This window comes from Xanthobacteraceae bacterium, from assembly GCA_019454205.1.
Lineage (GTDB): Bacteria > Pseudomonadota > Alphaproteobacteria > Rhizobiales > Xanthobacteraceae.
The window spans coordinates 115,344-569,554 of the sequence record CP075369.1 but is presented as its reverse complement, the minus strand read 5'-3'; the positions used below and the strand labels follow the sequence as shown (position 1 = coordinate 569,554).

At 62.0% G+C, this 454,211-nt stretch carries 448 protein-coding genes, 7 tRNA genes, 1 other RNA gene, 1 pseudogene and 1 riboswitch (2 of these 458 cut by a window edge); of the genes and pseudogenes, 210 read left to right on the top strand and 247 right to left on the bottom strand.

Annotated elements, in window-relative coordinates; genetic code table 11:
• Positions 1–422, bottom strand: partial view of an MFS transporter gene (locus KF794_02770; protein ID QYK45639.1) — the start only. The gene continues 793 nt to the left of window position 1, outside the view; only the first 422 of its 1,215 coding nucleotides appear in the window; it begins with the start codon at positions 420–422; its stop codon lies beyond the left edge, outside the window.
• 537 nt (positions 423–959) lie between these two features.
• Here KF794_02770 and KF794_02765 point away from each other — a divergent pair.
• Entirely contained in the window at positions 960–2,300 is a 1,341-nt protein-coding gene (locus KF794_02765; protein ID QYK45638.1) for an MATE family efflux transporter, read from the top strand.
• 99 nt (positions 2,301–2,399) lie between these two features.
• Here KF794_02765 and KF794_02760 read toward each other — a convergent pair whose 3' ends face one another.
• Positions 2,400–2,687, bottom strand: coding sequence for a helix-turn-helix domain-containing protein (locus tag KF794_02760; GenBank protein QYK45637.1), 288 nt, complete (start codon positions 2,685–2,687; stop codon positions 2,400–2,402).
• Between the two features lie 790 nt (positions 2,688–3,477).
• Here KF794_02760 and KF794_02755 point away from each other — a divergent pair.
• The 5 genes from KF794_02755 (at position 3,478) to KF794_02735 (ending at position 8,320) form a co-directional block, all read left to right on the top strand.
• On the top strand, positions 3,478–4,806 hold the full coding sequence (locus tag KF794_02755; GenBank protein QYK46568.1) for a site-specific DNA-methyltransferase: 1,329 nt from the start codon (positions 3,478–3,480) through the stop codon (positions 4,804–4,806).
• A 7-nt stretch (positions 4,807–4,813) separates the two neighbouring features.
• Positions 4,814–5,401 (top strand): hypothetical protein, encoded by a 588-nt coding sequence (locus tag KF794_02750; GenBank protein QYK45636.1) that lies wholly within the window; start codon positions 4,814–4,816, stop codon positions 5,399–5,401.
• Positions 5,402–5,934: 533 nt separating this feature from the next.
• Complete coding sequence (locus KF794_02745) at positions 5,935–6,252, top strand: DUF3489 domain-containing protein (protein QYK45635.1); 318 nt, start codon at positions 5,935–5,937, stop codon at positions 6,250–6,252.
• Positions 6,249–6,788: a DUF2924 domain-containing protein gene (locus KF794_02740; GenBank protein ID QYK45634.1), complete on the top strand. Its 540-nt coding sequence runs from the start codon at positions 6,249–6,251 to the stop codon at positions 6,786–6,788. The genes KF794_02745 and KF794_02740 overlap by 4 nt, the downstream gene beginning before the upstream one ends.
• A complete protein-coding gene (locus KF794_02735) occupies positions 6,785–8,320 on the top strand; it encodes a recombinase family protein (protein QYK45633.1) in 1,536 nt (511 codons plus the stop codon). The genes KF794_02740 and KF794_02735 overlap by 4 nt, the downstream gene beginning before the upstream one ends.
• A gap of 22 nt (positions 8,321–8,342) precedes the next feature.
• Here KF794_02735 and KF794_02730 read toward each other — a convergent pair whose 3' ends face one another.
• A complete protein-coding gene (locus tag KF794_02730) occupies positions 8,343–9,497 on the bottom strand; it encodes a hypothetical protein (protein ID QYK45632.1) in 1,155 nt (384 codons plus the stop codon).
• 469 nt (positions 9,498–9,966) lie between these two features.
• Here KF794_02730 and KF794_02725 point away from each other — a divergent pair, with 469 nt between their 5' ends.
• The 3 genes from KF794_02725 to KF794_02715 all read left to right on the top strand — a co-directional run bounded on the left by KF794_02725 (position 9,967) and on the right by KF794_02715 (position 14,744).
• Complete coding sequence (locus tag KF794_02725; GenBank protein QYK45631.1) at positions 9,967–11,823, top strand: DNA double-strand break repair nuclease NurA; 1,857 nt, start codon at positions 9,967–9,969, stop codon at positions 11,821–11,823.
• A gap of 14 nt (positions 11,824–11,837) precedes the next feature.
• A complete protein-coding gene (locus KF794_02720; GenBank protein ID QYK45630.1) occupies positions 11,838–13,472 on the top strand; it encodes an ATP-binding protein in 1,635 nt (544 codons plus the stop codon).
• Between the two features lie 69 nt (positions 13,473–13,541).
• Positions 13,542–14,744 (top strand): DUF3883 domain-containing protein, encoded by a 1,203-nt coding sequence (locus KF794_02715; GenBank protein QYK45629.1) that lies wholly within the window; start codon positions 13,542–13,544, stop codon positions 14,742–14,744.
• Between the two features lie 3 nt (positions 14,745–14,747).
• Here the strand turns inward: KF794_02715 and vsr are convergent, their stop codons facing one another.
• From vsr to KF794_02695, 4 genes are all read right to left on the bottom strand, one after another.
• Positions 14,748–15,158 (bottom strand): DNA mismatch endonuclease Vsr, encoded by a 411-nt coding sequence (gene vsr, locus KF794_02710; protein QYK45628.1) that lies wholly within the window; start codon positions 15,156–15,158, stop codon positions 14,748–14,750.
• Positions 15,159–15,283: 125 nt separating this feature from the next.
• A complete protein-coding gene (locus tag KF794_02705) occupies positions 15,284–16,330 on the bottom strand; it encodes a DNA cytosine methyltransferase (GenBank protein QYK45627.1) in 1,047 nt (348 codons plus the stop codon).
• Positions 16,331–16,583: 253 nt separating this feature from the next.
• On the bottom strand, positions 16,584–18,557 hold the full coding sequence (locus KF794_02700; protein ID QYK45626.1) for an ATP-binding protein: 1,974 nt from the start codon (positions 18,555–18,557) through the stop codon (positions 16,584–16,586).
• Positions 18,558–18,721: 164 nt separating this feature from the next.
• Entirely contained in the window at positions 18,722–19,480 is a 759-nt protein-coding gene (locus tag KF794_02695) for a restriction endonuclease (GenBank protein ID QYK45625.1), read from the bottom strand.
• A 242-nt stretch (positions 19,481–19,722) separates the two neighbouring features.
• On the opposite strand from KF794_02695, the gene KF794_02690 reads away from it, so the two are divergent.
• A complete protein-coding gene (locus KF794_02690) occupies positions 19,723–20,448 on the top strand; it encodes a hypothetical protein (GenBank protein QYK45624.1) in 726 nt (241 codons plus the stop codon).
• Between the two features lie 381 nt (positions 20,449–20,829).
• On the opposite strand, the gene KF794_02685 is transcribed toward KF794_02690, so the two are convergent.
• Positions 20,830–20,904, bottom strand: a tRNA-Gln gene (locus KF794_02685).
• Positions 20,905–21,057: 153 nt separating this feature from the next.
• Between KF794_02685 and KF794_02680 the strand changes: the two genes are divergently transcribed.
• Positions 21,058–21,134 (top strand) — tRNA-Pro (locus KF794_02680).
• A 111-nt stretch (positions 21,135–21,245) separates the two neighbouring features.
• Here the strand turns inward: KF794_02680 and KF794_02675 are convergent.
• Positions 21,246–21,452 carry a cold-shock protein gene (locus KF794_02675; protein QYK45623.1) on the bottom strand — a complete coding sequence of 69 codons (207 nt, stop codon included), beginning with the start codon at positions 21,450–21,452 and terminating at the stop codon, positions 21,246–21,248.
• 328 nt (positions 21,453–21,780) lie between these two features.
• On the opposite strand from KF794_02675, the gene KF794_02670 reads away from it, so the two are divergent.
• A complete protein-coding gene (locus KF794_02670; protein QYK45622.1) occupies positions 21,781–22,692 on the top strand; it encodes an MBL fold metallo-hydrolase in 912 nt (303 codons plus the stop codon).
• On the opposite strand, the gene KF794_02665 is transcribed toward KF794_02670, so the two are convergent.
• Together KF794_02665 and KF794_02660 are read right to left on the bottom strand one after the other, a co-directional pair.
• Positions 22,684–23,466 (bottom strand): DUF1499 domain-containing protein, encoded by a 783-nt coding sequence (locus KF794_02665; protein ID QYK45621.1) that lies wholly within the window; start codon positions 23,464–23,466, stop codon positions 22,684–22,686. The two genes, KF794_02670 and KF794_02665, sit on opposite strands and share 9 nt — an antisense overlap.
• Positions 23,467–23,503: 37 nt before the next feature.
• Complete coding sequence (locus KF794_02660; protein QYK45620.1) at positions 23,504–25,141, bottom strand: fatty-acid--CoA ligase; 1,638 nt, start codon at positions 25,139–25,141, stop codon at positions 23,504–23,506.
• Between the two features lie 180 nt (positions 25,142–25,321).
• Between KF794_02660 and KF794_02655 the strand changes: the two genes are divergently transcribed.
• Positions 25,322–26,053, top strand: a complete 732-nt coding sequence (locus KF794_02655) for an extensin family protein (protein ID QYK45619.1) — start codon at positions 25,322–25,324, stop codon at positions 26,051–26,053.
• A gap of 64 nt (positions 26,054–26,117) precedes the next feature.
• On the opposite strand, the gene KF794_02650 is transcribed toward KF794_02655, so the two are convergent.
• Positions 26,118–26,693, bottom strand: coding sequence for a L,D-transpeptidase (locus tag KF794_02650; GenBank protein ID QYK46567.1), 576 nt, complete (start codon positions 26,691–26,693; stop codon positions 26,118–26,120).
• 403 nt (positions 26,694–27,096) lie between these two features.
• Between KF794_02650 and KF794_02645 the strand changes: the two genes are divergently transcribed.
• Together KF794_02645 and KF794_02640 are read left to right on the top strand one after the other, a co-directional pair.
• On the top strand, positions 27,097–27,288 hold the full coding sequence (locus tag KF794_02645) for a hypothetical protein (GenBank protein ID QYK45618.1): 192 nt from the start codon (positions 27,097–27,099) through the stop codon (positions 27,286–27,288).
• Between the two features lie 123 nt (positions 27,289–27,411).
• The gene (locus tag KF794_02640; protein ID QYK45617.1) at positions 27,412–28,389 is read left to right on the top strand and encodes a magnesium transporter CorA family protein; all 978 of its coding nucleotides are present in this window, start codon (positions 27,412–27,414) and stop codon (positions 28,387–28,389) included.
• 11 nt (positions 28,390–28,400) lie between these two features.
• Here KF794_02640 and KF794_02635 read toward each other — a convergent pair whose 3' ends face one another.
• Positions 28,401–29,147, bottom strand: coding sequence for an SDR family oxidoreductase (locus tag KF794_02635; protein ID QYK45616.1), 747 nt, complete (start codon positions 29,145–29,147; stop codon positions 28,401–28,403).
• A 9-nt stretch (positions 29,148–29,156) separates the two neighbouring features.
• Entirely contained in the window at positions 29,157–29,798 is a 642-nt protein-coding gene (pdxH, locus tag KF794_02630) for a pyridoxamine 5'-phosphate oxidase (protein ID QYK45615.1), read from the bottom strand.
• Between the two features lie 98 nt (positions 29,799–29,896).
• On the opposite strand from pdxH, the gene KF794_02625 reads away from it, so the two are divergent.
• Complete coding sequence (locus KF794_02625) at positions 29,897–30,376, top strand: hypothetical protein (GenBank protein QYK45614.1); 480 nt, start codon at positions 29,897–29,899, stop codon at positions 30,374–30,376.
• A gap of 229 nt (positions 30,377–30,605) precedes the next feature.
• Here the strand turns inward: KF794_02625 and KF794_02620 are convergent, their stop codons facing one another.
• Both KF794_02620 and KF794_02615 read right to left on the bottom strand, forming a co-directional pair.
• Positions 30,606–30,980 (bottom strand): hypothetical protein, encoded by a 375-nt coding sequence (locus tag KF794_02620; GenBank protein ID QYK45613.1) that lies wholly within the window; start codon positions 30,978–30,980, stop codon positions 30,606–30,608.
• Between the two features lie 296 nt (positions 30,981–31,276).
• Positions 31,277–31,915: a hypothetical protein gene (locus KF794_02615; GenBank protein QYK45612.1), complete on the bottom strand. Its 639-nt coding sequence runs from the start codon at positions 31,913–31,915 to the stop codon at positions 31,277–31,279.
• 207 nt (positions 31,916–32,122) lie between these two features.
• Between KF794_02615 and KF794_02610 the strand changes: the two genes are divergently transcribed.
• The 3 genes from KF794_02610 (at position 32,123) to KF794_02600 (ending at position 35,350) form a co-directional block, all read left to right on the top strand.
• Positions 32,123–33,103 (top strand): J domain-containing protein, encoded by a 981-nt coding sequence (locus tag KF794_02610; protein QYK45611.1) that lies wholly within the window; start codon positions 32,123–32,125, stop codon positions 33,101–33,103.
• Between the two features lie 139 nt (positions 33,104–33,242).
• Entirely contained in the window at positions 33,243–34,079 is an 837-nt protein-coding gene (gene fabI, locus KF794_02605) for an enoyl-ACP reductase FabI (protein ID QYK45610.1), read from the top strand.
• Positions 34,076–35,350, top strand: coding sequence for a flavin-dependent oxidoreductase (locus KF794_02600; protein ID QYK45609.1), 1,275 nt, complete (start codon positions 34,076–34,078; stop codon positions 35,348–35,350). The genes fabI and KF794_02600 overlap by 4 nt, the downstream gene beginning before the upstream one ends.
• Here KF794_02600 and KF794_02595 read toward each other — a convergent pair whose 3' ends face one another.
• Positions 35,351–36,451: a mandelate racemase gene (locus KF794_02595; protein ID QYK45608.1), complete on the bottom strand. Its 1,101-nt coding sequence runs from the start codon at positions 36,449–36,451 to the stop codon at positions 35,351–35,353.
• A gap of 87 nt (positions 36,452–36,538) precedes the next feature.
• On the opposite strand from KF794_02595, the gene KF794_02590 reads away from it, so the two are divergent.
• The 4 genes from KF794_02590 to KF794_02575 all read left to right on the top strand — a co-directional run bounded on the left by KF794_02590 (position 36,539) and on the right by KF794_02575 (position 40,380).
• Positions 36,539–37,162 carry a TetR/AcrR family transcriptional regulator gene (locus KF794_02590; GenBank protein QYK45607.1) on the top strand — a complete coding sequence of 208 codons (624 nt, stop codon included), beginning with the start codon at positions 36,539–36,541 and terminating at the stop codon, positions 37,160–37,162.
• Between the two features lie 46 nt (positions 37,163–37,208).
• Positions 37,209–38,324 carry a chorismate synthase gene (aroC, locus tag KF794_02585; GenBank protein QYK45606.1) on the top strand — a complete coding sequence of 372 codons (1,116 nt, stop codon included), beginning with the start codon at positions 37,209–37,211 and terminating at the stop codon, positions 38,322–38,324.
• Positions 38,325–38,326: 2 nt separating this feature from the next.
• The gene (gene ribB, locus KF794_02580; GenBank protein QYK45605.1) at positions 38,327–39,418 is read left to right on the top strand and encodes a 3,4-dihydroxy-2-butanone-4-phosphate synthase; all 1,092 of its coding nucleotides are present in this window, start codon (positions 38,327–38,329) and stop codon (positions 39,416–39,418) included.
• Positions 39,419–39,564: 146 nt separating this feature from the next.
• On the top strand, positions 39,565–40,380 hold the full coding sequence (locus tag KF794_02575; protein QYK45604.1) for a DUF1194 domain-containing protein: 816 nt from the start codon (positions 39,565–39,567) through the stop codon (positions 40,378–40,380).
• Here KF794_02575 and KF794_02570 read toward each other — a convergent pair.
• The 3 genes from KF794_02570 to KF794_02560 form a co-directional block, all read right to left on the bottom strand.
• Positions 40,377–41,600, bottom strand: a complete 1,224-nt coding sequence (locus tag KF794_02570) for a class I SAM-dependent RNA methyltransferase (protein ID QYK45603.1) — start codon at positions 41,598–41,600, stop codon at positions 40,377–40,379. The genes KF794_02575 and KF794_02570 overlap by 4 nt on opposite strands.
• A 22-nt stretch (positions 41,601–41,622) precedes the next feature.
• On the bottom strand, positions 41,623–43,071 hold the full coding sequence (locus KF794_02565) for an MATE family efflux transporter (GenBank protein ID QYK45602.1): 1,449 nt from the start codon (positions 43,069–43,071) through the stop codon (positions 41,623–41,625).
• A gap of 111 nt (positions 43,072–43,182) precedes the next feature.
• Positions 43,183–43,911 carry a TlyA family RNA methyltransferase gene (locus KF794_02560; protein ID QYK45601.1) on the bottom strand — a complete coding sequence of 243 codons (729 nt, stop codon included), beginning with the start codon at positions 43,909–43,911 and terminating at the stop codon, positions 43,183–43,185.
• Positions 43,912–44,032: 121 nt separating this feature from the next.
• Between KF794_02560 and KF794_02555 the strand changes: the two genes are divergently transcribed.
• Positions 44,033–44,644, top strand: a complete 612-nt coding sequence (locus KF794_02555; GenBank protein ID QYK45600.1) for a hypothetical protein — start codon at positions 44,033–44,035, stop codon at positions 44,642–44,644.
• Positions 44,645–44,646: 2 nt separating this feature from the next.
• Here the strand turns inward: KF794_02555 and dxs are convergent, their stop codons facing one another.
• The 5 genes from dxs to KF794_02530 all read right to left on the bottom strand — a co-directional run bounded on the left by dxs (position 44,647) and on the right by KF794_02530 (position 50,628).
• Positions 44,647–46,578 (bottom strand): 1-deoxy-D-xylulose-5-phosphate synthase, encoded by a 1,932-nt coding sequence (gene dxs, locus KF794_02550; protein QYK45599.1) that lies wholly within the window; start codon positions 46,576–46,578, stop codon positions 44,647–44,649.
• A gap of 83 nt (positions 46,579–46,661) precedes the next feature.
• A complete protein-coding gene (locus KF794_02545; GenBank protein QYK45598.1) occupies positions 46,662–46,922 on the bottom strand; it encodes an exodeoxyribonuclease VII small subunit in 261 nt (86 codons plus the stop codon).
• A gap of 12 nt (positions 46,923–46,934) precedes the next feature.
• Complete coding sequence (locus tag KF794_02540; protein ID QYK45597.1) at positions 46,935–47,864, bottom strand: histone deacetylase family protein; 930 nt, start codon at positions 47,862–47,864, stop codon at positions 46,935–46,937.
• An 8-nt stretch (positions 47,865–47,872) separates the two neighbouring features.
• Positions 47,873–48,748: an NAD(P)-dependent oxidoreductase gene (locus KF794_02535; GenBank protein QYK45596.1), complete on the bottom strand. Its 876-nt coding sequence runs from the start codon at positions 48,746–48,748 to the stop codon at positions 47,873–47,875.
• A gap of 119 nt (positions 48,749–48,867) precedes the next feature.
• Positions 48,868–50,628 carry an acyl-CoA dehydrogenase gene (locus KF794_02530; protein QYK45595.1) on the bottom strand — a complete coding sequence of 587 codons (1,761 nt, stop codon included), beginning with the start codon at positions 50,626–50,628 and terminating at the stop codon, positions 48,868–48,870.
• Between the two features lie 140 nt (positions 50,629–50,768).
• On the opposite strand from KF794_02530, the gene KF794_02525 reads away from it, so the two are divergent.
• From KF794_02525 to KF794_02505, 5 genes are all read left to right on the top strand, one after another.
• Entirely contained in the window at positions 50,769–51,716 is a 948-nt protein-coding gene (locus tag KF794_02525; protein QYK46566.1) for a threonylcarbamoyl-AMP synthase, read from the top strand.
• The gene (locus tag KF794_02520; protein ID QYK45594.1) at positions 51,713–53,176 is read left to right on the top strand and encodes an FAD-binding oxidoreductase; all 1,464 of its coding nucleotides are present in this window, start codon (positions 51,713–51,715) and stop codon (positions 53,174–53,176) included. The genes KF794_02525 and KF794_02520 overlap by 4 nt, the downstream gene beginning before the upstream one ends.
• Positions 53,177–53,202: 26 nt before the next feature.
• Positions 53,203–53,589 carry an NUDIX domain-containing protein gene (locus KF794_02515; protein ID QYK46565.1) on the top strand — a complete coding sequence of 129 codons (387 nt, stop codon included), beginning with the start codon at positions 53,203–53,205 and terminating at the stop codon, positions 53,587–53,589.
• 50 nt (positions 53,590–53,639) lie between these two features.
• The gene (locus tag KF794_02510; protein ID QYK46564.1) at positions 53,640–54,023 is read left to right on the top strand and encodes a TIGR02301 family protein; all 384 of its coding nucleotides are present in this window, start codon (positions 53,640–53,642) and stop codon (positions 54,021–54,023) included.
• A 147-nt stretch (positions 54,024–54,170) separates the two neighbouring features.
• A complete protein-coding gene (locus tag KF794_02505) occupies positions 54,171–54,416 on the top strand; it encodes a hypothetical protein (GenBank protein ID QYK46563.1) in 246 nt (81 codons plus the stop codon).
• A 15-nt stretch (positions 54,417–54,431) separates the two neighbouring features.
• On the opposite strand, the gene KF794_02500 is transcribed toward KF794_02505, so the two are convergent.
• The 4 genes from KF794_02500 to KF794_02485 are packed head-to-tail and all read right to left on the bottom strand — an operon-like array spanning position 54,432 to position 58,596.
• Positions 54,432–55,274, bottom strand: coding sequence for a carbohydrate ABC transporter permease (locus tag KF794_02500; GenBank protein QYK45593.1), 843 nt, complete (start codon positions 55,272–55,274; stop codon positions 54,432–54,434).
• Positions 55,271–56,167, bottom strand: coding sequence for a sugar ABC transporter permease (locus KF794_02495; protein ID QYK45592.1), 897 nt, complete (start codon positions 56,165–56,167; stop codon positions 55,271–55,273). The genes KF794_02500 and KF794_02495 overlap by 4 nt, the downstream gene beginning before the upstream one ends.
• Before the next feature lie 44 nt (positions 56,168–56,211).
• Positions 56,212–57,441, bottom strand: coding sequence for an ABC transporter substrate-binding protein (locus tag KF794_02490; GenBank protein QYK46562.1), 1,230 nt, complete (start codon positions 57,439–57,441; stop codon positions 56,212–56,214).
• 57 nt (positions 57,442–57,498) lie between these two features.
• Positions 57,499–58,596, bottom strand: a complete 1,098-nt coding sequence (locus KF794_02485; GenBank protein ID QYK45591.1) for an ABC transporter ATP-binding protein — start codon at positions 58,594–58,596, stop codon at positions 57,499–57,501.
• 171 nt (positions 58,597–58,767) lie between these two features.
• On the opposite strand from KF794_02485, the gene KF794_02480 reads away from it, so the two are divergent.
• Both KF794_02480 and KF794_02475 read left to right on the top strand, forming a co-directional pair.
• Positions 58,768–59,568: a phosphodiesterase gene (locus tag KF794_02480; GenBank protein QYK45590.1), complete on the top strand. Its 801-nt coding sequence runs from the start codon at positions 58,768–58,770 to the stop codon at positions 59,566–59,568.
• 60 nt (positions 59,569–59,628) lie between these two features.
• The gene (locus tag KF794_02475) at positions 59,629–60,243 is read left to right on the top strand and encodes a hypothetical protein (GenBank protein QYK45589.1); all 615 of its coding nucleotides are present in this window, start codon (positions 59,629–59,631) and stop codon (positions 60,241–60,243) included.
• Here KF794_02475 and KF794_02470 read toward each other — a convergent pair whose 3' ends face one another.
• Complete coding sequence (locus KF794_02470) at positions 60,244–61,785, bottom strand: dihydroorotase (protein ID QYK46561.1); 1,542 nt, start codon at positions 61,783–61,785, stop codon at positions 60,244–60,246.
• Here KF794_02470 and KF794_02465 point away from each other — a divergent pair.
• From KF794_02465 to KF794_02445, 5 genes are all read left to right on the top strand, one after another.
• Positions 61,696–62,580, top strand: coding sequence for a folate-binding protein YgfZ (locus tag KF794_02465; protein QYK45588.1), 885 nt, complete (start codon positions 61,696–61,698; stop codon positions 62,578–62,580). The two genes, KF794_02470 and KF794_02465, sit on opposite strands and share 90 nt — an antisense overlap.
• A gap of 7 nt (positions 62,581–62,587) precedes the next feature.
• Positions 62,588–63,178 carry a DNA-3-methyladenine glycosylase I gene (locus KF794_02460; GenBank protein ID QYK45587.1) on the top strand — a complete coding sequence of 197 codons (591 nt, stop codon included), beginning with the start codon at positions 62,588–62,590 and terminating at the stop codon, positions 63,176–63,178.
• Positions 63,179–63,240: 62 nt separating this feature from the next.
• The gene (locus KF794_02455) at positions 63,241–63,810 is read left to right on the top strand and encodes an HD family hydrolase (GenBank protein QYK46560.1); all 570 of its coding nucleotides are present in this window, start codon (positions 63,241–63,243) and stop codon (positions 63,808–63,810) included.
• Entirely contained in the window at positions 63,807–64,322 is a 516-nt protein-coding gene (locus tag KF794_02450) for a tyrosine protein phosphatase (GenBank protein ID QYK45586.1), read from the top strand. The genes KF794_02455 and KF794_02450 overlap by 4 nt, the downstream gene beginning before the upstream one ends.
• Positions 64,323–64,325: 3 nt before the next feature.
• Entirely contained in the window at positions 64,326–65,294 is a 969-nt protein-coding gene (locus KF794_02445; protein ID QYK45585.1) for an NAD regulator, read from the top strand.
• 114 nt (positions 65,295–65,408) lie between these two features.
• On the opposite strand, the gene nadC is transcribed toward KF794_02445, so the two are convergent.
• Genes nadC through nadA form a run of 3 tightly spaced genes read right to left on the bottom strand, consistent with a single transcriptional unit; the run spans position 65,409 to position 69,055 of the window.
• Positions 65,409–66,278: a carboxylating nicotinate-nucleotide diphosphorylase gene (gene nadC / locus KF794_02440; GenBank protein ID QYK45584.1), complete on the bottom strand. Its 870-nt coding sequence runs from the start codon at positions 66,276–66,278 to the stop codon at positions 65,409–65,411.
• The gene (locus KF794_02435; GenBank protein ID QYK45583.1) at positions 66,278–67,879 is read right to left on the bottom strand and encodes an L-aspartate oxidase; all 1,602 of its coding nucleotides are present in this window, start codon (positions 67,877–67,879) and stop codon (positions 66,278–66,280) included. The genes nadC and KF794_02435 overlap by 1 nt, the downstream gene beginning before the upstream one ends.
• A 48-nt stretch (positions 67,880–67,927) precedes the next feature.
• Positions 67,928–69,055, bottom strand: coding sequence for a quinolinate synthase NadA (gene nadA, locus KF794_02430; protein ID QYK45582.1), 1,128 nt, complete (start codon positions 69,053–69,055; stop codon positions 67,928–67,930).
• 281 nt (positions 69,056–69,336) lie between these two features.
• On the opposite strand from nadA, the gene KF794_02425 reads away from it, so the two are divergent.
• The 4 genes from KF794_02425 (at position 69,337) to KF794_02410 (ending at position 73,341) form a co-directional block, all read left to right on the top strand.
• Positions 69,337–70,599, top strand: coding sequence for an MFS transporter (locus KF794_02425; protein ID QYK45581.1), 1,263 nt, complete (start codon positions 69,337–69,339; stop codon positions 70,597–70,599).
• A 4-nt stretch (positions 70,600–70,603) separates the two neighbouring features.
• Positions 70,604–71,839 carry an MFS transporter gene (locus KF794_02420; GenBank protein QYK45580.1) on the top strand — a complete coding sequence of 412 codons (1,236 nt, stop codon included), beginning with the start codon at positions 70,604–70,606 and terminating at the stop codon, positions 71,837–71,839.
• A gap of 19 nt (positions 71,840–71,858) precedes the next feature.
• The gene (locus tag KF794_02415; protein QYK45579.1) at positions 71,859–72,839 is read left to right on the top strand and encodes an oxidoreductase; all 981 of its coding nucleotides are present in this window, start codon (positions 71,859–71,861) and stop codon (positions 72,837–72,839) included.
• Between the two features lie 82 nt (positions 72,840–72,921).
• Entirely contained in the window at positions 72,922–73,341 is a 420-nt protein-coding gene (locus KF794_02410; protein ID QYK45578.1) for a hypothetical protein, read from the top strand.
• 6 nt (positions 73,342–73,347) lie between these two features.
• Here the strand turns inward: KF794_02410 and KF794_02405 are convergent, their stop codons facing one another.
• Both KF794_02405 and KF794_02400 read right to left on the bottom strand, forming a co-directional pair.
• On the bottom strand, positions 73,348–74,262 hold the full coding sequence (locus tag KF794_02405) for a LysR family transcriptional regulator (GenBank protein QYK45577.1): 915 nt from the start codon (positions 74,260–74,262) through the stop codon (positions 73,348–73,350).
• Between the two features lie 67 nt (positions 74,263–74,329).
• Positions 74,330–76,123: a tetratricopeptide repeat protein gene (locus tag KF794_02400; protein QYK45576.1), complete on the bottom strand. Its 1,794-nt coding sequence runs from the start codon at positions 76,121–76,123 to the stop codon at positions 74,330–74,332.
• A gap of 117 nt (positions 76,124–76,240) precedes the next feature.
• Here KF794_02400 and KF794_02395 point away from each other — a divergent pair, with 117 nt between their 5' ends.
• Positions 76,241–77,116: a 4-(cytidine 5'-diphospho)-2-C-methyl-D-erythritol kinase gene (locus KF794_02395; GenBank protein QYK45575.1), complete on the top strand. Its 876-nt coding sequence runs from the start codon at positions 76,241–76,243 to the stop codon at positions 77,114–77,116.
• Positions 77,117–77,135: 19 nt separating this feature from the next.
• Here the strand turns inward: KF794_02395 and KF794_02390 are convergent, their stop codons facing one another.
• A complete protein-coding gene (locus tag KF794_02390; GenBank protein QYK45574.1) occupies positions 77,136–78,143 on the bottom strand; it encodes a polyprenyl synthetase family protein in 1,008 nt (335 codons plus the stop codon).
• 140 nt (positions 78,144–78,283) lie between these two features.
• Between KF794_02390 and KF794_02385 the strand changes: the two genes are divergently transcribed.
• The 13 genes from KF794_02385 to KF794_02325 all read left to right on the top strand — a co-directional run bounded on the left by KF794_02385 (position 78,284) and on the right by KF794_02325 (position 91,325).
• Positions 78,284–79,267: a glycosyltransferase gene (locus KF794_02385; GenBank protein ID QYK45573.1), complete on the top strand. Its 984-nt coding sequence runs from the start codon at positions 78,284–78,286 to the stop codon at positions 79,265–79,267.
• A gap of 3 nt (positions 79,268–79,270) precedes the next feature.
• The gene (locus KF794_02380; protein ID QYK45572.1) at positions 79,271–79,495 is read left to right on the top strand and encodes a DUF2007 domain-containing protein; all 225 of its coding nucleotides are present in this window, start codon (positions 79,271–79,273) and stop codon (positions 79,493–79,495) included.
• A gap of 1 nt (position 79,496) precedes the next feature.
• Entirely contained in the window at positions 79,497–80,225 is a 729-nt protein-coding gene (locus tag KF794_02375; protein ID QYK45571.1) for a methyltransferase, read from the top strand.
• A gap of 17 nt (positions 80,226–80,242) precedes the next feature.
• Positions 80,243–81,100, top strand: a complete 858-nt coding sequence (locus tag KF794_02370; protein ID QYK45570.1) for a S49 family peptidase — start codon at positions 80,243–80,245, stop codon at positions 81,098–81,100.
• Positions 81,101–81,123: 23 nt separating this feature from the next.
• On the top strand, positions 81,124–81,315 hold the full coding sequence (locus tag KF794_02365) for a hypothetical protein (protein ID QYK45569.1): 192 nt from the start codon (positions 81,124–81,126) through the stop codon (positions 81,313–81,315).
• Position 81,316: 1 nt separating this feature from the next.
• Positions 81,317–82,519 (top strand): efflux RND transporter periplasmic adaptor subunit, encoded by a 1,203-nt coding sequence (locus tag KF794_02360; protein ID QYK45568.1) that lies wholly within the window; start codon positions 81,317–81,319, stop codon positions 82,517–82,519.
• Positions 82,516–84,504, top strand: a complete 1,989-nt coding sequence (locus tag KF794_02355) for a MacB family efflux pump subunit (GenBank protein QYK45567.1) — start codon at positions 82,516–82,518, stop codon at positions 84,502–84,504. The genes KF794_02360 and KF794_02355 overlap by 4 nt, the downstream gene beginning before the upstream one ends.
• A gap of 67 nt (positions 84,505–84,571) precedes the next feature.
• Complete coding sequence (locus tag KF794_02350) at positions 84,572–85,492, top strand: glycine--tRNA ligase subunit alpha (protein ID QYK45566.1); 921 nt, start codon at positions 84,572–84,574, stop codon at positions 85,490–85,492.
• Positions 85,493–85,515: 23 nt separating this feature from the next.
• On the top strand, positions 85,516–86,088 hold the full coding sequence (locus KF794_02345; protein QYK46559.1) for a cysteine hydrolase: 573 nt from the start codon (positions 85,516–85,518) through the stop codon (positions 86,086–86,088).
• 8 nt (positions 86,089–86,096) lie between these two features.
• Positions 86,097–86,963: a hypothetical protein gene (locus KF794_02340; protein ID QYK45565.1), complete on the top strand. Its 867-nt coding sequence runs from the start codon at positions 86,097–86,099 to the stop codon at positions 86,961–86,963.
• A 34-nt stretch (positions 86,964–86,997) separates the two neighbouring features.
• Positions 86,998–88,845, top strand: a complete 1,848-nt coding sequence (locus KF794_02335) for an acyltransferase (GenBank protein ID QYK45564.1) — start codon at positions 86,998–87,000, stop codon at positions 88,843–88,845.
• A 15-nt stretch (positions 88,846–88,860) separates the two neighbouring features.
• Positions 88,861–91,077, top strand: coding sequence for a glycine--tRNA ligase subunit beta (glyS, locus tag KF794_02330; protein ID QYK45563.1), 2,217 nt, complete (start codon positions 88,861–88,863; stop codon positions 91,075–91,077).
• A gap of 110 nt (positions 91,078–91,187) precedes the next feature.
• On the top strand, positions 91,188–91,325 hold the full coding sequence (locus tag KF794_02325; GenBank protein QYK45562.1) for a DUF3096 domain-containing protein: 138 nt from the start codon (positions 91,188–91,190) through the stop codon (positions 91,323–91,325).
• A 68-nt stretch (positions 91,326–91,393) separates the two neighbouring features.
• Here KF794_02325 and KF794_02320 read toward each other — a convergent pair whose 3' ends face one another.
• The gene (locus tag KF794_02320; GenBank protein QYK45561.1) at positions 91,394–91,564 is read right to left on the bottom strand and encodes a hypothetical protein; all 171 of its coding nucleotides are present in this window, start codon (positions 91,562–91,564) and stop codon (positions 91,394–91,396) included.
• Positions 91,565–91,727: 163 nt separating this feature from the next.
• On the opposite strand from KF794_02320, the gene ppdK reads away from it, so the two are divergent.
• From ppdK to KF794_02300, 4 genes are all read left to right on the top strand, one after another.
• A complete protein-coding gene (gene ppdK / locus KF794_02315) occupies positions 91,728–94,406 on the top strand; it encodes a pyruvate, phosphate dikinase (GenBank protein ID QYK45560.1) in 2,679 nt (892 codons plus the stop codon).
• Positions 94,407–94,409: 3 nt separating this feature from the next.
• Entirely contained in the window at positions 94,410–94,679 is a 270-nt protein-coding gene (locus tag KF794_02310; GenBank protein QYK45559.1) for a hypothetical protein, read from the top strand.
• Positions 94,680–94,693: 14 nt separating this feature from the next.
• Positions 94,694–95,632: a 50S ribosome-binding GTPase gene (locus KF794_02305; GenBank protein ID QYK45558.1), complete on the top strand. Its 939-nt coding sequence runs from the start codon at positions 94,694–94,696 to the stop codon at positions 95,630–95,632.
• A 79-nt stretch (positions 95,633–95,711) separates the two neighbouring features.
• Positions 95,712–96,857, top strand: coding sequence for a cell wall hydrolase (locus KF794_02300; protein QYK45557.1), 1,146 nt, complete (start codon positions 95,712–95,714; stop codon positions 96,855–96,857).
• Positions 96,858–96,859: 2 nt separating this feature from the next.
• On the opposite strand, the gene KF794_02295 is transcribed toward KF794_02300, so the two are convergent.
• The 4 genes from KF794_02295 to KF794_02280 all read right to left on the bottom strand — a co-directional run bounded on the left by KF794_02295 (position 96,860) and on the right by KF794_02280 (position 100,730).
• Positions 96,860–97,012: a hypothetical protein gene (locus KF794_02295; protein ID QYK45556.1), complete on the bottom strand. Its 153-nt coding sequence runs from the start codon at positions 97,010–97,012 to the stop codon at positions 96,860–96,862.
• 93 nt (positions 97,013–97,105) lie between these two features.
• Complete coding sequence (locus KF794_02290) at positions 97,106–98,287, bottom strand: M48 family metallopeptidase (GenBank protein ID QYK45555.1); 1,182 nt, start codon at positions 98,285–98,287, stop codon at positions 97,106–97,108.
• A 77-nt stretch (positions 98,288–98,364) separates the two neighbouring features.
• The gene (locus KF794_02285; protein QYK45554.1) at positions 98,365–98,928 is read right to left on the bottom strand and encodes a LemA family protein; all 564 of its coding nucleotides are present in this window, start codon (positions 98,926–98,928) and stop codon (positions 98,365–98,367) included.
• Between the two features lie 80 nt (positions 98,929–99,008).
• A complete protein-coding gene (locus KF794_02280) occupies positions 99,009–100,730 on the bottom strand; it encodes a GGDEF domain-containing protein (GenBank protein QYK45553.1) in 1,722 nt (573 codons plus the stop codon).
• Between the two features lie 241 nt (positions 100,731–100,971).
• Between KF794_02280 and KF794_02275 the strand changes: the two genes are divergently transcribed.
• Together KF794_02275 and KF794_02270 are read left to right on the top strand one after the other, a co-directional pair.
• Positions 100,972–101,373: a thioredoxin family protein gene (locus KF794_02275; protein ID QYK45552.1), complete on the top strand. Its 402-nt coding sequence runs from the start codon at positions 100,972–100,974 to the stop codon at positions 101,371–101,373.
• 50 nt (positions 101,374–101,423) lie between these two features.
• Positions 101,424–102,137 (top strand): sulfite exporter TauE/SafE family protein, encoded by a 714-nt coding sequence (locus tag KF794_02270; GenBank protein ID QYK45551.1) that lies wholly within the window; start codon positions 101,424–101,426, stop codon positions 102,135–102,137.
• Positions 102,138–102,185: 48 nt separating this feature from the next.
• Here the strand turns inward: KF794_02270 and KF794_02265 are convergent, their stop codons facing one another.
• The 4 genes from KF794_02265 to phaZ form a co-directional block, all read right to left on the bottom strand.
• Entirely contained in the window at positions 102,186–102,404 is a 219-nt protein-coding gene (locus KF794_02265; protein QYK45550.1) for a hypothetical protein, read from the bottom strand.
• 83 nt (positions 102,405–102,487) lie between these two features.
• A complete protein-coding gene (locus KF794_02260) occupies positions 102,488–103,066 on the bottom strand; it encodes a hypothetical protein (protein ID QYK45549.1) in 579 nt (192 codons plus the stop codon).
• Positions 103,067–103,192: 126 nt separating this feature from the next.
• A complete protein-coding gene (locus tag KF794_02255) occupies positions 103,193–103,525 on the bottom strand; it encodes a YnfA family protein (protein QYK45548.1) in 333 nt (110 codons plus the stop codon).
• A gap of 18 nt (positions 103,526–103,543) precedes the next feature.
• A complete protein-coding gene (phaZ, locus tag KF794_02250; GenBank protein QYK45547.1) occupies positions 103,544–104,770 on the bottom strand; it encodes a polyhydroxyalkanoate depolymerase in 1,227 nt (408 codons plus the stop codon).
• A 134-nt stretch (positions 104,771–104,904) separates the two neighbouring features.
• Between phaZ and KF794_02245 the strand changes: the two genes are divergently transcribed.
• Positions 104,905–105,561 (top strand): glutathione S-transferase family protein, encoded by a 657-nt coding sequence (locus KF794_02245; GenBank protein ID QYK45546.1) that lies wholly within the window; start codon positions 104,905–104,907, stop codon positions 105,559–105,561.
• 4 nt (positions 105,562–105,565) lie between these two features.
• Here KF794_02245 and KF794_02240 read toward each other — a convergent pair whose 3' ends face one another.
• From KF794_02240 to KF794_02225, 4 genes and pseudogenes are all read right to left on the bottom strand, one after another.
• Positions 105,566–106,234 (bottom strand): hypothetical protein, encoded by a 669-nt coding sequence (locus KF794_02240; GenBank protein ID QYK45545.1) that lies wholly within the window; start codon positions 106,232–106,234, stop codon positions 105,566–105,568.
• 96 nt (positions 106,235–106,330) lie between these two features.
• A pseudogene (locus KF794_02235) lies at positions 106,331–106,942 on the bottom strand (SAM-dependent methyltransferase).
• 124 nt (positions 106,943–107,066) lie between these two features.
• The gene (locus tag KF794_02230; protein ID QYK45544.1) at positions 107,067–107,255 is read right to left on the bottom strand and encodes a hypothetical protein; all 189 of its coding nucleotides are present in this window, start codon (positions 107,253–107,255) and stop codon (positions 107,067–107,069) included.
• Between the two features lie 377 nt (positions 107,256–107,632).
• Positions 107,633–108,667, bottom strand: coding sequence for a glutamine synthetase beta-grasp domain-containing protein (locus KF794_02225; GenBank protein ID QYK45543.1), 1,035 nt, complete (start codon positions 108,665–108,667; stop codon positions 107,633–107,635).
• A 298-nt stretch (positions 108,668–108,965) separates the two neighbouring features.
• Between KF794_02225 and KF794_02220 the strand changes: the two genes are divergently transcribed.
• Positions 108,966–109,145 (top strand): DUF2735 domain-containing protein, encoded by a 180-nt coding sequence (locus KF794_02220; GenBank protein ID QYK45542.1) that lies wholly within the window; start codon positions 108,966–108,968, stop codon positions 109,143–109,145.
• A 54-nt stretch (positions 109,146–109,199) separates the two neighbouring features.
• On the opposite strand, the gene KF794_02215 is transcribed toward KF794_02220, so the two are convergent.
• Positions 109,200–110,126 carry a glutaminase gene (locus KF794_02215; protein QYK46558.1) on the bottom strand — a complete coding sequence of 309 codons (927 nt, stop codon included), beginning with the start codon at positions 110,124–110,126 and terminating at the stop codon, positions 109,200–109,202.
• A 95-nt stretch (positions 110,127–110,221) separates the two neighbouring features.
• Positions 110,222–110,653: a nuclear transport factor 2 family protein gene (locus KF794_02210; GenBank protein ID QYK45541.1), complete on the bottom strand. Its 432-nt coding sequence runs from the start codon at positions 110,651–110,653 to the stop codon at positions 110,222–110,224.
• 73 nt (positions 110,654–110,726) lie between these two features.
• Between KF794_02210 and KF794_02205 the strand changes: the two genes are divergently transcribed.
• The gene (locus KF794_02205) at positions 110,727–111,191 is read left to right on the top strand and encodes a VanZ family protein (protein QYK45540.1); all 465 of its coding nucleotides are present in this window, start codon (positions 110,727–110,729) and stop codon (positions 111,189–111,191) included.
• A gap of 1 nt (position 111,192) precedes the next feature.
• On the opposite strand, the gene KF794_02200 is transcribed toward KF794_02205, so the two are convergent.
• Positions 111,193–111,558, bottom strand: coding sequence for a hypothetical protein (locus KF794_02200; protein ID QYK45539.1), 366 nt, complete (start codon positions 111,556–111,558; stop codon positions 111,193–111,195).
• A gap of 12 nt (positions 111,559–111,570) precedes the next feature.
• A complete protein-coding gene (locus KF794_02195; GenBank protein QYK45538.1) occupies positions 111,571–113,238 on the bottom strand; it encodes an electron transfer flavoprotein-ubiquinone oxidoreductase in 1,668 nt (555 codons plus the stop codon).
• Between the two features lie 102 nt (positions 113,239–113,340).
• On the opposite strand from KF794_02195, the gene KF794_02190 reads away from it, so the two are divergent.
• From KF794_02190 to cydB, 4 genes are all read left to right on the top strand, one after another.
• Positions 113,341–114,150 carry a uracil-DNA glycosylase gene (locus KF794_02190; GenBank protein ID QYK45537.1) on the top strand — a complete coding sequence of 270 codons (810 nt, stop codon included), beginning with the start codon at positions 113,341–113,343 and terminating at the stop codon, positions 114,148–114,150.
• 125 nt (positions 114,151–114,275) lie between these two features.
• Entirely contained in the window at positions 114,276–115,649 is a 1,374-nt protein-coding gene (locus tag KF794_02185) for a cytochrome ubiquinol oxidase subunit I (GenBank protein ID QYK45536.1), read from the top strand.
• Positions 115,646–116,017, top strand: a complete 372-nt coding sequence (locus KF794_02180; protein QYK45535.1) for a VOC family protein — start codon at positions 115,646–115,648, stop codon at positions 116,015–116,017. The genes KF794_02185 and KF794_02180 overlap by 4 nt, the downstream gene beginning before the upstream one ends.
• Before the next feature lie 10 nt (positions 116,018–116,027).
• A complete protein-coding gene (cydB, locus tag KF794_02175; GenBank protein ID QYK45534.1) occupies positions 116,028–117,032 on the top strand; it encodes a cytochrome d ubiquinol oxidase subunit II in 1,005 nt (334 codons plus the stop codon).
• A 161-nt stretch (positions 117,033–117,193) separates the two neighbouring features.
• On the opposite strand, the gene KF794_02170 is transcribed toward cydB, so the two are convergent.
• Positions 117,194–118,822: a glycosyltransferase family 39 protein gene (locus tag KF794_02170; protein QYK45533.1), complete on the bottom strand. Its 1,629-nt coding sequence runs from the start codon at positions 118,820–118,822 to the stop codon at positions 117,194–117,196.
• A complete protein-coding gene (locus KF794_02165) occupies positions 118,822–119,484 on the bottom strand; it encodes a ribonuclease HII (protein QYK45532.1) in 663 nt (220 codons plus the stop codon). The genes KF794_02170 and KF794_02165 overlap by 1 nt, the downstream gene beginning before the upstream one ends.
• A gap of 153 nt (positions 119,485–119,637) precedes the next feature.
• Between KF794_02165 and KF794_02160 the strand changes: the two genes are divergently transcribed.
• The 4 genes from KF794_02160 to KF794_02145 all read left to right on the top strand — a co-directional run bounded on the left by KF794_02160 (position 119,638) and on the right by KF794_02145 (position 123,064).
• On the top strand, positions 119,638–120,567 hold the full coding sequence (locus KF794_02160; GenBank protein QYK45531.1) for a neutral zinc metallopeptidase: 930 nt from the start codon (positions 119,638–119,640) through the stop codon (positions 120,565–120,567).
• Complete coding sequence (gene moaB / locus KF794_02155) at positions 120,449–121,126, top strand: molybdenum cofactor biosynthesis protein B (protein ID QYK45530.1); 678 nt, start codon at positions 120,449–120,451, stop codon at positions 121,124–121,126. The genes KF794_02160 and moaB overlap by 119 nt, the downstream gene beginning before the upstream one ends.
• A gap of 21 nt (positions 121,127–121,147) precedes the next feature.
• On the top strand, positions 121,148–122,401 hold the full coding sequence (locus KF794_02150; GenBank protein ID QYK45529.1) for an NAD(P)/FAD-dependent oxidoreductase: 1,254 nt from the start codon (positions 121,148–121,150) through the stop codon (positions 122,399–122,401).
• 84 nt (positions 122,402–122,485) lie between these two features.
• Positions 122,486–123,064 (top strand): HPF/RaiA family ribosome-associated protein, encoded by a 579-nt coding sequence (locus KF794_02145; GenBank protein ID QYK45528.1) that lies wholly within the window; start codon positions 122,486–122,488, stop codon positions 123,062–123,064.
• Between the two features lie 60 nt (positions 123,065–123,124).
• On the opposite strand, the gene KF794_02140 is transcribed toward KF794_02145, so the two are convergent.
• From KF794_02140 to KF794_02130, 3 genes are all read right to left on the bottom strand, one after another.
• Positions 123,125–124,045 carry a bifunctional helix-turn-helix transcriptional regulator/GNAT family N-acetyltransferase gene (locus KF794_02140; protein QYK45527.1) on the bottom strand — a complete coding sequence of 307 codons (921 nt, stop codon included), beginning with the start codon at positions 124,043–124,045 and terminating at the stop codon, positions 123,125–123,127.
• 35 nt (positions 124,046–124,080) lie between these two features.
• Positions 124,081–124,668 carry a glycosyltransferase gene (locus tag KF794_02135; GenBank protein ID QYK45526.1) on the bottom strand — a complete coding sequence of 196 codons (588 nt, stop codon included), beginning with the start codon at positions 124,666–124,668 and terminating at the stop codon, positions 124,081–124,083.
• A 79-nt stretch (positions 124,669–124,747) separates the two neighbouring features.
• Positions 124,748–125,203: a RidA family protein gene (locus tag KF794_02130; GenBank protein ID QYK45525.1), complete on the bottom strand. Its 456-nt coding sequence runs from the start codon at positions 125,201–125,203 to the stop codon at positions 124,748–124,750.
• Between the two features lie 280 nt (positions 125,204–125,483).
• On the opposite strand from KF794_02130, the gene KF794_02125 reads away from it, so the two are divergent.
• Complete coding sequence (locus KF794_02125) at positions 125,484–126,638, top strand: PA0069 family radical SAM protein (GenBank protein ID QYK45524.1); 1,155 nt, start codon at positions 125,484–125,486, stop codon at positions 126,636–126,638.
• A gap of 152 nt (positions 126,639–126,790) precedes the next feature.
• Positions 126,791–127,945 (top strand): site-specific DNA-methyltransferase, encoded by a 1,155-nt coding sequence (locus KF794_02120; protein QYK46557.1) that lies wholly within the window; start codon positions 126,791–126,793, stop codon positions 127,943–127,945.
• A gap of 6 nt (positions 127,946–127,951) precedes the next feature.
• Here the strand turns inward: KF794_02120 and KF794_02115 are convergent, their stop codons facing one another.
• From KF794_02115 to mutY, 4 genes are all read right to left on the bottom strand, one after another.
• The gene (locus tag KF794_02115; GenBank protein QYK45523.1) at positions 127,952–129,700 is read right to left on the bottom strand and encodes a Kef family K(+) transporter; all 1,749 of its coding nucleotides are present in this window, start codon (positions 129,698–129,700) and stop codon (positions 127,952–127,954) included.
• 86 nt (positions 129,701–129,786) lie between these two features.
• Positions 129,787–130,665, bottom strand: a complete 879-nt coding sequence (locus KF794_02110; protein QYK45522.1) for a transglutaminase family protein — start codon at positions 130,663–130,665, stop codon at positions 129,787–129,789.
• Between the two features lie 96 nt (positions 130,666–130,761).
• Positions 130,762–131,112 carry a RidA family protein gene (locus KF794_02105; GenBank protein QYK45521.1) on the bottom strand — a complete coding sequence of 117 codons (351 nt, stop codon included), beginning with the start codon at positions 131,110–131,112 and terminating at the stop codon, positions 130,762–130,764.
• A complete protein-coding gene (mutY, locus tag KF794_02100) occupies positions 131,109–132,248 on the bottom strand; it encodes an A/G-specific adenine glycosylase (protein ID QYK45520.1) in 1,140 nt (379 codons plus the stop codon). The genes KF794_02105 and mutY overlap by 4 nt, the downstream gene beginning before the upstream one ends.
• A 37-nt stretch (positions 132,249–132,285) precedes the next feature.
• Between mutY and KF794_02095 the strand changes: the two genes are divergently transcribed.
• From KF794_02095 to KF794_02060, 8 genes are all read left to right on the top strand, one after another.
• A complete protein-coding gene (locus KF794_02095; protein QYK45519.1) occupies positions 132,286–132,777 on the top strand; it encodes a DUF721 domain-containing protein in 492 nt (163 codons plus the stop codon).
• Positions 132,778–132,925: 148 nt separating this feature from the next.
• Entirely contained in the window at positions 132,926–133,501 is a 576-nt protein-coding gene (locus KF794_02090) for a DsbA family protein (protein ID QYK46556.1), read from the top strand.
• Between the two features lie 151 nt (positions 133,502–133,652).
• Positions 133,653–137,105 (top strand): chromosome segregation protein SMC, encoded by a 3,453-nt coding sequence (gene smc, locus KF794_02085; GenBank protein ID QYK45518.1) that lies wholly within the window; start codon positions 133,653–133,655, stop codon positions 137,103–137,105.
• A gap of 195 nt (positions 137,106–137,300) precedes the next feature.
• The gene (locus KF794_02080) at positions 137,301–137,639 is read left to right on the top strand and encodes an AtpZ/AtpI family protein (GenBank protein ID QYK45517.1); all 339 of its coding nucleotides are present in this window, start codon (positions 137,301–137,303) and stop codon (positions 137,637–137,639) included.
• Positions 137,640–137,675: 36 nt separating this feature from the next.
• Positions 137,676–138,428 (top strand): F0F1 ATP synthase subunit A, encoded by a 753-nt coding sequence (locus KF794_02075; protein ID QYK45516.1) that lies wholly within the window; start codon positions 137,676–137,678, stop codon positions 138,426–138,428.
• 43 nt (positions 138,429–138,471) lie between these two features.
• The gene (locus KF794_02070) at positions 138,472–138,711 is read left to right on the top strand and encodes a F0F1 ATP synthase subunit C (protein QYK45515.1); all 240 of its coding nucleotides are present in this window, start codon (positions 138,472–138,474) and stop codon (positions 138,709–138,711) included.
• A 33-nt stretch (positions 138,712–138,744) separates the two neighbouring features.
• The gene (locus KF794_02065; GenBank protein ID QYK45514.1) at positions 138,745–139,272 is read left to right on the top strand and encodes a F0F1 ATP synthase subunit B'; all 528 of its coding nucleotides are present in this window, start codon (positions 138,745–138,747) and stop codon (positions 139,270–139,272) included.
• A gap of 22 nt (positions 139,273–139,294) precedes the next feature.
• Positions 139,295–139,777: an ATP F0F1 synthase subunit B gene (locus KF794_02060; GenBank protein QYK46555.1), complete on the top strand. Its 483-nt coding sequence runs from the start codon at positions 139,295–139,297 to the stop codon at positions 139,775–139,777.
• Between the two features lie 65 nt (positions 139,778–139,842).
• Here KF794_02060 and KF794_02055 read toward each other — a convergent pair whose 3' ends face one another.
• From KF794_02055 to KF794_02020, 8 genes are all read right to left on the bottom strand, one after another.
• Positions 139,843–140,628, bottom strand: coding sequence for a hypothetical protein (locus tag KF794_02055; protein QYK45513.1), 786 nt, complete (start codon positions 140,626–140,628; stop codon positions 139,843–139,845).
• A gap of 62 nt (positions 140,629–140,690) precedes the next feature.
• Positions 140,691–141,998 (bottom strand): insulinase family protein, encoded by a 1,308-nt coding sequence (locus KF794_02050; protein ID QYK46554.1) that lies wholly within the window; start codon positions 141,996–141,998, stop codon positions 140,691–140,693.
• A 41-nt stretch (positions 141,999–142,039) separates the two neighbouring features.
• Positions 142,040–143,389: an insulinase family protein gene (locus KF794_02045; GenBank protein ID QYK46553.1), complete on the bottom strand. Its 1,350-nt coding sequence runs from the start codon at positions 143,387–143,389 to the stop codon at positions 142,040–142,042.
• Between the two features lie 100 nt (positions 143,390–143,489).
• The gene (locus tag KF794_02040; protein QYK45512.1) at positions 143,490–144,323 is read right to left on the bottom strand and encodes a hypothetical protein; all 834 of its coding nucleotides are present in this window, start codon (positions 144,321–144,323) and stop codon (positions 143,490–143,492) included.
• Positions 144,324–144,373: 50 nt separating this feature from the next.
• The gene (locus tag KF794_02035) at positions 144,374–144,925 is read right to left on the bottom strand and encodes a signal peptidase II (GenBank protein QYK45511.1); all 552 of its coding nucleotides are present in this window, start codon (positions 144,923–144,925) and stop codon (positions 144,374–144,376) included.
• Positions 144,900–147,827, bottom strand: coding sequence for an isoleucine--tRNA ligase (ileS, locus tag KF794_02030; protein QYK45510.1), 2,928 nt, complete (start codon positions 147,825–147,827; stop codon positions 144,900–144,902). Before ileS ends, KF794_02035 begins: the two co-directional genes overlap by 26 nt.
• Before the next feature lie 46 nt (positions 147,828–147,873).
• Positions 147,874–148,848 (bottom strand): bifunctional riboflavin kinase/FAD synthetase, encoded by a 975-nt coding sequence (locus KF794_02025; GenBank protein ID QYK45509.1) that lies wholly within the window; start codon positions 148,846–148,848, stop codon positions 147,874–147,876.
• 63 nt (positions 148,849–148,911) lie between these two features.
• Positions 148,912–149,370, bottom strand: a complete 459-nt coding sequence (locus KF794_02020) for a MaoC family dehydratase (protein ID QYK46552.1) — start codon at positions 149,368–149,370, stop codon at positions 148,912–148,914.
• A 185-nt stretch (positions 149,371–149,555) separates the two neighbouring features.
• Here KF794_02020 and KF794_02015 point away from each other — a divergent pair, with 185 nt between their 5' ends.
• A complete protein-coding gene (locus KF794_02015) occupies positions 149,556–149,942 on the top strand; it encodes a response regulator (protein ID QYK45508.1) in 387 nt (128 codons plus the stop codon).
• 20 nt (positions 149,943–149,962) lie between these two features.
• Positions 149,963–150,496 (top strand): chemotaxis protein, encoded by a 534-nt coding sequence (locus KF794_02010; protein ID QYK45507.1) that lies wholly within the window; start codon positions 149,963–149,965, stop codon positions 150,494–150,496.
• A gap of 6 nt (positions 150,497–150,502) precedes the next feature.
• On the opposite strand, the gene KF794_02005 is transcribed toward KF794_02010, so the two are convergent.
• Both KF794_02005 and KF794_02000 read right to left on the bottom strand, forming a co-directional pair.
• On the bottom strand, positions 150,503–151,348 hold the full coding sequence (locus KF794_02005) for a TIGR01459 family HAD-type hydrolase (protein ID QYK46551.1): 846 nt from the start codon (positions 151,346–151,348) through the stop codon (positions 150,503–150,505).
• Between the two features lie 81 nt (positions 151,349–151,429).
• Entirely contained in the window at positions 151,430–152,809 is a 1,380-nt protein-coding gene (locus tag KF794_02000; protein ID QYK45506.1) for an EAL domain-containing protein, read from the bottom strand.
• Positions 152,810–152,981: 172 nt separating this feature from the next.
• On the opposite strand from KF794_02000, the gene KF794_01995 reads away from it, so the two are divergent.
• Together KF794_01995 and KF794_01990 are read left to right on the top strand one after the other, a co-directional pair.
• Positions 152,982–153,476: a Twin-arginine translocation pathway signal gene (locus KF794_01995; protein ID QYK45505.1), complete on the top strand. Its 495-nt coding sequence runs from the start codon at positions 152,982–152,984 to the stop codon at positions 153,474–153,476.
• Between the two features lie 20 nt (positions 153,477–153,496).
• Entirely contained in the window at positions 153,497–154,111 is a 615-nt protein-coding gene (locus tag KF794_01990) for a ferric reductase-like transmembrane domain-containing protein (protein QYK46550.1), read from the top strand.
• On the opposite strand, the gene KF794_01985 is transcribed toward KF794_01990, so the two are convergent.
• Both KF794_01985 and KF794_01980 read right to left on the bottom strand, forming a co-directional pair.
• Positions 154,095–155,438 (bottom strand): aspartate aminotransferase family protein, encoded by a 1,344-nt coding sequence (locus tag KF794_01985; protein ID QYK45504.1) that lies wholly within the window; start codon positions 155,436–155,438, stop codon positions 154,095–154,097. The genes KF794_01990 and KF794_01985 overlap by 17 nt on opposite strands.
• A 28-nt stretch (positions 155,439–155,466) precedes the next feature.
• Entirely contained in the window at positions 155,467–155,793 is a 327-nt protein-coding gene (locus KF794_01980; protein QYK45503.1) for a hypothetical protein, read from the bottom strand.
• Between the two features lie 161 nt (positions 155,794–155,954).
• On the opposite strand from KF794_01980, the gene KF794_01975 reads away from it, so the two are divergent.
• From KF794_01975 to KF794_01955, 5 genes are all read left to right on the top strand, one after another.
• Entirely contained in the window at positions 155,955–157,385 is a 1,431-nt protein-coding gene (locus KF794_01975; protein ID QYK45502.1) for a sigma-54-dependent Fis family transcriptional regulator, read from the top strand.
• 114 nt (positions 157,386–157,499) lie between these two features.
• The gene (locus KF794_01970) at positions 157,500–157,868 is read left to right on the top strand and encodes a DUF1304 domain-containing protein (protein QYK45501.1); all 369 of its coding nucleotides are present in this window, start codon (positions 157,500–157,502) and stop codon (positions 157,866–157,868) included.
• Position 157,869: 1 nt separating this feature from the next.
• Complete coding sequence (hisS, locus tag KF794_01965; GenBank protein ID QYK45500.1) at positions 157,870–159,348, top strand: histidine--tRNA ligase; 1,479 nt, start codon at positions 157,870–157,872, stop codon at positions 159,346–159,348.
• A 70-nt stretch (positions 159,349–159,418) separates the two neighbouring features.
• Positions 159,419–160,552: an ATP phosphoribosyltransferase regulatory subunit gene (locus KF794_01960; GenBank protein ID QYK45499.1), complete on the top strand. Its 1,134-nt coding sequence runs from the start codon at positions 159,419–159,421 to the stop codon at positions 160,550–160,552.
• Positions 160,549–161,520: an ATP phosphoribosyltransferase gene (locus KF794_01955; protein QYK45498.1), complete on the top strand. Its 972-nt coding sequence runs from the start codon at positions 160,549–160,551 to the stop codon at positions 161,518–161,520. The genes KF794_01960 and KF794_01955 overlap by 4 nt, the downstream gene beginning before the upstream one ends.
• Here the strand turns inward: KF794_01955 and KF794_01950 are convergent.
• Positions 161,517–161,918, bottom strand: coding sequence for a GtrA family protein (locus KF794_01950; protein ID QYK45497.1), 402 nt, complete (start codon positions 161,916–161,918; stop codon positions 161,517–161,519). The genes KF794_01955 and KF794_01950 overlap by 4 nt on opposite strands.
• A gap of 110 nt (positions 161,919–162,028) precedes the next feature.
• Here KF794_01950 and KF794_01945 point away from each other — a divergent pair, with 110 nt between their 5' ends.
• The 6 genes from KF794_01945 (at position 162,029) to KF794_01920 (ending at position 167,545) form a co-directional block, all read left to right on the top strand.
• Positions 162,029–163,048 carry a glycosyltransferase family 2 protein gene (locus KF794_01945; GenBank protein QYK45496.1) on the top strand — a complete coding sequence of 340 codons (1,020 nt, stop codon included), beginning with the start codon at positions 162,029–162,031 and terminating at the stop codon, positions 163,046–163,048.
• Positions 163,045–163,884, top strand: coding sequence for a ChbG/HpnK family deacetylase (locus KF794_01940; protein QYK45495.1), 840 nt, complete (start codon positions 163,045–163,047; stop codon positions 163,882–163,884). The genes KF794_01945 and KF794_01940 overlap by 4 nt, the downstream gene beginning before the upstream one ends.
• Positions 163,859–164,368 (top strand): HPP family protein, encoded by a 510-nt coding sequence (locus KF794_01935; GenBank protein QYK45494.1) that lies wholly within the window; start codon positions 163,859–163,861, stop codon positions 164,366–164,368. The genes KF794_01940 and KF794_01935 overlap by 26 nt, the downstream gene beginning before the upstream one ends.
• A gap of 253 nt (positions 164,369–164,621) precedes the next feature.
• Entirely contained in the window at positions 164,622–165,704 is a 1,083-nt protein-coding gene (locus tag KF794_01930) for a TRAP transporter substrate-binding protein (GenBank protein ID QYK45493.1), read from the top strand.
• Positions 165,705–165,707: 3 nt separating this feature from the next.
• Positions 165,708–166,223 carry a TRAP transporter small permease subunit gene (locus tag KF794_01925; protein QYK45492.1) on the top strand — a complete coding sequence of 172 codons (516 nt, stop codon included), beginning with the start codon at positions 165,708–165,710 and terminating at the stop codon, positions 166,221–166,223.
• Positions 166,220–167,545, top strand: coding sequence for a TRAP transporter large permease subunit (locus KF794_01920; GenBank protein ID QYK45491.1), 1,326 nt, complete (start codon positions 166,220–166,222; stop codon positions 167,543–167,545). Before KF794_01925 ends, KF794_01920 begins: the two co-directional genes overlap by 4 nt.
• A gap of 42 nt (positions 167,546–167,587) precedes the next feature.
• Here the strand turns inward: KF794_01920 and KF794_01915 are convergent, their stop codons facing one another.
• From KF794_01915 to KF794_01890, 6 genes are all read right to left on the bottom strand, one after another.
• Entirely contained in the window at positions 167,588–167,911 is a 324-nt protein-coding gene (locus KF794_01915; protein ID QYK45490.1) for a hypothetical protein, read from the bottom strand.
• A 146-nt stretch (positions 167,912–168,057) separates the two neighbouring features.
• Positions 168,058–169,236: a hypothetical protein gene (locus tag KF794_01910; GenBank protein ID QYK45489.1), complete on the bottom strand. Its 1,179-nt coding sequence runs from the start codon at positions 169,234–169,236 to the stop codon at positions 168,058–168,060.
• Positions 169,237–169,387: 151 nt separating this feature from the next.
• On the bottom strand, positions 169,388–171,019 hold the full coding sequence (gene groL / locus KF794_01905; protein QYK45488.1) for a chaperonin GroEL: 1,632 nt from the start codon (positions 171,017–171,019) through the stop codon (positions 169,388–169,390).
• A gap of 21 nt (positions 171,020–171,040) precedes the next feature.
• Positions 171,041–171,334 (bottom strand): co-chaperone GroES, encoded by a 294-nt coding sequence (gene groES, locus KF794_01900; protein QYK45487.1) that lies wholly within the window; start codon positions 171,332–171,334, stop codon positions 171,041–171,043.
• Between the two features lie 154 nt (positions 171,335–171,488).
• Positions 171,489–171,980, bottom strand: a complete 492-nt coding sequence (locus KF794_01895; protein QYK45486.1) for a hypothetical protein — start codon at positions 171,978–171,980, stop codon at positions 171,489–171,491.
• A gap of 72 nt (positions 171,981–172,052) precedes the next feature.
• Positions 172,053–173,000, bottom strand: coding sequence for a LysR family transcriptional regulator (locus KF794_01890; protein QYK45485.1), 948 nt, complete (start codon positions 172,998–173,000; stop codon positions 172,053–172,055).
• Positions 173,001–173,121: 121 nt separating this feature from the next.
• Here KF794_01890 and KF794_01885 point away from each other — a divergent pair, with 121 nt between their 5' ends.
• Positions 173,122–173,895 (top strand): SDR family oxidoreductase, encoded by a 774-nt coding sequence (locus KF794_01885; protein QYK45484.1) that lies wholly within the window; start codon positions 173,122–173,124, stop codon positions 173,893–173,895.
• A gap of 9 nt (positions 173,896–173,904) precedes the next feature.
• Here the strand turns inward: KF794_01885 and KF794_01880 are convergent, their stop codons facing one another.
• The 5 genes from KF794_01880 to KF794_01860 all read right to left on the bottom strand — a co-directional run bounded on the left by KF794_01880 (position 173,905) and on the right by KF794_01860 (position 178,443).
• Positions 173,905–174,891, bottom strand: coding sequence for an aldo/keto reductase (locus KF794_01880; GenBank protein ID QYK45483.1), 987 nt, complete (start codon positions 174,889–174,891; stop codon positions 173,905–173,907).
• A 12-nt stretch (positions 174,892–174,903) separates the two neighbouring features.
• Entirely contained in the window at positions 174,904–176,214 is a 1,311-nt protein-coding gene (locus tag KF794_01875) for a TRAP transporter large permease subunit (GenBank protein ID QYK45482.1), read from the bottom strand.
• A gap of 3 nt (positions 176,215–176,217) precedes the next feature.
• Positions 176,218–176,772, bottom strand: a complete 555-nt coding sequence (locus KF794_01870; protein ID QYK45481.1) for a TRAP transporter small permease subunit — start codon at positions 176,770–176,772, stop codon at positions 176,218–176,220.
• A gap of 59 nt (positions 176,773–176,831) precedes the next feature.
• On the bottom strand, positions 176,832–177,806 hold the full coding sequence (locus tag KF794_01865; GenBank protein ID QYK45480.1) for a TRAP transporter substrate-binding protein: 975 nt from the start codon (positions 177,804–177,806) through the stop codon (positions 176,832–176,834).
• A 94-nt stretch (positions 177,807–177,900) separates the two neighbouring features.
• Entirely contained in the window at positions 177,901–178,443 is a 543-nt protein-coding gene (locus KF794_01860) for a winged helix DNA-binding protein (protein ID QYK46549.1), read from the bottom strand.
• 113 nt (positions 178,444–178,556) lie between these two features.
• On the opposite strand from KF794_01860, the gene KF794_01855 reads away from it, so the two are divergent.
• The 4 genes from KF794_01855 to KF794_01840 all read left to right on the top strand — a co-directional run bounded on the left by KF794_01855 (position 178,557) and on the right by KF794_01840 (position 184,819).
• Positions 178,557–182,174 carry a hydantoinase B/oxoprolinase family protein gene (locus KF794_01855; GenBank protein QYK45479.1) on the top strand — a complete coding sequence of 1,206 codons (3,618 nt, stop codon included), beginning with the start codon at positions 178,557–178,559 and terminating at the stop codon, positions 182,172–182,174.
• A gap of 166 nt (positions 182,175–182,340) precedes the next feature.
• Entirely contained in the window at positions 182,341–182,889 is a 549-nt protein-coding gene (locus KF794_01850; protein QYK45478.1) for an SCP2 sterol-binding domain-containing protein, read from the top strand.
• Positions 182,882–183,898 (top strand): U32 family peptidase, encoded by a 1,017-nt coding sequence (locus KF794_01845; GenBank protein QYK45477.1) that lies wholly within the window; start codon positions 182,882–182,884, stop codon positions 183,896–183,898. The genes KF794_01850 and KF794_01845 overlap by 8 nt, the downstream gene beginning before the upstream one ends.
• Positions 183,899–183,901: 3 nt before the next feature.
• The gene (locus tag KF794_01840) at positions 183,902–184,819 is read left to right on the top strand and encodes a U32 family peptidase (GenBank protein QYK45476.1); all 918 of its coding nucleotides are present in this window, start codon (positions 183,902–183,904) and stop codon (positions 184,817–184,819) included.
• Positions 184,820–184,857: 38 nt separating this feature from the next.
• On the opposite strand, the gene KF794_01835 is transcribed toward KF794_01840, so the two are convergent.
• Together KF794_01835 and KF794_01830 are read right to left on the bottom strand one after the other, a co-directional pair.
• Positions 184,858–185,658, bottom strand: coding sequence for an alpha/beta hydrolase (locus KF794_01835; GenBank protein QYK45475.1), 801 nt, complete (start codon positions 185,656–185,658; stop codon positions 184,858–184,860).
• A gap of 45 nt (positions 185,659–185,703) precedes the next feature.
• Positions 185,704–186,954 carry an extensin family protein gene (locus KF794_01830; GenBank protein QYK45474.1) on the bottom strand — a complete coding sequence of 417 codons (1,251 nt, stop codon included), beginning with the start codon at positions 186,952–186,954 and terminating at the stop codon, positions 185,704–185,706.
• A gap of 140 nt (positions 186,955–187,094) precedes the next feature.
• Here KF794_01830 and KF794_01825 point away from each other — a divergent pair, with 140 nt between their 5' ends.
• Positions 187,095–188,279 (top strand): MFS transporter, encoded by a 1,185-nt coding sequence (locus tag KF794_01825; GenBank protein ID QYK45473.1) that lies wholly within the window; start codon positions 187,095–187,097, stop codon positions 188,277–188,279.
• Positions 188,280–188,553: 274 nt separating this feature from the next.
• Positions 188,554–189,414: a L,D-transpeptidase gene (locus tag KF794_01820; protein QYK46548.1), complete on the top strand. Its 861-nt coding sequence runs from the start codon at positions 188,554–188,556 to the stop codon at positions 189,412–189,414.
• A gap of 95 nt (positions 189,415–189,509) precedes the next feature.
• Here KF794_01820 and aceB read toward each other — a convergent pair whose 3' ends face one another.
• The 9 genes from aceB to KF794_01775 all read right to left on the bottom strand — a co-directional run bounded on the left by aceB (position 189,510) and on the right by KF794_01775 (position 200,719).
• Positions 189,510–191,315, bottom strand: coding sequence for a malate synthase A (aceB, locus tag KF794_01815; GenBank protein ID QYK45472.1), 1,806 nt, complete (start codon positions 191,313–191,315; stop codon positions 189,510–189,512).
• Positions 191,287–192,669, bottom strand: a complete 1,383-nt coding sequence (gene glcF, locus KF794_01810) for a glycolate oxidase subunit GlcF (protein ID QYK45471.1) — start codon at positions 192,667–192,669, stop codon at positions 191,287–191,289. The genes aceB and glcF overlap by 29 nt, the downstream gene beginning before the upstream one ends.
• Positions 192,670–192,722: 53 nt before the next feature.
• The gene (locus KF794_01805) at positions 192,723–194,579 is read right to left on the bottom strand and encodes an ABC transporter ATP-binding protein/permease (protein QYK45470.1); all 1,857 of its coding nucleotides are present in this window, start codon (positions 194,577–194,579) and stop codon (positions 192,723–192,725) included.
• 80 nt (positions 194,580–194,659) lie between these two features.
• Positions 194,660–195,871, bottom strand: coding sequence for an FAD-binding protein (locus tag KF794_01800; GenBank protein QYK45469.1), 1,212 nt, complete (start codon positions 195,869–195,871; stop codon positions 194,660–194,662).
• A complete protein-coding gene (locus KF794_01795; protein QYK46547.1) occupies positions 195,871–197,352 on the bottom strand; it encodes an FAD-binding protein in 1,482 nt (493 codons plus the stop codon). Before KF794_01795 ends, KF794_01800 begins: the two co-directional genes overlap by 1 nt.
• A gap of 170 nt (positions 197,353–197,522) precedes the next feature.
• Positions 197,523–197,780 carry a hypothetical protein gene (locus KF794_01790; protein QYK45468.1) on the bottom strand — a complete coding sequence of 86 codons (258 nt, stop codon included), beginning with the start codon at positions 197,778–197,780 and terminating at the stop codon, positions 197,523–197,525.
• Between the two features lie 58 nt (positions 197,781–197,838).
• Positions 197,839–198,516, bottom strand: coding sequence for a lactate utilization protein (locus KF794_01785; protein QYK45467.1), 678 nt, complete (start codon positions 198,514–198,516; stop codon positions 197,839–197,841).
• Positions 198,513–199,937 carry an iron-sulfur cluster-binding protein gene (locus tag KF794_01780; GenBank protein ID QYK45466.1) on the bottom strand — a complete coding sequence of 475 codons (1,425 nt, stop codon included), beginning with the start codon at positions 199,935–199,937 and terminating at the stop codon, positions 198,513–198,515. Before KF794_01780 ends, KF794_01785 begins: the two co-directional genes overlap by 4 nt.
• Positions 199,934–200,719 carry a (Fe-S)-binding protein gene (locus KF794_01775; GenBank protein QYK45465.1) on the bottom strand — a complete coding sequence of 262 codons (786 nt, stop codon included), beginning with the start codon at positions 200,717–200,719 and terminating at the stop codon, positions 199,934–199,936. The genes KF794_01780 and KF794_01775 overlap by 4 nt, the downstream gene beginning before the upstream one ends.
• Before the next feature lie 80 nt (positions 200,720–200,799).
• Here KF794_01775 and KF794_01770 point away from each other — a divergent pair, with 80 nt between their 5' ends.
• The 3 genes from KF794_01770 to KF794_01760 all read left to right on the top strand — a co-directional run bounded on the left by KF794_01770 (position 200,800) and on the right by KF794_01760 (position 203,572).
• Positions 200,800–201,936: an alpha-hydroxy-acid oxidizing protein gene (locus KF794_01770; protein ID QYK45464.1), complete on the top strand. Its 1,137-nt coding sequence runs from the start codon at positions 200,800–200,802 to the stop codon at positions 201,934–201,936.
• 97 nt (positions 201,937–202,033) lie between these two features.
• Positions 202,034–202,462: a CBS domain-containing protein gene (locus KF794_01765; GenBank protein QYK45463.1), complete on the top strand. Its 429-nt coding sequence runs from the start codon at positions 202,034–202,036 to the stop codon at positions 202,460–202,462.
• Positions 202,463–202,693: 231 nt separating this feature from the next.
• Positions 202,694–203,572: a LysR family transcriptional regulator gene (locus KF794_01760; protein ID QYK45462.1), complete on the top strand. Its 879-nt coding sequence runs from the start codon at positions 202,694–202,696 to the stop codon at positions 203,570–203,572.
• On the opposite strand, the gene KF794_01755 is transcribed toward KF794_01760, so the two are convergent.
• Genes KF794_01755 through KF794_01735 form a run of 5 tightly spaced genes read right to left on the bottom strand, consistent with a single transcriptional unit; the run spans position 203,573 to position 207,722 of the window.
• Positions 203,573–204,043, bottom strand: coding sequence for a nuclear transport factor 2 family protein (locus tag KF794_01755; GenBank protein ID QYK46546.1), 471 nt, complete (start codon positions 204,041–204,043; stop codon positions 203,573–203,575). It abuts the gene before it with no gap.
• Positions 204,040–204,528, bottom strand: coding sequence for a cyanase (gene cynS / locus KF794_01750; protein QYK45461.1), 489 nt, complete (start codon positions 204,526–204,528; stop codon positions 204,040–204,042). Before cynS ends, KF794_01755 begins: the two co-directional genes overlap by 4 nt.
• A 30-nt stretch (positions 204,529–204,558) precedes the next feature.
• A complete protein-coding gene (locus tag KF794_01745) occupies positions 204,559–205,449 on the bottom strand; it encodes an ABC transporter ATP-binding protein (protein QYK45460.1) in 891 nt (296 codons plus the stop codon).
• 3 nt (positions 205,450–205,452) lie between these two features.
• Positions 205,453–206,289: a nitrate ABC transporter permease gene (ntrB, locus tag KF794_01740; GenBank protein ID QYK45459.1), complete on the bottom strand. Its 837-nt coding sequence runs from the start codon at positions 206,287–206,289 to the stop codon at positions 205,453–205,455.
• A gap of 53 nt (positions 206,290–206,342) precedes the next feature.
• Positions 206,343–207,722: an ABC transporter substrate-binding protein gene (locus KF794_01735; protein ID QYK45458.1), complete on the bottom strand. Its 1,380-nt coding sequence runs from the start codon at positions 207,720–207,722 to the stop codon at positions 206,343–206,345.
• A 176-nt stretch (positions 207,723–207,898) separates the two neighbouring features.
• Here KF794_01735 and KF794_01730 point away from each other — a divergent pair, with 176 nt between their 5' ends.
• The 5 genes from KF794_01730 to KF794_01710 all read left to right on the top strand — a co-directional run bounded on the left by KF794_01730 (position 207,899) and on the right by KF794_01710 (position 212,823).
• Positions 207,899–209,392 carry a sigma 54-interacting transcriptional regulator gene (locus KF794_01730; GenBank protein QYK45457.1) on the top strand — a complete coding sequence of 498 codons (1,494 nt, stop codon included), beginning with the start codon at positions 207,899–207,901 and terminating at the stop codon, positions 209,390–209,392.
• Positions 209,393–209,490: 98 nt separating this feature from the next.
• Positions 209,491–211,200, top strand: a complete 1,710-nt coding sequence (locus KF794_01725) for an ABC transporter ATP-binding protein/permease (GenBank protein ID QYK45456.1) — start codon at positions 209,491–209,493, stop codon at positions 211,198–211,200.
• A 23-nt stretch (positions 211,201–211,223) separates the two neighbouring features.
• Positions 211,224–211,793 carry a hypothetical protein gene (locus KF794_01720; GenBank protein QYK45455.1) on the top strand — a complete coding sequence of 190 codons (570 nt, stop codon included), beginning with the start codon at positions 211,224–211,226 and terminating at the stop codon, positions 211,791–211,793.
• A 109-nt stretch (positions 211,794–211,902) separates the two neighbouring features.
• Entirely contained in the window at positions 211,903–212,349 is a 447-nt protein-coding gene (locus KF794_01715; protein QYK46545.1) for a group III truncated hemoglobin, read from the top strand.
• Positions 212,350–212,376: 27 nt separating this feature from the next.
• Positions 212,377–212,823 carry a hypothetical protein gene (locus KF794_01710; protein ID QYK45454.1) on the top strand — a complete coding sequence of 149 codons (447 nt, stop codon included), beginning with the start codon at positions 212,377–212,379 and terminating at the stop codon, positions 212,821–212,823.
• Between the two features lie 6 nt (positions 212,824–212,829).
• On the opposite strand, the gene KF794_01705 is transcribed toward KF794_01710, so the two are convergent.
• The 3 genes from KF794_01705 to KF794_01695 all read right to left on the bottom strand — a co-directional run bounded on the left by KF794_01705 (position 212,830) and on the right by KF794_01695 (position 214,034).
• Positions 212,830–212,906: transfer RNA gene (locus KF794_01705), tRNA-His, on the bottom strand.
• Between the two features lie 151 nt (positions 212,907–213,057).
• On the bottom strand, positions 213,058–213,483 hold the full coding sequence (locus KF794_01700; GenBank protein QYK45453.1) for a phasin: 426 nt from the start codon (positions 213,481–213,483) through the stop codon (positions 213,058–213,060).
• Between the two features lie 167 nt (positions 213,484–213,650).
• Entirely contained in the window at positions 213,651–214,034 is a 384-nt protein-coding gene (locus KF794_01695) for a phasin family protein (GenBank protein QYK45452.1), read from the bottom strand.
• A 1,596-nt stretch (positions 214,035–215,630) separates the two neighbouring features.
• On the opposite strand from KF794_01695, the gene KF794_01690 reads away from it, so the two are divergent.
• A complete protein-coding gene (locus KF794_01690) occupies positions 215,631–217,892 on the top strand; it encodes a PAS domain S-box protein (protein ID QYK46544.1) in 2,262 nt (753 codons plus the stop codon).
• 3 nt (positions 217,893–217,895) lie between these two features.
• On the opposite strand, the gene KF794_01685 is transcribed toward KF794_01690, so the two are convergent.
• The 5 genes from KF794_01685 to KF794_01665 all read right to left on the bottom strand — a co-directional run bounded on the left by KF794_01685 (position 217,896) and on the right by KF794_01665 (position 223,971).
• Positions 217,896–219,947, bottom strand: a complete 2,052-nt coding sequence (locus tag KF794_01685) for a serine/threonine protein kinase (protein QYK45451.1) — start codon at positions 219,945–219,947, stop codon at positions 217,896–217,898.
• Between the two features lie 185 nt (positions 219,948–220,132).
• Positions 220,133–221,167 carry a hypothetical protein gene (locus KF794_01680; protein QYK45450.1) on the bottom strand — a complete coding sequence of 345 codons (1,035 nt, stop codon included), beginning with the start codon at positions 221,165–221,167 and terminating at the stop codon, positions 220,133–220,135.
• Positions 221,164–221,970, bottom strand: coding sequence for a serine/threonine protein kinase (locus KF794_01675; GenBank protein QYK45449.1), 807 nt, complete (start codon positions 221,968–221,970; stop codon positions 221,164–221,166). Before KF794_01675 ends, KF794_01680 begins: the two co-directional genes overlap by 4 nt.
• 107 nt (positions 221,971–222,077) lie before the next feature.
• Positions 222,078–222,467, bottom strand: coding sequence for a hypothetical protein (locus tag KF794_01670; protein QYK45448.1), 390 nt, complete (start codon positions 222,465–222,467; stop codon positions 222,078–222,080).
• A 70-nt stretch (positions 222,468–222,537) separates the two neighbouring features.
• Positions 222,538–223,971: an NAD-dependent succinate-semialdehyde dehydrogenase gene (locus tag KF794_01665; GenBank protein QYK45447.1), complete on the bottom strand. Its 1,434-nt coding sequence runs from the start codon at positions 223,969–223,971 to the stop codon at positions 222,538–222,540.
• A 99-nt stretch (positions 223,972–224,070) separates the two neighbouring features.
• Between KF794_01665 and KF794_01660 the strand changes: the two genes are divergently transcribed.
• Positions 224,071–224,871, top strand: a complete 801-nt coding sequence (locus tag KF794_01660) for a hydratase (GenBank protein QYK45446.1) — start codon at positions 224,071–224,073, stop codon at positions 224,869–224,871.
• Here KF794_01660 and arsC read toward each other — a convergent pair.
• Positions 224,868–225,275: an arsenate reductase (glutaredoxin) gene (gene arsC / locus KF794_01655; GenBank protein ID QYK45445.1), complete on the bottom strand. Its 408-nt coding sequence runs from the start codon at positions 225,273–225,275 to the stop codon at positions 224,868–224,870. The two genes, KF794_01660 and arsC, sit on opposite strands and share 4 nt — an antisense overlap.
• The gene (locus KF794_01650; GenBank protein QYK45444.1) at positions 225,272–226,279 is read right to left on the bottom strand and encodes a 2-dehydropantoate 2-reductase; all 1,008 of its coding nucleotides are present in this window, start codon (positions 226,277–226,279) and stop codon (positions 225,272–225,274) included. The genes arsC and KF794_01650 overlap by 4 nt, the downstream gene beginning before the upstream one ends.
• A 611-nt stretch (positions 226,280–226,890) precedes the next feature.
• On the opposite strand from KF794_01650, the gene bfr reads away from it, so the two are divergent.
• A complete protein-coding gene (gene bfr, locus KF794_01645) occupies positions 226,891–227,370 on the top strand; it encodes a bacterioferritin (protein ID QYK45443.1) in 480 nt (159 codons plus the stop codon).
• A gap of 97 nt (positions 227,371–227,467) precedes the next feature.
• Here bfr and KF794_01640 read toward each other — a convergent pair whose 3' ends face one another.
• Positions 227,468–229,345: a protein kinase gene (locus KF794_01640; GenBank protein ID QYK45442.1), complete on the bottom strand. Its 1,878-nt coding sequence runs from the start codon at positions 229,343–229,345 to the stop codon at positions 227,468–227,470.
• A gap of 226 nt (positions 229,346–229,571) precedes the next feature.
• Between KF794_01640 and KF794_01635 the strand changes: the two genes are divergently transcribed.
• Positions 229,572–230,588, top strand: coding sequence for a Fe(3+) ABC transporter substrate-binding protein (locus KF794_01635; GenBank protein ID QYK45441.1), 1,017 nt, complete (start codon positions 229,572–229,574; stop codon positions 230,586–230,588).
• A 10-nt stretch (positions 230,589–230,598) separates the two neighbouring features.
• Positions 230,599–232,311 carry an iron ABC transporter permease gene (locus KF794_01630; GenBank protein ID QYK45440.1) on the top strand — a complete coding sequence of 571 codons (1,713 nt, stop codon included), beginning with the start codon at positions 230,599–230,601 and terminating at the stop codon, positions 232,309–232,311.
• On the opposite strand, the gene KF794_01625 is transcribed toward KF794_01630, so the two are convergent.
• Entirely contained in the window at positions 232,281–234,239 is a 1,959-nt protein-coding gene (locus tag KF794_01625; GenBank protein QYK45439.1) for an acetoacetate--CoA ligase, read from the bottom strand. The two genes, KF794_01630 and KF794_01625, sit on opposite strands and share 31 nt — an antisense overlap.
• Positions 234,240–234,410: 171 nt before the next feature.
• On the opposite strand from KF794_01625, the gene KF794_01620 reads away from it, so the two are divergent.
• Entirely contained in the window at positions 234,411–236,378 is a 1,968-nt protein-coding gene (locus KF794_01620; GenBank protein QYK45438.1) for an AsmA family protein, read from the top strand.
• Positions 236,379–236,468: 90 nt separating this feature from the next.
• Positions 236,469–237,629 (top strand): hypothetical protein, encoded by a 1,161-nt coding sequence (locus KF794_01615; GenBank protein QYK45437.1) that lies wholly within the window; start codon positions 236,469–236,471, stop codon positions 237,627–237,629.
• Between the two features lie 12 nt (positions 237,630–237,641).
• Here KF794_01615 and KF794_01610 read toward each other — a convergent pair whose 3' ends face one another.
• From KF794_01610 to coxB, 11 genes are all read right to left on the bottom strand, one after another.
• The gene (locus KF794_01610) at positions 237,642–238,247 is read right to left on the bottom strand and encodes a GNAT family N-acetyltransferase (GenBank protein ID QYK45436.1); all 606 of its coding nucleotides are present in this window, start codon (positions 238,245–238,247) and stop codon (positions 237,642–237,644) included.
• A gap of 24 nt (positions 238,248–238,271) precedes the next feature.
• A complete protein-coding gene (locus KF794_01605) occupies positions 238,272–239,540 on the bottom strand; it encodes an insulinase family protein (GenBank protein QYK45435.1) in 1,269 nt (422 codons plus the stop codon).
• Positions 239,537–240,952 carry a threonine synthase gene (locus KF794_01600; protein ID QYK46543.1) on the bottom strand — a complete coding sequence of 472 codons (1,416 nt, stop codon included), beginning with the start codon at positions 240,950–240,952 and terminating at the stop codon, positions 239,537–239,539. Before KF794_01600 ends, KF794_01605 begins: the two co-directional genes overlap by 4 nt.
• Before the next feature lie 60 nt (positions 240,953–241,012).
• The gene (locus KF794_01595) at positions 241,013–241,759 is read right to left on the bottom strand and encodes an SURF1 family protein (protein QYK45434.1); all 747 of its coding nucleotides are present in this window, start codon (positions 241,757–241,759) and stop codon (positions 241,013–241,015) included.
• Positions 241,756–242,142: a DUF983 domain-containing protein gene (locus KF794_01590; protein QYK45433.1), complete on the bottom strand. Its 387-nt coding sequence runs from the start codon at positions 242,140–242,142 to the stop codon at positions 241,756–241,758. Before KF794_01590 ends, KF794_01595 begins: the two co-directional genes overlap by 4 nt.
• A gap of 33 nt (positions 242,143–242,175) precedes the next feature.
• A complete protein-coding gene (locus tag KF794_01585; protein ID QYK45432.1) occupies positions 242,176–243,033 on the bottom strand; it encodes a cytochrome c oxidase subunit 3 in 858 nt (285 codons plus the stop codon).
• Between the two features lie 149 nt (positions 243,034–243,182).
• Positions 243,183–243,776 (bottom strand): cytochrome c oxidase assembly protein, encoded by a 594-nt coding sequence (locus KF794_01580; protein ID QYK45431.1) that lies wholly within the window; start codon positions 243,774–243,776, stop codon positions 243,183–243,185.
• Positions 243,773–243,955 carry a hypothetical protein gene (locus tag KF794_01575; protein ID QYK45430.1) on the bottom strand — a complete coding sequence of 61 codons (183 nt, stop codon included), beginning with the start codon at positions 243,953–243,955 and terminating at the stop codon, positions 243,773–243,775. Before KF794_01575 ends, KF794_01580 begins: the two co-directional genes overlap by 4 nt.
• A gap of 8 nt (positions 243,956–243,963) precedes the next feature.
• Positions 243,964–244,884, bottom strand: a complete 921-nt coding sequence (locus KF794_01570; GenBank protein QYK45429.1) for a heme o synthase — start codon at positions 244,882–244,884, stop codon at positions 243,964–243,966.
• 182 nt (positions 244,885–245,066) lie between these two features.
• Positions 245,067–246,680 carry a cytochrome c oxidase subunit I gene (gene ctaD / locus KF794_01565; GenBank protein ID QYK45428.1) on the bottom strand — a complete coding sequence of 538 codons (1,614 nt, stop codon included), beginning with the start codon at positions 246,678–246,680 and terminating at the stop codon, positions 245,067–245,069.
• 33 nt (positions 246,681–246,713) lie between these two features.
• On the bottom strand, positions 246,714–247,574 hold the full coding sequence (gene coxB / locus KF794_01560) for a cytochrome c oxidase subunit II (GenBank protein ID QYK45427.1): 861 nt from the start codon (positions 247,572–247,574) through the stop codon (positions 246,714–246,716).
• 310 nt (positions 247,575–247,884) lie between these two features.
• Here coxB and KF794_01555 point away from each other — a divergent pair, with 310 nt between their 5' ends.
• A complete protein-coding gene (locus KF794_01555; GenBank protein ID QYK45426.1) occupies positions 247,885–248,400 on the top strand; it encodes an invasion associated locus B family protein in 516 nt (171 codons plus the stop codon).
• A gap of 101 nt (positions 248,401–248,501) precedes the next feature.
• On the top strand, positions 248,502–250,346 hold the full coding sequence (locus tag KF794_01550; GenBank protein QYK45425.1) for a monovalent cation:proton antiporter-2 (CPA2) family protein: 1,845 nt from the start codon (positions 248,502–248,504) through the stop codon (positions 250,344–250,346).
• Here the strand turns inward: KF794_01550 and KF794_01545 are convergent, their stop codons facing one another.
• From KF794_01545 to KF794_01525, 5 genes are all read right to left on the bottom strand, one after another.
• Positions 250,347–251,231: a DMT family transporter gene (locus tag KF794_01545; GenBank protein ID QYK46542.1), complete on the bottom strand. Its 885-nt coding sequence runs from the start codon at positions 251,229–251,231 to the stop codon at positions 250,347–250,349.
• Positions 251,232–251,337: 106 nt separating this feature from the next.
• A complete protein-coding gene (locus KF794_01540) occupies positions 251,338–253,050 on the bottom strand; it encodes an amidohydrolase family protein (protein QYK45424.1) in 1,713 nt (570 codons plus the stop codon).
• An 11-nt stretch (positions 253,051–253,061) separates the two neighbouring features.
• Complete coding sequence (locus KF794_01535) at positions 253,062–254,432, bottom strand: glutamate--cysteine ligase (protein QYK45423.1); 1,371 nt, start codon at positions 254,430–254,432, stop codon at positions 253,062–253,064.
• An 85-nt stretch (positions 254,433–254,517) separates the two neighbouring features.
• Positions 254,518–255,639, bottom strand: a complete 1,122-nt coding sequence (locus KF794_01530) for a carboxylate-amine ligase (GenBank protein ID QYK45422.1) — start codon at positions 255,637–255,639, stop codon at positions 254,518–254,520.
• A gap of 35 nt (positions 255,640–255,674) precedes the next feature.
• Positions 255,675–256,412 carry a 16S rRNA (uracil(1498)-N(3))-methyltransferase gene (locus tag KF794_01525; protein ID QYK45421.1) on the bottom strand — a complete coding sequence of 246 codons (738 nt, stop codon included), beginning with the start codon at positions 256,410–256,412 and terminating at the stop codon, positions 255,675–255,677.
• Positions 256,413–256,516: 104 nt separating this feature from the next.
• On the opposite strand from KF794_01525, the gene KF794_01520 reads away from it, so the two are divergent.
• Entirely contained in the window at positions 256,517–257,038 is a 522-nt protein-coding gene (locus KF794_01520) for a hypothetical protein (GenBank protein ID QYK45420.1), read from the top strand.
• Positions 257,035–257,979, top strand: coding sequence for a 4-hydroxybenzoate octaprenyltransferase (ubiA, locus tag KF794_01515; GenBank protein ID QYK45419.1), 945 nt, complete (start codon positions 257,035–257,037; stop codon positions 257,977–257,979). Before KF794_01520 ends, ubiA begins: the two co-directional genes overlap by 4 nt.
• Position 257,980: 1 nt before the next feature.
• Here the strand turns inward: ubiA and KF794_01510 are convergent, their stop codons facing one another.
• A complete protein-coding gene (locus KF794_01510) occupies positions 257,981–258,553 on the bottom strand; it encodes a hypothetical protein (GenBank protein ID QYK45418.1) in 573 nt (190 codons plus the stop codon).
• 179 nt (positions 258,554–258,732) lie between these two features.
• On the opposite strand from KF794_01510, the gene KF794_01505 reads away from it, so the two are divergent.
• The 5 genes from KF794_01505 to KF794_01485 are packed head-to-tail and all read left to right on the top strand — an operon-like array spanning position 258,733 to position 262,820.
• Positions 258,733–259,521 (top strand): 3'(2'),5'-bisphosphate nucleotidase CysQ, encoded by a 789-nt coding sequence (locus KF794_01505; GenBank protein QYK45417.1) that lies wholly within the window; start codon positions 258,733–258,735, stop codon positions 259,519–259,521.
• A 21-nt stretch (positions 259,522–259,542) separates the two neighbouring features.
• Positions 259,543–259,785, top strand: coding sequence for a DUF4170 domain-containing protein (locus KF794_01500; protein ID QYK45416.1), 243 nt, complete (start codon positions 259,543–259,545; stop codon positions 259,783–259,785).
• A gap of 20 nt (positions 259,786–259,805) precedes the next feature.
• Positions 259,806–260,516 (top strand): lysophospholipid acyltransferase family protein, encoded by a 711-nt coding sequence (locus KF794_01495; protein ID QYK45415.1) that lies wholly within the window; start codon positions 259,806–259,808, stop codon positions 260,514–260,516.
• Positions 260,506–261,798, top strand: a complete 1,293-nt coding sequence (locus tag KF794_01490) for a 3-deoxy-D-manno-octulosonic acid transferase (protein ID QYK45414.1) — start codon at positions 260,506–260,508, stop codon at positions 261,796–261,798. Before KF794_01495 ends, KF794_01490 begins: the two co-directional genes overlap by 11 nt.
• A gap of 17 nt (positions 261,799–261,815) precedes the next feature.
• Positions 261,816–262,820: a tetraacyldisaccharide 4'-kinase gene (locus KF794_01485; GenBank protein QYK46541.1), complete on the top strand. Its 1,005-nt coding sequence runs from the start codon at positions 261,816–261,818 to the stop codon at positions 262,818–262,820.
• On the opposite strand, the gene KF794_01480 is transcribed toward KF794_01485, so the two are convergent.
• Positions 262,817–263,047 carry a DUF2093 domain-containing protein gene (locus KF794_01480; protein ID QYK45413.1) on the bottom strand — a complete coding sequence of 77 codons (231 nt, stop codon included), beginning with the start codon at positions 263,045–263,047 and terminating at the stop codon, positions 262,817–262,819. The genes KF794_01485 and KF794_01480 overlap by 4 nt on opposite strands.
• 111 nt (positions 263,048–263,158) lie before the next feature.
• Positions 263,159–264,586 (bottom strand): exodeoxyribonuclease VII large subunit, encoded by a 1,428-nt coding sequence (locus KF794_01475; GenBank protein QYK45412.1) that lies wholly within the window; start codon positions 264,584–264,586, stop codon positions 263,159–263,161.
• A gap of 67 nt (positions 264,587–264,653) precedes the next feature.
• Here KF794_01475 and purD point away from each other — a divergent pair, with 67 nt between their 5' ends.
• From purD to KF794_01455, 4 genes are all read left to right on the top strand, one after another.
• Complete coding sequence (gene purD, locus KF794_01470) at positions 264,654–265,922, top strand: phosphoribosylamine--glycine ligase (GenBank protein QYK45411.1); 1,269 nt, start codon at positions 264,654–264,656, stop codon at positions 265,920–265,922.
• A complete protein-coding gene (locus tag KF794_01465) occupies positions 265,922–266,824 on the top strand; it encodes an alpha/beta hydrolase (GenBank protein ID QYK45410.1) in 903 nt (300 codons plus the stop codon). The genes purD and KF794_01465 overlap by 1 nt, the downstream gene beginning before the upstream one ends.
• Before the next feature lie 101 nt (positions 266,825–266,925).
• Positions 266,926–268,011, top strand: coding sequence for a phosphotransferase family protein (locus KF794_01460; GenBank protein QYK45409.1), 1,086 nt, complete (start codon positions 266,926–266,928; stop codon positions 268,009–268,011).
• 21 nt (positions 268,012–268,032) lie between these two features.
• Positions 268,033–268,899 (top strand): patatin-like phospholipase family protein, encoded by an 867-nt coding sequence (locus tag KF794_01455; GenBank protein ID QYK45408.1) that lies wholly within the window; start codon positions 268,033–268,035, stop codon positions 268,897–268,899.
• Here KF794_01455 and KF794_01450 read toward each other — a convergent pair.
• Complete coding sequence (locus KF794_01450) at positions 268,896–269,342, bottom strand: nucleoside deaminase (protein ID QYK45407.1); 447 nt, start codon at positions 269,340–269,342, stop codon at positions 268,896–268,898. The genes KF794_01455 and KF794_01450 overlap by 4 nt on opposite strands.
• Positions 269,343–269,397: 55 nt before the next feature.
• On the opposite strand from KF794_01450, the gene KF794_01445 reads away from it, so the two are divergent.
• Positions 269,398–270,417, top strand: coding sequence for an rRNA pseudouridine synthase (locus tag KF794_01445; protein ID QYK45406.1), 1,020 nt, complete (start codon positions 269,398–269,400; stop codon positions 270,415–270,417).
• Positions 270,417–270,974: a 16S rRNA (guanine(966)-N(2))-methyltransferase RsmD gene (gene rsmD, locus KF794_01440; GenBank protein ID QYK45405.1), complete on the top strand. Its 558-nt coding sequence runs from the start codon at positions 270,417–270,419 to the stop codon at positions 270,972–270,974. Before KF794_01445 ends, rsmD begins: the two co-directional genes overlap by 1 nt.
• Here the strand turns inward: rsmD and mutL are convergent.
• From mutL to KF794_01305, 27 genes are all read right to left on the bottom strand, one after another.
• Positions 270,971–272,761, bottom strand: a complete 1,791-nt coding sequence (mutL, locus tag KF794_01435) for a DNA mismatch repair endonuclease MutL (protein QYK45404.1) — start codon at positions 272,759–272,761, stop codon at positions 270,971–270,973. The two genes, rsmD and mutL, sit on opposite strands and share 4 nt — an antisense overlap.
• Positions 272,762–272,818: 57 nt before the next feature.
• Entirely contained in the window at positions 272,819–273,238 is a 420-nt protein-coding gene (gene arfB / locus KF794_01430; GenBank protein ID QYK45403.1) for an aminoacyl-tRNA hydrolase, read from the bottom strand.
• Positions 273,239–273,244: 6 nt separating this feature from the next.
• Positions 273,245–274,570 carry a glucose-6-phosphate isomerase gene (locus tag KF794_01425; protein ID QYK45402.1) on the bottom strand — a complete coding sequence of 442 codons (1,326 nt, stop codon included), beginning with the start codon at positions 274,568–274,570 and terminating at the stop codon, positions 273,245–273,247.
• A complete protein-coding gene (locus KF794_01420; protein QYK45401.1) occupies positions 274,567–275,361 on the bottom strand; it encodes an ABC transporter permease subunit in 795 nt (264 codons plus the stop codon). Before KF794_01420 ends, KF794_01425 begins: the two co-directional genes overlap by 4 nt.
• Before the next feature lie 4 nt (positions 275,362–275,365).
• Complete coding sequence (locus KF794_01415) at positions 275,366–276,274, bottom strand: ABC transporter permease subunit (GenBank protein ID QYK45400.1); 909 nt, start codon at positions 276,272–276,274, stop codon at positions 275,366–275,368.
• A gap of 4 nt (positions 276,275–276,278) precedes the next feature.
• A complete protein-coding gene (locus KF794_01410) occupies positions 276,279–277,445 on the bottom strand; it encodes an ABC transporter ATP-binding protein (protein ID QYK45399.1) in 1,167 nt (388 codons plus the stop codon).
• A 72-nt stretch (positions 277,446–277,517) separates the two neighbouring features.
• A complete protein-coding gene (gene rnk / locus KF794_01405; GenBank protein QYK45398.1) occupies positions 277,518–277,919 on the bottom strand; it encodes a nucleoside diphosphate kinase regulator in 402 nt (133 codons plus the stop codon).
• A gap of 247 nt (positions 277,920–278,166) precedes the next feature.
• Positions 278,167–279,645, bottom strand: a complete 1,479-nt coding sequence (gene glpD / locus KF794_01400) for a glycerol-3-phosphate dehydrogenase (GenBank protein ID QYK45397.1) — start codon at positions 279,643–279,645, stop codon at positions 278,167–278,169.
• A 56-nt stretch (positions 279,646–279,701) separates the two neighbouring features.
• Complete coding sequence (pcaF, locus tag KF794_01395; protein ID QYK45396.1) at positions 279,702–280,907, bottom strand: 3-oxoadipyl-CoA thiolase; 1,206 nt, start codon at positions 280,905–280,907, stop codon at positions 279,702–279,704.
• Between the two features lie 10 nt (positions 280,908–280,917).
• Positions 280,918–281,694, bottom strand: a complete 777-nt coding sequence (locus tag KF794_01390) for a CoA-transferase subunit beta (protein QYK45395.1) — start codon at positions 281,692–281,694, stop codon at positions 280,918–280,920.
• 2 nt (positions 281,695–281,696) lie between these two features.
• Complete coding sequence (locus KF794_01385; protein ID QYK45394.1) at positions 281,697–282,545, bottom strand: CoA transferase subunit A; 849 nt, start codon at positions 282,543–282,545, stop codon at positions 281,697–281,699.
• A 135-nt stretch (positions 282,546–282,680) separates the two neighbouring features.
• On the bottom strand, positions 282,681–283,694 hold the full coding sequence (locus tag KF794_01380) for a branched-chain amino acid ABC transporter permease (GenBank protein QYK46540.1): 1,014 nt from the start codon (positions 283,692–283,694) through the stop codon (positions 282,681–282,683).
• 82 nt (positions 283,695–283,776) lie between these two features.
• The gene (locus KF794_01375; GenBank protein ID QYK45393.1) at positions 283,777–284,661 is read right to left on the bottom strand and encodes a branched-chain amino acid ABC transporter permease; all 885 of its coding nucleotides are present in this window, start codon (positions 284,659–284,661) and stop codon (positions 283,777–283,779) included.
• A 66-nt stretch (positions 284,662–284,727) separates the two neighbouring features.
• Positions 284,728–285,939 (bottom strand): ABC transporter substrate-binding protein, encoded by a 1,212-nt coding sequence (locus KF794_01370; GenBank protein ID QYK45392.1) that lies wholly within the window; start codon positions 285,937–285,939, stop codon positions 284,728–284,730.
• Between the two features lie 44 nt (positions 285,940–285,983).
• Positions 285,984–286,700 carry an ABC transporter ATP-binding protein gene (locus tag KF794_01365; GenBank protein QYK45391.1) on the bottom strand — a complete coding sequence of 239 codons (717 nt, stop codon included), beginning with the start codon at positions 286,698–286,700 and terminating at the stop codon, positions 285,984–285,986.
• The gene (locus KF794_01360; GenBank protein ID QYK45390.1) at positions 286,693–287,445 is read right to left on the bottom strand and encodes an ABC transporter ATP-binding protein; all 753 of its coding nucleotides are present in this window, start codon (positions 287,443–287,445) and stop codon (positions 286,693–286,695) included. Before KF794_01360 ends, KF794_01365 begins: the two co-directional genes overlap by 8 nt.
• 436 nt (positions 287,446–287,881) lie before the next feature.
• Positions 287,882–287,957 (bottom strand) — tRNA-Phe (locus KF794_01355).
• Between the two features lie 92 nt (positions 287,958–288,049).
• Positions 288,050–288,292 (bottom strand): DNA gyrase inhibitor YacG, encoded by a 243-nt coding sequence (gene yacG / locus KF794_01350; GenBank protein ID QYK45389.1) that lies wholly within the window; start codon positions 288,290–288,292, stop codon positions 288,050–288,052.
• The gene (locus tag KF794_01345) at positions 288,285–289,091 is read right to left on the bottom strand and encodes an SDR family oxidoreductase (protein QYK45388.1); all 807 of its coding nucleotides are present in this window, start codon (positions 289,089–289,091) and stop codon (positions 288,285–288,287) included. Before KF794_01345 ends, yacG begins: the two co-directional genes overlap by 8 nt.
• Positions 289,084–290,598 carry an AMP-binding protein gene (locus KF794_01340; GenBank protein ID QYK45387.1) on the bottom strand — a complete coding sequence of 505 codons (1,515 nt, stop codon included), beginning with the start codon at positions 290,596–290,598 and terminating at the stop codon, positions 289,084–289,086. Before KF794_01340 ends, KF794_01345 begins: the two co-directional genes overlap by 8 nt.
• 9 nt (positions 290,599–290,607) lie before the next feature.
• A complete protein-coding gene (locus tag KF794_01335; GenBank protein QYK45386.1) occupies positions 290,608–291,231 on the bottom strand; it encodes a Maf-like protein in 624 nt (207 codons plus the stop codon).
• 82 nt (positions 291,232–291,313) lie between these two features.
• A complete protein-coding gene (locus tag KF794_01330) occupies positions 291,314–291,769 on the bottom strand; it encodes a low molecular weight phosphatase family protein (GenBank protein ID QYK45385.1) in 456 nt (151 codons plus the stop codon).
• A gap of 8 nt (positions 291,770–291,777) precedes the next feature.
• Positions 291,778–292,272 carry a UPF0262 family protein gene (locus KF794_01325; protein QYK45384.1) on the bottom strand — a complete coding sequence of 165 codons (495 nt, stop codon included), beginning with the start codon at positions 292,270–292,272 and terminating at the stop codon, positions 291,778–291,780.
• Positions 292,273–292,288: 16 nt separating this feature from the next.
• Positions 292,289–293,584 (bottom strand): histidinol dehydrogenase, encoded by a 1,296-nt coding sequence (hisD, locus tag KF794_01320; protein ID QYK45383.1) that lies wholly within the window; start codon positions 293,582–293,584, stop codon positions 292,289–292,291.
• 12 nt (positions 293,585–293,596) lie between these two features.
• Positions 293,597–294,040: a DUF2948 family protein gene (locus KF794_01315; protein ID QYK45382.1), complete on the bottom strand. Its 444-nt coding sequence runs from the start codon at positions 294,038–294,040 to the stop codon at positions 293,597–293,599.
• Between the two features lie 66 nt (positions 294,041–294,106).
• Positions 294,107–295,396 (bottom strand): UDP-N-acetylglucosamine 1-carboxyvinyltransferase, encoded by a 1,290-nt coding sequence (gene murA, locus KF794_01310; GenBank protein QYK45381.1) that lies wholly within the window; start codon positions 295,394–295,396, stop codon positions 294,107–294,109.
• Positions 295,397–295,490: 94 nt separating this feature from the next.
• Positions 295,491–295,658 carry a hypothetical protein gene (locus KF794_01305; protein ID QYK45380.1) on the bottom strand — a complete coding sequence of 56 codons (168 nt, stop codon included), beginning with the start codon at positions 295,656–295,658 and terminating at the stop codon, positions 295,491–295,493.
• 115 nt (positions 295,659–295,773) lie between these two features.
• Here KF794_01305 and KF794_01300 point away from each other — a divergent pair.
• Positions 295,774–295,848, top strand: a tRNA-Thr gene (locus tag KF794_01300).
• A 23-nt stretch (positions 295,849–295,871) separates the two neighbouring features.
• Here the strand turns inward: KF794_01300 and KF794_01295 are convergent.
• From KF794_01295 to KF794_01250, 10 genes are all read right to left on the bottom strand, one after another.
• Positions 295,872–297,008 carry an AbrB family transcriptional regulator gene (locus KF794_01295; protein ID QYK45379.1) on the bottom strand — a complete coding sequence of 379 codons (1,137 nt, stop codon included), beginning with the start codon at positions 297,006–297,008 and terminating at the stop codon, positions 295,872–295,874.
• A 26-nt stretch (positions 297,009–297,034) separates the two neighbouring features.
• Complete coding sequence (locus KF794_01290) at positions 297,035–298,453, bottom strand: protein kinase (GenBank protein QYK45378.1); 1,419 nt, start codon at positions 298,451–298,453, stop codon at positions 297,035–297,037.
• Positions 298,454–298,455: 2 nt separating this feature from the next.
• The gene (locus tag KF794_01285; protein ID QYK45377.1) at positions 298,456–299,196 is read right to left on the bottom strand and encodes a metallophosphoesterase family protein; all 741 of its coding nucleotides are present in this window, start codon (positions 299,194–299,196) and stop codon (positions 298,456–298,458) included.
• A 95-nt stretch (positions 299,197–299,291) separates the two neighbouring features.
• The gene (locus KF794_01280) at positions 299,292–300,347 is read right to left on the bottom strand and encodes a 2-oxoacid:ferredoxin oxidoreductase subunit beta (GenBank protein QYK45376.1); all 1,056 of its coding nucleotides are present in this window, start codon (positions 300,345–300,347) and stop codon (positions 299,292–299,294) included.
• Positions 300,344–302,176: a 2-oxoacid:acceptor oxidoreductase subunit alpha gene (locus tag KF794_01275; GenBank protein ID QYK45375.1), complete on the bottom strand. Its 1,833-nt coding sequence runs from the start codon at positions 302,174–302,176 to the stop codon at positions 300,344–300,346. Before KF794_01275 ends, KF794_01280 begins: the two co-directional genes overlap by 4 nt.
• Positions 302,161–303,954, bottom strand: coding sequence for an FAD-dependent oxidoreductase (locus KF794_01270; protein ID QYK46539.1), 1,794 nt, complete (start codon positions 303,952–303,954; stop codon positions 302,161–302,163). The genes KF794_01275 and KF794_01270 overlap by 16 nt, the downstream gene beginning before the upstream one ends.
• 330 nt (positions 303,955–304,284) lie before the next feature.
• Complete coding sequence (locus KF794_01265) at positions 304,285–305,460, bottom strand: pyridoxal phosphate-dependent aminotransferase (protein QYK45374.1); 1,176 nt, start codon at positions 305,458–305,460, stop codon at positions 304,285–304,287.
• A gap of 90 nt (positions 305,461–305,550) precedes the next feature.
• Positions 305,551–305,967 carry a large conductance mechanosensitive channel protein MscL gene (gene mscL, locus KF794_01260; GenBank protein QYK46538.1) on the bottom strand — a complete coding sequence of 139 codons (417 nt, stop codon included), beginning with the start codon at positions 305,965–305,967 and terminating at the stop codon, positions 305,551–305,553.
• A gap of 20 nt (positions 305,968–305,987) precedes the next feature.
• Positions 305,988–308,132: a CBS domain-containing protein gene (locus KF794_01255; GenBank protein QYK45373.1), complete on the bottom strand. Its 2,145-nt coding sequence runs from the start codon at positions 308,130–308,132 to the stop codon at positions 305,988–305,990.
• A gap of 9 nt (positions 308,133–308,141) precedes the next feature.
• Complete coding sequence (locus tag KF794_01250; GenBank protein QYK45372.1) at positions 308,142–308,777, bottom strand: hypothetical protein; 636 nt, start codon at positions 308,775–308,777, stop codon at positions 308,142–308,144.
• Positions 308,778–308,935: 158 nt separating this feature from the next.
• Here KF794_01250 and KF794_01245 point away from each other — a divergent pair, with 158 nt between their 5' ends.
• Positions 308,936–312,439, top strand: coding sequence for a PAS-domain containing protein (locus KF794_01245; protein ID QYK45371.1), 3,504 nt, complete (start codon positions 308,936–308,938; stop codon positions 312,437–312,439).
• Positions 312,440–312,448: 9 nt separating this feature from the next.
• On the opposite strand, the gene KF794_01240 is transcribed toward KF794_01245, so the two are convergent.
• Positions 312,449–313,159: a response regulator transcription factor gene (locus tag KF794_01240; GenBank protein QYK45370.1), complete on the bottom strand. Its 711-nt coding sequence runs from the start codon at positions 313,157–313,159 to the stop codon at positions 312,449–312,451.
• A gap of 405 nt (positions 313,160–313,564) precedes the next feature.
• Here KF794_01240 and KF794_01235 point away from each other — a divergent pair, with 405 nt between their 5' ends.
• The 5 genes from KF794_01235 (at position 313,565) to KF794_01215 (ending at position 317,183) form a co-directional block, all read left to right on the top strand.
• Positions 313,565–313,837: a DUF4212 domain-containing protein gene (locus KF794_01235; protein ID QYK45369.1), complete on the top strand. Its 273-nt coding sequence runs from the start codon at positions 313,565–313,567 to the stop codon at positions 313,835–313,837.
• A 12-nt stretch (positions 313,838–313,849) separates the two neighbouring features.
• Positions 313,850–315,979, top strand: a complete 2,130-nt coding sequence (locus KF794_01230) for a VC_2705 family sodium/solute symporter (protein ID QYK45368.1) — start codon at positions 313,850–313,852, stop codon at positions 315,977–315,979.
• A gap of 94 nt (positions 315,980–316,073) precedes the next feature.
• A complete protein-coding gene (locus KF794_01225) occupies positions 316,074–316,382 on the top strand; it encodes a YggT family protein (GenBank protein QYK45367.1) in 309 nt (102 codons plus the stop codon).
• Positions 316,382–316,708 (top strand): hypothetical protein, encoded by a 327-nt coding sequence (locus tag KF794_01220; GenBank protein QYK45366.1) that lies wholly within the window; start codon positions 316,382–316,384, stop codon positions 316,706–316,708. Before KF794_01225 ends, KF794_01220 begins: the two co-directional genes overlap by 1 nt.
• Positions 316,709–316,814: 106 nt before the next feature.
• The gene (locus tag KF794_01215; protein QYK45365.1) at positions 316,815–317,183 is read left to right on the top strand and encodes a hypothetical protein; all 369 of its coding nucleotides are present in this window, start codon (positions 316,815–316,817) and stop codon (positions 317,181–317,183) included.
• A 51-nt stretch (positions 317,184–317,234) separates the two neighbouring features.
• Here KF794_01215 and KF794_01210 read toward each other — a convergent pair whose 3' ends face one another.
• From KF794_01210 to KF794_01190, 5 genes are all read right to left on the bottom strand, one after another.
• A complete protein-coding gene (locus tag KF794_01210; protein ID QYK45364.1) occupies positions 317,235–317,672 on the bottom strand; it encodes a hypothetical protein in 438 nt (145 codons plus the stop codon).
• Between the two features lie 99 nt (positions 317,673–317,771).
• Positions 317,772–319,988, bottom strand: coding sequence for an enoyl-CoA hydratase/isomerase family protein (locus tag KF794_01205; protein QYK45363.1), 2,217 nt, complete (start codon positions 319,986–319,988; stop codon positions 317,772–317,774).
• A gap of 43 nt (positions 319,989–320,031) precedes the next feature.
• Positions 320,032–321,240 (bottom strand): acetyl-CoA C-acetyltransferase, encoded by a 1,209-nt coding sequence (locus KF794_01200; GenBank protein QYK45362.1) that lies wholly within the window; start codon positions 321,238–321,240, stop codon positions 320,032–320,034.
• Between the two features lie 27 nt (positions 321,241–321,267).
• Positions 321,268–323,058 carry an acyl-CoA dehydrogenase C-terminal domain-containing protein gene (locus KF794_01195; GenBank protein QYK45361.1) on the bottom strand — a complete coding sequence of 597 codons (1,791 nt, stop codon included), beginning with the start codon at positions 323,056–323,058 and terminating at the stop codon, positions 321,268–321,270.
• A gap of 28 nt (positions 323,059–323,086) precedes the next feature.
• Positions 323,087–323,536 carry a MerR family DNA-binding transcriptional regulator gene (locus KF794_01190; GenBank protein ID QYK46537.1) on the bottom strand — a complete coding sequence of 150 codons (450 nt, stop codon included), beginning with the start codon at positions 323,534–323,536 and terminating at the stop codon, positions 323,087–323,089.
• Positions 323,537–323,833: 297 nt separating this feature from the next.
• Here KF794_01190 and KF794_01185 point away from each other — a divergent pair, with 297 nt between their 5' ends.
• The 4 genes from KF794_01185 to KF794_01170 all read left to right on the top strand — a co-directional run bounded on the left by KF794_01185 (position 323,834) and on the right by KF794_01170 (position 329,090).
• Positions 323,834–327,007 carry an SEL1-like repeat protein gene (locus tag KF794_01185; protein QYK45360.1) on the top strand — a complete coding sequence of 1,058 codons (3,174 nt, stop codon included), beginning with the start codon at positions 323,834–323,836 and terminating at the stop codon, positions 327,005–327,007.
• 96 nt (positions 327,008–327,103) lie between these two features.
• Positions 327,104–328,030, top strand: a complete 927-nt coding sequence (locus tag KF794_01180) for a sulfite exporter TauE/SafE family protein (GenBank protein ID QYK45359.1) — start codon at positions 327,104–327,106, stop codon at positions 328,028–328,030.
• Positions 328,027–328,800: a TIGR02186 family protein gene (locus tag KF794_01175; protein ID QYK45358.1), complete on the top strand. Its 774-nt coding sequence runs from the start codon at positions 328,027–328,029 to the stop codon at positions 328,798–328,800. The genes KF794_01180 and KF794_01175 overlap by 4 nt, the downstream gene beginning before the upstream one ends.
• A 14-nt stretch (positions 328,801–328,814) precedes the next feature.
• Entirely contained in the window at positions 328,815–329,090 is a 276-nt protein-coding gene (locus tag KF794_01170) for an integrase (GenBank protein QYK45357.1), read from the top strand.
• Here KF794_01170 and KF794_01165 read toward each other — a convergent pair.
• Positions 329,087–330,169, bottom strand: coding sequence for a quinone-dependent dihydroorotate dehydrogenase (locus tag KF794_01165; protein ID QYK45356.1), 1,083 nt, complete (start codon positions 330,167–330,169; stop codon positions 329,087–329,089). The genes KF794_01170 and KF794_01165 overlap by 4 nt on opposite strands.
• A 137-nt stretch (positions 330,170–330,306) precedes the next feature.
• On the opposite strand from KF794_01165, the gene KF794_01160 reads away from it, so the two are divergent.
• On the top strand, positions 330,307–330,936 hold the full coding sequence (locus KF794_01160) for a helix-turn-helix transcriptional regulator (protein QYK45355.1): 630 nt from the start codon (positions 330,307–330,309) through the stop codon (positions 330,934–330,936).
• Here the strand turns inward: KF794_01160 and KF794_01155 are convergent, their stop codons facing one another.
• From KF794_01155 to KF794_01145, 3 genes are read right to left on the bottom strand one after another with little or no spacing between them, the layout of a single operon-like run.
• Entirely contained in the window at positions 330,937–331,680 is a 744-nt protein-coding gene (locus tag KF794_01155) for a TSUP family transporter (GenBank protein QYK45354.1), read from the bottom strand.
• A 3-nt stretch (positions 331,681–331,683) separates the two neighbouring features.
• On the bottom strand, positions 331,684–333,327 hold the full coding sequence (locus tag KF794_01150; protein ID QYK45353.1) for a lysine--tRNA ligase: 1,644 nt from the start codon (positions 333,325–333,327) through the stop codon (positions 331,684–331,686).
• A gap of 21 nt (positions 333,328–333,348) precedes the next feature.
• Positions 333,349–334,245, bottom strand: coding sequence for a transporter substrate-binding domain-containing protein (locus KF794_01145; GenBank protein ID QYK45352.1), 897 nt, complete (start codon positions 334,243–334,245; stop codon positions 333,349–333,351).
• A gap of 70 nt (positions 334,246–334,315) precedes the next feature.
• Between KF794_01145 and KF794_01140 the strand changes: the two genes are divergently transcribed.
• Positions 334,316–336,313 carry a glycosyltransferase gene (locus tag KF794_01140; GenBank protein ID QYK45351.1) on the top strand — a complete coding sequence of 666 codons (1,998 nt, stop codon included), beginning with the start codon at positions 334,316–334,318 and terminating at the stop codon, positions 336,311–336,313.
• Here the strand turns inward: KF794_01140 and KF794_01135 are convergent.
• Together KF794_01135 and KF794_01130 are read right to left on the bottom strand one after the other, a co-directional pair.
• Complete coding sequence (locus tag KF794_01135; protein QYK46536.1) at positions 336,264–336,797, bottom strand: SCO family protein; 534 nt, start codon at positions 336,795–336,797, stop codon at positions 336,264–336,266. The genes KF794_01140 and KF794_01135 overlap by 50 nt on opposite strands.
• Positions 336,798–337,106: 309 nt before the next feature.
• A tRNA-Gly gene (locus tag KF794_01130) sits at positions 337,107–337,181 on the bottom strand.
• Positions 337,182–337,341: 160 nt separating this feature from the next.
• Between KF794_01130 and KF794_01125 the strand changes: the two genes are divergently transcribed.
• The gene (locus tag KF794_01125) at positions 337,342–338,091 is read left to right on the top strand and encodes an ion transporter (protein ID QYK46535.1); all 750 of its coding nucleotides are present in this window, start codon (positions 337,342–337,344) and stop codon (positions 338,089–338,091) included.
• 63 nt (positions 338,092–338,154) lie between these two features.
• On the opposite strand, the gene KF794_01120 is transcribed toward KF794_01125, so the two are convergent.
• Together KF794_01120 and KF794_01115 are read right to left on the bottom strand one after the other, a co-directional pair.
• The gene (locus tag KF794_01120) at positions 338,155–338,754 is read right to left on the bottom strand and encodes a YeeE/YedE family protein (protein ID QYK46534.1); all 600 of its coding nucleotides are present in this window, start codon (positions 338,752–338,754) and stop codon (positions 338,155–338,157) included.
• Positions 338,755–338,801: 47 nt separating this feature from the next.
• Positions 338,802–339,317 (bottom strand): YeeE/YedE family protein, encoded by a 516-nt coding sequence (locus KF794_01115; protein ID QYK45350.1) that lies wholly within the window; start codon positions 339,315–339,317, stop codon positions 338,802–338,804.
• Between the two features lie 52 nt (positions 339,318–339,369).
• Here KF794_01115 and KF794_01110 point away from each other — a divergent pair, with 52 nt between their 5' ends.
• The 3 genes from KF794_01110 to KF794_01100 all read left to right on the top strand — a co-directional run bounded on the left by KF794_01110 (position 339,370) and on the right by KF794_01100 (position 341,436).
• Positions 339,370–339,687, top strand: coding sequence for a helix-turn-helix transcriptional regulator (locus KF794_01110; protein QYK45349.1), 318 nt, complete (start codon positions 339,370–339,372; stop codon positions 339,685–339,687).
• Between the two features lie 37 nt (positions 339,688–339,724).
• Complete coding sequence (locus KF794_01105) at positions 339,725–340,441, top strand: DUF4395 domain-containing protein (protein QYK45348.1); 717 nt, start codon at positions 339,725–339,727, stop codon at positions 340,439–340,441.
• Positions 340,442–340,605: 164 nt separating this feature from the next.
• Positions 340,606–341,436 (top strand): ion transporter, encoded by an 831-nt coding sequence (locus KF794_01100; GenBank protein ID QYK46533.1) that lies wholly within the window; start codon positions 340,606–340,608, stop codon positions 341,434–341,436.
• On the opposite strand, the gene KF794_01095 is transcribed toward KF794_01100, so the two are convergent.
• Positions 341,433–342,554 (bottom strand): 2'-deoxycytidine 5'-triphosphate deaminase, encoded by a 1,122-nt coding sequence (locus KF794_01095; protein ID QYK45347.1) that lies wholly within the window; start codon positions 342,552–342,554, stop codon positions 341,433–341,435. The genes KF794_01100 and KF794_01095 overlap by 4 nt on opposite strands.
• Before the next feature lie 54 nt (positions 342,555–342,608).
• A riboswitch (SAM riboswitch) is annotated at positions 342,609–342,687 on the top strand.
• 53 nt (positions 342,688–342,740) lie between these two features.
• Here KF794_01095 and metZ point away from each other — a divergent pair.
• Together metZ and apaG are read left to right on the top strand one after the other, a co-directional pair.
• On the top strand, positions 342,741–343,949 hold the full coding sequence (gene metZ / locus KF794_01090) for an O-succinylhomoserine sulfhydrylase (protein QYK45346.1): 1,209 nt from the start codon (positions 342,741–342,743) through the stop codon (positions 343,947–343,949).
• A 12-nt stretch (positions 343,950–343,961) separates the two neighbouring features.
• Entirely contained in the window at positions 343,962–344,354 is a 393-nt protein-coding gene (gene apaG / locus KF794_01085) for a Co2+/Mg2+ efflux protein ApaG (protein QYK45345.1), read from the top strand.
• A 106-nt stretch (positions 344,355–344,460) separates the two neighbouring features.
• Here apaG and KF794_01080 read toward each other — a convergent pair whose 3' ends face one another.
• Genes KF794_01080 through KF794_01065 form a run of 4 tightly spaced genes read right to left on the bottom strand, consistent with a single transcriptional unit; the run spans position 344,461 to position 348,018 of the window.
• The gene (locus tag KF794_01080; protein QYK45344.1) at positions 344,461–344,868 is read right to left on the bottom strand and encodes a hypothetical protein; all 408 of its coding nucleotides are present in this window, start codon (positions 344,866–344,868) and stop codon (positions 344,461–344,463) included.
• A gap of 41 nt (positions 344,869–344,909) precedes the next feature.
• Positions 344,910–345,890, bottom strand: coding sequence for an Hsp33 family molecular chaperone (locus KF794_01075; protein QYK45343.1), 981 nt, complete (start codon positions 345,888–345,890; stop codon positions 344,910–344,912).
• The gene (argF, locus tag KF794_01070; GenBank protein QYK45342.1) at positions 345,887–346,813 is read right to left on the bottom strand and encodes an ornithine carbamoyltransferase; all 927 of its coding nucleotides are present in this window, start codon (positions 346,811–346,813) and stop codon (positions 345,887–345,889) included. Before argF ends, KF794_01075 begins: the two co-directional genes overlap by 4 nt.
• Positions 346,813–348,018, bottom strand: a complete 1,206-nt coding sequence (locus KF794_01065; GenBank protein ID QYK45341.1) for an aspartate aminotransferase family protein — start codon at positions 348,016–348,018, stop codon at positions 346,813–346,815. Before KF794_01065 ends, argF begins: the two co-directional genes overlap by 1 nt.
• Before the next feature lie 365 nt (positions 348,019–348,383).
• Here KF794_01065 and KF794_01060 point away from each other — a divergent pair, with 365 nt between their 5' ends.
• Positions 348,384–348,890, top strand: coding sequence for a GcrA cell cycle regulator (locus KF794_01060; protein QYK45340.1), 507 nt, complete (start codon positions 348,384–348,386; stop codon positions 348,888–348,890).
• An 82-nt stretch (positions 348,891–348,972) separates the two neighbouring features.
• Here KF794_01060 and phoB read toward each other — a convergent pair whose 3' ends face one another.
• The 7 genes from phoB to KF794_01025 all read right to left on the bottom strand — a co-directional run bounded on the left by phoB (position 348,973) and on the right by KF794_01025 (position 355,498).
• Positions 348,973–349,677 carry a phosphate regulon transcriptional regulator PhoB gene (gene phoB, locus KF794_01055; GenBank protein ID QYK45339.1) on the bottom strand — a complete coding sequence of 235 codons (705 nt, stop codon included), beginning with the start codon at positions 349,675–349,677 and terminating at the stop codon, positions 348,973–348,975.
• A gap of 24 nt (positions 349,678–349,701) precedes the next feature.
• Positions 349,702–350,418, bottom strand: coding sequence for a phosphate signaling complex protein PhoU (phoU, locus tag KF794_01050; GenBank protein ID QYK45338.1), 717 nt, complete (start codon positions 350,416–350,418; stop codon positions 349,702–349,704).
• A gap of 20 nt (positions 350,419–350,438) precedes the next feature.
• Positions 350,439–351,239: a phosphate ABC transporter ATP-binding protein PstB gene (pstB, locus tag KF794_01045; GenBank protein ID QYK45337.1), complete on the bottom strand. Its 801-nt coding sequence runs from the start codon at positions 351,237–351,239 to the stop codon at positions 350,439–350,441.
• On the bottom strand, positions 351,239–352,081 hold the full coding sequence (pstA, locus tag KF794_01040; GenBank protein ID QYK45336.1) for a phosphate ABC transporter permease PstA: 843 nt from the start codon (positions 352,079–352,081) through the stop codon (positions 351,239–351,241). The genes pstB and pstA overlap by 1 nt, the downstream gene beginning before the upstream one ends.
• Before the next feature lies 1 nt (position 352,082).
• Positions 352,083–353,084: a phosphate ABC transporter permease subunit PstC gene (gene pstC / locus KF794_01035; protein ID QYK45335.1), complete on the bottom strand. Its 1,002-nt coding sequence runs from the start codon at positions 353,082–353,084 to the stop codon at positions 352,083–352,085.
• Positions 353,085–353,193: 109 nt separating this feature from the next.
• Entirely contained in the window at positions 353,194–354,246 is a 1,053-nt protein-coding gene (gene pstS / locus KF794_01030; GenBank protein ID QYK45334.1) for a phosphate ABC transporter substrate-binding protein PstS, read from the bottom strand.
• 151 nt (positions 354,247–354,397) lie between these two features.
• Positions 354,398–355,498, bottom strand: coding sequence for a histidine kinase (locus tag KF794_01025; GenBank protein QYK45333.1), 1,101 nt, complete (start codon positions 355,496–355,498; stop codon positions 354,398–354,400).
• Between the two features lie 97 nt (positions 355,499–355,595).
• Here KF794_01025 and KF794_01020 point away from each other — a divergent pair, with 97 nt between their 5' ends.
• Entirely contained in the window at positions 355,596–356,204 is a 609-nt protein-coding gene (locus tag KF794_01020) for a hypothetical protein (protein QYK45332.1), read from the top strand.
• Between the two features lie 4 nt (positions 356,205–356,208).
• Here KF794_01020 and KF794_01015 read toward each other — a convergent pair whose 3' ends face one another.
• From KF794_01015 to KF794_00995, 5 genes are all read right to left on the bottom strand, one after another.
• Positions 356,209–356,541: a hypothetical protein gene (locus tag KF794_01015; protein QYK45331.1), complete on the bottom strand. Its 333-nt coding sequence runs from the start codon at positions 356,539–356,541 to the stop codon at positions 356,209–356,211.
• Positions 356,538–357,614: a UPF0104 family protein gene (locus KF794_01010; protein QYK45330.1), complete on the bottom strand. Its 1,077-nt coding sequence runs from the start codon at positions 357,612–357,614 to the stop codon at positions 356,538–356,540. The genes KF794_01015 and KF794_01010 overlap by 4 nt, the downstream gene beginning before the upstream one ends.
• A 97-nt stretch (positions 357,615–357,711) precedes the next feature.
• Complete coding sequence (locus tag KF794_01005; protein ID QYK45329.1) at positions 357,712–359,421, bottom strand: thiamine pyrophosphate-binding protein; 1,710 nt, start codon at positions 359,419–359,421, stop codon at positions 357,712–357,714.
• 144 nt (positions 359,422–359,565) lie between these two features.
• Complete coding sequence (locus tag KF794_01000; protein QYK45328.1) at positions 359,566–360,075, bottom strand: hypothetical protein; 510 nt, start codon at positions 360,073–360,075, stop codon at positions 359,566–359,568.
• Between the two features lie 87 nt (positions 360,076–360,162).
• Positions 360,163–362,043, bottom strand: coding sequence for a PAS domain-containing protein (locus tag KF794_00995; GenBank protein QYK45327.1), 1,881 nt, complete (start codon positions 362,041–362,043; stop codon positions 360,163–360,165).
• Positions 362,044–362,350: 307 nt separating this feature from the next.
• Here KF794_00995 and KF794_00990 point away from each other — a divergent pair, with 307 nt between their 5' ends.
• Positions 362,351–362,551 carry a CsbD family protein gene (locus KF794_00990; protein ID QYK45326.1) on the top strand — a complete coding sequence of 67 codons (201 nt, stop codon included), beginning with the start codon at positions 362,351–362,353 and terminating at the stop codon, positions 362,549–362,551.
• A gap of 62 nt (positions 362,552–362,613) precedes the next feature.
• Here KF794_00990 and KF794_00985 read toward each other — a convergent pair whose 3' ends face one another.
• On the bottom strand, positions 362,614–363,411 hold the full coding sequence (locus KF794_00985) for a response regulator (protein QYK45325.1): 798 nt from the start codon (positions 363,409–363,411) through the stop codon (positions 362,614–362,616).
• Positions 363,412–363,582: 171 nt separating this feature from the next.
• On the opposite strand from KF794_00985, the gene KF794_00980 reads away from it, so the two are divergent.
• From KF794_00980 to KF794_00960, 5 genes are all read left to right on the top strand, one after another.
• Entirely contained in the window at positions 363,583–363,786 is a 204-nt protein-coding gene (locus KF794_00980) for a hypothetical protein (GenBank protein ID QYK45324.1), read from the top strand.
• Complete coding sequence (locus tag KF794_00975) at positions 363,786–364,337, top strand: sigma-70 family RNA polymerase sigma factor (protein QYK45323.1); 552 nt, start codon at positions 363,786–363,788, stop codon at positions 364,335–364,337. Before KF794_00980 ends, KF794_00975 begins: the two co-directional genes overlap by 1 nt.
• 86 nt (positions 364,338–364,423) lie before the next feature.
• Positions 364,424–364,603, top strand: coding sequence for a DUF1328 domain-containing protein (locus tag KF794_00970; GenBank protein QYK45322.1), 180 nt, complete (start codon positions 364,424–364,426; stop codon positions 364,601–364,603).
• A gap of 87 nt (positions 364,604–364,690) precedes the next feature.
• Positions 364,691–365,167: a DUF992 domain-containing protein gene (locus KF794_00965; GenBank protein ID QYK45321.1), complete on the top strand. Its 477-nt coding sequence runs from the start codon at positions 364,691–364,693 to the stop codon at positions 365,165–365,167.
• Between the two features lie 176 nt (positions 365,168–365,343).
• The gene (locus KF794_00960) at positions 365,344–365,712 is read left to right on the top strand and encodes a DUF1236 domain-containing protein (GenBank protein ID QYK45320.1); all 369 of its coding nucleotides are present in this window, start codon (positions 365,344–365,346) and stop codon (positions 365,710–365,712) included.
• Between the two features lie 55 nt (positions 365,713–365,767).
• Here KF794_00960 and KF794_00955 read toward each other — a convergent pair.
• The 5 genes from KF794_00955 to KF794_00935 all read right to left on the bottom strand — a co-directional run bounded on the left by KF794_00955 (position 365,768) and on the right by KF794_00935 (position 369,889).
• A tRNA-Arg gene (locus KF794_00955) sits at positions 365,768–365,844 on the bottom strand.
• A 16-nt stretch (positions 365,845–365,860) separates the two neighbouring features.
• A complete protein-coding gene (locus KF794_00950) occupies positions 365,861–366,388 on the bottom strand; it encodes a hypothetical protein (GenBank protein ID QYK45319.1) in 528 nt (175 codons plus the stop codon).
• Entirely contained in the window at positions 366,381–367,436 is a 1,056-nt protein-coding gene (locus KF794_00945; GenBank protein QYK45318.1) for a type III polyketide synthase, read from the bottom strand. The genes KF794_00950 and KF794_00945 overlap by 8 nt, the downstream gene beginning before the upstream one ends.
• Positions 367,437–367,548: 112 nt before the next feature.
• Positions 367,549–369,009, bottom strand: coding sequence for a HAMP domain-containing histidine kinase (locus KF794_00940; GenBank protein QYK45317.1), 1,461 nt, complete (start codon positions 369,007–369,009; stop codon positions 367,549–367,551).
• A 70-nt stretch (positions 369,010–369,079) separates the two neighbouring features.
• Complete coding sequence (locus tag KF794_00935; protein ID QYK45316.1) at positions 369,080–369,889, bottom strand: TVP38/TMEM64 family protein; 810 nt, start codon at positions 369,887–369,889, stop codon at positions 369,080–369,082.
• 336 nt (positions 369,890–370,225) lie between these two features.
• On the opposite strand from KF794_00935, the gene rpmH reads away from it, so the two are divergent.
• From rpmH to dapE, 12 genes are all read left to right on the top strand, one after another.
• Positions 370,226–370,360, top strand: coding sequence for a 50S ribosomal protein L34 (gene rpmH, locus KF794_00930; protein ID QYK45315.1), 135 nt, complete (start codon positions 370,226–370,228; stop codon positions 370,358–370,360).
• A gap of 28 nt (positions 370,361–370,388) precedes the next feature.
• Positions 370,389–370,721 (top strand): ribonuclease P protein component, encoded by a 333-nt coding sequence (gene rnpA / locus KF794_00925; protein ID QYK45314.1) that lies wholly within the window; start codon positions 370,389–370,391, stop codon positions 370,719–370,721.
• A 25-nt stretch (positions 370,722–370,746) separates the two neighbouring features.
• Complete coding sequence (gene yidC, locus KF794_00920; GenBank protein ID QYK45313.1) at positions 370,747–372,603, top strand: membrane protein insertase YidC; 1,857 nt, start codon at positions 370,747–370,749, stop codon at positions 372,601–372,603.
• Between the two features lie 87 nt (positions 372,604–372,690).
• Entirely contained in the window at positions 372,691–374,535 is a 1,845-nt protein-coding gene (locus KF794_00915; GenBank protein ID QYK45312.1) for an ABC-F family ATP-binding cassette domain-containing protein, read from the top strand.
• A gap of 3 nt (positions 374,536–374,538) precedes the next feature.
• Positions 374,539–375,180, top strand: coding sequence for a ribosome biogenesis GTP-binding protein YihA/YsxC (gene yihA / locus KF794_00910; protein QYK45311.1), 642 nt, complete (start codon positions 374,539–374,541; stop codon positions 375,178–375,180).
• A gap of 67 nt (positions 375,181–375,247) precedes the next feature.
• Complete coding sequence (gene argB, locus KF794_00905; protein QYK45310.1) at positions 375,248–376,144, top strand: acetylglutamate kinase; 897 nt, start codon at positions 375,248–375,250, stop codon at positions 376,142–376,144.
• Complete coding sequence (locus KF794_00900) at positions 376,144–377,136, top strand: DUF1036 domain-containing protein (GenBank protein QYK45309.1); 993 nt, start codon at positions 376,144–376,146, stop codon at positions 377,134–377,136. Before argB ends, KF794_00900 begins: the two co-directional genes overlap by 1 nt.
• A gap of 67 nt (positions 377,137–377,203) precedes the next feature.
• On the top strand, positions 377,204–378,052 hold the full coding sequence (dapD, locus tag KF794_00895; GenBank protein ID QYK45308.1) for a 2,3,4,5-tetrahydropyridine-2,6-dicarboxylate N-succinyltransferase: 849 nt from the start codon (positions 377,204–377,206) through the stop codon (positions 378,050–378,052).
• Positions 378,053–378,087: 35 nt separating this feature from the next.
• Complete coding sequence (locus KF794_00890) at positions 378,088–378,519, top strand: hypothetical protein (GenBank protein ID QYK45307.1); 432 nt, start codon at positions 378,088–378,090, stop codon at positions 378,517–378,519.
• 39 nt (positions 378,520–378,558) lie between these two features.
• On the top strand, positions 378,559–379,029 hold the full coding sequence (locus KF794_00885) for a DUF805 domain-containing protein (protein QYK45306.1): 471 nt from the start codon (positions 378,559–378,561) through the stop codon (positions 379,027–379,029).
• Between the two features lie 61 nt (positions 379,030–379,090).
• Positions 379,091–379,804: a hypothetical protein gene (locus tag KF794_00880; protein QYK45305.1), complete on the top strand. Its 714-nt coding sequence runs from the start codon at positions 379,091–379,093 to the stop codon at positions 379,802–379,804.
• Positions 379,797–380,942 (top strand): succinyl-diaminopimelate desuccinylase, encoded by a 1,146-nt coding sequence (dapE, locus tag KF794_00875; GenBank protein QYK45304.1) that lies wholly within the window; start codon positions 379,797–379,799, stop codon positions 380,940–380,942. The genes KF794_00880 and dapE overlap by 8 nt, the downstream gene beginning before the upstream one ends.
• Here the strand turns inward: dapE and truA are convergent.
• Genes truA through def form a run of 3 tightly spaced genes read right to left on the bottom strand, consistent with a single transcriptional unit; the run spans position 380,930 to position 383,150 of the window.
• Positions 380,930–381,673, bottom strand: a complete 744-nt coding sequence (gene truA, locus KF794_00870; protein ID QYK45303.1) for a tRNA pseudouridine(38-40) synthase TruA — start codon at positions 381,671–381,673, stop codon at positions 380,930–380,932. The genes dapE and truA overlap by 13 nt on opposite strands.
• On the bottom strand, positions 381,673–382,599 hold the full coding sequence (gene fmt, locus KF794_00865) for a methionyl-tRNA formyltransferase (protein ID QYK45302.1): 927 nt from the start codon (positions 382,597–382,599) through the stop codon (positions 381,673–381,675). Before fmt ends, truA begins: the two co-directional genes overlap by 1 nt.
• 26 nt (positions 382,600–382,625) lie before the next feature.
• Entirely contained in the window at positions 382,626–383,150 is a 525-nt protein-coding gene (gene def, locus KF794_00860; GenBank protein QYK46532.1) for a peptide deformylase, read from the bottom strand.
• 113 nt (positions 383,151–383,263) lie between these two features.
• Between def and rmuC the strand changes: the two genes are divergently transcribed.
• The gene (gene rmuC / locus KF794_00855) at positions 383,264–384,478 is read left to right on the top strand and encodes a DNA recombination protein RmuC (GenBank protein QYK45301.1); all 1,215 of its coding nucleotides are present in this window, start codon (positions 383,264–383,266) and stop codon (positions 384,476–384,478) included.
• A gap of 45 nt (positions 384,479–384,523) precedes the next feature.
• A complete protein-coding gene (locus KF794_00850; protein ID QYK45300.1) occupies positions 384,524–385,957 on the top strand; it encodes an MFS transporter in 1,434 nt (477 codons plus the stop codon).
• Here the strand turns inward: KF794_00850 and KF794_00845 are convergent.
• The 6 genes from KF794_00845 to ffs all read right to left on the bottom strand — a co-directional run bounded on the left by KF794_00845 (position 385,938) and on the right by ffs (position 389,953).
• A complete protein-coding gene (locus tag KF794_00845) occupies positions 385,938–386,489 on the bottom strand; it encodes a DUF1176 domain-containing protein (protein ID QYK45299.1) in 552 nt (183 codons plus the stop codon). The two genes, KF794_00850 and KF794_00845, sit on opposite strands and share 20 nt — an antisense overlap.
• Before the next feature lie 12 nt (positions 386,490–386,501).
• Positions 386,502–387,029, bottom strand: coding sequence for a DUF1176 domain-containing protein (locus KF794_00840; protein QYK45298.1), 528 nt, complete (start codon positions 387,027–387,029; stop codon positions 386,502–386,504).
• Between the two features lie 9 nt (positions 387,030–387,038).
• Positions 387,039–387,644, bottom strand: a complete 606-nt coding sequence (recR, locus tag KF794_00835; protein QYK45297.1) for a recombination mediator RecR — start codon at positions 387,642–387,644, stop codon at positions 387,039–387,041.
• Between the two features lie 69 nt (positions 387,645–387,713).
• Positions 387,714–388,034: a YbaB/EbfC family nucleoid-associated protein gene (locus KF794_00830; GenBank protein ID QYK46531.1), complete on the bottom strand. Its 321-nt coding sequence runs from the start codon at positions 388,032–388,034 to the stop codon at positions 387,714–387,716.
• A gap of 12 nt (positions 388,035–388,046) precedes the next feature.
• Positions 388,047–389,837 (bottom strand): DNA polymerase III subunit gamma/tau, encoded by a 1,791-nt coding sequence (locus KF794_00825; protein ID QYK45296.1) that lies wholly within the window; start codon positions 389,835–389,837, stop codon positions 388,047–388,049.
• Positions 389,838–389,856: 19 nt separating this feature from the next.
• Positions 389,857–389,953: signal recognition particle sRNA small type (gene ffs, locus KF794_00820), an RNA gene on the bottom strand.
• A gap of 97 nt (positions 389,954–390,050) precedes the next feature.
• Here ffs and KF794_00815 point away from each other — a divergent pair.
• Together KF794_00815 and nudC are read left to right on the top strand one after the other, a co-directional pair.
• A complete protein-coding gene (locus KF794_00815) occupies positions 390,051–390,464 on the top strand; it encodes an HIT domain-containing protein (protein QYK45295.1) in 414 nt (137 codons plus the stop codon).
• A gap of 61 nt (positions 390,465–390,525) precedes the next feature.
• Positions 390,526–391,470, top strand: a complete 945-nt coding sequence (nudC, locus tag KF794_00810) for an NAD(+) diphosphatase (protein QYK45294.1) — start codon at positions 390,526–390,528, stop codon at positions 391,468–391,470.
• Here nudC and KF794_00805 read toward each other — a convergent pair.
• Both KF794_00805 and KF794_00800 read right to left on the bottom strand, forming a co-directional pair.
• Positions 391,467–392,327 (bottom strand): prephenate dehydratase, encoded by an 861-nt coding sequence (locus KF794_00805; protein ID QYK45293.1) that lies wholly within the window; start codon positions 392,325–392,327, stop codon positions 391,467–391,469. The two genes, nudC and KF794_00805, sit on opposite strands and share 4 nt — an antisense overlap.
• A 12-nt stretch (positions 392,328–392,339) precedes the next feature.
• Positions 392,340–393,095, bottom strand: a complete 756-nt coding sequence (locus KF794_00800) for a 3-deoxy-manno-octulosonate cytidylyltransferase (protein QYK45292.1) — start codon at positions 393,093–393,095, stop codon at positions 392,340–392,342.
• A gap of 170 nt (positions 393,096–393,265) precedes the next feature.
• Between KF794_00800 and KF794_00795 the strand changes: the two genes are divergently transcribed.
• The 6 genes from KF794_00795 (at position 393,266) to KF794_00770 (ending at position 401,683) form a co-directional block, all read left to right on the top strand.
• Positions 393,266–393,871: a cytochrome c family protein gene (locus KF794_00795; protein ID QYK45291.1), complete on the top strand. Its 606-nt coding sequence runs from the start codon at positions 393,266–393,268 to the stop codon at positions 393,869–393,871.
• Between the two features lie 121 nt (positions 393,872–393,992).
• On the top strand, positions 393,993–395,843 hold the full coding sequence (locus tag KF794_00790; GenBank protein ID QYK45290.1) for an ABC transporter substrate-binding protein: 1,851 nt from the start codon (positions 393,993–393,995) through the stop codon (positions 395,841–395,843).
• Positions 395,840–397,690 (top strand): ABC transporter substrate-binding protein, encoded by a 1,851-nt coding sequence (locus KF794_00785; GenBank protein ID QYK45289.1) that lies wholly within the window; start codon positions 395,840–395,842, stop codon positions 397,688–397,690. Before KF794_00790 ends, KF794_00785 begins: the two co-directional genes overlap by 4 nt.
• A gap of 51 nt (positions 397,691–397,741) precedes the next feature.
• Positions 397,742–398,869, top strand: coding sequence for a microcin C ABC transporter permease YejB (locus KF794_00780; protein ID QYK45288.1), 1,128 nt, complete (start codon positions 397,742–397,744; stop codon positions 398,867–398,869).
• A 1-nt stretch (position 398,870) separates the two neighbouring features.
• Positions 398,871–400,061 (top strand): ABC transporter permease, encoded by a 1,191-nt coding sequence (locus KF794_00775; GenBank protein ID QYK45287.1) that lies wholly within the window; start codon positions 398,871–398,873, stop codon positions 400,059–400,061.
• Entirely contained in the window at positions 400,058–401,683 is a 1,626-nt protein-coding gene (locus tag KF794_00770) for an ABC transporter ATP-binding protein (GenBank protein ID QYK45286.1), read from the top strand. Before KF794_00775 ends, KF794_00770 begins: the two co-directional genes overlap by 4 nt.
• On the opposite strand, the gene KF794_00765 is transcribed toward KF794_00770, so the two are convergent.
• From KF794_00765 to KF794_00750, 4 genes are all read right to left on the bottom strand, one after another.
• A complete protein-coding gene (locus tag KF794_00765) occupies positions 401,684–402,262 on the bottom strand; it encodes an NAD(P)H-dependent oxidoreductase (GenBank protein QYK45285.1) in 579 nt (192 codons plus the stop codon).
• 52 nt (positions 402,263–402,314) lie between these two features.
• Positions 402,315–403,163: a C40 family peptidase gene (locus tag KF794_00760; GenBank protein QYK45284.1), complete on the bottom strand. Its 849-nt coding sequence runs from the start codon at positions 403,161–403,163 to the stop codon at positions 402,315–402,317.
• On the bottom strand, positions 403,160–403,510 hold the full coding sequence (locus tag KF794_00755) for a MarR family transcriptional regulator (GenBank protein QYK45283.1): 351 nt from the start codon (positions 403,508–403,510) through the stop codon (positions 403,160–403,162). The genes KF794_00760 and KF794_00755 overlap by 4 nt, the downstream gene beginning before the upstream one ends.
• A gap of 62 nt (positions 403,511–403,572) precedes the next feature.
• Complete coding sequence (locus tag KF794_00750; GenBank protein QYK45282.1) at positions 403,573–404,949, bottom strand: leucyl aminopeptidase family protein; 1,377 nt, start codon at positions 404,947–404,949, stop codon at positions 403,573–403,575.
• A gap of 157 nt (positions 404,950–405,106) precedes the next feature.
• On the opposite strand from KF794_00750, the gene KF794_00745 reads away from it, so the two are divergent.
• Positions 405,107–405,895: a tetratricopeptide repeat protein gene (locus tag KF794_00745; protein ID QYK45281.1), complete on the top strand. Its 789-nt coding sequence runs from the start codon at positions 405,107–405,109 to the stop codon at positions 405,893–405,895.
• A gap of 71 nt (positions 405,896–405,966) precedes the next feature.
• Here KF794_00745 and KF794_00740 read toward each other — a convergent pair whose 3' ends face one another.
• The 10 genes from KF794_00740 to KF794_00695 form a co-directional block, all read right to left on the bottom strand.
• The gene (locus KF794_00740; GenBank protein ID QYK45280.1) at positions 405,967–406,944 is read right to left on the bottom strand and encodes a type II secretion system F family protein; all 978 of its coding nucleotides are present in this window, start codon (positions 406,942–406,944) and stop codon (positions 405,967–405,969) included.
• A gap of 10 nt (positions 406,945–406,954) precedes the next feature.
• Positions 406,955–407,935, bottom strand: coding sequence for a type II secretion system F family protein (locus tag KF794_00735; GenBank protein QYK45279.1), 981 nt, complete (start codon positions 407,933–407,935; stop codon positions 406,955–406,957).
• Between the two features lie 9 nt (positions 407,936–407,944).
• The gene (locus KF794_00730) at positions 407,945–409,441 is read right to left on the bottom strand and encodes a CpaF family protein (GenBank protein QYK45278.1); all 1,497 of its coding nucleotides are present in this window, start codon (positions 409,439–409,441) and stop codon (positions 407,945–407,947) included.
• A 38-nt stretch (positions 409,442–409,479) separates the two neighbouring features.
• Complete coding sequence (locus tag KF794_00725; GenBank protein ID QYK45277.1) at positions 409,480–410,739, bottom strand: CtpF protein; 1,260 nt, start codon at positions 410,737–410,739, stop codon at positions 409,480–409,482.
• On the bottom strand, positions 410,740–411,468 hold the full coding sequence (locus KF794_00720; GenBank protein QYK45276.1) for a CpaD family pilus assembly protein: 729 nt from the start codon (positions 411,466–411,468) through the stop codon (positions 410,740–410,742).
• An 18-nt stretch (positions 411,469–411,486) separates the two neighbouring features.
• Positions 411,487–412,929, bottom strand: coding sequence for a type II and III secretion system protein family protein (locus KF794_00715; GenBank protein ID QYK45275.1), 1,443 nt, complete (start codon positions 412,927–412,929; stop codon positions 411,487–411,489).
• Positions 412,930–412,949: 20 nt separating this feature from the next.
• Positions 412,950–413,756: a Flp pilus assembly protein CpaB gene (gene cpaB / locus KF794_00710; protein QYK45274.1), complete on the bottom strand. Its 807-nt coding sequence runs from the start codon at positions 413,754–413,756 to the stop codon at positions 412,950–412,952.
• 133 nt (positions 413,757–413,889) lie between these two features.
• Positions 413,890–414,396: a prepilin peptidase gene (locus tag KF794_00705; protein QYK45273.1), complete on the bottom strand. Its 507-nt coding sequence runs from the start codon at positions 414,394–414,396 to the stop codon at positions 413,890–413,892.
• A gap of 150 nt (positions 414,397–414,546) precedes the next feature.
• Positions 414,547–414,708, bottom strand: a complete 162-nt coding sequence (locus KF794_00700) for a Flp family type IVb pilin (GenBank protein ID QYK45272.1) — start codon at positions 414,706–414,708, stop codon at positions 414,547–414,549.
• Between the two features lie 208 nt (positions 414,709–414,916).
• A complete protein-coding gene (locus KF794_00695) occupies positions 414,917–415,078 on the bottom strand; it encodes a Flp family type IVb pilin (protein ID QYK45271.1) in 162 nt (53 codons plus the stop codon).
• Between the two features lie 378 nt (positions 415,079–415,456).
• Between KF794_00695 and KF794_00690 the strand changes: the two genes are divergently transcribed.
• The 3 genes from KF794_00690 to KF794_00680 all read left to right on the top strand — a co-directional run bounded on the left by KF794_00690 (position 415,457) and on the right by KF794_00680 (position 417,135).
• Complete coding sequence (locus tag KF794_00690) at positions 415,457–415,873, top strand: pilus assembly protein N-terminal domain-containing protein (protein ID QYK46530.1); 417 nt, start codon at positions 415,457–415,459, stop codon at positions 415,871–415,873.
• Positions 415,874–415,990: 117 nt separating this feature from the next.
• Positions 415,991–416,566 carry a pilus assembly protein gene (locus tag KF794_00685; GenBank protein QYK45270.1) on the top strand — a complete coding sequence of 192 codons (576 nt, stop codon included), beginning with the start codon at positions 415,991–415,993 and terminating at the stop codon, positions 416,564–416,566.
• Positions 416,563–417,135 carry a pilus assembly protein gene (locus tag KF794_00680; protein QYK45269.1) on the top strand — a complete coding sequence of 191 codons (573 nt, stop codon included), beginning with the start codon at positions 416,563–416,565 and terminating at the stop codon, positions 417,133–417,135. The genes KF794_00685 and KF794_00680 overlap by 4 nt, the downstream gene beginning before the upstream one ends.
• Here KF794_00680 and KF794_00675 read toward each other — a convergent pair whose 3' ends face one another.
• The 3 genes from KF794_00675 to hrpB form a co-directional block, all read right to left on the bottom strand.
• Positions 417,136–418,635, bottom strand: coding sequence for a phosphomannomutase/phosphoglucomutase (locus KF794_00675; GenBank protein QYK45268.1), 1,500 nt, complete (start codon positions 418,633–418,635; stop codon positions 417,136–417,138).
• 90 nt (positions 418,636–418,725) lie between these two features.
• A complete protein-coding gene (locus KF794_00670) occupies positions 418,726–419,274 on the bottom strand; it encodes a TIGR02281 family clan AA aspartic protease (protein QYK45267.1) in 549 nt (182 codons plus the stop codon).
• 96 nt (positions 419,275–419,370) lie between these two features.
• On the bottom strand, positions 419,371–421,854 hold the full coding sequence (hrpB, locus tag KF794_00665) for an ATP-dependent helicase HrpB (protein QYK45266.1): 2,484 nt from the start codon (positions 421,852–421,854) through the stop codon (positions 419,371–419,373).
• 154 nt (positions 421,855–422,008) lie between these two features.
• Here hrpB and KF794_00660 point away from each other — a divergent pair, with 154 nt between their 5' ends.
• The 5 genes from KF794_00660 (at position 422,009) to KF794_00640 (ending at position 428,390) form a co-directional block, all read left to right on the top strand.
• Positions 422,009–423,046, top strand: coding sequence for an acyltransferase family protein (locus KF794_00660; protein QYK45265.1), 1,038 nt, complete (start codon positions 422,009–422,011; stop codon positions 423,044–423,046).
• Between the two features lie 97 nt (positions 423,047–423,143).
• Entirely contained in the window at positions 423,144–426,101 is a 2,958-nt protein-coding gene (polA, locus tag KF794_00655; protein ID QYK45264.1) for a DNA polymerase I, read from the top strand.
• Between the two features lie 18 nt (positions 426,102–426,119).
• Entirely contained in the window at positions 426,120–426,749 is a 630-nt protein-coding gene (locus KF794_00650; protein ID QYK45263.1) for a LysE family translocator, read from the top strand.
• Positions 426,750–426,835: 86 nt separating this feature from the next.
• Positions 426,836–427,423: an orotate phosphoribosyltransferase gene (locus tag KF794_00645; protein QYK45262.1), complete on the top strand. Its 588-nt coding sequence runs from the start codon at positions 426,836–426,838 to the stop codon at positions 427,421–427,423.
• Positions 427,424–427,547: 124 nt separating this feature from the next.
• Positions 427,548–428,390, top strand: a complete 843-nt coding sequence (locus KF794_00640; GenBank protein ID QYK45261.1) for a DUF2865 domain-containing protein — start codon at positions 427,548–427,550, stop codon at positions 428,388–428,390.
• A gap of 12 nt (positions 428,391–428,402) precedes the next feature.
• Here the strand turns inward: KF794_00640 and KF794_00635 are convergent, their stop codons facing one another.
• Complete coding sequence (locus KF794_00635) at positions 428,403–430,025, bottom strand: phosphoenolpyruvate carboxykinase (protein QYK45260.1); 1,623 nt, start codon at positions 430,023–430,025, stop codon at positions 428,403–428,405.
• A gap of 422 nt (positions 430,026–430,447) precedes the next feature.
• Between KF794_00635 and KF794_00630 the strand changes: the two genes are divergently transcribed.
• The 5 genes from KF794_00630 to KF794_00610 all read left to right on the top strand — a co-directional run bounded on the left by KF794_00630 (position 430,448) and on the right by KF794_00610 (position 434,255).
• Complete coding sequence (locus KF794_00630; GenBank protein ID QYK45259.1) at positions 430,448–431,149, top strand: response regulator transcription factor; 702 nt, start codon at positions 430,448–430,450, stop codon at positions 431,147–431,149.
• Positions 431,150–431,182: 33 nt separating this feature from the next.
• Entirely contained in the window at positions 431,183–432,958 is a 1,776-nt protein-coding gene (locus tag KF794_00625) for a sensor histidine kinase (GenBank protein QYK45258.1), read from the top strand.
• Between the two features lie 13 nt (positions 432,959–432,971).
• Positions 432,972–433,418 carry an HPr kinase/phosphatase C-terminal domain-containing protein gene (locus tag KF794_00620; GenBank protein QYK45257.1) on the top strand — a complete coding sequence of 149 codons (447 nt, stop codon included), beginning with the start codon at positions 432,972–432,974 and terminating at the stop codon, positions 433,416–433,418.
• 97 nt (positions 433,419–433,515) lie between these two features.
• Positions 433,516–433,923, top strand: coding sequence for a PTS sugar transporter subunit IIA (locus tag KF794_00615; GenBank protein ID QYK45256.1), 408 nt, complete (start codon positions 433,516–433,518; stop codon positions 433,921–433,923).
• 35 nt (positions 433,924–433,958) lie between these two features.
• Positions 433,959–434,255, top strand: a complete 297-nt coding sequence (locus KF794_00610; protein QYK46529.1) for an HPr family phosphocarrier protein — start codon at positions 433,959–433,961, stop codon at positions 434,253–434,255.
• Positions 434,256–434,284: 29 nt separating this feature from the next.
• Here the strand turns inward: KF794_00610 and KF794_00605 are convergent, their stop codons facing one another.
• Positions 434,285–434,953: a TetR/AcrR family transcriptional regulator gene (locus KF794_00605; protein ID QYK45255.1), complete on the bottom strand. Its 669-nt coding sequence runs from the start codon at positions 434,951–434,953 to the stop codon at positions 434,285–434,287.
• 99 nt (positions 434,954–435,052) lie between these two features.
• On the opposite strand from KF794_00605, the gene KF794_00600 reads away from it, so the two are divergent.
• Positions 435,053–435,772 carry a hypothetical protein gene (locus KF794_00600; GenBank protein ID QYK45254.1) on the top strand — a complete coding sequence of 240 codons (720 nt, stop codon included), beginning with the start codon at positions 435,053–435,055 and terminating at the stop codon, positions 435,770–435,772.
• A 3-nt stretch (positions 435,773–435,775) separates the two neighbouring features.
• Here KF794_00600 and KF794_00595 read toward each other — a convergent pair whose 3' ends face one another.
• Positions 435,776–436,975, bottom strand: coding sequence for an MFS transporter (locus KF794_00595; protein QYK45253.1), 1,200 nt, complete (start codon positions 436,973–436,975; stop codon positions 435,776–435,778).
• Positions 436,976–437,159: 184 nt separating this feature from the next.
• Between KF794_00595 and ahcY the strand changes: the two genes are divergently transcribed.
• The gene (ahcY, locus tag KF794_00590) at positions 437,160–438,587 is read left to right on the top strand and encodes an adenosylhomocysteinase (protein QYK45252.1); all 1,428 of its coding nucleotides are present in this window, start codon (positions 437,160–437,162) and stop codon (positions 438,585–438,587) included.
• Between the two features lie 262 nt (positions 438,588–438,849).
• The gene (locus tag KF794_00585) at positions 438,850–439,650 is read left to right on the top strand and encodes a class II glutamine amidotransferase (protein ID QYK45251.1); all 801 of its coding nucleotides are present in this window, start codon (positions 438,850–438,852) and stop codon (positions 439,648–439,650) included.
• A 103-nt stretch (positions 439,651–439,753) separates the two neighbouring features.
• On the opposite strand, the gene KF794_00580 is transcribed toward KF794_00585, so the two are convergent.
• A complete protein-coding gene (locus KF794_00580) occupies positions 439,754–440,251 on the bottom strand; it encodes an N-acetyltransferase (protein ID QYK45250.1) in 498 nt (165 codons plus the stop codon).
• A gap of 171 nt (positions 440,252–440,422) precedes the next feature.
• Between KF794_00580 and lepA the strand changes: the two genes are divergently transcribed.
• Both lepA and KF794_00570 read left to right on the top strand, forming a co-directional pair.
• Positions 440,423–442,231, top strand: a complete 1,809-nt coding sequence (gene lepA, locus KF794_00575; protein QYK45249.1) for a translation elongation factor 4 — start codon at positions 440,423–440,425, stop codon at positions 442,229–442,231.
• 29 nt (positions 442,232–442,260) lie between these two features.
• Positions 442,261–442,767 (top strand): hypothetical protein, encoded by a 507-nt coding sequence (locus KF794_00570; GenBank protein ID QYK45248.1) that lies wholly within the window; start codon positions 442,261–442,263, stop codon positions 442,765–442,767.
• 47 nt (positions 442,768–442,814) lie between these two features.
• On the opposite strand, the gene KF794_00565 is transcribed toward KF794_00570, so the two are convergent.
• A complete protein-coding gene (locus KF794_00565) occupies positions 442,815–443,657 on the bottom strand; it encodes an enoyl-CoA hydratase/isomerase family protein (GenBank protein ID QYK45247.1) in 843 nt (280 codons plus the stop codon).
• Positions 443,658–443,771: 114 nt separating this feature from the next.
• Here KF794_00565 and KF794_00560 point away from each other — a divergent pair, with 114 nt between their 5' ends.
• Positions 443,772–444,650 (top strand): LysR family transcriptional regulator, encoded by an 879-nt coding sequence (locus KF794_00560; protein ID QYK45246.1) that lies wholly within the window; start codon positions 443,772–443,774, stop codon positions 444,648–444,650.
• Between the two features lie 73 nt (positions 444,651–444,723).
• Here the strand turns inward: KF794_00560 and KF794_00555 are convergent, their stop codons facing one another.
• A complete protein-coding gene (locus KF794_00555) occupies positions 444,724–445,095 on the bottom strand; it encodes a PRC-barrel domain-containing protein (GenBank protein ID QYK46528.1) in 372 nt (123 codons plus the stop codon).
• A 161-nt stretch (positions 445,096–445,256) separates the two neighbouring features.
• Between KF794_00555 and KF794_00550 the strand changes: the two genes are divergently transcribed.
• Together KF794_00550 and KF794_00545 are read left to right on the top strand one after the other, a co-directional pair.
• The gene (locus tag KF794_00550) at positions 445,257–445,613 is read left to right on the top strand and encodes a plasmid stabilization protein (GenBank protein QYK45245.1); all 357 of its coding nucleotides are present in this window, start codon (positions 445,257–445,259) and stop codon (positions 445,611–445,613) included.
• A 55-nt stretch (positions 445,614–445,668) separates the two neighbouring features.
• Entirely contained in the window at positions 445,669–445,848 is a 180-nt protein-coding gene (locus KF794_00545; GenBank protein ID QYK45244.1) for a YegP family protein, read from the top strand.
• 53 nt (positions 445,849–445,901) lie between these two features.
• Here KF794_00545 and KF794_00540 read toward each other — a convergent pair whose 3' ends face one another.
• Entirely contained in the window at positions 445,902–446,399 is a 498-nt protein-coding gene (locus tag KF794_00540; GenBank protein QYK45243.1) for a L,D-transpeptidase, read from the bottom strand.
• Between the two features lie 11 nt (positions 446,400–446,410).
• A complete protein-coding gene (locus KF794_00535; GenBank protein ID QYK45242.1) occupies positions 446,411–446,836 on the bottom strand; it encodes a L,D-transpeptidase in 426 nt (141 codons plus the stop codon).
• 124 nt (positions 446,837–446,960) lie between these two features.
• Here KF794_00535 and mepA point away from each other — a divergent pair, with 124 nt between their 5' ends.
• Positions 446,961–447,839: a penicillin-insensitive murein endopeptidase gene (mepA, locus tag KF794_00530; GenBank protein QYK45241.1), complete on the top strand. Its 879-nt coding sequence runs from the start codon at positions 446,961–446,963 to the stop codon at positions 447,837–447,839.
• 2 nt (positions 447,840–447,841) lie between these two features.
• On the opposite strand, the gene KF794_00525 is transcribed toward mepA, so the two are convergent.
• Positions 447,842–448,414: a YIP1 family protein gene (locus tag KF794_00525; GenBank protein QYK45240.1), complete on the bottom strand. Its 573-nt coding sequence runs from the start codon at positions 448,412–448,414 to the stop codon at positions 447,842–447,844.
• A 186-nt stretch (positions 448,415–448,600) separates the two neighbouring features.
• Here KF794_00525 and KF794_00520 point away from each other — a divergent pair, with 186 nt between their 5' ends.
• On the top strand, positions 448,601–449,404 hold the full coding sequence (locus KF794_00520; GenBank protein ID QYK45239.1) for a cobalamin-binding protein: 804 nt from the start codon (positions 448,601–448,603) through the stop codon (positions 449,402–449,404).
• Positions 449,405–449,435: 31 nt separating this feature from the next.
• Positions 449,436–450,956, top strand: a complete 1,521-nt coding sequence (locus KF794_00515) for a malonyl-CoA synthase (GenBank protein QYK46527.1) — start codon at positions 449,436–449,438, stop codon at positions 450,954–450,956.
• Positions 450,957–450,982: 26 nt separating this feature from the next.
• Here KF794_00515 and mobB read toward each other — a convergent pair whose 3' ends face one another.
• Positions 450,983–451,504 (bottom strand): molybdopterin-guanine dinucleotide biosynthesis protein B, encoded by a 522-nt coding sequence (gene mobB, locus KF794_00510; protein QYK45238.1) that lies wholly within the window; start codon positions 451,502–451,504, stop codon positions 450,983–450,985.
• Between the two features lie 213 nt (positions 451,505–451,717).
• Between mobB and KF794_00505 the strand changes: the two genes are divergently transcribed.
• From KF794_00505 to KF794_00495, 3 genes are read left to right on the top strand one after another with little or no spacing between them, the layout of a single operon-like run.
• Positions 451,718–452,476, top strand: a complete 759-nt coding sequence (locus tag KF794_00505) for an amidohydrolase family protein (protein ID QYK46526.1) — start codon at positions 451,718–451,720, stop codon at positions 452,474–452,476.
• Positions 452,473–453,366 carry a dihydrodipicolinate synthase family protein gene (locus KF794_00500; protein QYK45237.1) on the top strand — a complete coding sequence of 298 codons (894 nt, stop codon included), beginning with the start codon at positions 452,473–452,475 and terminating at the stop codon, positions 453,364–453,366. Before KF794_00505 ends, KF794_00500 begins: the two co-directional genes overlap by 4 nt.
• A 54-nt stretch (positions 453,367–453,420) precedes the next feature.
• On the top strand, positions 453,421–453,918 hold the full coding sequence (locus tag KF794_00495; protein ID QYK45236.1) for a MarR family transcriptional regulator: 498 nt from the start codon (positions 453,421–453,423) through the stop codon (positions 453,916–453,918).
• Here KF794_00495 and KF794_00490 read toward each other — a convergent pair.
• A protein-coding gene (locus KF794_00490) for an acyl-CoA thioesterase (protein QYK45235.1) crosses the window boundary here: on the bottom strand, positions 453,915–454,211 show its 3' portion. It continues 141 nt past the right edge of the window; only the last 297 of its 438 coding nucleotides appear in the window; the start codon falls outside the window, past its right edge — the gene reads right to left on this strand; its stop codon occupies positions 453,915–453,917. The genes KF794_00495 and KF794_00490 overlap by 4 nt on opposite strands.

The window sequence follows — 454,211 nt, the reverse complement described above, 5'->3', positions numbered from 1 at the left end:
ACAGAGAGAGCGATCGCGCGTTTTGCTTTAAACCAACGAGTAACGAGAGTCGTTACAGGCACTAGATTGGATGCGCCGTAAGATAGGCCGAAGACAATGTGAAAAAGAAAAAGCTGCCAAGTCTCTTGCAGATAACCAACTGAAAAGAGGCAAGCAGCGCCTACGATCGCGGCGCCAACCAGCACTCCTCTAATGTCATACCGGTCGATAATCCTCCCCACGAGCACGCCAGAGATTCCACCTGAGACGAAAAAAGCCGCTGTCGCCGCACTCGTCAATGAAACGGGGAAACCTCTCTGCGCAACAAACGCGTTGAGCAAAACGGAAAGATTGTAAAAAGCTAATCCGGATGTGACTGTGGTAATGAGAAAGATGGCTGCAACTATGCGCCAACCATAATAAACCTGCTTTTCAGCAAACATCTTAGAACCGAGAGCACGGGTTAAGGTAGAGCCCCGGCTGTTACGTTGAAAGTGGAGCGTTGCTAGAAGGCAACTACTCGAGGGCTTAATAGGTCCGGCAGCTCGTACTAGCCGCTCTGCAGAAGGAGAAGCGAGGTTTCAGTCTCGATCCTTCCACAAGTCGCACATTCAAAAGTATAGGAATCTGCAGATACGACGGTTGCGATCATTGTCTTGTCACAACGCTTGCAAATGCGCGAATAGGAAAGCTTTGCTACTTTCTCACTAGCCTTTCCCAACTGATTTCTGTCTGTATTTTGGGACTTTAGCATCGTTTTCGACTGTCTTTTAAGGTTATGAAACGATGGCACATAGCCTCCCACCTCGCAACAAATCTGGCTGTAGAGCAGCTATGCCTCCGAAAGAATTCCGGATCATGTGCACGAATGATAACGGTTTCAGGAGGGACAAAGACGAGTCTAAAGCACGCGTTGATATTTCCAGCCGCGCTCGGCCTTTGATGTGAATGCAGTGAAATCAAGCGCTGAAGAGCGAAAATTGGATTTGTTCAACGGTCCAATTCTATCGACGCTATTACGGCTAAGCATTCCTAATTCCTTTGCGATGTTGGCTGCGATTCTCGTATCGCTCGCTGAGACCGTCTACGTCGGCCTCCTCGGGACAAGTGCCCTCGCGGGTATCGCAGTAGTCTTTCCGCTACTTGTGCTTCAGCAGGGCTTGTCCGTTGGAGCGATGGGAGGCGGCATTACTTCCGCGATCAGTCGGGCACTTGGTGCGGGCGATCAAGAGCGAGCGGAGGCGCTAGCGTTGCATGGCGTGGCAATCGGTGTTGTTTGCGGCGTCTCAACCACCGCCGTCATGCTAACTTGCGGCCCAACAATTTATCGATTGTTGGGCGCGACGGGAGACGTACTTACAAAAGCACTTGAATACTCTAACGTCGCGTTTCTTGGCTCACCTCTTATCTGGTTGGCCTTTACGCTTATCGCTATTGTTCGAGCGACAGGTAACATGCGCCTCGCCTCGGGGGTCGCGCTCTTTTCTCTAACTCTCCAAGCTGCTGTAGGCGCTGCTTTGGGATTTGGATTGGGACCCCTACCAGCCTTAGGCATGTCTGGAATTGCATTAGGCCTAGTTGTTGGCCTCGCGAGCGCTGCCGCATTTTTGGCATTCTACCTTTGCTCGAACAGATCGACAGTTCGTATCAGATTCTCTGGGTTCACCTTTCGCCGCGAGCTGTTCAGCGAAATCTTGCAGGTGGGGCTACTGACGTGCGTCTCTACGATTCAAACAACTCTTGCCGTTCTCATCATGACGTCTTTTATCGCCCGCTATGGTTCTGAAGCGTTGGCCGGCTACGGCATCGGGGCTCGATTTGAGATGATTCTGATACCACTCTCAGCAGGCGTAGGAGTTGCGTGCATCCCCATGGTGGGTATGGCGATCGGAGCCGGAAACGTTGCTAGAGCGCGCAGAATTACACTTATAGGTGCAATTCTCACTGCGTCGGTCGTCGGAGCGTTGGGTCTCGTGCTTTCAATTGCTCCTCAAATCTGGGCAAATATTTTCACGGACAATCCGACGACTCTTCAAGTCGCACATACATTTCTACATTGGACAGGACCTGCTTACGCCTTCTTTGGGATGGGTATATGCCTTCTTTTCGCATCGCAGGGAGCTCGAAAGGTCCTAGGCCCCGTCCTCGCTGGAACTGCCAGACTAATTACGATTTTTTTCGGCGGTTTGGTATTGGTTTATATGGAAGCGCCGATGCATTATTATTTTGCACTCGTTGCCGCCGCGATGATCATCTACGGTACCGCAGCAGCCTTCGCAGTTTATTTGGCGGACTGGACCCCAAGAAATCAACATAGATAGTAGTGCCAACATGCTCTAGGCGTATGCTTCTTAACAGAAAGACCTGGGGTACTGCCTGCGGCGCCTATGACAATGTCAGACTGACCTTTATTAAATCACTTAACGCGAACCTTTTTTGTGCTTTTTTCGAGAAGCAACAGTTTTGTCTTCCGGAATCTTTGCAATAATCTTCAAAGTAGCATGCGGATCTAAATCTATAACCGTGGCCAGCTGCAAGAATTCTACTACGTCGAGGCGACGCTCTCCGCTTTCAATGTTCGCAACAAATGGCTGATGTCTACCCAGCTTCCGGGCGACTTCCGCTTGGGTAAGCCCTGCGGCTCTACGTTGCCGTGCAACAAGTTCCGCCAGCCGCTTATGCCGCGGTGAAAAGATCGATTTTGGCAAGCAAAACCCGACGGTTGGACCGGGTTTCGGCTTAATCCGACTTTTAGATTATCCAAAAATTGTATAATTACTGAGGAATTCTGTATGCGAGTGAACGATGGCCTCAAAGCATCAAATGACGGGAATGCTGGGTGTGTATCTGGTAGCCGCTGAACTTACGCAACGAGGGCTTATTGTTTCGATCACTTCGCGGAACGCTAAGGGCGCTGACATAATCGCCGTCGATCAGTCCTACGAACGAGCATGGTCGATACAGGTCAAGACCAATCGAAAATCCAGCAAGTACTTTTTACTGAGCAAGGATTTTAAAACTACGCACGCAAAACAGCACGTATACGTTTTTGTAAATCTTCGCGGAGAGGAAAGGCCAGATTACTATGTTGTTCCCAGTACTCACGTGGTGAAGCATGGACGCTCCTGGGAAAGGAGCACCGGTTCGGAATGGCACGGGTACGACAGAGATGTCGCGACTGAGTTTCGCGATAACTGGTCATTGTTTGAGTAGCGTGAAGAGCTACCTGGAAACCGGCAATCCAAGATTAATAAATTAATGTTCGCGGTTTGACAGCACTACTCCAGTTCTTAAGAGTACGAATCAGAAGTAGGCGCCCTCTCCCGGCCGTTTAGTACTGCCGCAGGTCGCGACGACCCTTCGCTTTTTACACTTGTGCTCTTCGCCAAGCGGCGGAGCCGTGCAATTTTTGGAGGCGCAAAAATGGAAAGAGTTCGTCTAATCTCAGATTTTCAGAAAAAATTAGAAGAACCTGTCGCCACTCTACCCCGCCAAGTGATGGTTGTTGATCAAGCTGTTTCTCAACAAGTGGAGCACAAGCCTGTTTCTAAGCTAACGCGTTTGCCCAATAGCCCTCGTGTTCATTCAATTCGACAAATCAAGCTGCTCAAGCGATCCATCGAACTCTTTGGGTTCGTCAATCCCATTCTGATCGATACAAAATGCCGTGTGATTGCCGGCTGGGGCCGCGTTCTCGCAGCTCAGGCGCTCCAGTTGAGAGAAGTGCCAACGCTTAGGATCCATCACCTCAATGAGGATGAACTCAGAGCCTACGTGATCGCTGACAATCGGTTGGCGGACAAAGGCGGATGGGACCGAGAACTGCTTGCGTTGGAGCTTCAAGGATTGAACGAGATCGGCTTTGATATAGAGGCGATTGGCTTTGAGAACGCAGAGCTCGACATTATCCTTGAAGAAGCAAAAGAGGCGCGAGGCGGTGACAGCGCGGAAGATCGCCTTTTTGAAATCTCGAATAGCGTAATAACTCAACCCAATGACCTTTGGTCATGTGGTCGGCACAAATTGTTGTGCGGTGATGCTCGTGAGGCTGAAGCTTACAAGCGTATTCTCGGCAGCGACAAAGCAGCGCTCGTTATCACAGACCCACCATACAACGTGCAGATCAAAGGTAACGTATCTGGTCTTGGCCGGCACCAGCATGCCGAATTTGCCATGGCTAGTGGAGAGATGACTTCTACCGAATTCTCATCATTTCTGAGCGCCGCAATCGAGAAATTGATCGCCTACAGTGAAGACGGATCCGTGCATTTCATATTCATGGATTGGCGCCATATCCAAGAAATGATGCTTGTCGGGCAACAGCATTACTCCAAGCTGCTAAATTTATGCGTTTGGTGCAAAACTAACGCCGGCATGGGCTCATTTTACAGGAGCCAACATGAACTGGTGTTTGCCTGGCATGCTGGTAATGCGGCATACCGAAATAACATCGAGTTAGGGCGGCATGGCCGCTCAAGGTCCAACGTTTGGACATACGCTGGTGTGAACACATTCAAAAAAGATCGCGATCAGGAGTTGAGCATGCATCCAACGGTGAAGCCCATCGCTCTTATTGCAGATGCAATTAAAGACTGTTCAGTACGCGACTCAATTATTCTCGATCCTTTCGTTGGCAGTGGCACAACACTCATCGCGGCGGAACAAACGGGTCGCATCGCTTGCGGTATTGAGATTGACCCACGCTACGTGGATGTCGCGATACGAAGGTGGCAGGCATATACAGGTAAAATGGCTATTCACGTGGAAACTGGACGTACGTTCGAGGAAATTGAAGCTAGTTGTTCTAAAAAACGCAGCAGAAGGTAATCGAATTATGGCCAAGAATGAACCTGAAACTATAGCCGCGACTGCTAACGATGTGAGTACGAAACCTGTAATACCTCGCGTGAGACTCAATGACTGGGTTCCGCGAGTTACGACAGTTACTTCATTCTCTTCTATTTTTAATCCGCCGTTCCCGCGAGAGCCTAACAGATACGAGCGGTCGTTGAATGGAGAGGCCTGGGAAGGAGAGAGCTCAAACTCCGCTGTTGGTTATGGCAAACCGCCTCGTCATACGCAGTTCAAACCGGGAACATCAGGAAATCCAAAAGGGCGGCCGAAGAATGTTAGAAATCTAAGGAAAGCTGTCGAGGAACTCTTCAACGGAAAGGTTACGGTCCGCGAAGGTGAAACGACGCGAAAAATGTCAAAACTCGAAGCTGTATTTTTGAGAAATTTAAATAACGCTTTGAAGGGCGATCATCGAGCAATTCAAGCTGTCACTGGAATAGCAAAAGATCTGGGCCTATTGAATGCGCGTCCGAAACAACTTTCGCTTAGTGGCTTAGAAAACCTCACAGACGATGAGCTTAGGCTGTTGGAGCAGCTACTCACGAAGGTGTCAGGTAAATGGATTTGAAGTAGATGTTTTGCGCTTTCAACGGCACTGAACTAAACTTTTGCTTTCTAGATGTGTAGCTATGAAACCCTGAAGTCCAGTTTCTTTGATAGTCTAACCAGATGATGTGGTGGCCACCATACCGTAAACGTGTGCTCGCAGAAGCTGACGAGTACATGGAGGCGTTCGGTGAAGATGCATATTCACGATGCCGAACCGACTGTATTTCGGCAGCAGAAAAGCACGACAATAAGCGTTGGACGTTCCTCTGCGCTGTTAGAAAAGTGCTCGCTAGGAAATTTAACCGCGACCGCTACCTCGACACCGCGACGCGCTATCTAGAGCAGGAACCCTACGATCCGGGTCCGGGCCGGGTAGTTCGCCGGCCTAAGGACACAACACTGCACTAGCGGCTATCCCCGCAGAAATGGCCTGCAATTACCCAGTGGACTTCGTCGCAATAGCAAGCATCAGTCTGGGCGCCCCGCCCAGACTAATGGCAATCGCGGGGCTTCGGCAGTGACAGCGATCCGCTGTTACAAGTGGAGGATTCCATGCCGAAGAAGCAGAAGTCTAAGTCCAGAAAGCGTAAAAGTGGCCACAATCACTCTGTGTCAGCCGTAACTACGGTGCAAGAAAGACCGCGTCGCAAGGACAAATTCACTGAGTTGTTGACCCGTACTCGAGGCGCTTCAATCGAGGAAATTTCAAAAGCAACGAGATGGCTGCCGCACTCCTGCCGCGCGCAGATCTCGAGTCTGCGTAAGGCAGGTCACAACGTCGATACGGCTCCCGGCAACGAAGGTAAGGTCGTCTATCGCATTATCGGAGCCGCAAAGAAGTTGCCGCCTCGCCCGCGGGTAAAATCGTGAGCAAGAAGATCTATACGCTTGAAGCAAAGGCCGCGCGCGAGCGCGGCCTCGTTGGAGCGAAGCAACAGGAAATTGCTGCCCAGATCGACGAGATTCGCTTCCTGAACAAGGACGAGCTTCGGCAGCGCTGGAAGGCGATGTTCAAGAAGCCGGTGCCCGAGGCGCTCACCAAAGACCTTCTCGTGCGGATGATCGCGTACCGGATTCAGGAGAAGGCATTCGGCGGGTTAGACCGCGAGACGGAGAAGCTTTTTGAGAGCTACGCACGAGGCGACAAGGCTTCCGCAACACAACGCCGTATGAAGTCTGGCACCGTGCTGCTCCGCGAATATAAAGGCGTTCGCCATACCGTGACGGTCGCTGATGGCGGCTTCATCTGGAACGACAAGAAGTACGCCAGCCTCACCATGATCGCAAAAGAGATCACCGGCACTTCGTGGAACGGGCCTAAGTTCTTTGGGCTTCGCCAGAAGAAAAAGGAGCGAGACCCCTATGGAGCGACATTGCGAACTCCCAAGCGGAGGGTAAATTCATGAAGTCCGCTCCCAAAAAGCAGCTTCGTTGCGCGGTCTATACCCGCAAATCGACCGACCACAACCTCGAGCTTGAGTTCAACTCGCTCGACGCCCAGCGGGAGGCTTGCGAGGCCTACATCAAGAGCCAGGCCCATGAAGGCTGGCGCCTCGTTCCGACCAAATACGACGACGGCGGGCACTCCGGTTCAAGTCTGGAGCGCCCTGCGCTTCAGAAACTCCTAGAAGACGTTCGTGCGGGGAAGATCGACGTCATCGTGGTCTACAAGATCGACCGTTTGACCCGGTCGCTCACCGACTTCGCCAAGCTCGTCGAGGTCTTCGACCAGCAGACCGTATCGTTCGTCTCAATTACCCAGTCCTTCAATACGACCACGAGCATGGGTCGGCTGACACTCAACGTGCTTTTGTCCTTCGCTCAGTTCGAGCGTGAAGTGATCAGCGAGCGGATTCAGGATAAGGTCTCCGCATCGAAGCGAAAAGGCATCTGGGTCGGCGGACCTGTCCCGATAGGATACCACTCCATCGACAAGAAGCCTCAGATTGTACCAGAGGAAGCAGCGACCGTCCGAATGCTGTTCGCGCGGTATCTTGATCTCAAATCAATCAGCGCCCTTCAAGAAGAACTGGACCGGAAAGGCATCCTCACAAAGCGGCAAATGCTTTCAACCGGCAGACTTCGGGGTGGCTGCCGCTTCGGGAAAGGCACCCTCCAGTATCTCCTCAGGAATCGCTTCTATATCGGAGAAGTTGATTATCGAGGCGCGATTCATAAAGGCGAGCAGGAGCCCCTCATTGATCGGGCAACGTTCGACGCTGTTCAAAAACTGCTCACCGAAAAAGCAGTTCTTCGTAAGAACAAGCTCGCGAGCTCAGACGCCCTTCTCCGAGGCCTACTGTTTGATGATCGCGGCAATCGAATGACCCCAAGCCACTCGATCAAGCGTGGCGCTCGATATCGCTATTATATCTCGGTAGCGCTGCTTGAATCCAAGAAGGATGAGGCTGGATCGGTTGCAAGAGTGACCGCTACGGAAGTTGAAGACTTGGTCATCGCCACACTCCGGCAACAAGGAGCCATTTCTGAAGATGAATCTGTCACTCGCGAGTTGCTTCAAATCGTCGTTGAATGCATCGAAATTCAGGGAACTGAAATTAGAATAGAACTCGCCGACAAATCGCTCGGCAACAAGGGCCTTGTTTCGGTGCCATGGCAGAAAGCGCTACCAGGAGCTCCGAAAGGGGTGATTCACGCACCCGCGACGACCGGCCGGCAACTTACTCCTGAAACGCGGAATGCCTTGCTTGGCGCAATCGCCCGTGCACGCAAATGGGTCGCTGATATCGAGTCAGGGCAAGTAAACACAATCGACGAAATTGCGAAGCAGGAAGGCAATGTGGAGCGGCATATCCGACTGCTCCTGCCCCTCGCCTTCACACCACCCACTTTGATCACGTCTCTTGTAGATGGCACCGCACCTCACGACCTGACAGTTACTGGTCTCGCCAAGCAGGTTTCGCTTACGTGGGGATAGAATTCGTGACTCTAGATGAAAACTATTCGGCTTTTGATTCAAGAATCGAAGCGGTCAGACTGCCGTTTTTCACTGGATCAATTCGATCTGCTTCTTTTCGCGCCCACGCCGCCCAGTCGTTCGCCTCAGAGTCAGATAATTGTACCTCGGCGGCTCGCAACAAAGCAGCATCCACATAGTCCCGAATATCAGTGGCACGCCGCAGTGATTTTGCTTGCGCAAGGAGCCTCCCAACCCGCTCGCGTGCAAGCTTTTCTTGGAGCTCTCTTTCCTTACGTTCCCTCTCCTCTTTGCGACGTACTTGTTCAGCTTCAGCCTTGATTTTCTGCTCGATGATCCATTGCCGTCGATCAACCAACGTTTGGCGATAGCGAGATTCAGCTTCCACCAACATCGCGACCATTATCTCAGCCAAGCATCCTTCTAGACGGGATGTCTCATTATCCTCCCAGGATTTTGTTGATTTTTCTCGATCGTGAGCTGAGCCAAAAGCCAATCGCAACGTTTCTCGCTTCTCATTCTTGGATGGCATCGGCTCAACGTTAAACGTCAATCCCGATGCTCCTATCGATACTTGAATATCTCGATCCCGATCATCGTATTTCGATGTACCCATAGAAGCTCGGCAACCAATTCTGGCTAGCGCTAGAAATAGGGTGTTCAAAATCAACAAACGGCGGCGTTCAAATCCAGACTCATACTTTAGCTTGTGAAAGCTATGACCGTACTTCTTCAGCTGCTCTCGTGCTTCCTCATCATGCGCAAGTAGTCGCGCTACCAAAGGATGCGCCGGCTCGAATTTGGTCGAGTGACGAACCTTACCGACTATCTCTACAGCCCTCGCCTCAACAGATGATAATGCCTCGTCGAAGACAGGCTCCTCTGGAACCCGCATCTTGAGATACTCTTCGACCCAATCAGAGTTGTAATAGTACCTTGGCCCGCTATCTCCTATCTGATCAAAGGCTCCGGGGAAGCGAGGTGGCAGCTCAACTTGAAACGTCTTTTTGCCAGCCTGGTGTCGAGCCCAATACCCTCTACTTGGAACCGGAATATTCGCTTTCTTGCAGTGCTTTGCGAGTGCAATGTCCGAAATACCGATGCTCTGTGCAATCGTCCTCATCGGTTGGGACCAAACAAGATCGTAGAGCTCTTTCCGTGTGAATTCCCTATTCATGTTCGTACTACGCTCCGTCTAGATGAGCGGATTTTAGGACGGCTAAACGAACTGGCTAAGATCGACCACCCTAAGATCTATCAGAATAGAAAAGCTGACTTATTAGATCTCCAATCAAAGCTAACAAGTCGCGACTAAGACATTTGTCTGAAGACCAATAGTTTCGGATGAAGGTGGCATCATTAGTTCACGTCAATCTCGAAGGCAGCCGTAGTCTTGGGTAACGGATAGTTGTCACTGCTATATGGAGCAAACTCGTGTTACTTTCTTGGATACATGGAGCAACAATCACCAGTTCTGTGTGCCCACTCGTTAAGGCGGAACGAGTTATGAATGCGCTGCAGCAAAATCCCACATTTTCAGCCAATTGACATACATTGACGGTTTTCAGTTACCAGTAATCCTCCCGGCTTTCGAATTTTGGAATTGACGTTTACGCTGACTGGAAGGGAAGCGGGAATTTAGTTTCTTGGCGGGCGTCTCTGCATACAAAGCAATTTTGGTCGTCGATGGGCACTGGCTTAACGGCAACGATCAGCAATTGCGAAAACTACGCTCTAAGAATGCGATTCCGCTATCGGTTCGCGGCTCGCAAGTGCAAATGGCAAAGGGCGACGCGAGCCTGCAATTTCGCGGGCAAGACGGCAAATTGAATTTCGACCCTGAGGCTATTCTTCGTGTCTCGGACGAAAAGCAAGCCACTCTTCAATCATCTGTTTTGCTCGCAGACCTAAACAAACAACAGATAAATTCTAAGCAACTATTTTTCTTTATCGAACAGGCGGCAGACATCGTCCGCGTTACGCTTCACATTACTGATCACACCCTTTTAGAGCAGTTAAATAAAGAACGACCCGAGCTTCGTCTTCACGCCCACAACCTACCGCCTGAGAACATCACGGAATTAGAGCCGTCCCACGCTCGAGATGGAATGACTGCGGACAATTTATTCGATGTGGTTCTGCAAATAATCCAGCAAGCCGATCCAGACTTGTTCGCGACTCATACTGAAAGATTTTTAACAGCCCCGCACTTACTCGTTCCTCTACTCAGTCATCTGGCGAGCTTGAGCGCTGAAGACAATCTAAAATTTCCTGTTCAACTGAGAAAACTGTCTGACCACTTCCGCCAAATACTTGAAATGGAGAAGTCTCCCGTTCGGATAAAACACATCCAGCGCGATCACTTAGATATGTGGGCGGGCGCACAAGGCAAAAAGTTCGCATTCGTTGATGGAGGTGTTGCGAAAATTGCGGGGCTTCCAGGAACCGAACCTACAGCGATGAGAGTGGGCATCTATTGCGTTGAACCAGGGAACGAAACCTCAAAGCGCGAGCAATGGGAGCTCCAACCTTTTGTAGTGGGCGACATCATCGACAAAGACACTGGCGTCACCATGGATGACGATGACCAGATGGATCTTCGAAGACTTGGCGAGGCAGCCCGCTACGTTCTTGAACCGCTCGCAGCACTACGTTTCTTAAAAAAGTATCCAAACATTGATTGCGTTTTCTTGCATGGCCCGCTGATAAATCAGTTTGTTATGTACGACGAAGATGAACCGCACTTCATCCCATTTCTAAAGCAAGAGTTTTTGGATGCAGTTGGAATAACGCGTGATGAAGTTGAAAAAATCATCTCCGACATTCCTCGAAGACACAACAATGAAACGATGTGGCGTCAGTTCATGGCGGTCTACGGTTATATCACTTCAAGAATCTTTCACTCGAATGTTCCACTAGTTGGGGTCGTAGAACGAAGCGCTGGCGCTTGGCTTGCACAGGCTGTTCTAACAGGTGCGGTTGATGCGGGAGTTGTCAAAGATTCTTATCGCCGAAAAGTGCTGACGCTGTTGAAGAAGTATAATATCTCCGACGACTTTCTATTCGGCTGTGTATTAGCCGAAGGAGAGTACTTAACGCCCACAAAAATTCCCAAGAACGAAGTCAGACGCGCCCGCGAGCGTTGGCAGAAAGTTGTCGGTCAATACCAGAGACCATTTGCGACTGTACTTAAAACCACTGAGGTATCATTTCCATTTAGAATTGAAATGAATTCTGTGGGACGAGATAGGGAGGCTGACGTTATGAAAACTCTCTATCACACCGCTCGACTGCTACCGAGCTACGCATTTCCCGTTGGATTAGACATCGTAGACAAGTACGCAAAAGTTCCTGATTGGTTATCTAAAAATGTTTCTGCGCGAGTAGCAGCGAAAGTATTGAACCGGACCATAGCCGAAGGCGACGCTCGCCTTGTGACACAGGTACGAAAACTACTTGCTCATACTCCTCGGGACTTCTTCTACCGACCTCAAACAGACTAGATAAAGGGCATTGCATGATTGGCCGGCACATTGGCACCGTCGTTGGGAATACGTCGCCTCATGAATTTCGCTTCGTTGTGCGTAGCCGCGCCGCCAAAATGGGCGATCTAGTTGCCGTTGCAATGGAAATCCCAACTGGCGATGACAAATTTCGAAAGGTTGCTGTTTGGGGACGCATAGTGGAATTGGATCGCTACAATCCTTTTTTACCTGCCGAGGCTGGGCAAGAGTTGGCGGAAGAAGGAATTAAACTTCTCGACACAGTGCTCTCTTTCTCGCGCGATCAAACCGAAGCAAAAGTTCTCGTACTTGGAAGCACGCCCGAAGGAGACTTCCAACGAATGGAGCCTCTGAACTACCCAATTACACCAGGCGCGGAAGTATCTCTCCCTCCTGCGGAGATTGTTAAACGCATTCTAACAGGCGATGAGAATGTTCATCGGTTGAAATTAGGCACATTGGTGGGGCGTCGTGACGTGGATGTCCACATCAAGACAAATCCAGTCGTTGCGCGTCACATGGCCATTCTTGCCATGACCGGCGGCGGCAAGACTGTTGCCGCACGAAGAGTGATTCGCGAACTGTTGGAAGCAAGATACCCATTGGTAATTCTTGATCCGCACGGCGATTATCTGGGGTTCTGGAGTCGAAAAGACCTTTTCAAGAATAACGAGATCAAGCTTTTCTATCCAAGTGTTAGGGTTCAAGATCAAACGCGAGACCTAATCGCTTTCCTGGTCCGAGAAATGACGCAAGGTCTTACCGAACCTCAGCGTGAAGTTTATTTTCAAGCGCTAGAACATGTAAAAATCGACCCTAATGGCAACGATGTCGGTACCTTTATCGACCGGCTCGTTGACGAGGTTTCAAAAGTCCAGGCCAGAAGCGGCGGGACAGTCCCTGCGGTTAAGAGGGCGCTTCGAATTGTCCAAAGCCACATGAAGGCGATGGAACAATCCAACGACAAGCTTCGAAAACAGCCTCGACTCAAACAGTTTCCATTCGAGCCGCTCCCCGACCCGATGACCGAAGCACATGAGATCGTAAAACCAGGCCAGGCAAGCATCATTTATCTTGGCGGATACGACCATCTCACTCAATCGACGATGGTCTCTCTGGTACTCAAAAATCTATTTGAAAAGCGAGCTCAGCTAACGGATGAGATACCGCCCCTTTTGTGCGTGGTCGAAGAGGCTCACAATTTCATTCCGTCTGCTGGCGAAGGCCAGGCAAATACACCCTCCGTCGAAATCATTCGAAAAGTAATTACCGAAGGACGAAAATTCGGTGTTGGACTTCTACTTATTAGTCAAAGACCAAGTCGATTAGACGAAACGACGTTGTCACAATGCAATACTTACATGATCTTCCGATTGGTAAATCCCCGCGACCAATCATTCGTAGAGAAAGTGATGGAGAATTTGACGCGCGCAGATAGTCGTTTGCTCCCGGGTTTTGGCCCCGGTCAGGGTATTATCAGCGGACAGGGCGTTCGGTTTCCATTACTTATTCAAGTGGATCGCGACGCTGATCTTGAAGTCACAGGACTCGCCGACGAGAATTTTGTCGAAGAAGCTGCGAAGTGGAGTTCAAGCAGCCAAGCTGAGACCGCGAAAAGAACTAGCGATTTTTCGAACGACCTCGACTAGCGAATTCCGGTGCCTGCGTTTCTGTTGACTTGGAAAGCAAATATATGGCCGCACGAGAATATTGTGCGAATGGCCAGCGCCGCTCTGGATAAAGGCTTCGTAGACGAGTCCTGGCGCCTGAAATCGCACAAAACCGCCAAGGTAGGCGATAGAGTATGGCTTTTAAGGCAAGGCCCAGGACCGAAAGTAATATTCGGGAGAGGCCGTATTACCGGACCGGCAAAGCGAGACACGGTGAGCAATGGCGAAATTCAATGGATGGCGCCCGTTCGCTTTGACGCGATCGTGGACCCGAATACTCATTACATCGTCGGCGAAACTGAGACTCGAAAAATTCTTACCGACAGCCAGTTGAAAACAAGAGCGAGTGGCGGATTAATTACCGATGAGCAATCGAATTCCTTCGAACAAGTAGCCAAGCCAACAACGACGATACCCGAATCTGGACGCAGAGCCGATTGGAGCGAGGATGAACTAAAGGCAATCGTAACAGACTACTTTGCAATGTTACAAAAAGAGATTGCCGGCGATAAATATTCCAAAACCCAACATAGAAACGCATTGATGCAATTCGTACTGCGGTCTCCTGGCTCAATAGAGCGTAAACACCAAAATATTAGCGCCGTGCTCGCATCACTCGGACTGCCATGGATTTTTGGATATAAGCCGTTGTCTAACTTTCAGGATGCGTTGCTGAGAGCAGTTGAACAAGCCTTAGATCAAAATCTAGACCTGCCGGACAATACTGCACAACAACCAACAACGGAAAATGAACTGGCCGAGATAGTGGTCTCTCCGCCCAGTCCCAAGCTGGATCGCGCCAAGACCGCATCGATCCGGAGAATGGTCAGAAAGTACGACACTGCAGCACGAGACGCCGCAAACAGGAATCTCGGTAATGCGGGAGAAGACTTCGTAACCTATTTCGAAAAGAAGCGGTTGATTTCCGTTGGTAGAACCGACCTCGCCTCAAAAGTAACATGGGTTTCAAAAACGAAGGGCGACGGCTTAGGTTACGACATTGAATCTTTTGACGATGATGGCGAGAAAATATTCATTGAAGTCAAAACGACGCGCGGACCAATCGATACCCCCTTCTTTATCAGCCCCAACGAACTGAGAGTGTCAGCCGAATTGGGCACTAGTTTCCGTCTTTATCGAGCATTCTCGTTCGGCAACAACACAAAAATTTATATTCTCAAGGGGCCCGTTGAGAAAGACTTGAAACTAGAGCCAGCGTCGTATCGCGCTGAAGTTGGGACCGAAGACTAATCGTTACATTCTCCGCAAACTCGTAGCAATTCGCCTAGCAATGCGATCCGGATTCTTGAGTTCGTGCTGCCAAATTCGAACCGGTGTCCACCCAAGTCGTCTTAATTCAGCCGACACCTCACGATCCCGCTGTCTATTTCGTTTGAGTTTGGAGCTCCAAAATTCCTCATTCGTTTTCGGGATTGAGCCGTGCTTTGGACAACCGTGCCAAAAGCAGCCGTCTACGAAAACCGCTACACGCTCAGCGCGAAATATGAAGTCAGGCCTGCCAATAATTTTCGATTTTCGACGCCAACCCGTGAGGCGTTTCTCACGAAGTATATGGAGAAGACGCAACTCAGTCAGCGCGTTGCCGTGACCCTTCACGCGCGACATGATCTCGGAACGTTTGCTTCTCGAAAAGACGTCGGCCATATCGGATTCTATTCAGCCTTTCCTTTAACCTGCACTTCACATCCGATTTTGAACAACGATATCGGAATGCTATTGTTCTTTTAGTACTCCGCTGTTTTCTTTGTTCACTTCTGAGCGCTACGATTTCAGTTGGCTAAGTCAGATTTTTTCGCCTCGATCGCAAGAGCTTTTATAATTTGGTTCGCATGCCGGCAGATAAAGGTCGGCGGCAAAGCATTCCCGATCATTAAGGCAACAGATTCCTTGCTTGCATCCACTGGGAACCGATAACGGCGTGGGAAACTTTGTAGGATCGCAGCTTCACGGAGCGTAATCGCCCGGTGTTCGGACGGATGCAAGAATCTGCCTTTGGAGGGATTGAAACAACCGCCAGTAATCGTAGGTGATGGCTCGTCCCATGCCATGCGACCATATATATCCTTAAAACCGTTCGTACGTTTATGGCAATCTAATTGCCGCGAAGCGGGCAGGTCCGTTCGACTGCCGCCATCTTTTGGGATTTCCCGAATAAGCTTCATAATTTTTGCGCTTCTATATTCGCGCAGATTCTGTAACTCGTCGCGACTTTTACCGGGTCGTCGTAGATTTTCGAAAGCCTTGCGAACTGTCTTTAACGCTTTCGATTCCTTCGCAAGCGGAACCTTAAACCCGCGACCAGCAACCAGAATTAACCTCTTACGTCGCTGCGGTACGCCGTAATGTCGAGCGTCCTTTACGTCCCATTTTACCCAATAGCCGAGGCGACGCAGATCACGACAGAGTTTATGAAAGGACCAGTGCTGAGCGAGACCAGGTACGTTCTCCATCATAATGGTTTTAGGCAGGAATGCGCGCGTGAAGCGCATCATTTCATGAATCAAACTGTTGCGGTGATCACGCTTTTGCACCGACCCGTTCCTTGTCTTAAGCGTAGAGAATCCTTGGCAAGGCGGGCACCCGGCAAGCAAATCCAATTCGCCGCGTTCAAGTTTAAGAATATCTCGAAGCGTCTTTGCTCGCACGTTACGAATGTCGTTATGACATACACGAACCCGTTGATGATTGGCCCTATAAGTTTTTACTGCCAATTCATCTTTTTCAATTGCGGCAAGAACCTTAAATCCAGCAAGTTTGAGGCCAAGCGTGAGACCGCCACAGCCGGAAAATAAGTCGATTGCGGTGTGTTTCTTCATTCTGCATAGGAATTTAGGAGACCGATGGCGAGTCGGGCGCGCCGACTGTCGGCGGCAGGTATATTTGACGAATCCGCAACGGCCTCTCAAGCGCGGCGCTAAGCAGCTGATTCTAAATTACTTTTTTCTGCAGACTCGACGGTTGCAGCCCAACGGCTGACAAGTTTTGGCAGTGCCAGCGGCTATCGATCAGATCCGCAATTGATTTGCCCGACGCAGCCCAGCTGCCGCCAGCATTGGCTAAACAAAGGCGCTAGCTGTCTTTAGGTTTTTTCCCTTCACTTCCGTCCGGCTTCAGATCACGCACCCGCGCATCATCAGGAGCTCTATCGGTCATAATCTCGAAGTACTCCCTAAACTCCGTTTCTGCCCGCCCCAACAGCATTTCCCATTCCATTGCGTACATGTCATTCGCTTCAAGGCGTTCAATGGCTTTCATATTACCGGGCGATTTTGTGAGTTCGTCCGCGACTAATCGACCGGTGATTCGGCGGAACGGTCCTCCGGTACTGGCGAGAATCCGACCGCGAAGCTCATCGACATATTGCGTGAACCGATCGAGATGGTCGCGGTCGAGCTTCACGCCAGGTCGCATGAATTCCAAGAGGACCAAATGATCGCCGTTAGCCAAGAGCAAATCCACCCGCTTTGAGAAATCGGGGTGTTGGTCCAGCTTTATCGAGGAAGCTACCTCAGCCAAGAGCTTATTCAGGGATGTTTCTTTGCGGAAAAATTCCAGGCGCGGCTCAATTAACCAGGGATGCTTCGCGATGTAATCGCGAATCGCATTTTCTAGTTCTTTGGTCTCGACGCGTTTGCGAAGACCGCGCACCAATTCCAGTTTCGTCTTTACGACCTCGGCAACATGCAAAGCCGTCAGAACCTCAGCTTCGCCCATCACCGACAGGATGACACCCGCATCCGCGTCATCCAGCGCGGCGATACGACCGATGATCTCGCGTAGCCGGCCTTGCTCCCACGCGGTAAGGATCGCTCCCGCCAAGTCAGCAAATTCCGCATCCTCCAAAGTCGACACCGTCGCGATTTTTTTGATCGCTGACGTGACGGTCTTCTTCTCGCCAGCCTGCAATCGTTCGAGACGATCGGCAAACGGAGCAATCTTTTGATCGATCAGCTTTTGACGCCATTCCGCGCGTCGCGCCTTCCAGATCGATAGTAGTTCTTTCAGTCTCTCTTGGCCCCACTTGAGAAGCGCTTGCGCGCCTTCGTGCTCCCAGTTGATCCTTTGGCGCTCCGTCGTAATGATGTCGTCGCCTAACTGATCAATAAAGTCCGCTCGCACATGCCCGAACATGTACTGCTGGCCGTGTTGCCCTGACAAACCACCACTAAGCTCGAAAAAGAATGGCGTCTGCGCGACCTTGATGCCGCAAAAGACGGCAACACCGCGAAATTCCTCATCCCCAATAGGTTCCTTACGAAATCGGATGCGCCATCGAATTTCATCGTCGCCGATCTTTTCAACGCCCTCGCGACCCTGAATTACGAGATCGGACGGCCGTTCCCCCGCTTTGTAATCGGTCGGAAAGTCGAATTCGACATCAGTGCCGATATCGACATTCGACAACGCGATACCGTTCACGGTAACAGCGAATGAGCCGGTATTTGCGGCAAGTAAAAAGCGTCGTGCCATACGCGCGGCGAATCCATTCGGCTCCTGCGCGCGACCTAAAGTAAGGCCGTCAAGAATGATCTTCGTTCCTCCGCTCCCTTTGCGTTTTTTGTTGGGACCTTCGTGGCTCAATACCTTAATTTCATGGCGTCCCGCTTCGATGAATTCATCGGACCGCAACCGCTCGAGATCCATTTCAAACACCGTATGCTCGCCCGTCGCGCGGCTGATCGTATCGACCGTGATCTTTTTGGCGATGCCGAAGCCGGCGAATTTGCCAATGCCCTTTCGCCCAAGCACGGGCCGCCCCGAGGGTGTCTTGTCCGCGCCAGCATTTCTGCGATTGCGGCCGACCTTGAGGTAATGCTCCTGACATTCTTGCAAGGTCATGCCGTTACCTGAGTCCGCGATGACGATTTTCGCGTTGGAGGCGAGGCTAATCGGAAGGGTGACGTCGACCGCGACCGCATCGGCGTCCCATGAGTTCGCGATCAATTCCGCGATAGCTGCGGTCGGCTTCTGATACATCTGGATTCCGAGCGCATCGATAAAGCGTCCGTGAAAATCCAAAAAGAGTTCTGGCTTCTGGCTCATGTTCTTGACCCCGGCGAAGAACTCGACCTGCGGTCTTCGGCCCGCCGAACTCTAACAGCGTTCGTAAAACTGATACATCCAAATACGGACTTCCGTCTGCCGCACGCTGTCGAATATGCTTGCTGTTTCGAGCCTTTCGCTGCTGCGACTGGTCGGTTTTCGCTTCACAGGCTCCGCCGGCTCGCGGTAATCACCTTTCCTGTGCCGAGCACCGCGTGAAGTTCGGCGGAGGATTGCCCGTCGTCATCTTCCTCCACTGAGGCCAGCCAGAACCAGGGCATTTTGCAGCGACATTGGTGCCCCACGTCATTCTCATCGTCGTGCGATGTTATTAGTGTATCGTCGCAGGTTGTGCACCACACATGAAACATTCCGCAACGGTCGCATTTGCCGACATAGTGCACGAAAGAGACTGTCTTCACAGCTTGGTCCGATTTTTCGAGCGGTACGCCTCGCAGCGTCAACTCGGGATACCCGTCCCAAAAAATCCGGCCGTTTGCGCACTGATGATTTTTGCAGCACGGCCATGTCGAGGGGTCGAAATTTTCCAACCTATCAACTGGCACGATACGGATTGATACAGACATTTGCGCGCGCTTCTCTGCTGCCTTCGTGTGCCCGGTCGCGCTGACAAGATAGCCATGGGTCGCTTTAACGTCTTGCATTAAACCCAACAACTCTTCGACATCCTTGACATCGATTTTGCGGGTTCGACGTTTCGCATCGACAATAAGTCGGCGGGAATTGTCAGTGTCATGCCGCGCCTCGATTAGCACGTCGATCTGTCTGCTCCGTCCGCTAAGTTGTCCTCTGATGCGGGCATTAGGCGTCACACACATGTCCGTCCCCGCTTGATCAGCGATCAAGCGTGCGACCATGCGCTCGTAAATTTCCCAATCCTTGTGCGTCTGCTGTTTGGACATGCTAGGAAGTCTAGTAATTCGAGTGATGTGAACGCAATCGCTTTCGTTTAAGGGGGCTGGCGCGTAGCCTCCATAGACTTGCAGTCGATATTCCGTGAAATAGTCTAGCCTATGAACGGAACCAAGGGTGCTCTATGGAAAACCGCACAAGGCCACCCCGTCTCACTAGTCTTCTTCTTGTAGAAGAACGCCTCACGGAGGCCGAATACTTCGCGCGGCGCATGTTTAGCCGGCTCCCACCGATGGCGATCGGTTACGAACTGAACGCATTTCTTTCAGCGGCAAGAAGCGTGACGTTCCTCTTTCAAAAGGAGTTTTCCGCCTGTGAAGCCTGCATCGAATGGTGGAAGCTGAACCGATCGAATCTCGGCGACGACCCGGCCGCACGATTCTTTCTGGAACTGCGCAATTATTCGCAAAAGGAAGGTAGAATTTCGATTGTGGGAGCATCCGACAGTGCAGGAAATACCCGCCACATGTTTGCCGGTACCGTTGAGTCCGTCCCAATAGCGCTTTTAAATCGCGAGGTGGCGGATTGTTGCCTGGAGCACCTGTCCAAGCTCGCGCATTTAATGCTCCGGTTTTCCGACGACTTTTTCTTTCACGCATGCCCTGCGCGAGCGTTGACGCCGGAAGGCATCGTTGCACTCAAGATTGATCTGGATGCCGTCGAAGCGGTGCTTGGTTTTCCCCCACAAGTTTCAACCAACCGGCCTGAAACATTTTCAACGGAGGATCGGCTCCGCCTTTACCGGCGTTTCATCGATCCGGTGGATTTCGAAGAAATCCGCCGCATCGCTGATTACAATGTTGTGCCCCAGCTACAACCAGAATCCGGTTTCGGGATTTCACTCGGTCTTTCGATCGTCGAGCATATCGAGAATAGCCGCCGAGACGGTACTCCACATGATGTAGCGGTGCGTACGGCACTTGGAGCAGAAGTGCTAAAGATGATGCGAAATAAGTAGCTTGCTTTCAGTGTCGCCTTGCGGGCTCTTATCGTTGAGGATGCGATGCAAAATGATAGGCCTTACTAACGGTCAGCACATTTTCTCTTAGAAACGACAGACAGACCGTTCGAAGGAAATGGCTGAGGGTCGAGCTTTCAGATGTCGCTTTGTTGCTGCGCAACACGGACATATCGCCGTTTAGTCGAGATTCGAACCGGTCTCAGGCGACAGAGTCTTAGAAAAATGGATATTCGCTAATGTTTAGCTGAGACTTCGGCTCAGAAATGGCGCTGAAGTCTGCAAAGACACGCGAACAGAGACTCGGTAGCCTCGCAAAACCCCGCCAAATGCGCCCTCTTTCACTCGAAATCGACACATGGCCGGTTCGACAAAAACGGCTGGTTGGGGCGCCAGGATTCGAACCTGGGAATGGCGGAATCAAAATCCGCTGCCTTACCGCTTGGCTACGCCCCAATGACCGGAAGCGGCGCAATCTACCCAAGATCGAGGGGGGTTCAATGCCGGAAAATGCCTATCCCGCGCGGCTTGATGCCCCCGTACCTGCCTGCTAGGAAGCTGCCGCTTGCCGGATCCCGAGGGTTCCGGCATTGCTTTTCTGACTGGCGGCGGAGCGTAGCGCAGCCTGGTAGCGCACCTGCTTCGGGAGCAGGGGGTCGGTGGTTCGAATCCACTCGCTCCGACCAGTCCAGCCAGTCCCACGAAAAACGCAAAAATGGTCCCGCCGCGAAGGCGGCGTTCCATTCCGAAATCCGGCTATTTCCCCCGGAGCCTCCCCCGGGCCGCAGTCGTCTGCGTCAGCCGACCTTCAAATTGCCCGCAGCGGTACGGCCGCGGTCGGTAGTGATGATGTCGAAGGAGATTTTCTGTCCTTCGCTCAGGGTCGAGAGACCGGCCTGTTCCACCGCGCTGATGTGCACGAATACATCCTTGCCGCCATCGGACGGCTGGATGAATCCGTAGCCCTTCTGCGCGTTGAACCACTTCACGGTACCGGAGGGCATGAGCTTCAATCCTTGTCGTAAATCACAGAGCGGAGCCGCCGCATTCCACGCGGCGCGATCCGACAATCACTTTTCCGGAGTGGGAGTTTGACGCGGCCATCAGTCGTTCAACGGAATCAAACAAATCGTTGCCGCCAAAGGCCCGGTCCCGGGCCGAAATCAGATTGCCGTAAAATTGGAACGCAAGCGGGCCGCTACGTCAAGGGAACCACTGCCTCCATTTTTTGCCGGAGACGCGTAACGAATATGCATTCGTGCCCGCCTGCGCATATGGCGGTATGCTAGTGAGGCCGCCTCCTACCGTATTTCCACGAAGAACCCACGACAAATGACCGAAGAAATCCGATTTAACCGCGAGTTCGACGCCGTGCCGGAGCAAATGGAGCCGGTCGTGCCCGGAATCCGGCGTATCCTTGCGGACCTGCCCAGCCCGTTCACATTCAAGGGAACGAACACCTATGTCGTCGGGACCGGTGAAGTCGCGGTCATCGACCCCGGCCCGGACGACCCGCGCCACATCGAGGCGATCCTGAACGGCCTGCGCGGCGAGACCGTCACCCATATCCTGATCACCCATACCCATCGCGATCACTCACCCGGCGCGGCGGCGCTGCAAGCGGCCACCGGCGCAAAAACCTACGGCGAAGGACCGCACCGCCCTTCCCGCGCGCTGCATCTCGGCGAGGCCCCGGCAATGGATACCGGCGGCGACGAGAACTTCGTCCCCGATCACACGCTCCGCGACGGCGACGTGATCGAGGGCAAGGGCTTCGCAATCGAGGCGATCACTACGCCGGGGCATTGCGCGAACCATCTCGCCTTCGCCCTGCGCGGTACCGACGCGCTGTTTTCCGGCGACCATGTCATGGGCTGGGCTACTTCCATCGTCGCGCCGCCGGACGGCTCGATGGGTGACTACATGAATTCACTTCACAAGCTGCAAGGGCGGCCGGAATCGTTCTACCTTCCCGGCCATGGCGCGCCGGTACCGAACGCCCACAAGTTGCTCCAGCAATTCGTCGAGCATCGCGAGGCGCGCGAAGCCGCGATCCTGCGCAAGCTCTCGCGCGGCGAAAGCGACATCCCGGCCATCGTGCAGTCGATCTATCTGGGCCTCGACCCACGCCTCACGAAGGCCGCTGCGCTCACCACCTACGCGCATCTGGAAACGCTGCTGGAGCGCAATATCGTGCAGGCCGACGGCGGGCCGTCGCTGGAAGCGCGCTACAAGCTAGCGTGATCGGCGGCGGGCGTCCGTGAGCTGCACCATGAACGCCTCGATGCGCCGCGCGTTCGAACCGAAATCGCGCGTGCCGTAGCGCGAGGCGGATCGCATATCGACCCGCACACCGTTCTGCACGGCGCGTATCCGGATCACCACGTCTTCGCGAAAGCCCATCACTGCCGTCTGCGCGACCGCCTCGATCAACCCGTCGCGCTCACCCGCACGCGGCGGGATGCTGTCGAGAATCCGCCAGCCGTATTGTTCGACCACACCGACAGCGATGTTGAACATTTCGTCGGGCGAAGAGTCGAAATCCGCCGACTTCACGCCGGGATAAGCCTGCCTCTGGATATTCGCGACCGCCGCCCCCGGATAAGCAGGATTGTTCGCGCCGCGCGGGCGCGAGGTTGCAACCGCCGAGAAACGAGGCGGATCGCTGAAATCGGTCGTGATGTCGCTGATCGGCGGCAGGTTGATGCTGCGAAGCGAATCGAACACCGGGTAGGCGAGCAGCGCGGCCGCGACCACAAAAGCGCTGATGGCCGAGCCAAGCCCGCGCAAACCCTCGTTCCAGATTTTCACGAAGGCCGCGATTGCGAACAGCATTCCGGCGAGCGCGACGGCAAGACCCGCCGCCAGCAGCAGATAGGCGACCTCGTATTCGATCGCGCCAAGGCGGTGCAGAAGCACCGCGAGAAATATCACTGGCAACGCGAACAGCGCGATTCGCCAGCTCCAAACAGCAAGTCTGGAGACGCGGATTTCAGCATAAAGCCGGCGTCGGATCATGACGCCGGCTCCATGCGGGTACGAAAAACTTCGTGGATCACTCGGCAGCAACACCCGGCAAACGATAGTCGGTGAACTTGTCGCGCAGTGCAGTTTTCAGAATTTTTCCGGTCGCGGTGTGCGGGATTTCGTCCACGAATACCACGTCGTCGGGCATCCACCACTTGGCGATCTTGCCTTCCATGAACTTGAGTATGTCTTCACGCGAAGGCTTCTTGTCCTTCTTCGCGACGATGACCAACAGCGGCCGCTCATCCCATTTCGGATGTGCGATGCCAATGACCGCGGCTTCCGCCACATCTGGGTGGCCGACCGCGACGTTCTCGAGGTCGATGGAGGAAATCCACTCGCCGCCCGACTTGATGACATCCTTCGCGCGGTCGGTGATCTTCATGTAGCCCATCGGGTCGATGGTCGCGACGTCGCCGGTGTCGAAGAATCCCTCACCGTCGAGAATATTACCGCCCTCGCCCTTGAAGTAGCTCGATGCGACGGCAGGACCGCGTACCTTGAGACGGCCGAACTTCACGCCGTCCCACGGCAATTCGTTGCCCTCGTCGTCGGTGATCTTCATTTCGACGGTGAAGATCGAGAAGCCTTGCTTCTCCTTCACGTCAAGTTCCGCGTCTCCGGTCAGGTGCGCGACTTCTGGCTTGAGCGAACCGGCGGTGCCGATCGGACTCATTTCCGTCATGCCCCAGGCATGCGTGACCTGCACATCGTATTCGTCCTGGAACTTCTGCATCATCGCGCGCGGGCAAGCAGAGCCGCCGATGAGCACGCGCTTGAGATGCGGCAGCTTCAGCTTGTTCGCTTCCAGATGTTGCAAGAGCATCAGCCAGACGGTCGGTACCGCAGCGGTCACCGAGACCTTGAACGTATCGAGCAATTCATAGATCGATGCGCCGTCGAGCTTCGCGCCCGGCATCACCATGCTCGCGCCCGTCATCGGCGCGGAGAAAGCAAGCGACCAGGAATTCGCGTGAAACAGCGGGACCACCGGCAGCACGACATCGCGGCTGGAAAGGCCGATCACGTCCGGCAGCGAAGCCGCAAGCGCATGCAGCACGTTCGAACGGTGCGAATAGACGACGCCCTTCGGATTGCCGGTGGTGCCGGAGGTGTAGCACATGCCGGCGGCATCATTCTCGTCCACGTCGACCCATTTGAAATTGCCGTCCACCTCCGCGATCCAGTCCTCGTAGGCGACCGCGTTCTTCAGCGAAGTCTGCGGCATGTGCGCCTTGTCGGTAAGGATGATGTATTTCGAGAGCGTGGGCAGTTTGTCGGCGAGCTTTTCGAGGACCGGGACGAAGGTCAGATCGACGAAGATCATTTTGTCTTCGGCGTGATTGACGATGTAGATGATCTGCTCGGCAAAGAGCCGCGGGTTCACGGTGTGATAGACCGCGCCGGCGCCTAGGATTCCGTACCACGCTTCGAGGTGGCGGGCGGTGTTCCAGGCGAGCGTCGCGATACGGTCGCCCTTCCTGATGCCTTCCTTGACCAGCCGCTGCGCGACCTTCAGAGCGCGCTGCCTGATTTCCTTGTAGGTAGTTTCGACGATCGGTCCTTCCACCGAGCGGCTGACGACCTTGCGGGCCGGATACTGGATGGCGGCGTGGTCAATGATCCGGTTGCAGGTCAGCGGCCAGTCCTGCATCAAGCCTTTCATGGTACTCCTCCCTCACTCTTTTCTCGGCGCACCTTCCCTGGGCGCCATTTGGAGCAAAACTAGCGCGTGACCGGCGGCAAGCAAACTGGCTCCCCGATACGAGCGGCCGGGCAGTGCGTTCCGGATTTTTTACGCCGGGCAGCGCTGGCAGTGGTCTTTTGCGCCTGGCCGCTGGGGGCCGTGTATGCTCAAAGCGAAGGCATTGCACTCCCGGAAACCGCACCGATGCCGCTGGAGCGCCCGCTCGAAGCCCCGGCGCGCCCTGGAGACAACCGTCCTCGTCCACCGCACCTGATCGAAATCCCGGCCGCCGAAATGAAAGCAGGCGTGGAAGCCTGCAAGGCGTTTCTTGCGCGCGACATCGCGGTCGCCGAAATCGCCGAACCCGCGATGTGGAGCAATGGGTGCGGCGCGGCGGGTCAGGCGAAGGTTTCGGCCATCAAGCTGAAGAACGGCAAACAGGTCCCGCTACGGCCCTCGGCACTCATTCGCTGTGAAACAGCGGCCGCAATAGCGGACTGGGTCCGCGAGGATCTTGCGCCGGCGCTGGAGGGCTACAGCGGCCTCGACCGGATACAAGTCGCGGCCTCCTATCATTGCCGCCCGCGCAACAATATCCGCGGCGCGCTGATGAGCGAGCATGGCCGCGCGAACGCGCTGGACATCCGCTACATCTTCACGAGCGATGGCCGCCGCTTCGGCGTCGATGTGCCCGAAACGCCGATCCTGCTGATGAACGAGATGCGCCGCTCTACATGCGCCAGATTCACGACGGTGCTCGGTCCCGGATCGGACGGCTATCACGAGGATCATCTGCACATCGATCTCGCGGTGCGCCGAAACTCCGGCTACCGGCTTTGCCGATGGCAGCTCCCGGTGCCCCCCACGCCCCTGCCGAGACCCGAAGGCTAGACAACGAAAAAGGGCGCCGCTTACGCGACGCCCTTTTGCCCCCAACAACGCAAGTCGCAGCAGGTCAGATCACCCTGACCAGCGCGCCTTGCGGCACTCGATTGTAAAGATCGATCACGTCCTCGTTCAGCATCCGGATGCAGCCCGACGAAATCGCCTGACCGATATATTCCGGCTGGTTGGTGCCGTGAATGCGGAACAGCGTGTCCTTGTTGCCCTGATAGAGATAGAGCGCGCGGGCACCCATCGGATTGTGCGGCCCCGGAGATACGTACTTCGGCAGATTCGGGAAGCGCTTGAGCATGTCGCCCGGCGGCGTCCAGTCAGGCCACTCGGCCTTGCGCTTCACGATAGCTTCACCCTTGAAGGCAAGGCCTTCTTCGCCGACGGTCACGCCATAACGATAGGCCTTGCCGTTCGGCTGGATGAGGTAGAGGAACTTGTTCTCGGTATCGACGATGACCGTGCCCGGCTTATCCTTGCTCGGATAATCGACCAGGTGGCGGAGCCACATCGAGTCCGGCTTGTGATTGAGGTACGGCGCGCTCGCAATCAGCTTCCGGTCACGCGCAGGAAGCTGCGCTTCGTTGACCGGATCGAGCGTATCCGAAAGACATCCCGCCAAGGAGAAGGCCATCATCGCGATGGCCAGAAAACGAATCCGCATTGTCTTTGCAGGCCCTAACAACCAGTGAGGTAGCCACCCCTGACCCTCGCGTAAGTGACTATCCGAACTGATTTTTGCCGGGAAGATGCCATGAGGCCTTACACGCTAGAGAGCCGGTTGCTGTTGCAGAAATGTCGCAACGCAGCAGGCCAACCAGCACAAACTCGAGGCATCCTGCCCTTCCGCCCTGCACAGTTGCACCGGAATGGTACGGAGGGACATTAACGAGTCAGATCGCCGCAGCCCTCCTCGGCGCCGGAAAACTTTCGCCGAATCAACTAATTCGGGCCTCGCCGCGTGCGCAAAAGCGCCTTAGTCCGGCGCGAAAACCCGCGCCCTTTCGGGGTGAAAAGAGCCAGCGGGTTCGGAGGAAGCAATGTCTACGGCCAACATCAACAAGATCGAAGCGCGCGAATCGGGGCGCCCGGGTCTCGAGAGCCAGTACCGCAAGGTCGGCATCTCTGCGCTCGCGGCCACGCTGCCGTACAGCGGACAACAGAAGAACGAAGCTTACGCGCCGAAGCCGCGCGTGGTGACGCTGCGCGACCTCGAACTGCTCTCGATCTGATCCTCGCCAAGGCTCTTGCGCATTCCCTTTACGTCTTGATGACGTAGACGGGTTGCGCAGCGATGGACGCCTTTCGCGCGGCGCGGTAGTGAACGTGCGAAAGCGGCATCCGCGGGGAATTCAATGCTGTTCGCTCATGTGCTGCGCGGCGCGTCGCTCGAACGCATCGAGGTAAAGGAAGGCGGCACCTGCCCTCCAAACGCGATCTGGCTGGACCTGGTCGCGCCGACGATTGCAGAAGACAAGATCGTCGAAGCGGAGGTCGGCATCTCGGTGCCTACCCGCGAAGAAATGGCGGAGATCGAGATTTCGAGCCGCCTCTATATCGAGAACGGTGGGCGCTACATGACCGCCACGCTGCTCTACAATACCGAAACCGAGAAGCCGGGCACGACCGCGATCACCTTCATTCTCACCGGCCAGCGGCTGGTGACGGTGCGCTACGACGAGCCGAAGCCATTCACCTACCTCGCCGGCAAGCTCTCGAAGGCATGCTCTATCAATACGACCGGGCCGACGATCATGGTCGAATTGCTCGACGCCATCATCGACCGGCTTGCCGATATTCTGGAAAAACTTGCAGCCGAAGTGGACCGCGTTTCCACGCGCGTGTTCGAGCGCAACGGCGCGCGCGACGATCCGAACCACCGCTATCAGGCGATCCTGCGCACCATTGGCCGCAAGGGCGACCTGCTGTCCAAGGCGCGCGAAAGTCTGGTGTCGCTCGGCCGGCTTGTCCTGTTTTTCACGAACGAGGCCGAAGCAGTCGGGCTGGCAAAAGACCAGCGTGCGCACCTGAAAAGCGTTGCACGCGACATTTCCTCGCTGACCGACCACGCGCATTTCCTCGCCAACAAGATCACCTTCCTGCTGGACGCGACGCTCGGCATGGTGAGCCTTGAGCAGAACGACGTCATCAAGCTGTTCTCGGTGATGGCGGTGACCCTCATGCCGCCGACGCTGATCGCGTCGATCTACGGCATGAACTTCAAACACATGCCGGAACTGGACTGGGCTTACGGCTATCCGCTTGCCGTAATCGCGATGGTGATCGCGGCGATCGGGCCGTACTTCTTCTTCAAGTGGAAGCGCTGGCTATAGCCGCGACGTAATCAGAATACGTGCTGACCGCCGTTGATGTGAATTTCGGCGCCGCTCAGGTACGACGACGTTTCCGTGCACAGCACATAGATGATCTTCGCCACTTCGTCCGGCGTGCCGAGGCGGCGCAACGGAATCTGCTCGATCAGTTTTTCCGTACCCGGCGACAGGATCGCGGTGTCGATCTCGCCGGGCGCAATCGCGTTCACGCGAATGCCGCGCGGGCCGAAGTCGGCCGCCATTTCGCGGGTGAGCGAGGTTAGCGCCGCCTTCGAGGTCGCATAGGCTGCGCCTGCAAACGGATGCACGTGCGAGCCGGCGATGGAGGTGACATTCACCACCGCGCCTTGCGTCTTCTCCAGTTCCGATGCCAGACCGCGCGCCAGCATGATCGGCGCGAAGAAGTTCACCTGAAACACGCGCTGCCAGTCTTCCAGCGCGGTTTCGATGGTGCCCAGACGCTTGCCGCCCTCGCCTTTCGGCGAGATGCCGGCATTGTTCACCAGCGCATCGAGTTCGCCGCCGATGCGCGATTTGATTTCCCTGATCGCTTCTTTTGTCGCGCGCCAGTCAGCGAGATCAACCTGGATGTGATCTTCCGGCCCGGCTTCCCACGGGCAGTTTTCCGGAAAGCCGTGGCGCGAACAGGTGATCACGCGCCAGCCCGCGGAGGAAAACCGCTTCACCGTGGCATGGCCGATGCCGCGGCTCGCGCCGGTGAGCAGCAACGTCCGCCTTTTGCCAATGGCTTCTGTCATTTCAACGGCTCACGGATAGAGGCGTGTCTTCTTCCACGCCTCGCCGGGCGCGGCGCGGAGAAATTGTACGCGGTCATGAAGACGATGCGGCCGGTCGAGCCAGAACTCGATCTGGACCGGCACGATGCGATAGCCGCCCCAGTGCGGGGGGCGCGGCACGTCCTTGCCTTCGTAGCGCCCGTTGAAATCCGAGAAACGGTCTTCGAAAGTCTTGCGGTCAGGCAAGGGCTGCGATTGAAGGCTCGCCCACGCGCCGAGTTGGGAGTCGCGAGAGCGCGAGGCGAAGTAGGCGTCCGCTTCCGCTGCCGCCACGCGCTCGACATTGCCGCGCACCCGCACCTGCCGCCGCAGCGACTTCCAGTGCATCACCAGGGCCGCCTGGGGGTTGGCCAGCAGTTCGCCGCCCTTCGCGCTGCCGTCGTTCGTATAGAAGACGAAGCCTCGCTCATCCGCGCCCTTGAGAAGCACCATCCGCACATCGGGCAAACCGCCGGCATCGGCGGTCGCCAGCGCCATCGCTTCCGGATCGTTCGGCTCCGCGGCCTTCGCCTCGGCAAACCAGGCCTCGAACAGCGAGAAGGGATCGGCGCTTTCGGCGAAGTCACCGGAAATTAACCCTGACCGGCTTTCATTGGACTGGTTGCGTATCATTGGAGTCGAGTTCCGTGCGTAAGGCGTATTCCATGCCGGAAGCGGCCAGCGCCGCAGAGCGCCTTCCTTATCATGGAACGGCGCGGACCCTGCCATCCTTGATTTCGCTCATAGCTGCGCCGCTTGCGATCGGACTGATCGCTATGCTGCTCGGCGGCTGCTCGATGCAGCTTTCCTCGCTTCTGCCCGGCGGCGTCAGCGATCAGGGTCCGATCGTGATCCGCCACCAGAACGCCGACAACACGACGACCGGCTCGATCCCGCTCCAGATGACAAGCGCCCGCGACAACCCGATGGGCATGTCGGCATCCGACTGGCCCTTCGCGCAAGCCGCTCTGAAAGACGCTCTCGCCCGCACGCAGGACGGGCCCAGCGTGCCTTGGCAAAATCCGTCAAGCGGCACGCACGGCACCGTCGCACCGATTGCTTCCGCCTTCGAAAAGGAAGGCTTCGCCTGCCGCAACTTCATCGCGAGCCATGTCGCGAACGGCATCGAGACATGGTCCGAAGGCACCGCTTGCCGGATGCATAAGGGCGAGTGGGAAGTGAAAACCGTCAAGCCGGTGAAGAAATCCTGAGCCGCTTCAGTTTGCCCGCATGGGTGCTCGCTGCGCTCGCCATGCGGGCGCATGCGAGTGGGAAGTGAAAACCGTCAAGCCGGTGAAGAAATCCTGAGCCGCTTCAGTTTGCCCGCATGGGTGCTCGCTGCGCTCGCCATGCGGGCGGGGCGAGTGGGAAGTGAAAACCGTCAAGCCGGTGAAAAAATCCTGAGCCGATAATTCGCATTCACCTGCATGAGCGCCAAGTCTAGTGGATGTAAGACCTGATGCTCGTCTCGGCGATTTCCTTCATCACGTCGAATAATTCATCGACATTCCACGGCTTCACCCTGAAATACATGGAGACAGGCGCGTAATTCTCGCGCTTGAAAACGTACGTCTTATTCAGGGAATAAAACTCGTTCATCGTAATGATGCGATCGAGAATGGAAGATTCGGGATCGAAGTCGACGCCCCAACCGAAACAAACGAACGGGGTGACCTTCTCGTACTGAAGCGCGGAGCGTATCGCGATCAGGTTTTTCCCGAGGCGCTCGATAGCGTTTCCCTGAGACTGCTTCTTCTTCCCCTCTTTTTCGCGAAGATCGTTCGTGCCCTGACGCTTCATCTCCACCGCCAGCACGATCCTCTTGAACTTCGCGTCCTTGCTTTTTGAAAAGAATTAAAAGGCCGCCGTCCGGCTTGATGAAGGAGTCTTCCTTCGTCAATTTCGTGAACTCGGCACGCTTATCGTAGCTACGGATAAGGTCGATTAGCTCGCTAAGCCTTATCCGGTCCACATAAGAGAGTTTGTATCCCAACCCGACGAGATCGAAGCGCTCGTTGAGATACTTGATGACGCGGCCCATGGCCTCGGCGACGTTCTTGTCATCGCCTTTCGATAGAGTGTTCTTGGGAACGTGCTGCTTCTTGTTCGCTCTAAGCTGCGCGCTTTTTGCCATGCTGCACGAAATAGTGGCCGTTCAACTTCGGAAGGTTGAAGATGAGGACTTCGCTATGAAAAAGGATGCCCTCGAACACGTCCTTGGGTAGCGAAACAATGCTCGTGATTTCGGGATAGACGCCCTCGATAAAGCGGCGCCAGCGCGTGCTTCTGTCCGTCTGGTTCAGGCGAAAGCCGTATGGCGTGAACATCGCAACGGGAACGCTTGCGCCGAACAACTCGATCGCCTTTTGCAGCCAGACCTCCGGCAATAGCGGATGGCCGCCGTAGTGTTTCTTGATGTAGTCTTTCGTCTTGCCGTCGATGTTGAACGGCGGATTCATGATGACGAGCGCCGGCTTGACCTGAAGATCACCCTTCCCGATTTCAAGGTAGTTCTTCACCACCGTTTTCGGGAAACCCTGATGTTCGATATCGATTCCCAGCGTCTTGTAGCCGTGCGATTTCCACGGCTTCAGCAGCGACCCGGCGCCGACGCACGGATCGACGATCACCCCCGATTTGCGGATGTGGGGGCGTAGAATCGAGAAAAGAAAGTCGCTCACATAGTCGGGCGTCGCGACCGTGGCCTTCTTCTCGTTCTTGTAGAAATTGTTCCGGTCCACCCGATACATGGCAACTCCCTCAGGCCCGGCATCTGCCTCGAAGGCGGCCGCCGAATCTCCTTATCAGTTTACTCTCCCCGGGTCGTTGCAGGAATCCGGGGTTGTCCGCAGAACAATCCGGCCGGACCTCGATTTGGCCGTTGCACCGCCGCCAAACCATCCCCAAATACCCGCAGGAACCGTTCCAGACGGCCCCTGAGAGGCAGTTTCAGAACCGTGCGTGACCCCTATGAGGTGCTCGGCGTAGGCCGCAAGGCGACCGCCGACGAAATCAAGAAGAGCTTTCGCAAGCTCGCCAAGAAGCACCACCCGGACTCCAACAAGGGAGATCCGAAAGCCTCCGCGCGTTTCAACGAGATCAACACCGCCTACGAAATCCTCGGCGACGAGAAGAAGCGCGCACAGTTCGACGCGGGCGAAATCGACGCCGAAGGCAAGCCGAAGGGCTTCAACTTCGACCCGCGGCAGGGCGGCGCCTATGGCGGCTCACCGTTCGGTCAGGGCGCGTTCCGGCAAGGCCCCGGCGGCGAGACCATCTTCGAGACCTTCTCCTACGGACCCGGCGGTCCGGGCGGCACCGGGCAGCGCGGCGGCGGCGCGTTCGACGACATCCTGAGCGGCATCTTCGGCGGCGGCTTCGGCCGCAGGAACGCGCGCAGCAGCGCAGCGCCGTTCGACGAGTTCGAGCAGGCGCAGGCCAAGGGCGCGGACATCGCACTCGCCCTCGAAGTGACGCTCGGCGAAGCGGCGGGCGGTGCGAAGAAGCGTGTCACGCTCCCCTCAGGTAAGGAAGTCGAGGTCACCGTTCCCGCCGGCATCGCCGACGGTCAGCAAATCCGCCTGCGCGGTCAGGGCTTCGCCGGGCCGGTGCAGCCGGGCGACGCCATCGTGACGGTCCATGTCCTGCCCCACGCCGACCTGAAGGCCGAAGGCGCGAACCTCCGCGCCGAAGTCTCAGTGCCGCTGGAGGACGCGATCCTTGGCGGCTCGGTCCGGGTTCCGACTCTCGACGGCGCGGTGGACCTGAAAATCCCGCCGCGGACCTCCGGCGGACGCACGTTCCGCCTCAAGGGCAAGGGCCTGCCGCAGAAGGGCGGCACCGCGGGCGACCTCTTGGTATCCGTAAATATCGTATTGCCCGAAGGCGCGGACGCCGACCTCGAAGCGCTGGCGAAGAAGCTCAAGGCCGGACGTTAAGCGCGGTTACAAACCGTGAAGCCTCTCGCCTTGAAGGCGAGCGCTGCCCCATGTCATACGAAATAGCCCCCTGCCGGTCGCGGGTTCACCCGTTATCGGGACATGCAAGGTCGGGGCGTTGCGTAGCCGGGGGCAATTCATGGCTGAAGCGGGCGGGCTGATGCGCGGCAAGCGCGGGCTGATTTTCGGCATCGCGAATGACCGCTCGCTTGCCTACGGCATCGCCAAGGCATGCGCCGCCGCCGGGGCGGACCTCGCCCTCACCTATCAAGGCGACGCGCTGAAAAAACGCGTCGTGCCCATCGCCGAACAACTGAATGCGAAAGTCGTCGGCCACTGCGACGTCACCGATCCCGCCACCATCGACGCCGTGTTCGCGGAAACCGACCGTCAGCTCGGCGACCTCGACTTCGTGGTCCATGCCATCGCGTTCTCCGACAAGGCGCAGCTCGACGGACGTTATGTCGACACCACCGCCGACAACTTCAATTCAACGCTCGCGATCTCTTGCTATTCCTTCACCGCGATCGCGCAGCGCGCCGAGAAGCGCATGCCGCGCGGCGGCTCGATGCTGACGCTCACCTATTACGGTGCCGAGAAATGGATGCCGCATTATAACGTGATGGGCGTCGCCAAGGCCGCGCTCGAAGCCAGCGTCCGTTATCTCGCCGCCGATCTCGGCCCGAAGAAAATCCGCGTGAACGCCATCTCCGCCGGACCGATCAAGACGCTAGCGGCATCCGGCATCGGTGACTTCCGCTACATCCTGAAGTGGAACGAATACAACACGCCGCTGCGTCGTAACGTGTCGAATGACGAAGTGGGTTCGAGCGCGCTCTATCTGCTCTCCGATCTCGGCAGCGGCGTCACCGGCGAGATTCTGCACGTCGATGCGGGCTACCATGTCGTCGGCATCAAGAACCCTGAAGCGCCGGACATGACGCTGCACACCAAGAACGGCAACGGCGATTCATGACCGTCCTGATCGCGGGTGGCGGCATCGGCGGGCTTGCGCTGGCGCTGAGCCTGCACCAAGTCGGCGTCAAATGCCGTGTGTTCGAGAGCGTCAAGGAGATCAAGCCGCTCGGCGTCGGCATCAATGTGCTGCCGCACGCATGCCGCGAACTGATCGAACTCGGATTGCTCGGTGAACTCGAACGCACTGGCGTACGCACCTCCGAACTCGCCTACTTCTCAAAGCACGGCAAACCAATCTGGTCGGAGCCGCGTGGACTGGAAGCCGGATACAAGTGGCCGCAATTCTCGATCCATCGCGGCGAGCTGCAAACCATCCTGCTGCGCGCCGTAATCGAGCGCATCGGTAAGGAGAACGTACTTACTGGCCACCACATTTCGCACTGGGAAGAAACCGCGCACGGGGTGCGTGTGTTCTTCGCGGCAGCAAACGGCGAAACGCTGCCGCCGCATGACGGCTCGCTGCTGATCGCCTGCGACGGCATCCACTCCACCATCCGCGCGCGTCTGTTTCCCGAAGAAGGACCGCCGATCTGGAGCCGCCGTATTCTCTGGCGCGGCGTGACCAAGGCGAAACCGTTTCTCAGCGGCAGTTCCATGATCATGGCGGGTTATCCGCAGGTGAAGTTCGTCGCCTATCCTATCTCGCGCGAAGACGAGCGCGGCGAACAGATGCTGAACTGGATCGCGGAGCGCGAGTTCGCGGCCGACTACGACTGGCGGCGCGAAGACTACAACCGTGCGGGCAAGCTCGAGGAATTCGCGCCCTGGTTCAGGGAATGGAATTTCGACTGGCTCGACGTGCCGGGCCTGATCCGCGACGCCGATTATTTCTACGAATATCCACTGGTCGACCGCGATCCGCTCGAGCGCTGGAGCTTTGGCCGCGTGACGCTGCTCGGCGACGCCGCGCATCCGATGTATCCGATCGGCTCGAATGGCTCCTCGCAGGCCATACTCGATGCCCGCGTCCTGACACGCGAAATTCAGGAGAAAGGCGAAACCGCTGCCGCCCTCGAAGCCTATGAAGCAGAGCGCCGCCCGGCTACGTCGCAACTCGTGCTGCTGAACCGCGGCAACGGGCCGGAGCGCGTGATGCAGATGGTCGAGGAGCGCGCACCCGGCGGCTTCTCGGTCGTAACCGAAGTGCTTACGCAGGAAGAACTGGAAGAAGTCGCGAACAACTACAAGCGCGTTGCGGGTTTCCAGGTCGAAGCGCTGAACGCAAAGCCTTCCATCGTGCAAACACGCGTTCCTGTCAGCGCAATTTGATCAGGCGTCGTAGCGATAGCGCTTCACCGCCGCTTCATTCCACTCGATTCCCGCGCCGGGACGATCCGGAATCTCGACATCGCCGCCATTCACTATGAACGGTTGCTCGATAATCGGATCGACCCAATCCTGCCATTCCAGCCAATGCGCAGTTTCAGTAACGCGCAGGAGATGCGCGGAGAACTCCGGATAGAGATGCGATGACATTTCGATCCCGGCTGCACCCGCGATGGCGGAAGCGCGCAGCCACCCGGTGACGCCGCCGATCCGCATCAAATCCGGCATGACGTAGTCGCCCGCACCCAAGGCAAGCGCCTGATGCAGCGAACGCGGACCGTAAAAATTTTCACCTAACTGAAGCGGCGTTTTCATTTCCCGCCGCAAACGGACGTAGCCTTCAAGGTTGTTATAGGTCACCGGCTCCTCGAACCAGTAAAGCCCTTCGTTATCGAGGGCATGGCAACGATGCAGCGCGTCGCCGAACGGCAGGCCCTGATTGAAGTCCACCATCAGTTTTATTTCATCCCCCGCGCCCGCGCGTACCGCCTTGATGGCCGCAAGATCGTCCGCAACACGCTCGCGCCCAAGCCGAAGTTTCAGACCCTTGAAACCGCCTTCCGCAACCAGCGCGGCAGCCTCGTCCTGCAGTTTCGTGACATCGATGGGCCAGAGCGCATTGCTGTTATAGGCCCGCACATTCCCCAGAGAGCCGCCGAGATAATTCGCGAGCGGCATGTTCGCCGCTTTCGCCACTGCATCCCACGCCGCCATGTCCAGCCCGGAAACGGCGATCAACGACATGCCTTCATAGCCGACGAGATTCAGCGAACGGTGCATGGCCTGGAAATCGTCGAACGGACGAACCGGCTTTCCTGTGCGCGTAGCGGCGAGATCGCGGATGACCGGGGCCAGATAGCGCGCGGCGTTCTTCAGGTATGGCTCCAGATAAGCACGCCCGGTGACGCCTTCTTCGGTGTTCAGGTCTATCAGGATGACCGGCCATTCTTCGAACAGCCCGACTTTGGAAATCACCGGACGCCGCAACGGCACCGATACCGCGCGCACCTCAACCGAACGGAAGGTGAGTTTCTCGAAGCGCATGACGCCCACTCCCTAGCAGACGGCGCCATTCAAACCGAGGGTGAAATGATGTAAATACACTAAGCGGTATACATTTATGGAATCGCCATGCCCTCTTCCTCGCAGACGACGCGAAGCCGTATTCTCGATGCGGCTTACAAGCTCTTCCGGCGGCAAGGATATTCGCGCGTCAGCATCGACGAGATCGCGCTTGCGGCAAGGCTCACGAAGAAGACGCTCTACTACCATTTCGAAAGCAAGGATGCGCTTCTTGCCGCTGTCCTCGAAACGCAGAGCGAGCTTGCGCTTGCCGCTTTTCGCACCTTCAGCGACACGTTGAGAGGTTCGCCCATCGCGATTGCGGATGCGCTGTTTGAAGGCCTGAAAGTCTGGTCAGACACGCCGCGCTGGGCGGGGTCGGGGTTCACGCGCCTCGTAATCGAACTGGCCGATCTGCCGGGACATCCCGCGCGTCAGATTGCGCGGCGGCACAAGGCCGAGTTGGAACGTCTTTTTTCGGAATTGCTCGTGAAAGCCGGTGCGGCTTCGCCGAAGGAAACCGCCCGCGAAATTTGGCTGCTGTCGGAAGGAGCAATTTCGCTGATCCTCGTACATGGCGACCGCGGCTATGCGGCTGCAGCGGCGCGCGCCGCGCGAAAGCTGATCGCGGCCAGCCTGAAGCACGGCAACGCTGCGCGGGGAAGCAAAACGGTTAACGCAACGGCAGTTTGACCGGGCCGCTGCCCGCTCCTACAAGCTGCGCACGGATAAACAAACCATGTCGCACAATACCTTCGGCCATCTGTTCCGCGTCACCACCTTCGGCGAAAGCCACGGGGTCGCGATCGGCTGCGTGGTCGACGGCTGCCCGCCGCGCATTCCGCTGAAAGCCGAAGACATCCAGACCGACCTCGACCGGCGCAAGCCGGGCCAGTCGCGCTTCGTCACGCAGCGCCGCGAGCCGGATCAGGTGAAGATTCTTTCCGGCACCTATGTCAACGAAGAAGGCATGGAGCTGACGACCGGCACGCCAATCGCCTTGATGATTGAGAACGTGGACGCACGCTCGAAGGACTATTCCGAGATCGCGAACAAGTATCGCCCCGGCCACGCCGATTACACCTATGACATGAAATACGGCATCCGCGATCCGCGCGGCTCGGGCCGCGCCTCCGCGCGCGAGACCGCGTCGCGGGTGGCTGCCGGCGCGGTCGCGCGCAAAGTCATTCCGGACGTGAAAATCCGCGCCGCGCTGGTGCAGATGGGCGAGATCGAAATCGACCGTGCGAACTGGGACTGGGAAGAAGTTTCGCGCAATCCGTTCTTCTGCCCCGATGCGCAGGCGGCAAAGAAGATGGAAGACTATCTGGACGGTATCCGCAAAAGCGGCTCGTCCATCGGCGCGGTGATCGAAGTGATCGCGGAGAACGTCCCTGCCGGCTTGGGCGCGCCGATCTACGCCAAGCTCGACGCCGAGCTTGCGAGCGCGATGATGAGCATCAACGCGGTGAAGGGTGTCGAGATCGGCGCGGGCTTTGCCTCAGCGAAATTCACCGGCGAGCAGAACGCCGATGAGATGCGCGCGGGCAATAACGGCCCGGTGTTCCTCTCCAACCACGCGGGCGGCGTGCTCGGCGGCATTTCCACCGGCGCACCTGTCGTCGCGCGTTTCGCGGTGAAGCCGACATCCTCGATCCTGACGCCGCGCGATACGGTCGACCGCTACGGTGCGGAAACCGAAGTTTCCACCAAAGGCCGCCACGACCCCTGCGTCGGCATCCGCGCGGTACCGATCGGCGAAGCCATGATGGCAATCGTGCTCGCAGATCAATTCCTGCGCCATCGCGGACAAGTCGGCATGACGTCCGACTGGCCATTCCCGAAGAAGAAATAAGCATGAACGCCGCCGAACAAAGCCGCGTCGAGAAGGCGATTGCCGCGTTCGCGCGCGGCGAGATCGTGGTCGTCACCGACGATGACGACCGTGAGAACGAGGGCGATCTGTTCGTCGCCGCCTCGCTCTGCACGGCAGAAAAAATGGCGTTCATCGTGCGCCACACCTCCGGCATCGTCTGCGCGCCGCTGACCCAGGCCGAAGCCAATCGGCTCAGCCTGAATCCGATGGTCGCGAACAACGACGCGCCGCACACCACTGCCTTCACCGTCTCGGTCGATGCGAAGCACGGCACCACCACCGGCATTTCCGCCGAGGAGCGCACGACCACCGTGCGCGCGCTCGCGAATGGCAACATGGGCGCTTCCGATTTCGTGCGGCCCGGCCACATCTTTCCGCTGATTGCGCGCGAGGGCGGCGTGCTGATGCGCACCGGACATACCGAAGCGTGCGTCGATCTCTGCAAGCTCGCGAACCTGCCGCCGGTCGGTGTCATTTCCGAACTCGTGAACGACGACGGTACGGTGATGCGCGGGGCGCAGGTCTCAAGCTTCGCCGATAAACACAAGCTGGTGCAGGTTTCGGTCGCGGACCTGATCGCTTACCGTCAGGTGCGCGAGAAGCTCGTCACCCGCGTTTCCGAATTCCCGGTGCAGAGTGAGATCGGCATGCTCACCGGCTATGCCTTCACCACGCCGTTCGACCAGACCCATCACATTGCCTTCGTTTACGGCAAGATCGGCGATGGCAAGGATATCGTTGCGCGCCTGCACCGCGCCGATGTGATCGGCGACGTGATCGGCGGCGGCGGCGTGATCCACAAGACGCTGGCCCGCTTCAAGGCGGAAGGACGCGGTGTGCTGATCTACCTGCGCGACGGCACCGCGGGCGTCCCGGTCGTCAAACCCGGCACGCAGGACGATTCCAGCGAGGCGCAGCGCGCGGAACAGTGGCGCGAAATCGGCGTCGGCGCGCAAATCCTTCGCGATCTCGGCATTTCTTCCATCCGCCTGCTCGCCTCGCGCACGCGGACCTATGTTGGCCTTGCAGGTTTCGGCATCGAGATCGTGTCCACCGAATCTCTGGACGGATAGCGCCAGTACCCTTTTGAATCCGAAGTTCGCAGTGAGCGCACCGGAAAGTGTGGCGAACTTCAGATTCAGGACACTGCCCTACTCCCCCGCCTGCCCGTTTCGTGCCACCTTTTGCATAGCTAATCCTTCCGGCGGAGGATTTCGCGATGCGTGGGTTCGGCCTTCTCGTTACGGCTTCCTTGATGGCATCGTTGGCGGCGCTGTTCGCGCTGCCCTCGCGCGCGGGTTCGCCTGTTCCCGTCGATGTCGAACTCGTGCTGGCCGTCGATATTTCCTACTCAATGGATTACGACGAACTGACGCTCCAGCGTGAAGGCTACATTCAGGCGCTGACCTCCAAGGATTTTGTCGACGCCTTGCGCAACGGCGCGCACGGAAAGATCGCCGTCATCTACATCGAGTGGGCCGGTTCGCACGAACAGACCATCGTCGTGCCGTGGACGCTGATCGAGAACGCGGCAACGGCGCAGGCCTTCGCCGACAAGCTCGCAGCCGCGCAAATCCGGCGCACGTACCGCACCTCGATTTCCAGCGCATTATTGTTTTCAGCGGCGCAGTTCGGCACCTCGGATTTCAAGGGCGTGCGGCGCGTGATCGACGTATCCGGCGACGGCACCAACAACCAGGGACCGCTGATCGAACCGACGCGCGACGAGATCGTCGCGAAGGGCATCGTCATCAACGGCCTGCCGCTGCAACTGAAGGCGCCGACCGGCTCGATGCTCGATATTCCGAACCTGCACGAATACTATGAGGACTGCGTGATCGGCGGCACGGGTTCGTTCGTCATCCCAGTGCGCGAGCGTTCGCAATTCGTGAACGCGGTCAGGCAGAAACTCATTCTCGAAGTGTCGGGCATCAAACCGAACGGCTTTACGATGCAAACCATCCCGGCGGTAAAACCGCCGCGCGTTTCCTGCACCATCGGCGAGTCGATGTGGATGCAGCGCTGGGGGAATTAACGCGCGAAGACCCCAACGACTTCGACATGCGGGGAATAACGAAATTGATCGACCGGCGTCACGCTCTCCAGCGCAAAGCCCGCATCGCGTAGGATCTTCGCATCGCGCGCGAAGGTGTCGGCGTCACACGATACATAGGCGAGCCGCCTCAGCTTCGACTTCGCAATCTCGCGGCATTGCGCTTCCGCGCCCTGCCGCGGCGGATCGAGCACCACGAAATCGAACTTCTTCAATTCATCCGCAACCAGCGGCCAGCGGAACAGATCGCGGACGGAAGCATTCACCGGCTTCAGGCCCGGCGCTTTCGCAGCTTCATTCAAGGCGGCGATTGCACGCAGATCGGAGTCGAACGCAGCTACCTTCGCCTTCTCCGCAAGCCTCAGCGCGAAAGTACCGATGCCGCAGAACAGGTCCATCGCCGTTTTCGCGCCGTTCGCGGCAGCTAGAACTTTCTCACCGAGCGCACGCTCCGCGTCGTGCGTGGCCTGCAGAAACGGACCCGGCGGCAGCTTGACGAAGGCGCGGCCGATTTTCAGGCCGGGCGCAGAAACCTGCGTGACCGGCACGCCATGCAACGAAATGCGCGGCAGCACCTTCTTCGCTGCGAAAGCGACCAGCTTCGCCTCGATCTTCTCCGGTAATTTTCCCGGCCCGCGAATGTCGATGTCGAGGCTGCCCGTATGCGTGAAGTGCAGATCGAGCGGTTTTCCTGTTGGCGCGAGGATCGCAGCAAGCTCGCGCGCGACGGGAAGCGATTTCTCCAGTTCCGGCGACAGCACCGGACACTCCTCGATCTCGACAATCCTGTGCGAGCGGCGTTCGGCGAATCCCACCGCTTCCGGTTTTTCCTTACGCCCCGCGTGGAACACTGCGCGCCAGCGGCCGCTTTTGTTCTGTGGCTCGATTGCGCCGATTGCCGTCTCTACGCCTGCGCGGTTCAGCGCGGCTACGACGATCTCGCGCTTCCACGCGAGATAAGGCGCGTCCGCCCAGTGCTGGAGCGCGCAGCCGCCGCACACGCCGAAATGTTTGCAAACCGGCGCGATCCGATCCAGCGAAGGCTCGATGATTTCGAGGAGCGTGCCGCGTTCGCTGTCGCGCCGAATGCGCACGCGCTCTCCCGGCAGCGTGTACGCGACATGGACGCGGCCATCCGCCGTCTCCGCCACGCCATCGCCTTGTCGGCCAATGGAATCGATCCGTACTTCCTCGTCGATCATGGCAGCAGGGATAGCGGCGAATTTACTCGGCAGGAAGCGGCTTGCCGTGGGCGACGTGCTCGGCCTTCGGCGCCTCGGGGATATAGCCCCGCGCCGTCAGCGCATGGAAACGCCAGACCAGCAGCGCGGCATAGACCAGCAGGCCGATGGTGAAACCGATCCAGACCCCGGTGACGCCGAGCTTCAGCGGGAACGCGAGCAAATAGAGCGCGCCAAAGCCGACGATCCAGAAACTGAGTCCCGCGAACAGAAGCGGCACGCGCGTGTCGTTCAGGCCGCGCAATGCGCCCGCCGCCGCCGTCTGTACGCCATCCGCAACGAAGAAGGTGGAGCCGAGAACCAGCAGCCACGAGGCAATCGCGACAATCTGCTCCACGTCCTTCATGTACGAGTCCATGAAGAACAGCGGTGCGACGTTGCGGCCCAGCATCACCACGACCGTCATCACGAACATGAACGCGAACGAAAGCCCGACCGCGACGAAGCCCGCACGGCGTGCGCCTTCCGGGTTTTTCCGGCCCGCTTCCTGCCCGACGCGGACGGTCGCGGCCATCGCGATACCGAACGGAATCATGAACAGCACGGCGGCGATCTGCAGCGCGATCTGGTGCGCCGCGAGCGCGCTCGCACCGAACAGGCCGACGATCAGTCCCGCGCCGCCGAACAAGCCGTATTCGAGCAGGAACGTGCCCGACATCGGCGCGCCGACAACGATCAGTTGTTTCATCAGGTGGCCGTCGGAGCGCCAGAACTTTCCAAGCACCTGATACTTCTTAAACGGGCGCTGGCGATAGCAAACCCATAACGCTGCCGCGCACATGCCGAGATTGACCACGGTGGTCGCAACGCCCGCGCCGAGAATGCCGAGTTCGGGCGCGCCGAACGTGCCGAAGATCAGCACGTAGGCAATTGCGAAATTTGCGGGGACGGCGGCAAGCGTAATCCAGAGCGCAGGCTCAGGCCGGTTCACCGCGCCCATGAAACCGCGAATGGCGATGAACCACCACGCCGGAATGAGGCTCCACGCGAGTCCACGGAGATATTCTGCGGCGAATGCTGCGACCTGCTTTTCCTGTCCGAGCGCGAGCAGCAATTCCTCGCCCCAAAGTTGGCCTGCGGTCATCGGGATGCCGAGCAGCGTCGCGGCCCACAGCCCGACGCGCAACGAGCGGCGCACCATGCGCGGTTCGCGCGCGCCAAAGGACTGCGCGGCGAGCGGCGCAACCGCGGAAACCAGACCCATGCCAAGCACGAACGCGGCAAACAGGATCACCTGCGCCAGCGCGGCACCCGCAATAGCATCGCCGCCGAGGCGGCCGACCAGCGCGAGATCGGTCGTCATCATCGCGACCTGGCCGAGCTGGGTCAGCGCGATCGGCAAGGCAAGCCGGATCGTCTCGGTCAGCTCGGCGCGCCAAGGGCTGAGGCCGCCCGGAGTTCCGGCGGCAGGTATGGGAGTCATGCCATGCATGGATGCGGGACTTGTAGCTCACCTTGCGGCAATAGAAAGGCTGATTTGCTTGCACCCGCTCTGCGAAGGACAGATGACGGCAAAGCCAGCAAGACGGGCTAAACGCGCAGCCTAGTGTTCCGCATAAAGCAGGAACTCGGCGTTGCCGTCCCCTCCCGTGATCGGTGACGGAATGGTGCCACGCAGCCGCCAACCCTGCCGTCCCACCAGTAACTCAACGCGCTGGCACACGGCATCGTGCACGGCCGGATCGCGCACGATGCCTTTCTTCACGTGCTCGCGGCCCGCCTCGAATTGCGGCTTGATGAGCGCGACCAGTTCGGCGTGAGGTGCGGCGAAGGCGAGCGCCTGTGGCAGCACCAATTCCAGCGAAATGAAGCTGACATCGATCACGATGAGCGCGGCTTCGTCGGGGATTGCCGCTTCTTCCAGCTTGCGGATGTCGGTCTGCTCGAAGGAGACGACGCGCGGGTCGTTGCGCAGCCGCGTGTGCAACTGATCCGTGCCGGTATCGACCGCATAAACTTTCGCCGCGCCGCGCGCGAGCAGGATCTCGGTAAATCCGCCCGTTGACGCGCCGACATCGAGACAAACTTTTCCACGCGGGTCGATTTTGAAATGATTCAAGGCTGCTTCGAGTTTCAGTGCGCCGCGCGAAACGTATGGATGTACCGCTTGGGCGGAAATCTCCGCATCCTGCGCGATCTGTTGCGATGGTTTGCCGATTTTCGCGCCATCGGCCGTCACCAGTCCGGCTTCGATGGCAGCCTGCGCGCGCTCGCGGCTTTCAAAGAAGCCGCGGGACACGAGAAGTTTATCGGCGCGTTCTGACTTGCTCATCTGCCTGCCGGTTTATGCGCCATGGTATGGCCCGCTTTGCACAGTTACGCTGGCGAAGTGTAACGCGCGATGCTACATGGCTTGGCATTGCAAGACCGTGAAGTTCTTTTCCGAGGATAACATGTTTGTTTCGGTGCGGCTTTTCTGGATGCCGCTGGCGTTTGCAATCGCTTTCGCCGTCCCCGCCAGCGCATGGGTTACAGGCACGCCGCCGCAATTCGATAAGGCTGTGCAAGCGCAGGCAAAACCGAAGGCCAAAGCGCCCGCCAAAACCAAGAAAGGCGCGAAGCCGAAAGAAGCGCGTATCGACGGTGACGACGACGGTTCGCCGCGCATCTGGCGCTATGTACGCAGCGCGGACGGTCCCCTGCTCTCGTTCGGCGCGCGCAGGGGCGATGACATCCTGATCGCTTTTTCCTGCCAGCCCGGCAGCGGCACCGTGCGCGTAGTGGCGCATAACGCCTCGCCCGGCACGAAGCGCGGCGATCCGGCGCGGCTGCGGCTGCACAGCGGCAAAGAGCGCGTGGAAATCGCAGGCACCGCCTTCGCCGACACCAAGCAGAAGCGTCTCGATGTGGGTGGAATCTTGCGCGGCACGGAAATGCTGGTCGACATGTTCAAAGCGGGCGAAACGATGATCATCGAATTGCCGGGCCGCAAGGTCGGCGTGTCGCTGAAAACGCTCGGACGCAAGGCCGAGCAGTTTGCGGCCGCCTGTAACGCGAAAAACTGAAATCAGGCGCTGCGGCCGCCGAGCATCGAAGTTTCGCGACCGAGCGCCGCAAGCACGGTTGTGACGATGCCACGCGCGTCGAGTCCAGCACGTTCGTACATCTTCGCGGGCGAGTCGTGATCCTGGAAAATATCCGGCAACACCATCGGCCGGATCTTCAAGCCGTTGTCGAGCGCACCTTCCTTCGCCAGCAGTTCGAGCACATGGCTGCCGAAGCCGCCAACCGAGCCTTCCTCGATGGTGATCAGCACTTCATGTTCGCGTGCGAGCCGCAGGACGAGATCGCGGTCGAGCGGCTTTGCGAAGCGCGCATCCGCGACCGTCGCGGGCAGGCCCATCGCCGCCAGTTCGTCCGCCGCGCGTAGCGCTTCCGTGAGCCGCGTGCCGAGCGAGAGCAGCGCGACCTTGTTGCCTTCGCGCAGGATACGGCCCTTGCCGATTTCGAGCGGCACGCCTTCCGCCGGCATCGCGACGCCTGTGCCCTCGCCGCGCGGATAACGGAACGCTGACGGGCGGTCGTCGATCGCGGCCGCGGTCGCGACCATGTGGACGAGTTCTGCTTCGTCGGCCGCAGCCATCACCACCATGTCCGGCAGACAGGCGAGATAGGCAACATCGAACGAACCGGCGTGGGTCGCGCCATCGGCGCCGACCAGTCCGGCGCGGTCGATGGCAAAACGCACGGGAAGTTTCTGTACCGCCACGTCATGCACGACCTGATCGTAGGCGCGTTGCAGGAACGTCGAATAGATCGCGGCAAACGGCTTGTAGCCTTCGGTGGCCAGACCCGCCGCGAAGGTTACGGCGTGCTGCTCGGCGATGCCGACGTCGAAGGTGCGGTTCGGAAATTCCTTACCGAACAGGTCGAGGCCGGTACCGGAAGGCATCGCCGCCGTGATCGCGACGATCTTGTCGTCCTTGCGCGCTTCCTTGATGAGCGATTCCGCGAATACCTTGGTGTAGGACGGCGCGCCCGCTTTCGCTTTCGTCTGCGCGCCGGTGCGCACGTCGAACTTCACGACGCCATGATACTTGTCGTCGGACGCTTCGGCGGGCGCGTAGCCCTTGCCCTTCTGCGTGACGACATGGACCAGCACCGGTCCCGGCTCGTTGTCGCGCACGTTCTTCAGGACGGGTAGCAGGTGGTCGAGGTTGTGGCCGTCGATGGGGCCGACATAGCTGAAGCCGAGTTCCTCGAACAGCGTGCCGCCGGTAATGTAACCGCGCCAGTGTTCGATGCCGCGCGTGATCAGATCGTCGATGCGTTTCGGCAGCTTCGCCGTCACCTTCTTACCGACGTCGCGCAGCGCGTTGTAGGTGCGGCCGGAAATCAGCCGCGAGAAATAGGCCGACATCGCGCCGACCGGCGGCGCAATCGACATGTCGTTGTCGTTGAGCACCACGATCAGGCGGCTGCCGGCAGCGCCCGCGTTGTTCATGGCTTCATAGGCCATGCCCGCCGACATCGAGCCGTCGCCGATCACGCAGATGACGTTACGGTTGTCGCCGTTGAGATCGCGCGCGACCGCCATGCCGAAGCCGGCGGAAATCGAGGTCGAGGCGTGTCCCGCGCCGAAGGTGTCGTAGACGCTTTCGCTGCGCTTGGTGAAACCGGAAAGCCCGCCGCCCATACGCAAGGTGCGGATGCGGTCGCGGCGGCCGGTGATGATCTTGTGCGGATAGGCCTGGTGGCCGACGTCCCAGATCAGCCGGTCGCGTGGCGTGTCGAACACATAATGCAGCGCGACCGTCAGTTCGACGACGCCAAGGCCCGCGCCCAGATGACCGCCGGTGACCGAAACCGCGTCGATGGTTTCGGTCCGCAGCTCGTCGGCAAGCTGACGCAGGTCGCCCTCTGCCAGCGTGCGGAGCGCTTGCGGCGTGGGCACCTTGTCGAGCAGAGGCGTCCGGGAGGGGGGCGAAACTTCATTCATTGCAGACGAAACTATCAGCGTTTTTAACGGCTTCTACAAGGCAGCGGTTGTCGCAAGGCGTTTCCTGCTTTGGCGGCAGCCTTTTACGCGGGGTCGAGCGGCCCGGTTCCCGAAGGCTTGCCCTTGGCGTCGAGGGTGATTTTGTCGACCCGCGCCTCGGCGTCACGCAGCAGCGTTTCGCAACGCTTTTTCAGCGCTTCGCCGCGCTCGTAGATTTTGATGGATTCCTCGAGGGCGACATTGCCGCCCTCAAGCTTCTGCACGATGGCTTCCAGTTCCGCGAGCGCCTTCTCGAAGGGAAGCGCCGCCACGTCGCCATTCGCGTCTTTCGGGTCTTTTGCCATTTTCGTTTTCCGTCAGCCGCGCATGAGAGTGCGGACATGGGCGCCCGCCGAACGGGCCAGGCCTTCGAGATCGTATCCGCCTTCAAGCACGGAGACGACCCTGCCCTTCGCATGCTTGTCGGCGAGTTCCATCAGCTTGCCGGTCACCCACGCGAAATCGTCTTCCACGAGATTGAGGTTCGCCAGCGGATCGTTGCGGTGCGCGTCGAAGCCTGCGGAAATCAGGATCAGGTCCGGCTGGAAATTATTGATGCGCGGCAGGATCACGGTGTTAAAGGCTTCGCGGAACTGCGTGCCGCCGTCGCCAGAAGAAAGCGGCGCGTTGACGATGGTATTCGCCGCGCCCGTCTCGTTCTTCGCGCCGGTGCCGGGATAGAGCGGCATCTGGTGCGTGGATGAATAAAGCACCGCGGGATCGTTCCAGAAAATATCCTGCGTGCCGTTGCCGTGATGCACATCGAAATCGACGATCGCGACACGCTCCGCGCCGTGCTTCTTGCGCGCATGACGGGCAGCGATGGCGACGTTGTTGAAGAAACAAAAGCCCATCGGCGTCGCAGCCTCGGCATGGTGGCCGGGCGGCCGCATCATGACGAAGGCGTTGCTCGCCTTGCCTGCGAAAACTTCGTCGACCGCGTATACCGCGCCGCCGACCGCGCGCATGATCGGCTGCCAGCTTTTCGCGGACATCACCGTATCGCCGTCGATCCGCACCGCGCCTTCCATGGGCACGATCTCGTGCAGCTTCTCGGCGTACTCGGCGGGATGCGCGAGCGTCACCACGTCGAGCGCGGCCTGCGGCGCCTCCTCGCGGGCGAGCATGGAATATTCTTCCTTGCCGAATTCCTCGTCGAGTGCGCGGATGCGGTCAGCCCGTTCAGGGTGTCCGAGCGGGGTGGCATGTTCGAGAGCGGATGGGTGCGAAAGAAGGAGAGTCGTCATCCCCTATCTTAACCCGCGCGCTGTAGTGCGTCCAAGCTCACTCCCGGCGGGGTCGGCATCGAATCGGGAACGAAGAAGTCGATTTGCAGCGATTGCGCCGGATTGACGCGGTACTGGTCGAAGTCGGTGATGCCCTCACCGGCGAGGAAGTTGTCGTCAACCAGGAAATTTCCCGAAAACTCGCGCGACGGCTTTCCGAAGATGCGCACGGCGGCATCGGCCAGAATTTCCGGCGTGCGCGAACGCTGCATCAGCGCATCGCCGCCGAGCAGGTTGTTCACGGCCGCGGTCGCAATCGTGGTGCGCGGCCACAGCGCATTCACCGCGATGCCTTTCGAGCGCAATTCGCCCGCGAGGCCGAGCACCACCATGCTCATGCCGAACTTCGCCATGGTGTAGCCAGTGTGGGGAGCGAACCACTTTTCCTTCATGTCGAGCGGCGGCGACATCATCAGGATATGCGGGTTCTTCGATTTTTCGAGGAATGGGATCGCGAACTTCGAAACGGCGAAAGTGCCGCGGGTGTTGATCTGATGCATCAGATCGAAGCGCTTCATGTCGAGCTGCGAGGTGGAAAGCAACTGGATCGCGCTCGCGTTGTTCACGACGATGTCGATGCCGCCGAATTTATCGGCGGTTTTTTTGAGCGCCTCGTTGACGTTCACCTCGTCGCGCACGTCCACGACCAGCGGGAGCGCCTTGCCGCCCGCCTTTTCGATTTCCTCGGCTGCCGAGTGAATGGTGCCGGGCAGTTTTGGATGCGGCGTATCGGTCTTCGCAGCGATTGCGATGTTAGCGCCGTCTTTCGCCGCCTTCAGCGCAATCGCAAGGCCGATACCGCGCGACGCGCCAGTGATGAAAAGGGTTTTGCCGCTCAAAGACATTTATCGCTCCCTGTTTTCTTTTTTCTCATGGCGAGGAGCGATGCCAAGCATCGCGTCTCGAATAATGAGGCCTCATCTTCCGAGACACGTCCGCCCCGTTCACGCACCGCAGGACGACGTTACGCCACCATCATCGTTTCGGTATACGAAACCGAGGCCGCGCCCTCGGTAACGGTGAGTTCGAGGCCTTCCGCCTGCGTGCAGAGATTTTCCGCGAAGAAACGCGCAATGGCGACACGGCTTGCAGGCTTGCTCTCAAGGCGTTCCGCCAGCGCGGCCTGCGCCAGATACGATCCACCCGCCGCGAGGCCAAACAGCTTCTGATACGGCGTCGCACCGGCCAACGCTTCCGCCGGATCGCGCGCCAATGCATCGGCAATGTATTTCGTCGCGCGCTCCAGCGCATCAAGTGTTGCGTTCAGGCGCAGCGCGGTCTTGCCGAAGGCGGGATCGTTCGATTCCGCAACTTTTTTCGCAGTCGCGCGATATTCCGCAAGCACGCGGTTCAGCGTTTCGGTCATGCCGATCTTGCGGGTCACAAGGTCGATGGCCTGAATGCCGTTGGTGCCTTCATAGATCGCGGTGATGCGTGCATCGCGCATGTGCTGCGCCGCGCCGGTTTCCTCGATGAAGCCCATGCCGCCGTGTACCTGCACACCGATCGAAGCCGCTTCGATACCGGCATCGGTCGAAAACGATTTTGCAAGAGGCGTCAGCAGGCTCGCTTCTTCGCTTGCGGCTTTCTTCGCCGCCGGATCGCTGGTGTTGTTCGCGACATCGAGCGCAGACGCGGTGCGCAGGCAGATCGCGCGCGAGGCGTTGGTCAGCGCGCGCATGGTCATCAGCATCCGCTTCACGTCCGGATGTTCCGCGATGGGGCTGAGGTCTTTCGCGCCGGGTGCCTTACCCTGCTTGCGGTCGTGCGCGTACTGCACGGCCTGTTGCGTTGCGCGTTCCGCAATCGCGACGCCCTGCACGCCGACGCCGAGGCGCGCATTGTTCATCATCGTGAACATGCAGTGCAGGCCCTTGTTTTCCTCGCCGACGAGATAGCCGGTCGCGCCGCCCTGGTCGCCATAGACCATCACGCAGGTCGGCGAAGCGTGGATGCCGAGCTTGTGCTCGACCGACTGGCAGCGCACATCGTTGCGCGCGCCGAGCGAGCCGTCCTTGTTGACCATGAACTTCGGCACCAGAAACAGCGAGATGCCTTTCGTCCCTGCGGGCGCATCGGGCAAACGCGCAAGCACGAGATGGATGATGTTATCCGTCATGTCGTGCTCGCCGTAGGTAATGAAGATTTTCGTGCCGGAAATCTTGTAGGTGCCGTCCGGCTGCTTCACTGCCTTGGCGCGCAGGTTCGCGAGATCGGAGCCGGATTGCGGCTCGGTGAGTTGCATGGTGCCGGGCCATTCGCCGCTCACCATCTTCGCGAGATATGTATTCTTCAGTTCTTCGGAGCCGTGCGCTTCGAGGGCATCGACGCCCGCGAAAGTGAGCAGTGGGCAAAGCCCGAACGACATCGCGGCCGAACTCCAGAACTCGAAAGCCGAAGCCGCAACCATGACCGGCAGACCCTGCCCGCCGAATTCGACCGGACCGGACAGGCCGTTCCAGCCGCCCGCGATCCAGTCCTGATAGGCTTCCTTCCAGCCCGGCGGCGTCACGACCTTGCCATCGATCAGCTTCGAGCCGATCTGGTCGGCCTGCCGGTTCAGCGGCGCGAGGCGTTCGGCTGCGAATTTTCCGGCCTCCTCAAGCACCGATTGCACCAGATCGGAGGAAAGTTCGGCCTGCGCGCCCTGCCCCGCAATTTTGTTGAAGGCGGTGCAATGTTCGAGGAAGAACATCGTCTCGGAAACGGGCGCGCGATAGGACATTTCTCACTCCGCTGCATGTTGAAGGCGGCGCTTGAGCTTCGCGCCTGCCAAGGCCATACCGGCCATGTTCAGGAATTACACTGGCCAAGGCAGCCTTACCCGTCAACGTGACCCGCGACACGAACCTTTCAAGGACCGGAATTCTGCCCGCCGACGCGACGGCAATCGCGGAAGCGGCGGGCGTGTTGAAGCGCGGCGGCCTCGCCGCGTTTCCGACCGAAACCGTCTATGGTCTCGGCGCAAACGCGGCCGACCCGCGCGCGGTCGCTGCGCTCTACGCCGCGAAGGGGCGGCCTTCCTTCAATCCGCTAATTGCGCATGTCCGCGATATCGCGGCCGCAAAACGCCTCGGCGTTTTCAGCGCACAAGCGGACGCGCTTGCGGCGGCATTCTGGCCGGGACCGCTCACGCTGGTCGTGAAAGCCGACGAGAATTCTCCGGTATGCGAACTCGCGCGCGCCGGGCTGGATACGGTTGCGATCCGCGTACCTTCGCACCCGGTTGCCCGCGCGCTGCTCGCGCTCTGCGATTTTCCGGTCGCCGCCCCGAGCGCGAACCGCTCCGGCCATGTCTCGCCGACACGCGCGGAGCATGTGAGCGCCGACCTCGGCGGCAAGGTGGACATCATCCTCGATGGCGGCGCGTGCGCGGGCGGGATCGAATCCACCATCGTCGATTGCTCCGGCGATATGCTCCGTTTGTTACGCAGCGGCGGCATTCCGCGCGCAGAGATCGAGAAGGTCGCGGGGCCGCTCTCCGCTGCAAACGGGAGCGCGATTTCCGCGCCGGGCATGATGGCTTCGCATTATGCGCCGAATGCGAAACTGCGGCTGGACGCGCACGACGTGCAAGCAGGAGAAGCGCTGCTCGCTTTCGGCGAGCCGCTGCCCGCGGGCGCCGAACAAGCGGTTAAATGCCTGAACCTTTCGCCGCGCGGCGATCTCACGGAAGCTGCCGCGAACCTCTACGCCCAACTTCGCACGCTGGATGCTTCCGGCGCGCGGGGTATTGCGGTCGCTCCAATTCCGGCGGAAGGTTTGGGCGAAGCGATCCGCGACCGCCTGCAACGAGCAGCCGCCCCGAAATGAAATCCGCAAAGAAGAAAAAGAAGAAGCCTGCGCCGAAGACCAATGGCGCATTGCTCGCGCGTTTCGCGAAAATCGTCGGCGAGAAAAATGCGATTCGCGACGCGGCCGAAATCGCCCCCTATGTAAAGGAACAGCGCGATCTCTATCGCGGCAAGGCTGCGATGGTGTTACGGCCGGGGAGCGTGGAGGAAGTCGCGAAAATCCTCCAGCTTGCGGGCAAGACCAAGACGCCCGTTGTCCCGCAAGGTGGCAATACGGGCCTCGTCGGAGGGCAGATTTCCTTCGACGCCAGCGCGATCGTGCTTTCCACGCAGCGGCTCAACAAAATCCGCGAAGTAGATGCGGACGCAAATACGATGACGGTCGAGTCCGGCGTCATCCTCCAGAACGCGCAGGAAGCGGCGGCGAAACACGAACGGCTGTTTCCGCTCTCGCTCGGCGCGGAAGGAAGCTGCACCATCGGCGGCAATCTCTCGACCAATGCCGGCGGTACGCAGGTTCTTGCCTACGGCAATGCGCGCGACCTCGTGCTCGGCCTCGAAGTCGTGCTGGCGAGCGGGAAAATCCTGCGCGGACTTCGCAAACTGAAGAAAGACAATACCGGCTACGACCTGCGCCATCTGTTCATGGGCGCTGAAGGCACACTCGGCATCATCACCGCGGCGGTGCTGAAATTGTTCCCCGCGCCGCGCGCGATTTCCACGGCATGGATCGGCGTGCCATCGCCGGAAGCGGCATTGAAGCTGCTCAACGTGGCGCTGGCGCGCTGCGGGTCTTCGTTGACCAGTTTCGAGCTGATGCCGCGCATCGCCATCGAATTCGACCTGCGGCACCTGCCGGGCGCGCGCGATCCGCTGTCCTCGCCGCATCCGTGGTACGTGCTTGCGGAGATTTTCGGCGACGACGAAACACGCACGCTGGAGACAATGGAAACGCTGCTCGCGGATGGCGCGCAGAACGGCCTCATCACCGACGCCATGATCGCCGCAAACCGCGAGCAGCGCGCGGCGCTGTGGCGGATGCGCACCGGCATCACCGACGTACAGAAGCCTGAAGGCGGCTCGATCAAGCACGACATTTCCGTGCCGGTATCTAGCGTGCCTGCTTTCATGAACGAAGGTACCGCTGCCGTAGAGAAAATGATTCCCGGCGCGCGCGTGGTCGGCTTCGGCCATCTCGGCGACGGCAACATTCACTTTAACATCAGCCAGCCGGTCGGCGCAGACAAAACAAAATTCCTCGCGCGCTGGGACGACGTGAACGCCACGGTACATGCCATTGTGCTGCGTTATGGCGGCTCGGTATCAGCCGAGCACGGGATCGGCGTACTCAAGCGCGAACTGCTCGCGGAAACGAAGGATGCGGTCGCGCTCTCCACCATGCGCGCGATCAAGCAGGCGCTCGATCCGAACGGGATCCTGAACCCCGGCAAGGTGCTGCGCGCGCGGAGGCAACCATAGAAACCGTTTTCGCAGCCAGCGCCGCGATCTTCCGCGAAGACGGCAAGGTGCTGCTCGCGAAGCGCGTGAAGCCGCCGCAACTCTGGAGCCTGCCGGGCGGCAAACTGGAGCCGGGCGAAACCGCGGAAGCGGCCGCCGTGCGCGAAACGCGCGAGGAGGTTTCGGTCGAAATCGAAATCGTTGGCCGTGCGGGCGAGCGGCTGGTCGATATTCACGACGCGGGCGTGCTGCAAAAGCGTTTCGTCATCACGTTCTTCGCCGCGACCGTAAAATCCGGCGAGCCTGCGTCGAGCGACGAAGCGGCGGAGGTCGGCTGGTTCACGGCGGACGAGATCGAAACACTCACCGCCACCGCCGGGCTTGCGGAAGCCGTGCGCGATGCCGCGCGCGTGCTCGATCTTTCCAAAGGCTAGAGAGCGGATTCTTGCAAGCAGCCGCAAAGCAGCGCATAGGCTCCGCCGTCATGACTTCGGCGCTCCGAAATTTTCTCATTGCATGCGGTTTTCTTGCCGCCGGGAGCGCATTCGCGCAGGCGCCCGCGCCGCGCGCACCCTACGAGAACGACCTGAATCAGCTTGCCGAGATTCTCGGTGCGCTCCACTACCTGCGGCCGCTCTGCGGCGCGAACGAGCCGACGCAATGGCGCAACGAGATGCAGTCCATTCTCGATTCCGCGAACCTGCCGCCCCCGCAGCGGGACATGGTCGTGAACAGCTTCAACCGCGGCTACACCGCCTACGAGCAGACCTACCGCTCCTGCACGCCCGCGGCGGCGGTCGCCATCAAACGCTTCCTGGACGAGGGCGCGCGGCTCTCGCGCGAGATCGCGACCCGCTACGGCAATTGAAATAAAAGCCTTTTCCGCCGTTAACCTTCTTTAAAGGTCCGTGGCGACGGCCAAGGTTCCGCCCGTTAAGGTCCGTAAACGAATGACGACGGGCGCAACCAGTGTCCGCGGGGAAAGTAAGTCGTGCGTAATACCCTTCCGCTCAGAATCACAAAGCTTTCGGACGACCGGCCGGAAGAAGAGCGCCGCGCCGCCTTCGGTTATCTCAACGAAGCCTGGGAAGAAGCGCGCCTCGACGGCATCGACGGCGATTGTCTCGCGCAGGTCGCCCTGTTCACGGCGATCAACGAACTGGTCTCGACCTACGGCGAGGAAGCCACCGCCGAATACGCCGACCGGCTGGGCGAACGCATCCGCCGCGGCGAGTTCACCATTCCCGGCAACCGCCAGTAATTTTCCGTTCGTCTGTCAGCGAATCCCGGCGCGCAGAAACGCCTGGATGAATTGCCGCTGGAACAGCAGAAATCCGGCCAGCAACGGCGCAATCACCATCAACGTCGCCGCACTGACGACGGCGATGTTCACGCCGCTCTCGGTCGCACCGAATAGCGAGAGACCGACGGTCAGCGGCCGCGTGCTGGTGGAGTTGGTCACGATCAGCGGCCAGAGAAAATTATTCCAGTGGGTCGCGACCGAAACCAGCGCGTAGGCGAGATAAGTCGGGCGTGCGGCGGGAATGTAGACGCGCCATAGCACGCCGAACCAGCCGCAGCCTTCCACCCTCGCCGCTTCTTCCAGTTCCTGCGGCACCGACTTGAATGCCTGTCGCAGCAGGAAGATGCCGAAGGCGCTCGCCATGTACGGCACGCCGATGCCGAAGATCGTATCGAACAGGCCGAGCCGCGAAATCATCGCGTAGTTCTCGACGATCAGGACTTCCGGCAGCACGAACAGTTGCAGCAGTACGAGAATGAAGATCACGTCCCGGCCCGGAAACTCGAAGCGGGCAAAAGCGTAGCCGGCGAGCGTGCAAAGCGTGAGCTGCCCGGCGAGGATGACGGTGACGAGCAGCGTCGTATTCAAAAAGTAGCGCGGCCACGGCGCGCTGTCCCACGCAACGCGGAAATTCTCGAGCGTCAGCGGCGCGCTCAACTTGAAGGAAAGCGCGCCCTCCGGCGTATGGAACGCCGCCCATACCGCGAATACCAGCGGCGACACCCACACGATCGCGAGCAGCCACGCGCCGACCGTATCGAGCGACGGCAGCGCGAACGAACGCCGCGCGCGGGGATATGTGGAGGAGACGCTCATCGGTAATGCACCCGCCGCTCCAGCACCGCGAACTGGATCGTCGCGACAATACCGAGCACCAGCAGGATGAGAACGGTCATGGTCGCCGCCAGATGCGTATCGAAATACGCGAACGCCATTTCCCACACCCAGTAGAGAATGAGCTTGGAGGCGTTGTCGGGACCGCCTTTGGTCAGAATGAACAGGTGGTCGATCAGCTTCACCGAATTGATGAGTGCGTTGACCAGCACGAACATCGTGGTCGGTGCGAGCAACGGCAGCACCACGCGGCGCGTATAGGTCCAGCGTCCCGCCCCTTCGACGGTCGCCGCCTCGCGCAGATCGGGCGAGATGGTCTGCAATGCCGCGAGATAGAAGATCATGTAGAAGCCCGCTTCCTTCCAGATGGTCACGCCAATCACGGAATAGAGCGCGGTCTCCTGCTGGCCGAGCCAGTTCACGGAAGGAAAGCCGAACAGCGCGGTGATGCGGTCGATCACGCCGAGGTCGGGCGTGTAGAAGAACAGCCACAGGTTCGCCGCCGCTATCATCGGCAGCATGGTCGGCGTGAAATACGCCGCGCGCACGAAGCCGCGCCCGACGATCTGCGCGTTCGCCCACAGCGCCATGCCGAGCGCCATCGCAATCGAAACCGGGATCGTCACACCCGCATAGATCAGGTTGTTGACCACGACCTTGCGGAATGCGGGATCGGAAAACAGCGTGAGATAATTATCGAAGCCGACGAAACGCGACGGGCGGCGGATCGTGCCCTTGGAGAACAGGCTGGCGTAAAAGGTTTCGATGGCGGGAATGAACGCGAACGTAATCAGCAAGATCAAGGCAGGTGCGAGCAACATCCAGCCGTAGAGCGCCATACGGCGACGGGCGAGGTATGCGGCCTGATCCTGCATGAGAAAGAAACCGGCGGGGACGCGAACGCCCCCGCCGCCTTTGCTTACTTGTATTCCTTAAGGAGACGGTCGGCGGTGGCCTGCGCCTCTTTCATTGCGGCTTCCGGCGTCTGCTTACCGGTGAGCGCGGCCTGCACCGCGTTCGAGAGCGCCTCGCGCACGCGGGCCGTGGCATAGGTCGAGAACTCGGCAACCGCATGCTCAAGCTGGTCGCGCGCGACCACTGCCTGCGGGAAGTCCTGCGCATACTTCTTCAGGGCTTCCGTCTGGTAGGACGCTGGGCTGACGCCGACATAGCCGGTCGCAATCGACCACGCGGCTGCTCGTTCCGGCGCGGTCATGAAGCGCACGAAAGTGAGCGCCGCCTTCTGCTCTTCCTTGGTCGCACCGCGGAAGAGATAGAAGTTGCCGCCGCCGGTCGGCGAACCGAGCCGCTTGTTGGCGGGCAGCAGCGCGACGCCGAAGTCGAACTTCGCTTCTGCGCGAACTGCGGTGAGGTTGCCGGTCGTGTGCCACATCATCGCGGTCTTGCGTTGCGTGAACGCCTGACGGAGCGTGCCCCACTCGATCGCACCTTCCGGCGAGACCTTGTGCTTGGCGGCGAGATCGCGCCAGAAGGTCAGCGCTTCGATGGTCGCCGGCGCATCGAAGTGAACCTTCTTGCCGTTGTCGCTCATCAGCACCTGACCGTTCTGGATCGCGAAGGCCTGGAACATCCAGTACGGATAGCCGGTGGACGGCACCATGATGCCGTACTGGCCGTCCTTGGTGAGCTTCTTCGAAACCTCGACAAGCTCAGCCCAGGTCTTCGGCGGCTTGTTCGGGTCGAGGCCCGCTTCCTTGAACATGTCCTTGTTGTAGTAGAGCACGATGGTCGAGCGCTGGAACGGAATGCCCCAGGTCTTGCCGTCGACCTGACCGTTCTCCATCAGCGCCGGGTAGAAGCTCTTCAACCACGCGCGTTCGTCGTCGGTGGAAACCGCGTCGTCGAACGGCACGATCAGGTTCTGCTCGATCAGGTCGTAGACGTCGATCGAGAACAGCACCGAGAGCTGCGCCGGCTGGCCGCCCTTGATCGCGGAGAGTGCGCGCACGCGCGTCTCATCGTAGTTGCCGGCGTAGATCGCGTTGACTTTGATCGTCGGGTTCGCCTTGTGGAACTCCTCGATCATGCCGTCGATCACCTTGGTCAGCGCGCCGCCGACCGCGATCGGATAATACATCGTGAGCGTGGTCTGCTGCGCCGGGGCGGCGCCGCTGGCGGCGAGGAGCATCGCCCCCGCGACAACCGTTTTCCATAGACTTCTGAACATCAGCCTCTCCTCCTTTTACTAGCCGGATAATGCCGGATCGTTGGTGACGAACTTCGGTCCGGCGGCCTGCGTGTCTTTCGCAGGCAGGCGCACGCCGGAGGCACGATCGAACAGCACCGCGTCATGCCGGTTCCATTCGATGAAGATTTCCTGGCCCGGCTCGCGCGAGACGCGGCCCGGAATACGCGCGATCAACTGACCCGCTTCGGTCAGCGCGTAGAGAAAGGTCTCGGCGCCCATGAACTCCGTGTTCTGCACGGTGCCGCGCAGCGCCGTCTTGGAAACATCAACGACGCGGATGCTTTCGGGGCGGATGCCGACCGTCAGCTCGCTCGCCGGTTTCGCTTCGCTTGCAAGCGGCACAAGTCCATCGGGCAACGCGGCGGCAGGCAGCAACGTCATCGGCGGCGTGCCGATGAAAGATGCGGAAAATGCTGTTGCCGGTTCTTCGTACAAAGCCTGCGGCGTGCCCATCTGCTCGATGCGGCCGTCCTTCATCAAGACGACGACATCGGCCATCGCCATCGCTTCGGTCTGATCGTGCGTGACGTAGATGACAGTCATGTCAAGCTGGCGCTGGAGCGAACGGATTTCCTGCCGGACCGAATGACGCAGCTTGGCGTCGAGATTGGAGAGCGGCTCGTCCATCAGGCAGATCGGATGATCCGCGATGATCGCGCGGGCGAGCGCGACGCGCTGGCGTTGGCCGCCGGAAAGTTGCGCCGGCTTGCGGTGTTCGTAGCCTTTCAGGCCGGTGCGCTGGAGCGCGACTTCGAGGCGTTCGGCGCGCTCCGCTTTCGGCGTGCCGCGCACCTTCAACCCGAACACGATGTTTTCCGCGACGCTCAGATGCGGGAACAGCGCATAGGACTGAAACACCATGGAGATGCCGCGCTTCGACGGCGGCTCGGAAGTGACGTCGCGGCCGCCGATCAGGACGCGGCCTTGGTCCGGCGATTCCAGCCCGGCGATGATACGCAGCGTCGTCGACTTGCCGCAGCCGGACGGGCCGAGCAGCACGACGAACGAACCTTTCGAAATCGAAAGGTTGACGTTATCAATGCCGACCGCGCTCGCCCACTTCTTGGTCGCGCCCTGCAACTCGATGAATGCCATGCCGACCTTGATGCCGTCCCTGGAAGCGTTTTCTGTTTTGTCGTTCCAGCATTCATATTACAGTTTTATGACAATGGCTGCGACACGAAGTTCGCCAACAGAATTATCGGCTTGCATGTGTTGTTGCGCTGCACCCTCGATACGTGATGCGGAAAAACGGGGCACCGTCCCGTGCTGATTGTTCAGTTGTCGGACATGCATGTCTCCGTGCCCGGAAAGCTGTTCGGCAAGCATGTCGACAGCCGCGTGGCATTCGAGCGCGCGGTTTCGCGCGTACTCGCTTTCGAACCGAAACCCGATCTGGTGCTGCTCACCGGTGATGTGGCGGAAACCGGTGCGGGCGAGGAATACGATTTCATCGCCGCGCAACTCGCGCGGCTGCATTGTCCGGTTGCCGCCATTCCCGGCAACCATGACGTGCGCGAAGAAATGCTGCAAAAGCTGCCGCGTTGCGTCACGCGGCAGGATGGCGGCCATCTCAGTTTCGTCAACGACGATTACGACGTTCGCATCATCGGCCTCGACACCATCGTGCCGAACGCGGTGCATGGCGAATTATGCGAAACGCGGCTCGGCTGGCTGCGCGCCACGCTGGCGGCGGACCGCAACAAGCCAACGCTGATTGCGATGCATCACCCGCCGTTCACGACTGGCCTCGTGAAGATGGACGAATACGGCATCAAGCACGGGCTTGCGGAATTCCGCGCCATTATCGCAGAGCACGCGAAGAACATTTCCGCCATCGTCTGCGGACACGCGCACCGGATGATCGTCGCGAATATCGCGGGCGTGCCTGTGCTGCTATCCCCCTCGTCCTCGTTTCCGTTCGAACTCGACCTGCGTAGCAAACCGTCGCTGAATTTCATCCGGGAGCCGCAGCAGTTTCTGGTCCACACATGGAGCGCGGCGGCGGGCCTCGTCAGCCATGCCGCGTTCGTGGACGCGTTTCCGGGGCCGTATTCCGTGCTCTAGGCGGCGGTTTCGCCACCACGAATTTTCCCGCCCTTCCCCGCGATCCGCTACACTGCCCGCATGAGGGAAAAACTTCTTGCCGGTTTTGCGTTTGCGCTTTGCGTGCTGCTCGCCGCCGCGCCGCAGACGCTCGCGCAGAAGAAGGTCAAGACCGAAACCATCAAGGAACCGGCGACCAATCCGGCGAAGGCGCAGAAGCGCAACGGCACGTTGCCGGAAATCCTGCGCGACGTTTCCGCGCTGCCGGAGCCGGTGCGCAAACTGCACGAGCGGATTCTCGTCGCCGCGCGCAATGGCGATCTCGACGCGGTGGCCGCGATCATGAAGGAGCAGAAATCGCTGCCGACATTCTCGGTCGGCGGCGATCCGGAGCCGGTGCAGTTCTGGAAAAATTCCTTTCCCGATAGCGACGGACTGGAAGTCCTGTCGAGCCTGATCGAAGTGCTGGAAAGCCCGTTCGTGCTGATCGAAAAGGGCACGCCGAACGAAGTTTTCGTCTGGCCCTACTTCCACGCGATCCCGCTGGAGAAGCTCACCGCCCCGCAGCGGGTCGAACTGTTCCGGCTGGTCACGGCGTTCGACTACAAGGAAATGCAGAAATTCGGCGCGTATAATTTTTTCCGCGTCGGCATTTCGCCGGACGGCGCGTGGCAGTTTTTTATTGCAGGCGACTGATTACGTCCCCGCGGGCAGCGCTTCGAGAAAGCGGACCGGCTGACCTTTCCCCTTCGCAAGTAACTGCCCGTCGCGCATCACGATGGTACCGCGCAGCACTGTTCCCACCGGCCAGCCGGTAACGGTGACGCCGTCATAGGGCGTCCAGCCCGCCTTCGACTCGATCCATTTATTCGTGATCGTCTCGCGCCGTTTCAGATCGACGATGGTGAGGTCGGCGTCGTAGCCGTGCGCGATGCGGCCCTTGTTGGCAATGCCGAACACGCGTGCCGGACCGTGACTGCTGAGATCGACGAAACGCTGCAACGTAAGCCGGCCCGCGTTCACATGATCGAGCATGGTCGGCACCAGCGTCTGCACGCCGGTCATGCCGGAGGGACTCGCGGGATAGGTCTTCGATTTTTCTTCCAGCGTATGCGGCGCGTGATCGGAGCCGAGAATATCGACAGTGCCGTCCGCGATGCCGCGCCAGATCGCGTCGCGGTGGCGCGCATCGCGCACGGGCGGGTTCATCTGCGCGCGCGTGCCGAGGCGCTCGTAACATTCGGGCGCGACAAGGGTGAGATGATGCGGCGTCACCTCGACGGTCGCGACATCCTTGTGCGCGGCGAGGAAGTCGATTTCTTCCGCCGTGGAAACATGCAGCACGTGCACGCGCCTGCCAGTGTCGCGCGCCAGCGTGACGAGGCGCGTGGTCGCGAGCAGCGCCGCAACCGGATCGCGCCAGACCGGATGCGAGCGCGGGTCGCCTTCGATGCGCTCGCCCTTTCGTTCGTTCAGGCGCGGCTCGTCTTCCGCATGAAACGACGCACGGCGGCGGATGTTTTCCAGAATCGCGCGCAGGCCCTTGTCGTCCGGGATCAGCAGCTTCCCGGTCGAAGAACCCATGAAGACCTTGATGCCAGCACAGCCGGGCAACTGCTCGTATTCCGCGACCTCGCCTGCGTTCTCCGCCGTGCCTCCGATGAAGAAGGCAAAATCGCAGTGCATCCGCCCGATGGCGCGGCCGATCTTGTCGGCGAAGGCATCGCCGTCGATAGTGAGCGGATCGGTGTTCGGCATTTCGAACACCGCCGTAACGCCGCCCATCACGGCGCCGCGCGAGCCGCTTTCCAGGTCTTCCTTGTGGGTCATGCCCGGTTCGCGGAAGTGGACCTGCGTGTCGATGACGCCGGGCAGGATATGAAGGCCGTGGCAATCCCATTTCTGCGCGGCCGAGGCGGACGCGAGGCTGCCGAGCGCAACGATTCGCCCGTCGCGGATGCCGATGTCGCGTGCGACCGCGCCATCGTGGTTCACGACGGTTCCGCCAGTGAGGATGAGATCGAAAGTTTCGGCCATGCGGCCCCGCGAAATTACCCGCCCTTGCCGGGCTACAGGAACAGCCTTACTTGTCTGCGGAAAGAGAAACCTTTGCAAGCGGCCTCCGGAGAGAGGATCGACGAAATCCCCATGCTGGCTGCAATCCTCGAAGAACGCGCGGTCCTGCGCATAACCGGCGACGACGCCAAGACGTTCCTCGACAACGTCATCACGAACGATGTCGATTCGCTCCTACCCGATCAGGCGCGTTTTGCGGGATTGCTGACGCCGCAGGGCAAGATCGTCGCGGACTTTCTGGTGGTGCGCGCGCACGACGAAGACGGCGGCGGTTTCCTGATCGACGCGCCACGCGCCATCGCGGACGATCTCGCGAAGAAGCTCGCCTTCTACAAGTTGCGCGCCAAGGTCGCGATCGAGGACAGGCCCGATCTCGCTGTCGCGGCGGTGCTCGAAGGCAAGGCGACATCGGAGACTGGCATCGTTTACGACGACCCGCGGCACCCGACGCTTGGCCAGCGGATCATTCTTCCGGCAGCCGAAGCTAAATCCGATCTCGAAAACGCTGACTTCAAAATCGCGGCAGCGGACGCCTATCACACTAAGCGCATCGCACTTGGCGTTCCCGATGGCGGCAAGGATTTCGTTTACAGCGACGCCTATCCGCACGAAGCGGACATGGACCAGTTGAACGGCGTCGATTTCAAGAAAGGCTGCTTCATCGGGCAAGAAGTCGTTTCGCGCATGGAACGGAAAACCCTGCCGCGCACGCGCATCGTGCAGGTGACGTTCGACACCGCGCCGTTCCCCGGCGTCGAAGTGAAAGCCGGAGACAAACCGGCGGGACACATGGGCTCCGGCGAAAACGGCAAGGGCATCGCGATGGTGCGGCTGGACCGCGTGCAGGCCGCGCTCGCGAAGGGCGAGAAGATCACCGCGGGCGGCATCGAGATTTCGTTGCAGAAACCGGCATGGGCGCGCTTCCCGTTTCCCGGCGAACCAGATTTCGGCGCATAGTCAGCGCATGAAAAGAATCGTTCACGCCGACGGCAAGAAACGCTGCGTATGGTGCGGCGTTGATCCATTATACGTGCATTACCACGACACCGAATGGGGCGTGCCGGAATACGACGACCGCGCGCTATTCGAGAAGCTGATCCTCGACGGGTTTCAGGCCGGGCTTTCGTGGATCACGATTTTGCGCAAGCGCGACAACTTCCGCAAAGCCTTCGACAAGTTCAACCCGGAGAAAATTGCGCGCTACGACACAAAGAAATTGAACGCGCTGATGAAGGACGAAGGCATCATCCGCAACAAGATGAAAATCTGGGGCGCGCGGCAATCGGCGCGCGCATGGCTGGAGATTCAGGAAAAAGGTCCGGGCTTCTCGAAGCTGCTTTGGGATTTCGTGGACGGCGCACCGAAGATCAACAAGATCAAGACGCATGGCGGCGTTCCGGCAGAAACGAAGATTTCGCTTGCGATGTCGAAGGAGCTGAAAGCGCGCGGTTTCAATTTCTGCGGACCGACCATCGTCTATGCCTTCATGCAGGCCACTGGCATGGTGAACGATCACCTGACGAGCTGCTATCGTCACAAGGAACTCGCGAAGTGACGAAAGCTGCCGCGCGCGCTTCTTCCACGAAGCGCGAGGCTGCGCCGCGGGCATGGCAACGCATGCTGTCGGGCCGGAGGCTCGATCTGCTCGATCCTTCTCCGCTCGACGTCGAGATCGAGGATATCGCGCACGGCCTCGCGCGCGTCGCGCGCTGGAACGGCCAGACCATCGGCACGCACATCTTCTCCGTCGCGCAACATTCGCTGCTGGTGGAAGCAATCTCGCGGAAGATTTCCCCGAACCTCGACCGTAAGTGGCGGCTCGCGGTGCTGCTGCACGACGCGCCAGAATACGTGATCGGCGACCTCATCAGCCCGTTCAAGGCGGTGCTGCGCGCCGACTACAAGGCGGTGGAGAACCGGCTGCTGCATGCGATCTCGCTGCGCTTCGGCTTGCCCGCGCGCTGGCCAGCCACATTGAACGACCATGTGAAGAAAGCCGACCGCCACGCGGCGTTTCTCGAAGCGACGCGGCTGGCTGGTTTCAAGGAAACGGAAGCGCGGCGCTTTTTCGGCACGCCGCCGGGCCTCGACGAAGCGGAGGAGAAGCGCTACCTCACGCCGTGGAACGCGGAAACCGCCGGGAAGCGGTTTCTCGCTCGCTTCAAGGAACTCTCGGACGAAACATGATCCACGTCTGCTCGCTTTCTCGCTTGCACAATGTCGTCGACGACACCGGCGCCGAGCATGTCGTCACGCTTATCCGCGATACTTCGCGCGTGACGCGGCCGCGGAGCATCCGCGAGGAAAACCACCTCATCCTGTCCATCGATGACATCGAGGACGAACTCGAAGGGATGATCGCTCCGGCGGAAACGCATGTTGCGGAACTGCTCACCTTCGTCGAGCGCTGGGAGCGCCGTAAGCCGATGGTGGTACATTGCTTCGCCGGCATCAGCCGCTCGACGGCGGCCGCGTTCATCACCGCTTGCGCAATCCAGCCTGAAAAGAACGAAGCAGAGATCGCACGCGCGATCCGCAGCGCGTCCATCACCGCGCAACCGAACCCGCGCATCGTCGGCTTCGGCGACAAGCTGCTCGGCCGCGGCGGCCGCATGGTCGAGGCGGTACGCGCCATCGGCAAGGGGGACTTCGGCAGCGGCTGGATCGAAGAAGCCGAACCCTTCGTCATCAAAATCTGAACCATGGCGAACGACACGCATCCGCGCACCGCAATCGAAATCGGTCTCGCGGCTGCGATTGTCGCGATCGACGCCGATACGCCGCTCATTCTGGTTGCGGGCGACGGCAGCCTCGGCCTCCCCTCCGGTCCGTTCGACGCGCTCGAACACCGCACCTTCGAGATCGGCCTTCGTCGTTTCGTCGCGGAGCAGACCGCGCTAGAGGTCGGCTATGTCGAGCAGCTCTACACCTTCGGCGACCGCGGGCGGCACGCACAGGCGGGCGATACCGTGCCGCATGTCGTCTCGGTCGGTTATCTCGCGCTGACGCGCGTCACTACCGCGCGCGCAATGAAATCCCACGGCGCGCGTTTTGAGCCGTGGTACAAATTCTTTCCGTGGGAAGACTGGCGCGAAGGCCGCCCCAAGGTTCTCGACGCGACGATCCTGCCCGCACTGAATGCATGGGCGAAGACGGCGAAAGCCGTACCGGGCGCGGAGTTCGGCCCGCGCGAGCGCATCCGGCTTTCGTTCGGCATCGACGGCACGTCATGGGACGAGGAGCGTGTGCTGGAGCGCTACGAACTGCTCTACTCCGCCGGGCTGATCGCGGAATCCCGCCGTGACGGGCGCGAGAGTGCGCTGGTTCGCGAAAAACCGGAAACACTCGGCGAGCCGATGCAATTCGATCACCGGAGAATTCTCGCGACCGCGATCTCGCGGCTGCGCGCAAAACTCAAATACAGGCCCGTGGTTTTCGAACTGATGCCGGACGAATTCACACTGACCGAATTGCAGCACACGGTGGAGGCCATCGCCGGCCGCCATTTGCATAAACAAAATTTCCGGCGGCTGGTGGAAGGCACCGCGCTGGTCGAACCGACTGGCGAAGTCTCGACGCAAACCGGAGGGCGTCCGGCGGCGATGTATCGCTTCCGGCGCGAGGTTCTCAAGGAGCGCCCTGCGCCGGGGCTGCGGTTCGGAGGACGGTAGACTGCCTCATGGTTCGAGACGCGGGCTTCGTCCGCTCCTCACCATGAGACGTCATAAATGACAACAACTTCGTCTTCCGGGACCGCGCGAAGCGCAGCATCTCGAAGGACAGAATTAAATTTCGATATCCAGCGCCACATCAAGGCTCGGCGCGGAATGCGTCAGCGCACCGGACGAAATCACATCGACGCCGCTTTCCGCGATGGCGGCAACGGTATCGAGCGTGACGCCACCGGAAGCCTCGGTGACGATCTTGCCCCTGCAAAGTGCGACCGCTTCGCGAAGCGTTTCCGGCTTCATGTTGTCGAGCAGTACGACGTCGGCCTTGCCGTTTGCGAGCACTTCACGGAGCTGATCGAGTGTATCGACCTCGATCTCGACCTTCACAAGATGACCTACGGCTGCGCGCGCCGCATCGAGTGCTTGCGCAACACCGCCCGCGACGGCGATGTGGTTGTCCTTGATCAGCACCGCGTCGTCGAGGCCGAAACGGTGATTGACGCCGCCGCCACAGCGCACGGCGTATTTTTCCAGCGCGCGCAGGCCCGGCGTGGTCTTGCGGGTATCGGTGACCTTCGCCTTGGTGTGCGCGATCTTCGCGGCGTAAGCAGCGGTTAGCGTCGCGATGCCGGAGAGATGACCGAGAAAGTTCAGCGCAACCCGCTCGCCGGAAAGAATGGCGATGGCCGGACCTTCGATCAGCGCCAGCGTGGTGTTCGCCTTTACGCTATCGCCGTCGCGGGCTTTCGCCTCGAATTTGATGCTTGGTGCAAGCGCACGGAACGCGCGCGCGGCGCATGGCAAACCGGCGATCGTTCCAGCGTTGCGTGCGACGAGCTTTGCTTTCGCCTGAATCCCTTCGGGCAACGTCGCGGAAGACGTGACATCGCCCGCACGGCCGAGGTCTTCGTCGAGCGCGCGCTTCACCGCGTCCTGAATGACAAGCGGCGAAAGGAATGCACCGGGAGCTACGAGATCGGCCATCACGCAGCCTTTGCGGTTGCGGCCCGCGCAATGCGGCGTGCTTCCGCGAGATCGATGAAGGTACGATGCGCCTGCGCGGGATCCGCGTTTGGGAAGTCCGAACGGTAATGCCCGCCCCGGCTCTCGGTGCGGACCAGCGCGGCGCTCGCAACCAGCAATGCCGTGGTCGCCATGTCGCGCACGGACGGACGCTTCGCGGTCGCCTCGATGTTCAGGATCTCGCCGAGCGCGTGGACAAGACCCGCGCGGTCGCGGATCACGCCTACATATTTGCTCATCACGTTGCGCAGCCGCTTCGCATCCTCGATGCCTTCGGCGGGAAGCGGCGGCGGCACTTCGCAGGAGTCGGCGGGCCACGCCAGCGTTTTGGGAAGCGCAAGAAGGCCGCCGATGTCTTCGGCAATACGCGCGGCATAGACCACGGCTTCGAGCAAAGAGTTAGAAGCGAGCCGGTTCGCACCATGCGCGCCGGTGCTCGCGACTTCTCCCGCGGCCCAAAGACCGTCGAGCGTCGCGCGGCCCTGCGCATCCACCAGCACGCCGCCCATGTGATAGTGCGCGGCGGGCGCAATCGGCACTGGTTGCCGGTCGGGATCGAGGCCGGCAGCCTTGCAAGCGGCAAACACCGTTGGAAAACGCTCGGAGAATTTTTCCACCGGCCGCAGGTCGAGGAACGCGCCGCGCCCGGCCTGGATTTCCGCAAACACAGCGCGCGCAACGATGTCGCGCGGCGCAAGTTCGGCATTCGGATGAACCGGCAACATGAAGCGCTCGCCATTCTTGTTGACGAGCACCGCGCCCTCGCCGCGTAGGGCTTCGGTCGCCAGCGGGGCCGGGTCCTTGCCGACATCGAGCGCCGTCGGGTGAAACTGCACGAATTCCGGATCGGCAATCGTCGCGCCCGCGCGCGCGGCGGCGGCCAGCCCGCGCCCGCGAGCCTCGCGCGGATTAGTGGTGATGGCATAGAGACCGCCGATGCCGCCCGACGCGAGCACGACCGCGCGGGCCGGCAACGCCATCGGCTTGCCGGCGCGGCCCGCGGGACGCGCATGAATCCCGGTGACATACCGGCCATCGACATAGAGATCATCGACAACAAGGCTTTCCAGCACACGGATGGTCGGCGTGTTGCGCACGGCCGCGACCAGCGCCGCCATGATCGCCGCGCCCGCACGGTCGCCCTGCACCCTTACAATTCTCTTGTGGGAATGCGCGGCTTCACGGGAAAGCATCAGCTTGCCTTCGAGGTCGCGGTCGAACGGCACGCCGTATTTCAGGAGATCGTTGATGCGCGCGGGCGCTTCTTCCGCCATCGCGCGGATGACCTTCTCGTCCACGGTGCCCGCACCCGCGGCCAGCGTGTCGGCGACGTGGCTGTCGATGGTGTCGCCCTCGCCGACCGCAGCTGCGATGCCGCCCTGCGCCCATGCGGACGAAGCGCCTTCGCCAATCGGCGCGGCAGTGACGATGGTCACGGGACGGGGGCTGAGTTTCAGCGCGCAGAACAAACCAGCGAGGCCGCCGCCGACGATCACGACGTCATCGACTCCACCCCATGAGCGTGGCGTGAGCGTATCAGCGGTGCGCGGAGAGTCGGACATTGCAATCTCTTCTCCCTATCCTCGCTTGCGAGGATAGGGAGTTTCTCATTACGACTTCAGGTGAATCATCCGCTCTACCGCGCGGCGCGCTTTTTCAGCGACCGCGGGGTCGATTTCGACTTCCTCGCGAAGATAGACGAGGCTGTCGAGAATCTTCGGCAGCGTGATGCGCTTCATATGCGGGCAGAGGTTGCACGGCTTCACGAACTCGGTGTCCGGCGCTTCCTGCTGCACGTTGTCGGCCATCGAGCATTCGGTGACCATGACGACGCGCTTCGGCTTCTTCGTCTTCACATAGTTCTGCAAAGCCGAGGTCGAGCCGGTGAAGTCCGCTTCCGCAATTACGTCGGGCGGGCATTCCGGGTGCGCGAGGATTTGCACGCTCGGATCGGCTTCGCGATAGCGGCGAAGCTCTTCACCCGTGAAACGCTCGTGCACTTCGCAGTGGCCCTTCCACGCGATGATCTTGACCTTGGTCTGGGTCGCGACCCAGCGTGCAAGGAATTCGTCGGGAATGCAGATCACGCGGTCGACGCCGAAGCTCTCGACCACCTGCACGGCGTTCGACGAGGTGCAGCAGATGTCGCTCTCCGCCTTCACGTCGGCGGAGGTGTTGACGTAGGTCACGACCGGCACGCCGGGATAACGCTCGCGCAGCAAACGAACGTCCTCGCCGGTGATCGACTGCGCAAGCGAGCAGCCCGCGCGCAGATCGGGGATCAGCACGGTCTTGTCCGGGTTCAACAGCTTCGAGGTTTCCGCCATGAAGTGCACGCCACCCTGAATGATGATGTCGGACTTTGACTTGGCGGCTTCCTTGGCGAGCTGAAGGCTGTCGCCGACGAAGTCAGCAACACAGTTGTAGATTTCGGGCGTCTGGTAGTTGTGCGCGAGCAGCACCGCGTTGCGCTGCTTTTTCAGCTTGTTGATCGCGTAAACGTAAGGCGCGTGGAACGGCCACTCCACGGAAGGGATGATGTGCTTCACCTTCTCGTAGAGGTGTGCGGTCTCGCGCTCGACCTCGGCGTTCCATTCCAGCTTGGGCATCGGCAGCACGCCGTATTTGCGGGCAGCAGCGCCCGTGCCCGGACGAGGCACGACGAACTCGCCGCGTGCGACCGGCGGGGTCACGACTTCCACTTCAGGACGGATGTTGCGGTCGATGACAGTGACCATTGGCGCCTCCCAAGCTCTCGTCTGCGGGCCTATATGCTCGAATTGAGCATATAAGGGCACAGAAAAGACCGGCTCTCACCGGGACTTATTCTCACTTCGAGCAAATATATAACGCATCCCGGGAGATTTTGCTAGTCCCCCTCGTCAATCAGCCTATGCGCCGCTTCGATAGCAGCGCAGCGCAAAACGATTTCCGCTTGATAAACTTCACGGCTAGGTTTCGCACGCGCGAAGGCAGCCCGCGCCGCATACAAAATAATACCGGCAGCCGGGGAACACCGATGTCCACGACACCCGCGCCCGCCGCGCCTGCGCCGCTGCTTTCTTTCCTGAAGAACCCGCTGGTTATCGTCATTTTCGGATGCCTGATCGCGATCGTGACCTTCGGGCCACGCTCCTCCTTCGGCTTCTTCCTGACGCCGATGTCGGCGCAGTACGGCTGGGGACGCGACGTGTTCGCCCTCGCCTTCGCGGTCCAGAACCTGCTCTGGGGCATGGGCACGCCGTTCGCGGGCGCAATCGCCGACCGCTTCGGCACCGCCAAGGTGCTGGCTGGCGGCGCGGTGCTCTACTCGCTCGGCCTCGCGCTGATGGCCTACGCGACAAACCCGCTGACGCTGAACATCACCGGTGGCGTGTTGATCGGCTTCGGGCTGTCGGCCTGCTCGTTCAACATCGTGCTCACCGCCTTCGGCAAGCTGGTGTCGAAGGAATGGCAGGGCCTCGCCTTCGGCGCGGGTACGGCGGCCGGTTCGTTCGGGCAATTCCTGTTCGCGCCGTTCGGCGTCGCGCTGATCCAGAACTTCGGCTGGCAGTATGCGCTGCTCGTATTCTCGGCGCTGGTGCTGCTGGTCATTCCGCTCGCGACCGCGCTGATGACGGCGACCAACAAGGCAGCGGTGACTTCGCAAAACGCGACGCCTGAACAGGCGCAATCGCTTCGCGAAGCGCTGGCGGAGGCATTCGGCCACAAGTCCTATGTCCTGCTCGTCACCGGCTTCTTCACCTGCGGCTTCCAGCTCGCATTCGTTACGGCGCACTTGCCGTCCTATCTGCTTGACCGCGGACTCTCGGCGCAGGTCGGCGGATGGACACTCGCGATCATTGGGTTGTGCAACATCGTCGGCTCGTTCACCGCAGGCTGGCTCGGAAACAGGGTTCCGAAGCGCTACATCCTGTCCGCAATTTACCTGACGCGTGCGATCTCGATTGCGATCTTCATCTCGATCCCGCCGAGCGTGGAAGCCACGCTGATCTTCGCGGTCATCACCGGTCTGACCTGGCTCTCCACCGTGCCGCCGACTTCATCGCTGGTTGCAATTATGTTCGGCACGCGCTGGTTCGCGATGCTGTATGGTTTTGTCTTCTTCAGCCATCAGGTCGGCAGCTTTCTCGGTGTCTGGCTCGGCGGCATCGCGTTCGAGAAATTCGGCTCCTACGACATGGTGTGGTGGCTCTCGGTGACGTTCGGCGTATTATCCGCACTCATCAACCTGCCGATCGTGGAGAAGCCGGTCGCACGCCTCGCCGCTCCGGCCGCATGACGCAATGACAACAGCCGATACGCCGCGTTCGCATGGCTGGCGCACGCCGCTCGTTATCCTGATCTTCGGCTGCCTGGTCGCGCTGATAGGTTTCGGCCCGCGTTCAACGTTGGGACTGTTTCTATCCCCGATCACGCAGGAGAAAGGCTGGGGCCGCGACGTTTATGCTTTCGCGCTCGCCTTGCAGATGTTGCTGTGGGGCGTTGCGCAACCGTTCGCAGGCGGAATCGCCGACCGCTATGGCGCGGTGCGCGTGGTGTGGGTGGGTGCCGCCTTTTACGCAGTTGGCCTTGCCGGCATGGCCTTCGCGACCTCGCAGGGCGCGCTGATTTTATCGGCGGGTTTTCTGATCGGCTTCGGGCTTGCAGGTACTTCGTTCACGGTCGTGATCGGCGCATTCGGAAAATTGCTGCCGGTACACTGGCGCTCGATTTCGTTCGGACTCGGCACGGGTGCGAGTTCGTTCGGACAATTCATGTTCTCGCCGCTCGCGATCGGATTGAATCAGGCACTGAACTGGCACACGACGCTGCTGATCTTCGCTGGCATCGTACTCGTCATGATGCCGCTCTCGCTCGCACTAGCGCGTCCTCGCGAACTTTCCGAAAGCGGTCCCGCCGCGCCGGCGCAATCGGTGCGCGAAGCGCTGCGCGAGGCGATGAGCCATCGCAGCTATATGCTGCTCGTGCTCGGCTACTTCACCTGCGGCTTCCAGTTGTTCTTCATCACCATCCATCTGCCGACCTATCTGGTGGACCGCGGACTTTCGGTCGAGGTCGGAGCCTGGACGATCGGCATAATCGGCCTGTTCAACATTCTCGGCTCGATCGGCTCCGGCTGGCTCGCCAACAGGATGCCGAAACGCTTCCTGCTTGCGGCGATCTATGCGCTGCGTTCGGTGGTCATCCTCGTTTTCATTCTCGTCCCGCCGACGCCACTGACCTCGATGCTTTTCGGCGCGGTGATGGGCGTGCTGTGGCTTTCGAGCGTGCCGCCGACGCAGGCACTGGTCGCGGTAATGTTCGGCACGCGCTGGCTGACGATGCTGGCGGGCCTCGCCTTCTTCAGCCATCAGGTTGGCGGCTTTCTCGGCGTCTGGCTGGGGGGCATCCTGTACGAGCGCACCGGCTCCTACGATGTGGTCTGGTATCTCACTATCTTGCTCGGCCTGTTCGCAGCTGTCATCAACCTGCCCATCGTCGAGAAACCTGTCACGCGCGCGGTTGCCGCGCCTTCGTAAACTCGTCTAGAAACCGCGCATGGGAAAATTCAAAGCCATCATCGTCCCTGAAAAGGGCCAGCCCGCCGCGCTCGGCGAATTCGACGAAGCGGCGTTCATGGACGGCGACGTCACCGTCGCGGTCGAATATTCCACCGTGAACTACAAGGATGGCCTCGCCATCACCGGCAAGGCGCCGGTGGTGCGCCGCTTCCCGATGATCCCCGGCATAGATTTCGCCGGCAAAGTGGAAAGCTCGTCGCACCCGGATTTCAAGACAGGCGATAGCGTTGTCCTCAACGGTTGGGGAACCGGCGAAACCCATCTCGGTGCGTACGGTGCGAAGTCCCGCGTGAAAGGCGACTGGCTGGTGAAGCTTCCCGCCGGAATGACCGCGCGCGAGGCAATGGCCATCGGCACCGCGGGCTATACCGCCATGCTTTGCGTCATCGCGCTGGAAAAAGCGGGCGTGAAACCCTCCGACGGAACGATCGTCGTCACCGGCGCCGCCGGGGGCGTCGGCTCGGTTGCAATCGCCGTACTCTCGAAACTCGGCTACAGCGTCACCGCTTCCACCGGACGCGCATCGGAAGCGGACTATCTGAAATCGCTCGGCGCCGCCGAGATCATCGACCGCGCTGAATTTTCCCAGCCCGCGAAGCCGCTTGGCAAGGAACGCTTCGCCGGCGGCGTCGACTCGGTCGGCTCGCATACGCTTGCGAACGTGCTCTCCATGACAAAATACGGCGGCGCGGTCGCGGCTTGTGGTCTGGCCGCCGGCATGGACCTTCCCGCGTCGGTCGCGCCCTTCATCCTGCGTGGCGTATCGTTGCTCGGCATCGACTCCGTGATGTGCCCGCAGCCGCGCCGCCGCGAGGCCTGGGAACGGCTCGCCAAGGACCTCGACCGCAAGAAGCTGGAAGCGATGACCACTGAAATACCGCTGGAAGGCGTGATGGAAGTGGCGCCGAAAATCCTTGCGGGACAAGTTCGCGGGCGTACGGTTGTGAAGATTGGCTGACAGGCCGCCTTGCCTCGAACTTGACAAGAAGCCGGGGTTTCTGCGGTAGCTATCGTACAAGCCCCGGGGCACCGGTTCCACCATGATTCGCTTGAGCCTCATTCTGCTGGCCTTCGCGATTGCCTTCCCGGCAAGCGCTCAGGAAACCGTGCTCGGTGCGAAGCAAGCCCGTGCCTTCATCGCGGGTAAAATATTCGGCTATCGCTGCTTTGACGGCACCACTGGTATCGGCCGTATCGACCATGACGGCTCGGTCGCGGGTACCATTCGTCCAGGCGAAGACAAGCCCTCGCGCTACATCCGCCTGCCCGTGAATACAGTATACGAAAGCGGCGACCAGATCTGCGCAACGTTGCGCGGCGCACGGTTCTCGCCCTGCTTCACCATCACCAAGACGAGCCACAACAGTTTCCGCGGCGCAATCGCGGGGCTTGGCTTCATGTATTGCGATTTCGTGCGCGGCGGCCGTCCGATCGTTGCCGGACGCAAGACCAAGAAATAGCACCGGCTACTTTTGCGCCTTCACCGGATCGTCCGCGCATTCGATGATGTGGCGGCGTTTTCCAACTTCCTGCGCGGTGTAATCCAGAAACGCACGAACGCGCGCGGAATTCTTCAAATCCGGATGCGTCAGCAGCCAGAGGCCGGCCTCGATGTCCGGCTCCGGAAAACCGACACGCTCTGCGCCTTCCACCGCCGCGCCGATGAAGCAGGGAAGAAGCGCATGACCGCCGCCCGCAGCGACCGCTTCGGCGAGACCGAGTACGGTATTGATCTTGTATACGATGCGGTCCGGCCCCGCGTTTTCCATCAGCCACTTGTTCGGCTTCGGTCCGCCGATACCGTCGGACAGTCCGATCCAGTGATAGCGGCGTGCGTCTGCCTGCAAGAAAGGCTTCGGCTTGTCAGCGGCAGGCGCGAACACGCCCCAACGGATGCTGGCGAGGCGGCGGCCAATCAGCGCTTCCGGCGGCCTGTCGGTCGCGCGGATCGCGATGTCGGCATCGCGCTTGGAGAGATTGAGCGACTCGTTCGCGACCACGATGTCGAGATTGATTTCGGGATAGGTCTTGCGAAACCCGACAAAGACATCCGAGAGTAGGTGTACAAGCAGCGTGTCATTGGTGGTGACGCGCAACTCTCCCGACGGACGAAGATCCTGTCCGGTGATTTTGCGCTCCAGATCGACCACATCGTCGGCAATGCGGAACGCGAGTTCGACCATCTTCTCGCCCGCTGCGGTCGGCGCATAGCCGGTACGGCTGCGCTCGAACAGGCGCGCGCCGATCGCTTTTTCCAGCGCGCCGAGACGGCGGAAAACAGTTGAATGATTGATGCCTAAAGTATCGGCCGCGCCGGCCAACGACTTGGTTTCGGCAATTGCCTTGACCAGCCGGAACTCATCCCACGCAATATCGGCCATATGCGCCCACGCAACTCACGCTTTGCGCGGGCAGTATGGCCTTGCGATTTATCAAACGCCAGTGGGTCTAGCCCTTGTCCGGGTTCTTCTTTTCTTCGGTTTTCTCAGCCGGCTGCGGCTTTGGATCGTCGGCCAGGCCCTCTTTGAGCTTCTGCTCGATCTTCGAGAGGTCCTCGGGTTCCGGCTTCAAATCCTTCGCGCGGCGCCACTGGAAGGTCGCTTCCAGCTTGCGGTCGGTCTTCCAATACACGTCGCCAAGGTGGTCGTTGATGGTCGGATCGTCCGGACGAAGTTCCACCGCGCGTTCGAGTTCGTCGGAGGCCTCCTGAAGACGGCCGAGGCGGTAGTAGGCCCAGCCGAGGCTATCGACGATGTAACCGTCCTTCGGGCGCAGCGCGACGGCCTTACGGATCATGTCCAGTGCGCGGTCGAGGTTCACGCCCTGATCGACCCAGGAATAGCCGAGATAGTTCAGGACCTGCGGCTCGTCCGGCATCAGTTTCAACGCGAGTTCGAAATCCTTCTCCGCGAGCGCCCACTGCTTCGAGCGCTCGTAGCAGATGCCGCGGAAATAGAAGACGGTCCAGTGCTCGCGCTGCGGTTCGCCGATCAGATCGACGATTTTGGAATAGACGACGGCGGCTTCGGCGAATTTCTTGCTGGCACGAAGCACGTTGCCATAGGCGATCAGCGCGGTGAGGTCTTTCGGATTCTCCTTCACCAGCGCATCGAGCTTCTCGCGCGCTTCGTCCTTCTTGTCGATAACGTCGAGATTGAGCGCGCGCTGGATTTCGGCATTGCGCTTCAGCGGCGAAGAATTCGGAACGCGGTCGTAGGTTTCCGCCGCCAGTTCATAGCGCTTCATGGTTTCATAAAGATCACCCAGCGCGACAGTGGCGAGCGGGTGTTCGGGGGCGAGATAGATCGCAACCTGGAGGTAGACGAGGCCGAGATCCTCGCCGCCCTGCCGCGCCAGCGCAGCGCCAAGACCGAACAGCACTTCCGCTGCCCCCGTCTGCGCATTGGCGACAACAGGCGCAAGCTTCTTGCCGGACTCGAGTTCCTGCAACGCAGCCTGCACCAGCGGATGCGGAGAGAGCGACTTCGCATATTCGCCGTAGACCTTCAGCGCATCGTTGCGGCGGTCGGCGCGAGAGAGCACGCGGCCATAGGCATCCACCGTGCGCAGGTTGGTTGCGTCGAGCTTACGCGCGTTCTCGATGCGCTTGAGCGCTTCCTTGCGCTGGTTGGCTAGATCGAGGATCAGCCCGGCGTGCAGTTCCTTAAACAGTGCGTACCATTCGGGGCCTTGCAGCCGGTCGATGGCGGCAACGCCGTTCTTGAACTGATTATTGCCGTAATAGGTCCAGCCGGTGAGCAAGGTCGCGGTAAGATCCGCGATCGGACCGCGCACCGCCTGTGAGAGATGCGTGCGCGCTTGTGCGAACTGGTTCTGCTTGATTGCGCGCGCTGCGAGAATGAGCCGCGCGATGCGGTGGTTCTTGTCGAGCAGCACGAGGCGCTCGGCGAGCGGCGCAGCATCGTCGATGTTGCCGGCGGCGACGGTCACGATGAACGTGCGTTCGATCAGTTCGGGATTGGCGGGGTCGGCGCGGAGCGCGGCACGGTAATAGGCGGAAGCCGCCGCCATATCGCGAGCGGTTCCGGCGATGCGCGCGGCGAGATAATTGCCGGCGGGCGAGGTGCTCGCGAGTTCGAATACACGCGGAACCTCCGCATGCGCGGTGACGGTTCCGGCCGCGACCAGCACGGCTGCGAAAGTGGCACGGCGGAGACGCCGCACGAACGCCCGGCAATGGCTCAAAACGCTGGCTCCTTGTGAAATCCGGCTATTCCGCATTTGCCGGTTGCGCGGCACCATGCCCCCGATTCATGGCCATCGCAAGGATGCCCGCCGCCCGCAAATCAGGCAGAATCAGGCTGCATAACCGCACCCTAAACAACGGCCCCCAATCCCATGCCGACGTATGAAGAAAGCGCGCCCGCCAAGGTCAATCTGATGCTGCGGGTCGGAGAAAAGCGCGCCGACGGCTATCACGAAATCGAGAGCCTGATCGCTTTCGCCGACAAGGGCGACAAGGTGTTCTTCACGCCGGGTACGGACAATGCTTACTCGCTCGAGGTGGAAGGACCGACCGCGGAGGGCGCGGGACCGGATAAAGACAACCTCGTGCTCAAGGCAGCGCGCGCGCTCGCAAAAAAAGTTCCGGGGCTGAAGCGCGGACATTTCCGCCTCGTGAAAAATCTTCCATCCGGCGCAGGCCTTGGCGGCGGCTCGTCGGATGCGGCGGCTGCGCTACGGCTGCTGGCGCGCGCGAACAAGATCAAAGCGGACGACCCTCGCCTGCTCGCCGCAGCGAAGGAAACCGGCGCGGATGTCGCCGTATGCCTCGATCCGAAAGCGCGGCTGATCGGCGGCATCGGCGACGTGCTTTCGAAACCGCTGAAGCTGCCGGTGATGTACGCTACGCTGGTCTGGCCCGGCGTGCCGGTGCCGACGCCGCTGGTTTACGGCGCGCATGACGGCTTCCGCGATCCGCCATCCGAACTCGGTATCGATGCTGCCTCGATCCCTTCGAAGAAAAAAGACTTCGCCAATTTCCTGCACCTTTACGCCAACGATCTCGCGAAAGCGGCGCGCAGCATCACGCCGCTGATCGCATCGGCCGAGCAACTGATCGACGAAGTGGGCGACGCCACGCTGATCCGCATGACCGGCTCCGGTTCGGCGGTGTTCGCGCTGTACGAAACCAAAAGCGAAGCGCGCGAAGCCGCGGAGTCGATCAAGGAAGAACGCGCGGCGTGGTGGGTCGCGGTAGCGACGCTACGGTAGCCAGCGCTTACTGAAGAGATTAGTGCGCGCGCGAGACGCAGAAATCGACCACGTCGAGCAACGCCTGCTTGCCATCACCGTCCGGAAAAAGGGCCAGCGCGTCTTTCGCGATCTTGCCGTAGTGGCGCGCGCGCTCGACCGTGTCTTCCAGTGCGCGGTGCTTCTGCATCAGCTCGATGGCGCGCTCCAGATCGCCGTCGGCGATTTCGGCGGTCTCGATGCACTTGCGCCAGAACGCGCGCTCGCTTTCGTTGCCGCGGCGGAACGCGAGGATGACGGGCAGCGTGATCTTGCCTTCGCGGAAATCGTCACCGGTGTTCTTGCCGATCTTGGCGCGGCTACCGCCGTAATCGAGCGCATCGTCGACAAGCTGGAACGCAATGCCGAGATTGGTGCCGAACGAGCGGCAGGCTTCATGCTCCGCCTTCGGGCGCTGCGCGATCACCGGGCCGACTTCGCAGGCGGCGGCGAAAAGTTCGGCAGTCTTGGCGCGGATCACGGCGAGGTAGGCGTCTTCGGTCGTGTCCATGTTCTTCGCGGCGGCGAGTTGCATCACCTCGCCTTCCGCGATCACAGCAGCCGCGTTCGCGAGAATCTCCAGCGCCCGCAGGTTGCCGACCTCGACCATCATCTGGAACGCCTGGCCGAGCAGGAAATCGCCGACCAGCACGCTCGCCTCGTTGCCCCAGACCATGCGCGCGGACGGTTTGCCGCGGCGAAGCTCGCTCTCGTCCACCACGTCGTCGTGGAGGAGCGTGGCGGTGTGCATGAATTCGACCGAAGCCGCGAGGTTGATATGCCCCTCGCCCCGGTAGCCAGTGAAGGCGGCGGTGGCGAGCGTCAGCATCGGCCGCAGGCGCTTGCCGCCCGAGGAGATCAGGTGGTTCGCGACCTCCGGGATCATGGTTACTTCCGAGCCGGTCCGGCGCAGGATCAACGCATTGACCTTGCCGAGATCGGAACGAACCAGCGTGCTGAGGCGTTCGATGGAGGGTTCGGGCGCCTCGAAAGGCAGGACTACGGCCACTTCTTCATACTCCGTTCGTCCTCACCATAGAGATTGCCCCCTACCCCCGGCAACCTGCCATGGCGTCGCCGCTTTCCCGCGCGACAGGCTTGCGGCATAGATAGCGGCGCCACCGGGCGCCCATTTTTTTGGAGAGACGGATGCTCACCCGGACGACCGCGAAATCGAAGACGGCCACGCGCACGAAGCTGCCGGCGGGCCTGAAAATCGCGGTGATCGTGCCCTGCTACAACGAGGAAGCCGCCATCGGCACGGTGGTGAAGCAATTCCGCGCGGCGCTGCCCTCCGCCGACATTTATGTCTACGACAACAATTCGAAGGACAACACGGTCGCGGAAGCGAAGAAGGCCGGCGCGATCGTCGGCATCGAGACGCGGCAGGGCAAGGGCCATGTCGTGCGGCGCATGTTCGGCGACATCGACGCCGACGTCTATGTGATGATCGACGGCGACGCGACCTACGACGCACCGAGCGCGCCGAAGATGATTGCGACCCTGATAGAGGAAAAACTCGATATGGTGGTCGGCTCGCGCGTCGATCAGGAAGAAGCCGCCTACCGTCCCGGCCACCGCTTCGGCAACTGGGTGCTCACGACCTTCGTCACGCGCGTGTTCGGCAAGAGCTTCTCCGACATTCTTTCCGGCTATCGCATCTTCTCGCGGCGTTTCGTGAAATCGTTCCCGGCACTTTCCACCGGCTTCGAGATCGAGACCGAGTTGACAGTGCATTCGCTGCAACTCGGCATGCCGGTCGCGGAAATCGAGACTCCTTATTATGCGCGGCCCGAAGGCTCGACCTCGAAGCTGAACACCTACCGCGACGGCATCCGGATTCTCTGGACCATCGGCAAGCTGTTCCGCACCGAGCGGCCGATGCAATTCTTCTCGATCATCTCCGCGTTCTTTTTCATCCTGTCGGTGCTGATCTCGATTCCGGTGTTTCGCACCTTCTTCGAAACTGGGCTGGTGCCGCGGCTACCGACCGCCATTCTTGCGACCGCGCTGATGCTGCTCTCGTTCCTCTCGCTGATGTCGGGCCTGATCCTCGACACGGTGACGCGCGGGCGGCGCGAACTGAAGCGGCTCACCTATCTTTCCTATCCCGCGCCCGGAAACGAACGCTGACGTATGAAAGAGATCGTCCGCACCAACGATGTTGTGCTGATCACCGCCATCGAAGCGCTGTTCAAGTCCGCGGACATTCCCTATTTCATCGCCGACCAGCACATGAGCGTCATGGATGGGTCGCTCGGTTTTCTGCCGCGCCGCGTGCTGGTGAAGGAAGATTATTTCGAGCGCGCGAAGCGCCTGATGATCGACGCCGACCTCGGCAATACGCTGAAGTCCGACTGAGATGGAAACCACCGACGACACGGCGCTCGGCGGCAAACTGAAATTGCTCCAGCCGCGTGACGGCCATCGCGCCGGACACGACGCCATCCTTCTGGCAGCGGCGGCACCAAAATCCCATCACGCACTCGATCTCGGCGCGGGCGTCGGCACCGCCGGGCTGGCGCTGCTCGCGCGGGGGCGTGCGAAGCGAGTCACGCTCGTCGAAATCGACCCGCGCTTGTCCGAGCTGTCTTTGGAGAATGCGCGGCGCAACGGCTTTGCCGACGTCGTCACCGCTGTATGCGGCGATGTCACCACAGGACTGCCGCTTCAGAACGATGCCTGCGATCTCGTCATCATGAATCCGCCGTTCAACGACGCGACGGCAATGCGAACCTCGCCCGATGCGGCAAAAGCAAAGGCGCATGTCGCGGAACCGGCGACGTTCGAGCGCTGGATCGCCTGCGCCATCCGCCACCTGAAATCGAACGGCACGCTGGTCGCGATTCACCGGCCGGATTCGACATTACCAATCCTTAAGTCGCTGGACGGGCGCTTCGGTGCTATCGAGATCATCCCGGTCTATCCGAAGCCGGATACGGAAGCGATCCGCGTGATTGTGCGCGCCATCAAGGGACGAAAGACCCCTTCCACCTTGCAGCCCGGATTCATTCTCAACGACGCGAGCGGCAAACCTTCGGCGCAGGCGGAAGCAATCCTGCGCGACGGCGCGCCGCTACTGACGGACTAGTTCAAGGCAACAAAGAAATGGTACGCAAAGAAAAGGAACAAAACGGATTCTTCTCGCGGTTGTTTCGCCGCCGTCCGGTGGTGCCGGTGGTGCGCCTCTCCGGCGCAATCGGCATTTCCATGCCGTTGGTTTCTTCGATGTCGCTCGCTTCCGTTTCGAAACAGCTCGATCGCGCCTTCGCGTATCGCCGCGCACCCGCGGTTGCGCTGGTCGTCAATTCGCCGGGCGGCGCGCCCGCGCAATCGCACCTTATTTATCAGCGCATCCGCCAGCTTGCCGAGAAGAACAAGAAGAAGGTGTTCGTGTTCGTCGAGGACGTGGCGGCCAGCGGCGGCTACATGATCGCCTGCGCTGCCGACGAGATTTTCGCGGACCCCTATTCCATCGTCGGCTCGGTTGGAGTGGTCAGCGCGAGTTTCGGCTTCGAGAAGATGCTGAAGAAAGCCGGCATCGAACGGCGCGTGTATACGGCGGGCGACAACAAGCGGCAGCTCGATGCTTTCCTGCCCGCGAAGCCGGAAGACATCCGCCGCCTCAAGGCGCTGCAAACCACGATCCATGCCGAGTTCATCGCGCTGGTGAAGCGCAGCCGCGGCAAGCGCCTCGCCGAATCCGACAAGACATTGTTCAATGGCGAATACTGGCTGGCGGAACAGGCCACCGCATACGGCCTGATCGATGGCGTCGGCGACGTGCGCGGCACCCTGCAAAAGCGCTATGGCGCCAATGTCGCGCTGCCGCTGATAGCGCCGCCGGGCGGATTGCTCAGCCGTCGCATCCCCGGCCTGTCACAGGCTATACTGGGTCCGGATGGCGCGAAGTCGCTACTCGGCGCGCTGGAAGAGCGCGCACTCTGGGGCCGCTACGGCCTGTAACGTCCGAACCGAAGGAGAGTCCGATGCCTCCGCTGCTGATCTGGGTTCTGGGCGCCGTCGGCGCGGCTGCCGCCGTGAAGATTTTCTCGCTCGCTTCGGAAAAGGCGAATGCCGACCTGGAGCGCGTGCGCCGCGAGGGCCTCGATAACCACGGCGACATTGCGAAGCTCGAACGCGATCCCGAAACCGGAAACTATCGTCCGCAGAAACGCTGACATGTTGCAGAAGCCCGACAACCTCTCGAAGCTGGAATCGCTGCGCGGACGTTTTCGCGACCGGCGTTTCCTGCTCGGTTCGCTGATCGCAGCCACGCTATTGCTCGCGGGTGGCTATTACTTCTTTTCCGGCAGCGGACAGGATGCAGCGTCATTCCGCACCGAGCCGGTGACGAAAGGCGACCTCGAAAAAACCGTGACTGCGCTGGCGCAGGTGCGTCCCAAGAATTGGGTCGACATCGGCACGCAGGTTTCCGGCCAGCTTCGCAAGGTTCATGTCGAGATCGGCGACAACGTTCCGCAGGGAAAGCTGCTCGCGGAAATCGATCCGACCGTCTATCAGACCCGCGTGCTCGCGGGCCGTGCCAAGATCGACAATCTGCGCGCGCAACTCGAACAGGCGCGCGCGCAACTGATGCTGGATCGCACGCGCGAAGAACGCTCACGGCAATTGCTCGCGACCAACTCGACCAGCAGGGATGCCTACGACGCCGCACTCGCCACGCTGAAAATCGACGAAGCGAAAATTTCCTCGTTCGAAGCGCAAATCAAGGAAATGGAAGCGACGCTGGAGGGTGATGTCGCGAACCTGAACTACACTAAGATTTTCGCGCCGCTGCCCGGCACTATCGTCAACCAGATCGCGTTCGAAGGCCAGACGCTGAACGCAAACCAAACCGCGCCGATCATCGTGCGCATCGCCGACCTCGACGTGATGACGGTGTGGGCGCAGGTCGCGGAAGCGGACATTCCGCGCATCACCGTCGGCATGCCGGTCTACTTCACCACGCTCGGCATGCCGGACCGCCGCTTCAATGCCACCGTGAGGCAAATCTATCCGACGCCGGAAATCGTCAACGACGTCATTCTCTATAACGTGCTGATCGACGTTCCGAACAAGGAACGTGAACTCATGACCAACATGACCGCGCAGGTTTTCTTCGTGCTCGGTGCAGTGAAGGACGCAGTGCTGGTGCCGGTGCAGGCGTTGCGGCCCTCGCAGCGCGATAAAGATACCTACTTCGTACGCGTGATCGAAAACGGCGAGGTAAAGAACCGGCGCGTCAAGGTCGGATTGCAGGATCGCAACGTCGCGGAAGTGCTGAGCGGGCTTAAAGAAGGCGAAAGCGTCGTCATCGGCCAGGTGCAGCGGTCGGGAAGCGACAAGCAGCGCACCGGCATTGGCGTGCCGAAGTTCAAATGAACGCCGCGCAGTACCAGAAACGCACGCAATCCGCCCGCGCGGAAGCGCCGTCCGCGCCGCTAGTCGAACTCACTGATATTCACAAGCACTACCAGCAGGGCACCAGCACGGTGCGCGCGCTCGACGGCGTATCGCTCACCATCGAAGCAGGCGAACTGGTCGCGATCATGGGACAAAGCGGCTCCGGCAAATCGACGCTGATGAACATCATCGGCTGCCTCGACCGGCCGAGCAGCGGGACGTATCGCGTCGCGGGCATCGACGTGGAAACGCTGACCAGCGACCAGCTCGCGGCGCTGCGTTGCCGCACCTTCGGCTTCGTATTCCAGCGCTTCAACCTGCTGCCCGCAATCACGGCCTCCGAGAACGTGGAAATCCCCGCCGCCTATGCGGGCCGTTCTAAACGCGACCGCATGGAGCGCGCGAAAAAGCTGCTCGCGCGGCTCGGCCTCGGTGAGCGCTGGCATCACAAGCCGACCGAACTTTCCGGCGGCCAGCAGCAGCGCGTCTCCATCGCACGTGCGCTGATGAACGAAGCGCCCGTCGTGCTCGCCGACGAGCCGACCGGCGCACTCGATACGCGCTCCGGCGAGGAAGTGCTGGCGCTCCTGAAAGAGCTGCACGCCGAAGGCCACACCGTCATCATCATCACCCACAACCCGGAGATCGCGGAACATGCCGAGCGCGTGATCCGCATTGCCGACGGCAAGATTCAATCCGACGAGCGCAAGCCCGGAGCGCAGGCAACAAAACAAAACTTTCAAATTGATCTGAACACGCGCAATCACTGGCTGCCCGACCTGGTCGAGGCGGGTAAAATGGCGCTCAACTCCATGCGCGTGAACCTGTTCCGCACCGCGCTCACCTTGCTCGGTGTCGTGATCGGCGTCGCGGCCGTTGTCGCGATGCTCGGCATTGGCGACGGCTCGAAGCAGCAGGTGCTGGAGCGCATTTCGTCGATGGGCACGAACCTGCTTGTCGTGCGCCCCGGCGCGCGACGCGTGCGCGCAACCGGCGATATCGCAACGCTGGTGGAAGAAGACGCGAAAGCGATTTCGGAATTGCCCGCCGTCACCGTGGTTTCGCCGGAGCGGCAATCGCGGGCAACCGTGCGTTTCGGCAATACCGATTACCAGACCGTCATCCTCGGCGCATGGCCCGGTTACGCGCAGGCGCGCGACTGGCCGGTGGCGCAGGGCAGCTTCATCAGCGATGACGATGTGAAGGGTTACGCACCCGTGGTCGTGCTGGGACAGACCGTGGTCAACGCGTTGTTCCCGGACGGCGAAAACCCGGTCGGCCGCTATCTTCTGGTGCGCAACGTGCCGTTCGAGATCGTCGGCGTGCTTAGCGCGCGCGGCGCGACACCATGGGGACAGGATCAGGACGACGTGGTCGTGATGCCGCTTTCCACCGGCTACATGCGCGTATTCGGCAAGCGCTACCTGCAATCCATCACCGTACTGGTCGCCAATGCCGACGAGATCAAGCAGACGGAAGCCGATATCGAGAAACTCGTCACCGAGCGGCATCGCGGCGTGATGGATTTCTCGATCCGCAACACAGCTTCCATTCTCGAAGCGGCAATCGCGACACAGGAAACGCTCACGCTATTGCTCGCCTCCGTCGCCGCGATTTCGTTGCTTGTCGGCGGCATCGGCGTCATGAATATCATGCTGGTTTCCGTCACCGAGCGAACGCGCGAAATCGGCGTGCGGATGGCGACCGGCGCGCGGCAGGGAAACATTCTGCTGCAATTCAACACCGAGGCGCTGGTGGTGTGCGGAATCGGGGGGTTGATCGGCGTCGCGCTCGGCATCGTCGTCGCGTTGGTGGTGCAATCCTTCGGAGTATCGGTCGTGTTGTCGCCGCTGCCTGCGATCCTCGCGTTCTCCTGCGCGTTCCTGACCGGCCTGTTGTTCGGCTACCTGCCAGCCCGCAACGCCGCGCGCATGGACCCGGTGGTGGCGCTGTCCTACGAATAACAAGGCGTGCTTGCCTTCCCTGCCTCTCCTGCCTAGGGTCGCGCCGATTTTCGCAAAGCCCTCCCGCATGTCCGACTCGAACAAATCGCTCGACCCTTCCCGCTCGTTTCAGGGCCTGATCCTGACGCTCCAGAATTTCTGGGCGTCGCGCGGCTGCGTGATCCTGCAGCCCTACGATATGGAAATGGGCGCGGGCACGTTTCACCCGGCGACAACGCTGCGCGCGCTCGGCCCGAAGCCGTGGAACGCCGCCTATGTGCAGCCCTCGCGCCGCCCGAAGGATGGGCGCTACGGTGAAAACCCGAACCGGCTGCAGCACTATTATCAGTATCAGGTGATCCTGAAGCCCTCGCCGCCCGACTTGCAGGACTTGTATCTCCAGTCGCTCGCCGCGATCGGCGTCGCCTCGAAAGTACACGACATCCGCTTCGTCGAGGACGACTGGGAAAGCCCCACACTCGGCGCATGGGGTCTCGGCTGGGAATGCTGGTGCGACGGCATGGAAGTTTCGCAGTTCACTTATTTCCAGCAGGTCGCGGGCTTCGAGTGCGCGCCGGTCTCCGGCGAACTCACCTACGGTCTTGAGCGTCTCGCCATGTATGTGCAAGGCGTCGAGAACGTCTACGACCTCAACTTCAACGGGCTCGACGGCGATAAGAAGGTCACCTACGGCGATGTGTTCAAGCAGGCCGAGCAGGAATATTCGCGGCACAATTTCGAATATGCCGACACCGCCATGCTGTTCGAGCAGTTCAAGATGGCCGAGGGTGCCTGCAAGAAATATCTCGCCGATGGATTGCGCGGCGAAGATCATCTGATGGCGCTGCCCGCCTACGACCAGTGCATCAAGGCGAGCCACGTCTTCAACCTGCTCGATGCGCGCGGCGTGATCTCGGTCACCGAGCGACAGAGCTACATCCTCCGCGTGCGCGAACTAGCGAAGGCCTGTGGCGAAGCGTGGCTGAAGACGGCGGGAGGGCGCGCGTGAGCAACCCAAAGACCCTGTTGCAGATGGCTGGCGCGCCGAACGAACCGGGGCGCTTCTCCGAAAGCGTCGTGCTCATCATCGATGCGCAGAACGAATATGTGACCGGCAAGCTGCCGTTGCCGGGCGTCGAGAATGCGCTTCGCAACATCGACTTTCTCCTGAAGGCTGCGCGGCTCGCGAATACGCCGGTCGTGCATGTGCAGCATAAAGGGCGCACCGGCGGATTATTCGATCCGGACACGCCCGCGTTCGATCTCGCACCGCAAGCAGCCGCCGTTTCCTCCGAGGCGCGTGTCGAGAAGGCATTGCCGAATTCGTTTGCGGGAACGAACCTGCAGGACGTGCTGATGAAGACCGGGCGCAAGTCGTTGATCGTCGCCGGATTCATGACGCACATGTGCATCTCTTCCACGGTGCGCGCGGCGCTCGATCTCGGCTACCGCTCCACTGTAATCGCGGACGCTTCCGGCACGCGCGACCTGCCCGATCCGACCGGTGGCAATTTCATTCCGGCCACGGAACTGCACCGCGCAGCGCTCGCGGGCCTTGCCGACCGCTTCGCCATCGTCACGCCCCTCGCCGCGCTCAAGGCATAACCAATCCGATGGGCCTCCTGATTGCGGCGGTCATCACTACGGTCCTCGCGATCTTGACTGTCGGCGCGATGATACGGAGAACTTCGCAGCGCTCCGACCGCAGCGTTCTTCTTCTCGCGTTTTTCTTCGCGCTGCCGCTACAGCCGCTGGCCTTCTATTTCATTCGCCTGCCGCTGCATGAACTGCTGAGCGGCTGGCTCGGCGCCGGAGCGGTCCTGACCGCGATCACCTTGTTCTATGCGCCGCTCACGGAAGAACCGGCGAAGTGGTTTGCGCTCGGCGTGCCTTCGGTAAGAAAGGCCATAACGCGCGAGAACGCGGTTGCTATCGCGCTGGCTGTCGGCCTCGGATTCGGCGTCGGCGAATTGTGGTTCATCGCGGAACGGCTGTCGCGCGCGCCGCAATTCGCGTCGCTGCCATTTTATTATTTCGGCGGCTTTCTCACCGAACGACTGATGGTGTGCTTCCTGCACGGCGCGATGATCGCATGGTTCTTCAGGCGCTTTGCCGAAGGCCGCTCGCTTTGGCCTGCCGCGCTACTCGGCATCGCGCTGCATTTCGCACTCAACTTCCCGATCTATTTTTCCCAGATCAATCTGTTCCGGCTCGGCCCGCAAATCTGGGGGCAGCTTCTGGTGCTCTACATCGTGACCTTCACGATAGCGATGTTCCTATTCGTAAACCGGCTTGCGAGCGGAAAGGCACGCGAAGGCCTGCTCGGCTCGGCCACCTGCCCGGGCTGCGGCGAGATTTATCCGCGTTCGCTGTTCGCGCTGAACCTGCTCACGAAGCGCTACGAGCGTTGTCCGCATTGCAGGCGCTGGCATCTCGTGCCGATGCGCCAGCCGCCGCGTGACAAGCCTAACGGAGCTTGATAGGCACTCGCCGGGACAACTTCCGGCATAACCGATGGCGGACAACCGCGTTGCCTATATCGACGGACTGCGCGCCATCGCGATCATCGCCGTGGTCGGCTATCACGCAGGCGTACCGGGCTTCAGCGGCGGCTTCGTTGGCGTGGACGTCTTCTTCGTCATCTCCGGCTACCTGATCATCAATCATATCGTCGCCGAACTTGCGGCCGGAAAATTTTCGTTCGCGCAATTCTACGCGCGGCGCACGATCCGGCTGCTGCCGCCGCTGCTCGTCATGATCGCGGTGACGCTGCCGGTCGCCGCGATCCTGCTGGTGTCGCCGTACGAATGGCAGTGGTACGGCGCTTCCGCCGCCGCGGCCGCGCTCTCGGTTTCCAACATCTATTTCCTGTCGAAGCAGGGCTATTTCGACATCGACGCCTACGAGAAGCCGCTGCTGCACACATGGTCGCTCTCGGTCGAGGAGCAGTTCTATCTCGTCGTGCCGCTGCTTCTGATGCTTTGCTTCGTGCTGGCGAAGCGCATGAAGGCAAATCCGTACAAGGTGCTCGCGGCGGCGGGTGCGCTGGTTTTCATCGCAAGCCTTGCAGGAAGCATCCGCTATTCCGGCGGCGAGCGGAATTACGCATTCTATCTGACGCACTGGCGTGCGTGGGAATTCGCCGCAGGCGGAATGCTCGGTTTTCTCGGCGCCGCCATCACGGCGCGACAAAAGACTACCGCGACACTGGCGGGCATCGCCGGGATCGCACTCGTTTTTCTCTCCATCGTCTTGCTGCGCGACGGCGTGGCGTATCCGAGTTATCTCGCGGTAATCCCCGTGATCGGCACCGCGCTTGCGATCTATGCAGGCCGCACGCATCCGGACTCACTGCCCGCGCGGCTGCTCTCACCCGCGCCGCTGGTCTGGATCGGTTTGCTCTCCTACAGCTGGTATCTGTGGCACTGGCCGCTGATCTCGTTCGCGCGCATCGCGCAATTCGGCGAGGCGTGGCTGGCGCGCGATATCGCGATGGCCGCACTTGCGCTGCTGTTCGCATGGTTCAGCTATCGGCTTGTCGAATTGCCCGCGCGGCGTTGGCGCGAGCGGAGCGATCTTCGCAGAATAGGCGCGCGTGTATTCGCGACCGGCGTCGCTGCCTGCATCGCGCTCGCGGCGCTTACCGGCGGTGCTGCGCGCTACGCCTATGTAAAGGCGAGAGAGAATCCGCTGGTTGCAACGTCCAGCGACGATCTGGTCGCACAGAGCGCCTGTCCGCAGGAGTTATGCGGCGCTTCGAACGGCCTGCGCGGTGCGCTGGTCGGCGACTCCCATTCCGACCGCTTCCTTGCCGTGATGACGAGAGAGACTGCAAGATACGGCATCGCATTGGTGCCGCGCAAAACGCTCGCCGAAACGAAGGAAGACTTCGCGGTTGTCGTATTCCGCTGGTCCACATTGCGCGCGGCCGGTCTGCATCATCTGGATCAGCTCGAAAAATATCTCCCCGCTCTCGCCGCGGACGGGCGGCGAGTCCTCATCATCGGCCCGGTGCCGGAATATCCGTGGAAGGGGGTGAACTGCCTGATGCGCGCCGAGCGCTTCGGCTATCCCATGGATCGCTGCGCTGTGCCGCGCGCGAAGGTGGACGCGGAACGGCAGGCGGCGGTAGCCCGGCTGCTGCGCGCCACGGCCGGAAACCCGAACGTGCGCTACGCCGAGCCGGTCGGCCTGTTCTGCGATGCGCGGCTTTGCCGCCCCTATACCAACGGCGCGGCGCTCATGGCCGACGAGAACCACATAACGGTTCCGTATGGCGCGGATTGGCTCTATTACAACTTCCGGAACGATTTCTGGTGGGTCATGAGCCGTACCGATCGCGGCACCACCTCGACGAAATAGAATCACGGATCCTATATGCCCGATCTTCTGCTCGAACTGTTCTCCGAGGAAATTCCCGCGCGCATGCAGCGCACGGCTTCGGAGAACCTGAAAAAACTCGTCACCGATGCGCTGGTGAACGGCGGCCTTACCTATGCGGGCGCGAAAGCATTCGTCACGCCGCGCCGCCTCGCGCTCACCGTGCAGGATTTGCCGGCGAAGCAACCGGACCTGAAGGAAGAAAAGAAAGGCCCGCGCGTCGGCGCGCCGGACGGCGCAATCCAGGGATTCTTGAAAGCCGCGGGCCTGAAGTCGATCTCGGAAGCAAAAATCCAGAACGACAAGAAAGGCGATTTCTACATCGCCGTCACCGAGCGCAAGGGCCGCGCTACACAGGACGTGATCGCGGAGCTGGTGCCGCAGATCGTGCGCGGTTTCCCGTGGCCGAAGTCGATGCGCTGGGGTTCGGGTTCGTTGACCTGGGTGCGCCCGCTCCACTCCATCGTCTGCACCTTCGGGCCGGAAACGGAAGAACCCGAAGTCGTGCATTTCGACATCGAAGGCGTGAAGTCCGGCAATACCACGCGCGGGCATCGCGTGCTGTCTTCCGGCGAAATCTCCGTGAAGCGCTTCGACGATTACGCAGCGAAACTGGAACAGGCGAAGGTCGTGCTCGATGCCGACCGCCGCAAGGCCATCATCCTCGCCGACGCGAAGGACCTCGCGCTCGCACAGGGGCTTGAACTGGTCGAGGACGAAGGACTGCTGGAGGAAGTCGCCGGACTGGTGGAATGGCCGGTGGTATTGATCGGCGAATTCGAGAAAGAGTTTCTCGACATTCCGCCGGAAGTGATCCGCGCCACCATTCGCGCGAACCAGAAATGTTTCGTTCTGCGCGATCCGAAGACCGGCAAGCTCGCCAATAAGTTCGTGCTGACCTCGAATCTCGAAGCCACCGACGGCGGCGAAGCGATCAAGGCCGGCAATGCGCGCGTGATCCGCGCGCGGCTCTCCGACGCCAAGTTCTTCTGGGACACCGACCGCAAGACGAAGCTGGAAGCACGGCTGCCGAAATTCGCGCAGATCACCTTCCACGAAAAGCTCGGCACGCAGGCGGAACGCATCGAGCGCATCGCGCGGCTTGCAAAGGAGCTTGCGCCAGTCGTGAAGGCCGATCCGGCGAAGGCCGAGAAAGCTGCGCGCCTTGCGAAAGCGGATTTGCTCACCGAAGTCGTAGGCGAGTTTCCCGAAGTGCAGGGCCTGATGGGCAAGTATTACGCGCTTGCCGAAGGCATCGACCCGGAAATCGCGGCTGCCAGCGAAGACCACTACAAGCCGCAAGGCCCGGCCGACCGCGTGCCGACAGCGCCGGTTTCCGTTGCGGTCGCACTGGCGGACAAGATCGACACGCTCGTTGGCTTCTGGGCCATCGACGAGAAGCCGACGGGCTCTAAAGACCCCTATGCATTGCGACGTGCGGCGCTCGGTGTGATTAGACTTATACTAGAAAACTCATTGCGTATTCGGATTTGGCCGAACTTACTAAACGCTCTGCTTCCTTACACACTCACAAGAATTAGAAAGGAAGCTGTAGCAAATAGAGAACTCTTAGCAGAGATGTCCTCTCGTATTAACGTCACCAATATACAGAAAGAATGGGGCGCATACATAAGAGAGCGAGGGCTTGAGTTAAAGGACGAAGAACAAGTCACTGCGCGAAAAGTATGTGATGACCTCCTCTCCTTCTTCGCCGACCGCCTGAAAGTGTATCTGCGCGACTCCGGCGCGCGGCATGACCTCGTAGACGCGGTGTTCGCACTCGAAGGACAGGATGATCTCCTGCTCATCGTCCGCCGCGTGGAAGCGCTCGGCAAATTCCTCGACACCGAGGACGGCAAGAACCTGCTCGCCGGATACAAGCGCGCGGCGAACATCCTCGCGATCGAGGAGAAGAAAGACAAAACCACCTATTCCGGCGAACCGGATGCCGCAAAGCTGACTGCGCCGGAAGAAAAAGCGCTTGCGGAAGCGATCAGAACTTCCGCGCCGGAAATCGAAGCCGCACTGAAGAAAGAAGACTTCGAAGCCGCGATGCGCGCGATGGCGAAGCTGCGTGCGCCGGTGGATGCGTTCTTCGACAAGGTGATCGTGAACGCCGACGACAAGGCGGTCCGCGAAAACCGGCTCCGGCTGCTGAACCGCATCCGCGAAGCCACCCGCAACGTCGCGGATTTCTCGCGGATCGAGGGCTGAACCAAATCCCTTTCCCTATTTGCGGGGAGAGGGAAAACGAAACTTCTCCTCGCTTCGCGCGTTATGCACTCCGGTGGCCCGTGAGCACGGGCCGTTCGGAGGCGCAATCCATGACCATCAATCTGATCCAGCTCCAGCCGATCATCGCGCTGGTAGCGGGCATCCTCATTCTCATCATGCCGCGGCTGCTGAATTTCATCGTCGCGATCTACCTGATCGTGATCGGAATCACGGGCCTGCTCCGCTAACTCATTTCCCAGACCTGAAAGCAAAACGGGCGGCCCCACGGCCGCCCGCTTAATTCCGTGCGCAGGCCTTACAAGCCCTTGGCGACGTTGCCGACGAAAAGCACGACATAGGCGCGGAGCGCGAACCAGTATGCATTCGGCGTCACGACCGGAATGAAAACAAAATAACTGGCGAGCGCCAGCACAGCGAGAATCACCGAGACGATAAAAACCGGCATGGTCGGTGCGCTTAAGTTCATAAGAACCCCATGTTTATGCGGTCCCGTCCGGGGCCAAGCCAAATATGCGCCGAGTCGGGCATGCGCGTCATGACGCACGCATGCGCCTCGGCGTGCCTGTTGCGGCATGTGGTGCGAAGCGCTAAGCCTTCCCGCACCGCAAAATAGCTTCTGGTAATTCCTCATGACGAAATGGGTTTACGGATTCGGCGACGGCAAGGCCGAGGGTAAAAGCGGCATGAAGGAGCTACTCGGCGGCAAGGGCGCGAACCTCGCCGAGATGTCGAACATCGGGCTGCCCGTTCCGCCCGGTTTCACCATCACGACCGAAGCCTGCGTTTATTACTACTCCAACAAGAACGCCTACCCGCCCGCGCTGAAGGGCGAGGTGGAAGCCGCGCTCGGCGCGGTAGAGAAAATCACCGGCCGCAAGTTCGGCAGCGATAGCGCGCCGCTGCTGGTCTCGGTGCGCTCCGGCGCGCGCGCGTCGATGCCCGGCATGATGGACACGGTGCTGAACCTCGGCCTCAACGACAAGACGGTCGAGGCGCTCGCGAAATCCGCGAACGACCGGCGCTTCGCCTACGATTCGTATCGCCGCTTCATCCAGATGTATTCGAATGTCGTGCTCGAAGTGGACCACCACAACTTCGAAGACATCCTCGAAGACTACAAGGACCAGAAGGGCTACACGCTCGACACCGATCTCGAAGCGGACGACTGGATCGAGATGGTCAAGCGCTACAAGGTGCGCGTGCAGGAGGAGACGGGCAAGCCGTTCCCGCAGGACCCGCACGAACAGCTTTGGGGCGCGATCGGCGCGGTGTTCGGCTCGTGGATGAACGCGCGCGCGGTCACCTATCGCCGCCTGCACAACATTCCGGAATCGTGGGGCACCGCCGTCAACGTGCAGGCGATGGTGTTCGGCAACATGGGCGAAGACTCCGCCACCGGCGTCGCCTTCACCCGCAATCCTTCGACCGGCGCGAAAGAGTTTTACGGCGAGTTTCTCGTCAACGCGCAAGGCGAGGACGTGGTGGCCGGCATCCGCACGCCGCAGAACCTCACCGAAGATGCGCGCAAGGCGGCCGGTTCCGACAAGCCTTCGCTCGAAGCGCTGATGCCGAAGACGTTCGCGGAGCTTGAGAAAATCTACCGCACGCTAGAGAAGCATTACGCCGACATGCAGGACATCGAGTTCACGGTCGAGAAGGGCAAGCTCTGGATGCTCCAGACTCGCTCCGGCAAGCGCACCGTGCGCGCGGCATTGCGTATCGCGGTCGAGATGGCGAACGAGGGCGTGATCACGAAAGAACAGGCGGTGTGCCGCGTCGAGCCGGGTGCGCTCGATCAGTTGCTGCACCCGACCATCGACCCGAAGGCCGAGCGCAAGATCATCGCGACCGGCCTGCCCGCTTCGCCGGGCGCGGCTTCGGGCGAGATCGTTTTCTCGGCGGACGAAGCGGAAGCCGCGAAGGGCGCGGGCCGCAAGGTCATTCTGGTTCGCGTCGAAACCTCGCCGGAAGACATTCACGGCATGCACGCGGCGGAAGGCATCCTCACCACGCGCGGCGGCATGACCTCGCACGCGGCCGTGGTCGCGCGCGGCATGGGCAAGCCCTGCGTCTCCGGCGCAGGCTCGATCCGCATCGACTACGGCGCGAAGACGATGACGGTCGGTCCCGTCACGCTGAAGGCGGGCGACGTAATCACCATCGACGGCGCGCAGGGCCAGGTGCTCAACGGCAAGGTGCCGATGATCGAGCCGGAACTGACCGGCGAATTCGCGACGCTGATGGAATGGGCCGACAAGGCGCGGGTGCTGAAAGTGCGCGCCAATGCCGATACGCCGAACGACGCGCGCGCCGCGCGCAATTTCGGCGCGGAAGGCATCGGCCTGTGCCGCACCGAGCATATGTTCTTCGACGAGGACCGCATCCTCGCGGTGCGCGAGATGATCCTCGCCGACGACGAAAAGAGCCGCCGCAAGGCGCTGGACAAACTGCTGCCCGCGCAGCGCAGCGATTTCGTCGCGCTGTTCGAAACCATGAAGGGCCTGCCGGTCACCATCCGCCTGCTCGACCCGCCGCTGCATGAATTTCTGCCGCACGGCGACGCGGAAATCCGCGAAGTCGCGGCGGCGCTCGGCACCGATCCGAAGAAGCTGGCGGGGCGCGCGGCGGAGCTTTCCGAATTCAACCCGATGCTCGGTTTCCGCGGCTGCCGCCTCGCCATCGCCTTCCCCGAAATTGCGGAGATGCAGGCGCGTGCGATTTTCGAAGCCGCGGTCCACGCGGCGAAAACCACCGGCGCGCCGGTGGTGCCGGAAGTCATGGTGCCGCTCATCACCACCAAAGCCGAGTTCGACATCGTGAAGGCGCGCATCGACGCGATGGCCGAAGCGGTGATGGCGGAAACCAAATCGAAGATCGAATATCAGGTCGGCACCATGATCGAGTTGCCGCGGGCGTGCCTGCGCGCGGAGGAAATCGCGGAGACGGCCGAGTTCTTCTCGTTCGGCACCAACGACCTGACCCAGACCGCGTTCGGCATTTCGCGCGATGATGCAGCGATCTTCCTCAACACTTATCTGGCGAAGGGCATCCTCCCGATCGACCCGTTCGTTTCCATCGACCGCGGCGGCGTCGGCGAACTGGTAAAGATCGGCGTGGAGCGCGGACGCAAATCGCGCCCGGACATCAAGCTCGGCATCTGCGGCGAGCATGGCGGCGATCCGGCTTCCGTCGCGTTCTGCCACGAAACGGGACTCGATTATGTTTCCTGCTCGCCGTTTCGCGTACCCATTGCGCGGCTTGCCGCGGCGCAGGCCGCGCTCGGCAAAGATTTCGTCAGCGAGGCTTGAACGATGAATGTTTTTTCCTGGTTTTTTGCCGGAATGATCGCAGTCGGCGTCACCGTCGCGGTGGTGCTGAAGATCTGGCCGCACTTCAACGCCTTCGACTTCATGCCCTACGTCACCATCTTCGCGTGCATGGGCGTGCTTGAACTTGGCGTCATGTTTACCGGCAAACTGACCGGCCCGATGCCGCTCAATATCCGCTTCATCGCGCTGGCGCTCGGCATCGCCGCTTATCTCTTCGTTTCTTACACGCTTCCGCTGGTCGCCGGCGGCTAGAAGCTACGCGGCGGATGGGCGTCCCTTCCCTTCAGGAGCTGCGCAGTGGCGGCAAGGCGGCCCTCGCGCGCGCACTCGCCGCGATCGAAACCGAGGCGAATTCGCAAGCCCTCGCAGCGCTGCTCGACGAAGCCTGCGCGCATCCCAAGGCGCACGTGATCGGTCTCACCGGCACGCCGGGCGTCGGCAAATCGACGCTCATCAACGCGATGATCTCGCGGGCGCGCACGGCGGACAGGACGATTGCCATTATCGCCGTCGACCCTTCGTCGAAAGCAACACGCGGCGCGCTGCTCGGCGACCGCGCGCGCATGACCACGAACCCGGATGACAAGGGCGTATTCGTGCGCTCGATGGCCGCGCGCGACCGGCTCGGCGGCATTTCCAACGAGACCATCGCCGCCGCCGTGCTGATGCGCGCGCTCTATGACATCGTGATCGTCGAGACGGTCGGCGTCGGCCAGTCGGAGTCCGACATCGCAAGCATTGCCGATACGGTGCTGCTCTGCATCCAGCCCGGCGCGGGCGACAGCCTGCAATTCATGAAAGCCGGCGTGATGGAATTACCGGACGTGATCGCCGTGACCAAGGGCGACATGGGAGCGGCTGCGCGCCGTGCGCGCGCGGATGTCGAGGGCGCGCTCGGCCTCTCCGCGCATGGCGAATGGACCGCGCCGGTCGTGGTGATCTCGGCCAGCACCGGCGACGGCCTCGATGCACTCGACGAAGCGATGGGACGGCACCTTGCGTTTCTGGATGCGGAGCAAAGGCGCGCGAAAAAGCGCCACGAGCAGGAAGCGGCCTGGGTCGCGGAAGCAATCCGCGCGCGCTTCGGGAGCGAAGGCCTCGATGCCGCCGGAACCGTGCAGACCTCGCCCGGCGGTCCCTTTACCCGCGAACTGCGGCTGGCCGGAGAGCTTAGAAAGCGGCTGTTTCCGTTAACCGGCAAGTAACCGTACCTACGCGATAAATTCCGGCGGCTTGCGGCATCGTGCCGGTCAGCCGTTTGTTTTGTAGCGTTGCGTAGGTGTCATGCGTATCCAGCGAGCGAACGCCCGCCGCGTTCCATATTTGCGCCCTGCGCTCGTCATTTCCTTTTTTCTTCTCGGCAGCACCCACGTCGCCCGGCAGGACATCGGCAGCCTGTTCGCGCAGGCGCCCGGCGTGGCCGACCGCGCGCGCGCGCATCTGCGCGAAGGCGGCATGGTTTCGCTGCGTACGGCGACCTTCTCGTTCCCGCAGCGGAACCTGTTTGCGCTCCCGGAAGTGCCGGTGCGCGCGGCGCTGAACCCGGATCCGGAAATCACCGGCTCGATCCCGCCGGAGCGCAATCCACTTAACGTGGACCGCACCAACAAGACCAACCGCATCGGCATCCGCGAAGAAAATCCGCTCAGCTTCCCGCTGTACGACGTCGCGCTCTCGCTTGAACTCGACCCGAATGTGCCGCAGGCAAATCGCCTGTTCGACGTGGACGAACCGCGCGCCGATGCGCCCGGCCACCTCGCCCACGCCACCGACCTGCCGCAAGCCAATCCCGACGGCATGTTTCGCATGGACGGCCGCATTTTCTTCGATGTAGACGACGCCGCGCTGCCTCCCGGCGCCTTCCGCCACAAGCAACCTGTACCGCCCGCGGCGGCTCAGGAAGCCTCCCTGTCGGCGAACGGCGAGCAGCCCGAAAAGAATATCAACCGCAAGCGCACGCCCGCAGAACGTCTCGGCCTGAACGGCCCAGCCCGCGCAAAAGCGCACCTCTGTCTTGCGAATGCGATTTACTTCGAAGCCCGCTCTGAACCCGAAAAGGGCCAGATTGCGGTGGCGCAAGTGGTCGTGAACCGCGCGTTCTCCGGCTACTACCCGAACGACATCTGCGGCGTCGTCTACCAGAACAAGCACCGCCATCTCTCGTGCCAGTTCACCTTCGCCTGCGACGGTATCCCCGATATCGTGAACGACAAGCCGTCATGGGCGGTCGCGGAGCGCATCGCGAACGAAGTGCTCGACGGCAAGCTGTATCTGGAGGATGTGGGCAAGGCGACGCACTATCACGCCTATTACGTCAGCCCGTACTGGGCGCGCAGCATGCGCAAGATGGCGCGGATCGGCGCGCACACCTTCTACTATCCGCGTCAGTGGGAACTGAACGAGCCGCCGGCTGTCGCAAACGCGAACTGACGTTATAGCGACGCCAGCACGTCGAAGCGGGAAATCTCCGCGCCTAGCAGCGCGATCGCCAGCACCAGCGCCATGCCAAGCATTGCCAATACGGCGATGCCGGGGAACTCCGGCGGTGCGGAGTGCGTCTCATGGATGCGATAGGGTGTTTGCATGATGGCGGCAGACGGCGAATTCGCCGCGTCCTCGTGATCTGACAGCCTTAACCTTCAGATGCGCGGAATGTTCCGCACACCCTGCCCGCGCCATCAGCGCCAGGGATTGGGCTTGCCGGGTCCGGGTATCCATCCGGCCTGCGGCTGCGGCTGTTGCGGCACGGGCTGCGGCGTTCCCCACGGCCCCGGCTGCGGCTGCGCGCCTTGATCGGGTAACTGCTCCTGCGAGGGCGCCGCGTAATCTTCCTCGCTCGCGGTATGCGAGCCTTCGCTTTCGGGCATGTCGATCACGCCGGGATCGCGGCCGCCGGCCGTGCGCACCAGCGCTTCGACGCGCTTGTCGATGGAAGGATGCGTCGAGAACAGGTCCGCGAAACCCGAATACGGATTGTCGAAGCACATCTCCATGATCGCGGAGGTGGCTTTCTGCAATTCGCCGCGGTTTTCGATCTTGCGCAGCGCCATGATCATGGCGTCCGGATTTTTCGTCAGTTCGACCGCGCCGGCATCCGCCAGATATTCGCGCGAGCGCGAGAGCGCAAAGCGGATCACGATGGAAAATATCCACGCGACCGCAATGATGGCGAGCGCAATCAGAATCGCGGCTACCGCGCCGCCGCCTTTCTTGTCGCTCGACGAACCGGAGCGGTAGGTGCTGCGGCCGGAGCTTCCGGAATTGAAGACGAAACGGAACGTCAGTTCGCCGATGAAGGAAATGATGCCGGCCAGCACCACGGCGGTGACGAGCAGCTTCACGTCGCCGTTGCGGATGTGGGTCAGTTCGTGGGCGAGTACCGCTTCGATCTCGTCGTCGTTCAGCTTCTCCAGCAGGCCGCGCGTGACCGCGATGGTGTACTGTTTCTGGTTCAGGCCGGTGGCGTATGCGTTGAGGGCCGTGTCTTCCGTGATTTTGAGCTTCGGCATCGGGATGCCGCGCGAGATGCAGAGATTTTCGAGCAGATTGTAGAGCTTCGGCTCCTCCTGCCGCGTCACGCCGACCGCGCCGGTCTGACTGTCGATGATGCTCTGATGGAATTTGTAACCGATCAGTAGCCAGATTACCGTGCCTACGGTCGCGAAAGGAACTGCGGGAAGCAGATCGCGCCACGCGCGATACATTATGTAGTCGAGCGGCGCGTTCATGTTGGTGAACGCCTCGAACAGGATCGCGCCAGCGAAGGTCAGCAGATAAACGAGGAAGAACAGGCCGACGATCAGTGCCGTCGAGCGCAGGCGGTTGCCGCGGATATGGGTGTAGAGACCGTAGGCGGCCATCGAACCCCGGACCTTCCCTTACAAAATGCGGCCCGGCGAAAGCGTATTCGCCTTCGCCGGACCGGCTTTGCTTATGGTCAGAACTTCACGTTCGGAGCGACTTCGAGTTGCGGGCGCGCATCGCCCACATCGAAGAACTCGCGATGACGGAAGCCGAGCGCACCGGCAAACAGCGCGGCCGGAAGCTGCTCGATCGCGGTGTTGTATTCCTGGACCGCGTTGTTGAAGAAGCGGCGGGCGGCAGCGAGCTTGTTCTCGATGTCGGCCAGCTCGGTCTGCAACTGTTGGAAGTTCGTGTTGGCCTTGAGGTCCGGATAGGCCTCGGCCAACGCGATCAGGCCGCCGAGGGCCTTGGTCAGCATGTTCTCCGCCTGCGCCTGCTGGCCGGGACCGCGCGCTGCCATCGCGGCGTTACGCGCAGCAATTACCGCCTCCAGCGTCCCGCGTTCGTGGGTGGCGTAGCCCTTCACCGTCTCGACGAGGTTTGGGATCAGGTCGTGACGTTGCTTGAGCTGCACGTCTACGTCGGCGAATGCCTGATTGGCGCGCTGCCGGAGCGCGACAAGGCCGTTGTAGACGAAAACGATATAAAGAACGAGGACGACGATAATCCCCAAGAACATCAAAAGACCGGTGGCCATGCACAACTCCCTGGCGGCGGTTTTGCCGTGGGCAAGACTCTAGGGTGTTTGTGGTCGATTTGCGAGAGGGAACCCGCAGCTTATGCGGCGCGCGTCTGGCGCGGCGCAGGCGCCGGAGCCAGCCGGATGCAATTGCGGCCCGCCGATTTGGCCGCGTAGAGCGCCCGGTCGGCACGCTCGATCAATTCTTCGACATCGCGGTCGTGGGCGGTGATCGCAGCGCAGCCGATGCTGATGGTCACCGCGATTTCGCGGCCGTCGAAAGGCGTCACCGACTCGGCGACAATCATACGGATGCGCTCGGCCAGTTCGTGAGCGCCGTGTTCGTCGACCTCGCGGAGCAGGACAACGAATTCCTCGCCGCCGAAACGCGCCACCTTGTCGGTTTCGCGGATGGTCTGCGCGATCAGTGCGCCGATCTTGCGGATCACCGCGTCGCCCCCGGCGTGGCCGTAGCTGTCGTTCACGTTCTTGAAATGGTCGATGTCCACCACCAGCATCGCAATCGGGCGGCTGTAGCGCTGGAAGTAGCGCATCGCATCGTCCGCTGAAGTTATGAAGGCGCGGCGGTTGAGCAGGTTCGTGAGCGGATCTGTTTCCGCGAGCTTGCGCAGGCTCGCGAGATCGCTCTCGAATTTCTTCGCATCCTCTGCGGCCTTTGCTTCGGCCTCCTGCGTCATTCGCTCGACGAAACCGAGCCGCAGTAGCAGCGAGCGCAAGGCAGTTGACAAATAAATGACTTCGAACGAGCCGCGCTGCCGCGGCAGCATCGCGGGACCGCTCTCGCGGCCAATGCGGTCGGCGTCGAAAGCAAGCGCGCGAAGTGGACTGGAGATGCGGTTCGCGATCACGCCGGCGACCATCATGCCGATCACCGCGACGAGGGTGCCGATTCCTACAATGGTCCAGAACGTCTCGCGCAGCGGCGCGAAAGCAGCCGCAGCCGGCTGCCGCGCGATCACGACCCAGCCCAGACCGGAAAATTCGCGGTGACCATCCATGAATGCGTAGGCAGAGAGCATTTCCCTACCGGTATTTTCTTCTAGAAACGCACCGTGCTTGCGCTTCTGCATCTCCGCGACCTTTGTCTGCGGATAGTGATTGCGGAAACCTTTCGGTCCCAGCACCACCTCGCCGGATGGTGTCACGATTACGATCTCTTCTCCGGCGCGTTGCATCGCGACACGAATCTCTTCCGGCTCGCGCCAATGCACGTTGACGACGAGAACACCCGCAGCGACGCCGTTCGCATTGCGAACCGGGAAAGCGAACTTCACGAAACGCAACGGTTCGTCGCCGCTCCCACGCGTCGCAACTTCAAGCGCGGCAAAATCCGGGCGGTCTTCGCTAACCGCGCCTTGCAGACCGCGCAGAAACCACGCTTCCTCGACAACGCTCTCTCCAACCCGCACGCCATCGGATGCTGCGCGCACGGTGCCGTCGGCGGATACATAAGCGATCCAGTTGAAATCGGGGAAACTCGCGTTGAGCCGGTCAAAAATAGGGTTGAGCTTTTCGGGAGTGTCGATATGGCTGCGAATTACGTCGAACGACGTATAAGAAGAAACGCGATGAAAGACGCTGTAAAAATACCGGTCCAGGCGATCGGAGGTCATCTCCGCGATCTGGATCATTTCCCGGTTGATGAGCCGCGTCGCTTCGATCCGGCCGACATAGGCGGCGCCGAACGCAATCGCGAAAGCTACGACAAGACATAGCCCGGCGGTTGCAGCCGCGATCTGTTCGCGGACCGTCAGACGGTCCTCGATGGCCCAGATCCGGTTTCGTATGCGCCTTAGCAATTGACGTCCCCGTGCGGCGCTTTTTGCGCTCTGCAAGGGGCCGGTTTTATCCCCGAAACCGTAGTATGCGGTTACTGGTGGCCCGGAAATCCGGCGGTCTGGATAAGACCCGGTTAACTGCAACAGATCCTTTGCCTCGCAGCCTTGTGATCGCCGGCAAAGGAATTGGGGCTGCCTCACGGGAAGCGGCTGGGGTAACGAGTAACTGACCGTTCACTATGCAAGTGAAGGAGTTCCGCCAATGCATCGCCGGGCTTTCGTGCTTCTCGCCGCCGCGGCAACCGCTGCCCCACTATTCGGGGCAACCAACGTTCTCGCAAAAGCCTTCAGTGCCTATCAGGCCGAGAGCTTCAAAAAGCTGCTCGCCGCAGGCGGCCCTGTGGTCGTTCATGTCCATGCCGAGTGGTGCCCGGTCTGCCATGCGCAGATTCCGGTGATGGCTCGCGTGCTGGCGCAGCCTGCCTACAGGAACGTGCAGGCGGTGCGCGTGAACTTCGATACGGACAAGATGTTCCTGACCGACTTCAAGGTGGTCCGGCAGTCGACCATCGTGATCTACAAAGGCGGCAAGGAAATCGCGCGGCTTTCCTACGACACCGATCCTGCACGCATCGAGCAGACACTGGAACGCGCCATTTCGTAGGACGCGCAACGGTTCGACGACTGTAATCTCAAAGGGGGAGGTAATACACCGTGACTGCAATCGCACTCGCGTTCTTCGCCGGTACGCTGACGGTCATCAATCCCTGCATCCTGCCGCTCCTTCCCGTTGTGATCGCGGCAGCCTTCGCGAATGGCAGACTCGGCGCGCTCGCCCTGCTGGCGGGCCTTGTCGCGGGATTTGCGACGCTCGGCATCATCGTCAATGCGACCGGCTCGCTGTTTGGTGTCGGCGAACGCACGCTGCAAGTCTTCGTTGCCGGCCTCCTGATCGTATTCGCGGCAATCCTGCTGATCCCGCCGCTTGAGCGCCGCTTCTCGAATCTGGTCGCACCGGTGGGCGCGGCGGGCGCGAACCTCGCCGCGAAAGCGAACCGCTACGGCATCGCCGGACAATTCGCGGTCGGCATCCTGCTCGGCGCGATCTGGGCGCCGTGCTCAGGACCTTCGGTCGGCGCGGCATTGTCGCTCGCGGCAGAAGCGGGCGGCTATCTGCAAGCCGCACTACGCATGACCGCGTTCGCGCTCGGCGCGGCGCTGGTTCTGTTTCTCGTTGCCATTGGCGCGCGGTCGCTGGCCACGCGCGGCGGCGGGGTTGCGAAGTTCGCGCCCTATGCGAAGAAAATCGCCGGCGCGGCGTTTCTTCTGGTCGGCATTCTGATGCTGAGCGGCCTCGACAAGCAGATCGAGGCGCTGCTCGTCGGCCTGATGCCGAACTGGCTGATCAACTTCACAACGCGATTCTAAAAAAACGGGAGCGCGAAGCTCCCGTTTTTCTGACGAGACGAATTGCCGTTAGCGAACGTCGCCGCGCGGAACGCAGGAGCCGGTTTCCGAACCGGTGGTCTGCGTTTCCTTCAGCATCTTCTGACACGCAGCGGCGGTCGGGAACTTGCAGTCCGCCTTCGATCCGGTCTTCAGACAGAACGCGCTGGTGCCGACGATTTGCGGCGCCTGCGCAGAAGCGCTGGTGACGGCGAACAGCGTAGCGGCGATGGCGATTGCATAACGCATGATGGAACTCTCCCTAATTGCCCTCACTCCCTGAGAAGGCAACCGGCCGGGAATCGCTTGGTTCCGTTAATGCGGTTGAAGAACTAGCCGCCGAAAAGTTGCAGCAGCGGATTGGTCGTGTTTTTCGGCGCCGCCCGTTTCGTGGAAGGACGTACAGGCTGGCGATAGTGGCGAACGCGCTTCGCCTTCGGCGCGGGTGCTTGCGTTACCGGCTCGGTCTGCTGGTTCTCGATGGCGCCGGTCGTGACGGGATCGTTGTCCGGCGTAGCAGGCTGCTGCGCTTCCTGTTGCAGCGGTTGTTCCTGCACTTTTTCTTCGGGAACCGTTGCGGTTTGTTCCTTCGGAGGTGCGGTAAGTTCCATGCGCGATGCGGATGCTTGCATCGGCGGCAGCGCAGGTTGTTTCGGTACGACCGTTTCCTGCCGCTTAGGCACCGCCGTCTGCTGCTGCGGAACGGTTTTTTCCGCCACGACCGGCGGAGCCTTATCGAAGTCGTTACGGAAGAACTGCGCCTGGGTATGGTCGCCGGGCGAGAGCGCACCGAGCAGCGCAAAACCGCCGACCAGGAACAGAACCGTTCCGCCGACCGCACCCATCAGGATGCCGAAATTGCCCGCACCCTCCGATTTACGCCTCGGAGTAATCTTGCTTACCGACGCCATTCACGTGCTCCCGCCCAAGAACGCGAATCGTCCTGAAAGGAAGAAAGTGAATCCGGGCGCGATAAATCGCAATCAACCTATGCGAGTCCCGGAGGGGTAAGCGGTTGTATTTCGTCGGGTCGGGCTTCAAGCCCCGGCGGCGCGGGGTCCGAACAGGATGATCCCGGCCCCGATCAGGCAGACCGCCGCGCCGATCGCATCCCAGCGGTCGGGACGCGCGCCTTCCACGGTCCACAGCCACAGCAGCGAGGCCACGATATAGACCCCGCCATAGGCGGCATACGTCCGGCCGGCAGCTTCACTCTCAACGTAAGTAAGCAGCCAGGCGAAGGCGACCAGCGACAGCGTGCCGGGGATCAGCCAGAGCGCGGACTTGCCGAGCCGGAGCCACGCCCAGAAGGCGAAGCAGCCCGCGATCTCGCAGAGCGCGGTCAGCGCGAAGATGGCGATAGAAAACATGCGGCCGACTCCCGGCCGCTATTCTGCGGCGAGAATCGTGTTCCGCAAAATCGGATAGATCTGCGTATTCCAGCGCTTGCCGGAGAATACGCCGTAATGGCCGACACCGGCCTGCATGTGGTGACGCTTGCGGTACGGCTTGAGGCCGGAGCAAAGCTCCTGTGCCGCCATGGTCTGGCCAAGCGCGCAGATGTCGTCGCGCTCGCCCTCGACGGTGAGGAGCGACATCTTGCGGATCGCCTTCGGCTCGACCTTCTCGCCCTGGAAGGTCAGTTCGCCCTTCGGCAGGCGAAACTCCTGAAAGATGTATTGCACCGTTTCGAGATAAAATTCGGCGGTGAGGTCGAGCACGGCGAAATACTCGTCGTAGAAATCCTTGGTCGCCTTCGCCTTCTCGAACTCGCCGCGCGCGAGGTTCTGGTAAAGGTCCATGTGCGCCTTCACATGGCGATCCATGTTCATCGACATGAACGCGGACAACTGCACGAAGCCCGGATAGACGCGGCGGCCCGAACCCTTGTGTTGCGGCGGCACCACCGAGATCAGGTTCTTCTCGAACCAGTCGATGGACTTGCCGGTCGCAAGATCGTTCACCTTGGTCGGGTTGATGCGGCAGTCGATCGGCCCCGCCATCAACGTCAGGCTTTTCGGCAGCGCCTTCATGCCGTTCTTCGCCATGACGGAGGCCGCAACCAGCGCGGCGACGCAGGGCTGGCAAACCGCGACCACATGCGCGCCCGGACCCATCGTCTCCAGAAAGCGCATCAGGTGATCGACATATTCGTCGAAGCCGAAGCGGCCCGCGGAAACCGGAACGTCGCGCGCGTTGTGCCAGTCGGTGATGTAGACATCGTGATCGGTAAGCAGGGTCTTCACGGTTTCGCGCAACAGCGTCGCGAAATGACCGGAGAGCGGCGCGACGACGAGCACGCGTGGCTGCGCCGTCTCGATGTCTTTCTTGAAATGCAGGAGCGTGCCGAACGGGGTCTGCATCGCCGGCTGCTCGACCACCGCGACTTCGCGGTTGCCGACCATCACGGAAGGAATATTGAACGAAGGACGCGCGTGGGTGAGCTTCGCGCGTGACACCATCTCGAACCCGGCAGCGATGGCGCCGAAGGGCGTGTGCCCCGCATAACCGTTCAGGCCGGTGACGATGCCGCGTACATTGGCGAGTGCCTGCTCCGCGAAAGCGCGAAACGGATCGGTCAGGTCAGACTGCGCCTGATATGCGGAATAGATCATTCAGTCCCAGCCCCGTTACCCAGCCACTTAGGCACCGCAACAGGCTAGCGGATTCCTTGCTGCGGTGCGATAGTCTACTTCGGTCTAACGCTGCGGCGTCTGGATAAGTTCCTCCGGTCGCCCAAGGGGGTCTTATGGCTGGGGTCACGCTGACGATTGCGAGCAAAAACTACGGCTCGTGGTCCTTGCGAGGCTGGTTATTGTGCAAAATCGCGGGAATCGACTTCGACGAGCACATCGTTTCAGCCGATGACCCCTCCGCCCGCGCGGAATTGCTGCTTTTATCGCCATCCTTTCTCGTCCCGTCCCTGAAGAATGGTTCGGTGAAAGTCTGGGACACGCTGGCCATCGCCGAATATCTGCACGAGACCAAGCCCGGTGCGGGCCTGCTACCGAAGGACGCGGCCGCGCGCGCGCACTGCCGCGCGATTGCGGGCGAGATGCATTCCGGATTTTCCAACCTGCGTTCGGCGCTGCCGATGAACATCAAGGCGAGCTATCCGGGCTTCAAGGTCTGGGCCGGCGCGCAGGCCGACATCGAGCGCGTCCTTGAGATCTGGCGCGAGTGTCTCGCAAAATACGGCGGGCCGTATTTGTTCGGGAAATCGCTGACGCTCGCGGACGCGATGTACGCGCCGGTCTGCTCGCGGTTTACGACCTATTCGGTGAAGCTTGACGACGTTTGCGCGGCCTATGTGAAGACGATGCTCGCGACGCCCTTCATGCAGGAATGGATTTCGGCTGCGAAGCAAGAGCCGGAGGAGCTGGAAGAACTAGATGTGGAGTTTTGAGCCGCTAATCAGGCGCAGCCTCTAAAATTTCGAAAAGCCTTTTCTGAAACTGCCCATTTACCTCTTCAACAGCATCCTTCACCGGCCAGTCAAAGTGTGCGTCTACTTCATCCCCAATAATACTGAATGGTGCAGGAACCGATCTTCGACCGTAGTAGAAAATTACATGACTACTTGAGTCTACAATATCCAGTTCACGACGAGCGCCGTATGACCTTAAAAGCGCCTGAAGGCACAACACATCGCGAAGAATTTGTCTTTTTTTGCCTGAATCATGAATCCCGAAACCTCGTTTGATTTCGTAACATCGCAACGACCGCTTGCGTCGATCATAAACAAGCAAATCTACTTGAAGTGTTCGTACGCTTTCACCGTAATTAATGTTGTTGCCAATAATAGACGCAGGATTTCCAAGCGCATTGTTGGCTAGCCCATCCGCATCCCGTGAAATAGCAAAGACTGGATCAGTCCAAACTTCCAAGTCTTCGCATGTTTTGAGCTGCTCAAGTATTGCACGCTCAATAATATGGCCATGCCGCTTGTACGCAGAACTAACGATACTAGTAATTCTAGAGAAATTTTGACCGGCAATAGGGTCTGGAGCAAATCTCTTCCGAACTAATCGACCTATCGTGGCCTCAATTTCTGGTGTTAAAACATCCAGAATTGGCATTACTCACGTTCCGAACAAGTCACCCCGAAATCTTGGATCGGAAATAATCGTAGCAGAAGTCTCTCCAGCTTGAATACTGGGCTTCTTCGGTAACTCGTAATCGCCTTCTCGCTCGAGCGATTTACGGCAAGGAGGTATCCAAATAAGCTGGGTTCCAGCAACTACAGTTTTCTCCCAAATAAGCCACCCATAACCGGTCGCGGTGGATGCTTTTTTGTCGAGGCGGCCCTTTACCATTGGGACACGCTCAGTGAACTGCGCGAACTTTGTGGGCGGTGTTTTACTGAATATTCGATCGTAGCGACCTACGCTTTCAACAAAGACCGTTCTCGCGAGCATAGCAACGCCATGACGAGCAATGCTCAACCCTTTCGCTATGAACTCCTCTCCTAAACGAAATGGAGGATTGGTAATTACCCAATCAAATGAATTCTTCTCGTAAGGAAACTTTGAAAAATCTCGTACTTCGCCGTAGCCATAGTCGTATGCGTCAGACGACGCCACATCCGCAAAATATTCACTCAGAACCTTTGACATGTGGCCAGCCCCGCAAGCCGGCTCCAAGCACGACATTTTTGACAACGCCCATCGATCTTGAACTGCGTGCTCCAAAAGCGCGCGTGTTGCCCAAGGCGGAGTCGGGAAATCATCCGGACTGTCCAAGGCCTCAGTGCGTTGGGCCATTACTGCGTGAGACTTATTTTGCATTTCACTGTTGCCGCTTGACTAAGGCGATTCGTCCAGTGAATATGTTCTATATTTGTTCCGAATCCGTCAACGTGAACTAACCTGTTGCCCCCGCTGTTTTGCGAGTGGGTTGACTATATAAATTTCAGTTGACCCCCAGCCGCATCAGCGCCCATGCGCCGCCGATGGCGACGGCGGCGGTCACCATGATCGAGCCAAACAGCCAGAGATAGAAGCCCGGCAGCTTGCCGAACTTGAAGGGCTCGAAAATTCCAACGCGCTTGCGCTCGCCCTTTTCCAAGGGCCGGCGCGGATTCATGTCCGGGTCAATCATGAAAGGCAGAACGCCACCCTTTCGCGGGTGGCGTCAAGCGGCAGTCCAATAATCCGTCATTCCGGGGCGCGAGCGCGAGCGAGCGAACCCGGAATCCACAGCAAAGCAGCACCGTCGTAGTTCTTTGCCCTGGATTCCGGATCGCGCTTCGCGCGTCCGGAATGACAGTTACAAAGGGAAGTTGGGGGAGGAACTACCGCGAACCTCCCCCACGACATCGTCCCTATTGGCCCTGGAGACCGACGCCGATTGCTTGCCGCTTTCGCGACAGCGCAATTCCTGTCTTGTGAGCCTCAAGAAATTCCGGAAGCCCGCGGGGAGGAAGAAAACGCGGGCTTCCGGTCGCTATGCTTGCGCGGACTGCTTGCGCAGCCGGCTTACGCAGCCTTTTTGGCGCCGGTCGGGACTTCCGAGATCGTCTTCAGGATCTGCGAAGCGATCGCGTACGGATCGCCCTGCGAGTTCGGACGGCGGTCTTCGAGATAGCCCTTGTAGCCGTTGTTCGCGAAAGAGTGCGGAACGCGGATCGAAGCGCCGCGATCAGCAACACCGTAGGAGAACTTGTTCCACGGCGCGGTCTCGTGCTTGCCGGTTAGGCGCTTGTCGTTGTCCGGGCCGTAGACCTTGATGTGATCCATCAGGTTCTTTTCGAACTGCGCCATCAGCGCCTCGAAATATTCCTTGCCACCGACTTCACGCATGTACTTCGTCGAGAAGTTGGAGTGCATGCCCGAACCGTTCCAGTCGGTGTCGCCGAGCGGCTTGCAGTGCCACTCGATATCGATGCCGTACTTTTCGGTGAGCCTCATCATCAGGTAGCGGGCGATCCACATCTGGTCGGCGGCGGTCTTCGAACCCTTGCCGAAGATCTGGAATTCCCACTGGCCCTTCGCGACTTCCGCGTTGATGCCTTCGTGGTTGATGCCGGCTTCAAGGCAGAGGTCGAGATGCTCCTCGACGATCTCGCGCGCGACCGAGCCGACATTCTTGTAGCCGACGCCGGTGTAGTACGGGCCTTGCGGCGCCGGATAACCTTCCGCCGGGAAGCCGAGCGGACGGCCGTCCTTATAAAAGAAGTATTCCTGCTCGAAGCCGAACCATGCGTCGGCATCGTCGAGGATCGTTGCGCGCGTGTTCGAGGCGTGCGGCGTGACGCCATCCGGCATCATGACTTCGCACATGACAAGCGCGCCGTTCTTGCGCGCGGCATCCTTGTAAATCGCGACGGGCTTCAGCACGCAATCCGACGAGTGGCCTTCGGCCTGCATCGTCGAGGAGCCGTCGAAGCCCCACAGCGGCAGTTCTTCCAGCTTCGGAAACGAAGCGTATTCCTTGATCTGCGTTTTGCCGCGCAGGTTCGGCACCGGCGTGTAGCCGTCGAGCCAGATGTACTCGAGACGATACTTGGTCATAGGGATGTTTCTCTCAGGTTAGTGACTGTCCAGGGCACACCCGAACCGCCCGCGGAGGACCTGAGAGGCATTTTCGACTGCCCCTAAAAAGGCACGCTCACGAAAACGGCACGAATGTCAGCCGGAGAGTCATACCGAGAGCCGAAAATGACGGCCACAAAAGCAGCCTGTTATTTGAGCAAATGTTATGCAAACGCTGCTTTTTTGTCGGGCAAACGTAGACAAAAGCGAGCAAACGGAACGAAATCACCCCATATCCGCTTCAAGCAAGCGAACCCAATGCGAGGAGATTTCGAAGATGGCTGCACAAAACGAACGCACATCGGCGAAGGTCTACCAGTTTCCGGTCCGGGGCCGTTTCGCCAACCCGAACGGCAATTTCCGGCAGGACAACGCGCTGCCGACCAATTCGATCGGCGACGCCTGGTACCACGACGATGCAATGAAAGAAGAACAGAAGGCCAAGGCGCGGCACTGATTGCTGTCATTCCGGATCGCACCGGGCGGTGCATCCGGGGTGTCGGAAGCAGACTTACGCCCCGAACACCGACCAGCCCATGCGGCGGGTAAGCTGTTCGAGGGAGACCCGCCCCAGATACGAATTCCCGTTTTCGTCCAGCCCTGGAGACCATACCGCGATCGACGCCTTACCGGGCGCGATCGCGAGTATGCCACCCCCGACCCCACTCTTGCCCGGCAGACCGACGCGATAGGCGAACTCGCCCGAACCGTCGTAGTGGCCGCACATCATCATGATCGAGTTGATGCGCTTCGCCCGCTCCGGCGTGACTACACTCATCCCGGTCGTCGGGTTCACACCGTTATTCGCGAGAAAGCGCCCCGCCATCGCAAGCTGGCGGCAAGACATCGCAATCGCGCAGTGGTGGAAATAAACGCCCAGCGTGAAATGTACGGGGTTGGTGAGCACGTCGAACGACTTCATATAGTTCGCGAGCGCGGCGTTGCGGAAACCCGTGCGCTGCTCGGAAGCCGCCACCGCATCGTCAATCGTGATCTTCTCGTCGTCGGCGACGAATTGCATGAAGCGCACGATTTCGCCGAGTGCCTCGCGTGGCTGGCCTGAGAGGATGACGTCGGTCACCGCGATTGCGCCGGAATTGATGAAGGGGTTTCGCGGCTTTCCCTTCTCGTATTCGAGCTGGACGATGGAGTTGAACGCGCTGCCCGAAGGCTCGCGCCCTACCCGCTGCCACAGCAGGTCGCCGATCTTGCCGAGCGCGAGCGTCAGCGTGAACACCTTCGAGATGCTCTGGATCGAAAACGCCACGTCGCTGTCGCCGCCGGTAACCACCTCACCGTCATTGCCCACCACGACGATGCCGAACTTCTTCGGATCGACCTTGGCAAGCTCCGGAATATAGGAAGCGACCTTGCCGCGCTCCGGCCTCTCGGCCATTTCGGCGGCAATTTCCTTCACCACTTCTTTGAGATCGGGAATGGTTCATCCCGCGCTGACGCGCGCGGCCTCAATTTAATCCGGCGGAAATCTAGGGAAGCGCTCCCGCCGTGCCAAGCACAGAAGAAAGGCAGGGTTTATGCGCTCGCGCGCTCCTCAAGCGTGGCCTTGATCGCCGGGCCTACGGCCGCCTTCATCGCCTCGCCCAGCGCCATGACTCCGGTAGCGGGACGGACCATGACCTCAAATTCGGCGATCCTGCCGTCGGCATCGAACTTGATGAGGTCGATGCCTTTCAGCGTCTTGTCGCCAACGCGGGCTGAAAATTCGAGGCACGCGCTGTTGGCTGAATCGAACAGTTCGCGGTGATACGCGAAATCCTGAAACACTTTCATCGCGCCGCGCAGTACGATGCAAACCACTTTCTTCCCGGGATAAGGCGAATTAGCCACCGGCGAGCGGAACACGGCTTCCTCTGCCACGATGCTCTCGAGATCGGAAAGGTCCACTTTCGCGATCATGTCGTGCCATTTATGGAGCGATTTGGCGGCGGCGGGCGTTAAGTTCATGGCGTACCTTTTGGGCGTATCCTTTTGCGCTATTCTACACCGCGAAATCAGGGACAAGTCTACTGCAAGCGAAATGCCGCAACGGAAACAAAGAAAAACGAATACACCGCGCGACGCGCGGTCATGGTGGAAGCAGGCGTTCGACCTCGAATTCATTCGCCAGTTTCCGTTCTGGATGCTCGCTTTCGTCACCATCATCCTTGCGAACCGCAAGCCCTATGGACGCAAGCCGGCGGAATTCAATTTCGACATAAGCTGGGATTCGATCGCGTATTCCACGCTGAAACCAATCCACATCCTCGCCTGCGCGACCCTGATGGTACTCGGCGTCATCGCTTACAAATGGAAGCGCTGGTGGGTCGCGGCGATCCTCACCATGCTGATCGGGCTGTCGTGGGAAATCTCGCAGATGACGGTCGCCGGGCATTACGCGCGGCTCACCGATCTCATTCCGGATTTTCTCGGCGTCGTGCTCGGCTTTTTAATTGTCGAAGGCTTCCGGCACGCGATGAAGCCGGAAGATTATTTGTTCGGCTGAATCACCAGACGGCGTAAGCGGTAAGCGCGGCAGCGGCCAGAAAAACCGCTATCGCCGGATGCCGCCAGCCGCAATAAATGCAGGCGAGGCCGGTCAGCAAAATCGTTCCCGCGAGCGTCAGCGCGATGGCGCGCAAAGGATTCGCAGGCTGCACCGCGATGACGGCGAGGATGACCGCCGCGCACCACCAATACAGGCTTGCCAGATGCCAGACCGCGCGGATGACGCGCTCGGTGAAACCGCGATCGCCGCGGCGCAACAACGGCAGGTTCGGCAGTGCAAGCAGTCTCGGCAGAAATCCGCGCTCGCCCAAATATGAATGCGCGATGCCTGCGACGATCATCAAAGCAGAGGCGAGCCAGAGCATCGCGTGGTCCGCTCACATATTCGGATAGTTCGGCCCGCCGCCGCCTTCCGGCGTGGTCCAGTTGATGTTCTGGTTTGGATCCTTGATGTCGCAGGTTTTGCAGTGGACGCAGTTCTGCGCGTTGATCTGGAAACGCGGCCCGCCTGCTTCCTCGACCCATTCATAGACGCCCGCCGGACAATAGCGGTTCGACGGGCCGGCATAGACATCGTGCTCAGATTTTTTCTGAAGCTCCATGTCCTTCACCTTGAGATGGATCGGCTGGTTCTCTTCGTGGTTCGTGTTCGAGATGAACACCGAACCCAATTTATCGAACGAGATCACGCCGTCCGGCCTCGGATAGTCGATCTTCTGGTGCTTCGATGCAGGATCGAGCGATTGCGCATCGGTCTTGCCGTGGCCGAGCGTGCCGAACAGCGAGATGCCGAATAGCTGGTTCATCCACATGTCGAAACCGCCGAGCGCCATGCCCAGATAGAGGCCGAACTTCGACCACAACGGCTTCACGTTACGGACCTTCGCAAGATCCTTGCCGACCTGCGATGCGCGCCAGCCGTTCTCGTATTCCAGCAATTCGTCGCGCGTACGGCCCGCGGCCAGCGCCTTCGCGACTTCTTCCGCAGCCATGATGCCGGTGAGCACTGCGTTGTGCGAACCCTTGATGCGCGGGACGTTGACGAAACCCGCCGCACAACCGACCAGCGCGCCGCCCGGGAAAACAAGTTTCGGCACCGACTGGAAGCCGCCTTCGGTGATCGCGCGCGCGCCATACGAGAGACGCTTGCCGCCCTCGAAGGTGCCGCGCACGGACGGATGCGTCTTGAAGCGCTGGAATTCCTCGAACGGCGCGATGTAGGGATTCTTGTAATTCAGATGGACGACGAAGCCGACCATCACCTGCTCGTCTTCCATGTGATAGAGGAACGAGCCGCCGCCGGTCTGGTTGTCGAGCGGCCAGCCGAAGGAATGTTGCACAAGGCCGGGCTTGTGCTTTTCCGGCGCCACCTTCCAGAGTTCTTTCAGGCCGATGCCGTATTTCTGCGGCTCGGAGTTTTTATCGAGACCGAACTTCGCGATCAGTTGCTTCGAGAGCGAACCGCGCGCGCCTTCCGCGAAGAAGGTGTACTTGCCGTGCAGTTCGATACCGCGCTCGTAATGCGAGGTCGGCTTGCCGTCGCGGCCGATGCCCTTGTCGCCGGTCGCGACCCCCTTCACCGCGCCGTTCTCGTCGAACAGCACTTCGGCGGCGGCGAATGTCGGATAGATTTCAACGCCGAGCGCTTCGGCGCGCGTCGCCAGCCAGCGGCAGACGTTGCCGAGCGAGACGATGTAGTTGCCGTGATTGTTCATCAGCGGCGGCATGAGGAAATTCGGCAGCCGGAAAGCGCCGGTCTTCGTCATATAATAGAAGTGATCGTCCTTCACTTCGGTCTTGAAGGGATGGGTGTCGTCGGTTTTCCAGTCGGGGATCAGCGCATTGATACCGACCGGATCGACGACAGCGCCAGACAAAATATGCGCGCCGACTTCCGAACCCTTTTCAAGCACGACCACGGTGGTCTCAGGCGAAAGCTGCTTGAGCTTGATCGCGGCAGCGAGACCGGACGGGCCGGCACCGACGATCACGACATCGAATTCCATTGCCTCGCGGGCGGGGAGTTCCTGATTTTCGTCGGTCATGGCGCTCATCCTTGGGATTTCAGGTGTTTTCCCTGTTTTTTGGACCGATTACAACGTGCTTGTCGTTGACGTCGCGGCGCTTTGGATTTCATTTCATACCCTATGACCGAGCCGCGCCCGCATCCGTTCGAAGTCCTGCGCTTCTATGCCGAAAACGGCGTGGACATCGCGCTCGACGAGATCGCGCCGCACCGTCTGGCGGAACCCTTCGTCACGGTGCCGGAGAAGGTTCCGGTGCGCGAACCACTTGCCCGTCCATTCGGCGCGCCACCTGGCGCATCGCAGAGCCGTGACATTGCTCCCGCCGTGCCGGAAGTCGCAGTGCGGCAGGCCTCCGAACTCGCGCGCGCGGCGAACACGCTCGACGAACTCCGTCTAGCCCTTGAGAGTTTCGACGGCTGCGCGCTGAAAACGACCGCAATGAAAACCGTATTCGCGGACGGCAACCCGCAGTCCCGCGTCATGTTTGTCGGCGAAGGACCGGGCGCGGAAGAAGACCGCGAGGGCCTGCCCTTCGTCGGCCGTTCGGGAAAGCTGCTCGACCTCATGATGAAGTCGATCGGGCTGGACCGCACCAACAGCTACATCGCGAACATCATCCCGTGGCGGCCGCCGGGAAACCGCACACCGACGCCGCAGGAGTCCGCGATCTGCTTGCCCTTCATCCGGCGGCAGATCGAACTTGCGAATCCGGATATTCTGGTTTGCCTCGGCGGGCCATCCGCTTCGACGCTGCTGGAACTGAAAGAGGGAATCACGCGCACGCGCGGCCGCTGGTTCGAGTTCGATACCGGCACGCGGAGAATCAAGGCGATCGCCCTGTTCCATCCGGCGTACCTGCTGCGCTCGCCCGCGCACAAGAAACTCGCGTGGCAGGATTTGCTGGCGATCAAGAAAGCGCTGGCGAACTGAATATCCGCGTTTCGCGCGCAACGCATATCTCCTCCGCCGATACTATTGCGCTGCAATGCCGCGCGCTTGCGCATCCGCATCTATGCTAGAATAATTATAACAAAGCAGAACCGCGGAGCGTTTCGATGGATTTCGATCCGGTAGTGCTCGCCAGATTTCAGTTCGCCTTCACGGTCACCTTCCACATCATCTTTCCGACCTTCACCATCGGGCTGTCGGCCTATATCGCGACGCTGGAAGTGATGTGGCTGTGGTCGGGCCGCGAGCATTATCACCGCCTCGCCCGGTTCTGGACCAAGATCTTCGCCGTCTCCTTCGCGATGGGAGTCGTCTCCGGCATCGTGCTCTCTTACCAGTTCGGCACAAACTGGAGCCGCTTCTCGGAATTCGCCGGCAACATCATCGGCCCGCTGATGGGCTACGAAGTGCTGACCGCGTTCTTCCTCGAAGCAACCTTCCTTGGCGTCATGTTGTTCGGCTGGGACCGCGTGCCGAAGCCGTTGCATGTGTTCGCGTGTATTGCCGTCGCGGCCGGCACGCTGATGTCGGCGTTCTGGATTCTTGCCGCGAATAGCTGGATGCACACGCCGCAAGGCCATGTCATCCAGAACGGCGTTGCGGTTCCGCAAGACTGGCTCGCGATCATCTTCAATCCGAGCTTTCTCTATCGCCTCGCGCACATGACGACCGCCGCCTACCTCACGACCTCGTTCGTCGTACTCGCGGTCGGCGCGCGTTACATGCTGGCGAAGCAATATCCCGACGAGGCGAAGACCATGCTGCGCATGGGCATCGCCTTCGCCGCCATTGTCGCGCCGCTGCAACTCTTCATCGGCGACCAGCACGGCCTGAACACGCTCAAGCACCAGCCGATCAAGGTCGCGGCGATGGAAGGCCACTGGGATGGCTCGAAACCCGGCGCACTCATCCTGTTCGCGTGGCCGGATGAAAAGAACGAGCGCAACCTGTTCGAGATTTCCATTCCCAACGGCGCATCGCTGATTCTGAAGCACGATCCGAACGCACTGTTTCCCGGCCTGAAAAGCGTGCCGCCACAGGATCGTCCGCCGGTGAAGAACGTCTTCTTCTCCTTCCGCATCATGGTCGGCATCGGCCTGTTCATGATCGCATCGTCGTTCGTCGGTCTCTGGCTGCTTCGCCGCGACAGGATTCTGAACTCGCGCTGGTATCTCTGGCCGATGCAGCACATGTGGTGGAGCGGATTCGTCGCGGTAGTCGCGGGATGGGTGGTGACGGAGAGCGGGCGGCAACCTTGGCTCGTCCATGGACTGCTGCGCACCGCGGACGGCATCTCGCCGGTGCCGGGCGGCTCGGTCGGAACCACGCTCGCGCTCTACATCATCGTGTACGGCATCGTGTTCTCGATGGGCATCTATTACATCAACCGGCTGATCTCGAAGGGACCGCAGGCGAAGTCGCTCGCGCCGAAATCCGGCGTGCCGAACCGGCCGCTCGCAGCGGGCGTCGAACAGCAATGACCGTCTCCTTCGAACGCACCGCTCCCATCCTGCGGATGTTCTCGGTCGAGAAGACGAAGGAATTCTATTTCGAGTTTCTCGGATTCAAGCTCGATTGGGAACACCGCTTCGAGAAAGATGCGCCGCTCTATATGCAAATCTCGCGCGCAGGTGCCACGCTGCACCTGAGCGAACATTTCGGCGACGGCGTTCCGGGTTCGGCGGTCTACTTCTCCATGAAGGGCATCGAGGAATTTCATCGCGAGCTGACCGCGAAGAATTACCGCCACGCACGTCCCGGTATTCTCGATCAGGAATGGGGCATGCGCGAAATCATGATCTCCGACCCGTCCGGCAACAAACTTCGCTTCGGCGAACCGAAATCCTAGGGAGTTCGAGATGGAATGGTATCTGCCATTGATCTGGGCGCTGGTGATCGGCTTTGCCGTCGCGATGTACGTCATCCTCGACGGCTTCGATCTCGGTATCGGTATTCTCTTTCCCTTCACGAAGACGGAAAAAGAGCGCGACCAGATGATGAATACGGTCGCGCCGTTCTGGGACGGCAACGAAACCTGGCTGGTGCTCGGCGGCGCGGGATTGCTGGTGGCGTTTCCGAAAGCCTACGCAATCCTGATGCCTGCATTCTATCTTCCCGTAACACTGATGCTGCTCGGCCTCGTGCTGCGCGGCGTGTCGTTCGAATTCCGCTGGATCGCGCAGAGCAGCAAGTATCTCTGGAATCTCGCTTTCGCCGGTGGCTCAATCGTCGCCGGCTTCATGCAGGGCATCGTGCTCGGCGGCATGATCTCCGGCGTGAAAGTGCAAGGCACGCAATATGCGGGCGGCGCGTTCGACTGGTTTACGCCTTTCAACCTAATGTGCGGCTTCGCCGTGTTGTCAGGCTACGCCCTGCTCGGCGCGACGTGGCTGATCATGAAAACCGAAGGCGATGTCGCGAAACGTGCGCGCGAACACGCGATGATCGCGCTGTATGCGGTTCTCTTCTTCATTGCAGTCGTTTCGCTGTGGACGCCGGTCGCACATCCGCGCATCGCGGCGCGTTGGTTCACGCTGCCCAATTTTCTTTTCTTCTGGCCGGTACCACTGGTGACTGCGATCCTGTCGTACGCATGCTGGCACTGGTTGCGCACGAAGAACGATTACCTGCCGTTCGTTTGCGCGATCGGTCTGTTCTTCATGGGCTATTCGGGACTGGTGATTTCCAACTTCCCCTATCTCGTGCCGCCCATGCTCGATGTCTGGCAAACGGCTGCCGCGCCCGCGAGCCTGCTGTTCGCGCTGATGGGAACGCTCTTCATGTTCCCGATCCTGGTGGGCTACACCGTGTTCATCTACTGGGTGTTCCGCGGCAAGCTGAAGGAAGGCGAAGGCTATCACTGAGCCTTCCACGCTCTTCGCGCGCCGCTTACGTTAAGACGAAGCCGCAAGGCACGCGTTTACACGCTCACAAAGCAGTTCAGGAAAAACGCGAGTCATTTCAAGCGGCTGAATCGTGCGCCTCAGAAGCGGATTCCGGGCTTACTCTTAAAGTATCGATTCAGTTATTGCGGGGCAGACGCAGGTCCTTGCGGCTGCGGCTCGGTTTTCGGCTGCTCTTCGGTCTTGGGTTGCTCCACCGGTTTCGGCATCTGCGCGGCAGGCAATACGATGGCCCAACCGAGCCGCACGGGATCGCCACCTCCGCGAGTCCATGGCAATCGCAGCGGCGCCTCCGGTATGAACGGCGGCAACCATGCGCGCAACCACGCAGGCGGATCGACATCCACGCCGCGCACTTCCCAGAACACCACACCACCGCGGCGTTTGAACTCTTCGATGTCGACCCACGGGTTCTGCGAAATGTCCGCGTCGATGAAAACGCGCGGCCGCTCGCGGCTCAGTGCAGCGATCTGCGACGCAGGGATGCGCTCGCCGATAATATACGCAAGCGGCTCGCCGGTTCTGGTCCGGAATATCTCGGTGAAGGTTCGCGCAGCCGGCTCCGCGGGCCAGTTGACGCTGCGCTTGTCCTGCCAGAGCCATGAAGATGTATACGCCGCGGCGATCTGCACGGCGGCAGGGAAGAATAAAAATCCCGCCATCACGCCGGCAATCGCCTGCTGGCGGCGGATACGCACGCGCTGCCCGGCGAACATGATGACGGCCACTCCGGATAACAGCAATAAACTGCTCGCGGCGGCTGGAACAGTTTGCGCGTTGCGCCACCACAACCAGAGGAGAGCAAGCGGCAACGGAAGCAAAGCAAGCGCGAATGTGCTGCGGCGAGCAAGCATGCTTTCCGGTTCACGCACGAACACCGGCGCGTTCTGCTTAGCGCGTACCGCATAGACGGCGGCGAGACAGACCAGCGCCAGCAATCCCGCGTGACCGGCCGCGAGCGGCAGCAAAAGTTCTTTCACACGCAGCAAATCGCTCTCCGGAATTCCGGACTCGATTCCGGGAAGCAGATTTCTCCAGCCGTTTCGCGTCAGCCAGAACAAACGCGGCAACGAAAGCAACATGAAAAAGAAAGCAAAGAAACCGCCGCCGATCTGCATCTCGAAGCGCGTGAACGCAGCGCGCGCACGGGGACTGACGAGTGTCGCGAGCACGAACACCACGAACAGCACGATCCCCTGCGGGCCGGTATAGAGTGTTGCCGCCAGCGCGATGCCGAGCGCAGCGAGACAGTACGGATTGCGTTCGCCGACGCCGCGCCACCAGAGATAGATCGCAGCGGCGATCAGCGGCATTTGCAAAACCTGCGCGCTCCACGTCTCCGCGGGCCATGCCACGGGATACACACCGATCATCAACAGCGAAGCGATTGCCGCGTGGCGTGCGCCGATGATCCTTCGCGCGAATAAAAAAACGATCCAGCCCGCGAGGGCGACGCAGATCACCGCGAGCAGACGCAGCAGAAAAAACGAATGGGTGAAACGGAACACGCTTTCCGCAATCCAGAGCGGCAGCGGCGCGGCACCCGCATAACCGCTCTGCCATTCGCGGCCGAGCGCGAGCGCGACCGCAAGCTCCGGTGCGGGCGCACTCTCGACGATCTGCAACGTGATGCTCCAGACGATCACATAGCAAATCAGCGACAAGCCGACGAACCATCCGGGCCTTGCCCGAAGACCCTCGACCAAAATCGATGCCTCAAGCGGGCCGGCGGCGCTGTCCAGAATTTTCATCAGGCGGAGGCTTGCGCGGTTTCGTAGACGGCGCGGGCGCGGGCTTCGGCGGCGTTGCGGACCGGCGCGAACGAATTGCGGTGATGCACGGTCGGACCATGCATCTGCAAGCAGCGCGAATGTAGCGCCGTGCCGTAGCCCTTGTGCGACTCGAAACCGTAATCGGGGAACGCGAGGCCGAGCTGCATCATCATGCGGTCACGCGTCACTTTCGCGACGATGGAAGCGGCGGCAACCGACGCCACAATGCCATCGCCGCCGATAACGGCTTCCACTTCACATTGCAGCGGCAGGGTGTCGCGTCCATCCACGAATACGAATTGCGGCGCACGCGGCAGCGCGCGCACCGCGCGCGCGAGCGCCCACAAGCTCGCGCGCAGAATGTTGTCGCGGTCGATGCGCGACGGCGGCGCGACGGCGACTGCAACTTCCGCTGTCGCACAGATTTCGGAGAACAGGATTTCCCGCTTGTCCGCGCGTAGCGCCTTCGAGTCATCGAGGCCCTTCGGCACGTTCAGCGGGTCCAGGATCACCGCGGCAGCAACAACGGGACCCGCCAGCGGTCCCCGGCCTGCCTCGTCACAACCGGCGACCGGCGCAAAGCCGCGGCGATAGGCGTTGGCTTCGCGGGCGAAGGTCGGGCCACGGCGCGCGAGAATCATGACTGAACTTTAGCGGCTGTTTCGGGTTTTGGGCGGGACAACATGGCACGAGGCCCCTCCTCCTGCTATCGAAACCTATGGATTTGCGGCGCGCCCCAAGGTTCGCCACAATCGGCGAAGAATTCACCGTGGAGCCACGGAGGCAAGACAAAGATGCGTTGGGACGATTTCCGCCAGAGCGACAACGTCGAAGACCGCCGCGACGATAACGGCAACATCCTTGCCGGTCCCGGCTTCCCGTTGCCGACCGGCCAGGGCGGCCTCGGTATCGGCACGATCATCATTCTCGGCCTGCTGGCATGGGCGATCGGTATCGATCCTCGCGTGATCCTCGGCGGTATCGAAATGGCGCAGGGACCGCGGCAGGGCTACGAGCAACAAGTCCCGAACCAGCCGAATATCCGCAAGAAGGGCGCGCCGACCGACGAACTCGGCCGCTTCGTCGCGGGCGTGCTCGGCGAAACCGAAGACCGCTGGTCGGAAATTTTCGCCGAAGGCGGCCAGCGCTACCGCGCGCCCCGGCTTGTGATCTTCCGGAACGCGACGCGCTCGGCCTGCGGCTATGCGCAGTCGGCGATGGGTCCGTTCTATTGCCCGCCGGAACAGGCGGTCTATCTCGACACCTCGTTCTTCCAGGACTTGCAGCGCAAGCTCGGCGCGTGTCCGGCAGGATCGAAGACCTGCGAATTCTCGCAGGCCTACGTAATCGCGCACGAGATCGGCCATCACGTCCAGAACCTGCTCGGCGTGTTGCCGAAAGTGCAGCAGGCGCAGCGCGGCGTCGGCCAGCGCGAGCGCAACGCGTTGCAGGTGCGCGTCGAATTGCAGGCGGACTGCTTCGCGGGCGTCTGGGCCAACCGCCAGCAGAAGAAGCGCGCATTCCTCGATCCGGGCGACGTGGACGCGGCATTGCAAACCGCAAGCGCCATCGGCGACGACATGCTGCAGCGGCGCTCGCAGGGCTATGTGGTGCCGGACTCGTTCACGCACGGCTCGTCGGCGCAACGCAAACGCTGGTTCCAGACCGGCTTCGAGAGCGGCTCGCTTTCGGCCTGCAACACGTTCTCGGCCTCGTCGATCTGAAGCAGCGTTCGTGGAAGACAAACCGTTCGTTCCGCTGAATATCGCGGTACTGACCGTTTCCGACACGCGCGATCTCGCGGAAGACAAATCCGGCAGCACGCTTGCCGATCGCATCGCCGCGGCGGGGCACGCCCTCGCCGTGCGCGCCATCGTGAAGGACGAAGTGCGTGCGATCCGCGCCAAGGTGCGCGCGTGGATCAAGGACAAGAAAATCGACGTGGTGATCACCACCGGCGGCACCGGCTTCACCGGGCGCGACGTGACGCCGGAAGCGGTCGAACCGCTATTCGAAAAACGGATGGACGGCTTCTCCATCGTTTTTCACCAGATCTCGTTCGCGAAGATCAAATCCTCGACGATCCAGAGCCGCGCGACGGCGGGCGTCGCGAATGCGACCTACATCTTCTGCCTGCCGGGTTCGCCCGGCGCATGCCGCGACGCATGGGACGAAATCCTCGTCCACCAGTTCGACCTGCGGCACAAGCCGTGCAACTTCGTCGAGATCATGCCGCGGCTTGACGAGCATCTGAAACGCTCGAAGATAAAAAAGACGAAGTAAATACAAACAGAAAGGCCAGCCATGACGCCAGCCGCCGGGAAGCCGCGTATCGTCATCATCGGCGCGGGCTTTGGCGGGCTGGAAGCGGCACGCGCGTTGCGCAAGGCGCACGCCGACATCACGGTCATCGACCGCCACAACCATCACACCTTCCAGCCCCTGCTCTATCAGGTCGCAACCGCGGTAATCTCGCCGGCGGATATTGCGTGGCCGGTGCGCAGCATCTTGCGCAAACAGCAGAACGCCACCGTGATGCTCGGCTCAATCCGCAGCATCGACACGAAGGCGCGCATCGTCCATGCCGACACGGTCGATCTTCCTTATGACTATCTGGTGCTGGCGACCGGCGTGACCCACTCCTATTTCGGGCACGACGACTGGCAGAATGCCGCGCCGGGATTGAAGACGCTCACCGACGCCACAAAAATCCGCAGCCGCGTCTTGCTCTCCTTCGAGCGCGCGGAGACCGCGCAAAATAACGAGGACCGCAAGCGCCTCCTCACCTTCGTCGTGGTCGGCGGCGGGCCGACCGGCGTCGAAATGGCGGGCGCCATCGCCGAAATCGCGCGGCATGCGCTGCGCATGGACTTTCGCAAGATCGACCCCAGCGAGGCGCGCATCCTGCTGATCGAAGCCGGGCCACGCATCCTGCCCGCATTTCCGGAAGACCTTTCCGCCTATGCGGAGCGCTCGCTGAAGAAGATGGGCGTCGAGGTGCTGACCTCGACGCTGGTAACCGACGTGCGCCGCACCGGCGTTTCGCTGGGCGAACGCAACATCGACTCGGAAGCGATCGTCTGGGCCGCGGGCGTGAAGGCTTCGCCTGCCGCGGAATGGATCGGCGCGGAGGCCGACCGTGCCGGACGCATCAAGGTCGCAGCGGATTTAAGCGTGCCCGGTCATCCGGAAATCTTCGCCGTTGGAGATACCGCAACATTGGCGGCGCCGATTCCGGGAATCGCACCTGCCGCGAAACAGATGGGAAAATATGTGGGCCGCCTGATCGCCGCGCGCATCAAAGGCGAAGCGGCTCCCGCCCCGTTCGTCTATCGCCACGCAGGCGACCTCGCGACCATCGGCAGAAAATCGGCAGTGGTGAAACTGAAGCGTTTCAAATTGACGGGTTTTATCGGCTGGCTGTTCTGGTCGGTCGCGCACATTTATTTCCTGATCGGGTTGCGTAACCGGCTCATGGTCGCGATGACATGGCTGTGGAGCTACATCACCTACCAGCGCGGCGCGCGGCTGATCACGCGCGACGACCGGCCGGGATAGCGCAAGTTCCACGCCGCCGCATTTCGGAACCAACTTCCCTGTTAGCGTTTACCCACGGGCTTTGGGGCGACGAATGAGGAAGCCATGCAAGTTCCGCTCGAAATCTCTTATCGCAACATCGACAAATCGCAGGCTGCGGAGGAAATCATCCGCGCCCATGTCGCGGAGCTGGAGGAAATCTACGACCGCATTACTTCGTGCCATGTGCGCGTAGACCGGCGCGCGGACAATGCGAACCACTCGATTCCGCCGGTGGTGCGGATCGAGCTGGAAATTCCGGGCCGGAAGAATCTCGTGGTCGCGCACGAGCCGGATCACCTGCAACGCAAGTACCAGTCGCCGGATCTCGGCAACGCCATCAACGAAGCGTTCCGGATCGCAGAGCGGCGGCTGCAAGCGCTGAAAGAAACGCGGAAGTCGAATGGGCGCGTGCAGGCCGAAGGCAGCGAAGAGCGCTTCCTCGGACAGGTCGCGGAAATCTATCCGCTACAGGATTACGGCTACCTGCTCGGCAAGGAGGGCGCACTGCTTTACTTCCACCGCAACGCCATCCTTTCCGGCGATTTCGATTACCTCGTGCGCGGCGTCGAGGTTCATTACGTCGAGGAAGACGGCGACACCGGCCCGCTCGCAAAGAAGGTGTGGGTGAAGAACAGCCACTGACCTTGGAGAATATTACTTGCCGATCCGGGCGCTGCGAGGCGGCGACCCGGAACGGCCTTGTCACAACTTCAGTTCCCACGTCTCGCCGGTCAGCTTCTTTCCGAAATCGGCGTGGGGTTTGGTGCCGGTCAGTCTGAACCCGACGTTCGCGTATAATTTTCGCGCGGCGAGCAGTTCGCTTTGCGTCCAGAGCACGATCTTTTCGTAGCGGCACGCCCGCGCGAAGGCGATGCAGGCATCGACGAGTTTCTGCGCCGCACCCTTCCCGCGCGCCCATGGCTCCAGAAACATCAGGCGCAGCTTGGCGGTCTTCTTATCCGCGCGCACGAGGCAGACGGAGCCAGCCGGCACGCCGTTCAACTCCGCGATCCAGCAACGCTCCGACTTCGCGTCGTAGTTTTTCAGAAACTGCGCGCAGATGTCCGCGACCAGCGCCTCGAATTGCGGACCGTAGCCATATTCCTCGTCGTAGAGCGCCGCGTGGCGCAGGGTGATCCAGCCCATGTCTCCGGGGCGGTGCGTGCGCAGCGTTACCTTTGCCGCATCCTCGTCCGCCGCGGTCAGCGCGCCGACAATCCGCATTGCGTCCAGTAATTGCGTTTGCGCGCTTGCGGGAAGCGCGCCGATCATCGCGCCGACGCGGTCACGCGAGCGCAGTTCGAGCGGCGCATAGGCGCTGTAGCCAAGCCGCGTCAGTGAAACGAGAGCGCTCCTGCGATCCTCCGCCGAGGCGTTTCGCACGATCAGCTTCGCCTTCTCGAAACGGTCGAGTATCCGGCTCAGGTACCCGGCATCCAGCGCCAGCGTGAGCGCGATTTCCTTCGCGGTTTTTTCGCCTTCGGAAAGTTCGTAGAGCACGCGCGCCTCGGTCAGCGAGAACGGCGTATCGAGGAAGGCTTCGTCCAGCACGCCGAGCGTTCGCGTATAGGCGCGGTTGAAACGGCGAACGGCGTCAACCTTCGTGCGGCTGAAATTGGGCATGGCCACAGGTTCGGCCAGATACTTGACGGAGTCAACTATTCCGCAGGATCGGCCAGCAGCACCCGCGTCCGCAGCTTCACGATGCGCATGCGGCCCAGTTTCGCGATCAGGCGGCGATGCGCGTTCGCGCCTTTCTGGTGGCCGCCGCTTTGCTGGTACATGGTTTTCGAGATCAGCAGCCCCTGCTCCGCGCGCGGACGGCCGGTGAGCGCGAGCCGCGCACTGGCTGCGGCTTCCGCGAACCGTGGGCGCATACCGAAGCCTTCATAGGCGAGCCGGAAGGTCGCCGCGCGCAGCTTGCCGGAGCGGCCAACGGTGTCGAGGAATTTTCGCACTTCGCGTGTCCAGCCCTCTTCGAGCCTCCCGCCCGGATCGAGAAACAAGAGCCACTCACCGCGTACCGCGGCGCGCGCGCCCTCGCGCAGCCGCAGGCCGAGATCTTCGCCGCCTTTCAGGAAAATGCAGCCCGCCGCATCCGCGATGGCTTCGGTTTCGTCGTTCGAGCCGCCGTCGGCAAGTACGACATCGCGAACAATCCCGGCAGCCGCGCCGGAAACCAGCGCGGCAAGCGTCGGCACGATCTGGCGCTCCGAGTCGAGCGTGGGAATCACAACGCTGATCAAAGCGGATACTGCATCACGTGACGTTTCGGCGGTTACGCCACGCTCCGCAACCGTTGGGAGCGTGGCGCCGTCTTGTACCTTATTTCACCGCAATCAAGGAAATCTCGATTTTCGCGTCGAGCGGAAGGCGTGCCACCTGCACAGTCGCGCGCGCAGGCGGCATCTTGGTGAAGTAGGTCGCGTAAACGCCGTTCATGGCCTTGAAGTCGTTCAGATCCTGCATAAAGACCGAGGACGAAACGACGTTATCCATCGTCATGCCGGCGGCCTCCAGCACGGCTTTCAGGTTTTCAAGCACCTGCTTGGTCTGCTCCTCGATCGAAGCATCTTTCATCATCTTCTTGGTCTTCGGATCGATCGCGACCTGCCCGGCGAGATAAAGCGTGTTGCCGACCTGAATCGCCTGCGAGTAGGGACCGATCGCCTCCGGCGCGTTCGGCGTGGAGATCACGACCTTTCCGCCCTGCTGCGCGTTCACGATGCCCGCGAAAGCCAATACGGCCACGCCTGCCAGAGCCGCCTTGAGATAGTTCATTTATTCCTCCGTTTCCGATTTTTACGCTGCGATTAGACGTTTCCGCCGAAGACCACGCAAGCGCGCGCGAATCACCCCGCGCTTCTACCGGGCGGCCCCGCTTGCGCAGGGACTATCCTGCAACCACCTGCTCTTTCGGCGGTTATGCGTGTGTCCGCGTACCGTTGGGCGTTCCTCACATCGCAAGACCTTGGAGCAACCGCGATTTCTGCCCCATATCTTGTTCTTGTTTTGTTCTCATTTCCCGCCTAGGATTTCATTCCAAGCAGGAGAGTCGGCCGTGGACCACGGATTTGAAAAGGACCTTCAGAACAGCGACTTCGCACCCGCCCCGGAACACGCGGACGGGCTGCTCGATACATCGGTCGGCGGCGAGCGCCGCCGGGGCCGCGGCGCGGTATCCAACGCCAGCAGCCGCTACGACGCGGAAGCACGTATTCCGTTCGACGACGGCTGGCAGTCCCTCGAAGACCTTCCGCCGCTCAAGACCGTGACGCGCGAGGAGCGCGCGCGCAAAATCATTACGCGGAACGACTCGCCGGATATCGGCTTCGACCGCTCGATCAATCCGTATCGCGGCTGCGAGCACGGCTGCATCTACTGTTTCGCGCGGCCGACCCACGCCTATCACGGCATGTCGCCGGGCCTCGATTTCGAAACGCAGTTGTTCGTGAAGCCGGACGCGCCGGAATTGCTCCGCAAGGAACTGGCTGCGCCCGGCTATTCGCCGCGCGTGATGGCGATGGGCACGAATACCGATCCCTACCAGCCGATCGAGCGGAAGTGGAAGCTGACGCGGCGCATTCTCGAAGTGCTGAGCGAGACCAACCATCCGGTCGGCATCGTCACGAAGTCGAACCTGGTGTTGCGCGACCTCGACATCCTCGCGCCGATGGCGGCGAAAGGGCTGGCCAAGGTCGCGATCTCGATCACCACGCTCGACCCGAAACTCGCGCGCGCGATGGAGCCGCGCGCGCCGACGCCGCCGCGCCGCCTCGAAGCTATCCGCGAACTGTCGCGCGCCGGCATCCCGACCGCGATCATGACCGCACCCATCGTACCGGCGATCAACGACTCCGAAATCGAGCGTCTGCTCGATGCGGGTGCTGCCGCAGGCGCGACGGAAGCGGGCTTCGTGATGCTGAGGATGCCGCTCGAGATCAAGGACCTGTTCCGCGAATGGCTGCGCGAGCATTTCCCTGACAAGGAGAAGCACGTCATCTCGCTCATCCGCGACATCCACGGCGGCAAGGACTACGACTCGACCTGGGGTTTGCGCCAGCGCGGCACCGGCCCTTATGCGTGGTCGGTGGCGCGGCGCTTTGAACTCGCCTGCAACAAGTTCGGCCTGAACAAACGCCGCTGGCCGATGACCACTTCGCTGTTCAGGCACCCGCCGATGAAGGGCGACCAGATGGACCTGTTCGCGGCTTGAGCCTGCTTTGCTTCGCGGCGAATGAACTTCGTCCACGGTCTCGCAGGGTCAATTCCTAACGGCCGTTAACACTTTATATTTAATGGGTTTTTTACCGTGAGCGGCGATGCTGCGCACTGTGTTTCGTTGCGTAACGAGTACCGGTATTGCGTATGCGAGTCTCGCGTCTCGGGGCGCCCAGTAGGGCGCCCCGTTCAGCTTCGGCGAAACGGCCAGACCTTCCGGGGCTGGAGCACAATCGCATCATCGTCGGCGATTGCATCGAGGAATTGAACAGGCTCCCCGAAGCATCCGTCGATCTCGTATTCGCGGACCCGCCCTACAATCTGCAACTTCGCGGCGATCTTTCGCGGCCCGACCAGTCCAAGGTCGATGCGGTAGACGACGCCTGGGACCAGTTCTCCAGCTTCGAGGCCTACGACAACTTCACGCGTGAGTGGCTGAAAGCCGCGCGCCGCGCGATGAAACCGAACGCGACGCTGTGGGTGATCGGCTCGTATCACAACATTTTCCGCGTCGGCACCGCGTTGCAGGACATCGGCTTCTGGATCCTGAACGATGTCGTGTGGCGGAAAGTGAACCCGATGCCGAACTTCCGCGGCCGCCGTTTCACCAACGCACACGAAACGCTGATCTGGGCCGCACGCGACGAGAAGGCGCGCAAATACGTCTTCAACTACGAAGCGCTGAAAGCCGGCAACGAAGACGTGCAGGTGCGCTCCGACTGGACGCTGCCGCTCTGCACCGGCGCGGAACGCCTGAAAGATAAAGACGGCGACAAGGTGCATCCCACGCAGAAACCGGAATCGCTGCTGGCGCGCGTGTTGCTTTCCTCGACCAGGCCGGGCGACGTCGTGCTCGACCCGTTCTTCGGCTCCGGCACCACCGGCGCGGTGGCGAAAAAGCTCTCGCGCCGCTTCATCGGCATCGAGCGCGAAACCACCTATGCGAAAGCCGCGGAAGCGCGCATCGCGAATGTCGAACCCTATCCCGAAGCGACACTGGTGCCCTTCATGACCGCACGCGAAGCGCCGCGCGTGGCCTTCGCGAGCATCGTCGAACGCGGATTGCTGGATGCGGGCGCGACCCTCACCGACGCCAAGGGCAAGGTGCGGGCAACGGTACGCCCCGACGGTTCGATCCAGTTGGGACCGCATGCCGGCTCGATCCACAAGATGGGCGCGCTCGCGCAAAATCTTGAAGCCTGCAACGGCTGGACCTACTGGCACTTCGAGGACGGCAAGGCGAAGAAACCGATCGACGCGCTGCGCGCGATTATTCGCGGCGAATTGCAGGCCGCGGAATAAACCGCGTTACGTCGCTTCCGGCGGAATCACCTTCTCGGCGATTTTGCGCTCGTCCGCGCTGGTCACCGGGCCCGGCGTGACGGATGTGCGGTTCGCAAAATCCAGCATGCCCTGCGCGATTTCGCGCTCGCCCATCACGGTATGGCTCGCGCCGAGGCGGTCGAGGTTGCTTTGCTCCGCATCGGAATGTGCGCGTGCGATGATCTCTAGCGAATGGTTCGCCTTGCGCGCCTGCTGCACAACCTGTCCCGCTTCGAAACTTTCGGGAATCGCAACGAACAGCGTTCTGGCGTGTCCAAGATTGGCAGCCGCCAGCAATTCCGGCGTGGCGGCGTTGCCGAAGAACACCTCGATCCCGCGCGCGCGCAACTGCTTTGCCACGTCGGGACGATCCTCGATCACGACATAGGGGATGCCCTGCTGCCGAAGCCCGTCGCCGATATGCGAGCCGACACGGCCGTAACCAACGATCACCGCGTGGTTCTCCAGCTTGGTCGGTTCCAGAATCGCGGCAGGCTCCTCCGGTACGGGTGCTGCTGTCGCAATTTCCTCTCCGCCCGTTTTCTTCTCAAGCTTCGGCTTGATCCAATCGATTGCCTGAAACGCGAACGGGTTCAGCATGATCGAAATCATCGCGCCCGCGAGAATGAAGTCGAGGCCGGTCTGCGGCATCAGCTTCAGCGATACGCCGAGGCCCGCGAGGATGAACGAGAACTCGCCGATCTGCGCAAGCGAAGCGGAAATAACCAGCGCGGTCGAAGTAGGATACTTGAACGCGCGCACGATGAGGAACGCCGCGACCGACTTGCCAAAAACGATGATGAAGATCGTTCCCGCCAGCAGCCATGGATGCTGCACGACGATATTCGGGTTGAACAACATGCCGACGGAGACGAAGAACAGCACCGCGAAAGCGTCGCGCAGCGGCAGCGTTTCTTCCGCCGCGCGCTGCGAGAGCGGCGACTCGCTCATCACCATGCCCGCGAAGAACGCGCCGAGCGCAAAGGATGCACCGAACCACGTCGATGCCGCGTAGGCGATGCCGAGCGCGATTGCCAGAACGGACAGCCGGAACAGTTCGCGCGAACCCGTATGCGCGACCCAGTGCAGCGCCCACGGCACGACACGCTGCCCGATCACCAGCATGACGATCACGAAGGCCGTAACCTTGCCGAGCGTGATCGCAATCGGCTGCCACATGGCAGGATTGGAGACGGCATCTTTCGCCATGATGACGGTGGCCATCGCCGGCAGCAGCACCAGCGCCAGCACCATCGCGAGGTCTTCGACGATCAGCCAGCCGACCGCGATGCGCCCGCGCTCGGTTTCAACAAGGCGGCGCTCCTGTAGCGCACGAAGCAGCACGACGGTTGACGCGACGGAGAGCGCGAGACCGAACACGAAACCCGCGGTCCAGCCCCAGCCGAGGAAATAGACCATGCCCATGCCCATCAGCGTCGCCGCGCCGATCTGAGCGATAGCACCGGGGATCGCGATGGCGCGCACCGAGAGCAGGTCTTTCAGTGAGAAGTGCAGGCCGACGCCGAACATCAGCAGGATGACGCCAAGTTCGGCCAGTTCGTTCGCAAGCGCCTGATCGGCGACAAAGCCCGGCGTGTAAGGACCCGCAAGCACGCCTGCCAGAAGATAACCGACGATGGGGGAAATGCGCAGCCGGTGCGCGATAGAGCCAAGAATGAAGGCCAGAACCAGACCGGCGACAATGGTAGCGATCAGCGGCGTGTAATGCGGCATTGTTCCTCGTTGGCAGGCGTCCCCGTGCCTGTTCCATTCAAATAAAGGAACCGGTCCGGATTCTGCAAACGAAAACGTAGCCGGGGTTACAACGAAATCGGCAAGCCGAACGAGTTTGCCGAAGGCGGCTCGACAATCGGCGCCTTCGTGCCATCGGGACCGGGAAGCTCGTCGGTCCACACCGTGAATTTGCGGAGAATGTTGTGACCGAACGTGGTGGAAATCGCGACGTCGGCCGCATCGCGGCCGCGGCCGATCAGGATTCGCGCGATCCGGGGCATGTTGTGACGGGCGTCAAACGAATACCACCGGCCGCCGAGGTAGACTTCGAACCATGCCGAGAAATCCATCGGCGCCGGGTCGAGCGGCACCCCGATATCGCCGAGATACCCGGTGCAGTAGCGCGCCGGAATGTTCATGCAGCGGCAAAGCGTGATCGCGAGATGCGCGAAGTCGCGGCAGACCCCGCGCTGGTCCGAGAGCGCATCGGCGGCGGTGCGGGTCGCCGAGGCATGCGGATAACCGAAGCTGATTTTCGAATTCACGAAATCGCAGATCGCCTGCACTCTTGGCCAACCTTCAGGCGTGTTGCCGAACATCGCCCAGGCCATGTTCACCAGCTTGTCGGTCTCGCAGTAGCGCGACGCGAGCAGGAACATCAGCGCTTCATCCGGTAGGTCGGCGATGGCGTGCTGCTTCGCTTCCGGTACGACCGGCTCGGGCGTGCCCACATCGTTGACGATGGTGTCGGTAAAGATACGGAGCTGGCCCGCGGGCGCAACGATGCGGGTGCAGGTATTGCCGAAGATGTCCAGATAACTTCGCGCGGGAACGGCGGGGGTGAATTGTAAAGTATCCGGCTTTTCCAGATCGGCCTGCCGCGATGGGTGAACGTTCAACATCAACACCATCGGTGTCGGTTGCCCGCACTCATATATTATGTCGAAGCCAATTCTGATCTGCACGAAAGGGGACTCAAATGAAAACGCGGCAGCGGCTCTATGGAAGCCGCCACCGCGCTAATAGTTCCCCTCAATATGACGGGCGCAAAGCCTATAATTTCATCGCGCCGCGACGACCATGATCTCGACTTTGTAGTCGGGAGAGGCAAGTTTGGCCTCGATTGTCGCGCGTGCAGGCACATTGCCCTGCGATACCCACGCTTCCCAGGCCTTGTTCATTTCCGCGAAGTTCGAAATGTCCGGAAGGAAAATCTGGGTCTGGAGCAGCTTCGACTTGTCGGTGCCGGCCTGCTTCAGCAGATCGTCGATGATTTCGAGGATTTCCTTGGTCTGCTCGGTGACGCTCTTGCCCTTGGCCTTATCGGCGACCTGACCGGCGAGATAGACGGTGTTGTTGTGGACCACGGCCTGCGCCATGCGCGGACCCGGCTCGATACGCTGGATGTTCATTTCCTTCTCCCTCTCGCTTTTCGTTCGTGAGTGAATTCGAGTGCGTGGGCGATAACCTTTCGCATCACGCTCGGCAAGGCTTCCTCGTCCAGCGCGGCGAGCGGCACGAAGCGCATGCCTTTCGGCGCGCGCGTGCTTCGCGGAACGCTTGCGGAATAGACGGTCAGTTCCAGCGGAAAATGCGTGAAAACGTGGCGCACCACGCCGGGGAGCTTTTGCCATTGCTCATCGCCTTTCGCGATGCGGGGTGGCGCGGATTCCAGCGCTTCCTTCTCTTTATATGTAGCGCTCCATTCGCTGCCCGGCACTTCGGTCATGCTCGCAAGCAATCCTTTGTCCGGCCTCGTGCGCAGAAGGATGTGATCGTCCTCGCGCAGTACGACGAAAGCAGCGCCCTTGCGCAACGCGCCTTCCGCTTTTTCCGTCTTGCGCGGAAACGTCTCCTGATCGCCGCGCTCGCGCGCCGTGCAGGCATCGGCCCACGGGCAGATCGCACAGGCGGGACGCTTCGGCGTGCAGATCGTGGCACCCAGATCCATCAGCGCCTGCGCAAAATCTCCGGCGCGATGTGCCGGCGTCATTTCGGCGGCGAGCCGCGCGAGCGTCTTCTTCGCAGTGGGAAGTTTTTCCTCGATAGCAAACAAGCGCGACATCACGCGCTCGATGTTGCCGTCCACGGGGGTCGCCTTGCGCCTGAACGCGATGGCGGAAATCGCCGCGGAAGTATACGCGCCGATGCCGGGAAGGCGGCGTAGTTCATCTTCGCCTTCGGGAAAGCGTCCCGCGAATTCACCCACCACCGTTTTTGCGCAGGCGTGTAGGTTTCGCGCGCGCGCGTAATAGCCGAGACCCGCCCATGCGGAGAGCACTTCTTCCTGCCGCGCGTTCGCGAGTGCTGCAATGTCCGGCCAGCGCGCGAGAAACTTCGCATAATAAGGAAGTACGGTTTCGACGCGCGTCTGCTGCAGCATGATTTCGGAAAGCCAGACGCGATACGGGTCCGGCTTCGCGCCGCCACGCGCGCGCCACGGCAATACGCGGGCGGAAACATCGTACCATGCGAGCAGCGTGGCGGCTTCCGGCGCAACCTTCGGCTTTGCCCGCTGTTCACTCCCTGCCCGGCTTGTCTCGCGCATCCGGAAGCTCTACGCCGACTCCGGCAGGAACTGCAAAATGGCTTCCACGCCCAGACGCCCCCGCTTCGCCGCGCCGCTCGCCGACCTCGTCGGCAAGGCGGTGGGCGACGCGTTTTCAAAGCAGGGCTTCGCTTCCATCGAAATCGTGACGCGCTGGGAGGAGATCGTCGGCGAGAGCCTCGCGCGCCGTTCGGAACCGCTAGCGCTTACATGGCCGCGCCGCGACGATCCGGATTCGGTGGGTATCCTTCAGGTTCGCGTCGAGGGGGCTTACGCCCTCGAAGTGCAACATCTTCAACCTGTCATCATCGAACGGGTGAACCGTTATTTCGGCTGGCGCTGCGTCGGGCGCATTGCAATCCGGCAAGGGCCGGTTTCGCTACGGCGGTCCAAGCCGCCCAAGCCGAAAGAGCCTTCCGCGGAACAGGTCGAGGAGACGCGCAAAACCATCGGCCGGTTCGAGGACGAGCCGCTGGGACGGGCGGTTGCCCGGCTCGGCGCGCTGATCGGACAACGTCGCGGCAAATAGGCCGCGGGCCTGACCCACGCTTGCCACAATCGGACGCGCAGTCTACTTCCCTGCCCGATCCCTATTGCCCCGGAGGCCGACCTTGCACTTCTCGCGCCGCGAAATCCTCGCCGGTATCAGCACGATTGCGTTGCTGGCTGCGCTCCCGATGCCCGCATTCGCACAGGCGAAAAAAGTCAACGAGGCCGAACTCCACAAGCCGGGCGCGCTCGGCGACCACATCCTCGGCAACAAGGACGCCAAGGTGACGGTAGTGGAATATGCGTCCTTCACCTGCGGCCACTGCGCGTCGTTCCACCAGAACACCTTTCCGAAGCTGAAAGAGAAGTACATCGACACCGGCAAGGTGAAGCTGATCTTCCGCGTATTCCCGACCGCGCCTGCCGAACTCTCGATTGCCGCTGGCATGATCGCGCATTGCGCGGGCGAAGACCGTTACTTCGCGCTGACCTCGGCGCTGTTCGAAACGCAGCGCACCTGGATGACCGCGAACGCGGTGCCGGTCCTGCAAAAGCTCGCGAACCAGGCCGGCATCTCGGAAGAGAAATTCAAGTCCTGCCTCAGCGACAAAGCGCTCGCGCAGGAAATCCAGCAGGTCGCCGTGCGCGGCTTCGAGACGTTCGGCGTCAACGCGACGCCGACCATCTTTGTCAACGGTACCCGGATCGAGGGCGACACCTCCATCGAGGAACTGTCCAAGGTCATCGACCCGCTGTTGAAGTAAGCAGCCGGGGAAAAGCCGCGGAAAACTCCGCCGCCATCCCCAACAGACGCTTGTGAATTGCCGAGCGCGGGCTTGCCGCTGGGTGCGCCGCACCGCATCGTTGCGGGCTAGCGAATCGTGCGCGTAACCGCGTCCAAAGGCCGGAAAGATCATGCAATTTACCCGTATCAAGCTGCTCGGATTCAAGTCCTTCGTCGAACCCTCGGAGTTCGTCATCGAACCGGGGCTGACCGGCGTCGTCGGTCCGAACGGCTGCGGCAAGTCCAACATCGTCGAGGCGCTGCGCTGGGCGATGGGCGAAAGCTCGACCAAGGCCATGCGCGCGCAGGACATGGATCAGGTGATCTTCGCCGGTTCCGCGCACCGGCCCGCGCGCAATACCGCGGAAGTCACCATCGTGGTCGACAATTCGGAGCACAAAGCGCCCGCCCAGTTCAACGAGCACGACGTGATCGAAGTCTCGCGCCGCATCGAGCGCGAAGCGGGTTCGGCCTACCGCATTAACGGCCGCGAAGTCCGCGCCCGCGACGTGCAGTTGCTGTTCGCCGACGCTTCCACCGGCGCGCGTTCGCCGGCACTCGTGAAGCAGGGCCAGATCGGCGAGATCATCAATGCGAAGCCGGAATCGCGCCGCCGCATCCTTGAGGAAGCCGCCGGTATTTCCGGCCTTCACGCGCGCAAGCATGAAGCGGAAACGCGCCTGAAAGCAGCCGAAACCAACCTGCAACGCCTCGAAGACGTGATCGGCCAGATCGCGACCCAGATGGACAGCCTGAAGCGGCAGGCGCGGCAGACGGTTCGCTACAAAAATGTGTCGGCGGAAATCCGCCGCCGTCAGGCGCTCCTCATGGCGCTGCGCTGGCGCGAAGCGGAAGCGCAGATCGCCGAAGCCGAGCGCACCCGCGACCTCGCGGTGCGCGACGTCGCCGACAAGACGCAGGCCCATGCCGAAGCGAGCCGCAAGCAGGCGGAAGCCGCCGAAACGTTGAATCCCGCGCGCGAACAGGCCGCCATTACCGGCGCTGCCCTGCATCGCCTGCAACTCGCGAGCGCCGACCTCGACAAGGAAGAAGCCCGCGCAAAGAGCCGCGCCGAGGAACTCGACCGCCGTCTTGCGCAACTCGCCGCCGACATCGAACGCGAGCGCGCGCTCGCGAACGACGCGGCCGAAGTGCTGGCCCGTCTCGCCCGCGAAGAAGAAGCCCTTGCAGCGGAAGAGAACTCGGTCGCCGGCGGCGAAGCTGCCGCCCGCGAGCGCCTCGTGGCGGCGGAAGCGCTGGTCGCACAAACCGAGCGCGCGTTCGACGAATCCACCGCGACACTCGCGGCCCTCGTCGCGAAACGCGGCGCGCTGGAAAGCGCGGCCAGTACGCACCGCGACCGCCTCGCGCGGCTCGATGCAGAGATCACCAAGATCGAGACGGAAGCCGGTGCCGTGCTTCCCGAAAACGGCGGCGAACTCGCGAAGCTCCGCGATGCCTCGACCGCCGCACAGGAACATCTCGCCAAGACCGATGCCGACGCGCTGCGCGCGGAAGCCGCTCGCTCGGCGGCATTGCAGGCGCTCGATGTCGCCCGCAAGCCGCTGGCGCTCGCCGAGCAGAACCTGCACCGACTGGAAACCGAAGCGCGCACCCTCGCCAAGATGCTGGGAGAACAGTCGAAATCGCTGTTCCCGCCCGCCGTCGATCAGGTCACGGTCGCGGCCGGATACGAAGCGGCCCTCGCCGCCGCGCTCGGCGACGAACTCGATGCGCCGCTCGATGCCGCCTCGCCCATGCACTGGGCCGGCGCGGATGCGAGCGAAAGCGACCCGGCGCTGCCGGAAGGCGCCGAACCGCTCACCGTTCATGTGAACGCGCCGGAAGCGCTCGCCCGCCGCCTGAAACAAATCGGCGTGGTCGCGCGTGGACAGGGTGCGGTGCTGCGCAAGCAGCTCAGCGTCGGCCAGCGTCTTGTTTCGCAGGAAGGCGACCTGTGGCGCTGGGACGGCTACACCGTCACCGCCGACGCGCCGACCGCCGCCGCGCGCCGCCTCGCCGCGCGCAACCGGCTCTCGGAAATCGACCAGGAAACCGCGAGCGCGCGCGAAGCGCTTGCCAAGGCAAAAGCCGAAAACGACCGGGCGCTCGCCGAACAACAGGCTGCCGAAAGCGCAGAACTCAGCGCACGCGGTTTGTGGCGCAACGCGCAGAGCGCCTACGACGCTGCGTTACAAGCACTCGCCGATGCCGAACGCGGCGCGGGCGAACAGCAATCGCGCCTCTCCGCGCTTTCGGAAGCGCGTGCGCGCCTTCTCGCGAGCAAGGAAGAAACCGCGACTGCAGTGACCGACACCGCGAATGCACTCGCGGCGCTGGGCGACATGGCGGCAGCCGAAGCAGCACTCGCCGCCATCCGCACCCGGCTTTCCGGCGAACGGCACACGCTGGCCTCCGCCCGCGCCGACGTGGACGGCATCGAACGCGAACGCGCCGCGCGCGCGCAGCGGCTCTCCACCATCGGGGCGGAACGCGCTTCGTGGCGCGAGCGCGAGGAGCGCGCAGTCACGCAGGTCGCCGCCATCGAAACCCGCGTCACCGAAACCCGCGAGGAGCGCACCTCGCTCGACTCCGCGCCCGCGCAGTTCGCGGAAACGCGCTCGAAGCTGCTCACCGAGATCAACGCGGCGGAAGCGAAGAAGCGCGAGGCCGACGACAAGCTGGTCGCGGCCGAGCAAGTCGTGACCGAGATCGGCAAGCAGGAGCGCGAGGCCCGCGAGGCGCTCTCCGCGGCGCGCGAAGTCTCCGCCCGCGACGAGGCGCGTCTCGACGCCGCCCGCACCCGCAAGGAAGACCTCACCCGCGAAGTCTCGGAAGTCCTCGGCGGCGAGCCGACCGAGGAACGGATCGCGGAAGCGCTCGACACCAAGGGCGAGGAATCCGATCCCGCACTGGTGGCCGAGAGGATCGAAAAGCTCGAGCGCGAGCGCGAGCGGCTCGGCGCCGTGAACCTGCGCGCCGACGAGGAACTGACCGAAGTCGAGAAACAGCACTTCGGCCTCACCTCCGAACGCGACGACCTGGTGGAAGCCATCAAGCGGCTGCGGCAGGGCATCCAGAGCCTCGACAAGGAAGCCCGCGAGCGGCTGCGGGCGTCGTTCGCGACCGTGAACGAGCATTTCCAGAAGCTGTTCACCGGCCTGTTCTCCGGCGGCACCGCCGAGCTGGTCCTGACCGGCTCAGACGACCCGCTGGAGGCCGGCCTCGACATCATCGCCAAGCCCCCCGGAAAGAAGGCGCAGTCGCTGTCGCTCCTTTCGGGCGGCGAGCAGGCGCTGACGGCCATGTCCCTGATTTTCGCGGTGTTTTTGACCAATCCGGCCCCGATCTGCGTGCTGGACGAAGTCGATGCGCCGCTCGACGACTCGAACGTGGAGCGCTTCTGCGGCCTGCTGGAGCGCATGTCGCAGGAAACCGACACGCGCTTCATCGTGGTGACCCACAACCCGATCACGATGGCGCGGATGAACCGCCTGTTCGGCGTCACCATGGCCGAGCGCGGCGTCTCGCAACTGGTCTCGGTCGACCTCCAGACCGCACAAAGCTACCGCGAAGCGGGCTAGTTTCCGGCGTGTCTCCGGCGACTCTTCGCGGAGTACCGAGACTCGCCGCCGCACCTCTCCGGAGCGGCGATTTTCTCAACAAAAACATGGTGTTAAGAGGCGTTTACGTTTCTTGACACCCATAGACCCCCTCACTATGGTCCGCGCGGCTTTGGAGAGAAGCCGCAGTTTCATTGCTCTTTCGAGACGTTTCCTATGAGCGATCCGAGAGACGAGAACGGCGGGGGCGATCTTTCCGGCAGGCTGCGACGTCTCGACGAAAAACTCGACGCGCGCGAAGCCGAGGAGCGGCGGAAAAACCCCGCACCTCAGCAGACCGCAGCGGAACGCAAGGGCTTTTCCCAGGGACTGAGACTTTCCGGCGATTTCGTCGGAGGCGTGGTTGCGGGGTTCGCCGTCGGGTGGGGTTTCGACAAGCTGACCGGCTGGTCGCCGTGGGGGATGATCGTTTTCCTCCTCCTCGGTTTCGCGGCAGGTGTCCTGAATGTGCTCCGCACGCTCGGCGTCATGCCGGGCTTCGGCGGACGGAAATAGAAGCGGCGCGTTTCCGCGCCCAAAGAGACGAGAGCGATGGCCGATCCGATTGCGCAATTCCAGATCAAGAAGATCGCGACCCTGGGCCATATCGGCCCCTACGAAATCGCACTGACCAATTCGGCCGTCTTCATGATCGCGGCGGTTGTCGTGATCGTCGGCGGCATCCTGCTCGCCACCCGCGGCCAGACCCTCATTCCGGGCCGCCTGCAATCACTGGCGGAAATAACCTACGAGTTCGTCGCCGGGACAGTCCGAAGTACGGCGGGCAACGAGGGGATGAAGTTCTTCCCGTTCGTGTTCTCGCTGTTCACGTTCGTGCTCGTCCTGAACATGTTCGGCATGATTCCGGGCTTCTTCACCGTGACGAGCCATATCGTGATCACCGCGCTGCTCGCGCTCCTTGTGATCTTCGTCGTCATCATCTACGGCCTCTACAAGAACGGCTTCAAATTCTTCAAGCTGTTCTGGCCTTCCGGCGTGCCGATGTTCGTCATGCCGATGATCGTGCTGATCGAAATTCTTTCGTTCCTGTCGCGCCCGCTTTCGCTCTCGGTGCGACTGTTCGCGAACATGCTCGCCGGCCACATCACGATCAAGGTGTTCGCCAGCTTCATCGGCCTGCTCGCGACCTCGCTCGGCGTTGCGGGCTGGGCGCTCGGTATCCTTCCTTTCGGCATGCTGGTTGCGCTGACCGCGCTCGATCTGCTGGTCGCGTTCCTGCAAGCCTACGTGTTCGCCGTTCTCACCTGTCTCTATCTCAACGACGCAATTCACCCCGGCCACTAACGGCCGAACAGTTCAACCAGAAAATCTCCAGAGGAGTTTCGTTATGGATCCAGTAGCAGCAAAAGAACTCGGCCGTCTGATCGGCGCGGGCATCGCCGCGATCGGCATGGGCGGCGCCGGTGTCGGCGTCGGTCTTATTTTCGGCAACTATCTCTCCGCCGCGCTCCGCAACCCGGCCGCCGCGCAGGGCCAGTTCGGCAACCTGATTTTCGGCTTCGCCGTGACCGAAGCGCTGGGCATCTTCTCGCTGCTCATCGCCCTCCTGCTCCTGTTCGCCGTCTAATTCCCGCCAACGAACAACGCTGACGGAAAGCCGATGGCATCGAACAATCACACTGAAGTACCGGGAGGGAAGCCGCCGTTTCCGCCTTTCCAGGGCGAAACGTTTCCGTCCCAGATCTTCTGGCTCGTGATCTGCTTCGTCGCGCTCTACGTGCTGCTTTCGCGCGTGGCGCTGCCGCGGCTCGGCAAGGCGATCGAGCATCGCAAGGGCCGCATCGAATCCGATTTGGACGCGGCCAACCGCGCCCGGAACGAGAGCGAAGCGGCACAGGCCGCCTACGAGAAGGCGCTCGCCGACGCCCGCGCGAAAGCGCAGGCGTTGGCTTCCGAAACCAACGCGAAGCTCGCGGCGGAGTCGGAAGAGCAGCGCAAGTCGCTCGAAGCCGGGCTGAAGAGCAAGCTCGACGCCGCCGAGAAGCAGGTCGCCACCACCAAGTCGGCGGCGATGGCGAACGTGCGGACCATCGCGGTCGATACCGCGGGCCTGATCGTCGAGCGGCTCACCGGCAAGGCGCCGGCGCAGCCGGCGGTCGAGCGCGCGGTCGATGCCGCGCTCCACTAAGAGGTGAGACGTGCCACACTGGTTGCTTGAAGCAGAGCTTTGGGTCGCGGTCGCCTTCGCGGTCTTCATCCTACTCGTATTTCGCTTCGGCGTGCATCGCTCGATCCTCGGCGCGCTCGACAGCCGCGGCGCGCAGATCAAGGCCGAACTGGATGAAGCCAAGCGCCTGAAAGACGAGGCGCAAAAGCTCCTCGCCGAATACAAGCGCAAGGCTCAGGAAGCCGAAGGGGAAGCGCAGGCGATCATCGCGCAGGCCAATACGGAAGCGAAGCAGATCGCCGCCGACGCCAAGACCCGGATGGAAGATTTCGTCGCCCGCCGCACCAAGATGGCGGAGACGAAGATCGCACAGGCCGAGCAGCAGGCGCTTGCGGAGGTCCGCGCGGCCGCTGCCGACGCCGCCGCGAAAGCGGCCGAGACCATTCTCGCCGATACCGCCAAGGGCGCGGAAGGCGAGAAGATCCTCGACGCCGCGATCAAGGACGTGAAGGCGCGCCTCGGCTAAGCCATCGCACATACGGATACGAAAACGGCCGCTCTTTCGAGCGGCCGTTTTTTTTGTCTGTCCGCCTAGTTCGTCCGCGGGGGCGGATCGAAGGTCGGCGTGCCGCGCGGCTGTTGCGGCTGCTGCGGCGGAGGCTGGAAGCCCGGCGGCTGTTGCTGCTGTTGCACAGGTGGCGCGGCCTGCTTCTTGACCTGCTTCTTCGGCGCGGTCTTCGCGCGCGGCTTGGCCTTGGCCTTCGGCTGCGGGGCAAGGCCCTGCGGATCGAAGCCGACATAGATGATGTATTTCTCGAGATTGCGGTCCGGCGGCAGCGGGAACGTAAGGTCGTCCTCGATCTGCGTGAACGTGGTCTGGCTGGCGCCCGGCTGCACGTTGACCTGCACCGCATAGAACTTGCTGGAGATGGGCCGCGGCTGCGGGCCTTCGACCACCAGCGCGATGCGCAGCGGGATCGTAACCACGCCCGGGCCGCCCTTTGGGCCGACCAGCAGGCGGCCTTCAACGCCGACCTTGATGGTCATGGTGTCGCCGAGCAGCGCACATTCGCGCGCGACGGTGCCGATGCTGGCCTGATAGCGAATATCGTTCGGCCCGGTCCCGGCGTTGGATACCCACGCGGATGCGCCCTGACGGATCGCGGCGCCCGGACAATTCTCTTCCGCCGCAACCTGATTGGGGCTGGGCTGGTTGGGATTATTCGGATTGTTCGGATCCTGCGGCTTATCGGAACCGGAGAATACGTTCCCCATCGGTCCCATGACGCTTTCGACAGTGCTGCAACCCGCAACCAAAGCGACCAGCACGACAGCAGCGACAGCCCGCGCGCGCAGGCCACCGGAATCATTACGCATAACTACCCACTCCTCCGTCCCGCATTATACCAGCAGGTTCGTCCCTCGGCGAAGCACCTGTTTCAACCGCCCTTCGGTTTGGCTAACGGCACCGGGCGTCCCACCATCAGCACCAGAAACTTGCCATCACGCAGGAAACGGTTTGCAGCGCGGCGCACGTCTTCTGCCGTGACCGCGTTAACCAAGTCGTTGCGGCGATCAATATAATCGATGCCGAGATCGGTGAGCTGAATTTCGAGCAATTGCGAGGCGACCTTCGCCGAAGTGTCGAAATTCAGCAGATACGAGCCGGTGAGATAGCTTTTCGCCTGCTCGAGTTCTTCGGCGGTCGGGCCTTCGTTTGCAATGCGGCGAATCTCGGATTCGATGATTTGCCACGCCTCGACCGCGCGATCGTTGCGGGTCTGCGTGCCGCCGAAGAACAAAGCGGAATTACGCGGGGCGCTGAGGTACGAGTATACCGAATAGGCCAGCCCGCGCTTTTCACGCACCTCCCGATAAAGCCGCGACGAGAAGCTGCCGCCACCAAGCACGTGATTGAGCACGAAGGCCGGCATGAAGTCCGGGTCTTTGCGCTTCAGGCCTATGCCGCCGAACGTGATCGTGGTCTGCGGGATGTTGAGGTCGATGACTTCGCTTTCGCCGAGCGCTTGCGGCACCGCATCCATCACCGGAACGAGATCGGCGGTGGCCGGCAGCTTCGCGAATACCTGATCGATCTGTTTCAGGAGTGTTTCGCGGTCGATGGAGCCGACTACCGCGATCTTCAGGTTCGAGCGTGCGAGGTTCTTCTTCACGTAGGAAAACAGCAGCGTGCGCTCGATGCCCGCGATCGAGGCTTCGTCGCCCGCTACGGGGCGGCCATAGGGATGGTTCGGAAACGCCTTCGCGAACCAGCGCTTTGCCGCGACATCGCTGGGATCGTTCGCGCTACGGCGCAGGCCCGCGAGTACGCTCGCACGGATGCGATCGATTGCTTCCTGATCGAAGCGCGGCGCGCTGAGCGCGAGGCGCAGTAATTCAAAGGCCTCGGCGCGGTGTTCGGTCAGCACGCGGAGCGAGCCGCGGAAATGGTCGCGGTCGGCGCTGAAGCTGAGCGAAATCGCGCGGTTTTCGAGCCGCTCCTGAAACGCTTTCGCATCGAGGTCGCCCGCGCCTTCGTCGAGCAGGGCCGCGGTCATGTAAGCGAGGCCCGCACGATCCGCCGGGTCCTGCGACGCGCCGCCGGTGAAGGCGAAGTTCATGGACAGGATCGGCAGCGTATCGTCGCGCACGAACCAGACTTCGATTCCGGCCGGCGAAGTCAGCCGTTCGATCTTGGTGGTGGCACCGGTCGCGGATGCGGAACCGGCGATCAGAGCAAGCGCCATCGCGCACCCTTTCAGAAAAACCGCGAACCGTGCGAATGCGCTCACGAGCGCTTCTCCCCCGGCTTCACGAGATAACCGGTGACGGCGCGGCGCAGATCGAGCCATTTCTTCGCGGCGTCGCGGACCGCTTCCGGCGTTACCGCGCGAATCTTTGCGGGCCATTCCTTCACGGAAGCGGCCGTGAGGCCAGTTGTCAGGGCCGCGCCATAGATGCGTGCGAGCGAGACCTGATTATCCTGCGCGAAAATCGCGCTCGCCACGATCCGCGTTTTCACGCGGTCGAGTTCGTCGGCGCCAATGGTGCCGTTGATCAGCGCCTCGATGGTTTCATCGATGGCAGTCTCGACCTGTTCGAGCGAAACGCCGGGACGCGGCGTGCCGTAAACGGCGAAGCGCGTCGCATCGAGCGCAGTGCCCTGATACCAGGCACCCGCATTCGCAGCGATGCCCTTCTCCACCACGAGCGACTGATAGAGACGGCTGGTCTGACCGCCACCGAGAATCTGCGCGAGCACTTCGAGCGCTTCCGCTTCGCCCGGCGCGGTGCGGTATGACGGCACAAGATAGTAACGCGAGAGCGAGGGTTGGCTCACGCGCATGTCGGCGAGCGTTACGCGGCGGTGTACCCGCGGCTCCGGCTCGATGGGACGCGCGCGCGGCGCAACTTCGAACTGACGCGCGACCTTGCCGTAAGTCTTTTCCGCGAGCTTGCGCGCTTCGTTGGCGTCGATGTCGCCGGCGAGCACCAGTACCGCGTTATTCGGCGTATAGAAGCGTTTATAGAATTCGAGCGCGTTCTCGCGATCGAGCTTCTGGATTTCATGGTGCCAGCCGATGATCGGACGGCCGTAGGGATGGTTCACATAGAGCGCGGCGGTGAGCGCTTCCGCGAGCTGCGCGGCGGGATCGTTGTCGGTGCGCGTGCGGCGCTCCTCGATCACGACTTCGCGCTCCGGCAGTACCACATCATCGGTGAGTTTCAGGCCGGTCATGCGGTCGGCCTCGAATTCCATCACCTGTTCGAGGTTTGGCTTGGTGACGCGCTGGAAATAGGCGGTGTAGTCCTGCGAGGTGAAAGCGTTCTCCTGGCCGCCGATGGTGGCGACCACTTTGGAGAAACGCCCGGCCGGATTCTTCTCGGTGCCCTTGAACATCAAATGTTCGAGGAAATGCGCAAGACCGGATTTCCCCGGCGTTTCGTCGGCGGAGCCGACGCGGTACCAGACCATGTGGGTTACAACCGGCGTGCGATGATCGGGAATGACGATCACTTCGAGGCCGTTCGCGAGTTTGAATTCGGTGATCTGCGTACCCGCTGGCTGAGCGCGGAGCGGGCTGGCGGCGGCAAGAGCAGCCGTTCCGGCGACCGCACAGGCGGCAATCGTCTGCATGATGAACCTTGGCACGGTTAGAGAATCTCCGGGGAAGTTCGGCCGGGCCACCAGACAGCATGTCTCGCGGCACAAAGTATCCTGCCGCGAGACCGTGTTGTCAGCGTTCGCCCGGAAGTGTGGGACCGCGCGGCGCGTACGGATCGCGCTTCTGCGAAGCCTTTTGCTTTTCTTCGGACACGGAACCGTAGGGCGCGTTTGCCGAAGGCGTCTGATAGCCCGGCGGCGGCTGCGTCAGCGACTGGCGGTCCGGTTCGCCCGTGAATACAGCGCGCGGCTGTTCCTTGTCCTTGTTACCCCAGCCCTTAAAACCAAGTTCGCTGGGGCTAAGACGCGTGAGTATGCCCGGCGAGCGATCATGATCGACCGATTTCGGATTGCCGGTCGCCGCGACCGGTGCGGTCTGGCTCAATTCCTGCGGACTCAGCTGGCGGCCCGAGTAGAACGGGTCGGTGCGCGGCGTACCCTTCTTCTTTTTCTTTTTCCGCTCGGCAATGCGGTCTTCCGGGTTCACCGGGAAATCCGGATTGCGCAACCGGACGGAACCGGGTTCGACCGGCGGCGGAAGCTGCAAGTTGGCTGCAGGCGGCGGTGCGTAATCGGGGGTCAGGCTCTGGTTCGGCGCATTGAAGTTCCAGGGATCGGCCTGGAAGTTCTGCGGAGCCGGTGCCAGCACCTGATTGGGCGCGAGGCTGTTAACCGTCGGCGGCAAAACCAGCGGCGGACGTTCCTGATAATTGATCTCGTTGCCGGAGCCGGGCAGCTGGATGATGCCCGCGGCACCCAGCGCCTTGGCGAAGAAAGAGGGTTCGTCCTCATCCTCGTCCTGCGTAGTCGGCGGGACCGACAGCTGGGCCTTCGCCGGAATCGCTCCCAGCAGCCCGAAAGCCACTGCAAACGCCGGTAAAATCAGCCAGAAACGCCGCTCGGCCATGCTTCCCTCAAATACTCAACAGGGGTCCGGAACCCGGCTCAAATCGCCCGCTATGGCGGCGATTTCAAGGCCTTAGGCCAAACCAGATCGTACAGCAGCCCGATTACCCCGGCAACGATGGCAGCATCCGCTAAATTAAAGATGTACCAGCGGAATCCGCCCGCATGGAGCGACACGAAATCCACAACCGCGCCCTGCACCGCCCGGTCGATGGCATTTCCCAGCGCCCCCCCGATCAGGAACCCGAGCGCCACCGCAATCCATGCGGAACCAGCCCTGCGTAACCAGAACAGGAACAGGACCGACGCGGCGATCTTGATCGTGAACAGCACCCAGCGGCCTACCTCGCCATCCTGCGGAAACAGGCCATAGGAGATGCCGCGGTTCATCGCGAGGACAAGATCGAAGAACGGCGCGAAATAGATGCGTCCGCGTCCGATCAGGTCGAGTTCGTAAAGCACGAAATACTTCGAGGCCTGATCGAGTACGAGCGTGATCGCTGCAACCGCGAGGCCGAGGCGGAAGAAACGCGGCAGCGGCGTGGCGGATTCCTCTACGCCTTCGCTTGCGCGGATATTATCCGGCTGCTTTGCGCGCGGCATGATATTCGCGAAGCGCCTGCGCATCGCGCGGCGTTACGTCCGGATATTCCTTGTCGGCGCCGACCAGCTTCGAGATTTTCCACGAGCGGGCGCACTTCGTCCCTTCGGCGCGCACGGGCACGACGGCAACCCCCGCGACTTCCGGCATGCGGAAAGCGTCCTGCGGTCCCTCGCCGCCCTCGATCTTCGCGTCCGAAGTGATGCAGACCTCGGCCATGTCGATGCCCTTGCAGGCTTCGAACAATTCCTTGTCGGCGATGAAGATATGCGGAGCGGCCTCAAGCGAGGAGCCGATGCGCTTTTGCGCGCGCTCGATTTCAAGCGCGCCGGTGACGACGCGACGCACGGTGCGGATTTTTCTCCACTTCTCGGAGAGCGCCTCGTTCTTCCAGCTTGCCGGCACTTCGGGGAAAACTTCGTTATGCACCGAACCGTTCTCGCTGGGGAACCGCGAGAGCCATACTTCTTCCGCGGTGAAGCAAAGGATCGGCGCGATCCATGTGGTGAGGCATTTGAAGGTGTGATCGAGCACCGTGAGGCAACTTTTGCGCGCCAGCGATGAGATCGGGTCGCAATAGAGCGTGTCTTTCCGGATGTCGAAATAGAACGCCGACAGATCGACGGTCATGAACTGCGCGAGCGACGCGAAGACGCGCTTGTAGTCGAAATCCGCATAGGACTTGCGCACCACCGCATCCATCTCAGCGAGACGGTGCAGCATGAGCTTTTCAAGCTCCGGCATCTGCTCGAACGCAACGCGATCCTTTTCGGTGAAAGGATGCAGCGAGCCGAGGATCCAGCGCATGGTGTTGCGCAGCTTGCGGTAGGTATCGACCGTGGTCTTCAGGATTTCCGGGCCGATGCGCTGGTCGTCGGAATAGTCTGTCGCGGCGACCCACATGCGCAGAATATCCGCGCCGCTTTCCTTGATGACCTTCTGCGGATCGACCGTGTTGCCGAGCGACTTCGACATCTTGCGGCCGTGCTCGTCCAGCGTGAAGCCGTGGGTGAGCACGACGTCATAGGGCGGGCGTCCGCGCGTGCCGCAGGACTCCAGCAGCGAAGAATGGAACCAGCCGCGATGCTGGTCCGAACCTTCGAGGTACATCACCGTATCCTTGCCGCCGTCGCGCTTGCGCTTAATGCCGGCAAGTTGCGGAAACTGTTTCGGATCTTCCAGCGTGAAGGCGTGGGTCGAGCCGGAGTCGAACCAGACATCGAGGATGTCATTCACCTTCTCGAACTTCGCGGGATCGAAGTCGGGTTTCAGGAAGCGCGCGCCGTCCTTGTCCGCGAACCATGCATCCGCGCCTTCTTTCCGGAAGGCTTCCACGATGCGCGCGTTGACGCGCTCATCGAGCAGCGTTTCGCCGGTGTCCTTGTCGACGAACACCGCGATCGGCACGCCCCATGCGCGCTGGCGCGAGATCACCCAGTCGGGGCGGTTCTCGATCATGCCGTTGATGCGATTCTCGCCCGCGGCCGGTACCCACTTCACTTCCTTGATGCCGTTCAGCGCCAGCGTGCGCAGCGTGGCGTCGAAGGCCGCGATCTTCTTGTCCATCGCGATGAACCACTGCGGGGTATTGCGATAGATCACTGGCTTCTTCGAGCGCCACGAATGCGGATATTGATGCTTGAGACGCGAGCGCGCGATCAGCGCATTCGCTTCCGTCAGCGCCTTGATGACGGCGTCGTTGGCGTCGCCCTTGTTGCCCTTGTCGTCGATGACGCGCTTGCCCTCGAAGCCCGGCGCTTCTTTGGTAAGCGCGCCGTCGGCATCAACGGTGAAGGGAATATGCGTGTCGATGCCGCGCTCGGCGAGTTGCTTGCCGTTCGCCATCCAGATGTCGAAGTCTTCGCGGCCGTGACCGGGCGCGGTGTGCACGAAGCCGGTGCCGTCTTCGTCGGTGACGTGGTCACCGTCGAGGAGCGGGACGTCGAAGTCATATCCTTTGCCGCGCAGCGGATGGGCGAGCGAGTTGATCGACTTAAGATCGGCGGCGCCGAGGCGCTTGAAGCTCTCGACGCGCGCGGATTTCATCACCGCTTCCGCGAGCTTGTCGGCGAGGATCAGCTTGTCACCCGGCTTCGCCCAATTGTCGGCGGCGGCGGCCGTCACTTCATAGACACCGTAATTGATCCGCGACGAAAAACTCACCGCGCGGTTGCCGGGGATCGTCCATGGAGTCGTCGTCCAGATCACGACGTTTTCGCCGGTCGGCGCCGGAAATTTAACCCAGATCGTATCGCTCGTGTAATCCTCGTACTCCACTTCGGCTTCCGCGAGCGCGGTCTTCTCCACCACCGACCACATCACTGGCTTCGAGCCGCGATAGAGCGTGCCGTTCGCCGCGAACTTCATCAGCTCGCGCGCGATCGTGGCTTCCGCGTCGAAGCTCATCGTGGTGTACGGATGCTTCCAGTCGCCCTCGACGCCGAGGCGCTTGAACTCCTCGCGCTGCACGTCGATCCAGTGCTGCGCGAACTCGCGGCACTGGCGGCGGAATTCGTTGATCTCGACCTGATCCTTGTCCTTGCCCTTGGCGCGGTACTGCTCCTCGATCTTCCATTCGATCGGCAGGCCGTGACAGTCCCAGCCCGGAACGTAGTTCGAATCGAAGCCGAGCATCTGGTGCGTTCGCGTGACCAGATCCTTCAGGATCTTGTTCAGCGCGTGCCCGATGTGGATGTTGCCGTTCGCATAGGGCGGGCCGTCATGGAGAATGAATTTCTCGCGGCCTTTTGCCTTCGCGCGCATGAGATTGTAGAGATCGATCTTCTGCCAGCGCGCAAGAATCTCCGGCTCCTTCTGGGGCAAACCGGCGCGCATCGGAAAATCGGTCTGGGGCAGGAACAGCGTCTCCGAGTAATCGGGACCGTCCTTCTTCTCTTTGGCCATCGGGGATCGGGTCTCTTGGAATGTGGCCGCCTTCTAGCAGCCGGAATCAGGCCTTTCCAGCCTGACGCAGAATCGCCCTCGCCTGCTCGCTGTCGCGGTTCATCTGGGCGACGAGGGCATCGAGGCTTTCGAATTTACCTTCCGCGCGGATGAAGCCGGCAAACTCGACCGTCATCTCCTGCCCGTAAAGGTCGCCCGCGAAATCGAACAGGAAGGTCTCCAGCAGCGGCGCGCCATTGTCGAATTGCGGGCGGCGGCCGTAGCTCGCCACCGCGTCGTAAACCTTGCCGCCGACATGGGCGCGCACCGCATAGATGGCGTGGCGCAGCTTGCAGGAGGGATCGAGTCGGATGTTCGCGGTCGGGAAGCCGAGTTCGCGCCCCCGCTTCTCGCCGTGGATCACTTCGCCTGCGACAAACCAAGGGTGCCCAAGCAATTCGTTCGCCCGCGCGATGTCACCGGCTTCGAGTGCGTCGCGAATCCGGCCCGACGAAACCGGCTCGCTGCCGTCATTGAGCGGAGCAACAATCTCGACCTCGAAACCGTAGCGCTTGCCCGCATCAATCAGGAATTCCGGCGTACCCTGCCGCTGTTTGCCGAAATGGAAATCGTGGCCGACCGCGACGCCCGCGATCCCGAGCCAGTCCACCAGAATTTTGGAAACGAAATCCTCCGCGCTCAGCGCGGCGAGCGCCTTATCGAACTGCAACACCACTGCGCCATCGACGAGGTTGTTCGCCGCGAACAGCCGCAGCTTCGCATGCTCCGGGGTAAGCCTAAACACTGGCGCGTCCGGTTTGAAGAAAGTGCGTGGATGCGGCTCGAAGGTAAGCACGAGCACACAGGACTTCTGCGGGATCATGTGGGCCTGCACGCGCGCGGCCTCGATCACCGCCTGATGCCCGCGATGCACGCCGTCGAAATTGCCGATCGCGACGAAACCGCGTTTGAGCGCCGGCGGCACGGTGCCGCCGTCGCGGATCACAGAAAAATCTTGCGGAAGCGAAAGAGGAATATTCATTGCCACAGCCGGTTCGATAAACCGGCTCAACGGCAATGGAGTCAAGGTTTCGCTTGCCGCGCCTTACGCAGGCGGCTGCTTCGGCACCGGCTTCCTGGGCACGGAAACCACCGCCTGTCCGTCGAGCACGCGCTGGCCGTCCACCATGGCCTCGCAATAAAGCACCACGCGGCGGCCTTTCTCGATCAGTTCGACCACCTCGACCGAAATCGTCACCACGTCGCCGATCTTCACCGGGCCGTGGAAATCGACGGTCTGCGAGATGTAGACCGCACCCGGTCCCGGCAGCTTGGTGCCGAGGATCGCGGAAATCAGGCTCGCCGTATAAAGCCCGTGGGCGATGCGCTGGCCGAATACGGTCTTCTGGGCATAGAGGTCGGAGAGGTGGACCGGGTTGTGGTCGCCGGTCAGCTCGGCAAAGCCGACGACATCTTCATCCATCACGGTCCGCATGAGCTGCTCGCGCATGCCTACCTTGAGATCCTCGAAATAGAGCGGCTTCAGCGCCGCCGCGTTCAGCATCTCGTTCAAATCCAGCCCTCGCCCAAGGTTCCCCAGAACCCTATGGCAACGCAAAAACCGGGTGCAACGCAATAACCCATAGGTCGGAAAAAGTGAATTAACCCGATGGCAAGCCGGTTTTGTTAGCGAAAGGGGCCAAGAAGGGCTGCCAGGACGGGGCCCGGGGGAACTACGCGGAGAGAATGATGGCCGCCGACCAAGCCATGCCTATCCTCGTCGTCGACGACTACAAGACGATGATCCGGATCATTCGCAATTTGCTGAAGCAGCTCGGCTTCGAAGACGTGGACGAGGCTGCGGACGGCAAGGAAGCGCTCGGCAAGCTCCGCGAGAAGAAATACGGCCTCGTGATCTCCGACTGGAACATGGAACCGATGACCGGATACGAGCTGCTGCGCGAAGTGCGCGGCGATCCGGGCCTCGCGAGAACACCGTTCATCATGGTCACCGCCGAATCCAAGACCGAGAACGTCGTCGCCGCCAAGAAGGCCGGCGTGAACAACTACATCGTCAAGCCGTTCAACGCGGCAACCCTGAAGAACAAGATCGACGCTGTATTCACCGAGCAGTAAGCGAGCAACCGCGAGCCATCATGCCGATTTTCAACGATCACGAACTCGAACAGGAACTGCGCAAGATCGCCGACTATATCGTCGCGCTGCGCAAGGAAATCGGCGTGCTGCAGGCGAACGAGATTCACCTGCGAAAGATACCCGCGGCCGGCGAGGAACTCGCCGGCGTGGTCAACGCGACCGAAGGTGCCACCAACGAAATCATGCGGATCGCAGAAAGCGTGCTCGCCTGCGGCATCTCCGAACCGGATGCGTACAAGAGCTTCGTCGAACAGGAGATGATGGCGCTGTTCGAAGCCTGCGCGTTTCAGGACCTTACCGGCCAGCGCATCGGCCGTGTCGTGAAGACGCTGGAACAAATCGAAACCCGCGTCTCGCGCTTCGCAAACTATACCCGTATCGCGGACGAAACCGGTTTCGCCAGCGAGCACGAAGAAAAGATGGCGGCGCGCGACCGCGACCTGCTGCTCAGCGGTCCCGGCGAGAGCAAGGACCGGAACGCTCAGTCCGCGATCGACGATATTCTGGAAGGCCTCCGGGCCTCGCGCGGCTGACGCCGCTCACCACGCCAGCCGGTGCACGGTCGCCAGCGGCCAGGCAGCCTGCTCGGCAAAAATCTGAGCGGCACGATCGCCTTCTTCCGCAAAATCCGCAGCATGGATGCCGCCGGTCACGAACAGGCAATCGACGCCCTGCAAGGCAGCACCTTTCAAATCGGTGCGCGCGCCATCGCCGATAGCGAGCACGCGGTCTTTCGGAACGCTTTTTCCGCGTAGCTGCGCCGTGCGCGCATAAGCCATGTCGTAGATCGGGGCATGCGGCTTGCCGGCATAGATCACCTTGCCGCCAAGCTCCTCGTAGACCGCCGCCAGCGCGCCGGCGCACCAGATCAGCTTGTCGCCGCGCTCGACCACGAGGTCGGGGTTCGCGCAGAGCATCAGCGGATTGCGCTTTCGCATTCTCGCAAACATCTCGCGGTAGTCATCCGGCGTTTCCACTTCGTCGTTGAACGGCCCGGTGACCACCACGATCTCGGCCGCCTCCTCGCCGACGAGCGTCGCATCCAGCCCGTCGTAATTCGGCAGGTCGCGCTCCGGGCCGAGGTGGAAAATCTTCGCGCCGGGATGTTTTTCGAGTTCTGCGCGCGCGACGTCGCCGGATGCGACGATGTCGTCGTAGCAATCGGCTGGCACGCCCCAGCGGGCAATCTGCTTCTTGACGATCTCGCCGGGGCGCGGCGCGTTGGAAATCATCAGGACGGTCGTCCCGGCGGCGCGGGCGCGTTTCAGCGCATCGCAGGCGGCCTCGTAGGCGCTCTGTCCGTTATGGACGACACCCCAGACGTCGCTGAGGATGAGGTCGTAATTTGGCGCCAGCGTGCGGAACTGCGGGAGCTCGGGCGGGATCGCGGCGGTGATGGGAGATTTGTTCACGGCGCGCGGAGTTCGCACAAATCCGCCGTGGAAGGCAAGCGATTGCTGAAACGGTCAGGCGCGGCGAACTGACTTGGAGGCGAGCTTCGCCAGATCGTTCGCGGGCCGAGCCGGTTGCTCGGCGGGAGCTACCTTCTGCGCCGGGAATTCCGCAATCTCGCCTTTCAGCACTTCGGCGCGCACCGCGCGCGGCGGCGCGAACAGATAGCCCTGTCCGAAGCAGAGATCGTAGTCGAGCAGATCTACCACGGTGGCCTCGGTTTCGATCTTCTCCGCAATGAGGTCGATACCATAGCGGCCGAGCAGATCGGCGAGATCGGCGGGATGCACCTGCGCGCCCGTCTGCGGCGCGCGCGCGAGGATGACCTCGCCCGGAATCTTCAGGAAACGCACGCCACGATCCGACAGCGATTGCGGGTCGATGTGCAAATCGGTGACGTGATCGACCGAGAAGCGATAACCGCGCTCGTTCAGTTGCAGCAGGCTCTCGCGCAAAGCAGCGTTCGGCGAGCGGATATCGCCCTGCGCAATCTCGATGACCAGCGAGGGCGCGATCGCGCGGTTCGCTTCGAGGGTGGAGAAAATCTGCGCCATCGCCGCGCGGTCTGCGAGCGTCTCCGGCGCGAGATTCATGAACACGCCGATCTCGCGCGACTTCGCCGCAAAACGCCGAACAAGTTGTATCGCGTTTTCCACCAGATGCGTGTCGATCCGGGTAATGATGCCGGTCGCGCGCGCGGCAGGAATAAAGTGCGCGGCGTCGATCAGCTTGCCTTCGGGAAGGCGCAGCCTCGAAAACGCTTCATAGAAGCGGACCTTGCGCTGCGGCAGCGTTACGATGGGCTGCAGGTGCACGTCCATGCGCTGCGCGGAGAGCGCGTCATCGATCAAGGCCGAGATCGAAGCCTCGGTCAGATTGACCAGCGGATTGTTCGGCGCAGCGGTTTTCACGGCCGGGGCGGCGGGCGCATCGGGAGAAGCGGGCGCTGCCGAAGGTTCGGCCGGCCCGAACATCACACGCTGGTCGAGTTGGTTGTCGTGATCGGCCACCGTCTTGGCGAGTTCCTCGATCAGCACGGCAAGGTCGCCGATTTCCGAGGCAAGCGGTTCGAGTTGCGCCTTCATGTCGGCGGCGGGCGCAGCTTCGAGTTTCGCGATGCGTTGATTTAGTTCGCCGATCTCGCGGGCAATGTCGGCGGAGGCGCGGGCAAGGCCTTCGATGCGCTCGTTATTCTCCAGCCGGTCGCGGGCGCGGGCGGAAACGGCTTCCGCGGTGAGGAGACCGAACAGAAGCGCGAGCGCGGCAAACGCAGCTTCGACCGCGGAAATACCCGCGGCGTAGTGCAATACGGCTCCCGCTGACGCCGCAATCAGCGCCATGCAGGCCGCGATGAAGAAAAAGCCTTTGCCGAACATAGCGCGAGGAGCCGCCACTCCTGCCGATCCGGGGTTTGGCCCCCGAATCTCCCGGGCGAATCATAGGCGAAGGGGCAGCCCCGCGAAAGCGCGGGCTGATGGATCGCTTCCCGAAACTGGAAATCGGCCGCAATCGCGGTACATTTTGCACGCTCAGGTGAGCGAGGGTAGGCCCGCGAGGAAGAACAACATGACCAGCTTGAACCTCAACCGCCGCAGCCTGCTCGCAACCGGCGGTTCCTTCGTGGCGATGGGCGCATCCGGGCTGTTGCTGCCTGCCAGCGCGCAGGGCCTGGCGCCGACCGCGTCGATGCCGGGCGGAGCCAACAACTACCACAACAACAAGGGCGCTCCGATCGTCGAGCGCATCGGCAATGGCGGCTTCGTCATGTCCGGCACCGTACGCCGCGCGGGTGACGGGATGCCGCTGCCAGGGCAACGCATCCAGATCTGGGCGCATACGGTCGAAGGCCGCGAGGAAGACAAGCGCAGCCACGGCGCGACGCTCACCGACAAGAACGGTGCATTCCGTCTCGAAATGCCGCAGATCATTCCCATCTTCGGCCAGCCGCACGGGCATCTCGCTTACGACAGCGGCGAATTCAAAACCGTGTTTCTCCGTCCCATCATGCGGAGCGCGAAGGACACCAGCCTGGAAGCGCATTTCGTCCTGCAGCCGGCCTGACCGCTTTCGTGAACGAAAAGATGGGGCCGGCGCGTACTGTCTTGATCTGGGCCGTCCTTGCAGCCGCGATCTGCGCGCCAATCGCGCTCGCGGCAACAAGCCCGTATCTGCAATGGCGCGATGCAATTTATATCGCGGCCTGCTTCGCGGGTATTATCGGGCTGGGTCTGCTGCTGGTTCAGCCTTTATTGATTGCCGGTTACTTGCCGGGGCTATCGGCCTATCGCGCGCGGCGCGTGCATCACTGGATCGGCGGCGCGCTGGTTGCAGCGATCATTGTCCATGTCGCGGGACTTTGGATCACCAGTCCGCCAGACATGCTGGACGCACTTCTGTTCCGTTCGCCGACCTTGTTCTCGCCGTTCGGCGTGGTTGCGATGTGGGCAATCTTCGCCACTGCATTGCTTGCCCTGCTCCGCCGTAGGCTTGAACTGCGGACGTGGCGCATCACGCATGCGTCGCTGGCCGCGATCATCGTCGGCGGCAGCGTCGTCCACGGCATGCTGATCGAAGGCACGATGGAGACGATGTCGAAGGCAGCACTTTGTGCGCTTGTTGTCGCCGCGACCGTCAAGGTCTTTGCCGACCTCTGGCTGCGAAAACAGCGCGTGACGCGGCCTACTGAATCGCCTTGATCACCTTGCCGAGCTTCTCGAAAATTTCGCCGATCTGCGATTCCGAAACAATCAGCGGCGGCGAAACGCAAAGCGTGTCGCCTGCGGCGCGGATCATGATGCCGAGATCGTGGAAGGCGTATTCGAGCGACTCGTAGCCGCGCTTGCCCGGCGCATCGGCGCGGGGGCTAAGATCAATGCCGCAGGTGAGACCGACGCAGCGGATGTCGAGTACGCCGGGCGTTCCCTTGAGCGACATCGCCGCGTCGTACCATAGCGGCTCGATCTTCTTCGCGCGGTTGAAGAGGTCTTCTTCCTTGTAGAGATCGAGCGTGGCGATACCGGCCGCGACGGCGAGCGGATGCGCCGAATACGTGTAGCCGTGGAACAGTTCGATGACGTGCTCCGGGCCTTTCATGAAGGCGTCGTAGATTCCCTTGCGCGCGATCACGCCGCCCATCGGCACCGATCCGGCGGTGATCCCCTTTGCGAAGGTGATGAGGTCGGGCACCACGCCGTAGCGTTCCGCCGCGAAGGCGTGACCAAGACGGCCATAGCCGGTGATCACCTCGTCGAAGATGAGCAGGATGCCGTACTTGTCGCAGATTTCGCGCAACCGCTTCAGGTAGCCCTTCGGAGAAGGCACCACGCCGGTTGAGCCGGACATCGGCTCCACGATCACCGCTGCAATCGTCGAAGCGTCATGCAGCGCGACGAGACGTTCCAAATCTTCCGCAAACTCGGCGCCGTATTCCGGCTCGCCTTTCGAGAAGGCCTGTTTCTCGCGATCGTAGGTTGCGCGCATGTGGTCGGTGCCGCCGAGCGCGGTGCCGAACTGCTTTCGGTTCGCGACCATGCCGCCGACCGAAATGCCGCCGAAACCGACGCCGTGATAGCCGCGCTCGCGGCCAATCAGGCGCGTGCGCGAGGCGTTGCCGGTGACGTTGTGATAGGCGAGCGCGATTTTGAGCGCGGTGTCGACCGCTTCCGAACCCGAATTGCAGAAGAAGACATGATCGAGGTCGCCGGGCGCCAGCTCCGCGATGCGCGATGCGAGCGTAAACGCCTTCGGATGCGAGAACTGGAACGAGGGCGCGAAATCCATTTCCGCCGCCTGCGTGCGGATCGCTTCGACGATTGGCGCGCGGTTGTGGCCCGGATTGATGCACCACAGGCCGGCAGCACCGTCCAGCACCTTGTGGCCGTTCGCTGCGGTGTAGTGCATGTCCTTTGCGCCGATGACGAGGCGCGGACGCTTCTTGAAGGCACGATTGGCGGTGAAGGGAATCCAGAACGACTCGAGATCGTTCGGGGCGTACTTGGCGTCGAAATCGTAGGCAACGGACATTGTGTTTCCTCGGCGCTACTCGTTCCCGTTATTTCCAGTCACAATCGTAGAAAGCGTTTTTCTTTTTCTTGTCGCTGAGCGTGGTGATTTTACGGAAATTGTGAAATTCGAAATTTCCGTTGGAATAGAGATACTCGCCGACGCCCGCTTCCTGCTTGTTCAGTGTTTGCGGCTCGCGGTCGCCGATCTGCAGCTTCGCGGTTTTCCCGCGCCAGATATTTGACCCGTCCACATCCACCGTGATCCGCACTTTGAGCTTTTCGCAAGTCAGGTTGAAGGTCTTGTCGGCTGCGCCTGCCGCTAGCGTGAACGACAGCAAAACCACCGCAGCAGCGGCAGGCACGCGAACCGGCATCACAAACTCCCTCGACCGGGCGAACGGAAAGTCCGTTTAGACGCCTAATTCTTAGCCTTGGCAAAGGTTTGTTTACCCTGTTTTGCGAAGGTCACCCTCGAAATAGGGCGTTTCCAGAAGGCCACGCCTGTAACCAGTCCGCGTCGAGGGGTCGCCCGGTAATGGTAAGGAATAACGGCTCGTCCGAGCCAAATCGCGTTGCGTCTGCGTCTCAGCCCGCCCGTGTTCTCGTCGTAGATCACGATCCGCCCACCCGCCGCCTGCTCGCGAAAGCGCTGGCAAGCGTATCTCCGCTGCCGCTCGAAATCGTCGAGGCCGAGCGCGCGGAAGATGCCGTGGCGGCCGCCCGGAAGGCTTCCTTCGCGGCCGCGGTCGTGACCTTCGACCGCCGCGCGCTCTCCGCGAACATGGAAATGATCGCGGGGCTGCGCGAAGCCGGCATCCACGGGCCTGTGGTCGCGACTTCTTCCACCGGTTCGGTCACGGCGGCGGTGGAGGCGATCCGCGCCGGGGTCAACGACTTCGTCGTCAAGCCGTTCCAGCCGAAAGAATTTGCGCGCCGCCTGCTCGCTCGCCTGCGCGAACATAACTCGCACCGCGTGGCGGTTGCGGAAATGCCCGCGCACGAGACGGACGAAACCTTCGAGGGCTTCATCGGCGCTTCCGGTACGATGAAAGAAGTCTATGCGCAGATCGCGCGCATCGCGCCGTCGAAAGCGCCGGTCTTCGTCACCGGCGAGAGCGGCACCGGCAAGGAAGTCTGCGCCGAGGCGATCCATGCGCGTTCGCGCGCGGGCAACGGCCCGTTCATCGCGCTCAACTGCGGCGCGATCCCGAAAGAATTGATGGAAAGCGAAATCTTCGGCCACGTGAAAGGCGCCTTCACTTCCGCGCACGAGGACCGCGCGGGTGCGGCCGAGCTTGCGAACGGCGGCACGCTATTCCTCGACGAAATCTGCGAAATGGATATCGCGTTGCAGGCGAAGCTGCTGCGCTTCATCCAGACCGGCACCTTCCGCCGCGTCGGCGGCTCGAAGGAGCAGCAGGTGAACGTGCGTTTCGTCTGCGCCACCAACCGCGACCCGAAAGCGGAAGTGGAAGCGGGCCGCTTCCGCGAAGATCTCTATTACCGGCTGCATGTGCTGCCGATGAACCTGCCTGCGCTACGCGAGCGCGGCGGCGACATCCTTCTGCTCGCGCGTTCTTTCCTCGCGCGTTTCGCGGGCGAAGAAGGCCGGGCATTCGCGGGTTTCGACGCGGAAGCGGAAAGCGCGCTGCTCGCCTATCGCTGGCCGGGCAACGTGCGCCAGTTGCAGAACGTCATCCGCCGCGTCGTGGTGCTCCATGACGGCGCGGAAGTCACCGGTGCGATGCTCGACCTGCCGGTCGGCGCGGCTCACGAAGCTGCCCGCGATACGGGACCGCTGCCGCGCGTCGCCAGCCCGTCGATCGACCCGTACTGGCTACAGGAGCAGCGTATCATCGAGGAAGCGCTCAAGGCCTTCGACGGCAACGCGCAGAAGGCCGCTGCCGCGCTGGAAATCGCGCCGTCCACGATCTACCGGAAAATGCAGAGCTGGGTGCAGGAGTAGCTCTCGACGCCCTGCCGGACGAAGCGAAGCCGGGACGGCGAGCAGAACTTGCCGCCACGGCCTTGCTCCTTTACCACCCGCCGATGACGGCATTTCGCCGTCCGGGGACTTCCCATGGCATTGATTGCGAACATTCTGGTCGGCCTCGTCGCCGCGCTGCACGCCTATATTCTCGTGCTGGAGATGTTTCTGTGGACCACGCCGACGGGCCTGCGCGCCTTCAACATGAGCGCGCAACAGGCGCAGGCGACCGCCGTGCTCGCCGCCAACCAAGGCCTCTATAATGGCTTCCTCGCCGCGGGCCTGGTCTACGGATTGATCGCCTCGAACCCGGCGGTGGCATTCCACTTCAAGGTCTTCTTCCTGCTGTGCGTGATGGCGGCCGGCCTCTATGGCGGCTACAGCGTTTCGTCGCGCATCATCATGATCCAGACGGTGCCGGCTGCGATTGCGCTGCTCTTTGTCTGGCTGGCGAACAGGTAAAATGAGCAACGACAAGAAAAACAAGATCAAGCCCCGCCTGCCCCGCGGCCTCGAAGACCGCGGGCCGTCCGAATTGCGCGCGCTGCGCGACATGACGGACGCGATCCGCCGCGTCTACGAGCGCTACGGCTTCGAGGCGGTGGAGACCCCCGCGATCGAATACACCGAAGCGCTCGGAAAATTCCTGCCCGACAGCGACCGGCCGAACGAAGGCGTGTTCTCGTTTCAGGACGACGACGAACAGTGGCTCTCGCTACGCTACGACCTGACCGCGCCGCTCGCGCGCTACGTCGCCGCGAATTTCGACGCGCTGCCGAAACCTTATCGCTCGTATCGCTTCGGCCATGTATTCCGGAACGAGAAGCCGGGTCCGGGCCGCTTCCGCCAATTTCTCCAGTTCGACGCGGATACGGTCGGCGCGGCTTCGGTCGCGGCGGATGCCGAGATGTGCATGATGGCCGCCGATACGCTGGAAGCGCTCGGCATTGCGCGCGGCGACTACATCATCAAGGTCAACAACCGCAAGGTGCTCGACGGCGTGATGGACGCGGCGAACATCGCGCCTGAACAGCGCCTCACCGTGTTGCGCGCCATCGACAAGCTGGACCGTCTCGGCATCGAAGGCGTGAAGCAGTTGCTCGGTGCGGGACGCAAGGACGAGTCCGGCGACTTCACCAAGGGCGCGGGTCTCGACGCGGGTGGTATCGACGCGATCCTGAAATTCGTGTCCGCGCGTGGCGCAGGCAACCGCGAGACCGTCACCAATATAAAAGAGAACGTGAAGCTCTCCCCCGCGGGCGAGGAAGGCATTGAGGAACTGATCACGATCAGCAAGCTGCTTGCGGCTTCCGATTACAGCAACCGCGTGATCGTCGATCCCGCCGTCGTGCGCGGCCTCGAATATTACACCGGCCCGGTCTACGAGGCCGAACTGACTTTCCAGACGAAAGACGAGAAGGGAAATCCGGTCCGCTTCGGCTCGGTCGGCGGCGGCGGGCGTTATGACGGACTGATCGCACGCTTCCGCGCCGAGCCTGTACCCGCGACCGGCTTTTCAATCGGCGTGTCGCGTCTGTTAGCGGCGCTGAAAGCGCTTAAGAAAATCGACGACAAACCGGAATACGGCCCCGTGGTCGTCACCGTGTTCGACAAGGATCGCATCGCCGATTATCAGGCGATGGTGAAGGCGCTGCGCCTCGCCAACATCCGCGCCGAACTCTATCTCGGCAACCCGAAGAACTTCGGCAACCAGCTTAAATACGCCGACAAGCGCAACTCGCCGGTCGCGGTCATCCAGGGCGGCGACGAACTGGCGAACGGCGAAGTGCAGATCAAGGATCTGATCGACGGCAAGAAGGCGGCGGAAGCCATCGCCTCGAACGCCGAATGGCGCGCTTCGCGCCCGGCGCAGTTCTCCGTCAGCGCCGACAAGCTGGTCGAGACCGTGCAGGAAGTGCTCAAGCGGCACGGTATCCATTGACCGGACGCCCCTAACCTTCCGCTCGAAGCGCGATAGCGCCCCTCCCCACTCCCTGCTACAAGCCCGCGCCATGACGACAGGCACGACCAACGGCAAGAACGGCTCCGGCGCCGTGCTCGTAGAACTCTACGAGCGCGCGGGCTATGCGCGCGTGGAGCCGGCGATCCTGCAACCGGCCGAGATTTTCCTCGAGCTTTCGGGCGAGGAACTGCGCCGCCGCCTGTTTACCTTCACCGATTCCACCGGCGACGAACTCTGCCTGCGCCCCGACCTCACCATCCCGGTTTGCCGCGCGCACATGAATAAGGGCACCGGCGGTCCAGCGAGCTACTGCTACCTCGGCCCGGTGTTCCGCGACCGCGGCGGCGGCAGCGGCGAATATCTGCAAGGCGGGATCGAACAGCTCGGCCGCGAGGACAAGGCGGCAGCCGACGCGGAATGTCTCGCGCTCGCGCTCGAATCCGCACGTGCTTTTGGCGTAGATGCGCCTGCGATCCGCATGGGCGATGTCGGCCTGTTCTCGGCGCTGGTCGCGGCGTTGAAATTGCCGCCGGTATGGCAGCGGCGGCTACTGAAAGACTTCAACCGCACCGGCACGCTGGAAGCCGATCTCGCGAACCTCAAGGGCGTGAAGGACCCGCGCAAGTCCCACGCGGGCGTGCTCGCCGCGCTGGAAGGCGCGGACCCGCGCGAAGCGCGCGCTTTCGTCTCCGACATTCTTTCCATCGCGGGCATCTCCGCGGTCGGCGGCCGCACGGTCGAGGAAATCTCCGAGCGCTTTCTGGAACAGGCCTCGCGCGGCGCGACTGCGGGTCTTGCGCCGGAAGCGAGCACGGTGCTGGAAAAATACCTGCGCATCGCGGGCGACCCCGACGACGCGCTGGCTTCGCTGCGCGCACTCGCGAACGACGCAAACCTTGATCTCACGGAAGCGCTCGACTTCTTCGAGCAGCGCGCGGGCTTCTTCGCTGCCGCCGGAATCGACGTCGCGAAAATCCGTTTCGCGACCGCTTTCGGCCGCGCGCTCGATTATTATTCCGGCATGGTGTTCGAACTCTACGATCCCGCGGAGCGCGTGAACTGGCCGCTGGTCGCGGGCGGACGCTATGACTCGCTGCTGACACTTCTCGGCAATGCAACGCCGGTGCCCGCGGTCGGTTTCGCCGCATGGGTCGCCGAACTCGAAAAAGCGGGTGCGAAATGAGCGCGCTCGTTCTTGCCGTGCCGAGCAAAGGCCGCCTGATGGAGAACGCGCATGCGTTCTTCGGGCGCGCGGGCCTGTCGCTGGTGCAGGGCCGCGGCGGACGCGATTACCGCGGCACCATTCCCGAACTTCCCGGTGTCGAGGTCGCGTATCTTTCCGCCGCCGACATCGCGACCTCGCTGTCGCAGGGCACCATCCACATCGGCGTCACCGGCGAGGATTTAATTCGCGAGTCGATCCCCAACGCGGACGAGCGCATCGTGATGCTCGAAGGCCTCGGCTTCGGCTTTGCGAATGTCGTGGTTGCCGTGCCTCAGGCATGGATCGACGTGCGCTCGATGCAGGATCTCGACGACGTGGCGACCGCGTTTCACGCGAAACGCGGAGCGCGCATGCGCGTTGCGACCAAGTACGTCAACATGACGCGAAACTTCTTCGCGGGTCACGGCATCGCGGATTACCGCATTGTCGAAAGCCTTGGCGCGACCGAAGGCGCGCCCGCGGCAGGCACGGCGGAACTCATCGTCGACATCACCACGACCGGCGCGACGCTTGCAGGCAATGGCCTGAAGGTGATCGACGACGGCGTGATGCTGCGCTCGCAGGCCAACCTTGTCGCCTCGATCGGCGCGAACTGGAGCGCGGAAGCAAAGCGCATCGCGCAATTATTGCTCGACCGCATCGCCGCCGAACGGCGCGCGCGCACCATGCGCGAGGTGCGGCTGCGTTTCAAAGGCGCGGACGCGGAAATGCTGGCGGAAGCGAAGGGCCGCTTCGGCGTCGTCTCACCGCTCGGCCCGCCGACCTCTTCGGGCATGCTGACGCTGCTCTGCCCGCCCGCGACGCTGCACGACCTCACGCTGTTCCTGCGCGAACGCGGCGCGGAGACCGTGATCGTGTCCGCGCCGGAATATGTCTTCGCGCGCGACAATCCGCTGTACGACAAGCTGGCGGCGCGGCTCGCCTAGTTGGGCGCGCGGAACACCAGAAAACGCGCGAGCGTGAAGTTCACCACGAAGCCCGCGCCGATGCCGATGATCTTGGCGAGCACCAGCGCGGCCGACGCATCGACGAATGGTGCGAGCAGCTTTACCGCCACCACCAGCGCCGTCGTGTTCGCGACCAGCCCTCCGGTCTGGGTCGCGGCGAAGAACAGGTAGTCCTTCAGCCGCGGCTGCTTGCCGAAGGTAAAACGCGAATTGAGGAAATACGAGCAGGTCACCGCGACCAGCCAGGCGCAGACGTTTGCCGCCACGAGGCTCTCGGTCAGCGTATGATAGACCGTGAAGAACACGGCAGCGTCGATCGCCGCGTTCACGAAGCCGATCAGGCCGAACGAGAAAACCTGTTTCAGTAATGCGCGCATGGAATCGCCCGGAGGAACGGGCCGCTTCCTAGCACGGTTACCTTGCGGAGCGATGGCGTTTTACCCATTTTTACGGGTGCGCTAGGAACGAAGCGGGAAGGAAGACTGCCATGACCGCCGAAACCCTACAGCACCCGCGCGACGGGCTATCCATCGTCGTCCCGCTGTTCAACGAAGCCACAGGCCTGCCCGTCTTGCATGGCAAGCTAATGGAGATGTGCGCGCGGCTGGCTGCGGCCCATGGCCTGAAAACCGAGGTCGTCTATGTGGACGACGGCAGCCGCGACAACACGCTCGCGGTCGCGCGCGGGTTGCCCGCGTCCAGTGCGAGCGTGCAGACGGTTTCGCTATCGCGGAATTTCGGGAAAGAAGCGGCCTTGCTCGCCGGCCTCGACGTTGCGCGGCTCGGCGCGGTGATGTTTATGGATGGCGACGGCCAGCATCCGCCGGAACTGGCGGAGAAGCTGGTCGCGCTCTGGCGCGTTGACGGCTACGACGTGGTGTATACCGCCAAGGCGAACCGCGATAACGAGCCGCTGCTCCGCCGTCTGTTCGCGAAACTTTTCTATGGCGTGCTGAACTTCAATGCGCGCGCGCCGATCCCCGAAGACGCGGGCGATTTTCGCCTGCTCTCGCCGCGCGCGGTCGAGGCGCTGCGCAAACTTCCGGAACGCAATCGCTTCTTCAAAGGCTTGTCGAGCTGGATCGGATTCAAGCAGGTGCGCGTGCCCTACGAACCTGCCCCGCGCGCGCATGGCGTGACTAACTGGAATATGCGCGCCCTGCTCGGCCTCTCGATCGAAGGCATCACCGCGTTCTCGGCCGCACCGCTGCGCATCGCCAGCCTGCTCGGATTGCTGCTTTCGGGCACCGCGTTTCTGTTCGGGCTATGGATTCTGGCGGAGACGCTCATCCTCGGCAAGAACGTGCCGGGTTATCCCTCGGTGATCGTAGGCATCATGGTGATCGGCGGCGTGCAGTTGCTCGTACTCGGCGTGATCGGCGAATACATCGCCAAGATTCTCTCCGAGTTGAAGCGCCGTCCTTCCTATTTCGTCGCGGAACACGAAACACGCGAAGCCGGTGAGAAGCCGGTGCAAGAGAAATCTCCGCGCGAGGCCGCCGAGTGAAGCGCATCGTTCTGTGCGCGGACGATTATGGTCTTGCGCCCGGCGTCTCGCAGGCAATCCGCGAACTGATTGCGCTAGGCCGCCTGAATGCCACTTCGGCGATGACGGTATTTCCCGATCTTGCGGAAGAAGCGAAACGCCTCGCCGTCACGCCTTCGCCAGCGCCGGTCCAGATCGGATTGCATGTAACACTGAGCGGCGGCTTCAAGCCGCTGGTGTCAGCACCGATGCCGACGCGCGACGGCATGCTGCCGCCGATGGCGGTGTTATATTCCCCGCTGTCGCGGTTCCGGATCGTGCGGGCCGCAGTCGCCGCAGAAGTCGAAGCGCAGATCGAGGCGTTCAAACGTGCCTTCGGCCGCGCGCCGGATTACATCGACGGGCACCACCACGTTCAGCTGCTGCCAGGCGTGCGCAAACCGCTTTTGGAAACGGTCGCAAAACTCGCGCCGAAAGCATGGGTCCGGCAATGCGCGCCGCTGCAAAAGAGCAAGCTGCTCCGCGCCGACAACAAGACCCGTCTGATCGGCGCGCTCAGCATTGCCTTTGCAAAGCTGGCCGGGCGCCATGGAATCAAGACGAACCCCTCGTTTTCGGGCGCCTACAACTATGGCGGCACGGATTCCTTCGCCGGTCTGTTCGCGCGCTTTGTTGCTGAAATTACCGATGGCGGCGTCATCATGTGCCATCCCGGTCATATTGACGATGTGCTGCGCTCCCGCGACATTTTGATCGAACGCCGCCAAGAGGAATATTCCTTGCTTGCCAGCGAGCAGTTTCACGTCGCGATGAAAGAAGCAGGAGCCACGCTTGCCGGAGAAGCCGGAACTTCTTGAGAACATAAAGGCTAACTGGAAGACCTATGCCTGGCGTGCGCTCGGCGGGGCTATCGGCATCTATGCGATGATGTTTCTCGCGGAGATGGGCCACCTGCCGATCGCCCTCGTTCCTTTTGCGACTTCCGTCGTGAACGTGATCGCACTCCCCGACGCGCTGCCGGGACAGCCGCGTGCGCTGATTGGCGGTCATCTGATTTCAACGATAACCGGACTTTTGGTGCTGACAGCGTTTGGCTCCAGCACGCTTGCGGCGGCTCTCGCGGTTGGTTTGGCCATCATAGCAATGCATCTGACCCGCACCATGCATCCGCCCGCGGGCATCAATCCGCTCATCATCGTCACGGCGTCGTTGCCATGGAGCTTCCTGTTCGTGCCTGTATTGGCGGGCGTGATTGTGCTGACAGCTCTCGCCTATATCTGGCACGGCATTGAAAACCGCTTCGTCGATCACGAAGGAAAATGGCCGGCAAGCTGGTTTTAGCCCTGCATCGTTGCAGCGAACTGCTTGTAGACGCGCAAATCATTCAAATCTCAACAGGATTTCTGGATTCGGTTTGAGCATTCGTGCGCCGATCTGACCGCGCCGTAAGCAAGCGGCGCTACGAGATTTCGTTGCGCGGCTTCGCAATGTGTAAATTCTTCGATTCAATATTCGATGGCACGTCGCTTGCTCTTTCTCCACACGTGAAAGCTGCTGCGCGGTGTCCGAGCCGCGCGCACGAATGGAGATTGTCATGCGCCGCCGCGACTTCACGAAACTCGCCCTCACCGCTACTGCCGCCACCATCGCTGCGCCCGTCGTCGTGCGCGCGCAAACAACGTTCAACTGGAAGATGACTAGCGCATACGGTCCGAAGGCTGCGTTCTATTCGGTCGGTCCGGGCAGCGCGACCGACCTGTGTAAGCGTATCGAAGCGATGTCCGGCGGACGTCTGAAGATTCAATTCTATGGCGCGGGCGAACTGGTACCGGCGATGGAAGGTTTCGACGCGGCCTCTGCCGGCACGGTCGAAATGAACTATGGCAATGCCTATTTCTGGACCGGGAAAAGTTTTGCCGCGCAGTATTTCACCGCAGTTCCGTTCGGTCTCAACTTTCAGGGCATCAACGGCTGGCTCTATGACGGCGGCGGCATGGCGCTCTATCAGGAGGTTTACGACAAATTCAAACTCGTTCCGCTCGTATGCGGCAATACCGGCGTGCAGATGACCGGCTGGTTCCGCAAGGAGATCAAGTCGGTGGACGATCTCAAAGGCCTGAAGATGCGCATTCCCGGCCTCGCCGGCCGCGTCTACCAGAAACTCGGTGTTGACGTACGCCTGTTGCCCGGCGGCGAAATCTTCCCCGCGCTGGAACGCGGCGTGATCGACGCCGCCGAATTCGTCGGTCCCTATCTCGACCGGCAACTGGGGCTGCAAAAGGTCGCGAAATATTACTACACGACCGGCTGGCATGAGACGGCGACGGTTTCCGAAGTCGCGATCAACAAAGACGCATGGGATAAACTACCTGCAGACCTGAAAGCGGTTGTCGAGAACGCTTGCGCGGCTTGCAATGTTATCAGCGAAGCGTGGTGCCAGAAAAAAAATGCGGAAGCATTCGAGGATCTGGTGAAGAATCAGGGCGTGATCGCGCAGCCGTTGCCGGATTCCGTGGTCGCAGCGCTGCGCAAAGGCACTGAAGAAGTAATTGCCGAAGCAGTAGCGAAAGACCCGCTCGTGAAGAAGGTCAACGACAGCTATTTCGCCTATCTTGCGAAGTACAAATCGTGGACCGCGCTCAGCGAGGGCGTCTATCACACGAAAGTGCTCGGCTAGACCATGAAGGCCTTCGCGTCGATCGCAGGCGCGATCGACACCTTCATCGACAGGTTCGGCATGGTCGCCGCGTGGACGAGCTTTGCGCTCGTCCTCGTGATGGCATCGAACGTGCTGCTTCGCTACCTGTTCTCGACCGGCTCGGTTTGGGCACAGGAGCTGGAATGGCATCTGCTGGTGCCGATTTCCCTGCTCGGCATGTCGTATGCGCTACGGCACGGCGAACATGTGCGCGTCGATATTTTCTTCTCGAAATACAGCGAACGCTGGCAACTCATCGGCGACATCGTAACTTCGCTGCTATCTGTCATCGTCTGCCTGATCGTGATCCAGCTTTCGCTGCCTTATGTCCTGCAATCGTGGAATAACGGCGAAGACTCGGCTAACCCCGGCGGCATTCCCTATCGCTACATTCTGAAGGCGTTCATTCCATTTGGCTTCGCGTTGTTCGCGCTGCAATCGCTCGCGGATGCCATTAGATTCTGGATCAAGCTGAATAACCTGAAAGATCAGAAATGACCGGCAATGAGATACTCGCGCTCAGCATGCTGGGTTCGTTCTTTGTTTTGCTCATGCTCGGCCTTCCGGTCGGACTTACGCTGGCGGTTTCCGGATTTGTGTTCGGCTACATCGGCTTCGGACCGCTGCTGTTCAACCTCGTTCCCGGGCGCATCTTCGGCTCCGTCACCAGTTACACCCTGATCGCGATTCCGCTTTTCGTTTTCATGGGCGTGATGCTGGAGAAATCAAAACTCGCGGAAGACCTGATGGAAGTCGTCGGCCACCTTGCGGGAAACCTTCGCGGCGGACTGGGCATCGGCATCATTCTGGTCGGCGTGGTCATGGGCGCGACCACCGGCATTGTCGGCGCGACGGTGGTGACGCTCGGTCTGCTCACGCTACCCGCGCTGCTCCGGCGCGGTTACGACAAGGGCCTTGCCAGCGGCATGATCTGCGCCTCAGGCACCCTCGGTCAGATCATTCCGCCCAGCCTCATCCTCATTCTGCTGGCGGACATCCTGAACGAGTCGGTTGGCACGCTGTTCGCGGCGGCAGTCATTCCCGGATTGCTGCTCGCAGCGATCTATATCATTTACATTCTCGCCCTCGGTATCTTCCGGCCGGACAGCGTTCCGGCGGTGCCGCTCGCGGAGCGGCAGGCAATGTCGCGCGTTCAACTATGGGCCAAACTTGCGCGCGTGGCGTTGCCGCCGGTCGCGCTGGTCGGCGCGGTGCTGGGATCGATCATCGCCGGCATCGCCGCACCAACGGAAGCGGCGTCGATGGGTGCGCTCGGTTCGATTCTCGTCACTGCGATCGGGGGCCGTCTCAACTTCAAGGTACTGCGCGAGACAATCGAATCCACGACGAAGATCACCGCGATGATGATGTTCATTCTCATCTGCGCGCAGATTTTCGCCATCGCTTTCCGTGGTCTCGGCGGCGAGAAGCTGGTGGAAGACGCTTTCAAATGGCTGCCGGGCGGGGTCGCCGCCGAAATCTGGTTCATGCTGTTCATCATCTTCATTCTCGGATTCTTCATCGAATGGATCGAGATTTGCTACATCGCAGTGCCTTTGTTCCTGCCGATCATGCAGGCGCACGGCCTCGACCTGATATGGATCGCGACGCTGATATGCGTGATGTTGCAGACGTCCTTCCTGACGCCGCCGTTCGGCTGGGCGCTGTTCTTCCTGCGCGGCGTGGCGCCACCGGAAGTGAAAACCAGCGATATCTACCGAGGGATCATTCCGTTTGTAGCCATGCAGGTGCTGGCGACCTTCATCATATTCATGTTGCCCGCGCTGGCACTGTGGCTGCCGAAGAAGATCGGCTGGTAATCACAGGCGCCGGATGACGCCTGTGATTTCCTGGGCGTACAGTTAACCTGTGGCCTTCTGGCTTTTCTTCGAGTCGATGATCATGCCGACGATTGGTGCGAACAGAAACGCCAGCGCGAGCACATAAGCAACATAACGCACGCTCGAGCTTTCGGCTGCATGAACCGCGACCCAGATTACAGGGCTAAGGAATATCACCGAGACGAACGCAACCACGGTAGTTGCGATCGTGATTGCGCGCTCGCCCATAAGCGCGCTCACGGTCGCGAGGATGAGCGCGAGCGCAGTAAGCACAATTCCGTAGACAGGAATAAAAATCGCAAGGATGACAATGACTAAAGCGGCAATAGCCAGACCGAGTTTCATGGCGGATCCCCCAGCCGCAATATTGCGGCACGAAAGAAGCTAATCACCCTGGTTTATCGCTTACAATCTTGCAGCGCCTAACAGTTGCGTGATGCGCCGGGCGAAACGCCATACGGGTAAGGTAACACCACCAGTTCACGAGAACCTTACTCCCAAACCGACTTCTCCATGTTCCATATCTGGCCCTTGAGCTCGCGTGCGATCGCGATGCCCGCTTCGTCCAGTTCGAGCGGCAATCCTTCCGGCGGCCCGGCATAAAAATAAAGCCGCGAAATGCCGACGCGGGGGCCGGGATTTTCGTCCACGAGTTGTCCGGTCGTATCAGCGAGCCAGATCAAAAGGTTCTCGGATTCTTTCGGGCGTTCGGGAGAGACCAGGAAACGAACAGGAATTACATCGGTAAAACCGAGTTCACGGAATTTTAGGGAAGGCCGCTTGAGTTGCAGCACCAGTTCACCGGTCGTCTTATCCCACTCGCTCGTAACCAGCGTTGCGCCGAACGCTTTCGTGGCGGCGCGCTCCAATCGCGTTTTCAGCAGATCGCGGTTCGGTTTCCCCTTCACGGTCCAGTCTTTTCCCGGCACGCGGATCGTCGCGCGATAGAAGTCGGAACCCGCATAGCCGACCGCAAGCACCATCGGCATCGCTTTCAGCTTGGCCATCGCCGCCTGTAACTGCTCCGGCGGGAAGGAAACGCGGAATGTCTGGTAGCCCGCGCGCAATTCGCTGCACACCCGAAGCTCCATGTCCGCGGGTTGCAGGTCGACCGTGAAGTTGTGGCCGCGCAGCAGCTTGATCCATTCCGGCAACGTGCCGAATTTGATGCGCACCGCCAGCGTCTGCGGCGAAGCCAGCAGGAAATTGTCCGGTTCTTCCAGTAGCTCCGGGCCGTTCGGCGTTTCCTGCCGGAACGCTTCCTCGCTGGTCAGGTTCGCGTTGTCGGTAGACACCGCGTATTCCTTCAGCCCGGAGAAGAACGTGCCCGCATAAGATGTGCGGTCTTCCTTCAAGGCGCGGATCAATTTCAGCGCGACGCGCGTGCGCGAACCCTGCGATACGCCGGAGCCTTCCAGCCTGTCGCCATCCGGTTTCAGATCGAGGACAACGCGCTCGACCTTGCCGCCTGCGGGAATACAGAAATCGGCAGTCGCGGAAACAAGCTCGCGACCGCGGCGCTGCTCCTTGATGATCAGGTCGATCATCGGTGCCGGACCCGGACCGTCGAAGCTGAAAAAGGGACGCAGATAGACATTCTCCTGCGCGGCAGCCGGCAAGATGGAAAAACAGATGGCGGTAGCGGCAAAAGCGATCGCGCGGAAATGCATGAGAATATTCTCCGTTGCCACGAAGCTAACGACGGAGCGAGTCTTACGGCAAGCGCCCCGCGCTGCGCAGGCGTTCACATCCTCGGCAAAACAAAAAGAAAGGGCGCGGTTTCCCGCGCCCTTCTGTCCAAACTGAATGGATCGTCAGAAATCAGAAGTCCATTCCACCGCCCGGCATTGCCGGAGCGGCGGGGCCTTCCTTCTTCGGCAGTTCGGCGATCATGGCTTCGGTCGTGATCAGCAGGCCCGCGATGGAAGCGGCGTCCTGCAAGGCAGTGCGCACGACCTTCGCCGGGTCGATGATGCCGGCGCGGAACATGTCGCCGTACTTCTCGTTCTGCGCATCGAAGCCGTAGTCCGGCTCGTTTTGGTCCGTGATCTTGCCGACCACGATGGAGCCTTCGACACCGGCGTTTTCCGCGATCTGGCGGATCGGCGCTTCCAGCGCTTTCAGCACGATGTTGATGCCGGCCTGCACGTCTTCGTTATCATCCTTGAGACGGCCGACGGCCTTCTTGGAACGAAGCAATGCAACGCCGCCGCCCGGCACGATGCCTTCCTGCACCGCGGCGCGGGTCGCATTCAGCGCGTCGTCGACGCGGTCGCGCTTTTCCTTCACTTCGATTTCGGTCGCGCCGCCGACGCGGATGACGGCCACGCCGCCCGCGAGCTTGGCGAGGCGCTCTTGCAGCTTTTCCTTGTCGTAGTCCGAGGTGGTTTCCTCGATCTGCTGCTTGATCTGGGCGACACGGGCTTCGATGTCTTTCTTCTTGCCGGTGCCGTCGACGATGGTGGTCTTTTCCTTCTCGATCATCACCTTCTTGGCGCGGCCGAGCATCTGGAGCGTGACGTTCTCCAGCTTGATGCCGAGGTCTTCTGCGATCATCTGGCCGTTGGTCAGGATCGCGATGTCTTCCAGCATCGCCTTGCGGCGGTCGCCGAAGCCCGGTGCCTTCACAGCAGCGACCTTCAGGCCGCCGCGCAGACGGTTCACGACGAGGGTCGCGAGCGCCTCGCCTTCCACGTCTTCCGCGATGATGAGCAGCGGCTTGCCCGACTGCACCACCGCCTCGAGCACGGGCAGCATCGACTGGAGCGTCGAGAGCTTCTTCTCGAACACTAGGATGTAGGGATCGTTCAGCTCGGCCGTCATCTTGTCGGCGTTGGTGACGAAGTACGGCGAGATGTAACCGCGGTCGAACTGCATGCCCTCGACGATATCGACGTCGGTCTCCAGCGACTTGGCTTCCTCGACCGTGATCACGCCTTCGTTGCCGACGCGCTGCATGGCCTCGGCGATCATCGAGCCGATGGTTTCGTCGCCGTTGGCCGAGATGGTGCCGACCTGCGCGACTTCCTTTGAGGATTTCACGCCGCGCGCGTTCTTGGTGATGTCATCGACGACCTTGGCGACGGCGAGATCGATGCCACGCTTGAGGTCCATCGGGTTCATGCCGGCGGCAACCGACTTCGCGCCTTCGCGGACAATCGATTGGGCGAGAACGGTCGCGGTCGTGGTGCCGTCGCCGGCGAGGTCGTTGGTCTTCGACGCCACTTCGCGCAGCATCTGCGCGCCCATGTTCTCGAACTTGTCCTCAAGTTCGATTTCCTTGGCGACGGTGACGCCGTCCTTGGTGATGCGCGGCGCGCCGAACGATTTGTCGAGCACGACGTTGCGGCCCTTCGGGCCGAGCGTCACCTTCACGGCATTGGCGAGAATATCAACGCCGCGCAACATCTTGTCGCGCGCTTCGGTCGAGAAGCGTACTTCCTTGGCAGCCATTTTATTTCTCCTGCGCGGCGCTTACTTGCCGATGATGCCCATGATGTCCGACTCCTTCATGATCAGGAGTTCGGTACCGTCGATCTTCACTTCCGTTCCGGACCACTTGCTGAACAGGATGCGGTCGCCGACCTTCACGTCGATCGGAACGAGCTTGCCGCTTTCGTCGCGCCCGCCCGGACCCACGGCGATCACTTCGCCTTCGGACGGCTTTTCCTGCGCACTGTCGGGAATGATGATGCCGCTCTTGGTCTTCTGGTCGGCGTCGATGCGCTTGACGACCACGCGGTCATGGAGGGGACGGAATTTTTTCATCGGGTGTTCCTCACGCGATTTCGGGGCTGCCGCGCGGACGCGCGGAAATGGCTATGGCACTCGCTGAATTAGAGTGCCAGCGCCGCGCAGATAGCCAAGCGCGCCGCTCCGAGTCAAGAAATCGCTTTCAGGCGGGGGAAAATCGGGTTGGGAATCAGGCGCTTGCGCGCTTGGGCGCGCCCGCCACCAGCCGGTAAAGCACCATCCCCACACTGCCATAGGCCAGAATGAAAGCGGCGGTCTGCCAGTTCAGTTGACGGCCCTGCCAGGTGACTAGTCCGCAGATGAGCGCGCCGCAGACCAGCCCGCCGAGCGCGAACCAGGGCACCGACGAGCGGCCCAGCCGCGGCAGCACCAGCGTCAACAGCAATGCGCTGATCGTGACGGGGATGAATGCCTGCAAGGACAGGTAGACGAACATGCCGGTGAACACGAGAATCAGCAGGCCGAGGCCGGCCATGCGGAAGCCCACGATCCATCCCTCGTCGCCACGTTGCGGGATCACTGCGTTTTTCGCTTCGCCCGTGAACAGCGGTTTCAGCGCCGCGAGATTGAGGTTGCCGTCGATGGACTCGATCGCGAAGGCGCAAAGCGCGTAGAGCGCGCAGGCGACACAAATACCCTTGAAGGAAAGCGAGCGGAGCAAATCCCGATCCTTTGCGAAGGCGCGAGACTAGCGCGGCCCGGTAAACCCGCGCGGAATGCATCGCTTAAAATTTTAGCGAAGCGGCGGTTTGTGATGGCCCGCGCGGGCTTTGGTGCGATCCGGCGCGAACAGTTCGCGCTTCAACAGGCTTTCCGCCCATTCCGCGAAAGCCTGTACCCTTCGCGATATCCTCCTTCCCTTCGGATAGACGATCACGAGCGGCATCGGCTCGGCGCAATAGCCTTTCATCACCGCGACCAGTTCGCCGGAAGCGATATGCGCCTTCACGTCATAGGCGGGAATCTGGATCAGCCCGAGGCCCGCGAGACTACAGGCGATATAGGCTTCCGCATTGTTGACCGTGACATGGCTGCGCATGGTGCGCGTGCGCACATGACCGCGCTCGGTCCATTCCCACGGCGCGACTACGCTGCCCAATGTTTCGTAACTGACGGCGACATGACGGACCAGATCGGCCGGTTTTCGCGGCGTACCGTAGCGGCGCAAATAGGCCGGGCTTGCCACATTGATCAGCCGCAGTTCGCCGAACGGATGCACGGCGACATTATTGTCCGCGATCGTGCCGACGCGCACCGCGCAGTCGATCGCGTCCTCGACCAGGTTGACCATGCGGTCGGTCGCGCCGAAAGAAATTTCTATTTCAGGATAGCGCGCGAGAAATTCCGGCAACGCGGGCGCAATGACGAGGCGGCCGATCCGGCCCGGCACGCTGACCCGCAACTTGCCGCGAACCGCGCTCTCCCCTTTCCGGAACGCCGATTGCGTTTCCTCGAAATCCGCGATCAGGCGAACGCAGCGATCGTAGAATTCGAGGCCTTCCGGCGTCGGGATGACCTTGCGCGTGGTGCGATGGAGCAGCGTGGCGCCGACAAGCGCTTCGATGTCCTGAATTGCAGCGGACACGGTCGAACGCGGCAGGCCGAGGCTTTCGGCAGCGCGGCTGAAACTCGCGCAGTCGGTTACGCGGACGAAGACACGGAAGCGCTCGATGCGGTCCAAGGCTGATCCTGATTGTTCGAATAATCCGAACAGTAATTCCAAAATAAGTGCGTTTATCCAGAAACCATAACCTGTATTCTGCCCGCACAAAACGAAATCTTCATCGCGAAAGGAACTGCGCATGGCAACGCACGACATCGGCGGCAAGACGGTTCTCATAGCTGGCGGCGCGAAGAACCTCGGTGGTTTGCTCGCGCGCGATCTCGCGGGGCACGGCGCTAAGGCAGTGATGATCCACTATCACAGCGCATCGGCAAAAGATGACGCGGCAAAAACCGCTGCGGCGGTGGAAGCCGCGGGGGCGAAGGCGGCAACGTTTCAGGCCGATCTCCGCTCCGCCGCGGGAAACGAAAAACTCTTTGCCGAAACCGTGCTCGCTTTCGGCAAGCCCGACGTTGCGATCAATACGGTGGGCAAGGTTCTGAAAAAGCCGATGGTCGATGTTTCAGAAGCCGAGTTCGACGACATGTCCGCGATCAACGCGAAGTCGGCGTTCTTCTTCCTGAAGGAAGCGGGCAAGAACCTGAATGACAACGGCAAAGTCTGCACGGTCGTCACGTCACTGCTCGGCGCGTTCACGCCGTTCTATTCGACCTATGCCGGCATGAAGGCCCCCGTCGAGCATTTCACGCGCGCCGCTGCGAAAGAGTTCGGCGACCGCGGCATTTCGGTGAGCGCGATCGGTCCGGGTCCGATGGATACGCCGTTCTTCTATCCGGCCGAAGGCGCGGATGCAGTGGCCTATCACAAGACTGCGGCGGCGCTCTCGAAATTCACCAAGACCGGCCTGACCGACATCGCCGACATCGTGCCGTTCATCCGGTTTCTTGTCTCGGACGGCTGGTGGATGACGGGACAGACCATCCTCGTCAACGGCGGCTACACGACGAAGTAGCTGCACGCGCTATGCATGGCCCGCGGGCTGCCGCGTACGATACGGCTCTTCGAGATATTTCTTTGTCTCGGCGTCCAGCTTGATCTCAAGCGCTTTGAGCGCATCCGGCAAGTGATGCGGCTTGGAAGCGCCGATGATGGGAGAGGTCACGAGCGGACTCGCGAGCGTCCATGCAATCGCAACCGCCGCGCGCGAAACGCCGAGCTTCTCGGCGACGACGCGCACGCGCTCGGCGATTTCGTGGTCGGTGTCGGTTGCGCCAATGCCGAGGTGCTTCGAATAGTCGTCGGTGTTGCCGCGCACGGTGCGTTCGCCCTGCGACGGCATCGAGCCTGCGAGAAAACCGCGCGCGATCGGCGACCACGGCGTCACCGCGATGTTCTGGTCCTTGCAGAGGGGAAGCATCTCCCGCTCCTCCTCGCGATAGATCAGGTTGTAATAGTTTTGCATGGAGACGAAGCGCGCGAGACCGCGCTCCTTCTGCATGGTCAGCATCTTCGCGAACTGCCACGACCACATGGAGGACGCGCCGAGATAGAGCGCCTTGCCCGCCTTCACTACATCGGAAAGGGCTTCGATGGTTTCCTCGATTTCCGTTTCGTAGTCGAATCTATGGATGATGTAGAGATCGATGTAATCCATCTTCAGGCGCTTCAACGAAGCGTCGACGCCTTCCATGATGTGCTTGCGCGACAACCCTTTCAGGTTCGGTGCCTTGCCCATCGTGTTGAAGACCTTGGTCGCGACCACCACTTCCTCGCGGCGCGCGGCATATTCCTTCATCGCGCGGCCGACGATTTCCTCGCTGGCGCCCTGCGAATACATGTCCGCCGTGTCGAAGAAATTGATGCCGGCATCGAACGCCGCCTTGAAGAACGGCTTCGCGTCGTCTTCGTTCAATACCCATTCGCGCCACGACTTCGCGCCGTAGGTCATGCAGCCGAGACACAGCCGCGATACCTTCATGCCGGTCGAGCCGAAGCGGACGTATTCCATGTGCAGCTCCTGCTACCTGTTCACGTCGAGCATCGTGGACGGCAACCACAACACCAGTTGCGGGAACGCGGCAATAAGCACGACGGCTACGCACATCAGCAGGAACAACGGGAATGCGTAGGCTCCGATTGCGAAGATCGAACGCCGCGTCATCCCCTGCAATACGAACAGGTTAAAGCCGACCGGCGGCGTGATCTGCGCCATCTCGACCACCAGCACGATGTAGACGCCGAACCATATAAGGTCGAAGCTCGCCTTCTCGACGAGCGGCATGATGACCGACGTGGTCAGCACGACCATAGAGATGCCATCAAGAAAGCAGCCAAGCACGATGAAGAAAATCGTGAGCGCGAGCAGAAGCTGCCACTTGCTCAAACCCAGCGATGAAACCCATTCCGCGAGGGCGCGCGGAATTCCGGTAAAGCCCATCGCCGTCGTCAGGAACGCAGCACCCGCGAGGATCGCCGCGATCATGCACGACGTGACCGTGGCCCCGCTTAACCCGCTGAAGAAGGTTTCGAAACTCAACTGGCCGCTGAGTGCCGCGAACAGCAGCGAGAGGGCGACCCCGACGACCGCGGCTTCGGTCGCCGATGCCAATCCGCCGTAGATCGAACCGATCACGCCGAGGATCAACAGAGTCACGGGGACGAGACCCAGCGTCGGCCGGATGCGCTCCCGCCATGGAATACGCGGCTCCTGGGCTGGCATGCGGTCGCTGTTCAGCAGCGCCCACACCATTACAAAACCCATGAACAGAAAGGCCAGCATGATGCCGGGAATCACGCCAGCGATGAACAACCGCGCGATCGACTGGTCGGTTGCAGCGCCATAGACGATCATGATGATCGAAGGTGGAATCAACAGCCCGAGCGTTCCCGATCCCGCCAGCGTACCGATGGTCATACGCTCGTCGTAGCCGCGCTTCTGCAATTCGGGGAGCGTAATCCGTCCAATGGTTGCGCAGGTTGCAGCCGACGATCCCGACACCGCGGCGAACACCGCGCAGCCGAGAATGTTCACATGCAGCAGGCGGCCAGGCAGCCGGCGCACCCAGGGCGCCAGCCCCGCGAAAAGATCTTCCGCAAGGCGCGTGCGAAATAATATCTCTCCCATCCAGATGAACATTGGCAGCGCGATAAGGTCCCAGCCGTTCAGCGATTGCCAGAGCGAGGTCGAAAGCGAGGCCCCGGCAGGTGCGCTGGACAGGATTTTCATCGCGACGAAGCCGATCGCACCAAGCGCCACTGCGATCCAGACGCTGGAGGCAAGAATCGCAAAGAGCAAAAGGACCAGTAGCGCAGTCCATTCGACGAAGCCCATGGTCTATTCCTGCCCCATCGTGATTGCGCTTTCGGCTTCGACGAAGGAAGGCCGACCGCGGCGCCATGTCAGCACGAGTTCGTCGAGCAGCGCGATGCAGAAAGCGGCCAGGCCCAGCGCCATCGCGCTCTGCGGAATCCAATATTTGATCGGAAACAGGCCCGACGACACGTCGCCGAACTTGAAGGAAGAATATGCGAGCGCGACCAGCGACCAGGTTGCGTAGGCCGCAATCGCGAGGCAAGCCGCGAGCGCCCAAAGCTCGAATATCTTGCGCATCCGCGGCTGCACAGAACCTACCAGCATCGTCACGCGGATGTGCGCGCCGCGCTTGAGGGTTGCGGCAAGCGCGAGAAAACTGGCGGCGGCGAAAAGATAACCCGAGATTTCGGCCAGCGACGGAATCAGAAATCCGTACGGCGGATAATTGAAAATAACGAGCGTGGAATCGAATATCCGTCCGATTACCTGTGCAATTACCAAAGCAAAAATCACAGCCAGACAAGCCGCGGCAACGCCCAGCATGAGAAGATAAAATCGGTCCAGCAACTTTCGCATGTTCAAACTCGCAAAACGAAAACCTCTCCCTTTTTTGGAGGGAGAGGTTTGTCCTTTGGCTATTTCTTCTTGAACTTGTCGAGAATAGCCTTGCCGTCGTCACCGGCTGCTTTTTGCCAGTCTGCGGTCATGGTTTCGCCGATCTTGTTGAAGCCCGCCTTCAACGCGTCCGAAGGCTTTACGACCGTGACCTTGTTATCCGACAACGCTTTGGTTTTTTCGGTCGTTTCAATTTCAGAGGCTTTCCAGCCACGATCTTCTGCTTCCTTCGCCGCCTTGAGCAAGGCAGCCTTGACGTCGGCCGGCAGCGCATCGAGCGCGGCCTTGGAAACGATCACGACGTTGCGCGGCAACCATGCCTGCGTATCGTGGAAATGCGAAAGATAATCCCACGCCTTGGTATCGACGCCGGTCGAAGGCGACGTGATCATGGCTTCCACGCGATTCTGCGCGAAGGCGGTCGGGATGTCCGGCACTTCGATCTGTGTCGGGATGGCACCCGCAAGCTGCGCGATACGCTGGGTTGCGGTGTTATAGGTTCGGAACTTCAGACCCTTCAGGTCGTCGATGGTCTTCAGTTCTTTCTTGGCGTAGATGCCCTGCGGCGGCCACGGCACCGAGAACAGCAAAACCAGGCCTTCTTCCGCCAGCTTCTTCTCGAGGAAAGGCTTTTGCGCTTCGTAGAGGCGGCGCGCATCGGAGTAGCTGGTGGCGAGGAAAGGCACCGAGTCTACGCCGTAAATCGGGCTTTCGTTCTGGTGGTTCGAGATCAGCACCTCACCGATCGGCGCGACGCCGCGGCGGATGGAAGACTTGATCTCGGGATGCTTGATCAGCGAGCCGTTGGAATGAACCTGGATCTTCAGCTTGCCGCCGGTCGCTTTATCAACGTCAGCGGCGAACTGTACGATGTTTTTCGTGTGGAAGTTTCCGTCACCGTAAGGCGTCGGCATGTCCCATTTCGTCTGCGCGAAGGCGGTACCGGCGGAGGCCGCCAGCGCCACGCCCGCGAACAACGCGGTCAGTTTTTTCATCTACACTCTCCCTTGGGGGGATGGCACAAGCGCCTCCCCGCTTCTTTAACGAACAGGCTAGCAGCCGAGACGGAGCGTTCAAGCTCCTTCGCGGCTACAAGCTGGCTGCCGCACGCGCGGCCTGATCGTAGTGGCCGGAAAGCGCGCGCATCAATCCGGCGATTTCGCTCAGGCGTTTTTCGTCGGCGCCGGTTGCCTTCACCGGCGCGACAAGAAGCGCTTCGCGGATTTTTCCGTACTTCTTCACGATCGTCTCGCCTTTTGCGGAAAGCGAGACGGTTTTTTCGTTGCCCTTGCGGCCCGCAACCAGCAGCCCCGCCGCTTCGAGCTTCTTCACGGCATAGGTGACGAGATGCGTGTCCTCGATGGAGAGCACGAGGCAAATGTCGGCGAGACGCTTGGGACGATTGCGGTGCGCAACCGCATGCAGCACCAGCACTTCCATCGGATTCACGTCCGGCAAGCCGGCGGCGGCAACGCAGCGCACCATCCAACGCTCGAAAGCATGACCCAATAAAATCAGACCGAACTCGAGTTCGGAAAGCGAAGGCATCGCACCCGCCGCGAGATGCGCCGACGAAACGATGGGGCCGAGCGAGGCTTCCGCCCTGCCCGTTCCGCTCGCCACGACACGCATCGTCTTGGCCATCCGCGCCCCTTACGCAAAAATCCCTAGAAGGAAGCGTATTCGCAACAAATAATTTGTCAATAAATCGTCGGCGATTTATTTGTAGGCGACGGGAGAGCGCGATGGCGAAAAAACCTGCACCGGCGAAGAACGGTTCCTGGGATTTCTGGATCGACCGCGGCGGAACCTTCACCGATGTCGTCGCAAGGCCGCCGTCGGGAAAGCTGATCGCGAAGAAACTTCTGTCGGAGTCCCCCGCCTATGCCGATGCTGCGGTGCAAGGCATTCGCGAATGCCTCGGCCTCGCAAAAGGCGCGGCCATCCCGCGCGGCATGATCGGTGCCGTGAAAATGGGCACCACGGTCGCGACCAATGCGCTGCTGGAGCGCAAGGGCGACCGCACGCTGCTCCTCATCACCAAGGGTTTCCGCGACGCGTTGAAGATCGGCTACCAGGCGCGGCCAAAGATTTTCGCGAAGGAAATCATCAAGCCGGAAATGCTCTATGAGCGCGTTTCCGAAATCTCCGAGCGCATTCTCGCGGACGGCACCGTCGAGCAGAAACCGGACGAAAAGGAAATCCGCGCGGCGCTGGAAGCCGCGCAGCGCGACGGCATCAACGCAGTCGCGATCGTGTTCATGCACGCCTATCGCTATCCGGCGCACGAACAGCTGGCTGCGAAAATCGCGCGAGAGATGCGCTTCGCGCAGGTTTCGGTCAGCCACGAAACTTCACCGCTGATCAAGCTGGTCGGACGCGGCGACACTACTGTTGTCGATGCTTACCTCTCGCCCATTCTCGCGCGCTACGTCACGCGCGTGAGCAAGGAACTGGACGCAAAGAACTCCGGCGCGCGGCTGATGTTCATGATGTCGTCGGGCGGGCTTACCGCGGCCGATTTGTTTCAGGGCAAGGATGCCATCCTCTCCGGTCCCGCGGGCGGCGTAGTCGGCATGGCGCAGACCGGCGAAAGTGCCGGTTTCAAGCGGCTGATCGGCTTCGACATGGGCGGGACTTCAACGGATGTCTCGCACTTCGACGGCGAGTATGAGCGCGCGTTCGAAACCGAAGTCGCGGGCGTTCGCATGCGTGCGCCCATGATGCAGATTCATACGGTTGCGGCCGGCGGCGGCTCGATTTTGCATTTCGACGGCTCGCGCTTCCGCGTCGGGCCGGATTCCGCAGGCGCCGATCCCGGACCGAAATGCTACCGCCGCGACGGCCCGCTCGCCGTTACCGATGCGAACGTGATGGCGGGCAAGCTCATTCCGGATTTCTTCCCGAAAATCTTCGGCAAGAACAACAACGAAGCCATCGACGCCGCGACCGTGCGCGAGGCGTTCGCCGAACTTGCGAAGCAAGTCGGCGGCGGCAAGAAGCCGGAAGAAATCGCGGACGGCTTCATCACCATCGCGGTCGAGAACATGGCCAACGCGATCAAGAAAATCTCGGTCGCGCGCGGCTATGACGTGACGCGATACGCTTTGAACTGCTTCGGCGGTGCGGGCGGACAGCATGCCTGTCTCGTCGCCGATGCGCTCGGCATGAAAAGCGTCGTGATTCATCCGCTCTCCGGCCTGCTCTCGGCCTACGGTATGGGCCTCGCCGATATCCGCGCCACACGCACGCAGGCGCTGGAAGAGTCGCTGAGCGCAAAAGCGCTCGCGGCCGTGAACAAAATCGGCAGGAAGCTCGGCGATGAAGTAAAGCGCGAGGTCGCTTCGCAGGGCGTTGCTTCGAAGCAAATCAAAGTCATCGTCCGCGCACATTTGCGCTACGCCGGGACCGATACGCCGCTGGAGGTCGTAGCCGGCACGATCAGGAAAATGCAGCGCGATTTCGAGACTGCGCACAAGGCGCGTTTCGGCTTCATGGATCGTGACAAGGAGATCGTGGTCGAGGCGGTTTCGGTGGAGGCCATCGGCGGCGGCGCGAAGTTTTCCGAGCGTGCGGCCAAAGCGTCGCGCGCGAAACTCCCTGCCCCACGCCGCAAAACAAAGTTTTTCTCGCGCAGAAAATTCCAGAATGCCGCCGTTTACACGCGCGACCAGCTCAAACCCGGCCATGTCGTCAAAGGCCCGGCGCTGCTGATCGAGCCGAACCAGACGGTCGTGGTCGAAGACGGCTGGCAGGCGAAGCTAACGCCGAAAGACCATCTCGTATTGACGCGCACCAAGGCGCTGGCGCGCAAGCATCCAATCGGCACCACCGCCGATCCGGTGCTGCTGGAAGTCTTCAACAACCTCTTTATGTCCATCGCGGAACAGATGGGCGTCACGCTCCAGAACACCGCCTATTCCGTGAACATCAAGGAGCGGCTCGATTTTTCCTGTGCCGTGTTCGATGCGAAGGGATCTCTCGTCGCCAACGCGCCCCACATGCCGGTGCATCTCGGCTCGATGGACCGTTCGGTCGAAACCGTCATTCGCGCGAATAAAAGCAAGATCAAACCCGGCGACGTCTACGCGCTGAACGCGCCCTATAACGGCGGCACGCATCTGCCCGACATCACCGTCTGCACGCCGGTTTTCGACGAGAAGGGAAAGAACATCCTGTTCTGGGTTGCGTCGCGCGGCCATCACGCCGATGTCGGCGGTGTTGCTCCCGGCTCGATGTCGCCGCTTGCGACCCACATCGACGAGGAAGGCGTCTATATCGACAACTTCAAACTGGTCGATCGCGGGCGCTTCCGCGAGAAAGAGCTTTACGCGCTGCTGCGCGGCGCGAAATATCCGGCGCGCAATCCGCTACAGAACGTCAACGACCTGAAGGCGCAAATCGCCGCCAACGAAAAGGGCGTGCGCGAGCTGCGCAAGATGATCGCGCAATTCAGCTTGCCGGTAGTGAAAGCCTATATGGGCCACGTGCAGGACAACGCCGCCGAATCCGTGCGCCGCGTGCTCGACCGCCTGCATGATTCCGAATTCTCATACGAGATGGATCAGGGCACCTTCATCAAGGTGAAGATTTCGGTCGACAAGAAGAAGCGCGAGGCGACCGTCGATTTCACCGGCACCAGCCCGCAGCAGAACACCAACTTCAATGCGCCCGCGCCGGTTACGCGCGCAGCCGTGCTCTATGTTTTCCGCGTGATGGTGGACGACGACATTCCGATGAACGCTGGCTGCCTGCGCCCCATCAATATCGTGGTGCCGGACCGCTCGATGCTCTCGCCGGAATATCCGGCGGCCGTGGTTGCAGGTAACGTCGAGACCTCGCAGGCGGTGACCAACTGCCTGTTCGGCGCGCTCGGTGCGCTTTCCTGTGCACAAGGTACGATGAACAACCTCACCTACGGCAACGACAATTATCAGTATTACGAGACAATCTGCTCCGGCTCGCCCGCGGGTCCGGGCTTCAACGGCACTGACGCCGTGCATACGCACATGACCAATACGCGCCTCACCGATCCGGAGGTGCTCGAATTTCGTTTCCCTGTCGTGCTCGAAGATTTCCACATCAGGAAAAACTCCGGCGGGCGCGGCAAATGGCACGCGGGCGACGGCATCTATCGCCGCGTACGCTTCCGCGAAAAGATGGACTGCGCAATCCTGTCGGGGCACCGGCGCGTCCCACCGTTCGGACTTTCGGGCGGCGAGAGCGGACATGTCGGCGAAAACCGGGTCCGCCGCCTGAGCGGCAAGGAAGAAAAACTCAAAGGCTGCGACCAAACCGTGCTGGAAGCCGGAGAAGCGGTCATCATCATCACGCCGACAGCGGGCGGATACGGAAAGGCGTAACGCAACGCGCGCAGTGTTCGGCGTGGCCGCACCACTCCAGCCAAGCCGAACATATTTAGAATGATCCCAAGTGAATAATTTTGCGCGTATTTTCCAAGCACCGATCAGGGGCGCGCGCAATGAGGACTATCAAGCCAATTTCGCGGCGTTTCGATAAATCCCCGGGATGCACACCGCATCCCGTTCCGATCCGCATCAGCACGACGTTCGCCTGCCCCTACCAGGCGTCGTCAATTTCCTGCTGAGGCCTATTCCGCTTCCGTTACTGCGGTTTTTCTTCAACCCTGTCGCCGCGCATATCGCGAAGACGCGCCCGGAGCTGTTCGCGCGGCTCGGCACACACGCAAGCAAGCGGTTCCTTATCGATCCGGTGGATCTGCCGTTCGGACTCGTGCTTACCCCCGACCCTGTAAGACCCGTGCTCGAACCCTTCCGGCGCGAGCAGCCGCCACACCACGACGCACGCATTGCCTGTTCGTTTCTCGACCTGTTCGGACTGATCGACGGCTCGGCCGACGGCGATGCGCTTTTCTTCTCGCGCGAATTGCAAATCTCCGGCGACACCGAAGCCGTCGTCGCCTTGCGTAACGCGCTCGACGACATGGAAGGCAGCATCGTCGACAACGTGAGCGAAGCGTTCGGTATATTGTCGAAACCCGCCGCGTTGGTGATCTCTGCACTGCGAACCCTCAGGGCGAGAAGCGTCCATGTCTGAAACGACTCCTCTGCAACGGCCCGAACTGATTTGTCCTGCAGGGACTCCGGCCGCGTTGCGGGCGGCGGTCGATGCGGGGGCGGATGCGGTGTATTGCGGACTTCAGAACGCAACGAACGCGCGCAATTTTCCGGGGCTTAACTTCTCGCTTCCCGATCTCGAAAGCGCCAGCGCCTATGCCCACGCGCGGAAAGCGAAGATCCTGCTGGCGGTGAATACGTTTCCGCGCGCCGGCCAGTTCGGGCTTTGGCGCGAAGCGGTCGATACGGCGGCATGCATCGGTATCGACGCGATCATCGTCGCCGACTTCGGCGTCGCTGCCTATGCCGCGCGTACCCACCCCAAGCTACGCCTCCATCTCTCGGTGCAAGCCGGAGCTTCTTCGCCGAAGGCCATTCGTTACTTCTGCGAAGAGTTCGGCATCAAGCGCGTGGTGCTACCGCGAATTCTTACGGTCTCCGAAATCGCTGAGATTCACGGTCACGCGCCCTGCGAGATCGAGACTTTCATCTTCGGCAATGTCGGGATGATGGCCGAAGGGCGTTGCAGCCTTACGAATTACGTAACCGGCCTCTCGACGAATATGGACGGCGTGTGCTCTCCGGCAGCGGATGTCCGCTTCGAGCCGAACGCCGATGGCGACATGGCCTCGCATCTCGGCTGCTTCATGATCGACGTGCTGGGCCGCGGCGAGAGCGCGGGATACCCAACCATCTGCAAGGGCCGCTATCTTTCTTCCGCAAGAGCGCAGGGCTATTACGCATTCGAGGAGCCGCAGACGCTCAATCTCGCTGCACTATTGCCCGATCTGATCAAGGCCGGAGTTTCGGCATTCAAGATCGAAGGCCGCCAGCGCAGCCGCGCCTATGTAACGAATGTCGTCTCCGCCTTCCGGAGAGCGGTCGATGATGTGCTTGCGGGCCGTAGCCCGGAGATCGCGAACCTGCTTGCGCTCAGCGAAGGCCAGAAGGAAACGCAGGGCGCTTACCGCAGCAAGACGTGGAGATAAGCCGTGACTGTAAAGCCGGAAATTTCGCTGGGACCGGTCCTGTTCAACTGGCAACCCGAAGCATGGCGCGATTTCTATTTCCGGATTGCCGACGAGGCCCCTGTCGGCACGGTCTACGTCGGCGAAACGATCTGCTCGAAGAGAGCGCCGCTATTCTCCGACTATCGCGATGAGGTCATCGAGCGGCTCGGAAAGAACGGCAAGACCGTAATCCTGTCGACTCTGGGTCAGGTCGTGCAAAAGACTGACCGAAATCTCATCGAAGATATCTGCTCCGAAACGGAAACGCTTGTCGAGGCGAATGACGTCTCCGCGCTCTACGCCTTGCGCGGCAGGCCACACCATGCCGGACCGCTGCTGAATATCTACAACGAGGAGAGCCTACGCCTTCTCGCAGGCAAAGGCCTGCGCAGCGTCTGCGTTCCCGCCGAGCTTTCCGCGACAACGATCGCTTCGCTTTGCAGCGCCGCTTCGGAACTTGGCATCGCCGTCGAGGTACAAGTGTTCGGACGCATATCGCTTGCGTTGTCAGCGCGCTGCTATCATGCGCGCGCGCACAACCGCACCAAGGATAGCTGCCTGTTCGTTTGCGAGAACGACCCCGACGGACTCGAATTGACGACCCTCGACCGGAATCCCTTTCTGGCGATCAACGGCGTCCAGACGATGTCGCAGAGCTATCTCAACCTGATCGACGAATTGCCGGAATTGCGAAAAATGGGCGTTTCCCGATTCCGTCTCTCGCCGCACACCTGCGACATGGTGCAGGCCGCGAATATCTTTCGCGCCGTGCTCGACGATTCGATGACACCCGGCGAGGCAATGGCCGATCTGGAAGCGCTAAAACCGCGCGCGGCGTTCTCGAACGGATTATATTACGGACGGCCGGGACACATCTGGAACAGCGCCAATCCCACTTGAACCACTCGCAAGCGCACGGCGAAGAAAGTGCAAGCGCGTTACGCAACGGCAGCAACATGCGCCGCGATCAACGCGGCGATTTCTTTCGGATGCGTGCCGATCAGGAGATGGCTCGCGCCGGGAATCTTTTCCAGCTTCGCGCCACGAATCGTCGCGTGGAGCAACGCGGCGATCCGGTGCAGCGACGGATGCGAACGGTCGCCATGGATCAGCAGCAGCGGAAGATCGAGTTTCGCGTAGTCCGATAATGGCTTGCGGAACCCGAACATCGCCGGCCAGTCGATGATATTGGCGGGCGTAGTCTGCACTGCATATTCGCGCATCTTTGGCGGAAGCTTCGCGAAAGTGCCCTCGCCGGTCCAGAAGTCGATCACATGCCGCGCCACTTCCGGCTCGCCGTTGCGATACGCAAGAACATAGGCATCGCTCATGTTTTTCGCGGCGGCGTATAATTCTTCTTCTCCACGCTGGCGCAGGACATCGCAGGGATTGGCCTCGATCAAGGTCAAGCTGGCGAGCGGCACTTTCCCACGCAGCGCGGCGGCAAGCGCAACCGTTCCTCCCCACGAATGCCCGACAAGATGTACGGGGCTTTGCGTGCGGGCGATGACGGCTTCGATGATTTCCGCGTAATCGGCGGAAGAAATATCATCGCGCGCGAACGGCGCGGTAGACCCGCACCCCGGCAGGCTGGTCGCAACCAGACGAAAATCTTTCAGGTTTTCAGAAACCGGCCGCCAGGCCGCGGTGGAGCTGAACGAGCCGGGCACGAAAACGATGCACGGGCCTTCGCCGGATTCGACGTAGTCCACGGCGCGGCCGTTCAGAAAAAAAGTCATGCGGGACGCTAACGAGCGTGCTCGCGACCGGTCAAGCGAGGCGGGTCAGTCTTCACCGGGAACGGCGCGCGGCGCGTTCTGCTTCGTCGCCGGAACATCCTTGTAATGTTTCCGGTTTTTCACCGAGCCGGTGACCGTGGGATCGGTCTTCACATTGCCGACGCGGCCCGGCGGAACGGGACGGTTCGGATTATACGGCGCTGGCGGCGGACCCTGCTCCCAACGCAGGTTGGGTTGCTGGGGCTGTTGTGGCGGATACTGCGGCGGGTATTGCTGCGGCGCCTGCACCGGCTGTTGCTGCGGCGGCGGAAGTTGCTGCTGCCGAATCGGCTGCTGCAAATATTGCGGCTGCCCACCCGGCGACGGGTAGTTCGACGGATCCTGCGGATTCAAAACGAGCGGAGCGTTCGCATTGCGCTGCTGGGGCTGCGGTTGCTGCTGCGGAGGCGGATAAGCCTGCGACGGATCGAGCGGCTGATTGCGCGCACGCGGCGCGGGTTGCGGCGGCAGGTCTTCTTCGTCGTCATCCTCGTAATCGGAATTGACGCGCGCGAGTTTCTGCTGCTGCTTTTGTTGTTTCAGTTGTTGCTGCACCATCGGCGGGAAATCCTGCCGGTAGCGCTTGTTCGGCGGCGTAACGGGTTGCGGCGTCGGACGGCAGACCACCGAGTTCCTGCGCGCAAGATCGAAATGGAAATGATCGTGGTGCGCGGCGTTGTAACCGGGGCCAAGCACGGTCGTGAATACTTCGCACGCGCCGGCATGAACCTGGCGCAGGAATCCGCGTTCCTCCGGCGAAGCGTGCCAGCCGTCCTTCACCGTTATCTTGCGTCCGCTCTGGAAGGTGAATCCCGCGACGTCGAGCGCATTCCCGAAGCCGTGCTCCGACATTGTCCCGTATCCGCCGATGCGGCGGCACGAATAGGAAGAAAGCTGCTTCACTTCGACGATCTGCTCGCCGAACCATGCCTGCGCGGCAGGCTGCGCAATTTCGTTCAGCCATTTGTTGAACGCGGCCGTCATCGGACAGCCGAGCGTTGCCTGCGGCTGCATGTTGACCTGTCCGTTCAGGTCGGCGCTGACCTTGAAGGGATGATTCATCCCGCAGGCACTCGGGCCGCTGATTTCGGGTACTGGAGAAGTATAGGCGGAGGCGCGCACCAGATTTTGGGCGACGCACTGCTCTTCTGCCTGCGTGCGCCAGGGCGCGCGTTCCTCGTAAGTGAACGCGCCGCGACAGCCAACCAGCCCCAAAGCGACGAGCGGGGCGACGATATACAAACGTCCGCGCGCCATGGCGCGGAAAATGCGGTGCAGCAGGTTTAGGGAGAGTTAAGAAAGCACCGCGCCAGACCCCCACGAAGTGAGGGGAAAAGCCCCGGCGGTGTCACGCAAATGATTGCCGCCGGTTAAGCGGCGCGGCAAAAAGAAGGCGAATGTCCCTGCTCTCCAAATTGCGCGGCCCGCATCGCGCCGTACCCGTGTTCGGCGTGAACATGATCCTTGCCTGGGGCACGATCATCTATGCGCCGGCGTTGCTGTTGCCGCTGCTGGCCAAGGAGCGCGGCTGGCCGATTGCGCTGGCGATGGGCGGGCTTTCGGTCGGGTTCCTCACGGGCGGGATCGTTTCGCCGTGGATCGGCAAGGCCATCGACCGCTATGGCGGACATTACGTGATGGCCTGCGGTTCGCTGGTCGCGGCACTTGGCTTCGCCCTGCTCCCGGTGGTGACGCATCCTGCTGCCTATTATGCCGTATGGGCATTGCTCGGCATCGCGATGGCATCGAACCTTTACGATCCGGCTTTTGCATCGCTGACGCGCATTTTCGGTCCGGAGGCGCGGCGGCAGATCACGATGCTGACGCTGATCGGCGGCTTCGCCTCGACCGTGATGTGGCCGGTCACGCATCTGCTGCTGACACAGACCGACTGGAAGGGAACGTACTGGATTTACGCCGCGGTGATGGCGCTGATCGCGGCGCCGCTCCATGCTTTCCTGATTCCGCGCGAGCAGGCCAAGGCGCCGCCACCGCCAAAGGAAGGCACGAAGGCGCCGGCATTGCTGCCGCCGCACGGATTGCCATTCATGTTGGTAGCTGCCGCTTTCGCGACGTTCATGTTCGCGCAATCGGGGATGCTGACGCATATGCTGCTGATCTACGAGCGCATGGGCGTGGACCGCTCGACCGCGGTCGCGATCGGCGCGCTGTTCGGGCCTTCGCAGGTGGCGGCGCGCATCTGCGAGCTGGCGCTTGCGCGCCATACCTATCCGCTGAACGTCGCGCGGTTTTCCGCGGCACTCCTTATCGGGGCGTTCTGCATCTTCGGCATCTTCGGGATCAGCGCGCTAACGGCCGCCGCGTTCGTCGTGCTGTTCGGCGCAGCGAACGGACTGATGACGATTGCGCGCGGTACGCTGCCGCTCGCGCTGTTCGGCCCGCAGGGCTACGGGCATCTGGTGGGGCGAATCGCGGTGCCCGCACTCGCGGTACAAGCCAGCGCGCCGATCCTGATGGCGCTGGTGATCGAGCGAGTTTCGGATCCGGCGGCGCTGGCGCTCACGGCTGCGTTCATCGTCGTCGCCTTCTTTTGCTTCATGGCGATCCGGCGGCCGCGTTAACAGTCCCGAAACCATGATCCCTAAGCGTCTGGCAACCATGATGCGAAGGATAGGCCCAGTTTACGCGCGTTGATGCGCCGCGAGCCGCGCGAATTTACCAATCGGTTGGGATGACAAATTACTAACGCAGACAAGCGCGAACTTCATCGCGCGCGTGCAAGCCGGCGTTTTGTTCGTGAGTACGTCGATGCGTAAAATCTGTATCCCATTGTTCGTGGCGCTCGCCGCCACTCCCGCCTTTGCCGAGGATTTCTCGGTCGAGCCGGTCGATCCCATGGTGCTTGCGCAGTTGCAGGGACCGTATGTCGTGCCCGCGCCGCGCTACATCACGCACCCGAACGGCGACAAGCCCGTGCGCAACCAGCGCCGCCAGCGCACGCAGCAGTTCGATGCCGAACTGGAGCAGCCCGAACCGCAGCCGCGCCAGCAGCGGCAGGCGCAGCGCGAACGTGACCGCGAGGAGCGCTACTACGAAGCGCAGCAGCCGCGCGGCAATCTCGGCGGTGGCTTCATCGAGTTTCTCGTGACCGGCAATAGCGGCCAGCGCTACCAGCAGCATCCGCAGCCGCGCCGTGAGCAGAACTATTACTATGCGCCGCGCACGGATTACGTGCAGCAGCAACGCGAGCAGGAGCCGCTCTACGTCACGCGCACCGATCCGCTGGCGCAGCCGCCGCGCTCGCCGGTGTTCGACCCGCGCTACGAGCGCAAGGAAGTCGAGTACAAGACGGAACACCCCGCGGGCACGATCATCATCGATACCAAGACGCGCTACCTATACTACGTGCTCGGCAACGGGCGCGCAGTGCGTTACGGCGTCGGTGTCGGACGTCCCGGCTTCGAATGGGCCGGCGTGAAGACTGTCACCGCAATGAAAGAGTGGCCGGACTGGCGCCCGCCGAAGGAAATGCGCCAGCGCCAGCCGCACCTGCCGGAGTTCATGCCCGGCGGTCCGAAAAATCCGCTCGGCGCGCGAGCGCTCTATCTCGGTTCGTCGCTCTACCGCATCCACGGCTCAAACGAGCCGCATACCATCGGCAGCGCCGTTTCTTCCGGCTGCATTCGGATGCGCAACCAGGACGTGATCGACCTCTACGAGCGCGTGAAGGTCGGGACCAAGGTATTCGTGATCTGATTTTCCGAAAGTGCCTGTGCCGCTTCCAGCGGGCGGCAAAACAAACGGGCCTCTCTTGCGAGAGGCCCGTTTTTATTTTGACCTGCGCGAGTGAATTAAACCGGGCAGGAATTCGCGTTCGACGGCTTCTTCGACGTAATCAGCTTGTACGCCGGAAGCGTCAGGAATTCCTCGAAGTCGTGCGCGAGCGACATGTCGCGGAACAGCTTGATCGCCTCGGCGAAGCGGCCCTGATCGTAGACGGCGGGCGTGATCGCGGCGCGAACCTTCGCCATCTCGTCGCGCAGCACTTCTTCGAACAATTCCGCAGTCACCTCGCGGCCATCGGCGAGCTTGGCGCGGTGATAGAGCCACTGCCAGACCTGCGCACGGCTGATCTCGGCGGTCGCGGCGTCTTCCATGAGGTGATAGAGCGGCACCGCGCCGCGTCCGCGCAACCAGGCTTCGATATACTGGATGCCGACGCGGATGTTCTGGCGCAGGCCGTCCTCGGTACGCTCGCCGGAATGCATCTCCAGCAACTGGTCGCGCGTGACCTGCACGTCGCGGCGCAGTTTATCGAGCTGGTTCGGCGTCTTCATCAAGCGGTTGAACACTTCAGCCGCGATCGGGACGAGATCGGGATGCGCGACCCAGGTGCCGTCGTGGCCGTCACCGGCCTCGCGTTCCTTGTCCTGCCGCACCTTGGCAAATGCCGACTCGTTCTTCACCGGATCGTTGCGCACCGGAATCTGCGCGGCCATGCCGCCCATCGCGAACGCGCCGCGGCGGTGGCAGGTGCGGATCAGCAGCAGCGAATAGGCGCGCAGGAACGCGCGGTCCATCGTCATCACGCCGCGATCCGGCGTGAGGAATCGCTTGTTCTTGCCGAGGCGCTTGATGAACGAGAAGATGTAGTCCCAGCGGCCGCAGTTCAGGCCCGCGATGTGATCGCGCAGGACATAGAGGATTTCGTCCATTTCGAAGGCGGCGGGCAACGTTTCGATCAGGATGGTGGCCTTGATCGTACCCTTCGGCATTTTCAGCTTCTTCTGCGCGTAGACGAAGACGTCGTTCCAGAGCTTCGCCTCCAGATGGCTCTCCAGCTTCGGCAGATAGAAGTACGGGCCGGAACCGGCGGCGCGCGCCCTCTGGCCACAATGGAAGAAATAAAGCGCAAAATCGAACAGCGCGCCGGAGACCGGCTGACCGCCGACCATGACGTGATCTTCCATCAGGTGCCAACCGCGCGGGCGCACCAGAAGCGTCGCGGGCTTCGAGGAGAGCTTGTATTCTTTCTTCGTGGTGGGATCGGTGAAGTCGATCTTGCCTTCCCAGCGGTCCTTCAGGTTGATCTGACCGTCGATCAGGTTTTCCCAGCTCGGCGAGCAGGCGTCCTCGAAGTCCGCCATGAAAACTTCCGCGCCGGAGTTCAGCGCGTTGACGACCATCTTGCGATCGACCGGGCCGGTGATTTCGACGCGGCGGTCGAGCAGGTCTTTCGGCAGCTTGCCGATCTTCCAGTCGCTTTCGCGGATTTTGCGGGTTTCGTTCAGGAAGTCGGGCAGCTCGCCCTTGTCGAAGCGGGCCTGACGCTGCGTGCGGCGCTGCATGAGTTCGCGGCGCTTCTTCTCGAAGCGCTTGTGCAGGTCCGCGACGAAGGCGAGCGCTTCTTTCGTGAGGATTTCGTCGAAGCGCGGGCCGCGCGCGGCATGGATGGACGCACCGCCAACGCGATAGGAGGCGCCCTTGGTGACCTTCGCCGAAGTCTTGACCTTCTGCTTGCCGGCCAGCTTGCCCTTGGTCAGCGGCTTTTTGCTTGCCACCTTCTTCGCAGGCTTCTTGGTCTTTTTGGTCTTCTTGGCAGCGGCGCGGGCGGTTTTAGCCTTGCCCTTACGCTTTGATTTCTTCGCGAGGGCCATCGGCCTTCTCCCTGGGAATTGAAGTGGCGGGGTTATGCCACAAAGCATCCGGGGGATTCCAGCGGGCTAACGCAGAAGGTTTTGGGCCGCCGGTGGCCCAATCCAGCAGTTCTACAGTGTGCAGAACCGGCCAATCGAGGCCGGAGCCGATCTGGACCATGCAGCCGACGTTGCCGGTTGCGATCAAACCCGCGCCGGTGGTGCGGATATTCGCGACCTTGCGGTCCCGCAAACGGCCCGCGATTTCGGGCTGCAACATATTGTAGGTGCCGGCCGAACCGCAGCAGAGATGGCCTTCGGGAACTTCCCGAACCTCGAACCCGGCGCGCGAGAGCAAATCTTTCGGATGGCGGGTGATCTTCTGGCCGTGCTGCATCGAGCAGGCGGAGTGATAGGCGAGCGGGATACGCTTTTCTTCCGGTTTCGGCAGGTCGAGGGTCACGAGATACTCGGAGATATCCCGGGCCAGCGCCGAAACTTTCGCCGCCTTCTCGCGATAGGCCTCGTCGGTGCGGAGCATAAAGCCGTAGTCCTTCACCGTGGTCCCGCAGCCGGAAGCGGTAATCAGGATGGCGTCCAGCCCGCCATTCTCGATCTCGCGGTTCCAGACATCGACATTGTTGCGCACGAAATCGAGCGCCTCGTGTTCCTTGCCCATGTGATGCGAGAGCGAGCCGCAACAGGCCTCGCCTTCCGGCAGGATCACTTCGATGCCGGAGCGGTTCAGCAGCCGGATCGCGCTCTCGCGAATTTCCGGGCGCACCACCTGATCGACGCAGCCGGACATCAACACGACACGCCCGCGCTTCTCGCCGAACTGCGGATGGATATGCACGAGGCCCGACGAGCCTTTGGGCAGGCTGCGCGGAGCGAGCTTCAACATCGCAGGAATTCGCTTCATGCCGAGCGCCTCCGCGAGCGGTGCGGTCCAGCGCGTGAGATTTGCAAGCCGCATCGCCGCGCGGAAGCGCTTCGGATGGGGCATCAGGAAACGCAGCATCCAGCGAATCAGCTTATCCCCGATGGGGCGACGGTAGGTTCTCTCGATATGATCGCGCGAATGATCGACGAGGTGCATGTAATGCACGCCAGAGGGGCAAGTGGTCATGCAAGACAGGCACGAAAGGCAACGGTCGATGTGCTTGACGTCGTGCTTCGTCGCGGGACGATCCTGCTCCAGCATCTGCTTCATCAGGTAGATGCGGCCGCGCGGACTGTCGGCTTCGTCGCCGAGCAAAACGTAGGTCGGGCATGTCGCGGTGCAAAAACCGCAATGGACGCAGGCGCGCAGAACCTTGTCGGCTTCCGCTATTTTCGGGTCGGCCAGTTGCGCAAGCGAGAAATGCGTCTGCATGGCAGGTTCGTCTCACGCCTTCGCATCGAAGGCAATGGGCGCGGCACCCGGCGCTACGGTTCGTCGCTGCCTTCGGTGGCGGCGTTCTTGCGAAATAACCGCCGGAAGAAGAAAAAGCCTCGCCGCGCTACCGTATCGATGTCGATATCCTTCGCGATCTTCGCCCCGCCCTTGTCCAACTCGAGGACAAGCTTGCGGTCGTGAAACTCCTCCAGTTCCGGACGATGACCGACGCTGACGATGGTCATTTCCGGATAGCGCTCGTGGATCAGGTTCATCAGCTTTTCCTGGCTGACGGTATCGAGTGCGGAAGTGGCTTCATCTAGAATCACGATGTCGGGCTTGTGGATCAGGATGCGGGCAAAAGCGAGCCGCTGCTTTTCGCCGCCGGAAAGTGTCTGGTCCCACGGCTCGTTCTGCTCTTCGAGGCGGTCGATGTGGTCGGCCAGATCGACATCCGTGAGCGCCTGCACCACCTCATCCTTGTTCACTTCCTTTTCGTCCATCGGATACGCGGCGGCGCGCAGCAGAGAGCCTGACGGCACGTAGGGCCGCTGCGGCAGGAAGCTCATCCTTGCACCCTTTGCGATGCGGATTTCCCCGCCGCCCCACGGCCACAGACCCGCAATGGCGCGCAGCAGCGTACTCTTGCCCGAACCGGACTCGCCGACGATCAGTACGCGCTCACCCGGCGCAACCGAGACCTCCGCGTCCTTTACGACGCCGGTACCGTCATCCAGCGCGACCGACACCATGTGGAGGGTGAGCGCGGGGCCGTCGCTGCTCTCGATTACGTTGATGCGGCGGGCGTTCTTGTCGTTCTCGAAACTCTCCAGACCATCGAGCGCCACGATCAGCGAAGACGCGCGGCGCGCGCTCGCGGTCCAGTCGGCGAGGCGGGGATAGTTATCGACGATCCAGTTGAACGCCGTCTGTACGGTGACGAAAGCGGAAGCCGCCTGAATCACCTGCCCCAGCGACATTTCGGTAGCCAGATATTTCGGCGCGCAAAGAATGACCGGAATCACCGGCGCGATCAGGAAACTCGACTGCGCGACGATGGTGGTTTTCATGTATTGCGTGCGCACCTCGCGCCAGCGGCGCAGCACGTCGGTGAGGATCGCGGAAAGACCTTCTTTTTCCTCGCGCTCTCCCTCGATCAGCGCGATGCTCTCGCCGTTCTCGCGAAGCCGCGTGAGGGCGTAGCGCATCTCCGCTTCCGATTGCGCCTTGCCTTCGCTCGCCGCGACGTATTTGCGGCCGATGAAGACCATCACCGTGCTTGCGGTTACGGCATAGAGCACCGCCGCAATCACCAGAAAACCGGGAACGGTGATCCGTGTGCCGCCCCAGTCGAAGGAAAGATCGCCGCCGACGAACCACAGCACGCCGACGAAGGTCGCAGCCGACAGGAAAGCGGACGCCACGCCCACCGTAAAATCGACCGGCGCTTCGGTCGCGATGCGGACGTCTTCGGAAATGCGGTATTCGGGATTCTTGTGGTCGCCATCCATCAGATTGAGATGGAAGTAACGCCCGTTCGCCAGCCAGCGGTCGGTCAGATAGTTCGTGACCCACTCGCGCCAGCGCAACTGCGTTTCCACGCGCGCGTAGACGATCGCCACCGCGAACGCGATGGAGGCGAGCGCCAGCGGCACGAAGATCAGCGCCTGCCATGCGACGACGCCGGCGTTCTTCTGCTCCAGCGCGTCGAAGATCGCGCGATTCCATACGTTGATCTGGTACTGGATGTAGACCTGCCCCGCGACGATCGCGAGCAGCAGCGCGGCCAGCCACCACGCCATGCGGTCGCCGTGCTTGCCCCAGAAGCCTCCTGCGGCTTCCAGAAAGCGGCGGATCAGATACTTTTTACGGGCCTGTTCGTCGGATAGCTGACGGTCTTGCGCCATGCGCGATGACTCCGGCCGCGGCGCGGCCAACGCATCCTAATCCGGCGTTCGCGGCTTCGTTCCATAACGGAAACGCACGGCTACCCTTCGGCGTACATCCTGCCGGGGTTCAGAATTCCCTTCGGATCGAAGCTCTCTTTCAACCGGCGCGCAAGCGCGGCTGCGGCCGGGTCCAGTGGCTCGAACACCGAAGCCGAAGCGCGGGCAGCGGCAGAGGCGCGGATCAGGGTCGCGTGGCCGCGACCGGCCAGCGACTTGCGCACCGCGCCTTCCTGCGGCTGTTCGCCCGGCATCTCCGCCCAGATCAGGCCGCCCGCCCAATCGTAGAAGCAGATTGCGCCTACGTTGGCGTTGATACCGGCAGCAATGCCGGGCGCGAGTGTCGGGGTCGTGGAGATTTTCCAGACCGCGCGCCGGGTCCGGTCGGCGAACGGGCGCACGTCGCGTACGCTTTTCCAGAACGCACGAGAGGTTTTCGCGTCGAGGCTTCCCAGCTCGCCGAAGGGCCGCAGCAGTTCTTCGAGCTTCTTGCGCCGGTAGGCGATGGACTGCGGAATGCCTTCGAGCCGCAGCGCGGTTACCGCTCGGCCGGGCGATTTCAATTCGTCGACCGAATCCGCGGGCCATTGCGGCAGGTGGGCGGCGGCCGAGACTTCGCAGGAGGAACCCATCGCCGCCGACATCGCTTCATTCGCGCGCACGTCGGTCAGGCCGAACACCAGCACCGTCAAGCAATCTTCGGCGCGCGGCAGGACCTTGAGCGTGATGTTGGTCATCGCTGCCAGCGTTCCCCATGAACCCGCGAACAGACGCGGCAGGTCGTAGCCGGTAACGTTCTTCACCACGCGGCCGCCCGCCTTGAACAATTCGCCGCGCCCGGACACCGCCGAGACGCCAAGAATGAAGTCGCGCGCGCCGCCGGCCTTGACCCGGCGTGGTCCCGATAGTCCGGCGGCAATCGCACCGCCGAGGGTAGATGTGTTGTCGCTCCTGCCGAGCAATGCACTGTAGTCGGCGGGTTCGAAGGCAAGCTCCTGGTTCTTTTCTTCGAGCGCCTTCTCGATTTCCGCGAGCGGCGTTGCCGCGCGCGCGGAAAGCACCAGTTCTTCCGGTTCATAGAGCGAGATGCCGGAGAGCGCGGAGAGATCGAGCGTCGCGTCGGTCTGCGTGGCGCGGCCCATTTCGCGTTTAGAGCCATGCCCGATCAGTTCGAGACGCCGCTCTTTTCCTGCGGCCCACAAGATCGCTTCGGCGACGTCGGCTTCGTCGCGGGGTTTTACGATGTCGGTCATCAGAAGCGCGGCAGGTCGGGGAATGCGGTCTTGCCCGCGTGGACATGCATCCGGCCCATCTCGGCGCAACGATGCAGTTCGGGAAAGACCTTGCCGGGATTGAGCAGGCCCTTGTCGTCGAAGGCGCACTTCACGCGAAGTTGCTGGTCGAGGTCTACTTTACTAAACATCGCGGGCATCAGGTCGCGCTTTTCCACGCCGACGCCATGCTCGCCGGTCAGCACGCCGCCGACCTCGACACACAGGCGCAGAATATCGCTGCCGAATTCCTCGGCGCGCTTCAGTTCGCCTTCCTTGTTCGCATCATAGAGAATGAGCGGGTGCAGGTTGCCGTCGCCGGCATGAAACACGTTCGCGACCAGCAGCCCGTATTTTTCCGACATCTCGCGCATCCGCGCCAGCACCAGCGGCAACTTCGCGCGCGGAATGGTGCCGTCCATGCAGAGATAGTCCGGCGAAATGCGGCCGACCGCGGGGAATGCCGCCTTGCGTCCGGCCCAGAATTTCAGGCGTTCTTCCTCGTTGGTGGAAATGCGGATTTCGCCTGCGCCGCAATCTTTCGCGATTGCCGAAACCTGTTCGATCAGGTGATCGACCTCCGCTTCCGGCCCGTCGAGTTCGACGATGAGCAGCGCCTCGACATCGAGCGGGTAACCCGCCTTCACGAAATCTTCCGCCGCCTTGATCGCCGGTCGATCCATCATTTCCATGCCGCCGGGGATGATCCCGGCGCCGATGGTGCGCGCGACGCAGTCGCCCGCCGCCTCGGAAGTCGAGAAGCCGACGAGCAATGCGCGCGCCGTCTCCGGCTTCTTCAGGATGCGCACGGTGACTTCGGTCACGACACCAAGCAGCCCTTCCGAGCCGATGATGAGGCTCAGGAAATCGTAGCCTTCGGCGTCGAGGTGCTTGCCGCCGAAACGGACCACCTCGCCCGTGATCAGCACCATCTCCACGCCGAGCACGTTGTTCGTGGTGAGGCCGTATTTCAGGCAATGCACGCCGCCGGAGTTCTCGCCGACATTGCCGCCAATGGTGCAGGCGATTTGCGACGAGGGATCGGGCGCGTAATAGAAGCCCTTGCCTTCCACCGCCTTGGTGATGCCGAGGTTGGTGACGCCGGGCTGGGCGACGACCGCGCGGTTGGCATAGTCGATGTCGAGTACCTTGTTGAACTTGCCCATGCCGAGCAGCACGCCATCGGCCAGCGGCAGCGCGCCGCCGGAAAGCGACGTGCCCGCACCGCGCGGTACGACCTTGATGCCTTCGGCATGGCAGTATTTCAGGACCGCCGAGACCTGCGCGGTGGTTTCGGGAAGCACCACGACCATCGGAAGCTGCTTGTAGGCGGTCACGCCATCGGACTCATAGGGCCGCATCGCGATCTCGTTCGCGATGACCCCGTCGCCCGGCACGATTTCCCGCAGCGCCGCGACGATCTTCTCGCGGCGATCAATTACCTCCCGGTCGGGAGCGGGCATGGCAACCATTGGCGGGCATCCTCGTGCGCTTATTTTTTGGCGTGCGCCGGTCTCTACCCTATCAGAACGGCACAGGCATTAGCGAACGCAATGCCAGAAACGGCGATGCCGGCGCAGGAAGCCCGCACCGGCACCGAACCTGAAGGCGCGCAACCGCGCCATACATTCTTTTAGTTGGAGCCGAACGGCGACCAGGGCTTCGGCGCGGGCTGCGGCGTAACCGGCACCGGATCGGACGCCGGCATCGACTGGGCGATCGCCTTGTCGAGCTTCTTGTCCGCTTTCTTCTTCGGCGCGGACTTCTTCTTGGCGGCCTTCTTGGCCTTTTTCGCCTTCACTACCTTCTTCGTCTTCTTCGCGGCTTTCGCCTTTACCGCTTTTTTCTTCTTCTTCGCTGCTTTCTTCTTGGCCTTTTTCTTCTTCGCCATGACTAACCTCAATCCTTCCGCCTAAAGGGCGGCCGTAACCGGCCGCGGGTTTGAATTCTCAGGGGCTTCGAACCACCAGCACGTGCAGGCTACGCGGACCATGTGCGCCTAGCAAATGCGTCTGCTCGATGTCGCCCGACCGGGACGGGCCGGTGATCCAGTTCACCGCGCGAGGCATGCCGCGCTCGCCGAAACGCGCACGGATGTTGTCCCAGACCGTTTCGTAATCGCTCGCAATATCTTTTTCGTCAACCACTACGAGATGATGGTCGGGCAGGAAGTTGAGCGTGGTCGGATTGTCGTTGCCGGAGAGCAGCACCAGCGTGCCGGACTCGGCGACACCACCGAACGCATGGGAGACGGAAGCGAGTTGTTTGCCGTCCGATGTACCAACACTGACGCCAAGTGCCGCTTCCTTTGCCCAAGGAATGAGCGAAAGCCGCTCATCGGCACCGCGGCGCACCTCATGCGGCAGGTTCTTCGAGCGCAAGTAGCGCGCCACTTCCGCCGGAACGCCGGAATCCGAGTCCAGCACGGTTACGCTCGCCTTCGCGTTCTCGACCATCGCGCAGAACAGGGCGAGCAGTTCTTCGTTCTTCTTCTGCCCACGCGCGGGAACAATGCCGCGCGGGTGGCCTTGGACGCGGGCGGCAGCGGTTTCGCGGCGCGTAGCCTCCTTCCCGCTCACGCCGAGCGACTTGCGGATAGAAGCGAGGATGGTTTCGCGTCCGCTCATGAGGGGCGCCGCCGGTTTTTCCATTGCGACTGGAAGGTTGATCCTTGCGGCGCAGGGAAATCGCGATGCCGGGTCCAGCCGCCTGCGAGCGGAAGCGCGCGGAAGCGGCCCTTGCCGCCGAACAGGCGCAGCAAGCGCGCCGCCAAGGCGGTTGCCACCCGATACAACGCGGGACGCTTAGCGAAATAAGCCCAGAAGCCGAGGCCGTAGCGCATGGCGGCAGGCTGCAAGTGCCGCTCGAACTCGCGCTCGCGCCAGTGGCGCATGAGTTTGGGCAGCGGAATTCGCACCGGGCACACTGCCTCGCAGCGCCCGCAGAAGGTCGAGGCGTTAGGAAGCTGGCCGCCCTTCTCTACCCCGACCAGCGACGGCGTCAGCACCGCGCCCATCGGACCCGGATAGACCCAGCCATAGGCATGGCCGCCCACCGCATGAAACACCGGACAGTGGTTCATGCACGCGCCGCAACGGATGCAGCGGAGCATTTCCTGAAACTTGCCGCCCAGCATGTTCGAGCGTCCGTTATCGAGCAGCACCACATGATATTCCTGCGGCCCGTCGGGATCGCCGGGGCGGCGCGCGCCGGTCGAGAAGGTCGTATAGACCGAGAGATCCATTCCCGACGCCGTGCGGGCAAGCAGGCGCAGGAAAGTTGCCGCATCCTCGCGCGTCGGCACCACCTTCTCGATGCTGGTGATCACGATGTGGCACTTCGCGAGCGTCTGGGTGAGATCGCCATTGCCCTCGTTGGTGACGATCACCGACGAGCCGGTTTCCGCGATCAGGAAATTCGCGCCGGTGATACCGACATCGACGCTCAAGAAAGTGTCGCGCAGCATGGCGCGGGCTTCGGCCAGCAGCGAGGTCGGCTCGTCGAGGTTGCGTTCCGGCGGAAGATCGGTGTGAACGCGGCGGAAGTCGGCTTCGATCTGCTCTTTCGTGACATGCAGCGCGGGCGCGATCAGGTGCGAGGGGGTCTCGCCGCGAAGCTGGATGATGTATTCGCCAAGATCGGTCTCGACCGGCCGGATGCCGTTCTGTTCGAGACAGGCGTTCAATCCCGTCTCTTCCGAAATCATCGACTTGCCCTTCGCGACCGTCTTCGCGTTCAGGCGCTTGCAAATGCCGAGGATGATCTCGTTCGCTTCCTCCGCGTTCGCAGCCCAGTGCACGTGGCCGCCGGACGCGATTACGTTCTTCTCGTATTCCTCCAGATACAGATCGAGATGCGCGAGGATGTGATCTTTCAGGTCGCGCGCGCTGTCGCGGAGCGCGTCGTATTCCGGCAACCGCTCCACCGCACCCTTGCGGCGCTCGATGAAGCCTTTCTCGGAACGCGCCAGCGCTTTCTGCAGGAACGCATCGTCCAGCGCTTTTCGCGCATTCTCTTTGAAATAAGGAGAATTGACCGGCTGCGTCATCGTTCCGGCTCGCCGATGGCCGGCTCGCCGCCCATGCCCGCCAGTACTTCCGCGACATGGCGCACCTTTATCTTGCTGCCTTCGCGCGAAAGTTTACCCGCCATGTTCATGAGGCAGCCAAGATCGCCCGCCAGCAGCGTATCCGCGCCGCTGGCCGCGATGTTCGCGGTCTTCTTTCCGACGATCTTGTTGGAGATGTCGGGATACTTCACGCAGAAGGTGCCGCCGAAACCGCAGCAGACATCCGGATCTTTCATTTCGTTCAGCGTCAGGCCGTTTACCGCGGCAAGCAGCTTCCGTGGTTGCGCTTGAATCCCAAGCTCGCGCAGCCCCGAACAGGAGTCGTGATAGGTGACGGTGCCCTCATAGGCAGCATCTTTCGGTTGTTCCTGCGCAACCGAGGAGAGAAACGCGGTCAGCTCGTAGGTTTTCGACGCGAGAGCCTTCGCGCGAGGCTCCCACTCCTCGTCGCCCGCGAACAATTCGGGATAGTGAACCGAGATTTGTGCGGCGCAGGAGCCGGAAGGCACCACTACATATTCATATGGCTCGAACGCAGCGATCACCTGTTCTGCGATGGCGCGCGCGGTCCTGCGGTCCCCGGCATTGAAGGCCGGCTGGCCGCAACAGGTCTGCGCGGGTACGTCCACGACACATCTCGCATCTTCCAGCAGCTTCGCCGCCGCGAAGCCGATGCGCGGCCGGATCAGATCGACGAGACAGGTGACGAAAAGCCCGACATGCAGAAACGGCCTCTCGATTGCGGTTGGATTGCCGGACATGGGTGACGTTAGGCCGCCGCTGGCAGGATTCGGGAAAAGTGCTATCAGTCTCGCAAATCATAATGTTCCGGGGGCGGCCCATGCAAACCATCACCTGCGTCGAAGACCTGCGCGAAGTCTACAAGACCCGCGTCCCGCAAATGTTCATCGACTATGCCGAGAGCGGCTCGTACTCCGAGCAGACGCTGCGCTGGAACCGCGAAGACCTCCAGAAAATCCGCCTGCGGCAGAAAATCCTGACCGACGTCTCCAAGCGCGACACCAAGACCACAATCGCGGGCAAGCAGGTGAACGTGCCGCTCATCCTCGCGCCCATCGGCCTGTGCGGGATGCAGCACGCGGACGGCGAAATCCTCGCCGCGCGCGCCGCCGACGAGGCCGGCATTCCCTTCACGCTCTCGACCATGTCGGTCTGCTCGATCGAGGACATCGCAAGCGAAACCAAGAAGCCGTTCTGGTTCCAGCTCTACGTGATGAAGGACCGCGAATTCATCCGCAACCTGATCGCCCGCGCCGCCGCCGCGCGCTGCTCGGCGCTGGTGCTGACCGTCGATCTCCAGTTGCTCGCGCAGCGCCACCGCGACATCAAGAACGGCCTCACCGTGCCGCCGAAGATGAAGCTGAAGAACATCCTCGACATCATGACCAAGCCGCGCTGGGCCTTCGGCATCCTCGGCACCAAGCGCCGCAGCTTCGGCAACCTCGTCGGTCACGTGAAGGGCATGACCAATACCGGCTCGCTCGGCGCGTGGACCGCGGAGCAGTTCGACCCGGCGCTGAACTGGGAAGACGTGAAGTGGATCAGGAAGCTCTGGAAGGGCAAGCTGATCATCAAGGGCATCATGGAAGTCGCGGACGCGCGGCTTGCGCTCAAACACGGCGCGGACGGCATCGTCGTATCCAACCACGGCGGACGGCAGCTCGACGGCGCGCCCTCTTCGATCTCGGCGCTACCGAAGATCGTCGATGCCATCGGCGACAAGACCGAGATTTTGTTCGACGGCGGCATCCGGACCGGACAGGATCTCATGCGCGCCATCGCACTCGGCGCGAAGGGCGCAATGATCGGCCGCGCATTCGTTTACGGCCTTGGTGCCAATGGCCAGCAGGGCGTGCGCACCGCCATCGAATGCATCCGCAAGGAGCTGGACATGTCGATGGCGCTGTGCGGCGTAAACTCCATCGCCGAAATCGACAAGAAAGTGTTGGCGGACTGAGCGTTTACGACGCCTCGCGTTCTTTTTCTTCGCAACTCCGGAACCTGAGCGGTCCGGGCACGTTCAGGGCATGACCCCTCGAAGAATGGAGAGCGCGATGAAAGTCAGCGAAGTCATGACGACCGACGTCAAGATCGCGGACCCGAACCGGACGATTCAGGACGCGGCGAAGCTGATGGACAAGAACGATTGCGGCAGCCTGCCGGTCGGTGAAGCCGACCGCCTCGTCGGCATGATCACCGACCGCGACATCGTCATCCGCGCCGTCGCCGCCGGACTTCCGGCGAGCACGCCGATCCGCGACGTCATGACCAAAGAAATGAAATACTGCCACGAGAACGACGACATCGAGGATGTCGCCAGAAACATGGGCGAAGTCCAGATGCGCCGCCTGCCGGTGCTGAACGCCGAGAAGCGGATCGTCGGTATCGTATCCATCGGCGATCTCGCGCGCTCGGACGAAGAATGTGCCGGCAATGCGCTCGCGGACATTGCGCAGCCCGGCAACGGAAAAGCCGCCGCCTGATCGCCGCCCGCTAACGCCGGTTGCCGTAACCGATCCTGTCGCCGTTCATGCGGGACGGCTGTGCGACGCTGCGCGCATAGCGTCCGAACCGGCCGCGGATCGCCTTCCATAATGTCCAGAGCGCAATCATGGCTGCCTCGCTACGTTTTCCTTCGATGCAGGAAAGCTAGGCGCGACAGCTTGTCTTGAAAATTGAATTATTTTCATGTTATCGTTCTCAAATAGAGAACGATGGAACTGTCAGACCTCACCATTTTCCGGACCGTGGTCGAAAGCGGCGGCATCACCCGTGCCGCCGAAAAACTGCGCCGCGTGCCCTCCAACGTCACGACGCGCATCGGCCAGTTGGAAGAAGACCTCGGCGTAAAACTGTTCGTGCGCGAAGGCCGCAACATCCGGCTCTCGCCCGCAGGCGCCGTGCTGATCGAGAAGGCGAACCGGCTGCTCGATCTCGCGCGCGAGGCGCGCGAAGCGGTCCATGAAAGCGCGCCGCGCGGCATCCTGAAGCTCGGCGCCTATGAGAGCACCGCGTCGGTCTGGCTGCCTGCGCGTCTGAGCGAGTTCCAGAAGAAGTATCCGCAGGTGGCGCTGGAACTGCACACCTGGAGCCTGCAGAACATGATCGGCGGCGTCATGTCCGCTCAACTCGAAGCCGCGATCATTTCCGGCTACGACGACGACCCGCGTTTCGAAAACTTATGGCTCTATGACGATGAAGTCGTACTTGTTGCGCCCAAGAACAAGGATCCGCTCTCGCGCGGCAGCAAGGAAGATTTCGTCCTGCTCTCGTTCGACGACGATTGCCCGTTGCGGCATCAGGTGGAGCGCTACGTGCGCGATAAAATCCGCGCGCCTACGCGCGTGATCGAGATGTCGTCAAACCACGCCCTGCTCGGCTGCGTGGCGGCCGGCATGGGCATCGGCATGATGCCGCAGAGCGTGCTGCCGACCTTCCCCGGCAACAACCTGCTCAACATTCATCGCATCCCGAAAGAAGTCGCGCTGAAACGGATCATGCTCACCTGGCGCAAGGGCATGCGCTCGGCACGCATCGATGCGCTGGTGGAAACGTTCACGGCGGCGAAAGCGCGGACGCGCGGCCGGAAGTAATTACATTCCCAGTTCGCTCAAGCCCGGATGATCCGCGGGACGCGGGCCTGACGGCCAGCGGAATTTCCGCTCGCTCTCCTTGATCGGTACATCATTTATGCTCGCCTCGCGGCGGCGCATCAGCCCGGCCTCGTCGAACTCCCACTGCTCGTTCCCGTGCGCGCGAAACCAATTTCCCTCGGCATCGCGGTACTCATAGGCGAAACGCGCAGCGATGCGATTGCCGTGGAACGCCCAGACTTCCTTGATCAGCCGGTAGTCCTGCTCCTTGACCCACTTGCGCGTGAGAAATTCCACGATAGCGGGACGGCCAGCGAAAAACTCGGAGCGGTTTCGCCACGTACTATCTTCCGTGTAAGCGAGCGAAACGCGCTGCGGGTCGCGCGAATTCCAGGCGTCCTCCGCCATGCGCGCCTTCTGCGCGGCGGTCTCGGCAGTAAAAGGCGGCAATGGCGGACGCATGACGCTCAGTCTTCCTTGAAGCCGTATTCGGGAATGTTGCCGGTCGCGCCGTAATATTTGTACGGCAGGAACTTGCCGGTCATCGTGATCTTGACACGGTCGCCTTTCGGATTAGCCTGCCGCTCCATCACGAAATCGAAGTCGATCGCCGACATGATGCCGTCGCCGAACTCCTCCTCGATCAAGGCTTTCCACGCCGGACCGTTCACCATCACCATTTCATAGAAACGGTAGATCAGCGGGTCCGTGGGCGGCATCGGCGTGCCGGTGCCGCGATAGGGCACTTCGTTCAGCATCGCCTGCTCGGTCTTAGAGAGGCCGAATAGCTCGGCTGCGGCCTGCGCCTGCGGCTTGGTGAGCTTCATCTGCCCCATGAGCGCGCCCACGATCAGCGTCGGCGAGAAACCGCCGATCTTTTCGCAGATGTAGCTCCACTTCCAACCCTTCTCGCGCTTGATGTCGAGAATTTTTTCGTTGAGTGCTTCGCGTTTCATGGCGGTCTTCCTTGGCTTGCAATGAAAAAATTACGCACGCTTGCGCAGCGGTTCGGGCGCGGGCGACGAACCCGAAACCGGCCGGACGACCGGCACGTTCTGCGGGTCGCGCTTCATGCCCTTGGTCTCTTCCTTGAAGGTCTTGCTGCGCGTGACGAGGAAATCGATGAGGTGGTTGCGCACCGCGTAATAGTCTTTGTCCTTGTGAATCTGGTTGCGGTCGCGCTCTTTCGGCAGCGGGTTCTCCACGATCTCGGCGATCTGCGCTTCCGGCCCGTTGGTCATCAGCACGATCTTGTCGGAAAGGTAGATCGCCTCGTCCACGTCATGCGTGATCATGAACACAGTCTGGCCGGTGGAAAGGCAAATGCGGCGCACTTCGTCCTGCAAGGTGCCGCGCGTCAGCGCGTCGAGCGCGGAAAACGGCTCGTCCATCAGGAGCATTTTCGGCTCCAGCGACAGCGCGCGGGCAATGCCGACGCGCTGCTTCATGCCGCCCGATAACTCCGAAGGCTTTTTATATTCCGCGCCCTTGAGACCGACGAGATCAATAAACTTCTCGGCGTGTTCCTTGATCTGCGTGCGGGACCAGTCCTTGTGCTTGGCGCCGACCGCATAGGAGACGTTGCCGAGCACCGTGCGCCAGGGCAGCAGCGCGTGACTCTGGAAAATCACCGCGCGGTCGAGCGAAGGCCCATCGATTGCGACGTTATCAACGATGACGACGCCCTCGGACGGCGCATCAAGGCCGGCGAGGATGTTGAGCACCGTGGTCTTGCCGCAACCGGAGTGACCGATCATGCAGACGAATTCGCCGCGGCCGATCTTCAGCCACAGGTCCTCGAACACCGTGGTCTGTCCGCCGCCGGGCGCGGGATAGCGCTTCGCGATCGCTTCGATGGAAATCAGTTTGTCGGTCATTGCTTATTCCGGGTAGGTCACCAGCTTCGCGGCGCGCGCGAGCAACTGGTCGAGCACCATGCCGACGATGCCGATAACGAGGATCGCGTTGATGACGTTGGTGATCGAGAGGTTGTTCCACTCGTTCCAGACGAAGTAGCCGATGCCGGTGCCGCCCACGAGCATTTCAGCCGCCACGATGACGAGCCAGGCGATGCCGATGGAAATGCGCATGCCGGTGAGAATTGTCGGCGCGGCGGCGGGCAGAATGACGGTAAAGGCGCGTTTGAAAGCGCCTACTTCCAATGTGCGCGCGACGTTCAGCCATTCCTTGCGGACGCTTGCGACGCCGAACGCGGTGTTGATCAGCATCGGCCAGACCGAGCAGATGAAGATTACGAAGATCGCGGAGTAATTGGAGTCCTTGATGGTGTAGAGCGCCAGCGGCATCCATGCGAGCGGCGAGATCGGCTTCAATACCTGAATGAAGGGATCGAGCGCGCGGCTGATCAGCGGCGACATGCCGATCAGGAAGCCGAGCGGAATCGCGACCAGCACGGCGAGCAAATAGCCTAGCGCAACGCGGCCGATCGAATAGGCGAGCTGGATGCCGAGGCCCTTGTCGTTCGGGCCGTTGTCATAGAACGGATTGGTGAGATGCTTCCAGAGCGTCGCGCCAACCTGCAACGGCCCCGGCATCGCCGAAGTTCCTTGCGTCGCGGTCTGGCCCATCAGCTTTGCGTATTCCGGGTCCATCTGCTGCACGGCGCCGGTGCCGCTGGTCGCGATGTGCCAGCCGCCAAGAAAGACGACGAGGATGACGACCGAGACGATGCCGGCACGCATGGATTGGGGAAGCATGTTCGTTCTCCGCCGTCATGGCCGGAATATTCCAGCCATGACGTGGTTGGGTGTCAGGTGCGCTTGATCTTGAAACTCTTGATGTAATCCTCAGGCTTGGACGGATCGAACACCTTGCCCATCACCGAGAAAGTCTTGGTGGTGGAAGCCGGTGGCTTGAGACCGACTTCCTTCATGAGCCTCGTGGTGTCGGTCGCGAGGAAGACCTGCTTCGCCACGTCCGAATACTTGATGTCGCCCTTGATCTGACCCCAGCGCTTCATCTGGGTGAGAATCCAGATCGCGAAGGACTCGTAGGGGAACGGGTCGAAGTCGATGCGGTCCGGCACCTTCTTCACGTTGCCGAGGCCGTTGGCGAAGGTGCCGGTCAGCACCTGTTCGACCACCGTCACCGGCTGGTTGAGATAGTTGGCAGGCGCGATGGATTCCGCGATCTGCTTGCGGTTCTCCTGCTTGGTAGCGAAGGCGGTCGCGTCGATGATCGCCTTCAGCAACGCGGCGTAGGTGTTCGGCGAGGATTTGACGAACTCCTGCGACGCCGCGAAGGCGCAGCACGGATGGCGGTCCCAGATTTCCTTCGAGAGGATATGGATGAACCCGACGCCGTCATAGACCGCGCGCTGGTTCACCGGATCGGGAGCAAGGAAGCCGTCGATGTTGTCGGCGCGAAGGTTCGCGACCATCTCCGGCGGCGGCACCGCGCGGATCTGCACGTCGGTGTCCGGGTCGATGCCGTGTTCCGCAAGATAGTAGCGGAGCAGATAATTGTGCATCGAGTAATCGAACGGAACCGCGAACTTGAAGCCCTTCCACGACTTCGGATCGCGCTTGTCCTTGTGCTTGATGCTGAGCGTGATGGCCTGGCCGTTGATGTTCTCGACCGCCGGCATCGTATACGGGATCGGGTTTGAACCGGCTCCGAGCGTGATCGCGAGCGGCATCGGCGAGAGCATGTGCGCGGCGTCGTATTCCTTGTTGATGGTCTTGTCGCGCACGACCGCCCAACCCGCGGTCTTGATCACGTCGACGTTGAGGCCGTGCTTCTCGTAGAAGCCCATCGGCTTTGCCATGATGATCGGCGTGGCGCAGGTGATCGGGATGAAGCCGACTTTGAGGTCTTTCTTCTCCAGCGGCTTGGCCTGCGCGAAAACTTCGGTCGCGGTGCCAAGAGGGAAGAAGTGCGAAATCGCGGCGAGCGCCGTGGACGCACCGACCGATTGCAAGAATGCGCGGCGCGCATTGTCCTTCGGGAACATCGCGCGCAGCACGGCGCCAGCCACGACATTCTCATAATTCTTTTCGTCGCTTGAAGAGACCTCCTGCGACTGCAAGCGGAGCGCGTGATCGTGCTCCTCGGTGCTCGCATGTTGCCCGCACGGACAGCCCTTGGTCAGACGCTGCTTGGGGTCGAAGGGGTTACGAAACATGGACATGACGGCTCCCTCACGGAAAAAAGCTGCTGCAGAGGGAGCAAACGCGGTGCCAGTTTTCGGCTGGCGATTACGAAGTGCGAAAATAGTTTCTTTCTCTAGACATTTCAGCGTCTTGGCTGCTACGATATTTCGTTATGTACGATATTTCGTAGCAAATCCGCCGAGCGTGCAATCGAATGGGCAGAGCAGCGCCAAAGAAAGAGGCAAAACCGGAAAGCAGCGAACGCTTCTTTCGGGACGTCGCGCGCGACAACCGCCTCATCCTCGAAGCCGCGGGCGAAGGCATCTACGGTGTGAACGCGGAAGGTAAAACCACGTTCGTAAATCCCGCAGCCGCACGCATGCTGGGCTGGAACGCGGAAGACCTCATCGGCAAGGACATGCACACTACGGTGCATCACAGCCACTCCGATGGTTCGCATTATCACAATCACGACTGCCCGATTTATGCGGCGTTCCGAGACGGTGCCGTGCATCAGGTCTCGGACGAAGTGTTCTGGCGGAAAGACGGCTCGTTCTTTTTCGTCGAATATACTTCAACGCCGATCGAGGATCGTGGCGTCGTGGTCGGCGCGGTGATCGTATTCCGTGATATCACGCAGCGCCGCGTGGATGACGAACGCCTGCGCGAAGCGCTCGCGGAAGTCGGCCGTCTTCGTGAGAAACTTGAGCGCGAAAACGCCTATTTGCAGGAAGAAATCCGCATCGAGGGTAATCGCCGCGGCATCGTCGGCGAGAGCGCGGCGATGCAGCAGATCGTGCGTCAGATCGAGATCGCGGCCCCTTCCCGCCTCAGCGTGCTGATCGCGGGCGAGAGCGGCACCGGCAAGGAACTGATCGCTCGCACGATCCACGAAGCGAGTATCCGTGGCGAGCATCCATTCATCCGCGTGAATTGTGCAACGCTCTCGCGCGCCGATGCCGAAGCCGAACTGTTCGGCGACGGAAGAAGCGATTCCGGCCGCATCGAACTGGCCGACGGCGGCACCCTGTTTCTCGACGAAGCAGGCGACCTGCCGCTAGAAGCGCAAGACCGGCTGTTGCGTGTCTTCGAACAAAGCGAAAGCACGCCGGCGAAAACGCACAGTGCGCCAAGGCTGGATACCCGCGTGATCGCCGCCACCAACCGCGACCTGAAAGCGGCCGTGCGGCGCGGCAGTTTCCGCAGCGAACTCTATTATCGGCTCAGCGTGATCGCGATCGAAGCGCCGCCGCTGCGCGAGCGCCGCGAAGACATTCCGCTGCTCGCCGCGCATTTCCTTGCAAGCGCGAACCGCAAGCTGCGCACGGCCTCCTCCTCGAAAATCTCCGAAGCCGACATGCGCCGCATGATCGAATACGCATGGCCAGGCAACGCACGGGAGTTGCAGAACGTGATCGAGCGCGGCGCGATGCTGGCGCGCGGCGGCGCAATCAGGATCGATTTGCCGCGGCCCGTCGCCGCGCACCGCACGGCGAATGCCGCAGCGCAGGTCGTTACCGAAGATGCGCGGCGCGAGCGGGACCGCACCAATATCATGGCCGCACTCGACGCCTGCGGCGGCAAGATATTCGGCCGTGGCGGCGCGGCCGAGCTGCTCGACATCAAGCCGACCACGCTCGCCTCCCGCATCAAGTCGCTCGGCATCCGCCATCGCAAGAACGGACCGCGCGAACCGCGCAGCCGTTAACTTCGCTGCGGCGCAACGGCACCGGGCGTTCCCGCTTCCGCGACGGCGTCCGGCCTGTATAGTCCGCGTAACTTTTATCGCGCCGGTTTTCCCCGACAATGAAACAGATCGCCGAAGTCCTGCGGACGTTCTTTGCGCTCGCGGTCCCCTATTTCCGCTCCGAGGAAAGATGGCAGGCACGACTCCTGCTGTTTGCCGTGATCGCCGCCGAGTTCGGCGTGGTCTATGCGCTGGTCGCGTTCAACCACTGGAACGCCTACTTCTTCAACGCAATCCAGAACCGGGACTGGGACGACTTCATGTATGCGCTGCTGCTGTTCGGCGGCATCGCGCTCTGGACCGCGCTCGCGACGATGGCGCAGTTCTACTTCGGACAAATGCTCATCATGCGCTGGCGGCGCTGGATGACGGAGCAATATGTAAACCGCTGGATGGCGGACGCGCGCCACTACAAGATGCGCGTGCTCGGCCACGACGTCGACAACACGCACCTGCGTATCGCGAACGACATTCTCATCTTTCTCCAGAAGACCCACGATCTCGGTTACAATTTTCTCGGCAGCCTGATCGCGCTCGTCTCCTTTGCGTACATCCTCTGGGGGCTTTCCAGCGCGGCGCCATTCGTCGTGTTCGGCACCGACCTCACCTTCCCCGGCTATTTGTTCTGGATCGCAATTCTTTATGCGGCGGTCGGCACACTGATCGCGCACTGGATCGGCAAGCCGCTGATTGCGTACAATTTCAATCAGCAGCGTTTCGAATCCGATTATCGCTTTGCGATTACCCGCGCGTGGGACCACTCCGAACCGATCGCGCTGATGCGCGGCGAGAAGATTGAGCGCGAGGTACTCGGCACGCGTTTCGGCAATCTGGTGCGTAACTGGACGCGCCTGATCCGCCGCCAGTCGGGACTGACATTCTTCGTCACCGGCTATACGCAATGGTCGCTGGTGTTTCCGACGCTGGTCGCGAGTCCCGCCTATTTCCTCGGCGCGATTCCGCTCGGCTCGCTGATGCAGGGCGCGCTCGCATTCCAGCGCGTGGATATTGCCTTCGCATTTTTCCTCCATTCCTACGCGAAGATAGCGGAATGGAAGGCGAGCATGGACCGCATCGCGCAACTCGACGAAGCGCTTGGCAAAGTCGACGCGCCGCAGGACGAAAAAGCCCTGATCCGTTTCGGCAAGACCATGAACGGCGACTTGCAAGCCAGCGATCTCGTGGTGAAGCTGCCCGACGGACGCGCCATCGCGGCACTCGACAAACTTTCGCTCGCATCCAGCTCCCGCACGTTGATGGAAGGGCAATCCGGCTCCGGCAAGTCGAGCATCCTGCGCGCGCTCGCGGGCGTATGGACGCGCGGCAGCGGCGAGATTTCGCTTCCCGATGGAAAGCTCCTCGCAATGCCACAGCGCTTCTACTTCCCGCTCGGTTCGCTGCGAACGGTCATCTCCTATCCGACGCCACGGGAGGAAGTGGACGATTCGCGGCTTCGCGACGTGCTCGAACAGGTAGGCCTCGGCTATCTCGCGGCGCGACTCGACGAGGACGCGGAATGGGGTTCGATGCTTTCCGGCGGCGAACAGCAGCGTGTCGCCTTTGCACGCGCCATCCTGCGCAATCCGGACATATTATTGCTGGACGATACCACCTCGAACCTGGACGGCGACGCCACGAAACAGATGTACGAGGCGCTCGCGCGCAACCTGCCCGGCACCATCGTGCTGTCGCTTGCGCGCAGCAGCGCGCTCGTTACGCTTCACGGACAAACCATCGCATTGCCGCCGGCAGCGGCGCGTGCAAGCTAAAGAAAAAGAGGGAGAACGCTTCCATGGGGAAGATGAGCTATTACACGGACTTCTGGGGCATGAACTACGACATCTGCCCCTGCGACGTGCATGTCACCGACTATCTCGAAGCGCGCGGCGTGAAGGATTCCAATATCTTTCACTTCGGCACCGGCACCCATCATCATGTCGGCATTCGTTGCCACGAGAATGGCTCCGGCAATCGCGTGCTCGGCATCACCGCATCCATCGAGGAGGCGGAAGCCTATGTGAAGCTCGCCATCGAGAGGCCGGAAGTCTCGCGCAGCTACAAGGCGTTCTTCGGCGACATCTACGTGCTCGAACCGAAGCTGCTGCCGAACTTCGACGCGGTGGCGCTGGTGCATCTTTGCGAGTTCCGCGCACCTGCGATGGACGATTACGGCGGCCTGACCGACCGTCAGCTCTGCGACCTGTTCACCGCGAAACTTAATCCCGGCGGCCACATGATTTTCTACACGAAGTCGATGGCCTGGGATCGCGCGCAGCCGGTGGTCGAGCAATGGGCGAAAGACTCCGGCTTCGGGAAGGCGGAAGAGTTCAAGACGCTGGCGATCTATCGCAAGAAGGCCTGATGCGAGGACGGCGGCGCGGAATTCCGCCGTCCTTGATCCAGCGCAAGAAAGCGCAGGATTTTTTCGCTAGACTTCGCCGTGAAAGGTTCGATGTGCCGTGACCATTCCCGTGCAAAGTGCCGCCTCCTCTCCGCTCGACGGCGCAAGCCTTGCCTCCGTCAATGAGGACAGTATCCGTGCGCTGGTGCATCGCTTCTACGCTTCGGTACAGAAGGACGAACTGATCGGACCAATCTTCGACCGCGAGATCGCCTCGGAGCGATGGCCGGTCCATCTCGAAAAGATGTGTGCGTTCTGGTCTTCGCTGCTGCTGAAAACGCGCGGCTACGAAGGCCGACCGCTCTCCCCGCATCTGCGGATGGACGAGCTTTCCGACGAGCACTTCCAGCGCTGGATCAAGCTGTTCCGCGCTACCGCGAACGAAGTATTCGAGGCCGGGGATGCCGCTGCGATCAGCCTGCTTGCGGAGCGCATCGCGCATAGTTTCCGGCTTGCGATTGCGTTCCACCGTGGCGAGGATACGACGAACCTGAAACCTTTCGTCGCCTCCCACTGAAACAAGAACCGTCTCAAGAGCCACAGTATGAATTCTGCCTGGAAAAGCCCCGCGCTCGCGCTCTACTGCGCGTTGTGGTCGGGTATAGTGATCGGCGTTTCCTTCATCGCAACGGTTGCGAAATTCGCAGCGCCGTCGCTGACGCGGCCGGTCGCGCTCGATGTCGGCACGCACACCTTCGCGATGCTGGCGCGGATCGAATGGGGACTGCTGGCGGGACTGGCGCTTCTCATCCTGCTCGCGGGATTACGGCGCTATCGCCTCATTTTTTTCGTGGTGCTCGCGGCCATTCTGGCCGTTGAAGCGCTCTGGATTTTCCCGCAGCTCAGCGCGCGCACGGCGCTCGTCATTGCGGGCCAGCCGTTGCCGCCTTCCCCGCTTCACGGGCTTTCGGTCGCGGCGGAATCCTCAAAGACTTTGCTGCTCGCGCTATTCGCGGTGCTTGAGCTGAAGGGGCGCGCTTATACCGCCTGATTTGAGTGGTACAGCAGGGTGGACTTGAACCACCGACCTCCGGTTCCACAGACCGGCGCTCTAACCAACTGAGCTACTGCTGCACATAGCGCGGGAGGCCCTTCCGGGGCCGCGACGCGGGCGGAATGTCTTGCAAACCGCCGGGCATTGCAAGGGTCCGGTTTGCCGCCCTCTACAGGCAAGCAAAAGCCCGGACCTTGCGGTCCGGGCTTCGCAATCTGCAGACGGCTCGGGTTACGAGAACGCCTTAAAGTTCTTGGCAACGCCGGACTTGATCGGCTCCGAAGTGTCGGTGGCGATCTTCTGCGCGAGCGCGGAGAGATCCTTGGCCTGCGCGGTCAGCGCTTCGAATTGCGCGCGGAAATAGGTGGTCGAAAGCTCCGCGGCGTCGGCCAGCGTCTTCGAGCCGAGCATCTTGCTGGTGTAGTCGAAGGAAGCGTTCACGTTCGCACGGAGCGCTTCGAGCGCCTTCGCGTTGAACTCCGCCGCACCCTTCGAGGCGGTGGTGTAGGTCGTCTCGAGCAGATCGGTGGTTTCTTCGGCCGCCGACTTCATCTTCTCGTAGGCGTCCTTGGCCTGCTTCACGCCCTTCTCCGCGAGTTCGCGGACGACTTCCGGGACTTCGGTCTTCGGCATTTCGAATTTCGGCATCTCGGTCATGGCTAGGTCTCCTACTGGATTTGCGAGGGGCACACGCCGTCCTGCTCCGGGCGGCGTATGGCGAGCGTCACCGCCCGCGGGTCCACCAGTCTTGGAAACTCCCTAGCACGGGTTTTGTTGCATCGCAACATAAATATTGCGATGCAAGGTTCCACCCGATAAGCGGCTCAGGTCCGGGGCTTGGTTGCCTCGCGGGCGGCGGTCGCCACCTGCTCGCCCATCACCTTGGACTGCTCGGTCAGCTTCTGCATGGTTTCCTTTGCGAACTCAGCCTGCAGACGCATGATTTCTTCCGGCCCACCGGCGCGGACGACCTTCTCGGCGAAGGCAAAAGCAGCGGCCACATTCTCCTCGGCAAAGCCGAGGGCCTGGCGGCCAATGTCCTTGGCGCCCGATTGCATCGCATTCGCGGAACCTTCGACCGCATTCATCGCCTTGGTCGCGTGGCTGATGTAGTTGTCGAACGCAGTCTTCGCCTGCTCTACGCTTTTCTCGGCGAAGGCGCGCATCTCGTGCGGAATTTCCATTCCCGGAATTTTGCCGAACGACATTTACTACCTCCCGTTGCTTCCCTTCCCCCGCGTACGGGGTTTTCCGTCCCGTTACGCTACGCGGCAATGCGGCACGGCTCAACCGGTTCCGCCAATTGAGGCGAGATTAACCTTGCACTGCGAAGGCTGGACGCGACGGGCCGGCCGGCATGGATTTCCGGGGCGGCCCAAATTATGAAGAAAGCGTAAACAGGGCGGCTAAACTGCTGTCCTGTTCCGTCCCGGGCGCGTTTGGAAGCAAGTCTCATGGTGCCGTTTCCGGCCCTCGCCACGCTCATCGCCGATCCGAAAATTTCGGCGTTGTTGCTCGATCCGGCGCCTGCGCTCGTTTTCGACAGCGCGGGCAACCTGCGCTTCGCAAACCGCGCGGCGGTGAGTGCCTATGGCGCGGCCAGCCTCGACGAACTGATCCACAAAAGCGCGGAGCGCTTCGGCGAGATGCCCGACACCGCGCGCGAATTCGCGGAAACGCTTCCCGCAGGCGGACCCTATCGCCGCGAGGCGATCGCGCTCGCGAGCGGCACGGAAACTTTCCGCTGCGAACGCCTCGCCTTGCAGAGCGGCGCGAACGCAGTGCTGTTCACCGGCCTCGCGCGGGAGCGTTCGGACGGCAATCTCGTCAGGGCGCTGGCTACGCTGGTCGAAAGCGAGAGCGCGCCGTTTGCGATGTTCGATGCGAACGGCAAGCCGCTGCACGCAAACAAGCTGGCCGCAGCCATCCTCGGCAGCGCCGCCACGCTGCATCACATCAACACCGCCGCAGGCGCGGCGCTGACGCAGGCGCTCGCTGGAGGAAAAAGCGAAATCGCCTTCGGCGCGGTGCAGATCGCCCTGCAAAAAATCGAAACCGGGACCAAGAGCCTGTTATTCGCTTCCTTCTCGCAGCCGCAGGCTACGGTTACAGCCTCGCAGGAATTGCAGAGCGATGCCGGTACCGTTTCGCCGGAGCCGGAAGCAAACCCGGACGCGGCTGTTGTGCCGCCATTGGTCAAACAAGCCGAGCCACCGCACACCGGAAATATCGGCTGGGAAGTGCCGCAACCTCCGAAAGCCGAAACTCCTGCGAACGAACCCGCTCCCGTCATCGAGGAGAACGAACTCACGGAGATCGTCGAGGAAGTATTCGCGGAGAACGAAGTCGCGGATGCGGTTGCGGAAGCCAGCGCCGGTTCCGATGCCGACGACCTGCAATTCATCGCGGAGACCGAGCTTGCAGCCGAGGCTGCGCAAGCAGCCGGCGAAAACAATTCCACCGGCAAGACACAGGCTCCTGCCGGCGAAAACATAGAGCAAGCCAATTCCGGTTCGGCAGGCCGCGACGCAACGCCGGAGAAAACCGAAGCGCATGCGCCGGAACCCGCCGCGCATGAGCAAGAAAAAAAATTACCCGTCGAGCCGGTTGCCGCTGCAATCGTTCCGCCGCTCAAGGCCGGAACCCCTGCTGGCACCGCGAAGCGCGCGCCTTCGCGCTTCGTCTGGCAACTCGATGCGGACGGAAAGTTCGTCAGCATCTCTGCCGATCTCGCGGAAGCGGTCGGCCCCGACAACGCCGCGCGCGTGGCCGACAACTGGAATACGCTGATTGCGCGAACCGGTATGAGCAATACCGACACGCTGCTCGCCGCACTTTCGCGCCGCGATACCTGGTCGGGCGTCACCGTGCTGTGGCCTGTCGCCGGCACGCAGACCGCGCGGCCGGTCGACCTCGCCGCGTTGCCCGTATTCAATCGCGAACGCCAGTTCACCGGCTATCGCGGCTTCGGCGTGTTCCGCGACGCCGTCCCGTTCATCGCAAAGGTACAGCCCGCCGCTCCCGCCGGACCGGAAGCGAAGACCGACAACGAGCAGAAGCCCGCGGAAGAAAAAATCGAAGAGACCGCGCAGCAGGTACAGAAAGAAACTCCTTCCACCGATACGCCGCCGCCGCTGGAAGTGCGCGACAACAAGGTGATCCGGATTCACGCCGCCGATCCCTACCAGGCCGTTTCCGAGCACGAAGAACCGAAACCGAAACTCGACCCGAAGGATGAAATCGCGTTCCGCGAAATCGGCCGCGTGCTCGGCAAGGAAGACCTGGAAAGCAGCCGCGCCAATGCGATCCGCCAGATCGAGAGGGCGTTCGACCTTCACGACGGCAAGGACACGCCGGAAACGCCAGAAACGGAAGAATCTGCTGCGCCGGAATCAACCCCTGAAGAAACACCGCGGGTCTATCGCCGCGAACTGAACGACAGCTTCAAGCAGAACATCGTTCCACCGCCGCCCGCCGAAACGCCGACGCCGTTCGTCGCGGCCGATGTGCCGTCGAACGAGCCACAGCTCGAAACCGCGGCTGCGCCGGATGTCGCGCCCGCTGCGCAGCCGGAAGATCCGCTTCCTCCCAGCGAGCGCGCGCTGCTCGACAAGCTGCCGCTCGGCATCGCCGTCCATCGCGGCGACGAAGTGCTGTACGCGAACCGCACCCTGCTCGGCTGGCTTGGCATCGAAACCGCGGAAGCGCTCGGCAAGGAAGGCGGCGTCAAGCGAATTTTCTCCGAAGTGCCGCAGCCGGAAGAAAACGATCCGACCATTCCGCGCACGCTCGCGGTGCAAGGCCCGAACAACGAACCGATCCCGGTCGAGACGCGGCTGTTCTCGATGCCTTGGTACGGCGTGCCGTCGCTCGTTTATGTGCTGCGCCGCGCGAATGCGGGTTTCGACGAGCGCCGCGAAACCATCGAGCGCGCGCTGCGCGCGGCCGAAGCCAGCACCCGCGAACAGCAGGCGATCCTCGACACCGCCACCGACGGCGTGCTGCTGATTGACCGCGACGGCAAGATCATCGGCATCAACAAATCGGCGGAAGCGCTGTTCGGCTTCGACTTCGCCGAAATCCAGAACTCGTCGTTCACGATGCTGTTCGCACCGGAAAGCCACCGCGCGGCGGTCGATTATCTCGACAGCCTCGCCTCGAACGGCGTCGCCAGCGTGCTTAACGACGGGCGCGAAGTAGTCGGGCGCGAACGCAAGGGCGGCCTGATTCCGCTTTTCATGACGCTCGGCAAGATCGGCGAGGAAGGCCACAAATTTTGCGCAGTTTTGCGCGACATCACGCAGTGGAAGCGCGCGGAAGAGGAACTAACCGGCGCGCGGCGGCAGGCAGAACTTGCCAGCTCGCACAAGTCCGATTTCCTCGCGAAGATCAGCCACGAAATGCGCACGCCGCTGAACGCCATCATCGGCTTCGCGGAAGTGATGATGCAGGAACGCTTCGGCCCGATCGGCAGCGAGCGTTACCGCGACTACCTGAAAGACATTCATCAGTCCGGCGAGCACCTGATTTCGCTGATCAACGATCTGCTCGACCTTTCCAAGATCGAAGCCGGCAAGCTGGAGCTGGAATTCGTCAGCGTCGACCTGAACGAGATCGCGCGGCAGTCGATGGCGCTGATGCAGCCGCAGGCAAACCGCGAACGCGTCATCATCCGTTCGGCGCTCGCGACCAACCTGCCGCCGGTGGTGGCCGATGCGCGCTCGATCCGGCAGATCGTGTTGAACCTGCTCTCGAACTCTGTGAAATTCACGAAGCCGGGCGGTCAGGTCATCCTCTCCACCTCGCTCACCGAACAGGGCGAAGTGGTGCTGCGCGTGCGCGACACCGGCGTCGGCATGACGGAAGAAGAAATCGCGGCCGCGCTGGAGCCGTTCCGCCAGCTTGCAACTTCGGGACGCAACAGCGCCGGCGGCACCGGCCTCGGCCTGCCGCTGACCAAGGCGCTGGTCGAAGCCAACCGCGCCACCTTCCACATCAAGAGTGCGCAGAACGCGGGCACACTGATCGAAGTGTCGTTTCCCTCGACGCGCGTGCTGGCGGGCTAAAAATCAGTTGCAAACGACCTGCGTCTGCCCGGCGCCGCCACGGTTGATGCCGCTCGGCACGATGGTGCAGTTCTTGTTTTTCGTGCGCGGATCGCCGGCGTTGTAGACTTCGCCCTGATGGCATCCCGTAGTGCCGCAAACGGTCTGGCGTCCGCCGCGCGGAGCAGCCTGTTTCTGCTGCGGCTGTTGTTGCTGTTGCCGGACCTGCGGCTGCTTCTGTTGCGCAGGCGGCGGCGCGATCGTGACACAGGTATCGCCTTGCGCGCGCTGGCCCTGTGCGCAGACCAGCGGACAAACGCGCGCGGTTTTTTCCCGTACCGCGGTCAATGCGTCGGCGCTTGCAAGTTTCACGTCAAACTTCGTCTGCGCGTGTTGATTGAACAGCGCAAGCGCGCGCTGCGAGGCGTCGGTCCATATTTCACCCGCGGGCGCAGCACAGCCGACGCGCGTAAGTTCGGCATTGAGTCTACGCGCGAGATCCTTCGATTCCTGCGCGGCGATCTTGGCAAGCTGGCCGCGCGCGAGATCGGCGTAGAAACCTTTCGGATGCCGTTGCAGGAAGGCGTTCAGCGCTTCCTTGGTGCCGATACCTACCGCGAGTTCGTAATCGCGCCGCGCTTCGGCGACGGGATCGACCGGCGGCGGCGCGGGCGGCGTCACTTTCGGTTCTGCCACGGGCGGCGGCGAAGTCACCTGTTGCTGCTGCTGTTGCTCCGGCTGAGGCTTCGGTTGCGCAGGCTGCTGCTTCGGCAACTCCTGCGGAACGGGCTTAGGCTCGGACTCCTTGATCCTCGGCGGCGGCACCGTTGGCGGCGGCGCAGTCACGATTTGCATGTTGCCGGAGGAAAACATCTTCGCCGGATTGAGACCGAGCACCAGCACCAGCGCGGCAGCGAGTGTACCGGCGACGATTGCTGGCGTCAGCCAGCGGCGCATGAATTGCAGCGGCGAGGACGAATCTTGCTTCGCGGCAGGTTTCGCGCCTTCGATAACCGGCGCGGATGACGGAGCGGAAGACGGCGCGCGAAACCCGCCAATGCTTGCGGGAGCCGTCGACCCGGCCGCTGTCGCACCCGCCGCCGTGAAACCGGGAGCGGTAGCCCCCTGACCTGCAGTATCGGGAACGACAGCTACGGTAACGAATTTCGATTTACCCCAGCCGAGCGCTTCACGCAGTTCGCCAATAGAGCCGACGCGGTCGTCGCGGCGGAATGCGAGCGCGCGGTCGATCACGTTCGCGACTTCAGGCGGCAGCACCTTGGTCATCGTATTGATCGGCTTGAACGGATCGCCCTCACCCAGCGCAATGTTCTGCGTGCGCTCTTCCGCGTTCGCGGGCGGGCGTCCGGCGAAGGCGCGATACAACGTGGCGCCGGTCGCATACACATCCGCGCGTGCATCCAGTTCGTAATTGTCGCGCACCTGCTCGGGCGGCGAATAGAATTGCTTCGAGACCATGAACGAGCGGTTGGTCGAGGAACGTATCTGCGTCTGCCGCTCGATCAACTTGATCGCGCCGAAATCAATGATGATCGGCCGCCCATCCGGACGCACCATGATGTTGTCGGGGGCGATGTCGCGGTGGATCAGTTTCAGGGAGTGCAGATACTCAAGCGCGTCGAGGATCGGTTCCATGATCAGCCGCATTTCGGCCACGGATGGCGGCGTTTCGCGCTCGCGGAGCCAATGTTCGAGGGTTTTGCCCTCGACATACTCCATGATCATGTAACCGGTGTCGTTTTCCTTGATGTAGTGGATTACCTCGACGATGTTCGGATGCCGCAGCTTGCTCTGGTCGGTGGTCGAGGTTTCGAAGCGCTTGAGCGCCCAGTCCACCAGTTCCTGATCGCGCGAGGAATAGATGATGCGGGTCGCGCTCTCGCGAGAGGCGATGCCGCGCGGAAAAAACTCCTTGATCGCGACGTGCTTGCCGGTGATCGGGCTTTCCGCCTCGTAGGTAATGCCGAAGCCGCCTGCCCCGAGCACGCGCAGGATTTCGTAGCCGGCAATCCTGTGGCCGGCTCTCAGAGCATTAGGGTCGCCGTCGAAGGACATCGGCGTTCAGTTCCCGCGGGCCGCAAGCCGCCCGAAACCGCTACATAAACAGGATACCTTCATATACCCGCCGGGCGCAAAGCGCATGAAACCGCCAATCACATCGCTTCACGGGATCGCGAGGGAACCGCAAGCGCGAGCAGCCGCCGACCGCTCGCTATGGGGCCGGCGCTTATAGTCGTGTTCTATCTATTAAATCCCGGCCGGCAGGTTGTACGGACATCGGGCTTCGCGCCTTCGCACTGTGCTTGTGAAGTAAATCCGCAGTTCGGCGGGCCGAAAGGCTGCGACATGCACCAGCGGTTGCCGCCCGGAGCAGCCTGCTGTTTTTGCTCCTTCTTTTTAGGCTGATCCTGTTTCGTGGCAGGCGGCGGCGTCTGCGCGGGAGACGGTACAGCAGCCACACAAGCATCGCCCTTTGCCCGCTGGTTTGGACCGCAAACGAGCGGGCAAACGCGCTGCGGCTTCGCGCGGACGGCATCGAGCGCATCAGTGCTTGCAAGTTTGGTTTCGAAATTCGTTTGTGCGTGCTGGTTGAACAGCGCGAGCGCACGTTCGGAGTCGTCGCCCCACTGTCCGTCGCTCGCTCCCGTGCCGCAACCCACGCGCTTCAACTCGGCATTCAATGCACGGTTGAGTTTCGCATTCTCAAGCATGGCAAGGCGCTTGACCGCTTCGCGCGCCAGCGTGGCGTAAAGCCCGTCGGGATATTGTTGCAGGAAATGTTCATAGGCCTGCATCGTATTCACGCGCTGCACGGCCTCGAAATCGCGGCGCGCATTCTCCAGTGAATCTGTTTTCGGAGGCGGAGGCGTCTCTACTTTTGGCGGCGGCGCTTTTTCCGGTTCAGGCGCCTTGACCTGCTGCTTGGGTGCGACGGGCGGCGTTACGACTTCGGGTTTCTGCGGCTGGACCACAACATTGGTATCGGGAGCTTTCGCTCCAAACGGATTGAACGCGAGCAGCACGATGGCGGCTACCGCTGCCGCCCCACCGAGAGGCAACAGACAGCGTAACGGCGAGTGCGATTTCGGCTCCATCGCAGGTGGCATTTGCCGCGGAATATCGGCGGACTGTGGCTTTGCGCTTTCTGCGAGCTTTGGCGCAGGGACTGTCGGTTTCTGCTCGTCCCAGCCGAGCATTTCGCGGAATTCCGCGATCGAGCGCTGCCGGTCTTCGGCATCAAATGCCATCGCCTTGTCGATGGCCGCCGCGATCATGGGGTCGGTGAATGGCGCAGCCGTGCGCAGCGGAATGTACGGATCGTCTTTCTTGCGCGCGAGCTTCTGCGTGCGGTCGTCGGCATTCGCGGGCGGGCGGCCTGCGAATGCGCGATAGAGCGTCGCCCCATCGAATAGATGTCGGCGCGCGCATCGAGATCGCTGTCGCCATCCATCTGCTCCGGCGGCGAATAGAACTGCTTCGATACGGCGAAGGAGCGGTTGGTCTTGGAGCGCACCTGCGTCTGCTGCTCGATCAGCTTCAGCGCACCGAAGTCGATGATCATCGGCTTGCCGTCCAGCCGGATCATGATGTTGTCCGGTGCGATGTCGCGATGAATCAGGCTCTGGCAGTGCAGATAGTGGAGCGCATCGAGGATCGGCCGGGTCACGGCCTGCAATTCGGCAGATGTTGGCGCTTTCTCGCGGTCGCGGAGCCAATGTTCGAGTGTTTGGCCCTCGACATACTCCATGATCATGTAACCGGTGCCGTTGTCCTTCACGTAGTGAAGCACTTCGACGATGTTCGGATGCTTGAGCCTGCACTGGTCGGTGGTCGAGGATTCGAAGCGCTTCAGCGCCCAGGCGACAACCTCGTTTTCCTTCTCGTCGAAAATAATCCTGGTCGCACTATCGCGCGACGCGATTCCGCGCGGGAAGAATTCCTTGATGGCCACGCGCTTGCCGGTAACGGCGCTGGCCGCCTCATAGGTGATGCCGAAACCGCCCGCGCCGAGCACGCGCACGATGTCGTAGCCGGCGATGACTGCGCCGGTTTTCAAGGCGTATGGAATGCCGCTCATGCGCTGACAGCCCCGATCCCCGCTTGCAGCTTGTTCCGGGAACGGTGAACCGCGCCACTACTTGAATACCTTCGCGGTAGAATTGCCGTGAGGGAGTTACGCGCCTCTCAGCGTTTCGGCCAAAGGCTTTCGAACAATCCAGTCACGGGGCGCAGCGGGATTTCCTTGCACGAAAACGTGCGCATGAACGGCGTACCGCGCAGACCCACCTGCATCTGTTGTGTGCCGTCGTTCCAGATGAAATCAGTGAAGTCTTGCCCGATCCCCTGCACGCTAAAAAGAAACGACTTGTTGTAAGAGCGGACGATTGTGCCGGGCAGCGGCTCCGGCTGCGAAGGCGACTCGTAGATCGCCTTGTGCTCGCCGGTATCGAACGTGAACAGCAGCGGCGGATACGGTCCGTCGTCGCAACGAAGCGAAAATTGCGCCGCCTGCGCGATAGCAGGCGCGAGAAGAAGAACCGCGGCGAACAGCGCTCTGATGGCACTCGAAATCATGGCCGTAAACGATAACACGCCGCGCGGGATGTCCGCGCGGCGTGCCGATTTAAGGTGAACGCGAAGTTCGTTACAGGCCGAGCTGCGAGATGAACTTCGTGTTGAGATAGGACTCGATCGCTTCCGAACCGCCTTCCGAACCGTAGCCGGAATCCTTCACGCCGCCGAACGGCACTTCCGGCAATGCAAGGCCGTGGTGGTTGATCGAGACCATGCCGCTTTCAAACGCCGCGCCGATCGCGCCCGCGGTCTTGGCGGAAGACGTATAGGCATAAGCCGCGAGGCCATACGGCAGGCGGTTCGCCTCCTCGACCACGCTGTCGAACGAAGTGAACGGCATGATCGGCGACAGCGGGCCGAACGGCTCCTCGTTCATGATGCGCATGTCGTGATTGATGCCGGTGAGCACGGTTGGCTCGAAGAAGTTGCCCTTGTTGCCGATACGCTTGCCGCCGGTCTCGATTTTCGCACCCTTCTGCACGGCATCGGCGACGAAGGCTTCCATCGCGTCGACCCGGCGCGTGTTCGCGAGCGGCCCCATGCGGGTATCCTTGTCGAGACCGTCGCCGACTTTCAGCTTCTTCGAGGCAGCGGTGTATTTCTCGACGAACTCGCCATAGACCTTTTCGTGGACGAGGAAGCGCGTCGGCGCAACGCAAACCTGACCGGCGTTGCGGTGCTTGTTCGCATTCAGCACCTTCACCGCCTGATCGACATTCGCATCCTCGAACACGATCGCGGGCGCGTGGCCGCCAAGCTCCATGGTGATGCGCTTCATGTGCAGGCCCGCGAGCGAAGCAAGCTGCTTGCCGACCGCGGTGGAGCCGGTGAACGTGATCTTGCGGATCACGGGATGCGGAATGAGATAGGACGAAATCTCTGCCGGGTTGCCGTAGACAAGTTGCAACACGCCCGCGGGAACACCCGCTTCGAGATAGCACTTCACGAGTTCGGCGCATGACGCCGGCGTTTCTTCCGGGCCTTTGAGTATGATCGAGCAGCCCGCGGCGAGCGCAGCGGAAACCTTGCGCACCGCCTGGTTGATCGGGAAATTCCACGGCGTGAAGGCCGCGACCGGACCGACCGGTTCCTTCACGACCAACTGATAGATGTTCTCGCCGCGCGCGGGGATGACGCGGCCATAGGTGCGACGCGCCTCCTCGCCGAACCAGTCCATGATGTCGCCGGCGAGCAGCGTTTCGCCCTTCGCTTCCACGAACGGCTTCCCCTGCTCCTGCACCATGACCTTCGCGATGTCGTCAGCGCGCGAGCGGATGATGTCGGCGGCCTTGCGCAACGTCTTGTAGCGCGTATCGGCGGGCGTCTTCTTCCAGACCTTGAAGCCTGCGTCGGCGGCGGCAAGCGCCTTGTCCAGATCAGGCTTGGTGGCGTGCGCGAGGGTACCGATCTTCTCTCCGGTCGCGGGATTGAGGACCGGTTCGCTCCTGCCTTCCGCGCCTTTGACCCACTCGCCGTTGATGTGCAGGGAAACGTCCGGATACATTTGTGTTTCTCTCGCCTGTTCGTTTCTGGATTTGGCGGGGATGGGGCTACGAAAGCGCGGCCCTGTCAACACCGGCAACGCAAGGCTGATCCTACCGCAATGACAACCAACGAAACCGCCACGAAGGCCACCGAGATTCTGGATGCCATCGACCATCAAAAGCGGCTCGTGCCATTCGGCGGCATCGAATTGCCGCAGGCCTACGCAGTCGTGGCCGAGATGAAGCGGCTGCGTGTTGCGCGCGGCGAGAAGGTGCTGGGGCGCAAGATCGGCTTCACCAACCGCACGATCTGGGACGAATACAAGGTGTTTGCACCGATCTGGGGTTATATGTACGACACCACGATCGAAGACGTTTCCGCCACGCGGAATGTAGATCTCGCGAAATTCGCGGAGCCGCGGCTGGAGCCGGAGATCGCTTTCGGTTTCGGGCGCTCGCCAGAAGCCGGAATGTCGCCCGCGCAGATTCTCGACTGCATCGAATGGGCCGCGCACGGTTTCGAGATCGTGCAGTCGCATTATCCCGGCTGGAAATTTTCGGCACCCGATACGGTGGCGAATAACGCCCTGCACGGCGCGTATTTCCTCGGCGAGAAGGTTCCGGTTTCAGACGACCGGGCGGCATGGCTGGACGCGCTCGCGGATTTCGAGATTGCGCTCTACCGGAACGGAGAACGGATCGACAGCGGCCACGCACGCAACGTGCTGGACGGGCCGTTGTTTGCAATCCGACACCTGCTCGATTTGCTGAAGGACGATCCGCATAACGCGCCGGTCTCGGCCAGAGAAATCATCACCACCGGCACCGTGACGAAGGCGTGGCCGGTCGCGGGCGGCGAGACATGGCGGACGGAAGTGCGCGGGCTGGACGTGCCGGGGATCGAGATTTCGTTTCGCTAGCGCGCTTTGGGCGAAACCGTCTCGCCGTCTTCCTTCGTGAAATGCGCGACCGGATTTTCGAGCAGGTCGAACACCGCTTCCGACGGGCGGCAGAGCTTGGTGCCGCGCGGCGTCACGACGACCGGGCGATTGATGAGAACCGGATGCGCGAGCATGAAATCGAGCAGTTCGTTATCGCTCCATTTCGGGTCGCCGAGGCCGAGCGCAGCGTAGGGCGTGCCCTTCTCGCGCAGCAGATCGCGCACGGAAATCCCCATCGCCGCGATAAGATTTTTCAATGTTTCGCGGTTGGGCGGGTTCTTCAGATATTCGACGACGACCGGCTCCTCGCCGCTCGCGCGAAGGATGGCGAGCGTGTTGCGCGAGGTGCCGCAGGCGGGGTTGTGATAGATCGTGACGGTCATTTCCGCACCATGCCCGCGATTTCATCGCGGCTGAGAAACACTCCCGTTTTCTCGATGTTCCTGACCGCCTCGACAATCGCGCGATTGACTGGCGTGGGAAAGTTTATTTTCTCGCCGAGGCGGACGAATTCGCCGTTCAGGTAATCGATCTCGGTCGGCTGCTTGCGAAGGATGCTTTGCAAGGTCGAAGTGAGCGTATTCGCTTCGTCGGCGCGTCCCAGATTCTTGCGAAGGATCGCCTTGGCGATGAAGCCGGGGAGCCGCATCATGGTCGAGAATAGTTTCATCGGCGCGCCGGGCATGTCGATCAGCGGGATTCGTGCCGCGCGAACGACCCCGAACGATTCCTTCAGTTGCGCCACCGCGAAAGTTGCAATCGCGGGATCGTTCACGCACTCGTTCAACGACTTGCCGGTGAGCGCCTGCAAGCTATTCGTGAGGGCGTTTATGACGAGCTTCGACCACATCGCGCCTTCGATCTGTTCGGTGTCGAATACGGGCGACACCAGTTCGAACAGGACATCCATCTCCGCCAGTTCGCGGCGCCTTTCCTTGGGCACCGCGCCCAGCACCGTGGTGCCGATGCGGTTGTAGCGAACGGCGCCCGGCTCGAGCATCGAGGCGTTCAGCATCAGGGTTGCGGTAATCGGCTCGACGCCGAGTTCGGCCTGCACGATTTCGCGCGCGCGTACGCCGTTCTGCGTCGTGACGACCGTGGCATTGCCAAGCGCGGCCTTCGACGCGCGCAGCGCTTCCGCAAGATCCTGGGTCTTCATCGTGAAAACCGCGAATTCGGTGCCGTGAGGAATCGCGGAAGCTATTTTGGGCGTCACATGAAAGTCGCCGCCAAGGCCGCTCGCCGTTATGCCGGAAGCCCGCAGCCCCGCGACGCGCTCCTCCCGCACGACAAGGGTCACGTCCTCTTCGGCCCGGACCCAGATCGCGGCCAGCAGGCTGCCAATTGCACCCGCTCCGACAACGGCAATTCGCGGTTTCTCGTTCATCGGATCTCCGGGGCAAGGCTTCGCGGTAAGGAAAAGGTAAGGCGCGGATGGCCCGGCCTGTCTCGCACGGGTTTCGATTAAGGAGAATTTGGGCTGTCCACGGTAACGCGCTTGACCGCCGTGAAGCGGTCTGTAAATAAAAAGGCGAGAAAGTTCAACAGGTTAGAAAACTTCTAATCTGCATAAAACTTCCCTGGTAGCGGCCGTGATCGTCTGTTCCTGCAACTGCCTGACCGAAGCGCAAGTCCGCGAATCATGCACGCGGACCGAGGGCGCCGCGCGTTCGACCTTCGAGGTCTATAAATGCCTCGGATGCAGCCCGAAATGCGGGACCTGTGCACGGACAATCCGCAATATCATGAACGAAACGCTCGGCCGCGGCGCCGCGGCCTGCGGAGCCTGCCCGGCGGCAGCAAACACTGCTTGCGGGGCCGCCAAAATCGCCAATGCCCTTAACGCCGCCATCGAACCGCTTCCGGCAGGCCCGATCCTTATCCCAGCTGAATAATCCAGTATTTTCAGTAGTTTAAACGTTCGCCTCAGCTTATTGCCTTTTCCTTAGAATAGTTCTAAATAAGGCTCCTCACATTCCAGGTCAGGAGTTTTTCGCCATGAAGGGCGACCCCAAAGTCATCGAATACCTCAACAAGGGCCTCCGCTCTGAGCTTACCGCGATCAACCAGTACTGGATCCATTACCGGCTGCTCGACGACTGGGGTTATCTCGATCTCGCGAAGAAGTGGCGCGCGGAATCGATCGAGGAAATGCAGCACGCGGACAAGTTCACGCAGCGCATCATCTTCCTCGAAGGCCTGCCGAACATGCAGACCCTCGATCCCATCCGTATCGGTCAGAACGTCAAGGAAGTACTGGAGGCGGATCTGAAGGCCGAATACGGGGCGCGTGCGCTCTATCAGGAAGCCGCGATCTACTGCCGCGAGGTGAAGGACCTGCCCTCGATGAACCTGTTCGAGGAACTGATGACGGACGAGGAAGGCCATATCGACTTCCTCGAAACGCAGCTCGATCTGGTCGAGAAACTCGGCCTCGAACTCTACTCGCAGCACCACATCGGCAAGCTGGAAGACTGAGCGGTTCGTTTCGCCACTCCGCGCGGGCGGCACTGAAAACAAAAAAGGGCTGAAGCATTGCTTCAGCCCTTTTTCTTTGCGGCCGGTATCCGGCGCGTCAGTTGCCGACGCAAACACCGCGGACGCAGAGGATTCCGCGCGGCAACTGCGGCGACTGTTGTTGCTGCTGTTGCTGTTGTTGCGGACGCTGCTGGCGCTGCGCCTGCGGCTGCTCCCGGCGCTTCTGTGGAATCGCCACGCATTCGTTACCCTTCACCTGGAAGCCGGTTTGGCAAACCAGCGGGCAAACGCGGCCGCTCCGATCCTTCAAACCATCCAGCGTTTCGCGGCTCGGTGCATTGACGTCGTATTTCGTCTTGGCATGACGGTTGTAATTCGTGAGCGACTTGCGGGTGGCGTCGGACCATTCGCCGTCGTTGTTATCGGGGCCGCAGCCGGAACGCTGTAATTCCGTAATCAGGTTCCGCGTCAGTTCTTTTGTTTCCAGCGCCGCGATCTTCACGAGCTGCTGGCGGGCCAGCGTCGAGTAATAGCCGTCGGGATGACGCCTCAGATAAAGCTCGTACGATTCCTTCGTGTCCACCTTCTGCGCCAGTTCGAAGTCGCGGCGCATCTCGGCTTCATGATCGACCGGCGGAGTCTCCGGCTTGATCATTACCTGCTGTTGCGGCTGCGGCGGGGGCGCGACCGGCGTTTCGGGTTTCTGCTCGACGACCGGCGGCGCAGACGGCGCTTCCGGTTTCGGCTCGGCCACCGGCGGGGAAACCGGGGTTTCCTGCTTCTGCGGCTGCGCTACCGGCGGCACCGCAGGCGTTTCGATGCGCTGCTTCGGCTCGTCCACTCTCGCGATGGGAGCGACCGGCGTTTCGCTTTGCGTGGTGCGCAGCGGATTCATACCGAGCGCAAACGCACCACCCAGCACCAGCACTACGGCTGCCGCGGCAGCCGCAGCCCAGCGCATGCCCATGCTCTTCTTGACCGGCTCGGCTTTTCCGTAGGACGGACTCACCGCCGGCGCGGGACGCTCGAAGTCGCGCGAAATATCGCGCGGCACCGGCGTCGTGGCCGGAAGCGGATCCACCCAGCCGAGCGCTTCGCGCAACTCGTAGATCGAATCCTGGCGCTCGGCGGCACGGAACGAGAGCGCCTTCTCGATGGCGGCGGCGACGTCGGCGGGAATCTGCGGCGCAACCTCGCTCAACGGAACGATCGAATCGCCCTCGCCGAACGCGATCTTGCGCGCGCGTTCCTCGGTGTCGGACGGCGGCTTCCCGGAGAAGGCACGATACAACACCGCGCCGAGCGCATAGATGTCGGCGCGCGCGTCGAGCGTCTCGCCTTCGCGGGTCTGCTCCGGCGGCGAATAATGCTGCTTGCCGACCATGAACGAATGCACGGTCTTGGCCTGCAACAGCGTGCGGTTCTCGATCAGCTTGATCGCGCCGAAATCGATGATGACCGGGCGGCCTTCCGCCGTGATCATGATGTTGTCGGGCGCGATGTCGCGATGGATGAAGCTCATGCCGTGCAGGTATTCGAGCGCGTCGAATACCGGCTGCATCATCGGGCGAAGCTGCGCGACGGTCGGCAGCGTGCCGAGCTTCTTCAGCCAGCTTTCCAGCGTGATGCCGTCCACGTAATCCATGAACATGTAGCCGGTGTCGTTATCGGCGAGGTAGTGGAAGACCTCGACGATGTTCGGGTGCTTCAGGCGGCATTGTTCGGTGGTGGAGCTTTCAAAGCGCTTCAGCGCCCAGCTCACGAGTTCCGAATCGCGCTCGGCGTAGATGATTTCGGTCGCGCCTTTGCGGGAGGCGATGCCGCGCGGAAAGAACTCCTTGATGGCGACTCGGCGGCCGGTCACCGGGCTTTCGCCCTCATAGGTGATGCCAAAGCCGCCCGCGCCCAGAACGCGGACAATGCGGTAGCCGGCGATCACCGTGCCGGCCGGTAAGGCGTGCGGATCGTGGGTCATTTCAGTTCCATTTGATTGCGCGGATGCTATCCGACAGGCCGCTTGGTGCAATGCGCAAAGTCGTTACCACTTGGCACATCCATGTGATCGGTCACAGAGCGTTGTTTGGAATTAGTCTAATAGACTGATTTTTCATGCTTTTTTCTTGACCCGGTAAGCAGGTACTTCGAATGTTGCCGCAAAATTTACGGCCCAAATGGGTCAAAAACGCTGCCAGGAGGCTTTCATGCGCCGTTTTATTCCCAGCCTAGCGTCCGCCGTGCTTTTCGCCGTCTTCGCTTCGACCGCCATCGCGCAGGAAGTGAATGTCTACACGACGCGCGAGCCGAAACTCGCCCAGCCCCTGTTCGACGCCTTCACCAAGCACAGCGGCGTGAAGGTCAATGTCATCTTCATCGAGAAGGGCATGGCCGAGCGGGTCGCCGCGGAAGGCGCAAATTCTCCGGCCGACGTCCTGATGGCGGTCGATATCGGCAACATCCTCGATGCCGTGAACCGCGGCGTTACGCAGAGCGTCAAATCGGAAGCGCTGAACAGCGCCATTCCGGCCAACCTGCGCGACAAGGACGGCCACTGGTTCGCGCTCTCGCTGCGCGCGCGGCTGTTCTACGTCTCGAAGGAGCGCGTGAAGGAAACCGCCCTCACCTATGCCGATCTCGCCGACCCGAAATGGAAGGGCAAGGTCTGCATCCGCTCCGGCCTGCATCCGTACAACACGGCGCTGGTCGCGGCCTACATCAACCACTATGGCGTGGAAAAAACCGAAGCGTGGCTGCGCGGCGTAAAGGCAAACCTCGCGCGCAAGCCGGCGGGCGGCGACCGCGAAGTCGCGCGCGACATTCTCGGCGGCATCTGCGACATCGGCCTCGCCAACTCTTATTACGTCGGCCTGATGCGCGGCGGCAGCAACGAAGACCAGAAGAAGTGGGGTGCTGCGATCAACACCATCCTGCCGACCTTCCCCGGCGGCGGCACGCATGTGAACGTGTCCGGCGCTTCGGTCGCGCTGCATGCGAAGAACAAGGAAAACGCGATCAAGCTGCTCGAATTCCTCGTCTCCAACGAGGCGCAGTCGCTCTACGCGAAGGCGAACTACGAATATCCGGTTCGTCCCGGCGCGCCGGTCGATCCGATCATCGCCGGACTCGGCACGCTGAAGACGGACCAGATCGACCTCACGCTGATCGCGAAGAACCGCAAGCAGGCGGCCGACCTGATCGAGAAGGTCGGCTTCGACCAGTAACCGGCCCGAAATGCCGTCACGCTATCGCCGGATGTTTCGCGCGCGCGAAGCATCCGGCTGGATTTTTTCCTCGCTGCTGATCGCAGCCATCGTCGTTTCGCCGATCGTGGCGCTTGCGGCGTTCGCGAGCCAGGGGTCGGGCGACCTGTGGCCGTCGCTGATCGCGTATGTCCTGCCGCAGGCTTCGATCAATACGGTGCTGCTGCTCGGCGGCGTCGGCATCACGGTTTCGGTGATCGGCGTCGGTACTGCGTGGCTGGTTGCGACGGCGCGCTTTCCGGGGCGCGCGATCTTCGAGTGGGCGCTGTTGCTGCCGTTCGCGATCCCGACCTACATCATCGCCTACGCTTATCTCGACATCCTGCATCCGCTCGGACCCATCCAGTCGGGCTTGCGTGCGCTGTTCGGCATCACTAATCCGCGCGACCTGCACTTCCCCGATGTGCGCGCGATGTGGGGCGCGATCCTGCTGCTCGGTTTCGTGCTCTATCCGTATGTCTATCTCGCCGCGCGCGCGACGTTCCTGATGCAGACCGCTTCCGCGCTCGAAGTCGCGCGCACGCTCGGCGCGGGACGCGCGGAGATTTTCTTTCGCATCGCGTTGCCGCTGGCGCGGCCCGCGATCATCGTCGGCGTCACGCTGGCGATGCTCGAAGCGCTGAACGACATCGGTGCGACGGAGTTCCTCGGCACGCGCACGCTAACCGTCTCGATCTATTCGACGTGGCTGAACCGCTCCAGCCTGCCGGGCGCGGCGCAGATCTCGCTGATGATGCTGGTGCTGGTGGTGGCGCTATTTCTCCTGGAGCGCTGGGCGCGCCGGCACCAGCGCTTCGCCGGCAACACGCGGCGCGCGCACCCGCTCGCCCCAACCGAGCTTCGCGGATGGAAGGCGGCCGGCGCATTCGCAGCCTGTGCGCTTCCCATCCTCATCGGCTTTATTCTTCCCGCCGCCTATCTCTCGCAGCAGGCGGCCGAGCGCATCTCGCATTACGGGCTTTCTCCGCAGATTTTCACGGAAGCAAAGAACACGCTGCTGCTGGCGGGGGCAGCGACGCTGGTCACGCTGCTCTGCGGCCTCGTCATCGCATACACGGCACGCGCAGGGCGCGGTGCGCTCGCATGGTTGCCCGCGAAGATCGCGAGCGTCGGCTATGCAATTCCTGGCACGGTGCTGGCGGTCGGACTGCTCGGGCCGATGGCGGCGTTCGACAACACCATCGACGCCTTCATGCGGCAGACCTTCGGCATCTCGACCGGACTGCTGATCTCCGGCACCGGCGGCGCGCTGATCCTCGCCTACATGATCCGCTTTCTCGCGATTTCGATTAACGGCATCGAATCCGGCTACGCGAAAATTCCCGCCAGCCTCGACAATGCCGCGCGTTCGCTCGGCGAACCGGCGGCGGGCGTGATGCGCCGCATTCACCTGCCGCTGCTACGGCCCGCGCTTGGCGCGGCGGCGATCCTCGTCTTCGTCGATTGCATGAAGGAACTGCCGGCGACGCTGATGCTGCGCCCGTTCGGCGTCGAAACGCTCTCGACGCATGTCTATGCGGAAGCAGTGCGCGGCACCTACGAGGACGGCGCAGTCGCCGCCCTCCTCATCGTGCTGGCGGGGCTGATCCCGGTCATCCTGCTGGCGCGGCTGAGCCGCGCCGCAGTGGACGGCTTCTCGTCCGTCTCCGGCGATCAGGTGCGCAGCGCCGCGATGTCGCGGTAAAGCTCCAGCGCCTCCGGGTTCGCCAGCGCTTCGGTGTTTTTCACCGGACGGCCGTGCACCATGTCGCGCACCGCAAGTTCGGTGATCTTGCCGGAGCGGGTGCGCGGAATATCCGCAACCTGCACGATCTTCGCCGGAACATGGCGCGGACTGGCGCCAACCTTGATCTGCTGCTTGATGCGCGCGAGCAGTGCATCGTCGAGCGTCACGCCGTCGCGCAGGCGCACGAACAGCACGATCCGCGTATCGCCGTCCCACTCCTGGCCGATGGCGATGGATTCCACCACTTCGCCGATCTGTTCGACCTGCGCATAGATCTCCGCAGTGCCGATGCGCACGCCCTGCGGGTTGAGCGTCGCGTCGGAACGGCCATGGATGATCATGCCGCCGTGCTTGGTCCATTCCGCGAAGTCGCCGTGACACCAGACGTTCGGGAAGCGATCGAAATAGGCGTTGTGATATTTCGAGCCGTCCGGATCGTTCCAGAACTGAATCGGCATCGACGGAAACGGCTTGTAGCAAACCAGCTCGCCGCGCTGCTCGCGCACCGGCTTGCCGTCGTCCGACCAGACATCGGTCGCCATGCCGAGCGCGGCGGCCTGAATCTCGCCGCGCCAGACCGGCGAAGTCGGATCCGAGCCGACAAAGCACGCGCACAGGTCGGTGCCGCCGGAAACGGAAGCGAGATGCACGTCCGGCTTCACCGCCTCGTACACATAATCGAAGCTCTCCGGCACCAGCGGCGAGCCGGTCGATGCGAGCACGCGCATCTTCGAGAGATCGTGGGTATCCCGCGGCCGCAGCCCGGCTTTCTTCGCGGCGTCGATGAACTTCGCGGACGTGCCGAAGAAATCTATTTTCTCGTTCTGCGCGTAATCGAACATCGCGTCGTTCTTCGGATGGAACGGCGAGCCGTCGTAGAGCATCAGCGTCGCTTCCGCCGCGAGGCCGGACACCAGCCAGTTCCACATCATCCAGCCGAGCGTGGTGAACCAGAACATCCGGTCGCCGGGCAAAATTCCGCAATGGAGCTTGTGCTCTTTCAGGTGCTGCAACAGCACGCCGCCCGCGCAATGCATGATGCACTTCGGCACGCCGGTCGTGCCGGACGAGAACAGGATGTAGAGCGGGTGATCGAACGGCAGGCGCTCGAACGCGACCGGCTTCGGCTGAAACGGCGCGAGGAAGGACTCCAGATCGACGGCGCGCGGCAGTTTCGCTGCCACCGCTTTGGCCTCGCCGAGATAAGGAACGATAACGACCTTTTCCGCGCTCACCAGATTCTTGACGACGGTGCCGAGCTTGTCCGCGATCTCGATGCGCTTGCCCGCGTACCAGTAGCCGTCGCAGGCGAAAAACACCTTCGGTTTGGTCTGGCCGAAACGGTCGATCACGCCGCGCTCGCCGAAATCGGGCGAGCACGAAGAAAAGATCGCGCCGATGGAAGCCGCTGCCAGCATGATCGCGACGCTCTCCGGCATGTTGGGAAGCATGACGGCGATGCGGTCGCCCTTGCCGACACCCGCCGCGCGCAACGCCTGCTGGAGACGCGAGACCAGCGCGTGCAGTTCGTCGAAGCTGATCTGGTAGGAAACCTTGTCCTCGCCGCGGAAGATCATGGCGGGCGCCGTGCCACGGCGGCGCATGAGGTTCTCCGCGAAATTGAGCCGCGCGTTCGGGAAGAACCGGGCGCCGGGCATCCGTTCGCCGTGCTCCAGTACCGGCGCGCCCTTTTCCCCGACCACCCCTGCGAAATCCCACATCAGGTCCCAGAACCCCGGCAGGTTGTCGATCGACCACGCATGCAACGCCGGATAATCGCCCAGTTGCAGCCCGTAGCGCTCGTTCGCCGCCCGCCGGAAGCGGGTCATCGAGCTGGCTTCCACGGCCTCCTTCGAGGGTCTCCAGAGCGGCTGTTCGGCGGCCATTGGCATATCGTTCCGGTTATTGTTAAGCCCTTGATTGACAAGGTTCATAGCGCCCCCACGGCGGCCTGTCAGGCCATCAAAGGGACACATAACCACAAGAAATAGAATAGGCTTCGCGCCGGGCAACCTGAGCGGAAGCCCGCACCGAAACAAGCCAGCCGGAATCGTTCCTTGAGCGCCCTGTCCCGTATGCAGCGAATGGCCGTTGCCGTGTTCGCCACGGTGGCGGTGGTGACGGCGCTGCTGTTCGTGCTGCCCTATTTCCTGGTTTCCGAGCAGAAGGTGCGCGCGGAAGTCGCCCGCTCCATTTTCGCCGCGACCGGCGTTTCCCCCCGCATCGAGGGCGAGGTGAAACTCACCCTGCTGCCGCGCCCGGCGATCCTGCTCTCGGACGTGCAGTTCGAGGACGGCACCACGAATGGCCTCACGATCGAATCGTTGCAGGCAACCGTGCAGTTTCTGCCGTTGCTGTACGGCGACGTGAAAATCGCGACGCTGACGCTGTCGCGGCCCCGGCTGATCGTGGAGTTTTCGGCGGACGGGAAACTCGTCGGCGGCCTGCCGATGAATTCGCCGATGAAGGTGGACGACGACGCGCCGGAATTGCGCATCGTAGACGGCTCGATCCTTTTGCGGATTCAGGGGCGCGAGCGTGTCGAATTGTTCTCCAACGTGCATGCATCGCTGAGTTGGTCCGATACCGGCCTGACCACGACCGGCACGCTTCAATTCCGCAACCAGCCGGTTAATGCGAGCCTCGCGATTGCGAACACCAGCGCATTCATGAAAGGCCAGCGCAGCGGTTTGCGGCTGCGGGTCGAATCCGGCCTGCTGCGCTTCTCTTATGAAGGCGGTCTTGCCGCCGGTCCTGCCGGATTGAACGGCGAAGGTTCGCTCAGCGCCGACTCGCGCTCGTTGCGCAACGTACTCGCGTTGTTCGACATCAAGGTACCCTCGCCGCGCGGGCTGGAGCGTTTTTCTGCCAAGGCCAACGTATCGCTGACGCCTATTGCGCTCGCGCTGACGAACCTCACGTTCGAACTCGATGGCAACCGCGCCGATGGCGGCATCACGCTGAAGCGCGACGGCGAACGCATGATCGTGCAGGGCGCGCTCGCCAGCGAAACCGCCGACTTCTCCCGCTATCAGGCGACCTACTCGCTGCTTTCCGCCTCCGGGCGTGAATGGAGCCGCGAACTGATCGACACTTCCGCGTTGCAGGTGTTCGACCTCGACCTTCGCCTCTCGTATGGCAAGCTGCTGATAGGCCGCATCGAACTCGGCAAGACCGCCGCCACCATCGCGCTGCGCAACCGGCAACTGATCATCTCGGTCGGCGAAGCGCAATTCTACGGCGGCAAGCTGCGCGGCCGCGCGACCTTCGCCGCAACCGGCGAAGTGCCGGAAGTGAAGATCGAATCGAACGTCGCCAGTTTCGATCTCGAAGGCGGCCTCGGTGGCCTCACCGGCTTTCGCCGGATCGAGGGTGCCGGCACGCTGACCCTGCAAATCGCCGGACGCGGCAGGTCGATCAACGAGATCGCGCGCAGCCTAAACGGGAACGCCAACCTCGCCATGCGCAAGGGTGCGCTGAACGGCATCAACGCCGAGCTGGTGTTGCGCCGTCTTGAGCGCAAACCGCTCTCCGGCACCGGCGACCTGCGCGGCGGCAAGACGCCGTTCGAGAAACTCGTCGCCGACCTGAAGATCGAGAACGGCGTCGCCGAACTCGCCGCGCTCGACATCCAGAGCGACATTCTGAAAATCAACCTGAGCGGCAACGCTTCCATCGCGCAGCGCGACCTCGACCTGCGCGGCACCGCGAGCCTGATGCGCCCGAAGCAGGCCAACCAGCCGGCGATTGCGTTCGACCTGCCGTTCATCATTCAGGGCGACTGGGACAATCCCTATCTGCTGCCGGACCCGAACGCGCTGATCCGTCATTCCGGCGCCGCTGCGCCTCTGCTCGACGCGGTTCGCGGCAAGGCAACCCGCGAGGCGATGCGGAGCCTGCTCGAAAACGTCACGGGTCTGCGCGCGATTGGCGAACTTCCGCTCAACCCGACCTTCGGCCCGCCCATGAATACGGCGACGCCGATGGAGCCGGTTTCCGCGCCGGGTTCGCCCCCCGCGCAATAATCTCGCGGACTTGCGGGGAATCACGATCGGGGACAATCTAGCTGTTCCCGCGCAATCATTTTCCTCCAGCCGAACTTTCCGGAATTACGCATGTCAGGATTTTGCCTCCAACCGGCGCACTTTCGTGCGCTCGCCGCCGCTATTCTGTTCTCGGTTTCGTCGGCGGTGCTGGCGCAGACAGCGGGCGGCACGCTCTCGGTGAGCTTCGTGCCGCGCGGCGCCGCGGCGAAGGAAAAAGCGATTCCGGTGGCCGGTGTCGCCGGCGGCGACATCGTGGTGAAGAACGATGGCGACAAGCCGCTAACGAAAGTGCGCCTGCTCGCGAAGCTCGACCTGCTGGCGCTCGCCAACAAGGGCGAATGGAAAGCGGAAGGCGAGGATTACGTTCTCGAAATTCCCGAAATCAAGGCGAAGTCCGAAATCAAGATCCCCCTCTCGCTTCGCGTCGAAGCCGCGCCGCTGCCACCGGGACGCAAGGCGCAAATCGTGATCGAAGCGAAAAGCGGTGACGTTACAGCGCAGGCGCAAGGCGGATTGCAGGTCGCGGACTGCGCGACGGCGTTCCACGCCGAACTGACCCGCATCCGCATCGGACCGCTCGCGGAGATTCGCACCATCGCCGACGATTACCGCAAGCCCGACCTCACGCTGCCGCGCGGGCGCTTCTTCCGCGTCGTGCCGCGCAAGGGCGATCTCGGTAATCTCGACCGCATCGCCGCCGGGTATCAGGCGCGCATGACCGCCAACCCCGAATTCGGTTCGGAAGGCATGCGCTACACCATCGCGCGCTGGACCAACGAGCTGCGCGACTATACCGGGCAGGAAGTGAACCCCGGCCTGTGCGCGGGCAACTACTACATGATCTCCGGCATTCGCCAGACCATCAGCCCGGTCACCGGACGGCTCGACGCGCCGCGCAAGGCGGCGGAGCGCGCGCTCAATTTGTTGCGCAAGGAAACCAGCGCGAAGGACGACGAAGACCTCGTCAAGATCGCGCTGCGCGTCGCGGAGAATGCCGGAGCGAAGATCGAGAACCCGCCGGCGACCGCGTTCGCGATTCTGGAGCGGGCGCGCGACCTCCTGAAAGACAAACCGCTGCCGGAAGACCAGCTTGCGTTGCTGTCGCTGGTGGAAACGGTGGCATGGATCGACGCCGCCGGTACGCGGGCCGACAAGTTCGCGGGCGCGATCGAGAACACCATCAAGGGCTTCAGCGACGCGCAGCATGCAACCTGCACCTGCGCATTCTAGCGTGGTGACGCGTTAGCGCCCCGGCATCGCCACGTCCGGCACCGGGTCGCTGGTGAGGCGCGCGTACAGAATGTGGTCCTGCCATTTTCCGGCGATGGACAGATATTCGCGCGCGAGGCCCTCGCGCTGGAAGTTCAGCTTTTCAAGCAGTCTGATCGAAGGACCGTTCGACGGCAGGCATGCTGCTTCCAGCCGCCGCAGCCGCAACATACCGTGCGAGAACGGCAACAGTGCCGCGACCCCCGCGGTCATGTAACCCTGCCCCGCGAACACCTTTCCCATCCAGTAGCCGATGCTGCCGGACTGCGCCGCGCCGCGCCGCAGGTTGGCCAGCGTGACGCCGCCGATCAGCGCGTCGTCGGATTTGCGGAAGATGAAAAACGAATACGCCATTTCCTCGCGCAGGTCGGCCTCGTAGCGGCGCAGGCGGCGGCGATATGCAGCGCGGGTCAGATCGTCTTCGGGCCAGACCGGCTCCCAGGGTGAGAGGAATTCGCGGCTGGCGGCCCGCAACGCCGCCCATTCCTCGAAGTCGCGCAGGCGCGGCACCCGGAGCGTAACGCCTTTGCCCTCGATCGAGGGAAAGGTCTGCGTCAAAAGCGTCTTGAAGAACGCCATCTTCTGCCTGCGCGAATGCGGTGGCTACGCGCCGCTTCGCATGGATTGTACCACGCGGCCCGCGCGTTCGAGACCACGCCCGCCGCCGATCCCGGCGAAGGTCGGGCGGACGTTCTCAAGGAGTCTCCGTCCCGCCGCGCGCGCGCGCTCGACATCGATGGCGTCGATTTCCGCAACCACTTCTTCCACAGACATCACACGGCCATAGGCGATCCAGTTGCCGCCGAGCTGTTCGGCACGCGACGAGACGCTCTCCAGCGAACTCAGCATGCCGACCTTCAACTGCGCCTTGGCGCGCGCTACTTCCGCCGCGCTCGCTTTCGCGGCGGCGCGCTCCAGTTCGTTCACGGTGACGCGGATCAGTTCTTCGGTATCGGCGGCATCCGCGCCCGCGCTGACGCCGAACACGCCAGTGTCCTGATAGGACGAATGGAACGCGCTGATCGAATAGCAAAGCCCGCGCCGCTCGCGCACTTCCTGATAGAGCCGCGAGGAAGAACCGCCGCCGAGCAGCGCGGCGAAGACCTGCATCGCGTAACGATCCGGGTCGTTGTAGGAAATGCCCTCCAGCCCGAACAGGATGTGCGTCTGTTCCAGCTTGCGCACGCTGACCTCGATGCCGCCGCGATATTTCGCCGGGATCGCCGCTTCCGGCGCACCGGACGGAACCGAAGCCAGTTCTTTCCTCGCGCCGCGCAGAAGCTTGTCGTGATCGACCGCGCCCGCAGCGGCGACGATCATGCGCTTGCCGCGGTAACGCTTGGCCATGTACTGGCGGATTTTTCCCGGCGTGAACGAACGCACCGTCTTCGGCGTGCCGAGAATCGGGCGGCCGATTGCCTGGTTCGGGAACGCGGTCTTCTGGAACAGGTCGTAGACGACGTCGTCGGGGGAATCCTTCGCGCCGCCGATTTCCTGCACGATGACGCTCTGCTCACGTGCAAGTTCGGCGCGTTCGAAGCGCGGCTCGGTGAGGATGTCGCTCAGGATATCCAGTGCGAGCGGCAAGTCTTCGCCAAGCAGCCGCACGTAATAGGCGGTCAACTCTATGCCGGTCGCGGCATTCATCTCGCCGCCGACCGACTCGATCTCCTCGTTGATCTGGCGCGCGGTGCGCTTTTTCGTGCCCTTGAACGCCATGTGTTCGAGGAGATGCGAGATGCCGTGCTCGTCCTTGTCCTCGTATCGCGAGCCGGCGGAAATCCAGATGCCGAGCGCCGCCGTCTTCACTTCCGGCATGTGGTCGGTCGCAACCGTAATTCCATTCGGCAACGTGTCGATGCGAACGCTCATGCCGGAACTCCCTTCGCCACGCGCGCATGCGAGACCACGAAATCAGCGACCGCGCCTGCGTCGTTCGGCAAATCGGTACTGCGCGCGGGCCGCTGCATGAGATCGGCAAAGCGCGCGGGCAACGCCGGCTTCACGCCGCTCGCAGCCTCAACGCTTTCCGGAAACTTCGCCGGGTGCGCAGTGCCGAGCACCACGACCGGCGTGCCGCTCTCCGCCAGCTTGAGCTTGCGCGCAACCGATACGCCGACCGCCGTGTGCGGGTCGAGCAGATAGGACGAGGCCTTGTGCACATCGGCAATCGTCGCGCTGGTCTCCGTCTCGCCTGCCCGCTCGGCCACGAACAAAGCGCGGATTTTTGCGAGCGCATCCGCCTGCAACACGAAGCTGCCCTTCGCCGTGAGATCGCGCATCGCTCCTGCAACCACCGACGCGTCGCGGTTCGAGGCTTCGAACAGCAGCCGCTCGAAATTGGACGAAACCTGAATATCCATCGCCGGCGAGGATGACGGCGTGACGCCGCGCACTTCATAGACGCCACTTTCCAGCGTGCGCGCGAGGATGTCGTTGACGTTGGTGGCGATCGCGAGTTTCGCAATCGGCAACCCCATGCGGCTTGCGACATAGCCCGCAAAAATATCGCCGAAATTTCCAGTCGGCACCGCGAAGATGACGCGCTTTTCCGGCGCGCCGAGCGCCACGGCGGCAGTGAAGTAATAGACGATCTGCGCCACGATGCGCGCGAAGTTGATCGAGTTCACGCCGGAGAGCTTCACGCGCTCGCGGAAAGCATGGTCGTTGAACAGCGCCTTCACGATGGCCTGACAGTCGTCGAAGGTGCCTTCGACCGCGGCGACGTTCACGTTCTTCTCCGTGATCGCGGTCATCATGCGTTCCTGCACCGGCGAAACGCGCCCGCGCGGAAACAGGAATACGAGGTCGATGCGCTCGCGGCCCCGGAAGGCTTCGGTCGCGGCGCCGCCGGTATCGCCGGAGGTCGCGCCGACGATGGTCGCGCGTTCGCCGCGCGCGGCGAGCACATAATCCATCAGGCGCGCGATGAGCTGCATCGCGACGTCCTTGAAGGCGAGCGTCGGGCCGTGAAACAGTTCGAGGATATATTCGCCGCTGGATAGCTTTCTTAGCGGCGTCACGTCCGGATGGTCGAAGGTGGCATAGGCCTCGGCGATCATCCGTTCCAGATCGCGCGCGGGAATGTCGTCACCGACGAAGGGCGCGACCACACGCATCGCGACTTCCGCATAGGACTTGCCGCGAAAGCCCGCGATCTCGGATGGCGAAAGCACGGGCCACGCTTCCGGCACATACAGCCCGCCGTCGCGTGCGAGGCCTTCGATCAGCGCATCGTTGAAGGAAACGGGCTTGCCCCCGCCGCGGGTGGAAATGTATTTCACGATTACGTCCGGTTCCTTGAAGCGCGGCACCCTAGGCAGCAGGTGGGCGCGAAGCAAGCATCAGGAAGACTTCAGCCGCTGCCACGCGAACGCGCCGAAAACACCGACCAGCGTACAGGCCAGACCATACCACGTCAGCGCATAGCCGAGATGGTTGTTGGTGAAGGTCAGCTTGGTCTCGTTCGGCTGCGGCAGGTCGCCCGCGCGGTAGTTGGCGGTCGCGTCGATGAGGAACGGCGCGACGTTCGCCAGCCCGAAGGCCTGCGCAATGTACGAAGGGTCGCGGCGATACCACACGCCGCGGGCCGCATCGTTCGCGGGCGTGAAGGCGTTGGCCTGTTCGGGTGCGCGCAGCAATCCCGTGACCGTGACGATGCCCACGGGCTGGCGCTCCTTGCGCGTGGCCGGATCCTTGAACTCCGGCGGCACGAAACCGCGATTGACGACGACGAAATTGCCGTTGCCGAGATCGAGCGGCGTCAGCACCCAGTAGCCCGCGCCGGAATACTTGCCCTTGGGTTCGGAGAGCACGGTGTAAACCTGCACTTCGTTTTCATGGCGGAAGGTGCCGGTCGCCATCATTGGGCGATATTCAAGCGAAGCGAGATCGAGTGCGCGCCATTCGCCAGCAGTCGGCAGCGCGACCGGCTGCGTGCGCGAACGGGCGGACGCTGCGGCGATCAGCGCTTCCTTCCATTGCAGGCGTTGCATCTGCCATGTGCCGAGCGCGATCAGGATGGCGAGCGCGGCGAGTGACAACACGCCCGGCAAAACCAACCCGCGCATCGCAGCGGCGCGCGCGCTCATTTCTCCAGCCGCTCGATCTTCGCTTCGGCCGCGCCGTGATGAAATTGCAGCGCGATCAGAAGCGACTTGATGAGCCGCAGCGGCAGCAGCGTGGAAGCCAGCACGGCGGCGATGCCCACCGTGGCATGGACCCAGAATGAAGGACGCCAGATCAGTTCGACCGCCAGCACCGAGATCATCGCAACGAGGCCGCCGAACAGGATCACGAACACGGCGGGACCGTCGCCGGAATCCGCGAAGGTGTAATCGAGGCCGCATTTCTCGCAACGCGGCGCAAGTTTCAAGTAGCCGGAGAACAGCTTGCCCTCGCCGCAGCGTGGGCAGCGGCACAACAGTCCCGCACGATAGGGCGAAACGGAAAGCGGGCGAGAGGATTGCTCCATACCCGCCTCGCTAAACCGCAATAAAGGCCGTTGTTAGTGCGCGAGCGGCGTGCCCGCACCCCAGACGTAAATCCAGACGAACAGAAACAGCCAGACCACGTCAACGAAGTGCCAGTACCATGCCGCCGCTTCGAAGCCGAAGTGATGCGTCGGCGTGAAGTGGCCGAGATAGACGCGGTACAGGCAGACGGCGAGGAAGATCGTGCCGATCAGCACGTGCACGCCGTGGAAGCCGGTCGCCATGAAGAAGGTCGCGCCGTAGATGTGGCCGCCGAAGGTGAACGCGGCGTGCGCGTATTCGTAGGCCTGCACGCAGGTGAAGATCGCGCCGAGCGCAACAGTGAGCCAGAGCGCCTGCTTCACTTCCTTGCGGTTGCCTTCGATCATCGCATGGTGCGCCCACGTCACCGTGGTGCCGGAGGTCAAGAGGATCAGCGTGTTCAGGAGCGGCAGGTGCCACGGATCGAACGTGCCCTTGAAGGCGTTCGAGTCCACGGTCGGCGCCGGGGGCCAGTGACCGCCGGTGAGGAGCGCGCGCTCGACCTGATGCACTTCATTCGGGAACAGCGCGGCGTCGAAATAAGCCCAGAACCACGCCACGAAGAACATCACTTCGGAGGCGATGAACAGGATCATGCCGTAGCGCAGATGCAGCTGCACGACCTTGGTGTGATGGCCGGTTTCGGCCTCGATCACGATGTCGCGCCACCACATGGTCGCGACATAAAGCAGACCGATGAACGCACCGAGCGTGATCAGCGAGGTGCCGCCGCGCATCCACAGGACCGTGCCGACCGCCATCACCAGCGCGAAGAACGCACCAAGGAGCGGCCACGGGCTGGGGTTCACCAGATGATAGTCGTGCTGCGGTTTCGCGTGCGCGTCGGCCATTTCTCTTCTCCACTCGATGCCGGGTTTACCCGACATCGGTATCTTCAAGCCCAGGTCGGCTCTAGCCGACTTGGGTCGGTCCGAACCGGATTTCGTTCGTTTCTATCAGCGCCCCGCGGCCAGCCGCAAGGCGACGTTTTTGCTTCCGCCTAGTTGTTCCGCTCCGGCTTGGGCGTGGCCGCGAGCGGCTTCGGCTTGTCCACCGGGAAGAACGTGTACGACAGGGTGATGGTCTTGATCTGCCGCGCTTCGAAATCGTCGTCGATCGCAGGCTGTATGAAAAAGGCTACCGGCATGGCCATCTTTTCGCCGGGCGCAAGCCGCTGCTCGGTGAAGCAGAAGCACTGCATCTTGGCGAAGTAGATGCCCGCCTGCGGCGGCGAGACGTTGTAGGTCGCGGTGCCGACCGTCTCGTCGCGCGAGAGGTTGGTCGCGAAGTAATGGACCAGGAAGGTCTCGCCGATCTTCACTTCGATCTCGCGAACCTCCGGCTGGAACTCCCACGGCACGCCGGCGACGTTGGCGTCGAAGCGGATGCGAATGGTGCGCTCCAGCGTCTTCTCCGGCGCGCTGGTCGCGATCTGCGGCACGCCGCCGAACCCGGTGGTGCGGCAGAACCAGTCGTAGAAGGGTACCGCCGCGAACGACGCGCCCACCATGAAGGCGACGAACACGGTCAGCGAAAGCGCAACGTTGCGATGACGGCGCGCGAGCGCGGGATCGATGTTGCGCCCGCTGCTCATACCTGCACCGAGATCGCGGCCGCTTCGGATTTCTTGAAAGCGGCGGGTCCGAGCTTCACGATGGTCACGACGAAAAATATCCCGACCAGCGCCGCAAGCACCAGCGCTATCGCGACCGAACGGCGGTTGCGCTGCTTAATCTGTTCTTCGGTGAGGACGATGCCTTTTTTGTCGTTCATGGCGGCGTTCACTTCACGATGCCTTCCGCCAGCAGCACGGCGAACAACAAAAAGAGATAGAGGATCGAATAGGCGAACAGGTTTTTCGCGGCGCGCTCGGCAGTCTCGCCTTCGCGGCGGCGGAAGACCATCCATGCGAAAGCGACGAACAGTACGCCGAGTACAACGGAGGCCGCGCCGTAGAACCAGCCGGTCATGCCGAGCAGATACGGCGCGACGGCGAGCGGCGCGAGCACGAGCGAATAAAGCAGGATCTGCTTGCGGGTTTCGTCGTCGCCCGCGACGTTAGGCAGCATCGGGATGCCGGCGCGTTCGTAATCGCGCTTCTTCAGGAGCGCGAGCGCCCAGAAGTGCGGCGGGGTCCAGACGAAAATCAGCGCGAACAAAAGCAATGGCTGCAGCGTGACGTTGCCGGTCACGGCGGCCCAGCCGATCACGGGCGGCAGCGCGCCCGCGGCGCCGCCGATCACGATGTTCTGCGCGGTCGCACGCTTCAGCCACATCGAATAGATCACGGCATAGAAGAAGATGGTGAAGGCGAGCAGCGCGCCAGCCAGCCAGCCGACCAAGAGGCCGAGCATCAGCACCGACGCGCCGGAGAGCAGCAGGCCGAAAACCATGGCCTCGCCCGGCTCGATCTTGCCGGAAGGGATCGGCCGCGTGCGCGTGCGGTCCATGCGCGCGTCGATGTCCGCGTCCCACCACATGTTGAGGGCACCCGATGCACCTGCGCCGACCGCGATGCAGAGAAGTGCCACGAAGCCGAGTACCGGATGAATGTCGCCGGGCGCGCGGACTAGGCCGACCAGCGCGGTGAACACGACCAGCGACATCACGCGCGGCTTCAGCAACGCCCAATAGTCCTCGACGCCGGCAAAGCCCGGAAGGCTTTCGGCGCGCGAGATGCGTTCTTCAGAAATCAGCGACATCGTTTTCGATCAGTTCGACTTTGACTAACTCCAAGGAAGGCGAACCGGCGTCTTCCTTCCAGCGCAACCGATGCCGGGTTTATCCGGCATCGGCTTATCTAAAATGCTCAAGTCGGCGAAAGCCGACCTGAGATGGCGGAGCCTAAGCCCGCCGGCTTACCAGCCCGGCAGATTGCCGGAATTCACTTCACCTGCGGCAGCCGGTCGAAGGTATGGAACGGCGGCGGCGAGGAAACGGTCCACTCCAGCGTGGTCGCGCCGACACCCCACGGATTGTCGGCGGCCTTCTCCTTGCGCGAGAAGGCATGGACGATCGTGATGAAGAACACGACCAGACCCGCGAGCGAAATGTAGGCGCCGATCGACGACAGGAAGTTCCAGCCCGCATAGGCGTCCGGATAGTCCGCGTAACGGCGCGGCATGCCGGCGAGGCCGAGGAAGTGCTGCGGGAAGAAGATGGTGTTCACGCCGATGAAGGTCAGCCAGAAGTGCAGCTTGGCGAGCGACTCCGAATACATGTAGCCGAACATCTTCGGGAACCAGTAATACCACCCCGCGAAGATGCCGAAGGTCGCGCCCAGCGACATCGTGTAGTGGAAGTGCGCAACGACGTAGTAGGTGTCGTGGAAGGCGCGATCCACGCCCGCGTTCGACAGGATCACGCCCGTCACGCCGCCGAGTGTGAACAGGAAGATCAGGCCCACCGAGAACATCATCGGCGCGGTGAAGCGGATCGAGCCGCCCCACATGGTCGCGATCCAGGAGAAGATCTTCACGCCGGTCGGCACCGCGATCACCATGGTGGCGACCATGAAGTACGCCTGCGCGGTCGAGGACATGCCCACCGTATACATGTGGTGCGCCCACACGACGAAGCCGACGACGCCGATCGCGACCATTGCGTAGGCCATGCCGAGGTAGCCGAAGATCGGCTTCTTCGAGAAGGTCGAGATGATCTGCGAGATGATGCCGAAGGCCGGCAGAATGAGAATGTAGACTTCGGGGTGACCGAAGAACCAGAACAGATGCTGGTACAGGATCGGATCGCCGCCGCCCTTCGGATCGAAGAACGTGGTGCCGAAGTTACGGTCGGTCAGCAGCATCGTGATCGCGCCGGCGAGAACCGGCAGCGAGAGCAGCAGCAGGAACGCGGTCACCAGCACCGACCAGACGAACAGCGGCATCTTGTGCAGGGTCATGCCCGGCGCGCGCATGTTGAAGATCGTGGTGATGAAGTTGATCGCACCGAGGATCGAGGAAGCGCCCGCGAGATGCAGCGAGAAGATCGCGAGATCCATCGCCGGTCCGGGGTGGCCCGCCTTCGAGGAGAGCGGCGGATACGCCGTCCAGCCGCCGCCGAAGCCGTTATTGCCCGACGGGCCGGGAACGAACATCGAAGTGACGAGCAGGATCAGCGCGGCGATCAGCAGCCAGAACGAAATGTTGTTCATGCGCGGGAACGCCATGTCCGGCGCGCCGATCATCAGCGGAACGAACCAGTTGCCGAAGCCGCCGATCAGCGCGGGCATGATCATGAAGAACACCATGATCAGGCCGTGCGCGGTCACGAACGAGTTGAAGACGTGCGCATTCGGGAAATATTGCAGGCCCGGATGCATCAGCTCCAGGCGCATGGCGACCGAAAGCAATCCGCCCAGCACGCCGGCGAAAATCGCCGCCCACAGGTAGAGCGTGCCGATGTCCTTGTGGTTGGTGGAATACATCCACCGGCGCCAGCCGGACGGCGTGTGGTCGTCGTGGTGATCGTCGTGATGGGTTGCTGCCGCTTTCGCCATTGCAGTGCCTCGATACTTGCCGCGTTGCCGCGCTTATTGTTTCACGTCGGCGACGAGCGCCGGGTTCGGTTCGGGATTGTCGGCGTATTTCTTCTTCGCCTCTTCCAGCCACTTCGCGAATTCTTCTTCCGACACGACGCGAACCGCGATCGGCATGTAAGCGTGGTTGATGCCGCACAGTTCAGAACACTGGCCGTAGAACCAGCCGGTGCGAGTCGCCTTGAACCAGGTCTCGTTCAGGCGGCCGGGGACGGCGTCGATCTTCACGCCGAAGGACGGCACCGCGAACGCATGGAGAATGCCTTCCGCCGTCACCTGCACGCGCACGATCTTGTTCACCGGCACGACAAGTTCGTTATCGACGGTGAGCAGGCGCGGCTGGCCCGGCTTCAAATCCTTGTCCTGCACGAGCGAGGAGATGAATTCGAAATTGCCGTGGTCCGGATATTCGTATTTCCAGGTCCAGGCGCCGGTGCCGGTCGCCTTCACGGTGATGTCCGCCTTCGGGATCGTGAGCTGATCGAACAGCAGGCGGAACGAGGGAATCGCAATCGCGACCAGAATAATGACCGGGATCACGGTCCATGCGACTTCGAGCATGGTGTGATGGGTCGTGGTGGACGGAACCGGGTTCGCCTTCTCGTTAAAGCGGACAAACACGATGATCAGGAGCACCAGCACGAACAGCGTGATCAGCGTGGAGATGATGAGCAGCCACCAGTGGAAACCATGGATCTGCTCCATGATCGGCGAAGCCGCGTCCTGGAAGTTGAGCTGCCACGGCGAGGGCTGACCCATGCTCGCGGACGCCGGCTGGGCCAAGAGAAGCGCCGGTACCACCGCGAGAGCCGCCGCTAAAAATTTCCAAACTGCGCCCAGAGCCTTCGTCGTCATTGCAACCCCATCTTCGGATCGTGTTTCCGGCCGCCACCCCGGCCGCCTAGAAAACTGCCGCCAAACTACCACCGGTCGCCAGCCCCCGGAACGATGCCGAAGGCGGCCCATTGCCGCGCATTTCGCCCGTTTCCTTGGGCCTTCCGGCCTATGGAGGGCAGATGAACCATACCCCAAACCCCGCCGCAACGGCCCAGACCGAATCCTCAAGAATTCCGCCCCATTCTTGACATGGCGGGACGGCGATGTACCCGCTGACATCCTCGGAAATGCATAAACCTCCGGCGATTCGCCGGAGCTGGAAGGTGCGATGCCCGTCTCCCTGACCGTAGCCCGTATGGTGCGTATTGCCGCCGCGGGAGCGCTCCTCGCGCTCGCTACCGTCTCCGCCTCTGCGCAGGGCATCGTGCGTTCAGTCCACAACGACTGGCAGATTCGCTGCGAGACCCCTCCGGGCGCCCCCGGCGAGCAATGCGCGCTGATTCAGAGCGTCACCGCCGAAGACCGTCCGAATGTCGGCCTCACCGTCATCATCCTGAAGACCGCCGACCAGAAGAACAGGCTGATGCGGATTCTGGTCCCGCTCGGCGTGCTGCTGCCGAAGGGACTTGGCCTGCGCATCGACCAGACCGACATCGGCTCCGCCGGCTTCGTGCGTTGCATGCCGACCGGCTGCGTCGCCGAGGTCATCATGGATGACAAGCTCATCGGCCAACTGAAAAGCGGCAAGCAGGCATTGTTCCTGATCTATCAGACAGCGGAAGAAGGGATCGGCGTGCCGCTGAGCCTCTCCGGTTTCAGCGCCGGATTCGACAAGCTGCCCTGACGGCGCCTGTCCCTTTCCCTGCCCCGGCTCGCGGGTAAGGCTTCGCGCTTGCGCGCGGGACGGCGCATGCGGGAAAGTCGAGCGAACACGGGATCAAAATTATGGCGGCCGAAGTACAACACGCAAACGAACTGGTGAAAGTGGTCGCGCTGCTGGGCGCGGGCGTGGTCGCCGTGCCCATTTTCAGGCGGCTCGGCCTCGGTTCGGTGCTCGCCTATCTGGCCGCCGGTCTCGCCATCGGACCGTTCGGGCTGGGCCTGTTCACCGATCCGCAGGCGATCCTTCACATCGCCGAACTCGGCGTGGTGATGTTCCTGTTTGTGATCGGGCTGGAGATGCAGCCTTCGCGGCTATGGAATCTGCGCCGCGAGATTTTCGGGCTTGGCGCGGCGCAGGTGCTGACCTGCGGCGGCTTGCTGACCATCGTGGGTCTCGGCTTCGGCCTCACGCCATTGGTCGCCTTTTTCGCGGCGATGGGTTTCACCCTCTCCTCCACCGCAATTGCGATGCAGATTCTCGAAGAGCGTCACGAAGTCTCTTCTCCGCAAGGCCAGCGTGTCGTCTCCATCCTGCTGCTCGAAGACCTCGCCATCGTGCCGCTGCTCGCGCTTGTCGTACTGCTCGCGCCGGGTGCAGGCGCAAGCAGCGCGGGCGGTTACTGGCAGTCGGCCGGCATTGCGATCGGGACGCTCGGACTTCTCATCGCGGCAGGCGTCTGGCTGCTCAATCCGTTCTTCCGGATTCTCGCGGCCTCGAATGCGCGCGAGGTGATGACGGCGGCGGCGCTGCTCGTCGTGCTCGGCGCAGCGCTGCTGATGCAACTCGGTGGATTGTCGATGGCGCTCGGCGCGTTCCTCGCGGGCGTGCTGCTTTCCGAATCCGTGTTCCGGCATGAACTCGAAGCGGACATCGAACCGTTCCGCGGCATCCTGCTCGGCCTGTTCTTCATGGGCGTCGGCATGTCGCTCGACCTCACGCTCATGGCGAAGCAGTGGCCGCTGATCCTGCTCGGCACCGGGGCCTACATGGCCGCGAAGATGATCGGCATCTACAGCATCGCGCGGCTGTTCCGCGTGAACCACAACGAAGGCATCTACCGCGCGGCACTGATGGCGCAGGGCGGCGAATTTGCGTTCGTCTTGTATTCGGCCGCGACGCAGGCCGGAATTTTCCAGACCAGTGTCAATGCGCTCCTGACTGCCGCGGTCATCGTATCGATGGCGCTGACACCGCTCCTGATGATCTCGCTGCGCTGGATACTGCCGAAAGAGAAAGTGTCGATGGACGGTATCGACGTTGCCGACGATCTCTCCGGCCGCGTCCTCATCATCGGCTTCGGCCGGTTCGGGCAGGTCACGTCGCAATGCCTGCTCGCGCAGGGCACGGACATCACCATCATCGACAACGACGTCGAGATGATCCAGGCGGCGGCCGATTTCGGTTTCAAGATTTATTATGGCGACGGCACGCGGCTCGACGTGCTGCGCGCGGCGGGCGCGGAGCGCGCTGACGTGGTCTGCATCTGCATCGACAAGCCGGAGCAGACCACCAAGATCGTCGAACTGATGAAGGCGGATTTCCTGAATACGAAAGTATTCGCCCGTTCGTTCGACCGGCGGCATACGCTGGAGCTGCTCGACAAGAACGTCGATTTCCAGATCCGTGAAATCTTCGAATCCGCGCTTTCGTTCGGCCGCGCGACGCTGGAAGAACTCGGCGTGGATGGCATGACTGCGCAGGAAGTGGTCGAAGACATTCGCCGCCGCGATCTGGAGCGGCTGGAGTTGCAGCGCACGGGTTCGCTTTCGGACGGTCTGGAAAAGATGCATCAGCAACGCGCGAAGGTGCAACCTGCGCCGTTGCAGAAGCCGAGCCGTCAGTCCGCCGCGCTGAACCCGGAAGCGGCGGAAGCGATCAAGAAAGAAGGCCCGCCCGCCGCGAACTGATTATTTCCGCGCGGGCGCGGACAGGACGATTGCGTTTCCGGCCAGCACGAGGACGACGCCGATCACGCCCGCCAGCGTCCATTCGTAATTCTCGAACAGCGTCGAGAGCAGCAGCGCGACCACCGGCATCAGCACCGTGACATAGCCGGTGCGCCCCGCGCCGATGCGGCCCAGCAGCGTGACATACGCAAAGAATCCGATCGCGGTTCCTGCAATCGCGAGCCAGAGGATCGAGAGCACGTAACGCGCGCTCCACTCGATGATGAACGGCTGGCCGCGGAACAGCGAAAACAGCGCGAGAAACGCCGCGCCGTAGAGCATCGACCACGCATTCGCGGACATTACCGGAAGTCCGCGCGACTGGAACGCGGTCGAGAACATGTTGCCGGTGGAGAACGTGAAGGTGGAAAGCAGCATCAGCATCACGCCAACCGCCGCGCCGCTGGCGGCGGTCGCGGCCGCGAATTCGTGCCCGAACAGAAAAGCCAGTCCCGCGACGCCGAGCGCAGCACCTGCCAGTACGCGAACGTTCAGCCCGCCCCGGCCGAGTGCGGCCGCGTAAAGCGGGTTCATCACCGCGGTCAGCGAAAACAAGAGCGCCAGCGCGCCGCCGTGCAAATGGAAGCCGGCGTAATAGGCGGACAGGAAGTTCGCCGAGAACATCGTCAGTCCCAGAACCACGAAGCGCAGATGGTCCTGCAGCGGGAAGCGCACGCGGCCGCCGCTGAGGATGACCCAGCCCGATACGATCAGCCCGCCGAGCAGAAAGCGCCATACGCCGGACACTTCCGGCGAGACCACGCCGAGTTGCAGGCGCAATGGTAGCCAGCTCGCGCCCCAGAGCAGGACGACGGTGGCGTAGAGGATGAAATCCTTTGCGGTCAGGCGGGATGGCGTCATGAAAGGAGATGTTCCGGCAAATGAAGCGTTGCGCGCACGCGCCTGCCTAGCCTGCCTTGCCCGGAATTAGGAGTGCGCCCGGCGCATGGCTTTACGCGAACTTCTCTAGCCACCCGGCATCGAGGTTGTGGAATGCGTAGAAACGCTCCAGCCGCCCGCGCGTGCCCCTCTCCTTGTCGGCCGTCCGCAGGCCCAGAAAATCCGCGGCGTTGCCGAACAGAATGTCGTCCAGCTCTGCGTTGCCGAAGCCAGCATCGCGGCGCAGGAATTCGGCGATGTCGTCGGGGTAGCGGTTCGAGAATTTTTCCTCCAGCCCGACCATCATCCAGTCGCTGCCGTACATCAGGCGCTTCGCGGCCATCGGGAACCGCTCGCGAAACTGCGCAAGCAAGCGCGCGACGTCGCGGCGGTGGCCGCTGTTTTCGTAGATTTCCGAAAAATAGCTGATGTCGGCGTAAATCTTCGCGTCCGGGAAATCCTCCCACATGCGCCCGACTTCCCATTCCCAGGACTGTTCGACGCCTTTTGGTTTCAGCTTTCCCTTATCGAAGGCTTCATCGAAGTCGCCGAAATGCGCGAGGTTGAGACGCAACCTGCTGCGCTCCGGATTTTCGAGGACAGGCCGCCAGTATTTCGGATGCGAGCGTTCGGCATAGCCCGGCGCAGAGCCATAGGAATTGTTGCAGTGGGCCATCACCGGTACATCGTTTGCCGCGCACCAGCCGAACAAGTCCCACAACGCGGCGTCGATCTTCTCTCCGGTCTCTTCTTTCAGAACCGCGAGCGCCGTGCGTTTCGGAAAGCGGTCGCCGAGTTTCGCGTTCGCTGCGGGACGAAAACCCATCGGCGGATACAGCTTCACGCCGATGAACCCCTTGCCGGGCTTGTCGCCTTCGCCGATGGCGTCCTTCACCGTCTTGATTGGCTCGACTTCCATGCGGCGGCGCTGGAAATGCGTCGCCTGCCGCAGCGGACAGAATGGAATGAAACCGTGCACGCGCACGCCTTGCGGCCTCAGCGAAATCTGTTCCAGTACCTGCATCTGATCGTGGATCGAATGGTGATCCTCGTCGCCCACCCAGAGCGAGAGATCGACCAGCGCGGGCGTGAGCAATTCGGTGCGTCCCTGATGCAAAGCATGCAGGTTGTCTACCAGTTCGAAACGATTACGGATGAACAGCATCGCCCAGCGGAAACCGCGGCCGAGCGGGCCATTGCTTTCATACAACTGGTCGGCGGCGTAATCCGGCGTGATCTCCAGCATGGTCGGATCGTTCTCGCGATCCGGTTTCAGATCCTTGAAAATCTCGCCCAGGATTTCCCTCTTGATCTGGATCAGCGCAACGCCGGAAATGTAGTTGCCGCCGACGCGCATGCGTATCTTGTCCTGCGTTTCCTTCGGCCACCAGATTTCGCGCAGAATCGTTCTCATCAATTCGCGCTCGCTGACCTCGCGCATGGCGCGGGTCGGCGCCATCGCGCTTCGGTTCGCGATTTCGGTCAGCAGCAATTCTTCTTTCTTCGGGGTCGGCGTGTCGTGGCGGATGAAGTCGATCAGGATTTTGGTCAGTTCGCGAAAGGTCGACTCGTGCATCTTGACCTGTTTCGCGTGTTTGTGATCGGCGGGCAGGACGACCTGTTCGAGAAAGCCCCGGATCGGCAGGTCGTGCGCATTGAACAGATGACAATGCACGTCGATGAAGCGCCGCTTCTGCGCCTGCGCGGCGGCCGGGCGCATCGTTGCGGGGGCCGCCTGAACCGCCAATGCTGCAAACGTGGCTGCGAGAAAGTCGCGTCTGCGCATGATCGTCCCCGTCAGTATGCGAGTGCCTTGAATACCGGCTCTACGGAATGTGCCCACTCGCCTTCGTAGCGGGCAAGTAAATCTTCCGCGGGGGTCCTGCCGCGCTCGACTGCGTCTTCGAGCGGTTCGAGATAGGTGGATTCGTCGCGGCCGTCGTAGAGCTTGTGCCCGCGGCGCTTCAGGCCGTTCCTCGCCAGGTCCACGGTTTCGCCCGCGATCTCGCGGACGGTCTTGCCACCGATCTTCGCGTTCAGGCCGAGTTTCGGCACGTCGTGGCGGAGCGCCTCACGCTGCTCCTCGCTCCAGCCTTTCGTCATCTCGTAGGCCGCGTCGAGGGAAGCGTTGTCGTACAGAATACCGACCCAGTATGCCGGAAGCGCGCAGAGCCGGTCGGTCGGTCCCGCATCCGCGCCGCGCATTTCCAGATAACGCTTGAGGCGCACTTCCGGAAAAATCGTGCTGAGGTGATTGGCCCAATCCGAAACGGTGGCGCGGCCGCCCGGCAGGCCCGGATGATTTCCGGCCAGCAGGTCGCGGAACGAGGAACCGGCGACGTCGATATATTCGTCGCCGCGCTTGATGAAATACATCGGCACATCGAGTGCGTAATCGACGTAGCGCTCGTAGCCCATGCCGTCCTCGAATGCGAAGGGCAACATGCCGGCGCGGGCGTTGTCGGTATCTTCCCAGACATGCGAGCGGAACGAAAGAAATCCATTCGGCTTGCCTTCGGTGAAGGGCGAGTTCGCGAACAGCGCGGTCGCGATCGGCTGCAACGCAAGCGACACGCGCAGCTTCTTCACCATGTCGGCTTCGGACAGAAAATCGAGATTGGCCTGCACGGTGCAGGTACGGAACATCATGTCGATGCCGAGCGTGCCGACCTTCGGCATGTAGTTCGACATGATCTTGTAGCGTCCTTTCGGCATCACCGGCGTTTCGGCTCGCGTCCATTGCGGAGACATGCCGATGCCGAGAAAGCCGATGCCGAGCGGCTCCGCGATCTGGCGCAGTTGCGCGAGATGCGCGTGGAGTTCGGCGCAGGTGCGGTGGATGTTTTCGAGCGGCGCGCCGGAAAGTTCGAATTGTCCGCCCGGCTCCAGCGAGATCGCGCCGCCGCCCGTGACATCGGCGAGGCCGATCAGCGTGCGGCCTTCGAGGATCGGCTCCCAGCCGAGGAGCAATTGCATCCCTTCCAGCAATGCGCGGATGCCACGGCGGCCCTCGTAGGCGACCGGCGAGCGGTCGGCGACGCGGAACGGAATTTTCTCGTGCTCGGTACCGACACGGAATTGGCTTGCCGGTTTCTCTCCCGCCGCGATCCAGGCGACGAGTTCGTCGCGAGATTCGATCGGCGTCGTATCGGTCTGGTCGCGGGCCATGCAGGGGAAGCCGGAATTGAAAGGTCGCGGACCATACAGGAGTGATGCGACCGCCGCCAACGGCAGCGGTCATGCGGGCTGCGCATTACTGCGCGGACGTCGCGGCAAGCCAGTTCTTCACGGCTTTCAGCGCTTCGCCGCGGCTTCTGGTCCGGGCCTCCGCCTCGCTGAATACCGTGATCTGCGCGTCGGCACTGGTGCCTTCGGCGAGAATCGTTTCGACCCGCTTCAGTTGCGCTTCGCAGCCGAGCGCCACGGCATCGTCCCTGACGCGGGCCAGCAGCGCGCGCACCGCCTCGCCGATCGGCACCGCGCGGCCGGCGTCGCGATCCACGAAACTGCCGTGGATGCCGTAGCGCTGCGCGCGCCACTTGTTTTCGGCGGCAATGGCGTGGTCGACCGGCGTCACCTTCGCATTCAAGTCCGCATTCTCGAACAGATGGCGGACCAGCGCACGATAGAGCGCTGCGATGCCGATGGCGTCTTCCACGCGCGTGCAACTGTCGGGCGCGCGCAATTCCAGCGTCGGGTGCGCTTCGGACGGACGGATCGCCCACCAGAGGTAGCTGCCGTCCGGCATCACGCGCGCATCGATCAGCGCCTGCTTGTAGGATTCGAAATCGGCGTCGCTCTGGAACAGCGGCGGCAGGCCGGTGCGCGGCAACTCGTCGTAGGCCGCGAGGCGATAGCCCATCAGGCCGGTGCGGCGCGAATTCCAGAACGGCGACGAAGTCGCGAGCGCGATGAAATACGGAACGAAAGGCGTAACGCGGCGCATGATTTCCACGCGCCGCGACGGGTCCGGCAACTCCACGTGCACGTGCAGGCCGCACAGCATGTTGCGCTCGGCCAGCATCTGCAAATCCTGCATCATGCCGTCGTAGCGCATGGCTTCGGTCTGCCGCGCGGAAGTCCATGCCGCGGTGGGATGCGTGCCGGAGGCGATGAAGGCAAGGTCGAACTCGGCGGCGATGGCGCCAACATTCCTGCGCAGCGCGCGCAATTCGCGCGCGGCTTCACCGAAGTCAGTCGAAGGTTGCGTTGCAACCTCGATCTGCGATTGCAGCATCTCGCGCATTACCGAACCGCCGAGACCTGTCTTCAGCGCAGCAAGAAATGCCGAAGGCATTCGACGCTGCACTGCCTTGGTCTCGGCATGAACGACGAAATATTCTTCCTCGATGCCGAAGCTATATTCGTTGGTCATGATGCCTCGTTGTTTCGGGGAAACAGCGCGCCGCGTCAACGCCAGTCGCCGCGTGCCGCCTGAACCAGCGCAAGCGCGGCAACAGCTGCGGTATCGGCGCGCAAAATGCGCGGACCGAGCGACAGACGAATTACATTCTTTCGCGCGAGCAGCGTTTCGCGTTCGCGGTCCGAAAAGCCGCCTTCGGGACCGACCAGTACCGCCAGTCCTTCACGCGGTGCGGCTTGCAATACATCAAGTGGCGCGCCCTCGCCCTCCTCATCGCAGAAGACGATCGTCTGCGACGCGTTCAGCGAATCGCACCAGCGCTCGAATGCGAGCGGCGCGTCGACCTGCGGAATCGCGAGGATGCCGCACTGCTCGGCGGCTTCGACCGCATTCGCCTGCATCCGTTCCTGGTTCAAGCGCGTTACCTGCGTGTGCTGGGTGATGACGGGAGAAAGCCGGGAAGCTCCCATTTCGACCGCCTTCTGGACCATGTAATCGAGCCGGGCCTGCTTGATGGGAGCAAACGCATAAACCGGCCCGAAGGTTTCAGGCTGCGGGCGGGTTTGTCGTTCGGGCCTGAGCAGGACGCCGCGTTTTCCGGTCAGTGCCGCGCTCGCCAGCCATTCGCCGTCCCGCCCGTTGAAAAGGAGTAACGGGCTGCCGTCAGCCAACCGCAGCACATTGCGCAGATAATGGGCCTGCTCCGGGACGGCCTCGATTTCTTGCGCTGCGGCGAGAGGGGCCTCCACAAAGAGCCGTTGTGTGCGGAAATCGTACTTTGCCAATCAAATCTCCGCGGGTTTGGGCGGTTAACGGCGTTTTCGCCGCGATATTGCCCCAAGTCGATGCCTTTTGTTACGCCTTGGCACCACAACCGGACCGGCACCGCATGTTCGCTCGCATATCGCTTGCGCTGATCGTGACCCTGCTGCTGATCGCAACGGGCGAGCGCGCCATGAACGCGCAGGCGCAGATGATGACCCCTGCCCCGCAACAGCAGCAACAGCACCCCTGTCAGGCGCAGTTCGAGCCGCTGCGGACCGATCTGCAGGCCAAAGGCAATGCGCTGCAGGTCGCCAGCAAAAAGAAGATGTCCGCTAAAGAACTCTGCGCGCGCATCACCAGCTATTCCAATGCCGAAGTCAAAATGATCCGCTTTCTCGAAACGAAAGCGCAGGAGTGCGGCATTCCCGCAAATGCAGCGGACGGCCTGAAGAAAAGCCGCGAGCGCACCAACGAAATGAAGACCAAGATTTGTGCGGCCGCCGCCAACCAGACCACAGCGACACCGCCGCCGCCGAGCCAGGGCCTCAGTGGCGCGCTTACCACCGGCACCGGCTCCACGCCTGAAACGCCGCAGTCGGGTGGCGGCATCTTCGACACGCTTTCCGGCAACGTCCTGCAACGATGAAGCCAGCCGCGGCACCGGTTGCCGACTCGACCGGCAACTGGGTGGACCGCAGCGCGCCCGCATGGGCGCAGCCCTATCTCCGCCTTGCGCGTATCGACCGGCCTATCGGCTGGTGGCTTTTGTTGTTGCCGTGCTGGTGGTCGACGGCGATGGCCGCGCTCGCACAACGTGCGCCGTGGCCGGATTTCAAACTGCTCGTTCTGTTCCTGATCGGCGCAATCGTCATGCGCGGTGCGGGCACCACATGGAATGATATCCTCGACCGCAAGATCGACGCGCAGGTCGAACGCACGAAAAGCCGCCCGATCCCTTCCGGGCAGGTTAGCGCGAAAGCGGCTTTTGCATTCGCTATCTTACTTTCATTCGTGGGGCTTGCGGTTCTGCTGCTGATGAACCGATTCGCGATTCTCGTCGGTATTTCTTCGCTGCTCATTGTCGCGATCTATCCGCTCGCGAAACGCGTGATTTCGATGCCGCAGTTCGTGCTCGGCCTCGCCTTCTCGTGGGGGGCGCTGATGGGATGGGCGGCCGTGTTCGGCAGCCTCGACTGGCGTCCGCTCGTTTTATATGCGGGCACAATTTTGTGGGTGATCGGCTACGACACGATCTACGCGCACCAGGACCGGCGCGACGATGCGATCATCGGCGTGAAATCCTCGGCGCGGCTGTTCGGCGAACAGACCCGAAGCGCCATCGCGATTTTGTACGCGGGCACCGTTATCCTTGCCGGGGTCGCCATTGCGTTCTCCGGCGGCGGCGTTCTTTCGTTCGCGGGACTGGCAGCGTTCGCGATGCATCTGGCATGGCAGGTGCGGACGCTCGACGCCGACAATCCGGCCTATTGCCTGAAACTGTTTCGCGCGAACCGCGACGCGGGGCTTTTGCTGTTCGCGGGTTTGACCGCGGACGTGATCGCGAAGGCGAACGGCTTTCCGTACTAGCTCAGGTGCGCGCGATGATTTCGCGCTCGCCGGCATGGGATGCGCTCGCGCATTGCGTCTGCGCGGCGGCGTGACGAATCCGCATCGTGGTGCGGCGGTGGCGCAGCATCGAGCGTTTGCGGCGGCGCGGCGCTTCCTTGGTCCGGTTGCGCATGGCGGCGGGATTGCACAAGCGCCCGCCTTCCCCGGCGATCAGCACGGGAAGACCGAGCGCACGGCTCCAGCGCCGCGCGGCAATCGCCGAAGCCGCGCTGTCGTTCGAGACCATGAGCGGGATGCTCAGTGCCTCGTCGCGATGTTCGAGCTGAACGTGAATCTGCATGTCGTCCGACGCGATCAGCACGCGCACGGCGATGCCGAGAAATTCCTGAAGCGGCAATTTCAGATGCATGTGCACGCCGCGCACGCTGCGCTGGAGATCGACGCGCTCCTGGCCGATCTCGACGCGGCGTTCGCCGCCGTCGGCGGCCGGGTCGGAAGCGATGAATGCAGCCGGGAGGCGGAGCGGATCGGGTCCGGACAGAGGACCCGATCCTTCCCGCGCGTATTCGGCCGCGCCTGTCTGACGCCTCAATTTCGTCTCCCCCGCCGGATTTTTCCGGTCGTTGGAGCGACCATGACAGCAAGCCAGAACGATCCGCTTAAGGGATTGGGTAAATCTTTCCTTTTTTGCCTCGATAGAGTGCCGATCCGGCCATCATCGTTGAGAAAGCGTTGCTTGCCCTCGCCCCGGACAGCCTCTAGAGCGGGCCCATGACGATCTCTTCCGCGCCGAGCGCCGCTTTGCTTCCCGCGCTGACAGATGCCGTTTCGGAAGCCGGCCGACTCGCGCTCTCCATGTTCCGGAAAGACGTGCGCACCTGGAATAAAGAGAATCAATCACCGGTGACGGAAGCCGATCTCGCGGTCGATCTGTTCCTGCGCAAACGGCTGTTCGAGGCCGATCTCGATGCGGGCTGGCTTTCGGAAGAAACCGCGGACGCTCCCGCGCGGCTGGAGAAATCCCGCATCTGGATCGTCGATCCGATCGACGGCACCCGCTCCTTCGTCGCCGGGAAAGAAGACTGGGCCGTATGCGCAGCGCTCGTGGAGGAAGGGCGGCCGGTGCTCGGCGCGGTTTTCGTGCCTGCGACCGGCGAACTGTTCGCGGCAGCACTCGGCAACGGCGCGACCCGCAACGGCACGGCGATCTCGGCCAGCGAACCGCGCGACGTGAAGACGGCGGCTATCGCCCGGCCTTACGGCCTGGAGAAAACCTTCGCGCAGACCGGAAATATGACAAGCGCCCCCCATATTCATGCCATCGCCGTGCGCCTTGCGCGGGTGGCCAGCGGGGAAATCGACGGCGCACTGGCGCGCGAGAACGCCAACGATTGGGACATTGCTGCCGCCGATTTGATCATTCACGAGGCTGGCGGCAAATTGACCGATAGCGCGGGCAACCTGCCGCGCTACAACCGCCCCGTGCCGAAACACGGCATGCTCGTTGCTTCGGGCAAATCCTTGCATGCACCGCTGCTGGCGGCGCTTGCAAACCGGTAAAGCAGGGAAACAAGAGCGCGCATGACGACGCAAAAACAACTTCTCCACCTCGTATTCGGCGGCGAACTGACGGCGCTCGACGGCACGGAATTCCGCGATCTCGGCCGTCTCGACATCGTTGGAATCTATCCAAATTACGCAACGGCGTATCAGGCGTGGAAATCGAAGGCGCAGCAAACCGTCGATAACGCAATGATGCGCTATTTCATCGTTCACCTGCACCGGTTGCTCGATCCGGAGACGGATGGTACGCGGCGCGCATAACTTCCGGCGCCGGATCACTCATGTGGCGTAAAATTCGCAAGTCGTGGATCGTGCGGCAAACGCTTGGCCGCATGGTCGCATATTACCTGTGGTTCGTATGGAAGACGCAGCGCCTGACGGTGGAGCCAGCCAATCTCTATGACTGGCTCGATCAGGAAATGCCGCTTATATTCACGTTCTGGCACGGGCAGCATTTTCTCGCGCCGTTCGCACCCAAAGCGCATCACCGGGCCAAGGTCATGATCTCCCGTTCTTTCGATGCGGATGTAAACGCCATTGCCGCGGAAGTGCTCGGGATCGGGACGATCCGCGGCTCCGGCGCGCATGGCAACGACTTCCAGCGCAAGGGCGGCGTCGCAGCCACGCGGCAGATGATCGACACGCTCGCCGAAGGCATCAACGTCGCGATGACCGCGGACGTGCCGAAAGTCTCGCGCCGCGCCGGCCTCGGCATCGTCACCATCGCAAAGATTTCCGGACGTCCGATCTATCCCGGCGCGATGGCCACCAGCCGCCGCATCGCGCTCAACAACTGGGACAAGTCGAGCCTGCATCTTCCGTTCGGACGCATGGCGTTCGTGGTCGAGGAAGCGTTGCGCGTTCCGCCCGACGCCGACGACGAGGCGCTCGAAGCGGCGCGGCTCGAAGTCGAACGGCGATTGAACCGCGCAACCGCACGCGCCGAAGCGCTGGTCGGCAGGCCGCAGACGGGCCAGGCCGATGGCGCCTAGAATCAAACTGCCCCTGCCGTTGCGCGCATACCGGCGGCTTTCGCGCTGGTTCGCACCATTCGCGGGTACGGTGCTGAACTGGCGGCTCAAGCGCGGCAAGGAAGACCCGGCGCGCGTCATGGAGCGGCGCGGGGTTGCCACCGTCGAACGCCCGCCCGGCGCGCTGGTTTGGTTTCACGGCGCGAGTGTCGGTGAAATTCTCTCGATCCAGCCCGTGGTCGAACATATCCGCGCACAGGGCTTCGCGGCACTCGTCACCTCCGGCACGGTAACGGCGGCGCAGACCGCAGCACAAAGGATGCCGGCCGGCACCATTCATCAATATATCCCGCTCGACTCGCCGGCCTTCGTGCAGAGTTTCCTCGATCACTGGCAGCCGGGACTGGCGTTGATCGCAGAGTCGGAGTTCTGGCCGAACCTCCTGCTCGAAACGCATCAGCGCAACATTCCGCTGGTGCTGCTCAATGGCCGCATGTCGGAGCGCTCATTCAAGCGCTGGAAGCGGGCGAAGAAATCCGCGCGCGCGCTGCTTTCCAATTTCGATCTCGTGCTCGCACAGGACAACGAGATCGCGGACCGGCTGGAAACGCTCGGCGCGCCGCGCGTGATTTCCACCGGTAACCTCAAGTTCGACGTTTCGCCGCCGCCCGTCGACGCTTTCGCGATGCAGGAAATGCAGCGCACGATTCACGGCCGCCCGGTTTTCCTCGCGGCGAGCACGCATCGCGGCGAGGACGAAGCGATCATCGATGCGCATATCGAGGTAATGGAGAAGGTGCCGGGCCTCCTCACCATCATCGTGCCGCGGCACCCGGAACGCGGCGGCGAAATCGCGCGGCTGGTCCAGGACGCCCGGCTGGCGCCCGCGATGCGCTCGCGCCATCACCTGCCCGATCTCGGCACGCATATCTATGTCGCCGACACCATCGGCGAACTGGGATTGTTTTATCGGCTATCGCCGATCGTGTTCATGGGCGGTTCGCTCATCAAGCACGGCGGCCAGAACCCGATCGAACCCGCGAAACTCGACAACGCGATCCTGCATGGCCCGCATGTGCATAGCTTCGCGACGATCTATTCCGAACTGAACAAACAGCGCGCGGCGGCTACGGTGACGAACGCCGACTCGCTCGCGCGCAGCCTGCTGCGCCTGCTCGACGATCCGGGACTGGTGCGCGCGATGGCGAAAGCCGCGCATGCCACGGTAGTCCCGTTGAGCGGCGCGCTGACGCGCACGGCAAAAGCCATCGAACCCTATCTGGTCCAACTGCGCTTTCACTGATGCCCGGATTGATCTCGCTGCGTGCGCCTGCGTTCTGGTGGAAAAAGCCGGGACTGGCGGCCACGTTGCTGGCGCCGCTTGGTGCGGTCTACGGCGGTTTCGCTGCGCAGCGCATGAAGCGCCCCGGCTATCGCGCGAATATTCCGGTCATTTGCATCGGCAATCCGACGCTCGGCGGCGCGGGGAAGACTCCGGCAGCCATCGCGGTCGCGAAACTTCTACAGGAACGCGGGCGCAAGCCGTTCTTCATTTCGCGCGGCTATGGCGGCAATGCTGCCGGGCCGCTGCGCGTCGATCCGGAAAAACATACCGCAGGCGATACCGGAGACGAGGCGCTTCTCCTCGCCGCGACAGCGCCGACAATCATCGGCGCGGACCGCGCGGCTTCCGCGAAGCTCGCGGAAAGTCTCGGCGCGGACGTACTGGTGATGGACGACGGATTTCAGAACCCTTCGCTGGAGAAAGACCTTTCCATCCTCGTCGTGGACGGCGAGCGCGGCATCGGAAACGAAAAAGTTTTCCCTGCTGGCCCACTGCGCGCGCCGCTTCCGATCCAGCTCGCGCAGGCGCACGTGATGGTGGCCGCAGGCGCGGGAACGGGCGGACAACGCGCCTTGTCCGCCGCGATCCTTGCCAATCTCGCGGTCCTGTCCGCCGTCATCGCACCGGGCGAGGCGGCGGTCGCAGCGCTGCGCGGCAAGCCGCTGCTCGCATTTGCGGGGATTGGTTTCCCGGAAAAATTCTTCGCCACGCTGGAGCGGAACGATCTTCGCGTCGCGGAACGCCGCGCGTTTCCGGATCATCACCGCTTCAGCGCCGCGGATGCGGCCGCGTTGATCGCGGCGGCGGAACGCGGCGGCCTGACGCTGGTCACGACGGAAAAAGATTTCGCGCGGATGGGAGGCGACCCGGCGCTTCGCGAATTAAGAGAGAAATCGAAAACGCTTCCCGTCGCGCTCGCGTTTGATGATACGGCAGAGATCGGCGGATTTATCGACGAAGCGCTGGCGCGAAAACGCTAGCGCGGCGCCAACGGCGTCTTGCCGTGCAGGCGCGCCATCACTGCTTCCGGCGTGGCATAGGCTTCCTGCAAATCCACGCTCCAGTATTTCAGTTCGTCGAGCGGAATCGGCACGCCGGTCACCGCGCAGCGCACATAGCTTCCCGGCCGGACGATGCGGTAGTCGCCGTCCAGATAGCGCAGCTCGGCTTCGCCGGCGGCCAAAGGGGTGCGTTCGAAACGGTTCATCTCGAATGTGCGGGTTCGCGTTTGGAGTAATCCATATATGGAGCGATTTACGCGGGAGCGCAAAACATAAATTCGCAACCTCACGCAATCGTTTACGGCAAGGAAATGCACTCAGCCGAACAGATTGCCCTGTTTCGAGGCTTTCGCGGGCTGCGGCCCGGCGGCCTCGCGGCTGCCCGGCTCGCTGCCAGTCGAAACCGCGCCGAAGCTGCCATCGGCCACCTCGACGGTGAGCGCCGTGCCTTTCGGAGCCTTCGTAACCGAACGCACCGGATGCCCGTCTGCGCCGCGCACCAGCGCGAAGCCGCGCTCCAGCACGCCGCGATGACTGTAAGATTTCAAAAGCTGCGCCAGACCCTGCAAGCGCACGCTTGCATTGCGGAGCGCATTGCCGCTCGCGCGCGCGGCGCGCGCTTGCAGGCCGACGCTGCGTTCGCGATAGAGTTCGATGCGCGAACGCAGCGCATTCGGCGTATGCCGCGCTTCGAGGCGCGAGAGTTTCACGCGAAACGCATGGGCGTTGGCGCGCAATGCGCGCGGCAGGCGTTCGCCCGCGCCGTCCAGCCGCTGGCGCGGAAGCGCCAGCAAGGCGTCGAGCGGCGGGATGCCGCGCGCGAGGCCGCGCAATTCTGATTTCAGGCGCTCGGCCATGCGCGCCCAGGACGAGACCAGCCGTGCGCCGCGATCGCGCGCGAGCGCGAGCAGTTCGCCGCGTACGGGCACCGCCATTTCGGCGGCAGCGGTCGGCGTCGGCGCGCGCCGGTCGGCGGCAAAATCGATCAGCGTGAAATCGGTTTCGTGGCCCACCGCGGAGATCAACGGGATTTCGCTCGCAGCCGCCGCGCGCACCAGCGCTTCGTCGTTGAAGCCCCAGAGATCTTCGAGCGAACCGCCGCCACGCGCGACGATGAGAATATCCGGGCGCGGCAGCGCGCCGCCTTCTTCCATCGCGTTGAAGCCTTCGATGGCAGCCGCGACTTCCGGTCCGCAGGTCTCGCCCTGCACGCGCACGGGCCAGACCAGCACATGACGCGGGAAGCGATCGTTCAGGCGATGGAGAATGTCGCGGATCACCGCGCCGGTTGGCGAGGTGATGACGCCGATCACGCGCGGCAGATACGGCAGCGGTTTCTTGCGCGCCTCGTCGAACAGACCTTCGGCCGCGAGTTTCTTCCGGCGCTCCTCAAGCAACGCCATCAGCGCGCCCGCGCCGGCCGGCTCCAGCGCGTCGATCACGATCTGGTAGCTGGACTTGCCCGGATAGGTCGTGACCTTGCCGGTCGCGATCACCTCCATGCCTTCTTCCGGCTTGAAGCGCATTTTCGCGAACGCGCCCTTCCAGATGATGGCGTCGATCTTCGCACTCGCATCCTTGAGGCTGAAATAGACATGGCCGGAGGAATGGGGTCCGCGATAGCCGGAGACTTCGCCGCGCAGGCGCACATAGGGGAACGCCTCCTCGACCGCGCGCTTGAGCGCCACGGAGAGTTCGGAAACGCCGATTTCAGGCAGATTCGTGGGTGCTGTGGATGCTGGCATTCGCGACTCTAAATGGCGGCAGGCCCATGATACATCAAGCCGCCTCTAGGGAAGTGTCCGTACGCGCATGAATGTCCTGTTGATCGGTTCCGGTGGCCGCGAACATGCGCTGGCGTGGAAGCTCGTCGCCAGCCCGCTCTTGACGAAGCTCTATGCCGCGCCGGGCAATCCGGGGATTGCGCAGGAAGCCGAGATCGTCGCGCTGAAGGTCGAGGACCACGCAGCGGTGATCCGCTTCTGTCAGGAGAAGAAGATCGGTCTCGTCGTGATCGGGCCGGAAGCGCCGCTGACCGCGGGCCTCGCCGACGACCTGCTGGCCGCGAACATCAAGGTATTCGGCCCGCAGAAAATTCCCGCGACGCTGGAAGGCTCGAAGTCCTTCACCAAGCGGCTGTGCGCGGAGAACGATATTCCGACCGCGCATTACCTCGAAGCGAAGACGCGCGAGGAAGCGCGCGCCTACATTCAAAAGAACGGCGCGCCCATCGTGCTGAAAGCCGACGGCCTGCACGCGGGCAAGGGCGTGATCGTCGCGATGACGGAAGCGGAAGCGCTGGCCGCGGTCGATACCGTGTTCGAGATGGGCAACGGCGCGCCGGTCGTGATCGAGGAATTCCTTGAAGGCGAGGAAGCGAGCTTCTTCTGCCTGATCCACGGCGAGCAGGTGTTGCCGCTCGCTTCCGCGCAGGACCACAAGCGCGTGTTCGACAACGACGAAGGCCCGAACACCGGCGGCATGGGCGCCTATTCGCCCGCACCCGTATTCACAAAAGAAATCGAGCGCATCACGCTCGAAGAAATCGTGAAGCCGACCGCGCGCGCGCTGGCGAAAGCGGGCACGCCCTATTGCGGCGTGCTCTATGCCGGACTGATGATCGGGAAGGACGGCCCGAAGCTGATCGAATACAACGTGCGCTTCGGCGATCCCGAATGTCAGGTGCTGATGCCGCGCATGAAGGACGACCTGCTGACGCTGATGCTCGCCACTGCGAACGGCGAACTCGATAAATCTTCCGTGCGCTGGCGCGACGAAGCGGCGATTACGGTCGTGCTCGCGAACAAGGGCTATCCGGGCAAGTATCAGAGCGGTTCGGAAATACGCGGCATCGAGAAGGCAAACGAGGTGGAAGGCGTCACCGTGTTCCACGCCGGGACGAAGCTGCAGGACAGCAAGCTCGTCGCCAGCGGCGGGCGCGTGCTGAACGTCACCGCGCTTGGCAAGACGGTCGCGGAAGCGCGCGAGCGTGCGTACCGCGCGATCTCGCTGATCGACTGGCCGGAAGGTTTCTGCCGCCGCGACATCGCGTGGCGCGCGCTTGCACGGGAGAATGCGTGATGGCCGATCTCGCCGATCTGTTTCCCGGTTTTCAATCGCACTGGATCGACACTTCGGCGGGAAGACTGTTCGCCCGTTCCGGCGGCAGCGGTCCGCCGCTTCTGGTCATCCACGGTTTTCCGCAGACGCATGTCGAGTACCACCGCATCGCGCCTGCGCTCGCGAAGAAGTTCACGCTGATCCTGCCCGACCTTCCCGGTTATGGCTGGAGCGACATTCCTAAGGAAGACGACACCCACGCGCCCTATACCAAGCGCGCAATGGCGCATGCGCTGATCGAGCTGATGGAGAAACTCGGCCATATCCAGTTCGGCGTGATCGGGCATGATCGCGGCGGGCGTGTCGGCTACCGCATGGCGCTCGACCATCCGGGACGCGTGTCGAAGCTCTCCGTCCTCGACATCATCCCGACCCTCGACATGTGGCGCGGCATGAACGCGCTACGCTCGATGGTGGTGTATCACTGGCCGTTTCTCGCGCAACGTGCGCCGCTGCCCGAAATGCTGATCTCGAAAGCGCCGATCGATTATCTCGAATGGACGCTGGGAAGCTGGTCGCCGGACGGGCTGAAGAAATTCGATCCGCGTGCGCTCGATCATTACCGCGCCTTCTTCGCGGATCCCGCGCGCATCCACGCCTGCTGCGAGGATTATCGCGCCGGGCAATCGACCGACGTGCATTTCGACGAAGCGGACTTCAACGAGGGCAACAAGATCACCTGCCCGACGCTGGCGTTGTGGGGCGCGCGCGGTATTCCGAATTCGGGCGGCGACCCACTCGCGATTTGGAAAGCGTGGTGCACCAAGGTCGAAGGCCGCGCCATCGACTGCGGACATTTCCTGCCAGAGGAAAAGCCGGAAGAAACCGCGGAAGCGCTGCTGGAGTTTTTTACGCGGACTTGAGAGAGCAGTTATCCCGCCTCGCGGCCTTGCTGCGTCCGGGATGACGATGGGGTTGAGCGCGGCTATAACGTGCCCAAGCCAAAAGAAAATCAGGACAGGAAATGACCGGGTTCGATCGTCAGGAAGCCTTTTCGGGCACGAAGGAAGTTGCGCAAGCGCTCGCTTTTGATGCGAGCCGTCTCGAAGAATATCTGACGAAGCATATTCCTGGCTTCGCCGGTCCGCTCAGCGTGAAGCAGTTCAAGGGTGGGCAATCGAACCCGACCTACATGCTGGAAACGCCGTCGCGTAAATATGTGCTGCGCCGAAAGCCGCCGGGAAAGCTGCTGCCTTCGGCGCACGCCGTCGACCGCGAATACAAGGTGATGGCCGCGCTCGGCGCGCAGAAGTTTCCGGTGCCACAAGCGCTGCTCTACTGCGAGGACGAGAGCGTCACCGGCACTGCCTTCTATGTGATGTCGTTCGAGCAGGGCCGCATCTTCTGGGAACTGCACATGCCGGATTCGAATCCGGCGGAGCGCGCAGCGATCTGGGACGCGCAGAACGCGACCATCGCGCAACTGCACACGCTGGAGCCGGAGAAAATCGGCCTCGCGGATTACGGCAAGGGCGAAGACTATGTCGCGCGCCAGGTCGCGCGCTGGTCGAAACAATACGAAGCGTCGAAGACCGACGACATTCCGGAGATGGACAAGCTGATGCGCTGGCTGCCGGAGCATCTGCCGAAGCAGCAGGCGGTGCGTGTCGTGCACGGCGACTATCGCCTCGACAACATGATCATCCATCCGTCGAAGAACGAAGTGCTCGCGGTGATCGACTGGGAGCTTTCCACGCTCGGCGATCCGCTCGCGGATTTTACCTATCACATGATGGGCTGGCACATGCCGGATGCGAAAACGGGCACCGGCACCGGCTCGCTGAAAGGCCGCGACCTGAAGGCGCTCGGCATCCCCAGCGCGGAGGATTACGCCGCGCTCTACGCCAAGCGCACCGGGTTCGATCCGCGCGGGCGCGATATCGACGTCTACATGGCCTACAATTTCTTTCGCATCGCCGGGATTTTGCAGGGCATCCTCGGCCGCGTGCGCGACGGCACGGCGGCGAATGCCAACGCCTCGGCGATGTCGCGGCAAGTGCAGCCGCTGGCAATGGCGGCGTGGCATTTTGCCGAGCGCGCGGGCGCATAAACTTCGCGCTATAATCCGCGCGTGCTGGATTTTCTCAAACGGCTGATCCGGAAGAAGCCGGAGCGCATCGCCATCGCGCTCGGCTCCGGCGGCGCGCGCGGCCTCGCGCACATTCCCGCGCTGGAAGCGTTCGACGAACTCGGCATCGTGCCGTCCGCCATCGCGGGATGCTCGATGGGCGCAGTGGTCGGCGCGGGCTACGCCGCCGGCATGACCGGCAAGGAAATCCGCGCGTTCTCGATCGACGCACTCCGCAAGCAGGGCGACTTCGCCCGGCGGCTGATTTCGATGCAATGGTCGAGCATGCGCGAACGCTGGCGCGAGACCCGTTCGCTGCGCGGCATGCCCTTTCAGTTTGCCGCGCTCGGCATCGCCGAAGAATTCCTGCCGCCGCAACTTCCCAAAACATTCGAGGAACTGCGCATCCCCCTCACCGTGGTCGCGACCGACTACCGCGAGCGGAGCGAGGCGATCTATCGTTCCGGGCTGTTGCGTCCCGCAGTGGCCGGCTCGATGGCGATACCGGGTTTGCTGCGACCGGTGGAATTCGGCGGACGTATCCTGATCGACGGCGGCGCGGTGAACCCGCTGCCCTTCGACCTGTTGCGGAAGGATGCCGACATCGTCATCGCGATCGACATCACGAAACTCGGCGACTCGCCGCCCGGCGTGCCGGACGCGATGGACGCGCTGTTCACGGCATCGCACATCATGACCCATGCGATTGTTTCGGAGAAACTGAAATCGTCGGCGCCGGACATTTTAATCAGGCCGAACGTGAGCGCGTTCAGCGCGCTCGACTTTCCGCGTGCACTGCCGATCCTGAAGGCATCCGAGCCGATCAAGGAAGAACTGAAGCGCAAGCTGGGCGCGCTGCTGGGCGCCTAGCGCCGTTCCGCGAAAAAACTTTTCAGGAGCATGGTGGCTTCGCTTTCGCCGATGCCGCCATAGACTTCCGGCTTGTGGTGGCAGGTCGGCGCATCGAAGAACCGCACGCCGGATTCCACCGCTCCGCCCTTCGGGTCGGCTGCGCCGAAATACAGCCGCCGGATGCGTGCGAACGAAATCGCCGCCGCGCACATGGTACATGGTTCCAGCGTGACATAGAGATCGCAGCCGATCAGGCGCTCGCTGCCGAGCGCGCTGGCGGCGGCGCGCAACGCAAGCACTTCGGCGTGCGCCGTGGGGTCGCGGTCGCGGAGCGTGCGGTTGTTCGCCCGCGCCAGCACCTCGCCGCCGCGCACGACGAGCGCCCCCACCGGCACTTCGCCCGCTTCCGCCGCGGCCTTCGCTTCCGCAAGCGCCATGCCCATGAAATCGGGTGCAGCCAACTCGTTTCTCCGCGCTCACCGTGGTAGCAAGTGAGCCGCATTCGCACGAAGCAACATGTCCCGCAAGTCTCCACCCCATAACCCGTCAGCATCCGAGCGCGAGCGCATCGCGAAAGTCATCGCGCGCGCGGGCCTCGCTTCGCGGCGCGAGGCGGAGACATGGATCGCGGAAGGCCGTGTGAAGGTGAACGGCGAAGTGCTGAAAACGCCCGCCGTAACCGTTTCCGCGCCGGACAAGATCGAAGTGGACGGCAAGCCGCTGCCTGTGCGCGAACGCACGCGGCTGTTCCTCTACAACAAGCCGAAAGGGCTGGTGACGACGAATTCCGATCCCGAAGGGCGGCCGACGATTTTCCAGAACCTGCCACCCGACCTGCCGCGGCTTGTCAGCGTGGGGCGGCTCGACATCAACAGCGAAGGCCTGCTGCTCCTCACCAATGACGGCGGCTTGTCGCGCACGCTCGAACTGCCCGCGACCGGCTGGCTGCGGCGCTATCGCGTGCGCGCGAACGGCCGCACCGATCAGGCGGCGCTGAACAAACTCAAGGGCGGCGTGACAGTCGAAGGCGTGCAGTACGGGCGCGTCGAGGCGACGCTGGACCGCGAGCAAGGCGCAAACCTCTGGCTTACCGTCGGCATCCGCGAAGGCAAGAACCGCGAGGTACGAAAAGTGCTCGCGCATATCGGGCTGAAGGTGAACCGGCTTATCCGCATTTCCTTCGGGCCGTTCCAGCTCGGCGAACTCGAACCCGGCAAGGTCGAGGAAGTGCCGACGCGCGTGCTGCGCGAGCAGATCGGCGGCGAACTGGAAAAATCGTCCCACAGCGATTTCGATGCGCCGTTGCGCGAGCGTGCGAAACTCTCGCCGGTGAAGAAAGAGAAATTCACCGGAAGGCCGGAACGCGAACCGAACCGCCGCGACGGAAAGAAAGAAGCCGCTTCGGGCGACAGGAAGAAGAAAAACTTTTCCGTCGAGCGCAAGACGCGCGAGGAAGCGCCGCGCGAGCCGCGCCGCAAGAGCAAGCGTCCGTTCCGCGCACCCATGCGCAAAGACAAGCCGCGGGGCAAGCGCTGATGCGCGTCAGCGGCGGCAGGTTCGGCGGGCGGACCCTGAAAGGCCCGTCATCCGATGCGATCCGCCCGACTTCCGACAAGCTGCGACAGGCGGTGTTCAACATTCTGGCACACGCCTACGGCGATCCTGCGGCGGACGCGCGGGTGCTCGATCTGTTCGCGGGTACGGGCGCGCTCGGCATCGAGGCCCTTTCGCGTGGCGCGGCATTCGCTCTTTTCGTCGACGAAAGCGCGGCGGCACGCGCGATCATCCGCGAGAATGTGGAAGCCTTGCAGCTTACCGGCGTCACCAAGCTGTTCCGGCGCGACGCTGCAAAGTTAGGGACGCTCGAAAAATTCTCGCCGTTCTCGCTCGTGTTCTGCGATCCGCCTTATGGGAAAGGCCTTGCGGAGAAATCGCTCGCTTCCGCGCGCACGGGCGGATGGCTGGCGGAAGACGCACTCCTGATCGTCGAGGAATCCGTGGACGCGAAGTTCGCGGCACCGAAAGGCTTCACCGAACTGGAGCGGCGCGCATACGACGATACGGAGATCGTTTTTCTCCGCGCCTCAAATTAGCGCCGCCCGAACAATTTCTCGATGTCCGCGAGCTTCAGCTCGACATAGGTCGGTCGGCCGTGGTTGCACTGGCCCGCATTTTCCGTGCGCTCCATTTCGCGGAGCAGCGCGTTCATTTCTTCCGGTTTGAGGCGGCGGCCCGCGCGCACCGAACCGTGGCACGACATGGTGCTTGCGACCGCAAGCAGGCGGCGTTCCAGCGGCAGGGTCGAATCCCATTCGGCCAGATGCTCGGCCAGATCGCGCAATAATTTCTCCGCGTCGGTTTCGCCGAGCAGCGCGGGAGTTTCGCGCACCAAGACCGCGCCCTGTCCGAACGCCTCGATGACAAGGCCGAAGGAAGCGAGTTCTTCCGCGCGTTCGGTGAGCGCCGCGGCATCCGACGGGTCCATCTCGACCACGGCCGGCACCAACAATGCCTGTCGCGCCACGCCGGTTTCCCCCAGTGCGCGTTTCAGTTTCTCATAAACAATACGCTCATGCGCGGCATGCTGATCGACGATGACGAGGCCGTCCGCGGTCTGCGCGACGATATAGGTTTCGTGAACCTGCGCCCGCGCCGCGCCGAGTGGCCGTTCGAGATCGGCCTGCAACACCGGCGCAAGATCGCCGCGAGCGTCGGCGCTCGGTTGCGCGATCACATCGAACGCAGTCTGCGCGGCTTCGGCGAGGCCGCCGCGCTCGTGGCTTGCGCGATACGGCGCGGCCGATCCGCGCCATGCGGGTGAAGCGCCCGTGCCCTGCGGGCGCGCGAAAGAGACGAGGCGCGACGCGCCGGTGGTCGCGCTCCGGCGCGCGCCGCTGCCGAGCGCATCCTGAATCGCGCGCACGATCAGTGCACGCACGGTGCCGGAATCGCGGAAGCGCACTTCGGTTTTTGCCGGATGCACGTTCACATCGACTTCGCGCGGATCGAGTTCGACGAACAGCGCAGCCACCGGATGACGGCCGGCATGCAAAAGGTCGGCGTAGCCGCCGCGCAGCGCGCCGAGCAGCACCTTGTCGCGCACCGGGCGGCCGTTCACGAAGAAATACTGGGAGAGCGCGTTGCCGCGCGAGAAAGTCGGCAGGCCGACCAGGCCTTCGAGCCGCACGCCTTCGCGTTCCGCCTCCACCGGCACCATGTTGGCGCGCGCCTCGCCGCCCACGACATCCGCCAGCCGCGCAGCGAACCCTTCGCGGCTCATGTCGCGCGCGGGGAACTGCAACTGGCGGTCCTCGGTGACAACGGTGAAGGCAATATCGGGACGCGACAGCGCGAGCCTACGCACGGTTTCGATCACGGCGGCGGTTTCGGCGCGCTCGGTTTTCAGGAACTTCAGGCGCGCGGGCGTCGCGAAGAAAAGATCGCGCACCTCGACGCGCGTACCTTCCGCGAGCGCAGCCGGGCGCAGCGCCGACTTATCCCCGCCATCCACACGCACTTCGAGCGCATTTTCGGAACCGCGCGCGCGGCTGACGATGGAAAGATGCGCGACCGCGCCGATGGAAGGCAGCGCCTCGCCGCGAAAGCCGAGCGTCGAAATGTTCAGCAGATCGTCGCCGTCGAGCTTCGAGGTGGCGTGGCGCTCCACTGCGAGCGCGAGATCGTCCGCGCCCATACCGGAACCGTCGTCGGAGACGCGGATCAGTTCGCAGCCGCCGCCGGAAATGACGACCTCAATCTTGCGCGCCCCTGCGTCGAGCGCATTCTCCACAAGCTCCTTCACGACCGAGGCCGGGCGCTCGACGACTTCGCCGGCGGCAATGCGGTTGACGAGGGTTTCGGGAAGCTGGCGGACGGGCATGGATTTTCGCGACTCGCGGGAGGCGCAATTCTACCGGCGCAACGGCGGCTTCGCGAATCAATCGAACGACGGGCGGCCGCGGCGGCTCTTGATTTCCGAGCGGCGCTTCTTGCCCTCGATGCGGCGCTTCTTCGAGGCCAGCGTCGGCCGCGTCTTGCGGCGATGTTTCGGCGCGACGGACGCACGGCTGAGGATTTCAACCAGCCGCGCGCGGGCGTCCTCGCGGTTGCGCTCCTGCGTGCGGAAGCGATCCGCGAACAAAACGATCACGCCCTCATTGGTGAGGCGCTGGCCCGCGAGCTTCGCCGCGCGCGCCTTTAATCCTTCGGGGAGCGAAGGCGAATTGCGCAGATCGAAGCGCAACTGCACCGCGGTCGAGAGCTTGTTGACGTTCTGCCCGCCGGGACCGGAAGCGCGCACGAAGCGTTCCTCGATTTCGCTTTCGGAAATGAAGATACCGTCCGCAATCTCGATCATCGCGCGTCAGCTTTCGCCCGCGAGATAGCGCTTCGCCAGCACCTTGCCTTCTTCTACGGCGGGCTGGTCGAGCGGATTCACGCCAAGCAGATGCGCAGCCAGAATCGTTTCCAGCATGAAGTGCATCATCAGCGCGCCGAGCGCGTGTTCGTCGAGCTTCTTCACGCGGATGGTGCGGAGCGGACATTGGTTCTTCGCCAGCGTGTCGGCGGTGGCGCGCGCCTGCGACGACACGAAATCCCCTACGGTCTTGCCGCCGAAGCCGCTCTCGCCCGCCAGCGAGGCGAGCGTTGCCTCGAGCTGCGGACCAGTGCCCGCAATGTCTTCCGAGATCACCGTGAATAACTTATCTCGCGGACCGTCGAGCCAAAGCTGCAACTGGCTGTGCTGGTCCACCGGGCCGATGGACGCAAGCGGCGTGGTGCCCTTGCCTTTCTTGCCGAGGCTCTCGCCCCAAAGCTGCATCCACCAGCGCGAGAAGCGCTCGAAGCGGTCGCCATAGGCCAGCATGACGGAAATCGGGAGACCGGCCTCGCCTGCCGCAACGCTCAAGGCCGCGCCCGCCGCGGGAGGAATCGCAGCCGCATCTTTTTCCGTAAGCAGCGTGCGCACGGTTTCACCCGCGCCCGCACGCAACGCCTTCGCGTCGAGGCCAAGCAATAGCGCCGGTACGAGGCCGACATTGGTCAGCGCGATGAAGCGGCCGCCGATGCCGGTGTCGTGGTCCAGAACCTCGCAGCCGAAGTTCTCAAAGAGCGCCCGCAACCCGTTTTTGCCGCCCGTCTTGCGCGGCTCGGATATGCCGAACAGACGCTTGCCGATTTCCTGCTCAAGCCCTGCGCGCTTGTACGCGGCGATCACGGCCATCACCTGCAGCAGCGTCTCGCCGGTGCCGCCGGATTTCGACGTCGCGACGAAACGTGCGGTGCGCAGCGGCACGGCAGCGAGAAACTCATCAAGGCTGTGCGGATCGAGATTGTCGAGGAAGTGTACGCGCGGACCGGCGCGCAACGTGCCGACACCCGGCACGTTCCAGCCTGCGAGTTGCGCAATCGTCTGCCCGCCGAGGCTGGAGCCGCCGGTGCCGAGAAACACCACGTCGCTTGCGTCGCGCAGCTTCGCAACGAGCGCTTCCATCGCGGGGAAGTCTTCCGTGCGTTCCGGCAAGTGCAGCAGATCGAGTCTGCGGTTTTCGTAGGCCGCGCGCAGTTCCGTCAGCGCGGGTGCGAGCTTCGCCAGCAACGGCGCGTAAAGCCCGGCGGGCATCCGGCGGCCGCCCGGATCGGGCAGCAGCGCGCGGGCAATATCCTGCGAATAAGGCGAAGCGCTCATGCCTTCTGGGTACGAAATTGCTGCTTCAAAGCCAATGAGGCGGCCAGCACCGTCAACGTAATAACGGCGATAAAGACCGAACTGATGGCGTTCACTTCCGGTTTCACGCCCAGCCGGGCCTGGCTGTAGATCCGCATGGGCAGCGTGGTCGCGCCGGGGCCGGTGGTGAAACTCGCGATCACGAGGTCGTCCAGCGACAGCGTGAAGGCGAGCAGCCATGCCGCCGCGACCGCCGGAAAGATGATCGGCAGCGTGATCGAGAAGAAGGTCCGGCCCGGCGTCGCGCCGAGATCGAGCGCGGCTTCTTCCAGACTGCGGTCGAAGGTCAGCAGCCGCGACTGCACGATCACCGCCGCGAAACACATGGTGAAGGTGACGTGAGCGAGCGCGACCGTCCAGAACCCGCGGTCAAAGTCGATGGCGACGAATAGGAGCAAAAGCGCGAGGCCAGTCACGATTTCCGGCATCACCAGCGGCGCATAAACGAGGCCCGCGAACAGCGTGCGGCCGCGGAACGGCCCGCCACGCACCAGCGCGAGCGCCGCCAGCGTGCCGAGCACGGTTGCCAGCGTCGCGGATACGGCGGCGACACGGAGACTGACCCACGCGGCTTCGAGCAGCGCCTGGTTTTGCCAAAGCTCTCCGTACCAGCGGAACGAGAACCCGCCCCAAACGGTGACGAGGCGCGAGTCGTTGAAGGAATAGATCACGAGCAGCAGTAGCGGCAGATAGAGGAACGCCAGCCCGGCTACGAGTGCTGCGATATTGAACGGGGAAAGACCCTTGCGCATCGCGCTAATGCCTTTCCAGATCGCGCAACTGCATGCGCTGATAAAACAGAATCGGAACCAGCAACACGAAAAGAATCAGGATCGCGAGCGCGGAGGACACCGACCACGAGCGGTTTACCGAAAACTCGTTCCAGACCGTGCGCCCGATCATCTGCGTTTCCGAGCCGCCGAGCAGGTCTGGGATCACGAACTCGCCGACCGCGGGAATGAAACAGAGCAGCACGCCGGCGGCGATGCCGGGCATGGAAACCGGCACCGTGATCTTCCAGAACGCGGACGCTGGCCGCGCACCGAGATCGGCCGCCGCTTCGAGCAGGGAATCATCCATTCGCTCCAGCGCGGCATAGATCGGCAGCACCATGAACGGGAAATACGAATAGACGATGCCGAGCACGACTGCGATGTTGGTCGAATGAATCTGCAACGGCGCGTCGATGATGCCGCTCCAGCGCAGAAACGTGTTCAGCAATCCTTCCGGCGAGATGATCGCAATCAGCGCATAGACGCGGATCAGGAACGACGTGAAGAACGGCAGCACGACGAGCAGCAAAAGCATCGGCCGGATATGGCGCGGCGCGCGCGCAATCGCGTAGGCGACGGGGTAGCCTACGATCAGGAGAATAAAGGTCCCGATCGCCGCGATCGCGACGCTTTGCAGGAACGAATAGACATACAGCCAGTCGCCGCCGACGAGAAAATAGTTCTCGAAGTCGAGTTGGCGCAGCTTCGCGAAGAACCCGGCGATGCCGTCGGTGATTTGAAACACCGGCGCGTAAGGCGGCTGCGAGAGCGCGTCGTCCGAGAGGCTGATTTTCAGCACGATCAGGAACGGCAGCACGAAGAAGAAAACGAGCCATAGAAACGGCACGAGGATCGTCAGACGGCTCGCTGCGACGCCCTTGTCCGTAGCCATGCCGCTATTCCTTCAGCAGGGTCGCGGCGTCTTCGGTCCACGACAGCGATACGGTTTCGTCCCAGTCGATGGGCGGCTCGATCTGGCGCGAGAGGTTCGGCTTCGCGGCCTTCAGTATCAGGCCGCTGTCGAGCTGCACGCGATAGATCGAGAGGTCGCCGAGATAGGCAATGTCGATCACCCTGCCCTGCGCGTAATTGACATGCGCGTCCGCCATCGGCTCCTTGCCGACGCGGATTTTTTCCGGGCGCAGGGCGACGGTCACGGTGTCGTCCGCGCGCACGTCGATGCGCTGCGAGACGCGCAACTCTGCCGGGATTTGCGGCGAATGCAGCGAAGTTCCGTTCGCGGTAATCTGCGCGACCTTCGCCTCGATCAAATTGATGTCGCCGACGAAGTCCGCGACGTAGCGGCTGTTCGGCTGCTCGTAGATTTCCGAAGGAGTCGCGACCTGCGCGAGCTTGCCGTGGTCCATGACGGCGATGCGATCCGCGACAGTCATCGCTTCTTCCTGATCGTGGGTGACGATCATGAAGGTCATGCCGAGCGTCTGTTGCAGGCCCATCAGCTCGAACTGCATTTCTTCGCGCAACTTCTTATCGAGCGCGGCCATCGGCTCGTCGAGCAGCAATACTTTCGGCCGCTTGGCGAGCGAGCGGGCCAGCGCAACGCGCTGCTTCTGTCCGCCCGAAAGCTGGTCCGGGCGGCGCGCACCGAAGTTGCGCAGATTCACCAGCGCGAGCATTTCCTCCACGCGCTGCGCAATTTCGTCACGCGGCATGCCGTCCTGTTTCAGGCCGAACGCAATGTTGTCCGCGACCGTCATGTGCGGGAACAGCGCGTAGGACTGGAACATCATGTTCACCGGACGCCGATACGGCGGCACGCCGCCGATATCTTTGCCGGCGAGCAGGATGCGTCCTTCGTCCGGTGCCTCGAACCCGGCGAGCATTCGCATCAACGTGGTCTTGCCGCATCCGGACGGACCGAGCAGTGCGAAAAATTCGCGCTCGTAAATGTCGAGCGAGACGCCGGCGACGGCGGTGACCGTGCCGAAACGCTTCGTCACGTTCTCGAAGCGGATCAGCGGCTGCGCCGCAGGGTCCAGCCAAGGCTCGAACTTGCGGCGCGCGTTTTCCCGCTTTGGCGTTCTGGACGGAGAGGAATCCATGATCTCGCTTGATCGCCGGAGATGGCGCCTGCTTACCGGGGAAAGGATGCGTTCACAACCGGAACGCGGAGATCACTCCGCGTTCCGGACCGAAAGCACGGTGAGCGCGCGCCAGCCACCCGAAGGCGTCTGGAATTCGATGCTCTGGCCGACCGAAAGCCCGATCAGCGCCGCGCCGACCGGCGTCAGCACGCTGACCTTCGAACCCTGCCCTGCCTGCTCCGGGTAGACGAGTTGCGCGCGGCGGGTCTGGCCGGAAACGTCGTCGCGGAATTCCACTTCCGATCCCATGACGACGAGGTTCGGCAGCATGTCGAACTGCTCGATCAGGTGCGCGCGTTCGATCTCGCGCGCGAGGAACGCAGAGGCGGTGGGGAATTTTTCGGTTGCCGCGGCGGCGAGCCGCTCGAGGCGCTCGCAATCGCGGCGCGTGATGACGATGGGTGGCAGGTCCAAACCGCTATAGCGGGACATTCTGTATCTCCTTGCCCGCCTGATGCGCGGTTCAGCCGCGCGGCGGAATTGTGCCGGAATTCATGCCGGTCTCATTTCGGGTAATGGGAAGAAAAAAAAGAAACGCGTCCCGGATGGCCTCAAGCCATCCGGGCTAAATGCCCGCGTGAATCTGGCCCGCGCGGAAAAACTTCCAGGTGCGGCGGTGGGATGCGATCTTCATGGGGTCAACGTAAGACCGCAGGCGCGATTGTCAATGTCTGCGCGGTCAAGCGCGCAGCGCGGCCTTCACGGCCTCGATTTCATCCGCGGGTGCGCCGACGCCAAGTTTCGTGCGGCGCCAGACCACGTCTTCCGCGGTCTGCGCCCATTCCTGCGCGCGCAAATAATCCAGTTCGCGCCGGTGGAGATCGCCGATCAGGCGCGGGCCGAGATCGTCGAGTCCGCTTGCCTCGCCGAGCACATTGAAGGCGCGGCGGCCGTAATTCGCGGCCAGACGGTGACGCAAACTTTCCGGCAGATAAGCGTGGCGTACGGCAAGATCGGCGAGCAGGCCTTCCATGCCGCGCTCGCCGAGATCGCCGCCGGGCAGCGGCTCGTTCGCGGTCCAGGCCGGCTGCATCACAAGCCAATACGACAGCTTGTCGACGAGGTGCTCGCTCATGGAGCGATAGGCCGTGAGCTTGCCGCCGATCAGCGAGAGCAGCGGCGCTTCGCCATATTCGCCGTCAATCGCGATTTCGTATTCACGGGTCGCCTTTTGCGCGCTGCCGCTCCCATCGGCGGCGAGCGGGCGAATGCCCGCGAAACTCCACACCACGCGCGATGGCTCGACCGGCGCGCGGAAATAACTCTCGGCGATGCGGCAAAGGTACTGCACTTCCTCCGCGCTCGCCGCCGCGTGGGTCGGGTCGCCCTCGAATTCCACGTCGGTCGTACCGATCAGCGTGAAACGGCCCGCGAACGGGATCGCGAACACGACGCGGCGGTCATCGTTCTGCATGAGGTATGCGCGGCCATGCCCGAACAGTTGCGGCACGACGATATGGCTGCCCTTCACCATCCGCACTTTCACGTTCGAGTGCGCCTTCACGATGGTGTCGAGGATTTTTCCCGCCCAAGGTCCTGCGGTGTTGATGAGCGCCTTCGCCGTCACGGTTTCGCGGCCGGCGCCTGCGGCCAGCACCAGCTCCCATTCGTGTCCGGCGCGGCGCGCGGAGACGAGGCGCGTGCGCGTGCGAATATCCGCGCCGCGTTCGCGCGCGTCGATTGCGTTGGCGATGACGAGGCGCGCATCGTCGGTGGCGCAATCCGAATATTCGAAGCCGCGACCACCGGCCTTCTTCAGCGGCACGCCTGCGATGTCGTCGGCGAGATCGAAGCTGCGCGAGCGCGGCAGCACGGAGCGTCCGCTCAGGAAATCGTAGAGCTTGAGGCCGAGCCAAACCATCCATGCAGGACGCAACATGGGAGAATGCGGGATAACGAAGCGCATCGGCCGCACCAGATGCGGCGCGTTCCTCAAGAGCAGTTCGCGTTCATGGAGCGACTCGCGCACCAACCCGAAATCGTAGTTCTCAAGATAGCGCAGGCCGCCGTGGATGAGCTTGGAGCTTGCCGACGAAGTGCCGCTGGCGAGATCGCCCTGCTCCACCAGCAATACCGATAGGCCGCGGCCGGAAGCGTCGCGCGCGACCCCGCAGCCGTTGATTCCGCCGCCGATGATTGCGACGTCAAATTGCGCCATTCGCCTGCGCGCTCCCGCGTACTTTCCGACTCGCGGCGCAGACTAGCGAAATTCGCTCAGACCCGCTCGATGGCGAGCGCGACGCCCTGTCCGACACCGACGCACATGGTTGCGAGGGCGTATTTCCCGCCGCGCTCCTCCAGCGCCCGCATCGCAGTTCCCGCGATCCGCGCCCCGGACATGCCGAGCGGATGGCCGAGCGCAATCGCACCGCCGTTCGGGTTCACGTGGTCGGCGTCGTCAGCCACGCCGAACTGGCGCATGCAGGCGAGCGCCTGGCTGGCGAAGGCCTCGTTGAGTTCGATCACGTCGAACTTGTTGGCGGGGATACCGAGACGGGCGGAAAGTTTTTCCACCGCCGGCACCGGACCAATACCCATGATGCGCGGCGGCACGCCCGCGGAAGCGAGGCCAAGGATACGCGCGCGCGGCTTCAGCCCGTTTGCTTTCGCCGCTTCTTCGGATGCGATGATGAGCGCGGCGGCGCCGTCGTTCACGCCGGAAGCGTTGCCCGCCGTCACCGTGCCCGGATTGCGGAACGGGGTTCTCAGTTTCGCGAGGCCTTCGAGCGTGGTGTCGCCGCGCGGATGCTCGTCCTTCGCGACCTTCACCGGACCCGCCTTGCCGCCCGGCACTTCGACCGCGACGATCTCACCGTCGAAATAGCCGCGTTCCTGCGCCGCGACTGCGCGATGCTGCGAGCGAAGCGCAAACTTGTCCTGATCCTCGCGCTTCACCTGATATTCTTCCGCGACATTCTCGCCGGTCTCCGGCATCGAATCGACGCCGTATTGCTGCTTCATCAGCGGATTGATGAAGCGCCAGCCGATGGTGGTGTCAAAAATCTCGGCGTTGCGCGAGAACGCTTCCTGCGCCTTGCCCATCACGAAGGGCGCACGCGACATGGATTCCGCACCGCCCGCGATGGCAAGCGAGATTTCGCCCGCCTTGATCGCGCGCGCGGCGCTGCCGACCGCATCGAGACCGGACGCGCACAGGCGATTGATGGTGTTGCCCGGCACGCTGATGGGGAGACCCGCCAGCAGCAGGCCCATGCGCGCGATGTTGCGGTTGTCTTCGCCGGCTTGATTGGCGCAGCCGAAGAAGACGTCTTCGATCTTGCTCTTGTCGAGCGAAGGATTGCGCGCAAGCAACGCCTTGATGACGTGGGCGGCGAGATCGTCCGGCCGTATTTTCGCAAGCGAACCGCCGAAACGGCCGATGGGCGTGCGGACGAAATCGCAGATGAAAGCGTCGGCCATGGTTCTCTCCTTACGCGTTGCCGCCGTGCGCGGCCTTGGTGCGCGCGTGCAGATCGCGCAGGACTTTGAGTTCGGTATCGGTGGGCGGCGGCGTTTCGCCGACACCCGGCGCGAATTTGATCTGCCAACCGGTCGCGGCGGTTACCTGCTCCTTGGTGACGCCGGGATGCAGCGAGACCACGGTCAATTCTTTCGAGGTCTCGTCCGGCTCCATCACGCAGAGCTCGGTAATGACCTTGGTGGGGCCTTTGGTGGTGACGCCGAGTTTCTTGCGGCTGTCGCCGCCCTGCCCATGGCCGAGCGAAGTGAAGAAGTCGATCTTCTCGACGAAGGCGCGCTTGGTGTGCGCCATCGTGATGAAAATCTGTCCGCAACTCGTCGCTATTTCCGGCGCGCCGCCGCCGCCGGGCAGCCGCACGCTCGGCTTTTCGTAAGGACCGACGACGGTGGTGTTGAGGTTCGCGAAGCGGTCAATCTGCGCGCCGCCGAGAAACCCGGTGGTGATGCGTCCGCCCTGTAGCCAATAGCGGAACATCTCCGGCACCGAGACCGTGGTCAGCGCGGTTTCGCAAAGTTCGCCGTCGCCGATGGAGAGTGGCAGCACGTTCGGGCGCGTTTCCAGCGTGCCGGACTCGTAAATGAGAACGATGTCGGGCGCATGGGTCTGGCGCGCGAGGTTGCAGGCGGCGGAAGGCGCGCCTATCCCGACAAAGCACACATCGTCGTTGCGCAGTGCGCGCGCAGCCGCGACCGTCATCATTTCGTTCGGCGTGAAGTTCGCGCTCATGGTTACGCCGCCTTCTTCGCGTGGGCGGCGAAAACTTCCGGCCCCTTGCGCAATACGTTCTCGTCCATCCATGCGCTGAAGCTGTCACGTTCGTGTGCGATCTCGTCCCATGCCTTATAGAAGGCGTTGTCGCGCTTGTAATAGCCGTGCGTGTAGGACGGATGCGCACCACCCGGCACGACCGCAATCGCGCCGACGGTCCAACCCGGCAGCACGACGGAGTTCGGTGATGGCGGATTCAGTTCGTCCACGATTTCCTCGACGGTGACGACGGAGCGCTTGGCGGCGAGTACCGCTTCCTTCTGGACGCCGACGATGCCTTCGAGCAGCACGTTACCTTTTCTGTCCGCCTTCTGCGCGTGAATAATCGCGACATCGAGCTTCACTGCCGGAACGGTCGCGAGCTTCTCGCCGGTGTAAGGGCAGGTAACTTCCTTGATCGAAGGATTTACGCGCGGCAGTTCCGCTCCGCGGTAGCCGCGGAACACCGCGAAGGGCAGACCTGCGGCGGCCGCATCGTAGGCGTTCGCCATCGCCGCGTGGGAATGTTCGACAATCTCGATCCGGTTCGGCCAGCCGTTTTGATAGGCGTCGCGGAAGCGATGCAGCGAGCCGACGCCGGGATTTCCGCCCCATGAAAATGTGAGGCGCTCCGCGCAACCCATGCCGATCAGTTGATCGTAGATCAGATCAGGCGTCATGCGGATCAGGGAGAGGCGTTTGCGCCGCTGGCGGATCACTTCGTGACCCGCCGCAAAGGGAATCAGGTGCGTGAAGCCTTCCATCGCGACGGCATCGCCGTCGCGCACATTGGCTTCGATGGCTTCGGCAAGCGAAAGAAAAGCGGCCATACGAAAACTCGCGCGGTGTTATTGCGTCAACGCCCGCGAAATTACAGGCGCAAACGGCGCGCGAAAGTAGGACCCGCCTCTGGAAGCGTCAAGAAACGCAATCGTTCCAGCGTTGCCGCGCTTTGTACCAGCAAACTAGAGCTTGATGCGGAACAGGTTCGCGATTTCGCCGATGATGCCGCGCCGGAACAGCAGCACGCAGATCACGAAGATCACGCCCTGGATGATCGTCACCCACTGGCCGAAGGTCGCGAGGAAGTTCTGCATGCCGATGATCGTGAACGCGCCGACCACGGGACCGAAGATGGTGCCGAGGCCGCCGAGCAGCGTCATCAGCACGACTTCGCCGGACATCGACCAGTGCACGTCGGTCAGCGAGGCATTGCCGACCACGAAAGGCTTGACCGCGCCCGCGAGGCCCGCAAGCGCCGCGGAAAGCACGAAGGCAGCGAGCTTGTAGCGGTCGGTCTTATAGCCGAGCGAGATCGCGCGTTGTTCGTTCTCGCGGATCGCCTTCAGGACTTCGCCGAACGGCGAGTTGATGACGCGATAAATCAACAGAAAGCCGAGCAGAAATACGACCAGCACGAATACATAAAGGACGCGGTCGTTGGCGAGGCTGAACAGGCCGAACAGGTTGCCGCGCGGGATCGACTGGATACCGTCCTCACCGCCGGTGAACTTCGACTGCACCGCGAAGAAATACATCATCTGCGCGAGCGCGAGCGTGATCATCGCGAAATAGATGCCCTGACGGCGGATCGCGATCGAACCTGCGATGAAGCCGAGCAACGCCGCACCCGCGACCGCGCCGAGGATGGCGAGTTCGGGCGAAAGCGGCGGCAACGGAATTACGATCCAGCTTCCCTTCCAGTACGGGATCGAGATCGTGCCGATCTTCGCAAGATGCGCGGCGAAATAGCTGGCCCAGCCGAAGTAAAGTGCGTGGCCAAAGGAAAGCAGCCCGACATAGCCGATCAGCAGGTTGAACGCGCAGGCGAACAGCGCGAAGCACAGCGCCTTCATCAGGAAGCCGGGATAGCAGAGCGCGGCGATGGTGTTCTTCACGCCATCGGACAGCACATTGCCGAGGAAGGTCGCGTTGATGATGCCCGGCACCGACGGCAGCACGGCGAGCAGCAGCACCATCACCAGGAAGGCGATGAAAAAGCTCTTGTTGCCGTTGTTGTCCGCGACCGGCGCGGTGATCTGTTCCGCTGTCTGGGCCATGTTACGCCGCCCTTCCGAACAGGCCCGCGGGCCGGATCATGAGCACGATCGCCATGATGATGAAGATCACGGTGTTCGACGCTTCGGGGAAGAAATACTTGGTCAGGCCTTCGATGATGCCGAGACCGAAGCCGGTGACGATGGCGCCCATGATCGAACCCATGCCGCCGATCACCACCACCGCGAACACGACGATGATGAGGTCCGCGCCCATGGTCGGGTTCACCGCATAGATCGGCGCGGCCATCACGCCGGCCAATGCCGCGAGACCGACGCCGAAGCCGTAAGTCAGCGTGATCATCAGCGGCACGTTGATTCCGAAGGCGCGCACCAGTGTCGGGTTTTCGGTGGCGGCGCGCAGATAGGCGCCGAGCCGCGTTTTCTCGATGATGAACCAGACGCTCAAACAGACCGCGAGCGAAAAGAAAATTACCCAGATGCGGTAATTCGGGAGAACCGTGAAGCCTAGGCGGCGCACGCCGGTCAACTGGTCGGGCATCTGATACGGCAGGCCAGACGAGCCATATTGATGGCGGAACAGGCCCTGGATGACGAGCGCAAGACCGAAGGTCAGCAGCAAGCCGTAAAGATGGTCGAGCTTGTAGAGCCATTGCAGCAGCGCGCGCTCGATCACGATGCCGATGCCGCCGACAATGATGGGGGCGAGGATCAGCGCCCACCAGTAGTTCAGACCGGCGAATTGCAGAAGGAAGTAAGCGACGAAGGCACCCATCATGTACTGCGCGCCATGCGCGAAGTTGATGATGTTGAGCATTCCGAAAATCACGGCCAGACCCAGACTGAGCAGCGCATAGAACGAGCCGTTGATCAGCCCGATCAGCAATTGCCCGGAAAGCGCCGGTACGTTGATGCCGAGAAATTCCATTTCCTTCCCCCTGTCCGGCTGAGGGATGGGCGTTTAGCGCCCATCCCTCGACCGTAGTCTAGGTGCTTAGCCGGCGACGAGCGGGCACTTGCCATCCTTCAGCGGACGGAAGGCTTCGTTCGCAGGAATGGTCGCGCGGAGCTTGTAGTAATCCCACGGGCCCTTCGATTCTTCCGGCTTCTTCACTTCGAACAGATACATCGGATGCAGCTTGCGGCCGTCCTGACGGATCGTGCCTTCGCCAAAGAGCGCGTCCTTGGTCGGCTGCTTCTTCATGTGTTCGACGATCGCCTTGCCATCGGTGTCGTTCTTGAGCGCAACAACCGACTTCAGGTAGTGCGTGACAGCCGAATAGACGCCGGCATGAACCATCGAGGGATAGATGCCGCGGTTAGCCGCCGAGAAACGCTTCGCGAAGGCGCGATTGGCATCGTTCATGTCCCAGTACCAGGCTTCGGTGAAGATCAGGCCCTGTGCCGTCTTCAGGCCGAGCGCGTGAACGTCGGTCAGGAACACGAGCAGACCCGCGAGGTTCTGGCCCTGTGCCACGATGCCGAATTCCGCGGCCTGCTTGATGGCGTTGGTGGTGTCGGCGCCTGCGTTCGCGAGGCCGATGATCTTCGCCTTCGATGCCTGCGCTTGCAGCAGGAACGAGGAGAAGTCCTGGCCCGGGAACGGGTGGCGTACCGAGCCGACGACCTTGCCGCCGTTCGCGGTGACGACCGCGGCGGTGTCACGCTCAAGCGCATGACCGAAGGCGTAGTCGGCGGTGAGGAAGAACCAGGTGTCGCCGCCGGTCTTCACGATCGCATTGCCGGTGCCGTTCGCCAGCGCCCAGGTGTCATAGGTCCAGTGAACGGTGTTCGGCGAGCACTTCGCGCCGGTGAGATCGGAGGTCGCCGGGCCAGAGCCGAGGAATACCTTGTTCTTTTCGCGGACGATTTCGTTGACCGCGAGCGCGACCGACGAGGTCGGCACGTCGACGATCATGTCGACCTTATCGACGTCGATCCACTGGCGGACGATGTTGGAGCCGACGTCCGGCTTGTTCTGGTGGTCGGCGCCCACGACTTCGACCTTGAAGCCCTTGAGCAGGTCGCCAAGGTCTTCGATGGCGAGGCGCGCCGCCAGCACCGAGCCGGGACCGGCGAGGTCGGCGTAGGTGCCCGACATATCGTTCAGCACGCCGATGCGGATTACGTTGTCCGAAATCTGCCCGTAGGCAGAACCCGCCGACAGCATCGCTGCCGACAGAATTGCAGTACGCAGGAATTTCATTCTCTTTCCTCCCGTTGACAGCGGCTTGCACAGACCGCCGGTACTTAAACGCCCAGGTATTCGTGCAGGGTGTCGAGCTTCTTGTTCAGTTCGGAATTGGCGAACTGTTCCACGATCTTGCCGTGTTCCATGATGTAGTAGCGATCCGCGACCGTGGAAGCGAACCGGAAGTTCTGTTCGACGAGCAGGATGGTGAAGCCCTGCTCTTTCAAAGTCCTGATCGTGTGACCGATCTGCTGGATGATGACGGGCGCCAGACCTTCGGTCGGCTCGTCGAGCAGAAGCAGCCGCGCGCCAGTGCGCAGGATGCGGCCAATCGCGAGCATCTGCTGTTCGCCGCCGGAGAGCTTGGTGCCCTGGCTCTTCAGGCGCTCGCGCAGGTTCGGAAACAGCGTGAAAATCTGCTCAAGGCTCAGCCCGCCGGGACGAACCTGCGGCGGCAGCATCAGGTTTTCCTGCACGTCGAGCGAAGCGAAGATGCCGCGCTCCTCCGGGCAGAAGGCGATGCCCGCGCGCGCGATGGTGTTCGACGACGCGTTGATGAGTTCGCGTCCCTCGAATTTCACCGAGCCGGTGCGCTTGCCCACGATGCCCATGATCGACTTCATGGTCGTGGTCTTGCCGGCACCGTTGCGGCCGAGCAGCGTGACCACCTCGCCGGCGTTCACGTTCATCGTGGTGCCGTGAAGGATGTGCGACTCGCCGTACCAGGCGTGCAGATCCTTGATTTCGAGCAGCGGGCCGGAAGTGCGATCAAGCATGGCCGGTCCCCATATAGGCTTCGCGCACCTGCGGATTCTCCGAAACGGTCTTGTAATCGCCTTCGGCCAGCACGCGGCCGCGGGTCAGCACCGTGATCGTGTTCGAAAGATTCGAAACGACGCTGAGGTTGTGTTCGACCATCAACACGGTGCGGTTGGCGGCGACGGTCTTGATCAGCGCGGCGATGCGGTCGATGTCTTCATGGCCCATGCCCGCGGTCGGCTCGTCGAGCAGCAGCATTTCCGGATCGAGCGCGAGCGTGGTCGCGATTTCGAGCGCGCGCTTGCGGCCATAGGGCAATTCGACTGCAGGAATGTTCACGAACGCCGAGAGGCCGACATCGTTGATCAGCGCACGGGCGCGATCGTTGTATTTGTCGAGGACGCGCGCCGAGCGCCAGAAATCGAACGACTCGCCATGCTGTCGCTGCAGCGCGATGCGCACGTTTTCGAGCACGGTGAGATGCGGGAACACGGCGGAAATCTGGAAGGAGCGGACCACGCCGAGCCGCGCAATTTCGGCGGGCTTCAGCGAAGTAATGTCCTGGCCCTTGTATTTGATGCTGCCGCGGGTCGGCGTCAGGAATTTAGTGAGCAGGTTGAAACAGGTGGTCTTGCCCGCACCGTTCGGACCGATCAAAGCGTGAATCGTGCCACGCCGCACTTTCAGATTCACATCGCTGACGGCGACAAAGCCTGCGAATTCTTTCGTCAGATTTTCGGTCTCGAGTACGATGTCACTCATACGCAGCTAAACCCATCCCCGTATTCTTCGTAGTTGCCTCCACTCCCGACCTCCAGCGCAAACCTGACAAATTCTCCGCAGAAACTCCGGCGCCGGGCGCGCATTCTCAAGAAAAATGCGGGTTCGGCACAAGTGCGTACGAGGATTGTCTTGGTCGGCAGCCAAATTCCCAGCGGTCAGATGCTTATTCTTATTGGGCCGCTACGCGCCTCGCTCAAAGCAGCATAGCAACCAGCGCATAGAACACGGGTATTTGGGTGTGCCGTCAAGCGGTTTTCGCGCTGCGAGATCGGGCGGCCGCAAATATTATTAAGGCTCATTGCCCCGGCGCCGCGCGCCGCGAATTGCATCAATCGTCTTCATGCAAAAAAATTCATCGCTCTGTAATTGAGCGGCCGCGTAAAAATTTTCAGAGAAAAATTTCAGAGAATGAAAATGGTGCCCAGGGGCGGAATCGAACCACCGACACTGCGATTTTCAGTCGCATGCTCTACCAACTGAGCTACCTGGGCATCCCCCGGCGAAGACAAACGTCCTGCCGAAAGCCGCGCGGTTATAGGGGTTCGGCTCCCGGATTGTCCAGACAGCAAAACACCCTTTGAAATCAGCGATTTTCGGGGTCTTCCGTCTTCTTGCCGGGAGGGGCTGCTGCGCTCTCGGCGCCATCCTCGTCTTCGTCCTCGGTCACGGGAATCGCGTAGCCGCCGGTGAGCCAGCGATGGAGGTCCACATCGGCACAGCGCTTCGAGCAGAACGGACGAAATTTTTCCGCAGAGGGCTTGCCACAAATAGGGCACGCGGTGCCGATGCCGAGCTTGCGCGCGTGGCCATTGCCGTTCTCAGACATATTTCAGCGTCACGCCGCCATCCACCACCAGCTCGATGCCGGTGATGTAACGGCTTTCGTCGCTTGCAAGAAACACGGCAGCGTTTGCGACATCCCACGCATCTCCCATCTTGCCCATCGGCACCTGCGCGGCGCGGGCCGCCCACATTTTCTCGATGTCGCCTTTGCCGTAAGCGGCGGCAAGCTGCGGCGAGTGCTCGACCATCGGTGTTTTCATCAGCCCCGGCAGGATCGCGTTCACGCGGATGTTCTGCTTCGCGTATTGCGCGGCGGTCGCGCGCGTCAGGTGATTGAGCGCGGCCTTGGTCGCGTAATAGGTCGGGTAATCGACGCCGGTATAACGGATGCCCGCGATCGACGAGATGTTGATGATCGAACCGCCGCCCTGCCTCTGCATCAGCGGAATGACGTGCTTCATCGCGAACATCGCGCCCTTGAGGTTGACGGCGAAGATACGATCCCATTCGGCTTCGGAAATATCGACGACGCTCGCCGTTTCCGCGAGGCCCACATTGTAATCGAGGATGTCGATGCGGCCGTAGAACTCTGCTGCCACGTTCGCCATGCGCGCGACATCGTCGCCGTTCGAGACATCGGCCTTGATTGCAATGGCGTCGCCGCCTTCTTTCTCAATGAGGGAAACGGTTTCTTCCGCTGCATCGAGGCGATGGTCCGCACAGGCGACCTTCGCGCCTTCGCGCGCAAACGCGACCGCGGTCGCCTTGCCGTTGCCCCATCCGGGACCGATGGAACCGGCGCCGACGACGAGTGCAACCTTGCCTTTCAGACGATCAGCCATGGCGCTTCTCTTTCGCGTCGCGCTCGCGCAAATCGGTTTTCAGAATCTTGCCGTAGTTATTTTTTGGAAGCGATTCGACAAACACATAATGTTTAGGACGCTTGAAGCGCGCGATGTTGGATAGGCACAGCGCGTCGAGTTCCTTCTCCGTCGCCTCGCCGACGACATAGGCGACAACCACTTCGCCCCATTCGGCATCGGGGCGGCCGATCACGGAAACTTCTCGGATGCGTTCGTGCTTCAGGAGAATTTCCTCGACCTCGCGCGGATAGATGTTGCTGCCGCCGGATATGATCATATCCTTGGAGCGGTCTTTCAGCGTGAGATAACCGTCCTCGTCGAAGGCGCCGACATCGCCGGTGTGCAGCCAACCGTTCGCGAGCGTCCTGGCGGTCGCTTCCTCGTTCTTCCAGTAGCCCGCCATGACAATATCGCCGCGACAGATGATTTCGCCGATTTCGCCGGGAGCGAGCAGCGCATCGTCCGCGCCTGCAACGCGCACTTCGAGGCAGGAATACGCCTTGCCCGCGGAAGCGATACGCTCCAGCCAGCGCGGATGGTCCTTGTCCGCGACTTCCTGCTTCGAGAGCACGGTAATCGTCATCGGGCTTTCGCCCTGCCCGTAAATCTGTGCGAGGCGCGGACCGAAGCGGTCGAGTGCCTTGCGAATATCCTCCACGTACATCGGCGCGCCGCCCCAGACGAAGGTGCGGATATTTTCCACGCGGCAATCGGCCTTGCTGTCCACGAGACGCTTGATCATCGTGGGCGCGGCGAACATGGAGAGACGCGGCCACGCCGCTATCTGCGCGAAGATTTCTTCCGGCTCGAACGCGCCCGACTCCGGAACGATGTTCACGCCGCCGCGCGCAACATGCGGCAGCATATACATGCCGGAGCCATGGCTCATCGGCGCGGCATGCAGGATCGGATCGCCGGGACGGGTTTCGTCCACCTCGCCGATATAGGCATGCGCCGCCCAGTTCAGATTGCGGTGCGTCAGCATCGCGCCTTTCGGGCGGCCGGTGGTGCCGGAAGTGTAGAACAGCCACGCCAGATCGCTGCCGTTCGCAGCGGCTATTCCTGTCGCATCGCCCGACAACAACCTTTCATATTCCGCGCCGCCGATGACGACGAGCCGCTCCAGCGATTTCGGTGCGTGCGCCGCGACTTCCGTTTCCATGTCCTTCGAGACGAAACAGATTCGCGCGCCGGAGTGGTCGAGGATGTAGCCGATTTCCGCGCCGTGCAGCTTGGCGTTCACCGGAACGCAGGCAAGCCCCGCATGCCAGACCCCGAACATAAGCGCGGCATAGTCGGGCTGGTTCTTCGCGACGATGGCGACGCGCTCGCCAGCCTTCATCCCGCCTGCGCGCAAACCGCCCGCGATCTTCGCGGCACGCATTGCCAGCGCGCGATAATCGTAAACCATGCGGGTGCCGAGACCGATGGCCGGTGCGTCCGGCATCGCCCGCCCTGCCCGCTCCAGCCACAGCGCGAGGTTCATGTTGTCCGCCTAAACCGGGTTCAGCCAGTTGTATTGAACCGGAAAACCTTCGCCGGCCAGCAGTGTCAGCGTTTCGTAAAGCGGCATGCCGACCACGTTCGGATAGGAGCCGACCAGCTTCACCACGAATGAACCCGCGAGGCCCTGGATCGCGTAACCGCCCGCCTTGCCGCGCCACTCGCCGGAAGCGAGATAGGATTCAATGTCCTGCGTGGAAAGCCGCTTGAAGCGCACGCGCGTTTCGACGAGCCGCGTCTTTACCGTATCGTGCGGCGTCACCACGCTCACGCCGGAATAGACGCGATGGGTGCGGCCGGAAAGCAGCCGCAGGCAGCCCGCCGCTTCGTCGATCAGGTCGGGCTTCGGCAGGATACGCCGCCCGACCGCGACCACGGTGTCGGCCGCGATAATATAAGCGTCGCGCACCTGTTCGTTGGCGCGCACGCGCTCGATCACCGCGCGCGCTTTCTCGCCGGCAAGGCGCACCGCCAACGTGCGCGGTAGTTCGCCACGCACCGGCGTTTCGTCCAGTTCGGCCGGCATCAGGGTATCCGGTTCGATGCCGACCTGATTGAGGAGCGCGAGGCGGCGCGGCGATCCGGACGCGAGAACGAGCTTCGGGCGGCCAACCATGAGCAAAACTTCCGGGGAGTACGCAAAAATACCGGGGCCTAGGATGTATCGGAAACACCCCAGGAAATAAACCGCCCTGCGTTCAGCGGTTCGGATCGAAACGGCGGCGGATGTTGCGAACCAGGTCGTCGCGCACGGCCCGGTAGGCCTCCAGCTTCTGGTCGCGGCTTCCCTCGATAATGGTCGGGTCGGCGGTCGGCCAGTATTCGACATCGAGGGCGTGCTTGCGGGTCAGTTCGAGCGCGCGGTGATGTGCCTGTGGAGAAAGGCTGACGACGAGATCGAAGTTGAGACCCTCGTCGTCTTCGCGTTCCTCCACGGTGGCGGGGCGGTGCTTCGAAAGGTCGATGCCGAGTTCATCCATGACGGCGGTCACGAACGGATCCTGTTCGCCTTTGCGCACGCCTGCGGAGGCGAAATAGATGGATTTGCCGAAATAGTGCTTCGCAAGCGCTGCGGCCATTGGAGAGCGGATCGAATTCTGGCCGCATACGAACAGCACCGCCTGCGGGCGTCTGGCGCGCGGTGCGTCGGCCATCGCCGCGCTCAGCCCTTCCAGTGCAGCGCGCAGATCAGCGTGAACAGACGCCGCGCGGTGTCGAAATCCACGACTACTTTGTCTTTCAAACGCTCGACCAAGAGCCGCGAGCCTTCGTCATGCAGGCCGCGGCGGCCCATGTCGATCGCCTCGATCTTCTGCGGCGTTTCGGTCTTGATCGCGGAGTAATAGGAGTCGCAGATCATGAAGTAGTCGCGCACCACTTTGCGGAACGGCGTCAGCGACAACATGTGCACGATCACCCGCTCGCCGTCGGGGCGCGAGATATCGAAGGCGAGCCGCTGCTCGGCCAGTGCGAGATTGAGCGCGTAAGGACCGCCGTTGTCGCCGACCAGTTCGAAATAGTTGCTTTCGATCAGGTCGTAGATCGCGATGGCGCGTTCGTGCTCGACATCGGGATTGGCGCGGCCAATCGACTGCTCGTCGAGCTTTACCGCGACGAGTCTCCGGTCGGGATGTTTCGCGGCGAGATCGTCGGTCATGGCCGATTCGCTTGGATCAGTTTCGGTTCAGGCGGATCGAAACCGAACGGGCGTGCGCCTGCAACCCCTCCGCTTCGCCGAGTGCGATGGCGGCGGGGCCGAGCGCGCGCAACTGGTCAGCGCCGAGCTTGAGCAGCGAAGTGCGCTTCATGAAGTCGAGCACGCCGAGGCCCGATGCATAACGCGCAGCGCGCGCAGTCGGCAGCACGTGGTTGGAGCCGCCGACATAATCGCCGATGGCTTCCGGCGTATATTGACCGAGGAATACCGCACCCGCGTTGCGGATTTTTCCGGCAAGCGCTTCCGGATCGCTGGCGAAAATCTGCAAGTGCTCGGCGGCGATACGGTCAGCCAGCACCGGCGCTTCCGAAAGGTCGCGCACCAGAATGATCGCGCCGAATGTCTTCCAGCTTTCGCCCGCTATCGCGGCGCGCGGCAGCGTTTTCATCTGCGAAGCGACAGAAGCCTCGACGCGATCAGCGAGCGCGCGATCATTGGTCAGCAGGATCGACTGCGCCGCTTCGTCATGCTCGGCCTGCGCCAGCAGATCGGCGGCGATCCAGTCGGCATTCGCGTCGCCGTCGGCGATCACCAGCACTTCGGACGGACCCGCGACCATGTCGATGCCGACGCGGCCGAACACCTGCCGCTTTGCGGCCGCTACATAAGCGTTGCCGGGGCCGACGATCTTCGCGACAGACTTGACCGTGTTCGTACCGTAGCTGAGCGCGGCAACCGCCTGCGCGCCGCCCACCTTATATATCTCGCTGACGCCCGCGAGCTTCGCCGCGATCAGCACCAGCGGATTGAGTTCGCCGCCGGGCGCGGGAACGCACATGGCGATCCGCGGCACGCCCGCGACCATGGCAGGGATCGCGTTCATCAGCACGGAAGACGGATAAGCCGCCTTGCCGCCGGGCACATAAATCCCGACGCTCTCCAGCGCGGTCCAGCGATAGCCAAGCTCGACGCCGAGCGGATCGGTGTAGCGCTGGTCCTGTGGCACCTGCTTCTTGTGGTGCGACTCGATGCGGTCCTTTGCGAAGCGCAGCGCATCCACGGTCTCGCCATCTACCGCGCCCGACGCCGACTCGATCTCGGCTTCGCTCACGCGCAGCGTGCCTGCATCCAGCGTAAGGCGATCGAACTTCGCGGTGTATTCGATCAGTGCGTCGTCGCCACGCGCCTCGACGTCGCGCAGGATCGCGCGCACGGCATTATCGACGTCTTCCGAAACTTCCCGCTTGGTGCCGAGGAAGGTTTCAAACCGCGCCGCGAAATCCGGCGCGCTGGTATCGAGGCGAATTGGCATGGCGCGACGATCCTACGCGCCGGTTTCGTGCTGCGGGCAGCCGCGCGCATTCCACGCCGGGCCGAGATCGGTCATCGCCGCCTCAACACATTCGACATCGAGCTGGATCGCGGCATCGCCGGAGAAATAGAGCGTGATGGTGCCGGACGGCGCATCGGATGGCGCGAACTCGACCGCCAGCAGGTTCAGCATCTCGCCGGTCTTCTTCAGGTCGAGGTTGCGCAGCCGCGCTTTGTTCACGCGCTCGAAGCGCACACCGGTACGCAGGCGCGTCGGCTTCTCGTTACCGCTAAGCCAGTCGAAGCGGTTGACCACCATCGCAAGGCGGCGCTCGGCCGGCAGGTACGCGATCTCCTGCACGCAGGCGACGGCGTCCTGCAGGTGCGCGGAAATCACCGGCAGATCATCGGCCTCCAGCGCCACCAGTTTCAGCAGTGCGGCTTCGGTCGTCGTCATCGGATGCGGCCTTGTTCCCCCGCGAGATAGCGGCGGTGACACAGTTTCGCAAGAACGGTGTCCAGTTTAACCCGAAACGCGCTCAATGGAGGCGCCGCAACGGGCCAGTTTCTGCTCGAGGCGCTCGAAGCCCCGGTCCAGATGGTAAACGCGGTGGACCGTGGTTTCGCCTTCGGCCGCGAGGCCGCCGATTACCAGCGAGACCGACGCGCGAAGGTCGGTCGCCATCACCGGAGCACCCTTGAGGCGCTCGACGCCCTCGACAGTGGCGGTTTCGCCGTCGAGCGAGATTTTCGCGCCGAGGCGGGCCAGCTCCTGCACATGCATGAAGCGGTTCTCGAAGATGGTCTCGCGGATGTGCGAGGTGCCTTTGGCGCGGGTCATCAGCGCCATGAACTGCGCCTGCAAATCGGTCGGGAAACCGGGGAACGGCTCGGTGGTGACATCGACCGGGCGAATGCCGCCGCCATTGCGCGTCACGCGCAGCCCCTCGTTGGTCGCGGTGATCTCCGCACCGGTGCCGCGCAGCGTATCGAGCGCGGCGTTGAGCAGTTCGGCGCGCGCGCCCGCGAGCATCACGTCGCCGCCGGTCATCGCCACCGCCATCGCGTAGGTGCCGGTCTCGATGCGATCCGGCAGCACCGGATGGCGCGCGCCGTGCAGCTTGTCGCGGCCCTGAATACGGATCGTCGGCGTGCCCGCGCCTTCGATCATCGCACCCATCTTGTTCAGACAGTCGGCGACATCAACGATCTCGGGTTCGCGCGCCGCGTTCTCGATCACGCTCTCGCCCTTCGCCAGCGCGGCAGAGAGCAAGGCGGTGTGGGTCGCGCCGACCGAAACCTTAGGGAAGGAAATCCGCGCGCCACGAAGACCGCCTTTCGCCTTGGCGATGGCGTAGCCTTCCTCGATCTCGATTTCACCGCCGAGTGCGCGCAGCGCATCGAGGTGGAAATCGACCGGGCGCGTGCCGATGGCGCAACCGCCGGGCAGCGATACCTTCGCTTCGCCCATGCGCGCCAGGAGCGGGCCGATGACCCAGAAGCTCGCGCGCATCTTGGAGACGAGATGATAGGGCGCGGTGGTATCGACGATATTCTTCGCGGAGAACTCGAAGGTCTGTCCCGCGTGCTCGTCGTCGCCGGCGCGCTTGCCGCCGACCATGATGTCCACGCCGTGATTGCCGAGGATGTATTGCAAGAGGCCCACGTCCGCGAGGCGCGGCACGTTTTCGAGGATGAGCTTCTCCTCGGTGAGCAGGCTCGCGATCATGAGCGGCAGCGCGGCGTTCTTCGCGCCGGAAATGGGAATCGTGCCGTTCAGGGCGCGGCCGCCGTGGATCCGGATGCGGTCCAACTCTCTCTCCTTCGGCTGCGCCGGGGATGTCGCGTGATTTGCCTGTTCCTAACCGAGCGGTCCGGGCGAAACAATGGCGGGAAGCGCGGGGCGGTTAATCGCGGCCCGTCTCCGGTTCCGGCTCCTGCCCTTCATCCGGCCGCGTTTGCGGCTTTCCGGCTCTGGCACGCGCCTGCGCCTTGCGCCGCTTGAGGTTCTCGCGGAGCGCGGCGGCGAGCCGGGCTTCTTTTCCGGCATCGGCGGGGTTGGATTTTTTGGTCATTTCGCCCCCGGTATCGCGGCTTGGCGGGCCTTTCAAGGCTTGGCTTGCGAGCGCCGGACCCCTATGGCAAACCCTCTGCCGCGTGGCCCCGAGGGCCACCGTTTCAACCGGATTCGCTGCCGTAGCTCAGTGGTAGAGCACCTCATTGGTAATGAGGAGGTCCACAGTTCAATCCTGTGCGGCAGCACCAGTCCCCAGCCCGATTACGCCCGGCTATTCCCCGCCCCCGTCGAGAGACGGTTTTTTCGCGCGTTCCTCCTGCTCCGCTTCAGGCAGGGCGATGGCTTCGGCTCCCTTGCCCATCAGCAGGCGCGCGATGAAGGGCAGCAGCGCTGCGATCAGAAGAAAGCGGACCAGATGGTGCGCGCCGACGAAGGCCGGGTCTAGCCCGATCAGAAACGCGAGAATCGTCATCGCTTCCAGACCGCCGGGCGCGAAAGCGAGGATGGTCTTGGCGATGTCCTCGCCCGACAGCCATGACGCGGCGAAGGCGAAAATAACCGCAACGATCATGGCCACGACGAAAGCGCCGATCGAATCAAGAAACAGGCGGCGGATCATCGCGGCCGTCGTCCCCGCGAAGCGCGTTCCCGTGAATGCGCCGAGCACGACAAAGGATATGAGCAGCAGCACCGGCGGAATGTTTCCCTGCACATAGCCGCTGCCATGCAGCACGCCGTTCACGATCATCGGGCCGATCATCAGTCCCGCCGGCACGCGCAGCCGTTCCGCAATCAATGCGGAGGCGATGCCCGTGCCTGCCATGATCAGCATGTCATTCAACGAAGCCGTATGAACCGCGGCCGCGGGCGGAACCGCGCCCGCATGCGGTGAAAGCCCTGCCGCCAGCAAAGCGCCCGGCAATGCCGCGATCAGGAAGAACACGCGGACGGTCTGCACGAAGGCAACCATGCGCACATCCACTTTCGCATCGGCCGCCATCGCGAGCACCGCGGACAGCGCGCCGGGAGCGCTCGCATATAATGTCTCGCGATATTTCCAGCCCGAAACGTAATGCAGATAGAGCATCACCGCTGCCATCGTTGCTGGCAACGACAAGACCAGAACCGAAAGCGTGATGGGCCAGGTGCGGATGCCGGCCAGTGTTTCCGGCGTCACCGCCGCGCCCAGCGAAATGCCGAGCACGACAAAGATGATCTTGCGGAGAAGATCCGGCACATAAACCGGCGCGCCGGCCAGCGCGAGCGCGGATACGGCGACCAGCGAACCGGCAAGCCATGCAGCGGGCAAATGGAGATACGCGAAAATCGCGCCGCCGATCACGGCAGCGATCAGGGTGAGCAGCGTGCGTACGCTTGCGGGAGCGCGGGAAAGGTCCGGAAGAGTCATTACTTGCGGAAGCAACCGGCGAAAGGTCAGTCGTCGTACAGATAACGGGACCGGTCAATAGCTTCCGCGGGCCTGACAACGGTGACGGAACAGGATGCCTCGGCCGCGACTTTTGCCGAAACGCTGCCCAGCAATTTTTTACGGAAAGAATTGCGGCGCGCGCCGATCAGGATGTGGCCGGCTGCATTGAGGCGCGCGAATTCGAGGATTGCCGAGGCGGGGTCGATCTCCTCCAGCACATGCACGGTTACGCGCGGCGCTTCGAGTTGCAGCGGGGCGGCCCATTTCCTTAGCGCCGCCATGCGCTCGATGTGCTTGTTCTTCCCCTGCTCGTCGAGCGTAGTGTCGAGGGCAATCCGGTTCTGCTTCAGCACGTTCACGCAAGCCAGCCTTGCCTCGGGCGCGGATGCGAGCAGCCGCCTGGTTTCGGCAAGCAACGCTTCGTTCGCGGCGGCATCCGCGGAAATGTCGACCGCCGCCATAATAATGGGCGCTTCCGAGAGATCGACCTCGGTTTCCTTCACGATGCCGCGCTTCAGGTCCGGATTGAAACGGCGGCGCAATACGACCGACAGCGGATCGCGCTTCAATTTCTGCGAACGCGCAGTCAGCTTCACCTGATCCGGCTGCGCAAGATCAAACGAGAGATGAGACATCGCCGGATAGCGCCAGGCCGGCTCGACCTCGAGACAGCGCAACACAACTTCCTGCAGCCACGGCGGATAATCTGCGCGCAAGCTACGCGGCGGATAGGGATCGCGCCACAGGCGGCGGCGCATCGCGCGCATGGTTTCGCCTTCGCCGAATGGACGCTCGCCGGTCGAGAAGAAATACAGAATAACACCGAGCGCAAACTGGTCCGAGCGCGCATCGCTGCGCACGCCGAGCAATTGCTCCGGCGCCATGTACGGGGCGGTGCCGTATGGCAGGCGGAATTCTTCCTGCATCAGGTCGGGCAACTGGCGATGATGCGACAAGCCGTAATCGATCAGCACGGCGGCGCCGTCCGGGCGGAAGATGATGTTGCTCGGCTTCACGTCCAGATGAATGACATTCTGGCGGTGCAGATCGCTCAGCGCGGCCGCGATACGGCTGGCGATGGCGGCTGCCTCTTCGTAGCCGAGCGGCAATGCGTCCAGCTTCGCTAGGAGCGTAGTCCCCTCGATCCGCTCCATCACGAGGTAAGGCTGGTTCGAGAAATCACCTGCGGCGACGAATTGCGGAACGTGCGGCCCGCTCAGGCGCGGCAAGATCATCCGCTCCATCTCGAAGCTGACGATCGCGGCCGGGTCGGAGCCTTCGCCGAAATGCGGCACCTTCATGAGCATCGGGCGCGGATCGCCCTGCTTCGTCACGCTCCAGAGCGTGGCCATGCCGCCCATGTGCACGCGGTCTTGCAGCGTGAAGCCGTCGATGACGGCACCGGGTTCGAATCTCTGCGACATTATTAGCGGCCTTCGAACAGACGTCCGGCGAGACGCTGCGGAAGGCCTGCCGCGAGAATCTTTTTCGCAGCCGCATCGACGTCATACGCGACGCGCCGATAGGTCACCGCCGCTTTATCGGTATCGAGAATGGCGTAGGAGGCCGCCGGGTTCCTGTCGCGCGGCTGGCCGACCGAACCAAGCACGACGAGCCACTTGCGATTCGGCAGGAGCGGGATTTCGACATCCACGACCGGAGTAAAAGACGTCATCTTCGCGGCTGGCGACATCGAATAGATCGCCGGCTCATGGACGTGGCCGCAAACGGTAAGCATCGGGGAAGCTGCGTGCAGGCATTGCGCGGCTCCTTCGACATTCGTCACGTAGTGCCAGGCGGAAGGGTTGTCGGCACTGGCATGAACGAAAAGACGGTCGTCTTGCTCGACCGTCAGCGGCAGGGATTTCAGAAACTCCTGCTGCGCAAGCGACAATTGCTTGCGTGTCCATTCGATCGCCAGTTGCGCGACCGGATTGAAGCCGGGCACGTTCTCCACGACAGCGGCATCATGATTGCCGAGCACGGCAACGGCGCCGGACTGCCGCAACTCGATCAGCTTATCGACCGACCATTCCGGGTCCGCGCCATAGCCGACGTAATCGCCGAGCAGCGCGATTGCGTCGAACCCCGCTTGCCGCGCATCGGCCAGACAGGCTTCGAATGCCTCGCGGTTGGCATGAATGTCCGAAAACAGCGCGATGCGCACCGGGTACTCCGCCTTCTGTCAGGCTAGTTGATACCGGCCTGCCGAAGGCGAGTAAATGCAGGGCTACGTAAACACGGGATGATCTGCGTCAATCCTTAGCGCAGCCCCGCATTGATCTTTTCCAGCATCACGCTGCCGGGGCAAAGATCTTGGTCGGACAGCGTGTTCAACGGCCGCTTTGTCACGCCGAGGCGGTCGTGCAGGTCTTCCGAGTCCGGCTCGACATAGAGCAGCCCGGTGACGATTTCGCCGCGCACATTGTGGCGCTGGATGAAATTCATCACGGAGGCGCGGTCGGTCGGGTCGTGGTCCTCGGCAAGTTTTTTCAGCCGCAACACCGAACCGTCGTGCTGCGTGACGTTGATGGTGGTGCCGGGATCGTGGTCGACGGTGATCTCCTCCCTGCCCTCAAGGAATTCGAGCGCGTTCACCGCCTCGTTGTGCTCGCGCACGTAATCGAAGCTCTTGGTCGAACCGGCGTGGTTGTTGAAGGCAATGCAGGGCGAGATCACGTCGAGGAAAGCCGCGCCCTTGTGCGCAATCGCGGCCTTGATCAGTTCGACGAGTTGCTTCTTGTCGCCCGAGAACGAACGGCCGACGAAGCTCGCGCCCGCGATCAGCGCGAGCGAAACGAGGTCCATCGGGCTGTCGGGATTGCTGACGCCTTTCTTCGACTTCGAGCCTTTGTCGGCGGTGGCGGAAAACTGGCCCTTGGTGAGGCCATACACGCCGTTGTTCTCGACGATGTAGACCATGTTCACGCCACGGCGGATGCAATGCGCGAACTGGCCGAGACCAATCGAGGCCGAGTCGCCATCGCCGGAAATGCCCATGTAAACGAGATCGCGGTTCGCGAGGTTCGCGCCGGTCAAGACCGACGGCATGCGGCCGTGCACCGAATTGAAGCCGTGACTCTGGCCGAGGAAATAAGTCGGCGTCTTCGACGAGCAGCCGATGCCGGAAAGTTTCGCGAGCCGGTGCGGCGGCAGGTCGATCTCGAAACAAGCCTGCATGATCGCGGAAGAAATCGAGTCGTGCCCGCAACCCGCGCACAGCGTAGAGACCGCGCCTTCGTAGTCGCGATGCGTGAAGCCGAGCGCATTCACCGGCAGCTTCGGATGGTGCAGTTTCGGTTTCGTGATCCAGGTCACGCCACAGGCTCCTTCAGCGGCGGCTTCTCCATGCCGTGTTTCAGCGAGATGTCGTTGACGATGAAGCGCGCGGTGACGGGATTGCCGTCATAGTGCAGCACCGAAACCAGCTTTTGCGGATCGACCTTGCCGGTATCGAGCAGCAGCGTGCGCAGTTGCGCGTCGCGGTTTTGCTCGACGACATAAATGCGGTCGTGGTTCTTGATGAAGTCGATCACGGCGTCGCTGAACGGATAGGCGCGAACGCGGAGACGATCGAGCAGGATGTTCTTGTCGTTCAGCGCGAGGATCGCCTCGTCCATCGCAGCAGTGGTCGAGCCGAAATAGATCACGCCGTATCTCGTCGCTTTCGGCGCGTCGTATTTGAGCGGCGCGGGAACCAGCGATTTTGCGGTTTCGAACTTCCGCAACAGCCGGTCCATGTTGTCGACGTAAGCCGGGCCTTCCTCGGTGTAGCGCGCATAGCGGTCGCGCGAGGTACCGCGCGTGAAATAGGCGCCTTTCGTGGGATGCGTACCCGGATAGGTGCGGAACGGAATGCCGTCGCCATCGACATCGAGGTAACGGCCGAAATCTTTTCCGCTTTCGAGATCGGCAAAGGTCATCACCTTGCCACGATCCATTTTCTTTTTGTCGTCCCATGCGAGCGGATCGACCAGCCATTCGTTCATGCCGATGTCGAGATCGGTCATCACGAAAATCGGAGTCTGTAGCCGGTCGGCGAGATCGAGCGCGGTTGCCGACATTTCGAAGGCTTCCTTCGGGTCGGCAGGCAGCAGCAGGACGTGCCGCGTGTCGCCGTGCGAGGCGAAGGCAGCGGACAGAAGATCGGATTGCTGCGTGCGCGTCGGCATGCCGGTCGAGGGACCGCCGCGCTGCACGTCGATCAGCACCGCAGGAATTTCCGCGAAGTAAGCCAGCCCGATGAACTCCTGCATCAACGAAATGCCGGGGCCGGAAGTCGCGGTGAAGGCGCGCGAACCGTTCCAGCCCGCGCCGATCACGACGCCGATGGCGGCGAGTTCGTCCTCCGCCTGTACGATCGCATATTTGTTGCCGTCCTCGCCCGCGCGAAGTTTCTTGCAGTAGCTTGCGAAAGCCTCGGCCACGGAAGTCGAAGGCGTGATCGGATACCACGCGGCCACCGTCGCGCCGCCATAGACGCAACCGAGCGCGCATGCGGCATTGCCTTCGATCAGGATGCGCTCGCCCACCGAATCCGCGCGCTTTACCTTCAGGCCAATCGCACCCTTGAGGTTCTTCTCCGCGTAGCCGCGGCCGATATGCAGCGCCTCGATATTCGGCGCGATCAGCTTGTCCTTGCCCTTGTAGAGTTCCTTGATCAGCGCTTCGCTGGCATCCGTGTCGATGCCGAGCAACGCGTCCAGCGCGCCGACATACATGATGTTCTTGAAAAGCTGGCGCTGGCGCGGATCGGAATACTGCGCGTTGCAGATTTCGGTGAGCGGCATCCCGATGACGGTGATGTCGTCGCGGAATTTCGATTGCGGCAGCGGTTTCGTCGAGTCGTAGAAAAGATAACCGCCGGTATCGATCCCGGCGACATCCTTGTCCCAGGTCTGCGGATTCATCGCGACCATCATGTCGTAGCCGCCGCGGCGGCCGAGATGACCCGCGCCGGAAACGCGCACTTCGTACCAGGTGGGCAGACCCTGAATGTTCGACGGGAAGATGTTGCGCGAGCCGACAGGAATTCCCATCCGGATCATCGAACGCGCGAAGATGCGGTTCGCGCTCGCAGAGCCGGAACCGTTCACGTTCGCGAGGCGGATGACGAAGTCGTTGATCTTTTCTACGCGCGAGAGCATCCGGCCTCCGTCGCGTGCGTCATTTCGAGCAGAAACTTCTGCATGTCCCATGCGCCGGTGGGGCAGCGCTCCGCGCACAACCCGCAATGCAGGCAGACGTCCTCGTCCTTCACCAGCACACGGCCTGTCTTGAGTTGCGGCGAGACATATAAATCCTGCGTCAGGTTATCGGCCGGCGCGTTCAGCATCAGCCGCAGGTCCGGCTCCAGCGCATTCGGCGTGAAGGTAATGCAATCGACCGGGCAGATATCGGCGCAGGCATCGCATTCGATGCAGAGCTTCGCCTCGAACACGGTCTGCACGTCGCAGTTCAGGCAGCGCTGGGTTTCGGCGTAACCGAGCTTCCGGTCGAAGCCGAGTTCGACCTCGGCCTTGATGCTTTTCAGCGCGATCTTCTGGTCGCGCATCGGCACCTTGTGGCGAAGCTCGTTCGACGGCGCGTTGTCGTAGCTCCATTCATGGATTCCCATCTTCTGGCTCATCAGATGGGTCATCGGCGGCGGTCGTTTCGCGACATCCTCGCCGTTACAAAACTTGTCGATGGAAACCGCCGCTTCGTGGCCGTGCGCCACTGCCCAGATGATATTCTTCGGGCCGAACGCGGCATCGCCGCCGAAAAATACTTTCGGGTTGCTGGACTGGAAGGTGGCCTCGTTCACCTTCGGCATTTCCCACTTGTCGAACTCGATGCCGCAATCGCGCTCGATCCAAGGAAAAGCATTCTCCTGCCCGACCGCGACCAGCACGTCGTCGCATTCGAAATGCTGGTCAGGATCGCCGGAAGGCACGAGCTGGCGACGGCCCTTTTCGTCCTTCTTCGCGACGACCTTCTCGAAGGTGACGCCGGTGAGCTTGCCGTCCTTGTGCGTGAATTCCTTTGGCACGAGGAAATTGAAGATCGGGATGCCTTCGTGCATCGCGTCTTCCTTTTCCCAGGGCGAGGCCTTCATTTCGTCGAAGCCGGAGCGGACGACGACCTTCACGTCCTCGCCGCCGAGACGGCGCGAGGTGCGGCAACAATCCATCGCGGTATTGCCGCCGCCAAGCACGATCACGCGCTTGCCGATTTTTTCGATGTGACCGAACGAGACATTCGAGAGCCAGTCGATGCCGATATGAATGTTCTTCGCCGCTTCGTTGCGGCCCGGAATGTCGAGGTCGCGGCCGCGCGGCGCGCCGGAGCCGACGAAGACCGCATCGAACTTTTCCGCGAGCAGTTGCTTCATGCTCTCGATGCGCGTGCCGAAGCGCATCTCGATGAAGCCTCGGCCGGTGATGTAGCCGACTTCCTCGTCGATCACTTCTTCCGGCAGGCGAAAGCGCGGAATCTGCGAGCGGATCATGCCGCCGCCCTGCCGGTCGGCATCGAACACCACGATTTCATAGCCGAGCGGGGCCAAGTCTCGCACGACGGTCAGCGAAGCAGGCCCCGCGCCGATTAGCGCGATGCGCTTGCCGTTTTTCCTTGCAGGCTTTTCGGGAAGCAGCGCACCGATGTCTTCTTTATTGTCGGCGGCCACGCGCTTCAGACGGCAGATCGCGACCGGCTCCGCCTCGACGCGGCCGCGGCGGCACGCAGGTTCGCACGGGCGGTCGCAGGTGCGGCCAAGGATTCCCGGAAACACATTCGATTTCCAGTTCACCATGTAGGCGTCGGTGTAACGCCCGGCTGCGATCAGACGGATGTATTCGGGAACGGGCGTGTGCGCGGGGCAAGCCCACTGGCAATCGACGACCTTATGGAAGTAGTCCGGATTGCCAATATCGGTCGCCGGCATTCCGGCACGCATACCGGAATGCCCGACTCCAGCTTCGCGCTTATCTGGAGCGGGTCTTTGCTCCAGTGCTTCCGTTCCCGCGCCCATTCGCGGAACTCCTTGTGCTTTCGGCTACGCGACAAAGAAAAATCGTCCCGCCGCGGTGAGCGGCGCGGGTGCGTTCTGCTTTGACTTCACTTGAATTCAGCAAGGCGATTCCAACCGATTTTCTTTTTCTATTTGGTCATTCAAGTTCCCAGCATAACCAAATTCGGGCCTCTGCCCACTTTGTATTTCGTATTATTCGCAACTGCGTTCGATATTGCGACGCAATAGATTGTGGCGGCGATGTCAGCGCTTCAGCCAGTCCGCAATGCGGTTGACCGCAATCTCGAGACTCTCCGGACTGCGCAAGAAACAGATACGCAGGAAAGCACCCGCACCGGGACCGAAGGCCGTGCCGGGTGCGAGGCCGACACCGGCTTCGTCGATCAGCTTCAATGCCAGCGCGCGCGAATCATTTTCGCCCTCTACCGAAAAGAACGCGTAAAACGCGCCATCCGGCGGCGCGAGGCGCACGCGGTTGCTTCTTCCCAGTACGTTCATCGTTATCTCGCGCCCGCGACGAGAGCGTTCGATCATGTGCCTGACGAAAGGCTCGCCTTTTTCCAGCGCGGCAATGCCCGCGCGTTGCATGAAGACGGCGACGCCGGAAGTCGAATACTGGATCAGGTTTTCGACGACCTGCCCCAGCGAGGGATGCGTCTCTAGCCAGCCCATGCGCCAGCCGGTCATGGCCCAATTTTTGGAAAAGGTATTCACGAAGATGATGCGGTCTTCCGGATCCATTACGTCGCGGAAGGATGGCGCGCGTTCCTCGCCTTTCCAGTAGAAGCGTGCGTAGATTTCGTCGGCGATGATCCAGATACCGCGCTTGCGCGCGAGCGCAAGCACGTTCCGTAAATCGTCCAGCGTCGCGACCCAGCCGGAAGGGTTGGCCGGCGTATTCAGGAAGATCGTGCGCGTGCGAGGATTGATGAGGCTCTCGATCCTAGAGAGATCGAGCGAGAAACCGCTCTCGCCGAAATCCATTTCCACGAACACGGGCTTCGCGCCGATCACCTGCGCTGCCGCGGCGGCGTTCGGCCATGTCGGGGAAGGAATGATGACTTCCTCACCCGCCTGCATCGTCATGGCGAACGCAATCTGGATTGCCTGCATGCCGGAGCCGCAGACGAAGTAGCGCTCGCGGTCCGCCGGTACGCCATAGAGACGCTGATGATAGAGCGCGAGATGCTCGCGCAATTCCGGGATGCCGCGCTGCCAAGTGTAGAAGGTTTCGCCGTTCTTTAGCGAGCGCGCAGCGGCGTCGGTAATGAAATCTGGCGTCGGCAGATCGCCCTCGCCGGCCCAGAGCGCAATCGTGCCCTCGCGCCTGCGGCCGTAGTTCATCACCTCGACGATGCCGCTTTCGGGCAGGCTTTTCGCCGGCGCGCTCAAGCTATCGAATAATTTTCCACTCGTCATCGAACCGCCAATTCAAAAAGAAATGCCGGAGAGGATTTGAACCCTCCCCGGCATGGCAGGCAAGTCAGACGGGTTGGGCAGCTATGCCCGTTACTTCTTCACAAGCGCATCGCGAATCTCGGTGAGGAGCTGCACTTCCTTGGACGGCGGCGCTTCCGGCTCCGGCTTCGCGGCTTCCTTCGCTTTCAGGCGATTGATCGCCTTCACGACGATGAAGAGGATCGCCGCGATGATCGCGAAGTTGATGACGATGGTCAGGAAGCTGCCGTAAGCAAGCACGGCGCCCTGCTTCTTCGCCTCGACGAGCGACGGTGCGTTCACATTGCTCGAAAGCGCGAGGAAATAATTCGAGAAGTCGAGGCCGCCGAGCACCGCGCCGACGATCGGCATGAACAGATCTGCCACCACGGATTCGACGATCTTGCCGAAGGCGGCACCGATGATGACCGCTACTGCGAGATCGACCACGTTGCCTTTCAATGCGAACTTTTTGAACTCTTCCCACATGCCGCCCATTTTACTCTCCTTCAGATTGGCCCCGCGGTCAGGTAGTCGCGAAGCATTTCACCGGTATTGCCGATGGAGCCTAGCACTTCTTTCAGCTTTGCCTGCATAGGCGCGGAAAGCCGCTTCGGGTCGACCTTATTCGAGGGCGGACGCCCGGCGGCCATGTCGGCAAGCTGCTGATCGAGGATCGCGGCGAGAATCACACGCTGCGCCTCGATCATTGCATCGAGGCCGCCCGTGGAAGATGCCACCTTCGCGCGCACGCTTTCGATACGGGCCTTCGTGGAATGTTCCGGGATGCCGTAAAAAATCGCAAGGACGCGCGCGGTCGAGACAATAACGAACAGCCCGCCTTTTTTCAGGTCCATGCGGCCGTTCTCGGTGCGGAACCCGAACCAGCCGAGCGGCGGACTGAAATTGCCGCCCGCCTCGGCAAGCAGTTTCGCGAAACCCGTTTGCCCCTCGGCGAAGCGATATGCGTCGCGCCACAACTCCACCGCCAGTGCGCCGGAACCATGCACCGCGCGGAAATCGAAGAATATATCTACCGCCAGCAGGTCTTCCGGATCGGAACGCACGATCCAGTCCTGCACGCGCTTGCGCCACGTCTCTACGCTGCCGCGCCATTGCGCGTTCTTCGCCATCACGCCGCCCGTGCAATACGGCACGCCGACGTCATGAAGAATGTCGGCGACATGGGTACCGAGTTCCGCGAACCACTTGTCTTCCGGGCCGTCCGGTTCGCCCTGCGCAAATACGATGGCGTTGTCCTGATCCATCGCCAGCAGGCTTTCGCCACGCCCTGCCGAGCCAAGCACCAGCAACGCATAAGGCACGGGCGGATCGCCGCGGCCCGCTTCGCGCATGCGCATTTCCGCGATCTGCCCGGCGCGCCGCGTTAGCGCGCCGAGTTCGCGCGAAATGATCGCGGCGATGTCGCGCGCTTCGATTCCCTCATCCATCAGGCCGCGCGCAACCGACGGCAGCGTGGACCACGCCTGACCGAGTTCGTGTACGTCCCTCGCCTCCTCGATCTCATCGCCGAGCGTCACCGCATCGCGCGCGCGCAGCCGCAGAAGATCGCGCGCAGTCAACGCGCCGACGACGGTGCCAGTCTCGTCCACCACGCCGAGGTGGCGCACGGAAAGGCGATCCATGCGGCCGATCGCGCGATAAACAAATGCGTCGGCCAGCACACAGGCGAGCGGACGGCTTGCGATATTTCCGGCAGGCTTTTCCAGCACGCCGGTCCCGTCCCGGCATATCGCGCGTAGAATATCGCGCTCGGTGATGATGCCGCTTTCGGATTGCGCGAACGGTCCCTCGCCGGGATTCTTTCCGGGAGGCGTCACGAACAGCGAACTGATCCGCCGGTCGGTCAGGATCTTCAGCGCTTCCTGCAACACCGCGCTGCCGGAGACATACATCGGCGGCGACGACATCAATTCGCGCACGCGATGGCGATAGGGATAAGCGTCGAGGCGCGCGAGCACGCGCTCCGCATCCAGCCGCGCGGGCGAGAGCACCGGCTCGACCCAGCCCGCGCGATGCTGTTCCTCTAGCGCGGTCGTGAGCTTGCCGCAGGCAGCTTCGGCTTCCGCCAGCGTGCGGATGTTGCCTTCGCGAAGTTTCGGCACCAGCGCCACGAAAATGCGGGCCGCCGTCAGTGCATCGCCGTAGGCGGAGTGGCGGTCCTTCGCATCCACGCCGAGCCAGACCGCGAGATTGTCGAGCGAGTAACCGGCCAGCGCCGGCTCGACGATCTGCGCGAGCAAACGTACATCGAGCGTACGCGGGCGGGAGAACGGAATTTTCGCGCGCTCGGCCTCGCGCGCCATGATCGCAAGGTCGTAGCCGATGGAATGGCCGATCAGCACCGCGCCATCCATGAAATCGCTCAGCCGCGGCCACAGCGATGCGTAATCGGGAGCGGATGCCACTTTCGCGTCGTCGATGCCGTGAACGCTTGTCGAAACCGGCGGGATCGGGATGCCGGGATTGACCAGCGACCTGAACGCCGTGTCCTCCTGCAACCTGCCCGCGGCAAGCCGCACCGCGCCGACCTCGACAATGCGGGCCACGCGCGGGTCGAGACTGGTTGTTTCCGTGTCGAGAACGACGGCATCGAGCGCGAGGAGCGGTGTTGCGCTGGTGCGGTCGGCCATGCCTGCGCTCTATGCAGCTTTCACTGCAACGCCGAGATCGGAAAGCAGCTCCGCCTTTCTTGCGCGGCTTTCAAACTCGTCGTGCATATTGACCAGATTTATACGCAACTGCGCCTGGATCATTTCAAAGTCGCGCTTGCGCAACTCCTCGTGGATCGGCTGCGAGTCATAAAGGATCTGCGCGTAGGGAAGAATTACGTCCTTCGCAAATTTCGGCGGGTGCGTGTCGATATTGGCGAGGCGTTCGATCAGCGTTTCGCGCGCCTTCTTCCATGTTTCGGCGCCGAGCATTTTCGGCACCGGATATTTGTCGAAGGCGGCCAGTGCCGCACTCGATATCGCGTCATTCAGGGGCTTTCGGTCGGCGTCGTTAAAAAGAACGCCGCGCACGATTTCGGCCACCGCAGCCAGCCCGGTCGGATAACCGGTCCAGCGCGAGACTTCGACCGATTCCTGAAACGCTTTTTCCTTGATGATGTAGGAGAAGTAGGGACCGGAACGGGCGCGCGCGTAATCGAAGATGTTCTTCTGAATCAGGAAGGCCGCGCGGGAGTCGAGAAAATCGATCAGCTTCTCGCGCGTATCGATGGGCGGCTTGCGCCGGAAATAGGCCGGAATACCGAGAACCCAATCTACCAGACTCATGTCACCCCTTTACCACCTTTGGCGGCTGCGCGGGCGGCAGCCCCGCGATCATGGACAAGCTCATCGCGCTATGGTCCCCTTCCTGTCAAATCCCCCACGCGTAAGGATAATCCGTATTTTTGTGGGGCTGGTGACGCGAACCGGATAGAAGAACCGCCATGCTGCAAGGTTGGGTCGTCGTCCTCATCGCGCTCGGCTACATCGGCTTCCTGTTTGCCGTGGCGAGCTACGGCGACCGTGGCAGGCCGCAATGGGCGGTTCGCGGCGCGCGCCCGATCATCTATCCGCTCTCGCTCGCGGTCTATTGCACTTCGTGGACCTTCTTCGGCTCGGTAGGTCTCTCTTCGCGGCAGGGGCTGGACTTCCTGACCATCTATCTCGGCCCGATGCTGATGATCGGACTGTGCTATCCGTTCATCCTCAAGATCCTCCGGCTCGCGAAATCGCAGAACATCACCTCGATCGCGGATTTCATTGCCGCGCGTTACGGGAAGAACCAGGCGGTCGCAGCCATCGTGACGCTGGTCGCGGTGATCGGTGCGGTGCCCTATATCGCGCTTCAGCTGAAAGCGGTGTCGGCCTCGCTCCTGACCATGCTCGGCCAGTCGCAGACAACCGCAGGACACGACATTCCCATCGTGGGCGACCTCGCCATTCTCGTGACGCTGACGATGGCGCTATTTGCGATCCTGTTCGGTACGCGCCACATCGACGCCACCGAGCATCAGGAAGGATTGATGCTGGCGATTGCCACGGAGTCGCTGATCAAGCTGATCGCATTCCTGATCGTAGGCGTTTACGTCACTTTCTTCCTGTTCGCGGGTCCGCTCGACCTGATTTCGCGCGCAAACCTGCAAACCGACGTGCTGCCGACATTCACCAAGTGGCCCGACCCGGCCACATGGCTGACGATGACCACGCTGTCGTTTCTCTGCATCGTGCTGCTGCCCCGGCAGTTTCACGTCACGGTGGTCGAGAACAACGGTCCCAACGAAATCCGCCGCGCGGCGTGGCTGTTTCCGTTCTACCTCATTCTCATCAACCTGTTCGTCGTGCCGATCGCCATTGCCGGTCTCACAGTATTCCCGCGCGGCTCGGTAGACAGCGACATGTACCTGCTTGCGCTGCCGCTGAATGCGCAGAGCGGGTGGATCGCAATGATCGCCTTCATCGGCGGGCTGTCGGCGGCAACCGCGATGGTGATCGTCGAGAGCGTCGCGGTTGCGATCATGGTGTCGAACGATCTCGTCGTACCCGCGCTGCTGCGCTGGCGCGGCCGTGATTCCAATCCGGAATCGCGTGCCGACATGGGCGCGGTGCTGTTGCGGGCGCGGCGCATCGCCATCTTCGCGGTGCTGTGCCTCGCCTATTTCTATTACCGTTTCGCGGGCGAAGCGCAGCTTGCGCAGATCGGCCTGCTTTCCTTCGCGGCCGTCGCGCAGTTCGGGCCGGCCTTCTTCGGCGGCATGTTCTGGCGCCGCGCTACGGCGATGGGCGCAATCGCGGGCATCACCGGCGGGGTGATGATCTGGGCGTTCACGCTTCTGCTGCCAAGCTTCGTCGAATCCGGCTTCGTGGACCGCAAAACCCTCGATAGCGGCTTGTTCGGCCTTCAGTTTCTGCGACCGCAGGCGCTGTTCGGGCTGAGCGGCCTCGCGCCGCTTACCCATGGCGTGCTGTGGAGCCTCGGCGTCAACATCATCCTGTTCGTGCTGGTCTCGTGGCTTACGCGGCCGGCACCGATCGAGCGGCTCCAAGCCAACGTTTTCGTGCCCTCGAACCTGACGCCAATGGCGCCGAGCTTCATGCTGTGGCGCTCTACCGTAACCGTCGAGGAGCTGCTCGCGACTGTGGCACGCTATCTCGGCGAGGAGCGGGCGCGCACATCCTTCGAGAGTTTCGCGGAAACGCGCGGCCTGTCGCTGGAGCCGAAGCGCGAAGCGGACGTGCACCTGTTGCGCTACGCCGAGCATCTGCTCGCTTCCGCAATCGGCGCCGCATCGTCGCGGCTCGTGCTCTCGCTGTTGCTGCGCAAGCGCACGGTTTCGACCAAGGCGGCGCTGAAGCTGCTCGACGACGCCTCCGAAGCAATCCAGTACAACCGCGAAATCCTGCAAACCGCGCTCGACCATGTCCGCCAGGGCATCGCGGTGTTCGACAAGCAGATGCAGCTCGTCACATGGAACCGCTACTTCGGCGAGATGCTGGAACTGCCGCCCGATCTCGTTCGCGTCGGCGCGCGGCTCGACGAAATCCTCTACCGTCTCGCCGAGCGCGGAGATTTCGGCACCGGCACCATCGACGCGATCCTGCAAGACCGGCTGGAGCGTTACGGCAGGCGGACGGATATCTTCCACGAACGATTGTCTAAACGCGGCATCGTCGTCGAAGTGCGGACGAACCGGATGCCCGACGGCGGCATCGTCGTAACCTATACCGACATCACACCGTCGTTCGAAGCCGCGGAAGCGCTGGAACGCCGCGTGAAAGAGCGCACCGAGGAGCTTACGCGTCTTAACCACGAACTCGCCCGCGCAAAGGCCGAAGCCGACGAAGCGAACATCTCGAAGACGCGCTTCCTCGCCGCCGCCAGTCACGACATTCTCCAGCCGTTGAACGCGGCGCGGCTCTACGCGACCAGTCTGGTCGAACGAGAAAAAGGCCGGGATGAAGCGAAGCTCGCGGGCAACGTCGACGCCTCGCTCGAAGCGGTCGAGGAAATTCTCGGCGCGTTGCTCGATATCTCCAGACTCGACACCGGCGCGATGCAGCCGGAGTTCACGAATTTCCGCATCAACGACCTGTTCAGCCAGTTGAATGTCGAGTTCGCCCCGCTCGCGGCCGAAAAGGGCTTGCAGCTTTTCTTCATTCCCTCGTCGCTGAATATCCGCTCCGACCGGCGGCTATTGCGGCGCCTGCTGCAAAACCTCGTATCGAACGCGATCAAATATACGTCCAAGGGCCGCGTCCTTGTCGGCTGCCGCCGCCTGAAGGGCGAAGTGCGAATCGAGGTGCACGATACCGGCCTCGGCATACCCGCTTCCCAGCAGAAGGTAATCTTCCGCGAATTCCAGCGACTCGACCGTGGCGCGCGTGCCGCGCGCGGCCTCGGCCTCGGTTTGTCCATCGTCGAGCGCATCGGCCGCGTGCTCGGTCACAAGATCACGCTACGCTCGAAATCGCGCAAAGGCTCGTGTTTCACGGTGCAGGTGCCGACCGTCGCGCTCGGTGTTGCCACCGAGAGAGTCGCGGCGACCCCTGCGCCGATCGCGCCGCTCGAAGGCATCGTCGCGCTTTGCATCGACAACGAACCGCAGATTCTGGACGGCATGCGCATCCTGCTGACGGGATGGGGCTGCCACGTCCTTACCGCCGGAGAACTGCAGGGCGCGCAGGAATTGATTCAACGCGGCGGTCAGCGTCCGGATGTGCTGCTCGTCGATTATCACCTCGATCACGGCAACGGCATCGATGCGGTCGCGGCGCTTCGCGAAACGCTCGGAGCAGACATGCCGGCCGCGCTGATTACCGCCGACCGCACGCCGAAGGTCCGCGACGAAGCGCGCGACCGCAACATCCATGTCCTGAACAAGCCGCTCCGCCCCGGCGCCCTGCGCGCGTTCCTCGCGCAGTGGAGAGTGACGCGGCCGGCGGCGGAGTAGTCCGGAAGATCAATTAAGCGATTTCGGCCACTGGCCCGCTTCGATCTTGGAAGCGGCGATCACGGCCTGCGTGCGGCTTTCGACGTTGAGCTTCTGCAAAATTGCCGAGACGTGGGCTTTTACGGTCGCTTCCGACACCGCGAGTTCGAAGGCAATCTGCTTGTTCAGCAGGCCTTCGGAAAGCATCATCAATACGCGCACCTGTTGCGGCGTCAGCGTTGCAAGCCGGGCGACGAGATCGCGCGTTTCCTTGTCGTCGGTCGACGTGAGATCGATATCGGGCGGGGTCCATACGCCGCCGTCGAGCACCCTGTGAATCGCCGTGCGCATGACATCGACGCTGAGCGTCTTCGGCACGAAACCGCTCGCGCCGAATTCCATGCAACGGCGGATCACATCCGGCTCTTCGTTGGCGGAGACGATCACCACCGGCACGCCGGGAAACTGCGCACGCAAATAAAGCAGGCCGGAGAAGCCGCGCACGCCCGGCATGCTCAAATCGAGCAGCACGAGATCCATGTCGCCTTCGCGTTCGAGCAAACCCTGCAGTTCCTCGAAGCCGCCGGCCTCGAAAATTTTCGTGGCGCTGAATTGCTGCCCAACGGCTTGCTTCAGAGCGCCGCGGAACAACGGATGATCGTCCGCAATCACGAAGCGATAGGACGCGGAGGGATCAACCTTCGAAATACCCTGCGCCACCGAGGAAACCTGCTGTGTCATGGCCACGTTACTCTTACGACGGGTGAACGGCTGCAAGTCATAAAGTGCCAGAAATTTTTGCCGTTGCGCAGCATTGTTTCCGTCTTGCGGAATCGTGGCAAGGACTCGGGTTATTCTCGGTTTACGCCCTTTTGCTGAGGCAAGGCCGTTGCTGCAGTGCAATATTATTTATATATTTCAAAGCCTTAGAGAAATCCACTGGTCCGAAAGTCGCATACAGGGGCCATTTACCCGGTGTTAACGTGCAGAATTGGACCCGCAACAAAATAATAATGCGGGCCGTTCGGGGGAACGCCAAAACGAATACCGGCCACAGCGAGCCGGAGCACCTCCGCAACTTTAAACCTTCGTGCCCTGTCCTTCGGGTCAGGGCGTCCGCGGCTGATTTAGGAGGGCAATCAACCCATGGCTCCCGCAGATACAAAAGCCAACCAGGAGGCACATTGGGCCGCTACCACGCGGCTGATGTGGACTCATCTCGCGTTGTGGCTGTTCTTTGGCTACATCGTCCACTTCTTCGTAAAGCAACTTAACGCCATCACCCTTCCGGTGCTGCAGTTCCCGCTCGGCTTCTACATGGCCGCGCAGGGTTCGCTGATCGCGTTCGTCGTCATGCTGTTCTTCTTCGCGAAGCAGCAGGACAAGATCGACCGCGACCATGGCTACGCTGAAGACTAAGGAGCAAATCACATGGCTCAGTCAGCAGCTTCAGCAGCATTCTACAAACAACTCGGACGCATGTACGGCGCCTATACGGGCACCTTCCTCGCGTTCATCGTCCTGCTCGCGATCCTCGAATACATGGGCGTGCCGAACCGCGTGATCGGCTACCTCTTCGTGTTCTTCACGATCGCGGTCTACGCCATCATCGGCATCATGACGCGAACGGCCGAAGTATCGGAATACTACGTCGCAGGACGCCGCGTTCCGGCCTTCTATAACGGCATGGCGACCGGCGCCGACTGGATGTCGGCGGCTTCGTTCGTCGGCATGGCCGGCACGCTCTTCCTGCTCGGCTATGACGGCCTGGCATGGGTGCTCGGCTGGACCGGCGGCTACGTGCTGGTGTCGGTCCTCATCGGCCCGTACCTGCGCAAGTTCGGCGCCTACACGGTTCCCGACTTCATGTCGTTCCGTTTCGGCGGCAACTTCGCCCGCTTCCTGGCCGTGATCGTGCTGGTCTCCTGCTCCTTCACCTACGTGACCGCGCAGGTCTTCGGCACGGGCATCATCGCTTCGCGCTTCCTGGGTATCCAGTTCGAAGTGGCAGTGTTCGTCGGCCTGCTTGGCATCCTGCTCTGCTCGATGCTCGGCGGCATGCGCGCGGTGACCTGGACGCAGATCGCCCAGTACATCGTGCTCATCGTCGCCTACCTGACGCCGATCGTGATCCTGTCGGCGCGCAAGTACGGCGTGCCGATTCCGCAGCTGACTTACGGTACCGCACTGGCGGAAATCGCGGCGCGCGAACAGCAACTGGTGAAAGACGGCCTTGCAGTCCTTTGTACGGCGGCAAGCTGTCCGGCGGGTTCCTTGAAACCGCACATCACGCCGTTCATGAGCTACACACCGCTCAACTTCTTCGGCATCATCGCCTGCATGATGGTCGGCACCGCTTCGCTGCCGCACATCCTGATGCGCTACTTCACGACGCCGACCGTTCGTGAAGCGCGCCAGTCGGTGGCCTGGTCGCTGTTCTTCATCTTCCTCCTGTACTTCTCGGCGCCGGCCTATGCGGCGTTCTCGAAGCTGGAGGTCTACACCAACATCATCGGACGTCCGCTCGCGGATATCCGTCCGTGGATGTTTACGTGGGGTGAACTCGGCCTGATCCAGATTTGCGGCAAGAACGCCGCAAGCCTTGCGGCTGTAGCCGACGCATGTAAAGCGATTGCTGGACATCCCGGTGTCGTCCGCTTTGCAGACTTCGCGATCAATACGGACGTGATCGTGCTTTCCACTCCGGAAATCGCGGGACTTCCCTACGTGATCTCGGGTCTGGTCGCCGCCGGCGGTCTTGCCGCCGCGCTCTCGACCGCGGACGGCCTGCTGCTCGCAATCGCCAACGCGCTGTCGCACGACATCTATTACAAGATGTTGCAGCCGATGAAGTCGAACAACCGGAACATCACGCTCGGCGTCATTCTCGCTGCCATCGTCGTGCTCATGTATCTGGTCGTCGGCGGAACCGGCTGGGGTGGCATCGCCTGGAAATGGTGGGCAATCGGCGGGCTGGCAGCCATTCTGGCGGCAGCCTACCCGTTCCTCCAGAAGGCGAACGATACCGAACGGCGACTCGTCATTGCCCGAATCCTCCTGCTGCTCGTCGCTATCGCGGCGGCATCCACGGCGGCTTCGCGTCCCTCGGACATTCTGGCGATGGTCGGCTGGGCGTTCTCGCTCGCTATGGCGGGTAACTTCCCGGCTCTCGTCCTCGGCATCTGGTGGAAACGTGCAACGACGGCAGGCGCGATTGCCGGCATCATCGCCGGCTTCTCGCTCTGCATCTTCTACCTGGTCGTGACGCGCTACTTCCCGCAGCTCGGCGTCGATTACTTCGGCATGACTTCGATGAAGAACCCGGTGACGGGTGCCAACGTCGTCGACATTACGAAGCCGATCGCAGCCACTGCTGCGCAGCGTGTCGGCTGGTTCGACCTGAACAACATCAACTGCGGTCTGTTGGGCGCTCCGCTCGGCTTCATCGTGATGATCGTTGTCAGCTTGATGACGCCGGCACCCTCGAAGGAAATGCAGGCTCTCGTCGACGAGATCCGCAAGCCTCGCGGCAAGACCATCATGGAAGAGAAGACCTCGTAATCTTCTCTGCCAACAAAAAAAAAGGCGGGGCCCTCCGGGGCCCCGCTTCTTTTCCGGAAGACTGTGAAAGCGAATTGAGCTACAAAAGCGCGCAATGGACACGCCGTTTCTTACTTACTGGTACTACTCGATTCCGAATTTCGTGCTGGCTGCGGTCATGTACACGATTATCGGGCGCGTACTGCTATCGCTGTTTTTCGATTCCGATTCGAAGAACTACATCATGCGCTTCTTCGTCCGCCTTACCGACCCGTTCATCAACTTCTTCGGCGCCGTTACTCCCCGCGCGACTGCGCCCGTCGTCGTATGGCTGTTCACCTTCGTATGGCTGTTCTGGATCCGGATCGCGATGCTCTATGCGTTCCTTCTTCTCGGCCTGCTGCCGGTGCGGAGCGGTGGCTAATGGAACGAAATATCCAATACGTCTGCATCGCCTTCTTCGGCATGATCAACGGGCTGTTCAATCAGGTGGCGCTGATTTTCGCGCTCCTGCATGTGCAATCCCTCGCGCCATTCCTGTTTTTCGGCAACATCTCGCTGACGCTGTTTTTTTCCTCGCTCATGGTGTCCACCGCGACAATCATCCTCGCAGGAATACCCGCCGCGATTTTCGAGCGTTTTACCGGCGCACGGGACGACTCCACCGTAACGTCGATGTGGATATGGGTGGCGGGAACTTTGCTCCTCACGCTGCCTGCCTTCGGCAATTTCTTTCAATACGGCCTTTAGTGCTCACGAAATCGTAAGGCATGCCGGATTGCTTTCGGTGGAATCCGGGCGCAAACTTAACGTTATCGTTCAGCCGATCTCCGCAACGGAGCCGCCCTTGGAAGAAATGCGCAAGGCCGCATTCGAATCCGTATCGCGCGGTTGTGCCTTCGCTTTTCTTGGCATCTCCTGCGTGATGATGGGCTTCGTCTACGAACCGCGGCTTATCTTCCTCTCAGGCGGAATCCTGACACTGCTGATGGTTTTCGTGCTGCTGCTGAAATCCAGGCAGGCGCTGACGCGCGATTACAAACGCACGGAAATGTGGATTTTATTGCCGAAGGATTTCCGCCCGCCGGAAGCCTATGCGCAATGGGCCGCCGCCACCGTGCTGCGCGACGCCTATCTGACGTTCGCGCAATACACAGCATTTGCGTCGATCCTGCTCTGGATCGCCGCGTTTGTCATGCGCATCACCGGAACGGTTGCGAAGTAGTTTTTCCTTGCAGGCGGCTGCGGGTCTGCAAGCCGAAGGCAAGTCTTCGCTTTATCCCTTATCTGGCGTACCGGACTCTTTCTTGAGATTCTCGACGACCCCGCGCAAACGCCGGGCGAAACGCTCGAACAGCGAAACTGCCTGATCGATCTCCTGTTCGGTCGGCATCCGGAAGTTCATCCCCGGTCCCGGCACGTTGGTATCCTTCACCTGCCGCTCCAGCGCGGCGACGCGATTTTGCAGGCGTCCGATCTCGGCTTCATAAGCGGCCCGGTCGTCGGCCACCGACTCGCAGGTCCACGCGCCGTCGCGCGACTTGCAAAGCGAGACCTGCCCCGTCTGCGCATCGAGGCGGAGAAAACCTTCGTCCACCTTCTGCATCCGGTAGCGCCACGCGCTGTCGTTCGGCGGCGCGGACTGCGCAAGCACGCCGCCCGCGGCGAGTGCTGCGACAAGCACCAAAGCCGGAATCGCGATCTTTGCTTTCATGGCAATCTGTTCCCCGCTTCCCTTGCCGCCAGAAATGGAAACGCTCCCCGCACATTCAAGTGCGGGGAGCGCAATCTTGTTCCGATTTTGTGTTCTTCGCTAGGCGGCGGCCTTCTCGCTCTTCTTCGGTGCGAAGCGGCCGTAGAAGGTTTCGCCTTTCGCCGCCATATCCTTCAGCAGCGCATTCGGGGCAAAGCGCGGGCCTTGCTTTCCGGCGAGCTTCTCGCAGAGCGCGACGAAGTTCTTCACGCCCATGAAGTCGATGTAGGAGAGCGTGCCGCCGGTGAACGGCGCGAAGCCGAAACCGAGGATCGAGCCGACATCGCCTTCACGCACGTCGGTGATGACGCCTTCCTCGACGCAACGCGCGGTTTCGAGCGCCTGGATCACGAGGAAGCGCTGCTTCAGCTCCTCGACATTATAGGTCTCGGCCGGGCGCGGCTCGCCGACGATCTCATAGATGCCCTGCCAGAGCTTCTTCGGGCCTTTTTCCGGATAATCGTAGAAGCCCTTGCCGTTCTTGCGGCCGTAACGTCCGCGCTTCTCGACCATTTCCTCGAGGAGTGCTTCCTGCTTCGGGTCGATCGCGACTTCGCCGAGATCGGCTTTGGTGGCCTTGAGAATCTTCCACGCCAGATCGACCGCAACTTCGTCGTTGAGCGACAGCGGGCCGACCGGCATGCCGGCCATGCGGCCGACATTCTCGACCATCGCAGCGGGCACGCCTTCGGTCAGCATCATGTGGCCTTCGCGGATGTACGTGCCGACAACGCGCGAGGTATAGAAACCACGGCTGTCCTCGACCACGATTGGCGTCTTCTTGATCGCGCGCACGTAATCCAGCGCAATCGCGACCGCCTTGTCGCCGGTTTCCTTGCCTTTGATGATCTCGACCAGCATCATCTTCTCGACTGGCGAGAAGAAATGGATGCCTACGAAACGCTTGCGGTCCTTCGACATCTCGGCGAGCGAAGTGATCGGCAGCGTCGAGGTGTTGGAACCGAAGGTGGCATCGGCACGGATGACGGCGTCGACCTTCGCGATCACTTCCGCCTTGACCTTACGGTCTTCGAACACGGCCTCGACCACGAGATCGACATCCTTGATGTCGTTGTAGTCGGCAGTCGCCTTCACGCGGGCGAGCAGCTTTTCCTTGTCGGCTTGCGTCGCGCGGCCCTTCTTGATGCGGCCGTCGATAACGCTTTCGACATGGGCCTTGCCCTTGTCGGCGGCCGCCTGATCGCGGTCCACCAGCACGACCTCGATGCCAGCGTCGGCGGTGACATAAGCGATGCCCGCGCCCATGAAGCCGGCGCCGAGCACAGCGACCTTCTTGATGTTGCTCGCGGGAACGCCTTCGGGACGGCGCGCACCCTTGTTCAGTTCCTGCATCGAGATGAAGAGCGAGCGGATCATCGCCGCCGCTTCCTTCGATTGCAGGATATGCGCGAACCAGCGCGACTCGACCTTCAGTGCGAGGTCCATCGGCAGTTGCAGGCCGTCATAGACGCACTGGAGGATCGCTTTCGCTGCCGGATAATTGTCGTAGGTCTCGCGGCGATAGATTGCGTTTGCGGGCGGGAACACCATCATGCCGCCCTTCGAGAACACCGGGCCGCCCGGCAGCTTGAAACCGTCGACGTCCCACGGCTGCACGCCCTTGCCGCCCGCCTTGATCCACGCTTTCGCGGTTTCGACCAGCTTGTCCTGCGGGACGATCTGATCGACCAGCTTCATCGACTTTGCCTTGTCGGCTTTCAGCGCCTCGCCCTTGAAGAGCATCTGGAGCGCATCCTGTGTCGGTACGATGCGTGGAACGCGCTGCGTGCCGCCAGCACCGGGGAACAGGCCGACCTTCACTTCGGGCAGACCAAGGCGCAGTTTCGGATTGTCGCTCACGACGCGATGATGGCAGGCGAGCGCCAGCTCGAACGCTCCGCCCATCGCGGTGCCGTTCACGGCCGCTACCCACGGCTTGCCGGAGGTTTCCAGCTTGCGATAGGTGCGCGACATCTGGCTCGACTGTTCGAGCAGGAACTTGTTCGCGGCCTCTTCGCCCTTTTCCTTCACCAGCTTCTTGAACGTCTCGCCCATGGTTTCGAGCATGGTGAGATCGGCGCCACCGGAGAAGGTGTCCTTGCCGGACGTAACGACGACGCCCTTCACTTTCGCATCGGCCGAGAGCTTCTCGACGATGTCGCCGAGTTCTGTCATCACGTCGGCCGAGAACACGTTCATCGAACGGTCCGGCATATTCCAGGTGACGAGCGCAATGCCGTCGCCGTCCACGTCCACCGTGAAATTCTTGTACGCCATAATTTCCTCCCGTCGCTTTCCGGTTATTCGCGGATAAGCGCGATCAAACGCGTTCGATGATGGTTGCGGTGCCCATGCCCGCGCCGATGCACAGCGTGACGAGGGCGGTCGATTTTCCGGAGCGCTCCAGTTCGTCGAGCACCGTGCCGAAGATCATCGCGCCGGTCGCGCCGAGCGGGTGACCCATGGCGATTGCACCGCCGTTCACGTTGATCTTGTCGCGCGGGATGTTGAACGCCTGCATGTAGCGCAGCACAACGGAAGCGAAGGCTTCGTTCAGTTCGAACAGGTCGATGTCGTTCACCGACATCTTCGCCTTCTTGAGCAGCTTTTCGGTCACATCGACCGGGCCGGTGAGCATGATCGCAGGCTCGGAGCCGATGTTCGCGAACGCGCGGATGCGTGCGCGCGGCTTCAGGCCCGCTTTCGCACCGGCTTCCTTGTTACCGATCAGCACGGCCGCGGCGCCGTCCACGATGCCCGACGAATTGCCGGCGTGATGCACGTAGTTGATCGCCTCGACTTCCGGATGCGCCTGGATGGCGACGGCGGAGAAGCCGCCGAACTCACCCATCTGCGGGAACGAGGGCTTCAACTGCGCGAGCGACTGCATGTCCGTCGTGGGGCGCATGTGCTCGTCGTGATCGAGGATCGTGATGCCGTTGACGTCCTTCACCGGCACGATCGACTTCTTGAAGCGGCCTTCCTTCCAGCTCTGCGCCGCGCGCTGCTGGCTCTCGACCGAATACTGGTCGACGTCGTCGCGCGAGAAGCCGTACTTGGTCGCGATCAGGTCCGCGGAGACGCCCTGCGGCATGAAATAAGACTTCACCGCGATCTGCGGGTCCATCGGCCACGCGCCGCCGGAAGCGCCCATACCGACGCGCGACATGGCTTCGACGCCACCACCGATGGTCATGTCGTGCTGGCCGGACATCACCTGCGCGGCGGCGAAGTTCACCGCGTCGAGGCCCGATGCACAGAAGCGATTGATCTGCACGCCCGGCACATGGTTGCCGTAGTCGGCATTGAGCGCCGCAGCGCGCGCAATGTCCGAACCCGCTTCGCCGACCGGATCGACGCAACCGAGCACGACATCGTCAACCAAATGCGTGTCGAGGTTGTTGCGCTCCTTGATCGCGCGGAGCGCGGTGGTCGCGAGCGAAAGCGTCGAGACTTCGTGGAGCGAACCGTCTTTCTTGCCGCGGCCGCGCGGGGTGCGGACTGCATCGTAAACATAGGCTTCGGTCATTGGCGTCTCCCGTTTTTTGCGTAAGCGTCAGAACGCTTCCGCGGGCATATCCATAAGATTGTCGGCGCCGGACTGGATGCGCTTCAAGTGCGCGCCCGTTTCCGGCAACATGCGTTCGACGAAGAACTTCGCGGTCATCAGCTTCGCATCCATCGCAGGCGCGGAGCCGTTGCCGTTCTTCTTTGCGAGCGCGGCCTTCGCCATCTGCGCCCACATGTAACCCAGTGCCACCAGCCCGAAGAGGTGCATGTAATCGTAGGAGCCTGCACCAGCGTTGTCGGGCCGCTTCATTGCATTCTGCATGAACCACATGGTCGCGCCCTGCAGGTGCTTCAGGGATTCGCCGAGCGGCGCGACGAAGGATTTCATCTTCTCGTCGGCTTCGTTTTCCTTCACGAAAGCCGAGACTTCGTTGAAGAACGCGGTGATCGCGCGGCCGCCATCCTTCGGCAGCTTGCGGCCGACCAGGTCGAGCGCCTGGATGCCGTTCGCGCCTTCGTAGATCATGGCGATGCGCGCATCGCGCACGAACTGTTCCATGCCGTGTTCGGCGATGTAACCGTGGCCGCCGAATACCTGCTGCGCCATCACGGTATTCTGGAAGCCGAGATCGGTCATCACGCCTTTCAGGATCGGCGTCAGGATGCCCATGTAATCGTCGGCGATCTGGCGGGTTTTCTCGTCCGGCGAGCGCGAGAGCAGGTCCGCCTGCAACGCAATCCAGATCATCAGCGCGCGGCCGCCTTCGTTGACCGCCCGCATCGTCATCAGGTTCCGGCGAATATCGGGGTGGACGATGATCGGATCGGCCGGCTTTTCCGGGTTCTTCACGCCGGCGATGGAGCGGCCCTGCAAGCGGTCCTTCGCGTAGGTGACCGCGTTCTGGTAGGCGACTTCGCCCTGCGCGAGGCCCTGAATGCCGACGCCGAGACGCGCGTCGTTCATCATCACGAACATCGCAGGCAGGCCGCGGTTTTCCTCGCCGACCAGCCAGCCGGTCGCGCCGTCATAGTTCATGACGCAGGTGGAGTTACCGTGAATGCCCATCTTGTGTTCGATGGAGCCGCAGATCAGCGCATTGCGCTCGCCGACGCCGCCATCCTTTGTGGGGATGAACTTCGGCACGACAAAGAGCGAGATGCCCTTCACGCCTTCCGGCGCGCCTTCGATGCGCGCAAGCACGAGATGCACGATGTTCTCCGACATGTCGTGCTCGCCGGCGGAAATGAAAATCTTGGTGCCGGTGATCTTGTAGGAGCCGTCCGTCTGCTTCGCGGCCTTGGTCTTGATGAGGCCGAGATCGGTGCCGCAATGCGGCTCGGTCAGGTTCATCGTGCCGGTCCACTGACCGCCGATCATCTTCGGAAGATACGTGTTGCGCAGTTCCTCGCTGCCGTGGGTGCGCAGCGCGCGCACCGCGCCGAGCGTCAGGCCGGGATACATCGAGAACGCCATGTTGGCGCTCGACAGATATTCGTTCATCGCCGCGCCGATCACAAACGGCAGGCCCTGCCCGCCGTATTTCTCGTCCGACGAAAGGCCGATCCAGCCGCCTTCGGCCATCTGCCTGTAGGCTTCCTTGAAGCCCTTCGGCGTCGTCACCGAGCCATCGGCCGCGCGCTTGCAGCCTTCGCGATCGCCAACCTGATTGAGCGGAGCGAGCACCTCCTCGCAGAACTTCCCGCCTTCGGAGAGAATCGCCTCGACCGTATCGGGCGTGGCATCGGCAAAGCCGGGGAGATTGTCGTAGCGCGCGATATTGAAGACGTCGCGCAGCAGGAACATGGTGTCTTGGACAGGCGCTTTGTAAGTCGGCATTTCTGCTCTCCGAATAGGCTGGTCCGGATCAGGCGGCGGACGTGCCGCGATCTTTCAACATTTCCGCGAGCGACTCGGTCGCGCGCTGCATCGCTTCGATGGCTTCGTCGATTTCCGCACGCTGCTGCTTCAGGCGCTCGATGCGCTCGTTGAAGCGGGCATGCGTCACCTTGAGCTGGGTGACCCGGCCATCGCCGAGATCGTAGAGGTCGAGCATGGAGCGGATTTCTTCGAGCGAGAATCCGACCCGCTTGCCCATCAGGACGAGCTTGAGGCGCGCCCGGTCACGGCGGGAATACAGCCGCTCCTGCCCCTGCCGTTGTGGCGAGAGCAGTTCCTTTTCCTCATAGAACCGCAAGGTCCGGGCGGTGACGCCGAACTCGCGGGCGAGGTCGCGGATGGTGAAAATGCTCTGGTCGGAGCCTTTGGGGGCGCCGCCAGTGTGATGGTCGAACTCCGACCACAGGTCGCGTGCCATCGTGTCAGCCAATGGCATCGGATCGATTTTCTGTACGTGTCCCATTCTTCATCCCTTGGCGTATGGCCGGAAAGGGTCGGCCATAGGGTGGGCACACTCTACTCCAGTTGACGTAAACGTCAACTGCAATTTTGAGGACTTCGCCCCGTATCCGCAGAGCCTCCAGGTTAAGGAATTCTTCCGAAACCTCAGGAAATTAACCGGCCATTTACCGTACCGAACAGATTTTAGGTCTGGCGCGGCGCGTGGGTCTGGGCGGCCACACCCTCGTTTTTAAGTCCGCAAAATGGATTGGTGATGACGGCAGGCGTCCCCTGGAGCGTTAGCGCGGTCGATCCGGAGACGTGGGAGTTTGCCCGCGAGGCGGCCCGCAAGGCCGGTCTTTCGGTCGGCGAATGGCTGGAAGCGGCGATCCGCGAGAATGCCCGCAACCGCGCCGCCGATCCGGACCGCAAGCAGCGCGACATCTACGACCATCGCCTCGAAGATCTCGCCGACCAGATCAATTTCCTTGCGCGCCGGAACGCCGATCCGCGCCAGATGTATGCCCATGCCCCCGCGCCTGCTCCTGCGCGCGATGCCGGCGGGGAAATGATCGCCGCCTCGCTCGACGCGCTCACCGACCGCATCGACTCGCTCCTGCACGGCATGGAGCGCGCGCAGAAGAACAACGGCCGCGACGAAATCAGCTCCGCCATCCGCCGCCTCGACGGCCGGATCGAATCTTTCCTCACCGAGCGCCCGACCGAAGACCGCGACTCGGAAGTCGAAAACAAGCTCGATGAAATGTCGCGCGTTATCGCTGCCATGAGCGAGCGGCTCGAACGCGAGACTGCCCATATCGCAGCACCTGCGCTGGCACCGAGCGCTTCCGAACTCGACGCGGCCGTCGCCGACATCATGGCGCGGCAGTCTTCGCTCGACGGCACTGCCGCTCCCATGCCGCGCTATGCCGCGCCGCAGGCCAACGAAAGCGCGCCGCACTTCGCGAAACTGGAGCGGCAGCTCAAAACCATCGCCGACGAAATGCAGTCGATGCGCAAGGCGAGCGCGAAATCGGTGAACGCACCGGTCGCGCAGCTTCGCCGCGACATCGCCGACCTCGCGAGCGCCATTACCGATCTCGCGCCGCGCAGAACGCTCGAGGCCCTCGAAGGCGCGGTAGACGCGCTGGTACGCAAGATCGACCGTGCGGCTCCGCGCAGCGATGCGCGGTCCAGTCAGGCGATCCTCGCTGCGCTGGAAGAAATTCGCGCGGCTCTTCATAACGTAAAGCCCGCCGAATCCTTCGCGCCTGTAGAAGGCGATCTCAACGCGCTCTCGGACAAGCTGGACGTTCTGAACGCGAAAAGCATCGACGGCACCACGGTCGTGCGCATCCAGAACCAGGTGCAGGAAGTGCGCGATCTGCTCGCAAACGCCCTGCCCGCGGAAACGCTGCAAGCCGTCGTCAGCCAGATCGAAACCATGGCCGGCAAGGTCGAGCGCGTTACCGCGATCGACGACAGCGGTATGCGCGACATGGTCGGCGGGCTGGAGCGCCGCATCGACGATCTCGCCCAGCGCATCGAACACGGCTCGCAGAACAGCGCATCCGCCGGCGGCGAAGCACTGGAGCGCATCAACGCACGTCTCGATGCATTGCACGGCGCGATCGACAAGGCCGAGAATCCGATGGGCCTCGAGGAGACCATGCGCAACGTGGTCGAGCGTCTCGATGCATCGGAAGCGAAGCTCTCGAACCTCGGCACCATCGAGCGCGGTATCTCCGATCTCTCCGAACAATTCGACCGCGCCCGCGCGAATGCGATGGAAGTCGCGGAACGCGCCGCCAAGACCGCGCTTCGGGAATTACAGGCGGCTCGTCAAAACGTGCCGTTGCAACCGAACGCTGCGCCGCTGCAACCGGCGATGCCGGATGCGCCCGCGCAGCCTATGCAAATTCCGCTCAGCGAAAAACCGCTGGCCGGTGAGCCGGTACCCTCGGTTGCACCGCAAGTGAAAAGTGTGACTGCCGTTGCGCCACGCCCCACGCCACCCGCCGCGCCGCCGGTTCGTCCGCAGCGCGCCGCGCCGGTAACGGTGAAGAGTAATAACGAAATCATCGCAACCGACGGCATGCCGGCCGATCATCCGCTGGAGCCGGGTTCGGGCGCGCCGCGCTTGCGCTCGATGCCGGCGATGCAGCGTGTCGCGCAATCCGAAGCCGCACTCGCCGAAATCCTGCCGTCCAGTGCGAAGCCGAACGAGAGCGCGCCACGCACTTCCGACTACATTGCCGCTGCACGGCGCGCAGCACAGGCGGCAGCAGCCGAGCCGGTCACCGGCGAAGCGGTAACCACCGACGACAAGAAAGCAGTCAAAAGCATTTTCTCGCGCGGACGCCGCGCGGTGCTGCTCGGCCTTGCGGTCGCGCTGATCGGCTTCAGCGTGGTGAAGTTCTTCGACCCGTCGATCGTGACGCAATTCTTTGCCAGCGAACACGTAACCGCGCCTCCGCCGCCGCCGATTCCGGCGCCGCCTCCCGCCACGCCCGAAGCGCCGCCTGCGAACAACCTGCCGCAAGCGGAGCCGAAGCAGACGCCGCACTCGGTGCTGCCGAACCTGGTCGATCCGACCGCCAATCTCGCGCCGGCAGCCGGAATGATCGCGACCGAAATCACCGGCTCGGTTCTGGACAACAAGCCCGATCCGGCCGTCACCGGACAGGTGCAACAGGTCCAGCCCAAGGCGAAGCAGAAGCAGCAGGCGAGCACGCAGCCCATGCCGCCGCAGAACCCTGGAATCGAACTTCCCGAAGCGATCGGCAATCCCGCGCTGCGCGCCGCTGCGATCGCGGGCGACCGCGATGCCATGTACGAAATCGCCGACCGGTACTTCACCGGCCGCGGCGTGCCTTCCAATCCCGGCGAAGGCATCAAGTGGTTTGTGCGCGCCGCCGACAAGGGTTCGGCGCCCGCCGCCTACCGCCTCGGCATGATCTACGAGAAGGGTCTTGGCGTGCAGCAGGATCGCCGGCAGGCGCGCACTTATTATGTGCTTGCCGCCGAAAGCGGCCACGTCCGGGCAATGCACAACCTCGCCGTCATCATCCTCGAAGTGCCGGCAGGCGGCGACGGCAAACCGGATTATCCGGCCTCCGTGCCGTGGTTCCGCAAGGCCGCCGATCTCGGCCTGCGCGACAGCCAGTACAATCTCGGCGTGCTCTATGCGCGCGGGCTAGGCGTGCAGCAGAACCTTGCCGAGTCCTTCCGCTGGTTCGCGCTCGCCGCCAACCAGGGCGATGCCGATGCCGCGAAGAAACGCGACGACGTCGCCGCCCGCCTCGACCACCAAACCCTCGTCGCAGCCCGTCTCGCCGTGCAGACCTGGCAGGCGAAGCCGATCGACGACAGCGTTAACGCCCCCGGCGTGAAACCGGAGTGGCAGAAGACCGCCGAGCGCCCGCGCAAAAAGAATCCGAAGAAGTAACTTCGTCTCCGCTTCGCGATTGACAAGCGGTCGCCTCGACATGTTCATGCCGTAGTGCTGCCGCTAGTGAGCACTTCGATCCGCTCGGATGGCATCTTGTCGATCTACCTCCCGATAGCCGAACTGCCGGTCAATATTCTCCTGATTTTCGGGCTGGGAATCGCGGTCGGCTTCATCTCCGGGATGTTCGGTGTCGGCGGCGGATTCCTGATGACGCCGTTCCTCATTCTGGTCGGAATCCCGCCCGCGGTGGCGGTGGCCTCGGTGCCGAGCCACATGGCGGCCTCCTCGCTTACCGGCGCCTTCTCCTATTGGCGCAAGAACCTCGTCGACGGCGGCCTTGGCCTCGTGCTGCTTTCCGGCGGCATGCTCGGCACGGCGGCGGGCGTCTGGATTTTCGCGCTGCTGCGGCGGCTCGGGCAGCTCGATCTGATCGTCAACATTTCTTACATTGTGTTGCTGAGCATCGTCGGCACCCTGATGATCATCGAGAGCGTGCGCGCGCTCTGGCGCTCGGTGCAGGGCGTGCCGCCTTCGGTGCAGCGCCCCGGCACCCATTCATGGTTTCACGGCCTGCCGCTGAAATTCCGCTTCCGCCAGTCGCGCATCTATGTGTCTGCGATCCCGGTAACCATGATCGGTTTCGGTGTCGGTCTGCTCGGTGCGCTGATGGGCATCGGCGGCGGCTTCCTGCTGATCCCCGCGCTGATCTATCTGATGCGCGTGCCGACCGCCGTATCCGTCGGCACGTCGCTGTTCCTCACCCTGTTCACGATGCTGGCCGCGACCGTGCTTCATGCGCTGGAGAACCGCACGGTGGACGTCGTGCTCGCCTTCACGCTGATGGTCGGCGGCGTGATCGGCGCGCAGTCGGGCGCGCGCGCCGGACAGGCGATCAAGGCGGAGCAGCTTCGCTTCCTGCTCGGCCTCCTCGTGTTCGGCGTCGCGCTGCGGGTCGGGCTGGACCTCCTGAACAAGCCGGCCGAACTGTTCTCGGTCATTCCGCTGGAGCCGGGCGGATGATGAAGCGCACACTTTATATATTGATCGCGGCGCTGCTCGCGGCAGGCTCTAACGCGCCGGCGCATGCGGAGCGCCTCGTCACCTCGCTATCGACGCATCGCGTGTTGATCAGCTCGAACTTCACGGGCACGCAGCTTGTGCTGTTCGCCTCCATCGAGGACAGCGACGCCACGCGCGAGAAGCCGAAGAAGTACGATGTCGTCATTACCGTGCGCGGCCCCGCATCCACGTTCGTCACACGCAAGAAAGATCGCGTCCTCGGCCTGTGGGTGAACTGGTCTTCGCACACGTTCAACGAAGCGCCCTCCTATCTCGCGGTGCTGACCAATCGTCCGCCTTCGGATTTCGGCCCGCCGGCGTTCCTCAACAAATATCGCATCGGCCTGAACTTCGCGGCCTTCGCCGCAAGCGACCAGATGCCGCTCGCGACCGACGAGGAATTCCGCGACGGGTTCATTCGTGTCCGCAAGCAGGCCGGGCTTTTTCTCGAGGAAGCCAACGGCGTGACCTTCCTCGCGCCGACGCTGTTCCGCGCGAACGTGCCGATCCCCGGCACTGCGCCAATCGGTCCCTACGAAGTGGAAGCGCAGGTATTCCTCAACGGCGCGCTGGTCGCGCAGCAATCGACCGCGATCGAGGTCGTGAAAAGCGGCTTCGAAGCGTTCATTGCGCAAACCGCGCGCGAAAGCAGGCTCGACTACGGCATCGGCGTCGCGATACTGGCTTGCACCGTCGGCCTGTTTGCGGCATTTGCGCTGCGTAGAAGCTGAGAAGGATAACGCGGATGGCAAACGAGAATATGCGGCGCTTCTTCGGCGGCTCGCCGCTCGGCGTGATCGTCCGCCTGCTGCTGCTTTCGGTCATCGTCGGTTTCGTGCTGAGCTTCTTCACGCTCGATCCGCTCGCGCTCGTGAACTCGCTGGTCGAACTGGCGCGCGCGATTTTCGATCTCGGCTACGGCCTGCTCGGCTCGCTCTGGCACTATCTGCTGCTCGGCGCGGTCGTCGTCATCCCGATCTGGCTGATCTCGCGCTACGTGCAGACGCGCAAACAGGGCTAGACCTTCGCCGCAGCTTCCGAAACAGCATCGCGGCCGACGACTTCCTCGATCGTATCGTTCTTGCTGCGATCAAGCAGGCGCAGCAATCCGCCGTTGATCGCGCGCGCAATTCCGAAGCCCTGATAGACCATTCCGGTATAGAGCTGCACGAGGGTCGCGCCCGCGCGGATTTTCCGCCACGCGGTTTCCGCCGAGTCGATGCCGCCGACACCAATGATGGGAAACGCGCGCTCGGTACGCAGATAGGTTTCGGCCAGCATCTTCGTCGAAGGCTCGAACAGCGGCTTACCCGAAAGCCCGCCCTGCTCTTTTGCATGATGCGCGCGCAGTGTCGCCGGGCGCGCGATGGTGGTGTTCGACACGATCATGCCGTCGATGGCGCGTTTCTTCGCGATCTCGACCACATCGTCGAGTTCGGCGAGCGAAAGATCGGGCGCGATTTTCAGGAGCAGCGGCTGGCGTCCGCCGGATTTCTGCGCCGCCCGCTCGCGTGCATCCAGCACGCACTTGATCAGTTCGTCGAGCGTTTCCGCCGCCTGCAAATCGCGCAGCCCCGGCGTGTTGGGCGAGGAAATATTGATGGTGAGATAGCTGGCATAGGGCGCGAGCGTTTCGACGCCCGCGGCATAATCTGCGATGCGGTCAGCGGAGTCCTTGTTCGCGCCGACATTGATGCCGACGATTCCCTTGCGCGGACGCCGCTCCAGCCGCGCGCGCGCCGCCTCGAAGCCATTGTTGTTGAAGCCGAGGCGGTTGATGACTGCATGGTCTTCGAGCAGGCGGAACACGCGCGGGCGCGGATTTCCGGCCTGTGGTTTCGGCGTCAGCGTGCCCGCTTCCGCGAAGCCGAAACCGAGTCCGAGGATCGCATCCACGACTTCCGCGTTCTTGTCGAAGCCGGCCGCCATGCCCACCGGGTTCGGGAAGTTCAGCCCGAACGCGCTGACCGCGAGCCGCCGGTCAGACGGCTGCGGCACCTGCCGCGGCATCAGCGTGAGGGCGCGGATGGCGAGACGGTGCGCATCCTCGGCCTCGAACAGCCGCGAGAATGGCAGCGCCAGATCCAGCAAAAACGACATTCCGGCTTCCCTGATTACGCGCGGACGCTAGTGGCGGCGCGGCAGAGCCGCAAGCGCTGAAGCGATTGCCAGCGCATTTTGCGGGTGATAATCCGGCAATGGGTATAAAATCCTCTCCATCGAATCGGGGTTCCGAGATGCTGACCCATTCGCAGGTCTGGGGTGCCGTGGACCGGATCGCGGCCCGCTACGGCTTTTCGCCGTCAGGCCTCGCCAAGGCGGCTGGGCTGGACCCAACCACCTTCAACAAGTCGAAGCGCGTGACCCCGGACGGGCGGCCGCGCTGGCCCTCGACCGAATCGGTCGCGAAAGTGTTGGAAGCGACCGGCGCGACCATCGACGAGTTCATCTCGCTGCTGACGAAAAAGCAGAAAAAACCCACCCGCCCCGTGCCGCTCATCGGCTTCGCGGAAGCGGGCGGCGGCGGCTATTTCGACGACGGCGGGTTTCCGGTCGGCACGGGCTGGGATGAAATCCGTTTCCCCGACGTGGACGACGAACACGCCTACGCGCTCGAAGTTTCCGGCAACTCGATGGAGCCGCTGTTTCGCAAGGGCGATATCCTCGTCGTCTCGCCTGCCGCGCCGCTGCGCAAGGGCGACCGCGTGGTCGTCAAGACGCGCGACGGCGAAGTGCTGGCAAAAGAACTGAAGAAGAAAACCGCGAAATCGGTCGAGCTGAAATCGCTCAACCCCGAACACAAGGACCGCACGCTCGCGATGAGCGAAGTAGTATGGATCGCGCGCATCGTGTGGGCGAGCCAGTAATCAGGCCTGCCACAAAAGCCACGCACCGCGCGCGAGATAAACGGCCGCGACCGCGAAGATGATGCGGCGGGTCCAGATGCGAAATCCCTGATCGGTCAGCCGCTCGAGCACGAAAGGCGCGAGCGATGCGCCGAAAATGGCGAGCAGAATCGCCGGGCCGTGAACGGCAACCGGAACGGCCTCGGAAAAATTCAGGAACGACCCAAAATATAAACCACGCAGCAGGTGGCCAAAGGTTTGCGTGATCGCCTTGGTGGCGACGGTGGTTTTCCGGTCGAGGGTGCTGTTCCTGAAGAACATGTCGAGGAACAGCCCGCCGACGCCCACCAGCAACTGGATGATGGTGGTGAGAAAGCCGGTCGCGAAAGGAACGCCGCGCCATTCGATGTTCGGCCGCGCCTTCGCGGGCAGAAGCTCGACCAGAAATGGCAACGCGCCGAGCGCGAGATAGACCGAAGCCTTGCCGGGCACGAAGGCCAGCCAGCGCATCAGCACGAACGCAACGGCCGCGCCGGCAACATAGATAAAGAATATCCGCCAGCGGACGTGCCCGCGCCACATCAGTACGCGCCAGCCATTGGACGCGAGCTGGATCGTCGAGAAGAGCACCATCGCCGGAATGACGTCGAGGAACAGCAACAGCACGCCGAGCAGGATCATCCCGCCCGCCATGCCGAAAACGCCCGAGAGAAAAGAAGTGAATACGATCGTCAGCGCAATGGTGATGAGTGCGGCGACGGTCATTCCCTATGCCGAGCGCGCGAGCGCTCCGTCGATCATCGCGACCGTGTTCTCGATTCCGTAGACAGCCACGAAAGAACCGAAGCGCGGGCCTTTCTCCTGACCCAGCAACACCTGATAGAGCATGTTGAACCAGTCGAGCGAAACACCCGGCTTGCCGTCTTTCGCCGCCTTCTTGTGATCGAGGAACGGCTCGCGGCGGCCGATTTCGTAGACGACATCCTGAATCGCTTCCGCGGTCGCGTCCGCCGGAAGCTGCGAGAGCGCGTCGCGTAAGTCCTGCAACGCCTTGCGTTCGGTATCGGTCGGCTGCCGGAATTTCTTGGTCGGCAGCACGAAGTCCTTGAAATAATGAATCGCGTACTGGACGAGATCGTTCAGCTTCGGGTGCGTCTGCGCGGTGACACCCGGACGATAGCGGCCGATGAACCCCCAGAGTGTTTCCGCGTTCTCCGCGTTCGACGACGACACCAGGGTCAGCAGCATCTGGAACGTCACCGGCATGTCGGGCTTAGGCGGTTCGCCGGAATGGACGTGCCACACCGGATTGCCGAGCCGCTGCTTCCAGTCGTTCGCCTGCCGCTGATAGCCTTCGAGGAATTGCTGGTAGTCGTCGACGTTGCGCGGGATCACGTCGAAATAGAGCCGCTTCGCCGCCTTCGGCTCGCGATACATAAAGAGCGAGAGCGATTCCGGGCTGGCGTAGTGCAGCCATTCCTCAATCGTCAGGCCATTGCCTTTCGACTTGGAAATCTTCTGCCCCTTCTCGTCGAGGAACAGTTCGTAGTTGAAGCCTTCCGGCGGCGTGCCGCCGAGCGCGCGCGCGATCTGGCCGGAGAGCTTGACCGAATCAATCAGGTCCTTGCCCGCCATTTCGTAATCGACGCCGAGCGCGACCCAGCGCATTGCCCAGTCGGGCTTCCATTGCAGCTTGACGTTGCCGCCGGTGACCGGCGTCGTCCTGCGCTCCTTCGTTTCCGGGTCCTCGTAAGTGATCGTGCCCGCCTTCACGTCGTGTTCGATGATCGGCACCTGCAACACGATGCCGGTGCGCGGACATACGGGGAGAAACGGAGAATAGGTGGATGCGCGCTCCTCGCGCAGCGACGGCAGCATGATCGCCATCACCGCTTCGTAGTTCTGCAAGACCTTGAGCAGCGTCGCGTCGAAACGGCCGCCTTTGTAATATTGCGTCGAAGAAGCAAATTCGTATTCGAAGCCGAAGCGGTCGAGGAAAGCGCGCAGCCGCGCGTTGTTGTGCTCGCCGAAACTCGGATGCGTGCCGAACGGGTCCGGCACCTGCGTCAGCGGTTTGCCGAGATGTTTCGCAAGCAATTCCTGATTCGGCACATTGTCCGGCACCTTGCGCAGGCCATCCATGTCGTCGGAGAAGGCGAGCAGCTTGGTCTTGATCTTGTCATCGGTCAGCACGCGGAAAGCGTGGCGCACCATGGTGGTGCGCGCGACCTCGCCGAAGGTGCCGATGTGCGGCAGGCCGGAAGGACCGTAGCCCGTCTCGAACAGCACCTCTTCCTTCGGCGACTTCTTCAGGCGCGCGACGATCTTCTTCGCTTCCTCGAACGGCCAGGCATTCGAGGTTTCCGCGACTTCACGCAAGTTCGCCGCCAGCGCGGCACCATCGGACGACATTTCTTTTCCTAGAGGCGCAAATCAGTAAAAGCCGACCGGGAAATAACGCAAATAGAGGTCGGTGAATATCCCCCGCTCCCAGAGACGATAGAGCGCATAGTTGAGCGCGCGAAGCAGCGTTTCGTTCCCGCTTTTAACGCCGATTCCGACGCCCTCGCCGAAGAAATAGCTCTCCGTATACGGCCCGCCGCGGAATGCACAGCAGTTCTCCGAGTTCGAACCGTTCAGCCAGAACGCAAGCGCGACGCCGTCGCCGAACAGCAATTCCACCTCGCCTTTTTTCAGCGCGTCGAACGCGGCGGCGGCATCGGGGAAACTCTTGATCGCGGTCTCGGCGAAGAAGGTGCGCAGGTAGGCTTCGTGCGCACTGCTCGCGATGACCGCTACGTCTTTCCGCGCGATCAGCTCCGGCGAAATCTCCTTCAGCGCCGAATCCTTGCGCGCAATGAAACGCGCGGGCGTGCGGTAGTAGCGATCGGTGAAATCGAGGCGCTTGCGGATTTGCGGCGTGATCGCAAGCGAAGCGATGATCGCATCGCCCCGGCCTTCGTCGAGCGCGGGAATGAGGTTGTCGAAGCGGCGCACCTGAATGGTGCAGGTCACGCCAAGCTCATCGCAGATCGCGCGCGCGAGATCGATGTTGAAGCCGATCGGGAATCCCTGCGGGCCGCGGAAATGAAACGGCGGGTAATCGTCTTCGGTCAGGAAGCGGATGGTCGAAAGACGGCCGAGGTCGGGTTTCTCCGGCCGCCGCTTCGGATCCCAGAAACGCGGCACGACAACTTCCTGCGCATTCGCAGAGGGTGGTAAAGCGACACCGATCAACGCTGCCGCAAACGATAAAGCGGCCAGCAGCACGACAATTCCGTTGCGAAGCCGAAAGGGCACAACGCAGAATAGAAAAACGGGACCGCTCATTTTTATTCCGTTGCCGGCAAAGGCCGGGGGGACAGCGGCTTTGTAGTCGAGCGGTCAGGGGTGGGTAAAGTTGGCTGACGGGCCATCGGAAAGCGGCGCGCCCGGATTGCGGGCGAAGGCGGCGGAAAGTCCGCAACTGCCCGGCGTCGATACGCCGAGGGATACCGGACGCCAGCCAGCGTACAACCTTGCCCTGTTTCGGCCGGCCTCGGACCTTCCGCTCGAACTGGCCGCGCTGGAAGGGCGCTCCGAACCGGCCTTACTGCGCTGGGCCGCAGAGCGAGCCGAGGAACTTGGGCTTGGCGGCGACGAGGTGCTACGCGCGCGCGGCCTGATCGAACCCGACACTTATCTCCACGCACTCGGTGCGCGGCTGCAACTCGACATCGACTGGCTGGAGGATGGCGCACCCGATTTTCCGGACGAAGCCGAAGCGGCGTTACAAACCGGTGTATTGCGCCGCCTCGACGAGCGCGGCAACACGATCCTCACCATCGCGCCGCGCGGGCGCGGCATCCATGCGCTGGCCGATACGCTTTCGCGCGAGCCGGATTATCGCGCACGCATGCGGCTTACGTCGCCGGAGCGGCTTCGCGCCTTTCTCTTGCGCATGCCGGGCGGAGAAATTGCGTACCGTGCCGCGTATGGCCTGCGCGACACGCAACCGCAATTTTCGGCGGCATTGGCCGCGCCACGGCGATTTCGTTTTGTGGTGTTGTTTCTACTGGCAGCAGCACTGCCCTTCGCGCGGTTCTTTCCGTTCGTGGCGATTACGGCAGGCGAGGTTCTTCTCGGCGCGACGTTCATTGGCTGGACCGCGCTGAAACTGTTTGCATGCCTCGCGGTTCGTGAAGGCATGAAACCGGCGCCGCTGCCGGAAAACACACTGCCGGTCTACAGCATACTGGTTCCGCTTTACCGAGAAGCGAATGTGGTTCCCGCGCTGTTGCATCACCTTTCGGCGCTTGATTACCCGAAAGAAAAACTCGACATCAAACTGATCGTCGAGCGCGACGACCCTGAAACGCTTTCCGCGTTACGCGTCGCGAAGCTCGATCCCTGTTTCGAAATTTTTATAGCGGACGAGGTTGGTCCACGCACCAAGCCGAAGGCGCTTTCGCTGGCGCTGGCCTGCACGCGCGGAGAATATGTGGTGGTCTATGATGCCGAAGACCAGCCTGAGCCTTCGCAACTTCGTTTCGCGGTCGCGAGCTTCGCGGCCGCGCCGCGCGAACTCGCGTGCCTGCAAGCACGTCTCGCTATCGACAATGCCGGGGACGGCTGGCTGACTCGGCATTTTGCGGCCGAGTATGCAGGGCTGTTCGACGTGCTGCTGCCGTCGCTGGCCGCACATAAACTGCCGCTACCGCTTGGCGGCACTTCCAACCATTTCCGCACCGATGCACTCCGGCGCACCGGCGCGTGGGATCCGCACAACGTCACCGAAGATGCCGACCTCGGTATTCGCCTTGCGCGTTTCGGCTATCGCACAGGCGTCATTTCATCGACGACGTGGGAGGAAGCGCCCGCGCGCCTGCGGCCCTGGCTGCGTCAGCGCACACGCTGGATGAAGGGGTGGATGCAGACGTGGCTCGTGCACATGCGCACGCCGGTCAAACTTTTTCGCGAACTCGGCGTGGTCGGCTTCGCGGCGTTTCAACTCCTGCTTGGCGGCGCGGTAGTGGCGGCGCTGGTACATCCACTCTTTATGCTCGTAATGGCGGTGAAGCTGGCGGGAGGCATCGGTCTCGCCGCGGCGGGTATTGCACACGAGATTGCGATGTATGCGGTTCTCTCCAGCGGCTATCTCGGCTCGGCAGCGCTCGCGATTTGCGGCATGAAGCAGCGCGGAATGCGCGTTGGCATCGTGACGCTGCTCACCATCCCGCTCTACTGGATTCTTCTTTCCGCCGCCGCTTGGCGCGCGCTGTACCAGTTCATGGTCGCGCCGCATCGCTGGGAAAAGACCGAGCACGGACTGGCAAAAACCTCGCGGCACGCTTTGCAGCCAGCGAGGTTTAAAGTCTCCGGCGCAGATCGGCAGCGGCGGCGGCCGCATCGCGCTTAAGGTTGAACGGCGCGATGAACCGCCCTTCCTTGTCCATCAGGTAGACAATGGAGGTGTGATCCATGGTGTAGCCGCCGCCATCGAGCGGAATGCGCTTGGCATATACATAATATGCCTTCTTGATCGCCTCGACCTGCGCTTCGCTTCCCGACAGCGCGGAAATACGCGGATGGAAGCTGGACAGGTAGAGCTTGAGTTTTTCCGGCGTGTCGCGCTCCGGATCGACGGTCACGAAGATTGCCGCGACCTTCTCCGCATCCGCGCCGAGCGCGTTGAAGACTTCCGACACCTCGAACAGCGTGGTCGGGCAGATGTCCGGGCAATGGGTGAAGCCGAAGAACACGAGCAGCGGCTTGCCGTGAAAATCCTTGTCGGTGACGACCTTGCCGTTCTGATCGATCAGTTCGAACGGGCCGCCGACCGAGGACGGTCTGGTCGCTTCGGTTCTCGGAAGCGCGAGATAAACGAACGCCGCAATCGCCATCGCTCCCGCCGCGAAGGCGGCAAGCAGCGCGAGAATTTTCGGACGGTCGCTCAATGTCGCACCATTTCAGAAGCAGTAGGCGATGCCGGCCGCGATCATGTCGAAAAAGACCTTGGTCCCGAACCACGCCCACATGAACCCGGCGGCTGCGAACAGCGCGCCGAACAACGCAGCCATGGCGAACATCAGTGGTCTTTGCGAGAAAGAAGCAGTTTCGGCGGGCCTGTCCATGCGGGTTAGGTAGGCTTGCCTGCGGGCTTCGTCAATGAAGCGGCATGTCGCGCTTCGCTGCGGCGCATTGCGTGAAACTGGAGCGGGCGATGGGAATCGAACCCACGACATACAGCTTGGGAAGCTGTCGTTCTACCACTGAACTACGCCCGCAATCCCGCCGGAACATAGCAAGCCGGTGAACTCTAGCAAGCCACACATTCTCCGTATCGCTCTCCCCGCTATACTTCCCTTGCGATTCTTCTATTCCCATCCGGAGCGAACCGCCGTGCTGAAAGCGATCATTGCCGATCCGCGAACCGAACGCGCGATCATGATCCTCATCGTGATCAACGCCGTCATTCTGGGGCTGGAGACCTATCCGTCCGCGACCGCCATGTTCGGCCCGCTGTTGCTCTGGCTCGACTTCATCATTCTCATCATTTTCGTCGTGGAGATTCTTGCGCGCATGGCCGTGCAAGGCCGCGCGTTCTTCCGCGATGCATGGAATGTGTTCGATTTTCTGGTTATTGCGATAGCGCTGATACCCGCCACGGGTCCGCTACAGGTGTTGCGCGCGCTTCGCATCCTGCGCGTGTTGCGGCTCATTACGGCTGTTCCGTCGCTTAAGCGTGTCGTTGGCGGGTTGATTGCCGCGCTCCCCGGCATGGGTTCGGTCGTCGGGCTGCTCCTTCTGATTTTTTATGTCTTCGCGGTGATGGCGACGAAACTTTTCGGCGAAGACTTCCCGAACTATTTTGGCAACCTCACCTCGTCGATCTTCACGCTGTTCCAGATCATGACGCTGGAAGCATGGGCGGACGGAATCGTGCGTCCGGTGATGGAAAAACATCCCTATGCGTGGACGTTTTTCATTCCCTATATCGTCATCACATCCTTTGCCGTTCTGAACCTCTTTATCGGCATCGTCGTCAGCGCGATGCAGTCCGAGCACGAGGCAGAGCAGGCGGAAAAACAGAAGATCGAAGATGCTGCCCAAGCGACCTTGCTTGAGGAAATGCGCGCGCTGCGAAGCGAGGTATCGTCCCTGCGCGGCGAGATGGCTTCGCAACGAAAGAAGTAAACCAACGGAAACAAAAGAGGGCGCCATCAGCGCCCTCTTTCCTTGTGTAACGATACCGCCGGTTCAGGTGCTGGCAATCCTTACGCCTGCTCGGCCATTCTTCGCCGCTGGGGCATTCGTATCCTTCTCATCGGCAGCGATTTCGTCACGCCACGGGAATTTACGTTCCAGCATGAACATGGCCACGACCAGCAGCGCGGCAATGCCGAGTGCCCAGACCACGAAGCCGCCCGGCACGAGATTGACCAGCGTGATCTTGCCCCAGTTGCCGAGGCCGATACCCGACCAGTCGAGCGCCTTGTCGATCGCAGTCTGATTGTAGCCGTAGATCGCCGCACCGATCAGGCCGCCGAACACGGTGGCCCATGCATCCTTGTAACCGGCGCCGATCTGCGCGGCGGCGGTGCCGGGACAAGCGCCCGTCATCACGATGCCAACGCCAAGCAGCAGGCCGCCGACGACCATGTTGCCGACCAGCGCAGGTTTCACCGACAGCGACACGAGACCTGAACCGTGAAGCACCGCAAGCACGACAAGGCTGGAGGCAACGGCGGCAAACAACATCTTCATCATGATGAAGCGCCGGAACTGAAACTGACCGATGAGCGAACCCGGCTCCATCATCCGCGACTTTTCAAACGCGAAGCCGAACACGACACCCATGAGAAGGCCGATGACCACTCCAGATAATAAAGACATCAGACTCTCCTTCAGACCTTCTTGAGGAACATGGAGGCGGCGATGCCGCCGACGAAAATCGCCGTAACCGCGATGAACGAAGACACGGCAAGCTGCGACAGGCCCGAAAGGCCGTGGCCGGTGGTGCAACCGTTTGCGATACGCGCACCGAGCAACAACAGGATGCCGCCGCCAAGACCGAGTGCGAAACGTTGTCCGAAAGAGCGGATCCCCGCTACGCGCGGCCAGAACGGCGACATCGCAGGACGTGTGGTGCCCGCAAGGCGCGTCGAGATGAAAGCGCCAAGCACGATGCCGCCCATCAGCGCGACCTGCCACCAGTCCTTTGCGGAAGAGACGTGGCTCTTGAAATAGGGAACAGCCAGCGCCGTGGGGTCAACGAAGCTGAGTATGGACGCCGCGACCGTCACGAAAGAGGACGACACGCCGAGCGCAGTGCCGGCCAGCAGGAAGGCCGGGATTTGCAAGAGGCCGATCAGGACGCCTGCCGCATAGGGCGACCAGGCGCGTTCTTTGAGGGAATTCATGGGTTTCTCCTAGGATTTGCTTTCTCCTCGAAAGGCCTATATATTCATTTCTATGAATATTCAAGACTTGGAATATAACGCCGACGAGGCTTCCGAACTGCTCGGCCTGCTCAGCTCGCCGCACCGGCTGCGGATCCTGTGCCTGCTGATCGAAGGGGAGATGTCGGTCGGAGAAATCGCGGACGCCACCAAGATGCGGCAGGCCGCGGTGTCGCAACAACTTTCGTTGTTGCGCGCGCACAAGATCGTATCGACGCGGCGCGACGGCACGACGGTGTTTTATTCGATCGCCCATGTCGGCGCGCAGGCGATCATCGAAACGCTGCACGGCATCTATTGCAAACCGGCGAAGCCGCAACGGCGCAAGTAAGCCGCATCACACATCACATCGGGACAAGAGAAGAAACATGCGTGCACTATTCGGCTTCGGCGAAAACGTCGCAGGCTTCGACATTCCGGTATTGAATGAAAGAGAAGCCCGCGCGGGCGCGGGAATTCTTTTCGCGATCGCGCTGGTCGCGTTCATGAACGCATTTCTTGTCGGCAACTTCGCGCCGATCCGTGCCGTTTCGGTGATTTTCTTCGTGGATTTCTTCATCCGCGTGCTGATCAGCCCGCGCTATGCGCCGAGCCTCATTCTCGGCCGCCTCGCGGTCCGCAACCAGACGCCGGAGTTCACCGGCGCACCGCAGAAACATTTCGCATGGACGCTCGGCCTTATGCTCGCGACCGTAATGGTCGTGCTGGTTGCCGGCTTCGACGTGCGCGGCCCGCTGAACATGCTGATCTGCGTGACGTGCCTGACGTTGCTGTTCTTCGAAACCGCGTTCGGCATCTGCATCGGCTGCATCCTCTACCGGGTGCTGCTCCGCCGCGAAACGCAACTGTGCCCCGGCGGCGCCTGCGAAGTGAAGATCAAGCATCCCATCCAGATGACCGGCCGCAAGGAACTCGCAGCACTCGCGCTGGCCGCCGTGATCGTGGCCGGGGCCGCCGTCACGGTCGGCAGCACTGCCTATGTCGCACCGTTCGCGGAACAGGGACCCGACCGCTGCAAGGTGCCCGGCTATGCCATCGCCATGGGCCGCGAGGATCTCTGGAAACGCCGAAACAACTGCCCGTAACGAACAGATCATCTCGTCTTCTATATTCTCTCACGGCAATGAGCTGCCGCTTGCTTACAGCCCCTGCCCTGTTCTAATGCCGCGCCGGAAGCGGCAGGGGACAATCCGTGGCAAAGCGTGCAAATCCGATACGCGAGATCAAGGCGACCTGGGGCGGCGTCACCATCGAGCGCGCCCGCCATTTTCTCGAACACCCGAAGACCGAGCGCATTCTTGCAGGACTGATCATCCTGAATGCGCTGGTGCTCGGTCTCGAAACCAGCCAGACCCTGATGAAAGGTTACGGCTGGCTGCTTGAGCCGCTCGATCACATCTTGCTCGGCATCTTCGTCGTCGAAGTGCTGACGCGCCTGATCGTTACCGGGCGCGGTTTCTTCCGCGACCCGTGGAACGTGTTCGACTTCATCGTGATTACGCTCTCGCTGATGCCGCAAACCGGGCCGCTCTCGGTGCTGCGCGCGTTGCGCATCCTGCGCGTGCTGCGCCTCGTCTCGGCGGTGCCGACGCTGCGGCGCGTGGTCGGCGGATTGATCCAGTCCATGCCGGGCATCGGCGCAATCGCGTTCCTGCTGACGCTCGTCTATTACTGCTTCGCCGTGATGGCGACCAACCTGTTCGGCGCCGATTTCCCCGAAGCCTTCGGCACCATGGGCCGCTCGGCCTATACGCTGTTCACCGTGATGACGCTCGAAGGCTGGAACGAGCTTGCGAATAAAGTGATGGAGACGCATCCCTATGCGTGGCTGTTCTTCATTCCCTACATTCTCACCACGACCTTCACGGTGCTGAACCTGTTCATCGCGATCATCGTCACCGCGATGCAGAACGAAGCGGACAAAATCCGCGAGGCCGAGGAGAAAGAGCATCGCGAGGAACAGCAGGCGCTGGATTCCTTGCAGTCGAAGGAAGCGGTCATCCTGCAGGAATTGCGCGCGCTGCGCGCGCAAGTGGAAACGCTTTCCGGCAAGCGCGCGCCAAGAAAGAAGAAAGCCTAGCGCAGCGGCTTGAAGTGCTTGGAGAGTTTCAGGCCCTGCGCCTGATAATTGGAGCCGACCTCGCCGTATAGTTTTTCCGGCCGCTCGGTGAGCCGCTCGTAAATCAGCCGGCCGACGATCTGCCCGTCTTCGAGGATGAACGGCACTTCGCGCGAGCGCACTTCCAGCACCGCGCGCGCGCCCTTGCCGCCCGCCGCGGCGTGGCCGAAGCCAGGATCGAAGAAGCCCGCATAGTGCACCCGGAATTCGCCGACCAGCGGATCGAACGGCACCATCTCCGCCGCGTGATCCGGCGGCACATGCACCGCTTCCTTGGATGCGAGAATATAAAAAGCATCCGGGTCGAGCACGAGGCGCTTCGAGGGATGCGCGGGCAACGGCTCCCAGAAATCCATCACGTCGTACCCGGCGCGCTTGTCGACGTCGATCAACCCGGTGTGCCGCTTGGCACGATACCCGGCGAAGCCATTGCCGAAGTCCGACAAATCGACCGAAACCGCGACGCCGCCGCGCAAATCCGGCTCGGCCGCATTCACCAGCATTTCGCGCGTCTGCAAGGCCGCAAGTTCTTTCATGTCGAGCTTCGCTTCGCCGCGGCGGAAGCGGATTTGCGAAAGCCGCGAGCCGCGCCGCACCAGTATCGGAAAAGTGCGCGGACTGACTTCTAGATACAGCGTGCCGCGATAGCCCGCGGGCAGCGTGTCGAACGCGGGAACGCGGTCGCCGATGACGCGCGTGAAAATATCGAGGCGGCCGGTCGAGCTTTTCGGATTGGTCGCGGCGGAGATGTCTTCGGGCAGCGCGATCTTTTCCTCGACTTCGACGATGTAGACGCAGCCGGTCTCGAACACCGTGCCGTCGCCGTTCAGCGCAATCGAATGTAATGCGAGATCGTCGAGGCGCTCGGCAATCGGCGTCTTGGCCAAAGGAAGAAAGCTCGCGCGGATGCGCCACGCACGCGCACCGAGGCGCAGGTCGAGCGATGCGGGCTGAATCTGGTCGGCGTCGAACGGACGCTCGGCGGTAATCGCTCCCGCATCAGCGAGCGCGCGGATGGCGCGCGCGGGCAGAATGCCCTGCCCGTTCTGCGGCAGACGATGGACGGCGGCGCTTTCCATAGCCGACCCCTAGAGCACCCCGAACTTGACGCCAAGCGCGCGAACCGCATAATCCCCGCACTTCGTGGTCATTTGAGCCGGCCGGCTTGCAGCCACGTAAAACAAATCGCTAAAAGGCCGGGGACGCGTGTACCCGGTCTATGGGCTTCTGGCCCCGGCCGGGTTTTTTGTTGGAAGGACCGCGTCATGACCGTGAAATTGCCCCGCCCCGTTCCGGAAGCCGCCGATTTGCGCCCGGAAACCCGCCTGATCCATTCCGGTATCCTGCGCTCGCAATTCGGCGAGAACGCGGAGGCGCTCTACCTCACCCAGAGCTTCGTCTACGACTCCGCCGAGCAGTGCGCCGCGCGCTTCGCGGGCGAGGATGACGGCTTCATCTATTCGCGGTTTTCGAACCCGACGACCGCGATGTTCGAGGAGCGCATCCGCGCGGTGGAAGGCGCGGAAGCCTGCCGCGCTACCGCGACCGGCATGGCGGCGGTCACCGCTTCGCTGCTTTGTTTTCTCAAGGCCGGCGACCATGTGGTTGCCGCGCGCGCGCTGTTCGGCTCATGCCGCTATGTGATCGAGGAGCTGCTGCCGCGCTTCGGCGTCACTTCAACGCTGGTGGAAGGAACCGACCTTCGCGCCTGGGAGAACGCGATCCGCCCCGAAACCCGCGCGTTCTTCCTCGAAAGCCCAACCAACCCGACGCTGGAAATTCTCGACATCGCGGCAATCGCAAAACTCGCGAAGAAGGCGAACGCCATCTTCGTCGTCGATAACGTGTTCGCGACGCCGATGCTGCAAAGTCCGCTCCAGCTCGGCGCCGATGTCGTGGTCTATTCCGCGACCAAGCACATCGACGGCCAGGGCCGCTGCCTTGGCGGCGCGATCCTCGGCTCGACGCAATACGTGAAGGATCATCTGCATACCTTCATGCGCCAGACCGGCCCCTCCATGTCGCCGTTCAACGCATGGGTTCTGCTGAAAGGCATCGAGACGCTGCAAATCCGCGTCGAGAAGGCGCAAGCCAACGCGCACGCCGTCGCCGACTGGCTCGGCACGCAGACGAAACTGACCCGCGTGATCTATCCGGGCCGGGTCGACCATCCGCAGCACGCGCTCGCGAAAAAACAGATGAAGGGCGGCGGCACGCTGCTTTCCTTCGAGGTGGCGGGCGGACAGGCAGCGGCATTCCGCTTCGTCAATGCGCTGCGGCTGATTCGCATTTCCAACAACCTCGGCGACGTGAAAAGCCTGATCACGCATCCGGCGACGACCACGCACCAGCGCTTCAGCGAAGAAGCGCGCGCGGGCATGGGCATCGGCGGCGGATTGCTGCGGCTCTCCACCGGCCTCGAACACATCGACGACCTGAAGGAAGACCTCTCGCGCGGGCTGGCGGCAATCTGATATGATTGCGGCATGTACCGCGCGATCACCCGCGGCGTGCAGATCACCGTCACGCCCGAATATTCTTCCGACCGCTCCTCGCCGGAGGACGGTGAATATTTCTGGACCTACACGATCGAGATCGTGAACGAGGGCGACGAACCGGTGCAGCTCATGACGCGGCACTGGCGCATTACCGACGCCAACGGCCGCACCGAAGAAGTGCGCGGGCCGGGCGTGGTCGGCAAGCAGCCGTTACTGAAACCCGGCGAGCGCTTCGAATATACCAGCGGCGTGCCGCTGAAGACTTCGTCAGGGCTGATGGCGGGGACGTACCAGATGGTCACGGAGGACGGCGACGATTTCGACGCCGAGGTGCCCGCGTTTTCGCTGGACCTGCCGCAAGCGAAGCGCGTTGTGCATTAGCCACACCTCATCCTGAGGAGAGCTCCGCAAGAGCGCGTCTCGAAGGATGAGATCGGTAACTTCAGGGTTCGAGTTTTTCCGGCTCGCTCTCGCGCAGAACGGTAGGTCAGTCATTCACACCGATTTCGGTGAAAAGAAAGCCTGCCGGGGTCTTCGTAAAAACGAAGATGTGGTCTCCGCAGAAAATGAAGAAATTGTCGTTATTCAACCCGTCACGGTCATAGACAGGTTTTCCGCGCTGGATGCAGGTTCGGGTCTTCGCGTTGAAGAAGCCCGGATAAATCTTCGTGCGAAATTCTGCCGCGTCGGCGGCGTTACTCCCGAACGGGAATTTCGTCATCTCCGCGATTGCGGACGCATCGTTCGCCTTCAGCGCCGTCCGGAACTTCGCGATGAAAGCGTCGAATTCCTTTTGCACCGCAGGCGAGGCAACTTCCGTCTTCGGCGCTTGCGCGAAGGCTGGAGCAAAATTCAAAAGAACGATCGTAAGCGCGATTTTCAACAAGGCTTTCATGACTCGCCTCCGTTCCCGCGCTCTCGGCCGGGACAATGCGATTACTTCACTTCCGTCTCCACTTCGTCAGGCTCGAAGGGATAGACGCGACCGCAGAATTCGCAGGTCACGGTGATCTTGCCGTCCTTGACCATGCTGGCGCGGTCTTCCTTGGTGAAGCTTCTCAGCATGTCGCTCACGCGGTCGCGCGAGCAGGAGCAATGCGCGACCACCGGCTGCGCATCGAACACGCGCACGCCGCGCTCGTTGAACAGACGCCACAGCAACCGCTCGCTGGAGAGTGCGGAGTCGAGCAGTTCGTGATCCTCGACGGTTTCGACCAGCGACTTCGCCTCAACCCAGGCGTCGTCTTCCTTGACCTCGTGCTTCGGCGTGCCTTTCGGCGCGTCGCCCGGATCAATGTCGCCCTGTTGCGCGCGTCCGGATTCTTGCGGAAGAAACTGCACCAGCAAACCGCCCGCGCGCATTTTCGCCTTGCCGCCGGCGCGCATTTCCTCGCCAACCGCAATCCGCACGCGGGTCGGGATCTGCTCAGAGTTCTGGAAGTATGTATGCGCGGCTTCTTCCAGGCTCATGCCGTTCAGCGCGACGATGCCCTGATAGCGCTGCGAGGCGGAACCATGCTCCACCGTCATCGCGAGATGACCGTTGCCGAGCAGTTGACCGGTCGTGGCCTTGCCCATGTCGGCAAGGCGCGCGCGGTTGAAGCGCGCATAGGCGCGCACTTTCTCCGGCGCGACCACATCGACCACCAGAAAGTCGATCGCGCCATCGGTCTGGGTTTGCAGGATCAGGCGGCCCGCATCCTTCAGCGTGGAGCCGAGCAGGACAGCCAGCGTAATCGCTTCGGAGAGCGCACGCGCGACCTGCGGCGGATAGTTGTGGTTCGAGATCGCGTTATCGAGCGCGTCGCCGAGGCGCACCACGCGCCCGCGCACGTCGAGCGGATCGACCTGAAACGGCAGAACATGATCGTCGCGGCCAGCGTCGAGCGGGCCGCGCACCGGAGCGGGCGACGTCATCCCGCCGTGGCTCCAAGGCACCACGCGAGGATGCCTTTCTGCGCGTGAAGGCGGTTCTCGGCTTCGTCGAACACCACCGACTGGGGGCTATCGATCACGTCGTCGGTGACTTCCTCGCCGCGATGGGCGGGCAGACAATGCATGAAGATCGCATCCGGCTTCGCGTGCTTCATCAGCGCGCGGTTCACCTGATAGGGCTTCAGGATGTTATGGCGGCGCTTCGCTTCCTTGTCGCCCATCGAGACCCAGGTATCGGTGACGATGCAGTCGGCACCCTCAACGGCTTCTTCCGGATCGCGCATGAAGCGGATCGCGGCACCGGATTCCTTCGCCCATTTCACGACCGGCGGCTTCGCCGCGAAATCGCGCGGGCTTGCGACGTTCAGTTCGAAATCGAAGCGCGCGGCAGCGTGCACCCAAGAGGTGAGCACGTTGTTCGCATCGCCGGTCCAGGCGACCTTCTTGCCCTTGATCGAACCCTTGTGCTCCTCGAACGTCATCACGTCCGCCATCACCTGGCAGGGATGCGAGAGCTTGGTGAGGCCGTTGATGACCGGCACGGTCGCGTGCGCCGCCAGTTCCTGCAACGACTTGTGGTTCAGGATACGGATCATGATCGCATCGACATAACGCGAGAGCACGCGCGCGGTGTCGGCGATGGTCTCGCCGCGGCCGAGTTGCATCTCCGCGCCGGTGAGCATGATCGAATGGCCGCCGAGTTCGTACATCGCGACGTCGAAGGAGACGCGCGTGCGCGTCGAGGGCTTCTCGAAGATCAGCGCAAGCTTGCGGCCCGCGAGCGGCTTCTTCGGGTCGCTGTCGCGGCGCGCCTTCAGGTTCGCCGCGAGCGAAAGAATCTCGCGAAGCGTCTTGCCGGAGAATTCCGACAGGTCGAGAAAATGATGAACGCCGTTGGTACTCATTACGCGGCTCCCTTGGTCGTCGCCGCTTCGAGTTTCCGGCACGCCGCAGACAGTTTTGAAATGGCCTCGTTGATTTCGATTTCGGTGACGATCAGCGGCGGCAACAGGCGCACCACGTTCTCGCCAGCCGCGACGGTGAGTAGACCCTCACCGATGGAGACGGTCACGAATTCGCCGTTCGGCACCACGGTTTTCAGGCCGAGCAGCAGCCCTTCGCCGCGCACTTCCGCGATGATCGCCTTATGCGTGTCTTTCAATTCCGCGAGCCGCTGCTTCGCGAACAGCGCCATCTTCTGCACGTGATCGAGGAAGCCGGGCGCGAGCACCTGATCGAGCACTGCGTTCGCGACCGCCATCGCCAGCGGATTGCCGCCGAAGGTGGAGCCGTGCGTGCCCGGCGTCATGCCCTTGCCCGCTTCCGCAGTGGCAAGGCAGATGCCGAGCGGGAAACCGCCGCCGATGCCTTTCGCAACAGCCATGATATCCGGCGTCACGCCGGTCCATTCGTAGGCGAAAAATTTTCCGGTGCGGCCCACGCCGGTCTGCACCTCGTCGAACATGAGCAGCAGCCCGTGCGTATCGCAAAGCTCGCGCAGCGCCTTGATAAATCCCGGCGGCGGCACGCGCACGCCGCCCTCGCCCTGCACCGGCTCGATCAGGATCGCGGCGGTTTCGTTCGTGATCGCCTTCTTCACCGCGTCGAGATCGCCGAACTTCACCTGCACGAAGCCGGGCATGCGCGGGCCGAAGCCTTCGAGATACTTCTCGTTGCCGGTCGCGGCGATGGTCGCAAGCGTGCGACCGTGGAACGCGCCGTCGAAGGTGATGATCTGGTAGCGCTCCGGGTGGCCGGAGACGGCGTGATACTTCCGCGCCATCTTGATCGAGCACTCCATCGCTTCCGCGCCGGAGTTCTGGAAGAAGCAGGTGTCGGCGAACGTATTTTCGACAAGGCGCTTCGCCAGCCGCTCGCCTTCCGGAATCCGGTAAAGGTTCGAGACGTGCCAGAGCTTCTGCGCCTGCTCGCTGATCGCCTTCACCAGCGCCGGATGCGCGTGGCCGAGGGCGTTCACGGCGACGCCGGAACCGAAATCGAGGAACTTCCGGCCGTCGGTCGCGGTCAGCCACGCGCCTTCGCCGCGCTCGAAACTGATTTCGGCGCGCGAATAGGTGGGTAAAACCGGCGAAATGGCCACGATCGTCACTCCAGATCCAGTCCGGCCCCCAAAACAAAATTGCCGCCCGGAACGAGCGGCGCTTTCGGCTGATGTGGAGCCAGACGCCAAATATAAAACGGGGGGCTGTCCCGTTCAACCGCCGCCCTCGTTCCCGGCTCCCCGACTCGAAAGAGTCACAAAGGGCGGGAAAAACCGTGATCTACGGCAGGCGGACTCTTGAAGCGCCGAGTCTGCCTATTGTAGCGTTTTATCGGTCGAATACGACATATCGTGCGGCGGACGACCTCAGGCGTAGCGTGAAAGGCCCATCCGGAAGACGGGAAAAGCCCGATTCCGGCGAGCGCGGAAGGATTCCGCCTGCGGCCCCGAAGCGCCGGAAAAGGAAAAGAAGAATGAGCTGGAACGACGAACGGGTAGAACTGCTCCGGAAGCTCTGGAATGACGGCCTCTCGGCCAGCCAGATTGCCGCCGAACTCGGCGGCATCACCCGCAATGCCGTGATCGGCAAGGTACACCGGCTGGGCCTCTCCGGACGCGCGAAATCGCCGTCCACCTCGGTGCCGCGTATCCGCAAGCCGCGCGCCTCGAACGGCGGCGGCGTGATGCGCCCGCGGATGCGCTTCGCCGGCAACACTGCGCTGTCCCCCGACTACGAGCGCGCACCGGAACAGGACCTCGATCCGCTCGCGAACGTGGTGCCGATCGGGCCGCGCGTCTCGATCACGGAACTCAACGAGAGCACTTGCCGCTGGCCGGTGGGCGATCCGGGCGCGGAAGACTTCGGCTACTGCGGCGCCAAGCCGAAGACCGGTGTGGTCTACTGCCCCTATCACGCGCGCATTGCCTACCAGCCGCTGGCGGACCGCCGCCGCGAACGGCGCGCCGCGCAGGGCCGCTGACGCAACCCCGCAGCGTCACTGCTTCCGAAAGAAAAATGTCCCCGGACCGCAAGTCCGGGGACAAGTCTTTCTGACGGAAGCGTCAGGCTGCGTTTTCGGAAAAGCGTTCGTTGAAGGAATAGCCGGAGCCGCGCACGGTGCGGATCGGGTCCGCTTCCTTGCCGCGCGTCAGCGTCTTGCGCAGGCGGCCGATGTGCACGTCGACGGTGCGCTCGTCGATATAGACGTCCCTGCCCCAGACCGCGTTCAGCAACTGCTCGCGGGTGAAGACGCGGCCCGGCGAGGTCATCAGGAATTCGAGGAGACGAAATTCGGTCGGGCCGAGATGCACTTCGCGTTCGCCGCGATGCACGCGCTTGCGCTCGCGGTCGAGTTCGATGTCGCCGGATTTGAGTTGCGCCGCGATCTGTTCCGGGCTGGCGCGGCGTAGCAGCGCCTTCACGCGCGCCAGAAACTCCGGCACGGAGAACGGCTTCACCATGTAGTCGTCGGCGCCGGTGGAAAGCCCGCGCACGCGCTCGGTCTCTTCGCTGCGCGCGGTCAGCATCAGGATCGGCAGGCGCTCCGTCTCGGAACGCGCACGCAGCCGGCGGCAGAGTTCGATGCCGGAAAGGCCGGGCAGCATCCAGTCGAGCACCACGACATCCGGCAGGTTTTCCTTCAGCCGGATTTCCGCCTCGTCGCCGCGAGCGACGGTTTCGACTTCGTAGCCTTCGCTTTCCAGATTGTAGCGAAGCAAAACGGAAAGCGCTTCTTCGTCCTCGACGACCAGTATTTTCGTCTTCATGAGGTCCGCTCCGGCTTATCTCCGTCAGACGCGCGGGAAGGATACGTTGGTCAGGCTCGACGTATCCGCCTTCGGGCGCTCGTCCGTCAACTGCTCGCCGACCACGAGGTAATGGATGGTTTCGGCGATGTTGGTGGCGTGGTCGCCGATGCGCTCGACGTTCTTCGCTGCGAACAGAAGGTGCGTACACATCGTGATCTGGCGCGGATCCTCCATCATGTAGGTAAGGAGTTCGCGGAACAGCGAGGTGTAGAGATCGTCCACCGCACCGTCGCGCTTCCAGACCGCCATCGCGCGCTCGGCGTCGCGCGCACCGTAGGCATCCAGCACTTCCTTGAGCTGTTCGAGCACGATCTCGCTCATGTGCTCGACACCGCGCAGCAAAGCGATCGCCTGATATTCGCCCTTGAGCGCAAGCACGCGCTTCGCGGTATTCTTGGCGAGATCGCCGACCCGCTCCAGATCGTTGCAGATGCGGATAGCGGAAACGACTTCACGCAGATCAACCGCGAGCGGCTGGCGACGAGCGATCAACGTGATGGCGTCGTCCTCGATCTCGCGCTGCAACTGGTCGAGCCGCGTATCGGCGGCGATCACGCGCTGGGCCAGGATGCTGTCGCGCTTGATCAGCGCGTCGGTGGAGTCGACCACCGCTTTTTCCGCGAGGCCGCCCATTTCGGCAACCTTGCGGCTGATTTCGCGGAGTTCGTTCTCGAAGGCGGTAACGATATGGCTTGCCATGATGATCCTCGTTCGGCGGCTTAGCCGAAGCGCCCCGTAATGTAGTCGAGCGTGCGGTTGTCCTTGGGATTGGAGAACATCGTCGTCGTCGCCCCGGCTTCGATCAGGTCGCCGAGGTACATGAACGCGGTCAGGTCGGCGACGCGCGCGGCCTGCTGCATGTTGTGGGTAACGATGACGATGGTGAAATCGCGTTTCAGTTCGTCGATCAGTTCCTCGATCTTCGCAGTCGAGATCGGGTCGAGCGCGGAGGTCGGTTCGTCGAACAGAACCACCTCTGGCTTCACCGCGATGGTCCGCGCGATGCAAAGGCGTTGCTGCTGGCCGCCGGAGAGGCCCAGCGCGGACGTATGCAGGCGGTCCTTCACCTCATTCCAGAGCGCGGTGCGAACCAGACAGGACTCGACGATCCGGTCCATCTCGGCACGCGAAGGCTTCATGTAGAGTTTCACGCCGAAGGCGATGTTGTCGTAGATCGTCATCGGGAACGGGGTCGGCTTCTGGAACACCATGCCGACCTTGGCGCGCAGGTAGTTCGCATCCAGTTTCGGATCGAGGATGTTCTCGCCATCCAGCGTGATCGTGCCGTCGGCGCGCTGGCCCGGATAAAGTTCATAGATGCGGTTGAGAATCCGCAGCAGCGTGGACTTGCCGCAGCCCGAAGGGCCGATCAGCGCGGTCACGCGCTGCTCGTAGAGCGGAAGGCTGATGTTCTTCAGCGCTTTGTTGTCGGCGTAGTAGAAAGACACATCCTTGATGTCCATCTTCGGCTTCGCGTTGGAAAGCGAATCCGCCGCGGCGTGAACTGCAAAAGTGGCCATTAGTTTGCCTTCCTCGATACCAGGACGCGGGCGAGAACGCTCAGCGTCAGAACTGCAACAGTAATCAGCAACGCGCCGGTCCAGGCCAGACGCTGCCAGTCTTCATAGGGCGAGAGCGCGAACTGGAAGATCACGACCGGCAGGCTCGGCGTCGGCTGCAGCACGTTCACGTTCCAGAACTGGTTGTTGAGCGCCGTGAACAGGAGCGGCGCGGTTTCGCCGGAGATGCGCGCAATCGCGAGCAGGATGCCGGTGATGATGCCGGTCTTCGCCGCGCGATAGCTCACGTAGCGAATTACGGTCCAGCGCGGCGCGCCAAGCGCGGCCGCCGCTTCGCGCATCTGGTTCGGCACCAGCAACAGCATGTCCTCGGTGGTGCGCACGACGACCGGGATGACGAGAATTGCAAGCGCCACACCGCCGGCGATGCCGGAGAAGTGTCCCATCGGCTTGACCATGATGCCGTAGACGAAAAGGCCGATCACGATGGATGGCGCCGAGAGCAGGATGTCGTTGATGAAGCGCACCACGTTGGTCAGCTTCGAGTAACGGCCGTATTCCGCCATGTAGGTGCCGGCGAGAATGGCAATCGGCGTACCGATGATCACGCCGAGGAAGGTCAGGATCAGGCTGCCGACGATGGCGTTGAGCAACCCGCCGTCGCTGCCGGGCGGCGGCGTCATCTGCGTGAAGACCGCAAGATTGAGGCCGGAGAAGCCCTTGTAAAACAGCATCGCCAGGATCAGCACCAGCCAGCTCAGGCCGAATACGGCCGTCAGCACCGACATGGTGAGATGAAAGCGGTTACGCAGCTTGCGGCGCTTATAGAGACCGTTGTCCATCCTAGCCTCCCGCGCGCTTGTTCAGCGTGGCGAGCAGCAATCGTGCCGCCGCGAGCACGATGAACGTGATCACGAACAGGATCAGGCCGAGCGCGGTCAGCGAGGCGGTGTGCAGCGTCTCGATCGCTTCCACGAATTCGTTGGCGATGGCGGCGGAGATCGTCGTGCCGGGTTGCAGCACCGAAGCACTGATGCGGTGCGCGTTACCGATCACGAAGGTAATCGCCATGGTTTCGCCGAGCGCGCGGCCGAGCGCCAGCATCACGCCGCCGATGACGCCGACGCGGGTATACGGCAGCACGACCTTCCAGACGACTTCCCATGTAGTTGCGCCGAGGCCGTAGGCGGATTCTTTCAAGACCGGCGGCACCGTTTCGAATACGTCGCGCGTGATGGAAGCGATGAACGGCAGCACCATGATCGCAAGCACGAGACCTGCGGTGAGAACGCCGATGCCGTAAGGCGGTCCGGCGAAGAGGAAACCGATGCCCGGCACGTTGCCGACGGTATTGATCAGGAGTGGCTGCAACGTTCCCTGCAGAAACGGCGCGAAAATGAACAAGCCCCAGATGCCGTAGATGATCGAGGGAATGCCCGCGAGCAATTCGATGGCGATGCCGATGGGACGGCGCAGGAATTGCGGGCAGAGTTCGGTCAGGAAAATCGCGATACCGAGACCGACCGGAACTGCGACCAGCATGGCAATGATCGAGGTAACGATCGTGCCGTAGATCGGTGCGAGCGCGCCGAAGCGCTGCTTCACTGGATTCCAGTCTTCGGTCCAGAGAAAGCTGAGGCCGAAGTGTTTGAGCGCAGGCAGCGAGCCTTCGATCAGCGTGACGATGACGCCGAACAGAATGATCAGCACGAACGCGGCAGCGGCGCGCGTCAGGAGCTTGAAAATACGGTCGCTGAGAACCAGACGGCCGAGCGAAGCACGCTGCGGGTCTTTCTGCTTTTCCGCGGTACGCGCTTCCGCCGGATCGAACGTCAACTCAACCATCCCCGCCCCCTGCGGCGCATTTCGGATTTTTATCTTGTGGCTCGCGGCACCTACGGGAGCATCACGCGCCCCCGCAGGCTTATCCGCGAATTGCTACGCAACGTTGACGTTACGAACCCGGATTGAACAGCGCCTTGCCGTCCGGACCCTTGATCTCGCCCCAAGCCTTGCGGATGAGGTCGATCGTGGACGCCGGGAGCGGAACGTAGTCAAGCGCTTCGGCTTCCTTGGCGCCGTTGCGATACGCCCAGTCGAAGAACTTGAGCGCGTCGGTGGCGGCAGCGGCATCGGCCGGCTGCTTGTGGATCAGGATGAAGGTCGCACCCGCGATCGGCCAGGTCTTTTCGCCGGCCTGGTCGGTCAGGATCACGTTGAAACCAGCAGCCTTGGCCCAGTCGGCGGTGGCAGCCGCAGCCTGGAAGGCAGCGATGCTCGGCTCGACGGTCTTGCCGTCACGGTTCACCATGTTGAGGTGCGTCAGCTTGTTCTGCTTGGCGTAGGCGTACTCGACGTAGCCGATCGCACCCTTCGTCTGCGCAACCGTGTTGGCGACACCTTCGTTGCCCTTGGCGCCGATGCCGACGACCCACTTCACAGCGGTCGAAACTCCGACCTTCTCATCCCATTCCTTGCTCACCTTGCCGAGATAGTTGGTGAACAGGAACGTGGTGCCGGAGCCGTCCGAGCGGTGCACAATGGCAATCGCCGTGTTCGGCAGCTTCACGTTCGGGTTGAGCTTCTGGATCGCGGGATCGTTCCAGGTCTTGATGTTGCCGAGGAAGATCTGCGCAAGCGTCGCGCCGTCGATCTTGAGTTCGCCCGGCTTGACGCCTTCGAGGTTCACGACCGGCACGACACCGCCGATCACGGTCGGAAACTGCACGAGGCCGTTCTTCTCGAGGTCTTCGGCTTTCATCGGCGCGTCGGTCGCGCCGAAGGTCACGGTCTTGGCGATGATCTGCTTGATGCCGCCGCCGGAACCGATCGACTGATAGTTCAGGCCGACATTGGTCAGCTTCTTATAGCTGTCCGCCCACTTGGCGTAGACCGGATAAGGGAAGCTGGCGCCCGCACCCGAAATGTCGGCTGCGAGGGCGTATCCGGCGACGGTGACGCCGGTGAGCGCGATGGCCGCGCGAAGTGCGAAAGATTTGGGTTTCACGGAGAACACTCCTTCCTGTGAAGGCTACCGGCCGGCAGCCTCGCTGCCTTTCCTTGCCGGTTCCGCGGGACTCCTAGGGGGACCGCATTTCGCTTCTATGACGGCCCCATGACGCCTGCATGACACCGTAACAGTCTGGAATCGCTGGATTTTAGCGGCGCTCCGCCGTGGACAAGGGGATGCGGACAATGAATGTCGCACCGCTGCCCGGCTCGCTTTCGATGGAGAGGCGGCCGCGATGGCGCGCCACGATATGCTTGACCAGCGCAAGGCCAAGACCGGTGCCGCCCTGCTCGCGGCTGTGCGCGACGTCCACGCGATAAAAACGCTCCGTCAGACGCGGCAGGTGTTCGGGCGCAATGCCGGGACCGAAATCGCGCACCGAGATCACGGCTTCGGCGTTGTCCGAAGACAGCGTGATCTCGACGCGCTTGCCGTTCACGCCGTATTTCAGCGCATTCTCGACGAGGTTCTCGACGAGACGGATCAGGTCATCGCGCTCGCCACGAACCAGCAACTGTCCGGGAGACGTTTCCAGAGTCACCTCGACACCGCGCTCCCGTGCGAGCGGTGATAGCGAATCCCGTACATGCGCGGCGATCGGGTTCAGATCGACGACCGTCTCCGGCAGCACATGGGCGTTCAGTTCGATACGGGACAGCGAGAGTAGATCGTCGATCAGGCGCGACATACGCCGCGCCTGTTCTGCCATGATGCCGAGGAATTTCTCGCGCATCGCGGGGTCGTCACGGGCGGGGCCGCGCAAGGTGTCAATGAAGCCCGCAAGCGAAGCGAGCGGCGTGCGCAGTTCGTGGCTGGCATTGGCGACGAAATCCGCGCGCATCTGGTCCACGCGCATCGCCTCGGTGCGGTCGCGGAATACGACGAGGATATAGCCGGGAATCTGGTATTGCGTGGAAAAGCTCTCTTCGAGGCCGATCGGCGTGATGTGCGCGTCGAACGCGCGATCGTGCGGAACGCGCAGGTTGAAGGAAACCAGCCGCGCCGCGCCGCCCCCGCCGACTTCGCGTACTGCTTCGACGATCTCAGGCGCGCGCACAGTGAGCGAAACCGGCGAACCGACCCGAACCGCTCCCAGCGCCACATCAGCCGCGGCGTTTCCCGCCAGCACCGCGCCGTCGAAGCGCAACAAAAGCGCAGGCTCAGGAATTGCGCGAATGATCGCGGCCATCTGCGGCTCGGCTTTCGCCGTGCGCCAGTCTGCTCTCGGAAACTGCGAGATGTCGCTCATCGCCAAGCCTTCTAGCGCGCAAAAAGGGCGCGCAGCAATCCGGCCTGTTCAGGACGCCCGGCTTTCGTCATGCTCCCGCAAGAACCCGGAGGCTTTCATGCCGATTCTCCCGCTACAGCCCGTGCGCGCCGCGCTGACGGCCGCCGCCGTTTGCATTGCCTTCTCCGTCACCATCGCGCGCGCCGAACCGGTGCCGCTGCCCACCATCGACTACGAAGCGAATGCGAAAATCAGCGATGCCGCGGAAATGCTCATCCGCCACAGCAAGGGCCGGGTGCGCGTCGAGTTTTCGATCCCCGGCACCAACCAGCCGATCATCGGGATCGCCGATCTGAACACAAAGAAGATGGTGATGATCGCGAAAATTCCCGGCCTCGACCAGATCAATGCCTTCGAGATCGATTTCGGCGAAGATCTCGGCCTCGGTCAGGTCGTCGGCGAAGGACGCCGCGTCGGCACATCGACGGCGGGCGGCGAGTCCTGCACGTTGTGGGAGATCACCGCGAAGACCGGCAAGGCGACGGCCTGTATCGGCGCCGACAACATCCTGCTCAAGACCGAAGCGGAAATCGCCGGACAGCGGCAGGCCGTTTTCGAGGTGACGAAAGTCAACCGGCGGCCGCAGAACCCTGCCGATTTCGAAGTGCCCGCCGGCGTCAATGTCGTGCGGCTACCGAAAGGTCTGAAGATTCCGGGAATGCAGTAAGCCGCTATTTGCGCAGCCGCTCCAGTACCTGCTCGTAGCCCTTCGCAAACTCGCCGTCTTTCTTGCAGGCATCGGGGAGTTTTTTCTCGAAACCAAGCTCGACTTCCGTAAACAGGTCGTCGGCGGCCTGATCGCTCAATTTCAGCTTCTTCTGCAAAGCAATCGATGCGCGCTGGATCGCGTCGGCCTCAAGTTCGCTCAGCGGGAATTCGCAACGGTCCGCGACGACGGATGCAAGATAAAGCTGCATCAGCTCGGCGCGTTCGGCATCCTGCGCCATGCCCGGAAGCGCGAGCAGCAAGCTCGCACAAGCGGCGATGGCGCGCAGGCGCTTCACGGCTTCTTTCCCGCCTTGCCGGACTCCGGCTCGCCTACGGTCGCAATCGTTGCGACCACCTTGGAAGCATTCACTTCGCTTGAAGGCGGCGGCTCCGCAACTGGCGGCTTGATGTTCATGACGAATTCGCGAATGCCAATGATGATGAGCGAAATCACGAACGGCGCGATGAAATAGAACAGCCGGAACAGAAGCAATGAAGCGAGCAGATCCTCGCGTCCGAACTGCGGCAGCGCGATCAGCATGGCGGCATCGAACACGCCGAGACCGCCCGGCGAGTGACTCGCAAAGCCAAGCAGCGTGGACGCAACGAAAATCACCGCCAGCGAAATGAAGTCGATCGGCGGATTGGCCGGCATCAGCACGTACATCGCGAGCGCGCAGCAGGTGAGATCGACGATGCCGATGGCGATTTGCAAAAGCGTCAGCTTGCCCGCGGGTAGCGTCACGCTCCAGTTGGAGCGGCCGATCACGCGCGGCTTGATGCTGACGATGATGGTGTAAACGAAAAGCCCCGCGATCAAACCGATGCCGATGATGCGATTGATGAACGGCGGCAACTGATCAACCGCCGACGCGGCTTCCGGGTGGATCGTCATGCCGATGCCGAGCACGGCGATATTGCCGAGCCAGAACGTCAATCCGGCGATGAAGCAAAGTTTCGCAACCTCAATCGCGTCCAGCCCGCTCGACGCGGAATAGATGCGGTAGCGCACCGCACCGCCGGAGAATGCCGTGAAGCCGACATTGTGTCCGATGGAATAGCTGGTGAAACCGCCGATGGCCGCGATGTGATACGGCACTTCGTGACGGCCGATCGATTTCAGCGCGAAGTAATCGTAGAAGGTCAGCGTGAGATAGGCGGCGGCGACGAGCAGGCCGGCAAGAACGAGCTGCGTGGTCGTGACGTTCGAGAGCGCAGTGCCGACATCGGCGAGCTTGATCTTGCGCAGGATGTTGTAGAGCACATAGGCGGCGATGGCGAAAACGGTAACGCCGACGGCAAGGCCGATGCGATGCCAGCCGATATACTTCTCGAAAAAGTGCGCAATGCTGCGAAGCTGCTGACGCATAACCTTCCCTGACGTTCCCCCGAATCTTCTTCTTTTTATGGCACGGCTCTAGCAGAGGCTTATGTCGGGTGCGAATCAGCCTTGATGTAGGGGTGTTTCAGGCACCTTTTGCCGCACGCAGTGCGGCAACCGTGGTGCGGGTAGAAACCTGTTCAGGGTCGGTCATCAGTTCGATGACGGCGGCCTTGCCCGAATTCAGGGCACGCTCCAGCGCGGGCATGAACTCCGCGGTCGCCGTCACCCGCTCCGCATGGCATCCGAAGGCCTGCGCCATCGCCACGAAATCCGGGTTCACGAGATCGGTGCCGACCACACGCGCGGGATAGTCGCGCTCCTGATGCATCCGGATCGTGCCGTACATGCGGTTATTAAAGAGAAGGATGATCGGCTTGCCGCCATGTTGAACGGCGGTGCCGACTTCCTGCCCGCTCATCAGGAAGCCGCCATCGCCGACGAAACCGATCACGGTGCGGTCGCGATACACCAGCGATGCCGCAACCGCGGCGGGCACGCTGTAGCCCATCGCACCAGAGGTCGGACCGAGTTGGCGACAGGGTCGCGCATAGCGGATGAAGCGGTGCGCCCAGCCGGAGAAATTCCCGGCGTCGATGCTGACGACAAAATCCTTCGGCAATTTCTCGCCGAGCAACAGCATCGCCTCGCCCATGTCGAGCGGAAACTGCACCTTCGGCGGTGTCGAGGCTTCGAGATAATCCTTACGCGCGCTCTCGACCCACGGCTTCCACTTCGCACCGTCTAGCGGTGGCAGCTTGAGAGACTGCTCCGCGAACGCCACGGAAGAAGCGACGATGGCAATATCGGGAGTGTAGACGCGTCCGATCTCGTCCGCTTCCGGATAGACGTGGATGAGTTTCGGTTTTGGCGTCGGAGATTCAACCAGACGATAAGCAGAAGTCGTGATGTCGCCAAGGCGCGCGCCGACGACAAGCAAGAGATCGGCTTCGCGCACGCGCTTCGTCAGCGACGGCGCGACCGAAGTGGAAAGATCGCCAATATAATTTTCGGAATGGTTGTCGAATACATCCTGCCGCCGGAACGAACACGCCGCCGGGATGCCGTTCGCCTCGGCAAAGGCGACGATGTTCGCGGAGGCTTCGTCGGTCCAGCCGGAACCGCCAACCACGAGCAGCGGCCGCTCGGCTTTCGCGAGCATCTCGCGCATCGCCAGCATCTGCGCATCGACGGGCGCAGCCTGTGCTGTGACGTGAGGCCTTGCATCCTGCGCGTCGGAAGTTTCACTCAGCATGTCCTCGGGCAGCGCCAGCACGACCGGGCCGGGACGGCCGGATGTCGCGATCTGGAAGGCACGGGAAATATATTCGGGGATGCGCGCGGTAGTTTCGATTTCTGCCACCCATTTCGCGAGCGTGCCGAACATCGCGCGGTAATCGACTTCCTGAAACGACTCGCGATCGCGCGTGCCGCGCGCGATCTGGCCGACGAGCAAAATCATCGGGGTCGAATCCTGCCGCGCAGTGTGGACGCCGATGGAGGCGTGGCACGCACCGGGTCCGCGCGTCACCATGCAGATGCCGGGCTTGCCAGTCAGCTTGCCGTAGGCTTCCGCCATGTTGGCCGCGCCCGCTTCATGGCGCGCGTTGATGAGCGTGAAGCGGTCGCGCGCATCGTAGAGCGCGTCCAGCACTTCGAGATAACTTTCGCCGGGAACGCAAAACGCCATGTCGGCGCCGTGGATCAACAACTGATCGACAAGAATACGCCCGCCGGTGCGGGCGTTGTTGGTGCGCCTGGAGGCGATGGCGGCGGGGCGTTCCTGCAAGGTCATGGCGGCAATCTGCCATTGGCTTTCGTCGCCCGCAACGCGCGGTGCAGCGCGCAGTTAACCGCGCCATTTGGCAGGGAAACGCCAAAAGCATTTGCCGGCCTCCCTTTTGGGAAGCCGGCAAGAGTGACGCTGTAACTGACTGCGCTAATTGGCGGACAGGACGATGCTGTCCGGAATCTTCGAGAGGCACCGCGCCGCGGCGCGCTGCAAGCCCGGTTCGGTATGCGGCGCGATCGCGGCCTCGCAACCTTCGCTCGGCCGGGTGGGGCTGAGAATCGGGCGGGTCTGCTCGATCGGCATTTTCTGCACGTCCGCGTCGGCGGTCTCGCGTACCGTAACCTGCGGCAGCACGACATTCTTCGTAATCACCGTCACATTCGAGACCGGGTTGGTCTCAAACAATACGTTGCCGTCCCGGTCGCGATAAATGATCGCCGTGTCGTCGACACCGACGACTTCAACGACCGCCACGCGGCGCGGCTGCTGCACGGCGGCCGATTGCTGCATGGCGTCGGTCTTGAGGGTGCGATTGATCTGGGTGCTTTGGGTGGGCGCAGTCGCAGCCGCGAACAGACCGCCGCCTGCAAGCGAGCTGACGGTCAGAAGAGTTCCGGCGGTCACTGCACCGGCCAAACCGATGATGCGTCGCGACATGGAACCTCGCTCGCCGGCCAAGGGCCGGACGTTGACAGCTCTCCCGGATATTCGGGCTTTCTGGGGAGTAAAACGCGCCAGCCGCGATCAGGTTCCGGCGGCTGCTTCCGCACGCTCCTCATGCACAAAGAGGTGCTTTTCCGGAATAGCGATGGTGCAAGCAACGCCGTCCCGCGCGAAATTCAAATCCACATCGGCTTCCAACGCGCGGGAAAGATTGCGCTGGATCGCGATGGTGCCGAAGCCGTGCATTTTCGGCTGTTCGACCGGCGGCCCGCCGCGTTCCAGCCAGCGGATGGTAATGCCACCATCCGGCGCGGCGCTGTCTTCCCAGATGATCGAGACATTTCCGCCCGGCACCGAAAGCGCGCCATATTTCGCGGCATTCACCGCCATTTCGTGCAGCGCGAGGCCGAGGCTCTGCGCGGCTTCGGGTTTCAGGTGAACATCAGGGCCGCTCACGGTCACGCGCGAATCTTCCCGATCGAGATAGTGGCCGAGTTGCGAGCGGATCAGTTCGGTCAACGAAGCCGAGTGCCATTGTTCCTGCACCAGCAGATCGTGCGACCGTGACAGCGCCTGCAAACGCTCGGAGAATTGTTCGAGGAATGCATCCACCGAACCGGCGTGACGCGAAGTCTGCCGCGCGAGCGCCTGAATGACGGCGAGCAGGTTCTTCGAGCGGTGGGTCAGTTCGCGCATCAGCAGGCGAAGATGTTCTTCGCCCGCTTTGCGTTCGGTGATGTCAACCGCCGCACAAGTGAGGCCTACCACCCTGCCCTCGGCGTCGCGCAGCGGCTCGACGTGAAAGTCGTACCAGCGGCTAGAGGACGGACCTTTCAGGCGCAACTCGGCGTCTTCCGGCTCGCCGGATTCCAGCGCGCGGCGCTTCAGCGCCACGATGGTTTCGCGATCCGAGAGCGGCACGACGTCTTCGTCGGTGAGTCCGACGATCTGGTCGATGCGGCGGCCGAGGAAGGCGTTGCTGATCGAGGTGTAGCGCAGGTCGCGGTCGTGCGTGAAAATCGTCACGTTCGAACCGCGCAGCGCGATTTCGTAACGATGCAGCGCGTTGCGCAGTTCCTCGGCCAGACGACGCTGCTCCGCTTCGAGCGAACGGATGCGGGTAATATCGGCGGCAGCGCTGCGAATGCCGGTCACCTCGCCGCTGGCGTTGCGCATCTGCTCGACGTGAAGCGCGAACAGCAATCGCCCTTCCGGCATTTCGTGCCAGACTTCGATTTCCGCAGGCTCGCCGCTTTCCAGAACCTTCTGCTTGACCGCCATCAGGGCGGCGCGATCCGGTTCGGGAAAAAGATCCTCGTCGGTGCGCCCCAGCATCTGCGCTCCCGCATCGTCGCCGCGCGGACCGAATACGCCGACATAGCGAAGCTCGCGGTCCTGCGAGAACAGATAGACCTTGGCTCCGCGCAGGCAGGTGTCGAGGCGGCTGGCGAGCAGCGCCAGTTCGGCTTTCTTCGCGACCAGAATCTGGTCCATCTCGATCCGCTGCACCTCGCTGTCGCGGGTGCGGGCTTCTGCGGCTTCGAGATTGGCTTCTGCCTCGCGGCGCTCCCGCAACAACCGCGCAGGCGAAGGCAGATTTCCTACCCGCACGAAAACGATCCAGTACGCGATCATGATGACGAGACCGGCGACAACGCTGGTCGCGGCCAGCGCGTCCACGGTCGGCAGCACGAAGGTCGCATTGATGCGTTCCGCAAGCAGCCAGGCCGCGAAAACGAAGAATATCCCGAAGGCGGCCCAGGCCAGCGCGCGGCGCATTACGCCAAGGTCGCTGCGCCGCCATGCAGCCCACAGAATTCCGGCGGGGATCAGAAAAAACGCAATTGCAGCAAGCCACTGTGCTGCGTCGCGCAGCGTTGGCGGCATGGTTTCGCGCCAGAACGCAATCCACGGCGGCAGTGAATCAAGGAAGGAAGAGAGTGAGGTAAACGCGGAATCCATTCTTCAGCCTCGCGCTACTCTTGTGAGCGCGCCTGCGGACAACGCGGCGCCGCAAAAGCCGTTCAATGTCCCGCGTTTTTTTGCTCCGGAACCTAATACCGTAATGCGCGTTGATCCGTGCGGGCGGCCACCCCACCAGCCCTCCCCCGTAACATGGCCGTCCGTTTCGAGCGCCTCTTTGATGGAAACATCAAATGCGCTCGAATTTTTTCGAGAACCCGACTCAGGAACGGAGCTGCCCATCGAGGGTTTCGTCCACGGCTTATCGCCAGACACCAAAACCAACAATGCAAGAGAGGAGTGCGGCATGAACTGGGATCGCATCGAAGGAAACTGGGAGCAGTTCAAGGGTAAAGTCCAGCAGCAGTGGGGCAACCTGACCGGCGACGATCTCGACAAGGTCGAGGGAAGCCGGAAACAGCTCGCCGGTCGCATCCAGGAACGCTACGGCATCGCGAAGGAACAGGCCGAGAAGGAAATCGATAGCTGGCTGAATACCGTCAACTGAATTTCCCACCGGTAGACGAAAGACCGCGGAGACGAAAATCTCCGCGGTCTTTTCGCAAACGATTAGCCGACAGCCTCGCGCTTATGCGCCTTGTTCTGGAAGAACAGCGCCTGGCTGATGATCGCGGAAACCGTTGCCGGCTGGTACGGCTTGGTGATCAGAAATGCCGGTTCGGGGCGTTCGCCGGTCAGGAAGCGCTCCGGATAGGCGGTGATGAAAATGACCGGCGTCGTGAACGAGCGGAGCATTTCGTTCACCGCATCGAGACCAGAGCTGCCGTCGGCGAGCTGGATGTCGGCGAGGATGAGGCCCGGACGCTTCTTGTTGGCGAGCTGCACCGCTTCGGTATGGGTGCGCGCGATGCCCAGCACGCTGTGGCCGAGGCCTTCGACCAGACCCTCGATATCCATGGCGATCAGCGGCTCGTCCTCGATGATGAGCACTTCTGTCGCAATCTCGGATGCGAGTTCGCGGCCTGCGGTCTCCATCAGCGTGCGGATGGTCGCTTCGTCGGTTTCCAGAATACGCGCGGCTTCGCTCTCATCGAAGCCTTCGAGCGCCACCAGCAGAAACGCCTGACGAGGACGCGGGGTAATCTGGGTGAGACGATGCTCGGCAGGCATTTCCTTCGCGCCGGGATCCGACATCCCGTTCACGGTCATCGAATTCCAGAGCTTGGTGAAGGTGCGATAAAGCGTAACGCGGGGACCGTCTCCGGAATCCATGATGGAGGGATCCTGGATCAGCGTTTCGAGAACGGCCGCGACGTAGGCGTCGCCCGAATTCTGGCTGCCTGTCAGCGCGCGAGCATAACGACGCAGCAACGGCAAATGCGGAGCAATAGCAGACGATAGGGACACTAGGCCCTCCCTCGATTTCCCAGCCTTAACTGCAACCTTAACCCGACTGCCGGGAAAAAGTTCCCGGGCTTGGAACCCGTTGCGAAACCGGGGGTTATAGTCGGTCAATACGCGGGGCCGCGAAGGGGTGGGACCATAATGGCTAGCAAGGAAAAAGGCGCAGACCCAACCATGAATACCGAAACCGCTGCGGATTCAAAGGTTAAGCCCGGCAAACTGGATCGGCAGATTCAGGCCCGTATCGGGCAGCAGCTCCGCGCCATGTACGACGACGTGGTGGAGGAAGGCGTGCCCGACCGCTTCACCGATCTCCTGAAGAAACTCGATTCCGCCGCTTCCGGCGCCGCAACCGCCAACGAGCAGGAAAAGAAGTAATGAAAACCGATCCGGCAACCATGCAGGAGATTCTCGGCACCGTGCCGAAGCTGCGTGCGTTCGCGATCTCGCTGAGCGGTAACGTCGATCGCGCCGACGATCTGGTGCAGGAAACGCTGATGCGCGCCATTGCCAGCATCGACTCGTTCCAGCCCGGCACGAACATGCAGGCGTGGCTGTTCACCATCCTGCGCAACCGCTTCCGCTCGGAATACCGCAAGCGCCGCCGCGAAGTCGAAGATGCGGACGGCAGCTATGTGGGCAGCCTCGTCGCGCAACCCGAACAAAGCGGCAAACTCGAATTCAAGGAATTGCGTACCGCGCTCGAAAAACTTCCTTCCGACCAGCGCGAAGCGCTCATCCTCGTCGGCGCCTCAGGCTTCTCGTATGAAGAAGCAGCTGCGATCTGCGGCTGTGCCGTCGGCACCATCAAGAGCCGCGTGAACCGCGCGCGCACCCGCCTTGCGCAGGAACTCAACATCGATAACGCGGAAGATTTCGGCCCCGACCGCAACACGCGCGCCGTCATGGCCGCCAGCGACCGGCGATAGGCTTCAGGAACTTAAGCCGCCTTTTAACGTTGCCATAGCCAGAGGCGCTCACATGCGCCGTTCCAAAAGTTCAGGGAGATACAACCATGATCGGCTGGGCAATTACCTTTCTTCTCATCGCACTTGTAGCCGGTGCGCTCGGTTTCGGCGTGATCGCGGGCACTGCGTTCGAATTCGCGAAGATCATCTTCTTCGTTGCAATCGTGTTGTTCGCTATTTCGGCGCTGGTCGGCCTAGTCCGCGGACGCGGTGTGCCCGCTCCGTAAACCGTCATTTGCCTTCACGCCCGCGATGCAGGAAGTTTCGGCATCGCGGGCGTTTTCATGTACGATTTTCACCCTAGGAGACTACCCATGAAGTTGTTTCATCGCGCCTTGCTCGGCATCGCAGCCGCGCTGGCATTGACGGTCGGCGCACAGGCACAGGATCGTATTCAGACTGGAACGCTGACCTGTGACGTTTCCGGCGGCATAGGCCTGATCATCGGATCGCAGAAGGAAATGACCTGCGAATTCGTGCCGGCCGATCCCCGCTTTCGCCGTGAAGTCTATGTCGGCGTAATCACCAAATTCGGACTCGACGTCGGCGCGACTGCGGGTGGACAGATCGTATGGGCGGTGTGGTCTCCGACCAATGCGAACTTCGCCGGCCTCACCGGCGACTATGCTGGCGCAAGCGCGGAAATCAGTCTCGTCGCCGGGTTGGGCGCGAACGTGCTGATCGGCGGTTCGGACCGCACGGTCGCCTTGCAACCGCTCTCCATATCGGGGCAGGTCGGCGTGAATCTCGCGGCGGGCGTAACCGAGATCAAACTTCGTCCCGTGCGCTGATCGCAATCAGCACATTTTCATCACGCGGCTGCCGGAAGGCGGCCGCGTTTTGCTTTGTCAACGGAACCCGATTGCGAAATGCAACGACACGATCCGTGAGGAGAAATCCGGAACGATGCTGCAAAGCACAGGGTTTTCTTTCGTCGAACGAATTCCATCCAGACGGGAGAACCGTGATGAAGAAACCGCTTGGAATTTTGCTGTTAAGCGCGAGCATGCTGGCGGTTCCCGCCGCAACTTTCGCGCAGACCACCACGATCACCACGACGACGCGTACCGAACGCGGCCCCGTGGTGCTTTCGCCCGACGAACGCACGACGGTATATCGCCGCGTGGTCCGTGAGCGGCATGTGACGCCGCGCGGCGAGGTCGTCGAATATCAGGTCGGCACGCGCGTGCCGCGCGAGGTGGAACTGCGCAGCTTCGATGACGACGCGTATGTCGAGGTGCCGCAACTCAAGCGCTATAAATATGTGTACGTGAACAATCAGGTGCTGCTGGTCGATCCGGCCACCAGCGAGGTCGTCGAGATCATCGACAACTAGCCCTCGCCAGAACGAGAAAAGCCCCGGCGAGAAGCCGGGGCTTTTTTCTGGAAAATGGCGCGCTCGGAGAGATTCGAACTCCCGACCCCCAGATTCGTAGTCTGGTGCTCTATCCAGCTGAGCTACGAGCGCAATCGAGGCCAGCGAACTACCTGCCCTGCCCGGTATTTGCAAGCGCCGGGGATGCCGCCGCTGCGGCCAGGGCGCGATCCTCGACCCGAACCCGCCACAGCAGGAATGCCGCGTTCAGCACCGAGAAAATTGCCGCATAGAGATAGAGGCCGAAGGCCATCGGAATCAGTGCGATTTCCAGCACCACAACCCAGTAATTCGGGTGCCGCAGAAAGCGGTACGGCCCGGTTTGGACCGGCCCCTCGCCGGGAACAGTGTAGATGCGGGTGGTCCAGCGCTCGCCCAATGCCAGCATCGTCCAGAAGCGGACCGGCTGCAGCGCGAGGGCGACTGCCGCAATCCGCCAGTCCGGCTGACGGTCCCATGCCAGCCACCACAGGCTGGCGAACCACGCGACATGCAGCGCGATCATGAACGGATATTGCTCTCGGCCCGATTCGACCGCGCCGCGGGCGATGAGCAGCCGCTCGTTGCGCCGGGAAACGAAGAGTTCGGACAGCCGCTGCACGGTGTAGAAACCGAGCAGCAGGATCGCATCACGCATGGTTCGGTTCGACGGTCGCCATGGTCGCGGTGAAGCCGGGACCGAGCGCGGTCAGCGCAAGCATGCCGCGCGGCTTGTCCTTCAGCACGCGGTCGAGCGCGAACAGCACGGTGGGCGCGGACATATTGCCGTACTCGCGCAGCACTTCGCGTTCGTGGTCGAGCGTACCGCGCTGGAGCGTCAGCGCGTTCTCGATCGCATCCACCACGCGCCCGCCGCCGGGGTGGCAGACGAAGCGCGTCACTTCGCTCAATTCCACTTCGCAGCGCGCGAGCAGGTCGGCGCCGGTCTTCGGCATCCGGCTTTCGATGAAGGCGGGGACTGAGCGCGACAGCACGACGCCGAAGCCGACCGGATCGAAGGTCCAGCCCATGATGTCGAGCGTGTTGGGCCAGGTATGTTCGGCGCTGCCGTTCACGCGCGCGATGCCGCCGTTCTCGCCGGAACGCAGCACCACCGCGGCCGCGCCGTCGCCGAACAGCGCCGCAGCAACCGCGTCTTCTTTAATGTCGCGGTCGCCGCGAAACGCGAGCGAGCACAATTCGACAATTACCACCAGCGCCGTGGTGCCGGGCTTCACGGAGGCAAGCCGCGCGCCGAGCGAAAGCCCGGTGACGCCGCCGGCGCAGCCCAACCCGAAAACGGGAACGCGCCGCGTTTCAGGCCGCATGCCGAGCTTGTCGAGCAAGCGCGCTTCGAGGCTCGGCGTCGCGATGCCGCTCGACGAGATGGTGACGACGAGATCGATTTCTTCCGGCCTGATGTTCGCGCGCTCGATGGCATCGCGCGCGACGCGCTCGTAAATGGAAAGCGCTTCTTCCAGAAACACCTTGGAGCGCTCGCTCCAGTCGCGCGGCTCCAGATACCAGTCGACCGGACGCACCGCGCGGCGGCGCTCGATGCCGGTGTGGTTGAAGATTTCGATCATCCCCGGATATTCGCGGAAGAAGTCCGGAAACATTTCGGTTGCGACGCGCGCCACTTCCTTTTGGTGGATGATGTGTTCGGGCGTGGCGGTGGCAAGCGAGAGGATGGATACGTCGTTCATGGTCTTCCGGATCTTTCCGGCCGCGATCGTAGTGTCACAGAGGAACTTTTCCCAGTGCTTTCCGCGCTTATCCCTGCGCCCGCTACGAAATGTGTGCGCAAAAGCGCGGCAATCAGGCCCGCAATCTGCCGCTGCGGAAGTCTTCCAGCTCTACCGGCCGGTCCGGAATCGTGATGTGGAAGGTCGCGCCCAGCGTGCCATCGACCAGTTTGATCTCGCCCCCATGCAACCGGACGATCTCGGCTGCAATCGCTAGGCCAAGACCCGTGCCGCCGCTACGCACCGATCCCTGAAACGGCTGAAACAAGTGCTCTCGCGCGCGCGGCGGAATCCCCGGGCCGGTATCGGCGATTTCGAGTACGACTACTGCACCTTCGCGGCGGCCGACGACGCGGATCTGGTCGCGCACCGGATCGTTCGGCACGCGCGATTGCAGGGCTTCATGGCTATTGCGCACGATATTGAGCAGCACGCGAAACATCTGCTCCGGGTCGGCGTCGATGGTCAGGCCGCGCTCGATGGACGGCACCCAGCCGATCGCGCTGCTGCCACCAAGACTTAATGTGTCGCGGACTTCTTCCACGAGATGATGCACGTCCACGCTCTTGCGTTCGGGCAACGGCTCCTGCGCCTTTCCGTAGGCAAGCGTCTGCTGGCAATAGGAAATCGCGCGGTCGAGCGCGCGCATGAGCTTCGGCGCGATCTGGCGCACCAGCGGCTCGCGCAAATCGGCGATGCGGTCCGAGAGCAGTTGCGCGGAAGAAAGCAGATTACGCAGGTCGTGATTGATCTTCGACACGGCAAGGCCGAGCGCAGCGAGGCGGCTTTTCTGATGCAGCGTCTGCGACAGCTCATACTGCATCCGTGCAAGTTCGCGCTCGGCCAAACCGATTTCATCGGCGCGCCGCGACGGCGTAAGGATGCGGCTGGCATCTTCCGGGTTCTGCGCGAAACGCATCATCTGCACCGTCATGCGCCGCAACGGCCGCACGAACAGCCATGACAGCGCCGCGTAAACCAGCGATGCGGTGATCACCGAAATCAGCAACGAGACCAGCAGAATGTTCTGCGACGCCGAGATCATCGCCATATAGAGTGGCCGCTCCGGCAAAATGACTTCGATGGAGTCGCCGCCCATCGGCGCGTCGCCGATCACGCGCACCGTGCGCTCCCCGCGCGAGGCCAGCGTGATCAACGCATCGCGGATCGCAGCGAAGGACGAGTAATCGCGAAGATCGACATTATCGTCCACTGCCGCGGGCATGTCGGAGGTGGTGAGCAGCCGTCGCGCATTGCCGAATTTCACCGCGATGGCCCGCGCGCCCGCGCCGTCGAGGAGACGCCGCGCGAGTTCCTGCGGCACCATGTTGTCCGGGGTCGCATCGAGTGCCAGCACCGCGAGCCGCGCAGTCGCAACCCGGTCCATCAGCCACATCGAGCGCACGTTCGCGATGGAGGGGACGAAGATCAGCACTTCGGCCAGCAACACGAACAAGACGGTGAGCAACAGCAATTTGCCGGACAGGCCGACGCGGAACGACTTTTCGGGCGTCGCGGGCTTCTCGGCGGTCATGCACGGTTCCGGGGAATGGATGATGGCGGCAAGATGCGCCCATGCGCCACGAGGGTCAAACGACGCTGCGTCACGGCTTTGCGCTCTCGCCCGAAGGCCGGCTGAGACGCATGATCCGCCGCCGGAACAGAAGCGGCAGCGTCGCGAGCACGGTCAGGATTACGAGACCGGCAATCATCTCGCGCGAAAGGAAATTCATCCACTCGATTTCAAAGCTGCAATCCGCCGATCCGGCGGCCTGACACATGCGATAGGCTTCCGCCTGCTTTTCGACGCCACGGTCGAACCCGCTGCCGATGAAGCCGAAGCAAATCGCAATCGGCGCGATGCCGAGCGCGGTCGCGGCAAGGAACGTCCGCAGCGGCACGCGAAACAGGGCCGACGCCACGTTGATCGCGATGTAGGGCACCATCGGGATCAGCCGCAGCAGAAAGATGTATCCGAAGGCGTTGTTCCGGAAACCGTTTGCGAAACGATGGAAGCGCGGCAACGACGCCTGCTCCAGCGTGCGCCCCAGCGAAGCGCCGCCGACCAGCACCGTGATCGCGCCGCCGATACATGCGCCGAGAATTCCGCCGAGCGCTCCGCCGATCCAGCCGAACAGAAAGCCCCCGAACATGGTGAAGACGATGGCGCCCGGCATCGCGAACACGATCGCTGCGCTATAGGCGGCGACATACAGGACGAAGGCGCCGACAGGATTTTCGCCGATGCTTTTCAGCAGCGTCTCGCGATGCGCGAAAGCGCTCTCGATGGAAAACTCCCGGTGCAGGCCGGAAGCGAAAAAAGCGGCCGCACCGGCAACCATCACCAATAACGGCAGGTATCGCAGGGAGGCGAACCGGACGCCTGCGGGGGCGGTTTCCTTGGGCGGCAGCATGGGGGCGGGACGGAAGTTCCGTGTGCGATAGGGAGGCTTATAGCGCCTGCCCGTGCCAATCCCATGATACGGGGGCTTTTTCGAGGGCCTTGCCGGAAGGTTCCGGCTGCCGGCGGAGTAAGGTCCGTAACTGGTTTCCCCGCGATTCCATTGACTTTGAGGGGGGCCGGACCCTATAAGCCCCGCGCGCATGCTTGGGCTTCCCTAGGGCCTGATCGGCCTACGGAAACGGGAAATTCCCGTATCAGCCGGGCAGCCGATTTGCCGGATTTGGGAAGCGCCGGGACTGCCCCGAATTCTTTGTTTCTCGAGCTGAAAAACGCGGAGATCGAACCCGTGAAACGGACGTATCAACCGAGCAAAATTGTCCGCAAGCGCCGCCACGGCTTCCGCGCGCGCATGGCGACCAAAGGCGGCCGCAAGGTCGTCGCCGCCCGCCGTTCGCGCGGCCGCAAGCGCCTCTCGGCGTAATGCCCGCACCGGTTCGGGTGCAACGCGCATGAACCGGCTGGTCAAACGCGCGGATTTTCTCGCCGCCGCCAAAGGCGCCCGTGTCAACACGGCGCCTTTTCTGCTGCAAGCGAAGCGCCGCGAAGACGAAAAAACTTTCCGCGTCGGTTTCACTGTCACCAAGCAGACCGGCAACGCGGTGGAACGCAACCGCATCCGCCGCAGACTCAGGGCCGCCGCACGCGCGGTTCTGCCGCAAGGTGCGCAGACCGGCTTCGACTATGTACTCGTGGCGCGCCGCCCGGCACTGACCGCCGAATACCGGAACCTGCTCGAGAACCTCGAACACTCGCTGACCAAAATTCATAAGGGCCGGCGCTAAGCCGCAGCCGCCGACGGAGAATAGAATGTCCGACCAACGCAACATGCTGCTCGCAATCGTCCTGTCGGTGGTCGTGCTGCTCGGCTGGCAGTATTTCATCGCGGGTCCGCAGCTCGAAAAGCAGAAGCAAGCCCAGCAGCAACAACAGCAGCAGAAACAGACGCAGGCTCCGCAAGGACCGCAGGTGCCGCCCGCTACGACCGGCCCGCAGACGCCGAATGCCGGTCCGCAAACGCCGCCCGCGCAGGGACCGCAGGTTCCGGGCACGCCGCAGAAGCCGGCGACGGCAACCCGCGCGCAAATCCTCGCCGCCAGCGGCCCGCGCGTGCTGATCGAGACGCCGAAACTGCACGGCTCGATTTCGCTCAAAGGCGCACGCATCGACGACGTGACGCTGAACGACTATCGCGAGACGGTCGATCCCAAGAGCGACAACATCGTGCTACTCGCACCTTCGGGAAGCCCGCTCCCGTTTTACGCGGAGTTCGGCTGGGTCGGCGTGGACCAGAAGGTCAAGACGCCGAACGCGGAGACGGTCTGGACGCGCGACGGCGCGGGTCCGCTCACGCCGGAGAAGCCGCTGCGCCTCACCTGGGACAACGGCGAAGGGCTGGTGTTCACGCGCACAATTTCGATCGACCCACAATACATGTTCAAAATCGTCGACGAGGTGGAGAACCGCACGCAGAACCCGGTGCAGCTGTTTCCCTATGGCCTCGTCTCGCGTCACGGCACGCCGAAGGTGCTCGGCTATTACATCCTTCACGAAGGCCTGATCGGCGTCACCGGCGAAGCCAAGCTGCATGAAATCACCTACGCCAACATCGTCGACAAGCCGGCGCAGACGCTGAAATCGAACGGCGGCTGGCTCGGCATCACCGACAAATATTGGGCTGCCGCGCTCATTCCGCCGCAGAACGCCAACACGACGATGCGCTTTTCATCGAGCGCGATCGGGCCGGTGAAAACCTACCAGACCGACTATCTCCTCGACGCCGTGACGGTGGCGCCGAATGCGAAAGCGAATACGGAAGCCAAGCTGTTCGCCGGCGCCAAGGAAACCGCGATCATCGACAACTACGAGAAGACGCAGGGCGTAAAGAGCTTCGAGTTGATGATCGACTGGGGCTGGTTCTACTTCATCACCAAGCCGCTCTTTAAGCTGATCGACTACTTCTACCGCCTGTTCGGAAACTTCGGCCTCGCCATCCTGATCGCGACGGTGCTCATCAAGATCGCGTTCCTCTGGTTCGCCAACAAGTCTTACGCCTCGATGGCGAAGATGAAGATGGTGCAGCCAATGATGGAGGAAATCCGCAAGCGCTATGCCGACGACAAGGTCGCGCAGCAGCAGGCGCTGATGGAGCTGTACAAAAAAGAGAAGATCAATCCGCTGGCCGGGTGTCTGCCGATCCTGATCCAGATCCCGGTGTTCTTCGCGCTCTATAAAGTGTTGTTCGTGACCATCGAAATGCGGCACGCGCCGTTCTTCGGCTGGATCCGCGACCTCTCCGCGCCGGACCCGACCAACCTGTTCAATCTGTTCGGCCTCCTGCCGTTCGATCCGACCGTGATCCCGGTATTCGGCCAGTTTCTGCATCTCGGCATCTGGCCCATCCTTATGGGCATCACGATGTGGGCGCAGATGAAGATGAACCCCTCGCCGCCGGATCCAACGCAGAAGATGATCTTCGACTGGATGCCGCTGATCTTCACGTTCCTGCTCGCCTCGTTCCCGGCAGGTCTCGTCATCTACTGGACCTGGAACAACCTGCTCTCGGTGATCCAGCAGGGCTTCATCATGAAGCGGCATGGCGCGAAGATCGAACTCGGCGACAATCTTCGCTCCTTGTTCCGGCGCAAGAAACCGGCAGATAGCTGATCCGCGGTCTCATTCGAGAAATGCGAAATGCCCGGTCAAAAGCCGGGCATTTCTTTTGACGGCATCCTGTTCTAGAAGCCCGGCACCATGATCGTTCTCGACGACATTTCCCTCCGCGTTGCGGGCAAGCTGTTGCTCGACCACGCCAGCATTTCGATTCCCGAAGGCGCGCATGTCGGCATCGTCGGCCGCAACGGCTGCGGCAAGACCACGCTGTTTCGCGCGATCGAGAAAGAGATCGACACCGAAACCGGCTACATCCGGCTGCCCAGCAGCGCGAAGATCGGCCGCGTCGCGCAGGAAGCGCCGGCCGGACCGGACAGCCTGCTGGAGCGCGTACTCGCTTCCGATACCGAACGCGCCGCATTGCTGGAGGAGCGCGAAACCGCAAAAGACCCGATGCGGATCGCGGAAATCGAAATCCGCCTCGTGGACATCGACGCCTATTCCGCGCCGTCGAAGGCTGCGAAGATTCTCGCAGGCCTCGGCTTCAGCGAGGAAGCACAGGCGCGCCCCTGCGCCGAATTTTCCGGCGGCTGGCGCATGCGTGTCGCGCTTGCCGCATTGCTGTTCGCCGAGCCTGACCTTTTGCTGCTCGACGAACCGACCAACTATCTCGACCTCGAAGGCACGTTGTGGCTGCAGGATTATCTTGCGAAATATCCGCACACGATCCTGCTGATTTCGCACGACCGTGACCTGCTCGACACTTCCGTCTCGCACATCCTGCATTTCGAGCAGAAGAAGCTGAAACTCTACCGCGGCAACTTCTCCTCGTTCGATCGACAGCGCCGCGAGAAGCTCGTGCTCGATGAAAAGGCGCGCAAGAAACAGGAAGCTGCGCGCGCCCACATGCAAGCCTTCGTCGACCGCTTCAAGGCGAAGGCTTCGAAAGCGCGGCAGGCGCAATCGCGTGTAAAAGCGCTCGCAAAGATGGAGCCGCTCGCAGCCCACATCGAGGACGCACCGGCGGCGATTTCCATTCGCCATCCGGAGAAGCAGCTTTCCCCGCCGATCATCGTCTATGACGGCGTGTCGGTCGGCTACGAACCGGGCAAGCCGATCCTGAAAAATCTCGACCTGCGCATCGACGACGACGACCGCATCGCGTTGCTCGGCCCGAACGGCAACGGCAAATCGACGTTTGCAAAACTGATCGCCGACCGCCTCGCGCCGCAAGGCGGCAAGGTGGTGCGCGCGTCGAAGATGGAAGTCGCCTATCTCGCGCAACATCAGCTCGACGAACTGCACGCGGACGAGTCTCCCGCCGAGCATGTCCGCCGCCTGATGCCGGATACGCACGAGGCGAAAATCCGCGCGCGCGCGGCAGAAATGGGGTTCTCCGGCCCGGCGGCGGATACCAAGGTTGCTTCGTTGTCCGGCGGCGAGAAGGCGCGTCTTCTGCTCGGCCTTGCGGCGTTTCATGGCCCGCACCTGCTGATCCTCGACGAACCGACCAACCATCTCGACATCGAGGCGCGTGCTGCGCTGATCGAGGCAGTGAACGATTATCCGGGTGCGCTCATCCTCATCAGCCACGACCGGCATTTGCTGGAGGCGTGCGCTGAACGGCTCTGGCTGGTCGCGGGCGGCACCGTGAAACCCTATGAGGGCGATCTCGACCAGTATCGCCGCCAGGTGCTCGGCGGCTCCGAGCGGCAGCGCGGAAAAGACAAGAACGGCGACGGCACGAAGAAGCCTGCCGCCGGGAATGTCACCAAACGCATCGCGCAACTCGAAAAAGAAGTGCAGAAACTGGAAGAGGAAATCGCGAAGCTCGACGCGCAGCTTTCCGATGCCGACCTGCACAGCCGCAATCCGCGCGAGGCATCCTCCATCGGCGCTGCGCGCACGCGCGCTTCCGAAGCGCTTGCCAAGGCGGAAGCCGAGTGGCTTGCTCTGAGCGAGCAACACGGGACGACGGGCGCTTAAATTATGGACTTCACGCGCGACGAAATCGAAACGGGCCGCAAGCTGTTCGCGGGTGCGTTCGATTTCTTTGCCGGAGCCGACAAGCCGGACGCCCTGCCCGCGCCGAAGGGGATCGAGGTAGCCTTCGCGGGACGCTCGAACGTCGGCAAGTCGAGCCTCATCAACGCACTGACCAACCGCAAAAACCTCGCGCGCGTCTCCATCACGCCGGGCCGCACGCAGCAGATCAATTTCTTCCAGTCTTCCGGCCCGCTCGTGCTCGCAGACCTTCCCGGTTACGGCTACGCGAAAGCCGCCAAGGAAAAAGTGAAGGCGTGGACCGGCTTCGTTCGCGTCTACCTGCAAAAGCGCGTGAACCTCGGCCGCGTCATCGTGCTGATCGACGCGCGCCACGGCATCAAGCCGGTGGACACCGAAATGCTCGACGAGTTCGACAAGGCTGCGGTTGGATACATGATCGTGCTGACCAAAGCCGACGAGGTGAAAGCCGCGGACCTGCCCGCACGCGTCGCGGAAACCGGGCAAGCCATCGCAAAACGCCCGGCGGCCTTTCCGGCGGTGTTCGCGACGTCTTCTCATACGGGCGCGGGGATTCCGGAAGTCCGCGCCGCCATCGTTCGCCTCATGCGAGAGCGCGGATTCTAGCGGGCCGGGCCTTTTGCCCCTGCGGCCAAATCGGCTAGAAGAACGGCACCAACAAAGGCCGTTCCCGATGAGCAAAGAAACTCCCGCCGACCCGCACCAGCAGGCGCGCGTTCTCGCACAGGCGCTGCCGCACATGCAGCGTTACGATGACGAGATCGTTGTAGTGAAGTACGGCGGTCACGCGATGGGCGACGACAAAGTAGCGCGCGAGTTCGCGCGCGACATCGTGCTGCTTGAGCAGACCGCGATCAATCCGGTGGTGGTGCATGGCGGTGGGCCGCAGATCGGCCAGATGCTCGACAAGCTCGGCATCAAATCCGAATTTAAAGACGGCCTTCGCGTCACCGACCAGAAGACCGTCGAAGTGGTCGAGATGGTGCTGGCCGGCTCGATCAACAAGCAGATCGTCGGCTTCATCAACGAAGCGGGCGGACGCGCCGTCGGCCTTTGCGGCAAGGACGGCAACATGGTGAAAGCGCGCAAAGTCACGCGCACCACGCGCGACAAGGATTCCAACATCGAGAAGGCCATCGACCTCGGCTATGTCGGCGAACCCGACAAGGTCGATACCACCGTGCTGGAACAGATCCTCGGCCGCGAACTGATCCCGGTACTCGCGCCTGTCGCGGCAGGCGTGGAAGGCGGCACCTTCAACGTGAATGCCGACACCTTCGCAGGCGCCATCGCGGGCGCGCTGAAAGCAAAGCGCCTGCTGCTCCTCACCGACGTTCCGGGCGTACTCGACAAGAACAAGAAACTGATCGAGCAGTTGTCGCTGAAGGAAGCGCGCAAGCTGATCGCGGACGGCACGATTTCGGGCGGCATGATCCCGAAAGTCGAGACCTGCATCGACGCGCTGGAACGCGGCGTCGAGGGCGTCGTCATTCTCGACGGCAAGGTGCCGCACGCCGTGCTGCTCGAACTGCTGACCGATCACGGCGCGGGCACGCTGATCACCCGTTGATGCGCGCGACGTTTGCCGCAGTTCTTCTGCTTGCGACGGCGACCGGCGCGCGTGCCGATCTGGAAATCTGCAATCTCACGAGTTTCGTGATCGAGACGGCGCTCGGCATCGAGAGCAAAGGTTCTGCCGCCACGCGCGGCTGGTTTCGCATAGATCCCGGCGTTTGCCGCACTGTGCTGCGGGGCGAAGTTTCCGCCGGCCGGCTGCTCGTTCACGCCCGCGCACTTGCGCTCTACGGAGCGCTGAAACCGCTGAACGAAACCCATGTGCAACTCTGCACCGGCGCGGGCGACTTTCTCATCGCCGGCGCAAACAAATGCGCGAAGCCCAGCGATCGCATGTTGCCCTTCGCGGAAGTGAAGCCGCGAAAGACCGAGAGCGGTTTTGCCATCACGGTCGCGGAAAGCGCGGACTACGACGAGACGCAGGCGCGCTTCGCGGCGATCCAGCGCCTGCTGACGCTCGCGGGCTTCGACGCCGAGCCGGTCGATGGCGTGCCCGGAGCGAAAAGCGAAATGGCGCTTGCGGCATTCCTCAAAAGCCGCGCGCTCAATAACACCATTGTCGCCCGCGCGGAGTTCATCGACCTCTTGCTGGATGCGGCGCGCGACGGCGCCGCGCCGGGCCTCTTGTGGTGCAACGACACGAGGTATCGCGTACTCGCCGCGCTTGCGCTTGAAGAAGGCCGCGAGATCGTGACCCGCGGCTGGTGGCAACTCGAACCCGGCGCATGCCTGCGGCCGGAACTGCCGCGCCGTTTTGCGGGAAGCGTGCTCACCTTCGCCGAGGCCGTCGATTCGAGCGGCGCGCCCGCGCAACACAAGGGCCGCGCGCTCAACTGGGGCGGCACGCGCAGGCTATGTGTGAAGAATACGCGCTTCGAAATCCGCGAGCACGACAACTGTCCCGCGCGCGGGCTGGAGAGCAAAGGCTTCACGCCGGTCGAGATTTCCGTGCAGGGCGGCGCAACGCTGCGATTCAGAGAGCCGTAACTGTCGCGATTGACAAGCCCATGTCCCGCACGGGAAAACCGCGGGCCTTGAAATTCTGGAGCATCCCGTGAAGCCCGCCGAACTCGAAAAGATCATCGACGAAGCCTTTGCCGACGCCGCCAAGATCGGCCCGAAGACAAAGGGCAAAGTCCGCAAAGCCGTCGACGAAGCGCTGGCGCTGCTGGATGCCGGCAAGATGCGCGTCGCGGAAAAGCAGGCGAGCGGCGAGTGGCGCGTCAATCAGTGGCTGAAAAAAGCGGTGCTGCTTTCCTTCCGCCTGAACGACATGGAAACCATCAAGGGCGGCCCCGGCCGCGCCGTATGGTGGGACAAGGTGCCCTCGAAATTCGACGGCTGGAAACCGGCGCAGTTCCGGAAGGCGGGTTTCCGCGCGGTGCCGGGCTGCGTGGTGCGCCGCTCGGCCTACATCGCGCCGGGCGCGGTGCTTATGCCGAGTTTCGTCAATCTCGGCGCCTATGTCGGCGAGAACACGATGATCGACACCTGGGCGACCGTCGGCTCCTGCGCGCAGATCGGAAAGAAGGTTCATATCTCCGGGGGCGCGGGAATCGGCGGCGTGCTGGAGCCGTTGCAAGCTGGACCGGTCGTGATCGAGGACAACTGTTTCGTCGGCGCGCGCGCGGAAGTCGCCGAAGGCGTGATCGTGCGCGAAGGTTCGGTGCTTTCGATGGGTGTGTTTCTCGGTGCGTCCACCAAGATCGTCGATCGCGAGACGGGAAAAATCTACATGGGCGAAGTACCGCCCTACTCGGTCGTCGTGCCCGGCACAATTCCGGGGAAACCAATTGCCAACAGCAACGAGCCGGGACCCGGTCTCTATTGTGCGGTGATCGTGAAGCGCGTCGATGAAAAGACCCGCTCGAAAACCTCGATCAACGAACTGCTCCGGGATTAATGTACGTGGTATCGTGACGGAAGAACGAGGCCGTCATGACCAGCGACCTGCCCACACCAGCCGAAGTAAAGCTGAGTGTCTTTGAGCGGATTCTTTTCTTCCGGGGACCGGTCGGCAAGAAGCTCTTTTTCATTGGTATCGCCGGAGAGGCCGCTCTCATTCTTGTCGCGTTTGCCGCTGCATCGGGATTGACGAACCCGACCGGCGGCGGCAGCGCTTTCATCGCTTTTATTTTCCTGATCGCCGCGCTCTGGTGGCACTTCGGACTGGTGACCGGCCGGATGCGCGATGCTGGCGCGCCGGTTTTTCTCGGCATCGTCCTTACCATCGCCGCGTTCGCGTGGCCGGTCCTGATGCTCGAATTCATCGAATCGTTATGGCCGGTGGTTCTTGGCGTGTTTCTGCTGCTCTACCTGGCGCCGGGTTTCTTCAAATCGAAAGCATCCGCCGAATTGCCGAAGCCCTAGATTGCTGGTTGTATTGGCATAAGCGAACGGGGTGCAGTAATGGGGCCGCTTGTTTTTTTCTTTCGTACGGACGGACGGTTCAACCGCTCGCGGTTCTGGTTCGGAATCCTGGCGCTCTGGATCATCGGCATCCCGATCCTCGCCGTTCTGTATTACTACGGCACAGTATTTCGCAGCGGGACCGGCATCGTCTATGGCGTGCTGATCTTCGCCTGGTCCCACTTTGCGCTGTTCGTGAAGCGCGCACAGGACCGCAACATGCACTACCTTTGGGTCGCGGTTTTCCTCGTGATCATCACCATTATCGGCTACCTCCCCTCCTCCACCATGGCCAGCATGGCGCCATACAGCCCCGGATATGTGCTCGCTGTGCTGTTCTTGATCCTGCTGGTTCTCTATTTCCTGTTTCTCATCATCTATATCGGCTGCCTTCCGGGCACGCGCGGGCCTAACCGCTACGGTCCCGACCCGCTGCAAAGAGATGAGGCAGCCTCATCGCAAGGCAACTGAGCGATCATTGCCCGCCGCGGTCCTCGCCGTGCTATAAGCGAGCGATCCGCCCGGAATTTTCATGCGCTATCGTTCGCTCGAATCCAACGAAATCGTTGCGACCATCTCGGAAACGCTTGAGCGCATCTCCCAGCGCTTTCCGCATTCCGATCTTGCACATGTCTGCGAGGAGCTGCTCGTCGTCGCCAAGGAAACGGAAGCGAAATCGCAGGCCGTGAACGCGGCGAATTATCCGCTGCGGGCCATTATCCTCATTCTCATCGCCGCCGCCGGAACGATCGTTTATTTTCTCGTCCGCGCCATTCAGCTCAAACATGCCGAAGAGATTGATCTATTCGGTCTATTTCAGGGCCTGGAAGCGGGAACAAACCTCGTCATTTTCATCAGTGTCGCGATTTATTTTCTGTTCTCGCTCGAGTCACGCATCGCGCGCACACAGGCATTGCGCGACCTGAACGAAATACGTTCAATCATCCATGTCATCGACATGCACCAGCATTCGAAGGATCCGAGCGAATTGCTGAACGCGGAAAGCACCGCCGGAATGACGCGCATCGAACTGACTCGCTATCTCGGTTATTGCAGCATCATGCTTTCGCTCGGCGCGAAGCTGGCCGCGCTGTATGCGCAAAAGCTACCCGACGAGATCGTGATCGACGCGTCGAGCGACATCCAGAATGTCGCCGGCGGCCTCAGCCTGAAAACCTGGCAGAAGATCGCGATTCTCGATTCCTACGAGGATCGCCAATCCGCGCGTATACATCGCCATGTCTGACAGTCGCGCAATCGAAATCGCGCAGGCGCTGATCCGCTGTCCCTCGGTGACACCCTCGGAAGGCGGAGCGCTCACCGTACTCGGCGATTATCTACGCGCAGCCGGATATGAAGCGCACCGCGTGACGTTCTCGGATTTCAACACGCCGGACATCGACAATCTGTTCGCGAAGATCGGAAACGGCGCGCCGCATTTCGTGTTCGCCGGCCATACCGACGTGGTACCGCCCGGCGACGAGAAGAAATGGAGCCGCACGCCCTTCTCAGGCGATGTCGTCAACGGCGAATTGTTCGGACGCGGGGCCTGCGACATGAAAGGCGCGGTCGCGGCGTTTGCGGCGGCCGCGATCCGTTTCGGCAAGCCGAAGCACGGTACGATTTCCTTTCTTATCACGGGCGACGAAGAAGGCCCGGCGGTGAACGGCACGCGCAAGCTGCTGCGCTGGGCCGCTGAGCGAGGGGAAAAGTTCGATCATTGCCTGCTCGGCGAGCCGACCAATGTCGGCGCGCTCGGCGACATGGCGAAGATCGGCCGGCGCGGTTCGCTCTCCGGCACGCTGACCATTCGCGGCACGCAGGGGCATGTCGCGTATCCGCATCTCGCGCACAACCCCATCCCCGCGATGCTGCGCGCACTATCCGCCCTGATCGGCGAACCGCTGGATCAGGGTTCGCAGCATTTCGATGCCTCGAACCTCGAAGTGACCTCGGTGGAAACGGGCAATCGCGCCTTCAATGTCATTCCGGCGGAAGTGCGCGCGCAGTTCAATATCCGCTTCAACGATCTGCATACGGCGGATTCGTTGCGCGATCTCGTGCTCAGGCGGATCACCAGTGCAGCCGGGGACGACGCGCACATCCAGATCGACTGGGAACCGTCGGGCGACTGCTTCCTCACCGAACCCGGAGCTTTCGTCGATCTGGTCGCGGACGTGATCCACGCCGAAACGGGAATTACGCCGAAGCTCTCGACCAGCGGCGGCACCTCGGACGCGCGCTTCATCAAGGATTATTGCCCGGTGATCGAGTTCGGCCTTACCGGCCAGACCATGCACAAGATCGACGAGCGCGTGCCGGTTGCGGACGTTGAGAAGCTCTCGCAGATCTATTTGCGGATTCTCGAGCGCTACTTCGCGTAATCGACTCTCACCAGATACAGCCCGTCCGGCGGCGCGACGGGACCGCAGGCGGTGCGGTCGCGCAAATCCAGCGCGTGCTTCATGTCAACGGGCTTCCATTTGCCGTCGCCGACCTGTGCGAGCGAACCCACCATCGAGCGCACCTGATTGTGCAGGAAAGAGCGCGCGCTGGCTTCGATGCGAATTTCGTCACCGTCGCGCGTAACGCTCAGCACGTCGAGCGTCTTCACCGGCGACTTCGCCTGACATTCGGTCGAGCGGAAAGTCGTGAAATCGTGATGGCCGACGAGGAATTGCGCGGCTTCCTGCATCGCGCCCGCGTCGAGCGGCCGCGCGATGCGCCAGGCATGGCCGCGTTCCAGCGCCAGATCCGCGCGACGGTTGCGGATGCGATAGAGATAGTGGCGCTTGACCGCGGAGAAACGCGCGTCGAATTCCTCGCTCGCCTTTTCAGCCGCGAGGACCGCGACCGGATGCGGGCGCAGATGCGCGTTCATGCCGTCGCGCACCACGTCCGTATCCCAGTCCTTTACGAAATCAATGTGCGCGACCTGCCCCAGCGCATGCACGCCCGCGTCGGTACGGCCCGCACCGAAGATGCGCACGCGCTCGCCGGAAAGTTTTTCCGCTGCCCCTTCCAGCACGCCCGCGACGGTCATGCCGTTTTCCTGCACCTGCCAGCCCAGAAACGGCGCGCCGTCATATTCGATGGTCAATTTGTAGCGGGGCATCAGGCGAGTTTTCCGCCCTTCGCGAGCTTCGCACCGCGCTGGAATTCATCCGCGCTCATTGCCTTTGCGCCCGCGCGCTGCACTTCGAGCAGGCGCACCGCACCGCCGCCCGTGGCAACCGCAAGCCGGTCATCGAGCAGAGCGCCCGGCGTGCCGCTGCCTTCCGCAAACGCGGAGCGCAGCACTTTCACGCGCTGCGCCTTGCCATCGATTTCCGCTTCGAACCATGCACCGGGAAACGGCGACAGGCCGCGAATGTGGTTGTGCACTTCGCGCGCGGGCTTCGCCCAGTCGATCTTCGACTCCGCCTTTTCAATCTTGTGCGCGTAGGTCACGCCTTCCGCCGCCTGCGGCGTGAAAGAAAGCGAGCCGCGCTCCAGCGCGCTCAACGCGCGGGCCATCAGGTCGCCGCCGAGCAGGCTCAGCCGGTCGTGCAGTTCTCCGGTGGTTTCGTTCCCGCCGATGGAAACGCGCTCCGCGAGCGCAACCGGGCCGGTATCGAGGCCCTCCTCCATCTTCATCACCATCACGCCGGTTTCGGCATCGCCCGCGAGAATCGCGCGATGGATCGGTGCCGCGCCGCGCCAGCGCGGCAGCAGCGAAGCATGCAGGTTCAGGCAACCGTGCGCGGGAATTTCCAGAATGGATTTCGGCAGGATCAACCCGTACGCGACGACGACGGCGACATCCGCTGCATGCGAGCGAAAAACTTCCGCCGCTTCCTCGCCGCGCAACGATTTCGGATGCAATACGGCGATGCCGAATTTCGCGGCCGTCTCGTGCACCGGCGAACGGCGCTCGGCCATGCCGCGCCCCGCAGGCGCCGGTTCGCGCGAGTAGACCGCGACGACTTCGTGTCCGCGCGCGGCGAGTTCGCTCAGCGTCGGCACGGCGAAGTCGGGAGTGCCGAGGAAGACGATGCGCACGATGCCTCTCCGGCGCGCCCGCGCCGCTATTCGGCCGCGGCGGCGCTGCCGCGCTTCGCGGCCTTCGCGAACTTCTTGGTGACGCGGTCGCGTTTCAGCTTGGAAATATGGTCGATGAACAGCACGCCGTTGAGGTGGTCGATCTCGTGCTGGAGCGCGCGCGCGAGCAGGCCGTCCGCCTCGACTTCTTTTTCTTTTCCCTTTTCGTCGAGGTAGCGGACCTTCACCGCCACCGGACGCTCCACCTCTTCGTAGAACTCCGCAATCGAGAGGCAGCCCTCTTCCTTCACGTCCTTTTCCTCGGACGCGGAGACGATTTCGGGATTGATGAACACCATCGGCTTCTTTTCTTCGTCGCCGCGGGTGGCGTCGATGGTGACGACACGCTTCAGCACGCCGAGTTGCACGGCGGCGAGGCCGACGCCGGGCGCGTCGTACATCGTCTCGAACATGTCTTCGATCAGCTTCTTGATCTCGTCGTCGATCTTCTTAACCGGCTCGGATTTCCGGCGGAGGACGGCGTCGGGAAGCTGCACAATGGGACGGATCATGCGCGCGAGATAGGTGATGAACGGAGCGTGGTCAACGCGGCGCAGGGCCTTGCGGCGCCCGGCGCAAGCTGGCATGTTCCCGCTTCGTTCCCATCATCCGGATTCGCCTGCCTATGAGCGAAGTGCTGTTCACCATCAACGGTTTCGGCGTCACCGCGGGCCTGATCCTCGCGATCATCGGCGGCCTGTGCTTCCTGCTGCTGGTCGCGCTGCTCGCCGCCCTCTCGCGCCAGAGCCGCGCGCGGGCACTGGACGCGCTCGACCAGCAACGCCGCAACGACGAACAGGCCATGCGGATCGAGGACCTGCAGGAGCGCCTGCTTCACCTGCTCCGCGCGCAGTCGGAAGCATCGGGCGCCGTGCAATCCATCGCCGCAGGCGTGAACCAGAAGCAGGAAGAACTGACCCGCACTGTCAACGAACGCCTCGACGCGGTCACCCACCGCCTCGGCGAGAACATGACGAACGCGGCCCGCGCAACCGCCGAAAGCCTCACGCAACTGCACGAGCGGCTTGCCGTGGTCGATGCCGCGCAGGCGCGCATGAGCGAACTGACCGGACACATGATGACGCTGAAAGACGTGCTCGCGAACAAGCAGGCGCGTGGCGTATTCGGTCAGGGACGCATGGAAGCGATCGTCGCTGATGGCCTGCCGAAAGACGCCTATGCTTTTCAATATACGCTGACCAACGGCAAGCGGCCGGACTGCGCGGTATTTCTGCCGGGCGACAAGCGGCCGCTCACCATCGACGCAAAATTTCCGCTGGAGTCCATCACCGCGCTGCGCGAAGCACAGAGCGACGAAATCCGGAAAACGGCGCTGCAACGGCTCAAGCAGGATATTTCCAAGCACATCGGTGACATCTCCGAGCGCTACCTCCTGCCCGGCGAGACGCAGGAAATCGCGCTGATGTTCGTGCCGTCCGAGTCGGTCTACGCCGAGTTGCACGAACAATGCGACGACGTGCTGCAAAAGGCGTTTCGCTCCCGCATCATCCTGGTGTCGCCGTCGCTGTTGATGCTCGCGATTCAGGTGGTGCAGGCGATCGTGCGCGACGCGCGGATGCGCGAGCAGGCGGAAGCGATCCAAACCGAAGTCGGCAGGATCATGGAAGACATCGGCCGGCTTCGCGCACGCGCCGGAAACCTGCAAAAGCATTTCACGCAAGCCTCCGAGGATGTCGGGCAGGTTCTCGTTTCGGCGGACAAGGTGGCGGCGCGCGGCGCCAAGATCGAAGCGCTCGAACTCAACGAAGACAAATCGCCGAAAGACACCGGCGCGCCCGTGGCCGTACCGCTGCAACTGAAACTCGGCGGCCGGGACTGAGCGGGGCGCGTTTCCCAAAAATCGCACTCCATGCGAGAAAGCCGCATGGCCGACTCGGTGCAAACCGAAACCTCCCGCATGCAACGCTGGCGCACGGCGATTGAAGTCTACACGCGCCCGCGCGTACTGATCGTCATGCTGCTCGGCTTCTCCGCCGGACTTCCGCTGGCGCTTTCCGGCTCGACGCTGACGCTCTGGATGCGCGAAGCGGGGGTCAGCCTCGGCACCATCGGCCTGTTTGCGCTGGTCGGGACGCCCTACACGATCAAATTTCTATGGGCACCAGTTGTCGATGCGCTGAACGTGCCGCTGCTCACGCCGCTGCTGGGCCGCAGGCGCGCGTGGCTGATGCTTTCGCAGATCATGCTGATCGCGGCGATCCTCACGCTGGCGCTGAGCAATCCGTCCTATACGCCGCTGACGCTGGTCGCGTTCGCCGCACTTCTGGTCGCGACCGCTTCCGCAACGCAGGACATTCTCATCGACGCCTTTCGCATAGAGAGCCTGAAAGAGAACGAACAGGCCGCCGGCATGGCGTCCTATGTCGCGGCGTACCGCATCAGCGCGCTCATCTCCACGGCGGGAGCGCTCTATGTCGTGAGCGGATGGGAATGGGCCGGGTTCGGCAAGAGCACCGCATGGTCGCTGGCCTATGCGGTGATGGCCTCGCTTTGTCTGGTCGGCGTGTTCGCGACCTTGCTCGCGCGCGAACCGGAAGCATCGAATATCTCGCGCGAAGACTGGGCGGCAAGCGCCGTCCAGATCACCGCGCAAAACGTACCGGGCTTCATCAAGTCGCCGGTCAATGCATTCCTGCGCAGCAAGGTCGGCACGGCGGCGTTTGCCGCGTTCTCCGAGTTTCTGCTCCGGTCGCACGCGCTCGCGATCCTCGCCTTCGTCATCCTCTACAAACTCTGCGACGCCTTCGCGGGCGTGATGACCGCGCCATTCGTGATCGACCTCGGCTTCGAGCGCACCGACTACGCAAATATCGTGAAGGGCGTCGGCTTGATCGCGACGCTGGCGGGCGGCTTCGCGGGCGGTTTCCTTGCGCGCGCCTATCCGCTCGCGACTTGCCTCTGGATCGGCGCGGTCCTGCAAACCGCCTCGAACTTCGTGTTCACATGGCAGGCCTATATGGGCCTCAACCTGTGGGCGCTCACCGCCTCGGTGATCGTCGAGCAATTCACCGGCGCGATCGGCACCGTGATCTTCGTCGCCTACCTCTCGGCGCTCTGCCAAAGCCCGCTGCACACGGCAACGCAGTTCGCGCTGCTGACCGCGCTTTCCGCGGTCGGCCGCACTTACCTTTCATCGGTATCGGGCTTCGTCGCGCAAAGCACCGGCTGGGCATGGTTCTTCGCGATCAGCGCGCTTACCGCGATCCCCGGCATTTTACTGTTGTGGTGGCTTCAGCGACGCGGGCATTTCGACACGCTCGCGCGGGAAAAGACCGGCGCTACTTCTTCCTTATCCTAGGCGGGAACACCACGAACTTCGCCGGATTTTCCTCCGGGTCGAACAAAACGCCATCGCACTTGTTCTTCACCCAGTAGCGCTCCATCTCGAAGGCCTTGCCGTTCCAGCGCCAGAGACCGGCGTGCCCGCAATCGCCGGGACCGCGAAACTTGTGGTGCGTTCGCAGCCGCCCTGTTTTCTCGTCATAGGAAGGAAAGGTCAGCGCGAGTGTCGGACGAAAGCCTTTGTGTTCGTCCTCCCAGTGCCGGAACGTGAGCGCACGGGCTTCCTGCGGCTTTGCCGGATCGACCGCGAACAGAACCGAACTGAAATTGTAGGCGCCGCCCGAACAGGAAACATCGACCAGTTTCAGCCCGCCGCCGAGATCGCCGGCGACTTCGTGCTCTTTCTTCACGGCTTCGCCGGCATCGTTGGTGCAATCCGCTTTCCTGAATACATCCTCGATCAGAGAGGCCGGCAGCCTGATCTTCTCCTGCGCCGCCGCAGGCAATGCGAAGACCGTGGCCAGCAATGCGAGAAACAAACCGCGCATCGCCGCACTCGCCTACTTCTTCTTGCGGAACGGATAAACCTGATAGCGCGCTTCATCGCCGTCGAAGGACTGGCCGTCGCAATCTTCCTTGTGCCAGTAGCGCGTCAGCACGAAATCCTTGCCGTCCCAGCGCCACTCGCCGGACGTGCCGCAATCGCCGAGCCCGCGACCCTTGTGAAACGAATTGAGGATTTTCTGTTTCTCGTCATAGCCCGGCGAGGAGAGCTGATAGGTGTCGATCAGTTTTCTCTTCGCGCCCAGCGTCCTGAAACGCAGCAGGCGCGCTTTCGATAAATCCTTCGGATCGACCGCGAACAGGATGCTTCCGAAGTTGTAGGCCGCACGCCAGCACGGCACCTCTACCAGAACCAGCCCGCTGCCCAGCGCTCCGGCCGGTTCAATATCCTTTTCTTCATCGTTGACCTCGCACTCGGCCTGCTTGCGCGCGGATGCAACGACATCGGACGGCAACGTAATGTTTTGCGCCGCAAGCGGCGCAGCCATGAGCAAGAGCAAAAGCGCCGCAAACAAACCGCGCATCGCAATCTCCTAGAAAGTCGTGCGCTGGCGGATCGCGGCCGACAGCGTGCCCTCGTCCAGATAGTCCAGTTCGCCGCCGACCGGCACGCCATGCGCGAGCCGCGTCACCTTCACGTCGGCGTTGCGCAGGAGATCGGTAATGTAATGCGCCGTGGTCTGCCCGTCGACGGTTGCGTTCAGCGCCAGCACCACTTCGCGCACGCCCGGTTCGTGCGCACGGCTGACCAGTGAAGCGATGTTGAGATCGTCCGGGCCGATGCCGTCGAGCGCGGAAAGCGTGCCGCCGAGCACATGATAGCGGCCGTTCACCGCGCCTGCGCGCTCCAGCGCCCAAAGGTCGGCGACATTCTCGACCGCGACGAGAAGCGAGGCGTCGCGCGTGGCATCGGCGCAGACCGAGCATGGGTCGCGCGTATCGATATTGCCGCAGGTGGAGCAGACCACGATTTTCTCCAGCGCGCCGCGCATTGCGTCGGCGAGCGGCTCCATCAATTCGGCGCGCTTGCGCACAAGCTGCAAGGCTGCGCGGCGCGCGGAGCGCGGTCCTAAGCCCGGCAGCTTTGCCAGCAATTGAATGAGCCGTTCGATCTCCGGCCCGGCGACGACGCGGCGCATCAGAGCGTGATCCCGAAAAGCGGGAAGCGGTTCTCGGACAAGGCCATGCTCAAACGAGAAATTTCCGCATCAGAAAAGTTTCATGCCCGGCGGAAACGGCATCCCGCCGGTCAGCGCCTTGGCTTTTTCCTCGACCAGCTTTTCGGATTTCGCGCGCGCATCGGCGCTGGCGGCAACGATCAGGTCTTCGACGATTTCTTTTTCGTCCGCCTTCATCAGGCTGGCGTCGATGGAAACCTTCTTCACGGCGCCCTTCGCGCTCATGGTCACTTTCACGAGGCCGCCGCCAGCCGCACCCTCGACTTCGAGCGTATCCAGTTCGGCCTGCATGCGCTCCATGTTGGCTTGCAGTTCCTTGATCCTGGACATCATGCCCATCATGTCTTTGATCACCGGCGGCTCCTATTCTTCTTCGTCGTCTTCGCGGGGCGCGTCGAAACTGTCGTCGTCGCCAATTTGCGTTTCCGGCGCGGCTTTTTTGCGGACCTCGACAATCTCCGCACCGGGAAAGCGCTCCAGAATCGCCTGCACGGCCGGATGGTTGCGCACATCCGATTTCAGCTTTGCCTGCGAGGCCTTCTCCACTTCTTCAAGCGTGTCGCCGCCCTTGTTGCGGGAGTCCACCACGACGAACCAGCGCTGGCCCATCCATTGCGTCAACGCGGCGCTGAGCTTTCCGGTGAAGTCGGCGGGCACGCCCTGATCGAGCGAAACGGTAAGCGTCCTGTCTTCGACCTTCACCAGACGCACGAACTTCTTCAGCGTGTGGGAAATGGAAATCTCGCGCTTGCTCTCGGCCAGCGCGTACACGTCCTGCAAGGTCTGCAACTGCGGCGCGTTGGCGACCGCAGGAACGGGGTTCGTTTCCGTGCGCGGCGCACGGGCCACGGCTTCGCCGTAAGACGCGCGCGCGCGCGGCGCGCCACCACCGGAAGGCGGCGAAGACGGCGCGGCACTCCCGCCGCCAGCCGAACCACCATCGGCAAGCGCGCGCAGCGCCTCGTCCGGCGTCGGCAGATCGGCTGCATAGGCAAGCCGCACCAGCACCATCTCGGCCGCCTGCGCAGGCTTCGCGGAAGCGCTCACTTCGCCGATGCCCTTCGAGAGCATCTGCCACGCACGCGACAGCACACGAATGGAAATGCGCGAGGAAAGATCGCGGCCGCGATTGCGCTCCGCTTCGAACAGGCTCGCGTCTTCGAGCGAAGACGGCACGATCTTGAAGCGCGTAAGGAGGTGCGTGAACTCCGCGAGGTCGGTGAGAATCGCAGCCGGATCCGCGCCAAGATCGTACTGCTCGCGGAAGGATTTCAGCGCGGCCTGCGTGTCACCCTTCATGATTTCTTCGAACAGGTCGATCACGCGCGAGCGGTCGGCGAGACCGAGCATCGCGCGTACTTCTTCCGTCTCCACGCCCGCGCCGCTGTGGGCGATGGCCTGGTCCAGCAACGAGAGCGAATCGCGCACCGAGCCTTCCGCCGCGCGCGCAATCAGGGCGAGCGCTTCCGGCGCGGCCGTTACCTGCTCAAGCTGGCAGATTTTCACGAGATGCTTGGCGAGCGTGTCACCGTCCACGCGGCGCAGGTCGAAGCGCTGGCAGCGCGAAAGGATCGTGACCGGGACCTTGCGCACTTCGGTCGTGGCGAAGATGAACTTCGCGTGCGCGGGCGGCTCTTCCAGCGTTTTCAGCAGCGCGTTGAACGCCTGCGTCGAAAGCATGTGGACTTCGTCGAGGATGTAAACCTTGTAGCGGGCGTTTACCGGCGTGTAGCGCACCGCCTCGTTGATCTGGCGGATGTCGTCGATGCCGTTATGCGAGGCGGCGTCCATCTCGATTACGTCGACATGGCGGCCTTCGATGATCGCTTCGCAGTGGCGGCCCATCTCCGGCATGTCGAGGGTCGGCGCGCCGCCGCCGGACTTCGGCTCGTAGTTCAGCGCACGCGCGAGGATGCGCGCGGTGGTGGTCTTGCCGACGCCGCGCACGCCGGTCAGCAGATAGGCCTGCGCGATGCGGCCGCTGGCGAAGGCATTGGAGAGTGTGCGGACCATCGGCTCCTGGCCGATGAGATCGTCGAAGGATCGCGGACGGTATTTGCGTGCGAGCACCCGGTAGCCGGCGGCCGCGGGCTGCGCGCCGAACAGCGAAGCGCCTTCCTGCGCCGCGACCTTTTTTCCGGGCGTATCGTCCATCGCACCGTCCGAGGAATAAGTGGGAGGCTGGAACGATGACCCAAACCGGTCTCGTTAGGGCTGCTTCCTTCCGGACCTGACCCGGTTGGCGAGTGGCTCGTCCACCGCCAACCTCCCGCACTCTATATCGGGCGCACGGCGCGCGAAGGCAAGCGCGGGCGCGGAATTCGCTCTATTCTCGCGCGGAACCTGCCTGTTTTCTTTGGGGGATTTGTGGATTTTTCGCTCGACCCGCGGCTGGAAGCGGACTCGCTCCTCGTCGGCGACCTCGCGCTGACACAGGTCCGCCTGCACAACGACGCGCGCTTCCCGTGGCTGGTGCTGATCCCGCGCCGCCCGAACCTCGCGGAGATTTTCGACCTCAGCGAAACGGAGCGCGCAACGCTGACGCAAGAAGTGTCGGCATGTGGCGCGGAGCTGCGCGCGGTGACGCAATGCGACAAGATAAACGTCGGCGCGCTCGGCAATCTCGTGCGGCAGTTGCACGTGCACGTCGTCGCGCGCTTCGAGCGCGATCCAGCATGGCCGGGACCGGTCTGGGGCTTCGGCACGCGCACACCTTACGCAGCGGAAACTTCCGCCGATCTCATCGCGAGGTTGCGCAGCGCATTAGCCATGCGGGCATGAGCATTGCGGCGCTGTCCGCGCCGTGCCAGCGTCACCGCGTTTCTTCGATCCGATTGCCCGCATGTCCAATCCTTCCGGCCTTGAACCGAAACTCGCTTATTCCGGCGCGCCGTTCGACCGCCTCAGCGAACAGCGCGGCGACGAAGCGCTGCTCGCGAAGCTGCGTGGCGGCGCGGGTGCGCGTTACTACGCACTCGCCGGCGAGAGCATCGTGCTCGTGAAGCGCGGCGATGCGTTCGACCCTGCCCTGACCCCAAACGAAGCCGCGATGCTGGGCGAACCGCTGGAAAACGCGCTGCTCGGCAAGGAAAACGAAGAAGGACGTTTCTGCATTTCGCTGCCGCCCGAAAGCGTGGAAGCGATCAAGGGCATCGGTTTCCTTGCCATCGACCTGCGCTCGATTGCCTTGCAGGGGCTGGTCTCGCCGGGAAATCTTTCCGCGCTCGCAACCGCCAAGGCGTTGCTCTACTGGCATGCGCGGCATCGCTTCTGCTCCAACTGCGGCGCGCCTTCCCGCGTCGCGCAGGCTGGATGGCGGCGCGACTGCCCGAAATGCGAAGGCCAGCATTTTCCGCGCACCGATCCGTGCGTGATCATGCTCGCGGTACGCGGCGACAACTGCCTGCTCGCACGGCAATCGCGCTTTCCGCCCGGCATGTGGTCGGCGCTCGCGGGCTTCGTCGAACCCGGCGAAAGTCTGGAGGAAGCGGTACGCCGCGAGACGCTGGAAGAAGCGGGCCTGCCCTCCGGGCGTGTTCGCTATTTCGCGTCGCAGCCGTGGCCGTTCCCGGCGTCGCTGATGATCGGCTGCTTCGTCGAAGCGCAATCGGACACATTGAAGATCGACGAAGTCGAGCTGGAAGCCGCGCGCTGGGTTTCGCGCGCCGAAGCGGAAGCGTTGCTCACCGGCAAGCATCCGGCACGGCAATTCGCGCCGCCGCCGATTGCCATTGCCCATCATCTGGTGAAGGCGTTCGTCGCCCGCGGCGACAAATTGTTTGATTAAGAGGCTTCGTTGCGCGCCTTCATGCGGAACGGATGCGCGGGATAGACGCCGAGAATCTTCAGTTCCTCTGAGAAGAAGCCGAGTTCTTCCAGCGCGAATTTCAGCCCGCGGTCGTCCGGGTGTCCCTCGACGTCGGCATAGAACTGCGTCGCAAAGAAATTGCCGTCAATTTGGTACGACTCCAGCTTCGTCATGTTGACGCCGTTCGTCGCAAAACCGCCGAGCGCTTTGTAAAGCGCAGCCGGTACGTTACGCACCCTGAAGACGAAGGTTGTGACGACGACGCCGTTATTTGCTTTCGCCCACGACTTCTCTTTCTGCAAAATGATGAAGCGCGTTGTGTTGTGATCCTCGTCCTCGATGTTCTCGCGGATGATGTCGAGGCCATAGATTTCGGCGGCAAGCGCGGAGGCAATGGCCGCACGCGCCGGATCGTTGGCCTCCATGATCTGCCGCGCACTGCCCGCGGTGTCTGCGCCGATCACGGCGGTAAGGCCGAGTTCGCGGATCACATTGCGGCACTGGCCGAGCGCCATAACGTGGCTTTGCACGGTCCTGATCGTCTTCAACGATGCGCCCTTGACCGCCAGCAACTGATGCGAGAGCGGCAGGAAGAATTCGCCCACGATCTGCAAACCGGAATGCGGCATCAGGTGATGAATGTCGGCGACGCGGCCTGCGACCGAATTCTCGATCGGGATCATCGCGAGGTCGGCGTTACCGCCCGAAACGGCCGCGAACGCATCCTCGAAGGTCGCGCAGGGCACCGGCTCGTAATCCGGGAAGCGCTCGCGGCAAGCAATGTGCGAGTTCGCGCCGGGTTCGCCCTGAAAGACGATGGTTTTCTTCGTTGCCATGCTGCGTTCGCTTCAGATCGTTTGTTTGTTTTGCGCGAGCAACGCGCGGGCCTTTTCGAGGTCGGCGGGAGTATCGACACCGAGCGGAACACCGTCAACGAGCGCAACCTCGATGCGCATTCCCGCTTCGAGCGCGCGCAGCTGCTCCAGCCGCTCGCGTTTCTCCAGCGCGCTCGGCGGCAGCGACACGAAACGCGACAGCGCCTCGCGCCGGTACGCATAGATGCCGATGTGGTGATAGAGCGGGCCGTCGCCATGCGGCGCGGTCGCGCGGGTGAAGTAGAGAGCGCGCAGGCGCCTGGCGCCGGACGGCGTACCGACCACCTTCACCACGTTCGGGTCTTTCTTCTCCGCTTCGTCCGCGATGACGGAGGCCAGCGTCGCGATATCGGCCTGCGCCTCGATCAGCGCGGTCACGGACGCACGAATCGCATCCGGTGCGAGCGTGGGAAGGTCGCCCTGCAAATTGACCACGACCGGCGATGCGCCCGAAGGATCGGCCTTGCCGAGCGCCTCGAAAATACGGTCCGAACCGGAAGGGTGATCCGCGCGGGTCATGACTGCTTGCCCGCCCGCAGCCTCCACAGCCGAACGAATGGCCTCGTCGTCGGTCGCGACAACTACCGGACCGATCGCCGCTTCGCGGGCGCGATCGAGAACATGGAGAATCATCGGCCTGCCGCCGATGTCGGCCAACGGCTTCCCCGGCAGGCGGGTCGCCTGCATCCGCGCCGGGATCAGAACAATGGCTGAAGGGGTGGTAGACATCGGAAAACCGGCCCGGTTTTGCCCCTCCGGCCACCGGAAAAACGGCGGCAGAAGGTAGCAGCGGCGCGCGGGTTATACGGGTTGCCTCTATTGAGGCAAAGGGTTACGTCTGCCTAACGATGGGGGTGCCGGGACGCCGGCACCGGTCAATTTTCCGGAATAGCGGCCCGATGGACGGCTTCGAACTGAATAAAATTATGGGAGCCGTGCTGGGCACGCTCCTGTTCATGCTCTCGCTCAGCATCGTGACGGGCGGCCTGTTCTCCAATCCCGTCCCTGCAAAGGCCGGTTACGAGATCGCTGCGGCCGATCCGAAAGAAGCCAAGCAAAAGGGTCCGGCCGAACCTGTAGTTCCGTTCGAGAACCTGCTCGCCGAAGCCAACCCCGATAAAGGCGCTTCGATCGCGCGCCAGTGCGTTGCCTGCCACGACTTCGCCAAGGGCGGCCCGAACAAGGTGGGGCCTGAACTCTATGGCGTCGTGAATCGTCCGGTCGCATCCGCCACCGGGTTCAACTACTCGGCGCCGATGAAGGCGAAGGGCGGCAACTGGACCATCGAGGCGCTCGACAAGTTTCTCGAGAACCCGGGCAAGACTGTTCCGGGCACCTCTATGACGTTCCTCGGCATCCGCCGCGCCACCGACCGCGCCGCGCTGATCGTCTACCTGAACAAAAACTCCGACAAGCCGGGCGAACTTCCGAAGCCCGAGGCTGCTGCCCCGCAGGGCGAGCCGAAGCAAGGCGAGCCGAAAAAAGAAGAAGCGCCGAAGCATTAATCCGGCACTGCCGGATTGCCGCAATCCCGCGCTCGCGGGATTGCGTTTTGGCCCTCCCGCGAAAAAACGGTCATAATCTCCGCCGACATTGGCCCTTCCGGGGGTTCGACGGAGGTATTTTGTGACGCCGAATCTGCTTCGCCCCGCGCTTTTCGCCTGCCTCGTTTCCATCGCCGCACTGACCGGATTGTCCGCACAGGAAACTCCCTGGCGGCACGGTCTCTCGCTGCTCGGCGAATTGAAATATCCCGCCGATTTCAAGCGCTTCGATTATGTGAATCCCGATGCGCCGAAAGGCGGCCTCTTGCGCATGGGCACGGAAGGCACCTTCGACAGCTTCAACCACGTCATTCCGCGCGGCTCGGCGGCGGGCGGCATTACGCTGATCTACGATACGCTGATGGCCAGTTCGCTCGACGAGGTTTCCTCCGAGTACGGCTTGATCGCGGAGTCGGTGCGGCATCCGGCCGACTTCTCTTCGGTCACATACCGGCTGCGCAAGGAAGCGCGCTGGCATGACGGCCAGCCGATCACGCCGGAAGACGTGATCTGGACGCTGGAAATGCTGAAGGAGAACAATCCGCGCCTTCGCTACTATTACCGCAACGTCGTGAAGGCGGAGAAAACCGGCGAACGCGAGGTGACCTTCACATTCGACAAGCCGGGCAACCGCGAACTGCCGCTGATCGTCGGCCAGATTGCGCCGCTGCCGAAACACTGGTGGACCGGCACCGACGCGAACGGCAACAAGCGCAGCATCGCAAACGGTACGCTGGAACTTCCACTCGGTTCGGCCGTGTATCGCGTCAAGAATTTCGTGTCGGGACGTACCGTCGCCTATGAACGCGTGAAGGATTACTGGGGCGCGAAGCTCCCGGTGAATATCGGCCGCGATAACTTCGACGAGATCCGCTACGAATATTTCCGCGACAACGCGATCGAGCTAGAGGCCTTCAAGGCTGACCAGTTCGATTTCCGCGTCGAGACGGTCGCGAAAGACTGGGCCACGGCCTACGATTTTCCTGCGCGCAAGGACAAGCGCGTCATCCTCGAAACCTTCCCCGAAAAGGCGCGCGGCGCGATGCAGGCCGTGCTGCTGAACCTGCGCCTAGAAAAATACAAAGACCCGCGTGTCCGGCTCGCGCTGAACTACGCGATGAACTTCGAAGATATGAACAAGACGCTGTTCTTCGGGCAGTACGAGCGCATCGCCTCGTATTTCAGCGGCACCGAACTCGCCTTCTCCGGCCTGCCGCAGGGCAAGGAACTCGAAATCCTCGAAACGGTGCGCGACAAGGTGCCGCCGGAAGTGTTCACGACCGTCTACAGAAATCCCGAATATCTCAAGCCGGAATCGAAGCGCGATAACCTGCGCGAAGCCGCGCGGCTGTTCCGCGAAGCCGGTTATGTCGTGAAAGACGGTAAGCTGATGAACGCAAAGACCGGCGAGGTATTCTCGATCGAATTCCTGATCGTCAGCCCGGCGTTCGAGCGCATCATCTTGTTCTACGGCGAAGACCTGCGCCGCCTCGGCGTGCAGTGGACGGTGCGCACCGTCGATGCTTCGCAATACCAGAACAGGGTTCGCTCGCGCGATTTCGAAGCGATCATCGGCGGGTGGGGCCAATCGCTCTCCCCCGGCAACGAGCAGCGCGACTATTTCGGTTCGGAGGCCGCTGACCGTCCGGGGTCGGGCAACTATGCCGGCATAAAAGACGCGGCGGTCGATGCGCTGATCGACAAGGTGATCTACGCGAAAGACCGCGAAGAACTGATCGCCGCGACGCGTGCGCTCGACCGCGTGTTGATCTGGAACCGCTACGTGGTGCCGACCTGGACCATCGGCTATTCGCGCACCGCGCGCTGGGACCGTTTCGGGCGGCCGGATAAACTTCCCGAATATTCCTACGGCTTTCCGGAAATCTGGTGGTTCGACGAGAAGCGCGCGGAAAAGGTGGGACGCCAGAAGTGAAGCGCCGCGCGCCCGGCCTTTCCCGCCGCAACGTACTCGCGCTCGGCGCCGCCGCCGGTGCGAGTTTCGCACTTCCGCTTCGTGCGCAGACGCCTGCGAGCGCTGAACGGCATGGCATCTCGGCATTCGGCGACCTGAAATATCCGGCCAACTTTCCGCACTTCGACTATGTGAACCCGGCCGCTCCGAAAGGCGGCGCGTTCTCTCATGTCGGCGCGACGCGGCAGTTCAACCAGTCGTTCAATACCTTCAACACGCTGAACTCCTACATCCAGAAGGGCGACGCCGCGCTCGGCATGGAACTGACCTTCGCGACGCTGATGACGCGCGCGCTGGACGAGCCGGATGCGATGTATGGCCTTGCCGCGCGCGCGGTCTCGGTCTCGGACGACGGCCTCACCTATCGCTTTCACCTGCGGCCGGAAGCGAAGTTTCACGACGGCACGCGCATTACGGCGCGCGACGTGGTGTTCTCACTGCGTACGCTGAAGGAAAAAGGCCACGCCATCCTGCGGCAGTTGTTGCGCGACTTCGAGCAGGTCGAGGCGGAAGGCGACGGCACGGTCACTGTCCGTTTCGTGAAAACCCGCGGCCGCGAGATTCCGCTGATCGTTGCGGGGCTGCCGATTTTCTCGGAAGCCTATTACAAGGGCCGCAACTTCGAGGACTCCAACCTCGAAATTCCGCTCGGTTCCGGTCCCTATCGCGTCGGCCGTTTCGAGCCGGGCCGCTTCATCGAATACAATCGCGTCGGCAACTGGTGGGCGGAGAATCTCAACGTCGCACGCGGCCTGCACAACTTTGACGTCATCCGCTACGAATTCTATCGCGACCGGGACGTCGCGTTTCAGGGCTTCACCGCGCGCAACTATCTGTTCCGCGAGGAATTCACGTCCCGCATCTGGGCGAACCAGTACGACTTTCCCGCGCTTCGCGACGGCCGCGTGAAACGCGAGGTTCTTCCCGACCAGACGCCGTCTGGCGCGCAGGGCTGGTTCCTGAACACCCGGCGCCCGCAATTGCAGGATCCGCGCGTGCGCGAAGCGGTCGGCCTCGCTTTCGATTTCGAGTGGACCAACCGCAACGTCATGTTCAGCTCGTTCGAGCGGACCTATTCGTTCTTCCAGAACTCCGACGCGGAAGCGAAGGGCAAGCCTTCGCCGGAAGAACTGGCGCTGCTCGAACCCTTCCGCGGCAAGGTTCCCGATGGCGTATTCGGGGAAGCCTATCTGCCGCCGCCAAGCGACGGCAGCGGCCGCGACCGCAACCTGCTTCGCCGCGCCGTGAACCTGCTGCGCGAAGCCGGATACGACATGCGCGACAATCGCCGCGTCAACGACAAGGGACAGGGCATCGCGATCGAGTTCCTGATCGACGATCCGTCCTTCCAGCCGCACCACGCCGCCCTGATCGACAATCTCGGACGCATCGGCATTCAGGCCAGCCTGCGGCAGGTCGACCCGGTGCAATTCCGCGCACGTATCGACAGTTTCGATTTCGACGCGACCGTGCAGCGCTTCAATCTCGGCGTGACGCCGGGAGAATCGTTACGCACTTACTTCTCGTCGGAGGCCGCCGGCATAAACGGCACGCAAAATCTCGCCGGTATCAAGGATCCGGCTGTCGATGCGCTGATCGAGAAAATCGTCGAGGCAAAATCGCGTGCCGACCTGACCTTCGCCTGCCGCGCGCTCGACCGCGTATTGCGCGCGGGCCATTACTGGGTGCCGCAGTGGTTCAAGGGCAACCACTGGATCGCCTACTGGGACGTATTCGCGCGGCCGAAAGACAAGCCGCGCTACGGCCGCGGCATTCCGGAAACCTGGTGGCGCGCCCGCGCCGATTGACGCCACGAACGAAGCCGCGCAGTTTGTCCTACCTTACGGCCTGAGGCATCGATGCTCGCATATATCGTCCGCCGCCTGCTCCTGATGATTCCGACCGTGCTCGGGATCATGCTCGTATCCTTCGTGATCATTCAGTTCGCGCCCGGTGGTCCGGTGGAACAGGCCATCGCGCAACTGACCGGATCGGACCTTTCCACCTCCGACCAGATCAACCGCACCGGCAGCGAGGTTTTCCGGCAGGGCGCGCCGGGCAATACCGGCATCGACCCCTCCTCCTCGCGCTACCGCGGCGCGCAGGGTCTGGACCCACAAATCATTAAGGACCTTGAGAAGCAGTTCGGCTTCGACAAGCCCGCGCACGAGCGCTTCCTGAAGCTGCTGTGGGACTACGCGCGTTTCGATTTCGGCAAGAGCTTCTTCCACGACGCGACGGTGCTGGAGCTGATCAAGCAGAAGCTACCGGTTTCGATCTCGCTCGGCCTCTGGATCACGCTCCTCACTTATATCATCGCCATTCCGCTCGGCATCGCGAAAGCGGTGCGCGACGGCACGCGCTTCGACAGCGTGACTTCCATGCTGATCGTCGTGGGCTACGCGATCCCGTCGCTCCTGTTCGCGATCCTGCTGATCACGCTGTTCGCTGGTGGTTCGCTCAACCTGCCGTTCGGTTTGAGTTCGGCGTTCCCGTTGCGCGGGCTGACGTCCGATAACTGGGACGAGCTGACCTGGTACGGAAAGATTGCCGATTACTTCTGGCACCTCGCACTGCCGCTGACCGCAATGGTGATCGGCGCTTTCACGACGATGACGCTGTTCACGAAAAACTTCTTTCTCGACGAAATCCGCAAGCAATATGTGATGACGGCGCGCATGAAGGGCCTGAGCGAGCGGCAGGTGCTCTACGGCCATGTATTCCGCAATGCCATGCTGCTGATCATCGCGGGCTTCCCGGCGACGTTCATCGGCGCATTCTTCACCGGCTCGCTGCTGATCGAGCAGATTTTCTCCCTCGACGGCCTCGGCCTGCTCGGCTTCGAGGCGGTCGTGAAGCGCAATTATCCGATCGTATTCGCTACTCTTTATATTTTCTCGCTGCTCGGACTGATCATGGGCCTGATCTCCGATCTCATCCTCACATGGGTCGATCCGCGGATCGATTTCGAGACGCGCGAGGTCTGAGATGGATCAACTCGTTCCGCCCGCGGTCATGCAGCCGGACGCCGCACTGCCGAAAGACTCCGAACCGGCGGCCACGCCGAAGAAGAAATCCCGCCTTTCGCCGCTCAACCAGCGGCGCTGGGACAACTTCAAACGCCACCGGCGCGGATACTGGTCGCTCTGGATTTTCTCGATCCTGTTCGTGATTACGCTATTCGCCGAACTGATCGCGAACGAGCCGTACCTGATTTCCTACGAAGGCAAATACTATTACCCGTTCCTGAAATCCTATGAGCTTTCGACCTTCACCAAGGACGATCTCGATCAGGGGATTATCGCCGAGTATCATGACGCGGCGTTCCAGAAGCAGATCAATGACAAGGGCGGCTTCATCCTGTGGCCGCCGATCCGCTTCCATTACACCACGCGCAACCTTGATATCCCCTCGCCGGCACCATCGAAGCCGACCTGGCTCTATACGGAAGCGGAATGTAAAGCGACGGCAGAGAAACGCGGCGGCGAAGGCTGCGCCTCGCTCGACAAGAACTGGCTCGGCACCGACAACGCAACCCGCGATGTGCTGGCGCGCATCATTTACGGCTTCCGGATTTCCGTGCTGTTCGGACTCGTCCTCACGCTGGTCTCCAGCGTAATCGGCATCGCGGCCGGTGCGGTGCAGGGATATTTCGGTGGCTGGACCGATCTTCTGTTCCAGCGCTTCATCGAGATCTGGACATCGGTACCGACGCTTTACGTGCTCCTGATCATCGCGGCGGTGCTGCCGCAGGGCTTCTTCATCCTGCTTGGAATTCTACTACTGTTTTCATGGACGGCGCTGGTCGGCGTGGTCCGCATCGAGTTCCTACGTGCGCGCAACTTCGAATATGTGCGCGCCGCGCGGGCGCTTGGCGTCTCCAACCGCGTGCTGATGTTCCGCCACATCCTGCCGAATGCGATGGTGGCCACGCTCACCTCCATGCCGTTCATCCTTGCCGGATCGGTCGGCACGCTGACCGCGCTCGACTATCTGGGCTTCGGTCTGCCGCCCGGTTATCCATCGCTCGGCGAATTGCTCAATCAGGCGCGCAGCAACCTGCATGCGCCCTGGCTGGCCTTCACCGGGTTCTTCACGGTCGCAATCCTGCTGACACTGCTCATCTTCATCGGTGAAGCGGTACGCGATGCGCTGGACCCGCGAAAGACTTTCACATGAGCGCCGGCGAAACCCTGCTCGCGGTCAACGGCCTCTCCATCGCCTTCCGGCAAGGCGGCGGGGAAGTGCGCGCGGTCGACAACGTTTCCTTCGACATCAAGCGCGGCGAGACCGTCGCCATCGTCGGCGAATCCGGCTCCGGCAAGTCCGTGACAGGGCTTTCGGTGCTGAAGCTCCTGCCCGGCTCTGCGCATCATCCGAGCGGCGAAATCCTGTTCGAAGGCCGCGACCTGCTGAAAATGAACGAGAACGAGATTCGCAAGGTCCGTGGCAACGACATCACGATGGTGTTCCAGGAGCCGATGACCTCGCTCAATCCGCTGCACACCATCGAGCGGCAGATCGCAGAGACGCTGGAGCTGCATCGCGGAATCAAAGGCGACGCAGCGCGCAGCCGCGTGGTCGAACTGCTGCGCGAGGTCGGTATCCGTGATCCGGAGACGCGGCTTTCCGATTTCCCGCATCAGCTTTCCGGCGGCCAGCGTCAGCGCGTGATGATCGCGCTTGCGATTGCCAACGAGCCGAAGCTGTTCATCGCCGACGAGCCGACCACCGCGCTCGACGTCACCGTGCAGGCGCAGATCCTGAAGCTGCTGAAAGAGATGCAGGGGCGGCTCGGCATGGCGATGATGTTCATCACCCATGACCTCAACATCGTGCGCAAGATCGCGGACCGCGTCTGCGTGATGAAACAGGGCAAGATCGTCGAACAGGGCACGGTCGCGGAAATCTTCAGGAACCCGCAGCACCCCTACACCAAGGCCCTGCTTGCGGCGGAGCCGAAGCCGCAATCCGCGCCGCCGCAGCCGGATGCGCCCGCCATCGTCGAAACCGACGATTTGAAAGTCTGGTATCCGATCCGGCGCGGGCTGTTTCGCCGCGTGGTGGGTCACGTCAAGGCGGTCGATGGCGTCACGCTTAAAATCCGCAAAGGCGAGACGCTCGGCGTGGTCGGCGAATCCGGTTCCGGCAAGACCACGCTGGGTCTTGCGTTATTGCGCCTTATCTCCAGCGAGGGGCCGATCGTTTTCCTCGGCAATCCGATTCAGGGGTTGAAATTCAAGAAGATGCGGCCGCTCCGCCGCCACATGCAGATCGTGTTTCAGGACCCCTACGGTTCGCTGTCGCCGCGCCTTTCCATCAGCGAGATCGTTTCCGAGGGCCTGCGCGTACATCAGCCTTCGCTGACGGCGGAACAGCGCGACGAGCGCGCCGCGCGGGCGCTCGCCGATGTCGGCCTCGACCCGGAAACGCGGCACCGCTATCCGCACGAATTCTCCGGCGGACAACGCCAGCGCATCGCGGTTGCGCGCGTCATGGTGCTGGAGCCGGAGTTCATCGTGCTCGACGAACCGACCAGCGCGCTCGACATGCTGGTGCAGTCGCAGATCGTCGATCTGTTCCGCGAATTGCAGAAGAAACGCGACCTCACCTACCTGTTCATCAGCCACGACCTGCGCGTGGTCGCCGCACTCGCAAGCCATGTCATGGTGATGCAGAACGGAAAGATCGTCGAACAGGGACCTTCGGAACGCCTGTTCAAGAACCCGGAGCAGGAATATACGCGCGCGCTGTTCGCGGCGGCGTTTTCGCTCGAAACCCACGCCGGGGTGCAGGAATAGTCAGCGCGCTGCCGACCCCAGCGCGCGCATCGTCTCCAGTGCTTTCGCGCTGACGCCGGGTTTATCCACCGGTCCGACCAGAGTATCGCCCGCGGGCGTGATGGCGCTGTAGCGCAGGATGTTGCGCTTCAGGCTGCGCAACGTGTGCGCGAAGAAGAACCAGCGATATAAAAATGCGGGCATCCCCATCGTCACCACGATGCGGGCGGTCTTTCCCTTCAATAATCCGGGCGAGAGCGACATCCGTTCCGGCTTAAACGCGAAGCCGGGCCGCAGCACCTGCTCGAAGAAGCCCTTGAGCAGCGCCGGCGGCGCGCCGAGCCATAGCGGGTAAACAATGACGAGATGGTCAGCCCATGCGATGGCGGCTTGCGCCTCGCTCACTTTCCGATCGGGTTGCCCGCGTTCCCAGCCTGCGCGGTCGCGAAGGCAGTCGATGCCGGCGGAAGCAATTTCGATCGTCTTCACTTCATGCCCGGCAGACGCGGCAGCGTCCCGGTATGCCCCCGCGAGGGCATGGCATAACCGCGCCGGGTCGGGATCGGGATGGCCGTCGATGACGAGGATGCGCCTGCTCATCCGTGCATGCTAGCGCGGGTTACGCCACGCGCCTTTGACGCCGGTCAACCGCTCAGCGGGGCCGCCGGATGGCGAGAATTTCGGAACCGCCACTGGCGATTCTGGCGGCCGCAGCGTCGAGCGGTTCTTCCGCGACCATCATGTGATGCGCGTTAGCGTGCAGCAGCCGGTTCTCGCCGGAAACGATGCCGACGTGACCTTTCCAGAATACGAGGTCGCCGCGCGCGGCAATGGAAATATCCGTGCCGATGCTCCTGCCTAGCGCCTGCTGCATGTCGCTGTCGCGCGGGGATTCCGTTCCCGCGCTTTGCAGCGCGACCTGCACGAGGCCGGAGCAATCGAGGCCCGACGCAGTTTTCCCGCCCCACAGGTATGGCGTGCCGAGAAAGCGGGCTGCGACTTCGACGAAATCTTTCTCGCGATAGTCCGCTGCTGCCACATGCTGTTTCGGAACGAAGCCGCCGTCGGCCAGCGTTATGAAGTTTTCACGCTCCTCGCGCGCGGCAAGCAGGCTGCCGAACGGCAGCGCGCGCAGTAGCGGCGACTTGATGTCGGGCTTCGGAAACACAAGCGCGCGCAGCGCGCGCACGCGGTGGGTGGCGGATTCGATTTTCTGCGAGAGCGCTTCGCTCGGCAGCCAGCCGACATAACCATCCCGAACAAGCTGCCCCCACGACCAGCCTTCTTCGGTCGATTCATAAACAGTGAATATCTCGCCATGCAGCGCCTGCGTATCGAGCGGCATTTCCGGCGAAGGCTGCGCGCGCAACGGCGCAGAAGATGCGACGACACGCATCGGCGTGCCTTCGGCGAAGCGCGTGGCTTCCACCTTACCGCGCAGGTGCGCGGCGGCGAGATCGGGCCGTGCGGGCGTCAGCCTGCGGTCGAACGCAGCCGTCATAGCGGCAGGTCTTTCGCTTTCTCGCGGACGAGATCGCCGAGCCGCTCGACATAGAGCGCGCCCTTCACCGTCCGCTGCACGACGACATTGCGCCGGTCGGAAGGGTCGCGGCGGCGCTGCAACAATTCCATCCGGCCCATCGTATCGAGCGCACGCGTGATCACCGGCTTCGTGACATTGAGCTTCGCAGCCAGCCCGCGCACCGTATGCGGCGGCTGTTCGAGATAAACAGTGAGCAGGATCGTAAGCTGCCGCGCCGACAGGTCGCGATCGTCGTCGCGCACCATCGCGTAGTTCACGTCATGCAGCAGTTTCAGCGCCTGCGAAGGACGAAGATCGACGGCCACGGCAGCCTGTATAATTCGTTTCGGAGCCGTATCATTTCAGCGCGCGCCCTGCCGCGCAAGCCTCAGCCGTAGCGTTCGGTTAACAGCGCGAACAGCGCACGCACGGAATGGGCTTCGCCGCCTTCGGGACGGCCCGGCCTTTCCTTCGGATTCCACGCGAAGATGTCGAGGTGCATCCAGCTTTTCGCCTGTGCGACGAATTTGGAGAGGAACAGCGCGGCCGTGATCGCGCCCGCATGGCCGCCGCCAACATTGTTGGTGTCGGCGATTTTCGAATCCAGCATCGACATGTACGAACGCCAGAGCGGCATCCGCCACAGCGGATCGCTCTCGCTTGCCGCGAAGCGCGCGAGATCATTCCAGAGCTTGTCGTCGTCGGTGAAGGCGGGAGGAATTTCCGGGCCGAGCGCGACGCGCGCCGCGCCGGTGAGCGTGGCGAAGTCGATCATCAGATCCGGCTTTTCCTCGTCGCCCCATGCAAGCGCATCGGCGAGCACGAGCCGTCCTTCAGCGTCCGTGTTGCCAATCTCGACGGTGATGCCCTTGCGGCTCCGGAAAATATCGCCGGGACGGAAGGCAATGCCGGAGATCGAATTCTCCACCGCCGGAATGATGACACGCAAACGCACGGGCAGCTTCGCGCTCATGATCATGTGCGCGAGCGCGAGCGAGGCCGCGGCGCCGCCCATGTCCTTCTTCATCAGCAGCATGGCGCTGTCGGGCTTGATGTCGAGGCCGCCGGTATCGAAGCACACGCCCTTGCCGACCAGCGTCACCTTCGGATGCGAGGATTTCCCCCAAACCAGATCGAGGATGCGCGGCGCGCGGTCGCTGCCCTGTCCGACGGCATAGACCAGCGGAAAGTTTTTCTTCAACAGCGCCGTGCCGACGATGCTGGATACTTTCGCGCGATGTTTCTTTCCGAGTGCGCGCACCGCGGCTTCCAGCTCGGCCGGGCCGAGATCGTTCGCGGGGGTGTTGACGAGATCGCGCGCCAGCGAAACCCCTTCCGCGATGCGCGTAATCTCCGCGCCATCGACGCCGGACGGCACGACGAGGCGCGGGCGCTCGCCTTTCTGCGGACGGTACTTCGTAAAACGATACGAACCGAGCGCGAAGGCGAGGACGGCAAGGCGCGCATTTTCCGGCGCGCGCGCGAAGGTCCAGTCGCCGCCGGGCAGCACGTTCGCGAGCTTGCCTGCGAGAAACGGATCGCGGTCCTTCGCATCCGTCTTGCCCAGCCCGAACAGGCAGCCTGCGATTTCGCCCTTCGCATCGGGGAGCAGAAGATGCCGGCCCGCTTCCGCCTGAAAGCCCGCGGCCTTAGCGAATGCGCGCGCTGCGGCGGGAAGCCCGGCCTCGACCTTCTTCCAGCTTGCGTCATCGACGCACCAGACCGGCTTGGCGTTGCTTGAAGAGGCGGCAAGGGTGGGATGCATGGAATCGCTCAAACGCTTGGAAAATGCGGGGTTTTCGCCCTCTACCACGGCCCGGAATCACGCGAAAGCAGCCGGTTTAACGGCCTATTAGGGTTAATGGATTATTGCTGCCCCGTGCGACGGACCGCTTGCAGCGAGCCGTCACGGAGCTTGTTGTATGCAGTACCCCTCCTCCGCCGTTCACCACGGCTTCCTGAACGGCGTTTCGCGCATTGCGATTGCAGCCGCGCTCGCGATTTCGCTCGGCGCATGCGCCGCGAAACAGAATCCCGACATAACCGGCTCGATCCCGACGCCGCCGACACAGGAGCAGGCCCGCGAAAACGTGGACCGGCTCGGCGACCGCTACCGCGCGAACGACAGCGACCCGGCAGCCGCCATCGCCTATGCGCAGGCGTTGCGCCGCACCGACCAGCGCGCGCAGGCAGTCGCCGTACTCGAACAGGCTTCGATCAAGAATCCGAAACACAAAGGGCTGCTCGCCGAATATGGCCGCGCGCTCGCCGATGTCGGCCGCTTGCAGCAGGCGCTCGACGTGCTGTCGCGCTCGCATACGCCCGACCGGCCGGACTGGCGCATCCTGAACGCGCAGGGCGCGATTTACGATCAGCTCGGCAACTACAAGGAAGCGCGCCGCTTCTACCAGACCGCGCTCAAGATCGTGCCGGAAGAACCGTCGATTCTCTCGAACCTCGGTCTTTCCTACATTCTGTCGAAAGACCTCAAACAGGCGGAGGCGACCCTGCGCCGCGCCGCCGATCATCCGCGCGCCGACCGCCGCGTGCGCCAGAACCTTGCGCTGTCGCTGGCGCTGCAAGGCAAGTTCGAGGAAGCCGAAAGAATCGCAGCTGGCGACCTGCCGCCCGACGAAGCCCGCGAGAACGTCGCCGCGCTCCGTCAGATGATCAAGGATCAGCAGCAGCCGCGGAACCATCCGCGCTCTTAACCGAAAGCAATTGCCGGAATAAAAAAGCGCCCGGAAGCGGGCGCTTTTTTATTTGCGAGTCTTCGCCGGCGTTACTTGATCTCGGTCATGACGCGGATTGCAGCCGGACCCATGATCACGATGAACAGCACCGGCAGGAAGAACAGGATCATCGGCACGGTGAGCTTTGGCGGCAGTGCCGCGGCCTTCTTCTCCGCTTCGGCCATGCGCTGGTCGCGGATTTCCTGTGCGAGCACGCGCAACGCCTGCGCCAGCGGCGTACCGTAGCGCTCGGCCTGAATCAGTGCGGTACAAACCGCCTTCACGCCGTCGATGCCGGTGCGCGCGGAAAGATTTTCGAACGCCTGGCGGCGGTCCTGCAAATACGAAAGCTCGGCCGTGGTCAGCGTGAACTCCTCGGCCAGCGGCACCGATTGCGAGCCGATTTCCTGGCTGACGCGCTTGAACGCGGCGTCGATGGACATGCCGGATTCGACGCAGATCAGGAGCAGGTCGAGCGCATCGGGGAAAGCACGGCGGATGGAGGTCTGCCGCCGCGTGATCATGTTCTTCAGGAACAGCTGCGGCAGCTTCATGCCGAGGAACGCCGCGCCGAGACAGATGGCGATGCGCACCATTGCGGGCTGGCCGATATCCACCAGCACGAACAGGTAGAAGATCGCGAAGCAGAACATGATGATCGGCATGATCAGCCGGAAGAACAGGAACGTGGTCTGCGGTCCCTGCCCGCGATAACCGGCCTGTACCAGCGTCGCTTTTATTTCTTCCTCGCCGAGCCACTTCTTCAGATCGAGCTTGTCGACGATCCCCTGCATGAACGCCTTCGGCGTGGGGCGCAGGTTCACCTTCTCGCCGCGCGCCAGCTTCTCGCGCTCGCGGGCGCGGATCTTGCCGCGTTCCACCGCCAGCGTCTTCATGCGGCGGTCGAGGCTATCGCCGGAGATGTAGGGCATCGCCAGCGTGTAGATCGTCGCGATCACGGCAATCGCCGTGAGCAGCGTCGTCATGAAACGCGGGTCGCTGAGCTTGCTGTAAATGAGATCGACCATACGCGCGTTCCTAGAAGTCGAAATTGATCATGCGCTTCATGACAAAGACGCCGATCGACATCCACAGGGCCGAGCCGGCCATCAGCACGCGGCCGGTATCGGTGGTCCAGAGCAATTCGATGTAGCCGGGGCTGGTCAGATAGACGAGCAGCATCACCGCGAAGGGCAGCGAAGCGATGATGCCGGCGGAAGCCTTGGCTTCCATACTCATCGCCCTGATCTTGCCTGCCATCTTCTTGCGCTCGCGCAGCACGCGCGAAAGGTTGCCCAGCGCCTCGGAGAGGTTACCGCCCGCGGACTGCTGAATCGAAAGCACGATGCCGAAGAAATTGGCTTCCGCCAGCGGCACGCGCTCGAACAACTTCGTCGCCGACTCGCCGAGCGACATGCCGATTGCCTGTCCTTCAGCGATGGTGCGGAATTCGCCTTTCACCGGCTCGCTGGTCTCGCTCGCGACAATGCGGATACAGTCGCCGACCGGAAGACCCGCCTTCACGCCGCGCACGATGACGTCGATGGCGTTCGGAAGCTCTTCGATGAATTTCTTCTCGCGCTTCTTCTTCAGGTAGCCGATCACCCAACGCGGCAGGCCGAACGCAGCCGCACCGCCGGCGGGCAGCGCGATCAGCGGATTTCCGCTAAAGGTGAAAACGAGAAAACCGGCAACGAGACCGACCACGCCGCTCATGATGAAGAAGGTCTTCTTCGTGGTCTGGAGACCCGCCTGCTTGAGGCGAATTTCGATGGGCGGGTTCTTGACGTTCTTCTGGCGCTGCTCGAGCTGCTTCAGCGTTTCCTCGACCTGCTGCTTGCGCAGGGTCGTGCTGTCGGTCGCGCCCTTGTTCTTGCGTTTTGCATGAATCTCGTCCGCCGAGATTTCGCGAACGCGCTGCTCCGCGCGCCGCTCGCCGGAGATCAGCGGATAGAGAAAAACGTAAGCTACGCCGCCGACGGCGACAGTGATCAGGAATGCGAAGGCCATCGAACTCATGTCACGCGCCTATCGCTTGAAGTCGTCCGTTTCGGAGGCGTCGAGCGCTTCCGCCAGACGCACCTGCTCGCCGTAATATTTTGCGCGATCCCAGAACCGCGGCTGGCCGATGCCAGTGGAACGGTGGCGGCCGATGATGTTGCCGTTCGCGTCCTCACCGAGATATTCGAAGACGTAGAGGTCCTGCGTCGTGACGACTTCGCCTTCCATGCCGACCACTTCGGTGACATGCGTGATACGGCGCGAGCCGTCGCGCATACGCGACGCCTGAATGATAACGTCAATCGACGACACCACCATTTCGCGGATGGTGCGCGGCGGCAGCGAGAAGCCGCCCATCGTGATCATGGATTCGAGACGGGACAGCGCTTCGCGCGGAGAGTTCGCGTGCAGCGTACCCATCGAGCCGTCATGGCCGGTGTTCATGGCCTGCAACAGGTCGAACGCCTCGGGTCCGCGGACTTCGCCGACGATGATGCGTTCGGGACGCATACGCAGACAGTTCCGCACCAGATCGCGCATCGTCACCTGACCCTCGCCTTCGAGGTTCGGCGGCCGCGTTTCGAGGCGCACTACATGCGGCTGCTGAAGCTGCAATTCGGCCGCGTCTTCACAGGTGATGATACGCTCATCGTTGTCGATGTTCGCGGTCATGCAATTGAGCAGCGTGGTCTTACCGGAGCCGGTACCACCGGAGATCAGCGTGTTCACGCGGCAGCGGCCGATGATTTTCAGCAACTCCGAACCCTGCGCCGAAATCGAGCCGAACTTGACGAGATCGTCCAGCTTCAGCTTGTCCTTCTTGAACTTACGAATGGTGAGCGCGGGGCCATCGATGGAGAGCGGTGGCACGATCACGTTGACACGGGAGCCGTCGGGCAAGCGCGCGTCGCAAATCGGCGAAGCTTCGTCCACGCGGCGGCCGACCTGGCTCACGATGCGCTGGCAGATGTTCTGAAGCTGCTGGTTGTCGCGGAAGCGGATGCCGGTCTGCTGAATCTTGCCTTTGACTTCGATGTAGACCGTGTCCGAGCCGTTCACCATGATGTCGGCGATGTCGTCGCGGGCAAGCAGCGGCTCCAGCGGACCGTAGCCAAGCACGTCGTTGCAGATGTCGTCGAGCAGTTCTTCCTGCTCGGCAATCGACATCACAACGTTCTTGATCGCGATGATTTCGGTAACGATGTCGCGGATTTCCTCGCGTGCCGCGATCGGTTCCAGCTTCGCAAGCTGGGTAAGATCGATCGCCTCGATCAGTGCGCCGAAGATCTGGCCTTTGACCTCGTAGAAGCTCTCGGAGCGCTGGTTGCTCATCACCGGCGCCGGAGCGATCGGCGGTGCCGGAACGGAAGGCGTGCGCGGCGGGGGGGCGGCCGGCGCAAAATCGGAAACCACCCGCGGCGGCAACGCAACGCCGGGCGCCGGCTGCTGCGGCACGCTCGGCGCGGGCGGCGGGGCCATTTCCCGGACGCCTGCGTTTCCGCCTGAACCTCTCTTGCCGAACATGAACGACCTCGACCCGGCTTACGCCAATTTCTTTTCGCTTACTTCCGCTTCAGCCGCGCCAGCAGCGGCGAGAGGAAGTCTTTTTTCTGTGCCTTGGCTTCCGCGCGGCCGGTGATCATCTTCGCGACGCTGAGGAAGGTATCGGCGGTTTTATGCTTCGCGGCGACTTCCGCGATCATCTGCCCGTTGTTCGAAGCGGTGCCGAATAACTGCGGCTCGAACGGTATGATCGCGACCGGCTCGGCTTCGAGCGCTTTCGCGAAATCAGCGGTGCGGACTTCCGGACGCTTCGGAATGCCGACCTGATTGAGCAGGTACATCGGCGCCTTGTCGTTCGGGCGCGCGGCTTTCGCGAAGTCGTAGATGTTTTTCGCGTTACGAAGGTTGGGCAGATCCGGCGCAGCGACGATGAGGAGTTCGTCGGCGCCGGTCAGCGCGCGCTTCGCCCATCCGCTCCAAAGATGCGGCAGGTCGAGCACGATATAGGGCACAGAGCCGCGCAGCGTATCGAGCACCGGCTCGATGGCTTCCGGCGAGAAATCGTATTCGCGATCCAGCGTCGCCGGCGAAGCAAGCAGGCTCAGGTGATCCGTGCATTTCGAGAGCAGGCGGTCGATGAAGGCCGTATCGACGCGGTCGGGAGAGAACACCGCATCCGCAATGCCTTGCGGCGGGTCCTGATTGAAATCGAGGCCCGCGGTGCCGAACGGCAGGTCGAGGTCCGCTACCACGGCGTCAATCGCGAGATCGCGCGCAATCGCAAACGCGATGTTATGCGCAACGGTAGATGCGCCGACGCCGCCCTTTGCGCCAAGCACGCCGATAATCCGTCCTACCGGCTTGGCATCGGCCGCCGAGAACAGGCCGGAGATCGACGCGACGATATCGAGCGTCGAGAGCGGAGAAACCAGATAATCGCTGACGCCGCGGCGGGTGAGTTCGCGATACAGAATGATGTCGTTGACGCGGCCGACAACGATAACCTTGGTGCCCGCGTCGCAGACTTCCGCCAGACGGTCGAGGCCTTCCAGCAGCGCGTTTCCATGACCGTTGTATTCGATCATGATCACGTTCGGCGTCGAGGCGTTGCGATAGGCTTCGTCCGCAGCGGCAAGCCCGCCCATCGAAACCTTAAGATGCGCGCGCGCCATGCGCCGGTCCGCGCCTGCCGACTGCACGGCATGGGCAAGCTCGGCGGTTTCGCAGAACGCCTGAATCGTAATGCGCGGCACCGGAGCGATGTGACGCTCCGGCTCCGCGGCGACGGAATTAGGATCTATGGCGGGTGCCGGTCTCATTTACTGTCCCACTGTGCTCACACGGCCGTTGGAATTGGTCTGATAGGTGGTCGAGGGATCCTGGCCCTGACGATATTTGTCGACGACGGTGCGGCGGCGCGCGGCATAAGCCGGATTCTCTGCGCGCGGCTGCACGAGGTCTTCGGGATTGGCGACCGATTGCGCGAGGTTGTGCTGCGTCGCGCAGCCGAAGTTCGAATACGGCTCGTTGTTCATCGAGCGGAATGTCGGTGTCGGTCCCAGGTCGTCCACGCCGGCGTGGCAGCGATTTGCCACCTGTGCGCGCGTGGTCGGGAAGGTCAGCAGGATCGGTGCGACGTTCGCCGCGCTCTGCGGCTGATAGCTGCGAACCTGAATCGCGCGCGGCGGCACGCCGGACGCGGAGAGCAGGCTGCGCAATTCCTTGATGGTGCGGCTCGACGAAACCTCGTTGGCGACGCCTTGCGGAATCTGGATCGTCAGCGGCCCCGAACCATAACGGCGCCACTGCGCGGCAAGGCTGCCACCGAGCGCGCGCTGTTCCGGCGTCAGACCTGCGCGGCCGGAGCCGACGAACATCTGCACCGCGTGTTCGCCTTCCGCGATCTGGATCGGATGACGATCGCGATAGTCATGCGGAATTCCGCCGGTCACGATCCGGTCGGACTGACAACCCGCGACTGCGAGAGAGAAAAGGCCGACGAGGAGCGCCGCGCGGCAGCGAACCCGAAACACGCTTGATACCGACATCACACGCTCCACTGACACTTAATCCAGAATGAACCCATAGTCGCCCTTGAGACGTTTCGGGTCGTTGACACCGGGAACGCCGTAAATCCTGTTGAGACGGCCGATCAGAACGGTCGACTGATCGGACGGATTGGCAAAACCTTCATCCGGCCGCACCAGATCCTGACGCGCAGACGGCTTCACGACATAGGGCGTGACCATGATCATCAGTTCGGTCTGGCCCGTGATGTAGTCGCGGCTCTTGAACAGCGTGCCGAGCACCGGAAGATTCATCAGGCCCGGCAGGCCGTTGATGTTCTGTTTGGTCTGCTCCTGCAGCAGGCCCGCCATCACGATCGTGCCGCCGGAGGGCAGCTCGATCGTCGAGTTGGCGCGGCGAACGCGCAGCGCCGGAATGGTGACGGACGAAAGACGGATCGCGCCTTCCGCAGAGAGTTCGCTGACCTCGGTCGCAACCCGCATGCTGATGCGGCCCTCACCGAGCACGACCGGCGTGAACTCGAGGCCCACACCGAACTGCTTGAATTGAATCTGGATCTGACAGCCGTTGACGGGATCGCAGCTCTGACCGGCGGGGATCGGGAATTCGCCACCCGCAAGGAACTTCGCGGACTCACCGCTGATCGCAGTCAGGTTTGGCTCCGCCAGCGTGCGCATGATGCCGGCCTGCTCCATGGCTCGCACGGTCGCAGTGACGGTGCCGCCATTTGGCAACTGGAAGACCGGCGAGATCGCGGTGTTCGAGAGCGTCTGGTTCTGCGCGGAGAACGGGTTGTTGGTCGTAAAGTTCACGACCGCCGTGCCGACATTGATGCTGGCGCCCTGCAAGTCCACGCCGAGCTGTTTCAGGATGTTGCGCTGAACTTCCGCCACGGTCACCTTGATCAGCACCTGCTCGCGATCGCGGATGGTGAGGCCGTTCACGACCTTGTTGGCGTCTCCGACGAGGCGCGACGCGGTGTCGAAGATCTGCGCCGCTTCGGCTGCATTGTTGACGAGGCCGGAGAGCACAAGGCTGTCGCCGATGGCGTCGATCTTGATCTGCGCGTTCGGCGCGATCTTCTGCACAGCAGCGCGCACACCGGTCGCATCCAGCGCAACTTCGATGTCATAAGCCGCGATTTGTTTGCCGTCGGCGTCGAAGAAAATGATGTTGGTCTGGCCGGCCTTCACGCCGATCAGGTAGGCGCGGCGCGCCGAGCGCATCACCGCGTTCGCAATCGCCGGATTCGCGACCAGCACGTCCTTGGCATCGACGGGAAGGTCGATCACGACGGTCTTGCCGATGCCGAGCGGAAGAAATCCGCCAATGCGCTGCTGCACCACCGGCTTCGCATAGGGCTGCGCGCCGGGGAGATCGCTCGCATCCGCGCGCGGCGAACCGGAGAAGAACGCAATCCCCGCGAACAGCGAAAAGAAAGCGAATGTTAACCCTGCTTTGGCGGCCAGCTTGTTTTGCATGGGGAACACCGGTCCTTCGCTTACTTCACGGTCTGGCTGGAGTTGATGCCGAAGCGGACGAAGTTGATCCGGCTCGACGTCTGCTGCGGATCTTCGGTCGTCTCACTCAGCAAATTCGGTTTGGCGTCGGCGAGCGAGCGCAGCGCGAGCGATAGCGTGCCGCGCTGGCGGGCCTGCGCCAGAATTTCGGCCTGCTGGCCGTTCAGTTCGAGCGTCGCGGTCTTGCCGATCACGACGCGCGAGCCGTTCTTTTCTTCGATGGCCTGATCGATCGCGAGCACGCGGATGTTGCGGAGAATCGTCTCGCTGACGATGCCGTCATTGCCGCCCTGCTGCTGCGCAGTCTGGTCGCGGCGCGTGAGAATCACGTCCACGCGGTCGTTCGGCAGGATGAAGCCGCCTGCGCCGGTTTCGGCCGAGATTTCGGTCGAGATCGCGCGCATGCCCGCGGGAAGAATCGCGGACATGAAGCCGGAGCCGTCGGCGCGGATCAGTTTCTGGTCGCGAATCGGCTCGCCGGCAATGAAGGGCGAGCGCGCAACCGCGCTCTTGAATTCCTCGATGGCGTTCGGACGATTGGTGCGGCGGATGAACAACGGCCCCGCGGCCGCGACCGGCCATGCCTGCCAGGTCAGATCGTCGGCGGAAACCGCACGGCCGACACCGATGTCGACCTTGGCCACGAGAATCTCGACCGTCTCCGCCTGCGGGCGCACGATCTGCGGCACTTGCTGCACGATTACCTGACGCTCTCCACCGGAGAGCATGAAGGCAAGACCGCCGGCGACGACGGCGATTAGCAGTACGATCAGACGCGCGGGTTTCATACGCTCACTTCCACTCGTTCGAATCCGTGAGCACCCGATATGGGTCGCACGGTCGCCTCATGCCGGATTTCACCAGCTAAGGGTCAACTTATGGTTAATGAGCGGTAGATGTTTTTAGCGGGCTGACAGGGCCTTAGGCCGTGAGGGCACGCATGTAGGGGGTGTCGGGGAAGACCAGCAGTCCGGCGATGGCAAGCGCGATGCCGTAAGGAATCCCGCTGTCCACCGCATGCAGGCGGGCAATCCAGCCCTGGCGCGCGAACACCGCGGGCAACGGCAAGGTCCGCAGCCAGACGATCATCAGCGTCAGCAATCCGCCCGCAATTGAAGCGACCAGCAGATACTCAAGAAGATGTGAGAAGCCGAGCCACAGGCCGGTCGCGGCCGCGAGCTTGGCGTCGCCCCCGCCGATCCAGCCGCGTGCGAAGAAGCCGAACGAAACCACCAGCACGGCGAACCCGGCCAGCAGATGCCGCCCGATATCGCCCCAGCCCATCCCGGTCAGCCAGGCTACCAGGAAGAAACCGGCGACCAGCGCCAGCGATACGCGGTTGGAAATCGTCATGCTGACGAGATCGCTCGCCGCGGCGAACGCCATCATCGCCGGAAAGAGACCGAGTACGAGAAGTTCGAGCATCATCTTCATCACGCGCGTGAGGAAACCGCACGCAGCCTACAGGGCTACTCATAAGCGAAAGATGAATCGGACCTTAAGAAAATGAAAAGACCCCGGCCGGAGCCGGGGTCTATCGAACGCAGCGCGAGAGAAGTCAGGAACCCGTAGAGTTCCTTACTTCAGTGCGTTTTCGACCGAAGTGAAGGTCGAAGTCAGCTTGGTGCCGACACCCTGCACGACCGCGATGATCGCGACCGAGATACAGGCGGCGATCAGACCGTATTCGATGGCGGTCGCGCCGGATTCGTCTTTCAGAAAGCGAACAAGATTCTTCATTGGAGGCTCCCACGTAACAGACAAGGCCACCGGCTCTTCTGTCCGGTGATGAACATAAGCTACGAAAAAGTTCCTTCGTTCCCGTGAAGCGCGGCGATTAAAGTTGAATCGAAAGTTCCGGCTTTCTGACCGTTTGCCATTCATACCCTGGAAACGCGAAAGGCCCCGGACGATGCCGGGGCCTTTGCTTTTCGAAGTTCGCGAACGCTTACTTGAGGGCGTTCTGAACCGAAGTGAACGTCGAGGTCAGCTTGGTGCCGACGCCCTGCACGACCGCGATAATCGCAACCGAGATACAGGCGGCGATCAGGCCGTATTCGATGGCCGTAGCACCGGACTCGTCTTTCACGAAACGAGCAAGAGTTTTCATCTTTCAAGGCTCCTTGAACCTAGTTGGCTCTCTGCGCTTACGTCCGCCGGGCTTTTGTTGCCCGATCGAACTGGTGCCAACCTACATCGCGTGCATTGCGTCACGGTTAATTCGATCGCAGAAACCCTGTGTTTTCAGCGGGAAACGAAACAGCGTTAACGATCGTTTGCCGAGATCGAAGAACCTTTAGAAAACAACGGCGGTAGCTTGACACCGCGCCTCGAACACCAATGTAGAGAACGAAGACAGCGAAGCGCATTTGGAGTTCATTCACCATTTTCGCGGAGATTGTCGCAGTCAAAGTGTATGTCGCGTGAGGAGTTGGCCGTGTTGCGTTCGTTGCCGAGAGTACTGCTCGTGATCTGCGCGTTCGCGCTGATGCCGGGCAAGTCGCCCGCCGATACCTTCGGCGTGATGCTCGATCAGGCGCGTATCCTCAAGCTGCCCGATCGCGTCGCCACCATTATCATCGGCAATCCCTCGATTGCGGACGCTACGCTGCAAAGCGGCGGGCTACTGGTCGTAACCGCCAAGGGATATGGCGTGACCAATCTCATGGCGCTGGATAATCGCGGCAACATACTGGTGGAGCACACGATTCAGGTGACTTCGCCGCGCTCAGCCCTCACCGTGTATCGCGGTACCGACCGTGAATCCCTGAGCTGCACGCCGAATTGCGAGCGTACGCTGGTGCCGGGTGACTCCGCTGCGGTGTTCGATTCCGTCGTCGGCCAGATCGGCGTCCGCAACGGTATCTCCGCCGGCAACCCGGCAGCAGCCGCGCCAAAACAGTAACAACCCTCCGTCACGGTTAATGGCGCGTAAAAGACGCCGCTCGCGAACGGTTTTCGCGTTCAACGATTCTTCAAGCCGCTTCCCGTATGAAGGTCGCGAGATTCGGGAGCGAAACTCATGTTTGGGATCAGGTTCGAAAGCGTGAAGGCAAGCGTGGCGACGCGCGGCCTGCGCAAACTTATCGTCCGCTTCGGCAAGCGCAACGACGGCGCGGCGGCGGTCGAATTCGCCATTGTCGTGGTTCCGTTCTTCGCGCTGATGTTCGCGATCATCGAGCTTGCGCTGGTGTTCTGGGCAGGTCAGGTGCTCGAAACCGCGGTGAACGACACCAGCCGCCTGATCATGACCGGACAGGCGCAGAAGCAGAATTTCGATCAGGCCCGCTTCAAAACCGAGCTATGCAACCGCGTGCTCGGCCTGTTCAGTTGCGGTTCGGCGATGATGATCGACGTGCGCACATCCGGCGCATTCGCGAGCGCGAACCTCAACAAGCCGACCTACAAGCCGGACGGCTCGATCGACAACAGCGGCTTCCAGTATAATGCGGGCGGTCCCGGCGATATCGTCATCGTGCGCGTCATGTACGAGTGGCCGCTCATTCTTCGCACCTTCGGACTCGATCTCGCCGATACGCCGAGCGGCAAGCGGCTGATCATGTCGGCGGTCGCATTCCGCAACGAGCCGTATCAATGATCGCGTTGGCCAAGCTCCTTTCCGGATTCCGCGCGAAGCTGGCGCGCTTCCGGCGCGACGACCGCGGCATCTCCGCGGTCGAGTTCGCGATGATTCTGCCGTTCATGGCGATTCTCTATCTCGGCGGCACCGCGCTGACGCAGGGCATCATCATCAAGCGCAAGGTCGTGCTGGTCGCACATACGGTAGGCGACCTCGTTGCACGCGATAACCAGATCACCAACGCGGAAGTGACCGCGATCATGGACGCGGCAAAGGCCGTGTTCGCGCCCTACACCTGGAACGGCGGCCTGTTGAAGATCAAGATCACCAGCGTCAACATCAATGGTGCAGGCGTTGCGACCGTCGGCTGGAGCGAGGCGCTGCAGGATACGGCACGCGCGGTCGGCTCCACGGTCACCCTGCCGGCCGGATTGAATGCCGCGAATACTTCGATCATCTGGGCGGAAGTTGGCTACGCCTATACGCCGGTGATCGGCGGCGCCTTCACCGGCGGCACCGTCAACATGTTCGATCAGCTCTATATCCGTCCGCGTCTGGTGACGACGATCGTCCGCAGCGCGAACTGATCAGATTTTCTGGTTGTATTCGCCGACTTCCGGATGCGTGCGCAGCACGGCGTCAACGGCGGCGAACATTTCCTTCATCCGCGCTTCGGACGCCGGACTTTCGATCACGACAACCAGTTCCGGCTTGTTCGACGACGCGCGCACAAGGCCCCAGGTGCCGTCCTCGACGGTGACGCGCACGCCGTTGACGGTGACGAGATCGCGGATCGCCTGACCGGCGACCTTTTCGCCTTTCGCCTTCGCGGCCTCGAAGTGCTTCACCACCTTGTCGACGATGCCGTATTTCTTTTCATCGTCGCAATGCGGCGACATGGTCGGCGACTGCCAGGTGCGCGGCAGCGCGAGGCGCAAGTCCGACATTTTCTTATCGGGATTGCGGTCGAGCATCTCGCAAACCGCGATGGCGGAGAGCAGGCCGTCGTCATAGCCGCGGCCGAACGGCGCGCCGAAGAAGAAATGGCCTGACTTCTCGAAACCGGCGACCGCCTTCAATTCGCTGGAGCGGCGCTTGATGTAGGAGTGGCCGGTCTTCCAGAAATCGACCTTCACGCCGTTCGCTTTCAGCACCGGATCGGTGAGCCAGAGGCCGGTCGACTTCACGTCCACGATGAACTGGCCGCCCTTGCCGCCCGCCGACATATCGCGCGCCAGCATGACACCGACCTTGTCGGCAAAAATCTCCTCGCCGTGATCGTCCACCACGCCGCAACGGTCGCCGTCGCCATCAAAGGCGAGGCCCACATCGGCCTTGTGCGCGAGCACGGCATCGCGCACCGCGTGCAGCATCTTCAGGTCTTCGGGGTTCGGATTGTATTTCGGGAAAGTGTGGTCGAGTCCGGTATCGAGCGGGACGACTTCGCAGCCGATGGCTTCCAACACTTTCGGCGCAAACGCGCCCGCGGTGCCGTTGCCGCAAGCGGCGATGACTTTCAGTTTCCGCTTCAGCTTCGGGCGGCTGGCGAGGTCCGCCATGTAGCGCTCGGCAAAGCCCGGAATGAATTTGAACGAGCCGCCGTCCTTCGTTTTCGATTTTCCTTCGAGCACGATTTCCTTCAGGCGGCCCATCTCGTCGGGTCCGAAGGTCAGCGGGCGTGCCGCGCCCATCTTCACGCCGGTCCAGCCGTTGTCATTGTGCGAGGCCGTCACCATCGCGACGCAGGGGCAATCCAGCTCGAACTGCGCAAAATACGCCATCGGCGAAAGCGCGAGGCCCACATCGTGGACGCGCATGCCGCCCGCCATCAGGCCCGAGGTCAGCGCCGCCTTCACCGACATCGAGTAGCCGCGAAAGTCGTGGCCGACCACGATGTCGGGCCGCACGCCGAGTTCGTGAAACAGCGTCGCCATGCCGAGGCCCAGCGCCTGAATGCCAATGAGGTTGATTTCTTTTTCCAGCAGCCAGCGCGCGTCGTACTCGCGAAAGCCGGTCGGCTTCACGAGCGGGGTCGTTTCATATTCGTAGGTGTTCGGCGCGATCGCCGCTTTCGGCTTGGGAAACATGGAAATTCCGTGCTGGCACAATCCGGCGGGCGCCGGGCGGAAAGCGATCTAGCACGAAAGCAGGCGGAATTGGGTACGGCCCACGGCCGCCTAGCGTTCCAGTTCGAGGACGCCGCGCTTGATCTCGAAGCGGGCCAAACGCCGCAGGAAACTCATGCCGAGCAGGTTATGGCCGAGCGCGCCTTCGTCGAGGACCATCGCATCCACGTTCTCCAGCCGGATCGAGCCGATCCGTACCGAGCGAAGCGTGATGCGCTTGGCACGGGCCGCGCCGTTCGCGGTATTCACCTGAATGTCGAAGCGGTCGCCGGGCACGATCAGGCCGAGCGCGCGGGCGTCCTCATAGCGAAGCGCGATCAGCGTCGCGCCGGTATCGACGAGAGCCTTGAAGCGGCGGCCGTTGAAATCGACGTCGGTGGTGTAGTGCCCGCCGTAATCGGAACGGATGCGCACGATGCCGCCGGCATCGTTGTCCTTCTCCTTCGTGGGCGTGTCGACGCGAAGCGGCTCGGTGACGTTACCTTGCTGGAAAGCGACGAAGGCATCGCGCCCGCGGCGCATGAGATCCTGTGCCACGTCCGGTGCGTAGACGGACAGCATCACGAAGCCCACGAAAACAAGAACGAGAAAGCGAAACATGGCGAGTCCCGGCGGCGCGCGAGAATGGCGCGGAAAGCATGAGAGGCCCGTTAACGCAGATCAGGTGGGCATGATCGCGGCATTTTCAATAAGTTTTTAAGTTCCGCGCGGCTTCGCGCGCCGGGTGGGTGCTGCCGATGAAGGATCGTCCGGCCAGACGTGCTTCGGATAGCGCCCGCGCATTTCCTTTTTCACGTCCGCCCACGAGCCGCGCCAGAACGCTGGCAGGTCGCGCGTCACCTGGATCGGACGTCCGGCGGGCGACAGAAGTGAAAGCACCAGCGGAATTTTCCCCGCTGCAACGGAGGGGTGTTTCGACAGCCCGAACAACTCCTGAACCTTCACCGAAATCGTGGGGCCGGCTCCCGCAGCGTAGTCGATGGCAAGCTCCGAACCGGTCGGCGCGGTGAAACGGTCGGGCGCTTCCATTTCGAGACGGCGCGCGAGATCGGGGGCGAGCAGCGCGCGCAGGGCTTGCGAAACATCGTCGGCGGAAATCTGCGCGAGCGAAGTTTTTCCGGGCAGGAAAGGCGCGAGCCAGCTTTCCGCATTCACGGTCAGCCACGCATCCGAAAGGTCCGGCCATTCTTCGCCTTCCGCCGCGCGCAGGAAGCGCACGCGCTCCAGCCAACGGCTCGTGTTGGCGGAGAACGGAAGAAGATGCATGCCGAGCGAGGCGATACCGTTTGCCAACGCAGCCGCCGAAGTTTCGTCCGCGCGAACGGAAAGCGGGCGTTCGCTCAGGACGAGCGCGCCATATTTCCGCGCCGCACGCCCACGCACCGCGCGCGCCTGCGGATCGAACACGGCTTCTTCCGTCTGCGTGATTTTATCCGGGAAACGTGCAGCCACTTCCGCTTCGCTTATGCGCGCCGCCAACAAGATACGGCCCTCCTGCGCGGCACCGGCAAGCTCCGCGACCGCCAGATATGCCTCGCGCGAAAGCGCGCTGGTCTGCTCCAGCTTCGCGCCGCGTCCATTTGCCAGCAGGAACGCGCCGCCGCGTTCCGCGCGCGCCTTTGCGATGCGATCCGGGTAAGCGAGCGCGAGCAGAGCGCCGGCATGAGCGGGCGGTGTTTCGCGGATTTTTCCGCCCGCGGACTCTGCCCATCGCTTCGCGAGATTGCGCGCTTCCTCACCGCGCCGGGACTTATCGCGGCGGAACTCGGAGATGCGGTGCGCGAGGTCGGGGTCGTTGCCGCCGAGGCCGCGCTCGGAAACCACCGCCGCGATCTCGGAAGCGAGCAGCGCATTATCCTCATCCGCCGCCGCGACGATCATGGCGGCGAGACGCGGATGCAGCGGCAACTTCGCAAGCTTGCGGCCAAGCGCGGTGATCGCACCGCTCGCGTCGATTGCGCCGAGAGCGAGAAGCAGCGTCTTCGCTTCGTTGATCGCAGCAGCAGGCGGAGCATCGAGCCATGTCAGCGACGCCGGATCGCGCACGCCCCATTGCGCGAGGTCGAGAACCAGACTGGTGAGATCGGCCGCGAGAATCTCCGGCGGCGCGAACGGCAAAAGGCTTCGCGTCTGCTCCTCGTCCCACAGACGATAGCAAACGCCGGGTTCGGTGCGACCCGCGCGGCCGCGCCGCTGGTCCGCGGAAGCGCGCGACACGCGCACGGTTTCCAGCCTTGTCAGGCCGAGTCCCGGCTCGAAGCGCGGCACACGCGCGAGGCCGGAATCGACCACAACACGCACGCCTTTAATCGTGATCGACGTCTCCGCGATCGAGGTCGCGAGCACGATCTTGCGGCGGCCCGGCGGCGAAGGCTCGATGGCCTTATCCTGCACGCCGCTGTCCAGCGCGCCGTAAAGCGGCACGATGTCGGTGCTGCTGTCGCGGATACGCTCGGCGAGAAAATCCGCCGCGCGGCGGATTTCGCCTACGCCCGGAAGGAAAGCGAGGATCGAGCCTTCCTCGTTGCCTGCTATCCGCGCGAGCGCGTCCGCCATTTCCTGATGAATGGGCGTGCGCACGTCGCGGCCAAGATATTTCGTCTCGACCGGATAGGCGCGGCCTTCGCTTTCGATGACCGGTGCCGCTCCGAGCAGCTTCGCGACCCGCGCGCCATCAAGCGTCGCGGACATGACGAGAATCCGCAAATCTTCGCGCAGGCCGCGCTGGGCATCGAGCGCCAGCGCGAGGCCCAGATCGGCATCGAGCGAGCGCTCGTGGAATTCATCGAACACGACAGCCGCAATCCCCTTCAGTTCGGGATCGTCGAGCACAAGGCGCGTGAACACGCCTTCGGTAATCATCTCTATCCTTGTCTTCGCGCCGACCTTCGAACCGAAGCGCACGCGCAGGCCGACCATCTCGCCGAGGCGCTCGCCGATCGAGTTCGCCATGAACGACGCGGCGGCACGGGCCGCGATGCGCCGCGGTTCCAGAACGAGAATCTTTCCGCCCTTCACCCACGGGTCGTTCAGCAATGCGAGCGGCACGCGGGTGGTCTTGCCGGCGCCGGGCGGCGCTACCAGCACGGCCGCATTGCGCGTGCGCAAGACGTCTTTCAGCGCGGGCAGCGCCTCATCGACCGGAAAGGCCGCGTTGCTCGGTTCTCGTGGTGAATTCATTCTTAATGCGTTCGCTAAAATCCTTCGCGAAATAGCCGCTCGACCGGGCGCGGTCAAAAGCACGAAATCCGGCCCTTTGCTTGCACCAGAAGTTAAGCGGCGGCGGCTAGTGTCCCGATCGGGCACAGTACGCGCGTTTGCGCGGAGACAGCATATGGAAGCGATCGCGAAATACGAGAAGCCGCGGGTCGACTGGGTCGATTACGCCAAGGGCTTCTGCATCGTCATGGTGGTGATGATGCACTCCACGCTCGGCGTCGAGGCCGCTGCCGGACGCGAGAGCTGGATGCATTACCTCGTCGCTTTCGCGAAGCCGTTCCGCATGCCCGACTTCTTCCTGATCTCCGGCCTGTTCCTCGCGCGGGTGATCGACCGAAACTGGCGCGACTACCTCGACAAGAAGGTCGTGCACTTTCTCTATTTCTACCTGCTCTGGGTGACGATCCAGTTCGCATTCAAGGCGCCGGGCTTTCTTGCGCAGGGCGGCGTCGCGCATGTCGCGCAGCAATATGCGCTCGCTTTCGCCGAGCCGTTCGGCACGCTGTGGTTCATCTATATCCTGCCGGTGTTTTTCGTGGTGACGAAGCTGACCCGGCGCGTGCCGCCGGTCGCGATCTTCGCCATTGCCGCCGCACTCGAAATCGCGCCGATCCATACCGGCTGGATCATGATCGACGAATTCGCGGGACGCTTCGTCTATTTCTTCGCGGGCTACTGGCTCGCTTCACACGTCTTCTCGTTCGCGCGCGGCGTGCAGGACAATCCTGCGGTCGCGCTGGCTTCGCTCGCGGCATGGGGCACGATGAACGGCGTGCTGGTGTTCGCGGGCTATGGCGATCTGCCCTTCGTCTCGCTGATCCTCGGCTTTCTCGGCGCCGGCGCAATCGTTACGATGGCTGCACTGCTCGCGAAAGTGAACTGGCTCTCCGTGCTGCGCTACGCGGGCGAAAACTCCATCGTGGTCTATCTCGCGTTCTTCCTGCCGATGGCGGCGACGCGAACGGTGCTACTCAAGACCGGCATTGTCCCCGACCTCGGCACTGTCGCATTACTCGTGACTGCGATGGGCGTCGTCGTGCCGCTCGTCTTCCACGCGCTCATCCGCGGAACGAAACTCGATTTCCTGTTCGTGCGCCCTGCCGCGTTCCATATCGGCGGCACGCGGAAGGCGCGGTTGCAGCCCGCAGAATAAGCCCTTTTCAGCTGGGCGAACTGTCCCCATCTAAGGGGGCGGTTGCGCTTGCCGTGCCCGCCTCGCTTCGGCATCGTGGCCGCTCTCGCGAGGTTCCATGTCCGAAATCCGTCCTCTCAAGAAGGGCGACCGCGTTTTTCTGATCGACGGTTCGTCTTTCATCTTCCGCGCCTATTTTGCGATGTTCAAGGCTGCGCAGTCGCGCGGCAAAGCGTTCACGCGCTCGGACGGATTGCCGGTCGGCGCGATCATGACGTTCTCGTCGATGATGTGGAAGCTGATGCGCGAGGGCATCGACGGCAAGAAGCCGACGCATGTCGGCTGCGTGTTCGATGCTTCGGGCGAAGGTTTCCGCAACGAAATCTACCCCGAATATAAAGCGAACCGCGAAGACCCGCCGGAAGACCTGATCCCGCAATTTCCGCTGATGCGCGACGCGGTGAAAGCTTTCGGCCTCAAGCCCATCGAGGAAAAGGGATACGAGGCAGACGACCTGATCGCCGCCTATTCGCGCGAGGCGCGCGAGAAAGGCGCGGAAGTCCTCATCATCGCGGGCGACAAGGATTTGATGCAGCTCGTCCGCAAGGGCGTCACCATGTACGACCCGATGCCGGGCAACGAGCGCAAGATCGGCGAGAAGGAAGTCGAGGAGAAATTCGGCGTCGAGCCGGCGCGCGTACCGGACGTGCAGGCGCTCTGCGGCGACGCGACCGACAACGTGCCGGGCGTGCCGGGCATCGGCATCAAGACCGCGGCGCTTCTCATCCAGGAATACGGCGATCTCGAAACGCTTTTGAAGAACGCCGAGAAGATCAAACAGGACAAGCGCCGCCAGACCCTGATCGACAACGCAGAGCTTGCGCGTATCTCCAAGAAGCTGGTGCTGCTCGACGACCACGCGCCGTTGAAAATTCCGCTCGAACAGCTTGGCTTCGATGGCGGCGACCCGGCGAAGGTCGTCGCGTTTCTCAAGGCGATGGAATTCACTAGGCTGACGGAGAGTGTCGCGAAAGCCGCTGGCATCGACCCCAATACGGTGGAAGCCGATCCTAAACTTTCGGCAGGCGCCGCTATTGCAACGAGCACAAACGCGCAAAAAGAAGCGGCCCCTTCCGGCGGCAAGAAAACAGCAGCGCAAAGCGGCGAACTCACGCCGCGCGCGCTGTTCGCACAGCGCGAAGCTGCGCTGAGAAAAATCCCGTTCGACCACAAGAAATACGAAACCGTCACCACGTCCGCGCAACTCGATACCTGGATCGCGCGCGCCTACGAGGCGGGTTATGTCGCGGTGGATACCGAGACCACCTCGCTCGATGCGATGCAGGCCGACCTTTGCGGCGTGTCGCTTTCCGTCACGCCGGGCGAGGCCTGCTACATTCCGCTCGGCCATAGCGGCGGAGGCGAAGGCCTGTTCGACGACGGATTGCTGCCAGGCCAGCTTCCACTCGCGGAAACCTGCGCAAAGCTGAAGAAGCTGCTGGAGGACAAGACCGTCCTCAAGATTGGACAGAACCTGAAGTACGACTCGCTGGTGCTGTCGCGGCAGAACATCCGCATTACGCCGTACGACGATACGATGCTGATCTCCTACGCGCTGGATGCCGGCCGCTCCGGCGGCGGGCACGGCATGGACAATCTCTCGCTCAAATTTCTCGGCCACAAGCCGATCGCGTTCGAAGAAGTCGCGGGCAAGGGCAAAAGCGCGATCAGCTTCAACCGCGTCCCCATCGACAAGGCCACCGCCTATGCGGCAGAGGACGCCGACGTGACGCTGCGGCTATGGCTTTACCTGAAAGCGCGGCTCACCGCGGAAAGCATGACCAACGTCTACGAGACGCTGGAGCGCCCGCTGGTGCAGGTGCTGGCCGACATGGAGAAGCGCGGCATCGCCATCGACCGGCAGTTGCTCTCGCGCCTTTCCGGCGATTTCGCGCAGGCGACCGCGCGGCTGGAGAACGAAATCTCGAAAATCGCGGGCGAGGAATTCAACCCCGGCAGCCCGAAGCAACTCGGCGACATCCTGTTCGGCAAGATGAAACTTCCCGGCGGCACCAAGACCGCGACCGGCGCGTGGTCCACCAGCGCGAAGGTGCTCGAAGACCTTGCGGAAGAAGGCCACGAACTGCCGAAGAAGATTCTCGAATGGCGGCAGCTTTCCAAGCTGAAATCGACCTACACCGATGCGCTGCCGGAATTCGTGAACCCGGAAACGCGGCGCGTTCATACCTCTTATGCGCTCGCGGCGACGCCGACCGGCCGCCTCGCCTCCTCCGATCCGAACCTGCAAAATATTCCCGTGCGCACCGAGGAAGGGCGCAAGATCCGCAAGGCCTTCGTCGCGGAGAAAGGAAACCAGCTCGTCTCCGCCGACTACTCGCAGATCGAGCTGCGCCTGCTCGCGGAAATCGGCGACGTACCGCAACTGAAGAAAGCGTTCCGGGACGGCCTCGACATTCACGCCATGACCGCGTCCGAAATGTTCGGCGTGCCGGTGAAGGACATGCCCGGCGAAGTGCGCCGCCGCGCGAAAGCGATCAACTTCGGCATCATCTACGGCATTTCCGCGTTCGGGCTTGCGAACCAGCTCGGCATCGGCCGCGAGGAAGCGGGCGCCTACATCAAGAAATATTTCGAGCGCTTCCCCGGCATCCAGGACTACATGGAAGAGACCAAGAAATTCGCGCGCGAGAACGGCTATGTGACGACGCTGTTCGGGCGAAAGGTCCACTATCCGGGCATCAAGGATCAGAACCCTTCGGTGCGCGGCTTCAACGAGCGCGCGGCGATCAACGCGCGGCTGCAAGGCACTGCCGCCGACATCATCCGCCGCGCGATGGTGCGCATGGACGGCGCGCTATCGCGCGCCAAAGTCGATGCGAAGATGCTCTTGCAGGTCCACGACGAACTGATCTTCGAGGTCGCCGAGAAGGACGTGAAGAAGACGCTGCCGGTCGTGACCAAGATCATGGAAGAAGCGCCGCTGCCGGCGGTCGCGCTGTCGATTCCGCTGTTGGTGGACGCGCGCGCGGCAAGCAACTGGGAAGAAGCGCACTAGACTTGCTATAGCGTTGTTATGAACGAAGCGCTGCTATCTTCCCTCTGGGCGTTCGCACTCGCGTCGCTCATCATCGAGCTGATTCCGGGACCGAACCAGACCTACCTCGCGGCACTTACGCTGAACCACGGCATGCGGGCGGGTTTCGCTGCGGTCGCGGGCATTGCGCTGGGGCTTTCGATCTACGGCATTGCCGCTGCGCTCGGTGTTGCCACGCTGATCAACGAATCTCCGCTGCTGTATCAGGTGCTGCGCTGGGCGGGCGTATTCTATTTCCTCTGGCTCGCATGGGAGAGCTGGCACGACGAGCCGGACGGCGACACGAAAGCGGAGCGCGACGAACGGATGCACGAGTCTTTCCGGCGCGGGCTGATCACCAACCTGCTTAACCCAAAGGCCGCGATCTTCTACGTCAGCGTGCTGCCCGGCTTCATCGTGCCGGGCGCCGCGTCCGTCTTCGTGCAGACGGCACTGCTGTCCGCGGTCTTCGTTTCGGTCGCGACGTTCACGCACATCGCCGTCGTCCTGCTCGCGGGACGGCTTTACAGATTTCTCGACGACCCGCGCTGGCGCGTGCCGGTGCGCCGCGGACTGGCGTTGATTCTGGTCGGGGTTGCGATCTGGTTCCTGCTCACGACAAAGCGCTAGGCTTTCGGTACTCCACGCTTCGCAGCCTTGTTGATGAAAGCAGGTCCGGCGTTGGCGCTGCCCGCCGCTGGTGATAGCAATTCCCGATGCAACAGCCCGCCATTACGCTTCCCGATTCCAAAACCGCCCGCGCGCGGCTGCAGGAGATCATCACCGCGCGCTCTTTCGGGCGCGGCGAGATCACCCTCGCTTCCGGCCGCAAGAGTGACTTCTATTTCAACATGAAGCCGACCATGCTCGACCCCGAAGGCGCGGCGCTGCTCGCGCAACTCGCGCTCGACGCGCTGGCCGCCGAGAAGATCGACGCGATCGGCGGACTGGAAATGGGCGCGGTGCCGATCTCCGGCGCGGTCGCGGCATTAAGCTGGATTTCCGGCAAGCCGCTCCCGAATTTCTTCGTCCGCAAGAAGCCGAAGGAACACGGCGCAAAATTGCTGGTCGAGGGGCTGGTGAAGGGCGAAAGCCTCGCCGGCAAGCGCGTGGCCATTATCGAAGACGTAACCACGACCGGCGAATCCGCCCTGAAAGCCGCCCAGGCCGCCGTGGATTCCGGAGCCACGGTGACCCTCGTGCTCTCCATCGTGGACCGGCAGGAGGGTGCAACCGAGACGTTTCAGGGGGCAAAACTGCCGTTTCGCGCACTATTTACCGCAAACGAATTCTTGAACCGCTAAAGCCTAGCCAAAAGAACGAAGCTGCGTTTTATAGGCGGTGCAACCAAAACGTTGCACCGGTGTTATAAATCAGGCTGCGCCGCGTTTTATAAGAACCGGCGAGCAGCCGTGCAGGGAGCAGGCAGTGGCAATCGGTAGATTGGCGTATTCGTGGACGCGAGCGGCCCTGCTCGTTGCGTTCGCGCTGGCGCCGGGCGCAATCGCCCTCCCCGAAACCGCTTCCGGCCAGACCTTCTACACAATCCGCGGCGGCCCGCGGGACGCGCCGCCACCGCCGTTCGCGCGGCAGGAGCGCTACAGCAACCCGTTTTCCGATTTCTTCGGCCTGTTCCGCAATCGCGACGCCGATCGCGAGGACGAGGAAAAGAACAAATCCACGTTCGGCAATTATTGCGTGCGCACCTGCGACGGGAAATTCTTCCCCGTGAATCGCGGACAGCGGAACGACGTGCAGTATTCCCAGATCTGCAACGCCATGTGTCCCGCCGCGGCGACCAAGATTTTCTCAGGCGCGGGAATCGAGAACGCCGTCGCCACCGATGGCCAGAAATATATGTCGTTGCCGAATGCGCTGGCGTATCGCACGCGCATCGTACCGGGCTGCACCTGCAACGGGCGCGATCCGTTCGGGGTGGTGTCGGTCGACCTTGAGAACGACCCGACCTTGCGTCCGGGCGACATCGTGGTCCGCCCGCAGGGCATCGCGGTCTATCAGGGCGATATTTCCAGGAACAAGGAAGTGCACTTCACGCCGTTCCGGCAGGCACGCGGACTTTCTCCGGCGCTGGTCAAGCAACTCGCCGCGATCCGCATTCTGCAAAACAATCCGCACGCGCCGCGCACGATGACGATCATCGCGCGGCCCACTTCGCCGGAAGCGCTGGAAAAGATCGTGGCGCCCGAACAGCAACAAAAGAACGTGCCGACTGCGGGGACCAACCCGCAGCCGCAAGTCAAGCAGCGCTAATCGCTGTTTCGCTTATTCCGCCGCGAGGCGGACGGCAGGCGCTGCCTCGCGCACGTTCGCGTCCACATGCGCCTCGAATTTCTGGAAGTTCTTCTGGAACATGCCGACGAGGCTGCGCGCGGTCTCGTCGAACTCGGCCTTGTTAGCCCAGGTCTTCGACGGATAGAGCAGATGCGGCTCGACGCCCGGCACCGAGTTCGGCACGGAGAAGCCGAAATACGGATCGGTGTGGAAGTCCGCGTTCTTCAGAGAGCCGTTCAGCGCGGCAGTGACCAGCGCACGGGTCGCCTTGATCGGCATGCGGCGGCCGACGCCGTACTTGCCGCCGGTCCAACCGGAGTTCACCAGCCAGCAATCGACGTTGTGCTTGGCGATGTATTCCTTGAGCAGCTTGGCATATTCCGACGGATGCAGCGGCAGGAACGGCGAGCCGAAGCAGGTCGAGAACTCCGGCTCGACGCCGGTGAGGCCCTTCTCGGTGCCTGCAACCTTCGCGGTGTACCCGGAAAGGAAGTGATACATCGCCTGCTCGGACGAGAGCTTGGCGATCGGCGGCATCACGCCATAGGCGTCCGCCGTCAACATGATGATGTTCTTCGGATGCGCGGCACGGCCGGTGCGCGACGCATTCGCGATGAAGTCGAGCGGATAGGCCGAGCGGGTGTTCTCGGTCTTGGAAATGTCGGTGTAGTCGGGAACGCGCGTGAACGGGTCGTAACCGACGTTTTCGAGGATCGCGCCGAAGCGGTTGGTCGCGTCCCAGATCATCGGCTCGTTTTCGTGGCTGAGGTTCACGCACTTCGCGTAGCAGCCGCCTTCGAAATTGAAGATGCCGTCCGGACCCCAACCGGTTTCGTCGTCGCCGATCAGCGTGCGGTTCGGGTCGGCCGAGAGCGTGGTCTTGCCGGTGCCGGAGAGACCGAAGAACAGCGCGCTTTCCTTGCCGTCGTTCGAGACGTTGGCCGAGCAGTGCATCGGCATCACGCCCTGCCGCGGCAGGTAGAAGTTCAGCGTCGTGAACACCGACTTCTTCATTTCGCCCGCGTAGGACGAACCGCAGATCAGGACGATTTTACGGGTGAAGTCGATCGCGACCATCGTGTCGGAGCCTTCGCGGCCGCCATGGCGCTTCGCGTCGGGCTTGAACGAGGGGAAATCGAGAATGGTGAGTTCGGGCACGAAGCTTTCGAGTTCGGCGATTTCGGGCCGGATCAGCAGCGTGCGAATGAAATGAGAGTGCCAGGCAAGCTCGGTATAGACGCGGGTCTTGATGCGGTACTGCGGATGAGCGCCGCCGTAGAGATCCTGCGCGAAGAGTTCCTTACCTTTGGCGTGTTCGATGAAGTCGTTGAGGAGGTTGTCGAAGTGCTCTTTCGAGACTTTCCTATTGTTGTCCCACCAGACGGTTTTTTCGGTGAGTTCGTCGACGACCGTATGTTTGTCTTTCGGCGAGCGGCCGGTGTGATGACCGGTTTCCGCGCACAGCGCGCCGCCGTCCATGATCTCCGCTTCGCCACGCTTCAGCGCGTGTTCGTAAAGCGCCGGTGTCTGGAGATTCCAGTTCACCTGTTTCAAACCCGAAAAGCCGAATTTATCGGCGCCGAAAGCGCCGTTCCGGATGCCCGTTTCTTGCACTGACTTCCTCCCGACCGGCGTCCGTTCCGCGAACTGCCGGATATCGCAACAACTTTCCTTCAACAGGGGCGCTAACGGGCCAAAAGGCCGGTCCCCGCGTCCGTCCTGCGGAAAGCGGCGGCACCATAGTGACCACCTCCCCCCTTGTGAAGTACGTATGACACCGGGTTGCGCATCAAATGACGGCACGAACCGTTACAAAGGTAAACGCCAGGCCGCATTAGCGCTGACAGCGCTGCCAAAACCCTCCAATCTGACCAAAATGTAAGAATCCGCAGGGGTTACAGACAGGTCGGTAAACCGCTAGGTTGTGACCGGGGCTGCGGTTGCGTCGTCACATTTCGGCCTTGCCATAATTGTTTGACCGGCGCGTCGTTGATTTTTCTACCGATTCCGGGACGTGGGTCCGGACAGGAGATCGCATGCCGACCATCGCACTCGTTGACGATGACCGTAACATCCTGACTTCCGTTTCGATCGCGCTCGAAGCCGAAGGCTACCGGATTCTCACCTTCACCGACGGCGCGTCGGCGATCGAAGGCTTCAAATCCAGCCCGCCGGATCTCGCGATCCTCGATATCAAAATGCCGCGCATGGATGGCATGGAGCTGCTGCGCCGTCTCCGCCAGAAGTCCGACCTGCCGGTGATCTTCCTCACCTCGAAGGACGAGGAGATCGACGAATTGTTCGGCCTGAAAATGGGCGCGGACGATTTCATCCGCAAACCTTTCTCGCAGCGCCTGCTGGTCGAGCGCGTGAAGGCGGTGCTTCGCCGCTTCATCCCGAAAGACCAGATGCCGCAGAAGGAAGTGGATTCCGCCAAGGTACTCGAGCGCGGCCAGCTCAAGATGGATCCCGAGCGCCATACCTGCACCTGGAAGGGCGATCCCGTCACGCTGACCGTCACCGAATTCCTGATCCTGCAAGCGCTTGCGCAACGCCCCGGCGTCGTCAAAAGCCGCAACGCGCTGATGGATGCGGCCTACGACGATCAGGTCTATGTTGACGACCGCACCATCGACAGTCACATCAAGCGGCTACGCAAGAAGTTCAAGGCGGTGGACGACGATTTCGAGATGATCGAAACGTTGTACGGCGTCGGCTACCGCTTCAAGGAAGCGTAACAACGCGCGGCCCTCGCCGCGCCGGTCCGACCCATGAAGGCGAACGTCGAGCAGCCCGTCTCCATGCCGGAAGAAAAACCGGCGAAGCGCGCCGGTTTCTTCAACCGCATTCGCCGCTTTCTGAATTATCAGGGCTTCTCCAGCCTGCGGCGGCGCATCGTACTGCTCAATCTCGCCGGGCTGGCGACACTGGTCGCAGGGATTCTCTATCTCTCGGAATACCGCGCGGGCCTCGTCGATGCGCGCATCAACAGCCTGCTCGCGCAGGGCGAAATCATCGCGATCTCGATTGCGAGTACCGCGCCCGCCGAGATCAATACCGCGCCGATCGACCCAGAGCGTCTGCTCGAATTGCAGGCGGGCGAAACCTACGGCCCAGCCGACGATCCGAACGCGCTCGAATTCCCGCTGAACCCGGAGCGCATCTCGCACCTGCTCCGCCGCCTGATCTCGCCGATCAACACCCATGCGCGGCTGTACGACCGCGACGGTTCGCTGCTGCTCGACTCGCGTAACCTCAATATCTCCGGCGAGATCCTGCGCTTCGACTTGCCCGCGGCACAGGAGCAGCCGCGCGTGAACGCAATCCGCCGCGCATGGCGGCGCGCGCGCCTGTGGTTCCGCTCCGGCGGCCTGCCGCTCTACAAGGACATCGGCGCCGCGAACGGCAAGGAATATCCGGAAGTAGCGCGGGCACTGAACGGTTTCACCGGCGAGAGCGCGGTGCGCGTCAACCAGCGCGGCGAAGTGATCGTGTCGGTCGCGATCCCCGTGCAGCGATTCAGAAACGTGCTCGGCGTGCTGATGCTCTACACGCAGAGCGGCGAAATCGACAGCGCGGTGGAAGCCGAACGCCTCGTCATCGTGCGCGTGTTCCTGATCGCGGCCGCGGTCATGATCGTGCTCTCCTTCCTGCTCGCCGGCACCATCGCTGGCCCGATGCGGCGGCTCGCGGAAGCGGCCGAGCGCGTGCGCCGGCGCACCCGCTCGCGCGTCGAAATTCCCGACATGGGGGGACGCGCCGACGAAATCGGCCATCTGTCCGGCGCGCTGCGCGACATGACGGACTCTCTCTATAATCGCATCGAGGCAATCGAGAGCTTTGCAGCCGACGTCGCGCACGAACTCAAGAACCCGCTCACCTCGCTGCGCTCCGCCATCGAAACGCTGCCGCTCGCAAAGAACGAAGAATCGCGCCAGCGGCTGCTGGCCGTCATCCAGCACGACATCAAGCGGCTCGACCGGCTGATCAGCGATATTTCCGACGCTTCGCGGCTCGACGCCGACCTGCAACGCCACGAAGCGATGCCGGTGGATGTCCGCAAGATGCTGACCGCGATCACAACGCTCACCAACGAAGTGCCGCGCGACGACGGCGTGACCGTCGCGCTCGCCTTCGAGCCGGAAAATATCTCCGCCGAAAAGTTGACCATCCCCGGCAACGACTCGCGGCTCGGCCAGGTCATCACCAACCTCGTCGAGAACGCGCGCTCGTTTTCGCCGCAGAACGGCACGGTGAAAATCACCGCGCGCGCGCTGAAAGGCGAAGTCGAAATCACGGTCGAGGACGAAGGCCCCGGCATCCGGCCCGACGCACTCACGCGCATCTTCGAGCGCTTCTATACCGACCGTCCCGAACACAGCTTCGGCAAGAACTCCGGCCTCGGTCTCTCCATCTCGCGCCAGATCGTCGAGGCGCATGGCGGGCGCATCTGGGCGGAGAACCGGCTTGCGCCTCCTGCGAGGCCCGGCGAAGCGCCGCACATTGCAGGCGCGCGCTTCGTAATTCGCCTGCCCGCGTCGGCATGATGCTTGCGACATCATGATTGCAGGAAGCAAAAGCGTACATGCAACGGCGATCCTCGCCGGGCCGCGCGCAATACTCGTTCGCGGACCGTCCGGCGCGGGGAAATCAAAACTCGCATGGTCGCTACTGCAGGCGGCAAAGGACGGGCGGCTTCTGTTCGCGAAACTGATCGCCGACGACCGCGTGCAACTGACCGCCATGCACGGAAAACTGATCGCGGCGGCGCCGGCCAGCCTCGCAGGCAAGATCGAATTGCGCGGCAAGGGGATCGAGCAGGTCGAGCATGAGCCGTTCGGCGTAGTCGGCCTTGTGATCGACCTGGGCGTCGAGGACGCAGACCGCATGCCTGAACCAGAAATGGCAACGGTCGAGATTCTGGGTGTCAGATTGCCGCGCCGTGCCATTCCGGCGGGCGCCGACCCCCTTCCGATACTAATGAACGCGCTGGAACAGGCGGGTTGAACGCTCCCGCTTGCATTCCGCAGTGCACCTAAGGAATATGCGCGTCCCGCGTGGTACGCGGAGGAGCCGGGATGCGTAACCCACCCGGCGGAGCCTGATGATCGGTCTCGTCCTTGTCACTCATGGCCGGCTTGCCGCGGAATTCCGCGCAGCGCTGGAGCATGTCGTCGGCCCGCAGAAGCAGATCGAGAGCATCTCGATCGGCCCGGACGACGATATCGACGGCTGCCGCCAGCAAATCGTGGATGCCGTCCGCAAGGTGGATAGCGGCGGCGGCGTCGTGATCCTAACCGACATGTTCGGCGGCACGCCTTCCAACCTGGCGATCTCGGTGATGAATACGCCAAACGTGGAAGTCGTCGCCGGCATCAACCTGCCGATGCTCGTCAAGCTCGCGAAGATTCGCGACGACGTTCCGCTCGCGCAGGCGGTCGCCCACGCGCAGGACGCCGGCCGCAAATACATCAACATCGCGAGCCGCGTGCTCGCGGGAACAGGCAAATGACCGTGGCGGACACAGGCATCCCCGAAGACGAATGCATGCCGAACGGTCCGATCCCTGCCGGCGCAATCGCGCGCGAATTTCCGGTCATCAACAAGCGCGGCCTGCACGCGCGCGCTTCGGCGAAGTTCGTGCAACTGGTCGAGAAGTTCGACGCCAAGGTGCAGGTCACGCGCTGCGGCGAGACGGTGAACGGCGACTCGATCATGGGCCTGATGATGCTGGCCGCCAGCCCCGGCACCACCATCCGCGTCGCCGCGACCGGCGCGCAGGCGAAGGAAGTCGTCGACGCGCTGGAAAACCTGCTCGCCACGAAGTTCGGCGAGGAAGAGTAGCGGCAGGCACGCAAGCGCCAACCCGCACGTCAATTCTGCAACTTGGTTCCGCACGCCGCCATGAAAAGCGAAGCAATGGTTGCGGCGTCGATCTTGCCGTTCCATCCGGCTTCCGGCGCCAGCGCATAGCGCGAAACCAGATAGCCAAGATTGAGACTGAAGAACGCGCCTGCCAGTGCGCGCGGGCTTTGCGTCTTACCGATCTCGCCGGAACGCTGCATTTTATGCAGGTGCGCCGATAGCGGCACGAATACCTGCTCCATCCATTTCGCGCCGTAGCGCTTGCGGAAGGCGTTATCGCGCAGCAATTCGCCGAACAGGATTTTATAGCTTTCACGCGACGCTTCCGCGGCCGTGATGCGTTCGAGCAGAAAGTCGCGATGCCACGCGGCAAACTCGGCAGCCGAAAATGGCTTGCTGTCGGCGACCCGCCGGAAAGCGGTGTCGCGCATGAACGACAGCGAGACCTGCTCGATCACTTCCTGGATCAGCGCATCCTTGCTGCCGAAATGCTTGAACAGGGTGCGCTCGGTGGTGTCCGCGAGTGCCGCGATCTCGCGCGTGGTGGCGCTATCGGCTCCATGCCGGGCGATCAGGCGGCGCGCCGCATGCACGATCGCGGCGCGTTTCTCCGGCGAGGGCTTCCGGCCCGGCTTCGCGGTTGCATACGGCTTTTTGGGTTTTCCCGCTTCCGGCATGGCCTCACCCTTTCGTATAGCGACCGCTTTACAATACAGACAGGCAGATGTATAGCCGCACCGATAAGTATAGCGAACGCTATTCTAATGGAGACGCACATGACCGCCGTCAAAGCCGCCTACCCGTTCGCGGCAATCGAGGCCGAAGACCTGACCACGACCTATCCGCCGCGCTATTGCGGGCTGCCGACACCGTTGCGCCTGCCATTTCCGCTGAAACCCGTTTCCTCCGCCGATACCGGCGTCGAGATCATGGCCGACGGCCGCACCAAATACTGGATCAGGCACGACATCGTGCGCGGCGTGACGCCCCGCATGCTGGACTGGTGGTTCCGCAATCTCGAAGGCGAAATCGAGTTCGGCGGGCGGCGCTATAACCGCTACCGGTTCTGGCATCCGGGCGACCATGTGCATGCCAGCTACGCCAAACGTCTGCCGGACGGCACGGTGGGCGCAGGCGCGCAAATCCGGCTGATCGAAGTGCTCGGCCGCAATCCGAAGTTCGTCGTCAATACGACCACGCATATCGAGCGCCTCGACGAAGGCGGCTACATCCATAACCCCGAACTGCATGGGCGCACCGGCTTCGCGCGCATGGAATACACCTTCGAATCCGCGCCGGGTGGCACGCGCTATGAGAACTGCCTCATCATCGGCAGCACTGCGGGCTGGTATCCGCTGGTTCGCCCGCTGGTGCATCGCTTCGCGTTCACGCGCGCGCAGGGCGTCGCGTGGCTGCGCCATAACATCGAAGAAGTCGGCATGTTCGAGAACTTCCTTCCGCAACTCTACCGACAGGAAACCGGGCGTAGCGCGTGATCGTCAGAGGCGCGTGTCGGACGAATCCCCGACATGCGCCTTGCGGCCCGCGCGCCACGCGAGGAACGTCTGCACCGCAGACGTGACCACCACCATCGCGAGCGGAACGCGCCAGCCCTGCGTCAGGTCATGCAGCGCGCCGAACACGACCGGCCCCGCCGCCGCAACCGAATAGCCGACCGACTGCGCCATGCCCGAAAGTGCGGCCGCCTGCTGCGCATTCGCCGCGCGCAGCGAGAAGAAGGAAAGCGCGAGAAGGAAACTCGTTCCCACCGCGACACCGACGATCAGCGCCCAGAGCAAGGTCAGCGCCGGGAAGAAAATCATTCCGGCGTAGCCGCTCATCATCAGCACACTCGCGCCCGCCGCCAGCATGCGCTGATCGTTCAGCCGCGCCATCAGCGGCGGCAATACGAAGCCGACCGCGATGCCGAGCGCGGTGAAGATCGCGAGCATCCAGCCCGCGTTGGCCGCGCTCATGCCCTGCCCCTGCAAGATCGACGGCAGCCAGGTCAGCATCACGTAGAAGCTCATGGATTGCAGGCCCATGAAAGCCGTCACCTGCCAGGCCAGCTTCGAGCGCCAGACATTATGCTTCACCTGCGCTTCCGCCGTTGCGGGAGACGGCGGCGCGCGGCGCAGACGCGGCAACAGGAACAGCGCCGTCAGAATCGCGGGCGCGAACCAAACCGCCATCGAGCCGCGCCATCCGCCGTAAATCGTGTCCGCGATCGGCACGGCAATTCCGGCGGAGAGCGAACCCGACACCGCCATCGAAGTCGCGAACACGCTGGTCATCACACCGATCTTGTCGGGGAAGTCGCGCTTGATCAGCGCGGGCACCAGCACGTTGCCGATGGCGATGGCCCCCGCAAGCAGTGCCGCGCCCGCATAGAGCGCGAATACCGGCGGCGCTGAGCGCAGCAATATTCCGGCGGAGAGCAGGAGCAGCGCGAGGAAGATCGCGCGCTCCATGCCGAGCCTGCGGCCGATCGCGGGCGCCCACGGCGACACGAACGCGAAGGCGAGCAGCGGCATCGTGGTCAGCAATCCCGCGAGCGCGCCGGAGAGCTTCAGGTCGTGGCGCACGTATTCGATCAGCGGCCCGACCGCCGTGATCGACGGCCGCAGGTTCAGCGAGATCAGGAGGATGACCACCGCGAGGGCAATGCGGCCGGCGTGCTTTTCGGGGAGAGGAGACAAGGACTGACCGCGATACGGGGCGAGAGGTCCGCGCTTATAGCTCTATCCGGGGCCTCAAAGGCGACATAAAGAAATCTTTATATCGCTGTTGCCCTGCCTACGCGGGGCTGCTATAGCCTCGCCGACTTCGCGGACCCGTCCGCGCCAATCCAATTTTTCACATCGTCGCACTCGAAGGATCGCCATGACCGCTGCGTTGAAGGCCGTCGCCAATGATTACATCGTCGCCGATATCGGCCTCGCCGAATTCGGCCGCAAAGAACTTTCGCTGGCCGAAACCGAAATGCCGGGCCTGATGGCTACCCGCGAGGAATACGGTCCGAAGCAGCCGCTGAAGGGCGCGCGCATCGCCGGCTCGCTGCACATGACAATCCAGACCGGCGTCCTGATCGAGACGCTGAAGGCGCTCGGCGCCGACATCCGCTGGGTTTCGTGCAACATCTATTCGACGCAGGACCACGCGGCGGCCGCTATCGCCGCTGCCGGCATTCCGGTGTTCGCCAAGAAGGGCGAGACGCTGAAAGAATATTGGGATTACACCGCGATGCTGTTCGACTGGCACGGCGGCGGTCACCCCAACATGATCCTCGACGACGGCGGCGACGCCACCATGTACGTCCATCTCGGCCTGCGCGCGGAGAACGGCGACACCGCGTTCCTCGACAAGCCCGGCTCGGAAGAAGAGGAAGTTTTCTTCGCGCTGCTGAAAAAGCAGCTCAAGGAAAAGCCGAAAGGCTACTTCAAGGCGATCGCCGACAGCATCAAGGGCGTCTCGGAAGAAACCACCACCGGCGTGCATCGTCTCTACGACATGCAGAAGGCGGGCACGCTGCTGTGGCCCGCGATCAACGTCAACGACTCGGTCACGAAGTCGAAGTTCGACAACCTCTATGGCTGCCGTGAATCGCTGGTCGACGGCATCCGCCGCGGCACCGACGTCATGATGTCGGGCAAGGTCGCGTTCGTCGCGGGCTTCGGCGACGTCGGCAAGGGTTCGGCAGCTTCGCTCCGTCAGGCCGGCTGCCGCGTGCTGGTTTCCGAAATCGATCCGATCTGCGCCTTGCAGGCGGCGATGGAAGGCTACGAAGTCGTCACCATCGAGGACGCACTGCCGCGCGCGGACATCTATGTCACCGCCACCGGCAACAAGGACATCATCACGCTCGAGCACATGCGCGGGATGAAGGATCGCGCCATCGTCTGCAACATCGGCCACTTCGATAACGAAATTCAGGTCGCGCAGCTCAAGAACTTCAAGTGGACCAACATCAAGCCGCAGGTCGACGAGATCGAGTTCTCGTCCGGCAAGCGCATCATCCTGCTTTCCGAAGGCCGCCTCGTGAACCTCGGCAACGCGATGGGCCATCCCTCGTTCGTGATGTCGGCTTCGTTCACGAACCAGACGCTCGCGCAGATCGAACTTTACGCGAACAACAAGGATGGCAAGTACAAGAAGGAAGTCTACGTGCTGCCGAAGTCGCTCGACGAGAAGGTCGCGCGCCTGCACCTCGCGAAGATCGGCGTGAAACTGACCCAGCTCCGTCCGGATCAGGCGGCTTACATCGGTGTGAAGCAGGAAGGCCCGTACAAGACGGACCACTACCGCTACTGAGTATCACTCATCCTTCGAGACCGCGCTCCTTCGGAGCGCTCCTCAGGATGAGGCCTCATGGTGAGGAGCGCGCTTTTGCGCGCGTCTCGAACCATAGCGGCAGACTCCAATCGTTAACTTTCGTGATCGCCGGACGGGAAACCATCCGGCGATTTCGTTTTTACGGGCATCCCGCGTCACAACTTCGCCGGTTTGGGATATAATAAGAATCGCAGGGGCTGGCATTGAACGAAATCGCGCGCTCGCGCGTTGGGCTAAAAGAATGTGCCGCTGGATTGCCTATCGGGGCGAAAAGACCGCGCTGGAGCGCTATGTCACCGCGCCTGACCACTCGCTGATCCACCAGAGCCTGCATGCGCTCGAATCCGAGGGCGCCACCAACGGCGACGGCTTCGGCCTCGGCTGGTATACGCACCGCGAATCCGAGCCGGGCATCTACCGCGAAATCCGTCCTGCATGGTCGGACGACAACGTGCGCAATCTCTGCCGCCACATCCGCTCCAAACTTTTCTTCGCGCATATCCGCGCCTCGACCGGCACCGCGACCACGCGGCCGAACTGCCATCCGTTTTCCTATGGCCCGTGGATGTTCATGCATAACGGCCAGATCGGCGAATGGCCGCTGATCCGCCGTCAGGTGGAAAGCCTGATCGACGACAGGTTCTATTCGCGCCGTTTCGGCACCACCGACTCGGAAGCCGTGTTTCTCGCGATGCTCTCCGCCGGACTTGAAAACGATCCGGTCGGCGCGACTGCGCGCACGCTCGCAACCGTCACTGATTTCGTGAAGAAAAGCGGCACGCAAAAGCCGGTACGCTTCACCGCGGCGCTCTCGGACGGGAAAAACCTGTTCGCGTTCCGCTACGCATCCGACGACACCGCGACCTCGCTTTATTATCGCGACATCGGCGATGCCGCGCTGATCGTGTCGGAACCGCTCGACATGGACCGCACGTTCTGGAAAGCGGTGCCGGCCAACCACCTGATCATCGCCAGCGAAGGCAAGAAGCTTACGCTGCAGCCGTTCGCGGTGGAGCCGCCGCAGCTAAGAGCTGTGGGCTGAGCGCTGCCTCATCCTGAGGAGCGGTCCGCAGGACCGCGTCTCGAAGGATGGGCCTCATGGTTCGAGACGCGCCTTCGGCGCTCCTCACCATGAGGATTGCCTGTCACAGCACCTTCTGCATCAGCACGAGATCGAGCGGGCGGCCGAACTTCTCGCCGACACCGGGCATGCGGCCGACTTCCTCGAAGCCGAACTTCACATGCAGTGCGAGCGACGGTGTGTTCGAGGCGTCGATGCCGCCGATCATGTTGTGCTTGTCCATGCGCTGCGCTTCGGCGATCAGCGCCGCGAGCAAGGCCTCACCCGCGCCGTGTCCACGCGCTTCCTTCGCGACATAGACCGAGTGCTCGACGGTGACGCGATAGCCCTCGAAGGGGCGAAAATCCCCGAACGAACCGTAGCCGATCACGCTCTCGCGTTCCGCGACCAGCACCGGGAAGCCCTTCCCCGTCCGCTCGGCGAACCAGGCCTTGCGATTCGCGAGGTCGGCAGGGGTCTCGTTCCAGATCGCGGTCGTGTTCTCGACCGCGTCGTTATAGATCGCGAGAATCGCGGGCAGGTCGGTCTCCAGCGCCGGGCGAATCCTGGGGGGTGATTTCATGGCGTCATTTTAACCTGAGACCCTCATGGTGAGGAGCGCCGCAAAGCTGCGCGTCTCGAACCATGAATAAAACAAGCCCCATCCTTCGAGACGACGCGTTCCGCGCCTCCTCAGGATGAGGCGGTTTTGACCCTTTGCGCGGCCATAAGCAGGTGCTAACACCCGCGCGCCATGCCCACACCCATCGAAAACATCCGCAATTTCTCCATCGTCGCGCATATCGACCACGGGAAATCCACCCTCGCCGACCGGCTGATCCAGCTCACCGGCGCGATGGACGCGCGCGAGATGGCGGGCAAGGAACAAGTGCTCGACAACATGGACATCGAGCGCGAGCGCGGCATCACCATCAAGGCGCAGACCGTGCGCCTGAACTACAAGGCGAAGAACGGCCAGAACTACGTCCTGAACCTCATCGACACGCCGGGCCATGTCGACTTCGCCTATGAAGTGAACCGCTCGTTAGCCGCCTGCGAAGGCTCGCTGCTCGTGGTCGATGCAAGCCAGGGCGTGGAAGCCCAGACGCTCGCCAACGTCTATCAGGCCATCGACAACAACCACGAGATCGTGCCGGTCCTAAACAAGATCGACCTGCCCGCCGCCGAACCGGAAAAGGTGAAGGCGCAGATCGAGGAAGTCATCGGCATCGACGCTTCGGGTGCGATCGGCATTTCCGCCAAGACCGGCGAAGGCGTGCCGGACGTGCTGGAAGCCATCGTCGAAAAACTTCCCGCGCCGAAGGGCGACCGCAACGCGCCGCTGAAAGCGCTGCTGGTGGATAGCTGGTACGACGCCTATCTCGGCGTCGTGGTGCTGGTGCGCATCATCGACGGCACCATGAAGAAGAACCAGCGCATCCGCATGATGGGCGCGAAAGCGGCCTACGATCTGGACCGCGTCGGCGTCATCAATCCGAAGAAGGTCGAGGTGGACGAACTCGGCCCCGGCGAGATCGGTTTCTTCACGGCATCCATTAAAGAAGTCGCGGACACGCGCGTCGGCGACACCATCACCGACGACCGCAAGCCGGTCGATACGCCGCTCGCGGGTTTCCGCCCGGCGCAGCCGGTGGTGTTCTGCGGCCTGTTCCCGGTCGATGCCGCGGAGTTCGAGAATCTCCGCGCAGCAATGTCGAAGCTGCGCCTGAACGATGCGAGTTTCTCGTTCGAGATGGAAACGTCCGCCGCGCTCGGCTTCGGTTTCCGTTGCGGGTTCCTCGGCCTCCTGCATCTCGAAATCATTCAGGAGCGCCTGTCGCGCGAGTTCGACCTCGAACTGATCGCGACCGCGCCGTCGGTGATCTACGAAATCCGCATGACCAACGGCGACGTGATGGAACTGCACAATCCGGTGGACATGCCGGACGTGGTGAAGATCGAGGAAATCCACGAACCGTGGATCAAGGCGACGATTCTCACTCCCGACGAATATCTCGGCTCGGTCATCAAGCTCTGTCAGGACCGGCGCGGCATCCAGAAGAACCTGTCCTATGTCGGCGCGCGCGCGATGGTGGAATACGAACTGCCGCTGAACGAAGTGGTGTTCGATTTCTACGACCGGCTGAAATCCATCTCGAAGGGCTACGCCTCGTTCGACTACAAGATCGAGGACCGCCGCGCGGGCGACCTCGTGCGGCTTTCGATCCTCGTCAACAACGAGCCGGTCGATGCGCTCGCGATGCTGGTGCATCGCACCCGCGCCGAACAGCGCGGCCGCGCCATGTGCGAGAAGCTGAAAGAACTGATCCCGCCGCACATGTTCCAGGTGCCGATCCAGGCCGCGATTGGCGGCAAGGTGATCGCGCGCGAAACGGTGCGAGCGCTCCGCAAGGACGTGACGGCGAAGTGCTACGGCGGCGACGCCACCCGCAAGCGCAAACTTCTGGAAAAGCAGAAGGAAGGCAAAAAGAAAATGCGCCAGTACGGGAAGGTAGATATTCCGCAAGAGGCGTTTATTGCGGCGCTGAAAGTGGATGGGTAGAGTTGAAATCTGGCTTATCAGGACTTCACATGCTTCTAGAAGACAGAACAGCATTTGAAGACTGGGCAAAAGTATTTCACTGGCTACCTGAAGAGAGCCGTTGGGAATTGATCTTATGGAAAGATTGGACTGCTTTCCGAGCTATTAATGAAATATTTTCTCCATTATCTGACGTTTCTTCTGGAGTTCATTATTTCGTTGTTTGCTTTCACGACGAGCAGCAAACACTCAATCTGATTCCTCATAAGTATCTAATTGAACTAGATGGTCAGATCGGTCGAGACAACTTCACGGGCTGGACGCGAGAGGATCGCCGCGATTATGGGCGATTGATGATGACTCTAAATCCTACTCATATCGAGAATATTCGACTCGCCGAGATTCGATATCGCATCAGCGATTCGATGTATCCACCGCCATCTTCAGTTTTTTCTCTGCAGCAAATTCTTCCTGGGCCACCGCGTCCTAACTCTCCGGCTGAACACTTCATCGGAGAACTTCTGGTATTAGAAGAACAAGGCCGCAAAAAAAAGTAACGCCCCGCTTTCGCGAGGCGTTTTTTTTATTCGCATCCGGCGAATCGTTATCCCTTCCCGACATCCGAAATCGGCGCAAGAAACTGCTCGGTCGCGCCAGCATCCCCGCCGCGCTTTCCCAAAAACTGCTGAATACCGGCAACCACGTCGTCGGTCCCGGCCATGCGCTCAAACTCGGAAGCCTCCACCGCCAGCCCTTCGTCGATGGAAAGATTGATGCCGCGCGTGACGCTGTGCAGGCAGGCACGCACCGCGTCGGGCGTATGGCGGATGACTTTGCGCGCCAGCGAGCGCGCCGAATCGAGCAAAGTATCGGCCGTGCAGATCTCGTTGATCAGACCGATTTCCTGCGCGGCCCGCGCCGGGATCTGCTCGCCGGTGAGGATCATCTGGAGCGCGCGCTTCCTGCCGATCAGGCGCGGCAGGCGCTGGCTGCCGCCGAACGGCGGCGCGAAACCGAGTTTGATTTCAGGCTTCGCGAAGGCTGCGCCTTCGGCCGCGACCGCAAGCTGGCAAGCCTCGACGATCTCACAGCCGCCGCCATAGGCCAGCCCGTTCACCGCCGCGATCACCGGCTTGCGGAAATTCTCGATGCGCCGGGTAAGCCCCTGGCCGCGTCGCACGAAATCCCGCACCGCCGCTCCGGTGCCGGCATGCACGGTCTTGCGCAATTCGGCGATGTCGGCGCCGGCACTGAAAGCGCGCGTGCCCGCACCCGTCAGGATAACCGCGCGGATGCCGGATTCGAACTCGGCGAAATCCAGATAGCCCAGCAGCCGTTCGATCATCGACTCGTCGATTGCGTTCAGCTTGGAAGGCCGGTTCAGCGTGATGGTGGCGATCGGTCCGCGTACTTCCAGAAGTGCAGGCCCGCCGGAGTTTGGTCGCATGGCTATCATTCCCTTGTTGCAACGCCATGCTTTCGCGCCGGTGCTAGGGTTTCAAACGAGTAATTTGCATGTTGCGATGAATCCGTTTCACCCCGCTGGAAGCGAGCGATTTCCATGGCCCCGTCCCTGCCGCCGCTGAACGGGCTGCGCCTGTTCGAATCTTCCGCGCGGCTCCTGAGCTTCAAGCGCGCCGCGGAAGAACTGCACCTCACGCCGAGCGCGGTCAGCCACGGCATCCAGTCGCTCGAACAATGGCTGGACGTGATGCTTTTCGTCCGGACCCCGAAGGGACTGACGCTCACGCCGGAGGGCGCGCACTACTACAAGAAAGTGCAGGCCGGTCTCGCGCTGCTTGCTGAGGGCACGGCGCAAATATCGCCGCGCCTGAACCGGATCCTGCGCATCACGGCGGCGCCGACCTTCGCCACGCGCATGCTGCTACCGTGGCTTTCGGAATTCAGGCAGGCGCATCCCGATATCGCGGTCGCGGTCGATACTTCGCGCGAATGCATCGACCTCGACGGCATGCAGGCAGATGTCGCGATCCGTGTCGGCGATGGAAGCTGGCCGGGACTGGCCGCCGACGAATTGCTGCGCGAGCGCCTGATTCCCGTCTGCGCGCCGCACCGGCTGGCGGAATTCGCGGGACGCGAACTCTGCGAACTGCCGCTGATCCACGTCGTCACGGTTTCGGAAGACTGGCAATACTGGGCGGAAACGACGGGGAGAAAACTCTCGCCGCTGCAGATCGGTTTGCGCTTCGACACGCTGCAAATGGCGTTCGATGCGGCGGCACAGGGTCTCGGCGTCGCGATAGGGCGCAGGCCGCTGATCGATACCGAGATTCGCGCAGGCAGACTGACGCCGCTGTTCGAGGAAGAAGCGATCTGCAAATCCGCGCACTGGCTCCTGAGCCGGCATACGCGCGACGCCGCCGTGCAGACATTTCGTTCGTGGATGAAATCCCGCACCGCTTCGGCGATGAGCAACTGACGATCCGGCTGGCGCGGCGAAGGTGAAATGCCGAAGCCGGAGACACCCGGCTTCGGCTAAAGCGTTCGTCCGTTTACACCCAATACATCGGCACGCCGTAGTGGCTGTAGATTTTCGCGCCCTGTACCGTGTCCCAGGAATATTCCTTGCCCGGATCGAAGTGCGGGGCGGCTTTCAGTTCTTCGTCGCTGATGTTCACCTCGTAGCCGCCGAGCTTCGAGTTGTAGTCGAGCTTGGCCCACGGGATCGGGTAGTGATCGTGGCCGAGGCCGAGGAAGCCGCCGAAGCTCATCACCGCGTAGGCCGCCTGCCCCGAATATTTGTCGATCATCACGCGCTCGATGGAACCGATCTTGGTGCCGTCGGAGCGATAGACATTGGTGCCTACCACGCGGTCGCTCTCGATCAGATCGTGGGTGGACCGGGTTTGCGGGTTATGCGCCATCGCGCGCGGTGCTGCGGTCGCCATGTTTTTTCTCCAATGCAGGTTCGCCCTCCAGTATAAGAACTGAACGATGACGGCGGCGCATGGTTCCGGATGCGCGGAACAAACCGCGCAGGTCCGCGTTCGCGCCTGACGGCTGGGAAGATTTCAGGGAGACGACAATGCCGAGAGGCGACAAGTCGGCTTACACCGACAAGCAGAAACGCAAGGCAGGATATATCGAGGAAAGCTACAAGAAACGCGGCATGTCCGAGAAGGAAGCGGAAGCGCGCGCGTGGGCCATCGTGAACAAGATCCACGGCGGCGGCGAGAAAAGCGGCTCCGGGCGCGGCAAGCCGGAGAATACCGAGGTCTACAAGAAGGGCGGCCGCCTTGGCGGCGCAGCGGCTGCAAAGCGTTCGAAGAAAGCGAAATCCAGTTCGGCGAAGAAGGCCGCGAAGACCAGAGCGCGGAAAAAAGCAGGATCGCGAAAGAAGAGAAAGACCACCGCCCGAAAGCGCAAAAGCAAACGCGCTTGATCTGCGTGAGATGAGCGCCAATGATGCCTTCCCGACATAGCAGGAGGAAGGCGCAATGGCGTACAAATTCGAGATTTATAAAGACAAGGCGGGCGAATACCGCGTGCGTTTCAAGGCGTCGAACGGCGAGACCATGCTCGCCAGCGAAGGCTACAAGAGTAAGTCGAGCGCGCAGAACTGCATCGAGTCCGTGAAGAAGAACGCTTCCAGCGCAACAACCGAAGACAATTCGTAAAAAAAAAACGCCCCGCAAAAGCGGGGCGTCTCGTTTCTTCCGGGCGGCTGCGCCTAGCGCACCAGCGATGTCGTCGAGATGCGCTGGTCGTCGCGCTCGACCACGACCTTCAGGCTGTGCGGGCCGCGCGCCTTCACCATCTCGAAAAGGATTTTCGCATTCGACGGATGCAGACGGGTGCAGCCCATCGAAGCCGGGCGGCCGAGCAGCGATACGGCGGTCGTGCCGTGGATCGCGTAATGGCCGTCATAGAAAATCGCCCACGGCATCGGCGCATTGTTGAAGAGGCGCGAAATCGCAGTCGCGTTCATCGACTGCACCTTGAAGGTACCGGCAGGCGTCAGCGCGCCCTGCCTTGCTGTCGAAACCGGCCAGACATACTGCTCGACGCCATCGACCACGACACGTAATTCCTGCTTCGGCACCGAGATCGTGACCACGATCGACGGCGGCTCGACCGGCTTCTGCTCCGTGACCGGCTTCGCCTTTTGCGCATGTGCCGGAACAGCCAGCATCGCCAGCGCGAACGCCGTTACCATCAGTTTTTTCATGGTCGAATCCCTCAGCCCGTAATCCGTATCCGCGAATTTGCCGGTCCGTACCGCCGAATCAAGTAAAACAATTGCCGCGCATTGGCGGTATGGAGCCGCACGCAACCGTGGGACGCAGGCTGGCCCAGCCGCCCGGTCTGGGTCGTGCCGTGGATGGCGTAACCACCCCGGAAAAACACGGAATAAGGCATCGGCGCGTTGTTGTAGATCGAGGAGTACCAGGTCCGCTCCAGCCGGACCGGCCGGAAATGGCCGACCGGCGTGCGATAGCCGCGGCGTGCCGTGGACACCGGCCAGCGGTGACGGACTACCCCGTTCACCGAAACGATCATTTCCTGACGTTTCAAGTTGATGGTGGCGACGACTTCGGCTTCCGCCGGCGGCGCGAACCATAACAATGCAATGACACAGGCAAGCGCGGACAACGGACGACGCATAACTCACCCCGTAACATTCCCGTCCGCCGCATCCGCCGATCATTGAAGCTGCCCGGCGCACTTCGCGCAAGCGTTGCGCCTGTCCCGTTTTGGTCCAAGTCTTTTGGTGCGCTAGAGTCGAATCATGCGCCCGCTCCCCATCGCCCTCGCCCTGACCTTGCTGGCCACCGGCTTCGCGGCTGCGCAGGAACCGCGCGCGGACTCGCCCGCGAAAGAACTGTTCGGCCGCGCGAAGGATGCCGCGCCGCTGAAAGCGCGCGCGATCGGTTTCTATTCGAAGGGATGCCTTGCGGGCGCAATCGCGTTGCCGGTGAACGGCCAGACCTGGCAGGTGATGCGCCTCTCGCGCAACCGCAACTGGGGCCACCCGAACCTGATTTCGTTCCTGGAGCGCTTCGCGCAAAGAGTTCCGCGCGTCGCGCAGGGCTGGAACGGCATTCTGGTCGGCGATCTTTCGCAACCGCGCGGCGGGCCGATGCTCACCGGCCATGCCTCGCATCAGCTCGGACTTGACGCCGACATCTGGCTGACGCCGATGCCCGCGCGCACGCTCTCGACCGAGGAGCGCGAAACTTTCCCGCCGCAGCTCATGGTGCGCAAGGACCGCAAGGACATCGACCCGAAGGTATGGACGCCGGGGCATGTGCGCGTGATCCGCACCGCGGCGGAAGACCCGCTGGTCGAGCGCATCTTCGTCAACGCCGCGATCAAGAAAGCGCTATGCCGCGAAGCGGGCAGCGAACGGGCGTGGCTGACGAAAGTCCGCCCCTACTGGGGACACGACTATCACATGCACGTCCGCATGAAGTGCCCGGCCGACAGCCCGGCCTGCACGCCGCAGCCGGAACCCGGCGGCGACGATGGCTGCGGCGCGGAACTGGAAAGCTGGTTCCGCGAGAGCATCATCAATCCGCCGCCGCCCAAGGTGAAGCCGAAGCCGAAACCTCCGCTGAAAATGTCGGAGCTTCCGGCCGGCTGCCGTGACGTATTGCTGGCGAAGTAATCTCAGATCGCGAGGCGAAGCGCGGCGAGGATCATGCCGAACACGAAAGCCGCCGCAAACATGATGCCGATCGAAGCCGCCGTGTAACCGATCGCCTTGTTTACCGGTGCGCGCATCAGGATGAGGATGCCGTAATAGAACAGGTAAACGTAGTAGACGATCGCGGCGATCAGCAGCAGCAGCGCGAGAATGGCGCCGAGCGCCGGGATCAGGCCGAGGACATACGAGAGCGCCACCGCAACCCAGCCCGGCGTCGCCGAATAGGTCACGAGCTTCAGCGCGCTCGGAAAATGCTTCTCGGTGTCGAAGTTCGGCGCGAGGAAATCGACGATCAGCGCCGCGACATAGAGAAAGCCGAAGGTGAAGGCGTAACCGATAACCGCGTTCACGATCGCGAACGGGCCGATGTAGATCAACCCGATCAGCAGGCCAAGCAATGCCGGGATCGCCGCCACGACCGCTGCGTAGGTGAAGACCTGCTGGACGCTGCCTTCTTCTCCGTCAACGACGTACCATTCGTCCTTGGGGCGCATCAGAATGTTCTGCACACGCGCGATGATCCAGCCGAAATCCATTGCAGCCCTCCTCGAGGAAATTCCATGGCGCGGCGATTCGCGCGCGGCGGGTATACCCACCAGACCCTCGTAAAGTCACGCAGAACATGCCGCAGTGCAACGGGTTTTCCAGAGGCCCCGGCAGCGCCTATGACTGGCTAAAATCGGCCTGTTTCAAATGACCGTCCGGCAGTTTCCGAACCCCCGATGACCGCCTTTCCGCCCCGCAGAATCGTCTGCCTGACCGAGGAAACGGTCGAAACACTCTATCTGCTCGGCGAGGAGGCGCGGATCGTGGGGGTTTCCGGCTACGCGGTGCGTCCTGCCCGTGTCCGCCGGGAGAAGCCGCGCGTCTCGGCGTTCATCTCGGCTGACGTTCCAAAAATTCTCGCCCTCGAACCAGACCTGGTCCTGACCTTCTCCGATTTGCAGGCCGAGATCGCGGCCAGCCTCATCAAGTCCGGCATTGCCGTGCATGCCTTCAACCACCGGACCGTGGACGGCATCTTCGGAATGATCGTGACCGTGGCGGCGCTGGTGGGCGAACCCGCCAAAGGCGCGCGGCTGAACAGCGAATTGCGCGAACGGCTGGATGCGGCGAAAGCCTTTGCCGCAAGCCTTCCCCTGCGACCGCGGGTCTATTTCGAGGAATGGGACGAGCCGCCGATCACGGGCATCGGCTGGGTATCCGAACTGATCGAGGCAGCGGGCGGCGTGGAGTGCTTCCCCGAACTCGCCGGAAAATCGCTCGCGAAGGACCGCATCATCGCGGAAGCCGACGTGATCGCGGCACGGCCCGACATCATCATCGGCTCATGGTGCGGGAAGAAATTCCGCCCCGAAAAGGTTGCGGCGCGCGCGGGCTATGCCGTAATCCCGGCGGTGCGTGACGGGTTCGTGCGCGAGATCAAATCGGCGCTGATCCTGCAACCCGGCCCGGCGGCACTGACCGATGGGCTGGATGGCATCGCCGCGATCATCGGCGAATGGGCGGCGCTCCAGCACGGTTGACGCCGAGGCGTTCATGCGCTCCCTAGCGGCCATGAACTATCTCTATGACGCACTCCGCGGCGGCGCACGCGACGACGCCAAGACCCTGATCGAACTCTCCGACGGCAGCACCCGCAGCTATGGCGACGTGTTTGCACTGGCGGAAAAAATCTCCTCGCACCTGATCCGCTGCGGCGCGCAGCCGGGCGACCGTGTCGCCGTGCAAGTCGAGAAATCGTGGCAGAGCCTCGCGCTCTACCTCGGTTGTGTGCGCGCGGGCGCGGTATTCCTGCCGCTGAACACCGCCTATCCGCTCGCCGAACTGGAATATTTCCTCGGCGATGCCGAGCCTCGCGTCGTGGTCTGCAAACCGGAGAACGAGGAAGGCGTGCGCGCGCTCGCGAAGAAACTCGGCGTGGCGCGGGTGGAGACGCTCGGCACCGGCGGCGACGGCACGCTGCTCGCGAATGTCGCGGATGCGCCGGACGTCGAAACGGTTGCGCGCGGGGCAAGCGACCTCGCGGCCATTCTCTATACATCGGGCACGACCGGGCGCTCGAAAGGCGCGATGCTATCGCAAGACAACCTGCTCTCGAACGCGCAGGTGCTGAAAGACTACTGGCGCTTCACCGGGAAGGACGTGCTGCTGCACGCGCTGCCGATCTACCACACGCATGGGCTGTTCGTTGCGACCAACGTGGTCCTGCTGGCCCATGCGTCGATGATCTTCCTGTCGAAATTCGACGCCAATGAAGTCATGCGCCTGATGCCGAAGGCGACCTCGATGATGGGCGTTCCGACATTCTATGTCCGTCTCGTCGAACATCCGGGGCTGACGCGCGAAGCGACGAAGCACATGCGCCTGTTCGTTTCCGGCTCCGCGCCGCTGCTCGCGGAAACGCATCGCGCATTCTCGGAACTGACCGGCCACGCGTTGCTTGAGCGCTACGGCATGACCGAAACCAACATGAATACGTCGAACCCCTATGACGGCGACCGCGTGCCCGGCACGGTCGGTTTCCCGTTGCCCGGCGTGAGCCTGCGCATCGCGGATGCCGAAACCGGGAAAGTCCTGCCGCAGGGCGAGATCGGCGTGATCGAAGTCAAAGGCCCGAATGTGTTCGGCGGCTACTGGCGCATGCCGGAGAAGACCGCAGCGGAATTCCGCGCGGACGGCTTCTTCATCACCGGCGACGTCGGCAAGATTGACGAGCGTGGCTACGTCCATATCGTCGGCCGCGCGAAAGACCTCGTCATCTCCGGCGGATTCAACGTCTACCCGAAGGAAGTCGAAGGCGAGATCGACGCGATTACGGGCGTGGTCGAATCCGCCGTGATCGGCGTGCCGCATCCCGACCTCGGCGAAGGCGTGACCGCCGTCGTGGTGCGCGCGAAGGATTCAACGCTCGCGGAAGCCGATGTGCTGGCCGCGCTCGAAGGCAGGCTCGCGAAGTTCAAACAGCCGAAACGCGTGTTCTTCGCCGACGACCTGCCCCGCAATGCGATGGGCAAGGTGCAAAAGAACGTTTTGCGCGAGACCTACGGCAAGACTTATTCGAAGAACGTCGCGTAGCGCATAATCGCGGCGCCGGTTTCGTTTCAGCGCGCGGCGCCGCGCATTCGCTCGGCAGGCATCGCCTCGGCGGTCAGTACGTCCGCGACCTTCTCGATGTCGTCGAGCGAAATCACGGGCACTTTTGCTTGCGGGAGCGGGCCGTCGGACGCAATCGCGACGATATACTCGTCGTCCGGATGCAGCAGCGGCTTGCCCACTTCGGCGCGGTGGATTTCCAGTTTCGGGTGGCGGTGCCGCTTGAATCCTTCCACGATCAGGAGATCGACCGGGTTCATGATCTTCACGATGTCTTCCAGGTCGGGTTCCGGCTCGTTCCGCAATTCGCGGATATGCGCCCAGCGGATGCCCGACGTGACGAAGACTTCGGTGGCCCCGGCGGTGCGGTGCCGGTGCGAATCCTTCCCCGGCAGATCGACGTCGAAGCCCTTGTGCGCGTGCTTCACGGTGGAAACGGAAATGCCCCGGCCGACCAGCACGGGGATGACCCGCGCCACCAGTGTCGTTTTTCCCGAACCGCTCCAGCCGGCAAGACCGATGATGCGCATGTGCCTTCTATACAGGCTGGGCATGGAAGCGTGCTAGGGAACGGCCGCTTCGCGCTGCGGCTTGACGCCGCGAATACTTCCGGCAGTCTCCGCGAGGCCCGCTACAGGATGCTCCTTGCCATGCGTTTTTTCTTCAAATCTGCCGTTATCGGCGCGCTTGCCTTGCTTGTCCTTGCGGGCACCAAGCCCGCACTTGCGCAATATCAAGGGCCGATCTTCGACGCGCACCTGCACTACAACTGGGAACCGAAGCCTTATTATAATGTCGAGCAGGTGCTCGAAATCTTCAAACGCAACAACATCAAGGGCATCCTTGCCACCAGCCGCCCGAATGTCGGCACCGTCGCGCTGGTGGAAGCGAAGCAGAGCGACGTCTGGGTGGTGCCGTTCATCAGGCAATACAAGACGCGCGCCGATATTCCGACCTGGTTCAACGACCCGTCGATCTACGAGATGGTGCTCGAAGAATACAAGCGCGGCTATTATCGCGGCGTCGGCGAATTCCATATCTACGGCAAGGCCGCCGCCAGCGAGTATGCGGCGAAGCTGGTGCGCTTCGCGGTCGAGAAGGATCTCTATATCCATGCGCATTGCGACGAGCAGGCGCTGGAGATTTTGTTTTCGCACGACAAGGGCGCGCGCATCATCTGGGCGCATACGGGCTTTTCCACCTCGCCCGCCGACCTGAAAGCATTGTTCAAGAAATATCCGACGCTGATGGGCGAGCTTTCGTTCCGTGGAGGCATCACGGACTCGTCCGGCAACCTGACGCCGGAATGGCGCGAGCTGTTCACCACCCATTCCGACCGCTTCCTGCTCGGCACGGATACGTGGATCACCGAACGCTGGTTCCAGTACGACAACCTGATCAAGAATTACCGCAACTGGCTCGGCCAGCTCCCGAAAGAGCACGCCGACAAAATCGCGTTCGGCAATGCCGAGCGCCTGTTCCGTTCCGAGAAGAAACAATGAATCTTGCGCAAGGTGTCTGGCCTCCCGCGGCAACGCCGTTCCGGGAGGACCGCTCCGTCGATCTGGAGCGCTATCTCGCATTCTGCCACGAGCTGTTGCGCGAAGGCGCACACGGCCTTGCGGTGCTCGGCACCACCAGCGAAGCGAACTCACTCGATTTCGACGAGCGTAAAAGCCTGCTCGAAAAACTCGCAGCCTCCGGCATCGACCCAGCGCGGCTCCTGCCCGGCACGGGCGCTTCTTCTTTCGGCGACGCGGTGAAGCTGACGAAGCACGCCGCCGAACTCGGCGTGAAGGGTTCGTTGCTATTGCCGCCGTTCTATTACAAGGGCGTCACCGACGAGGGCCTGTTCGACTTCGTTTCCGAAGTCATCGCGCGCGTGAACAACAAGCGCCTGCAAATTTATCTCTACAACTTCCCGCAGCAGACCGGTCTGGTGTGGTCGCTGCCTCTGATCCAGCGCCTGCGCGAGGCGCTCCCCGAAACCGTCGTCGGCATCAAGGACAGTTCGGGCGACGTCGCGTATCTGAACGCGCTTCTGGAAAACCTTCCGGGCTTTTCGATCTTCCCCTCCTCCGAGTCGCTGCTGGTCGAAGCGATGGGCAAGGGCGCGGCCGGTTGCATCTCCGCCACCGCGAACACGCATGTGAAGGAAATCCGCGCGCTGTTCGATGGCTGGAAGTCGCCGGACATCGCAAGCAAGCATCAGCGCGCCGATACGATCCGCAAGCTGATCGCGTCGTATCCGCTGATCTCAGCGGTCAAGGCCGTGCTGGCGCAGCGCTACGATCACCGCGGCTGGGAGCGGGTACGGCCGCCGCTGGTACCGCTCACGCCCGCGCAACGCGACGAACTGCGCCAGCGTCTCGCGGCAATCGAGAACACCTGAGCAGGGCGCCGCCTTTCGGCTTCGCGTCACAGGCAACTCGCGTTAGAAACGCCCATGGCATCGGGTAAAGCGAACAAAACAGAAGACGCCAACGGTAAGGTCGATCTCGGCGACCTGCCCACGCTTTCCGGCTACATGCTGCGCCGCGCGCAATTCGCTGCCTTCAACGATTTCCTGCGCTTCTTCGACGACCTCGGCATCCGCCCGGTGCATTACGGCGTGATGACCGTGATCGACTCCAATCCCGGCCTCAAACAATCGCAGATTTCGGAAGCGCTCGGCATCAAGCGCGCCAATCTCGTCGCCATTCTCGATACGCTGGAGCGACGCGGGATCGCGAAACGCGAAGCGGTCGCCACCGACCGCCGTTCCTATGCGCTTCGGCTCACCGAGAAAGGCGCGTCGCTGATGAAAGAAATGCGCGTGCGCGCCATCGAGCACGAAGAAAGAATCGCGGGCGTGATCGGCGAGGAAGGCCGCAAACAGCTTCTGAAATTACTGCATGGCGTGGTCGAGGCGATCGGCCCCGGCGACGAGGATGGCGGCGGCTAGACGTCGATGGTGGTGCGGCCGAGCAGCCGGGCGACGATCTCATCAGGGACCGGCTTTGATTTCATCCGCGACGGATCGTCGGGATGTCTGCCCGCCCAGACCCGCGTCTCGCGCGCTTCGATTGCCAGCGCGTCGCCCTTCCAGACCTTGTGGATCACGTTGAAGCTCGACCGGCCGAAGCTCTCCACCGCCGACTCAATCACGATGTCGTCGCCGAACTTCGAGGGGATGATGAACTTCGCGCCGGTATCGACCATCGGGAAGCCGACGAAATCGTAGCGCTCGCGCATCTG

Excerpts from the sequence above, each read along its gene's own strand:
- KF794_00565 (QYK45247.1), bottom strand. The coding sequence starts at position 443,657 with ATGCGACCAAACTCCGGCGGGCCTGCACTTCTGGAAGTACGCGGACCG.
- KF794_01870 (QYK45481.1), bottom strand. The coding sequence starts at position 176,772 with ATGCGAAAGTTGCTGGACCGATTTTATCTTCTCATGCTGGGCGTTGCC.
- KF794_01005 (QYK45329.1), bottom strand. The coding sequence starts at position 359,421 with ATGACCTTGCAGGAACGCCCCGCCGCCATCGCCTCCAGGCGCACCAAC.
- KF794_00945 (QYK45318.1), bottom strand. The coding sequence starts at position 367,436 with ATGAACGACGTATCCATCCTCTCGCTTGCCACCGCCACGCCCGAACAC.
- KF794_01745 (QYK45460.1), bottom strand. The coding sequence starts at position 205,449 with ATGACCGACAAACTGATTTCCATCGAAGCGATCGCGAAGCGCTATCCC.
- KF794_02320 (QYK45561.1), bottom strand. The coding sequence starts at position 91,564 with ATGAACTTAAGCGCACCGACCATGCCGGTTTTTATCGTCTCGGTGATT.
- KF794_01530 (QYK45422.1), bottom strand. The coding sequence starts at position 255,639 with ATGACCAACGAATATAGCTTCGGCATCGAGGAAGAATATTTCGTCGTT.
- KF794_01960 (QYK45499.1), top strand. The coding sequence starts at position 159,419 with ATGACGACAGGCACGACCAACGGCAAGAACGGCTCCGGCGCCGTGCTC.
- KF794_01680 (QYK45450.1), bottom strand. The coding sequence starts at position 221,167 with ATGATCGCGGCGGCCATCGACAAGGCGATGGCATTTGATGCCGAAGAC.
- KF794_01205 (QYK45363.1), bottom strand. The coding sequence starts at position 319,988 with ATGGCGTACAAGAATTTCACGGTGGACGTGGACGGCGACGGCATTGCG.
- KF794_02020 (QYK46552.1), bottom strand. The coding sequence starts at position 149,370 with ATGCTGAACGCGGCGGCGCTGAAGCCGCTCTATTTCGAGGATCTCAAG.
- KF794_00750 (QYK45282.1), bottom strand. The coding sequence starts at position 404,949 with ATGCATCCCACCCTTGCCGCCTCTTCAAGCAACGCCAAGCCGGTCTGG.
- recR (QYK45297.1), bottom strand. The coding sequence starts at position 387,644 with ATGCGCCGCGTCGTCGCCGGGCCGGAGATCGAACGGCTCATTCAATTG.
- KF794_02300 (QYK45557.1), top strand. The coding sequence starts at position 95,712 with ATGCGTATCCAGCGAGCGAACGCCCGCCGCGTTCCATATTTGCGCCCT.
- ntrB (QYK45459.1), bottom strand. The coding sequence starts at position 206,289 with ATGCTTCCCCAATCCATGCGTGCCGGCATCGTCTCGGTCGTCATCCTC.
- KF794_02380 (QYK45572.1), top strand. The coding sequence starts at position 79,271 with ATGAAAGAGATCGTCCGCACCAACGATGTTGTGCTGATCACCGCCATC.
- KF794_01365 (QYK45391.1), bottom strand. The coding sequence starts at position 286,700 with ATGCTTGATCGCACTTCCGGCCCGCTGCTCGAAATCAAGGATCTGCAC.
- KF794_00765 (QYK45285.1), bottom strand. The coding sequence starts at position 402,262 with ATGAGCAGGCGCATCCTCGTCATCGACGGCCATCCCGATCCCGACCCG.
- KF794_02460 (QYK45587.1), top strand. The coding sequence starts at position 62,588 with ATGAAAAGAATCGTTCACGCCGACGGCAAGAAACGCTGCGTATGGTGC.
- KF794_02650 (QYK46567.1), bottom strand. The coding sequence starts at position 26,693 with ATGATGGCCTTCTCCTTGGCGGGATGTCTTTCGGATACGCTCGATCCG.
- KF794_02075 (QYK45516.1), top strand. The coding sequence starts at position 137,676 with ATGGCCGATCCGATTGCGCAATTCCAGATCAAGAAGATCGCGACCCTG.
- KF794_00795 (QYK45291.1), top strand. The coding sequence starts at position 393,266 with ATGGACGGCTTCGAACTGAATAAAATTATGGGAGCCGTGCTGGGCACG.
- KF794_02665 (QYK45621.1), bottom strand. The coding sequence starts at position 23,466 with ATGATCCGACGCCGGCTTTATGCTGAAATCCGCGTCTCCAGACTTGCT.
- KF794_00670 (QYK45267.1), bottom strand. The coding sequence starts at position 419,274 with ATGTTTCGCTTTCTCGTTCTTGTTTTCGTGGGCTTCGTGATGCTGTCC.
- glyS (QYK45563.1), top strand. The coding sequence starts at position 88,861 with ATGCCCGATCTTCTGCTCGAACTGTTCTCCGAGGAAATTCCCGCGCGC.
- KF794_02185 (QYK45536.1), top strand. The coding sequence starts at position 114,276 with ATGGATTTCGATCCGGTAGTGCTCGCCAGATTTCAGTTCGCCTTCACG.
- cynS (QYK45461.1), bottom strand. The coding sequence starts at position 204,528 with ATGAAACGCGAAGCACTCAACGAAAAAATTCTCGACATCAAGCGCGAG.
- KF794_01725 (QYK45456.1), top strand. The coding sequence starts at position 209,491 with ATGAAACAGATCGCCGAAGTCCTGCGGACGTTCTTTGCGCTCGCGGTC.
- KF794_01370 (QYK45392.1), bottom strand. The coding sequence starts at position 285,939 with ATGAAATTCCTGCGTACTGCAATTCTGTCGGCAGCGATGCTGTCGGCG.
- KF794_01735 (QYK45458.1), bottom strand. The coding sequence starts at position 207,722 with ATGTCCATGTTTCGTAACCCCTTCGACCCCAAGCAGCGTCTGACCAAG.
- KF794_02220 (QYK45542.1), top strand. The coding sequence starts at position 108,966 with ATGGCTGCACAAAACGAACGCACATCGGCGAAGGTCTACCAGTTTCCG.
- KF794_00805 (QYK45293.1), bottom strand. The coding sequence starts at position 392,327 with ATGGCAACGAAGAAAACCATCGTCTTTCAGGGCGAACCCGGCGCGAAC.
- KF794_02310 (QYK45559.1), top strand. The coding sequence starts at position 94,410 with ATGAATGTTTTTTCCTGGTTTTTTGCCGGAATGATCGCAGTCGGCGTC.
- yihA (QYK45311.1), top strand. The coding sequence starts at position 374,539 with ATGGACTTCACGCGCGACGAAATCGAAACGGGCCGCAAGCTGTTCGCG.
- pstC (QYK45335.1), bottom strand. The coding sequence starts at position 353,084 with ATGGTTGAGTTGACGTTCGATCCGGCGGAAGCGCGTACCGCGGAAAAG.
- mutL (QYK45404.1), bottom strand. The coding sequence starts at position 272,761 with ATGCCCGTCCGCCAGCTTCCCGAAACCCTCGTCAACCGCATTGCCGCC.
- KF794_02275 (QYK45552.1), top strand. The coding sequence starts at position 100,972 with ATGCATCGCCGGGCTTTCGTGCTTCTCGCCGCCGCGGCAACCGCTGCC.
- ctaD (QYK45428.1), bottom strand. The coding sequence starts at position 246,680 with ATGGCGAAAGCGGCAGCAACCCATCACGACGATCACCACGACGACCAC.
- KF794_01315 (QYK45382.1), bottom strand. The coding sequence starts at position 294,040 with ATGACGACGACCGAAGCCGCACTGCTGAAACTGGTGGCGCTGGAGGCC.
- KF794_01915 (QYK45490.1), bottom strand. The coding sequence starts at position 167,911 with ATGAAACTCGGTCTGGCTATTGCCGCTTTAGTCATTGTCATCCTTGCG.
- KF794_01080 (QYK45344.1), bottom strand. The coding sequence starts at position 344,868 with ATGAAAGCCTTGTTGAAAATCGCGCTTACGATCGTTCTTTTGAATTTT.
- KF794_02290 (QYK45555.1), bottom strand. The coding sequence starts at position 98,287 with ATGGCCGCCTACGGTCTCTACACCCATATCCGCGGCAACCGCCTGCGC.
- KF794_02595 (QYK45608.1), bottom strand. The coding sequence starts at position 36,451 with ATGCGCTTCGAGAAACTCACCTTCCGTTCGGTTGAGGTGCGCGCGGTA.
- KF794_02520 (QYK45594.1), top strand. The coding sequence starts at position 51,713 with ATGAAATCCGCAAAGAAGAAAAAGAAGAAGCCTGCGCCGAAGACCAAT.
- KF794_01730 (QYK45457.1), top strand. The coding sequence starts at position 207,899 with ATGGGCAGAGCAGCGCCAAAGAAAGAGGCAAAACCGGAAAGCAGCGAA.
- KF794_00570 (QYK45248.1), top strand. The coding sequence starts at position 442,261 with ATGCTTCTAGAAGACAGAACAGCATTTGAAGACTGGGCAAAAGTATTT.
- KF794_01500 (QYK45416.1), top strand. The coding sequence starts at position 259,543 with ATGACGACGCAAAAACAACTTCTCCACCTCGTATTCGGCGGCGAACTG.
- KF794_00970 (QYK45322.1), top strand. The coding sequence starts at position 364,424 with ATGATCGGCTGGGCAATTACCTTTCTTCTCATCGCACTTGTAGCCGGT.
- KF794_01235 (QYK45369.1), top strand. The coding sequence starts at position 313,565 with ATGGCTCCCGCAGATACAAAAGCCAACCAGGAGGCACATTGGGCCGCT.
- KF794_01945 (QYK45496.1), top strand. The coding sequence starts at position 162,029 with ATGACCGCCGAAACCCTACAGCACCCGCGCGACGGGCTATCCATCGTC.
- KF794_02695 (QYK45625.1), bottom strand. The coding sequence starts at position 19,480 with ATGTCCAAACAGCAGACGCACAAGGATTGGGAAATTTACGAGCGCATG.
- KF794_02410 (QYK45578.1), top strand. The coding sequence starts at position 72,922 with ATGATTCGCTTGAGCCTCATTCTGCTGGCCTTCGCGATTGCCTTCCCG.
- KF794_00550 (QYK45245.1), top strand. The coding sequence starts at position 445,257 with ATGCCGAGAGGCGACAAGTCGGCTTACACCGACAAGCAGAAACGCAAG.
- def (QYK46532.1), bottom strand. The coding sequence starts at position 383,150 with ATGATCCGTCCCATTGTGCAGCTTCCCGACGCCGTCCTCCGCCGGAAA.
- KF794_02540 (QYK45597.1), bottom strand. The coding sequence starts at position 47,864 with ATGACGACTCTCCTTCTTTCGCACCCATCCGCTCTCGAACATGCCACC.
- KF794_01790 (QYK45468.1), bottom strand. The coding sequence starts at position 197,780 with ATGGCGAAGAAGAAAAAGGCCAAGAAGAAAGCAGCGAAGAAGAAGAAA.
- KF794_00890 (QYK45307.1), top strand. The coding sequence starts at position 378,088 with ATGACCAGCGACCTGCCCACACCAGCCGAAGTAAAGCTGAGTGTCTTT.
- KF794_00560 (QYK45246.1), top strand. The coding sequence starts at position 443,772 with ATGGCCCCGTCCCTGCCGCCGCTGAACGGGCTGCGCCTGTTCGAATCT.
- KF794_02420 (QYK45580.1), top strand. The coding sequence starts at position 70,604 with ATGACAACAGCCGATACGCCGCGTTCGCATGGCTGGCGCACGCCGCTC.
- nadA (QYK45582.1), bottom strand. The coding sequence starts at position 69,055 with ATGGTCACTGTCATCGACCGCAACATCCGTCCTGAAGTGGAAGTCGTG.
- KF794_02745 (QYK45635.1), top strand. The coding sequence starts at position 5,935 with ATGCCGAAGAAGCAGAAGTCTAAGTCCAGAAAGCGTAAAAGTGGCCAC.
- KF794_01190 (QYK46537.1), bottom strand. The coding sequence starts at position 323,536 with ATGGCACGCGACCTGTGGTCGGAGTTCGACCATCACACTGGCGGCGCC.
- KF794_01770 (QYK45464.1), top strand. The coding sequence starts at position 200,800 with ATGCAAACCATCACCTGCGTCGAAGACCTGCGCGAAGTCTACAAGACC.
- KF794_00715 (QYK45275.1), bottom strand. The coding sequence starts at position 412,929 with ATGCAAAACAAGCTGGCCGCCAAAGCAGGGTTAACATTCGCTTTCTTT.
- KF794_02600 (QYK45609.1), top strand. The coding sequence starts at position 34,076 with ATGACCGTCCTGATCGCGGGTGGCGGCATCGGCGGGCTTGCGCTGGCG.
- KF794_01120 (QYK46534.1), bottom strand. The coding sequence starts at position 338,754 with ATGGGTGTCGTGTTCGGCTTCGCGTTTGAAAAGTCGCGGATGATGGAG.
- KF794_01335 (QYK45386.1), bottom strand. The coding sequence starts at position 291,231 with ATGGTTGGCCGCCCGAAGCTCGTTCTCGCGTCCGGATCGCCGCGCCGC.
- ubiA (QYK45419.1), top strand. The coding sequence starts at position 257,035 with ATGAAGCCAGCCGCGGCACCGGTTGCCGACTCGACCGGCAACTGGGTG.
- KF794_02670 (QYK45622.1), top strand. The coding sequence starts at position 21,781 with ATGACCGAAGAAATCCGATTTAACCGCGAGTTCGACGCCGTGCCGGAG.
- KF794_02560 (QYK45601.1), bottom strand. The coding sequence starts at position 43,911 with ATGAGCAAGTCAGAACGCGCCGATAAACTTCTCGTGTCCCGCGGCTTC.
- ileS (QYK45510.1), bottom strand. The coding sequence starts at position 147,827 with ATGGCCAAAGAGAAGAAGGACGGTCCCGATTACTCGGAGACGCTGTTC.
- KF794_02040 (QYK45512.1), bottom strand. The coding sequence starts at position 144,323 with ATGGCCGAGCGGCGTTTCTGGCTGATTTTACCGGCGTTTGCAGTGGCT.
- hrpB (QYK45266.1), bottom strand. The coding sequence starts at position 421,854 with ATGAATTCACCACGAGAACCGAGCAACGCGGCCTTTCCGGTCGATGAG.
- KF794_01020 (QYK45332.1), top strand. The coding sequence starts at position 355,596 with ATGCCGATTCTCCCGCTACAGCCCGTGCGCGCCGCGCTGACGGCCGCC.
- hisS (QYK45500.1), top strand. The coding sequence starts at position 157,870 with ATGAGCAACGACAAGAAAAACAAGATCAAGCCCCGCCTGCCCCGCGGC.
- KF794_01270 (QYK46539.1), bottom strand. The coding sequence starts at position 303,954 with ATGCCGGCGACCGATATTGGCAATCCGGACTACTTCCATAAGGTCGTC.
- KF794_01670 (QYK45448.1), bottom strand. The coding sequence starts at position 222,467 with ATGATTTCGAGTGCCATCAGAGCGCTGTTCGCCGCGGTTCTTCTTCTC.
- KF794_02645 (QYK45618.1), top strand. The coding sequence starts at position 27,097 with ATGTCTACGGCCAACATCAACAAGATCGAAGCGCGCGAATCGGGGCGC.
- KF794_01775 (QYK45465.1), bottom strand. The coding sequence starts at position 200,719 with ATGTCCGGCAATCCAACCGCAATCGAGAGGCCGTTTCTGCATGTCGGG.
- KF794_02010 (QYK45507.1), top strand. The coding sequence starts at position 149,963 with ATGCCGATTTTCAACGATCACGAACTCGAACAGGAACTGCGCAAGATC.
- KF794_02415 (QYK45579.1), top strand. The coding sequence starts at position 71,859 with ATGGGAAAATTCAAAGCCATCATCGTCCCTGAAAAGGGCCAGCCCGCC.
- KF794_02120 (QYK46557.1), top strand. The coding sequence starts at position 126,791 with ATGCGAGTCTCGCGTCTCGGGGCGCCCAGTAGGGCGCCCCGTTCAGCT.
- moaB (QYK45530.1), top strand. The coding sequence starts at position 120,449 with ATGTGGTGCCGGACTCGTTCACGCACGGCTCGTCGGCGCAACGCAAAC.
- KF794_02700 (QYK45626.1), bottom strand. The coding sequence starts at position 18,557 with ATGAGCCAGAAGCCAGAACTCTTTTTGGATTTTCACGGACGCTTTATC.
- KF794_01195 (QYK45361.1), bottom strand. The coding sequence starts at position 323,058 with ATGCCGACTTACAAAGCGCCTGTCCAAGACACCATGTTCCTGCTGCGC.
- KF794_00610 (QYK46529.1), top strand. The coding sequence starts at position 433,959 with ATGCCGAACGGTCCGATCCCTGCCGGCGCAATCGCGCGCGAATTTCCG.
- purD (QYK45411.1), top strand. The coding sequence starts at position 264,654 with ATGAATGTCCTGTTGATCGGTTCCGGTGGCCGCGAACATGCGCTGGCG.
- KF794_00600 (QYK45254.1), top strand. The coding sequence starts at position 435,053 with ATGACCGCCGTCAAAGCCGCCTACCCGTTCGCGGCAATCGAGGCCGAA.
- phoB (QYK45339.1), bottom strand. The coding sequence starts at position 349,677 with ATGAAGACGAAAATACTGGTCGTCGAGGACGAAGAAGCGCTTTCCGTT.
- KF794_01795 (QYK46547.1), bottom strand. The coding sequence starts at position 197,352 with ATGCCCGCTCCCGACCGGGAGGTAATTGATCGCCGCGAGAAGATCGTC.
- KF794_00725 (QYK45277.1), bottom strand. The coding sequence starts at position 410,739 with ATGAGACCGGCACCCGCCATAGATCCTAATTCCGTCGCCGCGGAGCCG.
- KF794_02015 (QYK45508.1), top strand. The coding sequence starts at position 149,556 with ATGGCCGCCGACCAAGCCATGCCTATCCTCGTCGTCGACGACTACAAG.
- KF794_02755 (QYK46568.1), top strand. The coding sequence starts at position 3,478 with ATGGTTGTTGATCAAGCTGTTTCTCAACAAGTGGAGCACAAGCCTGTT.
- KF794_01875 (QYK45482.1), bottom strand. The coding sequence starts at position 176,214 with ATGGGCTTCGTCGAATGGACTGCGCTACTGGTCCTTTTGCTCTTTGCG.
- KF794_02180 (QYK45535.1), top strand. The coding sequence starts at position 115,646 with ATGACCGTCTCCTTCGAACGCACCGCTCCCATCCTGCGGATGTTCTCG.
- KF794_01295 (QYK45379.1), bottom strand. The coding sequence starts at position 297,008 with ATGACTCTTCCGGACCTTTCCCGCGCTCCCGCAAGCGTACGCACGCTG.
- KF794_02405 (QYK45577.1), bottom strand. The coding sequence starts at position 74,262 with ATGGCCGATATTGCGTGGGATGAGTTCCGGCTGGTCAAGGCAATTGCC.
- KF794_01765 (QYK45463.1), top strand. The coding sequence starts at position 202,034 with ATGAAAGTCAGCGAAGTCATGACGACCGACGTCAAGATCGCGGACCCG.
- KF794_01690 (QYK46544.1), top strand. The coding sequence starts at position 215,631 with ATGAGCAATACCGACACGCTGCTCGCCGCACTTTCGCGCCGCGATACC.
- KF794_01575 (QYK45430.1), bottom strand. The coding sequence starts at position 243,955 with ATGAACGACAAAAAAGGCATCGTCCTCACCGAAGAACAGATTAAGCAG.
- KF794_01710 (QYK45454.1), top strand. The coding sequence starts at position 212,377 with ATGAATTCTGCCTGGAAAAGCCCCGCGCTCGCGCTCTACTGCGCGTTG.
- lepA (QYK45249.1), top strand. The coding sequence starts at position 440,423 with ATGCCCACACCCATCGAAAACATCCGCAATTTCTCCATCGTCGCGCAT.
- KF794_01415 (QYK45400.1), bottom strand. The coding sequence starts at position 276,274 with ATGGCTACGGACAAGGGCGTCGCAGCGAGCCGTCTGACGATCCTCGTG.
- arsC (QYK45445.1), bottom strand. The coding sequence starts at position 225,275 with ATGACCGTCACGATCTATCACAACCCCGCCTGCGGCACCTCGCGCAAC.
- KF794_01695 (QYK45452.1), bottom strand. The coding sequence starts at position 214,034 with ATGTCGTTCGGCAAAATTCCGGGAATGGAAATTCCGCACGAGATGCGC.
- groL (QYK45488.1), bottom strand. The coding sequence starts at position 171,019 with ATGGCTGCCAAGGAAGTACGCTTCTCGACCGAAGCGCGCGACAAGATG.
- KF794_02545 (QYK45598.1), bottom strand. The coding sequence starts at position 46,922 with ATGGCAAAAGACCCGAAAGACGCGAATGGCGACGTGGCGGCGCTTCCC.
- fabI (QYK45610.1), top strand. The coding sequence starts at position 33,243 with ATGGCTGAAGCGGGCGGGCTGATGCGCGGCAAGCGCGGGCTGATTTTC.
- KF794_02690 (QYK45624.1), top strand. The coding sequence starts at position 19,723 with ATGGCGATCGGTTACGAACTGAACGCATTTCTTTCAGCGGCAAGAAGC.
- pstB (QYK45337.1), bottom strand. The coding sequence starts at position 351,239 with ATGGCCACTTTTGCAGTTCACGCCGCGGCGGATTCGCTTTCCAACGCG.
- KF794_01930 (QYK45493.1), top strand. The coding sequence starts at position 164,622 with ATGCGCCGCCGCGACTTCACGAAACTCGCCCTCACCGCTACTGCCGCC.
- KF794_02555 (QYK45600.1), top strand. The coding sequence starts at position 44,033 with ATGTTTGTTTCGGTGCGGCTTTTCTGGATGCCGCTGGCGTTTGCAATC.
- KF794_01165 (QYK45356.1), bottom strand. The coding sequence starts at position 330,169 with ATGTCGTTTTTGCTGGATCTGGCGCTGCCATTCTCGCGGCTGTTCGAG.
- KF794_02230 (QYK45544.1), bottom strand. The coding sequence starts at position 107,255 with ATGATTGACCCGGACATGAATCCGCGCCGGCCCTTGGAAAAGGGCGAG.
- dxs (QYK45599.1), bottom strand. The coding sequence starts at position 46,578 with ATGAATGAAGTTTCGCCCCCCTCCCGGACGCCTCTGCTCGACAAGGTG.
- KF794_00760 (QYK45284.1), bottom strand. The coding sequence starts at position 403,163 with ATGACGGCTGCGTTCGACCGCAGGCTGACGCCCGCACGGCCCGATCTC.
- KF794_01135 (QYK46536.1), bottom strand. The coding sequence starts at position 336,797 with ATGGCGATTGCGGCGTTCGTTTATCTCGCGCTTCCGAGAACCGAAGCG.
- KF794_01200 (QYK45362.1), bottom strand. The coding sequence starts at position 321,240 with ATGACCGAAGCCTATGTTTACGATGCAGTCCGCACCCCGCGCGGCCGC.
- KF794_02720 (QYK45630.1), top strand. The coding sequence starts at position 11,838 with ATGATTGGCCGGCACATTGGCACCGTCGTTGGGAATACGTCGCCTCAT.
- mobB (QYK45238.1), bottom strand. The coding sequence starts at position 451,504 with ATGCGCATCATCGGTCTTGCCGGCTGGAGCGGTTCGGGAAAAACGACA.
- KF794_02090 (QYK46556.1), top strand. The coding sequence starts at position 132,926 with ATGCCCGCATTCGCACAGGCGAAAAAAGTCAACGAGGCCGAACTCCAC.
- KF794_02590 (QYK45607.1), top strand. The coding sequence starts at position 36,539 with ATGCCCTCTTCCTCGCAGACGACGCGAAGCCGTATTCTCGATGCGGCT.
- KF794_02375 (QYK45571.1), top strand. The coding sequence starts at position 79,497 with ATGGAAACCACCGACGACACGGCGCTCGGCGGCAAACTGAAATTGCTC.
- KF794_01000 (QYK45328.1), bottom strand. The coding sequence starts at position 360,075 with ATGTCGCGACGCATCATCGGTTTGGCCGGTGCAGTGACCGCCGGAACT.
- KF794_00620 (QYK45257.1), top strand. The coding sequence starts at position 432,972 with ATGATTGCAGGAAGCAAAAGCGTACATGCAACGGCGATCCTCGCCGGG.
- KF794_00950 (QYK45319.1), bottom strand. The coding sequence starts at position 366,388 with ATGCGTGATGCGATCCTGCTGCTCGGTTTCTACACCGTGCAGCGGCTG.
- KF794_02150 (QYK45529.1), top strand. The coding sequence starts at position 121,148 with ATGACGCCAGCCGCCGGGAAGCCGCGTATCGTCATCATCGGCGCGGGC.
- KF794_02255 (QYK45548.1), bottom strand. The coding sequence starts at position 103,525 with ATGTTTTCTATCGCCATCTTCGCGCTGACCGCGCTCTGCGAGATCGCG.
- KF794_02455 (QYK46560.1), top strand. The coding sequence starts at position 63,241 with ATGCTGTCGGGCCGGAGGCTCGATCTGCTCGATCCTTCTCCGCTCGAC.
- KF794_01360 (QYK45390.1), bottom strand. The coding sequence starts at position 287,445 with ATGAGTGACATCGTACTCGAGACCGAAAATCTGACGAAAGAATTCGCA.
- KF794_01610 (QYK45436.1), bottom strand. The coding sequence starts at position 238,247 with ATGGCGTTCTTCAAGACGCTTTTGACGCAGACCTTTCCCTCGATCGAG.
- KF794_00940 (QYK45317.1), bottom strand. The coding sequence starts at position 369,009 with ATGACCGCCGAGAAGCCCGCGACGCCCGAAAAGTCGTTCCGCGTCGGC.
- KF794_00730 (QYK45278.1), bottom strand. The coding sequence starts at position 409,441 with ATGTTCGGCAAGAGAGGTTCAGGCGGAAACGCAGGCGTCCGGGAAATG.
- KF794_00935 (QYK45316.1), bottom strand. The coding sequence starts at position 369,889 with ATGCTGCCGCCCAAGGAAACCGCCCCCGCAGGCGTCCGGTTCGCCTCC.
- KF794_00580 (QYK45250.1), bottom strand. The coding sequence starts at position 440,251 with ATGAAATCACCCCCCAGGATTCGCCCGGCGCTGGAGACCGACCTGCCC.
- KF794_02305 (QYK45558.1), top strand. The coding sequence starts at position 94,694 with ATGGGCGTCCCTTCCCTTCAGGAGCTGCGCAGTGGCGGCAAGGCGGCC.
- KF794_01535 (QYK45423.1), bottom strand. The coding sequence starts at position 254,432 with ATGGCCCGCGACCAGACCGATACGACGCCGATCGAATCTCGCGACGAA.
- KF794_00770 (QYK45286.1), top strand. The coding sequence starts at position 400,058 with ATGAGCGCCGGCGAAACCCTGCTCGCGGTCAACGGCCTCTCCATCGCC.
- KF794_02200 (QYK45539.1), bottom strand. The coding sequence starts at position 111,558 with ATGCTCTGGCTCGCCTCTGCTTTGATGATCGTCGCAGGCATCGCGCAT.
- KF794_02340 (QYK45565.1), top strand. The coding sequence starts at position 86,097 with ATGGGCCTCCTGATTGCGGCGGTCATCACTACGGTCCTCGCGATCTTG.
- KF794_02050 (QYK46554.1), bottom strand. The coding sequence starts at position 141,998 with ATGGCGCTTGCTCTGATCGCCGGTTCCGCATCCGCGACCGGTGCCACC.
- KF794_01665 (QYK45447.1), bottom strand. The coding sequence starts at position 223,971 with ATGTATCCGGACGTTTCCCTGCACATCAACGGCGAGTGGGTCAAAGGC.
- KF794_01380 (QYK46540.1), bottom strand. The coding sequence starts at position 283,694 with ATGGTGCTGCTGCTCGCCGTGCTGCCGTCGGTGCCGGGCATCATCAAC.
- KF794_02735 (QYK45633.1), top strand. The coding sequence starts at position 6,785 with ATGAAGTCCGCTCCCAAAAAGCAGCTTCGTTGCGCGGTCTATACCCGC.
- KF794_01615 (QYK45437.1), top strand. The coding sequence starts at position 236,469 with ATGTCAGGATTTTGCCTCCAACCGGCGCACTTTCGTGCGCTCGCCGCC.
- KF794_01595 (QYK45434.1), bottom strand. The coding sequence starts at position 241,759 with ATGAGCGCGCGCGCCGCTGCGATGCGCGGGTTGGTTTTGCCGGGCGTG.
- KF794_01820 (QYK46548.1), top strand. The coding sequence starts at position 188,554 with ATGGTGCTTGCGCAGTTGCAGGGACCGTATGTCGTGCCCGCGCCGCGC.
- KF794_00630 (QYK45259.1), top strand. The coding sequence starts at position 430,448 with ATGCCGACCATCGCACTCGTTGACGATGACCGTAACATCCTGACTTCC.
- KF794_01115 (QYK45350.1), bottom strand. The coding sequence starts at position 339,317 with ATGAATTCCCTCAAAGAACGCGCCTGGTCGCCCTATGCGGCAGGCGTC.
- KF794_02145 (QYK45528.1), top strand. The coding sequence starts at position 122,486 with ATGCAAGTTCCGCTCGAAATCTCTTATCGCAACATCGACAAATCGCAG.
- KF794_01420 (QYK45401.1), bottom strand. The coding sequence starts at position 275,361 with ATGCGCAAGGGTCTTTCCCCGTTCAATATCGCAGCACTCGTAGCCGGG.
- KF794_02450 (QYK45586.1), top strand. The coding sequence starts at position 63,807 with ATGATCCACGTCTGCTCGCTTTCTCGCTTGCACAATGTCGTCGACGAC.
- rmuC (QYK45301.1), top strand. The coding sequence starts at position 383,264 with ATGAGCGAAGTGCTGTTCACCATCAACGGTTTCGGCGTCACCGCGGGC.
- KF794_00555 (QYK46528.1), bottom strand. The coding sequence starts at position 445,095 with ATGGCGCATAACCCGCAAACCCGGTCCACCCACGATCTGATCGAGAGC.
- KF794_02170 (QYK45533.1), bottom strand. The coding sequence starts at position 118,822 with ATGAAAATTCTGGACAGCGCCGCCGGCCCGCTTGAGGCATCGATTTTG.
- KF794_02165 (QYK45532.1), bottom strand. The coding sequence starts at position 119,484 with ATGATTCTCGCGCGCCGTGGCCCGACCTTCGCCCGCGAAGCCAACGCC.
- KF794_01240 (QYK45370.1), bottom strand. The coding sequence starts at position 313,159 with ATGACACAGCAGGTTTCCTCGGTGGCGCAGGGTATTTCGAAGGTTGAT.
- KF794_01340 (QYK45387.1), bottom strand. The coding sequence starts at position 290,598 with ATGAACCTCGCGCTGTGGCTGGAGCGGGCAGGGCGGGCGATGCCGGAC.
- KF794_00980 (QYK45324.1), top strand. The coding sequence starts at position 363,583 with ATGAATACCGAAACCGCTGCGGATTCAAAGGTTAAGCCCGGCAAACTG.
- KF794_00995 (QYK45327.1), bottom strand. The coding sequence starts at position 362,043 with ATGGATTCCGCGTTTACCTCACTCTCTTCCTTCCTTGATTCACTGCCG.
- KF794_00780 (QYK45288.1), top strand. The coding sequence starts at position 397,742 with ATGCTCGCATATATCGTCCGCCGCCTGCTCCTGATGATTCCGACCGTG.
- KF794_02370 (QYK45570.1), top strand. The coding sequence starts at position 80,243 with ATGGTACGCAAAGAAAAGGAACAAAACGGATTCTTCTCGCGGTTGTTT.
- KF794_02195 (QYK45538.1), bottom strand. The coding sequence starts at position 113,238 with ATGACCGACGAAAATCAGGAACTCCCCGCCCGCGAGGCAATGGAATTC.
- KF794_02465 (QYK45588.1), top strand. The coding sequence starts at position 61,696 with ATGCTGGCTGCAATCCTCGAAGAACGCGCGGTCCTGCGCATAACCGGC.
- KF794_02535 (QYK45596.1), bottom strand. The coding sequence starts at position 48,748 with ATGTCTTTGAGCGGCAAAACCCTTTTCATCACTGGCGCGTCGCGCGGT.
- KF794_01985 (QYK45504.1), bottom strand. The coding sequence starts at position 155,438 with ATGTCCGTTGCCTACGATTTCGACGCCAAGTACGCCCCGAACGATCTC.
- KF794_00800 (QYK45292.1), bottom strand. The coding sequence starts at position 393,095 with ATGTCTACCACCCCTTCAGCCATTGTTCTGATCCCGGCGCGGATGCAG.
- KF794_01650 (QYK45444.1), bottom strand. The coding sequence starts at position 226,279 with ATGAACGAGAAACCGCGAATTGCCGTTGTCGGAGCGGGTGCAATTGGC.
- KF794_02265 (QYK45550.1), bottom strand. The coding sequence starts at position 102,404 with ATGCGTTATGCAATCGCCATCGCCGCTACGCTGTTCGCCGTCACCAGC.
- KF794_01830 (QYK45474.1), bottom strand. The coding sequence starts at position 186,954 with ATGGCGCGCGGACGTTTGTATATCGTCGCCCCGCTCGTCGCTTTGGGG.
- KF794_01170 (QYK45357.1), top strand. The coding sequence starts at position 328,815 with ATGGCAAACGAGAATATGCGGCGCTTCTTCGGCGGCTCGCCGCTCGGC.
- mutY (QYK45520.1), bottom strand. The coding sequence starts at position 132,248 with ATGCGCGAGACAAGCCGGGCAGGGAGTGAACAGCGGGCAAAGCCGAAG.
- KF794_01465 (QYK45410.1), top strand. The coding sequence starts at position 265,922 with ATGGCCGATCTCGCCGATCTGTTTCCCGGTTTTCAATCGCACTGGATC.
- KF794_02510 (QYK46564.1), top strand. The coding sequence starts at position 53,640 with ATGACTTCGGCGCTCCGAAATTTTCTCATTGCATGCGGTTTTCTTGCC.
- rnpA (QYK45314.1), top strand. The coding sequence starts at position 370,389 with ATGAACCGGCTGGTCAAACGCGCGGATTTTCTCGCCGCCGCCAAAGGC.
- KF794_02095 (QYK45519.1), top strand. The coding sequence starts at position 132,286 with ATGGCTTCCACGCCCAGACGCCCCCGCTTCGCCGCGCCGCTCGCCGAC.
- KF794_01970 (QYK45501.1), top strand. The coding sequence starts at position 157,500 with ATGGCATTGATTGCGAACATTCTGGTCGGCCTCGTCGCCGCGCTGCAC.
- KF794_02245 (QYK45546.1), top strand. The coding sequence starts at position 104,905 with ATGGCTGGGGTCACGCTGACGATTGCGAGCAAAAACTACGGCTCGTGG.
- KF794_00825 (QYK45296.1), bottom strand. The coding sequence starts at position 389,837 with ATGGACGATACGCCCGGAAAAAAGGTCGCGGCGCAGGAAGGCGCTTCG.
- KF794_01585 (QYK45432.1), bottom strand. The coding sequence starts at position 243,033 with ATGGCCGACGCGCACGCGAAACCGCAGCACGACTATCATCTGGTGAAC.
- KF794_01475 (QYK45412.1), bottom strand. The coding sequence starts at position 264,586 with ATGCCAGCATCCACAGCACCCACGAATCTGCCTGAAATCGGCGTTTCC.
- KF794_01555 (QYK45426.1), top strand. The coding sequence starts at position 247,885 with ATGCCCGTCTCCCTGACCGTAGCCCGTATGGTGCGTATTGCCGCCGCG.
- KF794_01850 (QYK45478.1), top strand. The coding sequence starts at position 182,341 with ATGCACACCGCATCCCGTTCCGATCCGCATCAGCACGACGTTCGCCTG.
- KF794_01305 (QYK45380.1), bottom strand. The coding sequence starts at position 295,658 with ATGACCAAAAAATCCAACCCCGCCGATGCCGGAAAAGAAGCCCGGCTC.
- KF794_01345 (QYK45388.1), bottom strand. The coding sequence starts at position 289,091 with ATGGCTGATCGTCTGAAAGGCAAGGTTGCACTCGTCGTCGGCGCCGGT.
- KF794_02675 (QYK45623.1), bottom strand. The coding sequence starts at position 21,452 with ATGCCCTCCGGTACCGTGAAGTGGTTCAACGCGCAGAAGGGCTACGGA.
- KF794_00585 (QYK45251.1), top strand. The coding sequence starts at position 438,850 with ATGTGCCGCTGGATTGCCTATCGGGGCGAAAAGACCGCGCTGGAGCGC.
- KF794_02570 (QYK45603.1), bottom strand. The coding sequence starts at position 41,600 with ATGATCGACGAGGAAGTACGGATCGATTCCATTGGCCGACAAGGCGAT.
- ahcY (QYK45252.1), top strand. The coding sequence starts at position 437,160 with ATGACCGCTGCGTTGAAGGCCGTCGCCAATGATTACATCGTCGCCGAT.
- KF794_00735 (QYK45279.1), bottom strand. The coding sequence starts at position 407,935 with ATGAGTTCGATGGCCTTCGCATTCCTGATCACTGTCGCCGTCGGCGGC.
- KF794_02575 (QYK45604.1), top strand. The coding sequence starts at position 39,565 with ATGCGTGGGTTCGGCCTTCTCGTTACGGCTTCCTTGATGGCATCGTTG.
- KF794_01855 (QYK45479.1), top strand. The coding sequence starts at position 178,557 with ATGGCGAAAAAACCTGCACCGGCGAAGAACGGTTCCTGGGATTTCTGG.
- KF794_01025 (QYK45333.1), bottom strand. The coding sequence starts at position 355,498 with ATGAGCGACATCTCGCAGTTTCCGAGAGCAGACTGGCGCACGGCGAAA.
- KF794_02240 (QYK45545.1), bottom strand. The coding sequence starts at position 106,234 with ATGCCAATTCTGGATGTTTTAACACCAGAAATTGAGGCCACGATAGGT.
- KF794_02350 (QYK45566.1), top strand. The coding sequence starts at position 84,572 with ATGTCCGACTCGAACAAATCGCTCGACCCTTCCCGCTCGTTTCAGGGC.
- KF794_00605 (QYK45255.1), bottom strand. The coding sequence starts at position 434,953 with ATGCCGGAAGCGGGAAAACCCAAAAAGCCGTATGCAACCGCGAAGCCG.
- KF794_01245 (QYK45371.1), top strand. The coding sequence starts at position 308,936 with ATGCTGCAAGGTTGGGTCGTCGTCCTCATCGCGCTCGGCTACATCGGC.
- KF794_00525 (QYK45240.1), bottom strand. The coding sequence starts at position 448,414 with ATGGATTTCGGCTGGATCATCGCGCGTGTGCAGAACATTCTGATGCGC.
- KF794_01550 (QYK45425.1), top strand. The coding sequence starts at position 248,502 with ATGGCGGCCGAAGTACAACACGCAAACGAACTGGTGAAAGTGGTCGCG.
- KF794_01785 (QYK45467.1), bottom strand. The coding sequence starts at position 198,516 with ATGAGCGGACGCGAAACCATCCTCGCTTCTATCCGCAAGTCGCTCGGC.
- KF794_02615 (QYK45612.1), bottom strand. The coding sequence starts at position 31,915 with ATGTATCGGGTGGACCGGAACAATTTCTACAAGAACGAGAAGAAGGCC.
- phoU (QYK45338.1), bottom strand. The coding sequence starts at position 350,418 with ATGGCAAGCCATATCGTTACCGCCTTCGAGAACGAACTCCGCGAAATC.
- rsmD (QYK45405.1), top strand. The coding sequence starts at position 270,417 with ATGCGCGTCAGCGGCGGCAGGTTCGGCGGGCGGACCCTGAAAGGCCCG.
- KF794_01185 (QYK45360.1), top strand. The coding sequence starts at position 323,834 with ATGACGGCAGGCGTCCCCTGGAGCGTTAGCGCGGTCGATCCGGAGACG.
- KF794_01325 (QYK45384.1), bottom strand. The coding sequence starts at position 292,272 with ATGACCGACGATCTCGCCGCGAAACATCCCGACCGGAGACTCGTCGCG.
- KF794_01685 (QYK45451.1), bottom strand. The coding sequence starts at position 219,947 with ATGTCCTTCGACGGCGACCCTAATGCTCTGAGAGCCGGCCACAGGATT.
- KF794_02260 (QYK45549.1), bottom strand. The coding sequence starts at position 103,066 with ATGGCGTCGGTAAGCAAGATTACTCCGAGGCGTAAATCGGAGGGTGCG.
- KF794_01720 (QYK45455.1), top strand. The coding sequence starts at position 211,224 with ATGGGGAAGATGAGCTATTACACGGACTTCTGGGGCATGAACTACGAC.
- KF794_00675 (QYK45268.1), bottom strand. The coding sequence starts at position 418,635 with ATGTTTCCCAAGCCGAAAGCGGCGATCGCGCCGAACACCTACGAATAT.
- KF794_01590 (QYK45433.1), bottom strand. The coding sequence starts at position 242,142 with ATGGAGCAATCCTCTCGCCCGCTTTCCGTTTCGCCCTATCGTGCGGGA.
- KF794_01760 (QYK45462.1), top strand. The coding sequence starts at position 202,694 with ATGGAACTGTCAGACCTCACCATTTTCCGGACCGTGGTCGAAAGCGGC.
- KF794_02660 (QYK45620.1), bottom strand. The coding sequence starts at position 25,141 with ATGAAAGGCTTGATGCAGGACTGGCCGCTGACCTGCAACCGGATCATT.
- KF794_02485 (QYK45591.1), bottom strand. The coding sequence starts at position 58,596 with ATGGCATTCATCGAGTTGCAGGGCGCGACCAAGAAGTGGGCGAGCGCG.
- KF794_01060 (QYK45340.1), top strand. The coding sequence starts at position 348,384 with ATGAGCTGGAACGACGAACGGGTAGAACTGCTCCGGAAGCTCTGGAAT.
- smc (QYK45518.1), top strand. The coding sequence starts at position 133,653 with ATGCAATTTACCCGTATCAAGCTGCTCGGATTCAAGTCCTTCGTCGAA.
- arfB (QYK45403.1), bottom strand. The coding sequence starts at position 273,238 with ATGATCGAGATTGCGGACGGTATCTTCATTTCCGAAAGCGAAATCGAG.
- nadC (QYK45584.1), bottom strand. The coding sequence starts at position 66,278 with ATGGCCGATCTCGTAGCTCCCGGTGCATTCCTTTCGCCGCTTGTCATT.
- truA (QYK45303.1), bottom strand. The coding sequence starts at position 381,673 with ATGCCCCGCTACAAATTGACCATCGAATATGACGGCGCGCCGTTTCTG.
- KF794_00500 (QYK45237.1), top strand. The coding sequence starts at position 452,473 with ATGAATCTTGCGCAAGGTGTCTGGCCTCCCGCGGCAACGCCGTTCCGG.
- KF794_01780 (QYK45466.1), bottom strand. The coding sequence starts at position 199,937 with ATGACGCAGCCGGTCAATTCTCCTTATTTCAAAGAGAATGCGCGAAAA.
- KF794_01125 (QYK46535.1), top strand. The coding sequence starts at position 337,342 with ATGATCCTCATCGTGATCAACGCCGTCATTCTGGGGCTGGAGACCTAT.
- KF794_02025 (QYK45509.1), bottom strand. The coding sequence starts at position 148,848 with ATGAATATTCCTCTTTCGCTTCCGCAAGATTTTTCTGTGATCCGCGAC.
- KF794_02715 (QYK45629.1), top strand. The coding sequence starts at position 13,542 with ATGGCCAGCGCCGCTCTGGATAAAGGCTTCGTAGACGAGTCCTGGCGC.
- KF794_01110 (QYK45349.1), top strand. The coding sequence starts at position 339,370 with ATGAATATTCAAGACTTGGAATATAACGCCGACGAGGCTTCCGAACTG.
- KF794_01105 (QYK45348.1), top strand. The coding sequence starts at position 339,725 with ATGCGTGCACTATTCGGCTTCGGCGAAAACGTCGCAGGCTTCGACATT.
- KF794_01425 (QYK45402.1), bottom strand. The coding sequence starts at position 274,570 with ATGAGCGCTTCGCCTTATTCGCAGGATATTGCCCGCGCGCTGCTGCCC.
- KF794_00545 (QYK45244.1), top strand. The coding sequence starts at position 445,669 with ATGGCGTACAAATTCGAGATTTATAAAGACAAGGCGGGCGAATACCGC.
- KF794_02045 (QYK46553.1), bottom strand. The coding sequence starts at position 143,389 with ATGCAGACGATTGCCGCCTGTGCGGTCGCCGGAACGGCTGCTCTTGCC.
- yidC (QYK45313.1), top strand. The coding sequence starts at position 370,747 with ATGTCCGACCAACGCAACATGCTGCTCGCAATCGTCCTGTCGGTGGTC.
- KF794_01700 (QYK45453.1), bottom strand. The coding sequence starts at position 213,483 with ATGACCGAGATGCCGAAATTCGAAATGCCGAAGACCGAAGTCCCGGAA.
- KF794_01075 (QYK45343.1), bottom strand. The coding sequence starts at position 345,890 with ATGACGTCGCCCGCTCCGGTGCGCGGCCCGCTCGACGCTGGCCGCGAC.
- vsr (QYK45628.1), bottom strand. The coding sequence starts at position 15,158 with ATGGCCGACGTCTTTTCGAGAAGCAAACGTTCCGAGATCATGTCGCGC.
- KF794_02190 (QYK45537.1), top strand. The coding sequence starts at position 113,341 with ATGACCGAGCCGCGCCCGCATCCGTTCGAAGTCCTGCGCTTCTATGCC.
- KF794_02635 (QYK45616.1), bottom strand. The coding sequence starts at position 29,147 with ATGACAGAAGCCATTGGCAAAAGGCGGACGTTGCTGCTCACCGGCGCG.
- KF794_01230 (QYK45368.1), top strand. The coding sequence starts at position 313,850 with ATGGCTCAGTCAGCAGCTTCAGCAGCATTCTACAAACAACTCGGACGC.
- KF794_01220 (QYK45366.1), top strand. The coding sequence starts at position 316,382 with ATGGAACGAAATATCCAATACGTCTGCATCGCCTTCTTCGGCATGATC.
- KF794_00540 (QYK45243.1), bottom strand. The coding sequence starts at position 446,399 with ATGAAAAAACTGATGGTAACGGCGTTCGCGCTGGCGATGCTGGCTGTT.
- KF794_00705 (QYK45273.1), bottom strand. The coding sequence starts at position 414,396 with ATGATGCTCGAACTTCTCGTACTCGGTCTCTTTCCGGCGATGATGGCG.
- KF794_02355 (QYK45567.1), top strand. The coding sequence starts at position 82,516 with ATGAACGCCGCGCAGTACCAGAAACGCACGCAATCCGCCCGCGCGGAA.
- KF794_01625 (QYK45439.1), bottom strand. The coding sequence starts at position 234,239 with ATGGCCGCCGAACAGCCGCTCTGGAGACCCTCGAAGGAGGCCGTGGAA.
- KF794_00840 (QYK45298.1), bottom strand. The coding sequence starts at position 387,029 with ATGCGCGGTTTGTTTGCGGCGCTTTTGCTCTTGCTCATGGCTGCGCCG.
- KF794_01805 (QYK45470.1), bottom strand. The coding sequence starts at position 194,579 with ATGGCGCAAGACCGTCAGCTATCCGACGAACAGGCCCGTAAAAAGTAT.
- mepA (QYK45241.1), top strand. The coding sequence starts at position 446,961 with ATGCGCCCGCTCCCCATCGCCCTCGCCCTGACCTTGCTGGCCACCGGC.
- KF794_01330 (QYK45385.1), bottom strand. The coding sequence starts at position 291,769 with ATGGCCGACGCACCGCGCGCCAGACGCCCGCAGGCGGTGCTGTTCGTA.
- KF794_01490 (QYK45414.1), top strand. The coding sequence starts at position 260,506 with ATGGCGCCTAGAATCAAACTGCCCCTGCCGTTGCGCGCATACCGGCGG.
- metZ (QYK45346.1), top strand. The coding sequence starts at position 342,741 with ATGACCGTGAAATTGCCCCGCCCCGTTCCGGAAGCCGCCGATTTGCGC.
- KF794_02360 (QYK45568.1), top strand. The coding sequence starts at position 81,317 with ATGTTGCAGAAGCCCGACAACCTCTCGAAGCTGGAATCGCTGCGCGGA.
- apaG (QYK45345.1), top strand. The coding sequence starts at position 343,962 with ATGTACCGCGCGATCACCCGCGGCGTGCAGATCACCGTCACGCCCGAA.
- KF794_01250 (QYK45372.1), bottom strand. The coding sequence starts at position 308,777 with ATGAGTCTGGTAGATTGGGTTCTCGGTATTCCGGCCTATTTCCGGCGC.
- KF794_00885 (QYK45306.1), top strand. The coding sequence starts at position 378,559 with ATGGGGCCGCTTGTTTTTTTCTTTCGTACGGACGGACGGTTCAACCGC.
- KF794_02345 (QYK46559.1), top strand. The coding sequence starts at position 85,516 with ATGGCTGGCGCGCCGAACGAACCGGGGCGCTTCTCCGAAAGCGTCGTG.
- KF794_02080 (QYK45517.1), top strand. The coding sequence starts at position 137,301 with ATGAGCGATCCGAGAGACGAGAACGGCGGGGGCGATCTTTCCGGCAGG.
- KF794_01825 (QYK45473.1), top strand. The coding sequence starts at position 187,095 with ATGTCCCTGCTCTCCAAATTGCGCGGCCCGCATCGCGCCGTACCCGTG.
- KF794_01255 (QYK45373.1), bottom strand. The coding sequence starts at position 308,132 with ATGGCCGACCGCACCAGCGCAACACCGCTCCTCGCGCTCGATGCCGTC.
- groES (QYK45487.1), bottom strand. The coding sequence starts at position 171,334 with ATGAAAAAATTCCGTCCCCTCCATGACCGCGTGGTCGTCAAGCGCATC.
- KF794_02640 (QYK45617.1), top strand. The coding sequence starts at position 27,412 with ATGCTGTTCGCTCATGTGCTGCGCGGCGCGTCGCTCGAACGCATCGAG.
- KF794_02130 (QYK45525.1), bottom strand. The coding sequence starts at position 125,203 with ATGAACTATCTCAAGGCGGCTCTGGCAGGCGTGGCCGTATTGGCTTTC.
- KF794_00975 (QYK45323.1), top strand. The coding sequence starts at position 363,786 with ATGAAAACCGATCCGGCAACCATGCAGGAGATTCTCGGCACCGTGCCG.
- KF794_01910 (QYK45489.1), bottom strand. The coding sequence starts at position 169,236 with ATGCATTTCCGCGCGATCGCTTTTGCCGCTACCGCCATCTGTTTTTCC.
- KF794_01605 (QYK45435.1), bottom strand. The coding sequence starts at position 239,540 with ATGAGCGTTCGCATCGACACGTTGCCGAATGGAATTACGGTTGCGACC.
- KF794_00650 (QYK45263.1), top strand. The coding sequence starts at position 426,120 with ATGAACGAAGCGCTGCTATCTTCCCTCTGGGCGTTCGCACTCGCGTCG.
- KF794_02445 (QYK45585.1), top strand. The coding sequence starts at position 64,326 with ATGGCGAACGACACGCATCCGCGCACCGCAATCGAAATCGGTCTCGCG.
- KF794_00680 (QYK45269.1), top strand. The coding sequence starts at position 416,563 with ATGATCGCGTTGGCCAAGCTCCTTTCCGGATTCCGCGCGAAGCTGGCG.
- ppdK (QYK45560.1), top strand. The coding sequence starts at position 91,728 with ATGACGAAATGGGTTTACGGATTCGGCGACGGCAAGGCCGAGGGTAAA.
- KF794_01640 (QYK45442.1), bottom strand. The coding sequence starts at position 229,345 with ATGACCCACGATCCGCACGCCTTACCGGCCGGCACGGTGATCGCCGGC.
- KF794_00695 (QYK45271.1), bottom strand. The coding sequence starts at position 415,078 with ATGAAAACTCTTGCTCGTTTCGTGAAAGACGAGTCCGGTGCTACGGCC.
- KF794_01265 (QYK45374.1), bottom strand. The coding sequence starts at position 305,460 with ATGACGAGTGGAAAATTATTCGATAGCTTGAGCGCGCCGGCGAAAAGC.
- KF794_00965 (QYK45321.1), top strand. The coding sequence starts at position 364,691 with ATGAAGTTGTTTCATCGCGCCTTGCTCGGCATCGCAGCCGCGCTGGCA.
- KF794_01980 (QYK45503.1), bottom strand. The coding sequence starts at position 155,793 with ATGCCGGTTCGCGTGCCTGCCGCTGCTGCGGTGGTTTTGCTGTCGTTC.
- KF794_02730 (QYK45632.1), bottom strand. The coding sequence starts at position 9,497 with ATGAATAGGGAATTCACACGGAAAGAGCTCTACGATCTTGTTTGGTCC.
- KF794_02495 (QYK45592.1), bottom strand. The coding sequence starts at position 56,167 with ATGCAGGATCAGGCCGCATACCTCGCCCGTCGCCGTATGGCGCTCTAC.
- ribB (QYK45605.1), top strand. The coding sequence starts at position 38,327 with ATGAACGCCGCCGAACAAAGCCGCGTCGAGAAGGCGATTGCCGCGTTC.
- KF794_01505 (QYK45417.1), top strand. The coding sequence starts at position 258,733 with ATGACGATCTCTTCCGCGCCGAGCGCCGCTTTGCTTCCCGCGCTGACA.
- KF794_01410 (QYK45399.1), bottom strand. The coding sequence starts at position 277,445 with ATGGATTCCTCTCCGTCCAGAACGCCAAAGCGGGAAAACGCGCGCCGC.
- KF794_02750 (QYK45636.1), top strand. The coding sequence starts at position 4,814 with ATGGCCAAGAATGAACCTGAAACTATAGCCGCGACTGCTAACGATGTG.
- KF794_01835 (QYK45475.1), bottom strand. The coding sequence starts at position 185,658 with ATGACTTTTTTTCTGAACGGCCGCGCCGTGGACTACGTCGAATCCGGC.
- KF794_01095 (QYK45347.1), bottom strand. The coding sequence starts at position 342,554 with ATGGAAAGCGCCGCCGTCCATCGTCTGCCGCAGAACGGGCAGGGCATT.
- KF794_00880 (QYK45305.1), top strand. The coding sequence starts at position 379,091 with ATGCGCTATCGTTCGCTCGAATCCAACGAAATCGTTGCGACCATCTCG.
- KF794_01800 (QYK45469.1), bottom strand. The coding sequence starts at position 195,871 with ATGACCGACATCGTAAAACCCCGCGACGAAGCCGACGTCGCCGAAGCG.
- KF794_01995 (QYK45505.1), top strand. The coding sequence starts at position 152,982 with ATGACCAGCTTGAACCTCAACCGCCGCAGCCTGCTCGCAACCGGCGGT.
- KF794_02500 (QYK45593.1), bottom strand. The coding sequence starts at position 55,274 with ATGAGCGTCTCCTCCACATATCCCCGCGCGCGGCGTTCGTTCGCGCTG.
- yacG (QYK45389.1), bottom strand. The coding sequence starts at position 288,292 with ATGTCTGAGAACGGCAATGGCCACGCGCGCAAGCTCGGCATCGGCACC.
- KF794_02435 (QYK45583.1), bottom strand. The coding sequence starts at position 67,879 with ATGTCCGACTCTCCGCGCACCGCTGATACGCTCACGCCACGCTCATGG.
- KF794_01955 (QYK45498.1), top strand. The coding sequence starts at position 160,549 with ATGAGCGCGCTCGTTCTTGCCGTGCCGAGCAAAGGCCGCCTGATGGAG.
- cydB (QYK45534.1), top strand. The coding sequence starts at position 116,028 with ATGGAATGGTATCTGCCATTGATCTGGGCGCTGGTGATCGGCTTTGCC.
- KF794_01570 (QYK45429.1), bottom strand. The coding sequence starts at position 244,884 with ATGTCGCTGATTTCTGAAGAACGCATCTCGCGCGCCGAAAGCCTTCCG.
- KF794_01885 (QYK45484.1), top strand. The coding sequence starts at position 173,122 with ATGGCAACGCACGACATCGGCGGCAAGACGGTTCTCATAGCTGGCGGC.
- KF794_02565 (QYK45602.1), bottom strand. The coding sequence starts at position 43,071 with ATGCATGGCATGACTCCCATACCTGCCGCCGGAACTCCGGGCGGCCTC.
- KF794_02140 (QYK45527.1), bottom strand. The coding sequence starts at position 124,045 with ATGCCCAATTTCAGCCGCACGAAGGTTGACGCCGTTCGCCGTTTCAAC.
- KF794_01540 (QYK45424.1), bottom strand. The coding sequence starts at position 253,050 with ATGCGCAGACGCGACTTTCTCGCAGCCACGTTTGCAGCATTGGCGGTT.
- KF794_02115 (QYK45523.1), bottom strand. The coding sequence starts at position 129,700 with ATGCCGCATTACACGCCGCTGATCGCTACCATTGTCGCCGGTCTGGTT.
- KF794_00700 (QYK45272.1), bottom strand. The coding sequence starts at position 414,708 with ATGAAGAATCTTGTTCGCTTTCTGAAAGACGAATCCGGCGCGACCGCC.
- KF794_01145 (QYK45352.1), bottom strand. The coding sequence starts at position 334,245 with ATGAGCGGTCCCGTTTTTCTATTCTGCGTTGTGCCCTTTCGGCTTCGC.
- KF794_00990 (QYK45326.1), top strand. The coding sequence starts at position 362,351 with ATGAACTGGGATCGCATCGAAGGAAACTGGGAGCAGTTCAAGGGTAAA.
- KF794_00625 (QYK45258.1), top strand. The coding sequence starts at position 431,183 with ATGAAGGCGAACGTCGAGCAGCCCGTCTCCATGCCGGAAGAAAAACCG.
- KF794_02335 (QYK45564.1), top strand. The coding sequence starts at position 86,998 with ATGGCGGACAACCGCGTTGCCTATATCGACGGACTGCGCGCCATCGCG.
- KF794_01460 (QYK45409.1), top strand. The coding sequence starts at position 266,926 with ATGACCGGGTTCGATCGTCAGGAAGCCTTTTCGGGCACGAAGGAAGTT.
- KF794_02285 (QYK45554.1), bottom strand. The coding sequence starts at position 98,928 with ATGGCCACCGGTCTTTTGATGTTCTTGGGGATTATCGTCGTCCTCGTT.
- KF794_01925 (QYK45492.1), top strand. The coding sequence starts at position 165,708 with ATGAAGGCCTTCGCGTCGATCGCAGGCGCGATCGACACCTTCATCGAC.
- aceB (QYK45472.1), bottom strand. The coding sequence starts at position 191,315 with ATGGCCCTCGCGAAGAAATCAAAGCGTAAGGGCAAGGCTAAAACCGCC.
- KF794_00915 (QYK45312.1), top strand. The coding sequence starts at position 372,691 with ATGATCGTTCTCGACGACATTTCCCTCCGCGTTGCGGGCAAGCTGTTG.
- KF794_02530 (QYK45595.1), bottom strand. The coding sequence starts at position 50,628 with ATGTCCTATCGCGCGCCCGTTTCCGAGACGATGTTCTTCCTCGAACAT.
- KF794_01635 (QYK45441.1), top strand. The coding sequence starts at position 229,572 with ATGCGCCGTTTTATTCCCAGCCTAGCGTCCGCCGTGCTTTTCGCCGTC.
- KF794_00645 (QYK45262.1), top strand. The coding sequence starts at position 426,836 with ATGCAACAGCCCGCCATTACGCTTCCCGATTCCAAAACCGCCCGCGCG.
- dapE (QYK45304.1), top strand. The coding sequence starts at position 379,797 with ATGTCTGACAGTCGCGCAATCGAAATCGCGCAGGCGCTGATCCGCTGT.
- argF (QYK45342.1), bottom strand. The coding sequence starts at position 346,813 with ATGAGTACCAACGGCGTTCATCATTTTCTCGACCTGTCGGAATTCTCC.
- KF794_02425 (QYK45581.1), top strand. The coding sequence starts at position 69,337 with ATGTCCACGACACCCGCGCCCGCCGCGCCTGCGCCGCTGCTTTCTTTC.
- KF794_00960 (QYK45320.1), top strand. The coding sequence starts at position 365,344 with ATGAAGAAACCGCTTGGAATTTTGCTGTTAAGCGCGAGCATGCTGGCG.
- KF794_01385 (QYK45394.1), bottom strand. The coding sequence starts at position 282,545 with ATGGCCGCTTTTCTTTCGCTTGCCGAAGCCATCGAAGCCAATGTGCGC.
- KF794_02490 (QYK46562.1), bottom strand. The coding sequence starts at position 57,441 with ATGCTCCTCGCCGCCAGCGGCGCCGCCCCGGCGCAGCAGACCACGCTC.
- KF794_00660 (QYK45265.1), top strand. The coding sequence starts at position 422,009 with ATGGAAGCGATCGCGAAATACGAGAAGCCGCGGGTCGACTGGGTCGAT.
- KF794_00720 (QYK45276.1), bottom strand. The coding sequence starts at position 411,468 with ATGTCGGTATCAAGCGTGTTTCGGGTTCGCTGCCGCGCGGCGCTCCTC.
- cpaB (QYK45274.1), bottom strand. The coding sequence starts at position 413,756 with ATGAAACCCGCGCGTCTGATCGTACTGCTAATCGCCGTCGTCGCCGGC.
- KF794_01160 (QYK45355.1), top strand. The coding sequence starts at position 330,307 with ATGCTGACCCATTCGCAGGTCTGGGGTGCCGTGGACCGGATCGCGGCC.
- KF794_00515 (QYK46527.1), top strand. The coding sequence starts at position 449,436 with ATGAACTATCTCTATGACGCACTCCGCGGCGGCGCACGCGACGACGCC.
- KF794_00690 (QYK46530.1), top strand. The coding sequence starts at position 415,457 with ATGCCGGGCAAGTCGCCCGCCGATACCTTCGGCGTGATGCTCGATCAG.
- KF794_01390 (QYK45395.1), bottom strand. The coding sequence starts at position 281,694 with ATGAGCGCGAACTTCACGCCGAACGAAATGATGACGGTCGCGGCTGCG.
- mscL (QYK46538.1), bottom strand. The coding sequence starts at position 305,967 with ATGTGGGAAGAGTTCAAAAAGTTCGCATTGAAAGGCAACGTGGTCGAT.
- KF794_00520 (QYK45239.1), top strand. The coding sequence starts at position 448,601 with ATGACCGCCTTTCCGCCCCGCAGAATCGTCTGCCTGACCGAGGAAACG.
- KF794_00495 (QYK45236.1), top strand. The coding sequence starts at position 453,421 with ATGGCATCGGGTAAAGCGAACAAAACAGAAGACGCCAACGGTAAGGTC.
- bfr (QYK45443.1), top strand. The coding sequence starts at position 226,891 with ATGAAGGGCGACCCCAAAGTCATCGAATACCTCAACAAGGGCCTCCGC.
- KF794_01175 (QYK45358.1), top strand. The coding sequence starts at position 328,027 with ATGATGAAGCGCACACTTTATATATTGATCGCGGCGCTGCTCGCGGCA.
- KF794_02105 (QYK45521.1), bottom strand. The coding sequence starts at position 131,112 with ATGAACATCCAGCGTATCGAGCCGGGTCCGCGCATGGCGCAGGCCGTG.
- KF794_02065 (QYK45514.1), top strand. The coding sequence starts at position 138,745 with ATGGCATCGAACAATCACACTGAAGTACCGGGAGGGAAGCCGCCGTTT.
- KF794_01580 (QYK45431.1), bottom strand. The coding sequence starts at position 243,776 with ATGAGCAGCGGGCGCAACATCGATCCCGCGCTCGCGCGCCGTCATCGC.
- pdxH (QYK45615.1), bottom strand. The coding sequence starts at position 29,798 with ATGATACGCAACCAGTCCAATGAAAGCCGGTCAGGGTTAATTTCCGGT.
- KF794_01495 (QYK45415.1), top strand. The coding sequence starts at position 259,806 with ATGTGGCGTAAAATTCGCAAGTCGTGGATCGTGCGGCAAACGCTTGGC.
- argB (QYK45310.1), top strand. The coding sequence starts at position 375,248 with ATGAGCAAAGAAACTCCCGCCGACCCGCACCAGCAGGCGCGCGTTCTC.
- KF794_00745 (QYK45281.1), top strand. The coding sequence starts at position 405,107 with ATGCAGTACCCCTCCTCCGCCGTTCACCACGGCTTCCTGAACGGCGTT.
- KF794_00850 (QYK45300.1), top strand. The coding sequence starts at position 384,524 with ATGGCCGACTCGGTGCAAACCGAAACCTCCCGCATGCAACGCTGGCGC.
- KF794_01375 (QYK45393.1), bottom strand. The coding sequence starts at position 284,661 with ATGGAATTTCTCGGCATCAACGTACCGGCGCTTTCCGGGCAATTGCTG.
- KF794_02475 (QYK45589.1), top strand. The coding sequence starts at position 59,629 with ATGAGGGAAAAACTTCTTGCCGGTTTTGCGTTTGCGCTTTGCGTGCTG.
- KF794_02385 (QYK45573.1), top strand. The coding sequence starts at position 78,284 with ATGCTCACCCGGACGACCGCGAAATCGAAGACGGCCACGCGCACGAAG.
- glcF (QYK45471.1), bottom strand. The coding sequence starts at position 192,669 with ATGCAGACGCATTTCTCGCTTGCGCAACTGGCCGACCCGAAAATAGCG.
- KF794_01445 (QYK45406.1), top strand. The coding sequence starts at position 269,398 with ATGTCCCGCAAGTCTCCACCCCATAACCCGTCAGCATCCGAGCGCGAG.
- coxB (QYK45427.1), bottom strand. The coding sequence starts at position 247,574 with ATGACGACGAAGGCTCTGGGCGCAGTTTGGAAATTTTTAGCGGCGGCT.
- KF794_00740 (QYK45280.1), bottom strand. The coding sequence starts at position 406,944 with ATGGTCGATCTCATTTACAGCAAGCTCAGCGACCCGCGTTTCATGACG.
- glpD (QYK45397.1), bottom strand. The coding sequence starts at position 279,645 with ATGGCGCAATTTGACGTCGCAATCATCGGCGGCGGAATCAACGGCTGC.
- KF794_02705 (QYK45627.1), bottom strand. The coding sequence starts at position 16,330 with ATGAAGAAACACACCGCAATCGACTTATTTTCCGGCTGTGGCGGTCTC.
- KF794_00775 (QYK45287.1), top strand. The coding sequence starts at position 398,871 with ATGGATCAACTCGTTCCGCCCGCGGTCATGCAGCCGGACGCCGCACTG.
- KF794_01225 (QYK45367.1), top strand. The coding sequence starts at position 316,074 with ATGGACACGCCGTTTCTTACTTACTGGTACTACTCGATTCCGAATTTC.
- KF794_01975 (QYK45502.1), top strand. The coding sequence starts at position 155,955 with ATGGTAAGGAATAACGGCTCGTCCGAGCCAAATCGCGTTGCGTCTGCG.
- KF794_02210 (QYK45541.1), bottom strand. The coding sequence starts at position 110,653 with ATGAACTTAACGCCCGCCGCCGCCAAATCGCTCCATAAATGGCACGAC.
- KF794_02055 (QYK45513.1), bottom strand. The coding sequence starts at position 140,628 with ATGCGTAATGATTCCGGTGGCCTGCGCGCGCGGGCTGTCGCTGCTGTC.
- KF794_00535 (QYK45242.1), bottom strand. The coding sequence starts at position 446,836 with ATGCGTCGTCCGTTGTCCGCGCTTGCCTGTGTCATTGCATTGTTATGG.
- KF794_02365 (QYK45569.1), top strand. The coding sequence starts at position 81,124 with ATGCCTCCGCTGCTGATCTGGGTTCTGGGCGCCGTCGGCGCGGCTGCC.
- KF794_01150 (QYK45353.1), bottom strand. The coding sequence starts at position 333,327 with ATGTCGTCCGATGGTGCCGCGCTGGCGGCGAACTTGCGTGAAGTCGCG.
- KF794_01155 (QYK45354.1), bottom strand. The coding sequence starts at position 331,680 with ATGACCGTCGCCGCACTCATCACCATTGCGCTGACGATCGTATTCACT.
- KF794_00845 (QYK45299.1), bottom strand. The coding sequence starts at position 386,489 with ATGCGCGGTTTGTTTCTCGCATTGCTGGCCACGGTCTTCGCATTGCCT.
- rnk (QYK45398.1), bottom strand. The coding sequence starts at position 277,919 with ATGTCCCGCTATAGCGGTTTGGACCTGCCACCCATCGTCATCACGCGC.
- KF794_01865 (QYK45480.1), bottom strand. The coding sequence starts at position 177,806 with ATGAAAAAACTGACCGCGTTGTTCGCGGGCGTGGCGCTGGCGGCCTCC.
- KF794_00685 (QYK45270.1), top strand. The coding sequence starts at position 415,991 with ATGTTTGGGATCAGGTTCGAAAGCGTGAAGGCAAGCGTGGCGACGCGC.
- KF794_01520 (QYK45420.1), top strand. The coding sequence starts at position 256,517 with ATGTTCGCTCGCATATCGCTTGCGCTGATCGTGACCCTGCTGCTGATC.
- KF794_02070 (QYK45515.1), top strand. The coding sequence starts at position 138,472 with ATGGATCCAGTAGCAGCAAAAGAACTCGGCCGTCTGATCGGCGCGGGC.
- KF794_00900 (QYK45309.1), top strand. The coding sequence starts at position 376,144 with ATGCGCGCGACGTTTGCCGCAGTTCTTCTGCTTGCGACGGCGACCGGC.
- aroC (QYK45606.1), top strand. The coding sequence starts at position 37,209 with ATGTCGCACAATACCTTCGGCCATCTGTTCCGCGTCACCACCTTCGGC.
- KF794_01480 (QYK45413.1), bottom strand. The coding sequence starts at position 263,047 with ATGAACCGTTTCGAACGCACCCCTTTGGCCGCCGGCGAAGCCGAGCTG.
- KF794_02325 (QYK45562.1), top strand. The coding sequence starts at position 91,188 with ATGACCATCAATCTGATCCAGCTCCAGCCGATCATCGCGCTGGTAGCG.
- pcaF (QYK45396.1), bottom strand. The coding sequence starts at position 280,907 with ATGGCCGACGCTTTCATCTGCGATTTCGTCCGCACGCCCATCGGCCGT.
- KF794_01880 (QYK45483.1), bottom strand. The coding sequence starts at position 174,891 with ATGGAATACGTCCGCTTCGGCTCGACCGGCATGAAGGTATCGCGGCTG.
- KF794_01860 (QYK46549.1), bottom strand. The coding sequence starts at position 178,443 with ATGCGTGTCGTGGCGAGCGGAACGGGCAGGGCGGAAGCCTCGCTCGGC.
- KF794_02205 (QYK45540.1), top strand. The coding sequence starts at position 110,727 with ATGCCGCAACGGAAACAAAGAAAAACGAATACACCGCGCGACGCGCGG.
- KF794_02295 (QYK45556.1), bottom strand. The coding sequence starts at position 97,012 with ATGCAAACACCCTATCGCATCCATGAGACGCACTCCGCACCGCCGGAG.
- phaZ (QYK45547.1), bottom strand. The coding sequence starts at position 104,770 with ATGATCTATTCCGCATATCAGGCGCAGTCTGACCTGACCGATCCGTTT.
- KF794_01275 (QYK45375.1), bottom strand. The coding sequence starts at position 302,176 with ATGCTCTCGCGCGTAGAAAAGATCAACGACTTCGTCATCCGCCTCGCG.
- hisD (QYK45383.1), bottom strand. The coding sequence starts at position 293,584 with ATGCCAATTCGCCTCGATACCAGCGCGCCGGATTTCGCGGCGCGGTTT.
- KF794_01290 (QYK45378.1), bottom strand. The coding sequence starts at position 298,453 with ATGTCGCAGAGATTCGAACCCGGTGCCGTCATCGACGGCTTCACGCTG.
- nudC (QYK45294.1), top strand. The coding sequence starts at position 390,526 with ATGTCCAATCCTTCCGGCCTTGAACCGAAACTCGCTTATTCCGGCGCG.
- KF794_01920 (QYK45491.1), top strand. The coding sequence starts at position 166,220 with ATGACCGGCAATGAGATACTCGCGCTCAGCATGCTGGGTTCGTTCTTT.
- KF794_01630 (QYK45440.1), top strand. The coding sequence starts at position 230,599 with ATGCCGTCACGCTATCGCCGGATGTTTCGCGCGCGCGAAGCATCCGGC.
- KF794_00615 (QYK45256.1), top strand. The coding sequence starts at position 433,516 with ATGATCGGTCTCGTCCTTGTCACTCATGGCCGGCTTGCCGCGGAATTC.
- KF794_01010 (QYK45330.1), bottom strand. The coding sequence starts at position 357,614 with ATGCGTCAGCAGCTTCGCAGCATTGCGCACTTTTTCGAGAAGTATATC.
- KF794_02395 (QYK45575.1), top strand. The coding sequence starts at position 76,241 with ATGCCGACGTATGAAGAAAGCGCGCCCGCCAAGGTCAATCTGATGCTG.
- KF794_02225 (QYK45543.1), bottom strand. The coding sequence starts at position 108,667 with ATGACCAAGTATCGTCTCGAGTACATCTGGCTCGACGGCTACACGCCG.
- KF794_02400 (QYK45576.1), bottom strand. The coding sequence starts at position 76,123 with ATGCGGAATAGCCGGATTTCACAAGGAGCCAGCGTTTTGAGCCATTGC.
- KF794_01950 (QYK45497.1), bottom strand. The coding sequence starts at position 161,918 with ATGCGCGCATTACTGAAACAGGTTTTCTCGTTCGGCCTGATCGGCTTC.
- KF794_01660 (QYK45446.1), top strand. The coding sequence starts at position 224,071 with ATGACAACCAACGAAACCGCCACGAAGGCCACCGAGATTCTGGATGCC.
- pstA (QYK45336.1), bottom strand. The coding sequence starts at position 352,081 with ATGGACAACGGTCTCTATAAGCGCCGCAAGCTGCGTAACCGCTTTCAT.
- KF794_01845 (QYK45477.1), top strand. The coding sequence starts at position 182,882 with ATGTCTGAAACGACTCCTCTGCAACGGCCCGAACTGATTTGTCCTGCA.
- KF794_01215 (QYK45365.1), top strand. The coding sequence starts at position 316,815 with ATGCGCAAGGCCGCATTCGAATCCGTATCGCGCGGTTGTGCCTTCGCT.
- KF794_01675 (QYK45449.1), bottom strand. The coding sequence starts at position 221,970 with ATGAGCGGCATTCCATACGCCTTGAAAACCGGCGCAGTCATCGCCGGC.
- KF794_01990 (QYK46550.1), top strand. The coding sequence starts at position 153,497 with ATGGGGCCGGCGCGTACTGTCTTGATCTGGGCCGTCCTTGCAGCCGCG.
- KF794_01210 (QYK45364.1), bottom strand. The coding sequence starts at position 317,672 with ATGAAAGCAAAGATCGCGATTCCGGCTTTGGTGCTTGTCGCAGCACTC.
- polA (QYK45264.1), top strand. The coding sequence starts at position 423,144 with ATGTCCGAAATCCGTCCTCTCAAGAAGGGCGACCGCGTTTTTCTGATC.
- KF794_02160 (QYK45531.1), top strand. The coding sequence starts at position 119,638 with ATGCGTTGGGACGATTTCCGCCAGAGCGACAACGTCGAAGACCGCCGC.
- KF794_02035 (QYK45511.1), bottom strand. The coding sequence starts at position 144,925 with ATGCCGCGCGCAAAGCAGCCGGATAATATCCGCGCAAGCGAAGGCGTA.